Source organism: Bacteroides graminisolvens (genome assembly GCF_963666085.1).
Classification (GTDB): domain Bacteria; phylum Bacteroidota; class Bacteroidia; order Bacteroidales; family Bacteroidaceae; genus Bacteroides; species Bacteroides graminisolvens.
Genome location: NZ_OY762556.1, coordinates 3,225,438 through 3,686,810 on the forward strand (window position 1 = coordinate 3,225,438; position 461,373 = coordinate 3,686,810).

At 42.6% G+C, this 461,373-nt stretch carries 330 protein-coding genes, 6 tRNA genes, 3 rRNA genes and 6 pseudogenes (2 of these 345 running past the window's edge); 163 read left to right on the forward strand and 182 right to left on the reverse strand.

What is annotated here, in order from left to right; all coding sequences use genetic code 11:
* The 3 genes in view from ACKPCE_RS13605 to ACKPCE_RS13615 are tightly spaced (at most 54 nt apart) and all read left to right on the forward strand, a layout consistent with a single transcriptional unit that may run on beyond the window.
* Positions 1-754, forward strand: partial view of an SPFH domain-containing protein gene (locus ACKPCE_RS13605; protein ID WP_319505586.1) — the 3' portion only. 200 nt of this gene lie to the left of the window's left edge; the window shows 754 of its 954 coding nt (coding positions 201-954); its start codon lies off the left edge, out of view; it ends in the stop codon at positions 752-754.
* 16 nt (positions 755-770) lie between these two features.
* The gene (locus tag ACKPCE_RS13610) at positions 771-974 is read left to right on the forward strand and encodes a type II toxin-antitoxin system antitoxin (protein WP_024995752.1); all 204 of its coding nucleotides are present in this window, start codon (positions 771-773) and stop codon (positions 972-974) included.
* Positions 975-1,028: 54 nt separating this feature from the next.
* Positions 1,029-2,660: a calcineurin-like phosphoesterase C-terminal domain-containing protein gene (locus ACKPCE_RS13615; RefSeq protein ID WP_319505587.1), complete on the forward strand. Its 1,632-nt coding sequence runs from the start codon at positions 1,029-1,031 to the stop codon at positions 2,658-2,660.
* Positions 2,661-2,740: 80 nt separating this feature from the next.
* On the opposite strand, the gene ACKPCE_RS13620 is transcribed toward ACKPCE_RS13615, so the two are convergent.
* From ACKPCE_RS13620 to ACKPCE_RS13700, 17 genes are all read right to left on the reverse strand, one after another.
* Positions 2,741-4,927: an alpha-L-rhamnosidase-related protein gene (locus ACKPCE_RS13620; protein ID WP_319505588.1), complete on the reverse strand. Its 2,187-nt coding sequence runs from the start codon at positions 4,925-4,927 to the stop codon at positions 2,741-2,743.
* A gap of 22 nt (positions 4,928-4,949) precedes the next feature.
* Positions 4,950-6,788, reverse strand: coding sequence for a right-handed parallel beta-helix repeat-containing protein (locus ACKPCE_RS13625; RefSeq protein WP_407655037.1), 1,839 nt, complete (start codon positions 6,786-6,788; stop codon positions 4,950-4,952).
* A 64-nt stretch (positions 6,789-6,852) separates the two neighbouring features.
* Complete coding sequence (locus tag ACKPCE_RS13630; protein WP_319505590.1) at positions 6,853-8,937, reverse strand: aceric acid hydrolase; 2,085 nt, start codon at positions 8,935-8,937, stop codon at positions 6,853-6,855.
* A 23-nt stretch (positions 8,938-8,960) separates the two neighbouring features.
* Entirely contained in the window at positions 8,961-12,743 is a 3,783-nt protein-coding gene (locus ACKPCE_RS13635) for a family 78 glycoside hydrolase catalytic domain (RefSeq protein ID WP_319505591.1), read from the reverse strand.
* Between the two features lie 12 nt (positions 12,744-12,755).
* A complete protein-coding gene (locus tag ACKPCE_RS13640) occupies positions 12,756-14,222 on the reverse strand; it encodes a glycoside hydrolase family 140 protein (RefSeq protein ID WP_407655038.1) in 1,467 nt (488 codons plus the stop codon).
* Positions 14,223-14,252: 30 nt separating this feature from the next.
* Positions 14,253-16,643: a glycoside hydrolase family 95 protein gene (locus ACKPCE_RS13645; protein WP_319505980.1), complete on the reverse strand. Its 2,391-nt coding sequence runs from the start codon at positions 16,641-16,643 to the stop codon at positions 14,253-14,255.
* 206 nt (positions 16,644-16,849) lie between these two features.
* A complete protein-coding gene (locus ACKPCE_RS13650) occupies positions 16,850-18,817 on the reverse strand; it encodes a 6-O-methylesterase (protein WP_319505592.1) in 1,968 nt (655 codons plus the stop codon).
* A gap of 5 nt (positions 18,818-18,822) precedes the next feature.
* Positions 18,823-20,154 (reverse strand): glycoside hydrolase family 28 protein, encoded by a 1,332-nt coding sequence (locus tag ACKPCE_RS13655; RefSeq protein ID WP_319505593.1) that lies wholly within the window; start codon positions 20,152-20,154, stop codon positions 18,823-18,825.
* The gene (locus ACKPCE_RS13660; protein ID WP_407655039.1) at positions 20,151-22,865 is read right to left on the reverse strand and encodes a glycoside hydrolase family 78 protein; all 2,715 of its coding nucleotides are present in this window, start codon (positions 22,863-22,865) and stop codon (positions 20,151-20,153) included. The genes ACKPCE_RS13655 and ACKPCE_RS13660 overlap by 4 nt, the downstream gene beginning before the upstream one ends.
* Before the next feature lie 81 nt (positions 22,866-22,946).
* Entirely contained in the window at positions 22,947-26,264 is a 3,318-nt protein-coding gene (locus ACKPCE_RS13665) for an MGH1-like glycoside hydrolase domain-containing protein (RefSeq protein WP_407654996.1), read from the reverse strand.
* Between the two features lie 21 nt (positions 26,265-26,285).
* A complete protein-coding gene (locus tag ACKPCE_RS13670; RefSeq protein WP_407654998.1) occupies positions 26,286-27,209 on the reverse strand; it encodes a glycoside hydrolase family 43 protein in 924 nt (307 codons plus the stop codon).
* 190 nt (positions 27,210-27,399) lie between these two features.
* Complete coding sequence (locus ACKPCE_RS13675; protein WP_276992826.1) at positions 27,400-28,071, reverse strand: DUF3826 domain-containing protein; 672 nt, start codon at positions 28,069-28,071, stop codon at positions 27,400-27,402.
* A 17-nt stretch (positions 28,072-28,088) separates the two neighbouring features.
* Positions 28,089-29,777 carry a polysaccharide lyase gene (locus ACKPCE_RS13680; protein ID WP_319505594.1) on the reverse strand — a complete coding sequence of 563 codons (1,689 nt, stop codon included), beginning with the start codon at positions 29,775-29,777 and terminating at the stop codon, positions 28,089-28,091.
* 200 nt (positions 29,778-29,977) lie between these two features.
* Positions 29,978-32,161 carry a RagB/SusD family nutrient uptake outer membrane protein gene (locus tag ACKPCE_RS13685; protein WP_319505595.1) on the reverse strand — a complete coding sequence of 728 codons (2,184 nt, stop codon included), beginning with the start codon at positions 32,159-32,161 and terminating at the stop codon, positions 29,978-29,980.
* Between the two features lie 12 nt (positions 32,162-32,173).
* Positions 32,174-35,506, reverse strand: a complete 3,333-nt coding sequence (locus ACKPCE_RS13690) for a SusC/RagA family TonB-linked outer membrane protein (RefSeq protein WP_319505596.1) — start codon at positions 35,504-35,506, stop codon at positions 32,174-32,176.
* A 32-nt stretch (positions 35,507-35,538) separates the two neighbouring features.
* Positions 35,539-37,029 carry a DUF4992 family lipoprotein gene (locus tag ACKPCE_RS13695; protein ID WP_319505597.1) on the reverse strand — a complete coding sequence of 497 codons (1,491 nt, stop codon included), beginning with the start codon at positions 37,027-37,029 and terminating at the stop codon, positions 35,539-35,541.
* Positions 37,030-37,087: 58 nt separating this feature from the next.
* Complete coding sequence (locus ACKPCE_RS13700; RefSeq protein WP_319505598.1) at positions 37,088-37,975, reverse strand: sugar phosphate isomerase/epimerase family protein; 888 nt, start codon at positions 37,973-37,975, stop codon at positions 37,088-37,090.
* 193 nt (positions 37,976-38,168) lie between these two features.
* On the opposite strand from ACKPCE_RS13700, the gene ACKPCE_RS13705 reads away from it, so the two are divergent.
* The 3 genes from ACKPCE_RS13705 to mtgA all read left to right on the forward strand — a co-directional run bounded on the left by ACKPCE_RS13705 (position 38,169) and on the right by mtgA (position 41,120).
* On the forward strand, positions 38,169-39,521 hold the full coding sequence (locus ACKPCE_RS13705) for an MATE family efflux transporter (protein ID WP_319505599.1): 1,353 nt from the start codon (positions 38,169-38,171) through the stop codon (positions 39,519-39,521).
* A gap of 123 nt (positions 39,522-39,644) precedes the next feature.
* Entirely contained in the window at positions 39,645-40,316 is a 672-nt protein-coding gene (locus ACKPCE_RS13710; RefSeq protein ID WP_319505600.1) for an OmpA family protein, read from the forward strand.
* Positions 40,317-40,433: 117 nt separating this feature from the next.
* Positions 40,434-41,120: a monofunctional biosynthetic peptidoglycan transglycosylase gene (mtgA, locus tag ACKPCE_RS13715; RefSeq protein WP_319505601.1), complete on the forward strand. Its 687-nt coding sequence runs from the start codon at positions 40,434-40,436 to the stop codon at positions 41,118-41,120.
* Between the two features lie 87 nt (positions 41,121-41,207).
* Here mtgA and ACKPCE_RS13720 read toward each other — a convergent pair whose 3' ends face one another.
* From ACKPCE_RS13720 to ACKPCE_RS13730, 3 genes are all read right to left on the reverse strand, one after another.
* On the reverse strand, positions 41,208-42,983 hold the full coding sequence (locus ACKPCE_RS13720) for a hydroxymethylglutaryl-CoA lyase-like TIM-barrel protein (RefSeq protein ID WP_319505602.1): 1,776 nt from the start codon (positions 42,981-42,983) through the stop codon (positions 41,208-41,210).
* A gap of 286 nt (positions 42,984-43,269) precedes the next feature.
* Positions 43,270-43,773, reverse strand: a complete 504-nt coding sequence (locus tag ACKPCE_RS13725; protein ID WP_024995771.1) for an RNA polymerase sigma factor — start codon at positions 43,771-43,773, stop codon at positions 43,270-43,272.
* A 195-nt stretch (positions 43,774-43,968) separates the two neighbouring features.
* On the reverse strand, positions 43,969-44,586 hold the full coding sequence (locus ACKPCE_RS13730) for a trimeric intracellular cation channel family protein (RefSeq protein ID WP_319505603.1): 618 nt from the start codon (positions 44,584-44,586) through the stop codon (positions 43,969-43,971).
* 85 nt (positions 44,587-44,671) lie between these two features.
* Here ACKPCE_RS13730 and wecB point away from each other — a divergent pair, with 85 nt between their 5' ends.
* The 4 genes from wecB to ACKPCE_RS13750 all read left to right on the forward strand — a co-directional run bounded on the left by wecB (position 44,672) and on the right by ACKPCE_RS13750 (position 50,799).
* Positions 44,672-45,757 (forward strand): non-hydrolyzing UDP-N-acetylglucosamine 2-epimerase, encoded by a 1,086-nt coding sequence (gene wecB, locus ACKPCE_RS13735; RefSeq protein ID WP_319505604.1) that lies wholly within the window; start codon positions 44,672-44,674, stop codon positions 45,755-45,757.
* A 185-nt stretch (positions 45,758-45,942) separates the two neighbouring features.
* Positions 45,943-48,519, forward strand: a complete 2,577-nt coding sequence (locus ACKPCE_RS13740; RefSeq protein ID WP_319505605.1) for a DUF5686 and carboxypeptidase-like regulatory domain-containing protein — start codon at positions 45,943-45,945, stop codon at positions 48,517-48,519.
* A 9-nt stretch (positions 48,520-48,528) separates the two neighbouring features.
* On the forward strand, positions 48,529-49,800 hold the full coding sequence (locus ACKPCE_RS13745) for a replication-associated recombination protein A (protein WP_319505606.1): 1,272 nt from the start codon (positions 48,529-48,531) through the stop codon (positions 49,798-49,800).
* Positions 49,801-49,842: 42 nt separating this feature from the next.
* A complete protein-coding gene (locus ACKPCE_RS13750; protein WP_319505607.1) occupies positions 49,843-50,799 on the forward strand; it encodes a D-2-hydroxyacid dehydrogenase in 957 nt (318 codons plus the stop codon).
* Positions 50,800-51,035: 236 nt separating this feature from the next.
* Here the strand turns inward: ACKPCE_RS13750 and ACKPCE_RS13755 are convergent, their stop codons facing one another.
* The 3 genes from ACKPCE_RS13755 to ACKPCE_RS13765 are packed head-to-tail and all read right to left on the reverse strand — an operon-like array spanning position 51,036 to position 53,973.
* On the reverse strand, positions 51,036-52,184 hold the full coding sequence (locus tag ACKPCE_RS13755) for a cytochrome d ubiquinol oxidase subunit II (protein WP_319505608.1): 1,149 nt from the start codon (positions 52,182-52,184) through the stop codon (positions 51,036-51,038).
* A 6-nt stretch (positions 52,185-52,190) separates the two neighbouring features.
* Complete coding sequence (locus tag ACKPCE_RS13760) at positions 52,191-53,744, reverse strand: cytochrome ubiquinol oxidase subunit I (protein ID WP_308764289.1); 1,554 nt, start codon at positions 53,742-53,744, stop codon at positions 52,191-52,193.
* Positions 53,745-53,757: 13 nt separating this feature from the next.
* Entirely contained in the window at positions 53,758-53,973 is a 216-nt protein-coding gene (locus tag ACKPCE_RS13765) for a DUF4492 domain-containing protein (RefSeq protein WP_024995777.1), read from the reverse strand.
* Positions 53,974-54,162: 189 nt separating this feature from the next.
* Here ACKPCE_RS13765 and ACKPCE_RS13770 point away from each other — a divergent pair, with 189 nt between their 5' ends.
* From ACKPCE_RS13770 to ACKPCE_RS13795, 6 genes are read left to right on the forward strand one after another with little or no spacing between them, the layout of a single operon-like run.
* Entirely contained in the window at positions 54,163-55,494 is a 1,332-nt protein-coding gene (locus tag ACKPCE_RS13770) for a TolC family protein (RefSeq protein WP_319505609.1), read from the forward strand.
* Positions 55,495-55,504: 10 nt separating this feature from the next.
* On the forward strand, positions 55,505-56,704 hold the full coding sequence (locus tag ACKPCE_RS13775) for an efflux RND transporter periplasmic adaptor subunit (RefSeq protein WP_319505610.1): 1,200 nt from the start codon (positions 55,505-55,507) through the stop codon (positions 56,702-56,704).
* Between the two features lie 53 nt (positions 56,705-56,757).
* Positions 56,758-57,501, forward strand: a complete 744-nt coding sequence (locus ACKPCE_RS13780) for an ABC transporter ATP-binding protein (RefSeq protein ID WP_319505611.1) — start codon at positions 56,758-56,760, stop codon at positions 57,499-57,501.
* Between the two features lie 11 nt (positions 57,502-57,512).
* On the forward strand, positions 57,513-58,733 hold the full coding sequence (locus tag ACKPCE_RS13785) for an ABC transporter permease (protein WP_319505612.1): 1,221 nt from the start codon (positions 57,513-57,515) through the stop codon (positions 58,731-58,733).
* A 25-nt stretch (positions 58,734-58,758) separates the two neighbouring features.
* A complete protein-coding gene (locus ACKPCE_RS13790; RefSeq protein WP_319505613.1) occupies positions 58,759-59,826 on the forward strand; it encodes a sensor histidine kinase in 1,068 nt (355 codons plus the stop codon).
* Positions 59,823-60,521 (forward strand): LytR/AlgR family response regulator transcription factor, encoded by a 699-nt coding sequence (locus tag ACKPCE_RS13795; RefSeq protein ID WP_276962254.1) that lies wholly within the window; start codon positions 59,823-59,825, stop codon positions 60,519-60,521. Before ACKPCE_RS13790 ends, ACKPCE_RS13795 begins: the two co-directional genes overlap by 4 nt.
* 295 nt (positions 60,522-60,816) lie before the next feature.
* Here ACKPCE_RS13795 and pgl read toward each other — a convergent pair whose 3' ends face one another.
* Genes pgl through gnd form a run of 3 tightly spaced genes read right to left on the reverse strand, consistent with a single transcriptional unit; the run spans position 60,817 to position 64,544 of the window.
* Complete coding sequence (pgl, locus tag ACKPCE_RS13800) at positions 60,817-61,527, reverse strand: 6-phosphogluconolactonase (RefSeq protein ID WP_024995784.1); 711 nt, start codon at positions 61,525-61,527, stop codon at positions 60,817-60,819.
* A complete protein-coding gene (zwf, locus tag ACKPCE_RS13805; protein WP_319505984.1) occupies positions 61,524-63,047 on the reverse strand; it encodes a glucose-6-phosphate dehydrogenase in 1,524 nt (507 codons plus the stop codon). Before zwf ends, pgl begins: the two co-directional genes overlap by 4 nt.
* Before the next feature lie 24 nt (positions 63,048-63,071).
* Positions 63,072-64,544: a decarboxylating NADP(+)-dependent phosphogluconate dehydrogenase gene (gene gnd, locus ACKPCE_RS13810; RefSeq protein WP_276962250.1), complete on the reverse strand. Its 1,473-nt coding sequence runs from the start codon at positions 64,542-64,544 to the stop codon at positions 63,072-63,074.
* Positions 64,545-64,652: 108 nt separating this feature from the next.
* Between gnd and ACKPCE_RS13815 the strand changes: the two genes are divergently transcribed.
* The 4 genes from ACKPCE_RS13815 (at position 64,653) to ACKPCE_RS13830 (ending at position 69,698) form a co-directional block, all read left to right on the forward strand.
* Positions 64,653-65,825, forward strand: coding sequence for a dicarboxylate/amino acid:cation symporter (locus ACKPCE_RS13815; protein ID WP_319505614.1), 1,173 nt, complete (start codon positions 64,653-64,655; stop codon positions 65,823-65,825).
* A 6-nt stretch (positions 65,826-65,831) separates the two neighbouring features.
* Positions 65,832-66,914, forward strand: coding sequence for a GDP-mannose 4,6-dehydratase (gmd, locus tag ACKPCE_RS13820; protein WP_276962247.1), 1,083 nt, complete (start codon positions 65,832-65,834; stop codon positions 66,912-66,914).
* Between the two features lie 7 nt (positions 66,915-66,921).
* Positions 66,922-67,965 carry a GDP-L-fucose synthase family protein gene (locus ACKPCE_RS13825; protein ID WP_319505615.1) on the forward strand — a complete coding sequence of 348 codons (1,044 nt, stop codon included), beginning with the start codon at positions 66,922-66,924 and terminating at the stop codon, positions 67,963-67,965.
* Positions 67,966-68,039: 74 nt separating this feature from the next.
* A complete protein-coding gene (locus ACKPCE_RS13830; protein ID WP_319505616.1) occupies positions 68,040-69,698 on the forward strand; it encodes a long-chain fatty acid--CoA ligase in 1,659 nt (552 codons plus the stop codon).
* A gap of 66 nt (positions 69,699-69,764) precedes the next feature.
* Here the strand turns inward: ACKPCE_RS13830 and ACKPCE_RS13835 are convergent, their stop codons facing one another.
* Both ACKPCE_RS13835 and ACKPCE_RS13840 read right to left on the reverse strand, forming a co-directional pair.
* Entirely contained in the window at positions 69,765-71,426 is a 1,662-nt protein-coding gene (locus ACKPCE_RS13835; RefSeq protein ID WP_319505617.1) for a putative transporter, read from the reverse strand.
* A 59-nt stretch (positions 71,427-71,485) separates the two neighbouring features.
* Positions 71,486-72,835: an MATE family efflux transporter gene (locus ACKPCE_RS13840; RefSeq protein ID WP_319505618.1), complete on the reverse strand. Its 1,350-nt coding sequence runs from the start codon at positions 72,833-72,835 to the stop codon at positions 71,486-71,488.
* 243 nt (positions 72,836-73,078) lie between these two features.
* Between ACKPCE_RS13840 and ACKPCE_RS13845 the strand changes: the two genes are divergently transcribed.
* Together ACKPCE_RS13845 and ACKPCE_RS13850 are read left to right on the forward strand one after the other, a co-directional pair.
* A tRNA-Ser gene (locus tag ACKPCE_RS13845) sits at positions 73,079-73,168 on the forward strand.
* Positions 73,169-73,214: 46 nt separating this feature from the next.
* A tRNA-Glu gene (locus ACKPCE_RS13850) sits at positions 73,215-73,287 on the forward strand.
* Positions 73,288-73,359: 72 nt separating this feature from the next.
* Here the strand turns inward: ACKPCE_RS13850 and ACKPCE_RS13855 are convergent.
* From ACKPCE_RS13855 to ACKPCE_RS13890, 8 genes are all read right to left on the reverse strand, one after another.
* Complete coding sequence (locus ACKPCE_RS13855) at positions 73,360-73,869, reverse strand: flavodoxin (RefSeq protein WP_319505619.1); 510 nt, start codon at positions 73,867-73,869, stop codon at positions 73,360-73,362.
* A 107-nt stretch (positions 73,870-73,976) separates the two neighbouring features.
* Positions 73,977-74,945 carry a permease gene (locus ACKPCE_RS13860; protein WP_319505620.1) on the reverse strand — a complete coding sequence of 323 codons (969 nt, stop codon included), beginning with the start codon at positions 74,943-74,945 and terminating at the stop codon, positions 73,977-73,979.
* 6 nt (positions 74,946-74,951) lie between these two features.
* The gene (locus tag ACKPCE_RS13865; protein WP_319505621.1) at positions 74,952-75,659 is read right to left on the reverse strand and encodes an aromatic aminobenezylarsenical efflux permease ArsG family transporter; all 708 of its coding nucleotides are present in this window, start codon (positions 75,657-75,659) and stop codon (positions 74,952-74,954) included.
* A gap of 3 nt (positions 75,660-75,662) precedes the next feature.
* Positions 75,663-76,100 carry a nitrophenyl compound nitroreductase subunit ArsF family protein gene (locus tag ACKPCE_RS13870; protein WP_319505622.1) on the reverse strand — a complete coding sequence of 146 codons (438 nt, stop codon included), beginning with the start codon at positions 76,098-76,100 and terminating at the stop codon, positions 75,663-75,665.
* A 4-nt stretch (positions 76,101-76,104) separates the two neighbouring features.
* Complete coding sequence (locus ACKPCE_RS13875) at positions 76,105-76,338, reverse strand: thioredoxin family protein (protein WP_024995794.1); 234 nt, start codon at positions 76,336-76,338, stop codon at positions 76,105-76,107.
* A gap of 17 nt (positions 76,339-76,355) precedes the next feature.
* A complete protein-coding gene (arsB, locus tag ACKPCE_RS13880; protein WP_276962231.1) occupies positions 76,356-77,396 on the reverse strand; it encodes an ACR3 family arsenite efflux transporter in 1,041 nt (346 codons plus the stop codon).
* 12 nt (positions 77,397-77,408) lie between these two features.
* Positions 77,409-77,864, reverse strand: coding sequence for an arsenate reductase ArsC (locus ACKPCE_RS13885; RefSeq protein WP_319505623.1), 456 nt, complete (start codon positions 77,862-77,864; stop codon positions 77,409-77,411).
* 95 nt (positions 77,865-77,959) lie between these two features.
* Entirely contained in the window at positions 77,960-78,283 is a 324-nt protein-coding gene (locus ACKPCE_RS13890; RefSeq protein ID WP_024995796.1) for an ArsR/SmtB family transcription factor, read from the reverse strand.
* A gap of 157 nt (positions 78,284-78,440) precedes the next feature.
* Here ACKPCE_RS13890 and ACKPCE_RS13895 point away from each other — a divergent pair, with 157 nt between their 5' ends.
* Positions 78,441-79,529: an AAA family ATPase gene (locus ACKPCE_RS13895; RefSeq protein WP_319505624.1), complete on the forward strand. Its 1,089-nt coding sequence runs from the start codon at positions 78,441-78,443 to the stop codon at positions 79,527-79,529.
* Between the two features lie 6 nt (positions 79,530-79,535).
* Entirely contained in the window at positions 79,536-80,198 is a 663-nt protein-coding gene (locus tag ACKPCE_RS13900) for a DUF4276 family protein (RefSeq protein ID WP_319505625.1), read from the forward strand.
* A gap of 38 nt (positions 80,199-80,236) precedes the next feature.
* On the opposite strand, the gene ACKPCE_RS13905 is transcribed toward ACKPCE_RS13900, so the two are convergent.
* Positions 80,237-80,887, reverse strand: a complete 651-nt coding sequence (locus ACKPCE_RS13905; RefSeq protein WP_319505626.1) for an NAD(P)-dependent oxidoreductase — start codon at positions 80,885-80,887, stop codon at positions 80,237-80,239.
* A gap of 299 nt (positions 80,888-81,186) precedes the next feature.
* Between ACKPCE_RS13905 and ACKPCE_RS13910 the strand changes: the two genes are divergently transcribed.
* Positions 81,187-82,098: a phospholipase A gene (locus ACKPCE_RS13910; RefSeq protein ID WP_319505627.1), complete on the forward strand. Its 912-nt coding sequence runs from the start codon at positions 81,187-81,189 to the stop codon at positions 82,096-82,098.
* Here the strand turns inward: ACKPCE_RS13910 and ACKPCE_RS13915 are convergent.
* The 3 genes from ACKPCE_RS13915 to ACKPCE_RS13925 form a co-directional block, all read right to left on the reverse strand.
* Entirely contained in the window at positions 82,070-82,588 is a 519-nt protein-coding gene (locus ACKPCE_RS13915; protein WP_319505628.1) for a hypothetical protein, read from the reverse strand. The two genes, ACKPCE_RS13910 and ACKPCE_RS13915, sit on opposite strands and share 29 nt — an antisense overlap.
* A gap of 17 nt (positions 82,589-82,605) precedes the next feature.
* A complete protein-coding gene (locus tag ACKPCE_RS13920) occupies positions 82,606-83,139 on the reverse strand; it encodes a hypothetical protein (protein WP_319505629.1) in 534 nt (177 codons plus the stop codon).
* A 337-nt stretch (positions 83,140-83,476) separates the two neighbouring features.
* Complete coding sequence (locus ACKPCE_RS13925) at positions 83,477-84,457, reverse strand: DUF7833 domain-containing protein (protein ID WP_319505630.1); 981 nt, start codon at positions 84,455-84,457, stop codon at positions 83,477-83,479.
* A gap of 196 nt (positions 84,458-84,653) precedes the next feature.
* Here ACKPCE_RS13925 and ACKPCE_RS13930 point away from each other — a divergent pair, with 196 nt between their 5' ends.
* Positions 84,654-85,235 carry a Crp/Fnr family transcriptional regulator gene (locus ACKPCE_RS13930; RefSeq protein ID WP_319505631.1) on the forward strand — a complete coding sequence of 194 codons (582 nt, stop codon included), beginning with the start codon at positions 84,654-84,656 and terminating at the stop codon, positions 85,233-85,235.
* Here ACKPCE_RS13930 and ACKPCE_RS13935 read toward each other — a convergent pair.
* A complete protein-coding gene (locus tag ACKPCE_RS13935) occupies positions 85,230-88,202 on the reverse strand; it encodes a two-component regulator propeller domain-containing protein (protein WP_319505632.1) in 2,973 nt (990 codons plus the stop codon). The two genes, ACKPCE_RS13930 and ACKPCE_RS13935, sit on opposite strands and share 6 nt — an antisense overlap.
* Before the next feature lie 312 nt (positions 88,203-88,514).
* Between ACKPCE_RS13935 and ACKPCE_RS13940 the strand changes: the two genes are divergently transcribed.
* The 4 genes from ACKPCE_RS13940 (at position 88,515) to ACKPCE_RS13955 (ending at position 95,180) form a co-directional block, all read left to right on the forward strand.
* On the forward strand, positions 88,515-91,796 hold the full coding sequence (locus tag ACKPCE_RS13940; protein ID WP_319505633.1) for a SusC/RagA family TonB-linked outer membrane protein: 3,282 nt from the start codon (positions 88,515-88,517) through the stop codon (positions 91,794-91,796).
* A gap of 21 nt (positions 91,797-91,817) precedes the next feature.
* A complete protein-coding gene (locus ACKPCE_RS13945) occupies positions 91,818-93,875 on the forward strand; it encodes a RagB/SusD family nutrient uptake outer membrane protein (protein WP_319505634.1) in 2,058 nt (685 codons plus the stop codon).
* 321 nt (positions 93,876-94,196) lie between these two features.
* Complete coding sequence (locus ACKPCE_RS13950) at positions 94,197-94,739, forward strand: YiiX/YebB-like N1pC/P60 family cysteine hydrolase (RefSeq protein ID WP_319505635.1); 543 nt, start codon at positions 94,197-94,199, stop codon at positions 94,737-94,739.
* A gap of 33 nt (positions 94,740-94,772) precedes the next feature.
* The gene (locus tag ACKPCE_RS13955; RefSeq protein WP_024997213.1) at positions 94,773-95,180 is read left to right on the forward strand and encodes a DUF4878 domain-containing protein; all 408 of its coding nucleotides are present in this window, start codon (positions 94,773-94,775) and stop codon (positions 95,178-95,180) included.
* 56 nt (positions 95,181-95,236) lie between these two features.
* Here the strand turns inward: ACKPCE_RS13955 and ACKPCE_RS13960 are convergent, their stop codons facing one another.
* On the reverse strand, positions 95,237-96,130 hold the full coding sequence (locus tag ACKPCE_RS13960; protein WP_319505636.1) for a helix-turn-helix domain-containing protein: 894 nt from the start codon (positions 96,128-96,130) through the stop codon (positions 95,237-95,239).
* Positions 96,131-96,300: 170 nt separating this feature from the next.
* On the opposite strand from ACKPCE_RS13960, the gene ACKPCE_RS13965 reads away from it, so the two are divergent.
* The 3 genes from ACKPCE_RS13965 to ACKPCE_RS13975 are packed head-to-tail and all read left to right on the forward strand — an operon-like array spanning position 96,301 to position 101,730.
* Positions 96,301-97,326: an efflux RND transporter periplasmic adaptor subunit gene (locus ACKPCE_RS13965; RefSeq protein WP_319505637.1), complete on the forward strand. Its 1,026-nt coding sequence runs from the start codon at positions 96,301-96,303 to the stop codon at positions 97,324-97,326.
* Positions 97,323-100,421 carry an efflux RND transporter permease subunit gene (locus tag ACKPCE_RS13970; protein WP_319505638.1) on the forward strand — a complete coding sequence of 1,033 codons (3,099 nt, stop codon included), beginning with the start codon at positions 97,323-97,325 and terminating at the stop codon, positions 100,419-100,421. Before ACKPCE_RS13965 ends, ACKPCE_RS13970 begins: the two co-directional genes overlap by 4 nt.
* A gap of 40 nt (positions 100,422-100,461) precedes the next feature.
* Entirely contained in the window at positions 100,462-101,730 is a 1,269-nt protein-coding gene (locus tag ACKPCE_RS13975) for a TolC family protein (protein ID WP_319505639.1), read from the forward strand.
* 3 nt (positions 101,731-101,733) lie between these two features.
* Here the strand turns inward: ACKPCE_RS13975 and ACKPCE_RS13980 are convergent, their stop codons facing one another.
* From ACKPCE_RS13980 to ACKPCE_RS14005, 6 genes are all read right to left on the reverse strand, one after another.
* On the reverse strand, positions 101,734-102,606 hold the full coding sequence (locus ACKPCE_RS13980; RefSeq protein ID WP_319505640.1) for a helix-turn-helix domain-containing protein: 873 nt from the start codon (positions 102,604-102,606) through the stop codon (positions 101,734-101,736).
* Positions 102,607-102,769: 163 nt separating this feature from the next.
* A complete protein-coding gene (locus ACKPCE_RS13985; protein WP_319505641.1) occupies positions 102,770-105,094 on the reverse strand; it encodes a TonB-dependent receptor in 2,325 nt (774 codons plus the stop codon).
* A 52-nt stretch (positions 105,095-105,146) separates the two neighbouring features.
* Positions 105,147-105,491: a DUF8478 family putative metalloprotein gene (locus ACKPCE_RS13990; RefSeq protein WP_027318366.1), complete on the reverse strand. Its 345-nt coding sequence runs from the start codon at positions 105,489-105,491 to the stop codon at positions 105,147-105,149.
* Between the two features lie 44 nt (positions 105,492-105,535).
* Positions 105,536-106,021, reverse strand: a complete 486-nt coding sequence (locus tag ACKPCE_RS13995; protein WP_276994398.1) for a free L-methionine (R)-S-oxide reductase MsrC — start codon at positions 106,019-106,021, stop codon at positions 105,536-105,538.
* A 12-nt stretch (positions 106,022-106,033) separates the two neighbouring features.
* Entirely contained in the window at positions 106,034-107,773 is a 1,740-nt protein-coding gene (locus ACKPCE_RS14000) for a bifunctional metallophosphatase/5'-nucleotidase (protein ID WP_319505642.1), read from the reverse strand.
* A gap of 19 nt (positions 107,774-107,792) precedes the next feature.
* Positions 107,793-109,712 carry a sensor histidine kinase gene (locus tag ACKPCE_RS14005; RefSeq protein WP_319505643.1) on the reverse strand — a complete coding sequence of 640 codons (1,920 nt, stop codon included), beginning with the start codon at positions 109,710-109,712 and terminating at the stop codon, positions 107,793-107,795.
* A 110-nt stretch (positions 109,713-109,822) separates the two neighbouring features.
* Here ACKPCE_RS14005 and ACKPCE_RS14010 point away from each other — a divergent pair, with 110 nt between their 5' ends.
* Positions 109,823-111,949, forward strand: a complete 2,127-nt coding sequence (locus tag ACKPCE_RS14010) for a Tex family protein (RefSeq protein ID WP_319505644.1) — start codon at positions 109,823-109,825, stop codon at positions 111,947-111,949.
* 124 nt (positions 111,950-112,073) lie between these two features.
* On the forward strand, positions 112,074-113,117 hold the full coding sequence (locus tag ACKPCE_RS14015) for a leucine-rich repeat domain-containing protein (protein WP_319505645.1): 1,044 nt from the start codon (positions 112,074-112,076) through the stop codon (positions 113,115-113,117).
* A 200-nt stretch (positions 113,118-113,317) separates the two neighbouring features.
* On the opposite strand, the gene ACKPCE_RS14020 is transcribed toward ACKPCE_RS14015, so the two are convergent.
* The gene (locus tag ACKPCE_RS14020; protein WP_319505646.1) at positions 113,318-114,937 is read right to left on the reverse strand and encodes an ABC-F family ATP-binding cassette domain-containing protein; all 1,620 of its coding nucleotides are present in this window, start codon (positions 114,935-114,937) and stop codon (positions 113,318-113,320) included.
* 233 nt (positions 114,938-115,170) lie between these two features.
* Here ACKPCE_RS14020 and ACKPCE_RS14025 point away from each other — a divergent pair, with 233 nt between their 5' ends.
* The 3 genes from ACKPCE_RS14025 (at position 115,171) to ACKPCE_RS14035 (ending at position 117,247) form a co-directional block, all read left to right on the forward strand.
* Entirely contained in the window at positions 115,171-115,779 is a 609-nt protein-coding gene (locus tag ACKPCE_RS14025; RefSeq protein ID WP_308764255.1) for a nucleotide exchange factor GrpE, read from the forward strand.
* 3 nt (positions 115,780-115,782) lie between these two features.
* Complete coding sequence (gene dnaJ, locus ACKPCE_RS14030) at positions 115,783-116,958, forward strand: molecular chaperone DnaJ (RefSeq protein ID WP_319505647.1); 1,176 nt, start codon at positions 115,783-115,785, stop codon at positions 116,956-116,958.
* A gap of 216 nt (positions 116,959-117,174) precedes the next feature.
* Positions 117,175-117,247 (forward strand) — tRNA-Thr (locus tag ACKPCE_RS14035).
* A 137-nt stretch (positions 117,248-117,384) separates the two neighbouring features.
* Here ACKPCE_RS14035 and ACKPCE_RS14040 read toward each other — a convergent pair.
* Positions 117,385-118,281, reverse strand: coding sequence for a toll/interleukin-1 receptor domain-containing protein (locus ACKPCE_RS14040; protein WP_319505648.1), 897 nt, complete (start codon positions 118,279-118,281; stop codon positions 117,385-117,387).
* Between the two features lie 662 nt (positions 118,282-118,943).
* Here ACKPCE_RS14040 and ACKPCE_RS14045 point away from each other — a divergent pair.
* The 7 genes from ACKPCE_RS14045 to xpt all read left to right on the forward strand — a co-directional run bounded on the left by ACKPCE_RS14045 (position 118,944) and on the right by xpt (position 125,541).
* Positions 118,944-119,687, forward strand: a complete 744-nt coding sequence (locus tag ACKPCE_RS14045) for a hypothetical protein (protein ID WP_319505649.1) — start codon at positions 118,944-118,946, stop codon at positions 119,685-119,687.
* Between the two features lie 295 nt (positions 119,688-119,982).
* Positions 119,983-120,228: a GlsB/YeaQ/YmgE family stress response membrane protein gene (locus ACKPCE_RS14050; protein ID WP_319505650.1), complete on the forward strand. Its 246-nt coding sequence runs from the start codon at positions 119,983-119,985 to the stop codon at positions 120,226-120,228.
* A 157-nt stretch (positions 120,229-120,385) separates the two neighbouring features.
* Positions 120,386-121,423, forward strand: a complete 1,038-nt coding sequence (mltG, locus tag ACKPCE_RS14055) for an endolytic transglycosylase MltG (protein ID WP_407655008.1) — start codon at positions 120,386-120,388, stop codon at positions 121,421-121,423.
* Between the two features lie 37 nt (positions 121,424-121,460).
* The gene (locus tag ACKPCE_RS14060; RefSeq protein WP_319505651.1) at positions 121,461-123,056 is read left to right on the forward strand and encodes a thiamine pyrophosphate-dependent enzyme; all 1,596 of its coding nucleotides are present in this window, start codon (positions 121,461-121,463) and stop codon (positions 123,054-123,056) included.
* Between the two features lie 2 nt (positions 123,057-123,058).
* Positions 123,059-123,640, forward strand: a complete 582-nt coding sequence (locus tag ACKPCE_RS14065; protein ID WP_319505652.1) for an indolepyruvate oxidoreductase subunit beta — start codon at positions 123,059-123,061, stop codon at positions 123,638-123,640.
* A 19-nt stretch (positions 123,641-123,659) separates the two neighbouring features.
* Positions 123,660-124,964, forward strand: coding sequence for a phenylacetate--CoA ligase family protein (locus ACKPCE_RS14070; protein ID WP_319505653.1), 1,305 nt, complete (start codon positions 123,660-123,662; stop codon positions 124,962-124,964).
* Positions 124,965-124,971: 7 nt separating this feature from the next.
* On the forward strand, positions 124,972-125,541 hold the full coding sequence (gene xpt, locus ACKPCE_RS14075; protein WP_024996685.1) for a xanthine phosphoribosyltransferase: 570 nt from the start codon (positions 124,972-124,974) through the stop codon (positions 125,539-125,541).
* A gap of 396 nt (positions 125,542-125,937) precedes the next feature.
* Here xpt and rplT read toward each other — a convergent pair whose 3' ends face one another.
* From rplT to ruvX, 7 genes are all read right to left on the reverse strand, one after another.
* Positions 125,938-126,288, reverse strand: a complete 351-nt coding sequence (rplT, locus tag ACKPCE_RS14080) for a 50S ribosomal protein L20 (RefSeq protein ID WP_024996686.1) — start codon at positions 126,286-126,288, stop codon at positions 125,938-125,940.
* A 103-nt stretch (positions 126,289-126,391) separates the two neighbouring features.
* Complete coding sequence (rpmI, locus tag ACKPCE_RS14085; protein ID WP_024996687.1) at positions 126,392-126,589, reverse strand: 50S ribosomal protein L35; 198 nt, start codon at positions 126,587-126,589, stop codon at positions 126,392-126,394.
* Between the two features lie 39 nt (positions 126,590-126,628).
* Positions 126,629-127,258 carry a translation initiation factor IF-3 gene (gene infC, locus ACKPCE_RS14090; RefSeq protein ID WP_034781966.1) on the reverse strand — a complete coding sequence of 210 codons (630 nt, stop codon included), beginning with the start codon at positions 127,256-127,258 and terminating at the stop codon, positions 126,629-126,631.
* A gap of 117 nt (positions 127,259-127,375) precedes the next feature.
* On the reverse strand, positions 127,376-129,316 hold the full coding sequence (gene thrS / locus ACKPCE_RS14095; RefSeq protein ID WP_319505654.1) for a threonine--tRNA ligase: 1,941 nt from the start codon (positions 129,314-129,316) through the stop codon (positions 127,376-127,378).
* A 75-nt stretch (positions 129,317-129,391) separates the two neighbouring features.
* A complete protein-coding gene (locus ACKPCE_RS14100; RefSeq protein WP_277639249.1) occupies positions 129,392-131,425 on the reverse strand; it encodes a tetratricopeptide repeat protein in 2,034 nt (677 codons plus the stop codon).
* A gap of 132 nt (positions 131,426-131,557) precedes the next feature.
* Entirely contained in the window at positions 131,558-132,112 is a 555-nt protein-coding gene (def, locus tag ACKPCE_RS14105) for a peptide deformylase (protein ID WP_319505655.1), read from the reverse strand.
* A gap of 8 nt (positions 132,113-132,120) precedes the next feature.
* Complete coding sequence (gene ruvX / locus ACKPCE_RS14110; RefSeq protein ID WP_024996691.1) at positions 132,121-132,549, reverse strand: Holliday junction resolvase RuvX; 429 nt, start codon at positions 132,547-132,549, stop codon at positions 132,121-132,123.
* A gap of 135 nt (positions 132,550-132,684) precedes the next feature.
* On the opposite strand from ruvX, the gene ACKPCE_RS14115 reads away from it, so the two are divergent.
* Entirely contained in the window at positions 132,685-133,947 is a 1,263-nt protein-coding gene (locus ACKPCE_RS14115; protein WP_319505656.1) for a YjbH domain-containing protein, read from the forward strand.
* Positions 133,948-134,020: 73 nt separating this feature from the next.
* Here ACKPCE_RS14115 and ACKPCE_RS14120 read toward each other — a convergent pair whose 3' ends face one another.
* Together ACKPCE_RS14120 and ACKPCE_RS14125 are read right to left on the reverse strand one after the other, a co-directional pair.
* On the reverse strand, positions 134,021-134,512 hold the full coding sequence (locus ACKPCE_RS14120; protein ID WP_276992469.1) for an SPOR domain-containing protein: 492 nt from the start codon (positions 134,510-134,512) through the stop codon (positions 134,021-134,023).
* Between the two features lie 44 nt (positions 134,513-134,556).
* Positions 134,557-135,324, reverse strand: coding sequence for an SDR family oxidoreductase (locus ACKPCE_RS14125; RefSeq protein ID WP_319505986.1), 768 nt, complete (start codon positions 135,322-135,324; stop codon positions 134,557-134,559).
* A 178-nt stretch (positions 135,325-135,502) separates the two neighbouring features.
* Here ACKPCE_RS14125 and ACKPCE_RS14130 point away from each other — a divergent pair, with 178 nt between their 5' ends.
* The 4 genes from ACKPCE_RS14130 (at position 135,503) to ACKPCE_RS14145 (ending at position 137,704) form a co-directional block, all read left to right on the forward strand.
* Positions 135,503-136,750 (forward strand): DEAD/DEAH box helicase, encoded by a 1,248-nt coding sequence (locus ACKPCE_RS14130; protein WP_308764240.1) that lies wholly within the window; start codon positions 135,503-135,505, stop codon positions 136,748-136,750.
* A 116-nt stretch (positions 136,751-136,866) separates the two neighbouring features.
* Entirely contained in the window at positions 136,867-137,076 is a 210-nt protein-coding gene (locus ACKPCE_RS14135) for a YtxH domain-containing protein (RefSeq protein ID WP_024996695.1), read from the forward strand.
* Positions 137,077-137,090: 14 nt separating this feature from the next.
* The gene (locus ACKPCE_RS14140) at positions 137,091-137,450 is read left to right on the forward strand and encodes a phage holin family protein (protein WP_319505657.1); all 360 of its coding nucleotides are present in this window, start codon (positions 137,091-137,093) and stop codon (positions 137,448-137,450) included.
* A gap of 2 nt (positions 137,451-137,452) precedes the next feature.
* Positions 137,453-137,704, forward strand: coding sequence for a hypothetical protein (locus ACKPCE_RS14145; protein ID WP_319505658.1), 252 nt, complete (start codon positions 137,453-137,455; stop codon positions 137,702-137,704).
* A gap of 59 nt (positions 137,705-137,763) precedes the next feature.
* Here ACKPCE_RS14145 and ACKPCE_RS14150 read toward each other — a convergent pair whose 3' ends face one another.
* A complete protein-coding gene (locus ACKPCE_RS14150) occupies positions 137,764-138,732 on the reverse strand; it encodes a type I phosphomannose isomerase catalytic subunit (protein ID WP_024996698.1) in 969 nt (322 codons plus the stop codon).
* A gap of 254 nt (positions 138,733-138,986) precedes the next feature.
* Between ACKPCE_RS14150 and ACKPCE_RS14155 the strand changes: the two genes are divergently transcribed.
* Genes ACKPCE_RS14155 through galK form a run of 3 tightly spaced genes read left to right on the forward strand, consistent with a single transcriptional unit; the run spans position 138,987 to position 142,663 of the window.
* Positions 138,987-140,084, forward strand: coding sequence for an aldose epimerase family protein (locus ACKPCE_RS14155; protein WP_319505659.1), 1,098 nt, complete (start codon positions 138,987-138,989; stop codon positions 140,082-140,084).
* A 41-nt stretch (positions 140,085-140,125) separates the two neighbouring features.
* A complete protein-coding gene (locus tag ACKPCE_RS14160) occupies positions 140,126-141,466 on the forward strand; it encodes an MFS transporter (RefSeq protein ID WP_319505660.1) in 1,341 nt (446 codons plus the stop codon).
* A 45-nt stretch (positions 141,467-141,511) separates the two neighbouring features.
* Entirely contained in the window at positions 141,512-142,663 is a 1,152-nt protein-coding gene (gene galK / locus ACKPCE_RS14165) for a galactokinase (protein ID WP_319505661.1), read from the forward strand.
* A gap of 119 nt (positions 142,664-142,782) precedes the next feature.
* On the opposite strand, the pseudogene ACKPCE_RS14170 reads toward galK, so the two are convergent.
* The 5 genes and pseudogenes from ACKPCE_RS14170 to ACKPCE_RS14190 form a co-directional block, all read right to left on the reverse strand.
* Positions 142,783-143,739: pseudogene (locus ACKPCE_RS14170) on the reverse strand (glycoside hydrolase family 43 protein); the annotation flags it as partial.
* Between the two features lie 321 nt (positions 143,740-144,060).
* Complete coding sequence (locus tag ACKPCE_RS14175) at positions 144,061-145,044, reverse strand: IS30 family transposase (RefSeq protein ID WP_319505662.1); 984 nt, start codon at positions 145,042-145,044, stop codon at positions 144,061-144,063.
* An 826-nt stretch (positions 145,045-145,870) separates the two neighbouring features.
* Positions 145,871-146,170: a hypothetical protein gene (locus tag ACKPCE_RS14180; protein WP_407655009.1), complete on the reverse strand. Its 300-nt coding sequence runs from the start codon at positions 146,168-146,170 to the stop codon at positions 145,871-145,873.
* Positions 146,170-148,158 carry an alpha-L-arabinofuranosidase family protein gene (locus ACKPCE_RS14185; RefSeq protein WP_319505663.1) on the reverse strand — a complete coding sequence of 663 codons (1,989 nt, stop codon included), beginning with the start codon at positions 148,156-148,158 and terminating at the stop codon, positions 146,170-146,172. The genes ACKPCE_RS14180 and ACKPCE_RS14185 overlap by 1 nt, the downstream gene beginning before the upstream one ends.
* Before the next feature lie 35 nt (positions 148,159-148,193).
* A complete protein-coding gene (locus ACKPCE_RS14190; RefSeq protein WP_319505664.1) occupies positions 148,194-149,681 on the reverse strand; it encodes an arabinan endo-1,5-alpha-L-arabinosidase in 1,488 nt (495 codons plus the stop codon).
* Positions 149,682-149,858: 177 nt separating this feature from the next.
* Here ACKPCE_RS14190 and ACKPCE_RS14195 point away from each other — a divergent pair, with 177 nt between their 5' ends.
* The 11 genes from ACKPCE_RS14195 to rpiB all read left to right on the forward strand — a co-directional run bounded on the left by ACKPCE_RS14195 (position 149,859) and on the right by rpiB (position 168,121).
* Positions 149,859-154,106, forward strand: a complete 4,248-nt coding sequence (locus ACKPCE_RS14195) for a two-component regulator propeller domain-containing protein (RefSeq protein ID WP_319505665.1) — start codon at positions 149,859-149,861, stop codon at positions 154,104-154,106.
* A 128-nt stretch (positions 154,107-154,234) separates the two neighbouring features.
* The gene (locus ACKPCE_RS14200; RefSeq protein WP_319505666.1) at positions 154,235-155,374 is read left to right on the forward strand and encodes an aldose epimerase family protein; all 1,140 of its coding nucleotides are present in this window, start codon (positions 154,235-154,237) and stop codon (positions 155,372-155,374) included.
* Between the two features lie 33 nt (positions 155,375-155,407).
* Entirely contained in the window at positions 155,408-157,312 is a 1,905-nt protein-coding gene (locus ACKPCE_RS14205) for a sodium:solute symporter family transporter (protein ID WP_319505667.1), read from the forward strand.
* A 5-nt stretch (positions 157,313-157,317) separates the two neighbouring features.
* The gene (locus ACKPCE_RS14210; protein ID WP_276964479.1) at positions 157,318-157,995 is read left to right on the forward strand and encodes an NUDIX hydrolase; all 678 of its coding nucleotides are present in this window, start codon (positions 157,318-157,320) and stop codon (positions 157,993-157,995) included.
* A 7-nt stretch (positions 157,996-158,002) separates the two neighbouring features.
* On the forward strand, positions 158,003-158,689 hold the full coding sequence (locus tag ACKPCE_RS14215) for an L-ribulose-5-phosphate 4-epimerase (protein ID WP_319505668.1): 687 nt from the start codon (positions 158,003-158,005) through the stop codon (positions 158,687-158,689).
* A gap of 30 nt (positions 158,690-158,719) precedes the next feature.
* Complete coding sequence (gene araA, locus ACKPCE_RS14220) at positions 158,720-160,225, forward strand: L-arabinose isomerase (protein ID WP_276992494.1); 1,506 nt, start codon at positions 158,720-158,722, stop codon at positions 160,223-160,225.
* A gap of 1 nt (position 160,226) precedes the next feature.
* Positions 160,227-161,903, forward strand: a complete 1,677-nt coding sequence (locus tag ACKPCE_RS14225; RefSeq protein ID WP_319505669.1) for a ribulokinase — start codon at positions 160,227-160,229, stop codon at positions 161,901-161,903.
* A 90-nt stretch (positions 161,904-161,993) separates the two neighbouring features.
* Positions 161,994-163,931, forward strand: a complete 1,938-nt coding sequence (locus ACKPCE_RS14230; protein ID WP_319505670.1) for a glycoside hydrolase family 97 protein — start codon at positions 161,994-161,996, stop codon at positions 163,929-163,931.
* Positions 163,932-163,964: 33 nt separating this feature from the next.
* Complete coding sequence (locus ACKPCE_RS14235; RefSeq protein ID WP_027318022.1) at positions 163,965-165,506, forward strand: alpha-N-arabinofuranosidase; 1,542 nt, start codon at positions 163,965-163,967, stop codon at positions 165,504-165,506.
* A gap of 69 nt (positions 165,507-165,575) precedes the next feature.
* Positions 165,576-167,588, forward strand: a complete 2,013-nt coding sequence (locus ACKPCE_RS14240; RefSeq protein ID WP_319505671.1) for a transketolase family protein — start codon at positions 165,576-165,578, stop codon at positions 167,586-167,588.
* 101 nt (positions 167,589-167,689) lie between these two features.
* Positions 167,690-168,121 (forward strand): ribose 5-phosphate isomerase B, encoded by a 432-nt coding sequence (rpiB, locus tag ACKPCE_RS14245; protein WP_024996712.1) that lies wholly within the window; start codon positions 167,690-167,692, stop codon positions 168,119-168,121.
* 88 nt (positions 168,122-168,209) lie between these two features.
* Here rpiB and ACKPCE_RS14250 read toward each other — a convergent pair whose 3' ends face one another.
* From ACKPCE_RS14250 to ACKPCE_RS14285, 8 genes are all read right to left on the reverse strand, one after another.
* On the reverse strand, positions 168,210-169,517 hold the full coding sequence (locus ACKPCE_RS14250; RefSeq protein ID WP_319505672.1) for an IS5 family transposase: 1,308 nt from the start codon (positions 169,515-169,517) through the stop codon (positions 168,210-168,212).
* Positions 169,518-169,670: 153 nt separating this feature from the next.
* Positions 169,671-171,590 (reverse strand): arabinan endo-1,5-alpha-L-arabinosidase, encoded by a 1,920-nt coding sequence (locus tag ACKPCE_RS14255; RefSeq protein ID WP_319505673.1) that lies wholly within the window; start codon positions 171,588-171,590, stop codon positions 169,671-169,673.
* Between the two features lie 39 nt (positions 171,591-171,629).
* On the reverse strand, positions 171,630-173,429 hold the full coding sequence (locus ACKPCE_RS14260) for a RagB/SusD family nutrient uptake outer membrane protein (protein WP_319505987.1): 1,800 nt from the start codon (positions 173,427-173,429) through the stop codon (positions 171,630-171,632).
* Positions 173,430-173,453: 24 nt separating this feature from the next.
* A complete protein-coding gene (locus tag ACKPCE_RS14265) occupies positions 173,454-176,663 on the reverse strand; it encodes a SusC/RagA family TonB-linked outer membrane protein (protein ID WP_319505674.1) in 3,210 nt (1,069 codons plus the stop codon).
* 18 nt (positions 176,664-176,681) lie between these two features.
* Positions 176,682-177,077 (reverse strand): RagB/SusD family nutrient uptake outer membrane protein, encoded by a 396-nt coding sequence (locus ACKPCE_RS14270; RefSeq protein WP_319505675.1) that lies wholly within the window; start codon positions 177,075-177,077, stop codon positions 176,682-176,684.
* Positions 177,071-178,447: a RagB/SusD family nutrient uptake outer membrane protein gene (locus tag ACKPCE_RS14275; RefSeq protein WP_319505676.1), complete on the reverse strand. Its 1,377-nt coding sequence runs from the start codon at positions 178,445-178,447 to the stop codon at positions 177,071-177,073. The genes ACKPCE_RS14270 and ACKPCE_RS14275 overlap by 7 nt, the downstream gene beginning before the upstream one ends.
* 5 nt (positions 178,448-178,452) lie before the next feature.
* Positions 178,453-181,536 carry a SusC/RagA family TonB-linked outer membrane protein gene (locus ACKPCE_RS14280; RefSeq protein WP_319505988.1) on the reverse strand — a complete coding sequence of 1,028 codons (3,084 nt, stop codon included), beginning with the start codon at positions 181,534-181,536 and terminating at the stop codon, positions 178,453-178,455.
* Positions 181,537-181,610: 74 nt separating this feature from the next.
* A complete protein-coding gene (locus tag ACKPCE_RS14285; protein WP_319505677.1) occupies positions 181,611-183,794 on the reverse strand; it encodes a LamG-like jellyroll fold domain-containing protein in 2,184 nt (727 codons plus the stop codon).
* 775 nt (positions 183,795-184,569) lie between these two features.
* Here ACKPCE_RS14285 and ACKPCE_RS14290 point away from each other — a divergent pair.
* The 20 genes and pseudogenes from ACKPCE_RS14290 to ACKPCE_RS14385 all read left to right on the forward strand — a co-directional run bounded on the left by ACKPCE_RS14290 (position 184,570) and on the right by ACKPCE_RS14385 (position 206,499).
* Complete coding sequence (locus tag ACKPCE_RS14290) at positions 184,570-185,979, forward strand: glycoside hydrolase family 28 protein (RefSeq protein ID WP_407655010.1); 1,410 nt, start codon at positions 184,570-184,572, stop codon at positions 185,977-185,979.
* A 166-nt stretch (positions 185,980-186,145) separates the two neighbouring features.
* Positions 186,146-186,434: pseudogene (locus ACKPCE_RS14295) on the forward strand (tetratricopeptide repeat protein).
* Between the two features lie 5 nt (positions 186,435-186,439).
* Complete coding sequence (locus ACKPCE_RS14300; RefSeq protein WP_081698286.1) at positions 186,440-186,667, forward strand: 4Fe-4S dicluster domain-containing protein; 228 nt, start codon at positions 186,440-186,442, stop codon at positions 186,665-186,667.
* Positions 186,668-186,677: 10 nt separating this feature from the next.
* Positions 186,678-187,757 carry a 3-methyl-2-oxobutanoate dehydrogenase subunit VorB gene (locus ACKPCE_RS14305; RefSeq protein WP_024996721.1) on the forward strand — a complete coding sequence of 360 codons (1,080 nt, stop codon included), beginning with the start codon at positions 186,678-186,680 and terminating at the stop codon, positions 187,755-187,757.
* Between the two features lie 8 nt (positions 187,758-187,765).
* The gene (locus ACKPCE_RS14310; RefSeq protein ID WP_148297729.1) at positions 187,766-187,936 is read left to right on the forward strand and encodes a hypothetical protein; all 171 of its coding nucleotides are present in this window, start codon (positions 187,766-187,768) and stop codon (positions 187,934-187,936) included.
* 83 nt (positions 187,937-188,019) lie between these two features.
* The gene (locus ACKPCE_RS14315) at positions 188,020-188,784 is read left to right on the forward strand and encodes a thiamine pyrophosphate-dependent enzyme (RefSeq protein WP_319505678.1); all 765 of its coding nucleotides are present in this window, start codon (positions 188,020-188,022) and stop codon (positions 188,782-188,784) included.
* Between the two features lie 26 nt (positions 188,785-188,810).
* Complete coding sequence (locus tag ACKPCE_RS14320) at positions 188,811-189,353, forward strand: 2-oxoacid:ferredoxin oxidoreductase subunit gamma family protein (RefSeq protein ID WP_024996723.1); 543 nt, start codon at positions 188,811-188,813, stop codon at positions 189,351-189,353.
* Positions 189,354-189,501: 148 nt separating this feature from the next.
* Positions 189,502-191,517, forward strand: coding sequence for a putative porin (locus ACKPCE_RS14325; RefSeq protein WP_319505679.1), 2,016 nt, complete (start codon positions 189,502-189,504; stop codon positions 191,515-191,517).
* Entirely contained in the window at positions 191,510-192,340 is an 831-nt protein-coding gene (locus ACKPCE_RS14330) for a transporter substrate-binding domain-containing protein (RefSeq protein WP_319505680.1), read from the forward strand. Before ACKPCE_RS14325 ends, ACKPCE_RS14330 begins: the two co-directional genes overlap by 8 nt.
* Positions 192,341-192,411: 71 nt before the next feature.
* Positions 192,412-193,398, forward strand: a complete 987-nt coding sequence (locus ACKPCE_RS14335) for a Gfo/Idh/MocA family protein (RefSeq protein WP_319505681.1) — start codon at positions 192,412-192,414, stop codon at positions 193,396-193,398.
* A gap of 168 nt (positions 193,399-193,566) precedes the next feature.
* Positions 193,567-194,073, forward strand: coding sequence for a GFO_1088 family ECF-type sigma factor (locus ACKPCE_RS14340; RefSeq protein ID WP_319505682.1), 507 nt, complete (start codon positions 193,567-193,569; stop codon positions 194,071-194,073).
* On the forward strand, positions 194,070-194,492 hold the full coding sequence (locus ACKPCE_RS14345; protein ID WP_319505683.1) for a PG0215 family putative anti-sigma factor: 423 nt from the start codon (positions 194,070-194,072) through the stop codon (positions 194,490-194,492). The genes ACKPCE_RS14340 and ACKPCE_RS14345 overlap by 4 nt, the downstream gene beginning before the upstream one ends.
* A gap of 29 nt (positions 194,493-194,521) precedes the next feature.
* A complete protein-coding gene (locus ACKPCE_RS14350; protein WP_024996727.1) occupies positions 194,522-194,968 on the forward strand; it encodes a DUF6108 family protein in 447 nt (148 codons plus the stop codon).
* A gap of 21 nt (positions 194,969-194,989) precedes the next feature.
* Positions 194,990-195,874 carry an outer membrane beta-barrel protein gene (locus ACKPCE_RS14355; RefSeq protein WP_319505684.1) on the forward strand — a complete coding sequence of 295 codons (885 nt, stop codon included), beginning with the start codon at positions 194,990-194,992 and terminating at the stop codon, positions 195,872-195,874.
* Between the two features lie 54 nt (positions 195,875-195,928).
* Positions 195,929-196,396, forward strand: a complete 468-nt coding sequence (locus ACKPCE_RS14360) for a nucleoside deaminase (RefSeq protein WP_024996729.1) — start codon at positions 195,929-195,931, stop codon at positions 196,394-196,396.
* Between the two features lie 156 nt (positions 196,397-196,552).
* Positions 196,553-197,632: a FecR family protein gene (locus ACKPCE_RS14365; RefSeq protein ID WP_319505685.1), complete on the forward strand. Its 1,080-nt coding sequence runs from the start codon at positions 196,553-196,555 to the stop codon at positions 197,630-197,632.
* 117 nt (positions 197,633-197,749) lie between these two features.
* Positions 197,750-201,052, forward strand: a complete 3,303-nt coding sequence (locus ACKPCE_RS14370; RefSeq protein WP_319505686.1) for a TonB-dependent receptor — start codon at positions 197,750-197,752, stop codon at positions 201,050-201,052.
* A 16-nt stretch (positions 201,053-201,068) separates the two neighbouring features.
* Positions 201,069-202,631, forward strand: a complete 1,563-nt coding sequence (locus ACKPCE_RS14375; RefSeq protein ID WP_319505687.1) for a RagB/SusD family nutrient uptake outer membrane protein — start codon at positions 201,069-201,071, stop codon at positions 202,629-202,631.
* A 133-nt stretch (positions 202,632-202,764) separates the two neighbouring features.
* Complete coding sequence (locus ACKPCE_RS14380; RefSeq protein ID WP_319505688.1) at positions 202,765-204,465, forward strand: alpha-amylase family glycosyl hydrolase; 1,701 nt, start codon at positions 202,765-202,767, stop codon at positions 204,463-204,465.
* A gap of 3 nt (positions 204,466-204,468) precedes the next feature.
* Positions 204,469-206,499 (forward strand): kojibiose hydrolase, encoded by a 2,031-nt coding sequence (locus ACKPCE_RS14385; protein WP_319505689.1) that lies wholly within the window; start codon positions 204,469-204,471, stop codon positions 206,497-206,499.
* Here the strand turns inward: ACKPCE_RS14385 and ACKPCE_RS14390 are convergent.
* The 3 genes from ACKPCE_RS14390 to ACKPCE_RS14400 form a co-directional block, all read right to left on the reverse strand.
* Positions 206,447-207,058 carry an RNA polymerase sigma factor gene (locus tag ACKPCE_RS14390; protein ID WP_027318012.1) on the reverse strand — a complete coding sequence of 204 codons (612 nt, stop codon included), beginning with the start codon at positions 207,056-207,058 and terminating at the stop codon, positions 206,447-206,449. The genes ACKPCE_RS14385 and ACKPCE_RS14390 overlap by 53 nt on opposite strands.
* A gap of 182 nt (positions 207,059-207,240) precedes the next feature.
* Positions 207,241-208,860, reverse strand: coding sequence for a hypothetical protein (locus ACKPCE_RS14395; RefSeq protein WP_319505690.1), 1,620 nt, complete (start codon positions 208,858-208,860; stop codon positions 207,241-207,243).
* 60 nt (positions 208,861-208,920) lie between these two features.
* Positions 208,921-210,267, reverse strand: a complete 1,347-nt coding sequence (locus tag ACKPCE_RS14400; RefSeq protein ID WP_319505691.1) for a hypothetical protein — start codon at positions 210,265-210,267, stop codon at positions 208,921-208,923.
* 141 nt (positions 210,268-210,408) lie between these two features.
* Here ACKPCE_RS14400 and prmA point away from each other — a divergent pair, with 141 nt between their 5' ends.
* The 3 genes from prmA (at position 210,409) to ACKPCE_RS14415 (ending at position 214,107) form a co-directional block, all read left to right on the forward strand.
* Positions 210,409-211,254 carry a 50S ribosomal protein L11 methyltransferase gene (prmA, locus tag ACKPCE_RS14405; protein WP_319505692.1) on the forward strand — a complete coding sequence of 282 codons (846 nt, stop codon included), beginning with the start codon at positions 210,409-210,411 and terminating at the stop codon, positions 211,252-211,254.
* A 370-nt stretch (positions 211,255-211,624) separates the two neighbouring features.
* Positions 211,625-212,020 (forward strand): HU family DNA-binding protein, encoded by a 396-nt coding sequence (locus ACKPCE_RS14410; protein ID WP_024996737.1) that lies wholly within the window; start codon positions 211,625-211,627, stop codon positions 212,018-212,020.
* Positions 212,017-214,107, forward strand: a complete 2,091-nt coding sequence (locus tag ACKPCE_RS14415; protein WP_319505693.1) for a BT4734/BF3469 family protein — start codon at positions 212,017-212,019, stop codon at positions 214,105-214,107. The genes ACKPCE_RS14410 and ACKPCE_RS14415 overlap by 4 nt, the downstream gene beginning before the upstream one ends.
* Before the next feature lie 146 nt (positions 214,108-214,253).
* Here the strand turns inward: ACKPCE_RS14415 and ACKPCE_RS14420 are convergent, their stop codons facing one another.
* The 4 genes from ACKPCE_RS14420 to ACKPCE_RS14435 form a co-directional block, all read right to left on the reverse strand.
* The gene (locus tag ACKPCE_RS14420; RefSeq protein WP_319505694.1) at positions 214,254-214,733 is read right to left on the reverse strand and encodes an RDD family protein; all 480 of its coding nucleotides are present in this window, start codon (positions 214,731-214,733) and stop codon (positions 214,254-214,256) included.
* A 147-nt stretch (positions 214,734-214,880) separates the two neighbouring features.
* Entirely contained in the window at positions 214,881-215,375 is a 495-nt protein-coding gene (locus ACKPCE_RS14425; protein ID WP_319505695.1) for an RDD family protein, read from the reverse strand.
* 7 nt (positions 215,376-215,382) lie between these two features.
* Complete coding sequence (locus ACKPCE_RS14430) at positions 215,383-216,624, reverse strand: RHS repeat domain-containing protein (protein WP_319505696.1); 1,242 nt, start codon at positions 216,622-216,624, stop codon at positions 215,383-215,385.
* Positions 216,625-216,821: 197 nt separating this feature from the next.
* Complete coding sequence (locus ACKPCE_RS14435; protein WP_319505697.1) at positions 216,822-217,439, reverse strand: hypothetical protein; 618 nt, start codon at positions 217,437-217,439, stop codon at positions 216,822-216,824.
* 272 nt (positions 217,440-217,711) lie between these two features.
* On the opposite strand from ACKPCE_RS14435, the gene ACKPCE_RS14440 reads away from it, so the two are divergent.
* Positions 217,712-219,040, forward strand: coding sequence for a C39 family peptidase (locus tag ACKPCE_RS14440; protein WP_319505698.1), 1,329 nt, complete (start codon positions 217,712-217,714; stop codon positions 219,038-219,040).
* A gap of 63 nt (positions 219,041-219,103) precedes the next feature.
* Here ACKPCE_RS14440 and ACKPCE_RS14445 read toward each other — a convergent pair whose 3' ends face one another.
* Both ACKPCE_RS14445 and ACKPCE_RS14450 read right to left on the reverse strand, forming a co-directional pair.
* Positions 219,104-219,967, reverse strand: coding sequence for a glycoside hydrolase family 25 protein (locus ACKPCE_RS14445; RefSeq protein ID WP_319505699.1), 864 nt, complete (start codon positions 219,965-219,967; stop codon positions 219,104-219,106).
* Between the two features lie 81 nt (positions 219,968-220,048).
* Positions 220,049-221,695: a diphosphate--fructose-6-phosphate 1-phosphotransferase gene (locus tag ACKPCE_RS14450; RefSeq protein WP_024996790.1), complete on the reverse strand. Its 1,647-nt coding sequence runs from the start codon at positions 221,693-221,695 to the stop codon at positions 220,049-220,051.
* A 212-nt stretch (positions 221,696-221,907) separates the two neighbouring features.
* On the opposite strand from ACKPCE_RS14450, the gene ACKPCE_RS14455 reads away from it, so the two are divergent.
* The 8 genes from ACKPCE_RS14455 to ACKPCE_RS14490 all read left to right on the forward strand — a co-directional run bounded on the left by ACKPCE_RS14455 (position 221,908) and on the right by ACKPCE_RS14490 (position 231,350).
* Positions 221,908-222,177, forward strand: a complete 270-nt coding sequence (locus ACKPCE_RS14455) for a hypothetical protein (RefSeq protein WP_319505700.1) — start codon at positions 221,908-221,910, stop codon at positions 222,175-222,177.
* A gap of 20 nt (positions 222,178-222,197) precedes the next feature.
* Positions 222,198-222,749, forward strand: a complete 552-nt coding sequence (locus ACKPCE_RS14460) for a lysophospholipid acyltransferase family protein (RefSeq protein WP_276993803.1) — start codon at positions 222,198-222,200, stop codon at positions 222,747-222,749.
* Between the two features lie 9 nt (positions 222,750-222,758).
* Entirely contained in the window at positions 222,759-223,544 is a 786-nt protein-coding gene (locus ACKPCE_RS14465) for an amidohydrolase (protein WP_308765484.1), read from the forward strand.
* 173 nt (positions 223,545-223,717) lie between these two features.
* A complete protein-coding gene (locus tag ACKPCE_RS14470; protein ID WP_319505701.1) occupies positions 223,718-225,709 on the forward strand; it encodes a glucosamine-6-phosphate deaminase in 1,992 nt (663 codons plus the stop codon).
* Between the two features lie 176 nt (positions 225,710-225,885).
* Positions 225,886-228,807, forward strand: a complete 2,922-nt coding sequence (locus tag ACKPCE_RS14475) for a golvesin C-terminal-like domain-containing protein (RefSeq protein ID WP_319505702.1) — start codon at positions 225,886-225,888, stop codon at positions 228,805-228,807.
* Between the two features lie 108 nt (positions 228,808-228,915).
* A complete protein-coding gene (locus tag ACKPCE_RS14480) occupies positions 228,916-229,233 on the forward strand; it encodes a DUF8442 family protein (protein ID WP_276964261.1) in 318 nt (105 codons plus the stop codon).
* The gene (locus tag ACKPCE_RS14485; protein ID WP_276993811.1) at positions 229,230-229,454 is read left to right on the forward strand and encodes a sulfurtransferase TusA family protein; all 225 of its coding nucleotides are present in this window, start codon (positions 229,230-229,232) and stop codon (positions 229,452-229,454) included. Before ACKPCE_RS14480 ends, ACKPCE_RS14485 begins: the two co-directional genes overlap by 4 nt.
* A gap of 45 nt (positions 229,455-229,499) precedes the next feature.
* Positions 229,500-231,350, forward strand: a complete 1,851-nt coding sequence (locus ACKPCE_RS14490) for a YgiQ family radical SAM protein (protein WP_319505703.1) — start codon at positions 229,500-229,502, stop codon at positions 231,348-231,350.
* Positions 231,351-231,356: 6 nt separating this feature from the next.
* Here the strand turns inward: ACKPCE_RS14490 and mfd are convergent, their stop codons facing one another.
* Positions 231,357-234,722, reverse strand: coding sequence for a transcription-repair coupling factor (mfd, locus tag ACKPCE_RS14495; RefSeq protein ID WP_319505704.1), 3,366 nt, complete (start codon positions 234,720-234,722; stop codon positions 231,357-231,359).
* Positions 234,723-234,849: 127 nt separating this feature from the next.
* Between mfd and ACKPCE_RS14500 the strand changes: the two genes are divergently transcribed.
* The 6 genes from ACKPCE_RS14500 to ACKPCE_RS14525 all read left to right on the forward strand — a co-directional run bounded on the left by ACKPCE_RS14500 (position 234,850) and on the right by ACKPCE_RS14525 (position 240,406).
* The gene (locus ACKPCE_RS14500; RefSeq protein WP_319505705.1) at positions 234,850-235,593 is read left to right on the forward strand and encodes a polyprenol monophosphomannose synthase; all 744 of its coding nucleotides are present in this window, start codon (positions 234,850-234,852) and stop codon (positions 235,591-235,593) included.
* Entirely contained in the window at positions 235,590-236,936 is a 1,347-nt protein-coding gene (locus tag ACKPCE_RS14505; RefSeq protein WP_319505706.1) for a dihydroorotase, read from the forward strand. Before ACKPCE_RS14500 ends, ACKPCE_RS14505 begins: the two co-directional genes overlap by 4 nt.
* Positions 236,933-237,820, forward strand: coding sequence for a vitamin B12 dependent-methionine synthase activation domain-containing protein (locus ACKPCE_RS14510; RefSeq protein WP_024996779.1), 888 nt, complete (start codon positions 236,933-236,935; stop codon positions 237,818-237,820). Before ACKPCE_RS14505 ends, ACKPCE_RS14510 begins: the two co-directional genes overlap by 4 nt.
* A 98-nt stretch (positions 237,821-237,918) precedes the next feature.
* A complete protein-coding gene (locus ACKPCE_RS14515) occupies positions 237,919-238,416 on the forward strand; it encodes an RNA polymerase sigma factor (protein WP_024996778.1) in 498 nt (165 codons plus the stop codon).
* Between the two features lie 14 nt (positions 238,417-238,430).
* On the forward strand, positions 238,431-239,081 hold the full coding sequence (locus ACKPCE_RS14520; protein ID WP_024996777.1) for a hypothetical protein: 651 nt from the start codon (positions 238,431-238,433) through the stop codon (positions 239,079-239,081).
* 146 nt (positions 239,082-239,227) lie between these two features.
* The gene (locus ACKPCE_RS14525) at positions 239,228-240,406 is read left to right on the forward strand and encodes a metallophosphoesterase (protein ID WP_319505707.1); all 1,179 of its coding nucleotides are present in this window, start codon (positions 239,228-239,230) and stop codon (positions 240,404-240,406) included.
* 22 nt (positions 240,407-240,428) lie between these two features.
* On the opposite strand, the gene ACKPCE_RS14530 is transcribed toward ACKPCE_RS14525, so the two are convergent.
* The 4 genes from ACKPCE_RS14530 to ACKPCE_RS14545 all read right to left on the reverse strand — a co-directional run bounded on the left by ACKPCE_RS14530 (position 240,429) and on the right by ACKPCE_RS14545 (position 245,846).
* Positions 240,429-243,488: an AAA family ATPase gene (locus tag ACKPCE_RS14530; protein WP_319505708.1), complete on the reverse strand. Its 3,060-nt coding sequence runs from the start codon at positions 243,486-243,488 to the stop codon at positions 240,429-240,431.
* Positions 243,489-243,505: 17 nt separating this feature from the next.
* Entirely contained in the window at positions 243,506-244,750 is a 1,245-nt protein-coding gene (locus ACKPCE_RS14535) for an exonuclease SbcCD subunit D (RefSeq protein WP_319505709.1), read from the reverse strand.
* 102 nt (positions 244,751-244,852) lie between these two features.
* Entirely contained in the window at positions 244,853-245,410 is a 558-nt protein-coding gene (locus ACKPCE_RS14540) for an NADH peroxidase (protein WP_319505710.1), read from the reverse strand.
* Positions 245,411-245,429: 19 nt separating this feature from the next.
* On the reverse strand, positions 245,430-245,846 hold the full coding sequence (locus ACKPCE_RS14545; RefSeq protein ID WP_319505711.1) for a Fur family transcriptional regulator: 417 nt from the start codon (positions 245,844-245,846) through the stop codon (positions 245,430-245,432).
* A gap of 186 nt (positions 245,847-246,032) precedes the next feature.
* Between ACKPCE_RS14545 and ACKPCE_RS14550 the strand changes: the two genes are divergently transcribed.
* On the forward strand, positions 246,033-247,985 hold the full coding sequence (locus ACKPCE_RS14550; RefSeq protein WP_319505712.1) for an NAD(+) synthase: 1,953 nt from the start codon (positions 246,033-246,035) through the stop codon (positions 247,983-247,985).
* A 134-nt stretch (positions 247,986-248,119) separates the two neighbouring features.
* On the opposite strand, the gene ACKPCE_RS14555 is transcribed toward ACKPCE_RS14550, so the two are convergent.
* A complete protein-coding gene (locus tag ACKPCE_RS14555) occupies positions 248,120-249,817 on the reverse strand; it encodes a glycoside hydrolase family 43 protein (RefSeq protein ID WP_407655040.1) in 1,698 nt (565 codons plus the stop codon).
* 278 nt (positions 249,818-250,095) lie between these two features.
* Here ACKPCE_RS14555 and ACKPCE_RS14560 point away from each other — a divergent pair, with 278 nt between their 5' ends.
* Complete coding sequence (locus tag ACKPCE_RS14560) at positions 250,096-250,239, forward strand: hypothetical protein (protein ID WP_319505713.1); 144 nt, start codon at positions 250,096-250,098, stop codon at positions 250,237-250,239.
* Between the two features lie 318 nt (positions 250,240-250,557).
* On the opposite strand, the gene hisB is transcribed toward ACKPCE_RS14560, so the two are convergent.
* From hisB to ACKPCE_RS14600, 8 genes and pseudogenes are all read right to left on the reverse strand, one after another.
* Positions 250,558-251,682 carry a bifunctional histidinol-phosphatase/imidazoleglycerol-phosphate dehydratase HisB gene (gene hisB / locus ACKPCE_RS14565; RefSeq protein WP_319505714.1) on the reverse strand — a complete coding sequence of 375 codons (1,125 nt, stop codon included), beginning with the start codon at positions 251,680-251,682 and terminating at the stop codon, positions 250,558-250,560.
* 12 nt (positions 251,683-251,694) lie between these two features.
* A complete protein-coding gene (hisC, locus tag ACKPCE_RS14570) occupies positions 251,695-252,735 on the reverse strand; it encodes a histidinol-phosphate transaminase (RefSeq protein WP_319505715.1) in 1,041 nt (346 codons plus the stop codon).
* Between the two features lie 12 nt (positions 252,736-252,747).
* On the reverse strand, positions 252,748-254,037 hold the full coding sequence (gene hisD, locus ACKPCE_RS14575) for a histidinol dehydrogenase (RefSeq protein WP_319505716.1): 1,290 nt from the start codon (positions 254,035-254,037) through the stop codon (positions 252,748-252,750).
* 21 nt (positions 254,038-254,058) lie between these two features.
* Positions 254,059-254,910: an ATP phosphoribosyltransferase gene (gene hisG / locus ACKPCE_RS14580; protein WP_024996760.1), complete on the reverse strand. Its 852-nt coding sequence runs from the start codon at positions 254,908-254,910 to the stop codon at positions 254,059-254,061.
* 298 nt (positions 254,911-255,208) lie between these two features.
* The gene (locus tag ACKPCE_RS14585) at positions 255,209-256,753 is read right to left on the reverse strand and encodes a hypothetical protein (protein WP_319505717.1); all 1,545 of its coding nucleotides are present in this window, start codon (positions 256,751-256,753) and stop codon (positions 255,209-255,211) included.
* A 119-nt stretch (positions 256,754-256,872) separates the two neighbouring features.
* A pseudogene (locus tag ACKPCE_RS14590) lies at positions 256,873-258,312 on the reverse strand (protein-disulfide reductase DsbD family protein); the annotation flags it as partial.
* Between the two features lie 147 nt (positions 258,313-258,459).
* A pseudogene (locus ACKPCE_RS14595) lies at positions 258,460-258,912 on the reverse strand (protein-disulfide reductase DsbD domain-containing protein); the annotation flags it as partial.
* 31 nt (positions 258,913-258,943) lie between these two features.
* On the reverse strand, positions 258,944-259,243 hold the full coding sequence (locus tag ACKPCE_RS14600) for a Dabb family protein (protein WP_024996758.1): 300 nt from the start codon (positions 259,241-259,243) through the stop codon (positions 258,944-258,946).
* An 88-nt stretch (positions 259,244-259,331) separates the two neighbouring features.
* Here ACKPCE_RS14600 and udk point away from each other — a divergent pair, with 88 nt between their 5' ends.
* A complete protein-coding gene (udk, locus tag ACKPCE_RS14605; RefSeq protein ID WP_276964224.1) occupies positions 259,332-259,937 on the forward strand; it encodes a uridine kinase in 606 nt (201 codons plus the stop codon).
* Between the two features lie 3 nt (positions 259,938-259,940).
* On the forward strand, positions 259,941-261,332 hold the full coding sequence (locus tag ACKPCE_RS14610) for an MltF family protein (RefSeq protein WP_319505719.1): 1,392 nt from the start codon (positions 259,941-259,943) through the stop codon (positions 261,330-261,332).
* Positions 261,333-261,356: 24 nt separating this feature from the next.
* Here the strand turns inward: ACKPCE_RS14610 and ACKPCE_RS14615 are convergent, their stop codons facing one another.
* From ACKPCE_RS14615 to ACKPCE_RS14645, 7 genes are all read right to left on the reverse strand, one after another.
* Complete coding sequence (locus ACKPCE_RS14615) at positions 261,357-262,904, reverse strand: sodium:solute symporter family protein (protein ID WP_319505720.1); 1,548 nt, start codon at positions 262,902-262,904, stop codon at positions 261,357-261,359.
* Complete coding sequence (locus ACKPCE_RS14620) at positions 262,901-263,026, reverse strand: symporter small accessory protein (protein WP_262482345.1); 126 nt, start codon at positions 263,024-263,026, stop codon at positions 262,901-262,903. The genes ACKPCE_RS14615 and ACKPCE_RS14620 overlap by 4 nt, the downstream gene beginning before the upstream one ends.
* Positions 263,027-263,094: 68 nt before the next feature.
* Complete coding sequence (gene metH / locus ACKPCE_RS14625; RefSeq protein ID WP_276964215.1) at positions 263,095-265,836, reverse strand: methionine synthase; 2,742 nt, start codon at positions 265,834-265,836, stop codon at positions 263,095-263,097.
* Positions 265,837-265,933: 97 nt separating this feature from the next.
* A complete protein-coding gene (smpB, locus tag ACKPCE_RS14630) occupies positions 265,934-266,386 on the reverse strand; it encodes an SsrA-binding protein (RefSeq protein ID WP_024996755.1) in 453 nt (150 codons plus the stop codon).
* A gap of 9 nt (positions 266,387-266,395) precedes the next feature.
* The gene (locus tag ACKPCE_RS14635) at positions 266,396-266,941 is read right to left on the reverse strand and encodes a Yip1 family protein (RefSeq protein ID WP_276964292.1); all 546 of its coding nucleotides are present in this window, start codon (positions 266,939-266,941) and stop codon (positions 266,396-266,398) included.
* Between the two features lie 116 nt (positions 266,942-267,057).
* Complete coding sequence (locus ACKPCE_RS14640; RefSeq protein ID WP_319505721.1) at positions 267,058-267,762, reverse strand: hypothetical protein; 705 nt, start codon at positions 267,760-267,762, stop codon at positions 267,058-267,060.
* A gap of 129 nt (positions 267,763-267,891) precedes the next feature.
* Positions 267,892-268,395: a DMP19 family protein gene (locus tag ACKPCE_RS14645; RefSeq protein ID WP_024996751.1), complete on the reverse strand. Its 504-nt coding sequence runs from the start codon at positions 268,393-268,395 to the stop codon at positions 267,892-267,894.
* A gap of 135 nt (positions 268,396-268,530) precedes the next feature.
* Between ACKPCE_RS14645 and ACKPCE_RS14650 the strand changes: the two genes are divergently transcribed.
* The 7 genes from ACKPCE_RS14650 to ACKPCE_RS14680 all read left to right on the forward strand — a co-directional run bounded on the left by ACKPCE_RS14650 (position 268,531) and on the right by ACKPCE_RS14680 (position 274,531).
* Positions 268,531-270,063, forward strand: coding sequence for a pectate lyase family protein (locus ACKPCE_RS14650; protein ID WP_319505722.1), 1,533 nt, complete (start codon positions 268,531-268,533; stop codon positions 270,061-270,063).
* Positions 270,064-270,237: 174 nt separating this feature from the next.
* Positions 270,238-270,939, forward strand: coding sequence for an iron-sulfur cluster assembly scaffold protein (locus ACKPCE_RS14655; protein ID WP_276964204.1), 702 nt, complete (start codon positions 270,238-270,240; stop codon positions 270,937-270,939).
* A 19-nt stretch (positions 270,940-270,958) separates the two neighbouring features.
* Positions 270,959-271,969 carry a GGGtGRT protein gene (locus ACKPCE_RS14660; RefSeq protein WP_276964202.1) on the forward strand — a complete coding sequence of 337 codons (1,011 nt, stop codon included), beginning with the start codon at positions 270,959-270,961 and terminating at the stop codon, positions 271,967-271,969.
* Positions 271,970-272,087: 118 nt separating this feature from the next.
* Positions 272,088-272,387: a nucleotidyltransferase family protein gene (locus ACKPCE_RS14665; protein WP_276964199.1), complete on the forward strand. Its 300-nt coding sequence runs from the start codon at positions 272,088-272,090 to the stop codon at positions 272,385-272,387.
* Complete coding sequence (locus tag ACKPCE_RS14670; RefSeq protein WP_276964196.1) at positions 272,380-272,718, forward strand: HepT-like ribonuclease domain-containing protein; 339 nt, start codon at positions 272,380-272,382, stop codon at positions 272,716-272,718. The genes ACKPCE_RS14665 and ACKPCE_RS14670 overlap by 8 nt, the downstream gene beginning before the upstream one ends.
* Before the next feature lie 24 nt (positions 272,719-272,742).
* The gene (gene ygiD, locus ACKPCE_RS14675) at positions 272,743-273,576 is read left to right on the forward strand and encodes a 4,5-DOPA-extradiol-dioxygenase (RefSeq protein ID WP_319505723.1); all 834 of its coding nucleotides are present in this window, start codon (positions 272,743-272,745) and stop codon (positions 273,574-273,576) included.
* A gap of 25 nt (positions 273,577-273,601) precedes the next feature.
* Positions 273,602-274,531 carry an ADP-ribosylglycohydrolase family protein gene (locus tag ACKPCE_RS14680; protein WP_319505724.1) on the forward strand — a complete coding sequence of 310 codons (930 nt, stop codon included), beginning with the start codon at positions 273,602-273,604 and terminating at the stop codon, positions 274,529-274,531.
* Positions 274,532-274,568: 37 nt separating this feature from the next.
* Here ACKPCE_RS14680 and ACKPCE_RS14685 read toward each other — a convergent pair whose 3' ends face one another.
* The 3 genes from ACKPCE_RS14685 to ACKPCE_RS14695 form a co-directional block, all read right to left on the reverse strand.
* Positions 274,569-275,288: a DUF362 domain-containing protein gene (locus tag ACKPCE_RS14685; RefSeq protein WP_319505725.1), complete on the reverse strand. Its 720-nt coding sequence runs from the start codon at positions 275,286-275,288 to the stop codon at positions 274,569-274,571.
* A gap of 348 nt (positions 275,289-275,636) precedes the next feature.
* Positions 275,637-275,918, reverse strand: coding sequence for a cyclic nucleotide-binding domain-containing protein (locus ACKPCE_RS14690; RefSeq protein WP_319505726.1), 282 nt, complete (start codon positions 275,916-275,918; stop codon positions 275,637-275,639).
* A gap of 216 nt (positions 275,919-276,134) precedes the next feature.
* Positions 276,135-276,320 carry a hypothetical protein gene (locus ACKPCE_RS14695; protein WP_276964188.1) on the reverse strand — a complete coding sequence of 62 codons (186 nt, stop codon included), beginning with the start codon at positions 276,318-276,320 and terminating at the stop codon, positions 276,135-276,137.
* Positions 276,321-276,426: 106 nt separating this feature from the next.
* On the opposite strand from ACKPCE_RS14695, the gene ACKPCE_RS14700 reads away from it, so the two are divergent.
* Positions 276,427-277,077 (forward strand): HAD family hydrolase, encoded by a 651-nt coding sequence (locus ACKPCE_RS14700; protein WP_319505727.1) that lies wholly within the window; start codon positions 276,427-276,429, stop codon positions 277,075-277,077.
* A 24-nt stretch (positions 277,078-277,101) separates the two neighbouring features.
* Here the strand turns inward: ACKPCE_RS14700 and ACKPCE_RS14705 are convergent, their stop codons facing one another.
* Positions 277,102-279,213, reverse strand: coding sequence for a TonB-dependent receptor domain-containing protein (locus tag ACKPCE_RS14705; RefSeq protein WP_319505728.1), 2,112 nt, complete (start codon positions 279,211-279,213; stop codon positions 277,102-277,104).
* A gap of 162 nt (positions 279,214-279,375) precedes the next feature.
* Between ACKPCE_RS14705 and ACKPCE_RS14710 the strand changes: the two genes are divergently transcribed.
* Positions 279,376-280,344 carry a helix-turn-helix transcriptional regulator gene (locus ACKPCE_RS14710; RefSeq protein ID WP_319505729.1) on the forward strand — a complete coding sequence of 323 codons (969 nt, stop codon included), beginning with the start codon at positions 279,376-279,378 and terminating at the stop codon, positions 280,342-280,344.
* A gap of 184 nt (positions 280,345-280,528) precedes the next feature.
* On the opposite strand, the gene ACKPCE_RS14715 is transcribed toward ACKPCE_RS14710, so the two are convergent.
* Positions 280,529-285,136, reverse strand: coding sequence for an NACHT domain-containing protein (locus tag ACKPCE_RS14715; RefSeq protein WP_319505730.1), 4,608 nt, complete (start codon positions 285,134-285,136; stop codon positions 280,529-280,531).
* Between the two features lie 1,090 nt (positions 285,137-286,226).
* Here ACKPCE_RS14715 and ACKPCE_RS14720 point away from each other — a divergent pair.
* The 4 genes from ACKPCE_RS14720 to ACKPCE_RS14735 all read left to right on the forward strand — a co-directional run bounded on the left by ACKPCE_RS14720 (position 286,227) and on the right by ACKPCE_RS14735 (position 289,742).
* A complete protein-coding gene (locus ACKPCE_RS14720) occupies positions 286,227-286,646 on the forward strand; it encodes a hypothetical protein (protein WP_319505731.1) in 420 nt (139 codons plus the stop codon).
* A 76-nt stretch (positions 286,647-286,722) separates the two neighbouring features.
* Complete coding sequence (locus ACKPCE_RS14725) at positions 286,723-287,061, forward strand: hypothetical protein (protein ID WP_319505732.1); 339 nt, start codon at positions 286,723-286,725, stop codon at positions 287,059-287,061.
* A gap of 57 nt (positions 287,062-287,118) precedes the next feature.
* Positions 287,119-289,281 (forward strand): TonB-dependent receptor, encoded by a 2,163-nt coding sequence (locus ACKPCE_RS14730; RefSeq protein WP_319505733.1) that lies wholly within the window; start codon positions 287,119-287,121, stop codon positions 289,279-289,281.
* Positions 289,278-289,742 carry a DUF4625 domain-containing protein gene (locus tag ACKPCE_RS14735; protein WP_319505734.1) on the forward strand — a complete coding sequence of 155 codons (465 nt, stop codon included), beginning with the start codon at positions 289,278-289,280 and terminating at the stop codon, positions 289,740-289,742. The genes ACKPCE_RS14730 and ACKPCE_RS14735 overlap by 4 nt, the downstream gene beginning before the upstream one ends.
* Here the strand turns inward: ACKPCE_RS14735 and ACKPCE_RS14740 are convergent.
* A complete protein-coding gene (locus ACKPCE_RS14740) occupies positions 289,739-289,894 on the reverse strand; it encodes a hypothetical protein (RefSeq protein WP_319505735.1) in 156 nt (51 codons plus the stop codon). The two genes, ACKPCE_RS14735 and ACKPCE_RS14740, sit on opposite strands and share 4 nt — an antisense overlap.
* A gap of 20 nt (positions 289,895-289,914) precedes the next feature.
* Here ACKPCE_RS14740 and ACKPCE_RS14745 point away from each other — a divergent pair, with 20 nt between their 5' ends.
* From ACKPCE_RS14745 to ACKPCE_RS14755, 3 genes are read left to right on the forward strand one after another with little or no spacing between them, the layout of a single operon-like run.
* Positions 289,915-290,790: a VIT1/CCC1 transporter family protein gene (locus ACKPCE_RS14745; RefSeq protein WP_319505736.1), complete on the forward strand. Its 876-nt coding sequence runs from the start codon at positions 289,915-289,917 to the stop codon at positions 290,788-290,790.
* An 18-nt stretch (positions 290,791-290,808) separates the two neighbouring features.
* Positions 290,809-292,239, forward strand: coding sequence for a Na+/H+ antiporter NhaC family protein (locus ACKPCE_RS14750; RefSeq protein WP_319505737.1), 1,431 nt, complete (start codon positions 290,809-290,811; stop codon positions 292,237-292,239).
* Positions 292,240-292,284: 45 nt separating this feature from the next.
* Positions 292,285-292,941: a response regulator transcription factor gene (locus ACKPCE_RS14755; protein ID WP_319505738.1), complete on the forward strand. Its 657-nt coding sequence runs from the start codon at positions 292,285-292,287 to the stop codon at positions 292,939-292,941.
* A 42-nt stretch (positions 292,942-292,983) separates the two neighbouring features.
* Here the strand turns inward: ACKPCE_RS14755 and mnmA are convergent, their stop codons facing one another.
* Together mnmA and ACKPCE_RS14765 are read right to left on the reverse strand one after the other, a co-directional pair.
* Entirely contained in the window at positions 292,984-294,048 is a 1,065-nt protein-coding gene (mnmA, locus tag ACKPCE_RS14760; protein ID WP_319505739.1) for a tRNA 2-thiouridine(34) synthase MnmA, read from the reverse strand.
* Between the two features lie 6 nt (positions 294,049-294,054).
* Entirely contained in the window at positions 294,055-295,338 is a 1,284-nt protein-coding gene (locus ACKPCE_RS14765) for an O-acetylhomoserine aminocarboxypropyltransferase/cysteine synthase family protein (RefSeq protein ID WP_276965557.1), read from the reverse strand.
* Between the two features lie 218 nt (positions 295,339-295,556).
* Here ACKPCE_RS14765 and ACKPCE_RS14770 point away from each other — a divergent pair, with 218 nt between their 5' ends.
* Both ACKPCE_RS14770 and ACKPCE_RS14775 read left to right on the forward strand, forming a co-directional pair.
* Positions 295,557-296,768: a S41 family peptidase gene (locus ACKPCE_RS14770; protein ID WP_319505740.1), complete on the forward strand. Its 1,212-nt coding sequence runs from the start codon at positions 295,557-295,559 to the stop codon at positions 296,766-296,768.
* A gap of 23 nt (positions 296,769-296,791) precedes the next feature.
* On the forward strand, positions 296,792-298,276 hold the full coding sequence (locus ACKPCE_RS14775; protein ID WP_319505741.1) for a S41 family peptidase: 1,485 nt from the start codon (positions 296,792-296,794) through the stop codon (positions 298,274-298,276).
* Between the two features lie 89 nt (positions 298,277-298,365).
* On the opposite strand, the gene ACKPCE_RS14780 is transcribed toward ACKPCE_RS14775, so the two are convergent.
* Positions 298,366-299,187 (reverse strand): alpha/beta hydrolase, encoded by an 822-nt coding sequence (locus tag ACKPCE_RS14780; RefSeq protein WP_319505742.1) that lies wholly within the window; start codon positions 299,185-299,187, stop codon positions 298,366-298,368.
* A gap of 141 nt (positions 299,188-299,328) precedes the next feature.
* Between ACKPCE_RS14780 and ACKPCE_RS14785 the strand changes: the two genes are divergently transcribed.
* The 5 genes from ACKPCE_RS14785 to ACKPCE_RS14805 all read left to right on the forward strand — a co-directional run bounded on the left by ACKPCE_RS14785 (position 299,329) and on the right by ACKPCE_RS14805 (position 305,875).
* A complete protein-coding gene (locus ACKPCE_RS14785) occupies positions 299,329-301,707 on the forward strand; it encodes a TonB-dependent receptor (protein ID WP_319505743.1) in 2,379 nt (792 codons plus the stop codon).
* A gap of 76 nt (positions 301,708-301,783) precedes the next feature.
* Entirely contained in the window at positions 301,784-303,067 is a 1,284-nt protein-coding gene (locus ACKPCE_RS14790; RefSeq protein ID WP_319505744.1) for a hemolysin family protein, read from the forward strand.
* An 18-nt stretch (positions 303,068-303,085) separates the two neighbouring features.
* A complete protein-coding gene (locus ACKPCE_RS14795; protein WP_319505745.1) occupies positions 303,086-303,901 on the forward strand; it encodes an inositol monophosphatase family protein in 816 nt (271 codons plus the stop codon).
* Positions 303,902-303,913: 12 nt separating this feature from the next.
* Positions 303,914-304,369, forward strand: a complete 456-nt coding sequence (locus ACKPCE_RS14800; RefSeq protein ID WP_319505746.1) for a methylated-DNA--[protein]-cysteine S-methyltransferase — start codon at positions 303,914-303,916, stop codon at positions 304,367-304,369.
* A 474-nt stretch (positions 304,370-304,843) separates the two neighbouring features.
* Positions 304,844-305,875 carry a TQO small subunit DoxD gene (locus ACKPCE_RS14805; RefSeq protein WP_319505747.1) on the forward strand — a complete coding sequence of 344 codons (1,032 nt, stop codon included), beginning with the start codon at positions 304,844-304,846 and terminating at the stop codon, positions 305,873-305,875.
* A gap of 107 nt (positions 305,876-305,982) precedes the next feature.
* Here the strand turns inward: ACKPCE_RS14805 and ACKPCE_RS14810 are convergent, their stop codons facing one another.
* Complete coding sequence (locus ACKPCE_RS14810; RefSeq protein ID WP_319505748.1) at positions 305,983-308,463, reverse strand: TonB-dependent receptor; 2,481 nt, start codon at positions 308,461-308,463, stop codon at positions 305,983-305,985.
* Between the two features lie 284 nt (positions 308,464-308,747).
* On the opposite strand from ACKPCE_RS14810, the gene ACKPCE_RS14815 reads away from it, so the two are divergent.
* Positions 308,748-309,755: an Acg family FMN-binding oxidoreductase gene (locus tag ACKPCE_RS14815; RefSeq protein ID WP_319505749.1), complete on the forward strand. Its 1,008-nt coding sequence runs from the start codon at positions 308,748-308,750 to the stop codon at positions 309,753-309,755.
* On the opposite strand, the gene ACKPCE_RS14820 is transcribed toward ACKPCE_RS14815, so the two are convergent.
* Entirely contained in the window at positions 309,745-310,872 is a 1,128-nt protein-coding gene (locus ACKPCE_RS14820; protein ID WP_319505750.1) for an NADH-dependent flavin oxidoreductase, read from the reverse strand. The two genes, ACKPCE_RS14815 and ACKPCE_RS14820, sit on opposite strands and share 11 nt — an antisense overlap.
* Positions 310,873-311,040: 168 nt before the next feature.
* On the opposite strand from ACKPCE_RS14820, the gene ACKPCE_RS14825 reads away from it, so the two are divergent.
* The 3 genes from ACKPCE_RS14825 to ACKPCE_RS14835 are packed head-to-tail and all read left to right on the forward strand — an operon-like array spanning position 311,041 to position 313,016.
* Positions 311,041-311,688, forward strand: coding sequence for a nitroreductase family protein (locus ACKPCE_RS14825; RefSeq protein ID WP_051260513.1), 648 nt, complete (start codon positions 311,041-311,043; stop codon positions 311,686-311,688).
* A gap of 51 nt (positions 311,689-311,739) precedes the next feature.
* Positions 311,740-312,105 carry a transposase gene (locus ACKPCE_RS14830; protein ID WP_319503938.1) on the forward strand — a complete coding sequence of 122 codons (366 nt, stop codon included), beginning with the start codon at positions 311,740-311,742 and terminating at the stop codon, positions 312,103-312,105.
* Between the two features lie 32 nt (positions 312,106-312,137).
* Positions 312,138-313,016: an IS3 family transposase gene (locus ACKPCE_RS14835; RefSeq protein WP_319503937.1), complete on the forward strand. Its 879-nt coding sequence runs from the start codon at positions 312,138-312,140 to the stop codon at positions 313,014-313,016.
* A gap of 409 nt (positions 313,017-313,425) precedes the next feature.
* On the opposite strand, the gene ACKPCE_RS14840 is transcribed toward ACKPCE_RS14835, so the two are convergent.
* The 3 genes from ACKPCE_RS14840 to xyl3A (ACKPCE_RS14850) all read right to left on the reverse strand — a co-directional run bounded on the left by ACKPCE_RS14840 (position 313,426) and on the right by xyl3A (ACKPCE_RS14850) (position 318,530).
* Positions 313,426-314,481, reverse strand: a complete 1,056-nt coding sequence (locus ACKPCE_RS14840; protein WP_319505751.1) for a glycosyltransferase family 9 protein — start codon at positions 314,479-314,481, stop codon at positions 313,426-313,428.
* A gap of 267 nt (positions 314,482-314,748) precedes the next feature.
* The gene (locus ACKPCE_RS14845; protein WP_319505752.1) at positions 314,749-315,678 is read right to left on the reverse strand and encodes a DMT family transporter; all 930 of its coding nucleotides are present in this window, start codon (positions 315,676-315,678) and stop codon (positions 314,749-314,751) included.
* A gap of 248 nt (positions 315,679-315,926) precedes the next feature.
* Positions 315,927-318,530, reverse strand: coding sequence for a xylan 1,4-beta-xylosidase (gene xyl3A, locus ACKPCE_RS14850; RefSeq protein ID WP_319505753.1), 2,604 nt, complete (start codon positions 318,528-318,530; stop codon positions 315,927-315,929).
* A 232-nt stretch (positions 318,531-318,762) separates the two neighbouring features.
* Here xyl3A (ACKPCE_RS14850) and ACKPCE_RS14855 point away from each other — a divergent pair, with 232 nt between their 5' ends.
* A complete protein-coding gene (locus ACKPCE_RS14855) occupies positions 318,763-320,691 on the forward strand; it encodes a sialate O-acetylesterase (protein ID WP_319505754.1) in 1,929 nt (642 codons plus the stop codon).
* A 108-nt stretch (positions 320,692-320,799) separates the two neighbouring features.
* The gene (locus tag ACKPCE_RS14860; RefSeq protein ID WP_319505755.1) at positions 320,800-321,714 is read left to right on the forward strand and encodes an NAD(P)-dependent oxidoreductase; all 915 of its coding nucleotides are present in this window, start codon (positions 320,800-320,802) and stop codon (positions 321,712-321,714) included.
* Here the strand turns inward: ACKPCE_RS14860 and ACKPCE_RS14865 are convergent.
* The 6 genes from ACKPCE_RS14865 to ACKPCE_RS14890 all read right to left on the reverse strand — a co-directional run bounded on the left by ACKPCE_RS14865 (position 321,667) and on the right by ACKPCE_RS14890 (position 327,581).
* Positions 321,667-322,455, reverse strand: a complete 789-nt coding sequence (locus tag ACKPCE_RS14865) for an aspartate dehydrogenase domain-containing protein (RefSeq protein WP_276993962.1) — start codon at positions 322,453-322,455, stop codon at positions 321,667-321,669. The two genes, ACKPCE_RS14860 and ACKPCE_RS14865, sit on opposite strands and share 48 nt — an antisense overlap.
* A gap of 71 nt (positions 322,456-322,526) precedes the next feature.
* Positions 322,527-322,637 (reverse strand): 5S ribosomal RNA (rrf, locus tag ACKPCE_RS14870).
* Positions 322,638-322,709: 72 nt separating this feature from the next.
* A 23S ribosomal RNA gene (locus ACKPCE_RS14875) occupies positions 322,710-325,593 on the reverse strand.
* 141 nt (positions 325,594-325,734) lie between these two features.
* Positions 325,735-325,808: transfer RNA gene (locus tag ACKPCE_RS14880), tRNA-Ala, on the reverse strand.
* Between the two features lie 15 nt (positions 325,809-325,823).
* Positions 325,824-325,897, reverse strand: a tRNA-Ile gene (locus tag ACKPCE_RS14885).
* Between the two features lie 159 nt (positions 325,898-326,056).
* Positions 326,057-327,581, reverse strand: a 16S ribosomal RNA gene (locus tag ACKPCE_RS14890).
* The 16S, 23S and 5S rRNA genes sit together here with 2 tRNA genes alongside, the layout of an rRNA operon.
* Before the next feature lie 858 nt (positions 327,582-328,439).
* Here ACKPCE_RS14890 and ACKPCE_RS14895 point away from each other — a divergent pair.
* From ACKPCE_RS14895 to ACKPCE_RS14915, 5 genes are all read left to right on the forward strand, one after another.
* Positions 328,440-329,384 (forward strand): AraC family transcriptional regulator, encoded by a 945-nt coding sequence (locus ACKPCE_RS14895; RefSeq protein ID WP_319505756.1) that lies wholly within the window; start codon positions 328,440-328,442, stop codon positions 329,382-329,384.
* 595 nt (positions 329,385-329,979) lie between these two features.
* Complete coding sequence (locus ACKPCE_RS14900; RefSeq protein ID WP_319505757.1) at positions 329,980-331,122, forward strand: putative porin; 1,143 nt, start codon at positions 329,980-329,982, stop codon at positions 331,120-331,122.
* A 26-nt stretch (positions 331,123-331,148) separates the two neighbouring features.
* The gene (locus tag ACKPCE_RS14905; protein ID WP_024996345.1) at positions 331,149-332,375 is read left to right on the forward strand and encodes a quaternary amine ABC transporter ATP-binding protein; all 1,227 of its coding nucleotides are present in this window, start codon (positions 331,149-331,151) and stop codon (positions 332,373-332,375) included.
* Positions 332,372-333,190: an ABC transporter permease gene (locus ACKPCE_RS14910; protein WP_319505758.1), complete on the forward strand. Its 819-nt coding sequence runs from the start codon at positions 332,372-332,374 to the stop codon at positions 333,188-333,190. Before ACKPCE_RS14905 ends, ACKPCE_RS14910 begins: the two co-directional genes overlap by 4 nt.
* 22 nt (positions 333,191-333,212) lie before the next feature.
* Complete coding sequence (locus tag ACKPCE_RS14915) at positions 333,213-334,076, forward strand: glycine betaine ABC transporter substrate-binding protein (RefSeq protein WP_319505759.1); 864 nt, start codon at positions 333,213-333,215, stop codon at positions 334,074-334,076.
* An 88-nt stretch (positions 334,077-334,164) separates the two neighbouring features.
* Here ACKPCE_RS14915 and rsgA read toward each other — a convergent pair whose 3' ends face one another.
* The 4 genes from rsgA to ACKPCE_RS14935 form a co-directional block, all read right to left on the reverse strand.
* On the reverse strand, positions 334,165-335,226 hold the full coding sequence (rsgA, locus tag ACKPCE_RS14920; RefSeq protein ID WP_319505760.1) for a ribosome small subunit-dependent GTPase A: 1,062 nt from the start codon (positions 335,224-335,226) through the stop codon (positions 334,165-334,167).
* Between the two features lie 14 nt (positions 335,227-335,240).
* Positions 335,241-336,014 carry a class I SAM-dependent methyltransferase gene (locus ACKPCE_RS14925; protein WP_319505761.1) on the reverse strand — a complete coding sequence of 258 codons (774 nt, stop codon included), beginning with the start codon at positions 336,012-336,014 and terminating at the stop codon, positions 335,241-335,243.
* A gap of 216 nt (positions 336,015-336,230) precedes the next feature.
* The gene (locus ACKPCE_RS14930; RefSeq protein WP_319505762.1) at positions 336,231-338,675 is read right to left on the reverse strand and encodes a glycoside hydrolase family 95 protein; all 2,445 of its coding nucleotides are present in this window, start codon (positions 338,673-338,675) and stop codon (positions 336,231-336,233) included.
* Between the two features lie 94 nt (positions 338,676-338,769).
* Positions 338,770-340,836 (reverse strand): HelD family protein, encoded by a 2,067-nt coding sequence (locus ACKPCE_RS14935; protein ID WP_319505763.1) that lies wholly within the window; start codon positions 340,834-340,836, stop codon positions 338,770-338,772.
* Between the two features lie 138 nt (positions 340,837-340,974).
* On the opposite strand from ACKPCE_RS14935, the gene ACKPCE_RS14940 reads away from it, so the two are divergent.
* Complete coding sequence (locus tag ACKPCE_RS14940) at positions 340,975-341,559, forward strand: nucleotidyltransferase domain-containing protein (protein WP_319505764.1); 585 nt, start codon at positions 340,975-340,977, stop codon at positions 341,557-341,559.
* Between the two features lie 6 nt (positions 341,560-341,565).
* Here the strand turns inward: ACKPCE_RS14940 and ACKPCE_RS14945 are convergent, their stop codons facing one another.
* Entirely contained in the window at positions 341,566-342,327 is a 762-nt protein-coding gene (locus tag ACKPCE_RS14945; protein ID WP_319505765.1) for a helix-turn-helix transcriptional regulator, read from the reverse strand.
* A 141-nt stretch (positions 342,328-342,468) separates the two neighbouring features.
* Between ACKPCE_RS14945 and ACKPCE_RS14950 the strand changes: the two genes are divergently transcribed.
* The gene (locus ACKPCE_RS14950) at positions 342,469-342,897 is read left to right on the forward strand and encodes a DUF3788 family protein (RefSeq protein ID WP_319505766.1); all 429 of its coding nucleotides are present in this window, start codon (positions 342,469-342,471) and stop codon (positions 342,895-342,897) included.
* Positions 342,898-342,912: 15 nt separating this feature from the next.
* On the opposite strand, the gene ACKPCE_RS14955 is transcribed toward ACKPCE_RS14950, so the two are convergent.
* Entirely contained in the window at positions 342,913-343,407 is a 495-nt protein-coding gene (locus ACKPCE_RS14955; protein ID WP_319505767.1) for a pyridoxamine 5'-phosphate oxidase family protein, read from the reverse strand.
* A 493-nt stretch (positions 343,408-343,900) separates the two neighbouring features.
* Here ACKPCE_RS14955 and ACKPCE_RS14960 point away from each other — a divergent pair, with 493 nt between their 5' ends.
* Positions 343,901-344,863 carry a glycoside hydrolase family 43 protein gene (locus ACKPCE_RS14960; RefSeq protein WP_229097888.1) on the forward strand — a complete coding sequence of 321 codons (963 nt, stop codon included), beginning with the start codon at positions 343,901-343,903 and terminating at the stop codon, positions 344,861-344,863.
* A 63-nt stretch (positions 344,864-344,926) separates the two neighbouring features.
* Here the strand turns inward: ACKPCE_RS14960 and ACKPCE_RS15730 are convergent, their stop codons facing one another.
* From ACKPCE_RS15730 to ACKPCE_RS14975, 4 genes and pseudogenes are all read right to left on the reverse strand, one after another.
* A complete protein-coding gene (locus ACKPCE_RS15730) occupies positions 344,927-346,171 on the reverse strand; it encodes a family 8 glycosyl hydrolase (protein WP_462676497.1) in 1,245 nt (414 codons plus the stop codon).
* Positions 346,172-347,488, reverse strand: a pseudogene (locus ACKPCE_RS15735) (family 43 glycosylhydrolase); the annotation flags it as partial.
* 12 nt (positions 347,489-347,500) lie between these two features.
* The gene (locus ACKPCE_RS14970) at positions 347,501-348,625 is read right to left on the reverse strand and encodes an alpha/beta hydrolase-fold protein (protein ID WP_319505769.1); all 1,125 of its coding nucleotides are present in this window, start codon (positions 348,623-348,625) and stop codon (positions 347,501-347,503) included.
* 44 nt (positions 348,626-348,669) lie between these two features.
* Positions 348,670-351,195, reverse strand: coding sequence for a glycoside hydrolase family 9 protein (locus tag ACKPCE_RS14975; protein ID WP_319505770.1), 2,526 nt, complete (start codon positions 351,193-351,195; stop codon positions 348,670-348,672).
* Positions 351,196-351,462: 267 nt separating this feature from the next.
* Between ACKPCE_RS14975 and ACKPCE_RS14980 the strand changes: the two genes are divergently transcribed.
* Positions 351,463-355,488: a hybrid sensor histidine kinase/response regulator transcription factor gene (locus ACKPCE_RS14980; RefSeq protein ID WP_319505771.1), complete on the forward strand. Its 4,026-nt coding sequence runs from the start codon at positions 351,463-351,465 to the stop codon at positions 355,486-355,488.
* Between the two features lie 144 nt (positions 355,489-355,632).
* Here the strand turns inward: ACKPCE_RS14980 and xyn10D/fae1 are convergent, their stop codons facing one another.
* The 10 genes from xyn10D/fae1 to ACKPCE_RS15030 form a co-directional block, all read right to left on the reverse strand.
* Positions 355,633-357,783: a bifunctional endo-1,4-beta-xylanase/feruloyl esterase gene (gene xyn10D/fae1 / locus ACKPCE_RS14985; RefSeq protein WP_319505772.1), complete on the reverse strand. Its 2,151-nt coding sequence runs from the start codon at positions 357,781-357,783 to the stop codon at positions 355,633-355,635.
* Positions 357,784-358,308: 525 nt separating this feature from the next.
* On the reverse strand, positions 358,309-359,043 hold the full coding sequence (locus tag ACKPCE_RS14990) for a hypothetical protein (RefSeq protein ID WP_319505773.1): 735 nt from the start codon (positions 359,041-359,043) through the stop codon (positions 358,309-358,311).
* Positions 359,044-359,122: 79 nt separating this feature from the next.
* Positions 359,123-361,300: an endo-1,4-beta-xylanase gene (locus ACKPCE_RS14995; RefSeq protein WP_319505774.1), complete on the reverse strand. Its 2,178-nt coding sequence runs from the start codon at positions 361,298-361,300 to the stop codon at positions 359,123-359,125.
* Between the two features lie 32 nt (positions 361,301-361,332).
* Entirely contained in the window at positions 361,333-362,355 is a 1,023-nt protein-coding gene (locus tag ACKPCE_RS15000; protein ID WP_319505775.1) for a DUF5627 domain-containing protein, read from the reverse strand.
* Positions 362,356-362,397: 42 nt separating this feature from the next.
* Positions 362,398-364,194 (reverse strand): RagB/SusD family nutrient uptake outer membrane protein, encoded by a 1,797-nt coding sequence (locus tag ACKPCE_RS15005; protein WP_319505776.1) that lies wholly within the window; start codon positions 364,192-364,194, stop codon positions 362,398-362,400.
* Between the two features lie 42 nt (positions 364,195-364,236).
* Positions 364,237-367,065, reverse strand: a complete 2,829-nt coding sequence (locus ACKPCE_RS15010) for a SusC/RagA family TonB-linked outer membrane protein (RefSeq protein WP_319505777.1) — start codon at positions 367,063-367,065, stop codon at positions 364,237-364,239.
* Positions 367,066-367,094: 29 nt separating this feature from the next.
* On the reverse strand, positions 367,095-369,017 hold the full coding sequence (locus tag ACKPCE_RS15015) for a RagB/SusD family nutrient uptake outer membrane protein (protein ID WP_319505778.1): 1,923 nt from the start codon (positions 369,015-369,017) through the stop codon (positions 367,095-367,097).
* 12 nt (positions 369,018-369,029) lie between these two features.
* The gene (locus ACKPCE_RS15020; RefSeq protein ID WP_319505779.1) at positions 369,030-372,158 is read right to left on the reverse strand and encodes a SusC/RagA family TonB-linked outer membrane protein; all 3,129 of its coding nucleotides are present in this window, start codon (positions 372,156-372,158) and stop codon (positions 369,030-369,032) included.
* A 138-nt stretch (positions 372,159-372,296) separates the two neighbouring features.
* Positions 372,297-374,033: a glycoside hydrolase family 43 protein gene (locus ACKPCE_RS15025; protein WP_319505780.1), complete on the reverse strand. Its 1,737-nt coding sequence runs from the start codon at positions 374,031-374,033 to the stop codon at positions 372,297-372,299.
* Between the two features lie 225 nt (positions 374,034-374,258).
* Entirely contained in the window at positions 374,259-375,293 is a 1,035-nt protein-coding gene (locus tag ACKPCE_RS15030) for a LacI family DNA-binding transcriptional regulator (RefSeq protein WP_319505781.1), read from the reverse strand.
* A 177-nt stretch (positions 375,294-375,470) separates the two neighbouring features.
* On the opposite strand from ACKPCE_RS15030, the gene ACKPCE_RS15035 reads away from it, so the two are divergent.
* The 4 genes from ACKPCE_RS15035 to ACKPCE_RS15050 are packed head-to-tail and all read left to right on the forward strand — an operon-like array spanning position 375,471 to position 379,648.
* On the forward strand, positions 375,471-376,403 hold the full coding sequence (locus ACKPCE_RS15035) for an aldo/keto reductase (RefSeq protein WP_319505782.1): 933 nt from the start codon (positions 375,471-375,473) through the stop codon (positions 376,401-376,403).
* Positions 376,404-376,414: 11 nt separating this feature from the next.
* A complete protein-coding gene (locus tag ACKPCE_RS15040) occupies positions 376,415-377,338 on the forward strand; it encodes an amidohydrolase family protein (RefSeq protein ID WP_319505783.1) in 924 nt (307 codons plus the stop codon).
* A gap of 14 nt (positions 377,339-377,352) precedes the next feature.
* The gene (fucP, locus tag ACKPCE_RS15045; RefSeq protein WP_319505784.1) at positions 377,353-378,609 is read left to right on the forward strand and encodes an L-fucose:H+ symporter permease; all 1,257 of its coding nucleotides are present in this window, start codon (positions 377,353-377,355) and stop codon (positions 378,607-378,609) included.
* A 22-nt stretch (positions 378,610-378,631) separates the two neighbouring features.
* The gene (locus ACKPCE_RS15050; RefSeq protein WP_319505785.1) at positions 378,632-379,648 is read left to right on the forward strand and encodes a zinc-binding alcohol dehydrogenase family protein; all 1,017 of its coding nucleotides are present in this window, start codon (positions 378,632-378,634) and stop codon (positions 379,646-379,648) included.
* Positions 379,649-379,715: 67 nt separating this feature from the next.
* Here ACKPCE_RS15050 and ACKPCE_RS15055 read toward each other — a convergent pair whose 3' ends face one another.
* The 7 genes from ACKPCE_RS15055 to ACKPCE_RS15085 form a co-directional block, all read right to left on the reverse strand.
* Complete coding sequence (locus ACKPCE_RS15055; protein WP_319505786.1) at positions 379,716-380,456, reverse strand: SGNH/GDSL hydrolase family protein; 741 nt, start codon at positions 380,454-380,456, stop codon at positions 379,716-379,718.
* Positions 380,457-380,468: 12 nt separating this feature from the next.
* A complete protein-coding gene (locus tag ACKPCE_RS15060; protein ID WP_319505787.1) occupies positions 380,469-381,803 on the reverse strand; it encodes a glucoamylase family protein in 1,335 nt (444 codons plus the stop codon).
* Positions 381,803-382,663 carry an endonuclease/exonuclease/phosphatase family protein gene (locus ACKPCE_RS15065; protein WP_319505788.1) on the reverse strand — a complete coding sequence of 287 codons (861 nt, stop codon included), beginning with the start codon at positions 382,661-382,663 and terminating at the stop codon, positions 381,803-381,805. Before ACKPCE_RS15065 ends, ACKPCE_RS15060 begins: the two co-directional genes overlap by 1 nt.
* Positions 382,664-382,668: 5 nt before the next feature.
* A complete protein-coding gene (gene bglX / locus ACKPCE_RS15070; protein WP_319505789.1) occupies positions 382,669-384,960 on the reverse strand; it encodes a beta-glucosidase BglX in 2,292 nt (763 codons plus the stop codon).
* Positions 384,961-385,052: 92 nt separating this feature from the next.
* The gene (locus tag ACKPCE_RS15075; RefSeq protein ID WP_319505790.1) at positions 385,053-386,582 is read right to left on the reverse strand and encodes a RagB/SusD family nutrient uptake outer membrane protein; all 1,530 of its coding nucleotides are present in this window, start codon (positions 386,580-386,582) and stop codon (positions 385,053-385,055) included.
* Positions 386,583-386,603: 21 nt separating this feature from the next.
* Entirely contained in the window at positions 386,604-389,645 is a 3,042-nt protein-coding gene (locus ACKPCE_RS15080) for a SusC/RagA family TonB-linked outer membrane protein (protein WP_407655011.1), read from the reverse strand.
* A 295-nt stretch (positions 389,646-389,940) separates the two neighbouring features.
* Complete coding sequence (locus ACKPCE_RS15085) at positions 389,941-392,766, reverse strand: helix-turn-helix and ligand-binding sensor domain-containing protein (protein WP_319505792.1); 2,826 nt, start codon at positions 392,764-392,766, stop codon at positions 389,941-389,943.
* Positions 392,767-392,884: 118 nt separating this feature from the next.
* Here ACKPCE_RS15085 and ACKPCE_RS15090 point away from each other — a divergent pair, with 118 nt between their 5' ends.
* The 3 genes from ACKPCE_RS15090 (at position 392,885) to ACKPCE_RS15100 (ending at position 394,778) form a co-directional block, all read left to right on the forward strand.
* Positions 392,885-393,490, forward strand: coding sequence for a class I SAM-dependent methyltransferase (locus tag ACKPCE_RS15090; RefSeq protein ID WP_319505793.1), 606 nt, complete (start codon positions 392,885-392,887; stop codon positions 393,488-393,490).
* Between the two features lie 34 nt (positions 393,491-393,524).
* A complete protein-coding gene (locus ACKPCE_RS15095) occupies positions 393,525-394,388 on the forward strand; it encodes a helix-turn-helix transcriptional regulator (protein ID WP_319505794.1) in 864 nt (287 codons plus the stop codon).
* A gap of 114 nt (positions 394,389-394,502) precedes the next feature.
* Positions 394,503-394,778, forward strand: coding sequence for a 4Fe-4S dicluster domain-containing protein (locus tag ACKPCE_RS15100; protein WP_319505795.1), 276 nt, complete (start codon positions 394,503-394,505; stop codon positions 394,776-394,778).
* A gap of 807 nt (positions 394,779-395,585) precedes the next feature.
* Here the strand turns inward: ACKPCE_RS15100 and istB are convergent.
* On the reverse strand, positions 395,586-396,302 hold the full coding sequence (istB, locus tag ACKPCE_RS15105; protein WP_319503749.1) for an IS21-like element helper ATPase IstB: 717 nt from the start codon (positions 396,300-396,302) through the stop codon (positions 395,586-395,588).
* Between the two features lie 18 nt (positions 396,303-396,320).
* Positions 396,321-397,880 (reverse strand): IS21 family transposase, encoded by a 1,560-nt coding sequence (gene istA / locus ACKPCE_RS15110; protein WP_319503750.1) that lies wholly within the window; start codon positions 397,878-397,880, stop codon positions 396,321-396,323.
* A 347-nt stretch (positions 397,881-398,227) separates the two neighbouring features.
* Here istA and ACKPCE_RS15115 point away from each other — a divergent pair, with 347 nt between their 5' ends.
* Entirely contained in the window at positions 398,228-398,488 is a 261-nt protein-coding gene (locus ACKPCE_RS15115; protein WP_319505796.1) for a hypothetical protein, read from the forward strand.
* Positions 398,489-398,611: 123 nt separating this feature from the next.
* Here the strand turns inward: ACKPCE_RS15115 and ACKPCE_RS15120 are convergent, their stop codons facing one another.
* Entirely contained in the window at positions 398,612-399,151 is a 540-nt protein-coding gene (locus ACKPCE_RS15120) for a GNAT family N-acetyltransferase (RefSeq protein WP_319505797.1), read from the reverse strand.
* A 1-nt stretch (position 399,152) separates the two neighbouring features.
* Positions 399,153-399,506 carry a DHCW motif cupin fold protein gene (locus ACKPCE_RS15125; protein ID WP_319505798.1) on the reverse strand — a complete coding sequence of 118 codons (354 nt, stop codon included), beginning with the start codon at positions 399,504-399,506 and terminating at the stop codon, positions 399,153-399,155.
* A 153-nt stretch (positions 399,507-399,659) separates the two neighbouring features.
* Here ACKPCE_RS15125 and ACKPCE_RS15130 point away from each other — a divergent pair, with 153 nt between their 5' ends.
* Complete coding sequence (locus ACKPCE_RS15130; protein ID WP_407655012.1) at positions 399,660-399,953, forward strand: LUD domain-containing protein; 294 nt, start codon at positions 399,660-399,662, stop codon at positions 399,951-399,953.
* Between the two features lie 111 nt (positions 399,954-400,064).
* Here ACKPCE_RS15130 and ACKPCE_RS15135 read toward each other — a convergent pair whose 3' ends face one another.
* Both ACKPCE_RS15135 and ACKPCE_RS15140 read right to left on the reverse strand, forming a co-directional pair.
* Positions 400,065-400,220: a hypothetical protein gene (locus ACKPCE_RS15135; protein ID WP_319505799.1), complete on the reverse strand. Its 156-nt coding sequence runs from the start codon at positions 400,218-400,220 to the stop codon at positions 400,065-400,067.
* A 197-nt stretch (positions 400,221-400,417) separates the two neighbouring features.
* On the reverse strand, positions 400,418-401,386 hold the full coding sequence (locus ACKPCE_RS15140) for a DUF2971 domain-containing protein (protein ID WP_319505800.1): 969 nt from the start codon (positions 401,384-401,386) through the stop codon (positions 400,418-400,420).
* A 95-nt stretch (positions 401,387-401,481) separates the two neighbouring features.
* Here ACKPCE_RS15140 and ACKPCE_RS15145 point away from each other — a divergent pair, with 95 nt between their 5' ends.
* Together ACKPCE_RS15145 and ACKPCE_RS15150 are read left to right on the forward strand one after the other, a co-directional pair.
* Positions 401,482-401,769 carry a hypothetical protein gene (locus ACKPCE_RS15145; RefSeq protein ID WP_319505801.1) on the forward strand — a complete coding sequence of 96 codons (288 nt, stop codon included), beginning with the start codon at positions 401,482-401,484 and terminating at the stop codon, positions 401,767-401,769.
* A 437-nt stretch (positions 401,770-402,206) separates the two neighbouring features.
* Positions 402,207-402,707, forward strand: coding sequence for a hypothetical protein (locus ACKPCE_RS15150; RefSeq protein WP_319505802.1), 501 nt, complete (start codon positions 402,207-402,209; stop codon positions 402,705-402,707).
* A 647-nt stretch (positions 402,708-403,354) separates the two neighbouring features.
* Here ACKPCE_RS15150 and ACKPCE_RS15155 read toward each other — a convergent pair.
* The gene (locus ACKPCE_RS15155; protein WP_319505803.1) at positions 403,355-403,543 is read right to left on the reverse strand and encodes a hypothetical protein; all 189 of its coding nucleotides are present in this window, start codon (positions 403,541-403,543) and stop codon (positions 403,355-403,357) included.
* Between the two features lie 243 nt (positions 403,544-403,786).
* Here ACKPCE_RS15155 and ACKPCE_RS15160 point away from each other — a divergent pair, with 243 nt between their 5' ends.
* Positions 403,787-404,254, forward strand: coding sequence for a lactate utilization protein (locus ACKPCE_RS15160; RefSeq protein ID WP_319505990.1), 468 nt, complete (start codon positions 403,787-403,789; stop codon positions 404,252-404,254).
* A 1-nt stretch (position 404,255) separates the two neighbouring features.
* Here ACKPCE_RS15160 and ACKPCE_RS15165 read toward each other — a convergent pair whose 3' ends face one another.
* On the reverse strand, positions 404,256-407,729 hold the full coding sequence (locus ACKPCE_RS15165; protein WP_319505804.1) for a bifunctional proline dehydrogenase/L-glutamate gamma-semialdehyde dehydrogenase: 3,474 nt from the start codon (positions 407,727-407,729) through the stop codon (positions 404,256-404,258).
* 161 nt (positions 407,730-407,890) lie between these two features.
* Between ACKPCE_RS15165 and ACKPCE_RS15170 the strand changes: the two genes are divergently transcribed.
* Both ACKPCE_RS15170 and xyl3A (ACKPCE_RS15175) read left to right on the forward strand, forming a co-directional pair.
* Entirely contained in the window at positions 407,891-409,819 is a 1,929-nt protein-coding gene (locus tag ACKPCE_RS15170) for a glycoside hydrolase family 97 protein (protein WP_319505805.1), read from the forward strand.
* Between the two features lie 23 nt (positions 409,820-409,842).
* Positions 409,843-412,461, forward strand: coding sequence for a xylan 1,4-beta-xylosidase (xyl3A, locus tag ACKPCE_RS15175; RefSeq protein ID WP_407655013.1), 2,619 nt, complete (start codon positions 409,843-409,845; stop codon positions 412,459-412,461).
* Here the strand turns inward: xyl3A (ACKPCE_RS15175) and ACKPCE_RS15180 are convergent.
* Genes ACKPCE_RS15180 through ACKPCE_RS15190 form a run of 3 tightly spaced genes read right to left on the reverse strand, consistent with a single transcriptional unit; the run spans position 412,458 to position 417,417 of the window.
* Complete coding sequence (locus tag ACKPCE_RS15180) at positions 412,458-413,222, reverse strand: GNAT family N-acetyltransferase (protein WP_319505806.1); 765 nt, start codon at positions 413,220-413,222, stop codon at positions 412,458-412,460. The two genes, xyl3A (ACKPCE_RS15175) and ACKPCE_RS15180, sit on opposite strands and share 4 nt — an antisense overlap.
* 22 nt (positions 413,223-413,244) lie before the next feature.
* Positions 413,245-415,323: a discoidin domain-containing protein gene (locus ACKPCE_RS15185; protein WP_319505807.1), complete on the reverse strand. Its 2,079-nt coding sequence runs from the start codon at positions 415,321-415,323 to the stop codon at positions 413,245-413,247.
* A gap of 48 nt (positions 415,324-415,371) precedes the next feature.
* A complete protein-coding gene (locus ACKPCE_RS15190; protein WP_319505808.1) occupies positions 415,372-417,417 on the reverse strand; it encodes a beta-galactosidase in 2,046 nt (681 codons plus the stop codon).
* A 226-nt stretch (positions 417,418-417,643) separates the two neighbouring features.
* On the opposite strand from ACKPCE_RS15190, the gene ACKPCE_RS15195 reads away from it, so the two are divergent.
* Together ACKPCE_RS15195 and ACKPCE_RS15200 are read left to right on the forward strand one after the other, a co-directional pair.
* Positions 417,644-418,369: a DNA alkylation repair protein gene (locus tag ACKPCE_RS15195; protein ID WP_319505809.1), complete on the forward strand. Its 726-nt coding sequence runs from the start codon at positions 417,644-417,646 to the stop codon at positions 418,367-418,369.
* 64 nt (positions 418,370-418,433) lie between these two features.
* Positions 418,434-419,351, forward strand: coding sequence for an alpha/beta hydrolase (locus ACKPCE_RS15200; protein ID WP_319505810.1), 918 nt, complete (start codon positions 418,434-418,436; stop codon positions 419,349-419,351).
* Positions 419,352-419,604: 253 nt separating this feature from the next.
* On the opposite strand, the gene ACKPCE_RS15205 is transcribed toward ACKPCE_RS15200, so the two are convergent.
* Positions 419,605-419,689, reverse strand: a tRNA-Ser gene (locus ACKPCE_RS15205).
* Between the two features lie 200 nt (positions 419,690-419,889).
* Between ACKPCE_RS15205 and ACKPCE_RS15210 the strand changes: the two genes are divergently transcribed.
* The 3 genes from ACKPCE_RS15210 to ACKPCE_RS15220 are packed head-to-tail and all read left to right on the forward strand — an operon-like array spanning position 419,890 to position 424,662.
* Entirely contained in the window at positions 419,890-422,391 is a 2,502-nt protein-coding gene (locus tag ACKPCE_RS15210) for an endonuclease MutS2 (protein ID WP_319505811.1), read from the forward strand.
* Between the two features lie 11 nt (positions 422,392-422,402).
* Positions 422,403-423,440, forward strand: coding sequence for a magnesium/cobalt transporter CorA (gene corA / locus ACKPCE_RS15215; protein WP_276993864.1), 1,038 nt, complete (start codon positions 422,403-422,405; stop codon positions 423,438-423,440).
* A 13-nt stretch (positions 423,441-423,453) separates the two neighbouring features.
* Positions 423,454-424,662 carry an L-serine ammonia-lyase gene (locus ACKPCE_RS15220; RefSeq protein ID WP_276993862.1) on the forward strand — a complete coding sequence of 403 codons (1,209 nt, stop codon included), beginning with the start codon at positions 423,454-423,456 and terminating at the stop codon, positions 424,660-424,662.
* Between the two features lie 30 nt (positions 424,663-424,692).
* Here ACKPCE_RS15220 and ACKPCE_RS15225 read toward each other — a convergent pair whose 3' ends face one another.
* The 20 genes and pseudogenes from ACKPCE_RS15225 to ACKPCE_RS15320 form a co-directional block, all read right to left on the reverse strand.
* Positions 424,693-425,244, reverse strand: coding sequence for a DUF4738 domain-containing protein (locus ACKPCE_RS15225; RefSeq protein ID WP_308763995.1), 552 nt, complete (start codon positions 425,242-425,244; stop codon positions 424,693-424,695).
* A 183-nt stretch (positions 425,245-425,427) separates the two neighbouring features.
* Positions 425,428-425,826 (reverse strand): DUF4890 domain-containing protein, encoded by a 399-nt coding sequence (locus ACKPCE_RS15230; protein WP_319505812.1) that lies wholly within the window; start codon positions 425,824-425,826, stop codon positions 425,428-425,430.
* Positions 425,827-425,936: 110 nt separating this feature from the next.
* Positions 425,937-427,712 carry a glycoside hydrolase family 2 protein gene (locus ACKPCE_RS15235; protein WP_319505992.1) on the reverse strand — a complete coding sequence of 592 codons (1,776 nt, stop codon included), beginning with the start codon at positions 427,710-427,712 and terminating at the stop codon, positions 425,937-425,939.
* Positions 427,701-428,810 (reverse strand): annotated as a pseudogene (locus tag ACKPCE_RS15240) (glycoside hydrolase family 88/105 protein); the annotation flags it as partial. The pseudogene ACKPCE_RS15240 and the gene ACKPCE_RS15235, both read right to left, overlap by 12 nt.
* 22 nt (positions 428,811-428,832) lie before the next feature.
* Positions 428,833-430,146, reverse strand: a complete 1,314-nt coding sequence (locus tag ACKPCE_RS15245; RefSeq protein WP_319505813.1) for an alpha-l-rhamnosidase — start codon at positions 430,144-430,146, stop codon at positions 428,833-428,835.
* A gap of 13 nt (positions 430,147-430,159) precedes the next feature.
* A complete protein-coding gene (gene lacZ / locus ACKPCE_RS15250; protein ID WP_319505814.1) occupies positions 430,160-433,288 on the reverse strand; it encodes a beta-galactosidase, LacZ type in 3,129 nt (1,042 codons plus the stop codon).
* A 15-nt stretch (positions 433,289-433,303) separates the two neighbouring features.
* Positions 433,304-434,545 carry a DUF2264 domain-containing protein gene (locus tag ACKPCE_RS15255; RefSeq protein WP_319505815.1) on the reverse strand — a complete coding sequence of 414 codons (1,242 nt, stop codon included), beginning with the start codon at positions 434,543-434,545 and terminating at the stop codon, positions 433,304-433,306.
* Positions 434,546-434,575: 30 nt separating this feature from the next.
* Entirely contained in the window at positions 434,576-436,489 is a 1,914-nt protein-coding gene (locus ACKPCE_RS15260; RefSeq protein ID WP_319505816.1) for a family 43 glycosylhydrolase, read from the reverse strand.
* A 164-nt stretch (positions 436,490-436,653) separates the two neighbouring features.
* A complete protein-coding gene (locus ACKPCE_RS15265) occupies positions 436,654-438,684 on the reverse strand; it encodes a RagB/SusD family nutrient uptake outer membrane protein (protein WP_319505817.1) in 2,031 nt (676 codons plus the stop codon).
* Between the two features lie 14 nt (positions 438,685-438,698).
* Positions 438,699-441,947, reverse strand: coding sequence for a SusC/RagA family TonB-linked outer membrane protein (locus ACKPCE_RS15270; protein ID WP_319505818.1), 3,249 nt, complete (start codon positions 441,945-441,947; stop codon positions 438,699-438,701).
* A gap of 439 nt (positions 441,948-442,386) precedes the next feature.
* Positions 442,387-444,801: an alpha-L-arabinofuranosidase family protein gene (locus ACKPCE_RS15275; RefSeq protein ID WP_319505819.1), complete on the reverse strand. Its 2,415-nt coding sequence runs from the start codon at positions 444,799-444,801 to the stop codon at positions 442,387-442,389.
* Positions 444,802-444,809: 8 nt separating this feature from the next.
* Positions 444,810-448,928, reverse strand: a complete 4,119-nt coding sequence (locus ACKPCE_RS15280) for a hybrid sensor histidine kinase/response regulator transcription factor (protein WP_319505820.1) — start codon at positions 448,926-448,928, stop codon at positions 444,810-444,812.
* 71 nt (positions 448,929-448,999) lie between these two features.
* Complete coding sequence (locus ACKPCE_RS15285; RefSeq protein WP_407655014.1) at positions 449,000-451,372, reverse strand: beta-L-arabinofuranosidase domain-containing protein; 2,373 nt, start codon at positions 451,370-451,372, stop codon at positions 449,000-449,002.
* 11 nt (positions 451,373-451,383) lie between these two features.
* Positions 451,384-453,687 carry a glycoside hydrolase family 31 protein gene (locus tag ACKPCE_RS15290; protein ID WP_319505821.1) on the reverse strand — a complete coding sequence of 768 codons (2,304 nt, stop codon included), beginning with the start codon at positions 453,685-453,687 and terminating at the stop codon, positions 451,384-451,386.
* Between the two features lie 10 nt (positions 453,688-453,697).
* On the reverse strand, positions 453,698-454,279 hold the full coding sequence (locus tag ACKPCE_RS15295; RefSeq protein ID WP_319505822.1) for a DUF6144 family protein: 582 nt from the start codon (positions 454,277-454,279) through the stop codon (positions 453,698-453,700).
* Positions 454,280-454,362: 83 nt separating this feature from the next.
* Complete coding sequence (locus tag ACKPCE_RS15300) at positions 454,363-455,982, reverse strand: RagB/SusD family nutrient uptake outer membrane protein (protein WP_319505823.1); 1,620 nt, start codon at positions 455,980-455,982, stop codon at positions 454,363-454,365.
* A 17-nt stretch (positions 455,983-455,999) separates the two neighbouring features.
* The gene (locus tag ACKPCE_RS15305) at positions 456,000-459,212 is read right to left on the reverse strand and encodes a TonB-dependent receptor (RefSeq protein WP_319505824.1); all 3,213 of its coding nucleotides are present in this window, start codon (positions 459,210-459,212) and stop codon (positions 456,000-456,002) included.
* Positions 459,213-459,428: 216 nt separating this feature from the next.
* Positions 459,429-460,376, reverse strand: a complete 948-nt coding sequence (locus tag ACKPCE_RS15310) for a FecR family protein (protein ID WP_319505825.1) — start codon at positions 460,374-460,376, stop codon at positions 459,429-459,431.
* Between the two features lie 63 nt (positions 460,377-460,439).
* Positions 460,440-461,009, reverse strand: a complete 570-nt coding sequence (locus tag ACKPCE_RS15315; protein ID WP_319505826.1) for an RNA polymerase sigma-70 factor — start codon at positions 461,007-461,009, stop codon at positions 460,440-460,442.
* Between the two features lie 49 nt (positions 461,010-461,058).
* On the reverse strand, positions 461,059-461,373 hold the final stretch of the coding sequence (locus ACKPCE_RS15320) for a potassium channel family protein (RefSeq protein WP_277639349.1). Its footprint extends 372 nt past the window's final position; the window shows 315 of its 687 coding nt (coding positions 373-687); the start codon falls outside the window, past its right edge; the stop codon is at positions 461,059-461,061.

Consider the following 461,373-nt stretch of genomic DNA (forward strand, 5'->3'; position numbering starts at 1 on the left):
TAATGAGGCGCGCGTGATGGTTTTCTTCGGTAAGTACGAAGGTACGTTTACTTCTACCGGGTTCTTCTGGGTGAATCCGTTTATGAACAAGAAGAAGCTGTCGTTCCGCGCACGCAACCTCGACGTGGCGCCCATCAAGGTGAATGACAAGATTGGCAACCCCATCTTGATTGGTTTGGTGCTGGTGTGGAAGTTGAGGGATTCTTACAAGGCGATGTTTGAGATTGATTCGCAAACGATGGCCGACAATTCTGCCAAACCCAATCAGGTAAGTGCTACCGTAGCCGGACGAATGAATGCGTTCGAGGAGTTTGTAAGAATACAGAGTGATGCGGCACTGCGTCAGGTAGCGGGACTGTATGCATACGACGACAGTGAAACGGATGCGGCCGAGCTGACGCTTCGCGGCGGTGGCGATGAGATCAATGAGGAGCTGGTGTTGAAGCTCAACGAGCGTTTGTCAATGGCGGGCATCGAGGTACTCGAAGCGCGTATCAATTACCTGGCTTATGCGCCCGAAATTGCTGCTGTGATGTTGCGTCGCCAACAGGCCTCGGCTATTATATCGGCTCGCGAAAAAATTGTGGAAGGGGCTGTATCCATGGTCAAAATGGCACTCGATAAGTTATCTGCCGATCAGGTTGTGGAGCTCGACGAAGAGAAGAAGGCGGCCATGGTAAGCAATCTGCTTGTGGTGCTTTGTGCCGATGAAGCGGCTCAGCCTGTTGTGAATACCGGTACGCTGAATCATTAAAAGATAAGGAGGGAAAGTGGCAAAGAAGGAGTCTTCAATCAAAAGTTTTGTGCTGAGGGTGGATACGGAAACCATGAATGCGCTCGAAAAATGGGCTGCCGATGAGTTCAGAAGCACAAACGGGCAACTGCAATGGATCATTGCGGAGGCACTGAAGAAAAGCGGCCGCTTGAAATCGGAGAGAAAGAAGAGTTGTAACCCCAAAGAAAACACTTTGTAACATGGCTTGTCTACTTTTGCGGAACCTATTGGTAAAGTAACTAACAAGCATAATATGAAAGTAATTAAAACTCTTTTGATTGGCGCGTGGTTGATGGGCTCTTTGGCTCTGCATGCGCAAAAAGCAAACATTTTCGGAACGGTTACCGCAGACGGTAAGCCGCTGGCAGGTGTGCCTGTTTCCGATGGATATGAGGTAACAACAACCGGTGTCGACGGGCGTTATGAACTAAGCTCGCACAAGCGTCACGGGTATGTGTTTATAAGTATTCCGGGTGGTTACGAGGTTCCTGTTGAGGGTGTAGTGCCTAAATTTTGGACGAGCCTCAACAAGCCTGTAACGCAGGCGGAGCAGCATGATTTCATGTTGAGCCGGGCAGACAATGTTAATCATGTGGTGCTGGCCATCACGGATTTGCATCTGGCAGGAGTATATAACGATAAGGAGCAGCTGTGCATGAGTTTCATGCCGAGCATCAACAACACGGTGAAGCAGTTGGCCGGACAGAAGGTGTACACGCTCAGTCTGGGTGATTTGAGCTTTGAGCGTTACTGGTATCTCAAGGGGTATGACATTGCCGATTACCGCAAAACAATGGAGGTGGTAAGGTATCCTACTCCGATGTTTAGTGTGATAGGTAATCACGATCACGACGGGGGAACGGCTTTTTCGGACTCAACGGATTTTATGTCGGCTGCGAAGTACAAAAAGGCGCTGGGACCTACGTATTATTCGTTTAATCTGGGTAAGGTGCACTATGTGGTGCTCGATAACATCATCTATCTCAATGAGCCCAACGGGAAGGTGGTCGACGGATTGGTAGGAAAGCGCAATTACATCACCCGGGTGTCTGAGGAGCAGCGCGACTGGCTGAAGAAGGATCTGGCTTTGGTGAAGGATAAGAATACGCCTGTTGTTGTGGCTATGCATGCGGCGACGTATCGATACGAGGGTATATCTCCCGAAGTGATGAGCTGGCTGAGCAAACCGGAGTACAGTGAGGAGATTACAGATTGTTTCCGTGATTTCAAAGAGGTGCATTATTTAAGTGGGCACACGCACAGAAACAATACGGTGAGGTATAAGAATGTGGTGGAACATAACATTGGTGCTGTGTGCGGCTCTTGGTGGCGTACCGGTAGCAATTTATTGCAGGCATTGGGTCCCGATGGCGGACCGGCAGGTTATGCGGTGTTCAACGTACAAGGCAGCAACCTTAGTTGGTATTACAACAGCATTGAAGATGGTGCGCAGAAGCAGTTCCGGGTGTTCGACATGAACGAGGTGCGTCGTTATTACAGGGATTCCAAGGAGGTGGCAACGTTTTTAAGTCATTACCCGCAACGGGTTGATTTTCGCCAACTGCCGGATAATTTGGTGTACATTCATGTTTGGGGATGGGAACCGAAATGGAAGGTGGAGGTGACTGAAAACGGACAACCGCTTACTGTTACCCGTGAGCTGACTGAGGATCCGCTTTACACCATCACGAACGATATTCCGGCTACGGTGTGGATCAACAAATTCCCCGCCAGCATGATGGAGGAGTATCTCAAGAATCATATTTTTGTGGTGAAGGCTTCTAAGCCCGATTCTAAGATTTCTGTCACCGTTACAGATGCTTTCGGTAAGGTGTATACGGAAACCGTAGCTCGTCCTAAAGCATTTAGTACGGCTATGAAATAGATATTATAAAAGAATCCGGCCCCGCTCAGTGAACGCTTGGTTCACCGGGTGAGGCCAGATTTTTCTATGTAGATTCGTGATTAATACTTCACCACAATTTCTTTACCTGCCTGAACGAGCAGGCGGTAGTTGCCTTTCGAAACTTGTTCTACCTTGCCCAAAGTAGCTTTTGGTTTGCGCTTACTTTTGAAGTATAGATAACCGCTACCTTGGGGTGCTGACACTTTAATGGTGCGGGCATCCATGTATACGTGAATGTTACCACCGGGTGTAGGAACATCGCCTTCCATCCACTTCAATCCGCCCAGCACAGGGGTAATGGAAAATTCTTTGTAGCCTTCACGAACGGGACGAACACCCAGGTAGTATTTACCCAGCAGGTAAATGGGACTGGCTCCCCACGCGTGGCAAAGGCTTTTGCCATAGGGACGTCCGTACATAGCCAGGTGTTGAGCACCTTTGTCATCGGGATTGTATTTCTCCCAGAAAGAGGTCGCTCCTTCGCGCAGCATACCGCCCCAATAGGCTTTCATCTCCTTCATCACGGCATCTTGTTCACCCAGAGCACAAAGGGCTTCCAGTTCATAAAAACGCATGTAGGGAGTGGTAATCTTCATCACACTGTCATTCAACAGCACGGAGTGCTTAATGGCTTGCTGCTTATCGGCACTGAGGTAGTTGAAGAACACAGCAAACATGTTGGCGTAACGGGTAACGGCTTCGCTCTGTGCTCCGTTCACACGGTTGTGCACCAGCGCTTTCTTGGCTTCATTCCAGAAAGCGGGTTCCAACTTGGCACGCAAGGCGGTTGCCAGTCCGTTGTATTTATGTTCTCCTTCGCCATCGTTCACCAAACGGGCACAAAGCGACATGGTTTCGAGACTTTTGCAGAACAATACCTGTTCAAAAGAAAGCTCGCCTTTCTTATCCATGTAACCGTCTGCCCAGTCAACAAACACCCAATCGCCTGTCATGCCTTCAACCATGCCTGAGGCATTGGTGCGGCCTAACACGTAATCCATCAGGGTTTGCATGCGGGGGTACACTTGGGTCAGGAAGTGCTTGTCGCCCGTGTACATGTAGTAGTCGTAAATACTCAGGAACCAGAAGAACGTGTAGTCCATGATGGTATTGGTGTGACTGGTCACGGGGTCTTTGCCGCGCAACAGCCAAATGGTACGTTTCACCGCCTCATTGTCAAAGAAGAGGTAGTAATTCATCAGGTAGCTTTGTATGGCATCGCCACTCCAAACCCATCTGTCGCGTTTGATGCCGTCAATGAAGAACTCGCGGGTGGTGAGGTGCATGGTGTACGCGCCTACATCCCAGATGCGGTTTATTTCTTCGTCGTTGCAACGGAAGCTGCCCCGGTATTCTTCGGGCATGTACTCATATTGCATGTCTACCGTACGGTAGTTAGCACCTTCGCTACGGGTGATGTACACGTAACGGAAGGCTTTGCTGCCCTCTACGGTATAGCTGCTTTGTGCTGCACGACTGTGCGACGTGGCAAGGTCGGTCACCATGCCGTTGTGCACCTGCAGGCGATCGAGTGTTTCGCAATAGGCGGTATCTTGTGCTTCTTCCGGACTTTCTCCGTAGTAGATGTTCACTGTGCCGCTTCCCTGAAGGGCATGCAACGTGATGTAGCCGAAGGTTTCTTTACCGAAATCGATCAGCTCACCTCCCTGAATGTGTTTGCGTGTGGCGGCTGGTTTTGTTTCAACGGGAAGGCGGTAGGCGGATGGCAGTTGCGTGGGGTCATTGAAGTTCCAGCAGCCTGCATCGAGGTAAACGGTAGCCGATGTATCGCTGGCTTTTCCACTCTCGTCAATCCATTCTTTGTCTTCGAAGGTTACTTTCCATGTAGCGTCACTGTTCACCGTAGTACCTTTTACAAACAGGGCCGGTGGTGTGCTTTGGTTGTGCACTTTGATGTTCAGACTGTGCTTTCCGGCAGGGAGCAATAGTTTAGCGGGTGAGCCAAACTGTAACTTTCCGTCGAGCTTCACGTTATAGCGTCCTTCGGCAGCAATTTCGATCTCTTCGGGTTGAGCCAGGTCGAGCTTCTTACTGAACTCAACCAGCACATAATGGCTATCCATCTTCCAGAACGGCGGGAAGAAAGCTCCTCGTTCTGTGCGACGGTTGTTCATGTTGTTGCCGAGCCACAACTCGTAATCACCGGGATACCAGATCCATGTTTGTGCCAGCAGCGGAGTGGAGCAAACCAGTAGAAGCAACAAGCTTATCAGATGTCTTTTCATTCTATTATCGGGGTTTAAAAGTTTATTTCTTTAAGTATTGGTAAGCGGGCAACAAACCGGCACGACTCTTAATGCTGTCGTTTACCTGCGGACCGTTATTGATCCATTCGTTACCCGGACCATTAGCGTTTTTGAGGTACTTATCACCTTCCGTCCAGTTGTCCTTCACGGTGATGAAAGAGGAACCTTCATCGGTGTAGAGGTAAAACCAGTGGTTAGGATCGTGCACATAACCGGGTTTGTAGATGCTGTGCACGCAGTTTTCCGTTACGTATGATTTGGGTTGCGAACCTAGCGTATAGATGCCTGCCACATCATACATGTGTTTGGCGTAATGGTGAATGAGGTTGGCATGCACGCGATTATTGCGCATGCAGTTCACGGTTTGGGTCCATCCCCACCCCAGACTGATGCCGCTATAGGGAACTTCGCTTATTTCGTTGTGCTCTATGTTGATGTCGCGCACGTAACCGGCACAGATAGCCAGACAGCCCCAGTCTTCATTGGCTACTTCAGTGAAATAGTTGTTGCTGATGGTTTGGTAGCTGCACAGCTCGCGTGCATCGGCAGGGTCGTAAGGCAAGTGGGTTTCGTGCGATGTCGGTGAGAAACTGCCTGCCAACAGGCCATTGCCTGCAATGTCACGAAACAGGCATCCTTCTACTTTGCCACCTTTCACACCGTACACATAGTCTACTCCCGTGGAACCAAGGTGTTCGAAGCTACAGTTCAGAAAGCTGATTTCTTGTGCTCCACTCACTTGCACGGCAGCAGCTGGGCGACCCAGCCACCCTTGGTTATCGAGCAGGTGGTTCTGGTAATTGCGAACCATTTTGGGAGTTATCTGATAGCCGTCGGTGAGGTACATACCTGCTTGCAAGGGTACGTGTCCCTTTTCTGACGGACGCGTCCACGTGGTGTACTGAAACGATACGTTTCTGAACGTAACGTGCTGCACGGGTCTGTCGAGCGTACCTTCTACCTGCACCAGCGTTTCTACTGCGGGTACCACGGCTGTTGCCTTCGCTATGTCTTCTCCCTGACGGGGATAGTAATAGAGTTTGTGCGAACGGATGTCGTGATACCACTCTCCGGGAATGTCGAGCAGTTCGATAGCATTGGTTAGGTAGAAAGCCGAATTATGACCGTCTGTTGTCACCATGGGACGTGGCCACGGGTGTTCAAACTGTATGCGACTTTCGGGGTTGTGAAAGCGCACAGCGGCAGAATCACCATGAATTTCAATCGATTTGATGCGCAGGTTGGCCACACACCACATCTGGTGCAGTACCATCTCGGCAAAAGGGGCTTTGCGAATGCGTGCCACTGCCTGGGAGGATACCCAGAGTATTTCGTTGACGGGGTCGTTGTTGATGATGCGGTGCATCTTCTCAAAATTGGCTACATCACGGGCGCGAACAGCCTTTTGTCCGTTTACCCATAATTGGCGAAACGTAAGAGGTGTTCCGTTAAACATGGGGACATCGGCTACCCAAAGCTTGCCTTTGCTCTTTTTCCAACCGCTCACCGATACGCCTCCGCTCAATATGGCCTGAGGGGTTTGCACGGCAGCATTCGTTGCTGCAACGGAAGTATCTGTCGTAGTAATGACGGTGGGTGAATCGGGTGTGCCGCTGTCTTCGGGACGGATAAATACCGGTTCGTAAAGGGCATGTTCACCCGGTGCAAGGTAGATGGTGATGCCACCTTTCACGGCATCGGGTTGTGTACGTCTCAACTCACGTGCCTGACGAAGGGCTGCCGTAAGCGTTTTCTTAGGGGCTGTCTGCGTACCTGCTGCACGGTCACTGCCCGCAGGAGACACCCAGATATCAAAAGCGCATACTCTTGCTGAGATCATCAGCAAGAGTATGACACAAAGAGATGGTATGTTTCGGTTCATATTGTATGGTTACATTGACAAGTTATTTGCGTACCAAAGGCATCCAGACGGTCATTTCGGCCTTGTCTCTGTTTCCCCATGCGTAGTAAGGAATCAGGCGGATGTTTACCGGTTTGCTGGTTTGCGACACTTCACGGTAAAGGGTATCTTTCCACGAATTGCGGGGCAGCAAACGAGCTGTTCCCTCCAAGACTACTATCGGACTGCCGTCGATGGTGATCTTCTTCGGGGTAAGCTGTATATCGGTAGGAATAAGCACATCGTCGATGGGCTGACCGCCTTCTATATCGATGCTTTCGAGGCAGTAAACCAGCGGTCCGCGTTTCACTACGGTTTGGTTGCGGGTTTCTTCCACCAAGGGGTTCGACTCAAGCAACTTCACGGTCATGTCCATCACAAACTCTACTTTATCGCCTTTCTTCCAAATACGGTTTACCTCGGCAAAGCTATCGGCTGCGAGATTGGTTTTCACGACCTCACCATTCACCTTGAGTGTAGCATAGTCGCACCATTCAGGCACGCGCAGGTACAGTGAGAAGGCTTTCTTCTTTGGAGCTTGTTCGATGGTGAGCAACACGGCACCATCCCACGGATAGTCTGTTACTTGTGTGAGTTTTACCTTACTGCCGTCGGCCAGAGCTGTTTCCAGCTCACTGCCTCCGTAAAGGTTACACCAGATGCCTTCTTTGCTCACCGTGTAAGCGTAGTTTTGTGCCTGACAAACGGTGCGCAACGTGTTGGGAGGGCAACAGAAACAGCTAATGTACTCCGTACGTTCCTTCGGCCAGCGAAGGGTATAAGGAAGATCGTTGCTGATGCGCAACGGGTTGGTATAGAAGTAGCGCTTGCCGTCCAAGCTAACTCCGCTAAGCACGCTGTTATACAAACAGGTCTCTACTATTTCGGCATACTTGGCTTCACCGGTGGTTTGCAGCATGCGCCAGTTGAAGAGCATGTTACCAATGTTGGCACAGGTTTCGTTGTGAGCGGTACTGTTGGGCAATTGGAACGGACGACCGTAACTTTGGTGTACCTTCTGTATGCTGTCGGGCTCGTAGCAGGTTCCATCGGGTGAAGTGCCGTCATAAAGGGCTCCACAAGCTCCGGTAACGTACATTTTGCGAGTCACAATGTCTTTCCAGATGCTTTGCAGGTTTTCCATCAGCAGTTTATCACCTGTTTCAGCATATACGTCGGCAACTCCTGCGTAGAGGTAGTTGGCACGAACAGCATGTCCCATGGCTTGTTTCTGCTGACTGAAGGGCACACGGTCTTGGTTGTCATCAGTTCCGTGCTCCACCATTCCACGAATCTCAATGAGGTTCTGCGAGAGTTCGAGGTAACGAGGATTGCCGGTGGCACGATACATCTCAACGACTCCCATGTAGTGCGACGGACAGATGGCGTTGCGCGCCAGTTCTGCCGATGCTGTTTCATAAAAATGGCAAAGGAAATCGGTAGCCTTCACCGCTACATCAAACAGGGTTTTCTTGCCGGTAGCACGGTAATGAGTAATACCTGCCATCATCAGATGCCCCAGGTTATAGGTTTCAAAGTTCAAGCGGTTAGCAAACGCACCTTTCTCATCCTCGGCTCCTACCTTGGTACCAATCACGGTATGATCGTGTTTCTTATGTGAATCGATGCCTTTGTTGCGTTCCTCAATGATAACGGGTGTATGAATGTAACCGTCTTCACGTTGTGCCAGAGTTATTTGTACAATGGCTTTATCCATCAAGGCATTGAGCTTGGGGTCTTTGGTGACTGCATAAACAGATGCCACACCCTCCAGCCATTTATAGAAATCGCCATCGTGAAAGGGAGGTCCCCAATGTTCGCCGGGACAAGTGCCTGCTGCTATTTCAAAGTTACGGAAACCATGTGACACATCGGGGTTGTTCCAAGTGTTCCACATACTGAGCAACATAGTATCTTTGCACACCGCAAAGCGGTCGCCCCAGAAACCATTTGTCCACCGTACAGCACCCAGTTCGGTGTTGTGCATTTTGGCAAAGCGACTGTTGCTCATATCCGTCAGCCCCTTATTTTGTGCAGTAGTTATTGCTGCAAAAGCCGACAGTAAAAAAAGGAGTTGTATCTTCTTCATTATTCTGTTATCCGAATGTTATCTTAAAACTTTTTAGGGTCAATCAATTGATATTTTATGCGCTGCCTGCGCCACGTATAAATGGCATGTACCTTGCCGTCACTACCTTGTATGATAGACGGGTACGAGTACTGGCTAATGGGACTGTCTTCCAGCACCAACACTTCTTTCCAGTTCTTACCATCTTTAGATACGGCCACGCTAAGCGGTGTGCGCACGCCTTTCGGTGTGCCGGGCAACGTACCGAAGTTGTTATATATAAGTAGATGACGACCGTCTTTCAATGTTACGGCATCTGTACCGGAATTATTATTAGGTACCGAAGTCAGCTCCAGTGGTGACCATGTGTCACCGTTATCACTGCTCCAGGCCGTAGCTACTTTCCCGTTACGTGTACGGCAAAGTACTTGCAGCTTGCCGTTTTTGTGCTTCAGTATGCTGGGCTGAATGGCTTGCACCACATGCTTTTTCTGTTCGAAGTTCTCACCCGCTTCCATGTCTTCGGGACCATTAGCTTTGCCTTGCAGCAAAGTGGGTAGTGCTTCAGTCGCTCCGATGGGGCCAACCATTTTCCATGTCTTGCCCATGTCGTCGGATATTTCAAAGTGAACCTGCCAACCGCCACTGCCTTCCGTGCTCGACGGACAGATGATGCGCCCATTCACAAATTCGGGCTTATTTTTTACCGGACCCAGGAAACCTTCGGGAAGCGGTTCACGCTTACTCCATGTTTTACCACCGTCTTTGGAACGAACCAACCAGCCGCTCCAATCGGATACTTTGAGACCAATTTTAAAGAACAGCAATAAGTCTCCTCCAGGTATCTGAAACAGCACCGGATTCCAACATGCTTTGCGGAAAGTGGGACTGAACACACCATCGGCAGCCATTTGAGGGGCTGTCCACTTGTCACTTCCCTTCTCCTTGCGGCATACCCAGATGCAGCAATCGGGATTACGTTCTTTGGTTCCGCCAAAGAAAGAAGCGACTAAATCTCCTTGAGGAGTCTCCACGATGGTTGCTCCGTGACATTCGGGGAATGATGCTTGCTCGTACAAAAACTCATCCGACAAGATAGCCTTGCTTCGTGTGGGAATTTGCACACTATAATGGTAAGTACCCGAACCAATTTGTTCCACCTTACCATTGGGTAAGTGCACTTCTGCTGTGGTATTAGCCGGAATCTCCACATCCCATTCCAGGTGAGTGGGCGTTTTGCTCCATTTGCTTACTACTTTTCCGTAGGGTGTGATGTAGGATGCATCGACCTTGCTAAGCTCCTGAATCTCAAAATCCGGACGAAGCACAATGTGTTTGAATGCTACCTGTTGCTTGTCGGAACGGATGCCCGCCAGGTTTTCGTAGCACCATACCATCAGGTCACCCAACAACATGACGTGGTTGCCGCTGTTCATCTGCGGATTGGCTGTGTTGCCATTCCACAATTCCCAAATGGTAGTAGCACCGTTCTCAACCATGTAACCCCAACTAGGATATTTCTTGTTGGTAGCCAACAGATAAGCAATATCGGCACGTCCCATTTTGCTGAGCTCGCGCATGAGCCATTGCACACCAATTACGCCGGTGCTGATTTGCCCGTTGTTAGTGGTAATAATGGTCGTCACTACATTCTTTGCCACTTCTTCTACATACTCATGCGGAACCAGCTCGAATGCCAGAGGCAAAAGATTGGCCGTTACCGTATTGTTTCCGTAGTAAATGCTGTCCGGATACAGCGTATGTCCCGGTACTTTAGAAGTTCCCTTCTTTACCGTAAGGAAATGCTTGTTGAATGCAGTCTTTATGTTAGTTGCCAGTGCATCAAACTCAGCTACATCTTTGGTGAAACCTTGCAACGTGGCAAAGCGTTTCATTAGTTGCAGCATCTTATAATAGTAAGCGGTAGAGATGAGCTTACCATCGGTTTGACGTTTCGGATCGCGACTGTGAATCATGTCCAGTCCTTCGGGTGGCACGCACCAGTCGCCATAAGTATCTTTGGTAACAATATACTCTTCCGTCATGTACTCCTTACGCATGTGCTCCAACCACAACTTCATGGCTGCGTAGTTCTTCACAATGGGTTTGAGGTTGCCAAACTGAGTGTAAAGCATATCCGACGACAATAGCAGGGCTGCCGGCCAAGTCATGTTATCCGAATAATAGTTCCAGAAAGCCGGAGCCACATCGGGTATGCAACCGTCTTCACGCTGTGCTTCGCGGATGTCGTCCATCCATTTGGCATAAAGCGGACCGTTTTCCATCAGGAAGCTCTCACCCAATGAACCAGTGGTTCTGTCGCCTAACCAAGGTTGGCGCTCGTTGCGTTGCGGACAGTCAACCGGCATTCCTTTGTAGTTACCGCGTATGCCCCAAAAAGCGTTGCGATATATCTGGTTCAGTGTGCTATTCGATGTAGTGAAAGAGCCGATGGTTTCCATCTCGTCGTTCACCACCTCGCCCACAAAATCATTCACGGTAGCATGGGGGTAACCCGTCACCTCCACGTAGCGGAATCCGTGGTACACAAAGCGAGGAGCCCATGTACAACCTGCTTCATCGCCGCGCACAATGTAGGTATCGGTAACGCGCGCATCACGAAGGTTGGCTACATACAGTTCGCCGTCTTTCTGTAACAATTCGGCAAAGCGCAAACGAATAGAATCGCCTGCATTACCTTTCACTTTGAAGCGGATCCATCCTACCATGTTCTGCCCCATATCAAGAATATACTTCTTGCCCACTTGGGTGATAGATACAGGTTTCAGTGTGTCAACCACTTTCATGTTGGGCGACATGGCAGCACGAAGTGTTCCCATAGGCAAGCCCACACGTTGCGCAGGTACCCAGGCAGCATCGTTGTATCCATAAGTAGCCCAGCCCTTTAGTTCCTTACGGGCATCATACTCTTCACCGTCGTATTCGTTGTTACTGCGTATGGGACCCTCGGCAGTGAGCTTCCACGAAGGATCGCTCGCAATGGTTTCCGAGGTTCCGTCTGTGTATTCCACAATGAGGTTCAACCTCATCTTGGGATAACCGAAGTTAGGAATCTTATAAGGTTTGTAGTTTTGACGCATGGTGTAGAAGCGTCCGTTACCCAAGGTAACTCCCACCGCATTTTCAGACTTAAGCAAAGATGTTACATCAAAGCTGTTATACAAAACCGTTTTGCGGTAGTCGGTAGGTGCAGGAGCCAACACCTGATCGCCCACCTTGTGCCCGTTGATGTACAGCTCGTACAACCCCAAACCGGAGATGTGAACGGTAGCTTGCTTCACCGTTTTACCCAGCTTGAACTCCTTGCGGAGGTAACGAGCACTGAGACGACTCCATTGCGTGTCGCTATCCCAGGGGAACGTACCGTCATAACCAATCCAGCGACCTTTCCAGTTGTTCTCGGAAAGCAGTCCCATGCTCCAATGAGCCGGTTCGCTCCAACCCGTTTCGCCGCGAGTAGTGTAGCTTTTTACCTTCCAATAGCATCTGACGTTGCTTTTCAACGCCTTGCCCGCATAAGAGACCCAAATGGATGCATCGGAGTTTACCTTACCCGAATCCCATAAATCGCCCTCGTTCTTGTTGAGCTTCTCTAACGAAGAAGCTACCAGAACGTGGTAAGCAGTTTGCATCACATTGCGTTCGGCCGACACCAGTCGCCAGCTAAGGCGAGGCGTTTCTGCATCTATTCCCATGGGATTCACCATCTGCTCAGTGCGCAGGTAAGTGACATCCACCTTTGCCCAGGCTGCCAAAGGCAGCAACAAAGCAAACAGGAATGCGTATATCAATTTGTTGTTATGCATGATAGCAAGAATTTATTTATTCCATTTTTGCTGTGCATCCGGCAACTCAGTCCACCCCTTCTGCACATAATCTTTTGAAGCATCTACAGCAATGAGCACCTGATCGTTGCCACTGATGTATCCGCTGTCGTGTTGGAAGTTAACCATCTTGCTGTCGAACTCGCCTACATACTCCAACTTACCTGTTTTGGCTGCGTACCACCACACATTTTTGCGGGCACCACTGATTTTGCTCAGGTCAATCTGCATGGGGCGACCGGTGTAGTTGTACACCATCAGGTAGTCGTTGCCACGTGTAGCAATGGCACGGTCGTAACGCTCTCCATTGGTTCCGGCAATGATGCTCTGATCGGGTACACGATCGAAGAACGGGAAGCTAAGCATCAGGTTCTTGATGTATTGCATCTGGTTAAAGCCGGGATCGTTTAACGCTTCGTACCAAGGTTTCTTGGCTCCGTAAGCACCACCCACACCCGGACGGATAAACTGCATAATGGAATTGTGACCGTATGTGTGTCCGAATGAACCGGCAAAAACCGACCAGTAAGCATAACGACGTACATCGTTGTCATTCCAGTGAGTTTCGTTGGGGTCATGCAAGCCTTGAGGAATTTCCTCGTAGATCGGTTCACCGTCGATAACCGGTTTCAGTGGTTTCTCAGCAAAGCTTCTATCCACAAAACGCCAGTTATCTTCCTCGGTATTCTCTTCAATGGGGTAATCACCGTCGCCATTGCGTTGACCGTAACGACGGTGTCCGCTCTGGAACATGTTGAAGTCCAACCACTCAGCTTTGTTAAACCACATAGCCGATGTAGTACGACCCCGCGGATGGAAAGTCATCAGGTGGTTTTTATCAACCGCACGGATGCTTTTGGCTAATGCTTCCCACTCGGCAGTCTTCACATCGCCACGAATGTCGCCACCAATGAACCAAATAACATTGGGTTCGTTCTTGTATCTCTCTGCCAGGAATTTACCGTAAGCCTGAGCCTCTTTGACGCTCATCTGACCTTTGCTGACAGGAGTTCCCCAGATGCACACCATACCGATGTAGATACCTTTGTTAGCCGCTGTTTTAATGATATAATCCATGTGATCCCAGTAACCGTACACCCCTTTCTTGTTGATGTCTTTGAAGTTGAAACCATCAACCAACGAGTATTGTCCGTAGGCATTCATGGAGGGAACATTGTTCATGGTTTGTACCTGAACCACATTGTAACCTCTTTGTTTGCATTGTTCCAGATAATATTCCGCTTCATCGCGGTTCAGGCGTTCGGGCAAAAGCCATCCGGTTTCACCCAACCAAAAGAAAGGTGCTCCGTTTTCGTGTTTCAGGTAACGACCTTCTTCAGAAACAACCAATTTACCGTTACTCCAGGGGATGTACGTTTTCGCTGTTTTCTTCTGAGCCGACGCGTTACCGGCTGTTAACATCAACAGAAACAAGAAATACCAAAAAACATTTGTCTTCATCATATCATTCGCGTTTATTATTTATTCTTTTTATTTTCCAATAACTACATATTCCTTTCCTGCACGAGTAGGAAGGTCATATAAATAAGTAGGTTTCAATTCCACTTTATTCAACTTGGCCGATTCATTGACCAAAGGTTGTGCTATGACGGGCACTTCATAGAGTGCGTTGGGATTCTTTCCTTTGGCTTTCTTCAGGCCTTTGGCACTAAGCGGATGGAGCGAACGCAGACGGCAGTTGCCACCGGCGTGCGACTTAATGGTCAGCCGTTCTACTTTTCCGTTTTTCCACTTCAGGTTGAGCTCAAAACCTCCTCTGGCCATCAGTCCTTTCACCTCTCCCTCTTTCCACAGCGAAGGCAGTGCGGGGAGCAAGTAGATGAATCCGTCGTAACTCTGCATCAACATTTCGGCAATGCCGGCCGTACAGCCAAAGTTACCGTCAATCTGGAAAGGCGGATGTGCATCAAACAGGTTAGGGTATGTACCTCCTTTTTTCTTCTCGTTGCGCACCAGTGTGAGCTGATCGGTTATGAGTTTATACGCATGGTCACCATCGAGCAAACGGGCCCAGAGGCACACCTTCCAGCCCATGCTCCATCCGGTTGAGGGATCGCCACGGTGGATGAGCGAGGTACGGGCTGCGTCAAACAAAGCCGGTGTACGGTAAGGAGAAATCTGGTTGCTGGGAAACAAACCGTAGAGGTGTGAAATGTGACGATGCACATCGTTGGGGTCATCCCAATCGAACATCCACTCCTGCAATTGTCCCCATCGTCCCACCTGCATAGGAGGCAGCTGGGCTATGCGTTGCTCCAGGTGTGCAGCAAAGGCAGCATCTACACCCAACACACGTGCCGAGGTGATGATAGCCGACCAGAGATCGAACACCAGTTGGTTGTCCATGGTGCAACCTGCTGCCGTGGTAGCCTTGCCTTCACTGCCGGCATGTACATTCTCGGGCGAGTTACTGGGGCAAACCACCAGCCAACCGTGCACGGGCTCTTTCACCATCGTTTGATCAAAGAACACGCCTGCCTCTTTCATAATGGGGTAAGCCGAGCGCAGAAACGCCACATCGCCTGTGTAAAGGTATCTTTCCCACAGGTGACGGCACAGCCATGCCCCACCCGATGGCCACATGCCCGACGGTGCTTTGTCGAGTGCACCCGTTATGCGCCATATATCTGTATTGTGATGCAACACCCAGCCATCGGCACCATACATGGTTTTAGCCGTTTCGCGTCCGGTTTCACTCACTTCCTTAATCAACTTAAAGAGCGGTTCGTTCAGTTCGCTGAGGTTGGTCACCTCAGAAGGCCAATAGTTCATTTCGAGGTTAATGTTGCACGTATATTTACTGTCCCACGACGGGAAGAGTTTATCGTTCCAGATGCCCTGAAGATTAGCCGGTTGTCCACCCGGTTGCGAAGAACAGATCAGCAAGTATCTGCCAAATTTGAAGTAGGTAGCTACCAAGAACGCATCATTCGTATCCTTGAAACGCTCCACACGCATGTCTGTTGTTACATGGGCAAATTGATCGTCGCCCAAGTCCAGAGACGACCGATCCATGAACTGACGGAAGTAAGCCACGTGAGCTTTCACATCGTCGGCATAGGAACGCTTTAAAGCCTTGTCCAGAAAGTCTTTTGAACGCTCCACTTCATTGCCGTCGATGTTTTTATAGTTATTGAAATTGGTAGCAATGGATACATACAATACCGCTTCATCGGCTCCCTCTACAGAGAGTGTACCGTCCTGACAACTTACTTTTCCTCCTTGCGTAGTAGCTGTGAGGCGACCTTGAAACAAGACCTTACCTTTGAGTCCTTCGTGCCACGAAGATACCCCCGATAGCGTTACACAATTGCCATCCGAAGCAATGACCGGATCCTGATGCGGTGTGGTAAGCAACGCATTGCAGGTAATCATTCCCGGTTTATCGGCGGTGAGACGAACCATCACCACCTGCGAGGTGAACGACGTGATGGTTTCACGACGGTACGTAACGCCATCGACCTTGTAACGCACCACCGTGCGGGCCGAGTCCAGACTTAATTCTCTGTAATAATCCGTGTAACGGGTATGTCCGGGAAAGGAGATGCGCAAATCGCCAAACGTTTGGTAAGGCATGCCCGAGTTGGTTTTGGCCATCACCTTCTCCGTAGCCAAGGTTTGTGCTTCGAGGTACTTACCTGCAAAGACCAGTTCGCGCACCTTGGGGATGTACTCCAAAGCATTGGGATTGGCGTTGTTATTGGGCCTGCCTGCCCAGATAGTCTCCTCGTTCAGCTGAATTTGCTCCACACCGGGAGTGCCAAATACCATGGCTCCCAGCCGTCCGTTGCCCAGCGGTAGCGCTTCTGTCCACACCGCCGCCGGTTTGTCATACCACAGTTTGTATTCGCGAGCCTGCATCGACAGCGACACCAGTCCCACAGCCCATACAGCTGCTGTTCGTAACAAAGATTTATTTTTCATCATTATTTATTTCGTTTTTCAACGTTTAAACACTTTCTTATCCAAGAGCCACGAGCAGTTTGAAATCTGCCACGACCAGTTGCACCAATTGCAACGAGCAATCCCTTCAACTGCCCCGAGCAATTGGGAGCATTACCGCCAGCTTATTGCTTCTGCTCCGCTGCTTTTTTAGCAGCCTTTTCGGCCTTCACCTTGTCAACGTAAGCCTTGAAAAGCTGACGCCAGCTGCGACCGTTGTTGTTCAGGTATGCCTCACACTTATTCTTGTACATCTCAAACACAGCCGAAATCTGCTTCATGCTTTTGTAGTCGATAGCCTGTTCGCGAGCCTGCTTGAGATGAGCCAAAATGGTAGCTTCCTCCTTCTCTGTGAGGTCGGGCACAATGGACTTGTAACCGTTCATGGTGAAAGCCACTTTACCCACCGTATATTTATCAAGAATAGCCTCTACCTGCTCCTCGGTAAGCGATTTACGCAAGCCGTTCATCAGCTTGGCGTGCACCTCTTTCGGCATGGCCGAATCGGCTATCAGGGAGCGTTCCAGCTCGCTAAGCGGACTGCCTGTGAGCGGATTAATGCCTTCGGGAATAGTGGTAAAAGGATGATCGTTGTGCCAATCGCGCACGGCACGCAGGTGATTATAAATCAGCGTGGTAACGTATCCGGCTGTTTTCTGGTCTTTCAGTTGCAAAGAAGCCACCCATTCGGTTGCCTTTTTTTCCAAACTCAAATCAGATTGTAGTTGGGCAAACCTGCCTTTATCAAAATACACCGCCAAGGCATCGAACGAGCGGATGGCCATTGCAGGCATTAACTCACCCTTATTGCCAAAGCTAAACATAGCCTCCTGAGGTTCGATGGTTACTTTCTTCTCATAGAGTTTGCTCTTATCAAGATTAAACACCGAAGCAAAGAAGTCATAGACAGCCATGCGCTTATTAATACCAAAATCATGCCCTTCCTGAGGAAGATGTACATTGGTCACCTTATCTGCCGCTCCGTAAAATCCGTACACTTTTTGCAGGTAAGGGAATTCCAATGCAGGCACACTCGCTGTCCAGTCCTTGCCATCGGAAACCACCAGCAGGGGACGTGGAGCAAACATGGCAGCCAATTCGGCATTATTGGTTCCTCCACAAGCTAGTAAAACAGGCACGCCGCTTTCGCAGGGGCAGCCACCATCGAAGTGTGAAGCCAGACTAACGACCGGTGCCGCAGCCGTAAAACGTTCGTCGAGTGCAGTGAGTAAAACAGTCTGCGTTCCACCACCGGAACCGCCGTTTACCCCTACTCGGGTTTTATCAATATCTTTGCGGGTAAGCATGTAATCGAGAATGGAAAGTCCGTTCATGGCCTGAATGATGTGCGCCGCACTGGAACGGTGAGCCGCTCCGCCTACCTGCAAAGCCGATTCGCCCCAACCAAAGAGATCATAATCCACACAAACGGCTCCCATACGTGACAATGTACCCATGCGTTGCTGTTGGTCTTCGCGGTAGCGCCCGCCACCGAAATGTCCGTTGGGACAAACTATCAACGCATGTTTCCCCGATGTACGAGGGGTGTATATGGAACCGCAAACGTATAGTCCTGGCAAGGTTTCTAACGCAAAGTTCTGAACGGTGTAGCCATCGAACTTGCGTATTTTGGAAAGGATGGGTTTACTTGTCACCCGTTTGGCCATCAAAGAATCGAGACCTAACTTGCTACGTACCTCAGCACGCAAACAAGTCTTCCGTTGCTCCCACGATGCTTTGTCGGCATACAGTGCTTGCAGGTGAGCCAGCATTTTTTCTCCGTCGGCATCTGTGCGACGTGCATACTCATATACTTTAAGTTTGTACGTTTGCGCATCTTGCTTCACAAACTTATAGTCGAACGGTGCCAATACGTTGGTGAGCGACTCTTCAACAGAGTACGGGCGAATGCGGAAATCGGCATAAGGAAGTACCTTGCCTACCGTATCGATATCATATTTCAGGCGCACGTTGAAACGTGTTTGTATGTCGGCCAGCACGTCGTGCAGCGGACGAGCAAACTGGTTTTCGTATGTCTGTGCATTTGCTCCTGCAAAGCTTAGCAGCATGGCTGCCATGACTAATTTCTTCATCGGTATCATTCCAGTGTTATTGTTTTACCGTTGATCGTTACATCGGTCAATGATAGGTTCTTGTAATTCAGAAACTGAGGTTTCTCACGACTCTGTATGTTAATGTCGCGCAAGGAAACATCCGAGATGGGTGCCTCGTCGAGACCTCTGATAAAAATCGGTGTTTTCACGTCACGGGCAGTCAGTCCGGAAACATGAATATCTCTAAAGATCGGCGTACGCTCGCTCAGTGGTTCGGCAGGCATGTTGCTGTACATCAGGTCCATTACAATGGCCTCGTTCTTGATGTTGCGCATCACAACATTACTGATACGAATGTCTTCCACTACCCCTCCGCGACCGCGGGTTGATTTCAAGCGAATACCTCTGTCAGTACCATCAAACACACAATTGCTGATAACCACCTTACATACTCCCCCACTCATTTCACTGCCAATGACTACACCGCCGTGACCTGCCAGCATGGTGCAATTGGTGATGGTAATATTCTGGCACGGAGCAGCGGCTTTGCGGCCCTGCAAGTCGCGTCCTGATTTGATGGTGATGCAGTCGTCACCTACCGAAATGTGGCAGTCACTGATGTGCACGTTGCTGCACGATTCAGGGTTGATGCCATCCGTATTGGGCGAAGGCACGTTGTGAATGGTTACACCCTTCACCGTAACGTTATCGCAAAACTGCGGATTGACAGTCCAGAAGGGAGAGTTAACGATTTTCACTCCCTCAATCTTCACATTCTTGCAGCGCAAAGGCTGAATGAATGGCGGACGGAAAAAGCGTCTCTGCAACGTGTTTACATAATCTTCATTCGTTTCGGCGTACAATGTTTTCGTATCATTGGCCTTGTCCCACATGGGCTGGTATTTATTGATGTCTCTCACACCGTTGTCCTTCAAGTCAATCATGACACGGAAAAACTCCATCCACCATTTTTTGCCCTGACCATCGAGAGTACCTTCTCCTTTTATGGTAATATTCTCGGCATCTACCGCATAAATAAGCGGCGAAAAACTCTTCATCATCACCCCTTCGTAACGCATTTCCACAAACGGAAGGTATTGGTCGAAATCATCGGAAAAGAGCAGTGTGGCACCGGCTTCCAGCTCCAGCGTGATGTTACTTTTCATCACGATAGAACCTGTGAGGTAGCGACCCGCAGGGAAAAACAGCGTACCACCGCCACCCTTGCTAAGCCTATCGATGGTTTGGTTAATCAACCGGGTATTGAGCGTAGTACCATTTGCTTTGGCACCTGCCGCACGCATGTCAACACGTTCTGCACGCATGGCAAAAGGCAAGCCGATCAATAGGGACAATAATAGAATACGTATGTTCATCGTTCTAAGTTTTTAGTAAATGAATAACTGCCACTCTTTAACAAGCGGGGCGTTTCTTCGCCGGGCATAAACAATTTGGCCGAACAGTTGACCGGCACATTTGTCCGGAGGGTAAAGATACCATTTTCTTTGGTCCAATTCACTGAAATGGTTCCGTAAAGCGTTTGGAAGGTAGCTTCCACTTGTTTCAAATCGCCCACGGGTTGGGGAGCAATCACAAAGTCCTTATACCCCGGAGCCGACGGATCGGCCTTAATACCTGCCAATGAAGCAAAAAACCATTCGTCAATCTGTCCCATCATGAAGTGATTCCACGACGAACCCTGACGCGGATCCCACTGCTCGGTAAGCGTAGTAGCGCCAAATTTCAGCTGAAAGCCATAGCCGGGTGCTTCTTCGTGATTATGCATGGTGTACATCAGCTCATTGAGTCCGTTGCGTGCCAATGTCTGGAACAGGTAACGGTTGCCCACATCGCCCGTTGTGAGGCGATTGCCGTGAGCTTTGATGTCCTTCACCAAATTTTGGAGCACTAGTGGGCGTACTCCATCTTCCACCAAACCGAGGAAGAGCGGCAATGCATTGCTGCACTGACTGCCTGTGCCATATTGAGCTGTTTCGGAGTGAAAGAATGTATCGTTGAATGCAGCTTTCACCTCTGCTTTGAGGGCAGCATAATAATTTTCGTCGTGCTTGTTGCCCACCATACGTGCTCCCTGTTCCAGGTAGCAAATATCGAGGTAATAGTGTGCCGTGGCAACCAGCGGAACGGGTGTGTTACGCGAGAAACCTGCACGGAAATCGCCGTAGTCATACCAATCACCCAAACCAAACGAAACAATGTGGTTCTGTGCACGCGAAGTGAGATAGTCCACATAAGCGCGCATATTACGGTAGTAACGCTCTATAAGCGAAGCATCACCGTAAGTTTCGTAATACATAAACGGCAAAATAACCATGGATGAGCCCCACTCGGGAGAGTCGGCAAACACATCCATGCCCGGGCCTTCAAACACTACATACTGAGGTGCCGTAGTGGGAACCATGCCGTTGTTGTGTTGTGCATCGGCCATGTCTTGCATCACCTTGGGAAAGAGGGTGGTCAGGTCATAGTTGTACAACAAACCGGGACCATTGAGGTGCAGTTGTTCCAGCCAGCCCAGCTTTTCACGGTGCGGACAGTCGGTAAACACCGATTGCATGTTGCTGCGCACAGCCTTGCCTATAATGCGGTGTGCACTGTTGAACACGTCATTAGAGCAACGGAAAGTGGCTACATCACGAGCCGAGTTATATACAAAGCATGACTGTATGTTTTTGATAACAGGAAGTTTCTGCGGGTTCTTCTGCCCTTTCAATACGGCTCCTTCAACCTGAATGTAGCGGAAACCATAGTATGAGAAACGCGGATGCCACGTTTCGTCTCCTTCACCTTTGAGGGTGTATTCGTAATAGTGCTGACGCCCTGTTTGTCTTTGGTTAACAGCCCCCTCATCGGTAAGTGCTTCGGCCACAAGCAAGGTTACTTTTTGTCCTTTCTTGCCACGCACGGTAATCTCCGGAAAGCCGGCCAGGTTCTGCCCCATGTCGAGCACCATAGCCGAAGGATCCACCGTTCTTTTGGTCGACTTCGATGCCGCCTCTACCTGTTGAGCCGTCAGCTTGGTTACCTTCTGAATGCCATAACGCTCCATGATTTTCACCGGTGAAGCCTCTTGCGGACGAAGGGTTCCTTTGGGTGCTTCCTGAATCACCACCGGTTTCCAGGCAGCATCATGGAAAGCAGCAGTGTTCCATCCCTTTTGTTCCAAGCGAGCATCGTAGCTTTCACCACCGTATATGCTATTGAAAGTAACCGGGTTCAAAGCGTACTTCCAGTGGGCATCCGAACAAATTTCTTCCTGTGTGCCGTCTGCATGTGTAATCACCATCTTGAGCAACAAAGTAGGTGGCCCGAAACCGATTTGCAGTTTGCGGTATCGTCCGCCACCCTGCACATTGTAAAATCCGTTGCCTAGTAAAGCACCTATAGCGTTGACTCCTTCTTTCAGCAAAGAAGTCACATCGTAGGCGTTGTAATACACCGTTTTGTCGTAGTCGCTCCACAGAGGGGCAAACTCGCTGTTGCCCACCTTCTGACCATTCAGGCTGAGTTCATAATGTCCCAGACCGCAAATGTAAACCATTGCCCCGACTATTTTTTTATTCACGGTGAAGCTGCGGCGTAGACTGATGCTCTTGGACGATAAACTGTCTACAGCATCCCACAACGCCTTTACTTCGGGCTTCTTCATGTCGGTACCGTGGAATTTTCGACCAGCAGGTAGTTTAGCCTGCTGTTGCGTAATGGCTCCTACCCAATGCGCATTTTGAAAGAAAGAATTTGAAGGTGCTATGCCGAAAACAGCCTCTGCACTCCAGGCAGAAAGCTTCCCCGCAGAATCCCAAACCTGCACTTTCCAACTATATTTTTGTGCCGGTTTAAGCGGTGCACCTCCATAAGGCACGTGTTGACTTTGAGAAGACACTTTTTTGCCCGATTGCCATACCAGCGTGCGCTTTGCACCGTGTAGGGCGTAGACTTCAATGGCATAAGCTGTTTGTGCATCGGCCTGTACGGACGAAGTCAGTTGCCACCCAAAGTGAGGTGTCAACGTACTTATGCATAGCGGGTCGACCGTCATTTCACAGGTGGGCTTTACCACTTCCATGGCCCAGAGGCTACGGAAAGAGTAAAGCAACCCGATAAAAAAACATACTATTATTTTATTGCTATAGCCCATAAATGCTGATTAGTTCAAAACATCCTTGCATACCAGTCGCTGCAAACGGTCGGATTGTCCCACCAGTTTGCCATTCACATATACACGAAGACCCTTGCCTGCATGATAACGAGATCCGTCCTTGTCCCAAACAATAGAAATGTTGTGGCCGTGATACAATACATTGTCCAGGCAGAACCAGTTCCACTTGCCCTCCGGTATCAACGGATTCACTTCAATTGTGTTGTCTGTACGCGGACGTAAACCTACTAAACCGGTAATCACCAAATCGTTGAAGGTAGAGTGATTGTAATAACGTGAACGCTCCTGATCACCTTTCAACCAATAGCCGGTAACTTCATCGAGGTACTCACCAATATACGGACGACCACGGTGGTATTGAGATTCCACATACAATTCCATCTGACGGAAGTACACACTGTCAGTGAGCACCGTTTGCGGATAGTTATTCATAAAGTTGGCCATAGCCGTAAGCGTTTGAGCCGAAGCGAAAGGCCAGATAGCTCCATCCCACTCGCACTTGCCCACACCACGGGTACGAAACTCGGGGTGACGACGTTCGGCAGTAGTCATACCGTAAGGAGCCAAGAAACCTTTTTCGTCCATGACTTCCTTCCAAGCCACATCATGCTTGCGTGCATCGGGCAAATTGAAATACCAAGGAATGTAACCGATAGCTTCGCGCACATTGGCAGAAGAATCTGTGCGCATGGTTTCAAAGAACTGATGACGCTCGTTCCACAATTTGCCTTCAACCAACTGCTTCAAGGTATCAGCCTTCAAGTCATACTTCATGGCAATACCTTCATTGCCAGCCAGCAACCCCATGTTTGAAAGCGCTTTGGCATTACCGTACATATAGCTATTGATGGTAGGACGAGCATATTGCTTGCGGCGACCGCCACTGATCGATTCTTCCATGCCGTCTTGCACATCACCCTGCCAGTACAAACCATTTTTCAGGCGGTTGGTGCTTTCCCAACGTTTGTATTCGGTATCCAAATCGGTCATCATATCGAGCAGAAAGTCTTTATCGCCATCAACCAAGAAACGGTTGTAAATGGCATCTGCATTCCATGAACTGAATTTATTCATCTTCTTCATCGGTCCGCCTTCGTTACCGCGGTACCAGGTATGTATAATCTGATCCAGATACTTCGGATCTCTCAACCAGCGACTCTCATAAATGTGGTGACCTATGGCGCAGGCAATGAGGTTATACTTATCGGCATAGGTACGATTGACCAAGAACTCGGTCATTCCATAACCTGCCGGAGTGTTTTTGATGTGCTTACGCAGGCTCCACCAACGGTAGTAATACATCTCTTCGAAATTCTTCTGAGGACATTCAAACAACGGAATATTCTGTTCCATCCAGGCCGATGCTTCCGAGTTAGGAATAGCCTGAGCGATGTTTTCATCTTCCATGTTGTTGAAGTAATCAGCATAATGGCTGAAAGTAGCGTACTTCAGGAAAGCAGCGGTTGCATCCACATCGGTCGAAGAGGTTTTGAAGTTGGCTACACGGAAAGTGCTCAAAGCATCTTGCGCGCCGGCATTGGGCAGGTCGTAAGTCTGATCGGCCGGTGTTTCCGGTGTAGGGAATTGTCTCAGCTCACCCGTACGGAAAGCTATTCGCTCAATAGCAGCAACGGGAGCATAGAACATACGTGTACCCACCTTCTTTCCGTCAACAAATACCTGAATGCTTCTGTTAGCCACAGACAATAAGGCTTCAACATGGTATGTTTTGCCCGCTTCATATTTCATGATGTTACCGAAACGTGAGCCACCCTTAGCACGACAAACGCCATCGGCCGTCAGTTCCAAACGTGAACAGGCAATGCCGTTCTCATCAAGAAATTCAATTTGAAGTGTGCCTTTATCGTTTTGACCGGCCTGCAAATCAAAGGCTACTTTCAGTTCCTTCGTTGCAGGAATCTTGCGTTCTATCTTGGCATAGTCAAACGGATCTTTGTCTTGCAACAGCAACCAGTTTTTATCGAGCGACACAGGTGCCCATACGGGAGAATAGATATTCCAATCGGTTAGCTGTGCTAGTTCGGTAAATTGTGAGAAATCATCATCGGCATGTGCAGCGGCCTTTAGCTTGACCGGAACCGGAATGCGTGAAACCCACATATCTTCCTTATTCACACTGTAAGCAACCCACAGATTACCGTCTTTCGGTGTGCCGTTGCCTTCCTGAATGCCGCGAACGTATTGCGGACCGTATGATTTATAGTTACCACCGTAACGCATGGGGGTAATTTCACCGTGAACCAAGTTGAGCGTGGTGTACTCCAAACCGTCTTTACTCAATGATATAGCGAGCGGCCAACGGAATTCCGACGGGTTGTATACGGTTGCATACGTACCGTCGCTTAAACGTTGTCCCCATATTTTAGCATTGCTATTCACAAAACCTTTGGCACGCAATACCGGCTCAGCCCAGTTATTGCCTCCGTCTTCGCTGATGGAAGTCAGTGCATGCTTCCACAAACAGGCAATTTTCCCATCGGGAAGAGTATAGTAGTTAAACGCTTTGTATTCTTTGTTCAGAGGAATGATAGGATCATTGCGATCGGCCTCTTCCACCCATTGCATACGATAAAGCGGATTATCGAGTATCTCTTGGCAAGCTTTCACAAATGCCTTATCCTTGCTTCGTTTGAAATAGGGAAAAGCGGTGTTCTTTTCATTAAAACCGTGATTGTAGTAGATGAAGTAAATGGGTCCGTAAGTACCGTCTTTCTTTATTTCGCGTACCACACGACCAATGCCGTTACCATCATTGGGATCGTCTTTTTTATCCATCGCTACGCCGTAGTTACCCATGGTGATGAGCTTACCCAATTTGGAAACATAAAACCCTACACGTTGATGCATAATAGCAATCAGGTTCTTTGCCACGTCTTGACGACCGGCTTTGGTGTATCCGTCGGGCACCTTGTACTCGGGAAATACGATTTGCGGATTGGTCCAATGATAGCCGTCCTTTGAAGTCATCAGCACCGTGTGCGAAGGTGGCACGTGCTCATCAACCGGATCACACAAGTATTGATAATAAAACTGTCCGTTCCAATAAGCCAGCATCGGCTGGTGATTGTAAGTCCACCCGTTACCATTCGATGAATCGGGAAATTCACGGTTGGCACGCATAATCTGAATGTTATGCACCCCCACCACCGGACTAAGTTGTCCGTCGTGATAAGCCGGGTTAGCCAGTTCGGTTCCCGTATAATGAATTTTATTCTGAGCAGAAGCAGGTAAGGCTGCCAAACAGCCCATTGCCAGAGCAAGTAAAGATTGACTGATATATTTCATGGTTTATACGTTAGGTGTTTATTACTTCTGATTCTTAATTAACCCGTCGACAATAGCTTTGGGAACCTTGCAAATGGTTCCATGCTTATGCCCCTGAGGAACACTGATGTGGGCCGTTTCGTTAGTGAAATTAATAAAATCACGTGTTTTCACGGCACCATATATCTTCTTTTTATAAACATCAAAATAAATCATATAATCATCGCCTACCTTTTCAACCGTAGGACCCTCAACAAAAGGTTCGGTGAACGCTGCCGATGCCTCGGAATAAGGTCCGTAAGGAGATGAAGCAAAGGCTATCTTCAAGTTACGGTTTGCGCGGGTATTGTCTTTCAGAACCATGACGTAATCTTTGGCGGCTCTTTTTACTATAACGGCATCAATGCTGCTGAAACCGGGATCATAAAGCAACTTAGTTTCGGACACCGTATTGAAATCTTTAGTGGTAATGTAATACAGGCGATGATTGTTCTTCACCTCCTCTACTCCACGAGGAAAACGATTGGGTACGCACGATGCCCAAACAACCATGAATTGTTGCTGTTCATCATCATAAAAAATCTCGGGAGCCCATACATTAACCGTAGTCGTGTCATGAGCCATAACCGGAATCATTTTCTGCTCTGACCAGTGAATAAGGTCTTTTGAAGATGCATAACCAAAACCTAAATCGCCCTTCCAACTTGTAGTCCACACCAAATGAAATGTTCCGTCGGGCGTTTGTACCATCGACGGATCTCTCATAATCTGCTGCTTGCCAATTTCCGGTTTCAGCCACGTGCCTGCAATGCTATCCCAATGAACGCCATCAGCGCTATAGAGAAAACGCAGACCATCGGTAGCAGGTTCATGAAAAGAAGTGAAAACGTAATAGTCTTTTTCCTGTTTACAAGAAACGAACATAAACAAGAAAAATGTAATCCACAAAATGAAGGGCTTATTCATACTTGTATTTTTATCTGATTCGAATTTATTCTATTTAGTAAAAAAGACGTAGAAGTAGCCATTGTGTACTCAATTGACAAGCACGAAAGGAGATAAAAAAACAGGTAAATTGATTAACGTATAAAAGAAGAAGGAGCCTCTGCATACACAGAACGCTCCTTCTTCACATAAAAAACAGAATTAAACTAAGTTATTTTTTCTGTGCCTCTTTTTCCTTGATACGTTTATACCAAGCTTCTCTCTCTTTTACGAGGTCATATCCTCTTTTTGAAAGATAGTTGTTGATACGTCCTTTGTACTTGCCAAATGCTTCGTGCTTTTTGTTTGAGCTCTCGGCATCGAGTGCAAACTCGCGTGCTTCAACTAACCAGGCATATATTTGTTCCTTTTCTTCCTGTTTCAAAGATGGAATCATATCCAAAGTTGCTGTGTAAGTCACCTTAACAACCCCGAAAGTAATACCGTCTTTCACCTGCTCAATTTGTTTTTCATTGAGGAACAATGAAAGGTTAGCAGGGAAAGCAAAATGCGAGCGATACAAAGCTGCGTCTTTCTCAAATTCAGCAGCGCTCAGCGCTTCCTGCTTAGCCGTACCGGTAATTCCCGATTCTTTGATCTGCTTTACTTTAGCATCACGTTTTTCGTAAATGTCATTAAGCTCAAAGTAACGGTTAGCAATGATGTTGCAAACCTCTTGCTGAACTGTTTTATCAGCGATACCAAGCTTGTCGACAATCTTCTGCGATCTGCCAACGATAGATTCCACATATTTAGGATCACGGTTTTGCTTATCCAGATCAATAGCCTGAGCCGAAGCCACAGCTACGAAAAGGAAGCAAAAGAAAAGGTGAATCACTTTCATTTTCATCGGGTTTATCATTACATTAATTTACCTTTCTTAGCCAACGTATCGTGGTTGTTCTTCAGGTTTGTCCAGTCAACTTTCTTCTTTGTGCTGATACCATTGATATATTTTTCAATGTTCGTGTATCCGTCGCCGGTGCAGTCTTTAACTGCATCTGAAGAATCGTTCGGGTTCAGCCCATTGGCTTTTTCCCATGCATCGGGCATTCCGTCACCATCAGTATCCACATAAGGAGTACCTTTGTATTCAGGATAACCACCTACCTGACTGATGTCAGTAATGATACCTTTTTTATAAGAATCATTGGGTAAACGACGATGTTGAAATTGGTAGAATGAATTAGGATCCAAACCTTCTACGTAATAAGGTTTTCCGGTTTCAACTTCTTCAACTATTCTTTCATCGACGATGTCACGGCTTGGTATGGTTGCTCCTGCGTTCTTCAACACATACTTATAAGCATCTTTGGCAGGCATAATAGTTAAGTGAGGCATTGGGAAAGGCTCATCCCACTTCATATTTTCAGTATAACCATCTGTATTTGCTTGCTCCTGAACCTGAATACCACCTGCCCAGTTGTCTTTGGTAATGGCATCATAACCTTCCATGATATTACCGCTGGCATGAACACGACCAAATACATAATATCCCAATTTGCTACGACCCGATTCCGGTTTCAAAATACGGTGTCCCACAGGCGTGTTTTTCGGAGTCAACGGACCTGGTTTGAAGTAGTTATTAATCATGTTGTAAAGTGCGGTATAGTCACCACCATCAACCGAACGGTGCACCCAGTTATAGGTTACATTGTTCACGAAGTTAAAGATACCATTCCAACCAATTGACGGGTTACGTCCGGCATTGCTTGCCCAAAGGTTACGCATGAAAGAACAATTCTCTCCTCCCAACGTACTACCAAATGCATGGTTATATGTATCGAGTGCTTTTGCAGAGATTGTATTCTGTATAGTTACGTTTACTGTAGGCAACTTCAGGTCTTTGTAATCGGCACCCGGACTGAACATGTGACGATAGAATGAGATGTTTTCATCCAACCCCCAAGTACATGAGCAGTGGTCAATCATGATGTTACCCACCGGGTTACCGCCAAATGCATCGTCACGACGACCTACATTGGTTTCTCCTCTACGGAAACGCATGTGACGTACCACAACATCGTGTGTGTTTACCCAGAATGACTCACCTGCAATACAAACACCATCACCCGGAGCTGTTTGTCCGGCAATTGTAACGTAAGGTGCGCGTACAATGATAGGGGTTTTAATACGGATAACACCTGAAACATTAAAAACAATGATACGTGCTCCACCTGTTTCGCAAGCCTCACGGAAAGATCCGGGTCCACGGTCATTCAAATTGGTAACCGTAATCACTTTACCTCCACGGCCTCCGAAACTGAACATACCACCACCTTCGGCACCCGGGAAAGAAGGTATTTTAGCCTGAGGAAGATCAGTTGGTCTTGCTGCCCAAGGAATATAAGGTTTTCCTTCTTTTGCTTCTTTTTCGATAGTAGGAAGAGCCTTTTCCCAAGCTTCGTCTGAAAGTTTGTACTCTTCATCCATCCTTTTCTTCACAGCCTCTTTCACCTCTTTCGGTTCCTGAGGATACTGTGCCTTAACTACGCTGACCGGCGCCATCAAAGCAATGGCACAAATCACAAAAATCCATCTTTTTCTCATATTTTCAGTATTGAGTTTTTAGTTCACTTATTTATTAGACTATTTTCAGGGAGATTTGTAATCGGTGACGAGGAGTTTTTTTATTATTTAATGAATCAGAAGGTAGTATTAATCGGCAAACATATAATAAAAAAAGGACTGGGTACTTCTTACAAAGTATCCCAATCCTTTTCTATTCACTTAATGATTCTAATCTAAAATTATTCTGCCAGCGGATCGAATGTTCCGTTTGCTCCGGCATTGTTATAATCTTCCCAACCAATAGTTTGCAACAGATCTTTATTGCTGTTCTGCGCTCCTTGTGCAAAACCTAAGAAGTAATACTTCGGATAGAATTGCATAGTCAAATCAACATGATTTTGATCACGAGCGTCACCCTTCTTTAACTTACGAACCAACTTTCCTGCATAAAACTCTTTCAATTGTTCAAGCTGAGTAGTCAGTTCTTTGCGGTAATCAACAGCAGCAGGACGAGTTACACCGGCTTTAACCAATGGATCTGAATCTTTTGTAGTACCACCTACTCCATAAGAATCCTGTACACGGAATTCCATATTTTCACGACGTTGGCCATTCAATGGTTTGAATCCTAGGTAAGTACATGTATTACCACCCCATCCAGTCAAGGTCCATGTGCTAGGAGCTCCGTCGGCTTGGCTTGTACCACCATCAAATAACATCCAGCGACGAAGATCATCAAAACGTTTTCCTTCGTAAGCCAACTCTATTTGACGTTCATAAAGAACTGCCGACATACAAGCTGCCTGATCTGCAGCCAAATCAGTTTGCAATCCATAATTGTTAGCAGCAGTATAACCTGCACGAGTACGAATTTTCTGCAACTGCTCAACAGCTTCACTCATGTGACCGGCACCGCAAGCAGCTTCTGCATAATTAAGCAATACTTCCGCATAGCGAATTTCAAGGTAAGGAGATGCAGAATAAGCAAAACCTCCGTTATTATCAGTTGCCGCCCAAGTATATAAAGGGCTAGTATTTACATCCAAATCATCGGAACGTTTACGTACGTATAAACCCTTTTTGCTTGTCAATAAGTTATCAGCACCATAAGAATTGCCACTTTCAGCATTTCCCTGATCATCAAGGCTGGTATACCATACATAGTTCCACAACTCATAATTTTTACCGCTACCGTATGAAGGATTATCGGGATCGGCAGCAGTCGGATCACCTGAATAAGCCCAACGTACACCCGGGAATGCAAACGTACGGTAGAAACGTGGATCACGGTTCATAAACGGATAATTTTCATCATAAGTATACTCTGAACCTTCTAACTTATTATACGTATTAGTAAGCGCAGGTTTCTTTCCATCAGCCATCGGGAACATATCTACCATCATGGCAGAAGCTTCTTTGCCACTACCTGTTGAGTTTTTAGGACGTATGCCACGCTCCCAGCTATTATTCTTCATGCCATCTCCTGTTTGCACTGTATTAAAAAGAGTTACAAATACAGCTTCAGAGCTTTTTACGGTTGAGAATAAAGCAGCGAAATCAGATCCATTCACATTATTGCTAGTTTGGAACAAATCGTAACCACACGCATTAAGAACCGGTATTGATTTCTTTATTTCTTCATAAGCGGTATTCCAACGAGTAACGTCATTGGCTCTGTTGAACATAGGGCTCGCCCATAGCAACAAAACACGTCCTTTTAGCGCCAAAGCAGTACCGGAAGTAACACGCCCCCAATCTTCACTTGATGACCAACCACCACTTGTAGTTGCTGCTGACAACATCTCTGCAGATTTATCTAAGTCTTCACAAATGAACTCAATACATGCTTTTGCTGAAGAACGAGGAACAATTGAAGATTCTATTGGCTCCAGCACATCTTTCACAATGGGTACACCACCATACCATTTTACCAAGTTGTAGTAACACCATGCACGGAAAAAGTAAACTTGACCTAACAACTTATCTTTTTCTTCTTGTGATAATGCACCCTCAGTAATACCCCTGATTACATCATTGATGTTACGAATGCGTCCCCATACAGAAGCCTGAATGTTGTTTGCCTGATTATGGAAGAAATCTTGTACTTTAGTTCCACCCATAACCGTCATTTCAGCCTGTGGATTTACAAATGCTCCAAAACCACTATACTCTTCTGTTGATTTTGATTGATCATCCGCATTTCCGGTACAGTTAGATTTCCAGTTTGCGTCAGAATTAGGATCGGGTAATGACCATGAATAGACATCACTCACACGAGCATTAGCTCCGCTATAATAATCATAGATCCCAGCATTCACATTGTCATAGTTCTTTTTATCTTCCAAGAAGCTGTCGCTACAGGAAGATAGAACAAAAGCTGAAATCAGAACCTGACTAAGTAATTTTATATTATTTCTTTTCATTATCAACTTCGTTTAAAATGTAAGATTAACACCTATAGTAATTTTTCTTAGTGTAGGATAGCTTCCATAACTATACATCGGATCGATAAAATTATCTGGATATGGGTTGTACAAACTTAATAAATTCTGTCCTGTTACATTAAGTCGACAGCTCTGAATTCCTGCCATCTTAGTATACTTTGAAGGAATAGCATAAGCCAATGTGAGACGATTCAACTGCACACGAGTACCACTTACTCTCCAAAACGTAGAAGCTACACTATTTACACTTGAATAATTCAAGTTTGGCAATTCAGCATCACGATTAGCAGCCATTACCAAGTTTCCTGAACCATCGTAAATATCATTGTAAACAAACATGTTATCAGGGTTCCAGAAAGAAGGCATATTAGTATATTCAATACCAGTACCAGGTTTCAAGGCAGCCGAAGGAATCATACTATATCCACCCCAGCTTGCATTGATTTGGGCTGTTATTGAAAGTCCTTTCCACTCAGCACTTAAATTAGTAGTGAAGCCGTAAGGATTAGAACGATTGGATAAACGAACCTGATCATTATCTTTATCAACAATACCGTCCGGAGCCGCGTACGATCCATCAGACTGCTGAGCACCACGAACATCTTTGTACATCAACATTCCGGGACGAACTTTATCTTTTGTCATACCCATGTAAGAGGTGATATTGTATTTTGCGAAATATTCTTCAATATCTTGAAAACTACGGAACATACCAATACATTGCATGCCCCAAGTACCTATATCAGAGCGATGATTCTTAGTAATTTGACGGTAAAGATATTCTGTTTCCCAGTCCATTACAAGTACCTTATTATCCGTATAACCGGTATTGATACCAATCTTATATTTGAAGTCTTTCCCTATCTTATCTCTCCATGTAGCAGATAATTCCACACCGTAATTATCCATTTCACCCAAATTAGTTGCAGCTGACTGAGTACCTACAATACCGGGAACAGATTGAGAAATATTCATCAACATTTCACGGTTCTGAACATAATAAGCATCTAAATTCAATGCTAAACGATTATTCAAAGTCGTTAAATCAACACCAAAGTTAGCTTTATATGATTTATCCCAATGAACATCACGGTTTACAGCCGAATTATTCTTATTAATAGTTATACGATTGTCTGTACTATTACTAATGCTAGTACCAAACATAGGTCCTTTATTGGCATCCTGAGCGTATACCTGCATCCATTGCCAGGGTGCAGTATTGTCACGACCGGTTAAACCAAATGAAGCGCGTACTTTTAAATAATCCACCCATTTAAATTTTTCCATCCAACTTTCTTGTGAAATAATCCAACCCAAAGAAGCAGAAGGGAACAATCCCCAATAGTTTTCAGGCGCAAACTTAGTTGACGAATCTGAACGTAACAATACTTCAAACAAATACCTGTCTGCATAAGCATAATTCAAACGTCCGATGTATGACATAGTACCAGACTCCGAACGAGTAAACGTAGTAGTCATTGTATTCGCCTCGGCAGAATTAGACTGACCGGTTGTAAATTCATAAGGATCAGATACGTATCCGTACAAGTATTCACTTTCTGCTTCTGACTTTTCGATAGAAAATAATCCACCTAAATGATGTGCACCAAAATTACGTGCGTATGATGCAGTAAAGTTTACCTGATAGTTATCAGTGCGGTTCATGTTACGAGACAAATAAGAAGGTGACCCGTTAGAGATTGTCATGCTACGGAAATTATCTTCAGAAATGATGCCATCATAATCTTGACCCGAAACTGGAGTATACAGGTGAGAACCACTGCCCGAACGGTTAATCAAACGATAGAGAGTGTATTCTGAACCATATTGGTTATTCTTATCCGAATTTATACTCTTAGAATAAGAAAATTTAAACTTCAGCCCTTTTAATATTTCATTCCAACCAAAATCATATTCTACACTACCATTAACACTCAGGTTTGAAGTCATATTACGACTGTAGTCACCTGAATTTTGTAGTACTGAATATGAATAGTTTTGATTACCATTGGCTTCTGTATTACTAATACCATAAGCAGCAATTGGATTACCATTTACCTCTTCCGGTATGTAATAAGGACGGGTAAGCAACAAATTATAATCTTTTTCATCACTAGTACCACCTACTTTTACATTCGGTGTATTTTTCTTTCCATAATCACCAGAAACTGTGAGGTTTGCTTTTAACCATTTGCTAACCTTAACATCAACACCGGCACGGTAGTTCCAACGATTGTAATCAAGTTTTCCTAAGTTGCCATCTTGAGTGAAATATGAAATATCAGCAAAATAGTTTGCTTTTTCTGTTGCTCCACTAATGTTCACACCATGCTTCATAGTGAAAGCAGTCTTCCAGTATTTATCAAGCAAGTCATAGTTTAGACCTTTCATTGCTTCCAATTCATCGGCCTGATACAAACCAGTAGTACGATTCAAAGAAGTAACTGTAGGATCAGCATCAGCCATGGCATTATATAGTCTACCATAATTATATGCACTTAACATCTTAGGACGAGATACTTCGTCAGCAAGACCAAAGGTACCACTATATGAAATTTGAGGCGCACCCAATTGTCCTTTTTTAGTGGTTACTAAAATTACACCATTCGCTGCGCGAGCTCCATACACAGCTGCCGCAGCATCCTTCAACACGGAAATGCTTTCAATCACTGAAGGATCCAAATTATTAAAAGCAGTAGCACCCAGGTTCTCAGTCGAATTACCGATTTTCACATCATTAGGATAAATGTAACCGTCAATTACATACAAAGGTTCCTGAGCTGTACTACCTACCTCACCGAGAGAATTTGTATCACGAATATAGATACGGGCATTCTCACCCGGACGAGATTGTCCACCGCTAACACTTAAACCATTCACCATACCGCTCAATGAAGAAGCTAAACCACCACCTGACAAGTCTTGAATATCGTCCATTGGAACGGTTGCAATAGCTCCCGTTAAATGTGCTTTCTTTTGGGTTCCATAACCAACCACTACAACTTCATCCAGTAATTGTGCATCTTCTTTTAAGATAATAGTTGTCTTTTTCAAATCAGAAATCTTTTGTGGAGCGTACCCAACAAAAGTTACTTCTACAACTTTACCCTCAGGAACTTGCAAAGAGAACTTACCATCAAAATCAGTAATCACACCGATGGTTGTACCTACGACTTTTACAGCCGCTCCAATAACAGGTTGTTCCGTTTCATCAAGAACAACTCCTTTATACGTTTGGGTTTTCTGTGCGTAAGCAGATAAAGTCATGACAAACATCAGCAAAACACCCAACCACATTTTGTTTATACTATTATTATATTTCATTATTATAGCATTAATATTTGTAGTTCATATAATTATTCTCCATACCAACGAGGGTCACCACTCTTGTATTGAAGAGCGACAAGACCTGCCGGTGTGAAATTAACGCCACCATTGTCTTGTGACAAATCAAATGCAGTGTTTATTGGTCCGGCAAACTGCGGATCTTCTAGAATAGCATAATAATTACCACTTGCATCTTTTTTTGTTGTATCACTTGAGTCTACAGTCTTTAAAACGCCAAATATCGTATTACCTTCTGTGTATATTTTACCCTGAGAAGACAATAATTTATTTAATCGGTATGTGTCGTAGAATATATTATGATGAACGTTAAATACCAATGTATTAGTATTTGCCAAATTGTTAGCAAAATCTTTACCATTCATCGTCTTACTAAATGTATTATAGGAAATTTCAAAAGTAGAAGAATTGCCCGAGTTACCAAAAATTTTCTTAGGCTGGGCGTTACTTGAATTACTATAACGAATAAAGTAAGCAGAACTATTATCACTTAAATTATAGAAAGTATTATTTTTAATTGTCAGGTTTTTAATAAGACCGTTGCTTGCTCCTTGTAAGTTAATAACAGGATTAGAACTTGAGTTATCAAGTTGTACAATACAATCAGTAATTCTAAAATCGCGCAAACTCCAATTTTTAGCATTACCGTAGAGGAAGCTGTTCTTTATATTTTTGAAATTACATTCTTGAAAAATAACAGGATTCTCAATAACATAACCGCTTTGATTAGCACCATCGGCAATGTAGCCTAACGTGGTAGTTGAAATCGTTTCAGAAGGAGTGCCACTTAATGTAAGGATTCCGATCTGAGTCATTTCCGTACAATCGAAATTAATAAATTTCACTTTCAAACCACCTTGAGTCATCAAACCACCTGAAGGGCCAACAATAACAGTCGGTCTGTTTGTTTTATCGCCGCGGAAAGTAACTGTATTCAAATCAAAATCAACAAGACCATTCAATGTATAAGTTTTACCAGCTAAAAGCTCAAATCCCTGTTCTTGCGTACTTGATTGCAAGTTAGCCATAATATACTCGGCTATGTCTGTTCCCTCCGGGATAGTAACCGCAGGAACCAAAGTAGAATAAGCATATACAGTAGCAGATGCTGCTTCCTTATTATTCAAGTTATCATTACCTAATGTTTTTACGCTAACTTGATACTTGGTATCTTCCAGTTTGTCAAAGATAACAGAACAGCCATCAACTATACTGTCTTTAACAACTACTATAGGATTAGAAGGATCATCCACTATACTTAGACTAAACAAATAACCTCCGGCACCATAAACAAGAGGCCATGTAACCTTAACACTCTCTGATCCATCAGAATTAGCCAGTGTTGAAAAACAATTCTCATTGATTTCGGGTGATTCCAATTGAGCATTTGTCACACCTCCCGAAAATCGTTCGTTATCATCAATGCCATTAGCACAAGAAACAACAAAGAGAAACATCAACAGGCAACAGAGATTACCTAGATTTTTAAATTTACTCTTCATAATTCATAGATTAAATTTTAAATTAAACAAATTATTAACAACTTTACTTTTCATATTATTATTTAAAAATACGTTTCAAGTATTCAACGTTCATTCCGTAATTCCTCTTTACGTTATGCACATCTTTATTATCACGTGATCTTTCAACCACCAACCAACCTCTCCACTTCATTCGGTCGAGCGTTCGTTTTACTTTAGCCATATCCAAACGAGTATTGTTTTTCAGTAACACACCATCGGTATCGGTACAATGAATCTGGCAGATATTATCTTTGCCTAACAATTGAAGTTCATTATATAAATTCCGACCATTCACAAGAGCATTTTGAAAATTATAGTATATCTTAATTCCCTTGGAATTGATTTCACGCAGCAAAGCTAATTCATTTTTAGCATCAAGCGAAGTCTCTATACCTATTACGAGTCCTTCTTTCCATGCCATATCACCCACACGCTTAAGTCTTTTTACGAGTTCGGGACGTATTTCCGGGCGTTTATTCAAATCGCACTGAACTCCCAAAGGTAAGAAAGCCACTTTAGCACCCATCACTTTCATCGTATTAAGGCAATCGGCTACCAAATCAACATAGTTGGTCCTGTCAACGAATGATTGAGCGTAAAAACCCGACATAGCGATTGAAGGCACTTCTAATTTATATTCTTTTGCCTTATCATTAAAAAGTACCTGAAAATGAGATTGCCTCAATTTATTATCGAATGAATCTCGCTTTCCGAGTCCTCCCATATCAAGTTCAACGCCGTCTGCTCCCAAGACCTTTACCAATTCAAAGACACCTATTTTCTGACGCTTCAGAACCATCCAATCACATACAGCAATTTTATACGGGCGTACACTTCTCTTTTTTGAGTTAGAGAGTGTACCCGCTTCCACAGCTAAACCGAAAAAGAGATAAAGCACTAGTAATAAGGCAAATCGGGCTTTCATCTTCTTAAATTTATATTAGTTGTTTTTAGAGTTTCATTAGTTATGACGAATACCTTTTTATTATGTAATCACTTAAGGTGAAAAACTTATAAAAAAAAATAGATTGGTATAAAACATTAATTTAACTACCTTTGCAGGCATTTCAAAAACACTCTCATAAAGCAATACTCGAGAGTGTAGTACAAGCACTTATATGAATACAGGAATAAAGAATCTAACTCAGGGCCCCATACGAAGCCAATTGTTCAATTTGGCAATGCCTATTATGGCTACTTCATTCATTCAAATGGCATATAGCCTGACTGACATGGCATGGGTAGGCCGAATTGGTAGTGAAGCAGCAGCAGCTGTTGGAGCTGTGGGAATCCTTATTTGGATGTCGAGTTCCATCGCCTTATTAAATAAGGTAGGATCTGAAGTAAGTGTTGGGCAGTCAATTGGTGCCCAAAACTTTGATGACGCCAGAAAGTTTGCCAGTCATAATATCTCCATAGCATTAATTATATCAGTCATTTGGGGAACTATACTTTTTGGAGGGGCACATTTCATTATTCAAATTTATGAGTTGGAAGCAAGCATTTCAGAAAATGCCGTCTCGTACCTGCGGATTGTGTCCACTGCATTACCATTCACTTTTCTCTCTGCCGCATTTACGGGAATTTATAATGCTGCCGGAAGAAGTAAAATACCTTTTTATATAAGCGGAACTGGGTTAATTCTTAATATCGCGCTCGATCCCTTATTTATTTTCGGGTTACGGTTAGGGACTGACGGAGCGGCTTATGCCACTTGGATTGCTCAAGGATTTGTTTTCCTACTTTTCGTATATCAATTAAGGTATAAGAACAGACTATTTGGTTACTTTCCCTTTATATGTAAACTCCAGAAGAAGTATACCCAACGAATCTTAAAATTAGGTGTACCCGTAGCAGGCTTTAATACATTATTTGCTTTTGTAAATATGTTCTTGGGCCGTACCGCATCTGCGGTGGGTGGCCATATCGGATTAATGTCGTTGACTACAGGCGGACAGATTGAGGCAATCACCTGGAATACTTCACAAGGATTTTCGACAGGATTAGGTGCATTTATTGCTCAGAATTATGCAGCCGGACAAACTCACCGCGTAGTTAAAGCTTGGCATACAACTCTTTGGATGACATTTATATTCGGAACATTCTGCACCTTGCTTTTTATCTGTTTCGGTAAAGAGGTATTCTCAGTCTTCGTTCCGGAACCCAAAGCATACCTAGCCGGAGGAGAATATCTTCTCATCATGGGATATTCACAGTTATTTATGATGCTTGAGATTACCATGCAAGGCGTTTTTTACGGAATAGGAAAAACGATACCTCCCGCAATAATCAGCATTGCACTCAATTATTTGCGAATTCCACTCGCAATCTTTTTAGTTAAGCAAGGGATGGGAGTCAATGGTATATGGTGGGCCATCAGCATTACAAGTATTTTAAAAGGGTTAATATTAACGGTTTGGTTTGTTCTTATAAAGCACAAAGTAATACACAATGTATCTACCTGCAAATGAACACATTACACAAACCAGCCTTATAAAGACAAATTTGTTTTGTTCATAATTGTCCCGGAATTAAAAACTATTTATATCTTTGTATTGTTTTAGACCTAAACAAAACATGTAAAATCAACAAGTATGAAAAAGATTAAATTTTTAGCATTATTCTTAAGTGCAGCTTTAGTATTTGGTAGCTGCGGTACAAGTAACACAGTTAAAGGCGGAGCAATTGGTGCCGGTTCGGGTGCTGCATTAGGTGCTATCATCGGTGGTATTGCCGGTAAAGGTAAAGGTGCACTCATTGGAGCAGCAATTGGTACGGCAGTAGGTGGCACAGCCGGAGCTCTTATTGGTCGCAAGATGGATAAGAATGCCGCAGAAGCTGCTAAAATTGAAGGAGCAAATGTTGAGAAGATCACTGATGCTAACGGTTTAAGTGCAGTTAAAGTAACCTTTGAATCAGGTATACTTTTCGGATTCAACTCATCAACTTTAAGTGCTTCATCTAAAAGTTCATTGAGTGAATTTGCCGGTATATTGAAAGCTGATCCGACTTTGGATATTGCCATTATCGGTCACACTGATAAAGTTGGTACCTACGAAGCTAATCAAACTGTTTCAACCAAACGTGCACAAGCAGTGAAAAACTACCTGCAATCTTCGGGAGTTTCCTACTCACAATTTAAAAGTGTTGAAGGCGTTGGTTATTCACAATACAACGAAGCTCAAAGTGCAGAACAAAATCGTCGTGTAGAAATCTACATGTATGCTAGTGAACAGATGATTAAGAACGCAGAGGCTGGTAGATAATCTACCACGCGGTATCGTGCAAAAATTAAGATTTCACAAACTATTCAATTGAAAAATCAGTTGGCATGGTTTGTGAAATCTCTTTTTAAATACAGTTAATCTCAAAGCAAAACAAGTATGACTTTCAAAAAGGTTATCCGCGTACTGCGCAACATGTTGATTTTCTTCTTCTTGTCTACCATTTTTGCAGTGGTAGCTTACAAATACATTCCCGTATACGTAACTCCACTAATGATAATAAGGTGTGGAGAACAAATAATTGACGGAGAGAAGCCAATACTCAGACACAAATGGGTGCCAATAGAAAAAATATCCAAGCATCTGCCAATGGCCGTCATAGCATCGGAAGACAACCGGTTTCCTACACACAACGGCTTCGATATGGTTGAAATAAAAAAGGCCATGAAAGAAAACGAAACCCGCAGAAAGAAAAGGGGAGCCAGCACCATTAGCCAGCAAACAGCCAAGAATGTTTTTTTATGGCCACGTTCCTCATGGATTAGAAAAGGATTTGAAGTCTACTTTACAGCGCTCATAGAACTAGCATGGTCCAAAGAGCGAATCATGGAAGTTTATCTCAATTCCATTGAAATGGGCAAAGGTATTTATGGTGCAGAAGCTGCCGCCCAATATAAATTCAACACGAAGGCAGCTAGGCTGAGCAAAGGCCAATGTGCTTTGATAGCCGCAACCCTCCCCAACCCTATCCGTTTTAATTCGGCCAATCCGTCTTCCTATATTCTCAGAAGGCAACAGCAGATATTACGTCTCATGCGTTTGCTGCCTCCTTTTCCTGAGAAGTGAAAAGTACATGCTTGCAAACCCCAAATAAAAAAAGGCAATGATTTTGATTCACTGCCTTTTTTTATTTTATCAAATGATACTCTCTTCTTATGAAGCAAGATCTGTTCTTTCAATGTAAGCAAGCACATCACCCTTATTCACCATACTGCCTTGCTTAGCACAAACCTCAATAATACGTCCTTTGAAGTTAGCCAGCATTTTATCATGCGTACCCCATGGGGTAGAGATATAACAGAATGTTTCTTCCGGGTTGTATACCTTTCCTACAGATGGAGCTAAAGAAGCTGATTCAACATCAATCTCCCAAATTACGCGCCCTTTTTCGAGAGCAGTAATAGGTTCAGCTTTAGAACGTTTAAACTTACGAACCTCTTCTTCCGAGAACCCTTTGGAAGCCAACGCAGCATCTTTGGCACGTTGCAACTCTTCTTCGAAGCGTTTCTTTGCAACACCAGATTTGTAGTCGCGGTATTGACGATCATGCATTGCCAATTCAAACAATTCCTCATCGTCTTCTCCTGATTCCCAACCATTCTCCTTCATTTCAGCTCTATAAGCATCCAGCTGATCGGGGAAGTTAGTTTGCGGATCTTCGTCAGTAAACTGCAATCCCTTCTCTTTGGCCAGCTCAATGATTTCAGGGGCTAACGCTCCTGGAAGTTTTCCACTCTTACCCAAAATCATGTCCCACGTATTATTATCAATCATACTCCAGCGCGGTTCCTCTTTGACTTGCGACATAATGTTCATCAGCGCTACGTTCTTCACGTATTGACTGAAAGGAGTTACCAAAGGAGGATAACCAAGCTTAGGCCATACGTATTCAACTTCTTCGAAAAGCATAACCAGCAAGTCGTCGAGTGTTAACTCCGGTTTGTTCTTACTTCTCAAAATCATGTTGATCCCTGCATGAACACCTTTAAGGTCGGCCATCATAGATCCCATCATACCACCGGGCAAACCACACGTCAAAAGTAAAGAAGACATGTGTTTGTTGGTTGCATCCATGAAATAACCCAAGAAATCATCAATGAACTCTTGCGTCATTGAACGAGCTTTCATGTAAGCCTTCATGTTGATTTCAGGAACCTGGAACCCTTTGTCCTTTAGCATAGCCTGAACAGAGATCACATCCGAGTGCACTTTACCCCATGATAAAGGTTCCATAGCCACGTCGATAATGTCGGCACCATTTTCGCAAACTTCCAGAATAGACGCCATAGAGAGTCCGGGACCCGAATGACCGTGATACTGAATAATCACTTCCGGATGTTTTTCCTTAATGGTTCGAGTCAGCTGTCCCAGCATGCCCGGGCGACCGATTCCTGCCATGTCTTTCAAACAGATTTCGGGAGCACCGGCTTCGATAAGCTGGTCGGCAATGGCTGCATAATACTCCACTGTGTGAACGGGCGAGAAAGTGATGCAAAGAGTTGCCTGAGGAATCATGCCTGCTTCAAGTGCATACTTAATAGAAGGAATGATGTTTCTGACTTCATTCAGCCCACAGAAGATACGGGTGATATCTACTCCCTGAGCTTTTTTAACCTTATACATCAGTTTACGTACGTCGGCCGGAACCGGGTACATGCGCAAGCCGTTAAGACCACGATCAAGCATGTGAGTCTGAATGCCTGCTTCATTAAAAAATTTAGTAAACTGACGAACTGCTTTATTAGGATTTTCTCCGTAAAGCAGGTTCACCTGTTCAAAAGCTCCTCCATTCGTCTCTACGCGGGCAAAACAACCCATCTCGACGATCAATGGAGCAATACGTACCAACTGATCTACACGCGGTTGATACTTTCCTGAAGACTGCCACATGTCGCGGTAGACCAGGCTGAATTTAATCTCCTTTTTCATTTGCTTTAGGTTAAAGGGTGTACTCTATAAATTGGTTAGTTTTCTGGTACAAAGTTACGAAAAGAAGATAACATATTGACAACTAAAAAAGGTATATTTTGTATATTATACGAATATTTTATCAGATTGACAAGTCGACTAAGCAATTAGGGCATTTATTGAGGAAAAAGCCATTTAAACGGCCTTATTATTGCATGGATTAAAAAAAGCAGCCGACAAATTTGCCGGCTGCTTCAACTATAAAAACTATTTATTTACTTAAAACCTATGAGAGATGTCGTTGGTGTTACACAAAGTCTTTAAGCTCTTGCTGCAATCTCTGACGGGTAAAGAATATGCGACTCTTCACCGTACCCAAAGGCAGATCGAGTTTTTCGGCAATTTCCCTGTACTTAAATCCGGCCACGTGCATAGAAAAAGGTACTTTATATTCTTTAGGCAATGCATTAACTATGCGATGCATTTCTTTTAGATCGTAAGCTCCTTCAGTGCTTTCGAATCCGGAATCTTGTGGTAAATTCAGGTGATACAAGTTATCGGTCTGGTCAACGTACGTTTGATCGCGTACAATCTTACGATAGTTATTAATAAAGATGTTACGCATGATGGTGTACATCCAACCTTTAAAGTTTGTATCCGGTATATACTTATCTTCATTATCTAATGCCTTTAATGAAGTCTCTTGCAACAAATCATTTGCTTCTTCGCGATTGGCAGTTAATTTATATGCAAAGCGAAGCAATTCTTCCTGAATTCCTATTAAATCTTTTTTGAAGCTTAAACTTTTCATACTTTGCTGTTTTTATAAGTGAATATTATGTTGTTGATTCTCTGAATGCAAGTATAAAACTTTTTGCTAAGAAAAGCAAGGGAAAATCCATCTTTATTTGGGGTGAAAACTAACAAAAAACAGTTTTCAGGTGCTATTTGTCAGCCCTCGGGTGTAGAAATATCAAAATGGAGCTTCATTTACGTGAACATTTGTTTAGTCAACATCAGTTCCTTTTAAAATCGGGAGACAAATTTTGTATTTAACGGCCAGTATGCGAACCACAAAAACACTTAATCCGCTCAATATTTGTGTTAAAATGAGGTCTAAACCGGCATAATCACAAGCCGAATAAGTCAGTCCGCCAATCACACATGCAATGGCGTAAATCTCCTTTCGGAAAATCAAAGGAATCTCATTAATAAAGACATCACGAATCACACCGCCGGCCGCACCCGTAATGCTACCCATAATAATGGCCACCCAGAAAGGATAGCCCAACGCAAGAGTCTTGCCTACTCCTACTACAGTAAAAAGAGCCAGGCCGATGCTATCGAACAAAAAGAAAGTATTGTGAAGATGAATCAGCAGTTTTCCAAAGAAAATAACCCAAAGCAAAGCCAGAGCCGAACAAATAAGATAAATCGGGTCTGTCATCCAGAAAGGAGTTACATCTAGCAACACATCACGAATAGTACCGCCGCCAATGGCAGTGGCCAATCCTACTACATAAGCCCCAAACCAGTCAAACTGTTTGGCGGAAGCCAGGCGAATGCCGCTTATAGCAAAGGCAAACGTCCCTATAAATTCTATTACTTGAACAAATGTTGGCATATCTAAGCATTTTATATGCAAAGAAACAAATAAATTCCAAAAGAAACCGTACTTTTGTTCATCGAAAAAGTATCATAAAAAAGAAATGAAGATAACAATAGTTGCAGGGGCACGCCCCAATTTCATGAAGATTGCGCCTATCATCAGAGCCATAGGGGCTGCGCAAGCTCAGGGTAAACGAATCTTTTACAGGCTTGTTTATACAGGTTCCAAAAACGATGCCAGCTTAGATGCATCCTTATTTGCCGACCTTAACATGAAAGCTCCTGATGTATATCTGGGCGTAACGGGAAATAACCCCACAGAACTAACCGCAGGCATCATGATTGCGTTTGAACGAGAGCTGGCTCAAAACCCGGCACACGTTGTATTGGTGGTTGACGATTTGACTTCTACCATGAGCTGTGCCATCGTTGCCAAGAAACAAAACATAAAAGTAGCGCACCTGGTGGCAGGAACACGTTCGTTTGACATGAGCATGCCCAAAGAAGTAAACCGGATGATTACGGACGGACTGTCTGATTACCTCTTTACCGCCGGCATGGTAGCTAACCGCAACCTTAACCAGTCGGGCCTGGAAAACGAACACGTATACTATGTAGGAAATATATTGGTAGACAACATCCGTTACAATCGTCACCGGTTATTGCGCCCCATTTGGTTTGACGTGCTAAACCTGAAAGAACAAAACTATTTGTTATTCACGATGAACCGTCACGCCATCCTTACTAATAAGGAGAACCTGAAGCAACTGATGCAAACCCTCGTCAAGGAATCAAACGGCATGCCCATTGTGGCTCCGCTACACACCTATGTAGCCGATGCGATCAAGGAATTGAATATTCAGGCCGACAACCTTCACATACTTCCTCCGCAAAGTTATTTGTTCTTCGGATACCTGATGCACAAAGCCAAAGGCATTATAACCGACTCGGGTAACGTGGCCGAAGAAGCCACTTTCCTTGGCATTCCGTGCATAACGCTTAACACTTACGCCGAACACCCGGAGACTTACAGCATAGGCACCAATGAACTGGTGGGCGAAGATGCCGCACAATTGGCTACCGCCTTGGGCAAGTTAATGAAAGATGAATGGAAAGAAGGCACCCTGCCCGAACGATGGGACGGAAGAACGGCCGAAAGAATCATACAAATATTATCAGAGGCATAAAAGAATATAGACATAAAAATGCATAGTTACCCTGTTCAAAAAGAAATTGAGCAGGGTATTTTCATTTAAGAATGGTCATGTTCCCCCATCTGCCTGTTTAGAATTCACAAAAGTTGCATAAAAACTGTTACAACATGAGGTTTATATCAACAATTTGCTAACTTTGTAACCTTATTATATTAGGTATGAAGAATATATCTCGCAAACTAATAATACTATTCTTACTGACAATAATTGTCCCGAAAGCCTTTGGACAGCTTACAGGCGTAGTTACCGACTCCATTACCAATGAGCCGTTAATGTACATATCTGTTTTTTACGAAGGAAAAGGCGTGGGCGGTATCACAGATGTTAACGGCGTGTATAAAATTGAAACACGCAGAGGTTGGAACAAAGTGACCTTCTCGGCCATCGGATATGTAACCAAAGTAGTAACCATCCCCTCAGGAGCAAAAGAGTTGAACGTCAAGCTGTCTGCGGCCGACATTCAATTGAAAGAAGTGGTGATCAAGCCTCAAAAAGAAAAGTATTCCAGAAAAAACAATCCGGCGGTGGACTTCATGCGCAAGGTGATTGCTAACAAATCTGCTTTACGAATAGAAGAAAATGACTACTTCAAGGTAGACAAATACCAAAAGATGAAGACGTCTTTGAATGACATCACCCCGGAAAAGCTAGAGAAGGGCGTCTACAAGAAGTTTTCGTTCCTAGCCAAACAGGTAGAAGTATCGCCTCGAACCAATAAGATGATTTTGCCTATCTCCATTCAAGAGACCGCTTCGCAAATACTGTATCGCAAAGATCCCAAGACAGAAAAAACAATCATAAAAGGGGTGAATACCAGCGGAATAGATGAACTCTTTTCAACAGGTGATATGTTGTCAACGGTATTGAAAGATGTCTTTTCGGACGTGAACATATACGACAACAACATCCGATTGCTGCAAACACCTTTTGTGAGTCCCATTTCGGAATCGGCCATTTCGTTCTATAAGTTTTACCTGATGGACACGGTTATGGTTGACAAGCACGAGTGTGTGCACTTGACTTTCGTGCCGCAAAACTCACAAGACTTTGGCTTCACAGGGCATTTGTACGTATTGAAAGATTCCACTTACGCCGTGAAACGCTGCCTGATGAACCTACCAAAAAAATCGGGAGTCAACTTTGTGGAGAATCTCGACATTATTCAGAACTACGAACAACTGTCGAACGGACAATGGGTGCTAACCGATGATGACATGATTGTGGACTTGGCCTTATTCAAATCCATGCAAGGCATACAAGTGGAGCGCACAACGAAATATACCAACCATTCGTTTGATCCGATTGAAGCACGTTTATTCAAGTTGAAGGGCAACGTGATTAAGGAGACTGACATGCTAACCAAAACCGATGAGTTCTGGTCGACCTACCGACAAGTGCCGCTCACGAAAACAGAGAGCAGCATGGACTTGTTTGTCAATCAGCTACAACAAATTCCGGGCTTCAAATTCATTATTTTCGGTGCCAAGGCATTGATTGAAAATTATGTGGAGACAGGAACAAAAGACAATCCCAGCAAGTTCGACTTCGGACCTATTAACACCATGGTGTCAAGCAATTACATTGACGGAACACGTTTGCGTCTGAGCGGGCAAACAACCGGGAACTTTGACCCGCATTGGTTTTTAAGCGGCTATGCAGCCTATGGTTTCAAGGATCAGAAATGGAAATACAAAGGCGAATTGCTTTATGCGTTCAACAAACGTAAATACCTTCCGTGGGAATATCCTAAAAACAACCTGAGCTTTTCATATAGTTACGATGTGATGTCACCCATGGATAAGTTCCTGGCAACAGATAAAGATAACGTTTTCGTAGCCTGGAAAACAACAACAGTTGACCAGATGTCGTACGTGCGCGATGCCACGCTGACTTACGATTTGGAGACTGCCGGAGGCTTCTCTATCAAACTGATGGGAAGAAACCGTAACGATGAACCTACAGGTAAACTGGAATATCTTCGTAACGATGCCGCGCTGACCGATGATCAAGCCAGAATTCATGATATTACAACAACGGAACTGAACGCAACGCTGCGTTATGCACCGGGCGAAACTTTTGTGAACACCAAACAACGTCGTTTCCCCGTGTCGCTGGATGCACCAGTATTTACCCTTTCGCACACCATGGGTGTAAAAGGAATTATGGGCGGCGACTATAACTTCCACCTCACCGAAGCCAGTGCATGGAAACGTTTCTGGCTGTCTTCTTGGGGAAAAATCGATATTACTTTCAAAGGAGGTATTCAATGGAGCAAGGTTCCGTTCCCATTGCTTATATTGCCGGAGGCCAACCTCTCGTACATTACGCAGCGCGAAACCTTCAACCTGGTTAACAACATGGAGTTTCTGAACGACCGATATGCATCGGCCTCGTTTACGTATGATATGAACGGAAAGCTTTTCAACCGCATTCCGCTCATCAAAAAATTAAAATGGAGGGAAGTATTCCGCTTCCGCGCGCTCTACGGATCGCTGACCGACAAAAACAATCCGTACGAGAATCCCAATGATAAGGATCTTTTCCGCTTCCCCACACGAGACGGTATGCCTACCAGTTTTGTGATGGATCCTAAAGTTCCTTACCTGGAAGCAAGTATCGGTATTCATAACATCTTCAAGATATTGCACATTGAATATGTACGCCGGTTAACCTATCTGGACAACCCCAACATCAACAAAGAGGGAATCCGGTTCATGATGATGATGACTTTTTAAAATGTACGTATGCAACCACTGGCGGAAAGACTAAGACCTAAAACATTAGATGACTACATAGGACAGAAACACTTGGTAGGACCGGGTGCCATTCTGCGCAAAATGATTGATGCGGGGCGCATCTCTTCGTTCATCTTGTGGGGACCTCCGGGCGTTGGTAAAACAACTCTTGCGCAGATCATAGCCAACAAGCTTGAAACTCCTTTTTACACCTTGAGTGCTGTTACTTCGGGGGTGAAAGATGTGCGCGAAGTAATTGAAAGAGCTAAGAGTAACCGCTTCTTCTCTCAATCCAGTCCCATTCTGTTTATTGACGAAATTCACCGCTTCAGCAAGTCGCAACAAGACTCTTTGCTCGGAGCCGTTGAACACGGCACGGTAACACTCATTGGCGCAACGACCGAGAATCCGTCTTTTGAAGTGATCAGACCACTCCTCTCCCGCTGTCAGCTCTACGTACTAAAGTCGCTCGAAAAGGAAGATTTACTGGAATTGCTCGAAAGAGCCATTCAAACAGATGAAATACTGAAGCAACGCGAAATTATAGTGCAAGAAACCTCCGCTATGTTGCGCTTCTCGGGTGGTGATGCCCGCAAACTGCTCAACATATTGGAACTGGTGGTGGAGTCGGAAACTGAGAACAAAGTGGTGATAACCGATGAAATTGTAACCGAACGCTTGCAACAAAATCCGCTGGCGTACGACAAAGACGGCGAAATGCATTACGACATCATCTCGGCTTTCATCAAATCGATTCGCGGAAGTGACCCCGACGGTGCCATTTATTGGTTGGCGCGTATGGTGGAAGGCGGTGAAGATCCTGCTTTTATTGCCCGCCGACTGGTTATTTCGGCCGCCGAAGACATCGGGTTAGCTAACCCCAATGCTTTACTACTGGCCAATGCCTGCTTCGATACGCTGATGAAAATAGGCTGGCCCGAAGGACGTATTCCGCTGGCGGAAACGACTATTTACCTAGCCACCAGTCCGAAAAGTAATTCGGCCTACATGGCTATTAACAGTGCTATGGAACTGGTACGCGAAACAGGCAATCTGCCCGTGCCTTTGCACTTGCGAAATGCACCCACCAAGCTGATGAAACAGTTGGGTTACGGGCAGGAATACAAATATGCCCACAGTTACGAAGGCAATTTTGTGAACCAGCAGTATCTGCCCGACGAGGTGAAGGAGCGTCGTATCTGGCAACCGCAAAACAATGCGGCCGAGAACAAACACCTGGAGCAGATGAAGCAACTGTGGGGTGAGAAGTACAACAAGTAAACCTGCCCGGCTCTTTGCAACCGGAGCATAAAATAAAATCGTATGAAAATAGTAGTTTTAGATGGTTACGGGCTAAACCCCGGCGATTTGTCGTGGGATGCAGTGAGCCAACTGGGCGAACTGACCGTTTACGACCGCACTTCCTCCGAAGAGGTCATAGAGCGCTCGGCAGGTGCCGAGGCAATTCTGACAAACAAAACCGTCATTACCGCCGAAATCATGGAGGCATTGCCCGATCTTAAATACATCGGTGTGCTGGCCACGGGCTACAATGTGGTCAACGTTGGTGCCGCCCGCGAAAAAGGTATCGTAGTTACCAACATCCCGGCATACAGCACGCCGTCTGTGGCCCAGATGGTTTTTGCGCACATCTTGAACATTGCTCAGCAAGTGCAGCATCATTCCGAAGAAGTACGCAAAGGAGGGTGGACTAACAATGCCGACTTTTGTTTCTGGGACACGCCGCTTATTGAACTTCGCGAGAAGAAAATAGGATTGGTGGGACTGGGTCATACGGGTTATAACACCGCCCGCATCGCCATTGGTTTTGGCATGCAGGTTACGGCTTATACTTCCAAATCATCTTTGCAATTGCCGCCTGAAATCAAGAAGCGCACGCTGGATGAGCTCTTCAGCGAATGCGACATCGTTAGTTTACATTGCCCGCTTACCGACGAGACCAAAGAATTGGTCAACGCTGAGCGTCTTCGTTTGATGAAGCCTACGGCCATACTCATCAACACCGGTCGCGGACCGCTGGTGAACGAGCAGGATTTGGCCGATGCGCTAAATGCCGGTAAGCTCTATGCCGCCGGACTCGATGTGTTATCGAGCGAACCGCCCAAGGCCGATAATCCGTTATTCACAGCACGGAACTGTTACATCACTCCGCACATTGCCTGGGCTAGCCTGGAAGCTCGTACTCGTTTGATGGACATTCTGGTAGAAAACATCAAAGCCTTTCAGGCAGGTAAACCAGTTAACAATGTAGCCCGATAAGCGTCCGGTTACGAAGTTTTCAATGCCTCGCGGACTTTTTCTAAAACCTCTTTATGTTTTTCAAAAAGACCATTATGTTTTTCAAAAACATAAAGAGGTTTTTTCTAGGCCTACGATTTAAAATTGTTGGCCTGCAAATAAAAAAAGTTGGCCTACGATTTTAAATCCTAGGCCAACTTTTTATGGTCTTGTCACGACCGGATGAAAAACCATCTCAATCGTTACGGGAAGTTGCATTAATAAGCATGACCGCTCCCGTTAATCTCTTCCGTATCAATCTTACGGTTATCGATGCTTCGCCACGCATAAAAGATATAAGCCAGCACAAACGGCACCAAAATGGAAACGTAAGCCATGGTTTTCAACGTGAACAAACTGGAACTGCTGTTGGCCAGCGTCAGCGAACTTTGCAAATCAACAGCCGACGGATAGTAAGCCGTGTCATTGTATCCGGCCACGAGCAATAAAGTCAACACCGTAAATACGGTTCCTATTCCTGAAAACCAAATACCTTTGTCGAACTTCTTACTAAAAATGCTTCGTCCGATTCCAAAGAGAACCAGCACCACTCCCACCAGGAAAGTGACCAATATAGTAGGCATCTCCATGAAATTGATAGCGTATTTATAAGGTTGCATAAAAATCTCCTGTGTATCTGGATTTACTGCGTAGCCTTCGGCCAACAAGGTCCTGATGACAAACGACAGGAAAAATACTAAGAACAACAGTGCATTGGGAATTAAAGCCTTGCGGGTACGCAAATTCAACTCTTCATCGTTGATGTTATTCAAAAAGTAAAGCAACCCCTGCACCCGTGCCAGGAAGAACACAGCCAAACCAAGCGCCACATTCCACGGATTAAGAAGCGCATCGAGTCCGTGCCAGCCGTTGGCCCAGCTACTTATAACGGGCATCACGCTGTCGGTTATGTTTTCTTTATTCACTAAGAAGTTGGAACCGGTAAAGAAAGTAGCCACTGCCCCGCCCAATAGAAGCGGACCCAGCACACCATTGATAAGCAGAAACATCCGATAAGTTTTCTGTCCCAACAAATTGCCTGCCTTACTTTGAAACTCATAGCTCACTGCCTGAAGCACAAAGCTAAAGAGAATAATCATCCACAGCCAATAAGCCCCACCGAAACTTGTGCTGTAAAACAACGGGAAGGAGGCGAAGAAACCACCACCAAATGTGACCAGCGTGGTAAAGGTAAACTCCCATTTTCGTCCGGTTGAGTTCACCATCATTTTACGCTGAGCTTCTGTTTTGGGTAAGGAGAGCAACAATGAATTGCCTCCCTGGACAAACAGAAGGAATACCAGTATGGCAGCCAGCAACGATACCACAAACCACCAATAATGCTGAAGTAAAACGTATGTATCCATAGTATGTTATTTATTTAGTTCGGGTCCTTTTTTGATTTCGCGCAGCATAATACCCACTTCGGCAATCAGCATCACGGTAAACAATACAAGGAAAATATAGAATGTTAACTGAACGGAGCCTACGCTAACGCGTGACACGGAAGCCGCTGTAGGCAGCAAATCTTGAATAGCCCACGGTTGTCGACCGCATTCGGCAACTACCCAGCCTGCTTCGGCGGCTATGTAACCCAGCGGAATAGTCAGCAAAGCAATCCAATGCATCCATTTCATTTCGGCAAGCTTGTCTTTGTAAACCAGGAACAACACCACGGCAAAGAACAGAATAAAGTAGAAACCTAGCATAACCATAATGCGAAATGCATAGAAAGTAATCGGAACATTGGGCACCAGGTGGTGCACATCTTTAATGTATCCGTATCCAAAGTAAGCCATGTTCTCTTGCAACGTAACATAAGCTGAGTCGGCCGTTGCAGTGTTTCCTTCTTTCTTTGCCGAACGGTAGGAAGCCAATGCCGCAATGGCCTTCTTCCCCCGCTCTATTTTCTCTGCTGCCGAGAGCGCCACCGTGCCGTCTTTTTGCACGTATCCCCCTTCAATAATGTCTTTCACACCCGGCACAAATGCATTCAACTCGCGCTTTGCAAGCAAAGAAAGCATCTGTGGTATTTCTACACGGAAGATAAAAGGATCTTTCCCGTCGTTATATTTCTCTTTGTCGGGGTTGAGTAAACCCACAGCCACCAGTCCGGCACCTTCTCTTCCTTCGTAATATCCTTCCATAGCGGCCAGTTTCATGGGTTGTGTTTTAGCAACCTGATAACCGGAACCGTCGCCCGTCCAAGCCGAGAGCAAGGTGGATACCAATCCAAACATGGCTCCTATTTTAATGCTTTGCAAAGCAAACTCTTTGTGGCGTTTCTTGAGTAAGAACCAGGCGCTCACGCCCACAACGAAGATGGCTCCCAACACCCATCCTGAAAGAACGGTGTGGAAGAACTTGTTAACGGCTACGGGAGAGGTAGCCACCGCCCAGAAATCGACCATTTCATTGCGCACGGTGTCGGGGTTGAATTCCATCCCTACCGGGTATTGCATCCAGGCATTGGCAACAAGAATCCACCAGGCCGACAAAGTTGCTCCCAGTCCGGTGAGCCACGTTGAAGCCAAGTGAAAGCCTTTGCTTACTTTGTTCCACCCGAAGAACATCACAGCTATAAAGGTGGCTTCCATAAAGAATGCCAGCATGCCTTCAATAGCCAAAGGAGCTCCAAATATATCGCCCACAAACCAAGAGTAATTACTCCAGTTCGTTCCAAACTCAAACTCCAGAATAATTCCAGTGGCAACACCAACGGCAAAGTTAATACCAAACAACTTCATCCAGAACTTGGCCGTGTGTTTCCAGAACTCATTGCCTGTTTTGTAATAAAGAGTTTCCATAATGCCCATAACCACAGCCAGTCCCAACGTTAGCGGAACGAAAATCCAGTGATACATGGCGGTCAAAGCAAATTGAGCTCTCGACCAGTCGACCAGTGAAGTATCAATACTTTCTATCATAATGTACTAAAAATTAAGGATTTGCACGATTAATTAATTCTTTGCCCACAAACTCTTCCTTGCTTTCGCCCTCGGGGCGGCTATTCAGAAAGTTTGGGAAAAAGAAAAGTTTTAAAATAAAGAACATGATAAACAGTTTTATCAGAATGATGAGCCACAGAGTTTTACCCAGTGTCATACTCCGAAAGCCCTCATAGTAGAAGTTCCAAATGCGTTTTATAATATTCATATCCGTATCATTCTATAATTATTGAGCTTTACAAAGCTAACAATAATCTAATTACAAACAAATAAACGAAAAACAATTATCGATGAATAAAACACTTTGGACGATACATTTTGTTCAACGGTCTATCTATTTTGTTACTAAAAAAGTATCAAAGTAACTTTGTTGCCAGTAATATCAATAATAAGAATTATGATAAACGTCAAAAAGATCACAGTATTCATGGTAGGACTTGCCACTGTTTGCAGCGGCTTGTCGGCTCAAACGGTTGAGCGCCCTGCCGAGTGGACACTGAGCAATTGCATTGAATATGCATTGCAGCAAAACATAAGTGTACGGAAGAACAGAATCTCTGCGGAAAGCAGCAGCATTGATGTCAAGACAGCCAAGGCAGCTCTCTTCCCGAGCCTCTCGTTTAGCACCAGTCAGAACTACGTAAACCGTCCGCTCGCCGAAGACAATAGTCAGAAAGAAAACAGCTACAACGGCAATTACGGACTAAATGCGTCGTGGACAGTTTACAACGGCGGTAGGAATCTCAAGACGATTGAGCAGCAGAAGCTGAACAGCCGTATAGCGGAACTTACGGTTTCTGAAAGTGAAAACGACATTCAAACCTCTATCACTCAAATTTATGTGCAGGTTCTCTATGCAGCCGAATCGGTGAAAATCAACGAAAGTACGTTGAAGGTGTCCGAAGCACAAAGAGATCGTGCCAAAGAGTTGCTTGCAGCCGGTTCCATTGCGCAAAGTGATTATGCTCAGCTGGAATCGCAGTGCAGTACAGACAAATACCAACTGGTTACGGCACAAGCTGCTTTGCAGAACTATAAATTACAATTAAAACAATTGCTGGAATTGGATGGCGAAGAAGAGATGCAGATAGCTATGCCGGCTTTGGCCGACGCCGATGTGTTGAATCCGCTGCCCACTAAAATGGATGTTTACAGAACGGCATTGGCTTTACGCCCGGAGATCGAGGCAAGTAAGTTGAGCGCTGATGCTTCAAAACTTAGCATTGCTATTGCTAAATCAGGCTACATGCCGACTCTTAGTCTGAGTGCAGGTATCGGAACAAGTCACACCAGCGGAAGCGACTTTACCTTCAGTCAACAGGTAAAGAACGGTTGGAATAACTCCCTGGGGCTAACTATTTCGGTTCCTATCTTTAATAACCGTGAAACCAAGAGCGCCGTTCAGAAAGCCAAGCTGCAATACCAGAGCAGTCAGCTTGATCAGCTCGATCAGGAAAAGACGCTTTTCAAAACAATAGAGAGTCTTTGGCTGGATGCCAACAGTGCGCAGCAAAGTTTCGCTGCTGCCAGTGAAAAACTCCGCAGCACGGAGGTCAGCTACAACCTGATCAGTGAACAATTTAACTTGGGAATGAAGAATACCGTTGAGCTGCTCAGTGAGAAAAGTAATCTTTTGTCGGCCAAACAAGAGGTGTTACAAGCCAAATACATGGCGATACTCAACAGTCAGCTCCTGCGTTTCTATCAGGGAGAAAATATAAAATTATAAATAAAGAACGATGATGAATAAAAAGAAAATCACCCTTGCCGTTGCTGCCATACTTGTTGTCGGTGCAGCTGTGTGGATGTTCTGGGGCCCGGCGCCCAAAAACAAGGTTACTTATGAAACAGCTAAGGTAACCAAAGGCAACATCAGTAATTCGGTAACAGCTACCGGTACCATCGAACCTGTTACTGAAGTGGAAGTAGGTACTCAGGTTTCGGGTATCATCAATAAGATTTATGTTGATTATAACAGTGTGGTCAAAAAAGGACAGGTTCTTGCCGAACTGGATAAGATAAACCTGCAAAATACATTGGCCACGGCTAAAAGTAATTTGCAGAACGCTAAGACGGAGTATGATTATCAACTGAAGAACTATACTCGTATAAAGACATTGCACGAAAAGAAGCTTGTTTCCGATACGGATTATGAAACGGCTTGGTATAGCTACGAGAAGGCGCGGAACTCTTATAACATTAGTCGCAACGATTTGGCAAAGGCTGAAACGAATCTGGGTTACGCCACCATTTATTCTCCTATCGATGGCGTGGTGCTGAGCCGGGCTGTGGAGGAAGGACAAACAGTAGCTGCTTCTTTTAGCACGCCTACTCTGTTTACCATCGCCAACGACCTCACAGACATGCGGGTAATTGCCGATGTGGATGAGGCCGATATAGGTGATGTGCAGGAAGGTCAGCGTGTAACCTTTACGGTAGATGCATTTCCTAATGATACTTTTGAGGGTAAGGTCACTCAGGTACGTCAAGAGGCCACCACCACCAGCAACGTGGTTACATACGAAGTGGTTGTTTCTGCTCCCAATCCTGATTTGAAGTTGAAACCGGGACTGACTGCCAACATCACCATTTATACGCTCGAAAAGAATAATGTGCTAAGTGTTCCTGCCAAGGCTTTACGCTTTACGCCTGAAAAGGGAATTATCGGTGCGGAGGACAAAGTGGTTGATGCTCAGGGTGAAAATAAGTTATGGACACGCCAAGGCAATACGTTCAAGGCACATGCGGTTACAGTGGGCATCAGCAATGGTGTGATGACTGAAATTACCGGCGGAATCAGCGAAGGTGATGTGATTATAACAGGTGCAACCAGCGGAAAGATGCCGGGTGATGGTGCATCGGCATCTCAGGGCGACAGTGGTGCGCAGAAGGAATCGTCTCCTTTCATGCCCAGCCGACCGGGAAGTAAGAAGAAGTAAGGTCACGGGGTTCTTCCTGAACTCTGACGACTACAAACAAAAGCGTTTATGTGATGAAGAAAATTATAGAATTAACGGATATCAAGCGTAACTTTCAGGTAGGTGAAGAAACGGTGCATGCACTAAGAGGCATCTCGTTTACCATCAACGAAGGGGAGTTTGTTACAATCATGGGAAGCTCAGGATCGGGCAAGTCGACCTTGCTCAACACATTGGGTTGCCTGGATACGCCCAGTAGCGGCGAGTATTTGCTCGATGGAATTCCGGTACGTACCATGAGCAAAAATGAAAGGGCCATACTGCGAAACCGAAAGATCGGGTTTGTTTTTCAAAGCTACAACCTGCTGGCTAAAACTACTGCGATTGAAAACGTGGAGCTGCCGCTTATGTACAACGCAGCCGTCAACGCCACCGAGCGAAAGAACCGGGCCGTTGAAGCATTGAAGGCGGTGGGTTTGGGTGATCGTTTGATGCACAAAAGCAATCAGATGAGTGGCGGACAAATGCAGCGTGTGGCCATTGCCCGGGCATTGGTTAACAATCCGGCTGTGATCTTGGCCGATGAGGCAACGGGTAACCTCGACAGTCGCACTTCTTTTGAGATTTTGGTTCTTTTTCAACAGCTTCACAAGGAAGGGAGAACCATCATTTTTGTAACGCATAACCCGGAAATTGCTCAATACAGCAGTCGCAACATTGTGTTGCGCGACGGGCAAGTGAAGGAAGATAAAGTGAACCCTTCCATCCAGTCGGCTGCATCGGTGCTGGCATCGTTGCCGCTTCCGGAAGAATTATAACTGACCAAATTATGAATGGAACTAATTTATTTAAAATAGCATTACGGGCTTTGGCCAACAACAAGCTCCGGGCTTTTCTTACCATGTTGGGTATCATCATCGGAGTTGCTTCGGTGATTACCATGCTCGCTATCGGACAAGGTTCGAAGAGGAGTATTCAAAGTCAGATAGCCGAGATGGGATCAAACATGATTATGATTAATCCCGGTGCCGATATGCGTGGCGGGGTTCGTCAGGATCCGAGCGCCATGCAGACGCTGAAGTTGGCCGACTTCCATGCCTTGCAGGACAAGACCAAATACTTGTCGGCCGTGAGTCCCAACGTGAGCAGTTCGGGGCAGTTTATTTATGGAGCCAACAACTATCCGGGTAGTGTAAGTGGGGTTAACACCGACTATCTCAGCATCCGTCAGTTGAGCGTGGAAAACGGTGACATGTTTACGGATGCCGATATACAAAGCAGTTCAAAAGTTTGTGTTATCGGTAAAACCATTGCCGATAATCTTTTCCCCGATGGAGGTGATCCGGTGGGACGTATCATTCGTTTCAACAAAATTCCTTTTCGCATTGTGGGGGTGCTCAAAGCCAAAGGTTACAACTCCATGGGACAAGATCAGGATGCCGTTGTATTGGCTCCGTACACAACCGTAATGAAACGTTTGTTGGCGGTTACTTATCTGCAAGGTATCTTTACCTCAGCTCTTTCGGAAGATATGACCGATCAGGCTACAGAAGAAATTACCGCACTTTTACGCAGTAACCACAAACTGAAAGATGGTGATGATGATGACTTCAACATTCGTTCGCAACAAGAGTTAAGCACCATGCTCAATTCTACAACCGACTTGATGACAACGTTGCTCGCCTGTATTGCCGGAATCAGTTTAATTGTAGGTGGTATCGGAATCATGAACATCATGTATGTAAGTGTAACTGAGCGAACCCGTGAAATTGGTTTGCGTATGTCGGTAGGTGCTCGCGGCATTGATATATTGAGCCAATTTCTCATTGAAGCGATTTTAATCAGTATTACCGGAGGTATTATTGGAGTTATAATAGGTGTAGGTGCTTCCTTGGGAGTAAAGGTGTTGGCTCATTGGCCCATTTACATTCAACCGTGGAGTGTCATGCTTAGCTTTGCAGTTTGTACCGTAACGGGGGTATTCTTTGGTTGGTATCCTGCCAAGAAAGCAGCCGATTTGGATCCGATTGAGGCTATCAGATACGAATAACAAAAATAATTGTATATTTGTAAATATGAAACAACCTGTTAACACCAAGCCGTTTGGCGTAATCATACATATCATCAGCTGGGGTATTGTATTTGGCTTCCCGTTCTTCTTCTTAGAGCGGGGAACCAATGTGTTCAATTGGAGCATCTACCTGCGGCACATGACAGTTCCTCTGGCTTTTCTTATTGTGTTCTATATCAACTATCTTGTTTTAATTCCACGTTATTTATTCACTAATCAGAACCGGAAGTATATCATTTATAATGTCTTTTTAGTGATAATAATGGGAATTGCACTTCAAGTGTGGCAAGAATTGAGTTTCACTTTAATGGAACCTAATATTCCCAAACGAAAACCGAATGCACCGCCCAAGTGGATATTCACACTCAGAGACACGGTCAGTCTTATCTTTACCATCGGATTAAGTGCTGCCATACGCATGAGCGGCAGGTGGCGTGAGTCGGAACTGGCTCTTCGTGAAGCTGAAAAGAGCAGAACGGAAGCTGAGTTAAGGAATTTGCGTAACCAGTTAAATCCGCACTTCTTACTCAACACGCTGAATAATATATATGCATTGATCGCATTCAACAGTGATAAAGCACAGCAAGCTGTGCAAGACTTGAGCAAACTGTTAAGGCATGTACTTTACGAGAACCAACACACGTATGTGCCACTGGGACAGGAAGCCGATTTTATTCAGAATTACATTGAACTGATGCGCATACGCCTTACCGATAATGTTAAGGTGGAAACTGTCATTGACATCCAACCGGAAAGCAAGACATTCATTGCACCACTTATTTTTATCTCGCTCATTGAAAATGCGTTCAAGCACGGCATCTCTCCTACCGAGCCTAGTTTTATTCGCATTGTACTCAACGAAAAGCCCAACCTCATTTACTGTGAGATAACCAACAGTAATTTCCCAAAGAATAAAATGGATAAGAGTGGTTCGGGCATCGGACTAGAGCAGGTAAGCAAACGCCTTGAATTACTTTATCCCAACCATTACAAATGGGAAAAGTATCTGTCGGCCGACGGAAAGGAATATATTTCTAAATTATATCTCACCCCAACAAACAACAGATTATGATATTGAATTGCGCAATAGTAGACGATGAACCTCTTGCACTAAGCTTGCTGGAGAGTTACGTTAACAAAACTCCTTTCCTCAACCTAACAGGAAAATATTCAAGCGCCATGCAGGCCATGAAAGAATTGCCCGACATGAAGGTAAATCTTTTGTTCCTCGACATACAAATGCCGGAACTTAACGGATTAGAGTTTTCGAGAATGGTTGACCCTCAAACACGTATTGTATTTACTACGGCTTTCGGTCAGTATGCTATTGACGGATACAGAGTCAATGCGCTCGACTATTTATTGAAACCGATCTCTTACCCTGATTTTCTGCAGGCAGCCAATAAAGCACTTCAATGGTTCGACCTGGTTCAAAAGCCCGAAGAAAAGGAAAGTATTTACGTAAAAAGTGACTACAAGCTGGTACAAATTGAATTGAAAAAGATACTCTACATAGAAGGGCTAAAAGATTACATCAAAATTTATCTGGAAGATTCTCCTAAACCCATACTCTCTCTGATGAGTATGAAATCAATGGAGGAACTCTTACCTGCCAATCGTTTTATGCGAGTGCACAGATCATATATCGTTCAAAAAGAGAAAATACGTATCATTGATCGCGGAAGAATTGTTTTTGATAAAACTTATATTCCTATAAGCGACAGTTACAAACAAGCCTTTCAAAGTTTTCTTGATGAAAGAAGCTGATCTTTCAGCCGTTTCGTCGATAAAAACCTAAATTTTATTGATTATTGTTTGCGTATTAAAATATTCTCTTTATCTTTGCACCGAACAGATAGGAGTTGTGAAACTCCGCAATAGAATAGTTTAGTTAAGTCTAGTTTAGTTTTTGTGTTAGTATCCTCCTTCCGGTAGCGTCCGGGTAAGGAGGATATTTTTTTTATATATCCCATATTTCCTGCTCAAAATAAAAAAGCCTGCCCCCTTTCGGAAGACAGACTTCATTACACATATTACAATCAAATAATCAAAAAAATATTCTTTATTTAAGCTTAGCAGCTGCACTCTGATCAAGGAATAATTCAACTTCACGTGCGTGATGCGCCACATAAGCAGCCGGACCCGTATCGCCCGACATACAAATCTCAGACACTACATCAGCCTTTTCTTTTCCCATAATCAGGAAGATAACCTTTTCGGCATTGATAATGGGTTGTCCAGTCAACGCAATCCGACTCTGACCACTGTTGGGATTATAAGTAGCCTCGTAAACTTCTGATGAAGTAAGCAAGTGTTCTTGTCCCGGAAAAATAGAAGAAGTATGTCCGTCATTACCCGCTCCTAACAACACAATGTCGAATACAGGCATATCGTTTTCCACGGGTAAGTTTTTCCTTACCAGATGTGAGTAACGAACAGCTTCATCAGCAGGCTTATTCTCACCCATTATCCTGAATATGTTTGAATGCGGAATGGGGACTACGTCGAGCAATAACATACGCATCATGCCGTAATTGCTCTCAGAGTTTTCCGGGCGAACACAACGTTCATCAACCCACCAAACTTTAATACGTTCCCAAGGAGTTATATTACTATATTCATTTGCCCACACATCAAACATCAATGCGGGAGTTGAGCCACCACTGAATGCAATATGAAAGACCTTTTCGGGTTCATCATTCAAAAGTTTAATGAGATGCAAAGTTAATGCACGCGCCGTTTCTATGGAAGATGGATAAATGAACCTTTTCATAACTCGCAATATTGATCAGTATTCGTTAAATTCTTACAGGGGTTGGTCCACTCTGCTCCGTGTTCATGCATCATTGCTTCACTTTCAAGGGGGCCCCAGGTGCCGGCCGGATAGCCATACAAAGGAGCATCTGCATTGCTATTCCAATAGTTCAGCACCGGATCAAAGAATTTCCAGGAAGCCTCAACAGCATCACTGCGAGTAAAGAGCGTTGCGTCACCTAAAATACAGTCTTCTATTAGTCGCGCATAAGCATCGCCCGAAGGTACACCTCCCAGTTTATCATAACTAAAGTCCATGGTCACTTGTTTGATTTCAAAGCCTGGTCCAGGCATTTTCATTCCAAACTTAAGAACAATCCCTTCGTTAGGCTGCAAACGCAAGATAAGTTTATTCGCCATTGGATGCTCATTTCCATCTGCAGAGCGAAACACCTGGTGAGGAGTTTCTTTGAAGTGCACAACAATCTCCGTTACCTTGGTCGGCATTTGCTTACCTGTGCGAATATAAAAAGGCACTCCGCTCCATCTCCAATTACTGATACCCAGCTTCATAGCGATGTATGTTTCTGTACGTGATTCGGGATTTACTCCTTTTTCCTCACGATATCCTTTCTTTGAATTGGAAGCCGTATATTGACCTCTTACAATGTGTTCGTTCAAATCAACTTCATTTAAAGGAGTCAGCGACTCATATACCTTCACAACTTCATTTCGGAAGTTATCGGCATTGAACACGGCAGGTGGTTCCATCGCTGTAAGTGCCACCAATTGAATAAGGTGGTTTTGTACCATGTCTCTCAAAGCTCCTGCTGTTTCATAGAAACCTCCACGCGACTCAATACCTAGGTTTTCAACGGCCGTCACCTCCACATAATCAATGTATTTTCTGTTCCACAGAGGTTCAAATATACCATTAGCAAAACGAAATGCCAACAAGTTTTGCGCTGTTTCCTTACCAAGGAAATGATCAATACGATAAATCTGCCTTTCTTCAAAAACAGAAGAATATATCTTATTAAGCTTTTGTGCCGACTCCAGATCATAGCCAAAAGGCTTCTCAACAATGATGCGTGAATTTTTGGTATTCAGCTTCCACTTTTTCAAATGCAGAGGTATCACACCATATAAAGAAGGAGGAGTAGCCAAGTAAAACAAAACATTATCCGGACGCTCTTCACCTCCCAGTTCTTCCAGTCTACAGCTTAACAATCCGTATTCTGATTCAATGGCAGGATCAATAGATAAATAGTATAAATGAGAAATAAACGCATCTATCCATGTTTCATTCTGATCTTCTTCCTTAATAAATTTCTTAATCTCATCCAGTATATACGAACGATATTGGCTATCTGAATAAACCGTTCGTCCCACACCCAGTATGGAAAATTCCTTTGGCAAACGATTATCTTTAAACAAAGAGTAAAGTGCAGGCATCAACTTACGCTTGGTCAAATCGCCCGAAGCGCCGAAGATTACCATTACAAAAGGTTTGTCTGCCGTGTATATGCGATTATTCATCATAACTCATTCAAATTACAAAGATTATACATTATAAGTACCCGACTTGGTATCACCACCATGTCCGGTCCAGTTTTCATGGAAGAAAACTCCCCTAAGATTATCAACACGTTCAAAAGTATGCGCTCCGAAATAATCGCGTTGAGCTTGCACCAGATTAGCGGGCAACTTATCTGAAACCATTGAGAAGAAATAATTCAATGCTGAAGAGAAAGCCGGTACGGGAAGTTCCTCACGCATAGATTGTGCAACCAGGTTTTTCCATCCCGGTAGTAACTTCTTCATTTCTTCTTTAAAATAAGGAGCCAACAACAAATGTTCAGGTTTGTCGGCCGCTTCGAATGCAGCCGCAATATCATTCAAAAACGCACTTCGAATAATACATCCTCCACGCCACATGCGGGCTATTGAAGGCAGATTTAAATTCCAACCAAAAGTATCCGATGCCTTTTTCAAAACAGCAAATCCTTGTGCGTACGATACTAGTTTAGAAGCATAAAGTGCAGAATAGATATCCTTCACTAATTCAGGTTTATTGTATACAGCCTGCAGATGTCCATGCTGATAAGCCTTAGCAGCCGTTTCACGCAATCCTTTCTGCGCAGACAAGCTACGTTCAAATACTGCGGTAGCAATAAGTCCCAGTGGCATACCCAACTCCATCGCATTGATAACCGACCATTTGCCCGTTCCTTTTTGTCCGGCTGCATCCAGAATCTTATCAACCAAATAGCCGCCTGCCTTATCTTTATGTTTCAATATATTAGCCGTAATTTCAATCAGGTAACTGCGAAGTTTCCCTTCATTCCAATTTGCAAAGATGGAAGACATCTCCTCATTGTTGAGGCTCAACAACTTCTTCATGACCCAATAAGCCTCACCTATCAACTGCATGTCACCATACTCAATACCGTTGTGAATCATCTTCACAAAATGTCCCGAGCCAGCCGGTCCAACCCATTCACAACAGGGTGTACCGTCGGAAGCCTTTGCAGCAATGCTTTGCAAGATAGGTTTTACGTGAGGCCATGCAGCTGCAGAACCTCCCGGCATGATAGAAGCTCCATTTAATGCTCCTTCTTCACCGCCTGATACGCCGGAACCCACAAAGAAAAATCCTTTTGACTCAGTCAGCTCCACCCTGCGATTCGTATCTTCATAATTAGAGTTTCCACCATCAATCAAAATATCACCGGGCGACAGCAGAGGAAACAACTGCTCCATCAATTCGTCGACTGCACTTCCCGCACGAACCATCATCATGATTTTACGAGGAGCCTCGATTGAAGCTACAAAATCCTTTATATCAGTGAATCCTTGTATATTTTTACCCTTAGCTCTGCCGTTTACAAAACGATCAACCACACCTTCTTCCACACCCGGAACAGTACGGTTATAAACTGAAACCTGCCAATTTTTACTTTCCATGTTAAGGGCCAGATTTTCGCCCATAACAGCCAGACCAATCAGTCCGATATCTGTTTTTTTGTTGCTCATAATTGTTTGCTGTATTTTTTTAGTTTGTTATTTTTGAGTATAACGATAAGTCAAAGGTATTTGTTCGTGAGAAATTACTACTTTTGCCGATAACAAGAAATACAAGGTATGAGAAAAATACAATTCGGACTACTGTCGCGTATCATTATTGCAATTCTTATAGGGGTTGTTTGCGGTAATTTCTTACCACTACCCCTGATACGTATATTTGCTACGTTTAATGTTCTTTTCAGCGAGTTTTTAAGTTTTTCCATTCCTCTTATTATTCTCGGATTGGTTACCGTGGCAATCTCCGATATTGGTAACAAAGCCGGAAAACTATTGCTCATTACCGTTCTTATCGCATACGGGGCCACATTATTCTCAGGTTTTCTTTCGTATGCAGTAGGAAGTGCTTTCTTCCCTGGCATCATTACACCGGGAAGTTCGCTGGCCGAAGTCGACAAGATTCCCAATGCAATGCCTTATTTTAGCATCTCTATTCCTCCTGTAATTAGCGTAATGACTGCACTTGTGCTTTCATTTACACTCGGATTGGGGCTGGCAAGCATGCGTGGCGGAGCGTTGAAAGAAGTAGTCAATGACTTCCAGGTTATCATTGTGCAACTCATTAATCGGGTCATTTTGCCTTTTCTGCCTATTTATATATTCGGCATATTTCTTAATATGGCACATACAGGTGAAGTATATTCCATACTAATTGTATTTATTAAAATCATCGGAATCATTTTCGCACTGCATATTTTCCTGCTGATCTTTCAATATTCGGTAGCTGCTTTATTTGTCAAACGAAACCCATTGAAATTATTGGCACGCATGATGCCTGCCTATTTCACAGCACTGGGCACCCAATCATCAGCAGCAACCATTCCCGTTACCTTGGAACAAACCAAGAAGAACGGCGTATCGCCAGATATTGCAGGATTTGTAATTCCCTTGTGTGCAACCATTCATCTGTCGGGCAGCACCCTGAAGATTGTAGCTTGTGCACTGGCCTTAATGATTATGCAGGGCATGCCATACGATTTCTATTTATTCGCCGGATTCATACTGATGCTAGGCATCACCATGGTAGCTGCACCAGGCGTTCCGGGAGGTGCTATCATGGCTGCACTGGGTATTTTACAATCCATGCTTGGTTTCGGAGAGGCTGAACAGGCATTAATGATTGCTCTCTACATTGCGATGGATAGTTTCGGGACAGCCTGCAATGTAACAGGCGATGGTGCCATTGCACTTGTCATCGATAAAATAACCCACAAAGAAAACTACATGAAGTAACAAGATATGAAAAAAGTAGCATTAATCACCGGTATCACCGGACAAGACGGCTCGTTTCTGGCCGAGTTCCTTTTGCAGAAAGATTATGAGGTACATGGCATTTTACGCCGTTCATCTTCATTCAATACAGGACGCATTGAACACTTGTATTTTGACGAGTGGGTGCGCGATATGAGACAAAAGCGATTAATAAACCTGCACTACGGTGACATGACCGACAGCAGTTCGCTTATCCGCATCATCCAGATGGTACAACCCGATGAAATCTACAACCTGGCTGCACAGAGCCATGTCAAAGTATCCTTCGATGTACCCGAATACACCGCCGAAGCCGATGCCATCGGCACCTTGCGTATGCTCGAAGCCGTGCGTATCCTGGGACTGGAAAAGAAAACCAAGATCTATCAGGCCTCTACATCCGAGCTTTACGGACTCGTTCAGGAAGTTCCCCAAAAGGAAACTACCCCGTTCTACCCCCGTTCACCCTACGGTGTGGCCAAACAATACGGCTTCTGGATTACCAAGAACTACCGCGAAAGCTACGGCATGTTTGCCGTTAACGGCATCCTGTTTAACCACGAAAGCGAACGCCGCGGCGAAACTTTCGTTACCCGCAAAATAACACTGGCAGCCGCCCGCATAGCGCAAGGTTTCCAGGACAAACTCTACCTGGGTAACCTCGACGCCCTGCGCGACTGGGGCTACGCCAAAGATTACGTGGAGTGCATGTGGCTCATCCTGCAACACGATGTGCCCGAAGACTTCGTGATTGCCACGGGCGAATACCACACCGTTCGCGAATTTGCCACCTTGGCCTTCGAAGAAGTAGGCATCACCTTGCGCTGGGAAGGTAATGGAGTCGATGAAAAAGGTATCGATACCGCCACCGGCAGAGTACTGGTAGAGGTAGATGCCAGATACTTCCGGCCGGCCGAAGTGGAACAACTATTGGGCGACCCTACCAAGGCACGTACCCTGCTGGGCTGGAACCCCACCCAAACCTCATTCCCCGAACTGGTGCGCATCATGGCAGCACACGACATGAAGTTTGTTCGCAAGCTGCACCTGCGTCAGGAACTGGACAAGTAAGAACAAGATGGAAAAAGATGCAAAGATATATGTGGCAGGACACCGCGGACTAGTGGGTTCTGCCATCTGGAACAACCTTCTTCAGAAAGGATATACCAACCTGATCGGTAAGAGCCACCACGAACTCGATTTGATGGACGGTGTGGCCGTTCGTGCCTTCTTCGATGCCGAACAACCCGAGTATGTGATTCTGGCTGCCGCTCACGTGGGAGGCATCATGGCCAACAACACCTACCGGGCGGATTTCATCTATAAGAACCTGCAAATTCAGCAGAACGTGATTGGCGAAAGCTTTCGTCACAACGTAAAGAAGCTGCTCTTTCTGGGCAGCACCTGCATCTATCCGCGTGATGCCCACCAACCCATTAAAGAAACGGAACTGCTTACCGCACCGTTGGAACAGACCAACGAGCCGTACGCCATAGCCAAGATAGCCGGACTGAAAATGTGTGAGAGCTTCAATCTGCAATACGGCACCAATTACATTGCCGTGATGCCCACTAACCTGTACGGTCCTCATGATAACTTCGACCTGGAACGCAGCCACGTGTTGCCTGCCATGATACGAAAGATTCACCTGGCTCATTGCCTGAAAGAGGGTAATTGGGAGGCGGTGCTCAAGGACCTGAACCTCCGTCCCGTGGAAGGTGTAAACGGACAGTACAGCCAGGAAGAGATTCTCCACATCCTAAAGAAATACGGCATCAGCGAGAGCGGCGTGGAACTTTGGGGAACGGGTACTCCGTTGCGTGAGTTCCTCTGGAGTGAAGAGATGGCCGATGCCTCGGTATTCATTATGGAACAGGTGGATTTCAAAGATGCCCGTTCACACATCAACATCGGTACGGGAAAAGAGATTACCATCAAGGCACTGGCTGAATTGATCATGAAAACGGTTGGTTACACGGGAAAGCTGACGTTCGACAGCAGCAAACCCGACGGTACCATGCGCAAGCTTACCGACCCTTCCAAACTGCATGCGCTGGGCTGGCACCATCGCATTGAGATTGAAGAAGGAGTGCAACGGATGTATGAATGGTATTTGAAATAAAGCCTCTTTTTTATTTGCTATACCCAGATAAAACCATATATTTGCACAGATTTAATTTAAATGTGCAAAAAACAATGGAACAAAGTTTTATCGCTTACATCGAAAACAGTATTAAAAACCATTGGGATCTTAACGCCTTAACAGATTACAAAGGCGCCACCCTGCAGTATAAAGACGTTGCCCGCAAGATAGAAAAGGTACACATCCTTTTTGAAGAAAGCGGTATTAAGAAGGGAGATAAAATAGCCATCTGCGGTCGTAACAGTTCCCACTGGGGAGTCAGTTTTTTGGCTACGCTGACATACGGAGCAATTGCAGTTCCTATTTTGCATGAGTTCAAGGCCGATAATGTACATAATATAGTGAATCATTCCGAAGCCAAACTTCTGTTTGTGGGCGATATGGTGTGGGAGAATCTCAACGAAGCTGCCATGCCCCTCATTGAAGGAGTCGTGCTGATGAATGATTTTTCATTGCTGGTATCGCGAAGCGAACAACTCACAGCCGCTCGCGAACACCTCAACGAACTTTTTGGAAAGAAATACCCCAAGAACTTCCGCCAGGAACATATTAACTATCACAAAGATCAGCCTGAGGAACTGGCTGTAATCAATTACACATCGGGTACCACCAGTTATTCCAAAGGGGTCATGTTACCTTATCGCAGCTTGTGGTCGAACACCAAATTTGCTTTCGAGGTTTTAACACTGAAACCGGAAGACAAGATTGTGTCCATGCTTCCCATGGCGCACATGTACGGACTGGCTTTTGAGTTCTTATATGAATTCTCGGCCGGTTGCCAGATATTCTTCCTCACCCGCATGCCCAGTCCCAAAATTATCTTCCAGGCATTTGCAGAAGTTAAGCCCAATTTGGTGATAGCCGTACCACTTATTATTGAAAAGATTATCAAGAAGAACGTACTGCCCAAACTAGAAACTCCAACCATGAAGATTCTGTTGAAGGTACCTATTATAAATGATAAGATAAAAGCCGCTGTTCGCGAGCAGGTAATCAATGCTTTCGGAGGTAACTTTGCCGAAGTTGTTATTGGCGGAGCTGCTTTCAACCAGGAAATAGAACAATTCCTGCAAATGATAGAGTTCCCTTATACAGTGGGCTATGGCATGACGGAGTGCGGTCCCATTATCTGTTACGAAGACTGGAAATCATTTAAGCCTGCATCTTGCGGCAAGCAAGTACCTCGCATGGAAGTGAAAGTATTATCACCCGATCCTGAAAATATTCCCGGAGAAATTGTGTGCCGTGGGGCTAATGTCATGTTGGGCTATTACAAAAATGAAGAAGCAACAGCTCAGGTTCTCGATGCCGATGGTTGGCTTCATACCGGTGACCTTGCGTTGATGGATGCCGAAGGCAATGTAACCATCAAAGGACGTAGCAAAAATATGCTGCTTGGGCCTAGCGGACAAAACATTTATCCGGAAGAAATAGAAGATAGATTGAACAACCTGCCATACGTTGCCGAAAGTATCATTGTGCAGCAAAATGAAAAGCTTGTGGCACTTGTATATCCCGACTTTGACGACGCCTTTGCACATGGTTTGAAGAATGAAGATATGGAAGGACTCATGGAAGAAAATCGTGTGGCACTGAATGCTACGCTTCCCAGCTACAGTCAGATTACCAAGGTGAAAATTTATCCGGAAGAGTTTGAAAAGACACCGAAGAAAAGTATCAAACGCTTTTTGTACCAAGAAGCAAAAGGATAAAACAGAAAACATGATAAAACAAGAACGGCCGAAAGTAAATACTTTCGGCCGTTCTTGTTTTATCTTTTACAGAAAAAACAGAAGGATAATCTGCGCTATAATCACCCGAAGAAACATCGACAACGGATAAACAGTAGCATAAGAAACAGAAGGATTATCACCGGGAATGGTATCATTGGCGTAGTTCAGCGCCATAGGGTTGGCCATGCTTCCACAAAGCATACCCGATACAGAACCAAAATCAATCTTCATAAACTTAAATGCTATAATACCCACCAATAAAACCGGAATGATCGTCATACCAAATCCCACGCCAATCCACAACAAGCCCTCCGGACGGAAAATCGTATCAAAGAAATGTGCTCCTGCATCAAGTCCCAGACAAGCCAGATACATAGACAATCCTAATGCCCGGAGCATAAGATTGGCACTACGGGTAGTATAAGTAACCATGTGTAAACGCGGTCCGAAGGTACCAATCAGAATACCCACAATAATCGGTCCGCCAGCCAGTCCCAGCTTCACAGGCACACTTACTCCGGGCACAGCAAAAGGAATAGCCCCTAGTGCCAATCCCAAAACAATACCCACAAATACAGCCACTAAGTTAGGCTCATTTAAGCTTTTAACCGCATTGCCAAGAACCTTCTCCACATTTTGAATAGCAGCAGCCTCTCCTACTACCGTAAGCCTGTCGCCCAGCTGCAAAGTCAGTTCAGGAGTAGCCAGCAGCTGCACTCCCGCACGATACACGCGACTTATATTTATACCATACGTATTTCTAAGCCTCAACGAACCCAACTTCTTTCCATTCAATTCGGGACGAGTTACAACGATTCGTTGCGATACCAACTGCCTATCGATGGCATTCCAGTCAATATCCTCCTTGTTCCAATCCGTATTTTCTTGTTGTCCAAACAACACGGTAAGCGCTAGCACATCTTTTTCAGCAGTAACCACCAGTAAGCGGTCTCCCTCCTTAATAATCTTCTCGGAAGTAGGAATGCTAACATTACCATCTCTCCACAACCGTGATATCACAAATTTTGGATAACTCAGCTGTGCAATATCTTTAATGCTTTTATTGAAAATAGCCGGATTGTGTACTTGAAAAGCTGCTATATATGTTTTGTTGGTTTCGTCTTTTTGGTTTAGCACCAAATCTTCCTTCCTAACCAATAATTTTCTGATCAGCAATACAGCCAAAATAACTCCGATAACACCTAGCGGGTAAGCCACTGCACAACCCAGCGCAGGCGTATTACTCTCCATGCCCAGCTGTTTTAGTGTTTGTTGGGCAGCACCCAGTGCAGGCGTATTTGTTGTTGCGCCACAAAGAATACCCACCGCATCGGGCAAAGAAATACCCGTAAAAACAGTTGCCGTTATGCAAAGAGCCGTACCGAGAAGTACCACTGCAACCGCCAGCATATTCAGTGTCACTCCTTCCTTTCTGAACGAAGCAAAGAAACCCGGCCCCACTTGCAGACCGAGGGCATAAACAAAAATAACCAACCCGAAACTTTCCGCATAATTAAGCATTTGCGAATCGACCGAAAGTCCCAGATGTCCGGCCAGAATACCGGCAAAGAAAACAAAAGTTACTCCGAGTGTGATGCCGAATATCTTGACCTTACCCAGTCCAAGACCTATGGCAGAAATGAGAGATATAATAACTACAGCTTGCAGAGCCGAGTGTTCTAAAAATAAACTAGAAAGCCATTCCATCAGAAAAACCGTTAGTTGGTTACGGGCTGCAAAGATACTATTAATTCATTATCAAAAAGTCACTTTACAAAGCTTTTTTTCACCCATTTCATTCCATACCAACGGCGAACAAAGACTATCCCTCTTATATTTTCGTCAAGAAGAAAGGCTACCCACATACCGGCAAGTCCCCAACCCCAATGAACTCCAAAGAGATAACCACAACCAACGGCCACACTCCACATCACCACCAAACCCAGATAAAAAGGATAATTCACATCGCCGGCTGCTCTCAACGCATTGGTTGCAAAGATATTAATAGGTCTGCCTATTTCCAGAATCACATCAATGGCCAGTATCGTAACACCCATTCGGATAATCTGCTCGTTGGTGGTAAGCCAGCCGAATATAAAAGGTCCCATCAGCGCGGTAATTAATGAAAGACACACCGTGATCAACACCGATTTCTTCATCACGTATTTACCCAACAGAAAGGCTGCGTGCGGACGTTTCTCACCTATAAGATGCCCTATGCAGATAGCACCCCCTTGCGCAATGGCAATGCAAAACAAGAAAGAAAACATGATGATATTCACCGAGTATGTTCGGGCCGCCAATGCTTCCATTCCCAGCGCATTAATAAAATAAGTAATGACCACCTGCGAGGAACTGTACGACAACTGCTCTCCGGCCGACGGTAATCCTACCTTCAACAAATTCTTCAACTCTTTGAAAGGGAAAGGTCTGAAATAAGCAAGCGGGAACTTACGAATGTGTTTCCTGAACAAGATGATAAAGAGGATTACCATAGATACTCCCCGGCTGAAAGCAGTAGAGATAGCCGCCCCTTCGACACCCATCTCCGGAAAGCCAAACTCACCAAAAATCAATGTGTAATTACCGATAATATTCAGTACATTCACCACCACTGTAACCATCATAGGGTAAATGGCCTTATTGGCACTTCTAAGCGAAGCCGATAGAGTCAGTGAAATTGCCTGAAAGAAAGCAAATGCCCCCACGATACGCATGTAATCGGTTCCATCCTTCATTAATTCGGGAGTCAGTCCCATCCATTGCAAAATGGTTTCGTTCATGCCAAAGAGGAATAGACTGACTGACACTCCCACTACCAAATTCATAAGCAATGACACGCCTACCACCTGCACCACATTCTTGTGCATCTTTGCACCTAAGTACTGCGAACAAAGCACCGAAGTTCCCAGGTTGATCACTTCAAAAATAAGGAAAGTCAGCACAATAATCTGATTGACCACCCCCACGGCCGCCACACTGTTATCAGAATGTCTGCTCAGCATAATCACATCTACTGCTCCCAGCATCATAATTAGCAAAGTCTCAATAAAGATAGGAGCCGCCAGTTTAAATAACCGCCTCCTTATATTTTCCTGTTGAATTACCTCAGCCACTACTTTCCTCCTTTTCTTTCGGGGCGCAAAATTACTCAAAAGTAAGACAAGTTGTATTGATACACATCAAAATACATATTGCAATGAACTGATATTAAAAAAAAACAATGTATTATTCCTCTGAAAGCTAGGCGATTAGTAAATAAAGGGCTAAAAGTGCTAAAAAAATATCGCAGAAAGATTTGTGTAGTCCAAAAGTTCATCCTATATTTGCACCGCGTTTGAGAGAAAACGCGGGTTTAAGGAAGTTTGGGTGAGTGGCTGAAACCAGCAGTTTGCTAAACTGCCGTACGGGTAACCGTACCGGGGGTTCGAATCCCCCAGCTTCCGCCACGAGTCTAATTAATTGGCAACAATTAATTAGACTCTTTTCAAATCCGGTGCATTCGTCTAGTGGCCTAGGACGCCGCCCTCTCACGGCGGAAACTCGGGTTCGATCCCCGGACGCACTACAGGCTATAATAATTTAAAAGGGCTTTCATTCAATGCGAATGAAAGCCCTTTTGCTTGGCAAACTATTGAAACTAACCAATTTCTCTTTTCAACTCATTCACCCAATCTTCAATGCGAGCATCTGTCAGGTCATTTTGATTTAAGTCATCAATGGCCAACCCCACAAAAGCGCCGTTATCTACAGCTAGCGAAGTTGCAAATTCATAACTATCTGTAGGTACCTTGTTACCTATAAATGTGCAGCCTGACGCCTTCAGATCCTTATAAAGTAACCCTATACCGTCACAAAACGTATCACTGTATGACTCCGAATCGCCACAACCGAATAGAGCAACCATTTTATCGGCTAAATCTACTCCTTTAAGCACTTCAATCCCGTCATACCAATCGTCTTGCAGCTCGCCGTCGCCCCAGGTTGAAGTACCCAGAAGCAGCACCTCATACTCAGCAACTTTATCGGCCGACAAATCGGTTACGTTGTACACATCAGATTTCGACAGGTTTAACTGTTTAGCAATCTTGTAAGCAATTTCCTCGCAGGTTCCGGTAGTAGAACCAAAAAACAAAGCAACTTTCTTCATGTTCATTTAATGTTTAATATGATTCTACAAAGAAACAACAAGAGTAGCTGATAGCAAATACCCACAAATGGTGATTTTTTATTGTCACATGCAGGCATCCATTCTGTTTATAGAATCGCGTTAAACAGATAACCGGAAATAATGATGAACAACGTAATAACGCCAAAGAAAATGCCTATCAATCGCCAGGTCATCACCTTTTTGAGTAACGTAGCTTCCGGAAGAGATAACCCCACTACCGCCATCATAAACGCCAGAGCCGTACCAATAGGGATTCCTTTACTTACAAACACATCAATAATGGGCACAATACCGGCAGCGTTTGCATACATCGGCACAGCCAGTATCACCGATAAAGGAACCGCATACCAATTGTCTTTCGACATATACTGTTCAAAGAACCCTTCGGGTACAAATCCGTGCATAAAAGCACCGATAGCAATACCTATGAGTATGTACAGCAACACTCCTCTCACAATGCCCCACGCATCCTTCATGATAACAGGCAAGCGTTTCATAAACGGTGTACGCTCAGATTCCCATTCGCCTGCTTCCATATTGGCATTTTGCTGAATCTGCTTCACCCAATCGCTTAGGTATGCTTCCAGTTTAAACCTGCCTAATACAAAACCTCCTATCACACCCAACAAGATGCCGCTAATAACGTAAACAAGTGTTATGCGTAATCCGAAGGTACCCATAAACATAGCTACCGCCACCTCATTCACCAAAGGAGAAGTAATAAGGAAGGCAAACGTTACACCTAAGGGAATACCACCTTTCACAAACCCTATAAACAAGGGGATGGAGGAGCATGAACAAAAAGGAGTAATGGCACCAAACAACGCCGCAAAGAAATATTGCAATCCAAACAGCTTGTGCGTAGTGAGGTAATTACGTAATCGGTCTATCGGAAAATAGGCATTGATAATACCCATCAGCACACTGATAGCAAACAACAGAATCAAAATCTTTATCGTGTCGTAAAAGAAAAAATTCACAGCAGCACCCAAATGCGACTGCGCATCAAGTCCCATGATTGAATATACCAACCAATCAGCAAAATCTTGTATCATACTGTTTTATAAATAATTGATAATGGCGTAATAGATACCTACCACAATAAAAAGCACCGCCACCACCCGGTTAAACCACTTCTGAAAAACCTGTATCCGGTTGTAAAACTTGCCTAGTCCGGCAATGCTGTAAGCCAGTATCCACGCTACAACAATGACCGGCAAGCCGGTTGCCAACGCAAACACTACCGGCAGCAGATAACCACCAGTTTCGGCAGCCGCCATGGGCATGAGCATGCCAAAGTAAAACACGCCGCTTGTGGGACAAAAAGCCAAGGCAAACAATATCCCGAGCAGCAAACTGCCCCAGCTGCCTTTCAAAGCCTGAGTCTTGTCACCAGCCGAAAAGCCAAACTTCGGTAAATTTAGTCGGTTACCAAAAAGCATAAACAACCCGATCAGAATCAGAGCAGGTGCAATAAACACATCGCCATACTTACTTATTGCTTTCTGAATGGCAAACATGCTGGCTCCTTCGCGCAGAATGGGAATAAGGATAAAACCAAGTATTGTGTATGAAATCACCCTTCCCAGCGTATAAAGAATACCACTCCAGAAGATGCGGTTCCGACTCTGAATGTCCTTACTGATAAAACCGATTGCTGTAATGTTGGTCGCCAGCGGACAAGGGCTCACGGCCGTGAGTAACCCCAAGATAAAGGCCGTGAGTACAGGGAGATTGCTGTTTTCCAATAATGATTGCAAAAACTCCATCACCTATTTCTGTTTAAGTAACTCGTCAATCTTCTTTTTCAATCCTGCTTTAAACTGAGCCGGCGAATTTTTGGCATACGAGAAGGCAAACTCAGTAAGGTTATTCTTCGTTTCCTTACCCTTCTTCCATCCGTTTACAAACAAAGAAGACCAACTTACTTCGTACTTATCGGCTACCTTTTCATTGACCGGCTGCGAAATATCAATAATGCGGTATTGAATTTTACCACTTTTTACCTCATTGACAAAATACGTGTCGAGCACCTCTTTGGTTGCTTTTTCAATGGCACGACAGGTTACACAACGCTGCTTCCCATGAAAGTACATCACCTCCACCCTATCTTTGGCAACCGTGTTTTTTTGCGGACCGGCTGCCTGTGTCTTTCCACTATAGGCAATCATCATGACGCTCAAGAGCGCAAATACAACTAGCTTTTTCATCGTCTTATTTGGTTAACAGGTTCTTCACCTCATCTACAGATAACTTTTTGCCTTTGGCAACCACTTTACCATCTACCACCAAAGCCGGAAGCGACAATACATTATACTCCATGATTTTGAGCATATCTTCCTCTTTTACTACCTGTGCATCGAGGTTTAACTCCTTCACAGCTTGTTCTGTTGCGCTAAACAAAGCTTTGCAACTGGCACAACCCGTACCTAAAACTTTAATTTCCATAGTCTGAATCAATTTATTTATTCTTTAAAATATTTCCTTGTATTATTGGCTATCTTCACCAATGCCAGCATCACCGGCACCTCAACCAGTACACCCACTACCGTGGCCAACGCAGCGCCCGACTGTAAGCCAAACAGTGAAATGGCCACTGCCACAGCAAGTTCAAAGAAGTTGCTTGCCCCAATCATACCTGCCGGAGCAGCTACATCATGCGGCAGATGCCATGCCTTTGACCATCCGTAGGCAATAAAGAAGATGAGGAACGTTTGCAGCACCAACGGAACGGCTATCAGCAATATGTGCAGTGGATTGGCCAAAATCGTTTCACCCTGAAAAGAGAAGAGAATGATCAGTGTTAGCAACAACCCTCCGATGGTGAAGTTATCGAACTTCTTCACAAATACATTATTGAAGTAATCGGCTCCCTTATGCTTCACTACCGAAATGCGAGTGAGTACGCCCGCTCCCAAAGGAATCACCACAAAGAGCAGTACGGAAAGTAACAGCGTGTCCCAGGGAATTTCAATTCCACCCACACCCAGCAGAAAAGCTACGATGGGGGCAAACGCAACTAAAATAATCAGGTCGTTCACCGCTACCTGCACCAAGGTGTAAGCTGCGTTTCCTTTTGTAAGATAACTCCACACAAACACCATGGCCGTGCACGGAGCAGCTCCCAGCAGCACAGCTCCGGCCAAGTATTCATCGGCTAAAGCATCGGGAATCCACGTCTTAAAAATCACATAAAAGAACAACCATGCAATGCCGAACATGGTAAAAGGTTTGATGAGCCAATTGGTAATGCACGTCACCAGAATGCCTCGAGGACGCTTACCTACCCCCTTCACACTCTGAAAGTCGACTTTCAGCATCATGGGGTAAATCATCAACCAAATAAGTAATGCCACAGGAATGGACACGTTGGCATACTCAAACAAGCTCAGCGTTTGAGGAACCACCGGAAACCACTGTCCGATGGCTATACCCGCCACAATACACAACGCCACCCACAACGTGAGGTAACGTTCAAAAAAGCCAATGCCTTGTTTCTTTTCCATCACCCAAAGCTGTTAACAAGTTCCCCCGCAAGAGCAAGAAGGCAATTCCTGTTTCCTGATCTGGGTGATGTAGAACTCCTGAAAACCTTTTTTGATTTCATCACGCACCCTGCGAAATTCGCTCTCAATAAATTCGGGTGTGCCGGTAGCATGTGAAGGGTCATCGAATCCGATGTGCAAACGGTGGTTCACCTTACCTACGAACATCGGACAATTTTCATTAGCCCCACCGCATACGGTAATTACATAATCCCACTCTTCACCCAAATACTTTTCTACCGGGTCCGATGTATGATGCGAAATATCAATGCCAACCTCCGCCATGGCTTTTACCGCACCGGCATTGAGTTTTCCGCTCGCCTGAGTACCGGCAGAACATACTGTGATATTTTTATCGAATGATTGCAAGAAGCCGTGCGCCATTTGGCTGCGACAGCTGTTTCCTGTACAAAGAATCAAAACTTTCATGTTATAATCTTCTTATTGGTTTATAAAAAAATACATCATTATAATTCTCACATTTCAGTTCGTAATATTACGAACATACTACACAAAAAAAGGACTTAGTCACACCGGCACTTCTCACCGTTATAAATACGGAAGAACTCACCGAATATGCTTTTTGCCAGATTCCAGTTATCTCGTTGAATGCAGTACTTCACCTTAGGCGCTTCAATTTCGCCCTGAATGAGTCCCGCCTCTTTCAATTCTTTCAAATGCTGTGACACCGTAGCTTTGGCAATGGGCAACACTTCGTGAATATCGCCAAAGAAGCACGTGTCTTGCGAAGCCAAGAACTCCAGTATGGCAATTCTTGCCGGGTTTGACAATGCTTTTGCAAACCGTGCAATTTCAATTTGTTTATCGGTATATTTCTGACCTGCCATTTTTATAGTCCCCATTTGTTGTTCGCAAATATACGAACTGATTTTTAAAATGCAAGAAATGAGAGATTATTTATTTCAATATTAAACCATAAGATTGTGATAATCGAACAATTATCTTACTTTTGTAAACTGTACAAAACTAATAATCTATCATTAAATGATAAAGACAATTGTCATCAAAGGCTATAAATCAATTAAGGAACAAACTGTTGATTTACTACCCATAAACATTTTAATAGGCGGAAACGGAATTGGTAAAAGCAATTTTATTTCAATCTTTACGCTTATACGCAATCTGTATGAACAAAACCTACAACACTATATTCTAACCAAAGGTGGTGCAGACAGTTTGCTGTACATGGGTAAAAAAGTAACTGATCATCTATCATTTGATTTATACTTCTCAAACCCTGAATGTGAAGCACACAATCGCTTCATCGTTGAATTAAAAGAAGCGCAAGATTCATTATTTATACAGCAAGTTGAAACAGCATTCAAGAGCGGAACTACATGGCATAAGCAAGTGCACGAAACTGATACCAAAGAATCATCTTTTAAAGATGATCATCGAGGACAGGCCTTTTATGTTAATAACCTTTTGCACGAATTTGAAGTTTATCATTTTCACGATACCGGTGATCGTTCCCCTATGAAAGGGCTATGTAGGGTTGATGACAATGTAGCCTTGAAAAACAACGGCTCAAATATTGCAGCCTTCCTGTATTTTCTTCAGGAAAAACATCCCAAGCATTTTGTTCGTATTGTAAAAACCATCGCTTCCGTTTCTCCTTTTTTTGAAGGCTTCAATTTAAAGCCCAATCGTCTGAACGAACAACTCATTCAATTGGAATGGAAACAAAAAGAAGCAATAGGAAGTTACTTCAATGCCTATCAATTGTCAGATGGCACCCTTCGGTTTATCTGTCTTGCAACCTTATTGCTGCAACCTAAATTACCAAAAACAATTATTATTGATGAGCCTGAACTGGGGCTGCATCCGGTAGCCATCAATAAACTTTCTGCATTAATAAAAAAAGCATCTTTAGAGTCTCAAATTATCATCTCAACGCAATCAATGAATTTGGTAGATAATTTTAATCCGCAAGACATTCTTGTTGTCGACCGAAAAGAAAATGCAACTGTATTTAATCGATTGAATCCCGAAGAACTCAGCAGTTGGTTGGAAGATTACAGTTTGGGTGAAATTTGGGAGAAAAACATTATCGGCGGACAACCATTAGATTAAAGAAGCATGAAAAGAGTCATATTTATAGTTGAAGGCGATACTGAAATTAGTTTTATTCAGAAATGCATCATGCCGTATTTATATCAAAAAGGATTCACCAATCCGATGAATGCACAAAAGATTATCACAAACAGAAAAAAGAATAAAAAAGGAGGTAATGTTGCTTTTGAATATTTAAAGAATGATATTGAACGAGTAGCAGCCACTAGGAATGTATTGATTACTACTTTTCTTGACTTCTTCAGACTTCCAACAGATTTTCCAGGATATACCACTGATAGTTTAAAAATAGAGCAAATAGAAGAAGCTGTACGAGAGAATATATCATCCATTATTGATAGAGCTAAATTTCTACCCTACATTCAGCGACACGAAATAGAAGCTTTAATGTATACCAACATGGATGGTTTCAATTACGTGGTTGACAAGGAAGAATCTCTGAATAAATTAAAGGAAATCATTAACCAATATGCCAATCCCGAGGATATTAATAGTGGTTCAGAAACTGCTCCATCAAAACGTCTGATGAAAATATTTCCCTACCAGAAAACTACTGATGGAGAAATAATTCTTGAAGCATTACCCATAGATGATATACGATCCAAGTGTCCTCGTTTCAATGAGTGGCTGGAGAATTTAGAAAATGGAATAAGAGAAGATCATTTCTGATTTCTTTATTCCACTTTCTGCAATAAAATGCTAACTCATCAATATCCAATAGTAAATCGTTCCCGGTGATGATTCTCCTCGTCCAACTCATTAACCATAGCCAGTGCATAGTCACCTACGGTGATGCGGCTTTGTCCGTCGGCATCCACAATCAAATCATCTTTCCCTAAACGATAGACGCCGGTTGCATCACCCGGTTCTAAATTGCCTGCAGGTGAAAAGAACACCCAATCGACCTCCTTCTCATTCATCAGCGTACCAAGATAAAATTCACCCAATGACTTTACGCCGGGCATAATTTCTTGGGGTAGCACACCGGCATCAACCAGTCGCACACCCGGAGCACAGAACAAGGTACCGGCACCCCCTACGCACAAAAGGCGCTTTACCCCCGATTGCCTTACCGCCTCTAGTATAGACGTATTATTACGCAACGTATCTTCGTATATATTTGGGTTCGTCCACCCGGGGTTGTAAGCGCTCACCACCGCATCTTTCCCTTTGCAAAGGTTTGCTACCTGCTCCACATCAGCTACATCGGCCATTACAACCTCCAGTTGATCACTTTGAGCACTTATTTTATCGGGATTGCGTACCAAAGCCGTAACCCGATGGCCTCTTTTGAGCAATTCATTCAATAACGCAGTTCCCACAAAACCACTCGCTCCAATCAATACAACATTTTTCATACTCTATGTTTTTAAATTAATACTTTCTATTTTTAATAAAACAACTACGTTCATACTTTGGATCAAAAGTATAGAGTTTCTTTGGTACACACAAGAAGTTTCCTTACACTCACGTACTAACTTCCATGATACCTTTGCCTGTTTAAAAGCTATCACGCACAAAAGATTAATAATAATTAACCCAAACGGTAGCGCACGAAAACAAGGCATAAACATCTCCTGACTTTTGGAGCATTATTCAGGAATAAACGAGCTTTTAACATCGGGTTAAAAGAATGATCTTTGCCGAAAAATAAAAGATGAAAAGAGAGCTATTATTCGTTATCCCTTTGCTATTTGCAGCCATTACCTCACAAGCACAAAGTTACAATAACCTCAACAACCTTATCAACCGCGACAGTTTGGAAAAGAATTTAGATAACGCCATCGGCAGTACCATTCTTTCCGAGAAAAAACAGATAGAGACCAGCAGCAAAGACGTGCAAATGATGCTCGATGCACAAGCTCCATTCGGCATCTTCAAAGACTGCTATTTTGCCACAGGAGTTCCTCTCAACAAACAAATAAATAAGGAATCGGCAGATGCTATCTTTCAGCTCAGCATACGTCATCGCATCACGAAAAGCCACCTCCCGTTCAACTCATTTGCCTATATCACCTTCACACAGAAAGCTTTTTGGGATATATACAAAAAATCGAGCCCTTTCAGAGACCTCAACTACAATCCGGGCATCGGATTCGGTAAATATATTATCCGAAACAACAAACTGGTTGGTGCTGTTTTTGCACAGATAGAACATGAGTCGAACGGCAAGGATGAAGAAGATTCGCGTAGCTGGAATTTTATGAGCATCGCCTACAAATACTTTTTCAACCCGCGTTTATCCACCCATACCAAGGTGTGGATTCCTCTTGAAATCAGCAGTGACAATAGTCATCTTCTTCGATACAGAGGGTTCGGCACATTTTCTATCAACTACCTGAGCCGCAATAACAGGTGGTGGAGCACTGCTGAAATAAACCCCAGAAGAGGATGGGGCAATGTGAACACCACCCTGAGTGTAGCGTATAAAATCCATAAATCAGACAATCAATACCTGTATGCACGGTTCTTTAACGGTAAAGGCGACAGCTTACTCAACTACGAAGATTATTCCATTAACTTCCGCGTAGGTATTTGCATTAAAGGCGATTTCTACAGCGTGTATTGAAATTCACAGGTAACTTTCTCAAAGCACCTTTGCATTCAGCATATTCAAGCCGTTTGTCGATATACCACAGTAAATCGATGTTGTGTTTTTCAGCAAGAAGAAACAAGCAGATCAACGAACTTTCAACCTTTTCTTGCAACGAAGATACCTTGCGGTTAAAGAATACGCTGAATGCAAAATTAATGTCTTCATTGAAAGATAACTTTCCAATAAAATCTTTTGCCAGAAAATAATCTTTGCGAAAAGATTTATTAATTCCACTCAAATCAAGTTGTTTACGACCTGCCCAATGAAAGAAACAAATAGCCGTGCAAGCCAGCATGTCTTCTCTTGTGTCTTTTACGTAATTTGAAACTAGTTGCCGAGCAATATAGAGATTATATCCGATGCTGCCAAAAAGCAGTTTCCAATTACCCGCAAAGCGAATGTTGTATATCCTGTCACGCAACGCATTCAAATGGCCTGTATCAATCATTTGCATCCGATTCATGTTTATCTGATTTTATATTAATTTATACTTATATATTTCAAGAATTGCGCCGCAATCTCGCCGTGATAATGGTAAATGGGTGTAACCGCCTTGTACCGATAAGGAATGAACTGAAACAATTGAGCGGCAACAAAACGTTTATCAATTGACACAAAGACATCTAACCGGATGTTGCCGCTCGGCTCTACTTTAACATCTTGCAAAGTAGAAAAATCCATTGTTTTGAGGTGTTCATGAAGCCTTTCAAAATCTCTTAAATCAAAGTAGGCAACTGCTTCGTTAACCACTCTATCTGCCGGAGCGTATATCATTTGCTTGCTTTTTACATACAGACGGTACATAACCAAAGCAAACGCTGTTGAAACACACAAAACAAACAACAAAATTAAAAATTCAAACAACGATTTCTCGTTTAACAACAGGTAAAGCAATAGCAAAAGGCTAAACAAGCCATAAGCCCATGAAAAAACCAACTTGTGGTTAGCCTGCTTTATCACTATATTTCTATACAAGGGTAAATACATTACCGCATCCGGAGTCTGATTTTCCATAACTCATTATTGCAAAAATCGTAAAACATTCAAGAAAAAAGAAGGTAACCGACCAATAGTTACCTTCTAAAACAAACTACTCAAGTGCCTATTGGTTGGCAATAATCCTCACGGACATTTTTTCATTGGCACATTACTATGCTTAACTTTGCAAAGGTATTTTATCTACACCTTCAACACAAGCTCTATTTTCCCTGAATAGTAGTTTAAAATTCTGTTTCTGAATATAATTCTCCCAATTGCTCCGAGCACTTTGAAATGTGCCACGAGCAGTTGAGCCAATTGCACCGAGCAGTTGGGTGGATTGCCCCGAGCAATTTGTTGCCGTGCAGGCAAGCTAATATTCCCAGCAGAGCTTCCTTTCATCCCACACCGAAGTCACGGCCGGACGAGGCGGCGCTCCCTCCGGAATGGGCAATCCGCAGTACGTTCGCTGTCCGTCGACCAGCTGTTCAAAGCGGTACACATCCGTGGTAGCGGCCTTTTCAATCACCTCTCGCAAGCGTTTGTTCGTAACAGTGCCCTGACGAATGAAGTTGCTGAAGTACGACTTCACATCGCGCAGCGAACAGATCGTAACCTCCGTTCCCTGCCTCAATACGTGCTCCCTGAAAGTCTTGGAAATAAGCTCCAGGTGTGGCAGGAAAGCACCTCCTAACCCCGAATGCATCGCCTGAAGCTCCAACCACGAACGCTCCCCCAATGCTTCGTTCAACCAACTCTCCCAAAAAGAAGATTTGCTGCCGCTGCTGCTGCTTTCTTTTTCAGAAGCGGTAGCTTCTTTTTCTTTTCTCTTAATTTCTTCTATCCTTTTCTCTTCTATTCTCTTCTCTTCTAGAGATGCCTTTGCAACACGCTCATTATCAACTAGTTGCAAAGTCGTATTTTCGACCTTTTTTGCACTGTTTTTTTCGTTTGTTTCTGTTTTTTGTGCAGCAGAAAATGACGAATTTGTGTTGCTGTTAACTGCTTTTTTGCGGGCAGCTTTTTCCGCTTTGGCATCGCGCGCCTTTCTCTTATTTTCCAACGGTTTCATTCGTTGCTGCAAACCCTTGGAAGTGAAACGTCCGTCATCAGTCAGCACAAATAAGCCGTAATTACAAACCAGTTCTTCCACCCATTGGGTGAACTTGCCCAATTGTTTGGCTAAAGATGGTAACAAAGACAGGGGCATGCAGTAATCGCTCTGCTCGCGAAGATATTCTAACAGCATCCAGTAGGCTCCGTAACCTTCCAAACCTTTGTCGGCAGTAAGAGAAAGCATCTTTGCATTGTTGCGCGCACAGCAATCGTGAAGGAAATATTGACTATTTTTCATGTTTAAAGGATTTAATTATTTTCATTGGCGCAAAGAAAAGAAGTTATTTTCATATAGGTGTAGGACAGGTGTCCTACACCCCCACTTTTTTCTAAATTATTTTGGCCCGCAAGATTGTTTAAGGTTCATTAATTGATCTATATCATTTTTTTTCCTATTTTTGTGCCATAACCTACTATTCAAATCATCTTAAAAAATGGAATTACTCAAAGAAACCGTAGCTGCCGTTGTGAACTCCAGGTTCCCTGAAATGACTCCCGAAGGAAGAAAAATTCTTGAAAATCTGGCAGAACGCCGTGATTTGAATAAGGGTGAAATGCTTATTCATCAGGGACAGGTAAGCAGGCACATCGTTTTTGTGGCGAAAGGCATGTTGCGGCAATATTATTTTAAAAACGGGAAAGAGGTGACCGAACATTTCTCATACGAGGGTTGTATTTTGATGTGCATTGAGAGCTTGCTTAAACAGGAACCTACCCGTTTGGTTGCCGAGGCATTGGAGCCGGCTACGGTGTATTTGTTGCCCTACGACCGACTACTCAAGCTAAGCGAGGACATCAGAGAAATCAATATTTTCTACCGCAAGATTCTGGAATTCTCACTCATCACATCACAAATCAAGGCCGACTCGTGGAGGTTTGAAACGGCTCGCGAACGCTACAACCTGCTGATGAAAACCTATCCGGAGGTTATTAAACGGGCACCGCTATCACACATTGCTTCGTATCTGCTCATGACTCCCGAAACATTAAGCCGCGTAAGAGCAGGCAGTTTATAATACCTCCCGATCCGTTTTAGGCTGGTATCTTTTAAGATATTCTTTGGGTTGCATTCCGTAATTGTTTTTAAAGCAACGACTAAAGTATTTAGGGTCATTGAATCCTACGGCATAAGCCAAGTCAGAAATACGTATGCCGGGTTGTTCCTGCATAATTTGGCAGGCAGCCTTCAGTCGTATGCTCTGAATAAACCCGGAGAGATTCATTCCGGTAAGTTCTTTAAGCCGGGTATAGAGGGTGGTTTTGCTGGTCGACATAGCCTCAACAAATTCAGACACTCCAAACGCAGAATCCGTCATGTGTTTCTTCACACAGTCAATGGCCTGTTCAAGGAAAAGTTCATCCGACCCGGGCACACGAATGTTATCAACCTCAACAACCATCTTCCTCTCCTTCTCGTTTTTATTATAGGCTTCCATTACATGTATGCGAAGCGAATTTTTAAGCGTTATGCGACGTTTTACATCTTGCCACACATAATAGGCGAAAAGCGTTAATAAGAACGTGTAAAGGGTGTAAGCCCACCACGTAGCCCACCAGGGCGACAATACTTTGATGTTAAGCTGCCTCACATCGCTCCAATCACCATTTTCATTGGTTGCCTTAATCAGGAACCGATAGTTGCCCGAAGGCAGGTTGTTATACTCTGCCAATCGATGGGTTCCGTCGGTGTACTTCCAATCGTCATCCCTGCTCTCAAGCTTATAGGCGTATTTGTTAAGCAGCGGATTGTTGTAGGTTAGCGAAGCAAACTCAATTCTTACATCGTTATATTCAAACGGAACGGTAATGCTTTCTGCAAATTCCGAACTATATGCTGATATTTTTCTCCTCTTATCAGCAGGCAGCTGACTCAATTTTCGCCCGCGTATGTAAATTTCAGTCAACTGAAGGTTCACATTCTGCGACACATTCTTTAGTTCTTCGGGCACAAAACTGATGAAGCCTTTGGTGGAACCAAAATACAATTTGTGCTGAAAATGACAGGAACTATTGGGAATAAAATAATTATCTTGCAGTCCGTCACCCGTGGTAAAAATACGTATTCGGGTTGCAGCATCGTCTCCGGGCGAGCTGACGCGCACCAATCCGCTATTCGTACCCAGCCAAAGATTACCGCTTTCATCTTCCTCGATGCTGCTGACCATATCTCCGGGAAGATTATAGGCCAGATGCTTATCAACAAAGGTATCCGACGAAGGGTCGTACAGACACAGTCCGGAGCCTTCCGTACCCGCCCATAATTGATTCTTTGAATCGATAAAAAGGCACAAAACATGTTTAGCCGAAAGCGTGCCACGAGCCGGATTATAGACGTGTGTCTTAGCCTGTTGCAGCGCACGAGGGTTTGCTTCCACCCGTATAATTCCCTGGGTAGAGGTAGCCATCCACAAATGGTTCTGATGGTCTGTAATAACATCACGGATATCGGGATCTGCCACTTTATTTGTACCTATAGCAAATAAAGCAACTGACGTTCTGTATCCGTCGGGTGCCATAACCCCCAACCCTCCTTTTGTGGCAATCCAAATATTGCCCTTGTTGTCTTGATGCAAAGCCGTAAGGTGATTTACCGGCAGGAAATGGCAGTTGGTGTATCTGTAATTCTTCACATTCTTTCCTTTTTGGTACACATACAACCCGTCACTGTAACTGGCAAAATAAATGGTGTGGCTACGCCGATCTTTCAATATATCAAAAACGGTCGACATGGACTTTATCTGACCGAATTCTTTGATCTGATTGTACTCCTCGTACTGGTCGGTATCATGAGAATATCGCATTACACCATGATTCTCCACCCCTATCCAACAGTCATCTTGATCTACATAAAGAGAATAGATAGACGTGGCAAACACGCGCCTGGAAGAGCTGATGGTCATATTGTTCTGGAAAAAAGGCTTGCTGGTATTGGTATGAATCACCCCTCCCCCGAGTGATCCTAGCCACATTTTGTTGTTGTTAGCGTCATACAAAACAGCATCAATCTCGGCAGCCGGTAGTTCGTGCGGACTGGCATGTACCTGATAGTTTATGAATTGACCCGGATTTGCGGCATCAGTAATGCTTAACCCTACACTGCTGCCCACCCATAAGGTTTTCGTAAGGGGGTCTTCTGAAATGGCATATACCAAGTTATCTGCCAAACTATTGGGGTTGTGCGCATCATGGGTAAAGGTATCAAAACCGGTGAGCGAACGATTGGCCGCTAAGTGCAACCGATGAAGTCCGTTGGACCATCCCGCAACCCAGATAGTTCCCCGTGAATCTTCAAAAATATAATGTGCCGAGTTTTGCTGGTTGAGCGGAGGATAATGATACATTTTTTGAGTGGTGGGGTTCAAACGATACAACCCACTAGCCCACGTACCAATCCAAACGTCACCGCGAGAGTCTTTCAGCAAGGATTTAACGGTAGTGGGGTTAAAAACTCCTGCTGTATTCTTGGCTGTCAGTTCAATGAAGGTCTGCCTGCTGTATTGATAGCGGTACAAACCGTTTTCGGTGCCTATCAGGGCGTTATCATTATCTAAGATCAGGATGCAGGCTATGTTGTTGCTTTTGGCCTTGGGAATGATGATCTTTTCTATTGCACGCGTTTTCTTATTAAATACATTAAAGCCATTATCCGTACCAATCCACAGTCGGTTGAGTTTATCTTCGGTAATACACTGTATGTTATTTGAGGTCAGTAAACTGGGGTTGTGCAGGTTGGATTTTATTTCCTGTATGCCGTAGCCGTCATACCTGAACAGGCCGTATTTGGTACCAACCCACACAAATCCGTTTGAGTCTTGAAACAGAGTCTGCACATCATTATTGGGAAGTCCGTTGAGAGTGGAGTACTCTTTAAATTGCAAATGTGAAACAATACCTTTGCTTGCAAATAAAGGAGATATTATTAACAGGCAGAGAATATGAACAGATATGCACACGCGGACCGGAAATACAAAAAGTGCTTTCATTGTATACGTTACGTTATTAAAACGTGGCGAAGATACAAAAAACACTTATTACGTGCCAACAATACCGCGTACTTAAAATGAAATAAGCTCTTTGAGCCAAGAAACAATACAGGTATTTCAGCCGTTTTATGGCATATAATGAGGTGGATTTATAATCCGAATAAGGGGAAAAACCATAATTCTACTTTATAGGATTATTTTCAGATATATTATATAATACAATAAGCCTACCTTTACTTAAAATTCAATCGGGGCAGTTACCCCATGGGTTGAAACAAGGTTATATTTTAGTTTAATCTTAAAGTTTATACAATGAAAAAGCAAAGATTCTTTGAAAGACTCGAACTACGTAAAAGAGTGCCTCTCTTTTTACTGGTTTGCATGACTCTTCTTTTGAACATTCAGTTGCTGAATGCTCAAAGTTCCACAATTCAGGTGAAAGGTACCGTAAACGATGGCAGCGACCCTGTTATTGGCGCCAGTGTATTGGTCAAAGGCAGCACGACCAACGGAACCATTACCGACATAAATGGAAACTTCACATTGCAGGTACCTGCCAATGCCACTTTAGTAATCAGCTTTGTTGGTTACAAAACACAAGAAGTTGCGGTTGCCGGAAAAAGCACGCTGGCAATTACTATTAAAGAGGATACCGAAACACTCGACGAAGTAGTCATTGTGGGTTTTGGTACGCAAAAGAAAGTAAACCTTACCGGATCAGTGGGATTGGCTACTGCCAAAGAAATTGAGGCACGTCCCGTAGCCAATGCTACACAGGCGTTGCAAGGTTTGGTTCCGGGTTTACAAATTACCACCAACACCGGCGAATTAGGCAAAAGCATGTCTATCAACATTCGTGGTAATGGTACCATTGGCGACGGATCAAGCGGCAGTCCGCTGATTTTAATTGATGGCATGGAAGGCGATATCAATATGGTTAACCCGCAGGATATTGAGAACATCTCTGTATTGAAAGATGCAGCAGCTTCTTCTATTTACGGTTCACGTGCGCCTTTCGGCGTTATTTTAGTTACTACTAAAAAAGGCCGTACAGATAAGACAACCATCAATTACAACAACAGTTTCCGCATTAACAGTGCAGTGAACCTGCCTGAAATGATGGATTCGTACACGTTTGCCAACTATTTCAATGCGGCAGCACGCAACTCACATTGGGGAGATCAGTTCAGCCAAAGCGTGATGCAACAGATGCTGGACTTTCAAGCTGCCGGAGGAACCAACAAAGGCGGTTTGCAAACAGACGGCAAGGTATGGGGAAAACCAGCTGGTGACCCGTTTACCACTGCTTATGCAAACACTGACTGGTATTCTGAAATATACAAGGATAACAATTTCTCGCAAGAGCATAACCTGAGCGTTAGCGGAGGAAGCAGCAAATTTAATTATTATGCTTCTTTAGGGTACTTGGATCAAAACGGATTGCTTCGTCACGGCTCCGATGAGTTGAAACGCTACAATGCTACAGCCAAGTTCAATGCTGAGTTAAACAAATGGGTTAAGTTCAATTATAGCTTGCGCTTTGTACGTCAGGATTTGGATCGCCCCACTACCTTCGGCGATGGTTTGTACGAAAGAATTGGCCGTCAAACATGGCCTAACCTTCCGGTGTACGACGAAAACGGCTATTACTTCAATAGCAATGCCGACACCCCGGCTATGTCTCTGGCAATGGGTGGTAATTACAACACACAGACCGACAAAACCTACCATCAGGCAGGTTTAGTGTTTGAACCTATTAAGAACTGGGTAACCAATGTAGAGTTCAACTACAGCACCAATTCCGCAGATACACGTGAGGTGACTTTGCCTTATTACAATCACGATGTAGCCGGTAACATTATAGACACCAAAGGTACTTCTAGTTTGTACCAGGATTATAAGAAAGAGAATTATACGAACTGGAATATTTATTCTACTTATTCATTCTCTCTGCAAGATGTTCACAACTTCAAAGTATTGGGTGGTTTCCAATCGGAAGAAATGCGCCAAAAGTTTTTCAAGGTAAAAGGTTACGGTTTGCAGGTGGAAGATCTGCCCGAGCTGGACTTGATATCGAACATCAACGGTGCCGGAGAAGATAAGGTTCCCGAAGTAGGTGGTTACCGTAACGAATGGGCTACTGCCGGTTTCTTCGGCAGGGTAAACTACGACTATCAGGGTCGTTACCTGGCTGAGGTAAACTTGCGTTATGACGGTGCGTCTCGTTTCCGTAGAGGAAATCGCTGGCAAACATCTCCCTCATTCTCTTTGGGATACAACATTGCACAAGAAAGCTTCTGGGAAGATTTTGCCAAGACATGCAACCAATTGAAACTTCGTTTTTCGTATGGTGAGCTGGGTAATATGAACACAACAGGCTGGTATCCTACGTATCGTACCATGACTCTGGGACAAGCTAACGGAAACTGGCTACAAAACGGCGTGAAACCCAATACGGCTTATGTGGGTAGCCTCATCAGTACTGCCCTGTCTTGGGAGAAGGTACGTACTTATAATGTGGGACTTGATTTCGGTCTCTTTGACAACCGCCTAACCGGTTCGCTCGATGCGTATGTGCGTTACACTGACAACATGGTAGGCCCTTCTGTAGAACTTCCTGCCACATTGGGTATTGCTGCTCCTAAAACAAATAACTGCGATTTAAAAACCAAAGGATGGGAATTAACCATCGGGTGGCAAGATCGTACCAAGTTTGGCTTGGGTTATGGTGTTAAGTTCAACGTGTCCGATGCACGTACTTACATTGAAAGCTATCCGGGTAACCCCACCAACTCTATCTCTTCTTACGTAGCCGGTCGTGAAATTGGCGAAATCTGGGGTTTTGAAACCGTAGGCATTGCCAAAACAGACGCTGAAATGCAAGCGCATTTGGAGAAGGTAGGCGGACAACCGCTTGGCAGTGAGTGGACTGCCGGAGATATTATGTATGCTGATTTAGATGGAAAACCGGGTATTACCAAAGGCTCACAAACAGTGAATGACCATGGCGACCTGAAGGTGATTGGTAACAATACACCGCGTTATCACTTCGGACTCGACCTGAATGCAAATTTCAAAGGTTTCGATGTCCGTGCTTTATTCCAAGGCGTAATGAAACGTGATTACTGGCAGGGTTCAAACATGTTCTGGGGTGCCGATGCAACCTGGGGTATGTGGTGGTCAACCGGTTTAAAGGAACATCAAGACTATTTCCGCTCGGAAGCAATCGGTTTAGCCGGACATGAAATTGCTCCCAACACTGACTCATACTACCCGCGTCCTATATTCAACACCACTAAAAACCAAGAGGTGCAAACTCGTTACATGCAGAATGCAGCTTACATCCGTTTGAAGAACTTACAGATTGGTTATACCATTCCGGCTTCTTTGGTTCGTAAAGCAGGCATTACCAATTGCCGTGTCTTTGTATCGGGCGAAAACTTGTGGACAGGTACCAACTTAACCAAACTGTTCGACCCCGAAACCCTGAACGGTGGAAATACCAGCAGCAATGCAGCTGCACCAATCAAGAGCGGTGGTAATGCTTATCCGCTTCTTAAAACTTGGTCGGTAGGACTTAGCGTTTCACTTTAAACCACTAAAATAAGGAATATCATGAAATCGAATTATAAATATATATTCAAGACTTTGATGGCAATGAGCATTGCCGTTGCAACTACGTCATGCGAGGATTTCCTTGACAGAGAGCCCATGTCAACCATTTCTCCCGAGACCTATTTCTCCACAGCGGCACAGCTGGAAGCTAACCTGAATGATGAATATCCCAACATTCTGCCTTCATTCGGTCAGTGGGGTTACGGCGTCTTTGGCGAGGATAAAGGAACCGACAACCAGATAGAAGTAACTGCCAACGATCGCTATACCGCAGATCGCTGGAAGGTACCTCATAGTGAAAGTGACAACTGGAAGTTTGAGCGTATCTACCGCGTGAACTTCTTTTTATCCGAAACACTTCCCAAATTTGGTGACGACCTAAGCGGTGCAAAGAATACTATTTCAGGTAGTATACCTACTATTAAGCACTACATTGGTGAAATGTATTTTTTACGTGCCTATGAATACTTCAAGAAGCTTCAGCTTTTTGGTGACTTCCCTATCATAGAAACACCACTTACCGATGATGCCACAGCACTTCGTGAAGCAAGCAAACGTGCTCCGCGCAATGAAGTAGCTCGTTTCATTCTTGCAGATCTCGACAGGGCTTACAGTTACATGAGTGATGTTGATTTGGCTACTACTCGCATAAATAAAGATTTGGCCATGTTGGTAAAATCTCGTGTGGCATTGTTTGAAGGTAGCTGGTTGAAGAACTTCAAAGGTACGGCATTTGTGCCCGGCGGCGAAGGATGGCCGGGAGCCGAGATGTACAGCAACTATCAGTACCCAAGCGGAAGCATTGACAACGAAGTGAAATATTTCTTGGAACAAGCTGTGGCTGCTGCTAAAATTGTAGGCGATAAGTACAAAGGTAGTCTCACTCAAAACACCGGTGTGCTACAGCAATCGGCAACAGATCCGGCCAATCCTTATTTTGATATGTTTGCGCAAGAAGACCTTTCAAAGGTTTCCGAAGTACTTCTTTGGCGTCAATATGCACGCGGACTGGCTACTCATAACATTAACTCGGCAGCCGGACGCGGTAATTACCGTATCGGTTTAACACGCGGATTGGTACAAAACTTCCTGATGAAAGACGGTACACCTGTTTATACTCACGGAACATACGCCAACGGTGACGGTTACTACATGGGTGATAAAACCATTGCAGATGTGAAAGCAAACCGTGACTCTCGATTAAGCATATTCTTGAAGGAGCCGGGACAGAAAAACATTCTTTTTGAAACCGATAACAACGAAGGTACGGAAGCTGTTATGGTTGAGCCCTATCCTAGCATTACAAACGGTGATGGTGAGCGCGGTTATGCTACCGGCTATGCACTTCGCAAAGGCGGTTCATTCAATCGCAAACATTATGCAAACGGTGGTGGTTATACGGCTGCCGTATGTTTCAGAGCTGTGGAAGCGTTACTCAACTATATGGAGGCAAGTTACATGCTAACCGGAACACTCGATGCTACTGCCCGTGAGTACTGGACTGCCATTCGCCAACGTGCCAACATCAGTACCGACATTGACAAAACCATTGCCGCTACTAACATGAGCATGGAAGCTGAAAACGACTGGGGAGCTTATACAGCCGGAGCAATCCTGACAGATAAAACCCTTTATAACATACGTCGCGAACGTCGTTGTGAGTTCATGGCCGAAGGTATTCGCTACATGGATCTTCGACGCTGGCGCTCTATGGATCAGTTAGTAAGCACTCCCAGCCACCTGGAAGGCATGCACCTATGGAACACCCCGATGGAAAGCTGGTACCTAAACAGCCAAGGTCAAACAATTCTGGTAGCCGATGGTTCCAACCAAGCCAATGTTTCCTCCAAAGATAAGAGCGAATATTTGCGTCCGTTCGAAAGAACTTCCAGTCAGGCAGCCTACAACGGTTGTACCTGGAAGATGGCGCATTACCTGAATCCTATCATGGTTAAACAATTTCAGCTGACAGCTACTTCAGGTTCAGACGTGTCAACGTCTATACTTTACCAGAATCCGTTCTGGCCTGTTGTAGCAGATCAGACTGCAGAAAAATAGCAAGAAAATACATTTCTTGATTTACATCAAATGTTATCCCGAACAAACTTTTTATCTTTGTATCAGCAATAAGGTATTAAGATTACAAGGAAAAAAAGATTCGTTTTTAGGTAACATTAAATTAAAAGGGCAATGCTGTTGTTGAAACATCATTGCCTTTTTTTGTTTTAAAAAGTTGCATTTAAATATTTTTCCCTATATTTGTTCCCATAGCAACTATGAAAAGGACATGTACCTCTGAAAACAAAAGGATTTCCACATATCATTTTATTGTGTGCTTTGATTACGGCCACGACCGCCTGCCACAAAGGCGACACAACTGTGAAAGCGGTTTTGCCGGCCGATAGCTTGTTGCGTGAAGGCGACCTGGTATTCAGGCGGGGCTCAGGATTGATTAGCCGGGCCGTATTGGCTGCCGATGAAAACGGACAGTTTTCCCACATCGGCATCGTAGTGCGCAACGGCAATCACTGGATGGTGGTGCATGCCGTACCTGGAGAACCAGAATTTAAAGGAGATTCTGACCGGGTAAAAATGGAACCGATAGCCTCCTTCTTCTGTTCGGAAAAGGCTAAAAGCGGAGCAGTAATGCGGGTGAAAGCCGACAGTACCGTGTGCTGCTCAGCTGCCCGAAGAGCGAAGGCGTTGTACCACAAGCGGGTGTTGTTTGACCATGCTTATGATTTACAAGACTCTACGCGCATGTATTGCACGGAACTCATTGAGTATGTGTATCGTTTGGAAAAAGTCGACATATCGGGCGGAAAGCTCACTGCTATACACATTCCGGGATTCAACGGCAATTTCCTGCTGCCGGGAGATGTGCTTCAAAGTAAAAAGCTGACAATGATATATCAGTATTAACTATTTAGTATTAACCTCTAAAAACGAATGCTTATGAAAAAGGGACTCATCTATTTGGGACTGCTGTTTGTTACTACATTGCTTCTGGCTGCCTGCACGGCCAGCTCTCCGGGTGAAGCGGCCAAGAAATATGCCGGTTATATTCAGAAAGGTGAATATGAAAAATTTGCCGATGCCATAGCTCTTGACGAAAAAGCTACTCCCGAAGACAATAAGAAAAACAAAGAAATGGTTGTGGCTCTGCTTAAAGAAAAAGGAGCCAAATCTATTGAAGAGAAAGGTGGCATCAAAACCATTGAGATTCTGTCGGAAACAGTTTCAGAAGACGGCAATACAGCCAAGGTGGTACTAAAACAAACCTACGGCAACGGTGATGCTGAAGATTCTAATTTCGACCTCGTGAAGCAAGACGGAACGTGGAAGATCGTAATGGATAAATAAAATCTCATTCAACCCCAAACCTTGCTGCAAGGGCATGCGTTTGGGGTTGATTGTTTTTATTTCTTTTTGTATTCCTTGGGTGACATGCCGGTGTAATGCTTGAAATACTTGCCAAAGAATGACTGATTGGCAAAGTTTAGTTCTTCTGAAATCTGCTGTATATTCATATCCGATGACTTGAGCAGCGTTTTGGCTTCGAGTATCACAGCCTCATCAATCCAGGTACCTGCCGTTTTACCACTCACCTCTTTCACCGCCCACGACAAATGTTTGGGGGTGATGCAAAGCTTGCGGGCGTAGAAGTTGACACCGCGCTCCTTTTTATACGACAAAGACACTTCTTTCAAAAAGTCCTCAAATATTTCTTGTTGACGAGGTTTATTACGTCCCTCTTCCGCTGCAAAATAAGGCGAACAGAAATTGTACATTTCATATATCATGGCGAGAAAAAGTCCGCGCACTACTTCCCTACGATAGAGGTTGTGACTAATCTTTACCTTTTTCCAAAGAAAGGAGTGGTATTCCAACAAACTATCCAGCTGCTCAGGAGTCAGTGTAATACAAGGATGGCTGCTTATATAAAAGAAGAAGGGCAGTATTTCGTGCAAACGAGGAACTACCCCATCAATGAAGTTTTTAGAGAACACAATGTAAGCTCCCGAAAAATCATCCGACATCTTGAAACACTGTATAATCTGATCGGGCATGGCAATGAACAGCTGTCCTTGTTCAAGCGTGTATTCCTCCAGGTTAATACCCAACCGGCAATTGCCTTTGAGGCAGAGCGCAAAGATAGCCACATCCAGTCTGCTGGGGTAGTCCATCAGCAATACATCATCCAACTTATCGAAGATGGCAAAATCATCATCGATTGTGTTTATTTCAGAAATAATATCCGGCAAACTCTTTAATGTAGGTATGTTCGGATCGAGCAGCTTTGACAAGTCCATGATCTTACTTTTTGCGCAAACATAGGAAAACTTTCTTAATCTACAATAGTTTTATGATCAAATTCCGAAAAATAGAACAATTTATATAAAAATAAGGGCTTTTTTAGGATGTTAAATGGCACCATCTTTGCAGCAAACAAATTGCATAAAACTAAAGAATACAAATTATTATGAAATTAGCTGCGTATACAGGCATTTTCTTAAGTGCTCTGATCTGGATAAGTTGTTCAGGAAAAAAAGACGAAAATCAAGCAATACGGGCTGTACCCGTGAAAGTGGTCAAGGTGTCGGAATTATCCTACATTAACAGCCGAAACTATGTGGGAACGGTGGAAGCTGTTTCCTCCTCTTCACTCAGCTTTGAGGTGATGGGGAATGTAAGCAAAGTTTTCGTTACCGAAGGAGAAAATGTACAGAAAGGTAAACTGTTGGCAACGCTCGATAAGGCCACGTTGCAAAACTCATATAACGCATCTCTGGCCAGCTTGAAAGAGGCACAAGATGCATACAACCGTATGAAATCGCTCTACGACAACGGGAGTCTACCCGAAATGAAATGGGTAGAGGTACAAAGCAAGTTGCAACAGGCTGTAAGCATGGAACAAATTTCACGCAAGAGTTTGAAGGATGCCGGTTTGTATGCTCCTTTTAGTGGGGTTATTTCAAGCAAAAGCATTGAAGCGGGTATGAATGTCATGCCGGGTATTGAGGTAATGCAACTGGCAGACATCAGTACGGTAAACATTAAAATCGCAGTTCCCGAAAAGGAAATTTCCCGGGTAAACAAAGGGCAACAGGCTGAAGTGATGGTCGGTGCACTGGGCGATAAGTTGTTTACAGGTGTAGTGTCCGAGAAAGGTATTGCCGCCAATCCGCTGGCACATACTTATGAAGTCAAAATCAAATTGAACAATACCTCGCACGAGCTGATGCCGGGCATGGTGTGCAAAGTGGGTGTACACAGTCACGAAGCAGAGGCAGGCATTGTGTTGCCCAACCATACCGTACAGCTGCAACCCGATGGCAAGAAGTTTGTGTGGGTGGTTAAAGGGAATGCCGCTTCGCAACGCATGGTAAGCACCGGGGAACTGACAACCCAAGGGGTGGTAATCACTGCCGGACTACAACCGGGCGATGAAGTGATTGTTTCGGGAAATCAAAAGGTAAGTGAAGGAACTAAGATTGCAATCAAATGAAAAAGAAACCGGGTTTTATAGAATGGGCCATGAGGCACAGGCAGATTGTGATTCTAATCACTACGCTGATGGTGGGGTTCGGGGTGTACGGACTTTACATGATGCCCAAACAGGAATTCCCTTCGTTCACAGTAAGGCAGGGATTGGTAGTGGCGGTTTACCCGGGTGCTACATCGGACGAGATAGAGGAACAGGTTGCCAAACCGTTGGAAAACTTCATCTTCAGTTACAAAGAGGTGAAAAAACGGAAAACATACTCGCGTAGCCGAGACGGAATAGTCTTTATCAACGTAGAGCTAAACGACAATGTAAAGAACAAAGATGAGTTTTGGTCGAAGTTTAAACATGGAGTGGAACAGTTTAAAAGCAGTCTGCCAGCTGGAGTATTAGCCTTGCAGGTAAACGACGACTTCGGTGAAACAGCAGCCATCCTGATTACGCTGGAATCTGACCAAAAAACCTATCGGGAACTGGAACGTTACCTGGAAGGATTGGAAGATAAGCTGCGCACAGTAGATGCTGTAGCCAACCTGCGCCGTTACGGATTGCAGAAGGAACAAATCAGTGTGTATCTGGATCAAAAGAAGCTGAGCATGTATGGCATTGACAGTAATACCATGGGGCTGAACTTACTCACGCAGGGCTTCACCACCATGAGTGGTGAGGTGGATAATAAAGCGTATGTAGCACCCATTCACATTGCCAGATCATACAACCGTGACCGTGACATTGCTGAGCAAATTGTCTATTCTGATCCGTCGGGACATGTCATCCGATTGAAAGATGTAGCACGTATCACCAGAGAATATCCGGATCCAGACTCATACATCCGCAACAACGGTAAGAAGTGTATTTTACTGTCGATGGAGATGAGACAGGGCAACAACATTGTGCAAATGGGCAAGGAAGTGGATCAAATACTGGAGGCTTACAAACAATCACTGCCGCAAGAAGTAAAAATGTATAAGATTACAGATCAGGCACAGGTGGTGGGCGATTCGGTAAGTACATTCCTCAAGGAGTTGCTCATTGCCATTGTAGCCGTAATCTTGGTTGTCATGGCACTAATGCCTCTAAAGGTAGCCTCGGTAGCAGCATCTACCATTCCTATCTCCATATTTATCTCTCTGGGACTTTTTTATGCGTTTGGCATCGAGCTCAACACGGTAACACTGGCAGCGCTCATTGTAACGCTGGGTATGATTGTCGACAACTCCATTGTGATCATTGATGCATATCTGGAGAAAATTGGCGAAGGAGTATCTCGTTGGCATGCAGCCATAGCCAGTGCACGAGAGTTCCTGAAGTCTATCTTCTCAGCTACGCTGGCCATCAGTATTACGTTTGTACCTTTCTTACTCACTACCAAAGGCATGACAAATGACTTTCTACAGTCGTTTCCCTGGGCCATCAGCCTCATCTTGGGCATTTCGCTGCTGGTAGCCGTTCTGCTGGTACCGTTTATGCAGTATTATTTTATACGAAAGGGCCTGAAAACGGATGCTAAAAAGAACAAGAAAAGTTTTCTGGATATCATTCAAGCCAAATATGATCAGCTGCTGGATCTTTGTTTCCGCTGGCCCAAAACAACATTGGGGTTAGGAATGATTAGTGTAGTGTTGGGTGTGTTACTGTTCGGACAGCTACCCCAAAGACTGATGCCTATTGCAGAACGTAACCAATTTGCTATTGAGTTCTACTTGCCCGCCGGTACCGCCATAGAGCAAACAGCTGCTGTGGCCGACAGCATGGAAAGCATTCTCAGAAAGGATAAACGGGTGGTTTCGGTAACCTCCTTCATCGGTGAAGGTTCTCCCCGCTTCCACACCTCATACGCACCGCAACTACCTGGAAGTAACTTTGCACAGTTTATTGTGAATACGCAGGGCAACGAAGCCACAGTGGAACTACTCGATGAGTATGCCGATAAGTATACCGATTATTTCCCCAATGCCAGGTTGCGGTTTAAGCAACTCGACTATTCGGAAGCGACCAACCCGGTTGAGGTACGGATTAGCGGTGACAGCATTACCGATCTGAAAGCGGCTGCACAAGTCATCATGAAGCGTTTGAAGACTATGCCCGATTTGCGTATGGTACGAACTAACTTCGAAGATCCTCTGCCGGGGGTACGCATCCGGCTGGATGAAGACGAGGCAACCCGACTGGGTGTAAACCGTACCTTCTTGGCCATGAACATGGCAACCAACTTTGGCGACGGCATGGCACTCACTACGGTATGGGAAAAGGATTACCCGGTTAAAGTGGTACTCAAAACCGACAAGAACGGTAAGGAGGCCGACTACAGTGATGTGCCCGATGTGTACGTACCTGTTTGGGGAGGGGCATCATACGTGCCGCTCCGACAAGTAGCCAAGGTGGAGAGCGACTGGACCGAGGGGCAGATTGTAAGGCGAAACGGGGTGAGAACCATCTCGATAACAGCCGAAGTTGCCCGGAATGTAAACATAACAAGTGCCACGCAAGTGGTACAGAAAGCCATGAAAGAACTTTCGTTACCCGAAGGAACCACTCTTTCGTACGGCGGTGATCTGGAGTCGGATGCGGAAACATTACCTCAAATTCTTGGTGCTTTGGTTATTGCCATCGTGATCATCTTCTTTATTTTGTTGTTCCACTTCAGGCGCATCAACATGGCATTACTTATCATGGCAGCCATCACACTCACGCTACTCGGAGCAGCGCTCGGCATCTGGCTGGTTGGTGTGGATGTGAGTATAACTGCTGTGCTGGGTATCATCAGTTTGATGGGTATCTTGGTACGTAACGGCATCATCATGCTCGACTATGCCGAGGAGCTTCGACAAGTACATAAAATGAGTGTCTTCGATGCTGCTCTACAAGCAGGAAAACGACGCATGCGTCCCATTTTCCTCACATCGGCAGCTGCTTCTATGGGGGTAGTTCCCATGATCTTGGGAAAAAGCTCCATGTGGATGCCTATGGGTACGGTCATTTTCTTTGGAACACTGATTTCCATGGTATTAGTGGTAACGGTATTACCGGTAGCTTACTGGATGTTGTTCCGCAAAGCAGACCGCAAAGGAGTGCAACGTATGGCCGCTAACAGTTAATGACGTATATCGGCTTGGTTTAAAAATAAAATGAAATAAGATGAAACATCAAATCATAGGATTCTGTCTTTTCCTGATGGTATCCGTATCGGGAAGTGCACAGCAACCATATTCGCTGGCACAATGCAAGAAACTAGCGTTGGAGAACAACGCACGAATGAAGAATGCACGTTTGGAAGTAAGCAGCGCCCGACAAACAAAGGAAGAAGCGTTTACCAATTTCTTTCCTTCTTTGAGTGCCAGTGCACTGGGCTACAACGCTAACCAACCGCTTGTAGAAGCTAATTTAGGTGGTATGCCGCTAGCGCTACTAAAGAATGGCATTGTGGGCGACATTACCGTTACGCAGCCTTTGTTTGCCGGCGGACAAATTGTAAATGGTAACAAATTGGCTCAATTGGGTGTGGAAGTCAGTAGGTTCAAACAAGAACAGTCTGCAAAGGAAGTGCTGCTTACCACTGAGGTTTATTATTGGCAAATTATATCTTTAAACGAGAAGTTAAAGACACTTGCCATAGTAGAGCAATTAGTGAATAGCCTATACAAAGATGTAGATGCTGCTGTAAAGGCGGGAGTAAAGAACCGGAACGATTTGTTGCAAGTGCAGCTTCGTAAGAATAGTGTGGCTAGTGACCGCCTGCAACTGGAAAACGGATTGAAGCTAAGCCGGATGTTGCTGGGACAGTATGTGGGACTCAAAGCCGACAGTCTTAGTATTGAATCGGTCTCTTTCGATGAACCGGCCAGTCCGGAAAAGCTTCGCACAGATCACGGTGCAGCCTTGCTCACCACACCCGAGTATCAACTGCTGGCAAAGAATGTGGAGGCCAACCGCCTGCAACAAAAGATAACGGTAGGCAAGTACTTACCCACCGTGGGTATTGGCGCTAGTTATATGTACGATGATCTGATGGATAAGGACAACACCACTGCGATGGTGTTTGCCAAAGTGTCAGTACCCATATCCGACTGGTGGGGTGGTTCGCACGCCATCAAGAAACAGAAAATCCAAACCATGATGGCGCAAAACGAGCAGCGTAATAACTCCGACTTACTGCTCATTCAGATGCAAAAGCTGTGGAACGATGTGGAAGAGTCATACAAACAGGTAAAGCTGGCAGAAGAGTCGGTCGTTACGGCTACGGAAAATGTACGGTTGAACACCAATTACTATCAGGCAGGAACTACCACGCTGAGTGATTTGCTTGACTCGCAACTATTGTTGCAACAAAGCCGCAACCAGCACACCGATGCCTACACGCAATACCTGATCAAACAAACACAATACCTGCAAGCAACAGGCAGGTGATAGTTATTGCCTGCGGTATTCTTTAGGTGACATACCCGTGTGGTGTTTGAAATATTTGCCGAAAAACGACTGATTGGCGAAGTGCAAAGCTTCGGAGATTTCCTGAATACTTTTCTCCGACGAGCGCAACAGTGCTTTGGCTTCTAAGATAACGAAATCGTCGATCCATTCGCCGGCCGTTTTTCCGCTTATTTCCTTCACCACACGTGACAGGTGTTTGGAAGTCAGAAAAAGTTTATTGGCATAGTAATTCACGCTGCGCTCCTTGCGAAAGGTTTCTGAAAGCACGCGTAAGAACTGCTCAAAAACCTCTTCTTTGCGATTCTCCGTCACATCGATATGAGGTGTTTTATGACGATACAGGTTATAGAATTCATAAAACAGCGAGAGAATGATACCCTGACAAATCTCTTTCTTATAAAAATTATCGGCGTGTGCAGCTTTGCGGAAAAGCATGCTGTAATACTCCACCAGTACATGCATCTCTTCATCGGTAACGGTTATGTTGGGTTGATCTTTAAGGAAGAAGAAGAAAGAAAGCATGTCTTTCATCTGTGGGAAGATAGTATCCATGATAGGACGAGACACCACAATGAAGAGAGCGGAAAAGTCTTCACTAACCTCCAGACTCTGCAAAATCTGTTCGGGAAGAGTTACCAATACGCTCCCACCTTCCAGTAGATATTCTTTAAGATTGATACCCAACTTCCAGCTTCCATCCACACATACAATAAGGATGGCTGAATCCATACGCTCGGGTTTATCGCCCAGCTGTAGGGAGTTCAGATCATTAAACAGTGCAAAATCGTTATCTTTAACTTGTTCTTCCAGTGAATTACGTAACGTAGAAAAATCGATATGCGGTATTTTTGGCATAGAGTCATGTTATTTTTGCAAACATACACATTATTCGGGAAATAACAAGAAACTGCCCTCTCAAAGAATGTAAAATAAGAAAGCCACCGCAAACAGCCCGTCAGGAAACGGAACAGTAAGCGGTAGCTTTTATACGTGATCACACCCTTCAAAGGGGTACTTTTTAATTAAAAATTTTCACTCCAAAGAAGTAAGTGCGAGGTTGTGTAGGGCCATAGAAATAGCCTGCATCACGCAACACCCCCTTATCAAGGTCCTTCTGGAAACTATTGAATGCATTCTGTATGCCGGTATTGAACTGCATCTTCACCTTATCTTTCAACGTAACGGTGTAGTTCAGTTTGAGGTTCACAGTTATGAAGTCAGGACTTGTTTCCATGCGTGATTTCTCAATGTATCCTGCCATGTGGGGCACCTGCATTTCACCGGTGTACACGCCTGATAAAGAAAAATCAAAGTTCTTCAACGGCGCAGAGGTAAATGTGAAATAACCGTAGTAGTCAGGAGTACGGGTCATCTTCTTGGTGAACAGTGCTTCCTCGTCATCACCGGTCCATTGTTCCGCTGTTTTGTAACGGCTACGTTGTGCAGTAAAGCCCAACTGGAACTGTGCTTCCTTGCCGTGTGCCAACTTAGCATCCATATTAACCCCGTACACACGAGCACCTTTACCGTTACGACGTTCTTTGATTTTATCGCCGTTGGCATCCTTACCTATCTCTTCGAGTACAAATACGTGGTTAAGATCTGTATAAAAACCTTCGAGCAATAGATTAGCCTGCCAATGTCCCAAGTGAGCAGTCCAGTCGACCGACCCGCTGTAACTGTTAGAGCGCTCTTCGCGCAAGCCATCGGCCAATACAATCTTCACCCCTTCTCCACCTACGGCGGTAACGTGTAAATCTTCGTCATAAGCCTGCGGTGCACGGAATCCGGTAGAATAAGTCAAACGCGCCTGAAAATCTTCAACCGGCTTGTAAAGCAAGTTAACGCGCGGGCTAAAGATCACCTTATCAATCAGGTTATGCTTGTCTACACGAGCACCAGCCAGCAAAGTAAGAAGATTCATCTTCCACTCACTTTGAAGGAACCCACCTGCTATGCGCACCTTTTGTTTCATGTCGCGATGGTAACCGGTCATCACATCATGTAAGGCATTGTTTTGGTACTCAGCTCCGGCAGTCAGCGTAGCCGGTGAAAACAACAAACGATCCATGTTACTTACAAACATAGCACCTGCCACCCAGGTAAGATCATCTGTTTTACCGTAAGCATTGAGATCCTGCTGCGCACCGTAATAACTGTTGCGGTCAACATGCTGCACAGAACCGTAAACAGAAAGCTTCTGTTTGTACTCGTTAAAGAACTGGTCGTAACTCAGTCCGCCGCTATTAATAATATGCTTAGTTTGCTCGGTAATATCTGCTTCGTGCGGTTGATAGTCGAACTTATTACCTCCGCGACGAAACTCGTTGGTTGTGTGATATTCTAAGTTGATGCGGCTGTATTGCGACGGACGGTAATAGGTACGCAGTCCGAACGTATTCATGTTAAGCTTACCCAGTTCCGAAAATCCGTCACCGTCAGCATCATAAGGATTACGGTTGCGGTAAGCCTGATACAATGCAATGCCGTACGTGTTATCACTCGACACCAGTGATGCATTGGCACCCATGTACTGCTCCCACGACTTACCGTTCATGTTCGACATGGTGCTGGACACCTGGAACGAGTTACTAATAGGATCTTTCGTGATGATATTGACCGTTCCGCCCACAGCGTTAGCGCCAAACAAAGCCGAACCTCCACCGCGTACTACTTCCACACGTTCAATCATGTTCACCGGGATCTGTTCCAGTCCGTACACCCCTGAAAGCGCACTGACTACCGGACGGCTGTTTATCAATATCTGCGAGTAAGGACCTTCCAGACCGTTGATGCGCACTTGCGGGAAACCACAGTTCTGGCAGTTGTTCTCCACACGCAAACCCGACTGGTAATCGAGGCTCTTGGCTAAGTCGGTAGAGTTTACCATCTCAAACAACTTGGTACTCATCACGTTAACCACCACAGGAGCTTCCTTGCGGCTTACTTCGTTGCGATTGGCCGAAACCACCACTTCATCAGTTACAAAAGCCTCTTCACCCAAAGCAAAGTTAGTCTCCACAGGTTTCTCACTGTCGAGCACCACTTCTCTCTCTTCAGTGCGATACCCCATGGCCCGAACACGCAGCCGGTGACGACCCTTACCCACGTGGTTTATTTCAAACTCACCGTGTTCATTGGTTACCACTCCGCCATCCTGACCCACTATTTGTACGGTGGCATAGGGCAACTCTTCTTTGCTTCCTTTGACAATCACTTTGCCTTTAACAAGGCATTTACCTCTTCCGCGACCACGATCTTCCTTTACCGGATTATCGGGCGTAACGGCTAAAGCACTCATACCTGCACACAGCAGCATGAGCACAACAATAAATTGTTTCATTTATATTTTATTTCTTGTATACTAAACTAAATTTGACTAAAATACAACGGGATTATAGTACACAAAAAGGAGGAGCCCGGAAAGAGGGTATTTGAAAGAATGATTGTGAAACATGAGCTAATAACCTTTCCTGTTCCAAGGAAAATAATACCCGGAAGAAAGGTTTAAAGTCGTACGTAATATGATTTTCGAGGGTAACGGCATGAGACAAGCGGTCGATAACCACCAGTTCACTTTTGGTGTGCTTATGCTTGCCGTCGAAAGGGTGAGAGTGCGTTATCATCACCCCATTTACGTAGTGCACGTGGGTAAACATCGAAATGCTTGCCTGGTACACTGTAAACAGCGTAAGGAGGAAGAAGGGCAGTAATACCTTTTTAAACAACGTTGCTCTCATGTCCTTATTGTTTGAGAGCGCAAAGATATAACTTTTAAACCGAATTACTTTGTAACCTTTGCAACAATTTCATCGCAAAGATATTCCAGATACTTTTTGTCGGTTTCATCAAAGAATGCCAATGCCTCACTATCCACATCGAGCACACCCCACACCTTATCGTCAACCATAACGGGAACAACAATCTCCGATCGCGAAAGCGAGCTGCAAGCTATGTGACCGGGAAAAGCATCCACATCGGGAACCAGCTGCGTAACAGCCTCTTTCCAGGCAGTGCCGCACACCCCTTTTCCGTATCGGATACGGGTACAAGCCACCGGACCCTGAAACGGTCCCAGCACCAGCTGATCTTCTTTCACCTGATAAAAGCCCACCCAGAAAAAGTGGAACGTGCTTTTCAGCGCAGCACAAATATTGGCTAAATTAGCCGTCAGATCCGTTTCGCCATCAACCAATCCTTTTATCTGAGGAATGAGCGACTGATATTTCTCTTCTTTGCTGCCTTCTGTTATCTGTAAATCTTCTGCCATATCCGTACTTAATTATTCGCGGTTAAACAACAAACGTCCGTCTCTCTTGGCTGCCGGAACAGTCCACTCCTCGGGAATAAACTTCCATTGGTGCAAAGCTTTGGGTACAATCGTATCTTTTTCATCAATATACTGCATGAGGTAATACCGCAAATCTTTGTCTGTTGAACAGACCAGGCGCTTGGTTAAATCCTCCGCGGTGAGTCCGGCACCTTTGGTAAGCAATTCTCCTCCCCCGTTTCCACGGTACGAATTGAGTGCAACCTTATACATCTTATCCATGCTGAAAGGTTTACCGTTGGCCATGCTCACAATGGAAATCTTACTTCCTCTGGGCTTGGTAACATCTACCGTATAAATAATGCCGGCTGCCGAATCGAAGTTGAAACTGTAATTCTTAAAAGTACTCCGGTCATCGTGTCCGCTGAAATTGTCGTTCAGCCACAGTAAGTGATCCCAGGGAGACTTCATCTGATTCGTCCACCAGTAATAAGATTCTTCGAGGTAATTCTTAATCTCTTTACCCGAAAGCATCATGGTATAGAGCATGTTTTCATACTTGTACAAGTTAAACATATCACTGACACGAACATCCCCTTTATTAATCTTCGCATCGAAAGAGAGCGGTGCGGTAAAAGAGATTTCCGCTCCGGATATTTCAAGTTGCAGTTCATGTATGAGGTCAACGAAGGCCGAAGGACCCAAGTACGCCTCCCACGAACTAATGGTTTTCGTAAAGTAACCGATGCGTTTAGACACAAACTCATTCAAAGCAGTAAACTGCGGGTTGAACTTAGTCATAAAATCGGGGCAGGGAGTAAAAGCATTCATATCGGTAAGTTCCCCTTTCACCTCCATATCCCTGACACGACCATGTTTCACTTTCACCTTTACCGTAACATTGCTCACCAACTCAGCATTATTGGCCGGATCAATAATCAATACTGAATCACCTTTTACGTTAGCTATCTTTTTGCAATCGGCTATGTGATCGTGCCCAATCATCACGATATCAAAACCCGGCACGTTGCGTGCCACGTCAAGCGAAGCATTTTCCTTGTATTTGCCGCCAATCATCATCGACTCCTGTCCGGCGTGAAACAGACCGATCACAATGTCCGGACGCTCTTTATCGCGAATCACCTTCATCCATTTGCGGGCCGACTCCTCCATGTCGTCAAACCGCAATCCGTGCCAAAGGTTTTCGGAAAGCCAGGCAGGAATAGCCGGAGTGATAAGTCCCAATATCGCTATCTTAATCCCCGAACGTTTCATAATGGTATAAGGAGGAAGATAAGGTTCGCCGTCGGAAGTACGAATAATGTTGGCCCCCAACACAGGGAAATTGCACTCGTTAATCCAGCGGTCATATACATTATGTCCCGTTTCCACATCGTGATTTCCCATATTGCCTACATTATAACCCATGTAGTTCATCATGTCTGCACAAACATGAGTCGATACGGTGTCAATGTAGTTATAATAATACGAAGACGGCTGTCCCTGAAGAATGTCTCCGTTATCCATAAGAACCAGATTCTCACCGTAGTGCTGGCGTTCCTTCTTCACAAAAGCCGCCACACGTGCCATACTACCAATCCAGTCTTTCTGTAACGTAAAACTATATGGGAAGTAGTTTCCATGCACATCACTCGTTTGCACAAATTTCAGATCAATGACCTTTTCCTGCGCCTCCATAGTAGAGGCCGACAATAAGAAAGCCAATGAACCGACAATAACCTTTAACTTCATATTATTTTTGATTACTTATTTATTTAACGATAGGGTGAGTAAACACAAAACGTGCCCCTTTACTATAGGCAGGATCCACCCAAATTTCCCCTCCCCATTTTTGTATTATCAATTTGCAGATAGACAGACCCAGTCCGGTACCCTGAGCAAAGTCATTGAGTTTTATAAAACGTTCAAAGACAACCTGTTGTTTCTCCTGTGGAATGCCACAGCCGGTATCGGCTACGGCAAACTCAATGAACGACTCATTCACGCTGACCTCAAGCGTAATAGTTCCCTGCTTGGTAAACTTATCGGCATTAGAAAGCAGATTGAGGATAACCTGTTGCAAGTACTGTACTTCCACCTTAGCCACGTAACTCTCCAGAGAGGAAGCGAAACGGAAATGGTTTTCCGAGCTATCGGCAAAGTTCAGCGAAAGCAATAACTGCTTGCAAAATTCAACGACATCACACTCCTGATATTTAAACTCAACGTTCTCACTTTCCAAAGTAGACACCTCAATGATGTCATTAATCAGTTTAAGTAATAAGTCCGAATTGCGTTGAATGATACTCATGTATTGCTTTTGCTCCTCGGGTGTATACCCTCCGCCAAGCAATACTTCGGAGAAGCCGACTATAGCATTAAGTGGAGTACGTATTTCATGGCTGATGTTCGCCAGGAAAGATGATTTTAAGCGACTGACCTCTTCCGCAGCCTCTTTGGCAACACGCAACTCCTGTTCGGAAACCTCCAGAGAGTCTTTTAGTTTTTTGGTGCGCAGGAAGAACCAAAGCGAAACGATAAACCCGATAACTAAAAAAAGCAGGAATGCAACAAACGCCCAAAGATGGTATTTATATTGTTCGTACAACGTAAGCGGCTTATTGATATAACTATAATCGCTACCTTTCAACACATCAAGTGAAAGTTTCCTGTCATTGATACGAATGTAATCAAACATCGTCTTATTCTCAACAAAAGCTACTTCCAAATCGCATTTTTTGAACCTTTGCAAAACCTCAACTGCTTCGAGAGCAAGTGAACGGCCAAACGTAAAATACGCAGGCATGACCCCTCCCAACGCCCAACTGCCAAAACCGGCATTTGAGAGAGTAAACGCCGGAAGTTCAGGATTGGCATCCATCATCACATAAGAAGCATTGCGCATAAAAAACTCACCATGCTCATCAATTTTCCACGCTCCAATCAATAATACAGTATGGGGCGGAAGGCTGCGTAACTGGTCAACAATGGTATATAGCGTGTGATGACGACCATCGAGCTGAATCAACCGGAGATCTTCGTATTTGGTCATTTCCTGGCGAACGTATGCCTGAAGCGCCACCCCTCCGCAACTGTTATCTGATAGGAATGCTATGTTTTTCGTTTGAGGATATAATTTTTTGATTAGCGTGATATTCGCATCTACATCATAATTATACAGATACCCGCCACAGATAGGATAACGCACCTTACCATCGGACACATCAATGGAACGAGGTTCCCAGTTTGCCGCTTGGGTACTGTCAGTCGGCAGATCAACGATGCGACGACTCACCATGCCACATATCACCGGGATGTCTTTCAATAATGGATTTTCCTGAGATTGATAGGAGATAAAAGCCTCCTGCCCTACCAGAACTATGAGACGAGGACATAATGAATGAATATACTTATCGAGAATAGCCTGCATGCGTCCTTTCCACTTAGCCGATTCCTGAAAACTTTCACAGTTCATGTTTTCTATCACCACATTCTCAGTTCCTCCCAACCTCCTATATTCATCCATAAAATCTGATATGTTATTGGCAGTTTTTTGCGCATCGGCATTATAGGAATTGATGATCAGAATATCGGGACGAGCAACCGCCAAAACTGCACTCGCCGGAAAAACGAGTAAGAATACCAGAGCAAGCGATAGCAAATATTGCTTATTAATACTAAACTTTGCCATTAAAGAGGGGGTATATCTTTATTATTTCATGTGCAAATATAGCATATTTTTGCATTTTCAAAAAGATTAAATGAATATATTTGCAAACAAATCCCATAAAACATAAAAAAATGAAAAATTACCAGTTACTAATTTCCACAGCACTCAACATAGCCGAAAGACAAGTGGAAAGTACACTTAATCTGCTCAACGAAGGGGCTACAATACCCTTTATAAGTCGTTACCGTAAGGAAATGACCGGCGGATTGGATGAAGTACAGATTGGAAATATCAAAGAACGATACGACAAACTATGTGAAATCACCAAAAGAAAAGAAACAATCATTAACACAATAGAAGAGCAGAATAAACTAACTCCCGAGCTTAAAAAGAGAATAGAAGAAACGTGGGAAAGCAGTACGCTGGAAGACATATACCTTCCGTATAAGCCCAAAAGAAAGACAAAAGCCGAGATAGCCAGACAGAAAGGACTGGAGCCTTTGGCCATTACGCTTATGATGCAAAGGGAAAATAACCCGGAAGAAAAGGCTGCTCAATTTCTAAAAAATGGTTTAAAAGATATAAACGAAGCCATCAAAAGCGCACAAGATATTGTAGCTGAGATGGTTAACGAAGACGAGCAGGCTCGTAACACGGTAAGAAACCTTTTCGGGCGACAGGCTGTGATCTCTTCCAAAGTGATCAAGGGTAAGGAGGAAGAAGCTATTAAATACCGCGATTACTTCGACTTCTCGGAACCGTTGAGGCGTTGCAGTTCGCATCGACTGCTTGCCATCCGCAGAGGAGAATCGGAAGGCTTGCTCAAGGTAAGCATCAGTCCGGACGATGAAGAGTGCGTTGGCCGACTGGAACGTATGTTTATACGTAATAACAATGCATGTGCACGTTACGTTGCCGAGGCATTGCAAGATGCATACAAACGCTTGCTGAAACCTTCCATAGAAACCGAGACGGGAAATCTCAGCAAAGAAAAGGCTGACGACGAAGCCATACGCGTGTTCACAGAAAACCTGAAGCAATTGTTGCTGGCTGCTCCCCTGGGACAGAAAAGAGTGTTGGGCATCGATCCGGGATTCCGAACGGGCTGTAAGGTGGTATGCCTGGATGCACAAGGTAACTTGTTGCACAACGAAAACATATACCCTCATCCGCCGGTGAACAAAACAGGAGAAGCTGCTTCCAAAATCAGGAAGATGGTGGAGGCTTATAACATAGAAGCCATAGCCATCGGCAACGGAACGGCAAGCCGCGAAACGGAAGAGTTTATCACCAACCAGCAATTCGACCGCAAGTTACAGGTTTTCGTGGTGAGTGAACAGGGTGCGTCTATCTATTCGGCCTCGAAAGTGGCGCGCGACGAATTTCCCGATTACGACGTAACGGTAAGAGGGGCCGTGTCTATAGGCAGAAGACTAATGGATCCGCTGGCCGAACTGGTTAAGATTGATGCCAAATCAATCGGTGTGGGACAATATCAACACGATGTAGACCAAACCAAACTGAAGAAAGCACTCGATCAAACGGTGGAGAATTGTGTGAACCTGGTCGGCGTAAACTTGAACACGGCAAGCAGTCACCTGCTTACTTATATTTCGGGTTTGGGACCTCAGCTGGCGTTGAACATCACCAACTACCGGGCAGAGAACGGTGCGTTTGCATCACGCAAAGAGCTGATGAAAGTTCCCCGCATGGGTGCCAAGGCGTTTGAACAATGTGCCGGTTTCCTGCGTATACCCAACGCCAAGAACCCGCTCGACAATACCGCCGTGCACCCTGAAAGTTATCACATCGTAGAGAAAATGGCCAAAGACCTGGGGTGTACCGTTGCCGAGCTGATAGCCAACAAAGAGTTAAGAGGGCGCATCGACTTGAAACAGTACATCACTTCAACGGTGGGACTGCCAACACTGAACGATATCATGCAGGAGCTCGACAAGCCGGGAAGAGACCCGCGAGAAACGGCCAAAGTGTTTGAATTCGACAGAAGCATACGCACACTCGACGATTTACGCGAAGGAATGATACTGCCCGGCATCGTGGGCAACATCACCAACTTCGGCGCTTTTGTTGATCTGGGCATCAAGGAAAACGGATTGATACACCTCTCGCAAATGGCCGACAGGTACATATCCGATCCTTCCGAAGTAGTATCCATTCATCAGCACATCACGGTGAAAATACTCAGCATAGACAAGGAACGCAAACGCATACAACTCACTTTAAAAGGAATAGAGTAAGTAACAAATCCTTTTGAAATACAATAGTTTGTTAACACGGTAAGCAAATTAGCTATAAAATATAAAAAGGTAATTTGCTTACTGAACTATATTGCTATATTTGTCTAAACATTTATTTTGTACCATGAAAAGAAGACATCTATTAGTCGTTTTAATGATTGTGACGGGTGCTGTTAACTCAGTAGCCCAAGTGAGTAAAACCTTCTTCGTGAGCAAAGCCGGACAGATGATTTCCGCACTGACCGAAGAAGAAGCTCGCAGCGTAACACACCTCACGCTTACCGGCAAAATCAATGCAATCGACTTCAGGCATCTTCGTGATGAATTTAGCAGCCTGGAAGTTTTAGACATATCGAATGCAGAGATAAAGATGTATATGGGTAAAGACGGCACGTACCCCGATAAGTTCTACGTATACCCTCCCAATTGCGTTCCGGCTTATGCCTTCTGCAAACAAGAAAACGGAGTATACAAAGGCAAAACCACGCTGCGCAAAGTGGTGCTTTCCGAAAAGACACGTAACATTGAAGATGCGGCATTCAAAGGATGTGAGCAACTCAGCATCTGCCAGATAAAGAAGAAAACCCCTCCCAACCTGCTGCCCGAAGCATTGGCCGACAGTGTAACCGCTATCTTCGTACCGTTGGGTTCTAGTGACGGCTATCGCCTAAAGAAGAGATGGGAAAACTTTGCCTTTATTGAAGGTGAACCGGTGGAAGCCACCATTCAGGTAGGACTGATGAGCAGTCTAGAAAACGAAATAATGAAAGCAGGCTTTCAGCCAAAGAACATTAACTTCCTCACGGTTGAAGGCAAGCTGGACAATGCAGACTTTAAACTGATACGCGATTACATGCCCAACCTGGTTTCCATTAACATGGAGAAAACCAATGCCACCGTTATTCCCGAATTTACGTTTGCACAGAAGAAATATTTGCTGCGCATGCAACTGCCTGCACACCTGAAATCCATTGGTCAAAGAGCTTTCAGCAATTGCAGCCGCCTGAGCGGAACGCTCGAGTTGCCCGAAACGGTAACCGCCATTGAGTATGGTGCCTTTATGGGATGCAGCAACCTGCATTACGTAGTAGCAAAGGGAAATCGCATCACTACATTGGGCGATAACCTGTTTGGCGAAGAGAATAGCAAGCTCGTTTATAAGAGATAAACCGCTCATTCCCTCATAAAATGAATGAAAAAAAGTATCACCAAGTATCACCAAGTATCACCAACTTTTTTGCAGGTGAACAATGCTTGTCTCCACCCGGATCTACACATTTCGTACACCCCGGTGTACGATAGCAATACACCCGGATGTACAGCATGTGTACACCCGGGTGTATAAAAGATTTTGTAACGAGCAAATCGTTATCCCTCACCGTACATTCTGGTACGAATCTCCTTGATGTGGTCCGATGTAATATAATCATCATACTCCATCATCTTATCAATCACACCATTCGGTGTAAGTTCAATCACACGGTTGGCCACTGTCTGAATAAACTCGTGGTCATGTGAGGAGAAAAGTATATTACCCTTGTAAGCCTTCAGGTTATTGTTGAAAGCCTGAATAGATTCCAGGTCAAGGTGGTTGGTCGGCGTGTCAAGGATAAGACAGTTGGCACTTTTCAGCTGCATGCGCGCAATCATACAACGCATCTTCTCACCTCCCGAAAGCACGTTCACCTTCTTCAGAACCTCTTCGCCCGAGAAGAGCATACGCCCCAGGAACCCTTTCATGTACACCTCGTTGCCCTCACCAAACTGGCCCAACCAGTCCACCAGGTTCAAATCGGTATTAAAATATTCCGTATTATCAACCGGCAAATAAGCCGTAGTAATGGTTACCCCCCAGCTGAAATGACCACTATCGGGCTTCATCTTATCGTTAATGATTTGAAAGAAAGCAGTCATGGCACGCGGGTCTTTCGACAAGAACACAATCTTGTCACCTTTCTCCACGTTGAAGTTCACATCACTGAACAGCACCACACCGTCTTCCGTCTTCTTGCTCAAGCCCGAAACCTCCAGAATCTGGTTACCCGGTTCACGTTCGGGAGTAAAGATAATACCCGGATACTTGCGTGAAGAAGGTTTGATTTCCTCCACATTAAGCTTTTCGAGCATCTTTTTGCGGCTGGTAGTTTGCTTACTTTTTGAAACATTGGCACTGAAACGACGAATAAACTCTTCCAGTTCCTTCTTTTTCTCTTCAGCCTTAGCCTTTTGGTTTTGCTGCTGACGCAGTGCCAGCTGACTGGATTCGTACCAGAAACTATAGTTACCGGCAAACATATTAATTTTACCGTAATCAATGTCCACCGTATGCGTACAAACCGAGTCGAGGAAGTGACGGTCGTGACTTACCACCAACACCGTATGTTCAAAATTAGCCAGATACTCTTCCAGCCACATAACCGTTTCCATGTCGAGGTCATTGGTAGGCTCATCGAGCAACAGATTGTCGGGATTACCATAAAGAGCCTGTGCCAGCATGACACGCACCTTTTCCTTACCACTCAAATCGCCCACTAAAACGTAGTGCTTATCCTCCTTCACACCCAGTCCGCTAAGCAACATGGCAGCATCACTCTCGGCATTCCATCCGTCGAGTTCAGCAAATTTCTCTTCAAGCTCAGACACCTTGAGCCCGTCTTCGTCTGTAAAATCTTCTTTGGCATAAAGCACTTCACGTTGCTTCATGATATCCCAAAGCACACTGTGCCCCATCATCACGGTATCCATTACCGTAAAGGCATCCCACTTAAAGTGGTCCTGGCTTAAAACGGACAAACGTTCGCCCGGACCTTGCGTGATTGTTCCCGTTGTTGGGTCCAGATCACCGTAAATAGTACGTAAAAAAGTTGATTTTCCGGCACCGTTGGCACCGATAATGCCGTAGCAGTTACCACTGGTAAATTTAAGGTTTACATCATTAAACAATACCCTTTTACCAAACTGTACCGATACATTTGAAACTGTAATCATTCTATGTTTTTTGTTATTTAATTCCTATCTCAATATGATTCGGCGGCAAAGGTAGTCATTTTTAATGAATTATAGCGCATGCCGGGGGTGTCAATCTGACATAAAAGCATTACCTTTGCCGGCCGTAATGGCAACTTATGTTAATTGGCAAAGTTTTTGTTGGCTAAAAAGCAGACATTCTGTCCTGCATAGGGCAACATTCATGAATTACAATGAAAAATAATACAATAAATATGGATCCAAAAGAAAAAGAAACCCTTAACGAAGAGCAGTTAAATACAGAAGAAACAACGGATTGTACAGACGCGCCGCAAGAAGAAGCGGCTGCCACCGATACAAACCAAAACCAAGGTGAAGAAACTCCCGTTCTGTCGGTAGAAGAAGAATTGGCGCGCCAGCTGGAAGAAGCCAATGCAACCATCGAAGAGCAAAAAGACAAATACCTTCGCCTGTCTGCCGAGTTCGACAACTACCGCAAAAGAACACTCAAAGAGAAAGCCGAGTTGATTTTAAACGGTGGCGAGAAAAGCATCAGCAGCATCCTGCCCGTTATCGACGATTTGGAGCGTGCCATTAAAACAATGGAATCGGCAACCGATGTGCAAGCCGTAAAAGAAGGAATTGAACTTATCTACGGTAAGTTCATGGGCATTCTCGGGCAGAATGGAGTGAAAGTTATTGAAACAAATAACCAGATTCTCGATACTGATTACCATGAGGCTATCGCTGTAATCCCCGCACCGTCTGAAGAACTGAAAGGCAAGATTCTGGATTGCGTGCAGACGGGATATGTACTGAACGAAAAAGTAATCCGTCACGCTAAAGTGGTTGTAGGAGAATAAGTTATGGAGAAAAGAGATTATTATGAAGTGCTTGGCGTCAGCAAGGACGCTACGGCCGACCAGATAAAAAAGGCATACCGCAAAAAGGCCATTGAGTTTCATCCCGACAAAAACCCGGGAGACAAAACGGCAGAAGAGAATTTTAAAGAAGCTGCCGAGGCATACGATGTTTTGAGCAACCCCGATAAGAAAGCCCGTTACGATCAATTCGGACACGCGGGCATGGGCGGTGCAGCCGGCAACGGCGGACCGTTTGGCGGTGGCTTTGGTCAGAACATGTCTATGGACGACATTTTCTCTATGTTTGGCGATATATTTGGTGGACATTCAGGCTTCGGAGGCGGCTTCGGCGGCTTTGGCGGTGGCGGTGGTGGCCAGCAGCAGCGTCGTTTTCGCGGTTCCGACTTACGTGTGAAGGTGAGACTCAACCTGAAAGAGATTGCCAATGGCGTTGAAAAGAAGTTCAAACTGAAGAAATACGTGCCTTGTTCGCACTGTCACGGCAGCGGCGCAGAAGACAACAGCGGTTCGGAAACCTGTCCAACCTGTAAGGGAAGCGGAACGGTGATACGCAACCAGCAAACCATTCTGGGCACGATGCAAACCCGCACCACCTGTCCTACTTGCGGTGGCGAGGGCAAGATTGTGAAAAACAAATGCAAGCATTGCAACGGAGACGGCATCGAGTATGGCGAAGAAGTGGTATCTGTAAACATCCCCGCAGGAGTAATGGAAGGCATGCAGCTGTCTATGCAAGGAAAAGGTAACGCCGGAAAACGAAACGGCATACCGGGCGACTTGCTTATTCAGGTAGAAGAAGAAGCGCATCCCGAACTGATTCGTGACGAGAACGACTTAATTTATAATTTGCTGCTGAGCGTACCTACAGCGGCTTTGGGTGGTGCGGTTGAAATTCCTACCATCGACAGCAAAGTAAAGGTAAAAATTGATCCGGGCACACAGCCGGGTAAGGTTCTGCGCCTTCGTGGCAAAGGATTGCCTTCGGTTAACGGTTACGGCACTGGCGACCTGTTGGTCAATGTAAGCGTATACATTCCCGAAGCGCTCAGCAAGGATGAGAAAGCCGCATTGGAGAAACTGGAAGGTTCAGACAACTTCAAGCCCAGCAGCGGTGTGAAGGAAAAAATATTCAAGAAGTTCCGGAACTTCTTCGATTAACGGATAGACAAAAGTTGGGCAACTTTTTTAAATTGTTGGCCAACTTTTCAAAATTGCAGGCCTGAGATTTTTATTTCTAGGCCTGCATTTTTTTATCCCTGCATCAACTTGTTTATCAACGCTTTACGAGTCTTTTCTAAAAAAAGCAGAAACTTTTTTCTAAATTAAGGCACGCTATTTAATATAATATTATAAATTTGCAACCGTAAAATTCAAGCCGATATAGCTCAGTTGGTAGAGCAACGCATTCGTAACGCGTAGGTCGCCGGTTCAAGTCCGGCTACCGGCTCAACTCTAAAAGCCCTATAAGTAATAATTAAGACTTATAGGGCTTTTATAATTTTGATAGAATGAAGTCTGAATGTGAATTATAATTTAGAAACAGTTGTATATTATAAATTATAAAATAATAGGAAGATTCATTGTTCACTCTTTTATTTCTGCATGTAGCTTGCTTATTAAAAGTTCTATTTCTTTATTATAATTATTTTCATTTCCTAAGTCATCAAATTTGGGCCATCTTAAAGCAAATGTATCAGCTAAAACTGGAGAATAATCATATATCTCTTTAATAGTTATATCATACCAAATAGGTAAAATAATTCTCTCATCAAAGATTAATGATCTTGTGAAAATGGAATTAAATTCAGTCTTTGTCCATCCGGTATTCGATATAAAATTTGGCGACAAAATTATCACACACTTTCTAGCACTCTTAATACCATTTTCAATGGACTCTCTTAGGCTTTGCCCAACCTTGAGAGAATACTCATCATACCAAACCGTACACAGTCTTGAACTTAGCCCATTAGCCAACGGGCGAGCTATTAATTCTTTATCTCTAGAATCATGCGAAATAAAGGCTAGTGGTTTATCGTTACTCATCTTTTCATTTAAATATTTTAAATCTCGGATTATTATAGAGAAATCTTTTTTATCAGCTAAAAAATTACAATAAGAGACCTCATCTTCAGTAAGGTTATTATTACAATAAATATAAACCCTCTTACTTGAAACTTCTTCAAATAAGCCAGATGTTATATCACTTCGAAACCCTGATTGAATACTAGTACAACCAAAATTAGCAACATCTAACTCGTAATTACCCACAACGTATTCAATAATAAATTTACAATTTACAGTTGTATCAATATAATAAGTTAGTTGCCTTACGCCAGTACTTATATCACACCAACAATTTTTAAGCAAAGGTTCCTCCCATAAAGTTTGTCCTGTAGAGTTATCTAAGCACCTCAATGTTTCTTTAGACTCAATCTTCAAGCCTTTAAAATCATTGTTAAAATATTCAACAAGTTTCGACATACATTTTTATCATTTAAACATTTGGCATATATAACCAAAGAATATTGAAATATTATTTTATGTACTTAATATTATATAAACCATATTTATTAACAATATAATCGACTTAGACGACTCATTTTTATATACAGAGACAAGTTTTTACCATCATATTCTGCTGCATTCATTTCAGTGTCCAATCAATTGACGTTGTACTTATAAATCATCTGCGAATTACAAAGATAGTTTTTAAGCACTTAATAGCAACTTCAAAACTAGACATCAAACCACTTTTAGTATTCTCTTATTCATAAAATAGAACTTCATAATAGCACCCTTCTTACCATATCCTAATAGTTATTACAAAGATATATGTTTTTTTGCATAATCTCCCTTTGTTTTACACAATTTCCATTAATAACTTTTATTAAAAAAAACATCACGAAAACTTTAACTCAACAAAGTTATCTAGATAAATTAGTTCAAAATACATCAATATTAGTACAGTATACTCTTATAAAGAAAGCACACCTACGCTAATCTAGTTACTATTAAAATACAATTATTCAATCATTAATTAAAAACCATATCCAATTTTATTCTTAATAAATAAAATTATCATTAATAATATCTGACTTTATAATATATTGCATACATTTACAAAATAAATTCCTTATATTAATATGAAATACAATGACTTTTTATATCGCTGGGATTGGAAAATACGTAGTTCTAATATTGTGCTTCGTGATAAATTGCATTGTTTAAATTGCGGGCAAAGAGGAATACACTTTGTCTATTTTAAGTACAATACAATAAACGATATCAATAACATTTTAACCACGCCACTTCTACTAAATAAAATGGATATTGACTTTTTTAGCAAAATCGCATTCAATAATATAAGCAAAGATATCAATATTTTTCACACAGAATTCAATCACGAGATACAGGCAGAGTGTCCTTTAATAAAAATTTATTCAAGTATTATAGAGGTTTTCTATAATACTCCATTTCATTTTATATCGGAAAAAGAAATCGAACCATTAAATTTAAAAATGACAGGTAAAGCACATCAACATGTGGTATTTGAATTAAGCCCGATTAAAAGCAATATAGTATTATACACGTTAATTACAAACAAAGAAATATCAGACAACAATTATATACTGATAAGTCCCATAAGTATAAACGGGATAATATGTTCATTAGCTATTACAATAACAATTAAGCCTAATAAGATACTTTATTTTTATGGACCTATCACTCCTTCTAACAATCCACTTCTTTCCTTAGAAGTCCACCATTTATCATACCCTAATCCCAACAATCCATTAGATTGTGATGATTCTAACCTTATTACACTATGCCATGAGTGTCACAAAAAAACACACAATATAAATTCAAATCAATTTAACAAGAAGTGAAAATATGAATTATAATTATTTATATATGTAAACTTACTTTTTTAATATCACACGTATAGAAAAATAAAACATTCTCTTTCCTAGTACTCATTCAAAAAAACATCTTCCATTAATAAAAATGAAGGCAATGAGTTCAAGCAATACTTAATTAAATGAGCTACTTAAATTACGGAAAAAGTACGGGATGTAAGCAATATATTGGCATCAGTGATCCCCGACTCTTCTTTATAAAAACTTTTTTACTTCTACCGTGTTATTACTTAATACAATTGTTTAATCATTAATAAAGAAAACTATGAATTTGATTTGGTACATTCTAATTGGTATGCTTGCCGGTTATTTAGCAGGGAAAATTATGCGCAGAGGGGGCTTCGGCCTATTAACAAACTTGTTATTAGGAATTGTGGGTGGTGTGCTGGGTGGCTGGGTATTCAGTCTGCTAGGATTCCAAACAACAAGTATTATAGGTAATTTAGCAACTTCAACAGTTGGAGCTATTCTTCTTTTGTGGATAGCGTCTTTCTTCAGAAGAGACTATTGAGACTTTTCAATTACAATAATTAAATAATGCGTGAGAGCTTCTTAATTAGAGATGTTCTCACTCTTTTTTGTCCTGATTTCCAATATTTTCACGCTACACTAAAGCCAATTACTACAAATCTTTATATCTTTGCGTGCAAATTCAATTTACTCGCCAAATGACTTCAATAAAGAACAAAAAGCTACTAATTGGTATATCTTTAGGTGTATTGTGTAGTCTTTGTGCCTTGGGCACTATCTATTATTATCTGCTTTATCCGCAGTTCAAACCGTCTGACAAAGTATATGTGTACATTGACAAGGATGACAATACCGATTCTGTGTTTAACAAGGTTATTGCTGCCGGAAATCCGGGTAACTTTCAGGGGTTTCGGTTGTTGGCCAAATACCAAAACTTCAGTGAGCACATACATACCGGGCGGTACTTAATCAATCCGGGCGATAATATCTACCGTGTTTATAAGCGTTTGGCACGCGGGCACCAGGAGCCTATGAATCTGACTATCGGCAACCAACGAACCAAAGAGAAGCTGGCCGGTTATTTGGGAAAACAATTGATGATTGACTCGGCCGAAATTGCCAATCAGCTACTGGATTCTGCTTTCTGCGCGCAGTTGGGCTACAAAGAGGAAACGGTTATCTGTCTTTTTATTCCGGATACGTACCAAATTTATTGGGACATCAGTCTGGATAAGTTCTTCAAGCGGATGCAGAAGGAGCACAGCCGTTTCTGGAACAGTGAACGTCTGGCCAAAGCAAAATCCATCGGTTTTACTCCGGAAGAGGTGGTTACCATTGCTTCTATCGTTGAGGAGGAAACAAACAATAACGCCGAGAAGCCTATGGTAGCGGGGTTATACATCAATCGTTTGCATGCTTCCATGCCGCTGCAAGCCGATCCGACCATTAAATTTGCCTTGCAGGATTTTGGACTGAGGCGTATCATGAACAATCATCTGAACATCAATTCACCTTATAATACGTACCGAAACATCGGTTTGCCTCCGGGCCCCATCCGCATACCTTCTGTCAAAGGCATTGATAGTGTGTTGAATTACACACGTCACGATTACATTTATATGTGTGCCAAAGAGGATTTCTCGGGGACTCATAATTTTGCGGCAAACTATGCCGAACACATGGCCAACGCACGCAAGTATTGGCAGGCACTCAACCAACGTAACATTTATAAATAAAGTATATAATACCAGATTAACACCAAAAGAAAGAAATATGGATAAACAGCTTTTACTAGGAGACGAAGCCATTGCGCAAGCGGCATTAGATGCTGGCTTATCGGGCGTATATGCATACCCCGGAACACCTTCCACTGAAATTACTGAATACATTCAGGCTGTGCTTAAAAACACTGACTCAAACATTCACCGTAATTGGTGCGCCAACGAAAAAACAGCAATGGAAGCAGCTCTTGGCATGTCGTTTGTCGGCAAAAGAGCATTGGTTTGCATGAAGCATGTAGGGATGAATGTAGCGGCCGATTGTTTTATCAACGCTGGTGTAACGGGGGTAAACGGTGGAGTAATAGTTGTTGCTGCCGATGATCCCAGCATGCACTCTTCACAAAACGAACAAGATAGCCGGTTTTATGGCGACTTTTCTCTGGTTCCGATGCTGGAACCAAGCAACCAGCAGGAGGCGTATGACATGGTGTACAGCGGGTTCGAATTGTCTGAAAAGACCGGCGAACCGATTTTGCTTCGCATCGTTACTCGTCTGGCTCACTCGCGCGCAGGGGTTGAACGGAAAGCTGTAAGGGCACAAAACGAAATTTCTTTCAGCAAAGATCCCCGACAGTTTATTTTGCTTCCGGGCAATGCTAGAAAGAGGTATAAGGCTTTACTTGCTCTTCAAAGTGAATTGATTGCTGCGTCTGAGAATTCAATCTACAACACGTTAACCGAAGGACCAAATAAGAAATTGGGTATCGTTGCCTGTGGCATAGCTTACAATTATTTAATGGAGAATTATCCTGATGGTTGTGAGCATCCGGTTTTGAAGATCGGACAGTATCCTCTTCCCAAAAAGCAATTGGCTCAATTGGCTGAGTCTTGTGATGAGATATTGGTACTGGAAGACGGACAGCCTTTTGTTGAAAGGCAACTCAAAGGGTATCTGGGAATTGGTGTTAAGGTTAAAGGTCGCTTGGATGGCACGCTCTCAACCGATGGCGAATTAACACCCGATTCTGTTGCCAGGGCATTGGGTAAAAGTTCTTCGGTGTTCTTCACCACGCCTGCCGTTGTGGAAATGAGACCTCCGGCTTTGTGTGATGGTTGCAGCCACCGCGACATGTACAATGCACTGAACGAGGTATTGAATCAGGAGTATCCGCAACACAAAGTATTCAGTGACATAGGTTGTTACACATTAGGAGCCAACGCTCCGTTCAACGCAATCAACTCATGCGTGGACATGGGGGCTTCTATTACTATGGCCAAAGGGGCAGCCGATGGTGGTTTGTATCCTTCGGTAGCCGTGATTGGTGACTCTACGTTTACACACTCCGGAATGACGGGCTTGCTCGATTGTGTGAATGAGAAGAGCAATGTAACTGTTGTGATTTCCGACAATGAAACAACCGCGATGACGGGTGGTCAGGATTCTGCGGGAACAGGACGCATTGAGGCTATCTGCATGGGACTTGGTGTGGAACCTGAGCATATTCGTGTAGTGGTTCCTCTGAAGAAGAACTACGAAGAGATGAAACAAATCATCCGTGACGAGATTAATTACAAGGGTGTATCTGTTATTATCCCCAGAAGAGAGTGTGTACAAACCTTATCGCGTAAAAAGAAAAACAGCAAGTAACCATGAAAAAAGACATTATATTATCGGGAGTTGGTGGCCAAGGTATTTTATCCATAGCAACGGTTATCGGTAAAGCGGCTCTGAAAGAAGGCCTTTACATGAAGCAATCTGAAGTGCATGGCATGAGCCAGCGTGGTGGCGATGTGCAATCAAATTTACGCATCAGCGACCTGCCCATTGCCTCTGATCTTATTCCACTGGGCAAATGTGACTTGATTATTTCATTGGAACCCATGGAGAGTTTGCGCTATCTCCCTTACCTCAATCAGGAGGGATGGCTGGTAACCAACGAGACTACGTTTGAAAACATACCCAATTACCCCGATAAGCAGCTTATTATTGATGAAATAAACAAGCTTCCGCACAAGGTAATATTGGATGTTGATAAAGTAGCCAGGGAAGTTGGTTCTGCGCGTGTTTCTAATATGGTATTGCTAGGAGCAACTACTCCGTTTCTGGGTATTGATTATGCAAAAATAGAAAACAGCATACGCGAGATCTTTGAAAAGAAGGGAAATGAGATTGTTGAACTGAATCTGAAAGCACTTGCTGCGGGCAAGAAGATTGCAGAAAACATGATGTGACAAACTTAAATCTAGTACTATGAACACAGAATATTGGGAAAAGTCCATCGAGACTCTGCCACGGCAGGAGTTGGAGAAGCTGCAACTGGAACGTATCAAAAGCACGTTGACAGTAGCTTCCAACGCTCCCTACTACAAGGATCAATTTCAAAAGCACAACATAAGTCCGGACGCCATCAGGTGTCTGGACGATTTCCGCAAGCTGCCTTTTACCACCAAAGCTGACATGAGAGCGAATTATCCTTTCGGTTTGCTGGCGGGTAATCTGGATGATGCGGTCAGAATTCATTCGTCGAGCGGTACTACGGGGAATCCGACTGTGATTATACACTCACAACACGATTTGGATTCTTGGGCCAATTTGGTTGCCCGCTGTTTATACATGGTGGGGTTGCGTAAGAAGGATGTGTTTCAAAACAGTTCAGGCTATGGTATGTTTACCGGCGGACTGGGTTTTCAGTATGGTGCCGAACGTTTGGGGGCATTGACGGTTCCTGCTGCGGCTGGTAACAGCAAAAGGCAGATTAAATTCATAACTGACTTTAAAACAACGGCTTTGCATGCCATTCCCAGCTACGCCATTCGTTTGGCCGAGGTCTTTCAGGAAGAAGGGATCAATCCGACAGAGAGTAGTCTGAAGACGCTTATTATAGGGGCGGAACCGCACACCGATGAGCAGAGAAGAAAGATTGAGCGTATGCTTGGTGTAAAGGCTTACAACTGTTTCGGGATGACTGAAATGAACGGTCCCGGTGTAGCATTTGAATGCCTGGAGCAAAACGGAATGCATATCTGGGAGGATTGTTATCTGGTAGAAATTATCGATCCGGAAACGTTGCAACCTCTCCCCGACGGTGAAATTGGCGAATTGGTTCTTACGACACTTGATCGCAATATGATGCCGCTCATTCGCTACAGAACACGTGACCTTACGCGCATTATTCCCGGTGAATGCCCCTGCGGACGTACGCACCGACGCATTGATCGCATCAAAGGAAGAAGCGATGATATGTTTATTATCAAAGGGGTGAATATATTCCCCATGCAAATAGAGAAGATATTGGTACAGTTTCCTGAATTGGGAAGCAACTACCTCATTACACTTGAAACGTTGCACAATCAAGACGAGATGATTGTAGAGGTGGAACTGAATGAATTATCAACAGATAACTACATTGAGCTTGAAAATACACGAAAAGAAATTGTGCGCCGCCTAAAGGATGAAATTCTAGTCACTCCGAAGGTCAAGCTGGTTAAGAAGGGGTCTTTGCCTCAAAGCGAAGGAAAAGCTGTACGTGTGAAAGATTTGAGAGATAACAAATAGATACATTATGCAATTATTAAAGAAAAGAATTCTTCAGGACGGGAAATGTTTTGAAGGGGGAATTTTAAAAGTAGACAGTTTTATTAATCACCAGATGGATCCGCAATTAATGAAGGCCATCGGGGTGGAATTTGTAAGACGCTTTGCTGGTACAAAAGTAAATAAGATCATGACCATAGAAGCAAGTGGCATTGCTCCTGCTATCATGACGGGATACCTACTGAATCTTCCGGTAGTCTTTGCTAAAAAGAAATCACCTAAGACAATAGAAAATGCGTTGAGCACCACCGTTCACTCTTTTACCAAAGACAGAGATTATGAAGTGGTTATCAGCTCGGACTTTCTGACTCCCGACGATAAGATTCTGTTCGTTGATGATTTTCTGGCGTACGGTAATGCTGCATTGGGCATAATTGACTTGGTTAAGCAAGCCGGTGCCGAACTTGTAGGAATGGGATTTATTATTGAAAAGGAGTTCCAAAATGGCCGTAAACGAATTGAAGAACAAGGAATCAGGGTGGAATCTTTAGCAATCATTGAGGATCTTTCGCATTGCCAGATACGTATTAAAGAATAAGTATCCTAGGGCTATAGATACAAAAAAGGGCAGACTTTTAACAAGTTTGCCCTTTTTAATAAAGCCGCATCGATGATGTGATGAAACTCCGAATGACATGATTTGAGTGCTCACCCTCTTTGTAATCCACTGACTAAAAAGTATCCCGAAGGATTGTGGCCCGCCATTGAAAAGCAAAGCTTGTCTCGGTATTTCAGTTTACTTGATGAGTTTCCCAATCCAACCAATGCGGCTAATTCTTTTATGCAACAAAGATAACCTTTATCTATAATAAAAACAAGCACAAAGCGTGATTTGTTCACTAACTTTTTAAAACGAACTTGCCCAAGTTCACATGATTGCAAACTTGGGCAAGAATTATCATTTCAGAGGTTGCCCCTCTTTCAATTCAGAAAATTAAGCAGCTTTTGCTTTAGTTACGATTGCTTTGAAAGCTTCCGGATGGTTCATAGCTAAATCAGCTAAAACCTTACGGTTAATTTCAATGCCGGCTTTGTGCAAAGCGCCCATCAACTTAGAATAAGACATACCTTCCAAACGTGCAGCAGCATTGATACGCTGAATCCAAAGCGCACGGAAGTTTCTTTTCTTATTTTTACGGTCACGGTAAGCGTAAGTTAAACCCTTTTCCCATGTGTTTTTAGCAACGGTCCAAACGTTTTTTCTTGCACCAAAGTAACCTCTGGTTAATTTCAAAATTTTCTTTCTTCTTGCTCTTGAAGCAACATGATTTACTGATCTTGGCATAGTTTTACTCTTTTTTGAATGTTAGCGCCATTGATTAACAATGATCTTAAAGGCTAATGCATTCGGTTAATACTTTTAATAATACTTTTGTACGCTCTCGAGGTTACTTCATTGCTAAGAGTTCCTTAACCTGGCTTACGTTAGTAACGTCAACTGTTGTTGTGCTGCACAAGTTTCTTTTTCTCTTTTTAGACTTCTTAGTCAAAATGTGACTGTGGAAAGCGTGCTTTCTTTTGATTTTACCTGTTCCGGTAAGAGCGAATCTTTTTTTAGAACCGGAGTTAGTCTTCATCTTTGGCATCTTAATTGATATTTAATTATTAAAATTGATGGTGACGCACTATACCTGCGCGTCATCCATTGGTTTTGATTCTTCTGAATCGTCCTTCACCTGAGGCTTTGCCGGAGCAACAGCCGGTTTAGTGACAACTTTCTTGGGCATTTCTTTTCTCTTGGGAGATAAAAAGATTGTCATCCTTTTACCTTCAAGAACCGGCATTTGGTCAACCTTTGCATAATCTTCAAGATCATTGGCAAAACGTAACAATAATACCTCACCCTGCTCTTTAAACAAAATGGAGCGACCTTTGAAGAACACATAAGCCTTCACTTTATCTCCATCTTCCAAAAAACCTTTTGCATGTTTCAATTTGAAATCATAGTCATGGTCATCTGTTTGAGGACCAAAACGTATTTCTTTCACATTGACCTTAACCTGCTTAGCTTTTTGTTCTTTCTGACGCTTCTTTAACTGATAAAGAAATTTAGAATAATCAATAATACGACAAACAGGTGGCTCTGCATTTGGAGAGATCTCCACTAAATCCATTTCACGCTCCTCGGCCATTTTTAAGGCCTGAAAGATTGGATAAACTTTTGCTTCAATCTCTTCGTCGCCCACAATGCGGACTTCTTTGGCACGGATCTGCTCGTTGATCCGATGTTGCCCTTTTAAGCTGTCATTCTTCATTAAAAAACGATTACTTCCGGTTTGTTTCTTCTTTATTACCAATTATTATTATCATTAAAGTAAAAGCGAACTTTAGAACATTAAAAAAATGCTATGCTTCTACATTTCGCGGCAAAGTTACCACATATTTATCATATTTTGTACTTCTTCATTAAGAATTTTACCAAAATCCTCAAATTTCATACTTCCTTTGTCACCTTCACCTTGTTTTCTGACAGCAACCTGTCCTTCGGCTGCTTCTTTCTCACCTACAATCAACATGTAAGGGATACGTTTCATTTCATTATCACGTATCTTACGGCCTATTTTTTCATTACGTTCGTCAACAATAGCACGAATGTCAATGTTCTCAAAATATTTTTTCAGCTCTTGTGCATAGCCGTTGAACTTCTCACTAATTGGCAGAATAGCAACTTGGTCAGGTGTGAGCCACAACGGAAATTTACCACCTGTGTGTTCAATCAACACGGCCACGAAACGTTCCATAGAACCAAAAGGTGCACGGTGAATCATAACAGGACGATGTTTTTGGTTGTCGGCACCGGTATATTCTAACTGGAATCTTTCGGGCAAACTGTAGTCAACCTGAATGGTTCCCAACTGCCATTTACGACCAATTGCATCACGAACCATAAAGTCAAGCTTAGGACCGTAGAATGCAGCTTCTCCAAGTTCCACACGGGCTTTGAGACCTTTTTCTTCACAAGCTTCAACAATAGCTCGTTCAGCCTTTTCCCAGTTCTCATCAGAACCGATATATTTTTCACGGTTATTAGGGTCTCTGAGTGATATCTGTGCTTCAAAATTTTCAAAGTTAAGTGCTTTGAAAATAATAAAGATAATATCCATTACACTCAAGAACTCTTCTTTCACCTGATCCGGACGGCAGAAAATATGCGCATCATCTTGCGTAAAGCTGCGAACACGAGTCAAACCATGAAGCTCACCGCTTTGTTCGTATCTATAAACGGTACCAAATTCGGCCAAACGCAAAGGAAGATCTTTATATGAATGAGGCTGCCATTTGTATATTTCACAATGATGCGGACAGTTCATCGGCTTCAATAAGTACTCCTCTCCTTCTTCCGGTGTGTTAATAGGTTGAAAAGAGTCTTTTCCGTATTTGGCATAATGACCTGAAGTTACATAAAGCATTTTATTGCCGATATGAGGGGTCATTACCTGTTGGTAGCCAAAACGTTTCTGTATTTTTTTCAGAAAATCTTCCAATCGTAAACGAAGAGCCGTTCCTTTAGGTAACCACATAGGAAGACCTTTTCCTACTGTTTCCGAGAACATGAAAAGTTCCATTTCTCTACCAATTTTACGGTGATCGCGCTTTTTAGCTTCCTCCATCATAGCCAGATGCTCATCGAGCATCTTCTTCTTAGGGAATGTGATACCATAAATACGAGTCAGCATTTTGCGATTTTCTTGTCCGCGCCAATAAGCACCGGCAACAGAAGTAAGCTTGATAGCCTTAATAGCTCCTGTGTTTATAAGGTGCGGTCCACGACACAAATCAGTAAATTCCCCTTGAGTATAAGTGGTGATCTTACCGTCTTCTAACTCCGAAATGAGTTCACATTTGTATGTTTCGTGACGATCTCCAAACATCTTCAAAGCATCACTCTTACTGATCTCTTTTCTAACCACTGCTTCTTTCTTTGCAGAAAGTTCAGCCATTTTGGCTTCGATAACAGCAAGGTCAGCTTCTTTTATGACTGCCTCACCCGGATCTACATCATAATAAAATCCGTTTTCAATAGCCGGACCTATACCAAATTGGATTCCGGGGTAAAGTTCCTGTAGAGCTTCCGCCAACAAGTGTGCACTAGTATGCCAGAAAGCATGCTTACCTTGTTCATCCTCCCATTTGTACAACACCACAGAAGCGTCTTCCATAATAGGACGTCCCAAATCATAAATATCTCCATTAACGCCACACGCTAACACATCTTGCGCAAGACGAGAACTAATGCTCTCTGCTATTTGCAGACCAGTAACTCCTTCGTTGTATTCACGAACTGAGCCATCAGGGAATGTTATTTTTGTCATATTTTAATGTTATTGTCTATTGAAACGCAAAATTAATTAATTCTTTTAAGATACATCCGAAATAAATCAAAAATATTATTCGGGGACTTCTGTAAAACGTTTTATGATATTATATGCAGAAACGATTCCCAGCTCTCCTGCTTTACTCAAATCAGCAATACCTTTCTTGTTATTTCCCAGGAATATGTAGGTTAGCCCTCGATTAAAATAGGCTTCTGCAAAATCTTTATTTAAATCAATAGCTTTTGAATAATCTATAATTGCAGAACGGTAATCTTTGAGTACAGAAAGTAGATTACCTCTGTTATAATACGCATAAACAAAATCGGGCGCCAAGGCTATGACATTATCTAAATCATTCTTCACCACGTCATAGTCAATAGCTGCAACCATTGCAGCTTTTCCTTGTGATACATTTGCCGTATTTTGTCCTTCAGCCTTAAGGTATTCTAGTTGTTTGTAACGCACCAAAGCTCTCATAAAATAAGCAGGGAAGAATGTTTTATCATTCAAAATAGCCTGAGTAAGATCTTCAATTGAGTTCTCAAAATCTTGCACAAGATAAAAATCGACTGCACGAGAGAATCTTTTTCTTGAGTCCTGAGGGTTTTCCACGATCTCAGTGGTATGTGTATCAATCATCGCGAAATGTTCCTTGACCTGTGCTTCCGACAAGGGAGCTTCGTCATTCGTTATATACAGACGCTTAGGCAACGCACCCGAGCGGTTGAGGTTGTCAATGAATTTATGATAATTTATATTGCGCTTTACTTCGCTCATTTTCTCATAATACGTTAACACATACATCGGTTCCATTCTCACTTCAACATTCCGGTCTTGCACTTTACCTCTGTAATAGCTATTGTATTTCTGATCGCTTTCTGAATCATCAGCTATAACTATTTTGCCATAATTACTAACGTTCTTATCTGATTTCTTACGTGTTTTCGATTTATCATCTGTGTTTTCGTCTTTATTTCCGGCCGACTTGTCATTATTTGTATTTGAAGAAAGCAATCCGTTCTTTCTATCAAGCTGCATCTTTAGTATTTTAAATTCATCGCGTTCGGCGCCATTTTTATCGCCTATTTTTCTACGAGCCTCCGCTCTATTATAATAACCAGCCATAAAATTAGGGTGTTCATTGATTACCGTACTGTAATCTTTGATAGCTCCCTTGTAGTCTCCTGTTTGATATTTTAGCAATCCGCGATTAAAAATGGCCATCATATTATCGGGTTCCATTTTAATAACAAAGTCAAAGTCTTCCAAAGCCCGGTTATCGTCACCCACCTGAGCACGCAACAAACCGCGGTTGTAGTGACCGATAAAATTGTTCGGGTCAACATCTAAAGCGAGATCGTAATCGCTCATAGCACCTCTCAGGTTGTTTTGGTGAAAACGGGCTAATGCTCTATTTACGTAGTTAGCTGCATTTTTTACATTCAAATGAATAGCCTGATTCAAGTCAGATTCAGCCTCTGTATATTTCGCCTGTTGTAGTTTTAGAATAGCTCTGGAAGTCCAGGCGTCCGGATCATATTTATCCATTTCAATCGCAAGATCAAAATCGCGATAAGCCTGAATGGTATCTTTCTGTTTTAGCAAAACCTCTCCTCTCATCAAGTAGGCTTTAGTATATTTTGGTGATAAAGCCAACAAATTTCCGAGGTCTTTTTTGGCAGCATCGTAATCACCCTTTTGAATGTGGCACAAAGAAAGGTTATGCCACAGGGTTATATTTTCGGGTTCGTACTGAAGTGCTGTTTTATAATCGCTAATAGCTCCTTCAAACTTACTTTGCTTGATACGGGCCAGTCCGCGTATCTGATAAGCGCCCACAACAAAAGGATTACGCTCTATTGCAGCACTACAATCAGTTTCGGCACCTTGATAGTCTTCCAGATTTATTTTGGCCAGTCCTCTAAAAAAATAAGGCTCGTACAAATAAGGTTTCGCATTGATTACTTGGTTAAAGTACTGGATAGAAAGAACGTAGTCTTCAAAATACAATGCATTCCGAGCAATAGTCATTACTCGTTCTGTATTGATTTGGGCACAAAGATAAGCAGGAAAAAACAGCAAAAGCAGTATTATATTCTTGACCATCAGCTTTCAATTATTAATAAGCAAAACAAAAATATAGCTTTTAACTGACAAACAAAGAACATAGTACTGCTTTTTGTATTTTTTGACCAAATTAAGCCTCATTAAACACAAGCTCAATATAATCTGCGGATTTTATTTAACTGTTTTTACCTTATAAGAACAGCGTGCCTTCCCTTTTAGCATTGCATTTAATTTTCCTTTAATCATCTGTTTGCGTAACGGTGAAATATGATCAATAAACATGATGCCATTAAGATGATCAAATTCATGCTGCATCACTCTTGCCAAATAACCCTCAACCCATTCGTCATGCTCCACGAAATTCTCATCCATATATTTCACATGGATCCGGTTCATTCTTTTTACGCTCTCATGAATACCAGGTAAACTCAAGCAGCCTTCTTCCATAGAAACCTCTTCTCCTTCAGTTTCGAGGATATGAGCATTAATGTATGCTTTTTTAAAGTCGGCAAACTCAGGATGTTCATCGGCCAGTGGGGTAAGATCAATAACAACTACGCGAATAGGTAAACCGATTTGTGGAGCAGCAAGACCTACGCCATCTGCGCGATCCATCGTTTCAAACATATTCTTAATAAGTTCCGATAATTCCGGATAATCACGTGTAATATCTTCGGCTAAAACCCTCAACACAGGTTGGCCGTATACATAAATAGGTAATATCATATTAAAATTTATTTTTTTATACTATAACGTTTTGCCTCAAGATATGTTTGCAATATAATGGTAGCACTTATTTCATCAACCAATGCCTTATTCTGCCTATCCTTCTTTTTTAAGCCGGCTTCCATCATCGTGCGATGTGCCAAAACCGATGTAAAACGTTCATCGACATATTCCACATTCATATCCGGTAACGTTTTCTTTAAAGAAGCAACAAAAGGTTTGATATATTTCATGCTTTCCGAGGCTTCATTGTTCATCTGCTTGGGAAGTCCGATAATAATTTGATCAACATCTTCCTTATTTGAGTAGTCAGTTATGAATTTCAAAAGTTCGTGAGTAGCGACTGTAGCCAACCCGCCGGCTATTATCTGTAACGTATCGGTTACAGCAACTCCGCAGCGCTTTCTACCATAATCTATTGCCAATATTCGTCCCATAAGTGGTGCAAAATTACAATTTATTTTCATTAATGTATTTCATTCGAAAAGAAAAAGACAGATAAATCTTCTTTTTTCACATAAATAATTGGGGCATAAGAAAACTATCTCTATTTTTGCATAGTATAAAAAATAATGAACTACAGTTTAAACATTTATAAATTAGAGAATATGATCATTCTTCAGAAATCAAAGCATGTTATAAGTCTATCCTTTTTTATAATAGGGCTTTTATCAAGTTCTTTATCACAGGCTCAAGATGCGAACAAAACAGTCAGGGAGTTGAGCGACCTGGGGTTTGAAAACATATCATTCACAGAAAATAATCAAGAATTAACTTATACGTTGGAAAGTGTATCTTACCGCCTTACAGGTGTAGGCGTCAATAAGGCTATAAGTATTATTCAAAAAGAAGGTTTACCTCAAAATAAATCATGCAGGGTAATCATCTTAGATAACAACGTTCCCCAAATTTCACTACTTTACTCAAAAGAGTCAAAAGACAGCCTAAATGTTCCTCAAAAAAGCAATTGGGTTGTTAGCTACGAGTTGGGTGAAAACTGGAAAGAAATTAAAAAGGAAAAAAAGACAAACAGTTCATTATATAAGGTCGATTTATTGGTATATCCGGAGTTTAGTTTTCAAAATTATAAATTATCACGGGTATACGACATACTTTTGAACTTCTCTCCCGCAATAGAAGTCTCTTTTTGGAAAGGCATGAAATTCACCGGACAGATCATCTTCCCCATTGTGAACGACTACGGAACTAAGTACGAACAAATAAGACCCGGATTCATTACGTTATCGCAATCATTCCGACTTCCACAACGCACATTCCTTACTACATCTGCCGGTTTCTTCAATAATTTCCGTTGGGGTATGGATGCAAGGGCGAAGCATTTTTTACGAGATGAGCGTTTCTCTCTGGAAGCACGATTGGCCTATACTGGAAAAGGGGAATTTGATAATTGGGCTTTTTACCACGGTAAAGAGTGGAAATTTACCGGTAATATAGGCGCCAACTTTTATTGGCCACTTTACAATACACAGTTCAGCTTGAAAGCAGAACGTTATTTGGAAGAAGAGCTAGGTGTCCGATTTGATATGATACGGCATTTTCGTCATGCCTCTGTTGGGTTTTACGCCATGAAGGTAGAACATGCCGGCAATAATGGATTTAACGGTGGTTTCCGCTTTCAGATAGCATTGCCTCCTTACAAATATAAAAGAAACAAATATGTTCCTCGTGTAATGCCTTCAAGTAACTTCGGTATAGGCTACAATGCCGGTAATGAAAGGGTTTATGGCAAAACATTTAAATCACAAGCAAGTGACAACATTATGCAAGACAACGGTTATAATCCTTACTTCATAAAATCAGAACTTAACGATTAAATAAGACCAAATAAAAAAAGCTCCGGGAGAATATTCTCCCGGAGCTTTTTTTATTTGATAAGTAAGGTTTTTATTAGAAGACACGGTACAATAACCATGCGCCTTGGAAGTCTTTTCTATTAGGATATTTAGCTTTGAAAGCATCACGAGCATCAGCAGCAGCGCCTCTATCAGAGAAAGTACTAACAATAACTCTGTACATCGCAGCTTCAGCGTTAAATGCAATGGTTGCATTGTAACCTTCGGCATCTAAAAAGTCTTTCAAACCTTCAGCGTTAGCTTTCAAACCAAAGCTACCACAAACTACACTATATTCTTTTAAACCATCAACACCTGAAACCACAGTTACTTTTTCCTGACGTACAGGAGCTGTGCTATTTGACTTAACAACTGTTGAAGTTGTAGTAACCGGAGTTACATCAACCGGTGCATTCACTTGAGGTTCGGCAAGTTCTTGTTGTTTGGCTTTCTCGTATGCTTTTTTATAAGCACTTTCACTTGATTTACAAGAACTAAGTGCAAAGACTACACATACACCCGTAGCTAACATTACTAATTTTTTCATAATCGTCATATTTTAGTTAATAATTTGTTTTACAAAACAATATTCTATACATTTTTTCTATACGAAAGAGTTGAGGTAGCCTGATTGGTAGGCATTAGCAAGACTTCTGCTATTTGCACATGCTCGGGAGCAGAAGCTGCATAATAAACCGTTTCGGCCACATCATCACCCGACAAAGCATGAATACCCTGGTAAAAACGATCCGCAACTCCTTTATCACCTCGGAATCGTACTACAGAAAAGTTTGTTTCAACCATACCGGGCTTGATATTGGTTACACGCAACGGCGTATCAACCAAATCTATTCTTAAACCGTCAGATAGAGCCTTTACGGCAGCTTTAGTTGCACAATACACACTTCCTCCGGGATAGGCACCGTCGCCTGCAATAGAACCGATGTTGATGATATGTCCCCTACCTCGTTCAACCATACCGGGCACTAAAAGACGCGTTACAGTTAGTAATCCTTTAATGTTAGTATCAATAACCACATCCCACTCATCAAGATTACCTTGATGTTCTTTATCAAGTCCAATAACCAATCCGGCATTATTAATCAACACATCTACCGCCTGCCACTCTTGCGGCAATGATGTTAATGCCTTAGCAACTTCATCTCGGTTACGAACATCAAAAGGTAATAGCAAAACACGAGTTGCATATTTTGTTTCCAGCTCTTTTTTTATATCCTCCAGAACAGTTACATTTCTTGCATTGAGTATCAAGCTTGCTCCCTGAGAAGCAAATTTTCGGGCGCACCCCAATCCAATGCCACTACTGGCTCCGGTTATAAAAACAATTCTGTCTTTCATCATTTTATTTAATCATTAATCTTAAAGCCTAGACAAAAGTACCGTTTCCTGCTTGTCAATAGTCAATCTGTTTAGTTAAATATAATTAAACTCAACAGAAGAACCCTCCATTCAGCAAAAGGTTAGCGTATCTTTGTGCCTATTATAACGGAGCCGAGAGGCTCATTAACTCGAATCAATGACATTTGAAAATTTAAAATTAATTGACCCTATACTTAGGGCGCTTAAAGAAGAGGGATATGCCTCACCTACTCCCATACAAGAACAATCCATACCGGTTTTACTTCAAGGAAAAGATCTGATAGGTTGTGCACAAACAGGAACAGGAAAAACTGCTGCATTCACCATACCCATTTTACAAACATTGTATAACAGTAATCACAAGAAAGAGATCAAAGCATTGGTACTAACTCCAACCAGAGAATTGGCCATACAAATTGGTGAAAGTTTTGAAGCTTACGGCAAATACACAGGTTTACGTCACACGGTAATATTTGGCGGCGTAAAACAAAAGCAACAGACCGATGAACTCAGAAGAGGCAGTTCTATTCTTATTGCAACTCCTGGGCGATTGCTTGATTTAATAGAACAAGGATTTGTATCTTTGAAAGCACTAGATTTCTTCGTTTTAGACGAAGCCGATCGTATGCTCGATATGGGTTTTATTCATGACATTAAGCGTATACTCAAACTGTTGCCATCTAAACGCCAAACTCTTCTATTTTCAGCAACCATGCCCCCGGAAATAGAGAAATTAGCTAACAGCATGCTGAACAAACCGTCTAAAGTAGAAGTTACTCCGATCTCTTCTACGGTAGATATCATATCTCAGTATATTTATCATGTTGAGAAAAAAGAGAAAACGAATTTACTGATTCATTTACTTGAAAATACAAACATTGAATCGGCATTAGTATTCACGCGTACCAAATACGGAGCCGACAAGCTATCTCGCGCTTTGCGCAAACAAGGTATTACAGCCGACGCTATTCACGGAAATAAGAGCCAAAATGCCAGACAAAGATCGTTAAGCGAATTCAAAGAACATACATTGCGTGTACTGATAGCAACTGATATTGCAGCTAGAGGCATTGATGTTGACCAACTATCACACGTATTCAATTACGAATTGCCTAATGTTCCGGAAACATACGTTCACAGAATAGGAAGAACTGGTCGTGCAGGGCACGAAGGTGTTGCCATATCTTTATGTGATTCGGAAGAAATTCCTTACCTGAAAACCATACAAAAGCTGATCAACAAAAACATTGAAGTAGTAAAAGACCACCCTTTTGTAACCAAAGACAATATTATAGCCCAAGAAAAAGTAACCGAAGAGCTTAAAGTAAAGGCGAAAGAAAACAAAAAGTATCGGGGAAATAAATCGAACGGTGATTTTTGGAGAAGAAAGAAAAGGGAAAAATAAGAAAAAGTGGAAAAAAGAAAAGAAAGCAAGAACAATCATACTCAAAAAAAGAATGAACAATATTTGCTTTCTCAGCGTTTATCAATCGTAATAACATTTAAAAGAAAGGATTGATTATGAAAGGTTTAAATGTTCTGGCCGCATTTTTAGGAGGAGCAGCTGTGGGAGCTGCACTCGGGATATTATTTGCACCCGAAAAAGGGGAAGATACCCGTAAAAAAATTGCAGAAGCACTTCGCAAAAAAGGTATTAAACTAAATCGAACCGACATGGAAGATCTAGTAGATGAGATTGCTGCTGAAATTAAAAATGAAGTCAAAGGTTAAAATTCAAAGCCACTATGTTTATTAACGACGAAAGTATAGACAATTTGCAACAATTGTTTGTTGAATTCAAGAAGTATCTGGAGTTACAAAGGGAATATACCCAATTGGAAATTACCGAGAAACTAACCATTTTATTTTCAACATTCATAACTGTAATCATACTTATCATATTAGGCATGGTGGCTTTGTTCTATGCATTATTTGCACTAGCCTACATACTTGAGCCTCTAATTGGTAGTTTAATGGGCAGCTTCGCTGTTATTGCAGGAATCAACGTATTACTGATTCTGTTAGTTATCTATTTTAAAAAGCAGCTTATTATTCAACCAACAGTGAATTTTGTAGCCCGATTATTTTTAAATAAATCAAAGTAGTCATGAATAAGCAAGATACTACCGCAAAAATAACTCTGGAAGAAATAGCCAGACAAAAGGAAGAGGTATTACTAGCCATTCGTGAGCAAAAGAGCCTCATCGTGAAAACGGCCAGGAAAAGCTTTGCACCCTATTCTGAAGCAGCATCGACAGGAAGTTCACTGCTAAAATCGTTCAATACCGGAATGGCAATTATCGAAGGAGCTATGCTAGGCATCAAAATAATGAAGAGAATCAGACGATTCTTCAGATAAAAAAATCCACATCTCAGTTTAAGACGTGGATTTTTCATATCAAACAATAAGTATTTCATCTAAACGTATGTTTCCAACAATTTCACTTTACCGTTTGGCACAATAGTTACTTCTTGTATAGATGCGGGCATTAAAACCGTCTCTCCGGCTTTAAATGACACCTCATTTTTTTCATTATCATAAAGTGTACAACTTCCTTCTACACAAACAAAAATCACAAAAGAATCTAACTCCGAATAATCACACGTGATTTCTTCAGTCATATCGTATAACGAAGTAGTAAAGTAAGGACAGGCAACCAGTTCTATGGGTTCGTTCTCAACCACATCATATTGAGTCCTGTAATCGTCGAGTACCTCGAAATTGATAGCTTCCCGTGCTAAATCGGTATGTAACTCACGTGCATTTCCCTTCGCGTCTTTGCGATCAAAGTCATAAATACGATAAGTTACATCGGATGTTTGTTGAATTTCAGCTATAAAAGCCCCCGCACCAATACTGTGAACCCTACCTGCCGGTAAGAAGAACACATCACCCGGTTGTATGTCATATTCTTGTAATACCTCCGTAATGGTGTTATTGTAAACTCTATCCTTATATTCCTTGGGAGTAATCTGTTCAGAAAATCCAGAGCGAAGTTTGGCTCCTTTATCTGCACCGATAACGTACCACATTTCAGTTTTACCCATTGAGTTATGACGTTTCTTGGCTAATTCATCTGAAGGATGAACCTGAATGGAAAGATCTTGGCGCGCATCAATAAACTTGACTAACAAGGGAAATTTGACACCAAATCGAGCATAGTTTGCTTCTCCTAAAAGTTCTTCACGGTATTTGCTTAGTACTTCTGTTAAAGTCATTCCTTTGTCGGGTCCTTCTGCTACGATAGACTCACTACCTTCTACGGCAGATATTTCCCAACTTTCTCCTACTTCAGTTCGTGTGTCATTCAGCTGCTTGAATGAAATAATTTTATCGCCCCCCCAAAGCGTTTGCTTTAATATGGGTTCAAATTTTAATGGATACATTTTTTTGTTATAAACTTAGATTATAAATTGGATATTAACAATTCAAGGCAAACATACAAAAAATATCAAAATATTCATTCTTAAAATGTTTTTTTCCTCAAAAAAGAACTGCAATTAAGCATTCAAAATACAATTTGAAGATACCGTTCAGGCAAACGCTAAACTTTCCTAATAATACAATAACATTTGCCACTAATAATTTGGGAGAACCGAAGAATTTGTCTTTATTTGCAGAAATTTAAATAATACCGAACATGATAAACACGTTTTCAACAGACGGAAATTTATCGAAACTTGATCGAAAGAATTTCCAAAAGCAGGTAGAAGGAAAGAACACGGATTTATATATCCTGAGAAACAAAAAAGGCATGGAAGTAGCTGTAACAAACTTTGGCTGTGCTCTGCTTTCAATCATGGTACCCGATAAAGATGGAAAATATGCGAATGTACTTTTAGGACACGATAGCATTGACCATGTAATCAATAGTCCGGAACCTTTTTTAAGTACCGTAATTGGTCGGTATGGAAACCGTATTGCCAAGGGGAGATTTACTTTGGATGAGGAGATATATTCACTAGCCATTAATAACGGTCCGAATGCGTTGCACGGCGGCCCCACAGGATTCCACAGAAGAGTATGGGATGCTAACCAATTAAATGAAAGCACTATCGAGTTTAAATACCTTTCAGTAGACGGTGAAGAAGGCTTCCCCGGTAATTTGGAAGTTACAATGACTTACGAGATTGATGAAGAAAGCAATGCTCTGGTTATAGAATACAGTGCCACAACAGACAAGACTACGCTTGTAAACCTCACCAATCATGGTTTTTTCAACTTGGCAGGAATAGCTAACCCCACCCCATCTATCAACAATCACCTAGTTACAATTAATGCGGATCACTTTTTACCTATTGATGAAGTGTCTATCCCTACGGGAGAGATACTGAAGGTAGAAGGAACTCCTATGGATTTTCGCACTCCTCACACAGTGGGTGAACGCATAAAAGAAAAACACCAACAATTGATAAACGGTGCCGGTTATGACCATTGCTATGTGCTGAACAAAGAAGAGGGTTACGACTTGAGTTTGGCAGCAATTTATACCGACCCCGAAAGCAAACGTTCAATGCAAGTGTATACCACAGAACCTGGTGTTCAGCTATACACCGGCAATTGGCTGAATGGCTTCGAAGGAGCACACGGCGCAACCTTCCCTGCAAGAAGTGGAATCTGCTTTGAAGCACAATGTTTCCCTGATACTCCAAACAGGCCCTATTTTCCTTCGGCAACCTTGTTACCGGGTGAAGAGTATTATCAAATGACTATTTACAAATTTACAATAGAGAAATAATTAACTAACTCATTTATAAACCCTACTTTAAAAACTTACCAATGATACAAGAAAAAAAGAACGGAAACATCGTTGCCATAATCACGATGTTCTTCATTTTTGCCATGATTTCATTCGTGACAAATTTGGCAGCGCCTTTCGGTACAATTTGGAAAAACCAATACGAAGGAGCCAACACCTTAGGTATGATGGGAAACATGATGAACTTCCTTGCATATCTATTTATGGGAATTCCAGCAGGAAATATGCTCGTTAAAATTGGGTATAAGAAAACAGCCCTCATTGCTATGGCAGTGGGTGTATTAGGCTTATTTACTCAATATCTATCAAGCTTATTTGGAGCCAATGTGGATGTATTCATGTTGGGCGGATTCGCAATAAAATTGAACTTCATCATTTATTTATTGGGTGCATTTATCTGTGGTTTCTGCGTATGTATGCTTAACACCGTAGTAAACCCCATGTTAAACCTCTTAGGAGGCGGTGGCAACAAAGGTAATCAGCTCATACAAACCGGCGGTGCGCTAAACTCGCTTTCGGGTACATTGACTCCACTCTTTGTAGGTGCATTGATTGGCACAGTTACGGCTCAGACTGCTATGACTGATGTGGCACCGTTGCTATTTATTGCCATGGGAGTATTTGCTTCTGCATTTATCATCATCTCATTCATTGCTATCCCCGAACCACATCTTCGCAAAGGCAATGTTGAAAAGGAAAAATTTGCTCACAGCCCTTGGCATTTCCGCCATACATTATTAGGTGTTGTTGGTATCTTTATCTATGTTGGTATCGAAATCGGTATACCGGGTACATTAAACTTTTACTTGGCTGACTCTAGCGAAAAAGGTGCCGGCTTATTAGTAGACGGTGCAGCTATCGGTGGTGCTATTTCAGCTATTTATTGGTTACTGATGTTGGTAGGTCGCTCGGCAAGTAGCGCTATCAGTGGTAAAATATCAAGTAGAACTCAACTTATTGTTGTATCTGCTACAGCCATCTGCTTTGTATTGATCGCTATCATTACCCCCAAAGAAGTGACTCTTTCTATGCCAGGTTACAGCGTAGACAAAGGATTCCAAATGGCGCAAGTTCCTGTAAGTGCCTTGTTCCTTGTACTTTGCGGTTTATGTACATCGGTCATGTGGGGTGGAATTTTCAACTTAGCTGTTGAAGGTTTAGGTAAATACACCGCACAAGCTTCGGGTATTTTCATGATGATGGTTGTTGGTGGTGGTGTGCTGCCACTTGTTCAACAATTCATTTCAGATGCTGTTGGCTACATGGCAAGTTACTGGCTGATTATCGTTTTACTGGCTTACTTACTATTCTATGGTTTGGTTGGCTGTAAAAACGTTAACAAAGATATTCCGGTAGAATAACCGAACATTCATTTAATTTATTCACACTATAACATTTAAAACACCATGGATATAGAATTCGTAAGAAGCCGTTTTATCAAACACTTTGAAGGCGAAACCGGAAATGTATATGCATCACCCGGACGCATCAACCTCATCGGAGAACACACTGACTATAACGGAGGATTTGTTTTTCCGGGAGCTATTGACAAAGGAATGATTGCAGAGATAAAGCCAAACGGCACCGATAAGGTACGCGCTTACTCTATTGACCTGAAAGACTATGTAGAATTTGGGTTGAATGAAGAAGATGCACCTAAAGCTAGTTGGGCAAGATATATTTTCGGAGTATGCCGTGAAATGATTAAACGTGGAGTAGCAGTAAAAGGATTCAATACCGCATTTGCAGGTGATGTTCCTTTGGGTGCAGGTATGTCTTCTTCTGCCGCTTTGGAAAGTACATACGCATTTGCATTGAACGAACTCTTCAACGGTAACATCGACAAATTTGAGCTGGCTAAAGTAGGACAAGCTACAGAGCACAATTATTGCGGTGTAAAATGTGGTATTATGGACCAATTTGCTTCGGTATTCGGAAAAGCGGGAAGCCTTATCCGTTTGGACTGCCGTTCTTTGGAATACGAATACTTCCCTTTCAAACCGGAAGGTTACCGCTTGGTATTGGTTGACTCAGTTGTTAAACATGAGTTAGCTTCATCGGCTTACAACAAACGTCGCCAGTCGTGTGAAACAGCAGTTGCTGCCATCAAAAAGAATCACCCGAATGTAGAATTCTTGAGAGATGCCACTATGGACATGCTCAAGGAAGTGAAGAGCGAAATCACTGCGGAAGATTTTATGCGTGCTGAATACGTGATTGAAGAAATTCAACGTGTGCTTGATGTTTGTGATGCTCTGCAGGTAGGCGATTACGAAACTGTGGGACAAAAAATGTATGAGACTCACCACGGTATGAGCAAATTGTATGAAGTTAGCTGTGAAGAGCTTGATTTCCTTAACGATTGTGCAAAAGAATGCGGCGTAACCGGATCGCGCGTGATGGGTGGTGGCTTTGGTGGTTGTACCATCAACTTGGTGAAAGATGAACTTTATGATAGCTTCATTGCCAAAGCAGAAGAAACTTTCAAGGCTAAATTTGGAAGAAGTCCTAAAGTATACGATGTAGTAATTAGCGATGGTTCAAGAAAATTAGCTTAATCATCAAATAAAAGCATAATAGAAAAGCGGTAAAACGTAGTGTAATAACTCGTTTTACCGCTTTCTTTTATGTATGAAAAATGAGCGAATAAGCTTGTAACCTAGAACACTTACTTAGTCCATTTTGAAGTTATTCTTTTTAATTCTTTTGCCGTAATGGGAATAATTGTTCCATGACGAGGATGAAAATCCATTGTCACATCTTGATCAATTACCCGGAAATTCGTCAGATCAGTAGTTTCAGTAAACTGGTATTTTCCTTTCATGTACACATCATACATCAGGATGTATTTATCTTGGTTGATTAATTTAAAAGTGCCGGCGCCTTCTACAGCCTCAGTCGTTTGTTGTTTATAACCATCTTCTTCCTCCCATTGGCCGGATGTCAACGAACGTGTTTTTGCTTTCTTTATTCCGTTTCCGTGCCCTTCAGTTTTATAAAACAAGTGATATACTCCCTCTTTGAACACAATATCACCATCTATGCAAGATTTTCCGTTCTTCGGTAAAAACAATGGTTTAGGCTCACCCTCCAGATCGGTAAAATCTTTATTAGCATACGCATAATAAATAACATCCGGACCATCACCATACTTCATTGACCAATAAACCATATATTTTCCGGTCTCTGCATCAAATACCGTTTGAGGTGCCCATACCCTCTTCAGCTTTTCTTGTCCCTTATATCGTTTCTGCATATTAATGACCGAATGACTCCAATGCACCAAATCATTTGATTTCAGCAACACCATTGCCCTATTAGAATCCCATCCATTGTCGGAAACCATATCGGTAACTACCATATAAAATGTTTTACCGTCCTGACAACGTAAGATATGCGGATCGCGTACGCCACCGGTAGAGCTGATGACTTTGGAATCGATAACTGGTTTGTTGTTATTCAGTGCCTTGTATCTATAACCGTCTTCACTAACGGCATAACACACAGCTTCTTCATCAATGTGATTACCAGTGAAGTAAACAAATAAATAAGCCTTGAAATTCTTCTCAGACACCACTTGTGCCCAAACGGTAGACACCGACGAACATAAAACGAATAAAAAAACAAGAAACATTCTCATGATAATAAACTATATTACTAAATTATTTAAAATGGATTCGGCCAATATGTAGGGTTACATTCAAACTAGGATCTCACTGTAAAGAATTCTTTTTAGCATCCAGCATAACACTGTCAAACAGTAAATCAACCATACGTTCCTCATCGTACCCTTCAAATAATGACAAATTTACATATTTAGCAGCAGAAATAATGTTTCTAAGAACTATATTTTGGATTTCTTTGCAGGTTCGGTATTATATTTATTGTTATACATCACACATCAATGAAAGAGATATTCTTCCCTGAATTCAAGTTGTAAATGCGACAGTGATTATTATCTTATGTTAAATGCCTTTTTCATGTGTTCTAGATCTTTGAATTTCATGGCCTGTTCTGGGGTCATGTATCCGAGTCTTTTCCTGGGTCTTTGGTTCAATTTTCTAGCAATACCTTCCAAGTAACTTTGTGTAACATGTTCCATCGTTTCCCATTTGGGAAGATATTGTCTTATTAGTCCATTTAGATTCTCATTTGCTCCTCTCTCCCAAGAGTGATAAGGTGTTGCAAAGTAAAAATCTATTCCCAATGCCTGAGCAATATACTGATGGTCGGCAAATTCCGTTCCATTGTCAGATGTTATGGTATGTATTTTCCCTTTAAATGGCATCAGTAGCTTTTCAGTAGCGGCCGCTACATATTTAGCTTCTTTGGTGGGCAATTTATGTATCCACACGAATCCAGTCTTCCTCTCGTTGATGGTTAGAATGAGCCCCTTTCTGTTTTTGCCTATCACTGTATCTATCTCCAAATCTCCCCATCGCTTCTTCCCGACAATGGCTGGGCGTTCAGAGATGTCTTTTCTGTTAGCTATGGGAACTCTTGTTTTATTTTTGTTTCCCCGTTTTCTGTTTTTACGACCTCGTCTGCGTAAGTACAAATATAGATCGCCGCCTTTTCGTTTGTCTTCCCATATCCATTGATACAGACGTTCGTGGGAAACCATAGGCTGACCGAAAAGTTTGGACCAGCCGCTGATTTGCTCAGGGCTCCAATGGTCATTAACCAACCGCTCCCGAGCACGATCCTGGATGAAAACTGTAAAACGTCTTTTAACCGGACGTTGCTCTTTGCGGAGCTCATAACGATACTGGGCGTACTCAGCATCGTAACCATCTGAAGGTTTGAATTTATTACGACGAAGCTCGCGATAAATAGTACTACGATGAACACCAACCAAAGAGGCGATCTCATCTTTGCTTTTTCCTTTTTGGAGATATGAACTAATTTCATATCTTTGACTCTCGGTAAGTTGTGACATATCTGCAACTGATTTTGGGAGACTGAGGAAGCAAGATAAGAACTTCTTTCCAGGAGAGAGGAAGAGTAAAACAGGTTTTTACCTTCTTCTCTCTAAAATTATAGCTTTATAACTAAATCCTCAGCCAGGTGTCGCATTTACAACTTGAACTTAGGTTCTGGCAATACCTCATAAAATGTATAAAAAGAAGTATCACCAAGCTTGTAGTAACTTGATAATCAGAATATTATGTGTGACACTTGGCTAAAAAAAAGCCTCACCAAGTATCACCAAGTATCACCAACTTTTTTGGCGATGATTCCTTATAAGCATCTATCTGTTTATTGTTTGTATATAGGAATTTTCGTTGGTTCCTTTATGTATTTATTTTGCGGATTGGCTGTTTTCGTTACATTCGAAACACCGCGGTTTGTACCCTAATAATAACCTGATAAAAGAACCACAATGATTTGGAATTGACAGTATAATGTATTATCTTTGTACTTATAAGCTTATAGTATATTCAAATTATTATAGGCGCAAAGGCAGGAGTTCATACTCTTGCCTTTTTTTATGCCTTAACGGTTTATGATTGCATTCACACGGTGCCTCGCGCCGGTTTGCACGGTAGCAAAAGGTTCCTGAGAAACCGTGTTACGGCGAAGAGACGGTTTCTCAGGACTCAAAAGACGGTTTATGATTTAAAATTGCTCGTTATCTTTTTGAAAAAGTCGGTTATGTTTTTCAAAAAGTTGGTTATGTTTTACCAAAGTCTTGCCGCTCCTTGTTGCTTCCCGGTTTACCCGTTAATAATATATAAAACTGCTCTTGACAAGATTTGTATGATTCATGATGTAAAGGGGTGAATTTGTAAAATATGAATCGGGATAAAACTGCACCTAAAGTGACGAAGAACCATTTTATATGCGAAAAGTATAATAGCGGAAGGTTTACTCCTTCCGTGGTCATTTGAAATGTAAACCTTATCACCGTGTACTAACGCACCCGGATCGGCTGTATATTTGTATTTGAACAGTGGGTTTCCTTGGGCTACAAATGTAGTATCACCTTGTGCTGACAGCCCCAAAGGAGCTGCCAGTGCAAGGATTAACAAACCCAATTTACCCATGAATCTCAATCTATTCATTACTTCGTGGTTTTCACAAATTTGTAGACAGCAAATGTTTTGGGCTCAATTTGCGTATCAAAAGCATTACCCATTGCCGACACCTCAGTTTGCACGGGCACAATAGCTTGAGGATTATCTAATGTATTGTCTTTGTCGGGATCTGTAGATTGCAACTTGATGCATACTCCTTTTGAAAGTACTTCTTTCTTTTTCATTCCGGCAAAAGTCAGCGAAAGCGGCTGTGCCTCATCCGACGTATTTACAACCTTTACAATGTACGACTGACTGTCTTTGTCCCACACGGCACTGGCAAACAATCCTTTTTGTCCTTCGGCACCAGTCACCGGTTTATTGTTCATTGTTAGCGGCACTACATTGGTTCCTTTGTTGTGCGCATAAAGCTGCTGTACGTAATAGCTAACGCTGCGAACTGATTTGAGGTTATCAAACCAAATCATGTCGGGACGCCATTGCCATCCTTCTACATGCGCAAACAAAGGCGCATAGGTCGCCATGTGAACGATGTCGGCATTGCGTTCCAAACCTGTCATGAAGGCAGCTTCGAGCAAGGATGCATTGAAATGATTCCATTTCTTTCCTTTACCGTGACAAGCATATTCTCCGGCAAAAACTTTCGGACCTTTACGGTCGTAGTTATCGTAACGGGCTCCCTGACTCAAGAACCAACTTTCCGGACGATAGAAATGCTCATCCACCAGGTCGGCTTTCAGGCGTTTCATTTCCGGCCATAAATATTCAAACTGTTTTCCTTCGGAATCGGGGCCCGAGCTTCCAATAATCTTAATTTCAGGATGGGCCTTTCTGATTGCTTTCATAAATGGTTCCAAACGTTCGGGATATTCAGATCCCCACTGTTCGTTACCAATACCGATAAATTTGAGGTTAAACGGTGCCGGATGTCCCATATCTGCACGAACTTTACCCCATTTAGTGGTAACTGCTCCGTTGGCAAATTCAATAAGGTCGAGTGCGTCCTGAATGTAACTATCTAAATCGCACACAGCTACATGAGCATGCGGATCACTATTCTGGAACTGACACGCTAATCCGCAACTCAATACGGGTAATGGTTCCGAACCAATTTCTTCAGATAGCAGGAAGAATTCGTAAAAGCCCATTCCGTAGCTCTGGTAATAATCAGGGAAGAAGCGATTTTGGAATGTGTAATGCCAACGATTCTCGTTTAACGGACGGTTTTCAACCGGACCAACAGTTTTCTTCCAATCGTAACGCGTGTTCAAATCGGTACCTTCAACAATACATCCGCCGGGGAAACGAAATACACCGGGCTTGATGTCATACAAGGCTTGGGCCAAGTCTTTTCTCAAACCATTTTCATGTCCTTTCCACGTATCAACCGGAAAAAGAGACACATGTTCCAAGTCAATCGTTCCTTTGGATGCTAAGAATATACGCAAAATAGATTTATCTTCTGTTAACTTAGGTTTTAAAATGACCTGGTATTTCTTCCATTCTTTTGAATCAATGGTTAGCTCCTGAGAAGCAAACGCATGGTTTTCGGCACTTGTACTCGGTTTCACAATCTCTACTCTGATTTTTTCGGAAGAAGAGCCTTCGGGCAAACGGGCCCACACGCTGAAACGATATTCTTCACCAGCCTTCACGCCGATTCCAAAGAAACCTTCGTTTTCCAATCCGGTACGTTTATGGTCGTGCCCCGGATAAGCCAAACGCACATAGTGGGGATTACGTTCAAACGGTCCGTCGTCTTTTAATGTTACATGACCAAAGGTCTTCCAACCCATCAGATTTTGAGGAAATTCAAAAGAGCGGTTTTTAACAAGCTCTGCATAAAGACCTCCATCGGCTCCGTAATTAATATCTTCAAAGAAGAGTCCGTACATGGTTGGCTGAATCTCAGCGCCCAACTTCTTAGTCTGAATGACTAGTTCATTGGTTTGAGCATTCATACCCAAACCAGCCGATAATGCCAAAGCGGCTAAAAAAGTCCTGTGTTTACTCATGGTTTATAATTTATGTATATATTAAATAAATGCAATTATCTTATTCGTTTTCCCCATACCGAACGGCCGCGTTGATCCAATCCGGTAAAAAGAATTGTTTCCGTTTGTCTTTCCCAGTCGTGTCCGGCAAAGATAATGAGATTTCTGATACTTTCTCCTTTTATAGTCAAGTCCAACAGCTGTTTATCAGCATAAAACGACCAACGACCTCCTTCTCTCAGCGTTTTGTCTTTTTCAAAATGATAAACGGAAGATCTGTTTATTTCATCAGCAACCAACTGTCCTTCACCCCACAAAACTTGTCCGGCTTCCAGTTGACGTTCGTGCAACGGTTCAATCACACGCATAATTTCCCACTCTCCCAACATATCTTTTACAGTAAAACGCCGAGACTTTGTTCCTGCGTAACGCTCGGGCGACACCACCGGCCAGCCTTCGTCATTGAAAAAGATTTCCCGTGTATGTAACACCATTAACTGGTTTTCGGGCGATAACCGACCTTGGTGGAACATATAATAGCGACCGTTTTCCTCGCGCCACACACCACAGTGTGCCGTACCTGCCCAACCGAGATGACCTTCAAAAGCATAAGGTGCCGTCAGGATGGGAAAGTTATTGGTGGTATCCTTTAGGTCGTGTCCAGCATAGTCCAGAAACGGACCTTCGGGCTTGTCGGCACGCCCCACGCGAACATTATAGGTTGTCATCAGCGGATCATAAGAAACGAAAAGAAAGTATTTCTTCAATTCCGGATTATAAATAATCTCGGGTGCTTCCAGGTTGTCTTTTTTGTAGTTGGCTCTTCGAGCAATGAGATGACCGTAGTCATTTTTTTGCCGGGTAAGTCCTGTAGCGGGATTCAACTCAACACAAAACAAACCACCAAAATAGGAGCCGTAATGCATCCACCACCTACCCGTTTGAGGATCTTCAATCACGCTGGGATCAATGGCGTTCATCGGTGTCTGCTCATCGGTTTTCACGACACATCCTTTTTGTATCCAAGGGCCTTCGGGTGAAGCAGACTCTGCCAAACCTATATATGATGTCTTTTTACCAAAAGCCGATACACAATAATATAGCCTGTACACATCATTATGTTTTATGATATAAGGCGCCCAGATATTAGTGGCTCCCTGACCTTCTGCATGGGTGCGTACCCAGTTAACAGCTTCAGCAGGTATTTTAGGGAAGGCCCAACCTACCAAATCCCAGTTTACCAAGTCTTTAGATTTACGGACTTGGATATATCCCAAAGGAACATTTTTCTGTTTAGCTACTTCCTTGTTCTCAGCAAAAATAGCATCGGTAGAATACATGTAGTAAGTATCGCCAAACTTTTTGCAGGCAGGATCGTGTACATTGTACGTTCCCCATGAACGATAATTTTCCATACCCGACACTGATAAGTAATTGTCTTGCCACGGATTAGGGAGCGACACCGGTGCGTATATCCCAGGTTTTGTGCAGGAACAAACCCAAACAAGCAGAAGAATAACGCCAAACGAATTACGTGTTTGCATAATATCTTTTTATTTGATCACTAAAGTTTTATGCAAAAATAGGCTTACTGAGGTGGGGTAAGGTGGACTAAAGAATATTAATGGTGGACAATATTCCATTGTGAAGCAAAAAGACACTTGCTCTTTTGATAATGAAAGAGTTTCTAATAACTTTGCTCTGTAATATATAAGGAAACTATGAAGAAGCACTACATTCTTTGGGGTATGTTTTTGTTTGCTTGCGTCTGCCATGTAACGGCGCAGAGCAACTCTTTGTTGCGATATAACATCAGCTACCTCACCATGCAAAACGGATTACCGCACAACTTTGTAGACGATATATATAAGGATAGTCAGGGATTCCTATGGATATCTACTGCAGGAGGCGGACTGGCCCGGTACGATGGATACGAGTTTGTCAATTTCAACACATCAAACACCAAGGGGAAATTAAGGAGTAACTTCATTCAAAATGTATGTGAAGATGCTCACAAACGTTTGTGGATTGTATCTGAAGGGGGAACAAGTGTTCTTGACTTGGCTTCACGCAACCTGATTATTCCTACTGATGAAAAAGGGTTGATAAGCGAGATACTTAAAAAGCCCAGCATAAAGGTTTATAAAGACAGTCAAAACGCTATTTGGCTGTGTTGCACCGATTATATTTATAAAATATCTTTCCAGACAGACAGCTCTGTAAAAGAGATTGCAAAGCTCAAACTAAATGTTCAACCCATTCCTTCAATAGCTCTTTGTGACGTTGACGAAGACGGCAGTATCTGGGTAGGACTAGAGAATAAAGTTTGTAAACTCACTGCACATAACAGCGTAATTGTTCCGCAACTGGTTTCGCCTAAACTGATCTTCGACAAAGGTACATTTATATCTGTCTTCAAGTTAAAGGAAAATGAGGTGTGGATAGGAAGTGATAAGGGGCTGTACAGATATAACAAAACGGGCAACATGGTGAAGCATTATACTTATAGTAGCACAAACACCTACTCTATTTCTCAGAATTATATTTCGGACATGGCTGTAACAACCGACAAACAACTCATTGTAACCACTCTAAGAGGGGCCAATATATACAATCCGATCACTGATACGTTCGAGCATCTCAATCAGGAAAACAATGATAACACAACTCGGATGAACAGTAATTTTGTAAACTGTGTGTTTGTTGACAAAAACATTGTATGGTTTGGCACGGAAACAGGTGGATTGAATAAGTTAACACCCAGAAGACTTAGTCTTCGCAATTATGTGTACGATAAAGATGACCTGAACAGTATATCAAGAAACCCGGTCAATGCCATTTACGAGGACAAGAAGGGTACTCTTTGGGTTGGAACGGTTGAAGGAGGACTCAATAGAAAAAGTAAAGGGGAGAATCGTTTTCATCATTATACAGCCGAATCTTCCTACCGGTTAAGTCATAATTCTGTAAGTGCTATTGCTGCTGATAATCAAAATAGATTGTGGGTAGGTACCTGGGGATTGGGCATCAATTTATTGGATATCAACAATACCAACAGACCCGTTATTCAATACCTAAACAGTGATACACATCCTAATTTCCCTATCAATTTTATAGGCTCACTTTGTTATGATACTCGTAATAACTTAATGTGGATAGGCTCCAATTACGGACTGTATTACTATGATTTAAAGTCAGAAACCTTCAAATCCCCTTTCAAAGACCAGGCCGGAGAAAAAATTCACGGATGCATCGGGGCTATTATCGATAAAGAAAATCAATTATGGATTGGTTGTTTGGAAGGGCTGTATATTGTTGACCTCAACAAACGCGAAAATGGTTTCTTTAAGTACAAACATATCACTTATAAGTTAGACGATCCGGCATCAGGTTTAAACGAAAAGATTACCTGTTTCTATCTGGCCAAAGATGGTACAATGTGGATAGGAAGCAATGGATATGGCTTTTATAAAGCACAAAAAACAAGTATCAGAGGGCAGTATAAGTTTAAAGCATTCACCACTTCTGAGGGATTGGTCAACAACAGCATCAGAGGGATTCTGGAAGATAATTACGGATGGCTCTGGATAAGCAGTAACAACGGTTTATCTTGTTTCAATCCGGCTAACGAACATTTCATAAACTACAATTCGCAAGATGGACTGATATGTGATCAGTTTTATTGGAATGCATACTGTAAATCAAAAACAGGAGATCTGTACTTTGGTAGTCTCAACGGACTAAGTGTAATCAGTCCGAATCATTCCGAAAGTAAATCATCACTTGCAAATGTTATTTTTACCAAGCTGAAAGTAGGAAACGAAGAGGTTATACCCGGCAGTGATTATCTCGATCAGGACATCTCACTCTGCAAAGAAATACGCATTCATGAAAAAGAAAAATCGTTTTCCATCGAATTTTCGTCGCTTAACTTTGACCAGCAAGCTACGGCCGTATACAGTTATCGTTTGCTGGGTTTTGATGAAGACTGGGTGGAAGTATCGGCCGACAGACGATTTGCCAGTTATACAAACCTGCAACCTGGAACCTATACGTTACAGGTCATGTATTCGTCTGACAAAAGCATGACGAATGCTCCCGTAAGCGAACTCACAATAATTATTAAACCTTATTTTTACAAAACAACTTGGTTTATATTTTTGGTCGTACTCTTCATTGGTACAGCTGTCTATCAATTTTATTTGTGGAGAATCAGAACATTGAAACGTCAAAAAGAGATTCTGCATAGAAAAGTAGAACAACGCACCCGGGAACTTGAGAGTCAAAAAGAAGTTCTGGAAATACAGACGGCCGAGTTATCTCGACAAAACAATTTGCTGATACAGCAAAATGAAAAAATCACCAAGCAAAAAACACAATTGCTCCGGATGTCTAAGAAGGTTCAGGAGCTTACACTCGACAAATTATCGTTTTTCACCAACATCACTCATGAATTCCGAACTCCCATCACATTGATTATTGGCCCTATTGAACGCGCATTAAAATTAAGTTCCAATCCTCAAGTGATTGAGCAGCTTAATTTTGTAGAACGCAATTCAAAATACCTGCTTTCGCTTGTTAATCAGCTAATGGATTTCCGAAAAGTAGAATCAGGTAAATTGGAAATCGTTCGAAGCAAAGGTAATTTTCTTGAGTTTATTCATTCAATCATTGCTCCTTTTGAAATTTTTGCAAAAGAAAGAAACATCACAATCAGCCGGCTGTGTCACTTAAATAATCCTCTTTTTCTTTTTGATGAGGACGCTATGCATAAAGTAATTGCCAATTTACTATCCAATGCTATTAAATTTACTCCTAATAACGGAAACATCATAATATATGTAGCTTCTATACAAAAGAGCGGAGAGGAAGTTTTATATATTGCCATAAAAGATAACGGAACAGGAATTGCTAATGAAGACGTTGATAAGATATTCAACCGGTTCTATCAGTCAAGGTCGCACGTTAAATACCCTGTATATGGACAAAGTGGAACTGGCATTGGCTTGTATCTATGTAAACGCATTATTCAACTCAACAATGGTTCTATATCTGCGAAAAACAACCGCGCAGGTGGAAGTACTTTCAGAATGACCATTCCGTTAATTAGAGAAAACCAACAGGAAAACGCCGTATCAACTCTCAATAACCAACTACAGCTTGTCACTGAAAGTTCCGAAAGTTTAAGGGATAAACGTAAAACGCTTAAATCGACCATTTTAGTTGTTGAAGATAACAATGATATGAGGGCATATATACGTTCTATCCTTGAAGAAACCTATCATGTTATAGAAGCTGAAAATGGAGCGGATGCATTAACTAAATTAAGCGAATATAACGTTGATTTTATTATCAGTGATTTAATGATGCCGGTCATGGACGGCCTTGAGTTCTCAAAAAAGGTAAAAGAAAACTTCAATATTTCGCATATACCATTCTTAATGCTGACTGCAAAAACATCTAGTGAAGCTAAACTTCAAAGTTACAAAATTGGAGTCGACGAATATCTACTTAAGCCCTTTGACGAAGAAATGCTTTTGACCCGTATTCAAAATATATTGGAAAACAGGAAAAGATACCAGCAACAGTTCTCTGCAAAAATGGAGATAGAAGAACTTCAGATTGAAGAAGAATCAAGCGATAAGAAGTTTATCGACAAAGTGATGGAGATTGTCAAAGCCAATTACAAGAATTCGTATTATGAGATAAGCGACTTAGTTGAAGCTATGGGAATAAGTAAAAGTCTTTTCAACAAAAAAATGCAAAGTCTAGTTGGACAACCAGCGGGACAATTTCTCAGGAATTATCGATTAAATATTGCTTATGAACTTATTCTTAAAAACAAGAAAACCAAAAATATGAATATCTCCGAAATAGCGTATGAAGTAGGATTCAATGACCCTAAATATTTTACCCGTTGCTTTACTAAGCATTTCAACGTCCTGCCAAGTAGTTTAATGGATGAATAATAATAACTTTTGAGACTTTCATGTTGCATAACATATAAACGGAACGTTCTATCTTAACAATAAGTGTTACTTTTACACCCAAATAAAATCATTAACTTATTTACGAACTAAGTACCAATACGAAAAACATGAAAAAGAATTTAATTTTAATGGGAATTGCCGCATTGATGATTTCATCTTGCAGTAATCAGCCGAAGAGTGAAACGACTCTTTCAGGACTTGACCCCAAAGCTTTTGAAACAAAAGTGAATGATCATTCCGTTAACCTTTACACGCTAAAGAATAAAAACGGCATGGAAGTTTGCATCACTAACTTCGGCGGACGTATCGTATCTGTTATGGCACCTGATAAAAATGGTAATATGAAGGATGTAGTACTCGGATTTGACAGCATTGCCGATTACGTAAATATACCCAGTGATTTTGGTGCATCCATCGGTCGATATGCAAATCGCATAAAAGATGGTAAAATTGTTATTGACGGAGATACCATTCAATTGCCTCAAAACAACTTCGGACATTGTTTGCACGGCGGTCCCAAAGGATGGCAATATCAAGTATACGAGGCTAAACAGATTGACGACACAAAATTAGAATTGGTTCGCCAATCACCAGATGGCGACGAAAATTTCCCCGGAAATGTAACTGCCAAAGTTACTTATACATTAACAGATGACAATTCTATAGATATCAGCTACGAAGCTACTACCGATAAGAAAACGGTTATTAACATGACAAACCACTCTTATTTCAACCTATCGGGTGATGCTCAGAAACCAATTACCGATCATTTATTGTATGTCAACGCCGACAAATTCACTCCTGTTGACAGCACATTCATGACAACAGGTGAAATTCTGGATGTAAAAGGAACTCCAATGGATTTTACTGTAGCTAAAACTGTTGGACAAGATATCGACAAATACGAGTACGACCAGCTTAAAAACGGAAATGGATATGATCATAACTGGGTGTTAAACACAAACGGTGATATCAAACAAGTGGCAGCACGATTAACATCTCCTGTTTCAGGAATAACACTTGAGGTGTATACAGATGAACCGGGAATTCAAGTTTATTCAGGAAACTTTTTAGATGGAACAGTGAAAGGCAAAAAAAGTATTGTATACAATCAGCGAGCAGCTATCTGCTTGGAGACTCAGCACTACCCCGACAGTCCCAATAAACCAGAATGGCCCTCCGTTCTTTTAGAGCCAGGCAAAACTTATCGCAGTCACTGTATTTTCAAATTTACAGTAAACAAATAATTTTTAATACCAACATAATCACATCATTAGCTAATGAATAGTTCAGGTTTTCAAACAATTGACTTTGTTATATTTGGGGCGTATATTGTACTCCTCGTTTGTTTAGGGCTTTTCCTTTCCCGCAACAAAAAAGGTCAGGAAAAAAATGCAAATGATTACTTCTTGGCAGGTAATACCCTTACTTGGTGGGCTGTAGGAGCTTCGCTTATTGCAGCCAATATCTCTGCCGAACAATTTATCGGCATGTCAGGTTCCGGTTATAAAATTGGATTGTGCGTAGCAGCATATGAGCTTATGGCAGCGCTTGCGTTAATCGTGGTGGGCAAATTCTTATTACCTATTATGATTACCCAGAAAATATACACTATTCCCCAGTTCCTCAGAGAACGATATAACGGTGGTGTAGGATTGGCATTCTCTATTTTTTGGTTACTACTTTATGTTTTTGTGAACCTCACTTCAGTAGCTTGGTTAGGAACAATTGCCATTGAACAGATATTGGGTATTGACCCAATGTACCGTATGTACATCATCATATTCCTTTTTGTAATAGCCGGTGTATATTCAATTTATGGTGGTTTGGCTGCAGTAGCTTGGACCGATGTGCTTCAGGTAGTTTTCCTTGTTGGTGGTGGATTAATTACAGCATACTTTGCACTTGAAGCTGTATCTGGAGCTAATGGTGGCGCATGGGATGGATTTGTGATTATCTTCGATAAATTGAAATCGCTTCCGGAAGATACTCACTTTAATTTAGTAGTAGACAGAGCACTTTCTCCCGATGCCTTTAAAGATCTACCAGGAATAGCAGCAGTAGTAGGTGGTGTATGGTTAACTAACTTAGGTTATTGGGGATTCAACCAATATATCATTCAAAAAGGTTTAGCAGCAAAGAGTCTTGATGAGGCTAAAAAAGGACTTATTTTTGCAGGTTTCCTGAAAATACTTATTCCTTTTATCGTTGTAATTCCAGGTATCACAGCATACGTAATGTATACCTATCCTCAGGACATCCCAGGTATTCAGGAAGGTTATTTCAATGTTCACGGTAACATCAATGTATCAGATGATGCATATCCTTGGTTAATTAGAAACTTTGCTCCTGTTGGAATTAAAGGGTTATCATTTGCAGCATTGGCAGCAGCAATTATTTCATCGCTTGCTTCCATGTTCAACTCAACCTCTACCATTTTTACAATGGACATCTACAAGCAACACATCAATAAAAAAGCTTCTGAACACCAATTAGTAAAAATCGGACGTATAACAGCGTTAGCTTCTTTAGTAATTGCTGCTGTTGCCGTACAGCCATTACTAGGTGGTTTGGATCAAGCATTTCAGTATATACAGGAGTATTCAGGATTTATCTATCCGGGTATAATTGTAGTATTCGGTCTTGGATTACTTTGGAAAAGAGCTTCCTCAAATGCTGCGGTTTGGACTTCAATCCTTACCATCCCAATGGGGATTCTCTTCAAGGTAGCATTTCCAGATATGCCATTTCAATTCCGTATGGGATACATATTTATCGTACTATTCTTGATTTTCGTTGCTTTGACGTACATGGACAACAAGAAGGTGAATGTCGAATTACCCGTTGAAGAAGACAGAAAGAAAATGTTGAAATGGGCTAGATTTACGTTTGTCATTGCATTGACTTGCCTTGTTTCAGCAGCGATACAAAAAATCATGTATGTAAGCGGAAGTAGCAATGCAACAGTTCTCTATCTGGAGAATATTGGTTTTGAAGCATTATTCTTCTTCGGAGCATTAATATCATCTATCTCATTGTTCTTATACTCGAATTCTAAAGACGTAGTTAAGGATCCGAAATCATTAGTTATAAACTTAGAATTATTCAAAACCAACAAAGGGTTTGCAATTGGCGCAATCGGAATTTGTGCAATTTACACAATCTTGTATGTGATGTTCTGGTAATTAAGATGAGTTCATTTTATTCTAGTAAAGATAAGTTTTACGTAGCAGTAGACTGCATCATTTTCGGTTTCTACCAAAGTGAACTGCATCTGCTGCTGCTAAAAAGAAATTTCGAGCCGGCAAAAGGAGAATGGTCACTAATGGGGGGCTTTTTACAAAAAGATGAAAGTTTGGACCAAGCGGCTAAACGTGTTCTTTATGAGTTAACCGGCCTCGAAAAAGTATATATGGATCAAGTAGGTTTCTTCGGTGAAATTGAGCGCGATCCTGGTGAACGGGTTCTATCAGCTGCTTATTATGCACTAATGAACATTGATCATTACGATCCGGAGCTAGCCAAAAAGCACAATGCTCATTGGATAAAATTTAAAGATCTGCCACCATTGGTTTTCGATCACACTAAGATGGTAGAAATTGCTTTGGATATTTTGCAACGTAAAGCTTCAACTGAACCTATTGGATTTAATTTATTATCCAAACTATTCACTTTAAGTCAACTACAGTCTCTTTACGAAGCAATATATGGAGAATCACTTGATAAACGAAATTTCAGAAAACGTATTGCTGAAATGGACTTTATAGAGAAAACAGACGAAATAGATAAATCAGGATCCAGACGAGGAGCGTACTTATATAAATTTAATAGCAAAGCTTATCGAAAAGATCCTAAATTTAAAATATAAAAAGGTTATGTTAGAAACTCTGAAAGAAAAAGTGTTCCGTGCCAATCTCGATTTAGTTAAGCACGGTTTGGTTATATTCACGTGGGGAAATGTGTCAGCTATAGACCGAGAAACCAATCTGGTGGTTATTAAACCAAGTGGCGTTTCTTATGAAGAGATGAAGGCAGAAGATATGGTCGTTGTAGATTTGGAAGGAAATATTGTTGAAGGTAAATTGAAACCTTCTTCAGATACTGCTACACACTTAGTATTATACAAAGCTTTTCCTGAAATAGGAGGTGTGGTTCACACTCACTCAACATACGCAACGGCATGGGCGCAGGCAGGAATTGACTTACTTAATATAGGTACTACTCATGCAGATTATTTTCATGACGCAATACCATGTACGGCTGATATGACTGAAGCAGAAGTTAAAGGTGCCTATGAATTGGAAACAGGTAATGTAATCGTTAAACGATTTGAAGGTATAAATCCGGTACATACTCCGGGAGTACTGGTCAAAAATCATGGTCCTTTCTCTTGGGGAAAGAATGCAGATGACGCTGTTCACAACGCAGTGGTTATGGAACAGGTAGCCAAGATGGCAAGTATATCATTTGCAGTTAATCCCCAGTTGACGATGAATCCATTACTTATTGAGAAACATTTCAATAGGAAACATGGTCCTAATGCTTATTATGGACAGAAATAATTAAATAAATAATCACTTAATAACAATACAATTATGGCATTCGAAAATTATGAAGTATGGTTCGTAACAGGAGCACAGCTTTTGTACGGAGGTGACGCAGTTATCGCAGTTGATGCACATTCAAATGAAATAGTAAAAGGGCTCAATGAATCGGGCAATCTTCCTGTTAAAATCGTATATAAAGGAACTGTAAACTCTGCTAAAGAGGTTACTGCCGCGTTCAAGGCTGCAAATAATGATGAAAAATGTATCGGTGTAATGACTTGGATGCATACTTTCTCACCTGCAAAGATGTGGATACACGGTTTACAAGAGCTTAAAAAACCTTTGCTACACTTCCACACTCAATTCAACAAGGAAATTCCATGGGAAACAATGGATATGGACTTTATGAACTTAAACCAGTCAGCGCATGGTGACCGCGAATTCGGACACATTGTTACTCGTATGCGTAAAAATCGCAAAGTAGTTGTTGGACATTGGCAAGATGAAAAAGCACAAGCAAAAATTGCAGTATGGATGCGTGTTTCTGCCGGATGGGCTGATGCACAAGACATGCGTATTATACGCTTTGGAGACCAAATGAATAATGTAGCTGTAACTGATGGAGACAAAGTTGAAGCTGAAATGCGTTTAGGCTACCACGTTGACTACTATCCTATTGCCAACTTGGTTGCTCTATTAAATGAAGTAACTGATGCAGAGGTTGCAGAACTCGTTGCAACTTACGAAAAAGAATACGTGATAGCTGATGAACAAAAGAAAAATGAACACTTTAATCACCAAGTAAAGGAAGCAGCTAAAGCAGAAATAGCCCTTCGTCGTTTTCTTGCGGCAAAGGGTGCTAAAGCGTTCACTACTAACTTTGACGACTTAGCAGGAATTGACCAGCTTCCAGGATTGGCATGTCAACGTCTGATGGCCGAAGGTTATGGCTTTGGTGCAGAAGGAGACTGGAAAACAGCTGCTTTATACCGCACCATGTGGTTCATGGGACAAGGATTGCCTAAAGGATGTTCTTTCCTAGAAGATTACACTTTAAATTTCGATGGCGAAAACAGTACTATTCTTCAAGCACACATGCTTGAGGTTTGTCCACTTATCGCAGAACATAAGCCCAAACTCGAGGTTCACCCTCTTGGAATCGGTGGTAAAAACGATCCGGCTCGTTTAGTATTTACATCAAAAGAAGGAGCAGGTGTTGCTGCAACAATTATTGATATGGGTAATCGTTTCCGTCTTATAGTAAATAAGGTTAATTGCATCAAGAGCAAAGAATTACCTAAACTTCCGGTAGCCTCTTCATTATGGATTCCGGAGCCTAACTTAGAAGTAGGTGCTGCTGCTTGGATTTTAGCAGGTGGTACTCACCATACAAGTTTTTCATACGATTTAACGGTTGAATACTTAGAAGATTATGCAGAAATTGCAGGAATCGAAATGGTAGTAATCGATAATGCCACTACACTGAGTGAATTCAAGAAAGAACTCAGAATGAATGAAGTGTATTATATGTTAAACAAAGCACTTTGTTAATATGAGCACGGATAAATTTGTTATCGGACTTGATTATGGAAGTGATTCGGCCAGAGCAATTGTAGTTAATGCAATGACTGGCGAAACGCTTGCAACATCGGTGAAATATTATCCTAGGTGGCAAAAAGGGTTGTACTGCAACCCTGCCATCAACCAATATCGTCAACATCCACAAGATTACATTGATGTATTGGAAGGAACTGTGAAAGAAGCTCTTGCAGCTTGTCCTACCGGTACTGCTGAAAAGGTAGTCGGTATCGCTTTTGATACAACAGGAAGCACACCTGCTTTCACGGACGCAACGGGTACGCCATTGGCTCTTCTTCCTGAATTTGCAGAAAACCCTAACGCCATGTTTGTTTTGTGGAAAGATCACACGGCTATTAAAGAGGCTGCCGAAATCAATGAACTTTCTAAAAAATGGGACATTGACTATACTGCATACGAAGGAGGAATTTATTCCTCTGAATGGTTTTGGGCAAAAGCTCTTCATGTATTGCGTCAAGACGAACAGGTTCGTGCCAAAGCATATTCTATTGTAGAATATTGCGAATGGTTACCAGCCTTAATTACTGGTGTTAACAAAAGCAGCGATATTGTTCGTAGCCGTTGTGCTTGTGGACATAAGGCGATGTGGCACGAAAAATGGGGAGGCTTACCTGCCGAAGATTTCTTGACCACACTAGATCCACTCTTAGGAGGATTCAGAGAACGCTTGTTTGACAAAACAGAAACAGCCGATAAACCAGTAGGTAACTTAAGCCAGGAATGGGCTGAACGTTTGGGCTTAACAACCCAAGTTGTAGTTGCCGGTGGAGCCTTCGACTGCCACATGGGCGCTGTAGGCGCAGGTATCACTCCACACACATTTGTGCGTGTAATTGGAACATCAACTTGTGACATCATGGTAGCTTCTTACGAAGAAATGGGTGATAAGCTGATCAAAGGTATTTGTGGACAGGTTGACGGCTCAGTTATTCCGGGTATGGTTGGTCTGGAAGCTGGTCAGTCGGGCTTCGGAGATATCTACGCTTGGTTTAAAAAAGTATTGGAATTCCCTCTTAAAAATATTTTAGTTGAAAGCTCGCTGATCGATGAAACAACAAAGGCTAAGTTGATCGACGAAATTTCATCTCAAATAATACCTGCTCTCACGAAAGAGGCAGAAAAAGTACCAGTAAGTGAAAGTACAATCATTGCTACTGATTGGATGAATGGACGACGTACTCCAGATGCTAACCAAATGCTCAAAGGAACTATCACAGGACTCACTTTAGGAAGTTCTGCACCTCGTATTTTCCGTGCCTTGGTTGAAGCAACAGCTTTTGGTTCTAAAGCAATTGTTGATCGTTTTAGGAATGAGGGCGTACAAATAGACAATGTAATTGGTATTGGAGGAATTGCATTAAAATCATCTTTTGTGATGCAAACATTAAGTGATGTGCTTAACATGCCAATCAAAGTCTGCAAAACAGATCAGGCTTGTGCATTGGGAGCTGCCATGTTTGCCGCCACCGCAGCCGGTCTTTATACCCAAATTGAAGAGGCACAACATGCTATGTCATCTGGGTTTGCATTTGAATACAAACCCAACGAAGCTAATGCTGCTGCGTATCAAGATGTTTATGACAAATACATTAAACTTGGCTCATTCACTGAAAAAGAGCTGTTTTCATAAATAATAATTATAGGTAAACAAGGATGGAGTATGGCATATCATCTTTGTTTACCTAATTATTAGATTGCGTTAACCGTTACACACATATCCATGAAAATCAAAAGAGTATTACTATCACTTAGCCTCTCCCCTATCTTTCTTTACGGACAGGACATCCAGAGTCCCGATGGTCTTCTGAAAGTTATTTTAAAATCTGAGAGCGAAAAAACAACTTACGTTGTAACATACAAGAACAAAACGATGCTTGAAGAGTCTCCATTAGGTCTGGAAAGTACTATTGGTGATTTCTCAACTGGATTAACATTTCTATCAGAGAGTAAAAAGCAAATAGAAGAAAATTATTATTTACCTAATGGGAAAACTAGTCGTATACATTATTTAGCGAATGAATTGACTGTTTCATATCTAAACAAAAACAAAGACACACTGCAAGTTTTATTTAGGGTAAGTAATAATGATATAGCATTGGCATATCGTCTTGCATCTCCTAAACAGACACATTGCACCATAAAAAGAGAATTGACCGGATTCAACTTCCCGGCACACACTACCACTTTCATCACTCCGCAAGCTCCTTCCGGAGAAGGCTGGATGAAAACAAAGCCTAGTTATGAAGAAGAGTACACTAATGAAGAGCCCATTGGTACTCCATCAAAATATAGATTAGGATACACATTTCCTACTTTATTCCATTTAGGTAATGATGGCTGGGTGTTACTTTCTGAAACAGGAGTAACTAGCAGATATGCCGGTACCCGCCTTAGTGAAGGCAATCAAGAAGGTTTATACACTATTGCTTTCCCTGAAAAAGAAGAAAATGGAGGCATGGGTGATAATACCGTGACATCAAACTTACCACTAATCACCTCATGGAAAACAATTACTGTTGGTGAGACTTTGAAACCAATTGTTGAAACGACATCTGCATATAACGGGATGAAACCTGTATATACTGCTTCTCAACCCTACAAACCAGGACGCAGCACATGGAGCTGGATCTTATGGCAAGATGAGAGTTGCAATTACAAAGATCAGCAGATTTTTATTGATTTGGCTGCTGAGATGGGATATGAATATATATTAATTGATGCGCTGTGGGATAAACAAATTGGATATGAAAATATGCCTTCATTAATTGCCTATGCACAATCAAAAGGGGTAGATGTAATACTATGGTATAATTCAAATGGCGCATGGAACGATGCTCCTCAAGGTCCCAAGCAAAGAATGGATACGGCTCCAGCCCGACAGAAAGAAATGGCATGGATGAAATCATTGGGGGTTAAGGGCATCAAAGTTGACTTCTTTGGTGGTGACAAACAAACCACAATGAAGTTGTACGAAGATATACTGACTGATGCCAATCAATATGGAATATTTGTTGTGTTCCATGGAACCACACTTCCTCGCGGGTGGGAACGCATGTACCCTAATCACATGGGAAGTGAAGCTGCTTTGGTTTCGGAAAATTTAGTATTTAGCCAAGATTTTGCCAACAAAGAAGCCTATACAAGCACTATGTTACCTTTTACACGGAATGCAGTTTCAGCAATGGACTTCGGACCCGTATTCTTTAATAAGCGTTTCTCAAAACAAGCAGATAAAGGTACTATAAGAAAAACAACCGATGCTTTTCAGTTAGCAACATCCATTCTATATCAATCTCCTGTACAACATTTCGGCATTACACCTAACAATATACAAGAACAGCCTGAATACGTGATTAACTTCATGAAAAAGATACCTACCACTTGGGATGAAACCAGGTTCATTGATGGCTATCCTGGGAAATATTGCGTTATGGCCCGCCGATTTGGAAGTAAATGGTATATAGGAGCAACTAATGCAAGCAACAGTTTACAGAGCTACACACTTTCTTTACCTTGGCTTACAGGAAAAGAAGTCACGGTTCTGTTTGACCATAAAGATAGAAGTGTTGGATTCAAAACTGCCAAAATAGACAAAAAAGGTTTATTGAAAATAGAACTAGAGAATCTGGGTGGTTGCGTAATCTATAGCAATGAATAAACAATATTACTTAACTTTATAATAAAAGAAACCATGAAGAAACAAATCCTAACAAGTGCTTTACTTGTGGCTTCTATGTCACTCTCTGCACAAAAAAGTGCTAGTATTAAGATTTATGCAGATCAAGGAAAAGAAATTATTCCAAAAGAAATCTATGGGCAATTTGCAGAACATCTGGGATCATGCATCTATGGAGGACTATGGGTCGGTGAAAACTCTGATATTCCTAACACGAAAGGTTATCGCACTGATGTGTTGAATGCCTTAAAAGATCTTCAAGTTCCGGTTTTAAGATGGCCGGGTGGGTGTTTTGCCGATGAATATCACTGGATGGACGGCATTGGCCCCAAAGAAAATCGTCCTAAAATGGTCAACAATAATTGGGGAGGCACTATTGAAGATAATAGTTTTGGCACGCATGAATTCCTGAACCTATGTGAAATGCTAAATTGTGAACCATACATAAGTGGAAATGTAGGTAGTGGTAGCGTTGAGGAATTAGCGAAATGGGTTGAATACATGACTTCAGATGGCGACTCTCCCATGGCTAATTTAAGAAGAAAGAACGGTCGTGACAAAGCATGGAAAGTGAAATTCCTTGGTGTAGGTAATGAAAGTTGGGGATGCGGAGGAAGCATGCGTCCTGAATACTATGCTGATTTGTACCGTCGTTATTCTACCTACTGTCGCAATTATGATGGCAATAGCCTCTATAAAATAGCTAGTGGGGCCAGCGATTACGATTACAACTGGACAGAAGTGTTAATGAAAAACGTAGGTCACCGCATGAACGGTCTCTCTTTACACTATTACACTGTTACCGGATGGAGCGGAAGCAAAGGAGCAGCAACCAAGTTTAACAAGGATGATTACTATTGGACAATGGGTAAGTGCTTGGAAATTGAGGATGTAGTAAAGAAGCACATTGCTATCATGGATCAATATGACCCTAAAAAACATATCGGCTTACTAGTTGATGAATGGGGAACTTGGTGGGATGAAGAACCTGGAACAACGCGTGGGCATTTATATCAGCAAAACACATTGCGAGATGCATTTGTCGCTTCGTTAACCCTTGATATTTTTCATAAATATACGGATCGTATAAAAATGGCTAATATAGCGCAAATAGTAAACGTCCTACAATCTATGATTTTGACCAAAGGCAAAGAAATGATACTCACTCCGACTTACCATGTTTTCAACATGTATAAAGTACATCAAGGTGCAACTTATCTTCCGCTGAATCTCATTTCCGACAAAATCAATGTTCGAGACAACAGAACCGTTCCTTTTATCAGCGCTACTGCCTCAAAAGACAAAAACGGTATCATACACATCTCACTATCTAATGTTGATGCAGATGAATATCAAGAGGTAAGCATTGAATTACCAGGGGTTAAGGTAAACAATATCTCAGGGCAGATACTCACATCAAATAATCTTACAGACTATAACTCATTTGAAAATCCAAATGTTATAAAACCGCAAGATTTTAAAGATGCAAAAATGACAAAAAGCCTATTAAAGGTTAAGTTGCCTGCCAAATCAATTGTTACACTGACACTAAAATAAATAGTTTTTTCAGAAAGATAACTTACAATAAATTAGTATCTTTGCAGACAAACTTAATGATTATATATTATGAATGATAATAAGCTAATGAATCGCGCGGCTGATAATATTCGTATCTTGGCTGCATCAATGGTTGAGAAAGCAAACTCAGGTCACCCGGGTGGTGCTATGGGAGGAGCTGATTTTGTAAACGTACTCTTCTCAGAGTTTCTTGTATTCGATCCCAAAAACCCTAAATGGGAAGGTCGTGACCGCTTCTTTCTTGACCCAGGTCACATGTCTCCAATGTTATATTCTGTGTTAGCATTGACCGGTAAATACAACATGAATGAACTTTCTCAATTTCGTCAATGGGGAAGTCCTACTCCCGGCCATCCGGAAGTAGATGTAATGCGTGGTGTTGAGAACACATCAGGACCATTAGGTCAAGGACATACTTTTGCAGTAGGAGCTGCCATTGCTGCTAAATTCTTAAAAGCTCGTTTTGGTGAAGTTATGAACCAAACCATTTACGCTTATATATCAGACGGTGGTGTTCAAGAAGAAATATCGCAAGGTTCAGGACGTATTGCAGGACACTTAGGACTCGACAATTTAGTTATGTTCTACGATTCAAACGATATTCAGCTGTCTACCGAAACGGATGCTGTTACCAGCGAGGATGTTGCCAAGAAGTATGAAGCGTGGAATTGGAAAGTTATCACAATCAACGGTAATGATCCCGATGCAATACGCGCTGCTTTGAAAGAGGCCAAAGCAACTGAAAAACAACCTACACTTATCATCGGTAAAACCATCATGGGTAAGGGTGCTCGCAAGGCAGACAATTCAAGCTTTGAAAGTAACTGTGCCACTCATGGAGCTCCTCTGGGCGGTGACGCATATAAAAATACAATTATCAACTTGGGCGGAAATCCTGAGAACCCATTTGTGATATTCCCTGAAGTTGCCGAGTTATATGCAAAACGCGCAAAAGAATTAGAATCTATTGTAGCTGAAAAATACACAGCAAAAGCTAATTGGGCAAAAGTCAATCCGGAACTGGCATTGAAAATGGAAACATTCTTCCAAGGCAATACTCCTAGTGTAGATTGGAATGGTATTACACAGAAAGCTGGTTCGGCAACTCGTGCTGCTTCTGCAACTGTTTTAGCAGCTCTTGCTACACAAGTTGAGAACATGATTGTTGCCTCTGCTGACCTTTCTAATTCAGACAAAACTGATGGCTTCCTCAAAAAAACTCATGCATTTACTAAGGATGATTTCAGTGGTGCGTTTTTACAAGCGGGTGTATCTGAATTAACCATGGCATGTATTTCAATCGGTATGTCGCTTCATGGCGGTGTGATTCCTGCATGTGCCACTTTCTTTGTATTCTCAGACTACATGAAACCGGCAGTACGTATGGCCGCACTAATGGAGCAACCGGTTAAATTCATTTGGACACATGATGCGTTCCGTGTAGGTGAAGATGGTCCTACTCACGAACCTGTTGAACAAGAGGCACAAATCCGTTTAATGGAGAAACTTAAGAATCACAAAGGACACAACTCCATGTTAGTTTTACGTCCGGCTGATGCAGAAGAAACCACTCAGGCATGGAAATTAGCAATGGAAAATACGAGCACTCCAACAGCTCTTATTCTTTCAAGACAAAACATTGCCAATCTTCCGGCTGGAACAGATTATGCACAAACTGCAAAAGGCGCATATGTAATTGCCGGTTCTGATTCTAACCCCGATGTTATATTAGTAGCTTCCGGTTCAGAGGTTTCAACTTTAGTTGCAGGTGCTGAATTACTTCGTAAAGACGGAATCAAATTAAGCATTGTATCGGCTCCTTCAGAAGGTTTATTCCGTGCTCAGGATAAAGAGTACCAGGAGTCTGTTATACCAGCCAATGCAAAGGTCTTCGGATTAACCGCAGGTTTGCCTGTTAATCTGCAAGGATTAGTAGGAGCAAATGGGAAAGTTTTTGGTCTGGAATCATTTGGTTTCTCAGCTCCTTACGAAGTGTTGGATGAGAAACTTGGCTTCACTGCTGAAAACGTTTACAACCAAGTAAAAGCATTATTAGCTTAAAAGTATGATTCATGCTTTAGGTGATTTGCCATCAGTAAAATCACCTAAAGTTATGAGTCAGCAAAACATAAATAGTACAAACCGCTTCTTTATATTTTAGAATGAAAACAATAGGAATCTGTTCCGATCACGCAGGCTACGAACTGAAACAATTCGTAAAGAAATGGCTGGAAGAACAAGGATGGCCATACAAAGACTTTGGCACATACACTGCAGAGAGTTGTGATTATCCTGATTACGCACATGCTCTTGCTTCATCTGTAGAGGCAGGAGAATGTTATCCGGGTATTGCTATTTGCGGAAGTGGCAACGGCATCAACATGACTTTAAACAAGCATCAGGGAATTCGGGCAGCACTTTGCTGGATTCCTGAGATTTCGTCTCTCGCCCGCAAACACAACAACGCAAATGTATTGGTTATGCCCGGACGATTTGTATCTGAAGAAGAGGCTGCTAAAATAATGACTGAGTTCTTTCACACCGAATTTGAAGGAGGACGTCATCAAAAGCGAATAGATAAAATTCCTTTGTAGAAAGCGATTGGACAAAATTGAGTATATAAAAAGGGCTGTAACTTCAGGTTGCAGCCCTTTTTATATACTCTCACTAAATAGTCGTCCCTTAAAAAGTATATTTCAGCGAAACATTTCTTATGGGCAGTGTTTCGCTGATCTTTTTTAGGAGTAGCCAAAGAACCTTCATGGCTCTTTTGAAGTTATATGCTGCTGCGGCTAACATGAGGTTGATAGCATCCCCTAATACTCCTTTATAAAAGTTTCGCCCTAAGCGATAATCACTCTTGAGATGTCCTATGGTTGGTTCTATTCCTGCTCGTTTGCAAAATAGCTTGTGCTTCTTCTTGCGTTGATAGTAGGTGTCTTTGGCTTTTGGTGCATCAGGAATGAGTATTTGTGTCCCGTTTATCTCTTTCCTGCCACGATATCCTCTATCTCCTGCTAATCGCCTGATACTTTTTCCACTCAGCCGATGCACCTGTTCCAAGCTCTTCTCAATGGTATGCCCATCGTATTCATTTCGGAAAGAGCCGGCGCCAAGAATGACACCTGTGGCAGAGCGTATAATAGAGACTTTGTTACCAAATTCGTACTTTTTGTGTTCTTTACCTTTACTGATACATTGAACATCAGGTTCATGGATGGAATAAATCTTATGGGAAGAATTACGATGTTGTAAAAGTATCTTTTCAAAGATGGATAGCAATTCATCATATCGGTTATTATCCCCTAAATTACGTTTGAGTTCTCTGACCAAACGCCCGGCAATTGTGCGTAAACGCTTATCGGCTTTTAGGGCTTTCGTCCGATTCTTGGGATGATTACGAAAACGTTGATCCCGATAAATCCTTTTCAAAACAAACGTGTATGACTGACGTGTGGGTAGATTCAACTCTTTTACAATTTTAAGCACCTTGCCAACTATCTTTTTGTGCAGTTTTGCATCTGTGGGATAAGTTATATTCTTTTCTTGTACCGTAGAGTCGATAAAGGCAGTATCATGATGCTCATCATCGCTCTTATCATCATTCACCCGGATGCTTTCAGAGAGAATAAGCTCTATCCCTTTTTCACCTATCCGTTTGCGAAAATGGACTAGTTCGGATGAATTACAGGGAAAAGAAGGCACAAATTCATGCATACCACAGAAATATTGAAAGTAAGCATTCTCACTCCATTGTTCGACCACAGACTCATCAGAGAGATTGCGCAGATGTTTGAGAATCAGTAACCCGCACATCAGACGGATTGGTTTAGCCGGACGACCATTATCCGGGCAGTAAAGAGAAATGAATGTTTCTTCAAACAATGACCAGTTAATCTTGTGCGAAAGTTTATGCAAAGGGTGCTGACAGTTCAGTAAATCATCCAAAGATGAGAACAGAGATGGGGAGGATGGAGTTGTATTTATCATATAAATCTGCAAGTTTATCTCTCTAAAGATACAAAAACTTGCAGATTTATAAAAGGAATTATGATATTATATTACTGATAATCAGCATATAAATGACTTTTTAAGGGACGACTAAATAAAATTGTTCCTTTATCTAGCAATAACTTGATTCCTTTAATTCACAATCTTCTTTCCCCAATAAGTAGTTTTCCCATCGGAACTATATGCAGCATAAACGATGGTCAACTTACGTGGGGAAATTTCCCAGTCAACCTCTCGTTGTAAATACAATTTCACACCCCCAACCGTCACAGTTTGCTTGGTAGCATCAAAGTTCCAGGAACCAGTTAAGGCACCTTCGGAAATATGACTGGAATTAAGTTTCAATGAAACAGACGTAAATTGCTTCTGATAATTATATCCCATATTTATATGTTCCCACTCACCGACTAATTCTTCCTCCTTAATAGCAACAGATGGAACCGCTCCATAGCGTTCAGGCATCACCAAAGGCCAACCTTCATCCGTCCATCTGATACTACGTACATTACCCATCATAACAGCATTACTAGCATTAATTCCGGTAATGTTAGCAGGCAAGCGCCCTTGTGAAGCATAAAACCAATTATCTTGTCCGTCATTAAAAATAGCACAATGAGAAATTCCCACCCAACCATAACTATTATTAAATTTATACGGATGCGTCACAACAGGATAAGCATCTCCTCCCCCATTTTCTGTTATATTCTTGCCAACCATATCAACATAAGGACCTTTTATATTCTTTGAGCGAGCCACACGCGTATTATATGCTACGGACAATTCATCATATGCCATAAACAAATAATAGTAACCTGTTTTAGAATTATAAATAATTTCGGGAGCTTCAGAAGCCTGCCACCTTCCATATCCCCTACGAGCTATCAAGTCGCCGTAAGAACTATGATCTCCATTAATACTCCAAGGTTTACCCAATTCATTCAATGGTTTACCAGTTTCCGCATTAAGCTGAACAGCAGTAAACCCACTGTGCCAGGAACCATAAACAAGCCAATGCTCTCCTTCCGGAGTAATGACATACGAAGGATCTATCGCATTCCACATAAAATAGGCTTCCCAATCATTTGTACTCGAGCGCGTCCATTCATTTATACCTTTATTGGAAGCAGAACAAATTACATAGCCTTTATCAACCCATTGGTTACTAGCCGGATCCGAACACTCCATCACACCGATGAGTGCACGTTCGGTCCATGAATTATCAAAGTTAGTTGCATCGTCATACTTACCCGTTTTTATATAATGTCCCGGCACTAAACAATAATACATTCTATACAATCCGGTTCTTACCTTTCTGGCCACGGGAGCCCAATATCCATAACGCGGATTATCAATAAGAGGTAACCCCATCTCCGAACGATATTCATTTAATTTATCCTTGGCCCAACTAGGAGGATTCTCTGGCATTGTTGCTCCCAAATATTCCCAATTAACCAAATCTTTAGATCTACGTCCATGAAAATGGCCATAGCCGGAATGCGCATTACCATATGAAGCATCAGTTTGATACATGTAATAATATCCGTCATCAGCTTTAAAAACAGTTGGATCATGTACATTAGCCAAGTTCCACTGATCCCGCTGACTCCAGGCAGCTATCGAGGTATAATTATCTGAATAAACAGGTGGTTGATACTGAGCCAGTAAAGGATCTTCATATTCTGCTAATGTTTTAAAACTAGTTACAGCAGAGTAAATAGTTCCTTCAGAAGTCAGAAGATAAGCACGTACATAATAGGTTGTAGCAGATTGCAAGGCCGATAAGGTCAGCTCAAGTTTATCACCCACAGCTTCCTTTACATTATCAGCAGTTGTAGGTGTTAATTTGGTTATGCTATAACAAAAACCACGTTTAATGACATCTGTTTGTGAGCCAGAAACGACTGCGCTTAAATAGGCAGAAGAAACAGTTAAGTTCGTAACTACAGGATTCTCCAAGGATGGTTTTTCTGATAAAGGAGGGTCATCATTGTTACTGCACGCTAAAATTAGCGTGCAGAACATGGAGAAGAAATATAGGTTAAAATACCTCATATCTATTTATTCAGTTAATAATATATTAGATTTAAATTATCATTCAGCTGCAGAAGTAGTTAACTCCCACCCTGGATTTTGCTTCAACAAAGGTGCTTTCTTAACTTCTGAATCCGGTATAGGAAAACGATAATTCTTCGGACTATTAAACGCTCTGGAAGGATGTGTTCCGTCCGCTTCATAAGAATAGACAGAAGATGCCCCGGGAGTAACGGCTACACTATAAATGTTGTAGACCTGCTGATAACGAGGTAGAGATTTCTCACTGGCAGCAGTTTTCCCTTCAAACAATTTCCAGCGACGTTCATCAAAGAAGCGATGATCTTCGAAACAAAGTTCAATGCGACGTTCGTTACGAATGCGTTCGCGAAGCTGTTCTTTCGTCATCCCACTATAAGCAGGCATTCCCACGCGTCCACGAACCTGATTGACATATTGATATGCATTAGTCGGCCCCTCAGATTCATTGATGGCTTCAGCTGCGTTCAACAATATCTCGGCATAACGGAAAATGGGACAAGCATGAACATACGTGGTAGGATTCTTGAAAGACATGTTATTCAAGAATTTTTTGGTATAATAACCTGTTGTTGTTCCACCATGCAAGTCTTGATAATCCTTTCCATCAGGATATGATACATCAACAGCTCGTTCCTCCTCTTGTACTTTATCACCCCAAATAGAGCCATGATGCAGAATTGTTTGCTCCAAACGCGGATCACGATTTGCATAAGGATTTTGCTCATCGTAACCGGAAGCTGCATCATCAATAGGCTTACCATTCTTCATCTCATACGCATCAACCAGGTTTTGTGTTGGATTGGTACGTCCTGTAGAATTCACATTTCCGGAGAAGCCACAAGGTGCTAAGAAAAGCTCAATTTCGCGAGTATTCCACTCGGAACGGCTCAGAATGTATTCATTGTTTAAGTGAGGCGTAGACACAAAGCACTGATAATAGTTTTTATTAGGATCGTTATCCTCAGTAGTAAACAGTTTATAAGGATGCGCCTGTTGATTATTCTTCGCAATAAAATCTTTGGCAGCTTGTGCGGCCTCCTGCCACCAGTCAGTCTTACCCTCCGGATTGTTCAATGCAGAAGCTCTGTAAAGAAGAGCTCTTGATTTCAGAGCATAAGCAGCAGCGCCATTTACACGTCCCCAGTTCTCATTCTCATTACTATAACGAAAAGGAAGTATATCTTTAACAGCATCACATTCATCAGCAATCCATTTCAGAGCTTCACTACAAGCAGTGCGCGACATATTCATGGCAGAAGCATTCCCTGCTTCAAAAACGATAGGAACACCGTTTTCATCATTACCAATAACCGGTATATCGCCAAACCAGCCGGCAAGATCGAAGTGAAAGATAGCCCTGAGTAATCTGGCTTCAGCCAGATTACGGTCATACAAATGATTATCATCACCTGTTTTTTCAGCATTACCAATAACACTTTCTCTGGCGTTTTTCATAAATTGGTTGGCGGCTCTAATCCCCTTCAAATCGTTGGGCCAAAATCGTTCCGCAAAGGGATGGTTCGTAGCTGAATAAGCATCTGTCAGCACACTGTGATAATAATGTACGTTCCAGAATGAGAGTGAATTATCAGTCATACAGTCACGTGAAGCAGCAAGAAACTGTCCATCGCTATATCCGGCAAAAGCATCAGGAAGGTATGTATAGACATTCGCTAAAAAGCCACGTGTATTTTCGTACTTGCTAAATATCTGCTCCTCAGACAAGGTCAAATCTACTTCTTTATCCAAATAATCGCTACAAGAACTGGAAACAGTTGCCAGTAATCCTACAGTGATATATATCAATATCTTTTTCATCATTTCATAATTTAAAGTACAACATTAAAATCCGATGTTTACACCAAATGTAAACGAACGGGTCTTGGGATACCACCAACAATAACTCATCGGTTTTTCAGGATCTACGTCATCCGGAAGATCACTCCAGTTATATAAATTATATCCGCTAAAGTAAAATCGGCACTTCGTCATGCTAATTTTGGCAATAAGTTCTTTGGGCAACGAATAACCAATCTCCACATTACGTAAAGACAGATAATTGCCATTTCTAACCCAAATATCATTCTTGTATGTACCTGTAGCACGATCTGAGTCTATGGCATTAAAGCCACCGTAAAGCGGACGTGGATAAGTTGCGTTTATGTTACGCGGATCAGCGGGATTATCAGTATAATATCCCCATGCCTTCGTTACTTCGTGTGTTCCCATGTTACTCCAGCCACTAAAGCTGATAGCAGGTGAAAGAAAAACACTACGATTCAGATAAGCATTAAATACAGCACGTACATCAAAACCATTCCATTCCAAACCGATATTCAATGCCGGTATAATTTCGGGAATAATGGTATAGCTATCAGGTAACATGTCGTTAGAATCAATTTGTCGGTCACCGTTCAAATCCTTGAAAACAGCCGTACCTAATGTCTGCTTACCGTTAGATGCTGAATGATACGGATATTTCTCGGGATGATCAATTGCATCTTGCTGACTGGTAGCTACTTTATCTGGATCGTTCGCCCATTGCACGAACTTATAAATATTCCATCCGCCCACTGTGTTATTAAACGAACTCTCGTATAAGGCAGCTACTTCCGTACCATCATAAATTCGACGGCCCGTTTTACGTTGCCATTCCACATTGGGCTCCGTTTCATCCATTTCAGTTATCTTATTCGTATTGTAAGTTAGTAAACCTTCTAAGTAATAGTTTACCTTACCTATCTTACCACGATGGCCTAAAGTCACTTCAAGTCCCTTACTCTCTGCTTTTCCGTAAGAATCAGAACTTACTGAAACTCCAATAATCGAAGGAATAGTGGAGCGTGTTACTAAGATGCCCGAACGCCACTCTTTAAACACATCTACCGCACCGTAAAGTTTCTTACCCCAGAAATCAAAGTCCACCCCAATATTCAACATATCGGATATTTCCCATTTATTGTTACTATTGCCTGCTTTGCTCTCGTAGTAACCTCCGATATTGCTTTGCGAATAACCAAAGCTATAACCAGTTCCACTAGAGTAAGTACCCTGATAAGGATACCTTCCGGCACCTGTGCTCGACTGTCCGGCACGGCCATAAGAAGCACGTAGCTTCAACAAATCTATATTTTTGTTTTTCAACCATGACTCCTCAGAAGCAACCCAACCGAGTGATGTACCGTAAAAAGTGCCCCAACGTTCTTCCGGAGCAAAGTTATCACTAGCCATTCTACTTATGTTCCCGGAGAAGATATACTTATTATCGTAAGCATACATTGCTTGTCCGTTCCATGAAAGCGTACGTTCCGACGATGTACTTCCGCTTACCACATTCTGGTAAGTGCGAATAAAAGCACGTGCATCGACCGCATGTTTACCAAATTTATTGCTATAATTCAATCCTCCATTAAAGTTCAAATGATAGTAATACTCACGCTGATTGGCCGATGGATTAGTCAATGCCGAATATGAAGTATACTTCGTATACGTAAATTCGGACGGATCAGTAACATTCGCATTGGTATAGTCGTAATTATACGTATTGATAGCATTGCGCTGAGTAGATTCAAATGTTTCGTAAGAGTCGAAACTTACGGTAGCATTCACCTTCAATCCTTTCAATAAACTACTGAGGTCTCCGTTCACACTCAATGTACTATACAAATTACGTCGACGGTTTTTCTCTTGTCCACTAGCCGCCAAATAGCGTAAGGGGTTGTTGGCTGTACTACTAGCATACAGTTCACCGTTGGGACAATAAACCGGTTCCATCGGGTTAGCCTCCACTGCTCCGAACGTTGTTAAATCGAACACACTCTGTGTAGGCTGATTGATGTTATCAATACGTCCACCTAAATCTAATGATACATTTAAAAACTTCGTCACATCAATATCAATGTTAGAACGCAAATTCCATCGATTCAGCATGTGCTGCGTATCAAAGTTCTTGTTCCAACCGGTTCCTTTCTCGTTCCACATACCTTCTTGTCGCAGATAAGAGAAAGACACGTAATAACGAGCCCGGTTATTACCACCGCTTATCTGCATATTCGTTTTGTACATGGGAGCTGCATCCCTATACAACTGTTCAAACCAATTCGTATCGAAGTATCTATAGCGATCAACGCCCTCTAATGTTTCACCATTACTTACCCGACGATACTTTTCAATCTGTTCATCCGTATACATCGGATCACTTCCACTCAGGTAACGCACTTGGTTACGAGTCAATGCCATATTATAGGAATTCTGCAATTCCATTTTGTTGCTCAGCATTTGATAACCAATTTCCTGAGTAAAGTCAATATTGGTTTTACCAGCCTGCCCACGCTTAGTCGTTACAAGTATAGCACCATTGGCCCCTCTCATTCCGTAAATAGCGGTAGACGCAGCATCTTTCAATACAGTAATGTTCTCAATCGGAAAAGCATCGAGAAAAGAGAGATCTCGCTCTACATTATCCACAATGATAAGCGGAGCACGCGCATTCTGATTCATGGTACGTATACCACGAATGTACATGGCAGTTTCACTCCAACCCGGCTCACTACTCCATTCGTAAGTTTCCATACCGTTAACGGTAGCTGTAAATGCATTTTGTAAAATGGTAACAGGATGTTTTTGTAATTCTTGCCCAGTCACTACAGACGTAGCTTCAGTCATTAGCTTTTTCGCCTTGCGTCCAAAAGGAACCGGCATGGTATGCAGGTATTCATCCAAGTCTTCCGCCAATACAATCTGAAAGCCTTCATTGAAATCGGCATTTGCCGTAGCATTTAAATAGCCTACACTACTCACGCATATCTCATCCTGAGACTTCACATTCTTGAGAATAAAATAACCATCTTTGTCTGACAGGGCAATACGACTTTGTTCGGCTACATTGACTACAGCACCGGCAATAGGAGCTCCTTTGCTGTCTACAATCCGCCCTTTCAATACTTGCTCGTTCTGTGCAAGGGCAATTGTTTGCAACCAGAGAAAGCCTAGAAGCAACAGAAACCTGCCTGATGCTGTGCATTTTCTTATACTATATTTTATGTTACTCATAATTATTCAATTTAAGAATTATTTCCAATCCGGGTTATTCTCAATGTTAGTCTTCCATACCTCACCTTCGGGTATTGGATAGAGGTACATCTTATTTTCAAAGACACGTCCTTGTGCCGTTTTACGGCTAATAGCCCCATTGGTCGCTACATCAATACCGTAAATGGGACGAGAAAGAGCCTCAACAGCTACGCTCCAGCGACGCACATCCCAAGCACGATGTTCCTCGAAAGCAAGCTCAACCGTACGTTCTTTGTGAATGAAGTTTCGCATGGCTTCTTTTGAACTGGTCAAGTCGCTACGATTGGCCACCGAACCGGTAATTCCCGAACGCCGACGAATCTGGTCGAGCATATTATAAACCTCTGTAGAGGGTCCTTGCACTTCATTCAGCGCCTCTGCATAGTTCAGCATAATTTCAGCGTAACGAATGAAGTCCACAAACGACGTGAAGTACCGGTATGTACCGAACCTAAAATAGCTTCCGGAATGTATTTGCGAACATAATAACCCGTAGGCGTAGCATTTGCATTACCCACCGGATTGTCGCGTTGTCCTTTGATCACATTGATTGTTCCGTTGCCCCATTCCGTACCGTGATAAAGAACAGTAGCCTCCAATCGCTTATCGCGACCTGTCCACATAGTAGCATCACTATATCCACTGCCTATGTTAATGGTAGGTTGACCGTTGTTGTAAACCGGTGCACCCGTGGCGTCATAAGTAGTGAAGGGCGAAGAACCGTCAATCATGTCGTACATGTCGACTAAGTTCTGCGAGGGACAAAGACCTCCTTTACCACCTTCGCCCACCGGCGTGTCATTTTGTATGGCACTCCATCCTACTGCTACATCATTTCTGAAGAATATAATTTCTTTGTTGCTGTCCAAATAGGTTGTACGAAGCAACGCATTATTATATGGCAAAATGCCATCTGTTGTTTCCTCTGTAAAAAGAGCAAACTTAGAACCATAAGTATCCATAAAACTCTTCGCAGCATCTGCCGCTTCCTGCCAGGTTATTCCACTCTCAGCACTATACCAGGGACTGGCCATGTACAACTTAATGCGTGAAGCAAGTGCCCGTGCCATTGGCTGACCAATGCGACCTGCATAAGTTGCATTCCACGCATCTTGATAAGTAAGCAAGCCACTTTCACATTCACTCAGTTCCTTCAATAAGAAATCGACTACATATTCCTTCACCGTTGGCCGGTCGGTATATCCGCTCAGCAAATCACCATCCGGATCAAGTACTTCGGTAACAATGGGTACCGGACCGTAACGCAAAAACAACTCCCAGTAAAACCATGCGCGCAAGAAGCGAGCTTCAGAAGTATAGTTTGTTTTGTCCTGCAAGTACTTATCATTACTTAAGTCGGCACTTTTGGGCACACTTTCTATGCGATTAATGATCATGTTGCATTTGCGGATGCCGCGATAGTAATGTTCCCAAGTATCAGTCAGTTCGGCAGCACCGGCCGATCCGTAATAATTACCGATATTAAAAGTACTACGCACACCACCAGTTGCATAACTGGTTTCGGCTAAATCAGTAGCCGCATCCAGCCAAGAATTGTTAATGCGACATGCTCCGTGACGCAGGAAGTTATACGTGTCAAAGTGGAATTGTTCCATCAAGCTCCAATCACCGAAGACCTGTTCCTCGGTTAATTCGTTACTGGGCTGCTTGTCCAAGAAACTACCAAATGCATCTTCGCATGAAGTAAGAACACTTGTAGAAATGGTTAGTGCAAGCAAGCTGTATAATATTGTTTTCTTCATGTGTGTCAGAATTTAATGTTTACACCAAAGTTCACTGTTTTCATAATAGGGTAACGATTTGAACCATTACTTTCAGGATCGGTTAAGTTGTTTAAATGATCCCAAGTAATTAAGTTGTTCGCATTCACGTAAAGACGACAATTGCTCATGCCGGCCACCTTAGACCAATTCTCGGGCAGAGTATAGCTTAACTCTATGTTTTTCAGACGAATAAATGATCCGTTCTTCAAGAAGAAAGAGTTTGTACGCTGATTGTGATCACCGTAATTGTCGTAGTGCAACAACGGATAGTTGGCATGTTGCAGATTGTAAGCTTCGCTCTGCGCAGGATTCCAGCGTTCCAAATGATGTTCTTTCACCTTACCGCCACTAACGAAAGCATACATCGCTTCGGCATCGTAGTAACGACTTACGTGATCCACACCTTGGAACATCACGCTGAATCCCCATCCTTTATAGTTAACACCCAAAGACAATGCGTACGTATTTTCGGGAATATCACTATATCCTATACGACTTTCATCGCGATCGTCAATGAAACCATCACCGTTTGCATCCTTATATTTAAGGTCGCCCACCTTTACGGTACCAAACGTAGATACAGGGAAATCAGGATTATCTAAATCAGCCTGCGTAACAAAGCCCTCGGCAATCAGTCCGAAATACTGACTGATAGGATTACCCTCGCGCTTGCGATAAGCAGTCTTCAGTTCGGGTTCATCCATGCTGATAATTTCATTGCGTGCGTGCGAATACGTTAATCCAACGTTGTAGCTCAGATCTTCATTGATGCGATTATTATGCTTCAATTCTATTTCGTAACCACTGTTTTTTGTCTCGCCTAAGTTGCCGGCCGCCAATGCCACACCAACCCATTGCGGGCGGGTAAGATAGGAAGTCAGGATGTCATTACGCTTTTCATAAAACACATCAATGTTACCATTCAGCAACCCATTCCATAAGCCAAACTCAAGTCCGACGTTATACTTGTGAGCCCGTTCCCAAGTTACCCCGAGGTTGGGATACTGAGATTCGTAGATTCCGGTTTTACCTGAACTGCCAAAATAATAAGCATTACTAACCTGAGACCATTTTTCTTCATACAAAAATCGTTGAGCCGTACCGTTCACCGTGTAGATGTCATTACCTACCTCACCGTAGCTGGCGCGTATCTTCAGGTTATTGAGCCATTGAGCCGTACCGGCCATAAATTCTTCATTGCTTATGCGCCATCCTACAGATACAGCGGGGAAAAAGCCAAAGCGTTTGCCTTGAAGGAAGTTTTCAGAACCGTTGTAACCGGCATTAAACTCGGCCAAATATCTGTCATCGTAGCCGTAAGTAACACGTCCTACCAATCCTTGGTAACGCTTGGCTAACTCTGAATTGTAACGGTAATCATTCTGATTATACAATACCATAGCCGTTACATCATGTTTTCCAAACTGGCGTGCGTAGTTAACCTGCGCTTCCATATAAAGTTTGTAAGTAGTACTGTTTTCCTTACTATACGCCAGTTCGCCATCTGAATTAAACTGATTATAAGCATCCATTGACTCGTAGTTATCACGATCATTTAATTCATACGTAGCAAAGTCGGCTTTGAACATCTTCTTATAATAAGAGTCATAGTCGAACGAAACCATACCTTTCGCACTCAATCCCTTGGTCAACCAGTCCATTTTATAATCCAAAACAAAGTTGGTTTCGTTGATGGTATTGGTAGCACGATAATATCCTCCTTTGGCTAACGCTGCAACGATATTGCTTTGATATTGTGAACTACCTCCGTATAAAGTCTTGGTGCTTTCTCCATTCTGTACCTCGTAAGATACGGGGAAAAGCCAGCCGGGAGTGTGATTCAGCTCATAGAAAGTCTGACTGTACGTACTGCTTTCACTTGTATTAGACCCGCGACGCTCTTCAAAGCGAGTTCCAAAATTGACAGAGAACGTGAGATCCTTTGTCAGAAACAAGTCCATGTTAGCGCGGAAAGCGTATCTCCGATAACTGGGACTAGAGGAGTTTCCATACATATCCTGGCTCAGTTCTTTGATCAAACCTTTCTGATCATAAAGTTCGGCAGAAGCATAGTACCGCATGCGCTTAGTTCCTCCGCGAACACTAACGTTGTAACGTTGCGCAGGGGCCGATTTTTTCAAAACTTCGTCGTACCAATCCACGTTCGGATAAAGCATGGCGTCCAAACCACTTAACTCTCCGGCAGCCGATTTACGATACATTTCAATGTCGTTAGCCGAGAATTGAGAAGGTAATCCATCGTTCTTCAAAGCCTCTTCCAGCAATACGACAGATTGATAAGAGTCAAGGTACGTGTCGCTGCGTGTGGGACTTTGAATTTGCCAGTTGGCCGTGAGGTTTACTTCGGGTTTCTGATCACGACCACGTTTGGTGGTAATAAGCATAACGCCATTGGCACCGCGCACACCGTAAACGGCTGTTGCCGAAGCATCTTTCAAGACTGAAATAGTTTCAATGTCATCGGGAGCAATCTGCGAAAAGGTACGCTCCACACCGTCCACCAAAATAAGTGGAGAACCGTCGCCGGCAAAGGTAGCCCTTCCGCGAATATTAATCTTCGTATCATCTTGTCCCGGTGCACCCGATGTCTGTGTTGTAATAACACCCGGAATCTTTCCGGCAATCGCTTGAGAGACATTGGCTGCGGGAGAAGCCAGAAGTTCCTTACTCGAAACCTGCGAGATAGCTCCTACCACACTTTCTTTCTTTTGGGCACCGTAACCCACAACAACTACTTCATCCAGCAACTCCGTATCTTCTTTCAAGACGACCTCCAGTAAAGTCTTCCCGTTCACTGATATTTCTTGTGTTTTATAGCCAACATAAGAGATTTGCAGAACAGCCTTCACGGCATTGCTTACTGTGAGCTTGAAGTTACCGTCCAAGTCGGTAATCACACCATTGGTACTACCTTTCTCTAATACACTGGCACCTATTATGGGTTCACCTGTCTGATCTTTCACGATACCCGTCACTTGCCGCTGTTGTGCCCACAGAGTTTGTCCGGCCAGCAACATCAGGAACACCGACAGCCATCTCAGGAGCATTAATACGCTCCCGGATGATTTGGAATTCATTTGTCTATCTTTCATATTATCTTTATTTTATGGAAATAACAAGGTTATTTTTTTGTCGCATTATAGAGGGCTGCTGCTTGTGAGGCCGTCAGCGGACTGGCGCATAGATATACATCGTCAATCAATGCCGGTGCGGCTTTCCACCAAGTTTCGTAACCGAAATAAAAATTGCTGGCCGTATTAAACAGGTTCAATATGTTGTTGTATCCTGTAAAGTCGCCCGAAGCAAACGCTGCATTGTTTTCATTGTCAAACTTCAGCACACCATTATAATACACTTCAAACTTGTCGGGCATAAAGTTTAGGGTCACCAATGTCCAGACGCCTGCTGTCAGCGCATTATCGGCATTATTATTCTGACAATCAAACCATCCGCCGGCTCCATTATAGCCCAGGTAACCGATGGCGTTAAACCAAAGTTTGGTTGTTCCGTCGTTCACAACAAATATCTGATCCCACCAATTCAAGGTAGGCGGGTTTAGCCACATGCTGACACTGAGACCTTCGGTCATATTCTTCCCTTTGAGCGGATTGTCGAAACGGGTGTATGCCCATCCGTTTGCATTGCCGGTCCATCCTTCTTGCTGATGCCAAACGGTACCCCTGACTGCGTCTTGCTCAAAAGCCGACGGAGTAGCCTGTGCCTCTACGGTAATAAGTTCACCTCCCTGCGCTGCATTCACCGCATTTGCATAAGAGTTGTTCAACGGATAGTAGCCGGCCAAAGACGGTGCATAGGCAGGACTAACGGGGATTCCGCCCGATGCTTTTTTAGTATCGGCATACAGATTCAGGATTTCTTTCTCTGTCAAAGGTCTTGTTACAAAGAACATATCGTCAACCAATGCAGGGGCTGCTTTCCACCATGTTTCGTATCCCAGGTAGAAGTTGCTGGCAGAAGTGAAAAAGTTCAAAACATTATTGTAACCTGTAAAGTCGCCCGAGGCAAACGCTCCGTTGTTGTCTTTATCAAACTTCAGTTTTCCGTCGTAGTAAACTTCAAACCCGTCGGTCGAAATATTGATGGTTACAAAAGTCCATTTGCCTGCCGTCAGTGCATTATCGGCATTGTTATTCTGACAGTCAAACCAGCCGCCGGCTCCGTTGTAACCAAGGTAACCGATGGCATTGAACCAGAATTTAGTGGTTCCGTCGTTCAGTACAAAGATCTGATCCCACCAATTCAACGTGGGCGGGTTAATCCACAAAGAAACACTTAGTCCGTCTTCTAAGGTCTTCCCTTTGAGCGGATTGTCGAAACGGGTGTATGCCCAACCGTTTGCATTGCCGGTCCATCCTTCTTGCTGATGCCAAACGGTTCCTCTGTCAGCGTCTTGTTCAAATGCCGATGGGGTAGCTTGCGTTTCAACGGTTATTAATTCGCCACTTTGTGCCGCATTGAGATTGTTGGCAAATGTATTGTCGAGTGTGTAATAGCCAACAGTTCCTCTTGGCGGGAAGCGATATTCTTCTCCTCCGCTTACGGCAGGCACGGCAATTTCTTTATCAGTGATGACGTTTCGGTACACTCTCACATCGTCAACACGCATGGCTTTGGGTTGCACAGGCGATCCGTAACCCAAATACAGGTATGGCAAGCGTGGAAATGCTTGCACCAGACTCGGATAGTTAAAGGAAGCAGCTTCGGTTGAAGCAACTTCCTCACTGCTTTTTTCGCCATCAATATATAAGGTATAACCTTGGTTGGTGATAATGAGTGCCATGTAGTGCCATTCATCGGCAGTGAAGGGTGGCGTTGAGGCTTGGGTGGGTTTATTCACTTCACCGGAAACGTTCAGACTGTCGCGGTGTAACCAAGCGTTCGGAGTGAAAAAGATGCGCTCCGAATTATCTTCATTGGCAAATGAAAAGATGGCGCCTTCCAGATTGTCGGCTGCTGTTTTCACCCACATGGTAACAGATACTCCCGTTTGCACCTTTACATTGTACAAAGGATTATGGAAACGAGCATAACCTCCATTGAGATTAAGCACTTTTCCTTTGAACTCGTCGGTCACAATTCGGGGAACTTCTCCTCCATCGTAGGCCGACAAAGTTACTTCTTCAGGAGAAAGTTCTTCTTCAAACTTGTATTCTCCTTTTAACTCAAGTTTCGGATAAATTTGATTTCCTGCCGCAGGATCCATTTGTCCCCAGTCGTCACAGGCACCGAATGAAAGAACTGTAAATACCGCCAATAGAAGTGACGGCCATTTTCTTGTCTTCATAATACTAATTTTAAAGGTTAATTAGATTTTTCTTTTGTATGGCAAAGATAGATGACGGCTCAGAGTAGCAGGTGGACAAAAGTCTTTTCTTAGTGGATAAAAGTGTATATAATACAATTAATAAGGGAATAATGCCCAAAACATAAGCTTCACGGGGCAGAACACCCGTCGGGCTGTTTTGACGAAATAGCTTTACTACGCCACACTTTTCAGTGGATTCTTGTCAAGAGCAAGTTTATGTATTATTAACTAATTGAGGAACTTCGAACAGGCATCGGGAGGAGTTGGGCAAAACATAACCAACTTTTTGAAAAACATAACGGCCAATTTGAAAAAGATAACGAGCAATTTGAAAAGAGAAACCGTCTCTTGGGTCATGAGAAACCGTCTCTTGGCTGTGAGACGGTTTCTCGCGGACCTTTTGCTACCGTGCAAATGGCAATAAGCAACCGTCCGAATGAAAAAAGGAACCGTACAAAACGAAAAAAGGCAGGAGTTTAAGCTCCTGCCTTTGCGCCTATAATAAATTGAATGTACTATAGGATTATGCTGACAAAGATAATACATTATATAACCAAAGTCAAGCATTTGATTCATTATTTTGCTTGCCTCGTCTACTTTATTAATAGCTTCTAAAACTTGAAATAGAGTACCGGGAAAGAGAATAACGTCAATAATTGCACCTTTTCCACCAAAAACTAAACTTTGTGCTCCTTTTTAAGTCTTATTTTTGTAGCATGAAAAACTAGTAACCATCTTTTAAAAAACAAGAACCATGATGAAACAAGCCATTGGAGTCTTTACCTTACTTTTGGTCGCTTTGTGCGCCCGGGCAAGTAATATCGATTTCGATAAAGCCTTTAAAGAGAGTGCCAAGATTGAAAAACAAATTAAGCGCACGTCATTCGCTAAGCGTACTTTTTACATTACCGATTTCGGAGCAAAGCCCCACAATGAAGCCGAACCTTGCCACGAAGCCATCAATCAAGCCATTACTGCTTGCAGCTTGGCGGGTGGCGGTACCGTAGTGGTGCCCAAAGGGACTTTTTTCACAGGCCCCATCACATTAAAGAGTAACGTGAATCTTCACGTGTCCGAAGGTGCAACGCTTAAGTTTTCGACCGATCAGAGTTTATATTTCCCCGGAGTTATCACCCGTTGGGAAGGAATAGATTGTTATAATGCACGTCCTCTTATCTATGCTTATGGCGAAACCAATATTGCCATCACCGGAAAAGGTACCATCGACGGGCAAGGCTCTAAGGAGGCTTGGTGGCCCATGTGCGGTGCTCCCCGATACGGCTGGAAAGAAGGCATGGTGGCTCAGCGCAACGGTGGTCGCGAGCGTTTGCTGATGTACGGCGAAACCAACACACCAATCTACAAACGAATCATGACTCCCGAAGACGGGATGCGTCCGCAGCTGATCAATTTATATTCGTGCAACACGGTTCTCATTGAAGATGTAACCTTGTTGAACTCTCCTTTCTGGGTAATCCACCCTCTGTTCTGCGAAAGTTTAATTGTACGGGGTGTGAATATCTTCAACCGCGGCCCCAATGGCGATGGTTGCGACCCCGAGTCATGCAAAAATGTACTGATTGAAAACTGTGTTTTCGATACGGGCGACGACTGCATTGCCATCAAGTCGGGAAGAAACAACGACGGCCGCAAATGGAACATTCCCAGTGAAAATATCATCGTAAGGGGCTGCAAAATGAAAAACGGTCACGGCGGTGTGGTCATAGGAAGCGAAATATCAGGCGGTTACCGCAACCTGTTCGTTGAGAACTGCGAGATGGACAGTCCGGAACTTGATCGTGTAATTCGTATCAAAACAAGTACTTGCCGCGGAGGTGTTATTGAGAATGTATTTGTGCGCAATGTTACCGTTGGGCAGTGCCGCGAAGCTGTGTTGCGCATTAATCTGCAATACGAAAACCGTGAGAACTGTCAGCGCGGATTTACTCCAACTGTGCGCAACGTGCACCTCAAAAACGTGACTTGTCAGAAGAGTCAGCTGGGCGTTCTGATCATCGGATTGGAAGATCCGTCGCTTGTAAACAACATAAGTGTAGAGGACTCTCACTTTAATAATGTTGCAAAAGATGGAAATGATATAAAAAGTGCTAAAGACGTTACCTTTAAAAACTTATACATTAATGGCAGACTTGTAAGCGAATAGGTCTGCATACAGTCATAGCAAGGTCGAATTGATGACAGATAGACAAAATATCTGTCATTAATTCGATTTTTATTTTTCCTATTTTCCGATTTTTCACAGTAAACATAACCGTCATGTCTAAATAAAAACTATCTTTGCCTCTCGTTAATCCGTATATTTTTGAAATATGGACCCAATAAATAGCATAAAAGAGCTTATCAATCAAGGCAATATAGATAGTGCAATTCTACAACTCGAGAGTTATATTCAAACTGACTCTGAACGAAAAGATGAAGCCTATTATCTACTGGGCAATGCTTACCGCAAACGCGGTGACTGGGCAACTGCCCTCAATCATTATCAGTCCGCCATCGACCTCAATCCCCAAAGTCCGGCCACAGAGGCCCGTAAAATGGCAATGGACATAATGAACTTCTTCAATCAAGACTATATATAATCAAATAAACGTAATATAGAGATTATGGCAAAATTTAGAGGAGCAATAGTTGTCGACAACGAACGCTGTAAAGGCTGTAGTTTGTGTGTGGTGGCTTGCCCGGTAAAAGTAATATCACTCGCCAAAGAGGTGAATGCAAAAGGGTATAATTATGCCCGCGAATACGTAGAAGATACTTGCATCGGATGTAGCGCATGTGCTACCGTTTGTCCGGATGGTTGTATCACGGTTTATAAAGTTAAATGCGATTAATAAGAAGAATATGGAAGAAGAAGTTGTATTAATGAAGGGAAACGAAGCCATTTCTCATGCGGCAGTTCGCTGCGGATGCGATGGTTATTTCGGTTACCCCATAACACCACAGTCGGAAGTATTGGAAACGCTGGCCGAGTTGCGTCCTTGGGAAACAACCGGCATGGTAGTGTTACAAGCCGAAAGTGAAATTGCAGCTATTAATATGGTTTACGGCGGTGCAGGAAGCGGTAAAATGGTGATGACTTCATCATCAAGCCCGGGCATCAGTCTTAAACAAGAAGGTATATCATACATTGCGGGAGCAGAGCTTCCGTGTCTTATTGTAAATGTAATGCGCGGTGGTCCCGGACTGGGAACCATTCAGCCTAGCCAGGCCGATTACTTTCAAACAGTGAAGGGTGGCGGACATGGCGACTATCGTCTCATTGCGCTGGCTCCTGCATCTGTGCAGGAAATGGCCGACTTTGTAGCACTATCTTTTGATCTGGCCTTTAAATACCGCAACCCGGTGATGATGCTAGCCGACGGAGTGATAGGGCAAATGATGGAGAAAGTGGTGTTGCCACCACAAAAGAAACGCCTCACAGACGAAGAGGTTATTGCTCGTTGCCCATGGGCTACTACCGGTAAATCGGGACGTAAACCCAACATCATTACCTCACTGGAACTTCAACCCGATGCCATGGAACAGAACAACCTTCGTTTCCAGGCTAAATACAAACAGATTGAAGAAAATGAGGTACGCTACGAAGAAATTCATTGCGAAGATGCCGAATATCTCATCATCGCTTTCGGATCAATGGCTCGTATCGGACAAAAAGCAATGGAAATTGCACGCGAAGAAGGTATCAAAGTGGGTATCCTTCGCCCCATTACTTTGTGGCCGTTCCCAACAAAGGCTATCGCAGCCTATGCTGATAAGGTGAAAGGTATGCTTTCGCTGGAATTGAATGCCGGACAAATGGTTGAGGACATTCGTTTGGCCGTTAACGGTAGGGTAAAAGTTGAACACTTCGGCCGTTTAGGTGGTATTGTTCCCGATCCCGACGAAATAGTTGCAGCATTAAAAGAACAACTCATTAAATAACAAATAAGATGGATCCGCAGAAAATAAGAAACATCCTGAACATTCTTTTCATGATAGGTACACTGATTGCTATCATTGTGTACTTCGCCGTTGACGATAAGAAAACGTTTATTTATGTTTGTGCTGCAGCAATCTTCGTTAAGATCATGGAGTTTTTCATACGATTCACTAACAGGTAAAGCGCTGAAGGGCAACTGTTTCTTGCCGTGTATACGGAAAAACGGTTGCTCATAAGAGAAACGCTTTCATAAATCGAAGCATTATGTTAACAAGAGAACAAATAATTAATCCCCAAAATCTGGTTTACAAGAAACCGGAACTGATGAATGACAATGCCATGCACTACTGCCCGGGCTGTAGCCACGGTGTGGTTCACAAGCTGATTGCTGAAGTCATTCAGGAAATGGGTATGGAAGACAAAGCCATTGGTATTTCACCGGTAGGTTGCGCCGTCTTCATCTATAACTATCTGGACATAGACTGGCAAGAAGCTGCTCACGGACGTGCGCCTGCATTAGCAACTGCCATCAAACGTTTATGGCCGGCCCGATTGGTTTTCACTTATCAGGGCGACGGTGACTTGGCTTGTATCGGTACAGCCGAAACCATCCACGCGCTGAACAGAGGTGACAATATTACCATTATCTTTATCAATAACGGTATTTACGGTATGACCGGCGGACAAATGGCTCCCACAACTTTGTTGGGAATGAAAACGGCTACTTGCCCCGAAGGACGTAATCCCGAGATTCACGGTTATCCTATTAAAATAACCGAAGTAGCTGCTCAATTGGAAGGCACAGCCTACGTAACCCGTCAGGCCGTTCACACAGTTGCCGCTATACGCAAAGCCAAAAAGGCTATCCGCAAAGCGTTCGAGAACTCCATGGAAGGAAAAGGATCTAATCTGGTAGAGATTGTATCAACCTGTAACGCCGGTTGGAAGATGACTCCTGCCGATGCCAACACTTGGATGGAAGAGAACATGTTCCCCTTCTACCCATTGGGAGATATTAAAGACAAATAACCAATTTCAGCTAAAAGAATATCCAAATGAAAGAAGAAATAATTATAGCAGGTTTTGGCGGTCAGGGAGTATTGTCGATGGGTAAAATTCTGGCCTATTCTGGTTTAATGGAAGACAAAGAAGTTACCTGGATGCCGGCTTACGGACCCGAGCAACGTGGCGGAACAGCCAATGTTACCGTCATTGTAAGCGATGAGAAAATATCTTCGCCCATTTTAAGTAAATACGATACGGCTATTATATTGAACCAACCTTCACTCGAGAAGTTTGAGAGTCGCGTGAAACCCGGAGGAATCATTATCTATGACGGATACGGAATTATCCACCCTCCCACTCGCAAAGACATCAAGGTTTACCGTATTGATGCAATGGATGCTGCCAATGAAATGAACAACGCCAAAGCATTTAATATGATCGTATTGGGAGGCTTATTGAAAATTCGTCCGGTTGTGACCATAGCCAATGTGCTAAAGGGACTAAAGAAAACATTACCCGAACGTCATCATCACCTGATACCAATGAATGAAGCAGCTATTCTAAAAGGAATGGAGCTCATTCGTGAACAATAAAAGGCAGGTATCTGCTGTTCTCATTGCGCCCGGCTTTTAAAAGTCCGGGCGCTATTGTTTGCAGCCCTGCATCAAAGCGATAATTGAAGTTAATACGCTTCGCTTTTCTGCTGACAAATTATTTTTTATTGTATATTTGCCGCTAATTATGAAAAGATTCCTGTTTACATACATATTAATCGGTATACTAGCGCATACCCATTTGCAAGCTCAAACCGACCAGAACTCTCAGTTTGACCAATACGGCAATCAGATTGATCCGGCCATGCGCACGCAAAAAGACAGTTCGAATGTGGAAATACAAAGTGTTCCGCCCAAGCTGTACATGTGGAATGTGAGTGAAGAACTGGGTACTGTATTGCCCGTTCAGGTAGACACACTGTTTCATCACTTTCAAAACACCAATCTGGTTGAGGGAGTGAAAGGCCATTATAACTATTTAGGAAACTTAGGTGCCCCCCGTTTATCACGTCTTTTCTTTGAGCGGCCGCAAGCGTCAGAGTCTATGTTCATAGATCCTTTCTCTAGTTTCTACCAGAACCCGTGGGATTTTAAGTTCACAAACAGCAACGTTCCCTACACCAATCTGACCTATTACAAGGCAGGTAGTAAAATTGACGGTGAAGAACGCTTCAAATCATATTTCTCAGTCAATGTCAATAAACGGTTGGCTTTCGGATTCAACATTGACTACCTTTACGGACGAGGATTATATAATAGTCAATCGACTTCGCTCTTCAACGGCGGCCTCTTCGGCAGTTACATTGGTGACAGGTATCAGGCACACTTGGTATACAATAACTATTACATGAAAATGGCCGAGAACGGAGGTATAACAGACGACAGGTACATTACCGCCCCCGAAGAAATGGCTGAAGGTAAAAAGGAGTACGAAGCAAGCAGCATTCCTACCAATCTGGAGGAAACGTGGAATCGCAATAAGAAATTCTATGTTTTCCTTACACACCGATACAACCTGGGATTTACGAAAAAGGCCAGCGGAGTGGAGAACGATACGGTAGATCGTTATGTTCCCGTTACCAGTTTCATACATACCATGAAGGTTGAAAGAGCGTCTCATCGATTCAGAGCAAACTCCGAGCCCGAAGATTATTACTCCAATACTTATATTAATACGGGAAGTTTGGTAAGCAACGACTCAACCACTTACTTCGGCATCAAAAACACCTTTGGCATCGAGCTGATGGAAGGCTTCAACAAATATGCGAAAGCCGGACTCACCGCTTACATTTCGCATAAATACAACCGGTACAATTTAATGAACTCCGATTCGGCAACAGTTGATAAGTACAACGAACAGGAAGTCTTCATCGGTGGACAGCTTTCAAAAAGACAGGGCAACGTGCTGCACTATACCATCAACGGCGAAGCAGGTATGCTTGAAAAGGCCATTGGGCAGTTTAAACTAAAGGGAGATTTAGATTTGAACTTCCGCTTATGGAAGGATACGGTAAGTTTCATCGCTCGGGCAGCTATCAGTAACACACTGCCTGCGTTCTATCTGCGCCACTATCACTCCAACCATTTCTATTGGGACAATGAGTTCGATAAAGAATTCCGTTCCAGGGTGGAAGGAGAGTTAAACATTCAAAGATGGAAGACCAATCTGAAAGCGGGTGTTGAAAACATTAAAAACTATACTTACCTCAATCAAAACGCATTGCCGACACAAGCAGGCGAAAACATTCAGGTAATTTCGGCTACATTAAACCAAGATTTCAAATTGGGTATTTTACATCTTGACAACGAAGTAACATGGCAGAAAACTAGCAACGAAAAGATTCTGCCTCTGCCGCAATTGTCATTGTACCACAACTTGTACATCGAAACAAAGTTAGCCAAAAAAGTATTAAGCGTACAATTGGGAGCAGACGTAAGGTACTTCAGCAAGTATAAAGCACCGGCTTACACGCCTGCCATTCAGCAATATCATTTGCAAGCCGATGATGATCAGGTGGACATAGGCGGTTATCCCATTGTGAATGTATATGCCAATCTACAGTTAAAGCGCACGCGCTTTTTCGTGATGATGTATCATGTTAATCAGGGTATGATGAGTAATGCCAATTCATTCCTGTCTCCGCACTACCCCATTAACCCGCGTATGTTGAAACTGGGATTATCATGGAACTTCTATGATTAAATTAAGCTTAACCCAAACAAAATGGATAAAATACCTCCTGCTAGGTTTGGTATGCAGTCTCATCTCCTTTTTCTGGTTTAGGGATAAGTCGCCTCATCCACAACCGCGTGACTATGCTGCCATCAGTGCCGAAGGAGTTATCCGTGTTGCAACGGAATATAATTCTGTGAGCTACTTTGCAACAGGTGATAGCATGGCCGGTTTTAACTACGAGTTAATTCAGGCTTTTGCGCGTAGTAAGGGGTTGAAAGCTGAAATTATTCCCGAAATGAGTTTCGAAAAGCGTTTGCAAGGCCTGGCCAATGGAACCTTTGATGTAATAGCCTACGGCATACAAACAACCAGTGAGTTTAAAGATTCGCTCTTATTCACTGCTCCCATCAGCCTCAGCAAACAAGTCTTGGTGCAACGCAAACTGGCCGATGGCAAAGTGGCAATAACCAGTCAGCTGGGTCTTGCCGGCAAAACCCTGCACCTCATTAAAGGCTCGCCGGCAGTGATGCGCATCAAAAACTTGGGCAACGAAATTGGAGATACTATTTACATCAAAGAGGTTGATAAATACGGAACGGAACAACTTCTGGCGATGGTTGAACACGGTGACATTGATTATGCCGTATGCGATGAAGATATAGCACGCGCCTCCGTCGACTCGTTTCCCCAAATAGACATTAGTACGGGCATCAGTTTCAATCAATTCAATTCCTGGGCGGTAAGCAAACAATCACCTGCCTTGCGCGATAGCCTGAATAACTGGATAAAGAGTTTCATGAAAACCAAAGATTTCAAACGAATCTATCGCAGTTACTACAAAAAGGACTAGCTTCGCCTGTCACTATGCCCCGAATTGGATATTTTTGTATATATTTGCAAAGAGGTAATAAAGACATGAATATGAGCAATAAAGTAATAAAATGGGGCTTTATAGGTTGCGGTAACGTAACCGAACAAAAAAGCGGCCCGGCTTTTAAGAAGATTGAAGGTTCTGAAGTTGTTGCCGTCATGAGTCGTGATGGTGCCAAAGCGCAAGCTTATGCCGAGAAAAGAAACATTCCCAAATGGTATGATGATGCCTTGTCGCTGATAGAAGATCCGGATGTAAATGCCGTTTACATAGCCACCCCTCCTTCTTCACATGCTACCTATGCCATCATGGCTATGAAAGCCGGCAAACCGGTGTATGTTGAAAAGCCTATGGCAGTTACATACGAGGAGTGCACACGCATAAACCGCATCTCGCAAGAAACGGGCGTTCCTTGTTTTGTGGCCTACTACAGGCGCTACATGCCGTACTTCATGAAGGTTAAGGAGTTGGTGCAAAATCAGGTAATCGGTAATGTGATTAACATACAAATTCGTTTTGCCCAGCCTCCGTATGATTTAGATTATAACAAGAACAATTTACCTTGGCGCGTACAACCCGATATTTCGGGTGGCGGATATTTCTACGACTTAGCTCCTCACCAGCTCGATTTGCTTCAGGATATTTTTGGCTGTATACTCGAAGCCAACGGTTACAAAAGCAACCGTGGAGGGTTATACCCGGCAGAAGATACGCTGAGTGCCTGCTTCCAGTTTGATTCCGGTCTCGTAGGTTCCGGTTCGTGGTGTTTTGTGGCTCATGAGTCGGCCAAAGAAGACCGTATTGAGATCATAGGCGATAAAGGAATGATTTGTTTTTCTACTTTTACGTATGACCCCATTGCACTGCACACGGTTAACGGACGCGAAGAAATTGTGGTTCCCAACCCCGAGCATGTTCAGCAACCGCTTATTCAGGCAGTAGTCGACCATCTTTTAGGGAAATCAATCTGCACTTGCGATGGCGAAAGCGCCACCACAACAAACTGGGTGATGGATAAAATCCTCGGAAAATTATAAAAAGACAATAGCACAGCTACATTTCTTTTGATAGAAAGCACCTAATACAACGCTGCAATCTGCCTGTTAGCCTCCTTTTATTGGCTACACGCACATTGCAGCGTTTCTTTTTAAAAAAAGTAGTTTCCCATGTCACGTTTCGCCAACTCGTGCGTCTTATCTATATAAATGGAACTCAATCAGTTTAAAATAACCGTAGTACCGCTCAGGGGCAAGTTACTGAACTATGCACGCAAGCTGACCGACGACTCCTCAGACGCTGAGGATGTTGTGCAGGAGGTGATGTTGAAACTGTGGAACATACGGCAAAAACTGGAAGAGTACAATAGCATTGAAGCATTGGCTGTTCGCATTACCCACAACTTATGCATGGACATGTGGAGAAGCAAGAGAACAGATCAAATTTCACTGGATCAGGTGCCGGTAGTCAGTCAAACCGTGAATCCGGAACGAGTCTTAGAAGGCAATGATGAGATACGCCTGATGCGCGAAATCATAAGTTCATTACCCACTTTGCAGCAAACGATTATCCGGATGAAAGATATTGAAGAGTATGAGACAGAAGAAATTGCGCAAATTACCGGATGCAGTTCGGAATCTATTCGCAGCAATCTTTCCAGAGCCAGAAAAAAAGTGAGGGATATTTATCTGAAAATTAAAATGAGTGAAACATGAATATAGATAGTCTTATAAACAAGTATTTTGAAGGAGCGACAACCTCTGAAGAGGAACGTTACCTGAGACGTTTCTTCGCTGAAGAGCCGATTCCTGATCACTTGAAAGTTTATCGTCCCTTGTTTGCCTATTTTGAGCAGGAAATTGAGCAAAATAAGAACAATAAACCAACCACCCTTTCTGTTCGCAAAACCAAAAAGCATGGTTGGTATGTGGCAAGTGGCATAGCAGCAGGTCTGCTGCTGGCAATAACCATGGCAGGAATGTATAAGTATTACAGCAATAACACAGATTGCTATGTTATTATTGACGGGAAGAGATATACCGATGCTCAATTGGCAAAAGAAGAGGCACAAGCTGCTTTTCAGGATGTAGCAATTAGTGAGGACGAAGTTTTTGCCAGCTTATTTAATGAATAATGAAAATCTGATTATAAAGAAGTAGAATTATGAGTAAAGTCATTCGGTTACTATGTATAATAGCCTTACTGAGCTGCACATCGAGCATCTATGCCCAGCAAGGATTGCAGATTGCCTCTGTTTTCCAAAAATACGGAAAACAAAAAGGGGTAACAATGGTAGAGCTGTCTAACGAGATAGTTGAGTCTTATGAAATGACACTCTATAAAAGTATCACGTTCAAGAATGCAAGTGACGAACTGCCTTTCATTCTGCGTTGCCTCGAAGCCGATAAGAAAAAGGCTAAGAAAGTAAAAGAAGTTATTTCGGGAGGTGAAATTCAATCCGGATATTATCAACTGCCTCAACTAAAAGACGAGATCAACCGCTTCATCTTGTTTAAAACAAATGCCAAACAATCGGCAACGTTGATTTACATTGAAGGAGAGTTGGAAGCCGACGATCTGGTAACGATGTTGTTTATGAAGAAAAACTAATAATGATATAAAAAAACTATTATGAAGAAGCTCCTATTATTGTGCCTGTTATTGATACCGGTAGCAGGCATCGCACAAGAGAACACTGCCAAAGATACAACCCTTTATGTAAACGGCAGAAAGATTAGTATCAAAGAAGGGAATGGTAAGATTAAAGTAAAACTCTACGAACAATCAAGCCACGGTGACACCATTGAAAACGACCAAATATTCGAAGGGGTATACATGGATGGCCAGAGTACGGAAAGAAGATTTGAGTTGGCGGTGCCTTTTAGTAAATCAAAGAAATCGTACGGCCATTTTGATCCTCATTATGCCGGTTTATATATGGGTTATACCAATTTAGCCGACAACCTGAGTTTCAACAATGCCAACGGCATTGATTTGGTAAGTTCTAAATCATGGGAAATCGGATTAAACCTGTTTCAAGGCTCTTTCGTGTTAAGTGCCGACCGCCATTGGGGATTAACCACCGGGTTAGGATTTGGTTACACCTCTTTTCGAGTTGACGGAAACAAAGGATTCGAAAAAATAGGAAGTGCAACCGTGCTTGTTGCTCCTTCTCAAGGAATAGAATACAGTCAGAGCCGCTTGCGCTACAACCATTTCCGCATTCCGTTATTGCTTGAGTGGCAAAGCAAGTGTGGCAACAAAGGTCCGATATTTGCTTCACTCGGAGCTGAAGCCGAAATTCGTTGCTGGGTAAAATCAAAAGCTGAATATGACGGTCACGGACACACATTAGGCAAAGATCTGAATGTAAGACCCGTCGGACTTAATCTTTTAGCCCAGGTTGGTTTCGATGACATAGGCGCTTACCTTCGGTATTCTCCAATCAGTTTATTCGAAAAAGATAAAGGTCCCGATTGGAATCCGGTAAGTTTCGGACTGGTGTGGTATTGGTAACTACAGTTTTTTTTCGTACGTTTGCCGGTGAACAATAAAATGATGAATTAGCAAATGACGAAAGAAGAACTTATGAGGAAAGCCATTGAGCTTTCCAAAGAAAATATTGAAAATGGAGGCGGTCCTTTTGGTGCTGTGATAGCAAAAGACGGAGAGATTGTAGCAACGGGAGTTAACAGAGTAACCGCATCATGTGACCCCACCGCTCACGCTGAAGTAAGCGCCATACGCGCAGCCACCTCTCAATTAAACACATTTAATTTAAGCGGCTATGAAATATATACTTCCTGCGAACCTTGTCCCATGTGTTTGGGAGCTATATACTGGGCCCGTTTAGATAAAATGTATTACGCCAATAATAAAACAGATGCCAAAAACATAGGCTTTGATGATTCGTTCATTTATGACGAACTCGATTTAAAGCCATCCGAAAGGAAGCTCCCTTCTGAAGTTTTACTCAGAGATGAAGCAATCAAGGCATTCGAACGTTGGACTGATAAGGACGATAAAGTAGAATATTAACCGAACTGTTCATTCCGAAAAAGCACTGTTACCAAACTGAAATGAGTAAGTTGGTAACAGTGCTTTTTTATTTTCCCCAAAAAAACAGTTACTATTGAGTACAAAAGCAACCGATGACCTGTATGGGTTATAGAGACAATTAATACGCACCGGAATATGGAAAACAAATCCAAAGACAATCCCCTTTTTTCAGAAACGTCCTATCGCATACTGAAAAAGGCAGAACCCAGACTCAGTGCTGAAGAAAAGCGTGTGATGTGGGCAGACATCGAACGCAGAACTACAGGAAAGAAGCGATCTGTTGCTCACCTCAGGAATTGGTATGTAGCAGCATCTATTGCTCTTGTTTTGATAACAGTCTCCATTGTGGTATACCAGACTTCTTTCACAAACATCCCATACAACCGCCTGTCGGCTTTGGTTGACATTGACACCTTGAGAAATACCCGATTGTATTTCGGCGATCAGCAAATTGAATTGGGAGAACAAGTGGAAATTTACTGCCTCCCCTCAAGCAATCAGCTTGAAATAAAAACAGCCGGTAATTCTTCGTTTAAACTATCCGTTCCGCAGGATGAAGAAATGTACATGCAACTTGCTGTGCCCAAGAACAAACGTGCACAAATCGTATTGGCGGATAACTCGAAGATTATACTCAGAGAGCAATCCAAATTTATTTTTCCGTTCCATTTCAAGAAAGACAAACGAGAGGTAAAACTGGAAGGAGAAGCCTACATGCAAATTGCGCCAAATAAGCACAAACGCTTTATCACCCAAACAAACTATATGGATATTAGTGTATTGGGAACAGAGTTTCTGGTAGTTGCCTACCCCCACTCCGGCGAACAATCAGTCTTGCTGGTTAAGGGTTCCGTACAAGTAACTCCGGAACAAGGAGAATCGGTTATCATGGTACCCAATCAAAAATTTATATATAATAAAACAACCGCCTCTGCACATGTAGCCGAGAACGTAAATGTATTACCCGCCATTGCCTGGAAAGAAAACCTGCTGATAATGGATAGCCAGTCGCTTGCCGAAGTGCTGAAAACCATAGAATCACACTACGGCATAGTTTTTAGCTATAATTGGAAAGAAATGGAGAGTATACACATCAGCGGAAAATTAGATATCAGCGTATCGTTGAACGAAGTATTGGAAAATATCAGTCGCATTGCGCAGGTTACTATCACGAAAGAACAGAGAACAATTAAAATAACGAAAGAGAAACCTTAAAAAGATATGCCTATGACGTGAGCACACCAAAAACCAGAAGGGCCAAGAAATAGTGCGAATATTTCTCAGCCCCCGACTTTGATTCTAAATGTTTTTAATAACCAAAATCTATCAATAATGAACAAAAAACATTATTTCTGCAAGTATACAAAATTTATTTGTAACAGACTGATGATTGCAAGTTATATTTTGTTTTTCCTAAGTGCAAATGTGACCAATGCATATGCAACTTCCAATCCCGCCGAAGTAACAAAATCGGGTGATATAATTATCAAAGTGGCCAACAAGCCCATCAAAGAAGTGCTGACTTTAATAGAGCAGCAAAGCAAGTTCGTGTTTGTATACAATACGGAGAGTGTAAACCTCGATAAACCCGTTACGCTTAACATCACTTCGGGTTCCATCAACGAAATAATGACTCAATTGCTGAAAGGAAGTTCGTTGAGTTATGAAATTTCCGACAGACAGATTCTCATATTTCGGTCCAATCAGAAGGACAGCAAAACTTCCGCAAAGATGCTGTCGTCGGGAACGGTTCTCGACGAAAATGGTGAAGCCCTGATTGGTGTGAATGTGCAAATAAAAGGTGAAACTTCCGGAACAATAACCGATATTGACGGAAAATATTCGTTGAACGTACCGGCAGGCAAGAGCCTTGTATTCTCGTATGTAGGATACAAGAGACTTGAAATGAAAGCCCAATCACAAATGAAGGTCGAGATGCAAAGTGATGCCGAGTTGCTGAACGAAGTGGTGGTGGTAGGTTATGGTACCATGAAGAAAAGCGACCTGACCGGTTCTGTTTCGGGCGTAAAAGCTAAAGATTTTAATACCGGACTGGTCAGCTCACCCTCTCAACTTATTCAGGGACGTGTGGCTGGTGTTAACATCACAAACAACGGAGGTGAACCCGGTGGAGGCGTAACCATCCGCGTACGCGGTTCTAACTCAATCCGTTCCGGGCAGGACCCGCTGTATGTTGTTGACGGAGTGCCATTGGATGCATCAGACGATTTGCAACCATCGGGTGCAAGTACCACAGGTATCGGAAGTACTGGAAGCAAAAACCCGTTGAACTTTCTAAATCCGGACGATATTGAATCCATCGACATCCTGAAAGACGCATCTGCCACAGCTATTTACGGAGCCAGAGGTGCCAATGGAGTGATCATGATTACTACGAAGAAAGGTTCCGAAGGACAAGCAAAGGTATCCTATTCAGCCTATGCCAGTGTTTCTGAACTGCCCAATGAATACGAAGTTCTCTCGGCTGATCAGTATCGGGCATTTGCCAGTGAAAAAGGAATTACCATTGATGATGGTGGAGCAAACACCAACTGGCAGGATGAGATATTCCGCACAGCCTTATCGCACAATCATAACCTGGCAGTAAGCGGTGGAGGCAAGAAAGGAAACTATCGCGCTTCATTAAGCTTCCAGGATCAGGAAGGTATCATCAAGAAAAGCGGGATGAAGAAATACACCGGACGCTTTTATTTAAGTCAGAAAACATTCAACGACAAGTTGTTGTTTGAAGCCAGTCTGATGGCCACACGTACAAAAGATAAACGGGCTCCGCTCGGACAATCGGGTGGTTACGAAGGCGACTTGTTGCTCACCGCGCTGAAAGTTAATCCCACCTACCCAGTCTTCAACGAAGACGGAACTTACTATCAGAAGAGTCAGGATGTGCGAAACCCGGTTGCCATGATTGATCTGACCAATGATAATACGGAAACCGACCGAATCTTGGCCAATGTTACCGGTACGCTTGATATCTGGAAAGGGCTGAAGTATAAAATGAACGTGGCTTTTGACGAAACCAAAGCCAGCAGAAAAGTAACCCAGGATAAGCAGCTTATCTATATGAGCGACAAGGGTACGGCCAACATCAACAACGTTGAAGCAAGCAATTTCTTGATTGAGAATTATCTTACTTATGATTTCAAGGTAAAAGACATACATAAATTCAATTTATTGGCGGGTCACTCTTACCAGAAGTTCCGCAACTATTGGTACGGCTTCTCGGAAACAGGTTTTGACATCGATAACATTGACTACCTGTATGATTTATCTTTCGGAAAAAACACCGATATTACCGGAACCTCAAACATAACAGTCAACGAATTGCAATCTTTCTTCGGTCGTGTGAACTACAACCTGCTGGACAAATACCTGCTTACTGCAAATTTCCGTGTCGACGGTTCAACTAAGTTCGGAGAAAACAATAAATACGGTTTCTTCCCGTCGGCTGCCTTTGCATGGCGCATGAGTGAGGAACAATTTATCAAGAGCCTCAACGTATTTGATAACTTAAAGCTTCGTCTGAGCTGGGGTATAACCGGTAATCAGGAAATTCCCAATAAGATATCTCAAATCAAACTAGGTAGTACCGATGGTGCCGTGCTCGACGGAGGAACAACCGTTACTCAGGGAGTTACCCTAACCCGTACTCCAAACCCCGATTTGAAATGGGAACGTACCGAACAAATAAACATCGGTTTCGATTTCGCTATTTTGAAAAATCGTTTGAGTGGAACGTTCGACTTCTTCTCGAAAACAACCAAGGATGTGCTTTTACAAGTATATTCTATTTCTCCGGCACCCACCACACAAGTGTGGAGCAACGTGCCCGATATGAAAATTGTCAATAAAGGTTTTGAAGTTGGATTGAATGGAGTAATCATTGATACAAAAGACTGGCGTTGGAATGCAGGAGTCAATTTCTCAAGCATCACGAACAAAGTGAAAAACCTGCCCATGTCGTCCATCACCACAGGTAACCCCAGCGGTCCGGGCATTACCGGATTCTCTTCACAAATCATCAAGAGCGGATACCCTATTGGAACCTTCTGGGGATATAACTTCCTCGGATTCGACGAAAACGGCAAAAGCATCTATGAAAAAGATGCCGACGGCAAAGTGGTTGAGAAGTGTATAGGCAATGCGCAACCCGACTTCTCTCTGAACTTCAACACCTCCGTTGCCTGGAAGAATTTCGATGTCAGTCTCTACTTCAACAGTGTGGTAGGCAATGACATTTACAACAACCTGGCCAATGTGATTGACAACCTGAGTATGTTTTCCAAAGGAAGCAACACCACGGTGCACGCCACCCAAACCAATGAAGCGTTTAACAATGTGCTCGATTATTCAAGTCGTTACATTGAAGACGGTTCGTACCTGCGGTTAAGCAGCGCCACATTAGGATATACCGTTCCATTGAAAAACAAAAGATACATCAGCAACCTGCGTTTCACCCTTACCGGAAACAATTTGTTTGTCATCACCGGATATTCGGGTTATGACCCCGAAGTGAACTCCAACAGAACCAGCAACGGCGTTCCCGCGCTGGGCATCGGGTGGACCAACTATCCCATGGCGCGTAGCTATAGCTTAGGTGTATCAATTGACTTCTAACAAAAATATTACTGACATGAAAAAAATAGCAATTATACTATACACAGCCCTTACTCTTCTTAGCATTGCATCGTGTACCGATTTGAAAGAAGAAGTTTTAAATGAGCAAGACGAGTCAGAGACTATATCCGATACCAGTAATGCCGGCAGCATTGTTGCTCCTGCTTACGCTTACCTGCGTGATTTACAAAGCAGAAGCGGCGTTTGGCTCGTGCTGGAAAGTCTGACGGACGAAATGGTCTTTCCTACCCGCGGAACCGATTGGAACAATTCCAACTACCGTACGCTGTTCACGCATGAATACGACAGCAAAAATACGTATATCAAAAACACCTGGAACAGCTTTATGCTGGGAATCACCAAGTGCAACGTGGCTTTGCAGTATCTCACCAAACTGGAACAAACCGAAGAGGTAAAGAACTATGTGAATGAAACTCTTTTCATCAGAGCATTGTGCATGTACCACCTGATGGATTGTTTCGGCCATTTCCCCATGCGTGAATATACGGAGACCGACTATTCCAAACTACCTGTTATCTTGGAACGGGAACAAGCCTTGAGCCGCATCATCACGGAACTAGAAACCATCATTCCTCAGTTGAAAGAAAAGGGTGAGGTACCTTATGGCAGAATAACCAAAGCTGCGGCCCAATTGTTACTGGCTAAAGTGTATCTCAACTATCAGGTGTATACCGGCACAGCTCCTACTTTTGCCGACGGACAATCAAAGTGGACAGAAACTATTGATCTTTGTGATGACATCATCGGTTCGGGAAAGTATACCCTGTCTACCGATTTCTGGAAACTCTATCTGGCCGACAATCAGAAAGAATCTGATGCCACAGAAACCATTCTGCCTATTATCTTTAACAATGCCATCGGATTGAAAGGTATTCCCTGGTTGAATATCACCCTGCACTATAACCAAAAGTTTGGTAGCTTTACCAGCATGTGGAACGGTTGCTGTACCACTCCCACCTTCCTGGCTACATGGGACACCACCGACCCTCGTTATCAAGATAACCGGTTAAAAAGTCAAATTGGGTTTAACCTGGGCATACTCGTTGGTCAGCAATACTCCGCAAACGGCAGCGAACTGCTTACGCGCAGCGGAAGCAAACTCATCTTCACGCCCGAATTCAGTGTACAGAATTCAACCGAAGCCCAAGGCGCACGTGTAGTAAAATACGCGCCCGACCCCACTTCAACCTATGGCAGCAACAGTGAAAATGATTTTCAGTACTACCGCTTGGCAGATGTATATCTGATGAGAGCAGAAGCGAAGTTCCGTTCGGGAGATGTGGATGGTGCATTGACTGACATCAATGAACTGAGAAACAAACGCCACGTGAGCACCTACAAAAAAGAAGAGCTTACACTCGAGAAGATATACAATGAACGCGGATATGAGTTCTATTGGGACGGTCCGTCACGCCGCAACGACATGGTTCGTTTCAACCGTTACTGCGAAGCCCGTTATGAAAAGCCGGCGTCGGAACCATACAAAATTTTATTGCCCATACCTCTGAGCGCTCTCGAAGCCAATGAGCAGTTGAAACAAAACGACCAATATCAATAAGCTTATTTTTATAAGCTACCCTTATTAAGTAAAAAATCTCCGGCTACAAGAAGCTGCATCATGTGCCTGTCAATAGCTGACTGTGATGCAGCGGCTTGTAGCTTTTATCTTTCACTCACCAAACCCTAAAACAATGAAGAAGAGACTTTCTCCAACCATTCTTAGCATCTTGTTGTGTCTGTTCTCCGTACATAGAACCAATGCCCAAGACACACATTTTGTTTTGCCCGCATGGATAGAGCATGCCTCCTTTTACCAGATATATCCGCAAAGTTTTCAAGATAGTAACGGAGACGGTATAGGAGATATCCAAGGTATCATCAACCGTTTGGATTACATCCGGTCGATAGGCTGCAATACGGTATGGCTAAACCCCTGTTTTCATTCAGCTTTCATGGACGCAGGTTATGACGTTATTGATTTCTACAGAGTAGCTCCTCGTTACGGTACGAACGATGATTTGAGGACGCTTTTCAAAGAAGCTCACGAACGAGGAATGAAAGTTGTACTCGATTTGGTGGCAGGGCACAGTTCCGATCAATCGCCCTGGTTTACATATTCCCAACAAAAAGAAACGAATCCCTATTCCGACCGTTATATATGGACTAATGATTCCACCGTACGGCCCGACCGATTTGTTTCGGGTAAGTTTGAGCGCAACGGCACATACCGTAAAAACTATTTTGATTGCCAGCCGGCATTCAATTACGGATACGGAGAACCCAACCCCTCCCATCCGTGGGAAGAACCCGTTACCGCCCCCGGACCTACTGCCACCCGACAAGAACTGATACACATCATGGATTACTGGATGCAGATGGGTTGTGACGGTTTTCGGGTTGATTTGGCAGGATCGTTGGTCAAGAATGATCCTCATTTAGTAGGCACCACCTATTTGTGGCATGAAATACGCACCCATTTTCAAAGTCTGTACCCCGAAGGAATATTACTTGCCGAATGGAGCAACCCCCAAAAAGCTATTCAGGTAGGTTTTATGATGGATTTTATTATCTGCTTCGGTAACACCGGATACAGCCAGATGATGTTTAACGAAGTAGGTACCTACCGCAGAGATACGTGTTATTTCGATTTGAAAGGCGTTGGTAACCCCGATCCGTTTATCAGCTACCTCAACGATTGCATTCGGGTAATCGGTGACAAAGGACACATCTGCATCCCTACATCCAATCATGATTTTCAGCGTCCCAACAGCGGTAGACGAAACAGCATGGAACAGTTAAAAACAACTATGACCTTCTTCCTCACGTTGCCCGGCGTACCTCTTATCTATTATGGAGATGAAATCGGAATGAAGTACATAGACGGGTTGCCCAACAAAGAAGGAAGCCTCTTGTCAAAAGGAAACAGAGCCGGTTCACGCACCCCGATGCAATGGGATGCCAATGCCGGAGCCGGTTTCTCGACTGCATCGATCGAACATTTCTACCTGCCGGTTGACTCGTCAGCCAACCGTCCCAACGTAGCAAAACAAGAGAACGATCCACATTCACTTCTCAACTACACCCGCCGGCTATTAAAACTTCGCAAAGAATACCCCGCTTTGGCCTGTCGCAGCGAAATTAAGTTTTGGCAAGAAGGGAAGAACAACTACCCGTTGGTTTACGAAAGAAGAAAAGGAAACCAGCGCATATTGATCTGCATAAACCCATCGGGCAAAGAAATTAAAACCGTGAGAAGATACAATCGGTCGTTCAGCAAACTCACTCCAATTATCAATGAAAACAGCCACCAGGGGCAGATCGTAAAGTTGCGGGGCAAGAACCTTCACCTTCACGTTCAACCCCTATCAATCGGTATATATAAAATAGACTAAGCCATGAAAAGATACATCATTTATTTATTCGTCTTTCTTGCTGCGCACACCTCTGCACAAGATCCGTGGAGCATCAAAGTTAACCACATCGACCCACAAAACTATTACGGAGTTACCGTGGCCAACGGTATGCTGGGCATTGTGTCGTCACCCGAACCTTTACGCACCAGTCAGGTAGTATTGGCAGGCAGTTATGACAAATACGGCCGGGGAAGAGTTAGTAACTTCCTCAACGGCTACAACATGCTCAACGCAACCCTCAGCATAGACGGACAAACACTCCGGATGGAAAACATCAGTTCCTACACACAAGAGTTAGACATGAAAGAAGCCATTCACCGCTCCTCCTTTCGTTTCGGCAACAAGGCAGAAGTGACTTACTCCTTTCTGGCGCTGCGTCAACTCCCCTATTCAGCTTTGCTGGTAATAGAAATAACCCCACATGCCGATATTACCATCAGCGCAACCAACATACACGAAACCCCGGACGCATTTCGTGACGGACAAATGTATTACAACGAAATAAATCGCAAGCATGCTTCCGTTAAACTGATGTCGACCCAAGCCATGAGTCCCACAGGCAAACTGAAAATCTGTGCATCCTCATCGTTTCTGTTTCCCGAAAAGGCCGGCGAAGAACCCCGTGTTATTCACAGCACCCCCAACAACAACAGTCACTACATGAGATTTAGCAAAACGTTGAAGAACGGAGAGAAATATCGTTTTTGCGTGGTAGGGTCAACACTCACCAGCGCCCATCACCCCGATCCGATCAACGAAGCCGATCGACTCACCGTCTTCGCCAGTTTAGAAGGATGCGACCGTCTGCTTCAGATGCACAAACAACAATGGAGTGAATTGTGGAAGAGCGACATTGAAATAGAAGGCGATGCCCAATCACAACAAGACATCCGCAGCATGATTTATCACCTCTATTCCTTTGTACGCCAAGGCTCCGCCCTCTCCATCTCCCCCATGGGATTATCCGGTTTAGGATACAACGGACACATTTTTTGGGATGCAGACACCTGGATGCTCCCGGCTCTGTTGATGTTACAACCCAAACTGGCCGAATCGTTGATTGATTACCGTTACAACCGGTTGGAGACAGCCAAAAAGAACGCTTTTGAACACGGATACCAAGGCGCCATGTATCCATGGGAAAGCAGTGACAGCGGATTTGAAGAGACTCCCGTCTGGGCCCTGGCCGGCACCTTTGAGCATCACATTTCAGGCTGTGTGGCACTGGCAGCATGGAATTATTACCGTGTTACGCAAGACCCAAAGTGGTTGGCCGAAAAAGGATTCCCCATATTGGAGGCAACAGCCAACTTCTGGTTAAGTCGCGCTGAATACGAGGCCGACGGAAAAGCTCACATAAAGAATGTAGTAGCAGCCGATGAGTGGGCAGAGAATGTTGACGATGACGCCTTTACCAACGGCGTGGCTAAGGTTAACTTACAAGCCGCGGCACAAGCAGCGCGCATACTCAAACAAGCTGGAAATCCCGATTGGGAAACATTAGCATCCCGGCTCAGTTTCTATCAGTTCGCCGATGGAGTAACCAAAGAACATCGCACGTATAACGGAGAAAACATCAAGCAAGCAGATGTTAACCTGCTGCCCTATCCGTTAAACCTGATACGTGACCCGCAGCAGATCAAGAAAGATTTGGAATTCTATTCCGTGAGAGTGCCTGAGAAAAACACCCCTGCCATGACCCAAGCCATTTTTTCATTGCTCTATGCCCGTTTGGGCGAGGCCGATAAAGCCTGGCATTTCTTTCAAGATGCCTACTTACCTAATCTAAATCCTCCTTTCAGGGTGATTGCCGAGACAAAAGGAGGTGATAATCCCTATTTTGCAACAGGAGCAGGTGGCGTATTACAAAGTGTACTGATGGGGTTTGGCGGTCTGGAAATCACCGACAGCGGCGTAAAACAAATAAAACGCGGTACCCTCCCGTCTCATTGGAAGAAACTCACTCTGAAAGGTATCGGAGCAAAACGAGAGAAATTCCTAATTCAGAAGTAGAGACAGACTGTCGTAACTTAAGCATTGCCCGGTGCAGCAGGTTGCGTACCGACTGATAGTTCATGCCCAATAAATCAGGAATTTCACTGAGCGGCACTTCCTGAATGTAATACAGATAGACAGCCTCGCGTTGCCGGGGAGTAAGCTCCTTTAGTGCACGCGCCAGGCGTTGTCTGTCTTCCTCACTATATTCCTCCTCATCCGCTGTAGATTGCTGTGTGATGAGATCAATTTCAAAGCGCACATCCTCTTCATTGTCAATAGACAACATAATCCGGTTTGACATTTTATTCAGCAGTGTTCTTTTCATCGCCATAAACAGATACCCTTTCACGTAATCGGTTTCACTCAGGTTCGCTCTGTTTTGATACAACTTCACAAAAACATCCTGAATGGTGTCTTTTACCAGTTCGGCATCGGGAGTAATCTTTTTGCCGTAGGCATACATGGCATCGGAATACAGGTGAAACAAACGGGCAAAAGCCTCTCTGTCTCCGGCTAAAAAAGCTTGCCAAAGATCTCTATCAGAAGCGGATGATTCACGATTCAGGTTATTCATGCTTTTTTCTTAATGCAAACTGTTGCAACAATGCCCTTTGCAATTACAAAAATGGTTATTATTTTAATAACATCCAACTGCTGGTTTATATTCATGCAAAAAAACTCCGAAGGTTGTTACGCCTCCGGAGTTTAGACACTAAAAAAAATTATATTGCTATGAAAACTGTGACATTAAATAGATTAGAACCGCACACCCAGTGTCATCAACACCTGACTGTTTGAGTTCGTGATTTTAGTAGCCGGTAAATCAACGTTGTCAAACGCATAGAAATCTTCTTTGTACGTATTGTATTGATAAGCCAAGTCTGCATAAAACATCTCACCTCTGTATCCAAAACCAATGGTATAGTTATTAATTGCTTTACGATTAGCATATTCGGTATCGGTACGAATCGTGTTAATAGGTAAGTTCTTAAATGTATCGCTAAATGTTGAAGCTGAAGTGTTATTGTAGCCCAAACGGAAAGCAAACTCAGGTACCACCTTAAATTCTGCTCCGAAACGCCAGGTGCTGACACCTTTCAAACCATCTTTAATACCGTTATTTTCAAAAACCATATCACTACCGTTGTCGTACTTCAGTTTCGCTGTTGAATAATCAGAGTACTCGTATTCGGCCCCCAATGCAACAGACTGACCAATGGTATATCCTAAACTAAGGTTGTACTTCCAAGGAGTAATTAACTCATATTTATTAACCGATTCTCCAGGGAAGTCCATCGTGTCATATTGATACAATTCGTCATAATCTATTGTTCCATTGCTATTCATATCTACATCGGAAGTTATAATGGCCGACGCACGATCTTCCAGTTTAAACCAAGTAGGTGTGTGCACAGCAGCTCCAATTCGAAGAGGAAGCGTTTCAAAAGGGCGAACAATCAAGCCCAGTTTAAAATCAACACCCGATCCGTCTGTGTCAAACCAATTTTCTAATGAATAATTGGAAGCATCTCCATTGTACGATTCACTATACATTGAGTAGCGTGAATAATCAACACTATAAGCACCCAAAGTTGCACCTAAATAAATACGGTCATAGAAATTAAATGAAACGTTGAAATCATAAGAATGCACACCTCCTCTTTCACGAGAACGATAAGCACCATTAACGGGTGCGTAAACGAGATTGCCCTGACCATCATCGGTAAACCCTACATTAGTCTGATATTGGTCATTAGTACCTTCCTTCGTACCAATCAATCTTGTTCTCAATGCCATGGCTCCAAGCCAGGGAGCAGCATCGCTACCACCGTCAGTAAACGCAGCATCAGATTTTAAGTAATCGAATTTCAGTCCCTGAGACATTGCTGCAAAGACATCAACTTGCGACATAGTAATCATTTCACCATTTTTAAGCGTTGAAAAAGCCCCTCCCATCGCCATATCCTTATCAAAAGATTTGGCTTTGTGGTAATTGAAGCCGAAGTTTACGTATTTCAAGGCCGTGCGATTACCTATTTTATTAGAGAATACAAATCCCAGATTATCAAATGAACCACGGAATTTATCCGTTTCGTTCGTGCTACTGCCCAGCTTCGATTCCGTATTGAGGCTTTTAAAGCCAAACGAAATCATGGCATCGTTACTTCTGTAAATACCTATACCTGCGGGGTTAGTACCCATGGTAGAAATGTCGCCTCCAAGGGCTCCCATCGCTCCACCCATACCCACAAAACGGGCAGTTCCGTTCAGGTCGTTATCCAAAAGCCTGCTTGCATCATATAAGGTTTGAGCCTGTATGCCCGTCAGAGCCGACACAGACAGAGCTGCTAATATTATCATTTTTACCTTTTTCATAATCGTAGTATTTAACTATTAAGTTATATGCATGAATTAGGAAGTTTCATTCTTGCCGGATTACCGTCTGCTACTTCCACTGCTACGGCTGGAAGAAGAAGAACTGCTTCCGCCGCTGGAACGTGAAGAGCTGCCTCCCGAATAACTTCCACCGCTTGAGCGAGATGAACTGCTGCTTCCCGAATTATAACTTCTGGAAGAAGAAGAGGAAGAGCTACCCGGATTATAACTTCTTCTGCTTTCGCCCGAAGAATATGAACGTGGTTCTGATGAACTACCCCGGCTGTAAGTTGAGTTACTTCTGCTATACGTAGAATTACTTCTCTCAGAACTTCCTGTGCTTACCGAAGAACGACGTGAGCCGGTGGTGCTTCTGTTGTCTGAGCCCACACTCTCGTAAGAGATACTGCTTCGGGTGCTGCTGGGACGCGTATAGGTTGTGCGGCGTGATGAAGAAGCATCCGTGCGGCTGCTTACGTTCGGTCTTTCGCCAACCACTCTGGAACCAACTACTCTGGTACCCACTACCCTTCTCGATGAGTTGCCCGACTGATAGGTACTGGTCCTGCTACTCGTTGATTGTCTGTCGGATACATAAGAAGACCTTCTGGATAATCCGGAATTACGTCCGTCATTGGAATAAGCTGATCTTCTGTTATTGTAATATACGTTTCTGTTGTTATCGACCCAGTGACCGCCGCCATAATGCGGGTGCCCCCAATAGCCTCCACCGTAGTAGCCGCCTCCCCAAGAACCTCCAAAGGAGAAACCAAACCAGCTATTCCAACCGGGATACCAGCTTGAATAATAATAAGGATAATTCCAGCTACCCCATCCGTAGCCGAAGGAGTTAAAGCGCCAGTCCCACCATAAACGGTTTGTATAGGTTGGGAATGCGTATGCGTAGAAACCATCGGTGTACACGTTCCAATCCCACGAATTAACTCCGTATACAATGTCCCAATACAGCGGACTACTTATGTGTATGGCGAAACGCGGATTGCGGAAACGGATAATTCTCTCTGCATATTCGTAATCATCTTCTGATCCGGTAAAGCCGTTGACCCATTCACCATCCAGTTCGGGTTCTTCTTTTTCCTTCACGTACAATGTATCATTCTGCAGAACGAAATCATTCTCCTTCGAACTATATCGACGATTGTATTCATCAACATCGCGGGTATTTCCCTTGCGATCCTGTATTACTACTTTTGAACCGGGTGCAACATATACGTTGGTGTTGACTTCTTTCTTCACCTCTTTCTTTGCCTCCGGAGCTTTTTCCCTGACAGTCGTTTTTTCACTGTCTTTAGAAGGAACGTAGTAAAGATCATCATTAGAGCTTTGTGCCATCATAGCCAATGGAAGGCACAAGGCAAACAGCATACTTAAAACAATCTTTTTCATAATCTCGGGTTTTATAGTTATTAATTCTACTATCACGTTACAAAGATACGCGCGTGTTATTACTTAAAAGGAAGATTTTCCCCAATTCATCATAGGGATTTCCCTAAATGAATTTATCTTTGCGTAAATAATAACATGAATATGAAGTATCTGGAATTTATTTTTAAAACAGAGCCATGCTCAGAAGCGGTAAACGATGTATTGGTTGCCACGCTGGGCGAAGTAGGATTTGAAAGTTTTGTTGACTCCGAAAGTGGAATCACGGCATATATTCAACAAGAGCTGTACCGGGAAGAGTTACTGAAAGCCTCCCTCGAAGATTTTCCCATCGAAAACGTGTCCATCGGTTATACGTGGAGCGAAGCCGAAGACAAAGACTGGAACGAGGAGTGGGAAAAGAATTTCTTTCAACCCATTGTTATCGGTAACCGCTGCGTGATTCACAGCACATTTCACCAAGATGTTCCACAGGCAGAATATGACATTGTGATTAACCCGCAAATGGCTTTCGGAACGGGACATCACGAAACTACCAGTTTGATAATCAGTGAGTTGCTCGATGCCGATTTAAAAGGCAAAACAGTTCTCGACATGGGCTGCGGAACATCCATTCTGGCCATACTTGCTTCTATGCGGGGAGCCGATGCGCTGCTGGCTGTTGACATTGATTCATGGTGTGTGAATAACTCCATTGAAAACATAGCGCTGAACCACATCAACAACATTGAGGTGGAACTGGGCGATGCGGCAACGCTGAACGGAAAAGGTCCCTTTGATGTAGTGATAGCCAACATCAACCGAAACATTCTGTTGCATGATATGGCTGCCTACGTAGCCTGCATGAAACCACAGGCAGAGCTTTACATGAGCGGCTTTTATGCAGAAGATGTTCCCTTGATCAGAGAGAAAGCAGAAAGCCTGGGATTGCATTTTACGCACAGTAAATCGCAAAACAACTGGACGGCGGTGAAGTTTGTCCGCCCCTGATTGAGTCGTTTTGCCTCATAAAAAGTATGAAATAAAGTATCACCAAGTATCACCAACCTTGTAACAAATTGATTATCAGATAATTGCGTGTGACACTTCGCTAAAAAAAAGCCTCACCAAGTATCACCAAGTATCACCAACTTTTTTTAATAAAATAAATGACAGGTAAACGGTAAAATAAAGCCGTAAACACTTGACTTTCCTCGTTATATTTCGTATATTTGAAGAAGGAAAAACAGTGTGTACATCCGGGTGTACAACACACATACACCCCCATGTACAAGGGCTATAGACCCGGGTGTATAAGGTATGTACACCCGGGTCTATATGCTTTTTATTAACCAGTAATTAATCTTAAAGTAAAAAGCTTATGTATTCATACGTAGTTAGAAAGAAAGTGAACAAAAGTGGTTCTGAGGAAGAAATTCGTTACCACGGAATTCCCGTAACTTCGGGGCAAATTGGTGTGTCACAAATGGCCGAAGTAATTAGCGAAAGGTGTAGTCTTACGCATGCCGATGTAGAGGCTTCCGTTATTGCATTGGGCGAAGTCATGCAAGAGTTCTTATCCAAAGGTCACACCGTGTATCTCAAAGGCATTGGCTTATTCTCGGTTTCGGCCAGCAGTGAAGGGTTCAGCACCGCGAAAGAATGCACTCCATCAAAAGTAAAGGCGAAGCGTATTTGTTTCAAAGCCGATAAATACATGAAAGTGTTTATGGGCAAAATCAAATTCATACGAACCAAAAGAGCGCCTCAAAAATGAAAATAACCTTATACAGAAAAGACGGCAAAACCCAGACTCAACGCACATTAGAGCTGATTGCTGCCCTCGAAGCCATGAAAACGGAAATCAAAGCACGCCCCGTATCTACTTTGCGAGAGATGCTGGCCTACGCTTCACCGAACGCAAAAACCGTGTATGCACAGAAAATTCCGTTGTATGCCTTCGGAGGTGTATTCCATCAGCGCGACGGACAGCAGAAAATGGTGCAGTACAACGGCTGTGTGCTGCTGGAAGTTAACAACCTGGCCAACCACAAGGAAGCCACACAGGTAAGAAACGATGTCGCAAGATTGCCGCAAACATTGGTTGCCTTCATTGGTTCGAGTAACAAAACAGTGAAAATAGTAGTACCCTTTACCCTACCCGAAGGGGGACTGCCGCAAGAACACCGTTTGGCCGAGTTTTTTCACGCCAAGGCGTATAGGGATGCCGTGCAATGGTATCAGCCTCAACTTCGGCGTGAAATCATGCTGAAGAAACCCACGTTGGATCATTGCTGCCGCATGAGCTATGACCCCAACCTGTATTACAACCCCGAAGCCGTGCCCATTCGCATCAGTCAGCCCATGAACATGCCGGTAGAGACAACCTATCAGGAAAAAAGAGACATGCAGTCCAACCCGTTGCAACGATTGTTGCCCGGGCTGGAACGCAGCAACGCCATTGCGTTACTTTACAGCACGTCAATGGAGAATGCATTGCGGGAGATTAACCACATTGACTGGGAGGGCGACATGGTTCCGTTTTGCATCAAACTGGCCGAAAACTGTTTCCGGTCGGGCATTCCGGAAGAAGACGCCATTCGCTGGTCCATTTTATACAGTCGCATCAGACCACATTTAAACGTGCTTCGTACCAGTTTCCGCAACGTCTATTCCATGGAGAACAGAGCAAACCTGTTCGGCAACAATCCCTGCATTCCTTCGGGAACTGCACTGATTATACAAATGGAAGAGTTTATGCAACGACGGTATCAGTTACGACGCAACGTACTGAAAAATCAGGTAGAATACAGGGAAGTCATGTCGTTTTACTTCGACTTTCGCAGCGTAAACAAGCAGGCAATGAACTCCATTTGCATGAATGCCATCAGCGAAGGCCTGCCCTCGTGGGATGTGGATATTAAACGTTATCTGGAATCCGACCGTGTGCCGGCTTATAATCCCATAGAAGATTTTCTGTACTCCACCGGCACGTGGGACGGTAAAGATCGTATCGGGGAACTGGCTCGGCGCATAAAATGTGATAACCCCAAGTGGCCGGCACTGTTTCACACCTGGTTTCTGGGGATGGTTGCCGGGTGGCAACAGCTCAATAAGCAGCATGCAAACAGCGTGCTTCCTTTGCTGGTGGGTGATCAGGGGTGTGGCAAGTCAACTTTCTGTCTCAACCTGCTACCTCCCGAGCTTCGCGAATACTACACGGACAGCATTGATTTCAGCAAACGCAGTCAGGCAGAACAGGCTTTGAGTCGCTTTGCCCTGATCAACATGGATGAATTCGACTCCATCAGCGCTTCGTATCAAGGTTTCCTGAAGCATGTATTGCAAAAAACAGTCATACAAACACGCTTACCATACGCCGGAAGCACGGAGCGTATGCCGCGTTATGCCACATTCATTGCCACGAGCAACAATTTCGACCTGCTGACTGACCCTACAGGAAGTCGCCGTTTTATCTGCATTGAAGTAGAAGGACGAATTGATTACAGCAGCGCCATCGACTACAAACAGGTATATGCCCAAGCCATTGAGGAGTTGCGCTGCAAGAAGCCTTGCTGGTTTACACCGAAAGAAGAAGCATACATCACCCGTTGCAATCAAAAATTTCAGCGGATGTTGCCCGAAGAAGAAACCATTTACAGCTACTTTCGTGTACCTGTCAATACGGAGTTGTTTGAGGAACTCACCTGCAGTGAAATGCTGGAACGCATTCAGCGCAAGCATTCAGGCTTCAGGTGTAGCACCACAACAGCCATGAAACTGGGGCGATCGTTGAAAAACCATTTCAGTAACCGCAGGTTACGTCAGGGAACAGTTTATAAGGTGGTGGAAATTAAGAAGTAAATATCTTTGTCTCTGCATGGGAAACCACAGAATAAACACTGCACGATGTGCATAGGACATTAACGCCCAGCGATTTGCCGGGCGTTAATGCTTATTGATTTATAAAAATTATTTACTTTAATAATAATATACCAACATCTCATTTATTATAATAAGCCGAAGGAAGATGCACGAAAATACAAGATAATTTCCACAATTATCAGTCCTACTAAAACATATCCTATAGCAACTACTATTTTAGAGAATTCCACTTTTTGCAATGTTTTATCACGTAAAGTCACTTCTGTGTGAGCGACACGATCTCCAAGTCGCATATTTTTTGAATTAAAAAACATAACAAGTATATCGATATAAGTTAGGAAATAAAATAAATTTCTAATTACGCATTTTACAGGAGATGCTATTTGCATATTATTACTATCTACAACTTGAATACCGACCAAACGCTTTCCTACACTCACGCCACCGAAGCAATCTTTACAAATCAATACTGCCCACACAATAAAGCCAATCATGGGAGAAATGACTTTTACATTCAGACAATTTAATATCATATAAACTAGAAGAGCTAATATAACAGCAATTGCCAGATCAATAACGAACGACACAAATCTTTTATTTTTCATTTCCTTTATTTAATTAGTTCAACTATAAAATTCCAATAATACTTCTCTGCCAACTAGTTTACTATATTAAACCATCCAAATGCAGGTGCATGTAACGAACAGAGTAATCACAGCATACACTATACCAAAATAAATCAGCATCAATCTTTATCGATATAAAAGTCCAAATAGTCCTAAAGAAGAGGCATAAACATGCAAAAGTGTTTCTACAATAGTGAATACTATTAAAACATATCCTATAGCAAGTATTATTTTGTATAATTTCACTTTTTGCAATGTATCATCACGTAAATGCACCTCTGTACGAGCAATACAATCACCCAGTCGCATAGTTTTTGAATGAAAGAACATAACAAGTACATCAATAACGCCTAAGAAATAAAATAAATTTCTTATTACACATTTCGCAGGAGATGCTATTTCCCTATTAGTACTATCTATAATTTGAATGCCAACAAAACGTTTTCCCACACTCATACCGTTAAAGCAATCCTTACAAATCAACAGAACCCATGCAAAAGGGGCCCCAATGAAAGAAAAGCTATTTATATTGAAACAACGTAATGTCACATAAACAAAAATAGCTAATATAACTGCAATTGCCATATCAATAATGAACGCCACAAATCTTTTACTTTTCATGTTTTTTTTATCTTAATATATCTTTCGACAATTCAATGAGAAAATCCCAAACTTCAGTCAGATCAACTTCTATTTCAACTCCAATTATTAAAGCAGCAGAGACATTTATATTTCCTACTTTTTTTTCTGTAGTCTCTTCTTTTTTGACTTCTTTATAATTTTGTTTAGTAGAATCAAAAGTAGTGGTCGTTTTATAATCTTCCGACCATATAGGAACTTTCACTTGAAATCCTTCTTCTTTTACATCATGTGAAGCGTCTAATTGATAGGCATTGTCATATACTTCAACTCCTATAATTCCCACATTAGCTGCAACTCCACTTGTAACCTTAAGACCACCACTTCCCAATTGAACACTTCCCGCATTAACCTGAGCGCCTACATTTACTCCCGAAACCTCAATAGAAGCACCAGCTTTTAATCCAACAGAAATATTTCCTGAGACACTTTTCTGAAGATGCAGCAATGCATCTTTCCAATCTTTTCCATCTGGATCAATTAATTTCAGTGGATTATCTCCTACATACACATACGGACTTATCGAGTAATACTTTTCAGCCAATGAATCCACTGTATTAAATCTCCCCAATGCAGGATCCATATACCGGGCAGAATAATCATAAAGATTAAGTCCTCTCTCCGTATCCAGTTCCTTACCGTTGTACTTGTAAGGTTGCTGGCTGGTTGCGGAACCCTCAGCAAAAGACATCCCGAACGGATAATAATGATTACTCTGAACAATACTGCCACTAGAGCTGGCAATCACACGATTATTACCCAAATGATCCGTCAGGTAAAAATAGTATGTGCCGTTTTCTATATAGCCACCATCAACCAAAATGCGTTTCAATAAGCCGTTTTCATAGATCACATTGCCGCAGTAATCAGTTGTTTTACTACCACCGAGCACCGTTTTCAATTTCCGTCCGTCGGCCGCATACGTGTATGTATTCGTGGCAGAATAAATCTTAAGCGTCTGCGGCAAATTTAATACATTATATGAGATTTCTGTTATACTTTTATTATAATCTTTTATCAGGTTGTCGATCAGGCCGTAAGTAGTGGTACCCGTATTACCTCTGCGACTGAGCAGGGTCATGTTACCGTGCTTGTCATAAGCGTAAGAGGTATTGAAACGATCATTGGCATTGCCGTTTTCCAGACACCCCGCTCCGGTAAGACGAGAAAGGTTGTCATACGTAAAGTTGTAACCTCTTGTTTTGTTCTCTCCCGAAACGCTCCAGCTCATGGCAGAGATGTTACCGTTATAACGAGGGGTATTGCCCGCATAAGTATCATTATAGTAAAGAGTCTGACTAAAAAGAGGAGAAGCAACGGACTTAATCCAAGAACGGATGTTATAGGCATACGAGCTGGTCAGAGCGGATTGCTTATTCTTTTTGTTCGTTTAGTGCCACTCAATAAATCATCAGGCTAAAATTACAACTAATTATCAAACTTGACTTCACTCATATCTGAAAGTTCTTCGCTTAGTATAATCATTGAAATATGATCTATCTCAATGGAATTAAAGTAAATATTATGTTTAGACAAAAGATAGATCAGGTAATCTCTATTGGTGTTTTGTCCAAATGCAGGGTATGGTTTTTTCCCGACCAAAGGAAACCGCTCTTCTTCATTCCATAATATAAACGTTTTATCTGTATCAGACTCAGTTAGTCCTATTTTAAAGTATTTTTTTATCAGGCCTGAAACACCGTTTTTTTTATAAATTGAATCTATTACGGAATCAGCACATATACGGTAATTATGCTTTAAGGCTTCATCATAATACTTTTTAGCAACATTTATAGGAGAGCCGTTTTTCATTTGCATATAAAGATATTCTTCAAGGTTATTGAGTTTAAAATCTTCACTGAGCTTGTCGATCAAACCTTGAGCTGATACACAAACTAGAATTATTTCGGAGTTTCCCGAATAAATAAGTGGACATATTTCTGCATCCCATTTAATAGCATTTTTCAAATAGCGTTTCCTCTTATTGATACAAGAGAAACAAGATAAGACAGACAACATTATTAAAAATAATTTTAATATTTTCATAGACAATTAATATTTTGATAAATACTCTTTACGATACTTTTTTTTATAAATCCATAAATCAACGATTACTCTTGAAAATAGGAACTGCCCTATAACAAAGACAATCTACCATCACTGAAATAACTAATCAAAGCCAAAACATTAATAGCTTACAACAAATGTAACACATTATGTGAGATTCCTATTATAATTTAATCAATTATCAGCGGATATAACTTGAAGAAAAAATAATTTATAGCTACTTTCGTGTATCAGTCAATAAAGAGGTGAACATGAAAAAAATCGCAGTTTTAAGGCGTTATAAGGATTTAAGGATATGGTGTACGATAACAGTCGGAGTTATCGTACTCTTATCTTGCTCTACTGAAAAAGAAAAAGCAGTAATTACCATAACAAATAAAGATATCTATCTTGATGCCGAAGGTGCACAAAGTCAAAAGATACAAATCATATCAAATACAGAATGGGAAATAAAAAGTAATGAAGACAACTGGCTTTACATTAATAGAGAAACTAACAAAGGCGACACCGCAACCGTTTTTATAACAGCAAGTCCTAACACCGGGCTGCAACGAAGTACACTCATCAGTATAATTAATGAAGAGTTACCTGAACAAGTCATTACTATTACACAAGACGGGATTCGTATTGTGCCCGATTTTGAATATGTAGACGAGATAGACCGGTATCGGCTGATAAACAAATCATATAGTATTCCCTCATCCAAAGAACTAGTTGAAAATTGGGAAATAGTTGACCGTAAAAGCATGATACAAAACGATTTATATACTTATTTCATGCTTCCCGCCACTGATTCTCGACCGGATTCTATCGAGGTGAAACTAACCATGAGCAGCCCGGACTGTGAGGCAAGCACTGTGAAACACCTGCCATTGCCTCCCCTCACCTGGTATCGGGTATACAAAATCGGCAAACAGGTAGACACAAACCAATCAAACAACAAGAATTACAATTGGTATATTGATCAGACTAACACAGGCACTTACAGCAATATGAATTGTGGACCGACCTGCGCAACGATGGCATTGATGTGGGTCAATAAGGACTTTAATCATTCGGCTGAAGAAGCCAGAAATACGTACTTGTTAGATGGAGGTGCCTGGAGTACCCGAACTATTATGGATTATCTAAACAAATATGGTGCCAACCATCACGTAATGAGCTTCAACGAGTGGAAAGTCAACGATTTGATTGCCGAAATAAATGCCGGGAACATTGCTATTTTATGTCTGGATATTTATTATGTGCGAACTCAAACGAAAGGTGAGCAATGGGAATTAGATAAATTCTACACTACAACCAACAAATCATCAGGGCATTTTATTCTAGTAAAGGGGTATTATGTGATTAACAATACTGTTTTCTTTGAAATATATGACCCCTGGTCCAAAGGGAAAACCTATGCCAATGGTCTCTACATGGGATGTGACAGAGTATATCGACGGGAAGATATTGTCAACGCTACAAATGTATGGTGGAAATATGCCATCATAGTGCATCCACAATCACAAAATACACGATCATTGTATAATAATAACATACCAGAGTTACAGAATGTACCGGTACAGTTTGGGTGGTAACGGGACTTGTATTATGAGCAAAATGTCATGAAAAAACAGTCTGACAAAATAAAAAAGGCTCAATCATTTAATAGTAAGTGCCTCTAAATCTTCAAGAGTACCATTAAATACATTCAAATCAACCTCTTCTTTGATTCCTTTCACCGAGCCAACATCCGTATGCTGCCAAAAATACCATTTACCTGCGTATTTAACTGAATCAACATAATAATGTGCTATCCAATACGGATAAACATCGAAAGAGGGATCATTGAGGTATTTGGTTTTGAATTTGTGGGAAGTGTATAAAATGGGCTTTACTTTGTAATGCGCCTCCACGCGGTCAAGCCATATCTTGAGACTCTTTTGAAGCTCACTTTTACTTTTCCTGCCGGTTAGTTCCACATCAAGCACAGGTGGAAGGTCTCCTTTTCGTAAAGTTACGGTTTTAATGAAAAAATCAGCCTGTTTCAGTGCATCGGTCTTCGGCGAAAAGAAGTGATAGGCACCTCGAATAAATCCGTATTTATGGGCTAAAGCGAAGTTTTTTTGAAAAGTGTCATCACCCAGGGTTGCGCCCTCTGTTGCTTTCATAAATATAAACTCGATAGGGAAATCAGTTTCTTGGTTCTGAGCAAAAAGTTCTTCCCAATCAATTCTTCCTTGGTAATGTGACACGTCTATGCCGTGAACATCATAGCAGCAAGGCATGCAAACGCCGTATTCTTTTTGTCCGCCACACGGTTTCCAGCGGTAAGCATACGGACGAATAAAGAAATAATAAAAACTGGCAGAAAAAGCCAGGATGAGAAACAAAGCCAGCACATTGCGTAACCACACAGGCATGGAGCGGGAAGTTTTTTTCCGCTTACGTTTCGTTGATTTACTTCGGGAAGTTGTTGATTTTTTAGAGGTTCGTCTTCCCCGCACAGTGCTAATTCCGGTCATGTTTCAGGCTGAAAAGAAATAAAAAGCCGGTAACAGTCATGAAGAAATACATGCTTATTACCGGCCGGTATTCAAAAATTATTATTTAGCTTGTTCAAGCTGCAATGTTTTAGTTGGCTGATCACAAACTTCTGTAGGACCAAAGTACTGAATAGGACCCGGATATACATAAGCTGTTTCTATAGCCCACTTGTCACGTTGTGCAACAAATGCTTTGAATGGTGCACCATCAAGTTTAACCAAAGCTTTCTGGATAACCGGTTTCATTTCGCCGTGACGACGTTCCATGTTCATCATCATCGTAATGGGCACACCACCTGCAATCCATTGATCGGCTGGAGCTGTTGTGTTACGAACCGATGACATATAACCGGTTTTACCGTCTGCTATAAGCATAGAAGCCGTGTAACCCAATGAGTAACAGTAGTCTGCATCATAATTTGAAGGCGCTGCGCAACGTCCTTCATAACCAAAGAAGTGATGTTGAGAAGCGAACTTTCCAACAAACTTACCTTCTGCTTTCCATTGAGCCAATTTTGTAGCCACCATTTCAGAAAGAAGCTTTTCGGTCTCAATCAATGATACCTGTACATTTCCATGAGGATCTCTGTCAAGAGTTAATTGACGAGCGACTCCTTCAGGCAAGCTAGCATAGATATCTGCATTTGCTTTTGAAAGTTTTGAAATGATATAGTCTCTCTGATGAGATTTCTTGATGTGCGAAAATTCCTCTGCATTGGCAGCCAAGAAGTCGTTCAATTCAGAGATCAGTCTCTTCATTGCCGGAATAAACTCAATCAGACCTTCGGGAATCAGTACGGTACCGAAGTTATTGCCCTGAGCAGCTCTGTTGGCTACAATCTGGGCGATGTAAGTTACCACGTCGTCCAAAGACATGTCATTAGCCTCAACTTCTTCAGAAACAATGCATACATTCGGTTGAACCTGAAGTGCGCATTCCAAAGCGATGTGAGAAGCCGAACGACCCATCAGCTTAATGAAGTGCCAGTATTTACGGGCCGAGTTACAGTCGCGCTGGATATTTCCAATCACCTCGGAGTATACTTTACAAGCTGTATCAAAACCGAAAGAAGTTTCAATCATCTCATTTTTCAAGTCACCGTCAATTGTTTTAGGACAACCGATCACTTGAACACCGTATTTTTTAGCAGCATAATATTCTGCTAAAACACAAGCGTTCGTATTAGAATCATCACCACCGATAATCACCAAAGCTTTGATTCCTAATTGCTTCAGAATTTCATAACCTTTGTCAAACTGTTCTTCCTTTTCAAGTTTGGTACGGCCTGAACCGATTATATCGAAACCACCTGTGTTGCGATATTCATCAATGATATCTGCAGTTAGTTCCATGTAGTTGTGATCAACCAATCCACCGGGACCCAATATAAATCCGTAAAGTTTGCTATCGGCATTCAATTTCTTAATACCGTCAAACAATCCGGAAATAACATTGTGCCCGCCGGGAGCTTGTCCGCCCGAAAGAATAACACCTACATTGACCGGAGAAAAAGATGTTTCTGATGCTGATTCAACAAATTGTATCAATGGCATTCCGTAGGTATTGGGGAAAAGCTCTTTAATAGCTTCCTGATCTGCAACCGATTGTGTAGCAGCTCCCTCTTTCACCTGAACAAATCCTTTCAACGCTTTTGGCAGCTTGGGTTGATAAGCTGCTCTTGCAATTTGCAATGCACTTTTAGTCATTTTTCTATTTTTATTTAAAGGGGTTAGTAAGTTCTGTTTTTAAACGCGAGCAAATTTCGCTTTTTTTTCTGAATTATGAAAATACAAGAGGAGTAAATACCTGCTAAGTACCTCAAAATACGAAAAAACGTACATTTAATAGCATAAATCCAAAGATTCTCCTTATCTTTACCCCATATATTTTAATTTAAACCACATAAATTGTAAACATTATGGCAAGTAGAAGAGAACTAAAAAAGAATGTAAATTATATCTTGGGAGAATTATTCACCGAGTGCCTCATACAAACAAACTATGTACCCGGAACTAATAAGGATAAAGCTGAAGAAATTATGCTTAACATTCTTAAAGTACAAGATGACATAGTATGCCGCATAAGCCACACGGAACCCGGTAATGTAAAAGCATTCTACAAAAAATTGCGTGCTGATTTCGATACCAAAGTAAACGAAATCATTGATTCAATCGGTAAGCTAAATTAATAGTCAGAGTATTTGTTAGAATGAAAAAAGCAATTTACAGCTTTATTTACTTTCGTATCTTGGGATGGAAAGTAGTTCTTGATGTACCTAACTACGACAAGTGCATAGTATGCGCAGCTCCTCATACAACCAACTGGGATTTATTTATCGGAAAATTATATTACGGTGCCATTGGCAGAAAGACTAGTTTCATGATGAAAAAAGAATGGTTTTTCTTTCCTCTGGGACTTTTATTTAAAGCCGTTGGTGGAATTCCCGTTGATCGCGGTCGTAAAACGTCATTAGTAGACCAAATGGTTAATCATTTTCGCACAAGTAAAAGATTTCATTTGGCAATAACCCCTGAGGGCACACGTACAGCAAATCCTAACTGGAAGAAAGGCTTCTATTATATTGCAATGAAAGCAGAGGTGCCCATCATATTAGTTGCCATTGATTATCCAAGCAAGACAATCACTTCAAACAAGGTAATTATTCCTTCTGGTGATATGGATAAAGATATGCGTGAAATCAAATTGTATTATCAACAGTTTAGAGGGAAACATCCTGAAAACTTTGCTACAGGTTTGTAAGTTGATTCCATGTTGTTAAACGACTTAAGAATAACCATCATTCAAACAGAGATTATCTGGGAGAATAAGCAGGAAAATCTCCGTTCACTCCGCAGCAAGCTCGAAAAGCTCTGCGGAGAAACGGATCTTGTTGTTTTGCCTGAAATGTTTTCAACAGGTTTCAGTATGCGCAGTGATGTATTAAGTGAAAGCATCACGGGAATGACCATTACAACACTTCAACAATGGGCTTCCGAGTTCAATCTGGCCATTGCAGGTAGTTATATAGCCTGCGAAAATACCTCTTATTTTAACCGCGCCTTTTTCATTACTCCTGAAGGCGACTCCGTATTTTACGACAAACGACATCTTTTCCGTATGGGAGGTGAAACTGAAGCTTTTGCCGCCGGAGATAAAAAAAGTATTATTCATTATCGGGGCTGGAATATTTGTCTGTTGGTTTGTTACGACATACGTTTTCCGGTATGGAGCCGAAACGTAAACAATGAATATGACCTTCTTATTTATGTGGCAAACTGGCCTGCAGGAAGAAGATCCGTGTGGGATATACTACTCAAAGCCCGTGCTATTGAGAATGCATGCTATGTGTGTGGGGTTAATCGCATTGGGAAAGACGCATTCAACATTGATTACAACGGAGGAAGTGTGGTTGTTTCTGCCCGGGGAGATGTCATAGCGCAAGTCCCTGATAATGAGGATCACTTTGCTACCGCCAAGCTAAATTTAAAAAACCTGCATCTATTCCGCGAAAAGTTTCCCACCTGGAAAGATGCCGACTCGTTTCACATCGATTAAAACGTTTTTCTTTCAACTGTTTTGAGCTCTTTCCGAAGAGAAACAAATGTTAAAAACCTGCTGATTGCACAACAATATGATACTAAAAAGAGTTTCATAACAAACTGATTTAGTATATTTGTCGTGAATAACAGTCACACGACTTTAATTTAACATAACTCAAAAAAGAACTTATGAAAACAAATCTTAGTTCTCAAATCACTCTCAACAGGGTTTCCCCCAGATACTACAAACCCGAGAATGCATTTGAGAAATCGGTGTTAACCCGATTTGAAAAAATTCCTACAGACATATTTGAATCTGCTGAGGAAGGTGCCAACCAAATAGCTTACGAAATTGCTCAAACCATTAAGGAAAAGCAAAAAGTGGGCAAATTTTGTGTTTTGGCTCTAACAGGAGGCAACTCTCCCCGAAATGTTTATTCGGAATTGATACGGATGCATCAACAAGAAAAGCTGAGCTTCCGAAATGTTATTGTATTCAATTTATACGAATACTATCCGCTGGCCCTTGATGCAGTTAATAGCAATTTCAATGCATTGAAAGAGATGTTTCTCGATCACGTTGACATTGATAAACAAAACCTCTTTACTCCGGATGGAACCATTGCCAAAGATACCATATTTGAATATTGCAAGTTGTATGAGCAAAGAATTGCCAGTTTTGGTGGTATTGACATCGCTTTATTAGGAATAGGAAGGGTTGGAAATATTGCTTTTAATGAACCAGGATCCCGATTAAATTCTGCAACGCGACTTATTCTCCTTGATAACGCATCCAGAAACGAAGCAGCCAAATCATTTGGTAGCATAGAAAGCACACCGGTTAGTTCTATCACGATGGGAGTTTCTACCATCCTCGCCGCTAAAAAGATATTTCTTATGGCTTGGGGAGAAGACAAAGCTCACATGATAAACAATTGTGTAGAAGGTGCTGTAACAGATAATATTCCTGCATCATACATACAGACACACAACGATGCGCATGTAGTGATTGACCTTTCGGCTGCGGCAAATCTTACCCGCATACAGCGGCCATGGCTGGTTACTTCCTGCGAATGGAATGATAAACTCATTAGAAGTGCTATTGTATGGCTTTGCGCCATCACCAAAAAGCCTATTCTTAAATTAACAAATAAGGATTACAACGAAAACGGACTAAGTGAATTGTTGGCTTTGTATGGCTCTGCCTACAACGTTAACATCAAAATATTCAATGATTTTCAACACACCATTACCGGGTGGCCCGGTGGTAAGCCCAATGCTGATGACACTTACCGCCCTGAACGCGCCAAGCCTTTCCCGAAAAGGGTTGTTGTTTTTTCTCCGCATCCTGATGATGATGTGATTTCCATGGGTGGCACTATTCGCCGACTGGTTGAACAGAAGCACGAAGTGCACGTTGCATACCAAACTTCGGGAAATATAGCAGTAGGCGATGAAGAAGTTATTCGTTTCCTCCATTTTATCAACGGATTTAACCAATTATTCATTGAGAGTGCCGATAAGGTTATCAATGATAAATATGCGGAGATCCGTGAATTTCTGAAAGACAAAAAAGATGGTGACATGGACACTCGCGACATTCTGACGATCAAAGGTCTGATTCGTCGCGGCGAGGCACGCATTGCTTGTATGTATAATAATATTCCATTAAACAGATGCCATTTTCTGGATCTTCCTTTCTACGAAACGGGTAAAATTCAAAAAAATCCTATCAGTGAAGCGGATGTGGAAATCGTAAGGGCTTTGCTTCGCGAAGTAAAACCACATCAGATATTTGTAGCAGGAGACTTAGCCGATCCGCACGGAACACATCGTGTATGTACAGATGCTGTATTTGCTGCAATTGACTTAGAGAAAGAAGAGGGAGCCAAATGGTTGAAAGACTGCCGCATATGGATGTACCGAGGTGCATGGGCAGAGTGGGAAATTGAACACATTGAAATGGCTGTACCTATCAGTCCGGAAGAATTAAGAGCCAAACGTAATTCAATCCTCAAACATCAGTCGCAAATGGAAAGTGCACCGTTTATGGGTAACGACGAACGTCTGTTTTGGCAGCGTAGTGAGGAGCGTAATCGTGGCACTGCTGCACTTTACGATAGTTTAGGACTAGCTTCTTATGAAGCAATGGAAGCTTTTGTTGAGTATATACCTTTATAATAAGGACATACCGTAACAATTAATTAAACAAGCTATTGGTTGTCCGGCTTTCTCTTTGAAGTGAAATACCGGTAACCAATGGCTTGTTTTTCTTTGGGATGTTAATCATCCTTAACCTATCATTTTTTCTTTTTTTCCTTATTACTAATACTTTTGTGTTTCAAATAAAAGAAAAAATGAAAAAGCTGACTGTTTTACTGACCCTGCTATATCTATCTTTATTCAATAATACCATTCTCGCTCAGGATTTGGAGCGTAATGTGGAAGACCGTTTAAAAAGTTATTTCAGACAATACAAACCGTTAAGAGCCAACATCGGGACTTGTAAACTAGACAGTTTCAGGATTGATTACAACCGAAAGAAGTTGTTTGTATATGCAGGTGATAACTTTGCCAGCCAGCCTTTTTTGCCAGAAATCACTGAAACAATTTATCAGGAGCTAAAGCAATTGTTGCCGGGGCCTGTTTGTTTCTATGACATTCAGGTTATTACCAACCGGAAAGAAATCAGTGAACTTATTCCCAATATTTACAGGAAATCTAAGAAAGACAAATCTCGCCTTTTTGCAAACATTGAATACAAAGGGGCACCCTGGGTGATCAATAACTCACGTCCTTACAACATCAGTAAAGGTCTTAATGGTCAACACGTGGCACTTTGGCAAAGCCACGGCAAATATTTCATTAATGACAAAAAAGAATGGGGATGGCAACGGCCCAGATTGTTTTCTACAACTGAAGATCAATTTACTCAATCTTTTATTCTGCCCTACGTCATTCCGATGCTTCAAAATGCAGGTGCGGTTGTTTACACTCCGCGTGAAAGAGATACGCAGAAGCAGGAAGTGATAGTTGATAATGATACTCACAAAGGTAGTTCTTTTTATCTGGAAGTTAAAAGCAGAAAAGCACGATGGGAAAAAGCAGAATCTAATGGTTTTGCCCAGCTTAAGCCAACTTATCAAGATGGTGAAAATCCTTTTTTGCATGGCACAGCCCGCTATGCAGCTACGGAACGGAAAAAGGATAAAGCATTTGCCGAATGGGTGCCCGAAATTCCGGAAACAGGCAAATATGCTGTATATGTTACTTATCAAACAATGAAAAACAGTGTGAGTGATGCCAAATATCTGGTATTCCACAAGGGAGGTGTTACTGAATTCAAGGTGAACCAACAAATAGGTGGAGGCACATGGGTTTATTTGGGAACATTTGAATTTGACAAGGGAACCAATGACTACGGCATGGTGGTACTTAGCAACGAAAGTAAAGAGAAAGGAATCGTTTGCGCTGATGCAGTACGCTTCGGAGGAGGAATGGGTAACATTGTCAGAGGAGGAAGTACCAGCGAATTACCCCGATATCTGGAAGGAGCTCGATATAGCGCACAGTGGTACGGCATGCCATACGAGGTTTACGGAGGGCGTAAGGGTAGCAATGATTATATTGACGATATCAATACGCGGGCCAATGCCGTGAACTACTTATCGGGTGGTTCTGTTTACAACCCCACAGAAAAAGGATTAGGGGTTCCTCTGGAGATGACGCTTGCTTTACACAGCGATGCAGGATTTGATAAAGAAGATGATATAATAGGATCTCTAGCTATTTGCACAACAAACTTTAATGATGGAAAATTAAATGCAGGAATCAATCGTTTGGCTTCGCGTGATTTGGCTGACATTATGCTGTCTCAACTTCAAAACGATATATCATCAACCTTCAATTTACCATGGAGCCGCAGGCAGTTATGGGATAGGAATTATAGTGAGACTCGCTTGCCTGCTGTCCCTTCAACCATTGTGGAACTGTTGTCGCATCAAAATTTTGCAGATATGCGTTTGGGGCACGATCCAAACTTTAAATTTACCGTAGGGCGTGCATTGTACAAATCCGTACTTCGCTTTCTATCAACGCAGCACAACAAAGATTATATTGTTCAGCCCTTGCCGGTAGATCATTTTTCTATCCGTTTCGGGAAAAAGAAAAATACGGTGGAATTAAACTGGAATGCTGTGAACGATCCACTCGAACCGACTGCTAAGCCTAGAGAATATATAGTGTACACGCGCGTGGGCCGTGGAGGTTTTGACAATGGGGTTACGGTAAACGCTACAACTTATACAGCCAAAATAGAACCTGGATTGGTTTATTCTTTTAAAGTTGCTGCTGTTAATCACGGTGGAGAAAGTTTTCCATCGGAGATTCTGTCTGCCTATAAAGCCCGCAAAGAGCGTGGACGGGTTCTTATTATCAACGGATTTGACCGTCTAAGTGCTCCGGCAATAGTCAATAATGAGCAGCAAGCCGGATTTGATATGGAAGAGGATCCGGGTGTGGCTTATCTGTCGGATATATCTATTTGCGGAGTGCAAACAGGATTCGACAGGAGTAAAGGTGGCAAAGAAGGAAAAGGGTGTCTGGGTTATAGCACCGGCGAACTGGAAGGTATGCAAATAGCCGGCAATACGTTTGATTATCCTTTCATTCACGGAAAAGCCATACAGGCAGCCGGTTCATTCAGTTTCGTATCGTGTAGCGATGAATCGGTTGAAAGTGGTGAGGTGCCATTGGACGCATACAATGTAGTCGACCTGATATTAGGTTTGGAAAAAGAGAATACAAGTGGCATTCAGGCCGGACAGACCTATTACAAAACGTTCTCTTCTGCCATGCAAAGAGCATTAACGTCGTATAGTTTGTATGGAGGTAACATTTTCGTGAGTGGCGCTTACATTGGCAGTGACATGAGTTCATCACAAGGTAACCGCGAGTTCACGGAGAAAATTCTGAAATATGGCTACCAAGAATCGTTGCAGGAAAACCGATCGGGAGGTATCAGCGGGTTAGGAAAAACGATTTCAATACCTCGTTTGCCTAACGAAAGATCGTATGCTGTTACAAAGCCCGACTGCCTGGTTCCTTTGGCTCCGGCCTTTTCAGTATTCAGCTATCTGCCTGGCAATCAGAGTGCAGGGGTGGCTTTCAAAGGAGATTACCGTACATTTGTAATGGGCTTTCCTTTCGAAAGCATTGAATCCGAATACGACCGAGCCTCTATTATGGCCTCCATACTAAAGTTTTTCTCCGATAAATAGCCTTGCATGTAAATAGGTACAAATTAAGTTAAGAATGTAAAGTGGTAGTTGTTTTTTCAATTTAAAGTTTATCTTTGCCCTATAGTAATAACCTAAAAAAACAACACTATGTACACTATACAAGCAAATCCATCGGGCACACGCAGCATGGAAATATCTAAAAAGAACCTACAAACCATTGAGAAATATGGTCTGTTCCGCCACCTGATTGACAGTACCGGAATTGTAGATGAGGAAGTTCTTGAAAAATTAAAATTGAATGTACGTTCTCTGATTGCATCGGAAACTGAAAATAGCAAAGACCTGCTTGACCTCTGTATTGATGTTATTTATCACAATAACATGAAAGCTTTTGGACTGCAACAGCTTATAAAACTTTATATAAGTTGGTTTAAAAAAGAAGAAGAGGAGGACGACGAACCATGAAAACGATAAATACTTGCGAAGAAGTCAGATACAACCCGCTGGTTCCGGCTGTTGCTGCCATAGCAACAGCCAAACCCGGAGAAAGCATCAAAATAATCATGAATGACAGTAGTGCATTTAGTGATATTAAGGCTTACTTGTCGGAACAGAAAATTGGTTTCAGAGAAATATACGACGGCGAGAAAATGAGTCTGGAGTTCACTAAACATGAAGCCATCTGAAGCCTGATTGCGTAAATAATCAGAATTATCCGTATCTTTGCATCCATGAAAGAATACAAACTGACAGACTGGTTGCCTACAACCAAGAAAGAAGTGGAGCTTCGTGGATGGGAAGAACTGGATGTAATCCTCTTTAGCGGTGATGCATACGTAGATCACCCTTCATTTGGTGCGGCTGTAATTGGTCGCATACTTGAAGCTGAAGGCTTGCGCATTGCAATTGTTCCTCAACCTAACTGGCGAGATGATTTAAGAGACTTCAAGAAATTGGGTCGTCCACGTCTTTTCTTTGGGGTAAGTGCCGGTTGTATGGATTCCATGGTCAACAAATATACGGCCAACAAACGACTTCGCAGCGATGATGCATACACTCCCGACGCACGTCCTGACATGCGTCCGGAATACCCTAGTATTGTATATACACGTATTCTGAAAGAATTATGGCCGGACACTCCGGTTGTTTTAGGAGGGATTGAAGCATCCATGCGCCGGCTTACGCATTATGACTATTGGCAAGATACTGTTCGAAAAAGTATTTTATGTGATAGTGGAGCCGACTTACTAATATACGGAATGGGCGAAAAACCAATCGTGGATTTGGCACATCATTTACAAAAAGAAATAGAGACAGCCAGCATTGAGCAGATAACTGTAGCCCACCTGAAAGCATTAGACTTCATTCCTCAAACCGCTTACATATCATCATCCATTCAACCGAATGCCGACGATATTTTGTTGGCCAGCCACGAAGAATGTTTGAGTGACAAGAAGAAACAGGCTGCCAATTTCCGTTTTATTGAGGAAGAAAGTAATAAATATGCTGCATCCAGAATGATTCAGTACGTAGGGAAAGAAGCGATAGTGGTAAACCCACCTTATCCGCCCATGAATCAGCAAGAGCTCGACCATTCTTTTGATTTACCCTATACTCGTTTACCGCACCCAAAATACAAGAACAAGCGGATTCCCGCCTACGACATGATCAAGTTCTCGGTCAATATTCATCGAGGTTGTTTTGGTGGTTGTGCCTTTTGCACCATCTCGGCGCATCAGGGTAAATTCATTGTCAGCAGAAGCAAAGAAAGCATTCTCAAAGAGGTTAGTGACGTGACTCAATTACCTGACTTCAAAGGCTATTTAAGTGATTTGGGCGGGCCTTCGGCAAATATGTATATGATGAAAGGCATTGATGAAGATATTTGCAGAAAGTGCAAACGTCCTTCGTGCATTCACCCTAAAGTTTGTCCTAATCTTAATACGGACCATAAGCCATTGTTGGATATTTACCGGAGCGTAGATGCACTTCCGGGTATTAAGAAAAGTTTCATTGGCAGTGGGATCAGATATGATTTATTACTACATAGAAGCAAAAAAGAAGAGATAAACCGCCATGCAGATGAGTATACTCGCGAACTGATCAGCCGTCATGTAAGCGGCCGTCTCAAAGTGGCACCCGAGCACACCAGCGACGAAGTTCTTTACATCATGCGAAAGCCTTCTTTCAAACAGTTTGAAGAGTTCAAAAAGATATTCGACCGCATCAACCGGGAAGAGAATATGCGTCAACAGCTTATTCCTTATTTCATAAGTAGTCACCCCGGCTGCAAAGAAGAAGATATGGCTGAACTGGCCGTGCAAACCAAACGCTTGGATTTTCATTTGGAACAGGTTCAGGACTTCACCCCTACTCCTATGACAGTAGCAACAGAAGCCTGGTATACCGGTTATCACCCATATACTTTAGAACCTGTTTTCAGTGCAAAAACGCCTCGTGAAAAGCTGGCACAACGGCAATTCTTTTTCTGGTATAAACCCGATGAACGCCGTGATATTATCAGTGAACTAAAAAGACTCGGCAGAAAAGATTTGATAGACCAACTGTACGGAAAGCCATAGAAGAAATTATTTTTCTTCCATGGCTATCATTTCTTGTAGCACACTAACAGCTGTTTCAACATTCTCAACTGATTTTATAACCATAGACCGTTTGCCATTAGGTTCGCGCAGCTCACAACGACGGGTATAGGCCATCATATAAGCAATCACTTTACCAAAAGCAGTGCTTTGAAAGAATGGACTATCGGGGTTGGAGACAAAAAACAGAGTCATTCTTCCGGCTTTCAGGAAAACCTTCTCTGCTCCCAGTCGGGCTGCCAAGCGTTTCAGAGGAACAATACGCAGCAATTCTTCCGTTTCGGGAGGTATAGGTCCGAAGCGATCCTCCAATCGGCCACGAAATGCCACCACTTCCTTATCCAGATTCAAACTGTCGAGTTCACGGTAAAGCAACATTCGTTCACTGCTTCCCGTCACATAATTGGCAGGCAAAAGAAGTTCCAAATCACTCTCAACCATACATTCGTCCACAAATTGCTCGCCACTGATCTTACCGTCGCTCATCACTTCATCGGCATACAACTCAGCAAACTCATCCGTTTTCAATTCGCGTACAGCCTCTGTTAATATCTTCTGATATGTTTCGTACCCCAGGTCAGCAATAAAACCACTTTGCTCTGCACCAAGCATATTACCCGCTCCGCGTATATCCAAATCTTGCATAGCAATGTGAATACCACTTCCCAGATCACTAAAATTCTCAATGGCCTGTAACCGTCGACGCGCTTCCGGAGTCAAGCTGGGCAAGGGAGGTGCCAATAAATAGCAGAATGCTTTTTTATTGCTACGTCCTACTCTGCCTCGCATCTGATGCAAATCACTCAGACCAAAATTATGAGCTTGATTAATTATAATAGTATTCGCATTCGGTATATCTATTCCACTCTCAATAATGGTTGTGGCAATCAGCACATCGTAGTCATAATTCACAAAATCTAAAATGACTTGTTCCAACTGCGCAGGCTCCATCTGTCCATGTCCTATCACAATGCGACAGTCAGGTATGCGACGCTGAATCATTGCCTTAAGCTCCGGCAAGTTCGAGATTCGATTATTAACCAGAAACACCTGACCGTTGCGACTCATCTCAAAGTTAATGGCATCTGTTATGACTTCCTCGTTGAACGTATGCAACTCTGTTTGTATGGGATAACGGTTAGGCGGAGGAGTAGAAATCACACTCAAATCACGCGCACCCAGCAATGAGAACTGTAATGTACGCGGAATAGGCGTTGCCGTCATGGTCAACGTGTCAACATTGACTTTTAACTGGCGGAGTTTCTCTTTCACACTAACTCCAAACTTCTGCTCTTCGTCAATAACTAACAGTCCAAGATCCTTAAACACGACGTCTTTGCCAAGAATACGGTGCGTTCCGATCAAGATATTCACCGTACCCTCTTTTAATCCTTTGATAACACTTCGCGTCTGTGTGGCAGTACGTGCCCTACTCAGGTAATCAACTTTACAGGGAAGATCCTTCAAGCGTTCTTTAAATGTTTGATAATGTTGATAAGCCAATACGGTTGTGGGAACTAAAACAGCGACTTGTTTATTATCTGTCACCGCTTTAAAAGCAGCACGAATAGCAACCTCGGTTTTACCAAAACCTACGTCACCGCACACCAAACGGTCCATCGGCACATCCCGTTCCATATCTTGCTTGACATCAGCAGTAGACTTACTTTGATCGGGAGTATCCTCGTAAATAAAACTTGCCTCCAGTTCCCTTTGTAGAAAACTATCGGGACTAAACGCAAAGCCTTTTTCTTCCCTGCGTTGTGAATAAAGTTTAATCAGATCACGTGCAATATCTTTAATCTTTGATTTGGTTCGCTCTTTCAACTTCTCCCAAGCACCTGTTCCCAATTTATTCAGGCGTGGAGGTTCTCCTTCCTTTCCTTTGTATTTGGAAACCTTGTGTAGGGAATGAATAGATACGAACACCACATCTTCATTCTGATATACTATTTTGATAACCTCCTGTGTCGTGTCTCCGTTGGGTATACGCACCAATCCGGCAAAACGTCCAACGCCATGATCAGTATGTACAACATAATCTCCGGGAGTAAACTGATTCAGTTCCTTCAACGAAAGAGCCACTTTACCCGAGCGCGCCTTGTCACTCTTTAAATTGTATTTGTGGTAACGGTCAAAAAGTTGATGATCGGTAAACACACAAATACGCAGTTGATTATCGGCAAAACCTTCATGCAACGTTCGTTCCACGGGAACAAAGCTGATGTGATCGCCACGATCCTCAAAGATGGAACGGATTCGCTCAGTCTGCTTATTACTGTCACTACATATATAAAGAGTATAACCTTTCTCCTGATACTCCTTGAAGGAAGCGGCAACTAAATCGAAATTCTTATGAAAGACAGGTTGAGGCATTACGGCAAATTGCAAACTGGCATCCGGTGTACCGGTGGGTTTTGATCCGAACTCAAGCCGACGAAAATCAAGTGCTCTGGTCACAAACTCACTTCCGTCAATGAGTTTATTCTCCAGCCTTATCGGAGCCGACCCTTCCTCTTGTGCTATGAGGGCCTGAGGAGCAACCGCCTCTTCATAAATAACCTGCATGCGTTCGCGAAGCCATAGAAAGTCCTTCACCGCCAATACGGTATTCTGAGGAATAAAATCAAGAAAAGAAGTATCACTCCCATCGCCAAGTCCCAAATCGGGAACAATCACAATGTCCTTCTTCTTTTCTATTGAAAGCTGAGACTCAACTTCAAAAGTACGGATACTCTCTACTTCATCGCCAAAAAAGTCGATACGATAAGGAAACTCGGAAGAGAAAGAAAACACGTCAATGATACTTCCTCGCACGGCATACTGTCCGGGTTCATAAACATAGTCAACGTACTCAAATCCGTAACTATGAAGTACATCTGTAATAAAAGATGTGTCGACCCGCTCGCCCGTATGTAGTTTCAGCGATTTTTCCTTTAAATTATTACGGGAAACCACCTTTTCCGAAAGCGCATCGGGGTAAGTAACGATACAGACAGATGTATCTCCTTTTTCCAAACGACTAAGTGCTTCGGTGCGTAAAATTTCGTTTGCAGCATCTTTTTGGCCATACTTTATCGCCCTGCGGAAAGAAGAAGGAAAGAACAAAACCCGCTCAGTTCCCAATATCTGCGTAAGATCGTGATAAAAGTAGCCTGCTTCTTCCAGATCACCCAATATGAAAACGAACGGAACATCGTATTTCCGGATCAATGAGGATGAAAAAAAAGAAGCAGCGGAAGCGCATAATCCTCCGCAAAAAAGATGTTTAACTGAAGTATCGTTAAGTAATTTATTGACCGCATCGGTATGAGGATGTGCGGCATATTGTTGTTGCAGTTCGGTAATGGTCATCTTTTGCTATTATCAAAAAAGCTAATTAGGGCACAAAAGTACTAAATTATACTTAGTTTTCATGCATTCTTTTTTATAACTACAAGAAAAAGAGTACATTTGTTTCTCAATTTAACAAAACTCCTATATGCAGACATCGGACAGCATTGTAATTATTCCCACATATAATGAAAGGGAAAACATAGAAAACATAATTCGTGCAATCTTTGGACTTGAAAAGGTATTTCACATTCTTATCATCGATGACGGATCACCCGACGGAACTGCTGCCATTGTAAAATCCTTGCAAACCGAATTCACTGATCAGCTTTTTATATTGGAAAGAAAAGGCAAATTAGGATTGGGCACCGCTTATATTGCAGGGTTCAACTGGGCATTGCAACATCAATACGACTTCATTTTTGAAATGGATGCCGACTTTTCTCACAATCCGAATGATTTACCCCGTTTATACAAAGCTTGTCACGAAGAAGGTGCCGATGTAGCCATCGGTTCCAGATACGTCAGTGGAGTCAATGTGGTAAACTGGCCGATGGGAAGAGTCTTAATGTCCTATTTTGCTTCCAAATACGTACGCATCATTACCGGAATGCCTGTGCACGACACAACAGCCGGTTTCAAATGCTATAGCAAAGAAGTGCTCGAAACCATACGATTAGACAAAATCCGCTTCAAAGGATATGCTTTTCAAATAGAGATGAAATTCACGGCATACAAATGCGGGTTCAAAATAACCGAAGTACCGGTTATTTTTATCAACCGCGAATTGGGAAGTTCTAAAATGAATAGCAGTATATTCGGCGAAGCCGTTTTCGGAGTTATTAAATTAAAGATAAACAGTTGGTTTTATAAATATCCTCAGAAAAAATGAAACGTATTCTCATCAAAAACGCTACGATAGTGAACGAAGGGAAACTATTTACGGGGTCCGTCGTTATTGAAGGTGAACAAATAGCCGAAATACTGGCTGCGGGCGTAACGCCTCAAAATCCTTGCGGGGAAGTTATTGACGCAACAGGATGCTACCTCCTACCCGGTATTATTGATGTGCACGTGCATTTTCGAGATCCGGGACTGACACACAAGGCAGACATTACCACCGAAAGCAAAGCAGCCGCAGCCGGTGGAGTCACATCAATAATGGATATGCCCAATACCACACCGCTCACTGTAACCTTGAGTGCGCTGCATGAGAAGCTCGACATCATGGCTCAAAAATCTTCGGTGAATTACTCTTGTTATTTCGGTGCAACCAATAACAATTACAAAGAGTTTTCGCAGTTGGATGAGCATAGTGTGTGCGGCATAAAACTTTTCATGGGCTCCAGTACCGGTAACATGCTGGTTGACCGTGCAAAAAGCCTGTCAAACATCTTCAGCTCTACCAACTTACTGATAGCCACGCATTGTGAAAGCCCCGATATCATCAAAAAGAATCAGAACCATTACAAAGAAAAATTCAATGGCGCCGATGATCTCCCGATTGGCTATCATCCGCTGATACGCTCTACGCAAGCTTGTTATGCCTCTTCAAAAATGGCTGTAAAACTAGCACAAAAAGAAAAGGCGCGCTTGCACATATTACACATTTCTACAGCAAAGGAACTAGGTTTGTTTACCAACGAAATTCCGGTTAAAGAAAAGAAAATCACAGCAGAAGTTTGTGTACCTCACCTTGTTTTCGCAGCAAGAGATTATAAAAGACTGGGAACCCGCATCAAATGCAATCCGGCTATAAAAAAAGCCAATAACAGGGAAGCACTCCGTGCAGCTGTGAACAGTAATTTGATTGACACCATTGCAACCGATCATGCACCTCACTTGCCGGCCGATAAAGAAGGAGGAGCTTTGAAAGCTGCTTCGGGAATGCCTATGATTCAATTTTCTTTGGTCAGTATGTTGAACCTTGTTGACGAAGGAGTGTTTACTATTGAAAAGGTGGTGGAAAAGATGTGCCACGCACCTGCTACAATTTATAGTATTAATAACCGCGGATATATTCGTCAAGGCTATCAGGCCGACTTGGTTTTGGTACGTCCTAAAAGCGACTGGGAGTTAACCCGGGAACAGATTCTGAGCAAGTGTCAGTGGAGTCCTCTGGAAGGTACCACTTTTCATTGGGCGGTACAGAACACATTCGTTAACGGACATCCGGTTTACTCACAAGGGCAAATTGATGAAACGTATCGCGGACAAAGATTAAGTTTTAGATGATTATAAAGTATAAGATTCATGAGGTATCCGAGTACATCAACTGGATTTACTTTTTCCATGCTTGGGGATTTCAACCTCGCTTTGCCGCAATTGCAGATATTCACGGATGCGACTCCTGCCGCGCGTCTTGGTTAGCCGGGTTCCCGGAAGAAGACAGAGCTAAGGCAGCCGAGGCCATGCAGTTGTATAAAGATGCCAACCGCATGCTCAACCAACTCGATGAAGATTTTGAAATTAAGTCGGTCGTTAAGTTGTGCGAAGCAAACTCCGATGGCGACAATCTCATCATCGACGGTGTTACGTTTCCGCTACTCCGGCAGCAAGCCAAGAAAAGAGAAGGAGGCCCTTTCCTTTGTCTGAGTGATTTTGTACGCCCCCTCTCATCGGGAATCAAAGACACGGTAGGCGCTTTTGCAACCAGCATTGATGCCGACATGGAAGGTTTATTTGAGAAAGATCCCTATAAGCATATTATTGTTCAGGCATTGTCGGACCGGCTGGCTGAAGCTGCCACCGAAAAGATGCACGAATACGTACGCAAGGAAGTCTGGGGTTACGCCAAAGATGAAAACCTCAGCATGAAAGACCTCATGGTTGAGAAGTATCAGGGAATAAGACCGGCGGTTGGTTATCCTTCGTTACCCGACCAATCGGTAAACTTCCTGCTCGATGAAGTGCTTGACATGAAACAAATTGGTATCAAGCTCACCGAGAACGGTGCCATGTATCCCCATGCATCTGTTTGCGGACTTATGTTTTCGCATCCGGCGTCACAATACTTTGCCGTAGGAAAGATAGGCGAAGATCAGTTGGCCGACTATGCGCAAAGACGTGGTAAGACAGTAGAGGAAATGAAGAAGTTTCTGGCTGCCAACTTACAATAAGACACAATCCAATGACTCCATAAACAAAAAAATCACTTCGTTGTGTGATTTTTAAGCGGTACTAAACGACTAACCTTTTAAAAAGCAATCTCCGGAAAATGAATGTGAACACAGAACAGGAATTCCTGTCCGTTATCAAAGAGTATGAGCGGGTAATCTATAAAGTTTGTTACCTCTATACTTCCAGGAATGCCACACTCAACGATTTGTATCAAGATGTGGTATTGAACCTATGGAGGGCGTATCCTAAGTTCAGGGGTGAATGTAAAATCTCCACATGGATTTACAGAATTGCTTTGAACACATGCATCAGTTTTATCCGTAAAGAAAAAAATGTGCCCGAGATCGTGACTCTCACTCCCTATGAAAGCGAATGGATGACTGAAGAGCAAGACAGTTTTCAGCTGATGCTGAAGGAACTGTATTACCTCATCGGTCAGTTAGGACAACTTGACAAATCCATTATTCTGCTTTATCTGGAAGAAAAAAGTTACGAAGAGATCAGTGAAATAACAGGTCTTACGGTTACCAATGTGGCAACAAAGCTGAATCGCATCAAAGAGAAGTTAAGAAAGATGAAGAAGAGCAACGAATAAAAAGAATTAGCTATATGGAATTGGATGAGTTAAAAAAATCGTGGAATGCACTTGACCAGCATTTGCAAAAAGACAGATTGGTTGACGAAGACAAGCTCAGTGAGCTAATCTCAACATACAAAAGCAATGCCGGCAAGAGTATCAGAAGACTGGCCGGTTGGCAACGCTTATCAGTTAGTATCGGCATCGCAGCCATTCTGATTGTGGTAGCATTGTGGTGCATACTTCCCCGTTTTATTTCCGGAAACCTGAAAGATGAATCGTGCATACTGTGTCTTTTCTTTGCAGTCACCATCATTCTGGGAATTTTCTGGGATCTGAAAACATACCAGTGGGTCAGAGACACGAAAGTTGACGAAATGCCCATTGTACAAGTAGCCCTTCGGATGAATAAATTCCGTTCCTGGATGAAGTATGAAGTAATAGCCATCTCCGTATGGGCCGTACTCTTTACCAGTTTATATTACTATTTAGTAGGTTTGTATCATAAACCCTTGCTATTTCAGGTAATTATTATATCTTTGCTGCTATTGGTAGATGTCTGCATCATCTACCTGGTTTATAAAAAGCTTATTTATAGTCATTTAGATACTATTAAAAAGAATATAGAAGAACTTGAAGGACTTCATATCGCAGAGGCGCCTGACGATAACTTCAGAGCATAATCACTTCATTGAAAAGCGTATTCTTTACTCCTATTGGTTATAAGAAGGGGTTCCTCTGCGTTATTATATTTCCGGTTATTCACCTTTGTTGTGAACAACCGGAAATATTTTTATGTTATCACTAATTAAAAAACAAAACCAAACGTATGATTCAACGAATAATGGCCATTCTGGCCGTAGCACTGATAGTGCCCGACATTTATATTTATAAGATGTTCATTGTGCGACTCACCGACAGCTTGTTATGGCGGTGTTTGTATTTCGTTCCTTCCATTCTGTTACTAACCGGACTGGCTCTGTTGTTTTTCTTCGGAAGCAGTAGTTTCCTGGAAGACCGCGGACACTGGATGGGCTGGTTTGCAGTGGTGTTTTTCCTGTTTGTACTGCCTAAGCTCCTTTTCATGATCATCTCACTGTTAGGATTGCCCTTCCATGTACTGCTACATTGGCCCAAAACTCCGTTTACCCTTTTAGGCATAGCAGTTGCCACCCTGTTGGCAGGTATTATTGTGTACGGATCGGCCATCGGCAAAACACGCTTTGAAGTTAAGGAAGTCGACTTCCACGCAGGCAACTTACCCGCTGCATTCAACGGCTATCGCATCGTTCAGTTATCTGACATACATATCGGAAGCTGGAGGGGCAATGAAGAAGCCATGCAGGAAGCAGTAAACCGGGTGAATGCGCTGGAACCGGATCTCATCGTGTTCACGGGCGATTTGGTTAACCACAAAGCCTCCGAATTAGATGGCTTTCAGGATATACTCTCACAGTTGAAAGCCAAAGACGGAGTCTATTCTATCTTGGGCAACCACGACTACGGTCCGTACTTCCGCTGGAAAAGTAAGGCCGATCAGGCCAAGAACCTCCGTCAATTACATGAAAGGCAAACGGAAATGGGCTGGAAAATGCTCAATAATTCGCATGTTATTCTACACAAAGGGAACGACAGCATAGCCCTGATAGGTGTGGAAAACGAAGGTGAACCTCCCTTTTCTCAGCACGGTGACCTGGTGAAAGCCATGCAGGGCACCGAAGGAATGTTTCAATTGCTACTTAGCCACAACCCCACTCATTGGCGAAGAGAAGTGCTATCTAGATCGGACATTGAGCTGATGCTGGCCGGACATACGCACGGCATGCAAATGGCCTGGGGAAACCATTCGCCTTCTTCCTTCATTTATCCCGAATGGAAAGGGATGTATAAAGAAGGAGAACGCGGACTCTATGTAAACCTCGGACTGGGTTTCGTTGGATTGCCATTCCGTTTTGGCGCCTGGCCTGAAATTACCCTCCTTACCTTGCAACAAGGAAGTGCTGAATAAATAACAAGAAGCCGGATCCGGGTTAACCAACAACCCGAATCTGGCTTCTTCCGTTAACCGACTTATGCACCTGTATCTGCACAGAAATTCGTTCACTCATTTCCTGCACGTGTGAAATCACACCGATTTTGCGTCCCTGCATCTGCAACATTTCCAAAGCCTCCATGGCCATACGCAAACTTTCTGCGTCCAGCGAACCAAATCCTTCGTCAATAAACAAAGACTCAACCTGCAAATTATTGCTTGATAACGAAGAAAGTCCCAACGCCAACGCCAGCGAAATAAGGAAAGACTCCCCGCCCGAAAGCGAATAAACTGTACGCACTTCATCGCACATATCGCCATCAATAACTTGCAGGGCAAGCGAATCGGGTACCTGTTGCAAACGATAGCGGCGCGACAAGTACGACAAATGTTTGTTGGCATGCAACAAAAGCAAATTCAACGTATACCCCTGGGCAATTACCTTAAACTTATTACCATCCGCACTACCAATCAACTTATTCAGTTTTTCCCACTTCAAGAATGAATTTTGCTTTTCAATCAATTCCTTTTCCAGCTCCTGCAAACGCTTTTGGTTTTGCTCGTGCTGCAACAGTCTCAGTTCAACTGCGGAATGGGCACGATCATTTTCCAGATTAACCTCTTTCTGCCGTTCCAGTATTCCGGGCAATTGCTCCGGCTCTTCAATCAGACTTTTTTTCTCATTCAGCTCCTTCAACGTATCCGACAAGCGGCGAATTTCCCCCTGAATGCCAGACAAGACGAGCTTGCCGTTCTCCAATTCCCCCCGGCACTTCTCCAATGCATCGACCAACTTTGCCTCGTGACTCTTTACCGCTGCCACCGCATCCTCAATCGGTTTGCCTTTGAGCAAAGATGCACGTTGCTGCTGAAAGTCCTTCAAATTCTTATCAGCCTGGCTAAAACGTTCCTTCTCCCTTTCTTCCGTTTGCTTGAGCAGGGCAAGACGTTCACTCACTGCCTGCAACTCCTGCATTTTCAACTTACCATCGCCAATAGCTTCCACAAGCACCTCGCACTCTTTGTGCAAAGAAGCCGTAGCCTCCTCTTGTTGCCGCAACTCCTTATTAATCGTTTCGTATTCCTGCACCTTACGAGTTATCTCCTCCCCGCGCTTGCGACATTTTTCCAAAGCCACTTCCAGCCATTGCAACAAGTCGGCTTCGTCACCGGCCTTTTCCTTCCATGCACTCAATTTCAGGGAACACTGTTTTTCCTGCTCCTGCAAACGAGCCGTTTGTGCAGCAACCGTTATCTCTTGTTCGGTAATTTGCTTCAGTTCACCCAAAAGAGCCGATTTCTTATTGCCAATTTCCTGTACCTTCTTTTCTTCCTGTTGGTACTTTTCCTGAATACTCTGAAACAGCTCATCCAAAGCCTCCGAAGGTTGCTCATAAGGATGTTCGCGACTGCCGCACACCGGACAAGGCTCTCCTTCAAGCAAATTCGCACGCAAGGCTTCCACATTTTGCGTCATGGCATTGCGGGCGTTTTCATACACCTTTTGTAAACCGGAAAAAGACTCCTGCCATACACGATGCTGTGTTTCGAGTTCGGCCACATCCTCACCTGCCTTTTGTTTGCGAGCCTTTAGTTGATTCTGTTGAAGCATTAACTCCCGCAACTCCTTGCTCACCCTTTCCCAATCGGTAAAGGTATGGCGGGCCGACTGCAATTGCTCTTGCTCTTTCAGCAACACCGCTTGCTCACTACCAAGCGCTTTTATATCGAAAACAGCCAGCTGATTCTTTATCTTTTCGGCAGACTCCCGCTGCTTCAGTAACACCTGTCGCCCAGTTTGCAACAGAGTTTCCGCCCGATTCAATGCTTCCTGCATTCGGTTACCGGTGGAGACCGACGATAATTCAGAAAAAGAAATTTGTTCGGCTACTACCCCATCGGTAACACCTGCGGACATCTTTGCCAAACGTTGACGCAAGCCCTGCGCCTGCAACTGACCTTCCAAACCGGCAACCAACTGCTGCTTTCCGACCACCTGCCTTTCCGCTTCCTCCCTTTCCCTGCAAGCCTTCTGCAAAGAAGCCTGCGCTTCGGTGAAAGTCAGGTTTGCCGACTGAATCTTCACGTCGAGCTCCCTCGCCGCATTCAGTTCCGGTTGCAACTCCTCCACCTTTTGACGGAACACCTCCAGCTCCGTCCGCTGCTTGTCGAACCCTTCCTGCAAAGCAACCAACTTCCGTCCCTGTTCACTCTCTTCCTTTTGTTTCTGAGCCAACAAAGTCTGCTGGCCAACAAACGCCTGCAACGTTTGCAACTGTTCCGTAAGCAAAGCCAACTGTCGCACCCCCTGCTCCCTGACAACGGTGAGTTCCTGCTTTTGTTTCACACAAGCCTCCCATTCTTCGGGCTTCATCAGTTCAACCAATCCCAGCGTTTCCTTCACCCGTTTGTAAGCCTCTTCCTCCAGCTTGCTACGCTGGTAAATCTCTCTGGAAATGCGCGAATAAATATCCGTTCCAGTCAACTTCTCGAGCAGTTCCGCCTTGGCCGATTCCTTAGACTTGAGAAACGTGGCAAAGTCGTTTTGCGCCAATAACACCGTGCGGGTAAACTGCTCGTACGTCAGTCCCACTAATCCGGCCAGCTGTCCCAACACCTCCGTTTTGGTACCCTGCAACTCCGCATCCGTATCCAGATCACACGCCTGAATGGTTTGCGCCTGCAACGAACCCGTAGCCTTCCCCCGCGCCCGACGAACCGACCAGCGCGAGCGATAACGACGACCCGTGGCACCCAGAAAGTCGACCTCCGCATACCCTTCACCCGTTCCCCGGCGAAGAATGTTGCGCACATCCGACTGGTTGATCATCGCCTCCCCCACATCACGGAGGAACTGATTTTCACCCGTGGCAGCAAAGCGCGGCGTTTTGTCGTACAGCGCCAGACAAAGCGCATCGAGCACAGTCGACTTCCCCGCACCTGTAGGTCCCGATATGGCAAAGATTCCGGCCGAAGCCAAAGGTTCCGCAGTAAAATCCACCTCAAAACTTCCCTCTATGGAAGCCAAATTCTTCAAACGTATGGCTAATATCTTCATGTCAATTCCCTCAATCCTTACTCATTATCATTCAAAGCCGTCAGCCGGCACGCCTCCTGAAACAATTCAACCATCTCGTTGGGCATATCCGTTTGATACGTCTTTTCGAAAGTCGCCTTCAATATCTGCAACGGATCCATCGCCTCCAGTCCTTCTTCCACCACCTTCTCTTCGGAAGCCGAAACGGACTCTTTCCGGTAAGAAGAAACAATCCGCGCCAATCGCACCTGCTTGTCTTTCACCAACTCCTCCACCTCATTCCGAAACATCGGCTCAGGCTCAGCCAGTAACACCTTTATTTCCAGATACGGAGCCGACAACTCCTCTTCACGCGGAGGCAGAGAACTCAATAACTCCAGCACCTCCCCGGGAGAAACAGCCTCACCGGACGGCACGCTCAACAAAGACACCAACGGATGGTAAGGCAACTTCTCGATAGATTGCAGCTTGCCATTGGCCAATGTGACCAGCACCGCCCCGTGGTGGTAGTTGCGTTCGGCAAACGACATGGGGAGTGGACTCCCGGCATAGCGCACATGCTCCTTGCCCGACACCCGTTGCGCCTTGTGAATATGCCCCAATGCCGTGTAAGCAATCCGCTCATCGAACACATCGGGCGACACACACTCCAATCCGCCTATAATCGTTCGCTCGCTATAATCCTTCTCTGCAATCTCAGAGCCAACCGCCTGCAAATGCCCCACTGCCACCAATGCCTGATTCTCCGTTTGACGAAGAGCAGCACATTGCACCAGTTCCTGATAGAACATCCGCACCCCGGCGGCATACGTATTCTCAGCACCTTCGGGCACAACATAGTCGCCCTGCCTCAAAAACGGCACCGCCAAACACAAAGCTTCCACCTCACCGCGGGCATTTTTCAGTTCCACAATCAAGTCATCGTACAAAGGTTTACCTTCGCTTTTGGGCACTACGCCCTTAATTTCCGTCCGCATTTCCTGCAACAAAGGCAGCGGAGCCTCCAGTCGCGCTGCCGAATCGTGATTTCCCGCCACAACAACCAGTTGCAAAGCAGGGTTCTCCGTTGTAACCCTGCTCACAAACCGGTAAAACATGCGTTGCGAAGCCGCCGAAGGATTCGACACATCGAATACATCACCCGCAATGATCAACACATCCACGTCGTGTTGGCGGATCGTGTCACACAACCAGTCGAGAAAATGCAGGTGCTCATCCGTGCGGTCATAACCAAAGAAACTTTGTCCCAAATGCCAATCGGCCGTATGCAGTATGCGTATCATAATGATTTATGTGTTTTCAAACTAAACATCACTTGCAAAAATAAGGAATAAAAAGAAAGGGCTGCAAATTGCAGCCCTTTAAAATCAAGAGATAAGTGAAACTTATTCTCCGAAATAACGGTTGTAAAGACCTTCGAAGCCCTTTCCGTGACGAGCCTCATCCTTACACATTTCGTGTACGGTATCGTGAATAGCATCGAGGTTCAACGCCTTTGCACGAGTAGCGATACGTTTTTTGTCTTCGCAAGCACCTTGTTCGGCATCTTTGCGTTTCTGAAGATTTGTTTTGGTGTCCCACACACAGTCACCCAATAACTCAGCAAACTTAGAAGCATGCTCAGCTTCTTCCCACGCATAACGTTTGAATGCTTCAGCAATTTCGGGATAACCTTCACGGTCGGCCTGACGGCTCATAGCCAAATACATACCCACTTCGGTACATTCGCCCATGAAATGATTGTTGAGGTCCTTAATCATTTCTTCGTCGCAACCTTTAGCCACGCCAATTACGTGCTCGTCGGCAAAAGTCATAGGACCGCCTACAGATTCAATCACCTCAACGAATTTGCTTGCAGGCGCTTTACAAAGCGGACATTTCTCAGGAGCCTCATCACCTTCGTGTACGTAACCACATACGGTACATCTAAATTTCTTTTTCATTTCTCAGAATTTTAATTAATTAGTCATTATTATTTAAGCAGTTCTTACAGAACCCTTTATAGTAGTAGTGCATTTCATTTATCTCATGCCCGTCAATCACATTGGGCATCACTTCTTTGACAGGTGCCGGCATGGGCAAGTCGTATATCTTCCCGCAACATTTACACAAGAAATGTGCATGCGGAGTCGTATCACCGTCAAAACAAACATTTCGCTCATCAATGGTTAACATCTGTGCTGCTCCGTGCTCTACAAACAACTTCAAGGTATTGTACACCGTTGTTTTTGATAAAGTAGGAATTGACGGCGCCAGTGCATTGTACACCTCGTCGACCGACGGATGGCTCTTGTACTCCAGCAAATATTGCATGATGGCCATACGCTGAACGGACGGTTTTATATTGTATTGTAGCAAATGAGCGGTTATGTTTATCATGTCACGCAATTGTAATCATTACAAATTTGAATCTTATGCAAAGGTAACAAAGAGATTGAATAAACCAAAGAGTAAACAACTCTTTTTGGTGTGTTACGTAACATGAAAGACGATGTATTTCTGCTTTGAAGAACAAGTATGAATTATATTTTTTATTTTTGCAGTACGGAAACGATACGGGCAGCAATGTCTTATAATAAAGAGAATATGGTAAACTACGGATTTGTGAAGGTAGCGGCTGCAATACCTCAGGTGAAGGTGGCCGACTGTAAATGGAATGTTTCGCGCATGGAGCTTCTCATCAAGGAGGCTGAACAGCAAGGGGTACAGATGATTGTATTTCCCGAACTCAGCATTAGCGGATACACTTGCGGTGATTTGTTTGCCCAGCGACTGATAACGGAAGAGTCGGAAATGGCGCTGATGATGCTCCTGAACAACACCCGTCAGCTCGACATAGTATCTATTGTAGGTATGCCTTTGGGCGTTAACGCCACCCTGATCAATGCGGCCGTAGTGATACAGAAAGGTAAAATACTGGGCGTTGTGCCCAAGACCTACCTGCCCAATTACAAAGAATATTACGAGCAGCGTTGGTTCACCTCGGCGGCCCAACTGGTTGAAACGTCCGTACGCCTTTGCGGAGAGATGGTTCCCCTGGGTACTCACCTGCTTTTCGAAGCCTGCAACACCACCTTTGGCATTGAAATTTGCGAGGACATGTGGGCTACCGTTCCGCCTAGTTCTCATTTGGCTTTGCAGGGTGCGGAGATTATCTTCAACCCGTCGGCCAGTAACGAATGCATCGGCAAACATGCATACCGCTGTTCACTCATCAGCCAGCAGTCGGCCCGCTGCCTGGCAGGCTACGTATACGCTGCCTGCGGATTCGGCGAGTCGAGCACCGATGTTGTCTTTGGCGGCAACGGACTGATTTATGAAAACGGCAGTTTGCTGGCAGCAAGCGAACGCTTTGCGCTGGGCGAACAGCTTACCGTCAGCGAAATTGATGTGCAACGACTGCGCACAGAACGCCGCATGAACACCACTTTTGCCGCCAACCGTGCCAATCTGGGCATCGGAGCGGCTACGCGCATTCAAGCCGGACTGATGAACAGCAAGGAACTACACCTCACCCGTCGCTTTGCACCTCATCCTTTTGTACCGCAGGGCACAGCGCTCAACGAACGGTGCGAAGAGATTTTTGCCATTCAAGTAGGCGGACTGGCTCAACGTTTGCACCATACTTCGATGACTAAAGTAGTGGTGGGCATATCGGGCGGACTGGATTCCACGCTGGCTCTGCTGGTTTGTGTCAAGACATTCGACAAGCTGGGGCTTTCTCGCGAAGGAATCGTAGGGGTTACCATGCCTGGATTCGGCACTACAGACCGTACTTACAACAATGCGCTGGCACTAATGAAGTCACTCGGTGTGAGCATTCGGGAGATAGATATTAAAGCGGCCTGCATACAACACTTTGAAGATATCGGGCACGACATCGAGGTGCACGACGTTACCTACGAGAATTCGCAGGCCAGAGAACGCACACAGATATTGATGGACGTAGCCAATCAGGTAAACGGACTGGTCATCGGCACGGGCGACCTTTCGGAACTGGCTTTGGGATGGGCTACTTACAACGGCGACCACATGTCAATGTATGCCGTGAACACCAGCATTCCCAAAACACTGGTGCGATACCTGGTGCAATGGGTGGCAACTCATGGTGTTGACAATGACTCGCGCAACACACTTCTCGATATTATCGACACGCCTATCAGCCCGGAACTGATTCCGGCCGACGAGAACGGTAACATCAAACAGATAACGGAAGACTTGGTAGGACCTTACGAACTACACGACTTCTTCCTCTACTATTTTATGCGATTCGGCTTCCGCCCCTCGAAAATATTCTATCTGGCCATAGCTGCTTTTGAAGGAATGTATGACCGTGACACCATCAAGAAATGGCTGCACACGTTCTTCCGCCGTTTCTTCTCCCAACAGTTCAAACGTTCGTGCCTGCCCGACGGGCCGAAAGTGGGAAGCATTTCCATCAGTCCCCGAGGCGACTGGCGCATGCCGAGTGATGCCTCATCCGCCGGCTGGCTGGAAGAGATCGAAGCGTTGAAGTAAAACAACTCTTTGTTTGAAGGCAGAGATAAACAAAAAACAAGGTAATGCAATGTTGTAAGCCGAGACTTACAACAAGCATTACCTTGCCAGTGATTGTTTTGAAAACGACTATTTAATAAACCCAATTAAAAAGCTCAAGGTTGTGGAACAACATCATTGGTTGTTGTGGCATATAAGCCCACTAAGCTGCCGGTAAATCCTCCTGCCACATCGGTAGAAAGAATATCGCCCGACACGGTGCCGCCAAGATTTACAAAATCGCCCTGATTCAAAGCGTAAGCAAACTGATACTTATCGCCCACGGCTTTTACTTGCAACTGAACCGGTCCGTCGAGACTGATCTTCTGACTTGCAATGACAGCCGACTTTCCTCTGGCCGTGCGCTCCAGCACCACATAGAAATCTTTGTCCATCTTGGTTATTCCGAATACATAATTAAATGATTCTTTCTGATAACAAACCAATCCGGCCAGTTCCTGATTTGATTGCGGTTTGTAGCTGAGCGTGGTGGTAGCCGAGAAATGTCTGTGTTGTTGGCGGTAAAAAAGAGTAGACGTAGGTTTCAGCTCTTTGATGTTAGCTGCAAACGGTTTGATTTCCATTCCTTTATTGCTGATGCTCACGAACTCTTCGCGCGGGCCTCTCACACCAATCCAGCGATAATCAAGAGCCGGGTTGGTAAAGTTATCGGTAAAAGTAAAGTTACCGTTAGGCAGAAATCCGTCTTTTCCGGTCTTGTTCTCAACTCCCTGAGGCATTTTAAGCTTCGGTTCCATCGGGATCAATCCGTTTTCAAAAACAGGAAACTCACCGCTCCAGTCAACCGGCAATATAAATGTTTCGCGGCCCGTATTCACTCTTTTCTCTTCGTTGGGACGAACAGCGAGGAATACACCGTAATATTTGCCTTCGGGAGTCTGCACCAAATCGGCATGACCCGCCCAGTCGACCATATTCTTCCTATCTTTCGCCAAGTATCTTTGCGAAAGAATGGGGTTATTGGCTGCCGGCACATAAGGACCTTTGGGTGAATCGCTCACGAAAATCACCTCACTGTGCCAACCGCCTGTACCGCCCTCGGCACACATGAGGTAGTACTTTCCGTCCTTTTTATAAATATGCGGTGCTTCAATCCAGATAGGCTTCTTTGAAAGATCCACCCCACCGTTTACAATTACCTTATCGGTTCCCGGAATAATAGCATCTTTCTCTACATCATACTCCCATATTTTGATGACACGGTGACCTTGGTATAAGTCCTTTTCGGGTGCATCATTGTGTACCACGTACGCTTTGCCGTTATCGTCAAAGAAAAGAGACGGGTCAATTCCGTTGAAAGCCAGTTTCACCGGATCGCTCCAACCTTTCATCGGATCTTTTGTCTTCACCACAATGTTACCGAATCCGCCGGCAAACTGTGTGGTAATCATATAAAACGTATCATTGTTCGCGTTGTACTTAATATCGGGCGCATACACACCGGCACTCATGGGCGTGTCGTGCACCTTGAGTTGTGAAGTACGATCGAGCACATGCCCAATTTGTTTCCAGTTCACCAAATCTTTGGAGTGAAAAATGGGCACTCCGGGGAAGAAAGCAAAAGAAGAGCAGACCAGGTAGTAGTCGTCACCTTTGCGGGTGATGCTGGGGTCTGGATAACATCCTTGCAGAATGGGGTTGTAAAACTCACCGGTAGCTAACGGATGGTTCTTGTAAACGTCATCGTCGCCTTGGTATACAAATTGAGAGAAAAGAGGGCCTTTGGCGCTCTTGCCCGACTTCGGCTTGCTTTTACCATACACAGATGGAACGGAACTAAAAGCCGTTAACATAGCCAATGCCAACAATAGTAATTGTCGCGTTAAACCAAAAGGATAAGTACATTTCATATTCATCATAAAACAATGATAAGATTTAAAAATTGATTTAATTATCTAGGAAACAAAATTAGAAGATTCTAACCTACCCTTATTGTTATTTTGTTTCAGATACCTTTTTGTACGTAACAAACACGCTGATTTATGTTACATATTCTTGTGTACAGAAAACATAAGGCCTTTGGAGGGGGACTTATGATCTATTAAGGTGTATCAAATGATAAGTTGGCAGTATGGAAAGTGTAAATGAGCGTATCTTCCACAAAGAGTTTCCGAATGCTTACAAACAGGGTAAAACTTGTCAAGAGCAACTTTATATATTATTAACTAACCAGAAGTCGTGCGCAAGTGATCAGGAAGAATTGGGCAAAACATAACCAACTTTTTGAAAAACATAACGGCCGATTTGAAAAAGATAACGAGCAATTTGAAAAGAGAAACCGTCTTTTGGGTCATGAGAAACCGTCTCACGGCCAAGAGACGGTTTGTCGCGGACCATTTGCTACCGTGCAAATGGGAATAAGCAACCGTCCGGGAGAAAAAATGAACCGTGCAAAACGAAAAAAGGCAGGAGTTGGAGCTCCTGCCTTTACGCCTATAATAAATTGAATGTACTATAGGATTATGTTGACAAAGATAATACATTATATAACCAAAGTCAAGTGTTTGGCCTTTTATTTTATCTTTTAATTCGCCTAAAGCACGCCTTTGGAACTGGGTAGTTCAAAGTTATAAATATCTCGCCTGATGGCCATCTTCAAAGCACGCGCCAGCGCCTTGAAGATTCCCTCAATCTTGTGATGTTCATTCTGTCCCTCGGCTTTGATGTTCAGGTTCATGCGGGCGGCATCGCTCAGCGACTTAAAGAAATGCAGGAACATTTCCGTAGGCATCTCACCAATCTTTTCGCGATGGAACTCGGCATCCCATACCAACCACGGACGACCGCCAAAGTCCAGACATACCTGGCACAAGCAATCATCCATAGGCAAAGCATAGCCGTAACGCTCAATGCCACGCTTGCTGCCCAGCGCCTGATACAAACAATCGCCCAATGCAATGGCCGTATCCTCAATGGTGTGGTGCTCGTCCACCTCCAAATCACCTTTCACATTGATGGTTAGATCCATGCCCGAGTGCTTACCAATCTGTTCCAACATGTGGTCAAAGAAACCCAGTCCGGTAGTGATGTTGCAATTCCCGTGCCCGTCGAGATTCAAGGAGACCGCTATATCCGTTTCCTTGGTTGTGCGGCGCACTTCCGCCTTGCGCTCACCGGCAAAGAGGAACTCCGCCACCCGATCCCAGTTGGTTGTTGCCAAAGCGCAGACCTCCTCAAGTCCTTTTTCCCGAAGAGATTCCGTAGAATCTTGCAGGAAGATGGCCCGACAGCCGAGGTTGCGAGCCAGCTCCACATCCGTAGCCCGGTCGCCAATCACGAAACTTCCGGCCAAATCATAATCGTCATTGTTGAGGTAGGCAGTCAGCATGCCCGTGCGGGGCTTGCGGGTAGGCGCATTGTCGGCCGGCATACTGCGATCAATCAATATATCATCAAACATAATGCCCTCGCCTTCCAACGTTTTGAGCATCAGGTTGTGCGCCGGCCAAAACGTCTCCTCGGGAAAAGAAGCCGTGCCCAGTCCGTCTTGGTTCGTTACCATCACAAATTCAAAGTCGAGCTTGCTGCGAATGAAGCTCAGGTTTCGAAACACCTTGGGGTAAAACTCCAGTTTCTCCAGCGAATCCAGCTGATAATCAACAGGCGGCTCCACTACGAGCGTGCCGTCTCTATCTATAAACAGTACTTTTTTCTTCATATCATGAAACGATTAGTTGCCGTAAGCCTGCAAAGCCTCCAGCAAAGTTTTGTTTTCGGCCGGCGTGCCCACCGTAACACGCAGGCAGTTGCCGCAAAGAGAAATGGAACTGCGGTTGCGCACAATAATGCCCTTTGCCACCAGGTAATTGTAAATGGCACCGGCATCGGTTACGCGTGCCAGGAAGAAGTTGGCATCCGACGGGAAAATCTCCTTCACACAAGTCAGTGTAGAGAAAGCATCCACCAGTCGGCCCCGCTCCGCTATCAGTTCCTTTACCCATCCCTCTATCTCATCGTATCGTTGTAACATGCTCAGCGCCTGCTGTTGTGTTAGCTGATTGACGTTATAGGGATACTTTATTTTATTGAAGATGCTGATAATCTCTGCCGAAGCAAACGCCATGCCCAAACGGATGGCTGCGCAACCCCATGCCTTCGAGAAGGTTTGAAACACCACCAGATTGGGGTATTTATCGAGCTGCTGCAAGAAAGAAGGGGCCGACGAGAAGTCGTTGTACGCCTCATCGATAATAACTAGTCCGCTGAAAACTGCCAATGTCTTCTCTATCTCCGTGCGAAGCAAATCATTCCCCGTAGGGTTGTTGGGCGAGCAGAGGAAGATGAGTTTGGTGTGTTCGTCGGTCGCTGCCAGCAGTGCGTCGGCCGTAAACTGAAACGCATCATCGAGCAACACCTTGCGGTACTCCACGTTATTCACATCCGCACACACTTTATACATGCCGTAAGTAGGATCAATGGCCACTACGTTGTCCACTCCCGGCTCACAAAAAGCGCGAAAGACCAAGTCGATTGCTTCGTCGCTTCCGTTTCCCAGGAAGATGTTCTCGATCTTCACCTGCTTGATTCGGGTCAGTTCTGCCTTCAAATCACGTTGCAGCGGGTCGGGATAGCGGTTGTGCGGCAGGTTGTACGGGTTTTCGTTGGCATCGAGAAAGACCGATGCTGCGGCTCCGTTGTACTCGTCGCGCGCCGAAGAATAGGGCTTTAATGCCCATATATTGGGACGTGTCAGTTCTTTTAATGTCTTCATCGTTTGGCTGATTTATTGTTTCCTTATACTGTTTAATCGCACGGTAACGGCATTTTTGTGTGCATCGAGCTGTTCGTTGGCCGCCATGACTTCGATGGCTGGTCCGATGGCGCACATGCCTTGCGGCAATATCTCCTGAAAAGTAATCTTGCGGATGAAGCTGTCGAGGCTCACTCCGCTATATGCCTTGGCGTATCCGTTGGTAGGCAGGGTGTGATTGGTGCCCGACGCATAGTCGCCTGCGCTTTCGGGCGAGAGCGGACCGAGGAACACAGAACCGGCATTGGTCACTCGTTCTGCCAATTGGTGGTAATCGGTTGTTTGGATGATGAGGTGCTCGGGGGCGTATTCGTTGGTCATCTGCAAGGCTTCTTCCGTATCCTTCACCACAATCAGCTTGCTGTTTTCGAGGGCTTTGGCGGCTATGTCACGACGGGGAAGGGCACTTAACTGGCGTTCCACCTCATACATCACTTCTTTTTGCAGCTTCTCCGAAGTGGTGATGAGCAGGGCCTGACTGTCTGCTCCGTGTTCTGCCTGCGACAGCAAGTCGGCCGCTACAAAGACGGGGTTGGCGGTTTCATCGGCCAGCACTTCTACTTCCGAAGGGCCTGCGGGCATGTCAATGGCTACGTCGCGCAAGCTCACCAATTGCTTGGCAGCGGTAACGTATTGGTTACCGGGGCCGAATATCTTGTACACTTTCGGTATGCTTTCTGTTCCGTATGCCATGGCGGCAATGGCTTGTACTCCTCCGGCTTTGTAGATTTTGCTCACTCCTGCCACGCGTGCGGCAAAGAGAACGGCGGGGTGTATTTTCCCGTCTTTTCCCGGGGGACTGCACAGAACGATTTCTTTGCATCCGGCCAGTTTAGCGGGAACGGCGAGCATGAGTACGGTAGAGAATAGCGGTGCGGTGCCGCCGGGTATGTATAAGCCTACTTTCTCAATGCCCACTGCCTTTTGCCAGCAAGTAACGCCTTCCATGGTTTCCACCTTTTTGCCGGTGAAGCGTTGGGCGGCGTGAAACGTCTCTATATTCTTTTGTGCAAGGTAGATGGCTGCTTTCAGCTCCACTCCCACGGCCTCAACGGCTTCTTGCATCTCTTCTTCGGTTACGGTCAGCGAAGCAAGCTCCACTTTGTCGAACCGGGCTTCGTAGTCGAGCACCGCCTTGTCGCCTTCGGCTCTCACCCTATCGATGATGCTCCGAACGGTATCGAAGAGGTTTTCCGTGTCGAGCGCCGGGCGACGGAGTATCTCGGCCCATTGTTCCCTCGGGGGATAGTTAATCAGTATCATAACAGTTGGTTTGACGGGGGTTTACAAAATCATCTTTTCAATGGGTAATACCAGAATGCCTTCGGCACCAAGGGCTTTGAGCTTGCCAATGATTTCCCAGAAACGTTTCTCATCGAGCACAGTGTGCACCGAACACCAGCCTTCTTGTGCCAGAGGCATCACCGTGGGACTCTTCATTCCCGGCAGTACGTCAATAATTTCATTGAGTTTTTCTTTGGGGGCGTTCATCAGCACGTATTTCTTATCTTCTGCTGTTTTCACTGCATCCATACGGAAAAGCAGTTCGTTGAGCACTTCTTTCTTCTCTTCGCTCAGCTCTTTATTGGCAATAAGCAGTGCTTCCGACTTCATAATAACTTCCACTTCCTTCAACCGGTTGCTCACCAACGTAGAACCCGAGCTTACGATATCGAAAATGGCGTCCGCTAGTCCGATGCCGGGTGCCACTTCAACCGATCCGGTAATAACGTGCACTTCGGCTTTGATGCCGTTGGCCTGCATGTGTTTCTTGAGGATAACGGGATAAGAAGTCGCTATTTTCTTGTTGTCAAACCATTGCAAACCGGGGTAATCAATGTCTTTGGGAATAGCTAGCGAGAGGCGGCACTTGCTGAATCCCAGACGTTTAATGATCACAGCGTCTTCTTCCTTCTCTACGTACTCGTTTTCTCCCACAATGCCGATGTCGGCCACACCGGTTGCCACCGATTGGGGAATATCATCGTCACGAAGGAATAAAACTTCTACGGGGAAGTTGGTCGACTGCACCAGCAGGGTGCGTTTGGAAGAGCTTAACTTGATGTCCGACTCTTCGAGAAGAGCCATTGTTTCTTCGAAAAGACGGCCTTTGGCCTGTACTGCAATTCTTAACATAATTCTATCTTTTTCTAATTTATATTACCTATGGGAATAAAAAAAGGCTCACCTTACCGGCAAGCCTCACTATATCATTTCTAGACAAAATCATACACGCCCACCGAGTTATTCGCCAGGAGAATGATGATGATGTGTAGTTGTATATCTCATATTTCTATTGTTTACAGCGACAAAATTAAAGCATTTCTTTTAAACCACCAAAGATTTATCACAAAAATCATTTATTTAATGAGGAATCGTTAGCAAATAGGGGTAATTCAAGCTCTTTGTCTTCTACATCGCAGCCGTGGAAGTGCTAATAATAGGTATATTCACGTTCTTCATACAACACCGGCACATCATCTACGTACTTAATACGAATTTTCCAATTACCGGCATCGTCTTTGTGAAACTTATAAGTGTAACTCACAACCGGCTGCCCATCGGGCTGTTCGGTACCTCCTATAATTTGTCCTTTGCTGTTGTAACGGTACGTGTAGAGATGCCTTCCTACGCCGGGGAACAAAAAAATGGCCTCGGCCAGAAGCCGGCCTTCAAAGTCCCACTCACGCTTAAAGGGATAAATAGTTGCTTCTTTGTCCGACTGTTGCACCACTTCACTTTCAACGGGCAATCCGTACGAATTATATTTGTATCGAAGTTCCTTGCATTTGGTTCCGTCGTTAAGAAAGGCAGCTTCCACAACACGGTTCCCTTCGAGATCATAGCGATAGACTTCTGTTTTATAGTTCTTACCTTGCTTATCATACACGGAGGCTGCTCTCAGGCGACCACCACTTCCGTAATTGTATTCCTTCCTCTCTAGCAAAGTGCCGGTGGGCGACTTACACATTTGGCTTTTCAGCTTTCCAGCTGCATCATATTCATAAAGTTTCTTTGCCGTGAGCACTCCTTGGTCAGTAAATGTATGTTCTTGTGTTTTATGCCCTTTCTGATCGAATGAATAGAAAAAGAAGAGACCTTTCTTCTGCCCTTTGTCAAGTGCATTGGGACCTTTGGGAATGGCTACGTATGATGATTGACGAACGCTTTTGACCTTTCCCTGCAACAGCATGTCCTTCCAGTCATTTTGCACACCTGCGTACTCAATCGTCCGGCAAAGAATGAAATCAGGTTGTGTGCTATCTTTTTCAAATTCATATTTCACCGTCCAGTTTCCATAGTCATCTGTTTCCACTATGCGTTCATCTTCTTTGCGTTCTTCAAAAAGGGGACGGTGTGAGAAGGCATAGTTATTGTTCACAAGCAAAGTATCACCTTGCCAAAAGCTCTTATCTTGTATCTTGAACTTACCGTTCGGCAAAGAAATTACTTTTTTAATGAGTTTCCCCAGATCATCGTAAACCAATTGTTCGCCTTGAGTAGTTCCTTTTTGATAATCTTTAAGCATTTTCTTCACCACCCGGCCTTTTGCATCTCGCAAAGCGGTTTGAACCGACAGAGTATCTCCTTTGTCATTTAAGACGGCGACAAAGTTCAACAAGCCTTGTTGGTTATATTGATATTTCCAGTATTTCACTATCCCATCGGCAGCTGTGGCATATATTTCATCGGATACGCGTCCTTCTTTGTTATAGCGAAAAAGTATTTTCTTGTGAGCCGAACCATTAGGAGTCAAGGCATTATACACAGAAACACGTCCCAAGCTATCATACTTCGCAAAATAGATAAAGTCTACCACCTTGCCGGTAGTCCATGTGCTGTCTTTATAAACGGGTTCGTAAACTAACGTTCGTGTGGTTTTAAAAGCGGGAAGTACTTGTGCCGAAACAGGCGTAATAAACAGTAACGTAAAGAAGAGTGAGAGACTTAGTGTTAAAAGGCATTTGCGTGTTATCATTGTTATATAGTTTAGAATGAATGCCACAAATATAAACATATTTATTTAACAAAAGCAGAAATGCCCGACCAAAGTTTATCTGGCCGGGCATTTCTCTTTTCTAATCGGTAACCGAATATTTATTTCTTACGGTAGTTATCTAGTCCTGTTCGGAGGAAGTCTACATATTTGCTAATGTCTTCATCGTATGCATACGATTTGTTCAACGGCTTTCCTTCGTTATCAATCAACACATAGAACGGTTGGGCATTGGCACCAAACTTCACGCGTTGCAGGTAACTCCACCGATCACCCAATGTGCGCAGCGTACGTTCGGTTCCGTTTTCCGTCACCTTAATCGGCTCGGGAAGTTTGGTTTTGTTATCCACGTACAACGTAATCAGCACGTAATCGTTCTGAATCAAGTTACTTACCGTTGGGTCTGTCCAAACAGCCAACTCCATTTTACGACAGTTCACGCATCCGTATCCGGTAAAGTCGAGCATCACGGGCTTGCCGTTTCGGTGGGCATACTCCATGCCTGCGTCATAATCGTCGAACTTAGCATGTACTTCGTTTGTGTATAGGTTAAAGTCCTGTGTTTTCAAGGGGGGCGAGAAGGCGCTGACTGCTTTAAGCGGTGCGCCCCACAAACCGGGAACCATATACATGGCAAAGGCAAGCGAAGCCAGAGCCATAAAGAAACGAGGCACGCTTACGCGGGTGTCGTCATCATCGTGCGGGAACTTGATTTTGCCCAGCAAGTAGAATCCCAACAGGGCAAAGAGCACAATCCACAACGCCAGGAAGGTTTCACGATCCAAGATTCCCCAACCGTAGGCCAAGTCGGCAACGGAAAGGAACTTGAGTGCAAAGGCCAGTTCCAGAAATCCCAAAGTAACTTTGATGACATTCATCCATCCGCCCGATTTAGGCATGGACTTCAACCACGAAGGGAAGAGGGCGAAGAGCGTAAACGGCAAAGCCAATGCAATGGCAAAGCCCAACATTCCGATGGCGGGTGCTACAATGCTGCCGGTTGTTGATACCTGCACCAATAGAAAACCAATGATGGGACCGGTGCAAGAAAACGAAACCAGCGACAAGGTAAAGGCCATCAGGAAAATACTCAGCAAACCACTGGTAGCCTCAGCCTTACTGTCAACCGCGCTGCTCCAACGAGAAGGCAAAGTTATTTCGAAGGCTCCGAAGAAAGAGGCGGCAAAGACCACCAACATCAAGCAGAAAAGGATGTTGAACACGGCATTGGTCGACAACGCATTCAAGGCACTGGCACCGAAGATCAGCGTAATAGCTAATCCCAGCGTTACGTAGATAACCACAATAGAAGCACCGTACGTCCACGCATCGCGAATTCCTTTTTTCTTGTCCTTGCTACGTTTGAGGAAAAAACTTACCGTCATAGGAATGATGGGCCACACGCAGGGAGTAAACAGTGCGAGTAGTCCGCCCAGAAAGCCGGTAATGAAAATGTAAATCCACGACATATCTTGTTGCGATGTTGTTTCGCCAAAAGCATGCAATTCATTGATAACAGGCGCCCAGAGGTCGGTTGCCCCTACTGCAACGGCAGCAACGGAGCTGCTGTCATTTACATTCTTTAGGGAGTCAACGTTCAGCGCAGCAGTAGCAGCAGCTGCTTCATCGGCGGCTTGCGTGGTTTTATCGGCCGTTGTAGCCGATGAGGCTTGCGCACCACCTTCTACGCCCTTACCCGAAAACTTGAAAGGAACTTGTGTGGGGGGCAGACAACTTTCGTCGTCGCATGCGCCGTACTCCAGGTATCCTTCTATGTGGTAAGTAGCACCGGTAATCTTTACTTTCTGCACAAACTGAACGGCGTGCGAAAAGTAACGCACTTGCATTTCAAAGAGTTTATCAAAGGTACTTATTTCTTTTCCCTTTGCCTGAAACTTACCCACAGGCTGAACACCTTGTTGCTTATCTACATTAAACGTAGCCGATATGGGACCGCCATCGGGCAGATTGGTTGAATACACATGCCAGCCGTTGTCAATGGTACCCGAAAATATGATTTCGGCTTCGGTTGGCGATATACTTTTAAAGGAGGTTTTGAACTTCACCGGTTCTTTGATCTGCGCTTGCAGGTTCAAAGCGGCCAGGGTGAAGACAAACAACCACAAACAGATTTTCTTCATACTTTTATTCGTCTAATGATATATTGAGAATCTAGAACTCATAATCTACACAAGCGCGGTTCAACTTCACATCGGCCAATAGTTTACCTGCGGCCACATGATCAGGATGAACAGCGTATGTTTTCACGTCTTCCAGCGAATCGAACTCACTGTACAAGGCAATGTCCCATGCTTCGGCCGGATTCACATTGAGCCCCACCTCTATCTTTCGTATCACAGATATCTTAGCAGGAAGGGCTTCAATTGCTTCTTTGAATTGATTCATCACTGCTTGTTTCTCAGTAGCCGGAAGTTCTTCTTTCAGCTTAAATAATACAATGTGTTTAACCATACGTTGTTATTTTATGAATTGTTTTTATCTTTGCATGATTTGATTACACAAAAGTAATCCATATTGTTCATATACACACCATCAACGAATGTTAATAATAGGAATAGCGGGCGGAACCGGTTCGGGAAAAACCACTGTAGTACGCAAAATAATAGATAGTTTGCCCAAAAATGAAGTAGTGCTTTTGCCACAAGATTCATACTACAAAGACAGTAGTCATGTGCCGGTGGAGGAGCGCCAAAACATTAACTTCGACCACCCCGACGCTTTCGAATGGAGCCTGCTCTCCAAACACGTGTCTCTGTTGCGCGAAGGAAAAAGCATTGAACAGCCTACTTATTCGTATCTTACTTGTACGCGCCAACCCGAAACCATACACGTTGAACCGCGCGAAGTAATCATCATAGAGGGAATTCTCGCTTTGTGCGACAAGAAGTTGCGCAGCATGATGGACCTGAAAGTATTTGTTGATGCCGATCCCGACGAACGCCTGATTCGTGTGATTCAACGGGATGTCATTGAGCGCGGGCGAACGGCCGAAGCTGTGATGGAAAGATATACACGGGTGTTGAAGCCCATGCACATGCAATTCATTGAGCCTTGCAAAAGGTATGCTGACCTGATCGTTCCCGAAGGAGGTAACAACAAAGTTGCCATTGACATTTTAACCATGTACATCAAAAAACATTTGTAGCGCATGCGTATAAAAGTAGTTCGTTTTACCTTTCTCTTTTGCCTGGTGCTCCTTGTGCTGGCTTCTTGCCGCAAGGGGAACCGGGGTACGGATGAAGTAACGTACGACCTGCCTCAAATGAAAGATAGCGGTGAACTGGTGGTGCTTACCTTATACAGTTCTACTTCTTATTTTATTTATCGCGGTCAGGAGATGGGGTTTCAGTACGAACTCAGTGAGCAGTTTGCCAAGAGCTTGGGACTGAAGTTACGCATTGAAGTGGCTCGTAATGTTCCCGATCTGGTACGAAAGCTACGCAACGGTGAGGGCGACATGATTGCTTACAACTTGCCCATCACCAAAGAGCTGAAAGATAGTGTAACTTATTGCGGTGAGGAGGTAGTTACTCATCAGGTTATTGTGCAGCGGGCAGGTGGAAAGGGCAAAGTTCTCACTGATGTGACTCAGTTGGTAGGAAAAGAGGTGTACGTGAAACCGGGCAAGTATTTCGACCGGCTGACGAACTTAAACAAAGAATTGGGTGGCGGCATCAAGATCAGAAAGGTGGAGGCCGACAGTATTACTGTGGAGGATCTTATCACGCAGGTTTATCAGGGGAAGATCGATTACACGGTTTGCGACAATGATCTGGCCCGACTAAACACAACGTATTATCCCAATCTGGACATCCGCTTGCCTATAAGCTTTGACCAGCGCGCATCATGGGCAGTTCGAAAAGAATGTCCGTTACTAGCCGAAGCAGCCAACAAATGGCACAAAGAGAATTTGACCTCACCGGCTTACAATGCCAGTATGAAGCGCTACTTTGAAATCAGTAAAAGCATTATTCACTCTCCTATTCTATCGCTTCGGGAAGGGAAAATCTCTCATTTCGATAAGTTATTTAAGAAGTATGCAAAGGAGATTGACTGGGATTGGCGTTTGCTGGCTTCTTTGGCGTATACGGAGTCAAACTTCGACACAACGGCTGTGTCATGGGCGGGTGCTCGGGGATTAATGCAGCTGATGCCCGTCACCGCGCGAGCCATGGGACTTCCTCCGGGGAAAGAATCTAATCCCGAAGAGAGTATCAAAGCGGCGGTGAAGTATATTGATGCAACCAATCGCAACCTGAAAGTTATACCCGACAAAAAAGAACGTATTAAGTTTATTCTGGCTTCCTACAATGCCGGACTCGGACATATTTCGGATGCCATGGCGTTGGCACGCAAATACGGAAAGAAGGAACTGGTGTGGGAACATAACGTTGAAAAGTTTATTTTGCTGAAAAGCAATGAAGAATACTTCACCGATCCTGTTTGCAAAAACGGATACTTCCGTGGCATTGAAACGTACAACTTCGTACGCGACATTCTGAGCCGGTACGAAGTGTACAAACAAAAAATCAAAAAATAAATCTTCTCCCTCAACCGCCCGATGTTACTTGCGGCCGGTTACCCAACTGACTACAACAATTGTAATAATGGATAACGGAAGTGCAAACAAAATGGGGTCAACCATCGGAAAAGGATATGCCTCAATCAAAACATCTCTTCCGAACAAAGTCTTGCAAATGCCCATAGCCGCAGACTCTTTTTGATGTAAAAAGACCAGTGCGAACAAACTGGCCAGCGTACCAACCCAAAGACTGGCAACAACTCCTTTACGTGTAGCATTCTGCCAATAAAGAGCACAAAAATAAGCAGGAAGAAAAGCTGCCGCACATATACCCATAAAGATGGAAGTGCCGCGTGCAATGATATCATTGGGTAACATGTAACAGATAACATAGCTCACCAAGATAGAAACTAACACACCCAGACGAATGACACTAGTCAGGCGTCCGCGCGAACGAGGTTTATACGTTCCGTAAATATCCGACCCGGCAGCAGCACCCATCGTGTGAAACTGTGAACTAAGCGTAGACATACTGGCCGAAAGGATACAAAGCATAAAGAGTGCCGAAAACCAGTCGGGCATCGCTTTGTTTATGAAATAGGGAATAATCTTATCGATGTCTTTTACTACTTCAGTAGCCACAGCGCCTTCTGTTTTAAGGAAGAACAAATTACTCAAGGCCCCTGCATGATAAATGGCGCCTACGGTTATAATTAAAAACAAACAGCCGATAAACACCCCTCTATTAAGCTGTTTACTGCTTTTCACCGTCATGAAACGTACCACTAGCTGCGGTTGCGCCAAACAACCAATTCCTACGCCCAAAATCAAGGAGGTAACCAGCGTATACCATTGAGGAGAACCGAATACAGGCATGGCCGTCCAACCCTGATGTCCCAGCGACTTGTACTTCTCGGGCACCAGAGGAGCCATATCGCTCAGCGCATTGTTCGCTTCGGTAAAGCCCATTCCCAATATTTTATAGAGATAAAAAATAAGAAACAACATGCAAGCAAACATGATGACCGCCTGCAAAGCGTCTGTATACATCACCCCTTTCATTCCACCGGCAATCACATACGCTGCAATTATCAATGTAAAGATAAGAAGCGACACATTAAAATCAATCTGAAATATCTGTTCGATGAAAACGGCACCACCTTTCATGACTACTGCGGCATAGAGTGGCATGCCCAAAAAGATGACGGCAGCTACAAAAACCTGTATGCCGCGCGAATGGTAATGACGACCTAATAACTGAGGAAACGTACTGACATTTAACTTGGCACCCATGCGACGCGTTCGCAAACCAAAGAAAAGAAAGGCGATGATTACCCCTACAAACATATTGAGGAAGCATAACCATTGAATGCCCATACCAAAAGCAGCGGCCACACCGCCAAAACCAACAATAGCAGAAGCTGAGATAAAAGTTGCTCCGTAAGAAAGAGCCATTACAATGGGGTTCATCTGTCGTCCGCCAACGAGATAATCACTTGCCGTGGTCGTTTTCTTATACCCCAAAAAACCTAAATAAGCCAATGACAGCAAATACGCTATCACAATCAGTCCAAGCGTAAATGTGTTCATCGGCTTTCATCTTTTTCGTCGTCCTTATTCCAGTATTTCACTCCAAACCAAGCTGAGAACAGCACGCACACTACCGATAACAGGTAGGGCAAAATGATAAGCGGGTCGTTGATTCCAAACATTTGTGTATCAGATTTTACGTTAATTCTGGCACAAATGTAAGGAATATCCTTGAAATACAAAACGAAAGTCAGAACAGATTCAATTTATTGTTTCGTGCATCATCCAATGAAACAATTTCACGTTGTACCGGTCTGCCCTTTTCTCGCAGAGACTGATACTCCGAACGAATCTCTTCCGCAAACGAATCCTTCAATTCCGGGTTCAATAACTTAGAGGCTACGCCGGCATTTTGCGATGCATCTTTCAGATAAACCACCGGGGAACTGTAAACAGGATCTATCTTCAGGGCCGTGTGCAGCTTAGAAGTGGTTGCCCCACCAATCAGCAGCGGTATATTAAATCCGGCTTTCTCCAGTTCGGACGCCACATGCACCATCTCTTCAAGCGAAGGAGTAATCAGGCCACTCAGTCCAATCATATCCACCTTTTCTTCAATAGCCCGTTGAATAATCTTTTCGGCAGGTACCATCACACCCAAGTCGATAATTTCATAACCGTTACAAGCCATGACAACTCCCACAATATTCTTACCAATATCGTGCACATCGCCTTTCACCGTGGCCAGTAACACTTTCCCGGCCGACTTCACATCAGCCGTTTTTTCCGACTCAATGACCGGTTGCAAAATGGCAACAGCTTTCTTCATGGTACGTGCTGTTTTCACGACTTGTGGCAAAAACATTTTGCCTGCACCGAACAGCTCACCAACATAGTTCATTCCCTCCATCAGCGGACCTTCAATGACATCTACCGCTTTTTCGTATTGCGGTAAAGCCTCTGCCAAATCCTCTTCCAGAAAATCGCCTATCCCTTTGACCAACGCGTGCTTCAATCGTTCTTGCACCGTACCGTCACGCCAAGCATCATGCCTGATAGGCTGACTGTCGCCTGACGCTACATCTTTAAGTTTCTCGGCCAATACAATTAAATCTTCAGCTGCATCCTTTCTTCGGTTCAGCACCACGTCTTCAATAATTTGAAGTACGTCGGCCGGAACGTCGGTATATAATACAGAAGTAGTAGGATTTACAATACCCATATCCATGCCCTTCTGAATGGCATGATACAAGAACACCGCATGCATTGCCTCGCGAATGTAATTATTGCCACGCAATGAGAACGATAAATTACTTACTCCGCCACTCACATGAGCCCCCGGAAGATTCTTTCGTATCCATTCGGTAGCCTGAAGAAAATCGACAGCATAATTATTATGTTCCTCAATGCCCGTTGCCACAGTCAGAATGTTCGGGTCAAATATAATATCATGCGGATTGAAGTCTACTTTATCGACCAGCAAACGATAGGCACGCTCGCATACTTCTATTTTACGTTGGAACGTATCTGCCTGTCCGGTTTCGTCGAACGCCATCACCACCACCGCAGCCCCATAGCGTTTCACGGCAGAAGCATGTTCAATAAAAGCCTCTTCACCCTCTTTCAGTGAAATTGAATTAACCACGCATTTACCTTGCAGGCACTTTAAGCCTGCTTCAATAACCTCCCATTTAGAAGAGTCAATCATGATGGGCACACGAGATATCTCAGGTTCCGAAGCAATCAGGTTCAGGAAAGTAGTCATTTCCTCTGCTCCATCGAGCAAACCATCATCCATATTCACATCCAGAATCAATGCCCCATCTTCTACCTGAGCACGAGCAATGGATAGTGCCTCATCGTATTTCTTTTCCTGCACCAAACGCAAGAACTTGCGAGAACCAGCCACGTTACACCGCTCGCCTATATTTACGAAGTTAATCTCCGGCTTCACTTCCAACAATTCCAGTCCAGAGAGCCACATGCAATCAGGCTTACCTACCGGTTTGCGGGGCTCTGCGTTCTTTATCAGTTCCGCATATTTGGCTATATAAGCATCCGTCGTACCACAACATCCGCCAATGATGTTCACCAACTTTTCGTCAATATACTCCTTCACCTGTACAGCCATCTCCTCGGGCGACTGATCGTATGCCCCCAAACTGTTGGGCAGTCCGGCATTCGGATACGCACTGATATAATAAGGAGCCTTGTTTGCCAATTGCAACAAGAAAGGTTTGAGCTGACTGGCACCGAAGGAGCAGTTGAGTCCCACCGACAAAATATTAGCATGTTGCACAGAAGCCAGAAACGCCTCCAATGTTTGTCCCGATAAAGTTCTACCGCCAATATCAGAAACCGTAACCGATAGCATCACAGGAACCTCAACCCCTACGACCTTCATAGCCTTTTCAGCAGCAAAAATAGCAGCCTTAGCATTCAGCGTATCGAAAATAGTTTCTATAAGAATCGCATCAACGCCCCCTTCGAGCAACGCTTCAATCTGTTGCTGATAAGCCAGCACCAGTCCGTCGAAAGACAAAGCTCTGAATGCCGGATTGTTTACATCCGGGCTCATTGAACATGTTTTATTGGTAGGCCCTACCGAGCCGGCAACGAAACGAGGTTTATGGGGAGTCTTAGCCGAATACTCATCGGCTACCTCGCGTGCTATTTTTACAGCAGCCAGGTTTATTTCGCGAACATAATCTTCTACATGATAATCGGCCATGGAAACCGTTGTAGAACTGAATGTATTTGTTTCTATGATGTCGGCACCTGCTTCCAGATACTTGCGATGAATTTCCTGAATTACATCCGGTCGGGTCAGACACAACAAATCGTTGTTTCCTTTCAGTTGTCCGGGGATATTGGCGAAACTTTCGTTCCGGAAATCCTCTTCGCGAAGATTATACTGCTGAATCATAGTTCCCATAGCGCCATCCAATATCAGGATGCGCTCAGATACCAGTTGCTGGATAGTCTTTTTCATTATAACTGTTTGAATTAGTGACCGAACCGTTCGCAAACGGTTCACCTATTGAATACCTTGAAAACAGAATCGTTGCCACTGCCATGGCGGAGAAAAGTTAACGTTTAAACATGCGATCCATGTCTCTTTTATCATCCTTTTCCTTCAGCGATTCGCGCTTATCATACTGTTTCTTACCTCTTGCCAAAGCAACGACAACCTTTGCCAGTCCCTTCTCATTGATAAACATTCGTACAGGAACAATGGTGTAACCGGTTTCTTTCGTGCCTTTTTCGAGCTTTTTCAATTCCTTTTTATTCAGCAATAGTTTTCGGTCTCTACGTGCACTGTGGTTGTTGTAAGAGCCATAAAAATATTCTGCAATATGCATATTCTTCACCCACAGTTCACCGTTTGAGAAGAAACAAAAAGTATCTACCAAGCTAGCTTTACCCAGACGGATTGATTTTATTTCGGTACCGGTAAGCACAATGCCAGCCGTATATGTATCCGTCAGTTCGTAATCAAACGTAGCACGTTTATTTTTTATATTAACGGGAGCCAGTTTCATTTTCTATAATTAATTGAGTATTACTGTTAGTTTGTTGAACACCACCTGTATAATAGCCGGACAAAAAATAAGTAACGCAGATGCAAGTATGGTGAAGCCCACCTTTTTATTCTCTTTCATTTCATAAAGAGCCGATACGCCTTCCCATGCCACATAGACTAAATAAAAACGAAGCAGCCAGCCAATAACGGTAAAGTCGGGCAACATACCCGTAACAATACTAATTAAAAAGGTGACTACAAGCGTATATCCGGCCAATTGTTGTGCCAACAATATATCATTCTTTAAACCAAACAATCTAACTCCCAAATGGTTTATGGCAAACGCTGCTAAAAAGTATCCGCCAAAAAGAGCCACAGCCACTGCGCAACATTGCGTCATGGCTAGTTGGAAACTTTGAGGGCCACTCCATCCGTACTCCAGCATGGAGCCAATGAATTCAGAGAGACCACATAAACCAATCATAGGATAAACGAATTCGGTAAATACCGCTCGCCTATCCGTATTGAAACGAATTTCCTCCCAGGCCTTGGCCGGAGAGGAAATCAATAACATCGCTATTTTAAAAATTCCTTTGTAATTCAATTATTCTTCCTTGTAGGTTAAAGTATATTTCTTTGTTGTTGCATCATCTAATATAATGCCCATACTGCTTTCTTGTGTCTCTACATTTATGGTAAAAGTTGTTTACCTGTATTCATCTGAAAGTCATAAATAATTTGTGAAAGATCAAATGCTTTATAATATAAAGGCATGAAAGCCAAATTAGACATTACATAGTCATATGAAGTAGCATCCTTGCTCGTATCACCTTTTGAATTGTGACGCAAATAAAGATTCAGTTCACTAGAAGTTGCAGTTGTTTCTTCCGGATAATACACCAATGTAAAATAGTGCAATTTAGATGTATAATACGTTGCTCCTAGCACCAACTGCTTATCCATCATGAAAACATTATTGCTTCCACTAACAGTTAAAGATATTATAGGAGCTGTTGATACTGAATCATTGCTGGCACCTCTGGCTGAAGGCATTTCAGTTTTCGAATCTAATGAAACCGCATAAGTCAACTCAACTGTATAGCTATCTGTAGTCTGACCAGTACTAGAGGTATTTGCCACAGCAGAAGAAAAATAGATATAAGCCACTTTAGATGATGTTGAAAACTTATATGTACTTTCAACCGTAGCCAAAGAAGCAGTAGTTGGATAATATTTTATTCCATTTGCACCTTCAAAATGTACAGTTCCCATGTAATTAACAACTTTAACGATACTTCCAGCTGCTGTAGATGACTCACCTTCATCAATACAAGAAGTTAAAGAAACTCCCATTAAGAAAGTCAAAACCAATGCGAAAAACTTCATCTGTTTCATAATATTATATCAATGTGTGTTTTATATAGGTGTGCAAATATACAAAACAAAGAGAGATGCACACCGTTTACCCCTCTTTTTTTACTCTATTTAATAAATAAACGCACCCAACACACATATACTGCATGGCTAATCCTTTTTTATTTCAGCAAATAAATCCAAGTGCTCGTCTACATAAGAAGCGATAAGCGTGGTAAGCTCTTCTTCCATCTCGAAGAATTCCTCTTCCAAGTCATCGAAAACCTCATAGTTTTCGTACATAGCCATGAATTCCTCTTCCGTGCGTTCTTTTTCAAGATCCTCACGGCTGGCATCATATATTTTTTTTGCTTTATAAATCAGCTTAGAAAAATCATGTGCCCCCCACAATCTCATTGCTTTGGCAAAAGGATTATCAAAGATATAGCTACCATAACCGTTTTGAATTAACTGGCAAAAACCTCCCACCATAATTTCATCCCGAAACAATTGATAAGCTAATAGCGAATGCTGTTCTCCCGTTAGCAACGGCATGGTCTCGGCAGTCAGATTACCGCCCGTTGCTTCCAGGTATTTATCAGTAAACACCTTAATAAACTCATCCATTCCTTCACCGGCTGCATTGCGCAATGCCTCATCAGATACTTCTATCATACTATATGTATTAATCGTTGCCACAAAAGTAATCTTTTTGATTGAAAGCCCAATACTTCCACATAGAATAATAATTCATACACATCATAACAGACACTGATTTCTAGTTTTGCAGCCTATATAAACATTGATATCATGAAACAAATTTTCTTACTTGCCTGCGCATTCCTGTTATCGAGCGCTTGTGCAAAGAACGACAACAACAAAACAGAGAGTGTCACACCCCCTGACGAAGACAACACCGAAACAGCCGTAGCTCCTGCCTTTCCGGGAGCCGAAGGTTTTGCCCGAATGACAACCGTCGGCGGACGTGGCGGTGAGGTGTATCATGTAACCAACCTTAACGACAGCGGCAGTGGCTCGCTGCGCTACGGATTGAGTATGAGCGGTGCGCGCACCATCGTTTTCGACGTATCGGGCATTATCGAACTGCAATCGACCCTGGAAGTTAAAAACGGAGACGTAACTATTGCCGGGCAGACGGCTCCCGGCGACGGAATCTGCCTCAAAAATTACTCATTGGTAGTTAAAGCCGATAACGTAATCATCCGGTTCATCCGTTGCCGCATGGGCGATGAAAAGAAAAGCGAAGACGATGCCATGTGGGGACGTGAGCATAGCAACATCATTATAGACCATTGCACCATGAGCTGGAGTACCGACGAATGTTCCTCTTTTTACGGAAATAAAAACTTCACCATGCAGTGGTGCATCTTGAGTGAAAGCCTCACCAATTCCGTTCACGGCAAAGGCAAACACGGCTACGGAGGTATTTGGGGAGGCGAAGGTGCCAGCTTTCATCACAATTTACTGGCACACCACAGCAGTCGCACTCCCCGTCTATGCGGCAGTCGTTTTTCGGGTCGCCCTGCCGACGAGTTAGTCGACCTGCGCAACAACGTGTTTTACAACTGGGGACCAACCAACGGAGGTTACGCCGGTGAAGGAGGCAGCTACAACTTCGTGGGCAACTACTACAAACCCGGCCCGTCGACAGCAACCAAAGAATCACTCACCTACCGCATCTTTTCGCCCAATGCCGATGACGGAACTCAAAAAAATGCAGCCGGAATATGGGGTAGCTTTTACGTTCAAGCAAATTATATAGACAATACATGCAACGCTCTCACCGATAAAATAAGACAATACATTGCCCAAACCAATGAAGACAATTGGGTAGGTATACACCCAAACACCAACAACGGCGCACTTCCAGGCGGAAGCAAAGACGGCATCAAGGCCAATCAGGAATACAAAGTTGCCGCCGTAGGAACACATACCGCTGCTACAGCCTACGAGCGTGTATTGAACTACGCTGGAGCCAGTATGCAACGCGATGCCGTTGATACCCGCATTATCAACGAAGTAAAACAAGGCACTTACACATACACCGGCTCAAATGGAGGAACCAATGGTTTAATTGATTCGCAAGCAGACTGCGGGGGCTATCCTGAATACCAACAAGGCAGCAAACCTGCTGACACCAACAAAGATGGCATTGCCGACAGCTGGGCAGCTCAAAACATGCCCTCCGGAAAAACACACAAAGACATTGACAAAAAAAGCGGATACAGCTACCTGGAACTTTACATCAACAGCTTGGTTGCCCACATTATGAAACAAGGTTGCGAAGGAAGCTCCGCTTCACCTTGCGCCGATGACTTTTAACGGAATGTAATCTCCACTTTGCAATAAGCAGATTTACAGTCTTTTATTTGCTCTATTTCTTAAAAAAGTAATAAAAGTCAGATTGTATAAACCAAATAAAAGGACTAACTTTGCGGTCAATTGAAAAATTGTGGTTACAAAACTATATTATTTTACTTAAAAAAAGAGCTAATTATGACTTATTCACACGAAGTGGAACACATGTGTGTTGTGAAGAAAGGTCCTAACCATGGACCGGCTCCCATACCCGAAGAAGGCAGATGGGTAAAATCGAAAGAGATTGTAGACATTTCCGGTTTAACACACGGTGTAGGTTGGTGTGCCCCTCAACAAGGAGCGTGCAAACTAACTCTGAATGTTAAGGAAGGTATTATTCAGGAAGCATTGGTTGAAACCATTGGTTGTTCAGGAATGACTCACTCAGCTGCTATGGCTGCAGAAATCCTTCCCGGAAAAACCATTTTGGAAGCGTTGAATACCGACTTGGTATGTGATGCAATCAACACAGCTATGCGTGAACTTTTCCTTCAAATTGTTTACGGACGTACTCAATCGGCTTTCTCTGAAGGCGGTTTGATTATCGGTGCAGGTCTTGAAGACTTGGGTAAAGGTCTTCGTAGCCAGGTTGGTACCTTGTACGGAACATTGGCAAAAGGTCCTCGTTACCTTGAAATGGCCGAAGGTTATATCAAAACTATCTTCCTTGATAAGAATGATGAAATCTGCGGATACGAATTCGTTCACATGGGTAAATTCATGGACGAAATCAAGAAAGGTACTGATGCCAACGAAGCTTTGAAGAAAGTAACCGGCACTTACGGACGCGTAACAGCGGAACAGGGAGCAGTTAAACACATTGATCCACGTCACGAATAATATAAGGAGGAAAGAAACTATGATTAGAGAAGTAAAATTTGAAAGTCAGGACCGTCGTATCAAAGGCATCATTGCTGCTTTGAACGCAAACGGCATCAAAGACATCGAAGAAGCTAACGCTATTTGCGAAGCTCACGGACTTGATCCTTATAAAACGTGTGAAGAAACTCAGCCTATCTGCTTCGAGAATGCAAAATGGGCTTATGTTGTAGGTGCTGCCATCGCTATTAAAAAAGGCTGCAAAGTAGCTGCTGACGCTGCCGAAGCAATCGGTATCGGTCTTCAGGCATTTTGTATTCCCGGTTCAGTAGCTGATGATCGTAACGTAGGTATCGGCCATGGAAACCTGGCTGCCCGTCTGCTTCGCGAAGAAACAAAATGTTTCGCTTTCCTTGCAGGACACGAGTCATTTGCAGCTGCCGAAGGTGCAATCAAAATTGCAGCTAAGGCCGACAAAGTTCGTAAAGAACCTCTTCGTTGCATCCTGAACGGTCTTGGAAAAGACGCCGCACAAATCATTTCACGTATCAATGGCTTTACTTACGTACAAACAGAATTTGACTATTACACATCAGAACTGAAAGTAGTTCGTGAAATCGCTTATTCTGACGGAGACCGTGCCAAAGTAAAATGCTATGGTGCCGATGATGTTCGCGAAGGTGTTGCTATTATGCACAAAGAAGGTGTTGACGTATCTATCACAGGTAACTCAACCAACCCAACTCGTTTCCAGCACCCAGTAGCCGGAACATACAAAAAAGAATGTAACGAAATGGGTAAGAAATACTTCTCTGTAGCATCTGGTGGTGGTACAGGTCGTACCTTGCACCCTGATAACATGGCTGCCGGTCCTGCTTCTTATGGTATGACAGACACCATGGGCCGTATGCACTCAGACGCTCAGTTCGCTGGTTCTTCATCAGTTCCTGCTCACGTAGAAATGATGGGATTCCTAGGTATCGGTAACAACCCAATGGTAGGTTGTACTGTAGCTGTAGCTGTTGACATAGCTCAGGCATTAGGTAAGTAAATAATTACTCAACTATAATAAGTCCCTGTAACTGATAAGGTTATGGGGATTTTTTTATCAATCAAAAGTATTCAATATAAATTAATTGGTTATATTTGCATAGAAAGGAGATAGTAACATGAAGCTAATTGAGAATAATATCCAGAAGATTATAGACCTATGCAAGAGGCATAAGGTTCATAAGCTATTTGTCTTTGGTTCTGTCCTAACCGATCGTTTCAACGATGATAGTGATGTCGACTTGGTTGTAGATTTCAATAAGACAGAAGTTGAAGATTATTTCGATAACTATTTTGATTTCAAATATTCGTTGCAAGACTTACTAGGTAGAGAAATAGACTTGCTGGAGGAACAAACTATCAAAAACCCATATCTCAAGAAAAATGTAGATTCAACTAAAATGCTTATCTATGGATGATTTAACAAAGAAACACTTACAAGATATACTGACTGCCATTGAGGAAGTAGAAAGTTTCTTTGGCGATGCACCCAAAGTTTACGACGACTTCTACAGCAACCTTTGCCTTAGACGTGCAATAGAAAGAAATATTGAAATCATAGGCGAAGCAATGAACAGGATACTAAAGGTTGATAAAGATATAGCCATTACCAATTCACGTAAAATAGTAGATGCCAGAAATTACATTATACATGGCTACGACAGCCTATCTGTAGATGTACTTTGGAGTATGGTTATAAATCATCTACCCAAACTTAAGAAAGAAGTAATATCACTATTAAATTCATAAAATGCCATAGATAAGGAGTAAACTATGACATTAAAAGATTTACATAAAAGCATATCAGAACTGGAAAGTACCCCTCTGATGCCAATGTTGTTTGTTGGACACGGATCGCCGATGAATGCAGTTGAAGACAATGAATTTTCACGCATGTGGACCAGTTTGGGCGCTCAATTACCTACGCCACATGCCATTGTGTGTATCTCGGCTCATTGGGAAACAAAAGGTACGCACGTAACAATAGGCAATCCGCTAGAAACCATTCACGACTTCTATGGATTCCCCAATGAACTTTATCGCCAGAAATATCCGTCGCCGGGATCACCCTCGTTAGCTCAGGAAGTCATAGTTAATATCCAAAGCACACACGTAAAGGGCGACGATCAATGGGGGTTGGATCACGGCACGTGGACAATCCTTAAATACACCTATCCTTTGGCAAATATACCTGTTATTCAGATAAGTATAGATCACGACAAAGATGCGCAATGGCATTACAACCTGGGCAAAGAGCTTGCTTTCCTTCGCAGCAAAGGCGTTCTGGTAATAGGTAGTGGAAATATGATACACAACCTGCGCATCATGCGCATAACGGGCAACGACTTTAATGCCGAGTATGGTTATGATTGGGCATTCGAACTGAACGATATTCTCAAAAACAAGCTAATAGATGGAGATGACCTGGCACTGATAAACTACCGCTCATTGCATAAAGATGCTGAGTTAGCAATTCCCACACCCGAACATTACATTCCGATGCTCTATGTATTGGGACTGAGAAACAAAGATGAAAAAGTCAGATTCTTTAACGATAAAGTAATTGCAGCATCGTTAAACATGACTTCTTTTATAGTAGGAGAATAGAGACAAAGGAACAAAACAGATTGCCATGAGCCAAGCCGATAAGATAAAAGGAGCCCTATTCGGACAAGCCATTGGTGATGCATTAGGAGCAGGCACCGAGTTCATGACTCGTGCTGAAGTACAACAACACTACCCTACTGGCCTGCGCAATTATTCACAGATACGCGAGGACGCCTACCGTTCATTCAGACCAAAAGGTTACTGGACAGACGATACGGAAATGATGCTTTGCATTGCTCGTTCTCTTATTAAAGAGAAAGAAATAAATTACACATCCATCGCAAGTAAATTCAAAGCATGGTATAATACCAATCCGCCCGACATCGGTAATCAAACGCGTTGCGTGCTCGGCCATCCTCAATACGAACAAGAACCCTTTCGCGTGTCTCGTGCTGTTTGGCAACTCACAGGTGAAAAAAGTGCAGGTAACGGAGGCATAATGCGTACCTCTATAGTAGGCTTACTGCCATGTAACGTTATCAAAGAAGCTGAATCAATATGCAAACTCACCCATTTTGATCCCCGCTGCGTGGGCTCCTGCGTTATATACTCCATCCTTATTCATTCGTTGGTATACCACAATACCGTTCCACCAATGAGCGAACTCAAAGAAATAAGTATCCAATACGACGAACGAATAGAAAAATTCCTGAACTTAGCAGAATCCGAGACCTTGACCGCTCTCACCCTTGACGATAAAGCGATGGGCTACACCCTTAAAACACTGGCAGCAGCCCTTTGGTGTTTGCATCACTGCAACAGTTTTGAAGAAGGATTATTTGCCATGATTGATGCCGGAGGAGATGCCGACACCAATGCAGCCGTAGCTTGTAGTCTGCTGGGCGCCAAGTATGGGTATCATTCTATCCCCCGTACATACATTGATGGATTGATAAAAAAAGAAGAATTAAATAAAGTTGCTGAGTATTTTGAAACAATTCATCTTCATTTATAGTATGGAGTTACTTTAAGGTAAAACCAGCATCAATAAGCTATTTAAATTTCTTATACACATGCCAAAGCAGCATACCGAAAAACAAGATAGCCACTTTATCGTGGATTTCAATAAAAGCTTTCCTTAAGTGCATATCTCCACCAGCCAAATCTATAAGCCAGGAACAATATCCCGTCAGAAATGTAATAAAAAACATTATAGTTAGCCAAACCAATCCTCTTGTCTTTGTTTTTGTTCTTTTCAACAACATATTTACAAACCACTTTCTATGTTTATAGATATGGGTTCCCATATAAAAAGACAACAGCAAAACAGCTAACTTATGAACCAAAGTCCATCCCGCATAAGTAAGACCCAAAACAAGATTTAATTTGTTGATTTCCCCACCATGTCCCACATGATAGCAAAACTGAATAAGAAATCCCGAAAACACAACTACCAACGCAGCTAATAGCAATCCTAAATTAGCTCGTAATCTTATCCAAAAGCCTCTTCTCTGAATTTTCTTGCCGCCATTATTTGCTAAATCCACTTTAAATATGGCATGGCTATCACAAACATTCATGCATTTTAAGCAGCCGATGCAACTACTTTCACTTACAATTACCGCATGTTTATGCCAAGGCAAATTTATTTTCCCAAGCGTTCCCATCGCACATGATTCTACACACTTCCAACAAGCAATGCACTTGCTCGTATCAAGACCAATGATTCTTACTTCAGTTCGTTTCCGGCTATTTAAATCTTCAATCATCATACTTTTTTATGCAAAAGTACTCTGAGGTAAATCGCTAAACGATAACAAATGATAATAAATCAGTTCACTTTCTATTTCTTATTCTGCTAAGAGAAACCGGGGTTATGCCCAAATAAGAAGCAATATAATGCTGAGGAATCCGTTTAATTATATCAGGTTGCTTCTGTAGTAACTCCTGATATCGCTCTTGAGGTGTATCTTTTATTCGGGATAGAAACAAACGCGCATAATTACTGAATCTTTGAAAAACAAAGTTCCTAAATTCATGATCAAAGTGCGAATCATCATTTATAAGTTGTTCAAAATCAGCCTTATCCACCACCCACACTGTACACGGTTCAATACTTTCTATGGAAAACAGACTCGGATTACCACTAACAAAGCTCTCCAAGAAGCAACAGGTTGCCCTTCAAAAAAGAACTGGAAAGTTATATCTTTACCATCCTTGTTTACCCACTGTCTTAAGCAACCTTGTTTCACGAAATATACAAATCTGGCTACTTCACCTTCATATAAAAGTATGGTACGCGAGGGTATACTCTTTTCTACGGCAATAGATTTCAACTTTGCCCAAAGCTTGCTTTCAGAATCACTATGCATAGGATGAGTAATAAGACCTATTGTATCCATAAACTAAAATCAGTTACTTGTGGAATTATTCTTTTTTCTCTTTTTAAACATTAAAAATAACAACATCAAATAGTAGCCAGAAAGAAGAATATAAAAAGGAAGAAGGAACCAAGAAAAGCCTTGCATATAAGTATACCCTATCACCAATAGTGTAGTAAGTATCGTTCCTACATCCGGTAATATTTGTTTTGGCAAAAATCTTTTTATTTTCATAGACTAAAACTTTTTATTTAATACAACTTCCAAATGATCGTGCTCGTGCGTATGTAATTGAACAGGTCCTCCCCCATTGGGTTCTAAATAAGCAATAGAACCGTTAATAATCTCACCGCAATTACCAAAAAGGTTCTTGGCAAGAAAATTTATATGTTCCGGAGGAGTAACAAAATTAGTTATCTTCATAGATTTATATTATTTAATAACAAAAGTAAAAAATTAGTTTCAAACAAAAAAGCATAAGTCATTCATTATTAAACACATAATATTATTTACCTTTGCAAAAAAGGACATGAATAAAATAGAAACAGTAATCTTAGACTTTGACGGGACAATAGCTGATACAAAAAACAGTATTATACAAACCATACAAGCTACATTAAAAATATTGAGGCTCCCCAAGGCCAATGACAATGAAATAGAAAACCTTATCGGGCTACCGCTAGAAGAAACATTTATCAAGGCAGCCCAAATAAAGGAAAGAGCCATATTAGAAGAAGCCATCCGAATATATCGCGAGAACTATAATATCATAAGCTTAGATACCATTCAATTATTCCCGCAGGTTGCATCTACATTGCAAAACATTTTTCAAAGAGGAATAACCATTACTGTTGCGTCCAGCAAAGGAAGAGATGCATTGCTATTACTATTGAATAAGTTAAATATAAGCCAATACATCTCTTACACTTTGGGAGAACAAGATGTGGTGAACAAGAAACCTGCACCCGACATGGTTCTTATGATACTGGAGCAAACTCAGTCTAGCCCTCAAAAAACGTTAGTCATAGGAGATACCGTTTATGATATAGCGATGGGGCAAGGCGCCAATTGCCTAACATGTGGAGTTACCTACGGTTATAACACAAAGGAACAGTTAATGAAGCAAGGCGCCAATCATATTGTTGATTGTTTTGGTGATGTGCTAGATATCTGTTTTTAAGATACGAGCTACAGAACAGAACACTTACAATCTCATTCTCTCCTCATTTCCTGCACCCACTCCTTGATAAGAACGGTTCTTGCCATTCAACTTATAGCGGATAGTGAGGCTGACGCCACGGCTATTGGCTTGGGTCTCACGATACTGCTGGGTTTTGTTGAAATAGAAAGTTGAAGCCTCGCGTTGTGTACGGAACAGATCAGTACCTTCTAGCAAAACACTCCATGCGCCATCGTGCCACTCCTTGTTTAAACTCATATTCAGGCAAGCGGAACTATGTACATACTGATTCTGCATGTAGCCGTTGGTACTCCACTGACCATCCACGCGCAGTAGCCATCCATGGTTGAGACGGAATGAATTGCTCAACTGAAGCATAGCAAATGCACCATTCATATTCTTCTTTTCGTTAAAGCAAACAGTAGAATACCACTGATAGGTACCAGCCACACCCAATTCAGGCTGCCAAATACCGATCACCGGGGCATAAGAGCCTGTATATGTCAACGCATTCCTGCTACGGATATTGTTGAATTTATTGATGCTGATTTTCTCATTACCCTCCAATTGCTCCACGTCAAAGGCTGTATCATCCTTATAATGGTTGTAACCAACCTGCACGTTGAGGTCGCGATAAGATGCTCCCAGCTCTACAGCATGGATATAGGTAGGCTGTAAACTAGGATTACCACTCAAATAGGTGAGACGGTTGCCATAGTTCACGGCACTCTTTAACATCTCATACATCGGACGAACCGTCTGAATACGATAGTTAAAGGCATAGCGCAACCCGTGCGACAGCGTGCTGAATGACAGCGAGGGGAAGAGATGGTTGTAAACACGACTCTCCTCTTGGTTCTTCACACCCTGATTCAGAAAGTCGTAAGCAACATTTTCATAGCGTAGCCCCAGAGAAAGTTGTGTATTCTCGCTGAATGAAATATCATAGCTGCTGAAGAATGCTCGATTTTGGTCCTGTATATCATCATCAGTAGACCCCAGTACCCCAGCATATCCAGTGAAATCGGTGTGGCGATTGGTGAGTGTCCACTCACTACCCATAGAGAATGTGCCTCTCCACAATGGATACGCGGCGGTGAATTTGGCTGCATACAAATGGTTGGTGGTATGTTCCTCGGTGATGGCTGCATAATCAGCGAAATTCCGACTTTTTTCCATCAGTTCATCATGTTGATGACTGCCACTGAGCATCATATCGGCATCGAAGTCAAGTTTCCATTCGCGAATCTTTCCTTTGTAATAAATATTAGCATGATGAGTAGGCTTCACGCGAGGCAAAAGCATTTCCGTTGTGTTCCAGAAATCATAGCTATTTCCGTCAGCCATCACATCAGTGAGATTGTGATTAATCTGCCTGCCCTGCAACATCCCCGTTACCTCATACATCACTCCTAGAGTATGCGCTTTACTCGCCTGATAGTTCATTCCTATCTGTCCATACAGCGATTGGCCATTGGTATGATCAACAGAGGTGGAACGTTGCTGCCAAAGACTGTCAACATGGGTATCAATATTCGTAGTTGCAGTCTCACGCTGCTGCTTCATATCATAACGAACAGTGCCAAGCAGTTCCAGTTTTCCTTGTTTATAGCTACCACTAATCTGCTCTCCCAAATCCGTACGATAGGAAAATGCAGTTTGCGAAGTGAGATCCACTGCCCACCCATCTTCTCTGTTCTTGGTTTTAATGTTGATGACTGCATGGTCATTGGCATTGTAGGCTGAACCTGGTGATGTCAACACATCCACCTTTACCAATTCATCTGCTTTGACACGGTCCAATTCCGATAAATCACGCACCTGGCGACCATTGATGTAGATGACAGGAACACCTTTGCCTATCACTTCCAAAGTGCCATTCATCTTCTTCTTGATTCCAGAAAGATGTTCCACCACCTGGCGGGCACTGCCCAGTTTCTCTAAAACACTGCCAACCACACGAGTGGACGTACCACCGATTATCACCTTGCCCTTCGGAATATGAGCATTTATCACTATCTCGTCCATATTCACAGAATAGTTGATGCTGTCCTCTGACAAATACGTTGTCTCAGTCTGCGCCTTTGCGAACAGACTCACGGCTACCAAAGCCGCTAAAATAATTGACTTCTTCATATCTTTGCTATTATTATATTTGATGTTCTTATTTTTCTTTTGCAAAGATGGTGGACATTTATAAATAAAAATAGCTATATTTGCCAACAGAATAGTCATATCAGGCCAAATTTCATAAGCATACACAACAGACTACCCATACACATTATTAACATTAGCCACATGGATAGAAAAAGAAGAGAACATGACCCTCTGAGTTTTTTTGCCGAGATGCTCGGTACGAACGTTGAAAATGGTGAGATTCGCATCCCCATTGAGAAAGGTGAGGGATACATAAGAGGCGCCAAACCGAACCGCCATATGGGACTGTTGTTCTTCAACTTCCGCCTCAAAGAAAAGATCGAATACCAACACTTGCTACAAGAAGAGGCCAACGACGAGAAATTCGACCAATTCCGCTACTTGCTGTTCCAGTTCAGAGAGTGTATGGCCGACGATACCGTACCACTCAGTCAGCGCTTTGTGCAAATATCTACGATGTGTGTCAATATGGAGGAAAAAGTACTGGAAAGCAATGGCTGTGCCGACCTATATATAACCATAGACTCAGACTATCTCCTCAAAAAGATTCCATGTTATGACGACTCGCCCATCCTGAAGAGCATACTGTTCAACGATCGTCCCTTATTCTTTGAACACAGCATCAGTAAGGCAATGCAGGATATTATCAACGAGATAGTAGACTGCAAAATGCCTGAGGCTCTAAAAAATTATTTCCTCACAACAGAAGTGGATGAGCTCATCTGTCGCCTTCTAGCTTTCCTTTCGCAACGCCCGAAGCAGACGGTATATCCCATCAGCGCTCAGGATCTGAAGGCTGTCTATGGCGTGAGAGACACAATGATTGAGAAACTCAACACGCCACCCGTCATAGCCCAGCTTGCAAAGGAGGCATGCATGAGTGAGTCGAAACTGAAGCGACTATTCAGACAGGTGTTTGGGGACAGCATCTTCAACTATTATCAGATGCGTCGCATTCAACGCGCTGCACAAATGCTGAAAGAAGGTTACGGTTCAATCTCTGACGTGGGTTATGCTTTGGGGTTCACCAATCTCAGCCACTTCACCCGCATCTTTGAACGAACTATAGGAATGAAGCCAAAAGCATTCAGTAAACAACAGGAGTGCTAAGTGACAACAGCAACGCTTCCCTGATTGTGTCCTTACACTTACTTCACTCTATTATCGATCAACGTCATACCGTTATTTATTTCAGTTGTACCAACTCCATCAATTTATCATAGCTCTTAACCACATCATATTTTACATCCATTCCGGCTATTTCTTTAAAAAAGATAGATGCTGAATCAGAGTTTTATTTCGAAATTAGATATAAAGCTTTATCAATATGGTCTTTATAACCAATGTCTTCAAACAAAACATCGAATATTTTATTTATATATGCCAATTTGCTCCTATAACGTTTTTTATCTTGCTTGAAAATATTATAGAATCCCATTAATAATCTCATTTGACGTTCCCTAACTATAAATGAATATTCGGTTTCTTTTTCTTTCCTAATTTGATAAAAGTTTATCTTCTTGAATACTTCAAAGCATTTATCAGAGTACTCATTACTATATTTTAAAAGGTAATCAAAAATGTAATATCTTTTTAAATCGAAAGATTTTGAAGTAATATATTTTATTACAAAAGGGTATAGATCAATAAATTTTATATTGGATTTTTCATAGTGTATAAAACAACAATCATATTGATGTGAAATACTTTCATTCTTATAATTTACATATTTATTCAAAATAAATATAGCTTTTTCTCCTTTAGGGTCTTTACTACAATAAAAGTTATTTATGGAGTAGCTTATTACTTCGGCAATACATATTGGGTCATTATCAATATAATCGAATAGAATGAATTCTGCATTTGAATAATCATTAATCCATGCGAAGTATAGTATTGCCGAAATATTTTGTCTAAATTGTTCATCTTTAATACATTTTGCTCGAAGGAAATAGTATCTTAATCGAGAAAAATCATAATGGGTATAATATTGGGCAGCGTTAATTGAATGAACGAACACTTGGTCAGACGCATTTGCAGTAATTGATATAAAAAGTGAAAACGCATCCTTAATATTCTGTTTATTCAAATATGCTATTCCATAAAGAACAGATATTAGAATACTGTCATTTGCATCCTGAGCAACTTTCTCCATCGTCCTTAAAACCACATCTCCATATTTTTCCATATTCAAACAATACAATGCATCAATTGTAGAGCCTCGTACCGAAGTCATAGCTGAACTATATAAATCACTGTCATTAAGTCTTTCAGGACTGGGATATGATAGTGCCAAATTAATAGCAAAGTCAATTATAGTTTGATCCTCTATCCCTTTTACAAATAATTTCTGCAAACTTTGTGTAATATAAAAAAGTTTATCATTTGAATAGCGTTTATTATTTATTGCCGCCACAAAAATATCTCTCAATGTTTGATTTGGCAAGTCTGATTCTCCAAAAGCGTATAAGGCTTGAGCAATATAAGAATGATGAATTTCTTCATCAATAATCATTTGATGTACCAACTTTACAAAACGATCAGGTTGCTTTTTTACTTCTTCTTGAAACTTCCGAGCATGTTCTTCTCTTCCACCTTTAAAGTCATATGAAAATTCATCCTTTGTATATTTGAGGAATGATTTCAGCCATTGTGCATCTGTCATTTTCGTGTATGCATCGTGTTTGATTGGCGAAGCAATACCGCCCGCTAGAAAACGTATACCATGCAGATAATCAGAGGATTTTTCCTTATGGAATTTCCTATTAAGTTCCTGATATATCTTTCTAGCTTCTGGTATTGAATTTATATAATCAATGGGGAATGCTTGCATAAATAAATAAGTAGTACGTCCATACGTAGATTTAAAATAAACTCTTCCTTCACTATGACAAGAAGTTAATTTTCCTTGATTTTTAAGAGATAAAATTATATCCAAGACAGCCTTCTTGTTTTTGTGACAGAATGTTGGAACCCAAAGCTGAATAAGTCGAAATAAATCTCCTTGTAATTCTCCATGATCCGTAATTTGATTTATTTGATGCATTCGTTTAATGATAGATATCACCAAATCCTCTTTATTTGAATCGGGGCTATCTAACACACACAAGACAATCTTTAGGATAGAATGGTATTTGGATGTATAATGAGTTCTCACAAAGTTATCATAAAAAGCGGGGTTTTTAATCCTAATTTCTTTTACCCAGTAAATAAGCCTTGCATAAATTCGCTCTTTGTTTGTATGGTAATCACTTTTTTTATTTACTATACTGAATGAGGTAAATAAGCCATCAGGAACTAATAATCGATCATCTTCGCTACGCCATAAGTGTTCATGGCTTTTTATGGCTGAAAAAACAGTGTTAAATAAGAATGTTATTGCTTTTTCAGATGAAACATTACTTATTAAATCCAATAACTTCTTCTTTTGATGCCAATCATCTCTTTGCTTTCCTTTTTCTATCGCGAAAATTTCATCATATATATTTTTCTCAATTTCTTTTATTACAAAATCTACATTTACAGGAACTATATTTTCAAGTATGTGATAATATGAAAATAAATCCAAGGAATCCTTACAATAAAAGAATAGCTCGTATGCCAATGGATTTGTCCAATCTTGATTGGAATACAAAATTCTACCCACAACTTGTTTTTTTTCTTCAAACTTAAGGGATAACAACAAGGCCAAAATATCATCAACATTTGATTGCAAATTTCTTCGTAAAAGGAATGTAGCCATACTGAGTGACTGATTCTTCCTCGTATCAAATGGCAAGTAATCATTGTAAAATGGCCAGCGTAAAACCCACTTAGTAAATCTTATTTTCGCGTTAAATAATTCATCCATTTTTGTAAGTTTTAATTCATATAAATCATTCAATAAGCCTTCTTGAATTAGCCAATTAGTCCAACCTTTAGAAATCAAACTATCAATAAAAACATCATAATATTTTTTCTTTTTAGAAATTAATTTTAATACAAGTTGCTTTTCATCATCTAAAGGATCTTCCACATTAGACAGTAGCGAAATTATCAACGATTTTACATGAAACCTAATCTTACCTGATTGTATTATATATTTCGTTATGCGTATATATTCATTTCTATCTGATCTTGAAAGATAAGAAATAATCATTTTTAGCCCAGACCGGCTTTCCAACGACTGGTTATTTGATTTTATAAATTCAACAACATCTCTCTTTTCTTCAATAAATCTTTTGGCAAAAAGATAGTCATAAAATGACTGATGGAAAAAGCGTATTAAATTATCTTTTTCTTCTATAATGATTCCTTTACTTCTAAGAGAATTAAATTCATTTAGATAATCTTCAACAAGATTAGCTGATGAAACTGTAATCGTTTGTTGCTCATATTGCTTCTTTACTATTTCGTAAATAAGTTTTTTTTGATTATTTTTATCAACATTAGGATGCCGCATAAGCTGCTTCCATAATTCAGTGTATAAGTCCTGAAGAGATTTAATCTCATGGAATTTTGTTTCATTATTGTAAATCCGACAAAACACATCCAGGTTATTAGGATTTCTTAACAAGGAAAATAAAGTATCCGTCAACTGTCTTTTTTCCAATTTTAGCTTAAAAAGAACGTGCTCCACATCTTCGTCACGAAGCTCACTTACTTGAATTTTATTACTTTTTTTGTAAGCATGAAATGAGAAATCATAATTTAAGTCATACTCCCGAATTGAAACAATCACTCTTATATTATGAAAATTTTTAAACGATTCAATAAGTCGAATATAGGTATTTACATAATCTCGGCTGGATGATAAATATTGAGAAAGAGCATCTAATTGATCTATCAACACAACTGCTTTTCCTACATTTTTAGAAACTTCAATGATTGATTTCTCAATTGGGTAAGTTAAGTTAATTTTCAATCTAAGATCGTCTAAATTATTGGCCACTAAGGCATCCGATTTGAGGCCCAAAACAGGAATCTTTTCTTTATCCAGTAACTCATATAAGTCCCTAAGTATCGTAGTTTTTCCACATCCTGCACTACCGGAAAGGAATATAATATTTTCACTTTTCTCCTCAGAGTTAGCCGGTAATGATGATTTTATCCAATTGAATAACTCTGTGGTTTCTTTGCGTTTAATGTTAGAATCAGCAAGATTGCCAAAATAGTTTTTGCATCCATAAAGCGTAAACGAAGCACATCCTAATTCATCCAACAATTCAGGATTATAAATAGAATATGATTTAGTCTGTTCCTCTAACTTTTCACTTATAGCGTCTAATTTAGGTACTACCTCAGAAGTATCAATTACTTTTCTTACATCAAAGTATTTACTATACAAGTTTGTATTGTGTTCGCAAGAAAGTTTTCTATCTAACTCTGTGCCATCAACTGGGATAATCTTAATATTAAAGAGTATATCGTATAGTTTTTGTTCGATTGTATAAGAGTCAATCTCATCAAGCGTTTTATATTCATGAATAACTTTATCTATCCAACTACTTAATTCTGTCTCTTGAGTAATTTTTTCAGGAAAGTTATTTAGCAATAGCATTGCTTGGTTATTAAATCCACTTGACGCCACAAAGTGGTATTCAAATGTATTGATGTCAAATATAAAATCAGTATCCATAACTGAGTATAAACAGAATTTTATAATTTCTTTTGCTGATTCAGGCTTAGTTAAGGGTCTAGCATATAGTTTACATTGTATCACCCCAGCACTATTATCATTTTTATATAGCACACAATCTCGCCCCTGTTCTTTATTCCCACTCAAAAGTTGAACATTATCAAACCGATCATCAAATACTTTTGCTTGAATATCTTGAAAATAGAGGTCTCTGACAAATTCCTCAAACCTCCTATCATCAAGCAGTGAATGATATACTATAGAATGATTCGACAAAATATACATACTTACATTCTGTTTAAAAATTAGATAAATCTATATAAATACCGACATTTATATACAATCCTAATAATGTAAATTTCAAGAAACATATTTAAATAATATTATATTAGTTAAATAAGACTACTAAAAGTACAAAATAAGTACATTATAGGATATCACACAAATATACAATCTATTTCAGAATTAATAAAGAAAAGAATGATACTTCTACTTTTTCTTCCCCAGTAATCTTCTCATTCTACACCAACTTTTCAAAATCCTACGCCAACTTTTTAAAATCGCAGGCCAACAATTATAAATTGTTGGTTTACAATTACATCAAAACAACCAACAGGAAAACCATACATAATAACTATTTTTCAAACACAAAAGAAGTACGCATAAAAAAGCAAGAATCAAACTCAAAAACAAAGAACCATTCCGAAATGCAGTAATATATTTAATCAATAGAACAAAAGAAAATCTCTATATAAACATACCAATACCACCCAAAAAAGTCCATCAAAGCATCGGAGAAAAAAGGATGCTGCATAAACAGTAGCCATTCTCCAAATCTAAATACAGTCAATACAAGTAAAATAAACGCACAAAAGCAAACTAAAAAGAGGCATTTCAATCTCAAATTGACTGAAAGGCATTGAAGCCGAAAAAGGGGTTTATCTATGCACAACAAGGTATTTTCGACGACTTATGAAGTCGTTTTTGGCCGTTTTTCATCAAAAAGCATTCAACATTGCTCAAACATCGTCGATTTTTTAGTTAAATTGGAGTTAATGAATCTATAGTCTTAGTTAAAAGTGATAGATAGTGAGGGTAAAATTGTCGTTTTAGTGGTAGATATTTTTTACTATCACTCTTCTGTATAGCCTATTAGAAAGGGGATTCAAGTCGGTTAGTGAGGGTAAGTGATGGTAAACCACACTTTTTTTCTCTGGGAGAAGAGTCGTATAAAGGAGTAAGGGCAACATGTATGGTTTTCAAAACATGTGAATATAACGTAATAACAGACAAGGAAGGCTGACTTATTTTTCTGCGTGAACATTACTCCCCTTCATGCTGTTTAAGTACCTGAATACAAAATCAGCAAGATAGAATGAGAGTGTACGTAAGCAGAAAAGTACTGGTGGCAATGGCCGGACTGGTTTGGATAGCCGCCGGAGCCAACATACTGAAAATAGGCATTTATACATGGATGAACGATGCGCTGCAATGGCAACTGAAGTTAGCCGGAGCGTTGGTTATTTTCTGCCTGTTTTTTTTCCTTATATTTAAAAGGCTGCACGGTAAGCACACCCGGCGAATTGCTGAGATGAGCGACAAAAATCATCCGCTGGCTTTTTTTGATGCCAAAGGGTGGCTCGTTATGTTGTTCATGATTGGTATGGGCATCAGCATACGCACTTTTCATTTATTGCCTACCTGGTTCATTGCTTTCTTCTACACGGGACTGTCTACCGCACTCGTGGCAACGGGGTTTCTGTTTCTGCTCCATTGGTGGAAATACTATAACTAATAAAGTATAAAAGAATTCAAATTTGTGCGGCAAGCTGTTTTTATTTAGAAAAGTTCTACATAACTTTGCGTTCACTATGCTTAACAGGGCAAAAAGGAAATACAGATTACGGATAGGAATTGCTTGGGTGTTACTACTAACGCTCATGCCTTTCCATGTGGTGAAGGCTTTTCACTTTCACGAGCCGTGTACATCTGCTGCCTGTCACCACGATTGTGAGTCCGACAGTAACAGCAGTCGGCCCGACTCCTGCCCTATCTGTCATTTCACACTGTCGCCTTTCGTTCAAGTATCTTCTCTCCAACTATGTTTCATAGCCGAACTTCTTCCTTATAAGGTTCCGGTTTTTGAGAACAAGGGAACATTCAGTTTCTCTTATTCTCGTGGCATGCGTGCACCTCCCGTCGTGAGCTGACATACTTTTATCTCACTCATCTTATTTTTTTCGTTTAACGAATAACTATTTGTTAGTATGCGTATCGGATATGTATCGGGTATGTGTGCATGGGGTATAGCTATATCCTTGTCGGCACACGCCCAGACAACCGATTCACTGAAGAGTGTCAACTTGTCGGAAGTGGTGGTATCTGAAACATATCACCACATACGAAACAAGAATGCTACGTTGCAGCTCGAGGTGGTCGGTGAAGATTTTCTTCGAAATAACTTTTCGGGAAATCTGGTGCAGACGTTGGGTAACATTCCCGGCGTACATTCCATGGATATTGGTTCGGGTTTTGCCAAACCGATGATTCGGGGATTGGGTTTTAACCGGATTACGGTGACCGAAAACGGGGTCAAACAGGAGGGGCAGCAATGGGGTGCGGATCACGGACTGGAGATTGATGCGTTCAATGCCGGCCAGGTAAGTGTGCGCAAAGGTCCTTCGTCTTTATTATATGGTAGTGATGCCATGGGCGGAGCGATTGAAATCAATGCTTTGCCTGCTCCTACTCAGAACATGTTTCTGGGTGAGGTGGCTCTCATCGGCAAATCGGTGAACGGCACGCTGGGCGGTTCGCTCATGCTGGGGCTGAAACACAATGCGTGGTTTACCAAACTAAGGTACACCGAAATGCATTTTGCCGATTACCGTATTCCCACGGATACGGTGGTGTATCTGACCCGTAAAATTCCGGTGTATAACCGAAGGATGAAGAACACAGCCGGTTTCGAAAGAGACGTAAGCTGGTTCACCACGTACCGCAAAAACGGGTACGATGCTTCCTTTTCAATGAGTAATGCTTACCAGAAAACGGGGTTCTTTCCGGGGGCGCATGGTATTCCTGATCTGTCGAAACTGACTGATGACGGCAACAGTCGCAACATTGAGTTGCCTTACAGTTTTGTGAATCACCTGAAGGTGGCGCTGCATCAAGGGTATGCGTGGGGACCGCTGGCTCTGTCGTGGGACTTGGGGTACCAGAACAATCACCGCGAAGAGTGGAGTTCGTTTCACACGCATTACTCCACGCAACAGATGCCTCTGAATGATCCCGACAAAGAGTTGGCGTTCAGATTGAACACGTATAGTTCAAACGCTAAGTTGCGTTTTCTGGGGAATGGAAAATGGGAGCATACGCTGGGCTGGGATGTGCAATATCAAGATAATAACATAGCCGGTTACTCTTTTTTATTGCCGGAGTACACGCGTGTCACCACTGGTGGGTTGTGGTTGAGTAACTACAAAGTCAACAGTCAGCTAACGCTGAGCGGGGGTGTACGGTATGATTATGGTAAGATAAAGGTGGCCGGGTATACCGATGCGTATCTGGAGGAGTATCTCGTTGATCAGGGATATGATGCAAGTGTGATAGAGGTATATAAGAACAGAAGCTATGCGGTGAACAGGGACTTTGGCGATTATTCGGCTTCGGTGGGTTTTGTATGGAATCCTTCGCGGGTGCACATGCTGAAAGCCAACGTGGGGCGGAGTTTCCGCTTGCCGGGTGCCAACGAACTGGCGTCGAACGGGGTACATCACGGCACCTTCAGGCACGAGCAGGGTGTGGCTACGCTGAAGTCTGAACAAGGATGGCAGGCGGATGCTGCTTATACGTATGAAAAGGGAAGGTTGTCATTCACGGCGTCTCCTTTCTTCAGCTGGTTTGACAATTACATTTTTCTGAGGCCTACGGGTGAATGGTCTGTACTGCCCGATGCCGGACAAATTTACCGGTACACGGGTGCGGAGGCTATTTTCACGGGTGCGGAACTGAGTATGTCTTACCGCGTGTTGCCCAAGCTGACTTATCAGTTTGCCGGCGATTATGTGTACACGTATAACTGCGACGAACATTTGCCGCTGAGTTTTTCACCGCCTGCTTCCATGCGTAACACGCTTACGTGGGAGGCTGCTTCGTGGAGTGTGTATGCGCAGATGGAGAGTATTGCTGCACAGAACAGGGTGGATCGCAACGAGGACAAGACTTCGGGCAGCAACTTGTTTCACCTGGGCGGGAAGTTCGACTTCAAATGGCACAACACGCCCATAGAGGTAACGCTTACTGCCAGAAATGTACTGGACAGGAAGTATTTCAATCACCTGAGTTTCTACCGCAAAGTGGAGATTCCCGAACCGGGCAGGAACTTACAGGTTTTAATCAAAATTCCATTTAAACAAGTATTCAAATGAAAACAAAATTAATTCTTTCAGCAATTTGTATTGTATCACTAAGTAGTTTGTTCGTGGCGTGCTCTGACGATGATAATGATACCACCAAACCGGTGATCGTTATCAACGAACCCGAAGATGGGGGCGCTATTAAAACAGGTAGTTTGTTGCATCTCGACATGGATTTGTCTGATGATGTAATGGTGGCTTCTTACAAGGTTGATATTCATAATAACTTCGACGGACACACGCATACTTCGGCTGCGACCAGGGCGGACGGCGATTCCATTACGTTCACTTACAATCAGTCGTTCGATGTGAATCAGAAGAATCACCACGTTCACGATCACATCGAGATACCTATCTTGGCTCGTCAGGGTAAGTATCATGTGGTGGTGTATTGCACGGATACATCCGGCAATGAGTCATACGTAGCCAAAAGCGTTGTATTCGATGCCAATGCGGAAGAGGATGTGGATTAATCGTTTCCTTGCTCACCGGCGTTAGGCAGGTAGCAATCAGCAAGCAGGCGGTGGAGGTGTATGTCTCTCACCGCCTGCTTTATTTTTATAGGTTGTTGCGTTAAAAAAGAAAGCAACGAATGTGTTCTATCATAAATAATGTAACTTTGCATAAACATTAAATTCAAATGAAATGAAAGCGGATAAAAATGCAATATCTGACTTCCTGTTCTTTCAGGAGGATGAAATAACCAGCAGCATTGTGTATGCTAAACTGGCCCATATCGTAAAAGATAGCGAGAATAAAAAGACGTTGTTACAGATTGCTGCCGAGGAAAAGGCGCACTACGAAATACTGAAAAGGCATACGGGCAAAGAGGTGGCTCCCAATCGTTGGCGTATATTCAAGTATTATTGGCTGGCACGTATCTTGGGACTGACTTTCGCCATCAAATTAATGGAGAAGGAAGAGAGGGATGCGCAAGAAGTTTATGCCCGTTACCCAGAATATCCTGAGTTAGAGAAGTTGGGACGCGACGAGGAGGTGCATGAACAAAAGCTGATTGGCCTTATCAATGAGGAGAAATTGGAGTACATGGGTTCCGTGGTATTGGGGTTGAATGATGCGCTGGTGGAGTTCACCGGGGCTTTGGCAGGTTTCACGCTGGCATTGAGTAACGCACCCCTCATAGCGCTGACCGGTAGCATTACGGGTATTGCAGCGGCCTTGTCAATGGCTTCGTCAGAGTATTTGTCGACCAAATCGGAGGAGGGTGACTCCAAACATCCGGTCAAGGCGGCTGTGTATACGGGCATTGCTTACATCATAACAGTGGTGGCGCTGGTAGCTCCGTTCATTTTCATCGAGAATGTACTGATAGCATTGGGGTTGATGCTTGTCATGGCGCTTACCATTATAGCTTTGTTTAATTATTATTACGCAGTGGCACGAGGCGAGAGTTTCAAAAAGCGTTTTCTGGAAATGGCTATACTCAGCTTCACGGTGGCGGGTATCAGTTTCCTCATTGGCTACGCTCTGAAAACGCTTACGGGTATAGATGCTGCATAAACCACTGATACGTAGGGTATGAAAAGAAAACCTTCTCCTCTCCTGTCGCTGGTTCCCATCGTGGTACTGGTTAGTTTATTGTTTGCCATTATCCGGGTATTTGGCAGTGATGCACTCAACGGCGGCAGTCAGGTGGCGCTGCTTACCACTACGGCGGTATGCGTACTGATCGGTATGGCTGTATGTAAAACTCGCTGGCATGACTTTGAACTGGCCATCACAAATAATATTTCGGGCGTTGCCACGGCTCTGATTGTGTTACTTATTATCGGGGCACTAAGCGGAGCGTGGATGGTGAGCGGAGTGGTTCCCACACTTATTTATTATGGGGTGCAGATTATTCATCCCAACTTCTTCCTGGCCTCAACGTGCATCATTTGTTCGCTGGTTTCGGTCATGACGGGTAGCTCGTGGACCACCATAGCTACCATCGGCATTGCGCTGATGGGCATTGGTAAGGCGCAGGGGTTCGACGAGGGATGGATTGCGGGTGCCATCATTTCGGGGGCGTACTTTGGTGATAAGATTTCTCCGCTTTCCGATACCACCATACTGGCTTCTTCGGTTACGGATACGCCTCTGTTTACACACATCCGCTACATGCTGATTACCACCATACCGTCTATGCTCATTACGCTGGTTATTTTTACGGTAGCCGGATTATCACACGAGGCTAGTCACACGGAACATATCGCTGCGTTCTCGGCTTCTATTCATGATAAGTTTTACATTACGCCGTGGTTGCTCTTGGTTCCGGTTATAACCGGAATATTGATTGCACGAAAGGTGCCTTCGCTGGTCACTCTTTTCTTGTCGACTGCACTGGCGGCGGTATTTGCCGTCATCTTTCAGCCTCATCTGTTGCAGGAGATTGCCGGTTCGGCAAGCAGCAACGTCGAAGCGCTGTTCAAAGGTGCACTGATGACGATTTACGGTGAAACGGGGTTGCACACGAATCACGAAGCGCTCACCGAACTGGTTGCCACAAGAGGTATGGCGGGCATGCTCAACACGGTGTGGCTCATTGTGTGTGCCATGTGTTTTGGTGGAGCGATGACGGCAAGCGGCATGCTGGGAAGTATCACATCGGTATTTGTACGTTTCATGAAGCGCCGCACAGGCATGGTGGCCTCGACTGTTTGCTCGGGTATTTTCCTCAATATAACCACGGCCGATCAGTATATCTCTATCATTCTGACCGGAAATATGTTTGGCAATATTTATAAGAAGAAGGGTTACGAAAGCAGGTTGCTGAGCCGCACCACCGAAGATGCCGTGACGGTTACCTCTGTACTTATTCCGTGGAACACGTGCGGCATGACGCAAGCTACGATTCTCAACGTAGCCACGCTGGCGTACCTGCCTTATTGTTTCTTTAATATCATCAGTCCGCTAATGAGTATCTTTATTGCGGCAACGGGATATAAAATAGTGAAAAAAGAAGCATAAATTCATCAAAAAGTGTATTTTTGCAAAGTAACCAACGTTTGAATAATGAGGAAATACATCATTGCAGATAATCAGGATATCACCCGGGCGGGAATTCTATTTTTATTAGGCCTGCAGAAGGAGATTCAGGTGATTGTGGAAGCCGACAGCAAGGCGGAACTGATCAGAGAGTTGCGTCTGCATCCCGATGCGGTGGTGGTGCTGGATTATACTTTGTTTGACTTTAACACGGCCGACGAGCTGGTGGTGCTGCACGAGCGGTTTAAGGATGCCGACTGGTTGTTGTTTTCCGACGAGCTGAGCTTGAATTTTATTCGTCAGATGGTATTGCCGGCTAAAGCGTTCAGCGTGGTGATGAAAGATAGCTCGAAGGAGGAAATTACTACTGCCATGCAGTTTGCTTCACGTAAAGAGCGTTTCATTTGTAACCACATAAGCAATATGCTGCTCACCGGAAATTCGGCTGCTGCCACGGCGATGCAAGATGATCATTTGCTCACTGCCAGTGAAAAGGTGATTCTGAAAGAGATTGCGTTGGGAAAGACAACCAAGGAGATTGCTGCGGAAAAAAACCTGAGTTTTCATACCATAAACAGTCACCGGAAGAATATTTTCAGGAAGCTGGGGGTTAACAATGCGCACGAGGCAACAAGGTATGCCATGCGTGCAGGTATTGTCGATGTAGCCGAATACTACATTTAAGCAGTACCCGGCTTTATCTCTTCATTATAATAGGGGGAATAATTAACCGATAATCTCTCCGCTCCCAAAACAAATGCGGGAGTCTTTATCGTAAATCACGCCAAATTGTCCCGGTGCAATGCCTTGCAACTTCTCTGACGAAACCAAATGGTAGGTATCGCCCGTACGGGTTAGCTTGCCGTGAAGGAATTCAGGAGTGTGACGTATCTTGAAGGTTACATCGTACTCGCCTGCTCCTTCCGTCCACGGGTTTTCAGTGATAAAACTAAAATCGTGCATGCCGAACTCATAACCGTATTGTGTATCCACATCGTATCCGTGTGACACGTAAATGATGTTTTCCTGAATATCTTTACGGATCACGAACCACGGACCGCCACTCAATCCCAATCCTTTACGCTGCCCGATGGTGTGGAACCAGTAGCCGCGGTGGGTACCGATCTTCTTTCCGGTTTCCAGTTCGATAATAGGTCCTTCTTTTTCGCCAAGGAAACGACGCACGAAGTCGTTGTAATTGATTTTGCCCAAGAAACAGATGCCCTGACTGTCTTTTCGCTTAGCACTGGGCAGACCGGCTTTAAGTGCCAGGTCGCGCACCTCATTCTTCATCAAGCCACCCAGCGGAAACATCAGTTTGGATACTTGCAGGTAGTTGATTTGTGCCAGGAAGTCGGTCTGATCTTTCACCGGATCTTTGGCAGTGCCCAGCCATATCTTTCCGTCCTGTTCCACAATGTTGGCGTAATGTCCCGTAGCGGTCTTATCAAAGTCCTTTCCCGCCCGTTCTTCAAAACAGCCAAACTTGATGAGTTTGTTGCACATCACATCCGGATTGGGAGTAAGCCCTTTCCGTATTTTGTCGATGGCGTAAGACGCCACTCCGTCCCAGTATTCTTTATGTAAATCTATGATCTCTAACGGCAGGCCGTATTTACGAGCTGTAGCAGTGGCCAGCTCAATATCTTCCTCGGCAGAGCAATCCATGTATTCTGCCCCGTCCATACCTATTTTTATATAAAACAAAGTGGGCTTGTAGCCCTGTTCGCACAAAAGGTGTACGACAACAGAGCTGTCGACACCTCCCGATAATAAAGTTGCTATATTCATATCCTATTAAAAGTTCAACGCCTGCTCTAGGTCATCGATAATGTCATCGATATGTTCCGTACCGATTGACAAGCGTACCGTTCCCGGTTTGATGCCCTGTTCAGCCAATTCTTTCTCGCTCAGCTGCGAATGGGTGGTGCTTGCCGGATGAATGACAAGTGATTTCACATCGGCCACATTGGCCAGCAGCGAGAATATTTGTAAACGATCAATGAACGCTTGTGCCTCAGCAGCACCACCTTTCACCTCGAAAGTAAAAATGGAGCCGGCTCCCTGCGGAAAGTATTGTTTGTACAACCCATGATCCGGATGATCGGGCAACGCAGGATGGTTCACTGCCGCCACTTTGGGATGTTTCTTTAAATACTCAACCACTTTGAGTGCGTTTGACACGTGTCGTTCAACGCGCAAAGATAGTGTTTCTACTCCTTGTAGCAAAATAAAAGCGTTAAACGGACTGATAGCTGCACCGGTATCGCGCAATAAAACGGCTCGTATTCTGATAATGTAGGCAGCCGGACCGGCAGCATCGACAAATCTTACGCCGTGGTAACTGGCTTCGGGTTCGGTGAATTGGGGAAACTTGCCGGAAGCTACCCAGTCGAACTTACCGGAGTCGACAATGATGCCTCCCAGAGATGTTCCGTGACCACCGATAAACTTAGTGGCAGAGTGCACTACTATGTCGGCACCGTATTCAATGGGACGGATCAGGTATGGGGTGCCGAATGTATTGTCAACAATCAACGGAATGCCATGTTTGTGAGCAATATCGGCCACAGCGGCAATGTCGATAATGTTTGAATTGGGGTTACCCAACGATTCAATGAACACAGCTTTGGTGTTGGGTTGAATGGCTTTTTCAAAATTCGACAGGTCCGACGGGTCGACAAATGTAGTGGTTACACCGTACTGAGGCAGCGTGTGAGCCAGCAGGTTATAGGTTCCACCGTAAATGGTATTGGCAGAAACGATGTGATCGCCGGCACGGGCTACGTTCTGCAAAGAATAGGTGATGGCAGCCGCTCCCGATGCCAATGCCAGTCCGGCAATACCGCCTTCGAGTGCAGCGATGCGGGCTTCAAACACTCCTTGTGTGGAGTTAGTTAAACGGCCGTAAATATTACCGGCATCCTGCAAACTGAAGCGTGCGGCAGCGTGCGCCGAATTGCGAAAAACGTACGACGTAGTTTGATAGATGGGTACCGCACGTGCATCAGTTGCCGGATCCGGATTTTCTTGTCCAACATGAAGTTGTAATGTCTCAAAATGTAATTTCTTTGTTCCCATAACCTAATCTGTATTATATTGTTTCTATAAATAAGAATTCAAATCTCATGTCACAAAGATAGGTCGCACGAACACACTACCCAATCACTCATTGAAGGCATTTTCATACCATAAATGTGGTAGTTCGTCTATAAATATTGTATTTATTCAAATTTTATCTTCGGAAAAAGAAAGAATAAAGTATATTTGCACCGTTCAAGAACTATAAAACACCTGTTATGAATTTCCGAAAATTACTATATACATCGGTCATGCTATTCTTATCTGTCGTTTGCCTTTCATCTTGCGGGGAAGACCGCAGCATTGCTTATCGGGAGCAAACAGGGCTAGACAGATGGATAGATAGTCTGATGCGTGTTAACTACTATTGGTACACCGAGATGCCTTCCACCAAAAAGCTCAACTACTTTACAGCACCGGCAGCTTTCCTCAAAACGTTGATATATAATAGTGAAACGGTTTCTTACGTCACGGATTTAACGGCAACCGATTATTCATACGGTTTTAAATACAAGCTATACAGCGTGAGTGACACCACTTATGCAGCTCAAGTACTATATGTTCTGCCTAATTCACCCGCCTCGGAAGCCGGACTGTCACGAGGAAAATGGATAACCACGGTAGAGGGTGACTCCATTACCAGCAAGAATAAAACAATCTTAGATGAAGATGATGCATTGGAAATAGGACTCGCCACATACAGTGACGGCAAACTGGTAGCTGCGGGAAAGTCGAGCTTGCCTGCAACCAGGGTAGTTGCCAACGAACCGGTCTTGTATCACACCACGCTAACGCAGGCGGGAAAGAAAGTGGGGTATCTGGTTTACAACAACTTTGCAAACGGAACCGATGACGCATACAACAAGGAATTGATTGCATTATCGAATGAGTTTTCGGGGGTCAGCGAGTTTATTTTGGATCTTCGCTATGCTCAGGGAGAAGGTGATTTGGAGAACGTGCAGCTATTGGGCAGCATACTGGCACCGTCCACAGTATTGGGTAAAACATGTTGCACGCTGAAATACAACAATAAACAAAATCCACAAACGGTAACGAAAACATTTTTGAGCAGCATATCGGGAGGAACAAACCTGAATCTGGAAAAGCTGTACGTATTGGTAAGCGGAGAGACTTCGGCGGCTGCCGAGTTGCTGATTAACTCACTTAAACCTTATATGACGGTAGTGCTTGTGGGTGCGAAGACTGCCGGAAAGCCTTACGGCACCACCCAATACGTGAACGAGGCATACCAATGGAGTGTTAATCCGGTTACGCACATGTACTACAACGCCAATGATAAGGCGGATTACACAAGTGGTTTCGCTGTTGATTACGCTGCTGCAGAAAGCCTATCGACACTGGCTACTTTTCAAGAATTCGGCAACACCGGCGAGTTACTTCTAAGTACCGCCCTGAAGCTGATTGAATAATAAATAACTCATACTGTAATTTTATGAATATCAAACAGACATTTGCCATCGTATTCTTTGCCGTGGCTTTACCTTTTTTCTTTTATTCGTGCAGCAAAGACGATGATGAGATAGTAACCACACCTACCGAAGAGGAAGAAGAAGAGGATCCTGTAGTTATTACGGAAAGTGTGTATACTTGGATTGAAAGCGAAATGCGGGAAAACTATTACTGGTATTCTGAAATACCCGCAGCTTCTTCGTTAAACTACAAACTGGGAGTATTGGATTTCTTTGATTCGTTGCTTTCCTCTAAAGACGGTAAACACAACGATAGTTCTGATTACTTCTATTCTTATATAGAAAGTACTTCTGACGTATCGGCTTCAACCAAAAGCATCAGTCAGACCGACTACAGTTACGGGTTTGAATTTCAGATCTACAACATGGTTGACCAAAATGATAACCCACTAGGTTATTCATACGCGCACATTTTGTACGTAGTTCCTAATTCACCGGCATCAGAAGCAGGAATTAAACGGGGTATGTGGATTACTAAAATAGACGGAAAGAATATCACAGAAAGTAATTACACGACCTTGCTTGGAAGCACGGCCACTAAATTTACCATGGCTACCTTTGAAACCGATAAACGTTTTGTTGCAGCCGGTGATATCAACATTAGTTCAGCTCGTGCCATTGAAGATGATCCCGTACATTATCATACAATTATAACGGACGAGAAGAGTGGAAAGAAAATAGGTTATCTAGTCTACAATCACTTCACCGATAGTCAAAATGATAAAGATAAGAAGTATAACAAGGAACTCTTGTCACTTTCCAAAGAGTTTGCTGGTGTAGATGAGTTTGTGCTCGACCTACGATACAACGGAGGCGGATTGATAACTTGCGCCCAACTGTTGTCTACCATTTTAGCTCCATCCAGCGCTTTGGGTAATACATTCTGTAATCTGACATTTAACGATAAACAAAGCCCACGTACATACAATTATAGTTATGATAGGAGTATCATTAGCACAGGAGCAAATCTAAATTTAAATAAACTATATGTTTTGGTGTCCAATCGTACAGCCTCAGCATCTGAGCTCGTAATCAATGCACTAAGACCTTATATGAATAAAGGCGCAAACATTATTCTGATTGGTGAACAGACCGAAGGTAAAAACGTTGGTTCGGAAACCTTTGAAAATACTACTTACAAATGGGAGATGCATCCTATTGTATGCCAGATATACAATGCCGAAGGAGAATCTGATTTCTACGTAAACGGATTTACTCCTAAATACCAAGTAGCGGAGATTGATCACTTGGATAAGATATTTGATTTCGGTAACACAGACGAGATTATGCTAAGCACGGCCATTAGCATTATTAATGGAACTTATAGTGCTACAAAAGCCTTAACACGTTCTGCTACAACGCAACTGCGGAAAGGGAAATCATCACTTGAGAGAAAAGCAACAAACGGTGTGGTGGTTGATGGCATTCGTCAAACAGCCAAGCAATAAACAAACGTCGTTCTGAAACGTACTTAGTAAACAAATAACGGGCGCACGGAGATCAAACTTTCCGTACGCCCATTATTTATTTGTTGTGCTTACTTCTTCAAAAAGAATTTCTGAAAGAAAAGAATCTGGTAATCAATAGAGTTATGCCAGTACTGTCCGTTATGAACTCCCGGACGAAGGATGAAATCATGATCAATGCGACGAGCCAACAAGTGTTCGTGCAGGTTTTGATTAACAGTGAGAAAGAAGTCACCTTCTCCGCAATCAATAATCAGCGACAAATCACCGGGTTGTATCTTATCAAGTTGGTTAATCACCGTATGCTGATCCCATAAACCTTTATTGGCAGCAAATTCGCCCAGTTGTTTGTTCATCTCCCAATTCATAGGGAACGGACGGATGTCTACACCCCCACTGGTGCTACCTGCCGCACCAAACACGTCTTTGTGACGAAAAGCAAGCCACAAGGCACCGTGACCGCCCATACTCAGTCCCGTAATGGCTCGTCCCGAACGATTGGCAATTGTTTTATAACTGGCATCGATGTAGCTAACCAGTTCCGTTGAAACAAACGTTTCATAACGATACTCCGGATTCTTGGGACTATCCCAATACCAACTATTCTTGCCATCGGGGCAAACAAAGATAACGCCTTTCTCATCGGCTATCTTAGGTAGTTCGGGCTTCAGATCAATCCACGAACGAGCGTTGCCACTATATCCGTGTAACAAATAAATAACCGGACAGTTTACTGCCTTCTTACCCGACGCGATGTCCGGGGTAACGACAACAGCTTCTACTTCTTTGTTCATCGACTGGCTCTTCACCAGAACTGTATCTACTTTGGCGGCTTGTACATATAGACCTACCAATAGAAGCAATACAGCTAAAAAATGTCTTTTTACAATCATGTTTTTCTTTTTAAATTCAATGAAAACGAATATTGCAATCTGTTAACTGCAATTGTGTGACAAAAATAACGGTTTCATCTGAAAACAAAAACTATTCCTTACATTTGTTTGTTGATTAGTGACATTAAACAAATATAAGAGATGAAACGACTGTTTTTATTAGGTATCCTTCTGATTATTGGCTTTCTGGGTGTAGCCGCTCAGCCCATACATTATATAAAAGGAGTGGTTATTGATAAAATGACACGCAAGCCGTTAGAGTTTATCAACATACTGGTACAAGGCACGGGTAGTGGCAGCGTGACAGATGAAACGGGTAGTTTCACTTCACCGCAGCTCAAACCGGGTATCTACCGTTTACAAGCATCGGCTATAGGTTACCGCACGGTCATTACTCCCGAATATATTCTTTCCACAAAAGACTTACACATCACCATTGAAATGGAGGAAAGCGCCACGGAACTAACCGGTGTTACTGTTACGGCTTCGCCATTCAGAAGGGTAACGGAAACTCCGGTAAGCCTGCGTATTATTGGCTTGCAGGAAATAGAAAAGAGTCCCGGAGCTAACCGTGACATTTCTCGCATCGTACAGTCGTATCCCGGTGTAGCCTTCTCGCCTGCCGGCTACCGAAACGACCTGATTGTACGTGGAGGTGCTCCGTCTGAAAACCGTTTCTACCTCGATGGAGTGGAGATTCCTAATATCAATCATTTCAGCACGCAAGGAGCGTCGGGCGGACCGGTTGGCATCATCAATGCTGACCTGATACGTGAGGTCAATTTCTATACAGGCGCCTTCCCTGCCGAAAGGGGTAATGCCATGAGTTCGGTGCTCGACTTCAAGCTGCGTGACGGTGATTTGGAGAAGAATTCGCTGAAAGCAACACTCGGTGCATCGGAAGCATCGCTCACGTCCAACGGACATTTAAGTGAGAAAACTACTTATCTCGTATCTTTGCGGCAGTCGTATTTGCAGTTTCTGTTCAAAGCGTTAGGATTACCATTTCTACCCACCTATACGGATGCGCAATTCAAGTTGAAAACCCGCTTTAATGAAGCAAACGAGTTAACCTTGTTAGGACTGGCGGGTATTGATAACATGCGACTCAACAAAGATGCTGAAGAGGAAGATGCCGAGTATATTCTGGGTTATCTGCCCAAGATTCAACAAGAAACCTTTACGGTAGGTGGTGTGTATAAACATTATGCCGGACACCATGTACAGAGTTTGGTGTTAAGCCACAGCTACCTCAACAACCGGAATGCCAAATACCTGAATAACGACGAAAGCAATGAAGAGATGCTCTCTCTCAAACTTCGGTCGAAAGAGCAGGAAACGAAATTGAGACTGGAAAACAGTTCGGTTTGGGGAAACACCAAGTTAAGTTACGGTGCGAATATGGAATATGCACAGTATGGTAACCGTACGTATCAAAAGCGTTTCACCGGAAGCGAGCAAGTGGTTAACTACCGCACTTGGATAGATATGATTAAATGGGGAGCTTTTGTAAAAGCTACTTACGAATCGGATGACGATCGATTCAGTGCATCTGTGGGATTAAGAACAGACGCTAACAATTACTCTTCGGAAATGCGTGATCTGAGCGAACAGCTATCACCTCGTCTGTCTGTTTCCTATCAACTCAGCAAAGGACTTTTCCTAAGCGGAAGCATTGGGTTATACTATCAGTTACCCGCCTACACCATGTTAGGATTCAAAGACAACAACGGAGAGTTAGTAAACAAAACCAACCTTCGCTTTATGTCGGTCAGCCAAAAGAACGTAGGTCTTTCCTGGCAAATCAATAACCAAGTAGAACTATCTGCCGAAGGTTTCTACAAAGACTATGATCGTATTCCTTACTCCATTGTTGACAGCATTCCCATGGCGTGCAAAGGCAATGATTACGGTGTAGTAGGTAATGAGGCGGTATCATCAACAGCTCAGGGGCGTTCGTATGGAGTAGAATTCATGTTGAAATGGATCGTTGCCCAAAAACTGAACCTTTCTTCTTCACTCACCCTGTTTAAAAGCGAATACAGAAACACCAAAAACGATCCGTACATCGCTTCGGCATGGGATAACCGATTTATATTGAATATGAGTGGTACTTACAATCTGCCTCGCAACTGGAGCATCGGGGCGAAGATCAGTGCCATAGGAGGTGCTCCTTACACTCCTTATGATGTGCAAAAGTCATCGCTCGTTACTGCTTGGGATGCACAGGCTAAACCGTATTATGATTATTCGAAGTTCAACACGGAACGAGCCGATCATTATGCTGCGCTCGACGTGCGCGTTGATAAAACGTATTACATAGGACGTTACATGCTTGGATTTTATCTGGATGTACAGAACATTACCGGAAGTAAATTTAAGGAACCGGACGCTATTGTGAGCACCGGAGTTGTAGAGAATCCATCGGCACCACGTGCGGAACAACGGTATATTATGAAATACATCAAACAAGAAAGCGGTACTGTTTTGCCAACTATTGGGGTTACATTTGAGTTTTAATAAAAAAAGAAGCCAACTGTTGCACGGCATTACTAAAAGAAGTAACTTTCGCTTCTGAAAATCTTCACAAACATTTATGGAAATTATTATTATCATTCTGTTGCTGGTTATGAACGGCATTTTCGCCATGTATGAAATAGCATTGGTTTCATCCGGCAAAGCTCGCCTCGAAACAATGGCAGGCAGAGGAAACAGAACGGCAAAAAAAGTACTGAAACAGTTGGAAGAACCTGAGAAGTTTCTTTCAGCCATACAAATCGGAATTACACTGATCGGTATCATATCGGGTGCTTTCGGTGGAGTGGCATTGGCCGATGATTTGACTCCTCTTTTTAAAGACATACCCGCTACGGCGCCTTATGCCGAAAATCTGGCTATGATTACCGTTGTAGCTATCATCACGTACCTTTCATTGGTCATTGGCGAACTGGTTCCTAAATCGATTGCACTGACAAACCCTGAAAAATATGCATGTGCCTTGTGCCCTGCCATGAGCTTACTATCGAAGTTAGCCTACCCGTTTGTATACCTGTTAAGTTTGTCAACCCGTGTGGTTAACAGAATGTTAGGCATTGAAGGAGGTCAGGAAAGGCCCATGACTCACGAAGAGCTACGCATGATTTTGCATCAGAGCTCGGAGCAAGGAATTATTGACAGGGAAGAAACTGAAATGTTACGGGATGTTTTCCGCTTCTCAAACAAACGCGCCAACGAATTAATGACGCACAGACGAGATTTAGTGATTCTGCAGCCGGACTATACCTTGGAACAAACATTAGCAGTAATTGATGAACGGCATTTCAGTAATTATCTATTAGTTGACCATGCCAAAGACGAGACCATCGGCGTTGTTTCGGTAAAGGACATTATTCTGAAAACGGGTTCCGATCAGCCTTTCAACCTAGCCGACATAGCCCGGGAACCTCTTTATATTCCCGAAAGTTTGTATGCAAAGAAAATATTGGAACTATTTAAAAAGAATAAAACCAAATTCGGGGTTGTGGTCAATGAATACGGAGGAACCGAAGGGGTGGTTACGTTGCATGACCTGACCGAAAGTATCTTTGGTGATATACTCGAAGAGGGTGAGACTGAAGAGCTCGAGATCATTGAACGGGCCGATGGTTCCTTACTCGTTGAGGGTTCCATGAATATCAGTGATTTTATGGACGAAATGAATATACTTGAATACGATGACCTTGAAGTAGAGGATTTCACAACGTTAGGCGGAATGACTATGTTCTTCATCGGACGCATTCCGAAAGAGGGTGATACATTTACCTATCGTCACTTACAATTCGAGGTGGTTGACATGGATAACGGGCGAGTTGATAAACTACTCGTTACCCCTAATAAATAATCTTTAAAAGAACAAATCATGAGATATAATCCCGCCGATAACAGAGAATTGGCTGAACTGACAAAAGCAGTACGAAGCATCGCCAAAGAAGGAGGTGATTTTTTAAGAACTGAGAGAAAGAACTTCAAAAGAGAAAAGGTAGAAGAAAAAAACAGCCACGACTACGTTTCGTATGTTGATAAGGAATCGGAACGCCGATTGGTTGAGCAATTGTCGGCACTGATTCCCGAAGCAGGCTTCATCGCCGAAGAAGGTTCGGGTGAACTGACTACGCAAGAGTATTGCTGGGTTATTGATCCGCTGGACGGCACCACTAATTTTATTCATGACAATGCTCCGTTTTGCATCAGCATTGCGTTGCGAAACAGGGAGGAAGTGTTACTCGGTGTAGTCTATGAAGTGTGTCGCAATGAATGCTTTTGGTCGCACAAAGGCATTCCCGCCTATCTTGACGAAGAGGAAATTCATGTATCCGCAATTAATAAACTGAATGATGCTTTCATCGAATTGGGGTTACCTTATAACTTCAATGCTTATAAAAAAATGGCAGACTACCTCATTCACACATTATACGGAAATGTGGGTGGACTACGTATTCAAGGATCAGCCGCTGCTGAGATTTGCTATGTTGCTGCCGGACGATTTGAAGCGCGACTTGAGGCTTTTTTAGGTCCGTGGGATGTAGCTGCCGGCTCTATCATTTTAAAAAATGCCGGGGGTATGATTACTGACTTCTCGGGTACAGACAGCTTTTATTCGGGACGTGAAGTGTTAGCCAGTAACGGTGCCTTGCACGAAGAATTATTGCACATTATCCATTCATTCAATCCTTAAAAGATAGTACGTATGATAAACTATTACTTTTATGAAACGATAATTGGTTACTTAACCATTTCGGCCGATGAACAAGGCATTACAGATGTATCATTTGGTAAAAGAAATCCTGTTCATGCTGTTTGCAAAGAGACACCTGTCATTAAACAGGCTGTAAGCGAATTACAAGAATATTTTGAAGGAAGAAGGCAAGAGTTTACCGTTCCGTTGCATCCTCAAGGAACTGATTTTCAATTAAGAGTTTGGCAAGTACTCCGTGCCATTCCTTATGGTAAAACATGGAGTTACAAACAAGTAGCAACGGCTGCCGGCAACCCCAAAGCATCTCGTGCCGTAGGCATGGCCAATAACCGTAATCCCATTGCCATTATCATTCCATGTCATCGCGTAATTGGTGCTAACGGACGTTTAGTAGGTTATGCAGGAGGACTAGACGTTAAGGAAAAATTGCTTGAGATAGAACAATAGATGATTCTATGCGTTAAGATAGAGTATACAGATATGATTATGACCATTACAAAAAAGAAATATATACTGTTTATTCTGTTGCCTTTGATAGTCACATTACTACTTGGTTGTAATGTGAAACAGGAGATAAGGAAGCATCTGGCACTACCTGTTAACAAGGAAATCAAAGTCAAAATTCAAAATCATTCGTGCACTCCTATTCTTAAAGTCGACAAGAAGAGTGAAAAGCAGACCAGAGTAGCCCAGCTACATGGAACGGCTATACACTCATTCTTGAGTTCAATAGCATACTTTAGCAAAAGTCAGCTTTCATTTAGATATGTTTCTAATTATTCAATACCCAGTCCTCCTCTATTCATTTTACTCAGAAAATTGATTATTTAGCATTTGTAGTATTTATGTGTACAGAATAGTAAATAGATTATTCTGCGAGATTTTATGACCGTAAATATCAAACTATAATACAATATAACAATGAACTATAAAAATGTAGAAAAGTCAAATAACATAGCGGGTATGCTAACTCTTTCCATCAGATTAGTTGTAGGTTGGACTTATTTTTCCGCTTTCTGGAGAAGACTTATTTTAGAAAACAAACTCGATCCGGATCAAGCCGGATACATCGGCGAGAAATTCAATCATTTCTTACCCAACGCATTAGGAATTAAGCCTATTATTGAATATCTGGTTTCAAATCCCGAAGCACTTTGGATTTCAATGGCAGTATTTACAGTTGTTGAAGCCATAGTAGGATTATTATTTATGTTAGGTTTCATGACTCGCCTGATGAGTTTAGGTGTTTTAGGACTGGCAACGGGTATCTTGCTCGGATCGGGATGGCTTGGTACAACCTGTTTGGATGAATGGCAAATAGGCGTATTGGGAATGGCAGCAGGATTTACTGTTTTCCTAGCTGGAAGTGACAAATATTCAATTGATAATTACCTGATAAAAAAGGAACTTCCTATCACTCAAAAGAGATGGTTTAACTGGGTTGCATCAGGAAAGTTATTCAATAAAAAATCAATGCTAGACAAAGTAATTCTAATAGGTTCGCTTAGCATATTCGCTATGACACTTTTCACCAATCAATATTTTCACAACGGAGTATGGGGCAAGTTACATAATAAATCAGTGACCCCGAAAATAGAAATCAGCAACGGCAACCTTCATAAAAAACAATTATCATTCACTGTGTTCCGTGTGGAGGGAGCCGATGTATATGGTTCTTTCCTAATTGGCATCACACTCAAAGATAAGAGTGGGAATATAGTATTCAACCTGAAAAACGACGATTTAGCAGAATTCCCTCCTTCTAAAATAGAGAATGAATATGTAGCCAAAGTAAAGCCGGGAAAACACAGCTTGATAATACCATTGGGTAGCAAAGCTAAATTAACGATTGAAAACGGCGCACTTGATTCAATACAATCGGGTGAATATCAGCTAATATTGACAGACATAAGTGGTATAGAATGGCAACAGAGACTTTATTATCCTGACTAATAAAAGTAGTAACCAAAAATCCCTGCAAGAGGTTAAACTTGCAGGGATACTCATAATCACAGTAAAAACATATCTATATATGAAAGACACATTAGTCTAGGTTGTTGCTATTGGAATCCTTCCTCCATCATACCACCATCACCGTTGTTCTGCTGTTCCTGTCGGTCGGGACGTTTGCTGCTACCTTTCATGTTACCGAAATTATAAGTCAGCGTAAATCCGACGGTACGACCGGAACGGGCAAATACAGATTCCTGACTGAATCCGGAACCCGAAGTAATTGTTTCTCTTTTGCGTGAATTCAGTAAATCACGGGTATTGATAGTCAGGCTCAGCTTCCGATCGAGGAATGATTTTCTAAGGCCTAAATCAATTGCATGGTTGGCTTTACGATATCCTTGTGCTACTAACTCACGCGAGTTATAATCGCCGGTAGCTTGCAAAGAGACGCCCCAAGGCAACATGACATTGGCTATAATCCTGGCACTCCACGAGAAATCTTCATCGGCCTCACCAACTACGGGAGTAGTTGCCCCTGCGGGTAAGTAACTAAAGCCATCGAGTTTGTTATAATAAAAGTTCAACGTGCTGGTCAAGTCAATCATACGAAACAAGTTATTCTTTAAAATAAGTTCCGTTCCGGCCGACTGAGTCTTGACTATATTCTCAAACGTACTCTTCATAATATCACCGTCGCGATAACTGATTCGTTGAATTACGTTGTCCGTGTTACGGTAATACAACGATGCCGAAAGCGTATGATTTTCCCAGTTCTTAATGTAATTCAATTCCAATGAATTGGAGTATTGCGGAAGCAACAAAGGATTACCGTAAGAAATGTTCGTTGAGTCAGTGAGGTTTACAAACGGGTTTAACTGTCCACCCCAAGGACGAGATACACGTCGGGTGTAATTCAGTTGCAGTTCGTTATTCGAAGGCAACTGATAAGACAGAAACGCACTTGGATAGAACGAGAAATAATCATCTTTATAAGCCGGATGATCTGTCTCGGACTGATTGTAACCTAATGAATTGGTATTGGTACGCGTGTGTTCTCCACGCAAACCTAACTGAATGCCGAATCGATTAATGCGTTTCGAGTAGGTTGCATACAAAGCATTCACATTCTGATCATAGGTAAAGTTATTATAAAGTCCCTCGTTGAAAGCGGCATTGCCCTCCGATATTCCCGAATAAGTTGACACCTTGCTTTTTGATGTGAGGAAGTCACCCTTATAACCGGCTTCAATCTTGTTCTGCTCACCAAATTCTGTCACATAGTCGGCCTGAAACTCCCATTTTCTGGGTTTCATTACATTCTCCTGAAATTGGTAAGAAGAAGTTGAAGTACCGCCCGCATAGTTTGATACTTGTAAGAACGAACTTTCAGGGGTTATGTTAACTAAGTTGTATGAAGCCGACAAGTCGAGATTACTCTTCTCGCTGAAATCTCTTTTGTACCCAATTTCAAAGTTACCGATATTCATCTTTCTCTTCTCGGCGGAAGTACGCAGACTACTGGTAAAAGAGCCCGGAATGTTGCTGGTGTAATTCAGCCAATCAGTTTCATCTCCCCTACCCAACAAGCCAAATCCACTGAAGCTAAAATGGTCTTTATCAGTGGCATGGTAAGTAGTTCCCATTCTGGCAATGACCGGTTTACGCGTATCCTCATCGTTACGCAACTGGTTCAGATAAGAAACCGGATTCCCATTATCATCCAGATTCTGACGATTGGTATAACCCTCTCCTTCCGACTTACGTACGCGCGTGCCCACGTTAACGAAAGACTCAAACTTTCCACTGCTGAAGTTTACGTTACCCGCAGCATTGTAGCCACCACGAGTATCAACACCCGCCTGCAAACTTCCGTAATAACCGGCTGTGCGGTTTTTCTTCAACACAATGTTAATGATACCGGCTGTGCCTTCGGGATTATATTTGGCCGACGGATTGGTAATTACTTCCACACGTTCAATTGATTCGGCCGGTAGCTGCTCCAATATTTGAGCACGGTTATCGGCAGATAGCCCCGACTCTTTACCGTTAATCCAAACGGTAACACTTGAGTTACCACGAAGAGACACCTCTCCCTCGGGATCAACCTGAACCGAAGGTATGTTACCAAGCACATCACTGGCCGAACCTCCGGCAGTGGCTAAACTTTGATCCACGTTAAACACTTTGCGGTCAATCTCAAATTTCATCTGAGACCGTTGTCCCACCACTTGCACTTCATTCAGAAGCTGCGTATCTTCTTTAAGTAAGATGCTACGCAGATTTATCGTTTTTTGTCCCGTACCAATTGTCAGTTCTTTCTCAAATGTAGCATATCCAACTACGGATACGGCAACCACATAATTGCCATTTGATACACCATCTAGTCTGAAAGTACCCAACTGATCGGATACGGTTCCTTTGATAAACTCTTTACTTCCCGTTTTACGCAAACTAATGTTTGCAAACTCCATTCCTTGTTTCGTGGAGGCGTCAATGACTTTTCCTGTAATTTGCGCCCCCTTTTCTGTCTCAGCATAAACGGTTAAAACTGATAATACCAACAAAAAAAGAACTGTTAATCGTCTCATATTTCACTTATTAGTCTAGGGTTTACGTAGCCTGCATCCACCTATTGAAAACTATACGGTTACATTTCGGCAACATAACCAGCAGGCCCCTTAATTAAATACTTTGAGTGTTTGACAAACAAACAACCCAATGAGTTTAATCACCCATTACTCTTTAACTAAAAGTTAAGATTTCAATAGATATTATAACAGACTAGCGCAGACAGATCATTTATTTATGTCTACCTTTGAATTACTAACTGATGAATTAAATGAATCTGAAAAACTTTCTAATAACAATGTGTATGGCAACAATAATTCCTGTTACGACCGACGCCCAGGCACAAAACACGGTCTTCAAAGAATTGATTTCTTATGCGATAAAAGCTCCCTCAGGCCATAATACGCAACCCTGGTTATTCAGAATACAACCCAACGAGATTGAGATATTGCCCGATTTCGGTCAGTCACTGCCGATTGTTGACCCGATGAACCGGGAATTGTACATCAGCTTGGGATGCGCGGCCGAAAACTTATGCATTGCTGCACAAGAGAAAGGATACCTTCCGCAACTATCTGTGGAAAAGAAAGACGAAAAGACGTATAGCATTCATATTGCCCTGCAAAGTGCATCGCCACAAAGCCACCCGCTGTTCGCATCGATCAGCAAGAGACAAACAAACCGAAGCGTTTACACTTGTCGGAAGATAAGTCGCGATACGGTTTCCATCATCAAAAACATGCCGGTAGAAAGTGGAGTTCGTTTTTACATGTATATAAAAGGAGAAGACGATTACAAGCGGCTAACCAATTACATCTGCTTGGGAAACGATGTTCAGATGAGCGACGGTGCTTTTAAAAAAGAATTATTGGATTGGATCCGGTTTAACAGCAAGCATGCCGAAAAGACAAATAACGGACTGACCAACGCTGCCATGGGTGTTCCCGGTGTTCCGTCGTTAATTGCACGCCCCATAGTAAACAGTTTCCTTAAGCCCAAGACCCAAAACAAATCGGACTTAAAGAAGATTGAGTCATCCTCTCACCTCGTACTTTTCACCGTTAAAGAGAATACGGTTGAAGAGTGGATATCGCTGGGACGGACATTGGAACGCTTTTTACTGGAAACTACCCGATTGGGAATATGCAATGCTTACATGAACCAGCCGTGCGAAGTGCCTGAACTAATGGAAACAATAAGGGAGAAGCTTCTCCAAACCAATGAACATCCTATGTTAATTGTTCGTTTGGGTTACGCCTCTCCCATGCCTTACTCCCCCAGAAAAGAGGTAGAAGATGTACTTATTCCTTAAGAGGAAGCCAACCCGTTCGTGTTAACAAGCTGTTCCACATGGGGGTAGGGATATGTAAACCCGATTGGTTGTGCACATCCAGTGCCGTTTCTATCGAATCAAGTTGACCATTTTTCAACTTCTCCAGCCAATGAGGTTCAATAAGTAATTCGCGACCCAACGCGACTAATTGTACACCGGTGCCGAGAACCGTATTGGCCTGCTGTGGCGTGCTCACTCCTCCAACACCAATCACAGGTAGTTTGTGTCCCACCTTATCATAAATAAGTTGTGCTCTGGGTGTGGCATCTGCGGCATCTCTCAACGAAGCACCAAAGAAGTTCATGGTTGAAACGTGCAGGTAATCCAGCTCTTTCTCAGAGAGAACTTCCGCCAAAGCCAACGTATCATTCATGGTAATTCCCGGGTTTTCAAGCTCTTCGGGAGAGATACGATAACCAATGATGAAGGGTCTGTCGGACGCCTTTTTCACGGCTGCCTTTACGGCATCGACCACTGCCAAGGGGAAAGTCATTCTCTTTTCAAGACTTCCTCCCCATTTGTCGGTCCGTCTGTTTGAATGTGGAGAGAAGAATTGTTGTATTAAATACGTATTGGCACCATGAATTTCAACACCATCGAAACCGGCTTCCACGGCTCTTCGGGCGGCTTCTCCATAAGCGGCTATGGTTTCTTCTATTTCCAATTCGGTCATTTCACGAGGTGTTACGGCTCCTTCACGCACAGGTGCAACAGCGCTGGCACTCAATGGCTCGCCACCGGGAACCAGTTCGGGAGGACACATTCTTCCGCCGTGGTGAATCTGCAACACGGCCTTTCCTCCGTTTTCTTTCAATGCAGCAGCCAATCGCTTCAAGCTAGGCAACATATCGTCTGAATAAGCACTGAATTGTCCGGGAAAAGCTTTTCCCTGCGGAGTTACGTAAGCGCATGCGGAGATAAGTAAACCGGCTCCCCGGTTACGCTCTTTGTAGTAAGACAGTTCATCATCGGATACGGTTCCGTCTTCGTTGCCCGAGAAAGTGGTCATCGGTGCCATCACTATTCTGTTATCGACCTGAATTCCTGATACAGGAAACTGAAAAGGAGATAACAACTTGCTAAAATCTTCATTCATAACTGTGATTCCTTTCTTATACTATACTATTTATAGAATGTGAGAACAGAACGATTGAAGGGTCTTGTTTGTTCGTTAAAAGCCAAACAGGAATACTAAAAGAAGTTATACCTAATTGCATCTTTCCAAATTAATTGTACTTTTGATAAATGACTAAATATACGTAATATGATGAAGAAAGTTTATTTTATTGTTTTAACGGCTTTATTAATGGTGTCTTGCCAAACACCTCCATCGGGAGAAACGAATATGGAAGCAACAAACCAAACGGTAGAAAGTATTATGAGTCGCCGGAGTATACGTTCATACAAAGCTGAACAGATTACGGCCGAACAACTTGACACGTTAACAGAATGTGCCATCAACGCACCAAGTGCTTTAAATAAGCAATCGTGGGAAGTGCGGGTAATACAAAAGCCCGATTTAATAAAAGCAATCAACGATGGTTTTATCAACTTCGCTAAAGGAAAAGAGATGAAGGGTAGTGCCTCGAAGGCTCAGCAAGAAGGATTTAGTGTGTTTCACGGAGCACCTACTATTATTGTAGTGGCCAATGATACAACCAACCATTATAGTGAGGTTGACTGCGGTTTATTGGGACAAAATATTCTGCTCGCTGCCGAATCAATGGGCATAGGCACTTGTGTGGTAGGAAGTGTTATTGCATACATGCGCACACCGGAAGCCAAAGAAGTGATTGCTCAGCTTAATCTGCCCGAGAATTTTGCTCCTCTTTATACTATATCCGTAGGTTATCCTAACGAATGGCCGGACGCCAAGCCACGTGACAAAGCTAAAGTGCAGGTTATTAAATAAAAAATTGCTTGTCTTACCCTAGAAAAAGTTGACTCTGAAATTCCTTAAAAGATGAGTGATATATCTAAGAGTCGTCGTGTTTTTGATACCGCATTTAAAATGTCGGTAGTTGCAGAGTTTCTTCAGGGTACACATAGCAAACGTTCTTTGTGTAATAAATATTCCATTCCCAGTACAAGTACATTACGGAGTTGGATTCGTATCTTTGCTCCGGATAATGAACTACATGATACGCCCATGCCAAAGAAACCTCAGAGTGAGAACGAAGAAATCTTAGCCTTGCGTCGTCTTCTTCAAGAAAAAGAATTGTGCTTGAAGCGTGAAAAGATGCGTGCTGATTTCTTAGATGAAATGATTAATGTAGCCGAAGAAAAGTTTCAGCTTCCTATTCGAAAAAAAGCTGGCACCAAACGGTAAAACAGCTTCACGCAAAGAATCCCTCTTATCATGTGGGAGCTCTTTGCGGACTGTTTGGTGCTTCTAAGCAAGCTTATTACCAACACGTAGATGATAACATCAAATCTCTTGCCCTCTGCCGTTTCATTATTGAGTTCGCTCAAGATATTCGGGGAAAAGCCGCTGCCATAGGTGGTGAGAAACTCTGGGTGATGTACAACCAATACTTCGGTAAAGATTACAGCATCGGCCGTGATGTTTTTTTGAAAGTACTCAAGCAACACAACCTGATGCTCAAAGCGCCCAAGAGAAGTTGCCGTACCACCGATTCGACTCACGGTTTACCGACTTACCCTAACCTAATCAAGGATCTGACTATCAACAGGTCCAATCAAGTCTGGGTGAGCGACATAACCTATATTCGTTTACGGGAAGATGAATTTTGTTTTCTCTCCCTTATAACAGATGCCTACGACCATGAGATTGTAGGTGCTTACGTAGGCCCTACGCTGGCTGCTATTCACACCATAGAGGCTCTTAAGCAATCTTATAAAAACAGAAGTATACAACAGGGAGATTCATTGATTCATCACTCAGATCGAGGGGTGCAGTACGCAAGCTTTGGGTATATAAATGAATTGAGGCAAAAAGGAATAAGGATTAGTATGACCCAGAATGGAGATCCTAAAGAGAATGCCATAGCAGAAAGGGTAAATGGCATTCTCAAAAAGGAATTCCTTAATCAATATTCCTTTCAAACGATAGAGCAAGTCAGGCAAGCGGTACAGGAAGCTGTCACATTCTACAATACTAAACGACCTCATAGAAGTTTGGATATGCTGACTCCTGAACAAGCTTATGGTAAGACGGGGCTCATCAAGAAGCGGTGGAGAAGTTATAAGGATAAATACAGAGATCCTTGCCCGCAATAAGAAGAAAAAACTATCTTTGCTTTCAAAAGAGTGAACCGGGTTCTGTTTAGCACTTGAATGAAACAAACCCGGATGGATGCAAACAGCTCCTCACGTTTAAATATTTTAAGCCTAGAAGAGAGCTGTCAATCCAAGTTAGGGACTAGAAAGAAGCTAGTCAACCTGAGTTAGAGATTTAAATTATAACCTGTCAACTTCAGATAGGGATAAGAGACGTTTAGTCAACCTATATTAGGTTATTACAGCTGGTGAACAAATCTTTTATACACCCGGGTGTACGAGTACTGTACACCCGGGTGTATAAGTGTTCTACATGGGGGTGTACAAGGCCTGTACATCCGGGTGTACAGAAGGTTTTGCAACCAGCAATTTCTTTATTAGAACGTATGGAATAAGGCAAAGTGCCGTATTAGTTTAACTGCGGTAGACTAGCATTTATTTCATCCATCAGTTGGTTCATCGTTACTCGTGTTGTATCAATGCCTTTATTAAGGTTGCCATACGGAGCATATACATCCATCTTCGTAATAGAAAACAAGCCGACAGTAGTTACACCTGCAGCAACTGCCAAATGCATCATGCCACTATCGGCACCAATAAACAGGCGGACGTTAGCAAGTACAGAGGCTATCTCCCGTAAGTCTTTACTATAATACGCAGGAATGGAAAATCCTATTTGTGAAACATTCTCGGCAGGAAGTATTTCGATGATATTATAGTTATCAAAACGTTGCTTTAATTCTTGAAGAAACTGTTGCCACCATTCTTGCTGATAACATTTGGCACCGGTGGCAAAGGTAAAGAGTGCAATGGTTTCTTTCTTATCATCAGCAATATACTTTCTTAAAACTTCTTTTCCGGCTAACAGTTCGGCATCACTTAGCCGTATTTTCAGCAAAGGCAACTCTTTGGTCATTTCATCATAGCCCAGAGCGGAAAAATAGGTGCGTAAATTATAGATGGGTTTAACTGCAATGTGTTTTTTATAAGGAAGGTTGATGAGTACATTAACATCAGCTTCGTCACCAAAGATTTTATAAGTTGAGCGTGCTACTTTAGTCGCTATTCTGCCCGATGAGGAAGTACTTACTACGTTTATGACCAAATCATATTTCTTCGAGCGAACTTTATACCATCCGGCAACATAACAGAAAAAATCATTGAAGTGCTTCCTTGGGAGAGTCATAATATCGTCTACCGCTTCGTCGTTATGAAACAACACCCGGCAAAGAGGCCCTTTTACAAAAAGATCAATTTTACTATCAGGAAACATGCGATGAACTTCTTGTATCAAAGGAGAAATCAGCAACTGATTCCCCAAACGGTGATTGGGCCTGACGATTAACACCTTTTTTATACATTTTCTGTCAACGCTATCCATACAAGAAATACCCGATTTTATACTACCGGTCAATAAACACAGCGTTTTTCTGCGAACACAGTTCACCAATTCAATAGGCCTCATTACTCTTTCATATTATTACAACTACTCTCTCTAATACACTCATTCAAACACTTTTGATCCCTCTAAAGTTTTTCTTAATAAGAAAATAAAAAGATCACGAAACTCCTTTCATAAAGGTCTTATCATACTTATTATACTTTCTGGAAATCGATGCAAAGTTAGTGAAGTTTTCAACCTCAGCTCTTATTTAAACCTGGAAATATATTACAAAGGGATTAATATCTACCAACGGGCGTATTTTATCTATTAGAAAAGAGTGCATATTGATCAGATAAAGAACAGAGACACTCCCAGCACACTGATAATGGCGCCTATTATCTCTCTAAGGGTTATTTGTTGCTTGAAGAAATAATGTGATGGCCAAAGTATGAAGATGGGGGTAAGCGCCATCAAGGTAGATGCTATACCAGCTTCAGTATATTGAACTGCCATCAATGAAAAAGAAACGCCTATGAAAGGGCCGAAAACGGTTGCGCCCAAAGCAGCGCCCATTCCTTTATAATCTCTGCGAGCAGTATTTAAGGTGTGAAATTGTTTTTTATAGCCCATGATCAAGATGAAACCAATTGCTCCTACGGCTGCACGAATAAAAGTAGAGGCAAAGGGAACTAAATCAGAAACAGATTCCATGTGTTCAGGAATAGACGCTTCATAATAATTCATTCCTATTTTGCTGAGTACTAAACCAACTCCTTGGCCTACTCCGGCTCCAATGCCAAAGAGCACGCCTTTCAATGGCAGTTTTAATCCTATTTTATGGGAGCTGCCCCGGCCTAAAACCGAAAGTCCAATTCCAAATAATGTGATCAGCATGCCTGCCAAGGTTTGGAGTGACAAATGTTCTCCCAATATAATCCATCCGAAAAAAGCTGCAGCTATGGGAGCAACAGTCATAAACAACTGTCCGAACCGTGAACCGATTAGCACATACGAGTTGAAGAGGCAATAGTCTCCCAACACATATCCTACAAAACCCGATAAGGCTAACCAGATTAATGTGGCAGAGTCTGTGTAGAGTGGCAAAAAGGAACCGGTAAACCACCACAAAGTTCCTCCAACCATGATGATGGAAAGTGTTAGTCGAATGACGTTAAGTTGTAAGGTGCCCAATCTTTTGCTGGCTGTTTCAGCAAATAAAGCCGTGATTGTCCACGACACAGCCACGCCCAAAGAAAGTATTTCGCCAAAGTATTGCATCTTTCTATCAATTTGGCTGCAAAGTTATAATAAAAAAGCAATAACAACTTCAGTAGTCACCACGCTTTCTAATGAAATTCTAATGTAATTATAAGAAGTTTCTAATTACAATGAAGAAACTATCAATTTATCTTTGTCATGTCCAAAAGACATAGAGTTTATCATTTATATAGTAAATCATTTAAAAGAAAAGAGAGGGGTCTTTCATTGAAGAAGACTCCTCTCTTTCTGTTTCAACTGCTTAACAGTTAATTCATCCGAAACGAAACGGTATGCAGTTTGGTGCTGTCAGAGGTTCCTCCGTACAACAACTTATACTCACCGGGAATGCATCTCATCGTATTTGAGTTGGTGTCAAACCAAACTAATTCATCGGGATTGAGCTGGATTTTGACATCTTGTTTCTGACCGGCTTTGAGGAATACTCGTTGGAAGGCACGAAGCGTTTTCGAAGGTCCTTCCACATCAGCTGGTCTGTTAAGATACACCTGAATGACTTCTTCGCCATCGTACTTACCAGTATTGGTCACCGGAATCGTTAATTCTACAGAATTTCCGGTCTTGACAACTGCCTTGGCTAATTTAGCCTGACCGTAAATAAAGGTCGTATAGCTCAAACCGTGACCGAAAGGAAATAAAGCTTCGCCTTTAAAATAACGATAGGTACGTCCTTTCATATTATAATCTTCAAAATCGGGTAACTGATCTATATTCTTATAGAAGGTAATGGGTAATCGTCCGGCCGGATTATAATCACCGAACAAGACGTCGGCCACGGCAACACCGGCTGCTTGTCCCGGATACCACGCCTGCAAAATAGCTCGACAACTTTCCGTCTCGGGCACAAGTCCCATAGCAGAGCCTGAGCAATTTACAAATACAACCTGTTTACCGGCGGCATGCAATTGCTTCAGCAATTCTCTTTGCACTGCAGGTAGTTCTATGTTGGTGCGGTCTCCTCCTTTAAATCCATCAGTATTTACAGCCATCTCTTCCCCTTCCAGTTTGGGAGAAATACCTCCGGCAAAAATAACCACATCAGCGTCTTTCACCCTTGCTATTTCTTTGCTAAAGTTAATCGTTTCTTCTTTTCCCAAATCAAAGTTCAACGAACCTTCATAACGCACGCTATAGTCTAAACGAATAGTATATGATTTTCCCGCTTCTGCATGAAGCATATAAACCTTAGTCGGTAATCCAATAGATCTTCCTTTGTTTTGTTCTTCTCCATCAATATATAAAGTATAGCCGCCGTTAAGATTCATGTAGAAAGCCACATCGCCAGATTCCTTAGGAGTAAAGACTGATTCATAGCGGGCCGAAAAGTTTGTCAATGATACGCCACGGGCAAAAACAGTTCCTCCGGCAGCTGAGAAATTGAACGGAGTGGTTAACCAGTCTGTAGTAGCAGGTTCGCCATTAAAGGTTGTATTATTCCAATACGTAGCCTGAAAACCTTGTTTGCCATTCAAGGCACATTGATCAAAGAAGCTATTCAAAACTACATTTTGCGTAAATGTGCAGCCTTGGGTATAGATCACATTTTCGGCTCCTATCTTATTCTTTATTCCTTCTAGTATGGTGGTTGTATGGTATGGAAAACCATTGTAATTAGCCCACATCGTTACAGAATCGGTAGCATTGGGTCCCATGACAGCTACTTTCATTGTTTTTTTCAGAGGGAGTATGTTGTCTTTGTTTTGCAACAAAGTCATGCTTTCACGCGCCATCTTGATAGCCAGCTGTTGGTGTTTCGGACTATTGATAACATCATCCTTCAATTGCATCCAGGGAACAAGTGAGGGGTCATCCATTTCTCCAAGTTCGAAACGGGCTTTCAGCAAACGAATAACAGATTCATCAATGCGTTTTTCATCAATCAAACCACGCTTTACTGCGTCTGTCAGATTGCTATAAACCGGACCGCACTCCACATCTGTTCCTGCTGATACGGCTTTTGATGCGGCATGAGCTTCATCGGGTTCCGTTCCATGTCCCTTGGGAACAGGTGTGAACATATCATTAATAGCCCAACAATCACTCACAACCAAATGTTTATATTGCCATTCATCACGCAAAATCTGCATTAGCAGTCTATTTGATCCGCAGCACGGGTCACCTTCAAAGCGATTATATGCACACATAACCTCCTTAACATTAGCCTTCTGAACCAAATCTTTAAAGGCGGGAAGGTATGTTTCCCACAAATCACGGGGGGAAATATTCTCTGCATTATAAGTATGTCTGTTCCACTCGGGACCGCTATGAACGGCAAAGTGTTTTGCACAAGCGTGCAGTTTATCATACCCGCCTTTGGCTTCACCCTGCAATCCACGTACAACGGCCTGTCCCATCATGCTGGTCAGATAGGGGTCTTCTCCATAAGTTTCCTGTCCCCTGCCCCAGCGCGGATCACGGAAAATATTTATGTTGGGAGTCCAAACAGTCAACCCTTGATACCTTCCGTGCTGGCCGGATGAACTAAACTGACGATATTTAACTCTGGCTTCATCACTAACTGCATCAAATACATTGAATAGTAAATCCTTATTAAAAGAAGCAGCCATACCGATTGTTTGCGGAAAAACCGTTGCGTTTCCTGCACGAGCAATTCCGTGAAGGGCTTCACTCCACCAATCGTAGGCTTTGATACCTAACCGTGGTATGGCTTTGGAAGAGTTTTGCATGAGAGAAACTTTTTCCTCCAAGGTTAATCGAGGCAATAAATCGTTAGCTCTTTCCGTTGGTGATAATTTAGGATTCTTGTATGCTTCTTGAGCAGAAATAGTAAAAGAGAAGCAAAAAAGACAAGCAACACCTAAATTTGATTTAATAAGATGTGTCAATTTCATCGTATTTACATTTAGTTATTAAAATCTCTGTCGATGCAAAAATACACTATTCAACTTATAAAACAACCCTCTTCATTAACTATAAGATAATATGTAACATAAACAATAATTTATGTTACACAAAGCAAATCAGCGTAACGGTATGTAACACAAATGAGCCCTAAAAGCAAACAATTAAGCCTTAGATTTAATACCTTTGTTCCGTATACCAATTCATTAAAAACATAATACCATGATAAACAATACAAAGAAGCGGATATTACTCATTACATTAGCATTAATAATGCTAATCTGTGCCAAAGCAGAAGTTAAACTTCCGGCCGTTCTGTCAAACGGTATGGTTCTGCAACGAGAACAACCCATTCAGATTTGGGGCACTGCCGATGCAAATGAGGCAGTTAACATAACATTCAATAAGCACAAAGTGGCCGTCAAAGCGGATCAAAATGGAAAGTGGACTGCTACTCTCCCAGCTTGTAAAGCGGGTGGCCCTTATGAATTAATCGTTAATCACCTGATAATAAAAGATGTTCTTGTTGGCGATGTGTGGCTCTTTTCCGGACAATCAAATATGGAATTACCCATAAATCGTGTTACTGATCTGTATCGTGAAGAAACAGAGATGTATGAGAACAGCAACATCAGATACGTCAAAACACCCTACGGAAACGATGTAAAAGGTCCGCAAGAAGATATTTCAAAAATGGAATGGAAAGCCTTAACCAAAGAAACTGCACCTGGCTTTTCTGCTTTAGCCTATTTTTTTGCTAAAGAAATGTATAACAAAACCAAAGTACCGGTTGGCATTATCAATTCAAGTTGGGGCGGTAGCACCATAGAAGCTTGGATGAGTGAAGAAGCTTTGAAAGACTTCCCTCGGAATCTGCTAGAAAGAGACATTTTCTCTTCGGATGAATATAGAAAGTTGATCAATCAAAGCAGTAATATGATGAATGCATTTTGGGATAGATCATTATATAAGGGAGACAAGGGATTACATGATTCATTTTGCTGGTATAAGACTGAATTTGATGATTCAAACTGGGCATCAGTAGATATGTTCAGTTCGGGATGGAGTATCAACAAAGGATATCCCATAAATGGTTCACACTGGTTTCGTCAAGCAGTTGAACTCTCGCCTACTCAGATAAAAGATGGGGTATTGCGCGTTGGATGTATCGTTGATGCTGATTCTGTTTTTGTAAATGGAACTTTTGTTGGGACTACAGCATATCAATATCCTCCTCGTATTTATAAAGTGCCTGCTTCCATCTTAAAATCAGGAAAAAATATAATTACCGTGCGCCTGATTAGTTATGGAGGACGCCCCAGTTTTGTTAAAGACAAACCTTATTGTTTTATTTTGGGAGAAGATAGTATTAAATTGTCCAGCCAATGGAAGTATAAGTTAGGTTGTGAAATGCCAGCCAGAGTAAATGGCGTTTCATTTCAAAATGTTCCAACCGGTATGTATAATTCAATGATTTCTCCCTTATCAAAACTTCAGTTTAAAGGGGTATTGTGGTATCAGGGTGAAAGTAATACAGGACGCTCTCACGAATATGAAGCCTTATTATCTTCCATGATCACTGATTGGAGAAGTAAGTTAAACAATTCTACGCTACCATTCTTCATTATGCAATTGCCAAACTTCATGCAAACACACACATATCCATCTGAAAGCGGTTGGGCTCAGTTGCGTGAAGCACAAAGGTTAGTAACAACTAAACTTCCCAACACAGCTCTTGTAGTAGGTTTAGGTTTGGGAGAATGGAATGACATTCATCCACTAAACAAAAAAGAACTGGCCAAAAGGGTTGCTTTACAAGCCAACAGACTTGCCTATAATCAGGAAAGAAACGTTAGTTCAGGTCCTGTCTGCATATCAGCCAAGCTCGAAGACGGAAGAATAGCACTTACTTTTCAAAAAGGTACCGACGACTTCCTTCCAGTTGATTCGTTAGAAGGTTTTGCTATTGCCGATAAAGAAGGGCGTTATCAATGGGCCAAAGCTCAAATCTCAGGTAATAAAATCCTAATATGGAATGAAAACATTGCCAACCCTACAATGATTCGTTATGCATGGGATGATAATCCAAAAGGAAATCTTAGAAACAAATCAGGTTTACCTGCCTCTCCTTTTCAAATAAAGGTAGAATAAATACAGAATCATGATTTATCCGAAAGAGTTGTAGACTGGTAATCGAGTCTCAACTCTTTTTGCATTATACCTATTTTATTTGTAACTTCGTTGAAAAATAGAATAAGTATGTTTCGTAAATTAGTTGCAATTGAGCCTATTAGCTTAATTCCTTCTGCTGAAAAAGCATTAAAGAACTTCGCCAAAGAGGTTATTCTTTTTGGAGATATTCCTCAAAACGATAATGAAATAGTAAGTCGTATTAGCGATGCCGATGCCGTATTATTGAGTTATACTTCTCAAATCAACAAATGGGTGCTAGACAGATGCGATCAAGTAAAATACATCGGAATGTGCTGTTCTCTATACTCACCAGAAAGTGCCAATGTTGACATTATCTATGCCAATAAAAAAGGTATTACAGTAACCGGAATTCGTGATTATGGCGACGAAGGAGTAGTAGAATACGTTATTAGTGAATTAGTTCGCTGCCTGCATGGTTTCGGACAAGAAGCATGGGACGAAATCCCCCGAGAAATTACCGGATTAAAGGCTGGAATCATTGGATTAGGAAAATCAGGTGGAATGATTGCTGATGCTATGAAGTTTTTTGGTGCAGACATTTCATATTTTGCAAGAAGTGAGAAAGTCAATGCACGTCAGAAAGGTTATCAATTCTTGCCATTAGATAGACTACTTCGTGAAAATGAAGTGATATTTTGTTGCTTGAATAAAAATACCATCTTACTCCACGAAGCCGAATTTCAATCTTTAGGTGAGAATAAAATATTATTCAATACGGGACTATCACCTGCATGGGATAAGGCACCCTTTCTCGACTGGTTAAATGGAAAAAACCTTTGTTATTGTGATACTATAGGAGCTTTGGGCGGAACACATTTACTTGATCATCCACACGTCCGATGTATGCAGGTTTCAACAGGTCGAACACAACAAGCCTTTGATCGTTTAAGTGAGAAAGTATTAGCTAATTTATCAGAATACAATAGGCGATGCAATATTCAGCAGGGTGTTAACGACTGACCACCCTGCTATTTCAGCCGTTGCGCTATACACATCAATAACAGCATGAACTTGATCATTCTTAATTTCCACTCTTTGAGTATCTCCGATAAACCCAGGAGTTGATACCATTGTCATTTCCATGTTCTCAGGTCCGACCGATGCCAATGATGCTGCAACAGAAACATTCACCTTCGTAGGAAACAATTCGATTGCCTCTTTGGCATTCCCACTGAAAACCGTTTTTTGTTCATTAAGTAAGCTATCATCATAAACAGTCGTACCCATCAATGCACGTGGATTTTTCTCATTAAAAAATTTCGCAGAGGCATTCCCCATTAAGAAGGCTGTACGCAACACATCAAAGCCTCCAGTTGCTCCCGATGCAATATAAACCTTGGTTCCATTAAGTTTAGCAGTATTCATAACTTCATTATAAAAAACCGAGTCCGCCAAAGCACCAATAGATAAGGTTATAATTGAAGTTCCATTTTGAAGAGTTGGCAATGCAAGTTCTCTCATGGCATTAGGAGAAGCTAATTCAACCAGAAAATCTGGTTTCAGAGAGAGTAATTCATTCAAGTCTCTACAAACTCGACAAGACTTGCCTTTCTCATTCATCCTACTTGACAGAGACTCTGCTTTAGCAAACGTACGAGAGTAAACACCAACCAAGTCATACTCATCTAATATTCCACTAACAATTGCATCTGCCACAATCGTTGATAAGCGTCCACAACCCACAATCACAATTTTCTTCATACTACTTTTATTAATAAAAAACCTAAACGCAAGAAGTCCCACAGCTTTTATAGCTGCAGGACTTCTCTAAAAAACGGCGACTACCTACTCTCCCACTGTTACGCAGTACCATCGGCGTGACAAGGCTTAACTTCTCTGTTCGGAATGGGAAGAGGTGGAACCCTTGTGCTATAGTCACCTTAATAAGGTAGACATAATGTACACAAAAAATAAATCAATCAATCAGCTAAACGTATATAAAAACCATACTGACAAGAAGAAAGTGAACGGGCAATTAGTATTGCTCGGCTGTGATATTTCTATCTATACACCTGCAACCTATCAACGTCATCGTCTTTGACGACCCTAAGAAATCTAATCTTGTGGCTGGCTTCGTACTTAGATGCTTTCAGCACTTATCCAATCCCGACTTAGATACCCGGCGATGCACCTGGCGGCACAACCGGTAAACCAGAGGTCAGTCCAACACGGTCCTCTCGTACTAGTGTCAGAGCCACGCAAATTTCATACGCCCACGATAGATAGAGACCGAACTGTCTCACGACGTTCTGAACCCAGCTCGCGTGCCACTTTAATGGGCGAACAGCCCAACCCTTGGGACCTTCTCCAGCCCCAGGATGTGACGAGCCGACATCGAGGTGCCAAACCCCTCCGTCGATATGAGCTCTTGGGAGGGATCAGCCTGTTATCCCCGGAGTACCTTTTATCCTTTGAGCGATGTCCTTTCCATACAGAAACACCGGATCACTATGCTCTAGTTTCCTACCTGATCGACTTGTCGGTCTCCCAGTCAAGCACCCTTATGCCATTACACTCTACGGACGGTTACCAATCGTCCTGAGGGTACCTTTAGAAGCCTCCGTTACACTTTTGGAGGCGACCACCCCAGTCAAACTACCCACCAAACAGTGTCCCCATTACAAACGGGTTAGAATTCAAACAATCAAAGGGTCGTATTTCAACAGCGACTCCACGAATACTAGCGTACCCGCTTCATAGTCTCCGACCTATCCTACACATCAATGGCCCAAATTCAATGTTAAGCTATAGTAAAGGTTCACGGGGTCTTTTCGTCCCATCGCGGGTAATCGGCATCTTCACCGATACTACAATTTCACTGAGCTCACGGTTGAGACAGTGTCCAGATCATTACACCATTCGTGCAGGTCGGAACTTACCCGACAAGGAATTTCGCTACCTTAGGACCGTTATAGTTACGGCCGCCGTTTACTGGGGCTTCAATTCAATGCGTCTCTTGCGATAACATCTCCTCTTAACCTTCCAGCACCGGGCAGGTGTCAGGCTGTATACGGAATCTTTCGATTTTGCACAGCCCTGTGTTTTTGTTAAACAGTTGCCTGGACCTATTCTCTGCGCCCTCTCTTGCGAGGAGGGACCCTTTATCCCGAAGTTACAGGGTCAATTTGCCTAGTTCCTTAACCGTGATTCACTCAAGCGCCTTAGTATATTCAACCCGACTACGTGTGTCCGTTTACGGTACGGGTACCTATAAGATTAAGTTTAGCGGATTTTCTTGGAAGTCTGCTTACATGCACTATTGGATTGTCCGAAGACGCTCCATACTATCAGGTTCGAATCGGAATGTGGATTTGCCTGCATTCCTCAACTTCTACACCCTTTAACGAACTATTCCGTCAGTTCGCGGCACTATCACTACTCCGTCCCCACATCACTCTTAAAGGTAGTAATGGAATATTAACCATTTCAGCCATCGGCATTGCCTTTCGGCGGAGCCTTAGGACCCGACTAACCCTGATCCGATTAGCGTTGATCAGGAAACCTTAGTCTTTCGGCGAGGGGGTTTCTCACCCCCTTTATCGTTACTTATACCTACATTTGCGTTTCCACACGCTCCAGAGAAGCTCACGCTTCGCCTTCAACGCAGAGTGGAATGCTCCCCTACCAACCATTATATGGTTCCATAGCTTCGGTAAACCGCTTATGCCCGATTATTATCCACGCCAAATTCCTCGACTAGTGAGCTGTTACGCACTCTTTAAATGAATGGCTGCTTCCAAGCCAACATCCTAGCTGTCTTAGCAATCTGACTTCGTTAGTTCAACTCAGCGGTTATTTGGGGACCTTAGCTGATGGTCTGGATTCTTCTCCTCTCGGACGCGGACCTTAGCACCCGCGCCCTCACTCCTGTTCTCAAACTAATGCGCATTCGGAGTTTATCAAGACTTGATAGGCGGTGAAGCCCTCGCATCTTATCAGTCGCTCTACCTCACATTAGTAATAAACAAGGCTGCACCTAAATGCATTTCGGGGAGTACGAGCTATCTCCAAGTTTGATTAGCCTTTCACCCCTACCCTCAACTCATCCGGAAGCTTTTCAACGCTTATCGGTTCGGTCCTCCAGTTAGTGTTACCTAACCTTCAACCTGGCCAAGGGTAGATCACTTGGTTTCGCGTCTACTCCTTCCGACTAAATCGCCCTGTTAAGACTCGCTTTCGCTTCGGCTGCAGGTCTCAAGACCCTTAACCTTGCCGGAAAAAGTAACTCGTAGGTTCATTATGCAAAAGGCACGCCGTCACAGCACAAGGCTGCTCCGACCGCTTGTAGGCACATGGTTTCAGGAACTATTTCACTCTTCTATTCGAAGTGCTTTTCACCTTTCCTTCACAGTACTGGTTCACTATCGGTCTCTCAGGAGTATTTAGCCTTACCGGATGGTCCCGGCAGATTCACACAGAATTTCACGTGTTCCGCGCTACTCAGGATACCACTAGGGTCAAACAGTATTCGAATAAGGGGCTATCACCCGCTATGGCATAACTTTCCAGTTACTTCTTCTCTACTGTTGAGATCCCACATCGTGGTCCTACAACCCCATATATGCCGTAACATATATGGTTTGGGCTATTCCGCGTTCGCTCGCCACTACTAGCGGAATCATTATTATTTTCTTTTCCTGCAGGTACTAAGATGTTTCAGTTCCCTGCGTTAGCCTACTGCATAGCAGTATAATATCTCTTCAAGATACTGGGTTGTCCCATTCGGAAATCTTCGGATCAAAGGTCATTTGCACCTACCCGAAGCTTATCGCAGCTTATCACGTCCTTCATCGCCTCTGAGAGCCAAGGCATCCACCATGTGCCCTTGCTTACTTTCTTCTTATCAAACACTTCTTAATCCAATATAAATATCGAATCAAAACGTATGGTTGATATATACTTTTAGCTCTTACTAAAAAATTTACTTTTTGCTTTTGTACATTATGTCAAAGATCGTTGTCGGTTCTAAAGAACCTGAAGTGGAGAATAACGGATTCGAACCGTTGACCCTCTGCGTGCAAGGCAGATGCTCTAGCCAGCTGAGCTAATCCCCCGAATCAAGAGATTCGTAGTCCCAGGCAGAGTTGAACTGCCGACCTCTACATTATCAGTGTAGCGCTCTAACCAACTGAGCTATAGGACTGTGTTCAAACCCTTGCCTTTCGGCTCGGCTTCTTTTTTTTCTCTTGTGTTATCTAACAACTATATATTAAATAAACAAGTACCAGTAGTACAACAGATAAATCTAACCTTAATCAGACTTAAAGTAATAATCATAAAACCTTTTACGAAATCACTCCAGAAAGGAGGTGTTCCAGCCGCACCTTCCGGTACGGCTACCTTGTTACGACTTAGCCCCAGTCACCAGTTTTACCCTAGGACGCTCCTTGCGGTTACGTACTTCAGGTACCCCCGGCTCCCATGGCTTGACGGGCGGTGTGTACAAGGCCCGGGAACGTATTCACCGCGCCGTGGCTGATGCGCGATTACTAGCGAATCCAGCTTCACGAAGTCGGGTTGCAGACTTCGATCCGAACTGAGAGAGGTTTTTGGGATTGGCATCCGGTCGCCCGGTAGCTGCCCTCTGTACCCCCCATTGTAACACGTGTGTAGCCCCGGACGTAAGGGCCGTGCTGATTTGACGTCATCCCCACCTTCCTCACATCTTACGACGGCAGTCTCACTAGAGTCCTCAGCATGACCTGTTAGTAACTAATGATAAGGGTTGCGCTCGTTATGGCACTTAAGCCGACACCTCACGGCACGAGCTGACGACAACCATGCAGCACCTTCACAGAGACCTTGCGGCGATAATCTTTCAACTATATTCCTCTGCAATTCAAGCCCGGGTAAGGTTCCTCGCGTATCATCGAATTAAACCACATGTTCCTCCGCTTGTGCGGGCCCCCGTCAATTCCTTTGAGTTTCACCGTTGCCGGCGTACTCCCCAGGTGGAATACTTAATGCTTTCGCTTGGCCGCTTACTGTATATCGCAAACAGCGAGTATTCATCGTTTACTGTGTGGACTACCAGGGTATCTAATCCTGTTTGATACCCACACTTTCGAGCCTCAGTGTCAGTTGTACCCCAGTGAGCTGCCTTCGCAATTGGAGTTCTTCGTGATATCTAAGCATTTCACCGCTACACCACGAATTCCGCCCACCTCTTGTACACTCAAGACATACAGTATCAACTGCAATTTCACGGTTGAGCCGTAAACTTTCACAGCTGACTTATATGTCAACCTACGCTCCCTTTAAACCCAATAAATCCGGATAACGCTTGGATCCTCCGTATTACCGCGGCTGCTGGCACGGAGTTAGCCGATCCTTATTCATAAGGTACATACAAAAAGGGACACGTCCCTCACTTTATTCCCTTATAAAAGAAGTTTACAACCCATAGGGCAGTCATCCTTCACGCTACTTGGCTGGTTCAGACTCTCGTCCATTGACCAATATTCCTCACTGCTGCCTCCCGTAGGAGTTTGGACCGTGTCTCAGTTCCAATGTGGGGGACCTTCCTCTCAGAACCCCTATCCATCGTAGACTTGGTGGGCCGTTACCCCGCCAACTATCTAATGGAACGCATCCCCATCGCTTACCGAAATTCTTTAATAAAGAGAACATGCGAACTCTTTATACCATCGGGTATTAATCTTTCTTTCGAAAGGCTATCCCCGAGTAAGCGGCAGGTTGGATACGTGTTACTCACCCGTGCGCCGGTCGCCATCTGAAGTATTGCTACTCCAATGCTGCCCCTCGACTTGCATGTGTTAAGCCTGTAGCTAGCGTTCATCCTGAGCCAGGATCAAACTCTTCATTGTAAAAGTATTGTGTACCTATGAAAAATACCCGAAAGTATCAATCATAAGCAGTTTTTAGCTCTGTTCAGGATTTCGTAAATTTATTTAAGTTCACACCCTGCTAAAAGCAGGATATTGACGGTTCTAAATTTTACCCAAAATTACTTCTCTTAAATGATCTGTTTCCGAAGAAACCAAACAAGAAGAAAAGCATTTTGCTATTGTACTACTTGTATTGTTTATGTAATTCTATCAAAGAACGCTTCTTTTATTTTTGCTTTGTTTTCTAAAGCGGGTGCAAAGGTAAGGAGTTTAAAAGTAACAACCAAATGTTTTCGGAAGTTTTTTTTAAAAGTTTTTTTTCGTTAAGCTACCTTCTAAAACTCTTTTAGCAAGAGCGAAGGCCTAAACAAAAAAAGATCCTTTTTTGCGAACCGGACTGCAAAGATAAAGACTTTTTAGCTTCACTTCCAAACTTTCAGAGAAGTTTTTTTTTAAAAGTAAAACCGCATGAGTCAAACCCTACAGGCGCTTTATCAACATTTCAAGAAAACACTTTGTCTCTCTTGCAAAGCGGGTGCAAAAGTAGAAGCTTTTGCCATACAAAACAAGAAGATCATACTCTTTTTTTAGAAAAGAAAGGAGCGAAAAGGCTTAAAGCGCTAGACATCAGGAGGTAACGCTATGAAAATAAATACAAAGAAAGGGGGAACCGGAGAAATACAAAGAAATGGTATACCTTATATTATATAGAGATAAATAAAGGCAAAAGGAAAAGAAAGGTAATACTACAAAAAGATGACGGAAATTACAAAGATGGCAAGATACGCAAAAAGACATCTAAAAATATTTTATAGCTTTGCAATCAATCACTACGCAATGGATTATAAAGAACTTAGCAAGCAAGAATACACAGCCCGAATCAACCGTGTTATGGACTATATCGGGCAAAACATCGACAAATCAATCGATTTATCGGTAATGGCCGACATCGCATCTTTTTCACCCTACCATTTCCATCGCATTTTCGCATGTATCGTAGGTGAAACCCCTAACAACTTTTTATCACGAATCAAACTCGAAAAAGCCGCTCAGCTATTACAAGACAATGAAAAGATGGTTATCACAGACATCGCATTTCAATGTGGATTCAATAATGTATCTTCTTTCAGCAGATCATTTAAAGCATATTTTGGTGTAAACGCCAAAGAGTTTCGCCTGCAAGGAAAAGCAATATTCATTAAGAACGGCATCAGATATAGCAAGAATTGCAAAGCGCTTAGCAAGATAGGTAAAAACAAACAGCAAGTAAATGAGCAATTTTGCAACGTCGAACTAAATGAATTAATTATGATGGACAAGAAAATTGAGATTAAACAAATGCCCGAACTTCAATTGATTTATTGCCGCCACATGGGAGCATTCAATCAAATCGGGCATGCCTATGAGAAGTTATTTAAATGGGCTATTCCACGGGGGCTTGTTACGCCTGAGACTAAAACAGTTACTGTTTATCGCGATGATCCGGCAATAACCAGTATTGAAAAGGTGCGTCAAGATGCTAGTCTTATTGTTACTACAGATGTAAAAGTAGAAGGAGAAATCGGGAAAGCAACTGTTAAGGCAGGAAAGTATGCAGTTGGACATTTCGAAATCAAAGAAACTGAATTCGAACAAGCATGGAATACCATGTGCTTATGGCTCACAGAAAGCGGTTATGAACCTGATGATGCTTGCACGTACGAGTTGTATCACAACGATTACAACAAGCACCCCGAACACAAGTTTATTGTAGATATCTGCATTCCAGTAAAACTCCTCTAAAGAAGGCCCCTTGGGAACAATCAACATTCTGCAGGGCATAGATGAAAAACCTCAAAAGTTAACATTTATGCCCTAAATGCAGAGTTACAAACTACTAATTGCAACGAGGTCCAACTCACCCTTAGGTTCCAAAAAATACAAAATAAACGTTAACAGACTTGCGTATTGTTTATAATTTTCGTAAACTTGCATTTGTAAAGAGTCATGGTTTTCATAATTACAATGTATTTAAAACAGATTCTTCATTCTATAAAAATCAGTATGCAAGCTGCTTAAGCTTGGATTTCTTTTACTGCACACTACTTCTTCTTAGTTTATTATTTTTAAGAAGTAATCTTATATTGTTGTTTGCTTAATGCATATAATTCCTTCATGAAAGGATCTTTCCAACAATAAAGCAATCGGTTAATTTATATTAGCCAAAGAATGTTATCGGCACTTGTAGCACATGTACCGAAACATCTCGGACCGAAAGAATATACTTTCAGGTTAAAGAAACCTGTCGTTCTTTCATCGCAAGTTTCTACATAAAAGAAACAATCAATCTATTTTATTAATAAACGAGTTGCCACGGCATCTCCGTAAAAAAAACCTCATGAAACAAAAAGGAAAATTGGTATGGTTATTATTTATTCACATCTCAATTACAAACATCACTCTACAAGTATTTGCACAAGAAAAGCCTACTGTAAAATTAGGTGGTGCGCTACGCTTTCAATATAATTATTCCAATTGGAAAGAAGACAATAAAAATAAAGGGGGCGATTTCGCTTACGACGTATTTCGCCTCAACGCTAATGTGGTGTACAAAAAACTACAGTTAAATGCAGAGTATCGTTTTTACCCGACTTCGTCTGGTGGCGGAATGCTTAAAAGCGGATGGGTCGGCTATCACTTTAACGAAAGCCATCAATTGCAGGTAGGACTAACGGAAGTACCGTTCGGCATATTACCTTACACTTCAAACAACTTCTTCTTTAATATTAACTATTATCTAGGATTAGAAGATGATTCCGATATGGGACTCAAATATGTTTACCAAAAAGGGAAATGGAACATCAGCTTGGCCTTTTTTAAGAACTCAGACCTACTTGATTATAGCGAAAACAAAGAAATATCGGATAGCAGATACGCTTATGATATTGCCGGAAGAAATAAAGAAGCAAATCAGTTCAATGCAAGAATAACATACAATTGGGGAACAATCTGGAAACAACAGTTGGGAGTTTCTGGTATGACGGGCGGGCTTTACAACCTCGACACCAAGAGAATGGGAGAACATAAGGCTTTCGCCTCTCATTACACCATTGACTACAAGCACTGGAATTTCAAGGCACAATACACATACTATAAAATAAGTCCCCAGAACAAAGATGGCGATAATAATACAATAGTAAGTGTAACAGCGTATGGTGCACCTTATAATATAGCATCTGAAGCCGACACATATTCAGCTTCACTATCATACACTCTACCCATACATAAAGGTATACTAGATGAGATACAGTTTTATAATGACTTTAGTATGATAGATAAACGAGAAGCCGATTTTAATGACAGTTTTCAAAATATAACTGGTTGTATGTTGTCTATGGGGCCTATTTACACCTATATTGACTACGCACTTGGGCGCAACCATGCTTGGCTGGGCAATGAATGGAGTGATGCTTTTGCCCAAGGAGTAACTTCAAAGAAATGGCACACTAGATTTAATGTCAACATCGGCTATTATTTTTAATGAAACCAATTATAAAAGAAAAAAATATGAGTAAAATAGAAATTAAAAGCCTTCATCTCATCTTCGGAAAAGATAAAAATAAAGCGCTAAAAAAGCTACAAGAGGGCAAGAATAAAGCTGAGATTTTAAAAGTAACGGGTTGTACTGTTGCCGTCAACAATGCGAATCTCTCCATACATGAAGGTGAAATATTTGTCATCATGGGTTTATCGGGCAGCGGCAAATCCACCTTACTTCGATGCCTAAATCGTTTAATACGGCCTACTTCAGGAGAAATTATCATCAATGGTACGGACATATCGAAAGTTAGTTCCAAAGAGCTATTGGAAATCAGACGTAAAGAACTCTCCATGGTGTTCCAGCATTTTGGATTGCTCCCACACCGTACAGTATTACAAAATATTGCATTTGGACTCGAATTGCAGGGCATTCAGAAAAACGAGCGTGAGAAAACTGCAATGGACTGTATGCAGCAAGTGGGACTAATAGGATATGAAAATCAACTAGTAAGTCAACTTTCAGGAGGTATGCAGCAACGTGTGGGACTAGCCCGTGCCTTAGCCAATAATCCGGAAGTATTGCTGATGGACGAAGCCTTCTCTGCTCTCGATCCATTGATACGAGTACAGATGCAAGATGAACTGCTTCAGTTGCAAACCAAAATGAAGAAAACCATTATATTCATCACTCACGACTTGAGTGAAGCGATCAAATTAGGTGATAGAATTGCTATCATGAAAGACGGAGAAATAGTTCAAGTAGGAACTTCAGAAGAAATATTAACCGAACCTGCCAATGAGTACGTAGAACGATTCGTAGAGAATGTAGATCGTTCCAAAATCATCACAGCTTCATCTATTATGATCGACAAACCCGTGGTAGCACGTTTTAAGAAAGAAGGTCCAGAAGTCTTAATTCGTAAAATGCGCCAAAGAAACCTCATTTCTTTGCCAGTGGTAGATGACAAAGAAGTATTGATAGGCGAAGTTCTGCTGAATGATCTGCTTGAATTAAGAAAAGAAGGAGTCCGTTCTATTGATACCGTTATACAAACTGAAGTTCATTCCGTATTAAGTGACACTGTAGTTGAAGACATCTTGCCGTTAATGACAAAAACCAATTCTCCCATCTGGGTAGTCAATGAACAACGAGAGTTTCAAGGTGTCATTCCCTTGTCATCGCTCATCATTGAAGTAACGGGTAAAGATAAAAAAGAAATAAACGAAATCATTCAAAATGCAATAGAATTATGATACATATAGGACAATACATAGAAGCAGCCATTGAATGGCTCACAGATCATTTTGCACCTTTCTTCGATGTACTGAATATTGGCATCGGAGGATTTATTAGCGGTTTTCAGGAGATACTGTTTGCCATACCTTTTTACATAACGATCTCTTTATTCGTTTTGCTAGCCTGGTTCAAGTCAGGCAAAGGAACTTCAATATTTACCCTATTAGGACTACTACTAATTTATGGAATGGGCTTCTGGAAGGAAACAATGGAAACATTAGCCTTAGTTCTCTCCTCTTCGTTCATAGCCTTATTATTGGGAATACCTTTGGGAATATGGACAGCTAACAATAACCGCTGCCACAAAATAATGCGTCCCATACTCGACTTCATGCAAACAATGCCAGCTTTCGTATATCTTATTCCAGCCGTACTCTTCTTTGGATTAGGTACAGTACCGGGAGCATTTGCCACAATAATATTCGCTATGCCGCCAGTGGTACGACTTACCGGGCTCGGAATTCTTCAAGTTCCCAAAAGCGTAACAGAAGCCGCCCGTTCATTTGGAGCCACACGAAGGCAACAACTATTTAAAGTTCAGCTTCCACTAGCTTTGCCTACCATCCTTACGGGAATAAATCAAACTATCATGATGTCTTTATCAATGGTCGTTATTGCAGCTATGATTTCGGCCGGTGGTTTGGGTGAAGTTGTATTAAAGGGAATTACCCAAATGAAAATAGGATTGGGATTTGAAGGTGGAATCGGGGTTGTTATATTAGCCATCATACTCGACCGAATAACACAAGGGATTGCACAAAAAAAGAAATAAGAACCACATAAAAAAAATAATTATGAAGAAATTTAAAAGTTTAGCATTAGTACTAGTCAGCCTTATAAGCTTGGCATCGTGTAGCAGTTCCAACAATGAAAAAAAAATTAGTCTTACCTATGTTAATTGGGCTGAAGGCATTGCCATGACTCATCTTGCAAAAGCCATTTTTGAAGAACAAGGTTATAAGGTAGAAATGCTTAATGCAGATGTTGCGCCTATTTTTGCATCACTTTCACGCAAGAAAGCGGATGTTTTCCTAGACACATGGCTACCAGTTACGCACAAAGATTACATGAATCAATACCAAGATAAGTTAGAAGTAATTGGTTCCACCTATGAGAATGCACGCATTGGACTAGTTGTGCCCGATTATGTATCAATAAGTTCTATAGAAGAACTGAATAAATACAAAAATAAATTTTCAGGAAAGATTGTAGGAATTGACGCTGGAGCGGGAATCATGAAAGCCACCGAAGAGGCTATTCAAAACTATAATTTAGCTTTTGAATTGATGACCTCAAGCGGTCCGGCTATGACTGCCTCACTAAACAAAGCTATACAGAAAAAGGAATGGATTGTTGTTACGGGATGGACGCCTCATTGGATGTTCAATCGTTTCAAACTCAAGTTTCTCGAAGATACTAAAAAAAACTATGGAGAAACTGAAACCCTACAAGTTATTGCCTGGAAAGGATTCAGCAAAAAAGATCCGTTTGCCAGTGAATTACTAAGTAACATGAAATTTACTGATGAACAAATCAGTTCATTAATGACGGCCATGAATGAAACTGAAACCAATGAAGATGATGCCGCTCTCAAATGGATGAATGAAAATCGGCAACTCATAAACAGCTGGATTCCTCAAACTGACGCTATCCGGTAAAGTTAACTGACTTTCATTAAAAAAATGCCCTTCGAGAAAATGCAAAACACGTATTTCTGAAGGGCATTTCTTTATAATATAACAACGATTAATCGTTGTTTGACTTCAGAAGTTTCATATCCTTCTTTAACTTCTTTGAAAACGATTTTTCAGATTTTCTTTTTTCATGTACAGAAGCATTATAATGCCAAGCCTCTTTACGCAACTTCAGATAGTTTTCATAAACTCCCCGGTCTATTTCGCCTTCTTCAACCGCTTTGATCACCGCACATCCCTTTTCATTAATGTGCTGGCAATCGGCATATTTACATTCTCGAGCAAAATCATTGAGACCCAACAAGCCCGAAAGAGAATCTGAATTATCATTCGTCACCCCGAACAGTTTTACGCCCGGAGTATCTATCAACACTCCGCCAGAATCCATCAGAACCATTTCACGGCGCGTGGAAGTATGTCTACCCTTCCCTGTTGCTTCGCTGATTTCTGCCGTTGCCAGAATAGATTGTTGGCACAACGCGTTAATCAAAGTGCTTTTTCCTACACCAGACATTCCGACAAAGACAACCGTTTCAGCCAGAGAGATGAACTCACGCAACCGAGCAATGGTTTCAGGCATTTCAATACTGGTGTAAAACACGGGAATCTTAGTTAAGACATGCCTTAGCCTACTTTCAAAATCATCAGCATTGTAACCTAAATCTGTTTTCGTTAAAATTAAAGCCGGCAAAATGCCTTCCTCTGAAAGTTGCAGCATAAAACGCTCTATTCTTCTTACGTTAAAGTGTTCATCCAGACTTTGTACAATAAACGCCTTATCTATATGAGAAGCGATAGCCTGTTTCTGAGAAGCCTGACCGCTTTTCAACCGACAAAGAGCTTTACATCGAGGAAGCATATCAAAGATAATCCCCTTCTGAGAATCGATGGATTGAAAAAGAACCCAATCACCCGTGCAAGGATAATCCACCGGATCGCGACTATAAAGCATGTTACCCGTGAGCTCACAAAGAAAATTTCCACTTTCAGAAACAACCTCGTAACATGTTTTATGAGTCACCGATACCCTTCCATGCATCAGATTACTAAAATCTGATATTTGTTTTTGCCGGAACAAAATTTCGTTCCAGCCATACAATGATAACTTATCCATGGTTTGAAAGCAGATTAAAGTTTCTTTCCGATGTAAAACACATAACCATAATAAGCCTTGTACTTATCAAAAAGTTGCACTTCGTGACGTTGAGAAGCTATAAGACTCTCAACTGTGCTATTGCCTTCGTATTTCTTCAGAAAATTCTCTTGAGCAATGGCCTGCGGTGCATAGAAATGCTCCGTCCAACAGTTTTCCGGAAGAACAAACGTTGCCACAGGCAAATAACCAGTCTGCTGCATTTGAGCCACTTTACGCGGAATAGTATCTATTTCCGGATAAGCATCTAACCAGAAGTCATTGATTTCAGACGGTCGTTCCTCAGTAAACCAAGAAACTTCAGTTACGGCAATAAAGCCCCCTGTCTTCAGGAAACGCTTCCATTCAGCCAATCCCCGTTGAAAGCCAATATGATAAATGGCACCCTCAGACCAGATTAAATCCAACTCTTCATCCTTGAAAGAGAGCTGATCCATCGATTCAACAACACCCTGAACCCGGTCCTGCAGAGCTAACAAGCATGCATTTTGATTAAATAATTCTATAAATAGAGGAAACAAATCGATACCCGTTAATCGGCCTACCGTATGTTGCGCCAAAACCATTGTTTGTCCTCCGGAACCACAACCGATATCGGCAATACAAGATTTATCGGAAAGATTATCTATGAAACTTAATGCCTTGACAGTTACCTCAGGACTACCAGGTCCTTGTCGTTCGAGGCTAGAAAAATATTCGCAGATTAGGTTGAAATCAAATTCGTGAATTGATTTACTATCATTATTCATGATGTTTAATTTTAAATTAATGTTATGATATAAGTACACAAAAATAACTCAGACAAAACATGCCGGAGTAACCTAAGGGATAACCTTGGCAAAAGCCAAGGCTATTTACTTCACCAAATCCATATTAAATTTAAACATCCACTTTTTTTTAGTTGCTGCAAATATAACTGATTAGTTTTGAAAAAGAATATTTAATTGTATTTTTTATTCACTAATTCATTGAGCTGCACACTTCAGTTCATAATCTTTGCCAGCTTCCGTCATCAGATCATATTCATACGTACGGTATAAAACCGGCTGTTGCGGCGTGATTTCTTTCGAAATCAAAGGTTTTGTAATATCGGCAGGTACCAAGAACGAGTTCGGACAACTGCCTGTTGCAACCTGCAACCCATTACCTTTTAAAGGAACATAAGACCGAATACGAAGCACACCACCCAATCGTGAATGCACCATCGCTTTCTGTAATTGAGCACCTTTCCAATCCATGTCGACCACAAAACCACCACGCGCCACAAGTCCTTTTACATTTCCCTCACTCCACTCTTCGGGCAAGGCAGGCAAAAGATGAACAGCTCCATCGTGACTTTGCAATAACATTTCGGCTACACCAGCCGTATAACCAAAGTTCCCGTCAATTTGAAAAGGTGGATGAGCATCAAATAAATTGGGATACGTACGACCGTTAGGATGTTGCCTTGCAACAGCATCACTCGGAAGCAATGTCAGCATATTCTTAATGATGCGATACGCATGATTGCCGTCGAGCATGCGAGCCCAGAAGTTAATTTTCCAGCCGATGCTCCATCCGGTAGCCATATCTCCCCTTTGCAATAGAGTATTTCTCGCCGCCTGAAATAATTCAGGACTTACGTTAGGAGTGATTTGGTTGCTAGGATACAAACCATACAGATGAGAAATGTGACGATGATCGTCTTTGGGATCATCTGCATCAACTAACCATTCCTGTAACTGATTGTATTGCCCAATCTGCATAGGAGGCAGTTTGGCAATCACCTTCAGCAGAGAATCTTCGTAAGCTTTGCTACCGCCAAGAATTCGCGATACCAATAGCGTTGTATTTAAAGCATCAAAAGCTATTTGATTATCCATTGTACAACCGGCAGTTATGGTTGTTCCGGCCCCACGATAGCCGTGCTCAGGCGACATAGAAGGCGCCATCACCAGCCAACCGTATGAAGGATGCTCCACTAAATGGCTCAAAAAGAAATCAGCGCTACCTTTAAATACCGGATAATATTGCTTCAAAAAACCTTTATCGCCTGTAAACAGATAATGCTGCCACAAATGTTGCGTAAGCCATGCACCACCGTTAGGCCACATGCCAAAGAAAGCCCCGTCGACCGGGCCGCAAGCCCGCCACAAGTCCGTATTATGATGTGTAACCCAACCTTTTGCACCATAAAGAACCTGGGCGGTTTCACTACCTGCGACGGCCAATTCGGCAATCATTTTAAAAAGAGGATCATGCGTTTCGCTTAGGTTTGTTACCTCCGCCGGCCAATAATTCATTTCCGCGTTGATGTTCACCGTATATTTACTATCCCACGGTGCATACGGACTATTGTTCCAAATTCCTTGTAAGTTAGCAGGCTGTCCACCCGGTTGAGAAGAAGAAATCAACAAATACCTTCCGTACTGAAACAGAAGAGCCGCCAGATTCAAATCATTCCCCTTGTGGAAATTCAACACACGCGTATCCGTTTCCGCCAGCGACTGTTCCGTTGCAGGCAAAGAAAAAGAAACCCTGTCAAATTGCTTTTTATAAAGCGAAACATGCGCAGCCAATGATGTTTCGTAAGGCTTACGAACAGCAGCTTTCAAATAATTCTCAGCTCGTTTGGAAGCATCGGCGCTCACATCACGGTAATTCACAAAATTAGTAGCGGCCGATATATATATCGTAGCAGTCGTAGCATCCGTAATGACCAACTGCTTATCGGCCGTGTTCTGCACACCGTCTGTTTTAACCTCAACCCGGCATTCGGCATGCATTGCGGCAGGAATCCCCTCATGTTCTGCTCCCTCACATCGAACCAACAGCTTGCGCCCCTTCACCGTTACGGCCGATTTCAAAGGAGAATCGTAAGAAAGAGAAAAACTCAACGCCTTTGATTTATCTGCTTCCAGACGAACCATGATCACATTATCCGAGAATGAAGAAAACACCGTACGAGTATAATTAACCCCATTCACTTCATAGCGAACAGTAGCTGTGGCATTCTCCAGATTTAAGTCCCGGTAATAGTTACGAGCCTGCTCATGTCCGGGTTGATGAATAAAGAGACTGCCCAAAGTCAGGTAGCGCATTCCGTGTTGTGGAGTGAAGAAATTCTCATCAATCACCTTTTGCGCCTCAACAAATTTATTTTGGAAAACGAGTTCGCGCACTTTAGGAAGCGCCTCACGTCCTTTCGGATTATTGTTATTGTAAGGTCCGCCCGACCAAAACGTCTCCTCGTTCAACTGAAGTTCCTCACGCGAGGTACCCCCGAAAGCCATCACCCCTAAACGAGAATTCCCTAAAGGAAGAGCTTCAGTCCAATGTTGTGCCGGTTTGCTGTACCATAATTTTAAATTCTGTGCCTGAGCGGCAAAAGCCAAAAACAACAAAAAGACGATTACATGTATTTTTCTCATGATTTTAATGATAACAAGATTATAAAGTGGTACAAATATAGGGATTTATCATCCACATCATAAAAGAGTTCTGTTACATATACCTTAGCCTGTGTTACACAGAACCAATAAATAAACTAGGAGAGCCGCAATAAGTCAGCACCAATTGATGCATAGCCCGCGTTACAGCCACATAAAGCATGCAACGATCCAGCTCCGAACAATAATTATCGCGATTCACCTGCGGTACTATTACCTCATCAAACTCCAACCCTTTTGACATGTGTGCCGAGGTAACCATTACTCCCCGCACAAAAGCCGAACTCTGACTGGAAATAAAATGCACCTCCAAACCGCAGTTCTTCAAGTGCTGTGACAGTTCGAAAGCCATTGCTTCCGTCTTACAAATAATTCCCAGCGATTGATATTCACTTTCCTGAAAAGAAGCAATTAAATCAATAAGGCCTGCCCTCTCACTTGCTGCACTTTTAAAGTCTGTAACCCGGGGAGGAGTTCCGTGACGTTCAACGGGAACCAAATCTTTATTGCTGCGTATCCGCTGAGAGAAGCTCATAATTTCATAAGTAGAGCGGTAACTCCTGCCAAGTTTCACCACATCGCCGGCAGCCAGAGTCCTTTGAATCATATCTGCCGTAGAAGAACCGTAGGGGTTAACTGACTGACCGGCATCGCCCAACACCGTCTTTCTGCACGGATAAAGTTTTTGAATGATTCGATACTGAACGGGAGAATAATCTTGCATCTCATCAATCAACAGATGCTTCACCACGGCTGATGGCCTGCACCCTTCCAATGCCAGATGAAGATACGCCAACGGGGCCAGATCAGCATATTCAAGTACTCGGTTTCTTCCCATTTTAAACATTTCGGGAGCACCCATCCAATCATAAAAAGCCTTGTAAACGTCCAGGTCATTATTTCCGGTAAACATTTTTTTCACCTTCTTCCTGAGTTCCGTTCGCTGAGAAGCCGTAACGGTAACACCGTATTGCAAGCGTGACATTTCCAGTATATAATCAGTCATCGCCTCAAACCGCAGCCTCATCGGATAGCGGTTAAAACGACGAAACTGTTCCGCAATAAATTCAGCCGGAACGGTTAAATGATTCGTCAGCCGCACATCTTCGGCTTGAAAGAAACTCTTTTCCATAAAAAGAATAAACCGATCGAGCTGATTCGTGAAATCGGCTGCTGCCTTATACCTGATACGCTCCGCGAATGCCGAATCTTTATGCACGAGCAACTCATCAACTTGTTGAAAGAAAGTCTGGTACTTATATTTATGATTTAAAACATCCAGCATGATTTGCTCCATTGTGGTTTGTGGCACTGTTTCCTCTCCCAATTCGGGAAGTACAGTTGAAATGTAATCGGCAAAAACTTTGTTGGGCGAAACAATCAGTATGTTAGCCGATGCCAGATTCTCTTTCATAGCATAGAGCAGGTAAGCCATGCGATGCAGAGCAATGGACGTTTTGCCCGAACCCGGCACACCCTGAATGATTAATGTGTGAGCCTCCTCGTTACGAATAATTCCATTTTGTTCGCGCTGAATGGTTGCAACGATGTTCTTCATTTTATCATCGGCGTTGCTGCTGAGCTCTTTTTGAAGCACCTCATCGCGAATGGTCAGCGAACTTTCAATCATAAACTCCATCTGTCCCCTGCGAATGCGATACTGTCTTTTCAAAGAAACACGCCCCCTCACCTCTCCTTGCGGAGAAACATAAGACGCACTGCCCAACTCATCATCATAAAACATGCCCGACACCGGTGCCCGCCAGTCGTAAATCAGATTCTTTTGGGTTCGCGAATCATAGAACGAATGTACACCTATATATATAGGTAGCTTTTGGGCCGAAAGATTTTCTTCGCAGAAATCAATGCGGCCAAAATAAGGCACATCCAGTATCTTGCTTAAACGCTTCCGTTTGTCGATAACACTTTCGCCCACTGCCAAATGATTCAGTATACTCTCGCGCATCGAACGAATTTCATGCGGATCAATGTCTTTGTTCGACCACAAATACTCTTTGTATTCCTGCAAGGTATCTACATGCTCCTTCACCGAAACATTCGTTTCGTTCATCAGGCTCTTCAATAAACCTGTAATCTGTTTCAGGTATTCTTTTTCTTGTTCTTCCGTTTTGTTGAATATCATCTTTGTTAGGACTAATTATGTGAAAATAAAACCAACGAAGTGGCAAAATTAAGTCATCTCATTGAGGTAAGAAATGGCTATTTATAGCTATATATTCAGATGATTTTGTAACTTTAGCCCATCAAAAAAATAGGAACAATGGATCTTCTTTCAATTGCCGACCAAAACCAACAGCTTGCATTTAATCTGCTACAGGAAGCTCAACTAATAGAAGCATGGCAGAAAATAGGTGCGACCATTCACATAGTAGGTTCTTTGAAATCGGGGTTAATGATGAAAAACCTGGATATTGATCTTCATATCTATACCGAAAAGCTTCAAGTAGCAGAGAGTTTCTCGGTGATGCAAGAGTTAGCGGAGCGGCTTTGCCTGACAGATATTCAGTACAAAAACCTCATTGATACGGAAGAGGAGTGCATAGAATGGCACGCTTCGTACAAAGACAAAGAGATGAATGTGTGGAAGTTCGACATGATTCACATTCGCAAAGGCTCTAAATACGACGGGGTGGTTGAAAGAGTGACGGATGCCGTTGCAAGCAAACTAACGCCAGAGCTTCGTCGCATCATTCTTCAAATTAAGTTTGATGTACCCCGGGGAACAATCATTCCGGGAATAGAAATCTATCAGGCCGTGTTCACCGGGAAAGTTAAAAGCTACGCCGAACTGGAGCAATGGCGAAACAACCATCCGTTAACCAACAGTCTGGACTGGATGCCCTGATAACTGCTAAATAATGCCCAGCCGACGGGCCGTGTTGACGGCCTCCATCACGTGATCTGCATTTAGTTTCTCCAAAATGTTTTTGCGGTGGTTATTTACCGTATGAATGCTAATGTTGAGTTTGCAAGCAATCTCTTTGCTCAGAAGACCTTCGCGAATGAACAGAAGCACTTCCCGTTCCCGGTTGGTTAACCGTTGGTAGACACCGGTCGAGTCAATAGCCAGCACCTCCCCCGTTCGTCGGTTTACCACCGTCCGTTTCACCCTATCGGTAAGCAACTGATCGGGCGCTATGTCCATTATGCCCATCACAATCCACGCCTTGCCGTTCTTGTCTTGCTCAAGAACTTGTTGCCGACTCACCACATTTACATACTGCCCTCTGGCATTGAGCATGCGCATCTGAAAAATCTGCCGGTAGTCATTTCGGTATTCCGGCGAAAGCGAATAAATAAATTGCCCGTGCTCCACCTGATAGTCAAGCAATTGCGCCCGGTCGTCAGGGTGAATTCTTTCCTCCAGCAAGTCACCTTCGTGCCGGATGTTGCTGATGCATTGCGGATCGTATCCAAAGAGCTGCGAAAAGTTATCGGACGCAAAGTCATATCTTCCTTTAAAAACATCAACCGTAAAAATGCAACTTTTACTCATTTGTGCAAATGATTGAATCACCTCTCTCCTGGCGTTCCAAAAGTCATAATCCACATCGAGACTGCTAATGCGCTGCCTCGACCATAATTCTTGGGGAGTTGGGTTCTTTACACTCATTGTCGGTACCATATTCTTTTTATATTTCTGACTTTTATTCTTGGCAACAGTGTCAAATCACTATTAAACATTTATTGCAAAACTACATCATTTGATTGAAAAAAAACTATCTTTGGACGTCAAAAACAAAGAATCATCTTTATGGAAACACAAATGTTATTAAGTGATCCCGATATATTTCCTTCCGAGGAAGTATTGCGAAACGCTTTAGGCGAAACAAATTACAATTTATTTCAGGGATTCGTTCAAAACATCACCTCTCCAACTGAGGGCTTAGCCATGGAATGGCGATACTATAACGACGGAAAAGCATGGCTTTGCAAGGTGGTTAACAAGAAGAAGACCGTTTTTTGGCTTTCCATTTGGGAACACTATTTCAAAACCAGCTTTTATTTCACCGAAAAACACTTGGAAAGTATCGATGCGCTAAGTATTGCCGACTCTCTCAAACAGCAACTGGCACAAGCCAAAAGCATAGGGAAATTAATTCCTCTGATTATTGATGTGCATAACGATGAAGCAATGACCAATTTACTGACCTTGGTTCATTTCAAGAAGAGCTTAAAATAAATCGATAATTCTTTCTTATTTTTGTCTACCGGCACGAACCAGTTCCACGGCTTCTTTACCCGTTAGGTGTTCTATGTCGAGTTTGATCACGCACATGTGATGAAATCCTTTTTCTATCTCCTTCAAACGCCCTTCTTCCTGCGCCGGAGAATATTTTTCGGCCAGTAGTTCAATGGCTGTTCGTTTTTCAACATCGTCATTCACCATGCTTATTTTTCCAAAGGCAATGGCGCTTCTGAAATAAGTAGTGTACTCTTCGGGCACAATCTGGTCTTGCTCAATGACACAAAAAGAGGCTTTGCTGTTTTGAGCAATGGCATCGACCTTGTGACCGGCCAACGCACTGTGAAAGTATAGGGTATTTTCGTGATACACATAGCTAATGGGCACTGCATACGGGTAATCGTTATCACCCAAGAGTGCCAGCACTCCGGATGTCATGCGGTTTAGTACGGCTATTGTGTCGGCAGTCGACAACAACTGTTTCTTACGGCGCATCTCTCTGAACATATATTCTATATTTTAAAATGAAACAATCTTTAGATTAACCATCTGATTTAAATTCCCGGCAAAGATACAATCTCTTCTTTTACCCTGCACTTCCTATTTAAAAATAAAGCATTCCCTACTCTCTCTTTTAGCACAAACTAAGTTGATTGCTCCTTATAATTAGTTCGTCACAGGTATGGAAACCATTCGTCACAGCATGCGGTGCCGTATGTCCCCGCTAGCGGTGCCATTCGTCACGGGTAGCGGGGACGAACTGTCAATAAAGGAGAAATCACTTAGTTTGCATGAGAAAATGAATAAGCACAGCGTCAACGAAGAGATAAAGTGTCTGATGGGATAAAAAAAAGGCAGGATGTTACATGTACAAACATATCCGTATCATTCAAAAGGGGTTTATGAATCACAAAGAACCTATATTTGTTCCAGTGAACCATAAACATAATATTTTATGAAACGAATCAACTTATTTCTAGTCAATGCCATACTCATATTGATGAGTTGCAGTGCACAAAACAGTCTTCCTGTATTTAAAAACACAGGCAATCCTTTAATTAAAAACAAATTTACGGCAGATCCTGCCCCGATGGTACACAACGGGCGACTCTATTTATACGTAGGGCACGATGAGTATAGGGATGGACAAGATACGGCCTCGGGCGGACAGGAGTTTAACATTACCGAATGGCTTTGTTATTCAACAGACGATATGCAAAACTGGACGGACCACGGATCGGTTTTGAAGCCGACAGATTTTAAGTGGGCAGTGGGCGAAGCTTGGGCGTCGCAGGTAGTGGAGAGAAACGGTAAGTTCTATTATTATACAACCGTTCAGGCAGGTGCTCCTTATAACAGTAAAACGGTTGGAGTTGCGGTGAGCGATAGCCCTACCGGTCCTTTTGTTGATGCCATTGGCAAGCCTTTGGTGACCGATGATATGACTTCAAACGGTGCACGCGGCTGGTGGAATGACATCGATCCTACCGTACTGATTGATGATGACGGGCAAGCGTGGTTATGCTGGGGCAACGGAACTTGTTTTCTTGCCAAATTAAAAAGCAACATGATTGAGCTGGATGGTGATATTGAGGTGATTAATGTGCCCAGATATGTTGAGGGACCGTGGTTGCACAAACGTGGCGACATGTATTACCTCACTTACGCTTCAATGGGAAAAGGCAAGGAAACCATTGCTTATGCTACGGCTTCTTCCATGAAAGGCCCGTGGACTCCACAAGGTGAGCTGACCGGAATGGCTGAAAACAGCTTTACAATTCACCCGGGAATCATTGAATTTAATAAGAAATGGTATTTGTTTTATCACAATGCTACGTTGACCATTAACGGACGTGCCGGAGCAATAGGAAGGCGCAGTGTGTGTGTGGATGAATTGCAGTATGCACCCGATGGTAAGATGATTTATGTAAATCAAACCAAAGAGGGTGTAGCCAAGAAGTAACGATCACTATTTGTTATATATAGATTAAGAGGTGGGCAAATGCTCACCTCTTAATGCATAAACTCATTGGGGGAAAATAATGCGGTAGTTTCCACTCAAATGCATGAAAGCAAACAAACGTAACAAACCATCGTAGTAGGCATCAAAATACCCGTCTTCGTAAGGTTCATGTTTAGCATTCCATAACTTATCAACAAACTCATAACTCTTTGTGTGCGTAGTAACCAGCGAAGCTGCTGCGGCAGTGGCAACCAGTCCCAGAGAATGTCTTAACTGTTTATACCCTCCTGCGTCTAGTATTTCTGCAACAGTTGTCCCATCTACATTGTATTGATCTACAAATGTATCAATACCTTGACTGTACAAGAAGTTTTGAATTTTATTGCCGTAACCCTGCTGCCATTCTTTATCTGCACAAGCCCACGAATAATCCAAGGCGATGTTCATCGGAACACGCCACGAGTCAAAGCGGAAAGCATCGCCTATAATTCCGCGTTTCATGTTAAGAAGGCTGCCATCGTAGTTATTGTAATCGGGATTGAGTCCCGTTACCGGATGAATACTTTTATGCAAATATTCTCGGCTACGCGCAGCACATTCTCTCCAGAAGTCGGCTCTTCCGTCGTTTGCCCAGCGGGCCCACACTTCATAAAAGGCAGGAACGTGATAAGAAGGGTCGGTAAATCGTCCTCCAAAGGTATCGGGAACAAAGGTTATTAACTTGTGCTCCATATTAATAAGAGGCATAACCCGATTGGTTCCGTCTTTCTTCATGGAACAGTTGAGGATGTGTTGTGCCTCTCCTAGGTAATTAATGTCCGAGTCATTGCCCCAACTGTTGGAAGCGAAAATCAACGAAGTGACGTAATATAACTCGCCATCGGAAGCCGGTCCCTGAGCATTACGCGTACCGTCGGTCTTGCAACTCCAGGCGAAATAGCCTTCGAGCGGACCTTCTTGGTGTTGCATATATTTTTTGCACCAACGCCACAAACGATCAAAAATATCTTTTCGGTTAAACTGTACGGCAATCATCAATCCGTAAGACATACCTTCGGTGCGCACATCGTGGTTTTTTATATCACTGACGTAGGCCATTGAATCATTTGTCTCAAAATAAACTTTATTGGGCCCGTAAAAGAGGTCATTGAATATCGACTTTAATTTGGCATCAATATCGGCTTGTGTGTATCCGGCCTCAGCAAATAAATTTCGGTATTTACGGGTTTCGAAGGCTCCCTGCTCCCAAGGTTTTATGGAAGCCCTGCTTTGTACGGCAAACTCACCGGCGTTTTGACCAAAGCGCATCCAGTCTATTTCAACTTGTCCTTCTCCTTTCAAACTGACTGATAAGTCGTGCACGTTTCGTAAAGCAAGTTTTAGATCATACTCCTTTTCAATCCATCCGTCGGACTTCGGAACAACCAGACTGGCAAGCAATTTGGCAGCTTTATCTGCCGTTCTTATTTCAACCATCCCCCCGGTAGAGGAGTTTACTCTCATTTGCATTTTTCGATAGCCACCGTCGCCAAAATCGACTCTGTTATATCGCAACCAAGCTCCGGACTTAGTAAAGACGGCTTTCCATCCTTCAAATTTATTGTTTTCATCAACGAAAGCAATCGCTGCACCCTGGTTGCTGATTTGACTATACCTGTCTAATTGAATTTTACTGCTTGCAGTCGTGAGTCCCACTCCGCGTAAAGTAGGCACTATCTTCTTGATCGTTCCGTCTGCGTTGAAAGAAAGAGAATCAACGCGTACGGATCTATTCTTATCAAAAGCAGGAGAATAATCGTTGTGATGGTAAAACAAATACCATTGTTTGTTGTATTCTACTAAAGAATGATGATTGGTCCAGCAGCCCGTGGCCGACTGATCCATGATCAGCCCTTTGAATTCAAACGGTCCCATCGGACTGTCGCCCATGGCATAGGCCAACGTCTCGGTTTTATCTTGCACCCACGGGAAAGTGAAATAATACTTTCCGTTTCTTTCAAAGGCAAAAGGGCCTTCCATAAAACCTTCGGGCAAATTTTTAATCTGTACAGGTTCCGAAGCCAGTTCTGTCATGTTGCTCTTCAAGCGCGCAACATACATTCCTCTTCCTGACCAATAAATATAAGCCTCACCATTTTTATCAATCAGCACGCATGGGTCTATGCCATTTATGCCTTTAATCGGTTCAGCCAATGGAGTAAAAGGACCGGTAGGTTTATCGGCAACGGCTACGCCAACTTTGAACCCTCGCTGATTTTCTCCTTTAGGAGACGCTGGAAAATAGAAATAATATTTACCGTTGGCAAAGACACAGTCAGGAGCCCACATGGAATATGACTCCGCATTCACCCAAGGAACATTTTCCTGACTAAGAATAACTCCGTGATCTTCCCAATCAACAAGATTGTTGGAAGAAAACACGTGATAATCTGCCATGCAAAACCATTCCTTTAACCGTTCAACGGGACTGGGAATGTCGTGCGACGGGTAAACATATACTTTTCCATCAAAAACTCTTGCCGTAGGGTCGGCCGAGAATTGATGCCGGATAATGGGATTCTGAGCTCCCGACAAATGAACCATCAGGCATAATAAAAAGGTTAACCAAATTTTTCTAGTATTCATATAGAAGGTTTTTTATTTAAATAAAAGCGGAGCAAACTGATAAAGGCTTTCACGCCACACAGGCCATGTATGTCCTCCATTGGTTTCATAATACGTATATTTGATGCCTATCTTGTCAAAACGTTCTCTCATGATCCGACAGTTTTCGTAAGCAATGTCTTCTTTCCCTCCCATGGATATCCAGAATTCTTTAAAACTAGCATTATACTCGTCCTTTTTTTCCTGAAGAAGTGAATAATATGTTTCCGTATCCATCTTCATTAAGCCGGGCATAGGAGCCTTCGCCCACCATCCGGAGCTAAAGACACCAACGTAAGCAAACAGTTCAGGATGAGGAATAGCGGTATTTAATGTGTGAATACCTCCCATTGAAAGTCCGGCTAAAGCACGATGAGAGCGATCTTTCTTCACGCGATAGTTTTCTTCTACAAAAGGAATACAATCATTTAAAAGTTCCGCCGTGAAGTCTTGAGAATTACCATCGCACATTACAATGACCATAGGAACTGCTTTCTGTTGAGCAATAAGGTTGTCGAGAATGATATCGGTACGGCCTTGCAACACCCATCCTCTTTCATCTTCACCGCCACCGTGTTGAAGATACAGCACCGGATATTCCTTTTCGCTCTTTTCGTAGCAGGGAGGAGTATAAACAAACATGCGTCTCCAGGCATTGGCCGTTTTAGAAAAATATCTCTTCATACGAACTTCGCCGTGAGGTACATCGGCCAGTTCATATTGAAGCACATCTTTGGCATAAGGTATTTCAATGCCACTGGTGTGCATACTGCAACCATAGAAAGACTCACTGGAAGGATCGGCCACACGTACGCCATCAACAATGAGAAAGTAATAATGAAAGCCCGGGCCTAACGGTTCAGTGGTACCCAACCACTCACCTTTTTCGTTACGAACCAAATCGTATTTTTTGCCCAAATCAATTTGCACCAATTTAGCGTCAGGGGCTACGACTTTAAACTGGGCACGATGATCCGGTGTAATCCGAGGGTATTGTGCACCTCTGACACAATACACTGAACGTACACTCCCTGAAGTATCACTGTCAGAAACAGGTTGAGCCATAGCAATCATGACCACCGAGAGAAACGTTACTAAAAGAATTAATCTTTTTTCCATACTTAATTTTGAGTTTGGTATAATTTATAAAATAGACTGCATAACTATTTGCCGCTATTGTTTAATAGATGATCTGCTGCATTCACCAAATAAATATAACTGGCCGCCAAATCGATAACGTATTCGTTTTCGCTCCATAAGAAAGGATAATCATCTCTGTTTTCAGGAAAGTCGGGCTTTACAATACGTATTCCGGGCACAACTCCACCGGGAATAAAGGAATAATCGGCCCGGTTATTGCCGTACGCCACTTTCTTGGGCTGCGCTCCAACACCCGACACAAACGAAAGATTATGAAAAGGATGACATCCGAAAAGATAATCAAGGCTTCGGTAAATCAAATCTGGTTTAACGATATCAGGATATAGCAGATGAAGTTGGTAAGTGATAATGGCTTCTTGAACAATTCCGTGATTTCCCGCCCAAGAGAAACGACTGATTTGAACTCCAAACGGGTTTTCTTTATTTTGTTCTGTCACTTGTTTGACATACGTTTGCACCATAGGTTCCACCTGTTTCTTTATCTGATTATCCAGAAAAGGTAATATTCTTGCAACAACAGAAACGTTTCTATCAAATTGCGTCAAAAGAATCGAGAACAGTTTTTGCATTCTGTTTTTATAGACAGTATCACCTACTGTACGCCAAAGCTCAAAAGCGGCTCTGCATTCCACGCTATTCATGAAATCAGCACTATTAAAACTCCGCCCACCAAATTCAATCTTTTCGGGAGTGGGACGTGAATGTTCGTCTTTCCAAATAAACTGAGCGACTCTGGAGGCTTCCATGCTTAATTGTGGATTATACTCTTTCAAACAACGGGCTGCAGCTGCCAAAGAAATAGCTGTACCGTAATTCAGATACGGATTTCTATTAGTAAATGCCCAACGATCATCAAAGGTACCGCTGGTTGATCCGTCGGTTTGCAAACTATCTAAATTAGCATTATATACCTTATTATCCGTTTTATTCACTGCATCACCCAAATGTCTGTACTGATACAAATGTGATTCGGTAATGCCGGGTATCGCATATCCTACAGCATTAACCTGTCCTATTAGTTGCAAGACTCCGTGTTCCAATTGCTGCAACAAATCAGGTTTACCATCGGGAACATGTATTTCTGTGTAACGGGTTTGTTGATTGATGCTTGTTTGATCACGAGAAACTCTAAAGTCTGAACAAAGATCTGCAAAAGTCTGAACAACAGATTGCTGAGAAGGTGTTTGGATGTCAAAGTCGCCCGCATCAAACCACCCTCCTACATTTAAACCTTCAATGTGTTCCAGCGGCTTATATTTATTGTCGGTAGTAGGTCCTTGGTGCCATCCATCCCAATGATTACGGTTAAGGGGTGCTTGCAAGGCATCGTCGAGATGTGGCGCTCCATGCCAGATTCGATAGGCTTCTCGAACACACATGTGATCCATTTGGACAGGAAAGAATACGTCTAACGTGGGGAACCATGCTTTTTGAAATACATTTTTTCCAATGGGAAAAGGAGCGGTACGCAGTTTATCATATTCCAAAACATAGATACCTGGTTCATTTATTGCAGTAAAATCAAATTGTTTATACTTATAACGGGTATAGATTCCCCAATCTGCAGGCATTGCTGATAATACCTTCGTCAGCCTTCCGTCGCTGCCTACTTTCAACAATGTTATTTCATGCAGTACTTCATCATTTTTATCCAGTTCAATTACAGCCATCTTCTTTTGAGCCGGATGATATCCCACCTGAGAATAAGCAACAAGGGGTTTGCGTATCCACTGGGTATCCGTTTCAGCCTGAATAAACCATTCGGCAATTTTTCCCGTCTTCTTTCCCGGAAGTAATGTTCGAACCACAAAATTTCCATTTTGTTGTTTGTTGCGTCCATCAAATAACATGAGGGTATTACCATCTGTTGTACGTATAGACACGTGTTTTTCAGGATCATCGGGCGCTATTTCTATTTTGCGACCGGTTGCTATCGGTTCCGGCTCCACAATTCCTTGAATAGTGGTCATGAAATCTGCCGGAGAAGTTGGAAACAAACCGTGTATGTCATCAAGTATGTATGAGTGTCCCCAAAACACTGGAGGCACAAATTCGAGATTAAGTCCGGCAATGCCACACAATTTATCAGGTAATGCTTTCTCCGTATATACGCTAAGATATAGGCCTCCATCCTTAGCTTCTGCAACCAATTTATAATCAAATGCATATTCCGGGTAGCTTAATGAAACCTCAATTCTCTTATTTTTTTGATCAACCTTACGATCAATGAATCGAGGCAGCTTATCCCATTGTCCGGGAGTGGGGTTCAATCGCACATCACCATTCGTTGCGGTACGAATTCCATGATGTATGATCTCAACAGCACTGATTTTCGAATCATCGAAAGTAGCATCATATATGTTACTGAAAACAAAATAGTTTAATCCACGCGTCTCAAAATAGTCAGAATCATTCACTATCAAGTGATTTTCCTTCATGTAGACTGTCTCTTTCTGAAATCCACTTAATACTATGTAACCAATAAATCCGATAGTAAAAAGACTTATTTGACATCTGTTGATCTTCATATTAGATTAAGTATTATATAACACAATTAGTTTACTGACCTATTGCTATGGCAATTTAAGTAAATGAATGGGCAGGAAATAAATGTGTTCTTCTTCCATTCTTTACAGCAACAATATTAGTGTACTGTTTCGACTTATCAGCCACATCATGTTACATAACCTTTTGAAGATGTTACAACATACGGTTTCTCTGTTACATTAGCGGAGACAATCCTTTTTTTATTTGAAAATATGCTTAATTTTGCAGTAACAAACAGTATTATCAATATGAGAAACACATTAAGTATCTTCTTTATTCTATTCTTTTCAATCACTACTTTTGGTCAGTCGTGCCAATTGTTCACCACGAATAGTAAATTGTCAAGCAGCTTGATCAACAAAATATATCAAGATAGAAATGGTATGATATGGATTGCCACCGAAGATGGACTGAATAAATACGATGGAGTCAAATTTACCGTTTACAAACACAAGAAGAATGACGAGCATTCACTCTGTCACAATTATGTTCGCACGCTGTTTGAAGACAGCAAAGGAAACCTGATTATCGGTACTTATACTGGTATTCAAATGTACGATCCGGCAACTGATCGTTTTACTCCGCAAGCCAGATGGGAAAACGGGGATCTGTTTGACAGCAACATTATTGCTATTTTAGAACGACAAAATGGAGAAATATGGGTATCAGGAAATATTTTATGTAAACTGATTATAAAGAAAGAAAAACTGGTTGTAAAAATGCTCAATTTGCCCATAGCCGCCACCTCAACTGATTATATGATTGAAGATAAAAAACGGAATATATGGATCACTAAAGGAGAAAATGGTATATACAAAATATCGGATAAGAAGAAAGTGACCCATTATTTAAAAAATGAGAAGGGAATAACTATCGTTGATTTCTGCGAAGATCTGAATGGCAATATATATGTAGGTACAATGGGTAAAGGGCTTTTTGTATATGATCAATCAAGTGATTCATTTAAACCCATTCCGTACAAAGGAAAACAGAACTTACCTATAAAATCATTATACCCGGACAACCAAAATGAGTTATACATAGGAACAGATGGGAAAGGAATGAAAGTGTATAACATTAAACAGCAGAAGATAACGGATGCACCATTTGACAATAGTTATTTTGATTCCAACAAATCAAAAGTACACTCTATTCTAAAAGACAATACCGGTAATTTCTGGCTCGCTATCTATCAAAAAGGGGTAATGATGATTCCCGCACAACCTAATAGTTTCAAGTACATTGGAAATAAGGCCATAGATAAAAATATCATCGGTTCAAATAGTGTCACGTCTCTTTGCCGTGACCATGAAGGTACCTTGTGGGTAGGGACAGACAATGATGGCATATATGGTATTACACAAGAACTAAAACAAAAAAAACATTTCTATCCGGCAGATACAGATAGTGAAGAGAATGTACCGTCTACTGTATTCGGACTCTATGAAGATTCCGAACGAAATATGTGGATAGGTTCTTTTACTAAAGGAATGTGCAGACTTGATCGTGAAACAGGCCGTTGCATTTATTTAAAAGAGCTACTGGATCAAGAAGGGAATAGAGTTCAACGTGTATATGATTTTGTTGAAGACAAAAATAAAAGGCTTTGGATAGCTACTATGGGAGCTGGTCTGTACTATTATGAGCTCAAAACGAATAAACTAAAGTATCCCGAAAAGGCCAACAAGAACAACAAATGGATTAATTGTTTGCTTTATTCTAAAGACAATAAACTCTACACAGGCACTTACGATGGTGTATATTGCATCAACTTAAACTCAGATGAGTTTATAACTAAAAAGGTGCTTACTCGTCGCATCGTATTTTCCATTTATGAAGATAAAAAAGGCATTATTTGGATAGGAACATCCGATGGATTATCTAGTTGGAATCCAAAGAATCAACAATTAGTAACATCTACCACAGAGAATGGGTTACCCAGCGATGCTGTTTATGCTATTGTTGGCGATGAACAAGATAATTTATGGATAAGTACAAATGCCGGCATTTCACAGTATAACCGAAGCAGCCATAAATTTATCAATTATTTTGTAGGTGATGGATTGCAGGGGAATGAATTTAGTAAGAACGCCTCATTCAAAGACGCTAATGGAATAATCTGGTTTGGAGGAACAGATGGCATTACCTATTTCAACCCTCAAGAGATTACTAACCCCGCCAAAAAGTGGAATATACGCATCACTGACTTCTATTTACATAATCAACCGGTAAGACAAGGTGTTTTATCCGGAGGAAGAGAAATTATTAATGAACCGGTATTTGAAGCCACAAGATTTGACCTTTCGCACAATGATAATTCATTCACTATAGAATTCTCTACACTAGAAATGAATAATCCCGAGCGTATAACTTATTTATATGCAATGAATGATAACAATTGGGTTAGTTTACCAATTGGTAATAATAGAGTCTCATTCAGTAATCTGTCGCCAGGAACCTATCACTTCAAGGTGAAAGTACAAGATTACATGGTCGATTCAGACGTAAAAGAAATCACAATATATATTCATCCGGCTTGGTGGGCTTCTTGGTGGGCCAAACTCATTTATGCATTGTTGACGGGCGGAACAATCTGGTTTATTATATTGCAAGCCAAACATCGATACCGAACCAAACAAGAAATGCTACAACACATCCATGCAGAGCAAATCAACGAAGCCAAATTGCAATTTTTCATGAATATTTCACATGAAATTCGCACGCCAATGTCCCTTATTATTAGTCCTCTTCAGAAACTAATCTCTACTGACGGCGATCCTTCAAGACAGAAAACATATCATACGATTTATAGAAATGCGGAACGCATTCTTCGACTCATCAATCAGTTAATGGATATCCGTAAAATTGATAAAGGACAAATGTCTCTTATGTTTCGAGAAATAGATATGGTGGCATTCATTCAGGAGCTATGCAATACTTTTGCTGGGCAAACAGTCAACAAACATATCTCATTGACCTTTCATCATGAAAATTTCAATACATTTGGTTTATGGATTGATCCTACAAACTTTGATAAAGTGATCTTAAACATTCTTTCAAATGCCTTTAAATTTACTCCGGAAGGTGGACGTGTTGATATATACCTCAAATCTGGCCATAGCGAAGATACAGAAACTACTTTAAGCAATTATGCCGAAATTATAATTGCCGACACAGGTATCGGAATTGCACCAGAAGAAATTGAGCACATATTTGAACGGTTCTATCAAATACGCAATCATTTAAATAACTCAAACATAGGCACAGGTATTGGCCTGCACCTTACTCGCTCATTAGTTGAATTACATCACGGACATATTCACGCCGAAAACAATCCGGAAGGTATTGGTAGCCGCTTTGTCATTCGCCTGCCTATGGGTTACAGTCATTTAAAACAGGAAGAGCTAGATAATTCTACTGATAATGAGCTCGCATATACACCTGCAGAAACAATACCAGCTATAGAAGAGAGTGGAGATGAAGAAGAACTCAAAGTTCGCAAAAAAACAAAATATCGCGTATTGATAGTAGAAGATGATGAAGAAATTCGCAGATACATTAAGCAAGAACTTTTTGCCGATTATCACATATTGGAAAGCTGTAATGGAAAAGAAGCTTTGGATACGCTTTTCAAACGCAAACCGGATGTAGTCATCAGTGATATAATGATGCCCGAAATGGACGGTTTGACACTATGCAAGAAAATAAAACAGAATGTAAATTTAAACCATATTCCCATTATCTTGCTGACTGCAAAAACAAGAGAAGAAGATAATATTGAAGGCTTGGAAGTTGGTGCAGATGCTTATCTGACTAAACCTTTCCATATTGAAATTCTCAGAAAAACAGTACAAAACCTGATCAATAGCCGAGAAAGATTGCGCAATACTTTCAGTGGTAATCAAGATCACGAAGATAAGATGGAGGAGATTAAGTTACAGTCTCCCGACGAAAAATTGATGGAGCGTGTTATGAATGCGATTAATAAGAACTTAAGTAATCCTAATCTAACAGTAGAATTAATTGCAAGTGAGATTGGCATAAGTAGAGTACATTTGCATCGTAAACTCAAAGAGCTTACCAATCAGACTACTAGAGATTTCATTCGCAATACCCGCTTAAAGCAAGCTGCCATTTTACTTACTCAAAAGCGTTATACAATGGCAGAAATATCTGACTTAACAGGTTTTGCGAATCCTACTATTTTCTCAACTGCTTTTAAAGAGCTTTACGGTGTTCCTCCAACAAAATATATGGAAGAACACCTGAAATAGAAAAACCTGCACGATCTTCACAGACAGTGCAGGCCAAGTATAAAAAGCACAAATAATATATTATGTTTTAACCTTTAAGTTAAAAACTTTCTTTATTGTGAGCCCAATGAAATTCAATAATCCAAATTTCATTGGGTTCATATCTTATTTGAAAAGCTCTTGTGCCATATGATATAGGCTTCTACGCCAAGTCAAGAATTCATGAGCTGTACCAGGAGACACATAAGATGTCGCCTTTAATCCTGTGGCTTTGAGATCGTTCACCGCCTTAGTCACACCATCCGGATTCTCTTTACTCCCACAACTGATAAAGATAGATTTCACCTGATTCTGGTCTTTGATGTCGCTTGGTGCATATGTACCTCCGCTCAACAGTCCGTAATAGTTAAATATCTCCGGTCGTCGCAAGGTTATCAATTTCGTTTCAAAGCCTCCCATAGAAAGCCCTGCCATGGCACGGTGTTTCTTGTCGGCCAGCGTACGGAAATTACTATCAATATAAGGAATCAGCTCGTCCACCAATACTGTTTCAAATTCTTTGGCTGTAAATTCATTTAGACGTCCAAATTTAATATCATTCGTCATGCCATACGTCATTACGATGATGAACGGAGTAATCTTGCCTTCGGCAATCAGATTATCCATTATTAAATTTGCGTTTCCCTGATTGGACCATGCCGTTTCATCTTCTCCCCATCCGTGCTGAAGGTAGAGAACAGGATATTTCTTCTTGTCTTTACCGTAAGTAGGCGGTGTATAGACAAACGCACGACGATGAGCGTTTGTACTCTTGGAATAGAAATAAACTTGCTGAACATTTCCATGAGGTACCTGCTTCATTGCATAGAAATCACTATCATGAGCCGGAATCTCGATACCGCTCTCCCAACGACAAGAGCCGTAATAATTCAGAGTACCCGGATCGTTAAATACGCCACCGTCAATAGTAAGGTGATAATAATGAAATCCTTCATCCATTGGACCATCTGTAGTTCCTACCCACACACCTTCCTTGTCTTTACGAAGCACTGTGCCGCCACGACCGCCTAATCCGAGACTGACGATAACTGATTTGGCATCAGGAGCAACTACACGGAAACGTGCATATCCTTGCGAATTAACCATCGGGTACTGTTGTCCGGGCTGGTTAAGCGTGGAAGGACGGAAATCCTCTTTTACTTCAGCAACGTCAAGTGCCGGATCAAAATCCTTGATTATATTATAAACGGGTTTTGGCTTGTAATTCTCGTCATAAGGGAGGGGATAGTTGCGTGCACCAAGCCATGAATCGCGATCTGAAAGATTCCAAAAAGTGACATTATCCACCACATCTTTATGCTTACGAAGAACACGGAACAGACGCGCATATTGATCTTCCTGAAGTGTTTTCACTACCGGACTGATATTACCAGCTTCCCGACTGAAGTTAAGTTGACCTCCCATCTCCTCGTTGGCACGAATATCCAACTCGGTAATATGGATATGCTTCACTATCGTGGAATATTTCGTCAATGCGGCATCCACATCTTCCATACTCGGACCATAGATATTATAATGTCCCTGCATACCAATACCATCGATAGGCACGCCCTCTTCTTTCATGGCTTTAACCATGTTGTAAATACGGTCCCGCTTACCTGGGTCGGCCGCATTATAATCGTTGTAAAAGAGTAACACATCAGGATCAACTTCACGAGCATAGATAAAGGCTTTCTTAATAAACTCGTCACCCGCTATCTGATAAAGAGGCGAATTGCGATATGGACCGGATTGCTGCCTCATACCAGGCCAGCCGCCTTGTCGATCACCGTCAGAAATAGCCTCGTTCACCACATCCCACGCATATACAACATCTTTGTAACGTTCCATGATAGCTGTAATATGATGCTTCATGTTGGCGAACAATTTTTCTTTCGACACAGGATTTCCTTTTTCGTCCTGATACATCCATTGACCTATTTGAGAATGCCATATCAGGCAGTGCCCACGGAGTTTTATTCCGTTACTGCGGCAGAAGTCTGCGATTTTATCAGCATTTTCCCAGTTAAACTGTCCATAAGCAGGTTCAGTTGGTTGGGGCTTCATATCGTTTTCCGCCGTAATACTGTTAAAGTCATTTTTAATGATCGCTATTTGTTCGGGTGTCGTAATGTTGCGCATATTAACAGCCACACCGATAGAGAAGTAATCTTTATAAGCATCCTTCAATCCCGTTCCGCTATTTTGTGCAGTTCCGGTAGCTGTGCTCATGGCAAATGTCAATGCACAAAGGGAAAACTTGAATAAATGTTTCATCTTGTAATTATTTTAAAGGTTATATTCTACACCTGCTTATATACGAAAAGAAGACTATTATTTTAGTAAATATGTCTTTACTAAACGTCACTAAATCGTTCTAACCGTCAGACTATGTTATCAATTAAAAAACGAACCAGACGATTCGCATTAGAACATTTACTTGAAGTAAAATGTATATTCCTCTAATGAATGCATCGACATTTCCTGAATTCAATACACTAAACTTTTATCTCAATGATGACTTCTGTGCTCCGATAGTGACACAACGGAAATGGCGTAATTACACGCTAGAAAGAATATATGCTTACTCTTACAAATTAAACTAAATAGTCTATTCGAACGAATTTATCTTCGTTGCGTATACAATAGTATTCTTGTTCACAGATCTCAAAAGCGTGTTAAAAAAAGCTGGTATTCATTTTTATTTGATTGTAGTAACTCAAAGACATGAAACACCTGCTCTTTCTTTTTATATACAATTACGCATTTGACAAATGAACAATATTATATCTGTCCAAAGTGCTACCAATAACGTGTAAAATGATAAACATAGGTACTATCTCCACTAATTTGCCCTTCATAAAGTTTATATCCTTTCAAATCGCCGTGATAATAAACTAAAGGAGAACCGTTATAATCCATCACATAAGAGCCTGTTTTTTGACCTTTAACAATAGAAATAATTGCATTTTGACTCATTTCACCATTATCATTATACACAATAAAAGGTACCTGAATTCTGATATTATCTTCAACGGGATAATTAGTAGTAGCAACGAATTTATACTGATTTTTACAAGGGCTATTTACTCCAATAGTAACATTATTATTAGTTCCACTCTGAGTGATACGGATAGATAATGTTTTATTGGATCCCGGTTGTACTAGTTGAACAAAGCCAGTTCTTTCATTAGACGTATTTACTTCCACTGTAATAAATATAACATATATCTTATAGTATACATGCCGGCATTCAATACTTATCCAAGATGGAGTACTTAGAATCTGAGGCTCAATGTCTGTAAAAGTAGCGCCAACTTGTTGATAAGACAATATTGTATAGTAGTCTTGATGCGATACACCTTTATTATTAACCACGATGTCAGCTAATGGCGTATTTGAAGACGTTCCAAAATAATAGCTATCCAAAGACGAAGTCCTTGTCACTATTTCTTTATCATTATCTATGTTTTCTAGTATGTCATTATTACAACTAGACCAAAGAATTATACTAAATATAAAAAAAACATATTTCATTCCTGTTCGTTTTTAATTAAGACTATAAAAGTAGCGGTTCCACTCAGTGAATCCCGCCACTTTATTCTATATAATAATATTACCTACCTGCTAATCCGTCTGCAAATCCAGCATAGGTATGTTTACGGTTGTAGTTTGCATCCCAGAGACCTACCGGTTCACCACCGCGCCAACCAGATCCAGTAGGACTATCGGTGATACACCACTGAGTAATACCATATTGCTGAGCAGCAGGAATAATCTCGAAGTACTTTTTCACAATGAACTTGTAGTATTCAGACATCGCCTTATGTTGTGCTTCGGTCATGTCCGCAGTCTTCACACTATTGCCTTCCTCATCAACATAACCCATATCAAGTTCGGTAATCTTCACGAGTTTTCCACTCTCTGCCAAGATTTCAAACATCTTCACCACATGATCCTCTTTGCCTTTCTGTGTCTCGGAATTGGCATGACAGCTCACGTGCATCTGCGTTCCGATACCATCAATTTTCGTCACACCGTCAGCTTCCCATTTCTCAATCCAGTGTACCAAACTCTTGACCTTTTTGTTGTCATCCCAATCTGATTCCAAATTGTAATCATTGACAAAGAGTCTCAAAGGATTAGTGCCACCATTCTCGGCATAATATTTGCGAGCAGCAGCCACAGCAATACGCACGTAGTCTTCGCTACCTAAATAGTCTTGCCAGTAGAAATTGTTCTTAGCATCATCTGCACTAACATTAGTCGCTGACTGCAAAGGATAAAAACCTTCGCCGTCATCACCTCCACCAGCAATCGCTTCATTCACGACATCCCATGCGGTGACATAACCACCAGTAGCTTTCATCATTCCGTTTATCCAGTTGTTCATTGCCCATGTAAGCGTATCTTTTTTCTCTGCAGGAGTAAGAGGAATGGAATTTAACTTCACGACCTTATATATCTTAACTGATTTAATATCAAGTATAGCATCAGTAGTCTGTGGTTTAAAGATAACATCATAATTACCACCCGCAACATTAGGGAGATTCAATTTAACTATATGATTACCCTCTTTGATGGGCACAGTGACTGTTATTTGCTGATCAGTTCCTCCCCATCCATTCTGCATAGTCAGTTGTACACCAGAAGCATCTTTAGAAGACTTAATGTCTAGATAAAGAACATAATTTCCTTCTTCAAGTGTATTTTCGCTACTAGGAAGAATAAAAAATTGAGACCAACTACCTGTAGGTACAAAGTGTATATAGCCATCTACAACAGGAGGTTCACACCCCATTGCGTAAAACGGGAACGGACCATCTTGATAGGTTCTGACCTTTTTTTCTTGTTCAACCTCTGCTGCAGCATCACCAGGCGACGGTTCAATCCCATAAGTATAACTATGCCAACCAGGTTTGCTCCAGTTTGATGGAAGATCACCCTCTTCGAAAGTTCCATTACTAAACATGTTATGACTATCACCTTTCTCAACAAGCACTATATCGTCAAAGTAAAGATCACCGCCAAATTTTCCAAAGCTAAACAACAAGCGTGAACAATCGCTACTAGATGTAAACTCAAAACTTATCACACTCCACGTAGTTCCTACAGAGATCTGAGGTAATCCGTAATTCGTATTACCGGCATTGGGAGTTTCTATCCACAGTGGAAATGTAGTGGCTGCTGAGGCTTTTGTACGCATAGAAAATGAATAAGTCTTCCCTGCTAGAAGAGGAGAAGCCAAATCGTATAAAATTTGCCAATCCCAAGGATTTGCCTTAGCCTCTGAGGTTTTAATATGTAAACAGTTTCCTACACCCTGAGATGGAGGCAACTCCTTATCTTTAATCAGCGAATTTAAATACTTATTATTCTGCTGCGCATGCCATGCTAAGGTGTGTCCATAAATGGTAAGTCCTCCTGCTTTAGCAGCAGCTACAAATTTCTCTACGGTTCCAAAATTCATCGTGCCGTCATCTGCCACGCACGAAGCATATTTCATAGCGTTTCCAGCTGTCATTTCCTGGAAGTTAGAATTAGCTAGACGTGTTACCAAACCACCTGCAATATAGTCATCAGCAGTCAGTGCAATTCCCAACTTAAAGTTGGGATTAGCACTGCTGTTTACATAAGTTTTCAATGCGTCATACTCGTTGAGATATTCCATACCTGCAATAGAGGCAGGCTTCTCAAAAGCAAACAGCAACTTGCTGTCGTCCACACAAGAAGTGACAGCAACAGCAGCAGCTGTTAAAAGCATTGTTCCTAATATTTTTTTTGTATGTTTCATATAAATACTTTTTTTAATAAGAAACCTGATCATTATTTCTTCAAAGGAGTGAACCATTCAGCTTTCACACCACGATAATGTACGACTAAGGTATCTTTAGTAGCACAATGAATACCGTCATAATCCATGGTGTAATCCAGATAAAGTGCATCACGGTCTTCGTTACCCCAGCTTTTTTTCTCACCTTTAACAACGAACTTACCACTACCGCTAGCTACTACACCTTGAGAATTGGAAGTAATGGTACAGTTACCACTCTCGTCAAAAGTCAGCAGTAACTTGCTGTCAATAATCTCTCCGGCTGTGTTACGCGTTGGACGAGCCCACTGTACTTTATTCAGCCCTACTGTACTGAACCCGGCAATAGTTTCGTCTTTCTCTACATAAGCAGCATGGCGAACCTCCGTACCGGTTTTATTACCACTATATGTATCAATACCCCGTCGCAGGTAGTGTGAATCATACTTGCTAATGTACTTCACAGCATAAAGAACGTAGTCTTTAGGTTTAACATCCCAATCGTCCTCGTTTATACGATTGGGGGCATGAACTAAAGGTTTCCCTACCAAAATAGAGTCTGCGTTCTTAACATTGGTCATTACTACAGGGATGACATAATTCAAACTCGTCGATTTGGGGTCATTAAAGAATGCATCGGTTAGGTTAACAGTAACACCACCTAGTACTTGACCCTTCTTGATGATAATTTTATCGGAACTCAATGTATAGTGAGAAGCCGGCAAAGGTTCTACGTCACCTTTTGTACTTTCAAAAGTGTAACCATCGCACAACGAATTATCTACGCGAATGCCAATTTCCACATCGCTCTTGTTCTCGTATACACCGCCTATTGTTGCCATAATCTGGCACTTGTGTTCGTTGTCCAATGAGTTGTCCACAGTCTTATCTTCGCCCAATGTGATCGTGCGTATAGGGCTTTGATAGGCAAAGTAAACCGCAGAATATTTATAATCAGGGAACTCCCAGTCGCCGTTTTCACACGCAGTGAATAGGGCTCCCATCATAGCGGCTATTATCAGGAATGATTTTTTCATTGCTATTTTCATTTATTCAGTTTATATAAATTCGTTAACACGTTACCATCCTTTATTCTGGATGAGAGCATCAAACTTCAACATTTCGCTATAAGGTACAGGACCGTAGTACATATAATCCTTGTAGTCGCGTTTTTCTACATCTACCACTTCATGGTTAGTTCCCGTAATCTTCATGCCCTTTACAGTTTCGTTCAACTTGCTGATATCCACCTTCCAGCGACGCAAATCCCAGAAACGGAAACCTTCGAAGCAAAGTTCCAAGCGACGTTCATTGCGAATAAGTTCACGCATCTTGTCTTTATCGCCTTTCACTAATTCCAGATAAGGATCACCACCATTTTCGCCGATACCGGCACGTTTGCGAATAGCTTTAATCACGTCGTAAGCCGAATAGCTATTACTTCCTTTGCCTTGTGGTCCCCAAGCCTCATTGGCTGCTTCAGCATAACCAAGAAAAATCTCGGTGTAACGAATCCAAGGTTTAATATGGTAACCATTGGTTGTGTTGCTAGGATTAGCATTCACGTTCATATCCAAGAACTTGCGCAAATAGTAACCTGTGCGTGTAGAAGCACCGTCAAACTTGTTCATTGCATCGTTATTGCTACCATCGAAAGCAGTCGTAATAACACTCTTATCCGTACCGGCCTTGCTACCATTATATATTATATATAGCGCTAAGCGAGGGTCACGATTAGCATACGGGGTTTGCGGATTGTATCCACTCTGCGGGTCGCTAATCGGGTAACCGGTCAGTGATGGAAATGCGTCAACCAAGTTCTGCGAAGGATTAACACGCCCCTTGCCAAAGAGTGAAGGAGGATATTGATCTTTTTCAAGGTCAGCACTTTCATTCTTGTTGCTGCGCCACAGGAATTCGGGACGATTGTAGCCTGCTACCAGATTCTTAATACCGTTAGCATCCTCGTACCATTTGTTACCTGTGGGATCAATATTCGCTATAGGGTCGCTACCAAGATTGGCCAGTACTTCAGCCATGCTATTAGCTGCCTGTTCCCAAGTAACTCCAGAGCCTTCGCTATAGGCAGGACTTGCTGCCAGCAGAGCTGCTTGGGCACGAATAGCACGAGCCACACGAGCACTCATTCGATTTTTAGCATGGTTACCAAACACACGATTGTACTGACTAGGGTCAGCTCCCATCTGAGTGTATTTTGCGGGCACATTGCTTGCACCATTTACATCACCATACTCTTCGGGAAGCATTTCAATGGCTTTTTCTACGTCCTGATTCAGTTGGTCAAGACATTCACGAAACGTATTACGAGGTTTATTAAAGTCCGAATCTATGTTTTCCGACTCTGTCAAGATGGGAATACCCAATAATTGTCCATCAGCACTCCATCCGGCACAACTCATTAACAGATGATACATATAGAGGGCACGCATACCATAAGCATCACCTTGGAAACGTTTTTTGAAAAGGTCGGAAGCAACCTGATCTCTAGCCCATTCTACATTTTCGGAGATTTCCAGAAACTGATTAAGATATTGCCATGATGCACGCAAGTATTGCCAATTGTCCATGGGATTATTATCAGCACGCCAAGAACCTGTTGCCATCTTCAGATAAGAATTTCCTATATCATTGGATACGGCATCATCGGTAGCTACATCAGTAAACTTCCAAGAGTTAGCATTTTCACCCAGCGGATTACTGATATAGGCATGACCCAGCAAACCAACAGCCCACGAAGGCATGTTTTCCAAATCTGCAGCATCTTTATGGTTCTCTATTGTCGGCTCAAACAAATCGTCGCAAGCAGAGAATGTCACCAATAAGGCTGCTGATAAGATGATATTTTTTAGTTTCATAACTTCTTATTTTTCAATCTTGATTATTAAATTTGTCATTTTTTAGAAAGTTCCCTTAAAACCAAGTTGGTAGAAGCGTGTTTGAGGTGCACTGCCCACATTCAGTTCCAAAGCTTTTCGTTCTTTCGCAATGGTAAGCAGATTGTTTGCATTGGCAAAAAAGCTCAAACCTTTGATGAAAGTTCCTTCCAACACTTTTTCAGGCATCTGGTACGTTAGTTGTACTTGAGTGAGGTTAAAGCGGTCATTCTTGTACATCCAGAAATCAGAAGTACGGAAATTATTGGCACCATCAGTCGTAGTCAACCGTGGATAGGTAGCAGTAGCTGCTGTCTCAGGTGTCCAACGATTGCGCACCACTTCAGAATATTTGCCATCTCCCTTGACCCAATAATATGAATTGTCTTTCATACCGTAGCCACCCATGTAGAGGTTACCCATCGCATAGAGAGTAAAATTACGCCACTTAGCGGTAAGGTTGACGCCACTCATAAAAGGAGAATCCCAACGACCTAAAAACACGCGGTCATTATCGTCAATCTTATTATCATTATTTTGATCCTTATAACGAATATCGCCTGGCTTCACATCTCCAAATGTCTGATCAGGAGCAGCGTCGATTTCAGATTGATTCTGGAAAAAACCTTCGCTCTGCAACCCCCAATGTCCATTCAAGGCACGACCTACAGCTGATAAGTAATCGAACTCAACATTCTCATCGCGTTTTTTAGCTGTACTCTTATAGTACATACCGCTTACTCCAAGAGTTAGTTCAACTTCACCCACCTTTTTATTAGCATACACACTGAAATCAAATCCCGTACGCTGATCTACATTAAAGTTTACGTAAGGAATTATAGATGATGACGGATAACCGGTCTGCGTAAAGTAATTAGGATACAACGAATTGGTACGAACCAATCCACCATCCATCTTGCTAGTGAAAAAGTTAACATCAAAACTTATCAACTTATCCAACATAGAACCACGCAAACCTGCAGTCAACTCTTTACGTTTCACATAGGTCATATCAGGATTGTTACCACGTTGAAACTCAGTGGCAGCCAAACCTCCGTTATCACCCCAACTATACCAACCACCCGATTGTATAACTGCCTTATAAAGATAATATCCATCTTCGTTATCGGAAGCAGTGATATCAAGATCCTGATTAATGATACCTGCCGAAGCAGTAAGCATCAAGTCGTCAAAGATGGAGTTCTCCATAAATGACTCTTTAGCTAAATTCCAACCCAAAGTAACAGTGGGAGAATAAGCGATGCGCTTGCCTTCTGGCAACTTGGTCGAATAAGGCATTGCAACACTAAAGTCCGCATAGTATCTATGTTGATAGTTATAGGATGCCTGAAAGCCTAAATTGGCATTGGTAGTACGGTGATAATGCTCACTTCGCTGTGTCTGCCATGCATTAGCTAAAATCATGGCAAAAACATTATGGTCGGCATTAATAGTACGCTGGTAATCAAACTGGCCGGATACGTTGTAAGTGTATCGATAGGCTGAATTTTCAATATTTTCATTACCACTCTTTTCATCCTTACCATACTGTGTAATACTTGCAATGATATCCTTCCCATTGTAGTTGGCCCACACAGGTGAAAAAGTAGCATATTTGCTGGTATACCCCTGATTGTAGGTAGAAGCATAGTCTATACCATATTTAGCACGAAAATAAAGCCCTTTAAGCAAAGGAGAAAGATTAATATCAAAACGTGTATTAAACTGAAACTGACGACTTACATACTTACTATCGCCAGCCGCATAAGCATCGGCTACCGGATTGGTAGGGTTCTGCTGCGTACCGCCAAAAAAGTATTTACCATCTTTGATATAACTACTATTAAGCACAGCATTCAATGAATTCTGATCAGTATCTTCAATGTAGCTCAAAGGGATAAACGGCGACACCAAATGCGGACGCAACGTAGCAGCTTGACCCCACCAGTCAACACTTGCCGCGTAAGAGTCATAGAAAGTTACATTAGCATCAGCCTGTGCGGTAATAAGTTTATGCAACTGCATATCTACATTTCCACGTACAAAAAAACGGCTGTTGTAATTATCCTCCGTATTGCCCACCTTAAGAAGTGATGACTCACGATAGTAACCTGTAGAAGTATAATACTTTACTTTTTCGTTACCGCCTGATATTTCGGCTACCGCTTCAGAACGGTTGTACGCTTTCTTCAGGTAATCAGAAGAATACATGTCAAAATCAGGATAGCGATAAGGATTCAAGCCGGATGCATGATTATAAATGGCTTCCTGCGAGTAATTAGCAGCCAAACCATCGTTTACACGAGCTTCGTTGTAGAGACTCATATACTCTGCTGAACCCAGATATTTGGGATAAGACTTGGGAGTATAAAAACCTGTATTAGCATTAACATTGATTCTGAGATCGCCTACTTTACCACGTTTGGTAGTTATACTGATAACCCCTTTAGCAGCACGCGGACCATAAAGCACTACGGCCGAGGCGCCTTTTAAGAGAGTTATCTGATCTATTTCATGGGGAAGTACATTGTTTGCATCACGCACCATACCGTCTACCATAACGAGGTATTCGCTATTTCCCCAAATATTGCCATTGAAACCACCCACCACATTGTCAACAAGGCTCAAACTATAGTTTGTATATGCTTTTTCTGATATGGACTTCATGTCAATGACTGATACGCCTCCCAGCAAATCGCTTCGGTCTAAGGAACGGAATGCCACTTGCACCTTTTGAAGCGAATCGGCTTTGGTAGCTTCAAGCAAGTCGACCAGCGTCTCTTGGGCGGCAATATGTGTGTTAGCGAAAGCAAACGCCGCACAAAATACAAGTCCTTTATATATATGTTTCATTTTTTATAGTTTTTACGTTAATAAAACCATTACCAACCAGGGTTTTGATTAAACTCCGGATACATCGTTACATCGTCTGTCTTGAATGGCAACCAATAGTGTTTGCTTGAAAGATTACGCTGAGTCACTATCTCTTCACGGAAGTTAACAACCTTGCGTTCTTTGGGATCAGCATCGGGATCAAAGTTGTTATCTTTTTGAGTCTTTTCATCCCAATCTGCTATAGGATCACGATCAAACTTCTGCATGGTCTTAATATTATAAGGATACACGGTCAATAATTTCCATCGACGCAAGTCGTTGAAACGATGTCCTTCGTAGGCCAGCTCAACAGCACGCTCACGACGAACCTCACCCATAAACTTTTCCAAATCACCAGTGTAACTGTCGGCCACACCACTTACACCTGCCCTTTCACGAATTACGTTGACTGCTTCTATGGCATTCTTTGTGAAAGTAGTAGATTTACCGGTAGGTGAACCATAACCTTGAGCAGCAGCTTCAGCATAAAGCAAATAAACTTCTGCCAAACGCAACCAAGATAAATGGAGGTGTGTAGCCTTACCATACCCATAATCCGAATCATCCTTATTAGCACCTAACGGGATGAACTTGTAATTGAAGTAACCGGTACGGCTTGTTTTATTAGGTTCCTTGGAAGCGTTTCCACCATCGTAAAGATTGGCATACTGGTATCTTTTACGTTCAGCCGATGGAGCCTTAATCATCTTCACACCATCGTAAATAAAGTTATTATAGAAACGTGGATCGCGATCTTTCCAAGGCTGCGTCTTACTAAATCCTGAATTGAAATCATTAAGTGGCAAACCGTTTGCCATACCGAAATAGTTTACATAGTTAGCAGCAGGACATAAGATAATACCATCGCCATCGCAAATGTATGAAAGTTGATAAGAGTTCATCTGACGCCAGTAAGAATCCGCACCGTAAGTAGGGCTACGCATGATGGCTTCCGTACCACCCGGCATCAGCCAGTTCTGCTCTTTGGTGTAGAACAAAGTGCTGTATTTATCAAAGCTAACCAAAGCGTATTGAGTTTGACCGCCCTCAACCATAGTAAGTACCTTACCCAAAGCATCGGCTGCACGTTTGCAATAATCAGCATTATATGAACGATTATCGTTTTCACCACCATTCTGCATTAAAGGGCTACCGGCATAGAGCAAGCACTTACCTAAATATGAGAGTGCCCAAATTTTGTTAGGACGAAGAGCATTGTTTCCTTTTGTACGATTACCCGCTGTAGTATTGTCCCAGTCAATGGGTAGTAATTCAGCAGCACGTTGGAAGTCGGCTGCCATTTTTTCAGCGTTCTCTTGATAGCTTTCACGCGGCAAGTTAAATTCTGCATCAGGTGCAAGAACACTTTCTATATAAGGTAAACCACCCCAATAGGTTGTAAGCTGGAAGTAGAACCAAGCACGGAAAAAGTAAAGCTGACCTTCTATAAAATTGCGTTCTTCCTGTGTAGCATCCTTCAATAAACCTTTCTGTAAAGCCTCAAGACCGATATTGGCCTGGCGGATAGCATACCAACCACCTCCCCATAGAGCCTTATCAAAACGCGCTCCCGATGACCCAGCAGGTTTTTGGTCTACATACCACTCGCGATCCAAGAAACAATCACCTTTTTTAATATAGCTACGATAGTTACCACCATCAATGGCGTAGCCCATCAAACCCTCACCATTACCAGTCGTTATGACCTCATCGTCTCCCCAGTTAAAAGAGCTTACCCAGTTGTGTTTGGCTATATCCGGAATAACGTTATACATTACTTCTACAAATCCTTGGAAGTTGTTGAAGTTCTTAAACGCATCTTCTTCGGAAAGTACAGAGTCCGAATCTCTTTCCAAGTAATCGGTACACGAAGTAAACGTGAAGCCCGAAAAGAAGAATACGGTAAGTATATAAATAATCTTATTTTTCATCTTGCTTTCAAATTAAAGAGTGATTTTAAAACCTAAATTGAAACGACGTTGAGTAGGATATGCACTCGCTCCACCAGTATTCGACTCACGGTCATCGGGCATGTCGGTCCATAAGAAGAGGTTATTTCCGTTAACGAACAATTTCAAACTACTCAACCCCGATGCCTTCAGCCACTTCTCCTCGGAGAAGGTGTATGAGAGCTCGGCATACTTCAAACGAGTGTAGGAGCCATCAAAGAGAAAACGGGTACCGTTAGTGTACTTACTTGTCTGATTCAGCCAACGAGGCAGAGGAACATCTGCATTTAAGTTGCTTGGCGACCAATAACTACCTTCATAGAAAGCGGTATTACGTGTACCTCCCAAACTGCTAAGTCCCACATAACGACTTACGTTACTCACACCATAGAATTGAACAAAGCAACTCCAACCTTTGTAGTCGAAACCAACCTGAAGATTCATGGTGTTTTGAGGAGTGCCAGTATAGCCATAAGGAATATTGTCATTCATAGAAATGATTCCATCGGCATCGTAGTCAAGAATGACGTAATTACCTGGTTTACGACCTGTATCATATTCATCATGAGCCGTACTACCATACAGTTCATCCCAGCTATTGTAGTAACCGTGATCCACATACGAGTAAGTCTGATCAATAGCTTTGTCAGCTTTCTTTTGATAATCGGGCTTCAATTTAGGATCGTCTGCTTCCTTGATTTTGCTGGTTGCATGAGTCAGAGAGGCATTACCCCAAAGACGCCAGTCTTTATTTAGTTGTTTGTTCCAGCGTATGTCAAACTCAAATCCTTGGCTATCAACCTTACCCATGTTCATCACTGGAGCAGAAGTACCAAAGTATGAAGGAACTGCACGTTTATCACCGGTGATTAAAATATCAGAACGTTTCTCCTTAAAGTAGTCGAACGAACCAGAAATCACCCCGCCAAAGAAGGCAAAATCAGCAGCTATATCAAGTTTGGTAGCGGCCTCCCATTGCAAATCGTTGTAGCCTAACTGGGTCTGCTGCCACCAACTGTAAGGACTCTTAGCAGGATCAGCTCCCGTTAGCGACTGACGATAGCTACCGCCATTACTCCAATTTTCCATATAAAGCCAACGTCCGTTTACATTATCATCTCCAATCTGTCCATACGAAGCACGCAACTTCAACATATCCAGCCACTTTAGATCAAGTTTTTTTACAAGAGGTTCTTCTGAAACCATCCATCCTATAGCACCCGAGCTAAAGAATGCAAAGCGATTTTCCTTGGAAAAAATATCCGAACCATTGTATGCACCATTGTATTCTACCATATAGCGGCTTGCATAGTCATAAGTTCCACGGAACACCCAGTTTTCACGATAATGAGGCTGTTCGCTACCCGTGGCATATTGTTCACGACTGAAGTTACCCATACCACCTATCGTATGATCACCAAATTTATTGGAGTAATTCAATTGTGCAGAGTAGTTCATACGACGGTAGGTAGCCCAGTTTTGAACACTACCTGCACCAGTTTTCCACGCATTATTATTCTTAAAATCGAACTTATACAATGCATCTGGTTTAATATCTGTATATTCCAGACCTGTCTCTGGGTCAATCCACTTATGAGCCTCGTCTTCCCAATCCGTCCTATCATCTACACCACGGTCTGTTTCACGAAAAGCGTTGTCAAATGCCAACTTAGCTTGTACATTCAAACCTTTTAATAAAAAGCCGAGATCTTGCTCTAAGGTGAAGTCGGTGTTTAAACGATCATCAGTTGTATAGCCAATACCGTTCACACTAAGGTCTTCATAACTATTTGTAGCAGCTTGCGTGGGGTTGGGATAGTAGTAGCCAAAGGTTCCATCACTATACACTGGCACAAAAGAGTCGGGCGAAATGCCATAAAAAGCACTCCAAACTAAATTTTCGTATTGGCCCTGTGTAGCCTTTTTCACAGCGTGGGACCCTGAAAGGTTGACATGCAGTTTAGTAGTCTTTGTCAAGTTGAAGTCAAGATTACTACGTACATTGATACGGTCGTAGCTGAATCCCGGATCATAACCTTTCGTATTAGTCACTTTCTTATATATATCACCCTCATGAGCAAAATCAGCAGAAGCAAAATATTTCACAAACTTCGTACCACCACTAATGTTTACGTTGGCATTGTACGATGTAGCCACATCTTTCAGCAGATAGTCCACCCAATCCATGTTTGGATAACGTTCTGCCTCAGCTTGATTAGCCGGATAACGATATTTATTTAATCTATCTTGTGATAAGTAGTAACTCCATGAAGTAGGATGATAAGCCAACTCACTCTCTATAGACTGATTACGAAGTGCAAGTGCATCATAAGAATCCATCATGTCAGGTAATTTAGAGTAGGTCTTCAATGTTGTACTAGCATTGATATTGATAACAGCCTTACCCTCTTCACCTCGCTTAGTGGTAATCAAGATTACACCATTAGCACCACGTACACCAAATACGGCTGTTGCAGAGGCATCCTTTAAGACGGATATAGAAGCCACCGAGTTAATATCAACATTACTCATAGGGCGTTCTACACCATCAACAAGAACTAACGGATCACTGCTATTCCAAGACGTGACGCCACGAATTGTGATTTTCGGATCTTCATCACCCGGTTTACCAGTGGTAGTCATAGTTACTACTCCCGGTAAATTACCGGTCAAGGCCTGACCTAAACTTGTTACACCACCTGTACGTTCCAATGCCTTCGCATTAGTCTGCGCAATGGCACCCACCACTGACGCCTTCTTCTGCTGGCCAAAACCTACTACTACTACTTCTTGCAACTGTACATTATCAGCTTGCAGAACAATTTTAATGGATTTAGCAGTCCCAACTTTAACTTCTTTAGTTGTCATACCAATGAATGAAACTACTAAAATTGAATTTGAGCTGGGCACTTTTAATTGGAAATTACCATCTAGATCCGCTATGGTACCTACTGATTTATTTCCTTTCACCGCAATATTTGCTCCAATAATTGGTTCGTTGTTTTCATCAACGACTACTCCTTTTGCTATGACTTCAGTTTGCGCTGTTATGGCCAAACTGTACAACAGCATGCACAAAACAAGTAAGGGAATTTTTCGAATTTGTTTTACTACATTTTTCATTTACTATTAGTTTAAGTTTACTATTAGTGAAGATTCAATAACTGTTTTAAAAGATTAACTAGAGATAATTTAACTACCATCATTCATTTCCTCCATAAGCGTACATTTTTTTTTAGATTAAAAAATACATGATTTTAATTATTTACAAGTAGCATATAAGCCAATAGTAGTGCCGGTAAATCCTCCTGCTGTGGCAGTTGACAGATACGTGGCATCAATATTCTTACATAATAATTTCCAATCGATTTGGTCCGATGAGTAATAAAAGTCAAAATGGGTACCTCTTGAAATCACTTTCAAGTCTATTGCAGTTATTTCATCATCTATTTTATGGCTATACAATGTTTTATTCTCGGATTCACCAATCCATTTGAGAGAGATATGCTTAGTACCGCCCACTTTCTCAATACAGAGAAAATATTGATGTGACTCATCTTTAAATAATAGTAGACCTGCTTTTTCTTTATCATCAAAAGGATTGAAGAGCATACGCGTATCACATTCAAATTTATGGTGTTGTATCCGTCGACACACATATGCAGGCACATCTTTTTCAGTAGTACTTATATTTGCACATTTCAAAGTTAAATAACCCGGCGTTTGAGCCAAATTATACAAATCAATTGCAGGAGCACGCAGCGTCATCCAATCCATACTTAGAGCAGTAGAATCAAATGTATCATTGCGTTCAAAATTACCGAAAGTAACTTCTTTCTCGCGCTTCACTCCTTTTCGGTTTACTATTAGAGGTACTAATTCGTCATCCTGAGTCATATAGGGGAAACCATCATCACTCCATTTCACAGGCATCAGAAAAGTTTCACGACCCAAATTTTCAAACTTATTATTAATGGGGCGACATGCCAAGAACACTGCCCACCAGTCACCTTCTTTCGTTTGAATTATATCTGCGTGACCGGCACATGTCACCGGATTAGGACGAGAAGGATCTAAATGTCGCTGTGTTAGTATCGGATTATTTTTCCACGGAGTAAATGTGCCCATCGGAGAATCGCCACTAAAAATGACTTCTGAATGCCAATTGCTCGTTCCTCCTTCGGCAGACATCAGAAAATATTTCCCGTTTATTTTATAAAGATGTGGTCCCTCAATCCAGATTGGTTTATCAGCTGGGCGAGCGCCTTTATTTATCAATACTTTACGAGGTCCAACTGTTTTATCAGTACGCACATCAAATTCTTGCACCCGTATGGTCCGATGCCCACTATATTCCGGTTTATTATCGGGTGCATCATCGTTATTAACAATATAAGCCTTTCCGTTATCATCAAAAAAGAAAGAAGGGTCAATACCAGTCACCTCAGGTAACATAATAGGATCTGACCAATCTCCAAAAGGATCTTGAGTTTTCACAAAAAAGTTTCCGGCACCCACATTCGTTGTTATCATGTAATAAGTCTTATTATGAGGATTATACTCTATTGCCGGAGCAAAAATGCCACCACTCACATGCTGACCTTTCATATTCATCAATTGTGATGGCCTGTTTAAGATGTTACTCACTTGTTTCCAGTTCACTAAATCTTTACTATGAAAAAGAGGAACTCCCGGAAAGTAGGAAAACGTAGAAGTTGCCAGAAAATAATCTCCTTCACCATTAGTACAAATACTGGGATCAGAATACCAACCCGGTAAAATTGGATTATAGAAAGAGTCTTCACTTGGCAAAGGATTAGAAACATAAAAATCATCTTCTCCTTTGTAATTGAAATGATCGAAGAGTGCTACCGACTTGCCTATTACCGGCAAACCTTTGTCCTTATGCAAAGAACTGCATGATACCGTGTAAAAACCAAATACACATGCTGACAACAGCACAGCCGACCTTAATTTCAGAGATTGTTTATTCTTCATAGTACTTCGAATATGGCTTATTAGTGACCTTAATTTTTGTGCAGTCCGCAAGGACCACACATTCGAAGCACAAAAGTATAATACCTTTTTTAAGAGATTCAAAAAGGATGATACACGAATTTAAAGAGGTGTTACAGAATGATTTTTTATGTTACATTATCATTAGTACATGTTACGTAACTATAGTTAAAACTCTGTTAATCAATTATTTAGTCCATTCCTGTTTTATTTATTGAAATCTAGCTTATTCTTTATGCTGCTTTCTCTTATCTGTAAATGCGTAGGAATCATAACTTGCCGAATGGCTTTATCGCCTTTTATCTGATCAATCAACAAAAGACAAGCAGTTTCACCCATTTCATAAGTCTGATGCGAAACGGCAGAAAGCTTGGGTTCGATGTAGTTGGCATGTTGCTCATCTGTATAGCCAATCAATGCTACATCATTGGGGATACGAAGACCGTGGCTTTTAATTACTTCAATTGCCGCAAAAGCCAATGTATCATTCATGGCCAGAATCGCATCGGGAGGATTTGGCAATGCTAAAAGAGTTTCAGCAGCAATCTTCCCTTCTTCATAATCGATCTTCCGACAAACGACCAGTTCTTTTTCAATCGGCATCTTGTTATTCCGCAATGCCTCCAAATAACCATGCTTTCTTCTTTTAACAATGTCGAGATGATTGGCTCCTCCTATAAACGCCACACGCTTGCAACCGTTATCAAGTAAATGCTGAGTTGCCATTTGTGCAGAATGTTCTCCATCGGCAACTACTGAAGAGAATTGATCCGTCAAACAAACACGATCGAACATAATAAGAGGCATATTAATATCTTTCAGCTCGGCAAAGTGGCTATAATCCGTTGTTTCCTGAGATAAACATGCAATAATACCCTCTACTCTCATATTCACCAAGTTCTCTACATTTCTTTTTTCATGTTCGTATGACTCATGCGACGTGGTGATAATTACAAAATAACCATTCTTAACTGCCATATTTTCGATCCCGTTCAATATAGAAGCAAAAAAATGCGTAACAATATCAGGAACCACAACCCCAATAATACGTGGTGCATTTTTCCGAAGACTTAGTGCAAAAGGATTTGGGCGATAATTCATCTCCCGTGCCATCCATTTAGCTTTTTCACAAAGGGCTCTACTGATATCAGGACTGTCCTTCAAAGCTCTCGACACAGTAGGAACAGATACACCCAATGCCTGAGCTATATCTTTGAGTGACGTATGTTTCTGACTTTTCATATTCGGCATCATTTCTATATTCTATGCAAAGAAAACATTTCCATTTATATTTCGGAAAGCATATTACGTTATTTTTTTTACGTAAACCATTACGTTACTTTTTAACCTGCTTACATGAGCCTCAAACGGTTTACTTCATACATTTGCCTTAATTAGAAACCCATAAATACTTTAAATATGCAATACCGTGAGATCGGCAAAACCGGGATGAAAGTTTCATCTCTTAGTTTCGGAGCTTCTTCACTAGGGGGAGTATTCCACGACATTAAAGAAAAAGAGGCAATACAAAGCGTATTTACCGCCATTGAAACGGGTATGAACTTCATTGATGTTTCTCCTTACTACGGACATTACAAGGCCGAAACAGTTTTAGGAAAAGCGCTGAAAGAAATACCTCGTAACAGTTATTACGTTTCTACTAAAGTAGGACGTTATGGTAAGGATGGTGTTAACACTTGGGATTACTCGGCAAAACGTGCTAAAGAAAGCGTGTATGAGAGCATGGATCGTTTGAATATTGACTACATTGATTTAATCAATGTGCACGATATTGAATTTGCTGATCTAAACCAAATAGTAAACGAAACATTACCGGCACTCGTTGAGCTACGCGAACAAGGCATTGTAAAACACGTGGGAATAACAGATCTACAGCTTGAAAACCTGAAATGGGTAATTGATCATGTTCCAAGTGGAACAGTGGAGTCTGTACTCAATTTCTGCCACTATTGCTTGTGCGATGATAAGCTAGCAGACTTTCTTGACTATTTTGAATCAAAGGAAATCGGGATAATCAATGCTTCTCCTCTCTCTATGGGTATGCTATCCGAACGAGGCGTGCCCACTTGGCATCCGGCTCCTGTATCCTTAATTGAAGCATGCAAAAGAGCCATGGAACATTGTAAGGCGAAAAACTACCCCATAGAAAAGCTTGCGATGCAGTTCTCTGTTAACAATCCGCGAGTTACCACCACACTGTTCAGTACAGCCAATCCGGAAAACGTAAAAAAGAATGTTGCCTGGATTGAGGAAGAGATGGACAATGAACTGGTAAATGAGGTACGCGAAATCATTGGTGATCAGCAACGAGTTAGCTGGGCTAATTCATAATAGACTGTTGTATGGAATACACAATCATTGATGCACATGCACACTTGTGGCTCCGGCAAGACACAGTAGTTGACGGACTATCGGTGCGTACTCTTGAAAACGGACGTTCCTTTTTCTTGAACGAAGTACGCCAAATGTTACCTCCGTTTATGATTGACGGAAAAAATACGGCCGAAGTATTCTTGTCGAATATGGATTACGCACAAGTTTCTGCGGCTGTTATCACGCAAGAATATATTGACGGAATACAGAACGACTACCTCAGCGAAGTAGCAAGCCGTTATCCGGACCGCTTTCTTGTATGCGGCATGTGCGAATTTCGTAAACCCGGTTTTTTAAACCAGGCTAAAGAACTTATATCCAAAGGTTTTAAAGCCATTAAAATCCCGGCTCAACGTCTTATTCTGAAAGATGGAAGAGTGATGCTAAACTGCGAAGAAATGATGCAACTTTTTCATTTGATGGAAGAGCACAACATTATACTCTCTATCGACTTAGCTGATGGTGCAGAGCAAGTGCCCGAGATGGAGGAGATAATTCAAGAGTGCCCTCATCTGAAGATTGCTATCGGCCATTTCGGTATGGTAACGCGTCCCGATTGGAAAGAGCAAATACTCTTGGCTCGCCATCCTAACGTTATGGTTGAATCAGGAGGTATTACCTGGTTGTTCAATGATGAATTCTATCCCTTTAAAGGAGCGGTGAAAGCCATTCGTGAAGCAGCCGACTTAGTAGGAATGGAAAAACTGATGTGGGGCTCTGATTATCCACGTACCATCACGGCTATAACCTATAAGATGTCTTATGACTTCCTTGTGAAATCATCAGAACTGACGGAGAACGAGAAACATCTCTTTTTAGGCGAAAATGCCAAAAAGTTCTATGGATTCGGCGTTCTGCCCACATTACCCTATATCAAAAATATGTCTGAATAAAACAAATCTGCACCATGAAAAAGAATACATACACTTTACCGTTATCACTTATTTTCTGCCTTTTCTTCCTGTGGGCCATCAGCAGCAACCTGCTCCCAACCATGATCAGGCAACTCATGAAAACGTGCGAACTAAATACCTTTGAAGCATCGTTTACAGAAACGGCTTACTGGTTAGCTTATTTTATTTTCCCCATCCCTATAGCTATGTTCATGAAACGCTATAGTTACAAAGCGGGAATTATCTTTGGCCTCATATTGGCTGCTGTTGGAGGATTACTTTTCTTCCCCGCAGCCATAGTAAAAGAATATTGGGCTTACCTCTGTATCTTTTTCGTCATAGCAACCGGGATGTGCTTCCTAGAAACAGCAGCCAATCCTTACGTTACGGTACTGGGATCAGCAGAAACCGCTCCCAGAAGACTAAACCTAGCACAGTCATTCAATGGACTTGGAGCCTTCATTTCGGCCATGTTCCTGAGCAAATTAGTTTTAAGCGGTAGCCACTACACCCGAGATTCCATTCCGGCGGATTATCCAGGCGGGTGGGAAGCATATCTGCAAGTTGAGACAGATGCCATGAAGATGCCTTATCTGCTTTTGGCTATTTTGCTCATCGTTATTGCAATCATATTCATCTTTTCAAAACTTCCCAAGATAGGCGACGAAGAGTCAAATAGTTCATCGGAAAAGAAAGAAAAACTCATTGATTTCGGAGTGTTGAAGCGTTCACACTTACGTTGGGGGGTCATCGCACAGTTTTTCTATAACGGCGGACAAACAGCCATTAACAGTTTATTTTTGGTGTATTGTTGCACCTATGCCGGATTGTCTGAAGATACTGCAACCACATTCTTCGGATTGTACATGCTGGCTTTCCTTTCCGGTCGTTGGATTGGTACCGGATTAATGGTGAAGTTCCGTCCGCAAGACATGTTGTTGATTTACTCCTTAATGAATATCATTTTATGTGGCGTTGTTATGTTTTGGGGTGGCATGGTAGGACTCTATGCCATGCTTGCTATCTCTTTTTTCATGTCCATCATGTACCCTACACAATTCTCTCTTGCACTGAAAGGATTAGGAGAACATACGAAAAGCGGCTCTGCTTTTTTGGTCATGGCAATTGTTGGTAACGCATGCCTTCCACAGCTCACAGCTTATTTCATGCACGCCTACGAAGATATCTATTACATGGCCTATTTTGTGCCAATGATTTGTTTCGCCTTCTGTGCTTTCTATGGTTGGAAAGGATACAAGGTTATTGATTAATAAATTTATTATAAACAATAAAATGAAAGCAGTTCAAATTGTTAACCCCTCAGAAATTAAGGTGGTTGAGTTGGAAAAGCCGACTGTTGGTGCCGGTGAGGTGTTGGTAAGAATTAAATATGTAGGTTTTTGTGGTTCTGACCTGAACACATTTTTAGGTCGAAATCCCATGGTAAAGCTACCGGTTATTCCCGGACACGAAGTTGGTGCTGTAATTGAAGAAATAGGTTCGGAAGTACCCAGCGGATTTGAGAAAGGAATGAATGTAACATTGAATCCTTACACCAACTGTGGTAAATGTGCTTCTTGCAGAAACGGACGTGTTAACGCCTGCGAGCATAACGAAACGTTGGGTGTTCAGCGCAACGGTGTGATGTGCGAATATGCCGTATTGCCATGGACAAAGATTATCCCGGCAGGAAACATCTCTTCACGTGATTGCGCATTAATTGAACCAATGAGCGTAGGCTTTCATGCAGTGGCCCGCGGTCAGGTAACCGACAATGAATATGTTATGGTAATAGGTTGTGGAATGATTGGTATCGGCGCCATTGTACGTGCTGCACTTAGAGGAGCCACAGTCATTGCAGTAGATCTAGATGATGAAAAGCTCGATTTGGCTAAACGCATGGGTGCATCCTATGCTGTTAATTCAAAAACAGAAAATGTACACCAACGTATGCAAGAAATTACTGAAGGCTTTGGGGCCGATGTAGTCATCGAAGCAGTGGGAAGTCCGGCAACATACGTAATGGCTGTTGACGAGGTAGGCTTTACCGGTAGAGTGGTATGCATTGGTTATGCCAAGAACGAAGTGGCTTTCCAAACCAAGTATTTCGTACAGAAAGAGCTAGATATTCGTGGATCAAGAAATGCTTTACCGGCAGACTTCAGAGCAGTTATCAATTACATGAACACCGGCAATTGCCCTGTAGATGAGCTAATTACAAAAATTGTAAAACCCGAAGACACGCTTCAGGCAATGGAAGAATGGGTCGCTAATCCGGGCAAAGTTTTCAGAATTCTTGTGGAATTATAAATAGAAAAAAAATGAAGCCATTCATCCTCGTATGTAAGGGATGAATGGCTTATATAACAACTTTAATTTAAGACTTCTTATGTTGTAACAGTAACGGTTTCAAACGTGCTGTCCAAAGATCATATCCGGTCTGGTTCATGTGCAGATTATCTTTTTTAAAGATATCTTTTCGAAGTACTCCCTTTTCATCATACATGCATGAAGCTACATCCACATAGAACACATTGTTTAGAGTACTGATATATTCTTCCAACAACGTATTGATCATTTTCTGTTTAGGACCTATTTTCTCGCGTGCATACGAAGGTTTTATAGAAAGTACATAAAGAGGTACCAACGGATAATCCCGTTTTATCTTACTTATAAAAACACGGAAGAAATCAAAAGTCTGACCTATTGTGATATCTTCGGGACTGTTACAAATATCATTCTCCACATACAAAACAATAGAGTGTGGATTATAGCCACGTGCAATCACACTATAATTGTAAAGCATATCTCGTAAAGCAGCGCCGCCGTAAGATCGCCGTATAATTTTCATGGGAGCCATATCTTGGTAAATATTATCCCATAAATTAATGGAAGAGCTTCCCAAAAATAAAACGTCACACGATTTGTCTTTTAAATTTTTGTTCTCATCCACGTATTTATCTATTTCTGTTTGATAGCGGGTAACCCAGCCAGCCGCATCGGCATGCTTCACCGCAATATATTCACAAAACCGAACCGAGTCTTGCTGTAACTGTGCTTGCGCAAACACGGGCAAAGACAGAATAGTAAGAAACAGAACTCCAAAATATTGTCTCATTTTCCTATTGACTTATTTAACTACATTAAAATCTAATTTATTTAGTCCGTTCTTCACATCGGGGTGACTCATAAAAAGATCCCAAAGAAATCCCGAACGGTAATTCTCAATCATAACAGCTATCGGACCCTGATCAATAGCCAAATAAGACTTGGGAAACCACCCAGCTGTTTCACTGAATGCATCATAAAATCCATATTTACCAAAAAGTTTGCTACGCATATCATACAAATGACGCATCACTTCCATCGATTCTTTAGGCGTGTATACTATGGATGAAAGAGCAGCCGTTGGTGCAATAACTCCTAAATCGCTATTCTCGTTAGGAGCATGACCGGAGTAACCATTCACGCTATAACTAGCAGTTAACCCCCAGCAATTAGCACCGTAACCTTTATACCCTTTCGGATTTCGAATACAATAAGCCCTATTTATCAGCGTATAGTTTTTCATTTCCTCGAAATAATCAGCATACCTATCTTTTAGTCCATTCGGATTAAGTCCCAAAAATGAATAATGCGCCCAAAATAATGGTCCGGCGGCTGTACCTTGATAGCGAAGATTCAACGACAATCCTTCGGTTTTGTGGGGAGAAACAATGGCACCATTCTCTGCCCATCCCTGATGATATACCTCTTCCGAAACGCCATGAGTAGGAGAAGCTGCTGCAAGTACGTACATGATAAGACATTCATTAAAACCTCGAACCGGGAAATTCATCTCCCATCCGCAGTTCGGACTCCAATGCCAAAACAATACAGGTTGGTTATTGCAATACCAATCCCACTCCACCTCTTTCCAAAGCTTATCAATACGGGCAGCTATTTCTCGTTCTTTAGCGGAACCATCCACATAGAATTGATGAACAGCCAGCAATCCTTGCATCAAGAAAGCTGTTTCCACCAAGTCGCCACCATCATCCTTGAGACTGAATGGCTTTACTTTACCTGTTTCTCCATTCAACCAATGCGGATAAACGCCATGAAAACGGTCGGCCTTTTCCAGAAAAGAAACAATCTTTTCAAAGCGAGCAAGACCCTGTTCATCCGTAATATATCCTCGTTTTATACCCGATAAAACAGCCATTAAGCCAAACCCCGTTCCTCCGGTAGTCACAATATGCTTATCATTCTCGGGGTAGATGCCATTCTCGTTGTAGCGTTCACGTGCCATGCCACTCATCTCTTCAGCTCCATCCCAAAAATAATTGAACGTATAATACTGAATCGTGTCCAACAAATCAGTATCACACAGTCTTTTTCCTGTTACTTCCGTTTTATTTGCACAATTTCCAAACAGAAAATAGCTACAAAATAAAAGCAAAAACATCCATCGTATCTGTTTCATTATTTCTTTATTGTTATATTCACAAGAACCGGATTGTGATCTGATAAGTACCCGTATTCAGGAGTATCATTCACTACACGGTATTTATTAACCTCAATCGGGGTACTCACGTAAATGTGGTCAATCAAAGGTCTTTCAGCCATATTCAAGCGGCCGAAATCATGAAAACTCCACGACGGACCATACACCACCGCAGCAGCTCCTCGGGTATTCTTCATTCCACTATGATCCATGATTCGTATGGACTCTGATTCAGCAGTATCATTGAAATCACCCATGACAATAACCGGCAATCCGTCACCCAGTTCTTTTGCTTTTACTAATACTAATTTCAATCCCTCTTTACGGGCCAATTTACCTTCGTTATCCAAATGTGTATTGACACAAATAAACTTCTGTCCGGTTGCTTTGTCTTTCAAAACCGCCCAAGTGGCCATACGTTCGTAAGCAGCATCCCATCCTTTCACCCCAAATTTCAACGGAGTTTCACTTAAACTAAAGTTACCTTCTTTTAGCAGCTCGAAATGATCCGTTTTAAAAAACAAAGAACAATACTCACCAGCCATCTTACCGTCTGCTCTTCCCACTCCAACAGCTGTATACCGGGACAATCGTTCTGTCAAATCAACCAGTTGGCTATGCAAAACTTCCTGCATACCTATAATATCCGGTTCATAATAACGAATCATTCCGGCCACATTATCTTTGCGATGTTGCCAACTGTTTAAGCTGTCTGAAAGAACATCCAGACGAATATTGAAAGTCATCACATCAGCAACCAGACTCTTTTTTTGCATACCACACGAAGTGGTAAGCAAAAAAAGAAGGATCCAAGTCAGACTAAATTTATATTTTCTCATCGTAATTACATTTTCAGCGTAAAACTGGTTCCTTTTACATCCCGACTATTCCCTCCTATCATCACGTTAAAGTCGCCCGATTCGCACACATAGTTAAGATCGTAATCATAAAACTTCAATAATTCAGGAGTAATGGTGAATGAAACCTTGGTTGACTCACCCGCTTTCAGGAAAATCTTCCGGAATCCTTTCAGCTCTTTAACCGGACGCGTAACACTGCCTACTAAATCACGAATATAGAGTTGTATAACTTCCGCTCCATCTCGCATACCGGTATTGGTAACGGTTACTGTTGCCGTAAGTTCCCCATTCATAGTAAGAATCTTACTGCTCAATTCTACATCACTGTATTTAAAATCAGTATAGCTCAGCCCGTAGCCGAAAGGATACAAAGGGTCATTACTTACATCCAGGTAATTGCTGCGGAATTTTTCAAACCAGCCACCTTCGGGTAATGGACGACCCGTATTCTTGTGATTGTAATACAACGGAATCTGACCCACGTTCTGCGGAAAAGTCATTGTCAACTTTCCGCTGGGATTCACATCACCAAACAAAACATCACCGATGGCATAAGCTGATTCGCTGCCGCCAAACCATACATTCAATATAGCAGGTACATTTTTCTGCTCCCAAGTTAGCACGAGTGGCCTACCGGTAAATAATACCACCACAACAGGCTTACCGGTTTTAAGCAGTTCCATTAACAACGTGCGTTGTACGTCGGGTAATTCCAAGTCGGTACGCGAACTACTTTCACCACTCATTTCAGAAGATTCACCCAAAGCAGCCACAATCACGTCGGCAGTAGCAGAGACCTTCAAAGCCTCGGCCAACAGTTCCTTCTCCGTACGTCCGTCACGGTGTAAACTCCGTCCAAACATGGTAGCACGAGTTTCATAATCAGCATCACTAACCAAGTTACTACCTTTGGCATATACAACATTCATCTTATTACCCACAACTTCACGAAGCCCCTTAACCAAAGAAGGAGTACGATCCAATACGGCTGCTACGCTCCATGTTCCCACCATATTTTCACCGGCCTCAGCTAGCGGTCCCACAACCGCCACAGTACCCTGTTTCTTCAAAGGCAGCAAATCATGATCATTCTTCAATAAAACGAAACTCTCCGAAGCAATTTTACGAGCATCAGACCGATGACTATCAGTATATATTTCTTTCTGCGGACGTTTCAAGTCACAATACTTATAAGGATTAGCAAACAGTCCCAATTTATACTTCGCCTCCAAAATGCGTCGACAAGCTTGGTTCAGCACATCCATGCTTACCACTCCCTCTTCAACCGACTTCTTCAGCGTGTCTTCAAAACCCGCACTTACCATATCCATATCCACACCGGCATTAACAGCTCTGGCAGATACCGTTTTCAGATCACCAATGCCATGATGCACCATTTCGGCTATTCCGGTAAAATCTGTTACCACAAAACCATTAAAGCCCCACTGATCACGAAGTAAATCAGTCAGTAGCCATTTATTGGCAGTGGCCGGTACACCATCTATTTCATTGAAAGAAGCCATAACACTACCCGCTCCCGCATCTATTGCCGCTTTATAAGGCGGCATATACTCATTCATCATACGAATGCGACTCATATCCACCGTGTTATAATCCCGTCCGGCTTCACTGGCACCATACAAAGCAAAATGCTTCACGCAAGCCATGATCTCATTGGCAGCTTTCAGATCCTTACCCTGATACCCCCGCACCATCGCTTTGGCAATTTCAGCCCCTAAGAACGGATCTTCTCCACAGCCCTCAGAAGCTCTTCCCCAACGAGGATCGCGGCAAATATCGAGCATCGGACCAAACGTCCAACAAATACCATCTGCACTAGCCTCAACAGCAGAGATGCGTGCCGACTTCTCAATAGCCTCCATATCCCATGTACACGACAAGCCCAATGGAATAGGAAAAACCGTTTCGTATCCGTGAATCACATCCATTCCAAAAATCAAAGGAATCTTCAGCCTACTCTCTTCCACTGCTAGTTTCTGAACCTCTTTAATTTTGGCAACTCCCTTCAGATTAAACAATCCTCCTACTTTTCCCTGACGAATCTTCTCGGCCACATTGCTGCTTTTAGCCTGTCCCGTAGTAATTTCTCCGCTTACAGGTAAATTAAGCTGCCCAATTTTCTCCTCAATAGTCATTTTCTTCATCAAAGCATCGATAAAACGATTCATCTCCGCAGAAGATTGCTGCGCAAAAGCAGAAACAGAAACCAGCAAAACAAGAGAAACTATATATTTTCTATAATACCAACTATTCATAAGTGACTAATTTTACCAATTGAAACAAAAGAGTCTAAGAAGGTTATGCCTAAACACCCCCTTCTTAGACATATATATTTATATAATACCTATTATTTATAATCCGAATTCTGAACCAATACCCCGTTCGACTTATCAATCTCATCTTGAGGTAGCGGTAAATAACGGTGCTTATCCTGATACTTAACCTTACCAGCCGCATGCAGAACATCTTTAGCTACACCCCAACGAACCAAATCGTAGAAACGGTCAAACTCCAATCCCAGTTCCACTCGGCGTTCGTGACGAATGGCATCTCTCAACAAAGCCTGATCCAATGTAGTAACCTTAGGCAAAATAGTATTATCATTGCCACGAGCACGGGCACGGACCATTTCCAAATCATCAGAAGCCTCCTTCGTGTTGCCTAATTCATTGGCAGCCTCAGCAGCCATCAATACCACATCCGCATACCTGATCAAACGAATATTCACCCAAAAACCACTGTTGGTAAACTCCTTACGCTTAGCAGGATCTGTATAAGCCTTTTTATTATAATAACCTCCCATTGCAGAAGAGACCGGAGACTCCCCATAAGGTTTGTTCGTATTAGCAGCTGTAACAGGTTCATCGGCACTTTTGCGGAAATAAAGCAAAGTAGCATCCTTACGCGGATCACCCGATTCGTAAGCCGTACCTAGTTCTTTGGTAGCCATGTGCCAGCCCCAGCCTAAGTTCCACTGACCCGAGCCACGCACACCTTGTACCTGGCAAAACTGACTTCCAATGGAAGTACTAGCCGGCAGAGCAGCTGTCGACGCACATTGCAATTCAAAGACAGACTCACTGCAATTCTCACCTGCATCCGTAAATATCTGATCGTAAGGAGTATCTAAGTTATACAATCCGGAACTCATTACCTCTTTGGCAGCAGCAGACATGTTACTCCAACTATTTCTCATCATGTATGTACGTGCATGTAGTGCACGGGCAGCTCCCCAAGTTAACCGACCGATATATTCGGAAGTCCATTGTCTGGGAAGCAGCTTTTCAGCTTCATCCAAATCCAGGTCAATTTGCTCATAAATCTTCTCCACAGTCGTTTTAGGGACATTAGCTTCGGCTGCATCGCGAATTTTGGCTGTCACCAAAGGAACCTCGCCAAACGCCCTGACCAGATTAAAGTAACAATAAGCACGGAAAAAGAGAGCCTCACCCTTATTCCTTTTAACACCTTCATCATCAGAGCTTAAATTATTGACCGCATCGATAACAGAGTTTGCCTGATAGATGATCGTATAGTTTTGAGACCAATAGGCTTTTACCGTTCCATTATTCGTGGTATACTCAAAATCATCCCAAAACGCAGCCTGGTCTGCCCCATCGCCAGCCGAACTTCCTTTTTCAGAATCTTCGGAACGAACGTTGTGTACCATGAAAGCAGGAATACCGGCGGTAATGTTATAGCTACGCATCATCGTGTACATACTGAAAACCTGTCCGTCTATTGACGAGCCACCTTCAGGCGTATCATCCTCAGTAAACTGTCCAAGAGGGCTACGATCCAGAAAATCACTACAACCTGTTAGGCCAAAGACGGAAGTAGCCAACATCAGTGATAATATATATTTATTCAGTTTCATAATATGCAATTTTAAGGGTAATTAGAAAGTTAAGTTAAGGCCAAACGTATACACAGCCGGCATAGGATACGAACCATCATCAACACCGAAAGCCGTAGCAGAGCCTCCCAGTTCAGGAGTATAGCCGGTATTATTCTTCCAAGTCTTGAGATTCTGAATATTGGTGTAAACCTTTAAGGCTTTTATGCGTAACTTATCCAAGAATCCTTTGTCAAAGTTATAAGCCAACTGAATGTTACGTATGCGGAAGAAACTACCGTCCTCAATGTAATAATCAGAGTTCTGGTTATTAATGGTGTGCTTAATATTCAGCAAGGGTTGTGTATTCGATGTTCCTTCACCGTGCCAGCGACCCACTCGTTGAGCCATGTAGTTGAACTGTGACCAATTATAATTATCCCAAGTACGGAATATTTCATTTCCCTGCTGTCCCATCATGTCGATGCTTAGTTCCAGATTCTTGTAAGACACACCTAAATTAATGCCGTAAGTAAAATCCGGTGTTGGATTACCAATAATAGTACGGTCGGCCGGAGTTATCATTTCATCTCCGTCTACATCTACAAATTTCAAGTCACCGGGAGTCACTGTTGCCAGCTTGTTGACGGGAGAATTAGCAATCTCAGCAGCCGATTGATACACACCTTCCACTTTGTATCCGTAGAAATATCCGATTGGATAGCCTGCCTGCGTGTAACTCATGCTCTTGGCACCGTCAATTATGGAATAACCATTCTGCACCAGACTTAATACCTTGTTTTTAATGGTAGTCAAGTTACCGCCAATGCTATATCCCCAGTCGCCTTTGCGGTCACTCCACGAAGCAGCCAGTTCTATACCCTTATTTTCAATCTCACCCAAATTGCCTACTCCCGGTACTGTGCCCGATAATCCCGGAACAGTAGCCAGCAAATCCTTCGTATTCTTGTGATAATAAACACCTTCCACATGCAAACGATTCTTCAACATATTAGCATCAAAACCGGCTTCCCACGCTTCCACCTTTTCCCAACGCAAGTTAGGATTGGGTAAATATTCCAATTGATAGCCCGGTATAATGTTGTCTCCAAATACGGCAGAGGATGAGTTGAGCAACAACGGTTGAGCCGGATAAGCAGACTTCATGGCCTGATTACCTAGTGTACCCCAAGAACCTTTCAGTTTCAACATATCGAAGAGATGTTGATCGGACATAAACTTCTCTTCCGACATTAACCAACCACCACCAATGGAGTAGAAGTTCTGCCACTGATTACCAGTGTAAGAGAAAGCAGAAGAACCATCGCGACGGAAAGAAGCATTCACCAAATACTTCCCTTTATAGTTATACAGCAAACGAGCCAGAGCAGATACGGTGGTACGTTCCCACTGTGAACTGCCATTGGTTGAAGCACCTGCGTCACCAATGCTTACATACCATTTATCAGGATCATCAGCAATCACCAATCCCACACCTTGATCACGGCCGGCAGTAAGTGAGCTGTACGAATTGTAATAGGTAGTAAAGCCGGCAGTTACGGTTATGCTATGATCATTAAACGAATCAACATACGTGAGCAAGTAATCGCTCTGCACCTTTGTCTCATCACTCTTGGTTTGTTCAACAGCCGTTTTCTTCGTTCCCAAAATATTGATGTTACCCGCTGCTTCAGGATCATACACCTTCACGATAGGCGTATATTTGCGAGAATTGTTTGAAGCATAATCCATTGAGAAAGTAGTGCGGAAAGTAAACTTCTTCAAGAAATTCCATTCCCCGTACACATTACCGGCAGCCCTGTAATTGGTAGCTCTGGTTGTGTTGGCACGTTCTTCAACATCCACCATCGGGTTGCTGATCTGTGCTTTCTGAAATTCAGGAAGAGCAGCAAACAGCTGATACTCATCATTAAAAATGGGAGCAACCGGAGTGGCACGAATAGCACTAAGCACCTCTTTAGCATCTGTAGGTAATATACGCGCTCCATTAAATTGGAAACCGAATCTCAAATCTTTGTTTACGCTATATTCATTGCTGGCATTCAGCGTAATCTTGCTATACTTTTCATGCTTAATGTTACCTTGTTCACTGGAATAACCCACTCCCAAATAAAATCTATTCTTATCAGAAGCACCGGTAATGCTGATGTTGTTATTGGTTACAAAGCCGGTTTGAAAGATCGCATCTTGCCAATCGGTATCCGCATTCCAGTCAGAGAAATCAAACGGAGCAGTTCCCTGGTTGGTAAGTTGTTCATTATATAACTCCTTGAACTCTGCCGCATTGGCCATGTCAATCTTGTCGACCACCCTTTTCCAGCCGAAAGAAGTATTGATATTAACCAGCGTTTGTCCGGCTTTGGCCTTCTTGGTAGTTACAATAATCACCCCATTGGCACCACGTACACCAAAGATAGCCAATGAAGAAGGGTCTTTCAGAATCTCCATTGATTCAATATCGGCCGGATTGAGGAAATTAATATTATCGTTAAACAGTCCGTCAACAATATACAGCGGAGCAAAACCGTTGATAGAGTTGGTACCACGAACACGAATTTCAGGATCGGCACCGGCACGTCCGGTATTCACCACTTGCACACCGGCCACCTTACCTTGTAAAGACGATAAAGGATTTGAAGCCGGTTTGTTAGCAATTTCCTCCCCTTTAATATTAGTGATTGATCCGGTCAGGTCGCGCTTCTTTGCCGAGCCATAACCAATAACAACCGTTTCGGTCAACATGGTAACATCTTCGGCCATCGACACGTTGATCACTTTACGGCCGTCGACCTTTACTACCAGCGTTTTCATTCCGATATAAGAGAATCGTAAAGTAGCATTTGGAGCAGCTAGAATGGAATAATTGCCATCGATATCTGTTATAGAACCGCCGGAAGAATTAACCACCTGAACTGCAACTCCAATCAGAGGCTCGTTCTGTTCGTTAGTTACCTTACCCGTGAGAGTCGTATTCTGAGCAAAAACAGAAGAGAAGCAGATGCCCATAACGCCTATCAGGAAAGATATAGCTCTTAATCGGCACAAACTCTTCGTAGATTTTTCTTTAAAAGATTGTTTTTTCATTGCATTAAATTTTAACAATAAACACTTTCGATTCTCCTTGCCGTTTCAGCACACTCCCTGTTCATTCAAAACCAATTTAAACGGGCCCTGTTATAATCAGGTATCAAGTTAACAAAGAGCAACCAGATATTGGCGGCAATTGAAATCGGAAGCAAACATATCAATGGAAAATCGGAGGAACAAAAAAAGTTCCTCATAATAGATACATGGAGGCGCTTTTTAACAAACAAAGCACCTCACATTTACCTCTCAAAATAAAATTATATTCTGATTTACAAGCACTTACAAGACTAAATCAGTCAATCTCCATAAAGCAGTCGTTGAGGTTTTGAGTAGGTTTCAAATCGAGTTTTTTTCTTAACCGATAGCGGTTATTCTCTACTGCCCGTACCGATATGTTCATTAAAGAAGCAATGTCTTTTGATTCCAAACCAAGTTTCAAGCAAGCGCATAACCTCAGGTCATTGTTGGTCAGTTGCGGATACAGCATTTTCAGCTTCTTGAAAAAATTCTTATGTTTCTCTTCAAAGCGGATAAGGAACATATTCCAGTCGTCTTCCGTATCCATGTTATTGGCTAAAAGTGCATTTATTTTCTGAATAAAAGGCAGCAATGATTTCTGAGCACTCTTTGCATAGAAATCGTCGGCAATATTCTTCAAACTCAGAATCAGTTCGTTCTTTTTGATGATAAAAGAAGTCTGTGTAAACAGCTCGGCATCTTTCTCCTCTATTTTATTGAGTAAGTTTTCGTTCATCCTCCTCAAGTAACGAGCCTCACGCGCACGAACTTTCTGCAAGTGCAGGTTGCGATACCGCCTTAAGATAAGCATCCACACCAAGTAAAGCACAGAACCGGTAATTAGTACATAAAGCAGATAAGCCCAATACGTTTGATACCAGGGAGACAAGATTTCAAACCGATACACAGTCTCTTCGGATTCATTGCCCAATCCGTCAATCGTTCTTAGTTTAAACGTGTAACTGCCTTTGGGCAAACGAGCGTAAAAAACACTCCCCGAAGTAGACGGTTCGCTCCATTCATTACCCATCCCCTCAAGAAGGTACTGCACAGAAAGGTTGGAAGTAAACGAATGACTTTCGGTGAAATTAAACGTCACGTTGTTATAATTATAAGGAATTTCAGCATCCTCACCGGGAGCCAGATAACGTTCCTTTCCGCCGGATATGCTGATCTTGACTGATTCGATAAGAGGAGCATTTAATTTCACTCCGGCACTTTTTTCATGCAAATTATGAAGAATAAATCCCGCATCAAGACACACCAGTGATACAGAATCGTTCAACACAGAAATGTTCTCATCCGCATTCACAAGCGACAAGTTATCGTTATCTACATTATACGCCTCCAAAATCCGGGCAATGTAACCATCGTACATCAATCGATAAATGGAAGAACTCGTGATAGCCCAGCTCTGATCGTCGTTGATGTGAACCAATCGCTTCAAGTCACTGACCTGTGCAAAGCATTTATTCAATTTATTCTCGGGTACAATCTGATCTCTGTTCTCATCATACACCCAGAAAGTATTATCACCCAGAAATACAATTCTGCCGCCGACCTTGAACAGTGATAATTTCTCAGGAAGAGACTTATCCTTCTCCGTTCCATAATAAAAAAGATAGTGATAAGATTTGTAGTCATCCGTTAGCCGACACTTATAGATACCCTGTCCCACTGTTTCCATCCAGATATTATTTAAGTGATCGACCTCCGCATTAATAACCGATTTAGAGATTCCACTTACCTCCCACACCTTGCGCGTGTCCATATCGACAATGGCCGGTTTGTTATACGTAACCACAAACAGCAAATTACGATCCTTCACCGGCAACTTTGTAATACGGAACACCCCCGTATGCAAGGGGTAAGGAGCCGATGCATTCATATCCTTCCCAATTTCGAGAATACTCATGTTGTGCCCGCAAAACAGTCGGCCATCAACCGCAGAGAAGCTCCACACCTGTCCTTGCGTGCCTTTCATAAATTTCAGCGAAGAAAAATAGTCGGAACTAAAAAGAGATTTTTGAGGAATGTAATACACCCCCTGATTGGTTCCTATCAGCAGATAGTTATTCCAATAAGTAGCACAATACACAGCCCCGATATCTTGCGAGAAAGAGTTATAATAACTAAGCCCTTTGGTGTAGCGAATGTACGCCAGTCCCCGGTCCATACCTACCCACACATTATCCAGATTGTCTTTGCACAAAGCCAGAATCGTATTGTTTTGCAACGAATTCTTTGACGAGTAGTGAGCTAAAACATTTCCGTTGGCATCAGTCTCATACACTCCGTCGAGCAAAGTTCCCCAGTAGTAAGTCCCCCGCTTAGGCACACCGACCGCACTATTGAGTTCCTTGTCACGAAGCACTTCACTGAACGCCTTGTTCCAAAGCGTAAAACGCCCTCCGGCATACCGATAAATCTCTCCGGAAGAAGTGCCAACCAAACACTGACCGTTACCGTGTGCTAAAATAACCCGGGCCAGCTTCCCTTTGAAAATGTCACTGCCTTCTATTCGTTGCAACTTATCGTTCGTGAGCCGGTACAGCGAACCGTAAATCTCCTGTACCCAATACTCATCACCCACCTGATGAAGAAACAGCAAACCGTTTTTCAATCCTAGTTGGCGAACAGACGTTCCGTTAAAGATATAGATGTGTCCGAACGATTGGTAATAAACCTTCTTGTTTTTGTTATCGACGCACACCCGCCAGATTGTTTCGTTATGCAACATCCCTTTGGGCAAGAGTTTTTTGAAGCTAATATATTTCAGATTGCCGGAAACATCACGATTCCAACGGCCAATGTCTTCAAAACCGCCGGTATAAATAACCTCGTGTGACTCAATACCGATTCCTTTAATATAAGAACCGTTTATACTCGGATGCAATTTCCAGACCATGCCGTCGAATTCAAGCAAGCCTTTATCGTTACCAAAATACATTATCCCCCTCTCATCCTGGCATGCACTCCAGTTCTTATTGGCGGCCTTGTATTTATCCCTATAGATATTAATAATAAACGGTTTTTCGGCAGCATGAATCTCTATAAAACAAAGTATAAAAAGAAAATAAAAGATTTTTTTCAAGTTCATAATATACAATATTAAGGTTCTGCAAAGATAGTTGAATAAACGAAGTCGAGACTTTGATCATTTAGTTTTTTAATACTAGATTTGTGGGAAAATAGTTTTTATAGTAACACCATTGTATATGAAAGAATTTTGGGAAGAAAGTTTCATTGACAAACAAGAGATGTGGGGTTTTGAACCAGCCCCGTCAGCTATCATTACAAAAGACTTCTTTATCGAAAAATCAATAAAGGAAGTTCTCATTCCGGGTATCGGTTATGGACGTAATGCACAAATATTCAAAGAAAATGGAATGAACATTACGGGAATAGAGATATCAAAAACGGCTATTGATTTAGCAAAAAAACATTATGGAGATGGAATGACAATCTATCATGGTTCTGTTACCAACATGCCTTTTGACCAGAAATTATACGATGGGATATTTTGTTATGCTTTGATTCACTTATTGAATGTCGACGAAAGAGCTAAGTTAATAAAAGATTGCTATAACCAGCTAAAAGAAAATGGTTATATGGTATTTATCGCTATAAGCAAAAGTGCACAAACATACGGAAAAGGCACGTATGTATGTAAAGATACATTTGAATTATTCGGTGGTGTGAAGATGTTCTTTTACGATGAAGAGTCCATACTTGCCGAATTTGGAAATGCCGGATTGATTAAAATGAGTCTCATCGACGAAAATTATCCCTTCTATTATATATTATGCAAGAAAGGTCAATGAAGCTATAAAGCAAACCCTCTTAAAAATAACTAAGATGAAAGATATTCCTGTTCATAAAATACAGAGTCAGTCTTCACTCGACCTTGAATTCAACTATGCTGAAATGAGAGGTGACTGTAGTGAGATCATAATGAAATCAAATAAAAATGTAATTCACCGTGATGAATATTTCATGTTTATGTTTTGTGAGACTGCATCGGCTGTGTTTACCATTGATTTTGAAACAATTCATTGGCAAGGAGAAACAGTCTTCTATGTTCGTCCCGGCCAGATACACTTTGCATCTTCTCTCCAAGAAATAAGAGGTTGGTCACTAGCTATTGATCCCGTGTTAGTGCAAAAAGAATACAAAGAAATATTCGAAGAACAACTTAACACACAAAAACCCATCACATTAAATCCACTTATTAGCAACAGAATGCGCGATACTGCCCGTTTATTATATAGCATCATTCAAAGTAAACCTACAACCTTTGGGAACAATATGGTTTTAAATTTAGCAAACCTATTCATCGGTATCATAGCAGAACAATATGCACAACATTCAAACGGCTCATCCCCCTCTCAAAACCGATCAATATTAATAGCTCATCAATTCAAAAAACAATTGATGGATAACTTTAAAACAACCAAGAAGCCATCAGAATATGCCAAACTGCTTAATTACTCTCTTTCACACCTAAATGAATCAGTAAAAAGTGCAACCGGATTTTCCGTTAGCCGTTGTATACAACAACAAGTAATTTTGGAAGCCAAACGTTTGTTGTATTACACAAACCTTGATATTAAGGAGATTGCATACAAACTAGGTTATGAAGACCATGCGTATTTTTCACGCCTCTTTTCAAAGAACGTAGGAATGTCTCCAAACACTTTCAGGCAAAAATTCCACGAATAGTCCAACTTCTTCATTCATCTATCTCTTTCATCCCAAGTTTAGCAGACGTAATTTTGCATCTGTAACAGCAAGACGTTATAAGAAAGTAATATACTAAAATAATAACTTGTAAAGATGACAACATTACTAATTACGGCAAGCTTGGTCTTGCTCATTCTTCTTCATTATTTAAGATTCAAACGTGCAAAAAAGAAAGTGATTCATGTTATTGATGAGAACTGTGCAGGATGCCAGCTTTGTGTAAAAAAATGCCGTCACAAAGCGTTAGAAATAGAGTTCTTTGAATCAAGACGGCGTGCAGTAATAAAATACCCTGAAAAATGCACTGCATGCAAAGACTGTATTTCAGTATGTAAATTCAATGCTTTGGAACTAGTATGCCGGAAATAAAAAATCAATTGCTTCACTGATCAAAATATAAAATACAGATCAAACAAAGCATACTAAAAAGAGTACGATTTACCTTGGCTCTATTTCACAACTCTTCTCCCGGAGAAAAAAAAGTGTGGTTTACCCTCACTTACCATCACTAACTTGACCAAAACGTCCTATTTATAGGCCTTAGAGAAGAGTGATAGTAAAATATGTCTACCACTAAATTGCCTATTTTACCCTCACTATCTATCACTTTTAACTAAGTATATAGATTCATTAACTCCAATTTAACTAAAAAAGCCACGATGTTTCGGCTATATGGAGTGCTTTTTGATGAAAAATGGCAAAAAGTCACTTCATAAGTCATCAAAAACAGGCTATTGTGCATTGATAAATCCCTTTTTCGGCTTTGCTCTTCGGTCAAATTCACACTGAATTGACTTCTTTCAACGCAGGTTGTATATTTGTTTTATTTGGAAACTTTGACTTATACTAAAAATGGTTGTTACTATTAGAAGCTTGTTACTAAAAGTAGAACTAATTTTACAAATTCACTCCTTGATGCCATGAATTAGACAAATCTTGTCAAGAGCAGATTTATATATTATTAACCAATAAACAGGGAAGCAACAAGGAACGGCAAGACTTTGGTAAAACATAACCAACTTTTTGAAAAACATAACCGACTTTTTCAAAAAGATAACGAGCAATTTTAAATCGTAAACCGTCTTTTGGGTGCATATTTCGGTGATACCCACCCAGCGATTTCGGTCATATCCACCCAGTGTTTTTACTGATACATGGCTTTCTTTTGCAAATTTATTATTTCTTTCTCAAACTCTCTCCTTTAATATCAAAACGATGTGACGAATGTACAATTCTATCCAGTATCGCATCAGCAATAACCTCATTGCCTATCACATCATACCATTTACTAACCGGCAGCTGACTTGCAATAATTGTAGCCTTTCTCCCATGTCTGTCCTCTATGATTTCCATAAAATCGTTTTGTTGTTGCCCCTCTAATGCTTTCATTCCAAAGTCATCGATAATGAGTAAATCCACTCTGGATATCTTGGCAACCAACTTGATGATTGTTCCATCTACCCTTGCCAACTTGAGTTTACCGAGCAATTTCTGCATATTGAAGTAACACACTTTATAACCTTGATGACAAGCTTTGTTTCCTAGTGCGGTAGCCAGATAACTCTTGCCTACTCCTGCAGCACCAGTTATCAGGATCGCCTCTCCTTTATCTATATAACTTCCGGTACCCAACACTGCCAACATGTTTGAATCTACCCCACGATGACTACCGGCTTGAAGTTGTTCCAAGGTTGCACTGTAACGGAAGTCTGCCTCTTTTACAAGGCGGTTATTCCGATTCGTTGTACGGGTATCTCTCTCTGCCTGCAAAAGTAGCATGATTCCGTCAACAAGAGTAAGCTTATCTAAACGTTTGGTTTCGCCAAGTGAAGCCCATAGGCGAGCCATGCCTGATAGCTTGAGCGAGTGAAGTTCTTTAATAATTTCTTCCATGATACATTATTTTATAAATTATTGATAATAAGCCGCTCCCCGGATATTCTCATGATTATCCGGTTCGGGATTCTTTTTAATTGCATTTTCCTCTTCGATAAAAGCCTGTATGTTGCGCAGTACACGTTCCACAAACTTGTAGGTGTATTGTTTATGTTCCATGGCTATCCGGCAGGCTTTTTCCATTTCCGCTGCGGGGGTTATTCTTTGAAGACGCAGTAAGCCGTCACAGCGATTGTAAAAGAACTCCGGTGGCACATTTTGGGAAGCGAACATTAAGGTGAAGAACTCTCTTAATACAGCAGACTTTTCTCCTGCTCTCTCTGTATAGTAGGCTACAGAGCGTTTGTTGTATGCATTAGAATGTGAAGCAGTATGTTCTTCCAACATGCTGTAACCAAAGCCTTCCACGCGTGGGTGAGTAGCAATACGCTTACCTTTGAGATACACCTTGACCAGCGTACGAGTATAGATTACTTTGACTTTCTGCCCGATGTATTGATAAGGAACCGAGTAATAATGCTTGTCTCGTCCTAGGTATATACAACAATTAGCGCTAACGGTCAGCTCAGTATCATATTGCACTTCAAAGCGGGATTCAGGCAGTGGCTTAAGAGTTCTCTTTTCATCACTGATAAAGTGCTCCTCACGACTATAGGGACGTTGTTGCATCCGTTTGCGGTTATGTAACCGTGTCTGCTCGAACACAGCTTTATTAAGGTCTTCCAAAGAGAAAAACATACGATTACGCAAAGGAGCGTACACCCGTTGATATAACAGTTTAACTTGATTCTCAACTAAGCATTTGTCTTTAGGCTTGCCTGGTCTTGCAGGCAAAACCACAAAACCATAATGGTTACCCAAATGCTCCATCAAACGATTTATCTCAGGCTCGTAGCGGTCACTTTTGGTAACAGCTGACTTTAGGTTGTCCGGAACGACAATCTTAGTTACTCCGCCAAAGAAGCAGAACATCTGGGTAATGGCATAAATAAAATCTTCACTCTTTTGTGAAGGCACGCAAAGGGCAAATGCATAATCCGTATAAGGCAAGCAGCCCACAAAGGTCTGCACTTTAATGATTTCCCCCGTATCCATATCTGTATATTGCATTGGATCACCGGCAAAATCAATGTAGCACTTCTCCCCAGCCATATAAGTATTCACTAAGACAGTGGAAGGTGTTTGGATAGCAGCGTGTTGGTTCAGGTGGAAACAGAATTGGGTGTACCCGTAACCGCAGGGATACTCAGTGATATACTCCTCCCAAAGCCGTAAACGGGTTACGTGTTTACGGGTAAGCTCTTTCTCCAAATAAGGTAATCGCTTAGAAAAATCTTCAAACCGCTTGTCCACATAAGCAGGAGAACCACCGTTAAATAGATGCTCCAACTCAGGATTATCTTTTTGCAATACCTCTTGAAGATCAATGGACAAGCCTTTAAACTGACGGATGTATTTATTTACCGTTTCTTTGTAGAGTCCAAGTTGTGAAGCGATAGATCGGTTGGAAACTCCACTATGGTGTAATTGAAGTACTTGTTTTAGTTTACTCATTTCTGTTATTTTACCCGCCATATAATTGTGCATTAATTTATTATCAATTAAAACTAGAGCACAAAAGTAAAACAGATGTGAATATGACTGGGTGGCAATGCTCCGAAATGCAAACGAAGGTGCATAGTGGGTGGTAATGCTCCGAAACATGAAGATAAACAGACTAATACATCGTAATTTTGGGTGGCAATGCTCCGAAAAAGAGGACATTTTTGAACAGAACCATCTAAGTGGGGGGTAATGCTCCGAAATGCCCTTGGAGCATACCCACAAATGGAAACATTTGCTCCAAAATAAAGGCGTATGATTACTGTTTTTTATCATTTTTATCCCAGTTTATTCATAAACAAGGTAAATATGACTCAAAAATGGCTTTCAAAAAACAACTAGTTACGAGTTGTAAGCAAGCTATTTGGGGAGAAATACTGGGTGGCAATGCTCCGAATTATGCACTTTTGGGTCCTGAGCAACCGTCTTACGGCCATAACACGGTTGCTCAGAAGCCTTTTGCTACCGTGCGGTTTGGCGCGAGACACCGTGTGAATGCAATCATAAACCGTCAAGACATAAAAAAAGGCAAGAGTATGAACTCTTGCCTTTGCGCCTATAATAATTTGAATATACTATAAGATTATAGGTACAAAGATAATACATTATACTGTCAATTCCAAATCATTATGGCTATTTTATTAGGTGTTATTACAAGGTGTTTTTGAAACCATTCTCGGTGAAAAATATAAGTTCCTAGCAAGTTAATGACCATTCGGCAGTTCTATTGTATAAAGAACATGCTCTTTTAAAGGATGGTTATCGGGTATGGCAGGATGCGGGAATTCCATGACCTTCGTCATTCCTATTTTCTGCATAACCCTTTCTGAACTTTTATTCGAAAGAGAAGTAAATGACCAAAGCTTTTTAACCGACAAATGCTCTGTTGCATATAACAAACAAGCTTTAGCAGCTTCCGTTGCATAACCCTTATTCCAATCTTCATGACGAATACGCCACCCAATCTCCACGCCCGGAGCAAAATCAAGGTCAAGGGGAACCTGATGAAACCCTGTATATCCTATAAATGAAGCACCCTCTTTCTTCTCAACAGCATACAAACCATATCCGTATTGAGTAAATTCATCTCGTATCCTATTATAGAAATGGAAAGACTCGCTTTTTGTCAACGGCTTGGGAAAGTACTTCATAACATGCGGATCACAGTTCATTTTTGCAAAAGGAACCAAATCTTCTTCTTTCCAATCACGTAGCAACAAACGTGGTGTTTCAATATATATCATTTTACTTCTTCTTTAAAAAATCACCGTCAACAATAAGCACTTTTACCCCATTTTGGGTATGCGAACGATGAGAACTTAAGTCATCGGAAACAACATAAGTCATGCCTTTCTTTAGCGTAAACTGCTCTCCCGTCTCTAGTTCACTGACTAGTTCTCCCTCTAAACAATGCAGAATATGCCCTTTTTGGCACCAATGATTAGCCAGGTATCCAGCCGAATACTCTACAATCCGAACTCTCAAACCCTGAAACTGAAGAGTTTGCCATGTTGCCACTCCGGTTTCTCCGGCATGCTCTACTTTAGGAATTAAATCCCAATCAATCGTCTGAAAAGGAATATTTTCAGTTTTCTCCATATCTGCACCATTTAAATCGTTACAAATTAGCTTGACAAAGGTAAAGTAAAAATATGAAGTAACCAACCAGATGAAACAATTCCATTTTATCTTTATTGCATCAACATGTATCTTTGTACTATGAAACCAGAACTAAAAACAAATCAGTAACGAATGAACATAGATTTAGTCATACGAAACTTCAAGAGAAACAACATTAAAGCAACCTTATTTGAGAATAAAGACCGGTTAATTGACTACTTAAAAGAACAGATTCCGCACAACAGCATAGTAGGAGTTGGAGATTCGGTCACATTAGAGACGCTTGGGATATATGATTCAGGTAACTATATACGACAAACCATAAGCTCCGTGGTAACAAAGTTCGCTTATTTTAGTAGTGCATTAATAATATTTATGAGCTTTATACGGCTTGCGAAGGTTTATACGAAGAACTATGAAAAATAATTTTTCATTAGTTCCGCAATTAGAGCATTGATAATCTTCAATTCTTACTTCCGCTTTGCAGTCTTAATAATTATTGGTATTGAATTACGCTGTTGCAGTATAGCAAAGTATTTATCCTAAGTTCTTGCTTCTTTGGCTAAAATGATCATAATGCTTTCCTTTGTCATTATCCTGAATAATACTCATATCAGGGTTTATCAAGATAGCAGTTATAATACTATTTAAAGAAGCAATATTACGCTGCTTTTGTAACTCGTCAGTTGTCATAAGTTTATTTCATTAAATGATTCAACATCTGATGTGATTTACAATTGCAAAATTGGTCGTTCTACGGTTGCAAATATATGGGAAATAGACGAGAAACGGAAGGGAATGTCTGAAAAGGTGTTCCTTTCTTTATTGATATAGAATTTCTTTTCTTACGCGGTTTTGCGGAGTTCTTATATTTATCATTCATATTACGTTTATTTTTCAGGATACACCCATACACATTCAGGAGCATCGAATAAAGAATGCGCAATCCAGTGTTTAGCTTGAATATTTATTTCTTCATTCGACATTAGGGGACGTGGTTTATAATTCATCAAGATTGATTTTGCTCTTATGTCGTCAATGACCGTGATATTAGTTGGACGATTTAATTTTCTTCTGAATATCTCAATAAATTCTTGCATCGTATTTTCATCTTTATTGGGAGACTTATACAAAATCATATAGTTATCAACAGTAGGACGATGTTCTACATTCACTATCTCGTATGAATAATCGAATAATAATTTTGTAACCTTTAGTTTATACGAGTTCTCTATGCGTTCAACTTGGTAAAAATCAATATTTCTTCCAGGCATTCCTGTTATTATAGCACGTCTATCCTCTAAACTTATATTTAAGCCAAAATAAATAGCAGATATAGCTTTTTCTGATACAGGTTTTAAACCGCCTTTTGAAAAGACTAACCGCACTTCATTTTCATATTTCCATGCTAAAGATTTTGTCCCAAATACTTTCTTCCGTACTTGCAAGAGACTATCTGTTTCTGAAACTTCTGGTCTTTCGTCTTCATAAGAAACATTAATCTTATCGCTAAGATCAAAATCACGAGACAAATTCTCTGTAAGTATATCTAAATCATATTCAATACAAAATCCCTTATGAGAGTTTGAATAATGCGCCCAAAGCAATTCATTGTTAGGAAATGTTTCATGTTCTTCAGGCTTCGACAAAGAATATATTCCAACATCATACACTGCTTGAATTAATGGAGTTACCCAGTGTTCATGTGCATTTGATGTTGGCAACTCAACTGAACCTTCAAATGGATCATTCAAAACACGTAAGTTAGCCGCATAAAAAACATCTCCTAACAATTGTTCCGTATCTCGTGTCTTTCCATCTACGATTAAATTTGCTCTATATTTATATGCTTTGGTCATTTATACTATCTTCCTAATTTATATGCAATAATAAGGTGCAAAGATATGTTTATCATTTATTATTCTACAAAGTTTATAGAATAAATTTACGTGATATGAAACGCATGACTTTCGGAGAAGCAGAATCAATCAAACCTAACAAGGCCGTTCAGGCGGTATTGTTCGATGGAGAATTAGTCGGTTCGCTTTATTCATCATACAAAAATTTCCTTTCTCCTATCGAAGAAACATTTTGGTCAATTAATTTAACTAAGGAACTAGCAGACAAAATACCACCCAAAAATGACGAATCAAAAGATGTTGGATTTTATCAAGGCAATCTTCGGTTATCCGATACTCAAAAAGATGCAGATTTATATGTAATAAGGTTTATATTGGAGTGAAAGACGTAGAAAACTCATATATCTCTAATCAGGAAAATGGAGACATCCTTATTTGTAAAATCAAGAATGGTTATCTGGTTAGCATATTCCTGTTGATATTAAGAATAAAGAAGGAGAAGCAAAAGAAGCCTCTGATTTATCATTAGCTATTGACGTTGCTTTGTTATTTAAAGGCGATTTAGATAATGAAGAAGAGCCTCAACAGATTATGTATAAACAAGAATAAAAAAAGAAAGTCATAAATAAACAAATTCTACTCTTTGCTATATATAAATCTAGTAAAATTTTAGTTATCAATAACAACTATCTCCACTATACTTCTATATACTGTAGCAGACATGGCGTGTCACTTAAATTCCTTTTATAAAACCTTGCTAATAAAAATGATAATTGCGATAAATATGTATCTTTGCATTCATAAAAAAAAAGAAAGTAATATGGAAATTATTTATCAGATTTTTACGGGATTATTTGTGACAGTTGCAGGCGGTATTATAGTGGGAATTGCTCTTGACAAAATCAGAATAAATAAAAGGACTATTACAATATCTATGACATCAAAGAATTATGTATCGCCATATAACTCCGGTAATTTCGTCTTTGATTATTCTAATAATAACGGGGCTTATGTCATTGGTCAGAAAGAAAGAGTTTTCACAACTAAATGGAGTAAAGCATCTAATACATTCATACATGCATATTCTGACAGTGTGGACATTGATAGTATAGCATTAATAAAAAATGTCACAGACTTGAACAGTATCAAATTAATTGATGCTGATTTTTCTTCCAGAAGTAGAACACCTCAAATAGGTGATGCCGTTGTTTGGAAAAACATCAATGGATATTATGCTGTAACTAAAATTATAAGCATTAAAGATGATAGCAGAGGTGATATAAAAGATGAATTAGAGTGTCAATATATAATATTAAAATAACAAAGGAAAAGATTGAAAAAAAGATTCGTACGGAATGCGGATTACGAGAAGCGGAAGTTGATAATAATGATAGAGTACTTTGTCCGAAATGCAATAAAGTCGTACAACTCGCTTCTTCAGACAAAGAGCGCATAAAAATTAGATAACTTCAAAAGAACCAATAACACATTCTTCAATATTGGGTAGTCTTAATTATTGTTCCTTAGGGAAGTGATTGTGTTAATTTCCCAATCATTCTCAATAATATCATTACTCAGTGCGGGAAAATATTTGCGACAAAATGCCCTATAATAATCAAAGGTAAATTGCGTATGTTCCTTTTCTCTAGAATCTGGATTGACATTGTCTCGCATTTCAGTTGAAATTATTGTTCTATTCATATTCAATAAATGTTTTTATTAGTAACTTTGTCCAAAATTAACCTTTATAAATCACACTATCTCTATTATAGCAATGATTATAATATCCAGTATTGCTAATATGGATATTATAATCAAAGAGCCAAATGCAGTGAATTATCCTGTATATTTCTTTGTGTGTTATCTATTAATATATTCCGTTTCAATACTAATAGGCATTGTTATTGATATTTTCAACAGCGGACAAATAATCTTATTAGAAGATAACGATGATGAGAGGAAATAATACTATTTAGGAATACCAAAGTATTTATCCCACTCTTCGGCTTCTTTGACTAAATGATTATAATCGTCTGCACATTCGTCTAATGAATGGATATTACCTGAAAGCTCTTCATTATAGAGTTTAGCAAGTATAGAGTTAATTGAATTTAGAGCATCGTAATCTAATAGTTCTTCAGGTTCATGAATTTTCATGACTTCTCTTTTTAAGTTGTTAATACAAACAATTGGATTTACGATTACATATTCTGGTGGGAACTGCATCGCAAAGACACAAAAGAATCATGAAAGACGAAAGGAGTTACTTGGGAAAGTGGTTCCTTTCTCTATCTTCCCAAAGTTCTTCGTATAAACCTTCGCAAGCCGTATAAAACTCATAAACATCATTAATACACTACTAAAACGAGCAAACTTTGTTACAACGGGATTCAGAATATTATCGCATATAGTTATCATTATTTATTAAGAGAAGAGACATACCTTTTCCTTGATAAATACAATAAAGAGCTTACCAAAGAAGAGAAAAGGAACATATATATCCGGAACTTTGATGCAGACTTCTTCATTTCTGGAGCCAATGCCATCAGCGCCGACGGATGCATCTTTAACCTCGACGGGAATGGCAGCAGAGTAGCGCCCATGCTTTACGGACCACGAAAAGTTTATATCATATCGGGTACCAATAAAATTGTAGCCGATGAAAAATCGGCCGTTGAACGCATAAAGACCATTGCAGCTCCGCTAGATAATGTACGTTGCAACAAAAGCAACCCCTGCGTAAAAATTGGTCATTGTGTAGATTGTAAATCCAAGCAAAAAATATGCAATTACTTTACTAAGATACAAGGACAATTTAATGATGAACGCATTGAGTTGCTTTTGATAGAAGGTGACTACGGGTATTGATTTACCCGCAACACTTATTCTCTTCAAATATACTGCCGTACCGATGATACTCAAACGAGATGCTTTGTTCTTTCAGGTAATGAAGCAACTCAATACGTCCTTCGGCAAGGGGAGTGCTGTCAATAATACAAAGTCCCAGTTCCGCAGCTTTTTGATAAACCGCATCCGATAAGCTTTCTGAGCATGCGCGGACGCGTTCGTATGTTGACATCGTATTGATAAAATCTTCTTCACTTTCCAGTCTCAAGCTCATTCCGTGGAACGATGCCACTTTCGCTTTGATGGCTTCCAGCTGACGGTGCTTGTCAGAGAGACTGACAGTCAGCTTCGTTTTTGTTTGATTGGCTGCCAGCATAACCAGTAATGCATCATTCAACTCATCACCATCGGCAATGCGTAAAGCCATTGAGTTTAAGGGTAAATAGCGGAAGGTATTTTCTTCTCCGTAAATGTGGCTCACATCTTCTTCTTTGGAGAAGACGTTGTTCCATGCCTGCCTGTAATTGGCCTCAACATCTTTTATGTCATAAGCAGTGACATTTTTAAAACGAAGGAAACTTGCTACATAATTGGGACCTCCCGCCTTGATGCCTCCACCAAAAGCCGAACGCTTCATTCCCCCAAACGGCTGGCGACGTACGATAGCTCCCGTTATTCCTCGATTGATGTAAAGGTTACCTGCCTCAATTTTGTTTTTCCAGAGTTCGCGCTCGGCTTTATTGAGGCTCTGCAAGCCGGCCGTCAAACCATACTCGGAAGAGTTGGCATACTCAATTCCCTGTTCAAGGCTGTCAATGCAAACCACGGAAAGTAACGGTGCAAACAGTTCGTTGCGGAAGGTATAACTGCCCGGCTTAACACCCCACTTCACGCAGGGTTTAAGTATATAGCCTTCTTTATCTATAAATTCAGGCGCCACAAGCCATGATTCACCGGGTTCAAGATGATCAATGGCGTATTGCAGCTTCTCATTTTTATGATCAATCATGGGCCCTACATAGTTCATCGGATCCCACACACCACCCGTGCGCAAACTCAAAACGGCATCACGCAATTTCGCTTGGAAGATTTCGTCTTCGTAGGTACTGCGTTCAACAAGTAAGAGCGAACAGGCAGAGCATTTTTGTCCGGCATTACTAAAAGCCGATGAAACAACATTCAGAATAGCACGATCCTGATCACCGTTAACCGTAAGTATCATCGCATTCTTTCCTCCTGTTTCGGCAGAAAGTGGTGTACGTGGCGCATTCTCGAGCAAACGGAAAGCGGTATCGGTACCTCCCGTCAAAATGATATGTTTGACAGATTGGTGAGCAGAAAGCCAGTTCAGCGACTGCCTCTCGGCGGGGCAAACCACTTGCAGCGCATCTTTAGGCACTCCGGCATCCCAGAAACATTGGGCAAATTCCCAAGCAACCGGTAGTGCAACAGTTGCAGGCTTTAACAGCACAGTATTTCCGCCTGCCAGTGCAGCAACCGTGCCACCAACGGGAATAGCCAGCGGAAAATTCCAGGGGGGAATGACCAGAACAATTCCCTTCGGCTGATAAGAAACGGTTTTAAGTTCATCAAAAGCGACCATAGAAGTAGGGTAAAACCTACAAAAGTCTATTGCTTCCGAGACTTCCACATCGCCTTCGGTAAAGGTTTTACTCGTTACAGCTGCCATGCAGCCTATCAAATCGCCACGCTTGGCAGCAATATTTTCGGCCACTTGAAACAATATTTTCTTGCGCTGGTCAAGCGACGTTTTCCGCCAACCGGATGCATCGCTTTCAGCTGTAGCAAGTATTTCCTCTATTTGTTCTTGCGTAGAAAGATTGGCTTCGCAAACAACAACTTGGTTCTCGCGGCTACGGTCCGTATACGTTCTTTTGTTCATCGTAAGCACTTCCTTGTCACCTATCTGAACGGGAACCACAAAATTAGTAGCGTTTACTTTCGTTTTCCATTTGTTGAGAACGGCCAATGCCCATTCGCGGTTCCACGGAAGATCAAGATCCGTATCGGGTTCATTAGCAAAAGGCCCTTTCAGCCGCTCCTCAAGAGGAATAACCGATTGTTGCGAGTTCATTCGGTTTTGCGTTCTATAAGGTTTTGTATTCACGGTGTCTTTTAGGAGATAAGCTTCCTCAAACTGTTCTTTGAGAAAAAGCCACTTGTCACTGTCCAGCTTGAGGTTAAAGGTATAGGTCAGAAAGTTTTCTTTACCTGTGTTTTCATCGAGACGACGCACCAAATAAGACACGGCATTTAAGAAATGCTCCGCTTTCACTACGGGAGTATAAAGAATAATGTTCTTTTGGAGTTGGCGCATCACCCGCGGCAGGTGGTTGGCCATTCCCTCGAGCATCTCGAAAGTGACTCCTTCGGTAACTGCATTCTGTTCACATAACAAGTGCGCATAAGCAATCGTGAAGAAATTATGAGACGCAACTCCTATATGCAACACCTTTGTGTTTTCCGGTTTTAAGGCTAAGTCAAGAATGTGCATATAGTTGGCATCTACCTCTATTTTAGTGTGCAAAATGGGATTTTCCCAGCCACGCATAGACGAAATAATAGATTCCATTTGCAGGTTACAGCCTTTTACCAAACGCATTTTAATGGGAGCACCTCCTTCGGCTGCACGCTTTTTCGAGAACGTTAGCAAACGATTGAAGTTACTCTCGGCATCCGGCAGATAGGCCTGCACAACAATGCCTGCCGAATAGTTTTTAAATTCCGGAAGCGAAAGAGTCTCAATAAACACATCATAGGTCAGTTCCATGTCTTTATACTCTTCCATATCCAGATTGACAAATTTATACGTCTGTTTGCCTTCGTGGTTCGTATAAGTCTGTTGCATCGCCTTTCTATAAATGGCAGAAACCATTTCGATCAGCTCGCGTTTATTTTGCTCATAAGACAGCGATTTGATTTGCGCATAAATGCCGCTCAATTTAATTGAAATGTAGTTAACATCGGGCATTTCCAACGCTTCAAGGTAGTGTTCGTAACGGTGACGGGCTTCTGCGTCGCCCAATACCACTTCACCGAGTAGGTTTACATTTTGTCCGATGTTGTTCTGCCATCGTCCGGCAAGATGCTGGGTCAGTCGGGGACGTTCTTCGGAAATGATTATTTTATCGGTTTCACTGCGTAGTTTCGATTTAAAAATAGGCATGGCAATAGACGGGAAAAGATAGCCTCCCGCCATATAAAGTCTGATTAGAAACTGGTCGCCGGGACTAAAGAAATCAGGAATACCGTATTCTTGAATGATTTGTCGCACGCGCTTGTTCAGCTTGGAATTATTTCGAATTTGCGACGATTCGTCGAGCATCTTCGACAGGAAGGTTTTATACTCGGGTGTTTGTACTAATGAAGCAAATTTCTTTTGCTCTTTTACTTCTTCGGGGGTAAGTTCGGACTTTGCTTTATTCAGAAAGTCCTTCGCCCACTCTACAACGGATGACGAGGTTACTTGTGACATAGTTAATGCAATTAGAAAAGTTTCGTAATTATAGTGCAAAATCTCGATTTAGTACACACAATCATCGTTTTTTTTCATCAACAAAAGTATTTTTAATCGTATATTTGCCCGTATAAACCCAACAGATACTATATAAACATACTTAAAAACGAAATCTAATCATGAGAACCTTTTGTATTGCAGGACTTCTTCTAGCTTTTTCCCTCGGTTTATTTGCTCAGAAAGCGACTGTCGTATCGCCCAACCGGAAAATTTCCATCGAACTCTTTAATGCACAGAATGCTGAAAATGGCGAATGGTATTTGAAGGTAAACTATTCCAATCAGGAACAAAAATGTGAAGTGATACCACAGATCAAGTTAGGGTTGGCCCGAGCCGACCAAGATTTCTCCAACGGATTGAAATTCTTAAAAGCATCCAAGCCATTGGTTATACATGAAAAGTACACTGCTATACACGGCAAGAAATCTGAATGTTCCAATCAGGCCAACGAAGTAGTTGTTTCTTTTGAGAATCAGAAAAAGTCCAAACTGAATATTATCATCAGGGCTTACAATGATGGTGTGGCCTTTCGCTATCAGTTTCCCGAAAAGGGCGGCTCATTCGTGGTGAATGATGAACTGACGGCTTATTGCATTACCGATAGCACCAAAAGATGGCTGGAAAAGTTTAACCCGGCCAACGAGGGGCTTTATAGCAGCACCAAAGACGGGAATGTTCAGCAAGACTGGGGCTATCCTGCCCTTTTCAATACACCGGATAAGGGTTGCTGGTACTTGATTCACGAGGCAGATCTCGATCGAAATTATTGCGGAACAAAATTATCAAATACAGCCGATAAGAGCAGTTATAAACTCACCTTCCCCGATCAATGGAACGGCAGGGGACTGGGAGAATCCAAACCCACCATCACCTTGCCTTGGAAATCGCCCTGGCGGGTGGTTATCATCGGAAGTCTGGCCGACATTGTTGAATCGACTTTGGTTGACGACGTTTCCACTCCTTCCGTTATCAGCAAAACCGACTGGATTAAACCGGGTGTTGCATCGTGGAATTATTGGTCGGACAATCACGGCACGCGAAGTTACCAAACCGTTTGTGCCTTTGCCGATTTGGCTGCCGAAATGGGATGGCCCTACACGTTGCTCGACTGGGAATGGGATAGCATGGGCGATGGCGGAAAACTGGAAGATGCACTTACTTACATTCGGAACAAAGGAATAAAGCCATTGATGTGGTACAACTCCGGTGGCGAACATACGTGGGTGGCATCCACACCTAAAGACAGAATGCTCACGCATGAAAACCGTGTGGAAGAGTTTACGAAACTGAAGAAGTTGGGTGTTGTCGGGGTTAAGATTGACTTCTTCGAAAGTGAGAAGCAGGACATGATTAGATATTATCTGGATATTCTGGATGACGCCGCCAAGTTTGAAATAATGGTTTACTTCCACGGCTGCCTGGTGCCGCGCGGCTGGGCACGCACCTACCCCAACCTGATGACGTACGAAGGTGTTCGGGGAGCGGAGTGGTACAACAACGGACCGGAATTTACCTACACCGCTACGGAGCATAACACCATATTGCCTTTTACCCGAAACGTGGTCGGAGCAATGGATTATACACCGGTCACTTTCACCAATTCTCAATTTCCGCACATTACTTCCTTTGGTCACGAACTGGCACTGAGCGTGCTGTTTGAATCGGGAATTCAGCATTTTGCCGACAGACCGGAAGGGTATTACGCTTTGCCCGATGCCGTAAAAGCATTCCTAAGAAACGTGCCCAATACATGGGACAACACTCGGTTACTTGACGGTTATCCCGGCAAAGATATTGTAATGGCCCGCCAGAAAGGTGATCAATGGTATATTGGCGGAATAAGTGCCGATAACATGCGCGAACAGAGAAAGAAGTTATCGTTCCATTTCCTGCCCGAAGGTGTAAAGTATCAACTTACATTAATAGCCGACGGTAAGCACGATAAAGAGTTCCACACTCAATACATGGTGGTCGATAAAGCCTCATCCGTAGACGTAAAAATGCTAAGAAGAGGTGGCTTTGCTGGTTATCTGAAACCGATCAAATGACATGAACTAATACGATTTATATTATGAAAAACGCATCATTCAAAAGACTTATGCAAGGGGTATGTATCGTATCCCTGTCGTTCTTTCCTGTTAACTCCATGAGTCAGCAGTTACCGTACAAGAATCCCAATTTGAGTTCGCAAGAGCGCGCAAAAGATCTCATCTCGAGATTGACACTGGCCGAAAAGGCGGCATTAATGTGTGACCAATCGGATGCCATTCCACGTTTGGGAATTAAAAAGTTTAACTGGTGGAGCGAGGCACTGCACGGATATGCCAACAACGACAGTGTTACCGTATTTCCTGAGCCCATAGGCATGGCTGCTTCTTTTAACGATGCGTTACTCTTCAAAATATACGATGCGGCATCCGACGAAGGGCGTGCCAAATACAACCAGTGGCTCAAACGCGGAAACGAGAATAAACGTTTCCTGAGTTTGTCGGTGTGGACGCCTAACGTCAACATTTTCCGCGATCCTCGTTGGGGGCGCGGTCAGGAAACATACGGCGAAGATCCTTACCTCACATCTCGTATGGGTGTGCAGGTTGTAAAAGGGTTGCAAGGACCCAGCGATGCCAAATACCGTAAGTTGCTGGCCTGTGCCAAACATTATGCCGTGCACTCCGGACCGGAATGGAGTCGCCACGAGTTGAACCTGAATAACGTTAGTCCCCGCGAATTAAACGAAACGTACCTGCCTGCTTTTAAAGCATTGGTTCAAGAGGCCGATGTGCGCCAGGTGATGTGCGCTTATCAGCGTTTAGACGATGAACCTTGTTGCGGCAATACCCGTCTTTTGCAACGGATTTTGCGCGATGAGTGGGGCTTTAAATACCTTGTGGTGTCTGATTGCGGGGCAGTAACCGACTTTTTCACCACTCACAAAGTGTCTTCGGATGCAGTTCATGCGGCTTCCAAAGCCGTTTTAGCCGGAACAGATGTGGAGTGCGTTTGGGAAAATTATCCGTTTAAAGATCTCCCCGCTGCCGTAGAAAAAGGATTACTTAAAGAAGAAGATATAAACAAAAGTTTGATGCGCGTTTTAATTGGACGCTTCGACTTGGGTGATTTTGATGATGATGCGATTGTTCCATGGGCACAAATACCGGCATCGGTACTGAATAACGAAAAGCATCGCCAATTGGCTTTGGAGATGGCACGTCAAACCATGACTCTGCTGCAAAATAAGAAGGATGTGTTGCCGCTGTCGAAATCAACCAAGCAGATAGCCGTGATTGGCCCCAATGCAAACGATAAACCCATGCTGTGGGGAAATTATAACGGAACGCCCATACACACTATTTCAATTCTTGATGGAATAAAAACAAAGATAACCGACAAGAAAATATACTATGACAAAGGATGCGATTTGGTTGAAGATAAGGTGACTCAAAGTTATTTCAACCAACTATCTTTTAATAATATGAACGGATTCAAGGCTACGTACTGGAATACACCCAACAGAAGCGGCAACGTTGTTACAACGGTACAGATAGCTAATCCGATAAAAATGACTACGGCCGGCCAGCACGAATTTGCGTCGGGTGTAAAGCTTCAGGGTTTCTCGGCCTTATTCGAAGCTGAGTTCACGCCTAAAGTATCAGAAGATTTGGTATTCAAGGGCGGAGCAACGGGGTATTTCGAGCTGACGGTCAATGGCAAAACGCTTCAAACTTACAGCAACTGGCGTACCCTGCCATCACGCATTCCGTTCAAGGTAGAAGCCGGACAGAAATACAAGATTGAAATTAAGTATGCTCAACAAAACGACTGGCAAGCCAACATCGAATTTGATTTCGGGAAAGAAGTAGATGTTGATTACACCAAGCTGATTGAGAAGCTGAAAGGTATTGAAACCGTTGTGTTTGTAGGAGGACTTTCGGGAAGCCTCGAAGGTGAAGAGATGCCTGTCAATTACCCCGGCTTTAAAGGTGGCGACCGCACCAACATTGACCTGCCGTCTGTGCAACGCAACTGTTTGAAAGCATTAAAAGAAGCAGGTAAAAAAGTTATTTTCGTCAACTGTTCCGGTTCCGCTATTGCGCTCACACCCGAAACGGAATCTTGTGATGCCATCCTTCAAGCTTGGTATCCGGGCGAATCGGGCGGTCAGGCGGTTGCCGATGTTCTTTTCGGTGATTACAATCCCGGAGGGAAACTTCCCATCACCTTCTATAGAAGTTCCGACCAATTGAAGGACTTCGAAGATTATTCCATGAAAGGACGCACGTACCGCTATATGACCGATGCCCTGTTTCCTTTCGGCTTCGGGTTGAGTTACACCCGTTTCCAGATTGGTAAAGCCACGATGGATAAGTCTCAAATCAAGCCCGACGAAAACATCAAACTAACCATTCCGGTAAGTAACGTAGGAAAAAGAGCGGGAACGGAAATACTGCAAGTGTATGTTCGCAAGGTGAATGATGTAGAAGGTCCTATTAAAACCCTGCGCGGATTTCAACGAGTGGAGTTGGTTGCCGGTCAATCAACCAACGCCACCATAAACCTCGCACCTTCAGCATTCGAGTTTTTCGACTGGGCTCAACGGAAAATGACTGTTACTCCGGGTGAATATGAACTGTTATATGGCAATAGTTCGGATGCGAAAGATTTGAAAAGCATGAAGATAAACATTCTTTAAGTAGTGGCATATCTATTGACTATTTTCTCTATATAACTGACATCTAAGAATAAATTGACTGTTACAAAATTACCGTTGTAAAATACAGCCCAATTATTGAATACACAAGGCAATTCTTTTGCCTTGTGTAACGTATCTACCTGAATAAGAGAAACAGGAACATGATTTGTTTCGCAATACTTCTTTGTGGCCTCTATATTTTGGCACACATAGGGACATTGCATATCATAGTAGACGGTCAACCCTTTGCCCTCAGTGCCCTGATTCTTCACACTAGGTGAGAATTGGGGCTTTGTTCCATCAAAAGAAAGTGCCAGCAATTCGTATCCGGTATCGGTGGTATCAACCACCTCGAAACCAAACTTCTTCGCAAATGACTGGTCGGAAAGCCAAGCTTTTTGCTTTTGCGCTCCCAACATGCAAACACCCGATTTACCTTTTGCTTTGGCATCAGCCAAACAGTACTCCATGAGCGATTTAGCATACCCCTTACCTTTGTAATCACCCAACACCCACAAGCAATACACATAATAATAATTGTCGCCGATGATAGGTACCCAAGCCGTTTCAAGCGGCGCATATTCTATAAAAACCGTAGCTTTGGCATTCAGCTTCCTAAACACATGGCCTTCAGTCAGCCGGTCGGCCAGCCATTGTCGCTTAGCTTCAATGCCCGGATGAATCTTTTTGCTACGAATAATGCAACACAAATGCTCACCAGAAAGATTTTCTGGTGTTAAGTTTATAAAATCAGTATCCATGTCTGCTATCACTTTGATAAATTTATCGTGTTATTACATCTATTTCTGCGTATCCGGCAACATTATCACTCGAGATATTTTTCAAAGCCTTAAATTTAATATATCTGGCTTCGATTGGTTGGAATTCTTTCACTTGCCATACCGGATTGTTTTTTATATTAGCAAATTCACCTTGCGACACCAACTTCCAATCCATATTATTATCCGACACATAAAATTCGTAATTCGAAATAATACCGGAGCTCCATCTGTTTTGGTCAGGAAGATACTTGAACCCGCAAAGATTATAGTTGCCACCTAAATCAATGATCAAATCTACAGGCATTTCACTATCGCGCTGATGCCACGCAGTAGCAATATTTCCATCAAACAAAAATTTGATATTTTCATCGTTCATACCAACAACATTCCAACCGGCCCGTGTCACATCAAATTTCTCTTGTGTTACCGGACTGCTTTTCCCTGAAGCAGGATCATAAGCAATTGCTTTTACTTCAATCTTACCGTCTGTTTTTAGAGGAACAGTATATTTCATTGATCTTGACGTTGGTTCGCTGCCATCTAGCGTAAAATAAAAACATGGACCTATATCATCAGATGAAATACTCACATCTCCGTTTTGATTTCTTGAGATAAGAGGCGCATCCAGAATTAAAGGTGCATTGTACACACCCATATTAGAAATAATCGGGCAGCTTTTCGAATCAGTAATATTTAAACGGATTTTAGACGCTTTGATACTTGAAAAACGCAGAATACGCTTGTAACCAATAGTGGTTGCCTTTGCTATTTCCTCCCAATTCCCATCAACAAAAGCTTCAAGTGTAAATGCCTTGACCCGTTGTCCCAAACGTATATATTCCTGTACCATCAAACGGTTGAAAGTAGTTGGTTTGCCAAAATCTACGATCAGTGAGGCTTTCTTGATACTATCGTCAGTTGCCCAGTAAGTATCTTTCTTCCCGTCAATGGTTTTGTATGCCGAAAACTCTTTGGCATTGCTGCGGACATTTGTTGCTTCCACTTTGGCTTTTTCAGCGAGGTTTACTGCAAAAGATTCTTTCACAGTTTTGGCAAAATCAAGTGCGGCCTTTTCATCTTTTTCATTGATTAAACCGTTGGGCATAATGGGAAAGTTTAGTAACAAGGTTGAATTACGCCCTATGGAGTTATAATAAATATTCATTAAATGCGGAAGCGTTTTGACTTTGGTATCTTCACTCGGATGATAGAACCATTCGGGCCTGATAGATGTGTTTACCTCCGCAGGCACCCACGCATCTCCGTTTTCTACTCCATAGTGTAGCATATTCCATGGCACATCGCCAGTAGCATTCAATAAGCTCCAGTTCGTTTCACCCACATATCCATCCTCAGTTCCTACCCAGCGCAAATCCGCACGATCACCACCGTCGTTCCATATAACAATATTTGGTTGCAATTTCCGGACAAGCGCATAGGTGTTTTTCCAGTCGTAATAAGTGGTACGGTCTATTTCCCTAATTTCATTTGCACCACCGTAATATCCATCGCCACCATTTGCACCATCAAACCATACTTCGAAGATATCGCCGTATTTGGTGAGAAGCTCTGTTAATTGATTGCGAAAATAGGTAATATATTCAGGTTTTCCGTAATCAGGATGGTTTCTGTCCCACGGTGATAAGTAAATACCAAGCTTTAACCCATATTCTTTACATGCATCTGCCATTTCGCGAACCATATCTCCTTTGCCGTTTTTCCACGGTGCATTTTTCACTGAATATTCAGTATATTCAGATGGCCAAAGGCAAAAGCCACAATGATGCTTAGCGGTAATGATAATTCCCTTCATACCCGCCTCTTTACAAATACGTGCCCACTGACGGCAATCAGCCTTTTCCGGATTAAATAGTTTGACATCTTCGTTCCCATAGCCCCATGATTGATCGGTGTAGGTGTTAAGTGAAAAGTGCACAAAAGCATAATATTCCATTTCCTGCCATCGCAACTGGTTTTCAGAAGGGACAGGATACAAAGCTGCGGGAGTTTTGGTTTGAGCAAAACAAAAACAAACAGAAAAAATGGAAAGAAGAATTCCATGCAAAAGATTTTTAGTCATAATATGTTAGCTATTTAATAGGTATGTATCTGAAATATTCTGATCTTCTTAGTGCGCTACTTCAATAAATTCGGGTTCATAAGGTGCAATAGTAAAATTGCCGGCATAATTCTTATCAAAGAGAATACTTTTTGATTTACCATTCATTTTAATTTCCTTAGACTCTCCGCTCACGTTTAAATACAGGTAGTGGTACGTATCAATCTGACGGGCCATAATACCCTCGGGTACTTCAGGTCCTTTTTTGATACCAAGTTCCTTAATTAAGTCATCGACTATGGGGCCAAGCACTTCACCTTTAGCTGGTAAACCTACATATATTGCCTTGCCTTTGCCGTATTTATTCATCGTCATGATTGGGTAATCTTTGTCAAGGCTGGTGATTGAGCCAATGATAGCGGCACCCTTGCCCTCAATCACGTCAAACCTAGCTGATTCGGTTTGTACAGTTTTCCCTCTATAAGTAAATTCCAGCTTTTTTCCTTGATATGCTTTACGCGATACCTCATTCATCGCTTCCGTTTCTTCATAACTGGCAACGCGAATGCCAAACACATCATGTAAACGTCCTGGTCGCGTTGAAGCAAAAACCTTTCCTGTTTCGTCGACTATCGCAGAGTTGGAAGTCATAATTACCGTACCGCCATTCGCAACATATTCTCGTATTTTGTTGGCAGTAATTTCATCCATTACAGCCACTCCAGGCACAAACAGAAGTTTGTAGTCTAAAGGACTTTTATTGATGGAAACAACTTTAGCATCCATATTGCGCCAATAAAAAAGATCCCAGCACGCCTGAAGTTGATTTTCGTGCTGTTCTGGGAAAGCAACACTCGCTATCTGGCTGGGGAATGAAAATGCCATGCCTACTTCAGCTTGCAATTTATAGGGGAAAAACTTTTCGATCTTTTTAAACTCTGTGGCTATTTTTTTATACTCATCGTATTTTCGGTTAGGCATACCATCCCAATCAAGCATACCCTCAAGATACTGTTCTTCACCGGCGTGCATGCTCTGCCATGTCCAGCCACAAACCATTTGATTGCCATAAAACAAAGTAGCGTAAGCCTGCTTGCGTATCGCATTGGGAACAGCCGTCATGGTTGTAAACTCACTGCACCAGAAAGGATTATTGCTTTCAAACTGAATACGTGCTATTCCAAACGCAGCATTCATTACGCCCCAATTGGTAATAAGCGAAGTGCCCGGATAAAAGCCTTCACCCTGGCGTGTCATTTTTCCGGAGTAAGCAATTTCAGAATAATCAAAATACTTCAATGGACTGAAGTACCAGGCATTCGTATTGGTTAAGGCATTTGGAGCATTCTCTTTTACTTTATCGAGGACTTTAAAGAGTATCTGATTAACTTCGTCGGATACAAAACGCCGGAAATCAAGTATCTTCTCAGGAGCACCATTCTTTGAACCTTCTGCAGGCAAACCAACTTCATCAAAACAGTTCAAGCGTCGTGACCAACGCTGGGTAGCCCAAGCTTGATTTAAATTATCGAGCGTTACATATTTATTTTTCAACCATACAATGAACCGCTGCCGAACCGTTTCCGAGTAAGAAATAGGGCCATCGCCCGACTCATTGTCAATGCCAAAAGCAAGCAAAGCCGGATGTTTGGCATAATGTTTCGAAATAGAATCGGCATACCGAACGGCATATTTCTGATAATTAGGATCGCCCACATCATCCATATACCTGTGGTTGGGATATTTAACATTGCCATTGGCATCGACCACATCGATGGATGGATATTTTTTGTGTAACCATATCGGAGCAGGATGAATGGCAATATCCATGATCACCTTAATGCCGGCTTGTCCCATTAGATCCATCACCTGATCAAACCAAGCAAAATCAAACTTACCATCCGAAGTTTCGTAGCTATCCCATGCCAAATGCCCCATGCGCACACATGTAAAGCCTGCGGACTTCATTAATTGAATATCTTGTTTGATTTTATCGATATTTTTATCATCGTGAGGATGATAATTAGCTCCCACATACAACATTTGCGCATAGCCAACTGATGGCAAAAGAATAGCAATTAAGATTAGTAGCCGCAAAAGATTGTTTTTTTTCATGTTATTTTCGTTTTATGGATACAATGTAAAATTACAAATAAAAGCCAATAAGCTCCAACCATTTAATTATATAATTTCGGAGACATCAATTCATTTTCAAATTAAGGAACTCTGTTTTGAATTAAAAATGATTCACTAAACAGAGAAGATTCGAAAATTCGTATATTTGCAAGAGCTAGAAATATGAACTTGCGTTGCAAGATAGACCTTATAAGAATTACTAAAAATGAAACAAATAACTAATCCGATCATTGCCGACATTCGTCAAACCTTGACAGATAGCACCGATTTAGCGGTACTCGCTTCATCTGCCCGTTATCACAAAGAGGGCGAAGCACCGAAAGTATACGGTGTACGCACAGGTGAAGTAAGCAAAATTGCCAAAGAAGGTTTGAAGCAGATAAAGCACCAACCTAAACAAGAAATACTTGAACTTTGCGAAGAACTTTGGCAAGCCGGATATTTGGAAGAATCTATCGTAGCCTGTATTTGGGCAGAATCCCTACACAAGCAATACGAACCTGCCGATTTTAAAGTTTTGGATCGTTGGGTACACAATTACCTGAATAACTGGGCCGATACAGACACTCTTTGTAATCATACGATCGGTAATTTCGTGATGATGTATCCCGAATATATCGCCGAACTGAAAAAGTGGGCCAAGTCTGATAAACGATTCGTTAGACGTGCTGCTGCTGTAACGCTTATTATACCTGCTCGCAAAGGTATGTTCCTAAAAGATATCTTCGAAATAGCAGATATTCTTTTGCTCGACACAGACGACCTTGTACAGAAAGGCTACGGATGGATGCTCAAAGCTGCCAGCGAAGCTCACCAACAAGCCGTATTCGACTACGTTATGTCGAAGCGAGAGGTAATGCCACGCACAGCGTTTCGTTATGCAATTGAAAAAATGCCTGCTGATCTAAGAGCGGAAGCGATGAAGAAATAAACAAGAGAACAACTGCTTGTCAGCAAAGCCAATGCGTATTAAGAACACATATTCTGTATATCTTATGAAACTAATATTATTATTGTTTCTCACATTACTAACTCAAAGCACTTTTGCGATTCTTCCGGACACTGTATATATACGTAAACCGGAAGAGCTAGGGTTGATGTACAAAGAACTAGATGTAAAAACGAATGATAATTATCACATTGCAACGTGGTTTTTCCCAGCCCAGAATAGTCTATCCGAATCAGAACTAGAAATGCTTAACGGAGCAAAAAGGAAGTATGAGACACCAGACAATATAGAACGAGCAACTATCATAATTTGTAATGGAGATGCAGGGAATATGTCCTATTTTCAGCTACATTTAGCAGAAGCATTCTGTAATATGGGATTCAATGTTGTAACATTTGACTGGAGAGGTTTTGGGACAAGTTCCTATTTCCCGATGGATAAAAATTACTTGTGTTATACTGAGATGCTCGAAGATTACAATGCTGTTATAAACACCGTAGCACAACAACCAGAAGTACGAAAAGATGCTATTGTTATTATGGGGTGGTCAACAGGAGCATACCTATCAATGATAACCGCGTATAACAACAATAATGTTAGTGCTTTTATAGGTCGGTCACTGCCCACTACTTTCGATGATTTTATTCCTTTAGTTATGAAGGTACGTAACAAAACTAAGAGCGAGCTAATTGTACCTACAAATTTCCCGACAGATAAAATGCCTATTTGTATAGCACCAAAGTTCAGAAAACCCATTTTCTTAATAAATGGAGAAAATGATATTCGTACACCTGTATGGATGAGCCGTAAAGTATTGGATTTACTGCCATCCGATATCCCCAGAGAATTAATGGTAGTCAAAAATGCAGCTCATGGAGGAAAAGAAGATCCGATTATGATTGACTTTGAGAATTTTATCGATAAAGTAAGTCTATTCTTGAAGAAAAACATAGTGAATAAATAAGCTGCTAAAGCCCTAGCCAACGACAAAAGGAATCAATACTTTATTCTGAAATAATTCAAAATAGCTTTATAGCGATCCTGAGCATAAAGATTTGCTAATATTTATGCTTAAATGGCAATCCCTCAGTATTTCAGTATGATCCGTATGATCCCTTAAGAGAGGCAGGGTTAATCAACAAATACCCCAGACACAAAAAAGCCTGCAAGTCATTGACCTACAGGCTTTTTGTGTCTGGTATTATCCAGATCATCAGCGGAGAGACAGGGATTCGAACCCCGGGAACCTCGCAGTTCAACGGTTTTCAAGACCGCCGCAATCGACCACTCTGCCACCTCTCCAATACTGTTTTATTAGTGCTTTCCGTTGAAAGCGTTGCAAAGGTACGAATCATTTTTAAATATGCAAACTTTCTGCTGCATTTTTCACTAATAAATCGTATTTTTGCCGTGCAGAAAGCAAACTAAAAAGGGCGGATTAGCGTTGATTACTCATGACAATCCGCTGAAAATGAGTTAAATAGTAAACAGATTGATTCAAAATGATATATCCCCAGAATTTTGAGCAAAAAATTGATTTTGACCACATCCGGCAGTTACTAAAGGATAAATGTCTGAGTCCGCTCGGTAAAGAACGAGTGGCAGAGATGGCTTTTTCCGATCAATACGAAGTGGTCACCGAAAAGCTAAATCAACTAACGGAATTTATCCGTATCATTCAGGAGGAAGACGATTTTCCCGATCAGTATTTCTTTGATGTGCGTCACTCATTGAAACGGGTGCGTGTGGAAGGGTTGTACCTCGACGAGCAGGAGCTGTTCGATCTAAGGCGTTCGCTGGAAACCATCCGGAACATCGTGCGCTTCCTTTGCGGAAAGGAGGAAGAGGAATCGGATTCACCCTACCCTACTCTGCGGAAGTTGGCCGGTGATATTGCCGTTTTCCCGCAATTAATTACCCGGATTGACGGAATTCTTGATAAATACGGTAAGGTTAAAGACAATGCGTCAACAGATCTGGCACGCATCAGGCGTGAACTGGCTTCAACCATGAGTGGCATCTCGCGCTCGCTCAACAGCATTCTTCGTAGTGCACAAACCGACGGTTATGTAGATAAGGATGTAATGCCTACCATGCGTGACGGACGATTGGTTATCCCTGTAGCTCCGGCACTGAAAAGAAAAATCAAAGGGATTGTACACGATGAGTCAGCCAGCGGTAAAACGGTATTTATAGAACCGGCAGAGGTGGTGGAAGCCAACAATCGGGTGCGCGAACTGGAATCGGAAGAGCGAAGGGAAATCATACGTATCTTAATGGAGTTCTCGGGTACGGTGCGACCTTTCATTGATGATATTTTGCAGTCGTACGAATTCCTGGCGGAAATTGATTTTATCCGTGCAAAGAGTTATTTCGCCATTCAGACGAAAGGCATCAAGCCGGCATTGGAGAATGAGCAGGTGATAGACTGGACCATGGCTGTGCACCCGCTGTTGCAGTTATCTCTGGCTAAACAGGGCAAAAAGGTGGTCCCGCTTGACATGGAACTGTCACAACAAAAAAGGATATTAATTATATCGGGACCCAATGCGGGCGGTAAATCAGTGTGCCTCAAAACTGTGGGATTGTTGCAATATATGCTTCAATGCGGCATGTTGGTGCCAATGCACGAACGCAGTCACGCTGGCATATTCGGAAGCATCTTTATTGACATAGGTGATGAGCAATCCATCGAGGATGATCTCAGTACGTATTCTTCTCACCTCACCAACATGAAAATGATGTTGAGGAACTGCAACGAACGCAGTCTGATCTTGATTGACGAATTCGGCGGGGGCACGGAGCCGCAAATTGGCGGTGCCATAGCCGAGGCAGTACTGAAACGATTTAACTTGAAGCTGACTTTCGGTGTCATCACCACGCACTATCAGAACTTGAAACATTTTGCCGAAGACCACGAGGGAGTGGTTAACGGGGCTATGTTATACGATCGCCACTTGATGCAGCCGCTCTTTCAGCTTCAAATGGGTAATCCGGGTAGTTCGTTTGCCGTTGAAATTGCCCGTAAAATTGGTCTGCCGGAAGAGGTTATTGCCGATGCTTCGGATATTGTAGGCAGCGAATACATCAATGCCGATAAGTATTTGCAGGACATAGTGCGCGACAAGCGCTATTGGGAGAGCAAGCGTCAGAACATTCGTCAGCGGGAAAAGCAGATGGAGGACACCATCGCTCTCTATCAAAAGGAAATGGAGGAGTTGCAGAAGTCGCGCAAGGAGATTATCAGAAAGGCGAAAGAAGATGCCGAACGCTTGTTGCAGGAGTCAAACGCAAAGATTGAAAACACCATACGTACCATCAAGGAGGCACAGGCCGAAAAGGAGAAAACCCGAATGGCAAGGCAGGAGTTGGCTGATTTTAAGGAGTCGGTCGACAAGCTTTCGGCACAGGATCAGGAGGATCGGATTGCCCGACAAATGGAGAAGTTACGTCGCAAACAAGATCGTAAAAGTGCTCCTAAACCTGAAAAACAAGGTGATAAGGGTGCAGCGACACCTGTTAAGCCCAAAGTAATTGTCATTGAAGCTGGCAGTTTTGTAAAGCTGAAAGGGCAAACTACCGTGGGCGAGGTACTTGAGGTAAACGGAAAGAATGCGGTAGTGGCTTTCGGTAGTTTGAAGACAACGGTGAAAACAGATCGTCTGGAACTATCCAACGCGCAACCTCAGAAGCAGGAAATTGCCAAAAGTACATTCGTCAGTACGCAAACGCACGACAGTATGTACGAAAAGAAGCTCAACTTCAAGCAGGACATTGATGTTCGCGGCATGAGGGGTGAGGAGGCTTTGCAGGCGGTGACGTATTTTGTTGACGATGCCATATTGGTTGGCATGGATCGTGTACGTATTTTACACGGAACGGGAACGGGCATCTTACGCTCGCTCATCAGACAGTATTTGCAAACAGTACCGGGAGTGAAACATTTTGCCGATGAGCACGTGCAGTTTGGCGGTGCGGGCATTACGGTGGTTGACCTGGTTTAATAGTAATAATCATGAAGAATAACCTGTTAAGTGAAAAGCTGATTTACACGGGGAAGAGTCTGACTCCTACCCACTTGCACCTATGCAGCTACAGTTCGACGGATAAAGTGGAGGTTACGGGCGACTCGTTTGCTGCCGTAGCGGGGAGTTTATCTGACAGTCGCACCAATTGGTTGCAGGTTCACGGACTGAAAGACACGGAAACCATCCGGGAAGTCTGTAATCATTTTGGCATCGGATTTCTGGTGCTTCAGGATATTCTGAACATTAAGCATCCTACTAAAATTGAAGAACATGATCATTATACGGTCATGATCATGAAAATATTCTCATCGGGCAAAACCGAAAATGAGTTCAGGCAGCAACAGGTTTGCCTCATTCACGGACAGGGTTTCGTGATTAGTTTCATGGAAGGAGAAAGCGGCTTTTTTGATGATGTGGTGGCTGCCATACAAAACAATGTATTGAAGATTCGTGAACGGGCCAGCGATTATCTGTTGAGTGTGTTGCTGAACAGTGTCATGGGCAATTACATTGCCATTGTTACCGGCATCGACGATGCATTGGAGGAATTGGAAGAAAAATTGCTGGTCATCAACAACGGACATGACATCGGCGCCCGTATTCAAACATTACGCAGACAGTACATGTTAATGAAAAAGGCTGTGTTACCGCTCAAAGAGCAATATATAAAATTACTTCGCTCGGAAAATGAGATGATGCACAAAGTGAACCGCCCGTTCTTCAATGACGTAAACGATCATTTGCAGTTTGTACTGCAAACCATTGATATTTGTCGGGAAACGCTCTCTTCTTTGGTTGATTTGTATATTTCAAACAATGATTTGCGCATGAACGACATCATGAAACGGCTGACGGTTGTTTCAACTATTTTTATCCCACTTACTTTTCTGGCAGGGGTATGGGGCATGAATTTCAAGTTTATGCCCGAGCTCGACTGGAGGTATGGATATGTTGCCGCATGGGCAATTATGCTCGTAACCGGCCTATTGGTTTACTGGTTCCTGAAAAGGAAAAAATGGCACTAATAATTATTACATCATGAAATCAATCAAAGAATTATATCGCATTGGCACAGGTCCTTCGAGTAGTCACACCATGGGGCCGCGCAAAGCAGCCGAGATTTTCCTAGCTAGGCACCGGAATGCGGCTTCGTTCAAAGTTACGCTTTACGGAAGTTTGGCTGCCACGGGAAAAGGGCACATGACAGATGTGGCGATTAACGACACATTAACGCCGGTAGCACCGGTAGAAATAGTGTGGCAACCCAAAGTTTTTCTGCCTTTTCACCCCAATGCCATGACCTTTGCTGCTTTTGATGCACGACAAAAGTTACTTGAAAACTGGACGGTGTACAGCATCGGCGGGGGCGCGCTGGCCGAAAATAACGAGGAACCCACCATTGAAAGCAAAGAGGTATACGACATGAGAAGCATGACCGAGATTCTCAACTGGTGCGAACGAACAGGAAAAAGTTACTGGGAGTATGTAAAGGAGTGCGAAGACGAGGATATTTGGGATTACCTGGATGTGGTTTGGAATACCATGAAAGAAGCGATCCGCCGGGGACTGGAGGAAGAAGGGGTGTTGCCCGGTCCTTTGAATTTGCGCAGAAAAGCTTCTACTTATTACATTAAAGCTACCGGATACAAAGATTCGTTGAAAACCAGGGGACTTGTTTTTGCTTATGCTTTGGCCGTAAGTGAGGAGAATGCTTCGGGTGGCAAGATTGTGACTGCCCCTACTTGTGGTTCGTGTGGTGTGGTACCTGCGGTACTTTATCACCTGCACAAAAGTCGCGACTTCAGTGACATTCGTATTATTCGTGCGCTGGCTACTGCGGGATTGTTTGGTAACATTGTGAAGCACAACGCTTCCATATCAGGTGCCGAAGTGGGTTGTCAGGGTGAAGTAGGCGTAGCTTGCGCCATGGCATCGGCCGCAGCCAACCAGCTCTTTGGCGGCAGTCCGGCACAAACGGAATATGCTGCTGAAATGGGACTGGAACATCATTTGGGAATGACGTGTGATCCTGTATGCGGGTTGGTACAGATTCCCTGCATCGAACGAAATGCCTATGCGGCTGCACGGGCACTCGACGCCAATATTTATTCGTCCTTTACCGACGGCATTCACCGGGTTTCGTTTGATAAAGTGGTACAGGTCATGAAACAAACCGGCCACGATTTACCTTCTTTGTATAAAGAGACCAGTGAGGGCGGACTAGCCAAAGATTACGAGCAAATGTAAATTCAAAAGCATGATAGTGAAGACAGTGTTTTATATACTGTCTTCACTGTAAACGTCTTCCATTAATTCTTCTTTTTTAAGAGACATCCCTCCATCTGCTGTTATGGTAATGGACACCGGCACATACAAATCCGTTTGAGGATAAGAAATGCTGGCCGCAAACACCATACCTTGGGGCGTGCTCTTATCAAACACCATGCCTTCCAGGATTGATTTAGACATAAATTCTTCATCGAGCAGGGAAGCAAAGCTTTTCTTGGTAAATGTTTTGCTGAACACCCTTTCGTTTCCGCGGGTAATTCTCAATACAATCTGGTTGTCGAGATATTCATCTCCCATCTCAGTATTCACATGAGGAAGTGAATCACTCGGTGTACGCGAAAGGAAAATGTGATAATCTTTACCTTTAAACTGAATATCAGTCTCCGACTTAGATACTTGCATTCTCTTGGTTCCGTGTGCATCTGCGCTATCTTGTTGCACCAGCAACGTGTCTTTGTTGTCCTTGCCACCCTTTCCAGAACAGGCCACAAAGGCTGAAACGGCCAACAATACAGACAAAAGATAAAAAAGTCTTTTCATTTTTATGTATGATGGTAAATAACTCAAGCAAAGGAACAAAAAGAGAAACAAATACACAAGAAAAACAGAATCAAAAAAAAGCAGCTAACACCATTACATCGCTGTAAGAGCATTAGCTGCAAAAAAATACAAGTTGTCAATAAAACACGTTGGTTAACCTTAAAACTAACCTAATGAAATTTCTTATTTATTTCCACGCTGTCCGCCACGGGGACCTCTGTCGCCCATTTTGTTCTGTCGTTCAGCTTGTTTTTTACTGTAAGCAGCATATTGCTCCTCGGTCAGGATTTTCTTTAACTTAGCATCGTAAGCATCGCGGTTGTTCTGCATTTCTTTGCGCAGTTCTTCCCTCTCTGCTTTTTTATCTTCCGCACGATTAGCCATTTTCTCAGTTAAGGCCATGTTGGCTTCCAATAAGTCTTTCTTCTGAGCTTCGTTTAAAGAATACTCTTTAGCCATGCGTTCGGTCATTTTCTCAGCACGTTCTTTCGGGTCCATCTTTTTCCCGTTACGCATGCCTTGAGCCATAGCCATGCCGCCTGTAAGCAGCAACGCAACAATTAGAAATCCTATCTTTTTCATCTCTTTTCGCTTTTTAATTTATAAAATTGGTTCTCTTTTATTTTGTTGCAACATCTATATGACTAACGAAAAGAGCAAGTGTTTAATTGAAATTTCTTTTTTAACAGTTTTTATTTTTTGCTTTTCTGTTCATACTCTGCTTTCTTGCTACGGTAGAAGTCCTGCAGCACATAAAATGCCTTTTTACGGACACCTCTTTCGGATATCACACCTTTTCGGTTAAAGAAGTCCTGAATGCCATTAAGCTGGCGACGGGTGGAACGGAAATCCATCAATATCCAGGGAGATGTACCGGCAAATCCGTCTACACGGTTATACATATCCAACGTGTTCTTGTATAACTCCTCTTGGTATTCTTCTGTCCACCGTTCCGTTTTATCACCGTGTAAACCTTGCAACGCACCTCCGCCAAACTCACTGATAAAGAAAGGTTTGTCGTAAGGTATATCCCACTGCCTGGTTTTGCAGTCTTCCGGTGTGCCTCCATACCAGCCCAGGTAATTATTAAAACTGATGATGTCAACGTATTCACTCATGTAGTCTTTCACCTGACTGATGTTGTTCTTGGTTCCGGTCACTTCCATTGCCATACTGAGCAAACGAGTATTGTCTTTGTTCCTAACTTGCTTAGCCAAACGAGCCAAAAAATTATCGCGCGCATCACTGTGAGGAGTTTCATTGGCAACCGACCATATAATAACGGAGCACCTGTTCTTATCGCGTTCCATCATATCATTCAATTGTGCCGATGCATTATGATACGTATCGGGATTGTCCCAGTGAATGGTCCAGTAAACAGGTATCTCCGACCACACCATCAACCCCATTTCTTCCGCTGCACGAACCATGTGCTCGTTGTGCGGATAGTGAGCCAAACGCACAAAGTTACAACCCAACTCTTTAGCCCAGTTCAATAAAAGAAGCGATTCTTCTTTGCTGTACACGCGCCCTTGTCTGTAAGGTGCCTCTTCGTGAATGGAAATACCCCGAAGGAAAGTTTGCTTTCCGTTCAGCAGAAGACTCTTTCCCTTCGTTTCAATCTGACGGAAACCAATTTTATCTTCCAACACTTCTGATCCGTTGCGCACTTCCACGGCATAAAGTTTAGGATTCTCAGGGCTCCATAATTGGGGTTTCGCCTTGCAGGCAAAAGCGGCTTTCCCCTGTTCATCGGTGGTCAGTGTCTGTGTTATTTTTAATTCAGGAATGCGTATTTGTATTTTAACACCGGGCACAGGTTTGCTTAGCTTAACATAACCCGTTATTTCGTTGTACTTTCCTTTGGGAAGTTGCACCAGATAATCGTCTACAGACACCTCGGGAGTTTCCACTAACAGCACATCACGGGTAATGCCACCGTAGTTCCACCAATCTGAATTGACAGTAGGTACGCCTTCGGGCTTGCGCTCATTGTTTACACGCAGCACAACAAAGTTATCTCCTTCACGAAGTTTATCAGTTACGTCAAAATAGAAAGGAGTGAATCCGCCTTCATGTACACCAACCTTCTCACCGTTTAAATAAACATTAGCTAAGTAATTAACCGCACCGAAATACAAATACACTCTAGTATCCGCTTTCTTATTGTACGTGAAGTCTTTTTTATACCACACACTGCCTTCATAAAAAAAAAGCTTATCGTTTTGTGTATTCCAGTCGCCCGGAACCATCAATTGTTGTGCCGTATCAAAGTTATACTCTACCAAGTCCGACTTATCACGCATCTTCTGATTCTTGAAAAAGCCATTGGGGTTTTCTTTCAACCGATAATCGTAAAAGCCATTATCAAAAGGATCTACAATGGCTCTCCATGAGCCATTCAAGGAAAAGGTATGACGGGCATATACGTTTTGCAGAACAGGAGATTCCGGTGCATACCGAACCATTTCGCAAGCTGCCAGTAAGAATGCGCCAACCCCAAAATTAGCTGTTGAGTTAGCATCAATCACCTGACCGGGTATCGCCCTGTCGCCGATAGGCTGAACATAGCCAATTCTTCCGTTTTCCTGCAAGGCTGTATTGACAAGGTATTCCCATCCTTTGAGCGCAACGGGACCATACGTCTCCATGTCGAGTAAACCGTTGTTGATTCCCCAGAGAAAGCCATAGGTAAAGAAAGCCGTACCACTCGTTTCCGGTCCGGGAGCAAAAGTAGGATCGAGCATGCTACGAGTCCAATAGCCACCGGGTTGTTGCGAAGCAGCAATAGCCTTGGCCATGTCCTGAAAGCGTTTCACATAAGCCGAGCGATGAACGGCCGATTGCGGCAAGTCTTTTAATACTTTAGCAAAGCCGGCAAAAACCCAACCTACACCACGTGCCCAAAAATCTTTCTTCCCATTCACCGTTTGATGTTTCGGATATACGTAACGAGCGTCACGGTAATACAGAGCAGCCTCCGAATCATACATTATACTGTCTGAATACGTAAGATATTCATGCAACTTTTTCAGATACAAATCATTGCCGGTTATCTTATAAAGTTTGGTCATTACCGGCATCACCATATACAAACCGTCCGACCACCACCAGTAGTCATTCCGGTCGGTACTCATCTGATACTCCATGACTTCGCGTGCACGTGCTATCTTCTTAGGATCAGGAGAAAGCATGTACAGATCGGCGTAGTTTTGAAAGCAAATCTGATAATCGCCGAAAAGAACGTACTCATCCGTTTCACCATAACTATATTTCCATTCGTTTTTATTATTTGATTTAGCTCCTTTCCATTCATTATATTTGGCCCATTCTTCCGTGTAGCGAAGATAATTTTCGTTGCCCGTTAAGAAATAAACCTCCATATTGCCGGTATGGTAAGCTGCATTATCCCAAAAAGACCTGCCGTGTTTGGGATTGTTTTGTTGCCAGTAAGCGTTCACTTTATCAATAACCCGAAGCGTTTCGGATTTCGTAAAGGAAGCCTGGGAATAAGCCACTGACAATATAGCCCATAGCAGAAGAGCTGTCAAATAAGACCTTTTCATGTTATTCAATTTTATAGTTCCATTACATTTTTATTTTCTCGAGTACGTAAACGGAAGTTGGTTCCTGTTCCACCGTTTTTTCTCCGTCTCCTTGTGCCGTTTTCTGAACAAACAGATGAAGCTGGCGACGGCTTTTCCACAATTCCGTATCGTGCGAAGGTTCCCAAGCCTCAACGGAGAAATCGGTCAGATCAGAAAACATCCATTTTCCGCTTTCCACATTATCCGTAACGGCCATTGAGACTTTACTGCCCCGTTCTTCATCTCTGTAAATATAAGCCACCTTGCACTTCCCTCCTTTTTCGTTGATAACCAGTCGGGGACGCGCAATGGGAATCATCTTGGTTCCCCCTCCGCTTAAACTAAAAGGAGTGACACGTTGTGATACCTGTTGTTGACGCCACTGCTTACCATCAAACCACACCAGGCGGTACTGAGGAACATTGCTGTTGGCACTGCGCCAATAAGTGGCAATGAAAGGGTGTCCTTCCTTATTGGCCGACATGCTGGTTTGGTTGATCAATTCACTGTTTTGAGGGATGCGACAAGCATATTCGGCATTGGTTGCGTTGATTGGCAAAGCATACGTTTCTCCGTTCGATTTTTCCCAAGTCTTTCCTCCGTCTCGTGAGCGTGCATAACACAAATCATGGTTTGTTTCCACCAACCAAGTTTCACGCCACACCCACGACAAATGGATGGTTCCCGCTTCGTCAACGTAGAGTTGCCAGTAAGCATTGCGCTGGTTTTCTCCGTCAATCAGTACATCCTGCACCCGCTCCCACTTTCGGGAGACTAGGTTATAACGATTCATCACCAGATTACCTCTTCCCGAAGAGCCCGAGCGATAAACAAAAATCAAATCACCGCCGGCCAACTTATAAAACTCCGGATAAGTAACATTTTGCTCGTCGACACCGGTCATCACTTCTTTATCACCTAACTGAAGAGAGCCCGGAGCTACGCTGCGGCAGTAATTCAACGGATGTCCGTGGTGGTCGAACGCCGCATGCAGATAGCCATCACCGTCAACCATCAAACTGATTACGTTGTGAGCATCGGCACAATTACCTTTGTATTGCGAGCGCCGGAGTTGCCATTTATCACTGTTTAATTTGCGTTTTCCAACCACCAGATACCCATCGCCATCGTAATAAGAAATGTATTGCGTATTGCGGTAGGTAACCAGCGAATTGTTGCGGAAAACAGTTGTGTTCACCGATGTACGGCTATATCCTTTGCCCGCGTCGACCAACCTCTGAGCAAACAAAGAGGAGGTCAACACGCACAACAGAAAAGTTCCTGATAGTATTCTTTTGCTTAAAAACGTACCCATTACCCTTACACTATTACTTTGCAACCGGACTAATTACATAACCGTACGTATATTCTTTTGCTTTCAACAAATACGGCTCGTGCGGATACATACCCCAGCTATTATCACCTCCCACACCACGCTGTGCCAAGTCAACGTGCAAAACAACAGCCTTGCGGGGATTTATATCATTGATGTGGCGCTGACTCTTAGTCAGTCCGGCATCAAAATCTTCCGGATAGTTGCGAAGTGCACTCACGCTGAGTGGTTGCAAACCGTCAATGCGTAAGCCAAAGCCTTCTTTGTTAGTTAGCGTAAGCCAGCGTACATCTGTTTTGTTTCCATTCTCTTGGGGACGGATGTAAGCCACGTATTGTTCGTCGACCGTACTGGTGTATTTACCTATAAAGCTAGCCGTATTTCTGTCCGAATAGTTTTCCCACGGACCTCTGCCATACCAGCTAAACTGATCAAACTCTTGCGCTAAAGTCATCTGCATACCAAAACGAGGTATCTCAGGTAAGGCAATATTCCCAGCTTTCCAGCTACCGTTAACCTCCACACGACCATCGGCATAAACCGTATATTTTACCGTATAATCCGAAGCCACATCACGCAAGTAATAAATAGAAGTCAGCGTTACAGCCCCATCCTTTCGCTCCACATTCATGCCTTTGAACTCCTTGTTTTGTCCGGCAGTACGCCAAACATTGCAAAGAATACCCATGCGGTTACCGAAATCATTATCGGTAGGCGCGCGCCAGAATTGTGGTTGCGGTGCATGTCCCAGCAACATTTTATCTTGGTAACGGTAACCGTTCAACTCACCGTTTCTCTTATTAAATGAAATGCGTACATCACCACAGGTAAAGAATAACACATTATTTTCTTCCTTCATATCAATTGCACCAGTCGTACTCTTTTGACCGGCAAAATAAGAGTTTCCGTTCAGAACAAACTGCTCGCGAGCGACCTCATGTCCTTCCGGAATCATTTCAGAAGGGTATTTGGCGTAAGCATACACGTTAAGCAAATATTCAGCTTCCGATTCTTGTTGAAGAGCAGGCAAAGGCAATTTCACCTCTTTGGATGAACCGGCAGGCAAGCTAACTTGTAAAGTACCGCTAGCTGCAACATCGCCATTTTTCAACAGCTCCCACTTAAAGTTATAATTCTTCAGGTCCGTGTATAAGAAGCGATTTTGAATAATCAAGCGTCCGTTTTCCACATCTTTAGCTTTAAACAGAATGTCTTGGTACACCTTTTTCACTTCAAATAAACTCGGATGCGGAGTGCGATCGGGGAACACCAATCCGTTCGTACAGAAGTTTTCTTCATTCGGGTAGTGAGCCGAACCGAAGTCACCACCATAAGCCCAATAGAATCTGCCGTTTTCATCTTTTGTTGCAAGGCCCTGGTCTACCCAGTCCCATATAAATCCTCCCTGCATGTGTTTGCTTGTGGCGATAACATCAAAATATTCCTGAAAGTTTCCGGTACTATTACCCATGGCATGTGCATATTCGCACATGATAAAAGGACGTTTTACATCCGTGCGCGCAGCATATTCCTTCATGTAACGCATGCTTGGATACATGGGGCACACAACATCTGTATTTTCTTGTTCGCCCGCTTGTTCAAATTGCACCGGACGAGAAGCATCGCGCTGTTTCACCCATTGATACATTTCATGGAACACGGGACCGTTTCCACATTCATTGCCTAAACTCCATAAAATAACACACGGATGGTTTTTATCTCTTTCAACCAATCGTTCCACACGATCCTTGTGAGCAGGTGCCCATTGGGGAAGATAAGCCGGATGCACGCTCTTGTCAAACCAACCCTGAAGTTCAGCTCCCATTCCGTGGGTTTCAATGTTGGCTTCATCACAAATCAACAAACCATACTGATCGCACAACTTGTACCACAGCGGACTTTGGGGATAATGGCTCATGCGCACGGCATTCACATTGAAACGTTTCATCATGCGTATGTCTTCCAGCATGGTTTCTTTATCCACATAATGGCCTGTATATTGATTATGTTCGTGCAAATTCACTCCACGAACCAACAGCGGCTTACCGTTGAGCATCAGTTGAGCATCTTTTATTTCTACTTTTCTGAAACCTGTTTTGCAGGAAGTTGTTTCAATAATCCGCCCGCTCTTATCTTTCAGCGTAAGCAGAACCGTATAAAGCACCGGAGTTTCATTACTCCATAGCGCAGGCGAAGAAACATTGCGTGAGAATGCAACCTTTGTTACCTCTCCAGCACCTACTTGTACGGGTTTGGAAAGCTGAACTACCGATTTTCCTTTTTGATCCAACAAAGAAAGATGCACCACACCACTCTCCATTTGTTGTTTGTAATTCTTCAGGTCAACCGTCACATTCAGCATACCGTTCTTGTAAGACCGATCCAAATCAGCCAGTGCAAAATAGTCTTTTATGCGCACTTGGTCGGTACTATATAAATAAACACTTCTGTCAATGCCCGATAAGCGCCAGAAATCCTGATCTTCCAGATAAGAACCGTCACTCCATCGATAAACTTCTACTGCAACCTGATTCTTTCCGGGCTTTACATAAGCAGTTATGTCAAACTCAGCCGGACTCTTTGTTACCTGACTGTAACCCACTTTCTGTCCGTTCACCCAAATATACATCGCCGATGTTCCTGCTTCAAAATGAAGATAAATCCTACGGCCATTCCAAGAAGCCGGCAAATCGAAAGAACGTTTATAACTTCCCACGGGGTTGTCGTTGTGGGGAATAAAAGGCGGATTCTTGGGATGCGGATACGTCACATTCGTATAAATAGGAATGCCATACCCCTGCAATTCCCAGTTACCGGGAACTTTAATATCATCCCAGTCGCTTGTATTATAGTTCTCCATGTAAAAATCGACAGGGCGTTCGGCAGGTATCTTTACCCAGCGAAACTTCCACGTACCGTTCAACGATAAATAATACGGAGATTGCTCATAAACATCATTCACAGCCAGCTGCTCGTTGTTGTATGGCAACGACGTAGCACGCGGAGCTTCTTTATTCACGGCAAATACCGATGGATTTTCCCAGTCGGGTGTCTGGGCGGAAAGATTTGTGCCAAGCATCAGAGCGGCCAATCCACCTACAAATTGTTTAGAAAGATAATTCATATTTCAGTGTTTTATTTATTCGTAATAAGCATGATCTTTAGGAAAATCGTCACCTTCCCAAGCTTTTTTTGAGGTCCACGGTTGCGGTGCATCCGTCCAGAAAGGATGATTGGCCGGTAAGCCCAACGGCAAGAAAGCCAAGGAAGCCAGATACATGCTTCCGTTATTGGAATACCAATCGGCTATGTTAGGCTGATATGAACTGAAGCCAATACGCAAAAATCCTTTCTCATTAAAATTAGCCGGCGAAGAGAACATTCGTTTGATGACAGCAGTCATGGCCGCACGCACCTGCCCGTTGGGCAGAGATTGGGGCAATTCTTCACGCAAAGCGAGCAAAGCCAGAGGCTGCAACACACCTGTGCGATAGGTAATGGAACGGCCAAAAACAGGGAAAGTTCCTTCGGGAGAGATGAAGCGTTCCAATATCATGCCAAAACGTTGCATGCGTTTCACTGCTGTTTCGTAGCGTTTGCGGGGAGCAATCCAGTTCTGCTTTTTATCGGTTACCACTTCCAGGCATTCCACATACATGGGATGGAGCACGTAACTGTTATAATAATCAAAGGCAAAGCTCGGACCGTCTGAATACCATCCGTCGCCTACATACCATTCTTCCACCTTGCGCAAAGCCGAATTGATGCGGTAATTATCAGAACCGGCACCGGCTTTCATCAAAAACGTTTCAATGGTAGCGGAGAATAGTAACCAGTTTGTATACGGAGGGTCCACACGACGTAACTGTTTAAACTCGGAGATATAGCGTTCTTTGGTCAGACTGTCTAAAGGCATCCACAAGCTATCATAAGCACGCAGAAAACTGTTGGCAATGTAAGCCGCATCCACCAAAGGCTGTCCCTCTTTTCTCCACAACAAGTAATCAGCACTGGCAGGGTCAACCGACTGAGCGTATGCCTTCAATGCCCATTGGCGAAGTTGCTTGCGTTGAAGCCCTTCGGGAGTATTGTCATCCGGTAAAGCCAACCAAGGAGCCAAGCCCGCCATTAGTCGGCCAAAACATTCCATATAAGTTACTGCCTTGTCTCTGCCATCCCACGTGGGACTTACTTCCACCTGCATATTTTGTTGCAGCTTACCTTCACTCATGTTACTTAACACAGGAGCAGCCATGCGATACATCAGGTTACACCAATAAGTGCGGTCGTCGGGTTCTTTTTCTACTTTTTTCTTTGCCTGTGCAAACTGAACAGGTAAGAAACAGGCCAATAGCAGCCATACAAAAATGTTCTGTCTCATTTTCATGGTATCTTAAACGTTGGTATTAATTCACTTTATCCATTCGGCCGGACTCCACTCATCTATCCATTTCAGGAACGGTACGCCTTTATCATCAAACTGAACAGGCAGCCAGATGTAACGTGCATCAATGGGATTCTTCGGCCTCCAGATATCAGCCATAAAGATATACTTATTTGGCTCACCCTGAAGGGTTAATATGTAAGTACTTTGTCCACCGTATGTTATTTTTGCATTTTCCCCCGTACACGGATTAGGATGTTTTGTCCACGGTCCCCAGATAGACGGAGCCGAGAACATACGCGCCTTATTGGGTGCCCAACCGGTACAACCCGAAGTAATCATCCAATACATTCCGTCTTTTTTAAAGATGGCAGGCGCCTCGTTGTGTCCGGCAGGAGCCACTCGCATATATTTTCCCGTATAACCCAGATAGTCATCATTCAGCTCGGCAATGTGTAACGTCAGATTCTCTTCCGAAGAATAAATATGATACGCCTTACCATCCTCATCAACGAACAAAGTCATGTCTCTCGACATCTGTCCGCCGGCCAAATCTCTTTGAATGAAAAGTCCGTTATTCACTGCTTCATACCACTTGGGAGTCCACCATTCCTTATAATCCTCCAATTTCAACTGCTTATTTTTCAGTTCCTGAGGCATATCAAACGGATAAACACCCGGATTGGCCCGAAAAGAACCGATAAACTGATAAGGCCCTGTTGCTTGATCACTAACCGCTACAGCGGCACAAGCAGCAGCATAGCCTTTGTCCTTTAGCTCCAAATGGAACCACATGACAAATTTCTTTGTTTTATTGTTATAAATAACTTTAGGACGTTCTATAATACATCCTTTTACGATGTCACTGGCAGGATCATCCGAAACCGGCAAGGCAACTCCTTCGTTGGTCCAGTTACACAAATCAGTTGACGAATAACAAGTCACTCCAACCAGCGCCGAACTGGTTGTGGCACTCTTATGTTCTCCAAACCAATAATATTTATTACCAAAATGAAGTACGCCACCACCGTGAGCATTAATGTGATTGCCTTCGTTATCGGGCCATAACTCACCCGAGCGAATCATCTTTTCTTTCTGATACACCCTGACATAATCTATTTCATATCTCATGGGGAAAGCTTTATCATCGGGTTCACCGCCGTTCACCCCGCCAAGGGCCAGATTCAATAAGATATAATGAGGTTGTTTAAACGGATTCTGATGATTGCCCAGCGAACCGTTTGTGGTTTGGCTCAACGGTATTTCGTTAAGCAATTCGTTATCTAAATAAAGTCTGATTGCTTCTTCGTCCCAATCCATACGCCAGATGTGAAATTTAGAAGCCCATTCCTTGTCCTTTTGCAAGAAGTAGTCAAAAGGAATCTTTTTACTGTTCCACATGGCATGATACCGGGCATCCGTGCCCCAGGCAGCATTAGCCAAGATGTGTGGTATTCCCTGAATACGGTAATATTCCATGATATCAATTTCACCACACGAAGGCCATTCCATGTTATTACCTAATGTCCATATAGCAGGCCACGCACCTCCCCCAACGGGTATCTTGGCACGAACCTCTATCCGTCCGTATAAAAACTCTTTTTTACCGGCCGTTTTTAGGGAAGACGATGTATAAAAAGCATACTTACGTGCCTGTTTCCAGCTCTTACCCTCTTTGTTGTATTCTGTGTTCCTTACTTTCTCTTTTCTACCTTCAATAATCAATAGGCCCTTTTCGCAAAAAGCATTGTCAGGCTGATACCATTGCAGTTCCTCGTTACGCACAAACCCATCTTCAAAACTCCATACGGTACTGTCGGGCTTACCGGGTTTGTTAAACTCGTCACTCCAGACAAGTTTGTATGTGCTTTGCCCAAGCATGTTTACCGGAGCAAGTAGAAACAGCAGAAATAACACTTTTACCATTATTTTCTTTCTCATCCTGTTATGTTGTTTGTTGATTTAGTAGAAACCTATATACAGCATAGAATTAACCTGTGCATCAAAGAAAAAAGGGTGGGGCAAGCTTTCACCCAGGAGAGACCTGCCCCACCCGTTAAACAAATTTATAGAAGACCTATTGAAAAGATCAAACTAATAGGTTATTAATTACTACCGCCTTCATCAGCCACAGCTTCTTCCCAGTTAGTCCACATTGGAATCTGGTCGCTGTAACCGTCATAACCGAAGTTTTGGCGGAGATCGGCCTTATTGTTAGCAGTAATGGCAGAGTTAGGCACGGGCCAGAAGATGTTATGTTTGTTCACCTTGTACTCAAAAGCCTGACTTCCCTGTTGTCCCTTACCATACGGGCGATTGAAGACGTTGTAAGTGGTGCAACGTTTATACCAATAGCTACCGCCAGTGAGATCAGTACCATCCTGCTTATCCCACGTGTTGATATCGTAAGTGTTACCCCATTCGTCGGGTTTACCACTCTTAGCAAGGCACCAGGAAACGCGGGCCATTTCAGCCTGACGGAATTCTTCCATATAAAGCTCACGGGCACGTTCGTCCATAATATCACCTATGGTGACAGTGGTGTACATCTTCTTGGCATTAGCACGCTGACGAACGGCATTCACGTCTTGAGCTGCCCCGCTGGCATTGCCTTGATAGAAACGAGCCTCAGCACGCAGCAGATAAGTGTCTGCCAAGCGGAACAAATACATGTCACCGTTACAACCTTTACCTTGAGCACCTTGGAACTGGTTGGCTCCCTGGTTAGCCTCGGCTACCGCATCGAGAATATAAAGTTGATAAAGAGGCGTAGGATACCAACTACGGATAGTATCTGAACAAAGAATATCACCTTTCCTAACAAGAGGACCTCCTAAACCGTTGTTACCATAGTCTTCAGTAGCGTAAAGTTGATAGTTCTTGCCATACCAACCGGATTTGGGGTTGTTGTATTTGAAATCTTCCATTTCCATCCAGTTACCCACCTCGCGGTTGTGGCGAAGATCCTGCCAGTCTGTTTCACCATCATAATTCCAGATGGTTTTGTTATAGTGATAGGAAGTACGGTTCAAAGCAATGCCTCGACCAGCCACACGAACCCAGTCGAGTTCAGCGTTGTAATTGCTATTATTACGAGCATAGTTGGAAGCCGGAGAAGCCAGACCATGAGGATCGCGAATCACACTGTTGCTCCAATGGGCGAAGTTTGCACGCATAATGTTATAGGTGGTAAAGTTCTGGTCGTTGGAGTTAATAATAGGCATAATAAGCTCTTTGTTTGCCGAGTGACAAATGTTAGGCGTACGGTGAAGGTCCCACACAACATTGCGGGTAACTTTCCATGTCTTCTCGTTGCCCGAAGGCTGCCACGTACCGAAAGATTCCAGCATCAGGTGCAAGCCGTGATTGGTGATAAGTTCGGTAGCAGTCTGCTCTGCCTTAGCGTACTCTCCCGTCACAAGATAGCATTTCACTAAAAGGTGCATACAAGCCTCTTGATTTACCATACCTATATACGACATGTTTTGTTGCGAAGGAACATGCTGAACGGCAAACTCAAGATCGTGCACCAACATCTTGAAGATGGCCTCTTTGCTGGTAGACTTGTAGTCTTGCTTGGGTGAAGTCATCAACTTAGTGATTAAAGGGATGTCACCGAACTGCAAAGTCAGGTTATAGTAAGCATAGGCTCTGTGGAAATAAGCGCGACCTTTATATGCGTCACGAATGTCATCAGCAAGGCCTTGTACTTTGTCAACGTACGAGAGTACAGAGTTAGCGTACTTTACAGCATTGAAACCTTGATCCCAGAAACGCTGCATGAAGTTACCGTCGCCACCGCCCGACATACCCGAAGTGGGAGTCAGCTTAGCATCGAAGTTATCTTGGAAACCACCACCCATATCGGTTTTGGCATACATGCCCACGTCTGTCAGGTAATAATTGGTGGCAAGTCCCACGTTGTTCCAGTTACCGTCGAGGATATAAGTTTTCAACTGCTTGTCACACATGGTGAGGGCCGACTGCAAACCTGATTCCGTAGAGTAAGTGGCAGTGGGCTCGTAAAAAGAAAGCGGGTCTTGCTCAAGGAACGAGTCGGTACAAGCAGTCATTGTAGCTGCTAGAGCTACAAGCTTGCTGCTTCTGTATAATAAAGTATTGATATACTGTTTCATATTGGTTTACGATTTTAGAGTGTAACATTGATACCAAACTGAAATTGGCGATTTGAGTAGCCACCTGTTTCAGGGTCACCATAATCCCAGCTATCGAACGTGCAAACGTTATTAATGCCAGCTGTAAGGCGTATTTTCTCTATCTGATACTTGCGGGTAAACTTCACGGGCAACGTGTAACCAAGGGTGATATTATCCAAGCGCACAAAGTTGCGGTTGTAAACTTTCTGAACACCAGTGGCGCCGCTGGGGCCTACTGCATTCAGGCGAGCATAATCGTTAGTAGGATTCTCGGGTGTCCAGTACTCTTTCTTGTAAGTGTTAGACGTTTGAGTGAACATAGAACCGGAATTGTCACCGTTCAAATAGTAACCGGCCTGACTCTTGTGACCCATATAAGAATACATGGAGAAAGAGAATGTAAAGTCCTTGAGGAACGTGAAATCATTGCGCAAGTTCCAATAGATAGGAGGAGCAGTGGTACCCTGATACACTTTATCTTTGTCGTTGTACACGGGAGTGCCGTCTTCCTTATCGTCGTCCGTATAGTGGTTCACCACTTTCGGGTCACCGGGCTTCTGGTTCACCTTAGCCGCTTCGGTTGCTTCGTTGAGCTGCCAAATGCCGTCTACTTCAAAATCCCAGATTTCACCAACAGGCTTGCCGATATACCATTTGTTGCTGGTATCATTGATTTCCTTTCCGTTTTCGTCATACTCATAATAAAGGTGATTGATGCGGTTTTTATTATAAGAGAATCCGAAAGAGGTATTCCAAGTAAAGTTCTTGATTTCCATGTTGCGGGAGTTGAGCGTCAGTTCAAAACCCGAGTTAGTTACCTCACCCAAGTTGGTGGTGATGCTGCTAAAACCGGTGAAGTTAGGCAAGCGTTGGTTCATAATCATGTCATGCGTCTTCTTGTAGTACCATTCCACGCTACCGGTGAAGCGGCTGTCCAATACGGAGAAGTCGATACCTACATTATAAGCCGTAGTTTTTTCCCACTCTAAGTTGGGGTTACCCAAGCGACTGATTTCCAATGCCTGAATAACAGCTGCACTACCGTCGCTGTTGTAATAGCCCATCACTCCACCATTGGAAAGATTAGACAGTGCCAGATAAGTGTCTTTCAGCGAGCGGTTACCGTTTGTACCGTAAGATACGCGCAACTTTCCATAATCCAGCCAAGGTTGTTTGATGAAACTTTCTTCTGAGAACACCCAGCTACCACCCAGAGACCAGAATGTAGCCCACGGATTATTAGAACCGAAAGCAGAATAACCATCACGGCGTACAGTACCGGTAAACATATAACGATCATTGTAGCCATAGAACAAACGACCCAGATAGGCGGCAGCCTGTGAATGGGTATCGTTGGTGTAGAAGGAACTTTGCTCCTTGTCGGCCCCAGAAACGTAGTGGAATCCAAGCGCGTCGGAAGGAGTAATGTTGCGGGCATGTATTTCGTCATACCAGTAGCGCTTCTCTTCAGCTTCCTGCACCAAGGTGACAGTAAAGTGGTGCTTGTCAAAAGTTTGATCCCAAGTCAGGGTGTTATTTAGGTTCCAATCAAAGTTCTTCGATGTGTTACGGTTTACGCCGCGTTCGGCAGGCGTGCTGTTGGGTAACTCGGAAGACATAAAATAGCGATCATAGAACCACTGGTAGCGTGGAGCGATGTTGAACTGATAGGTAATACCTAGCGGCAGTGTCAACTTCGCATTGAAGATGGTGTTAAGTACAGTGTAGCCCTTTTCCAATTCGTTATACTGATCTTCGAAATGATAGTTATAACCACCATTCGTAGGATTGCCACTGGTAGGATATTGCAGCTCGTTGCCCTCATCGTCCCAACGAAGTGAGTAAGGCGATTGACGAAGTTGGTTACTGTCCCAATAGTTGCTTCCCAGAGGCACAGCGCTTGATTCGTCGCTACGATCTTGGAAGTTTACGTTGGCACCTATCTCCAGCCAATTGGTAACTTTGGCATTAATCTTCATGTTGGAGCGGAAAGCTTGATAATCATCGCCCTGAATGGCTCCTTCATTATTCAGATAACCGAAACTCAGGTAGTAATTCACCTTATCGGTGGCTCCGGAAATGCTGGCGTTATAGTCCTGATTAAGACCCGTACGGAATACTGCTTTGTTCCAGTCATAAGTCTTGCCGGCCAGGTAATTCTGCATCACCAAAGCAGCATCGGCATCGAGACCCATACGACGAGCGTAGAGTGATTCGAGGCTCTCACCATTTTGCAAAGTCTTGGCTCCTGTAGTAGACCACTGATCAGAAGTTGTACCATACTTTGAGAGGTTGTTATAATGGTCATAGTAACCTGCAGGAACACCGCTGCTTTTTGAATAATAGCCCCAATTTCCGTCCTCATCATAGCCGTAAGTAGTGGCCTTGAACCAGTCTTCACGGTAAGTCATGTACTCCGAAGGACTGAACACGTCGCGATAAGCGGCCTTGGTGTTAGCACCTACATTCATACCAATATTAATAACAGGCTTGCCTTCCTTACCTTTCTTAGTGGTAATAATAAGCACACCACTTGCTGCTTTGGCTCCGTAAACGGCTGCCGAAGAAGCATCTTTCAATACGTCAATCTGCGCAATGTCATCGGGGTTAATTTCACTCAGTTCGCCACCGAAAGCCATGCCATCGAGTATAATAAGAGGCGCGTTGTGTGAACCTTCAGTATAAAGCGAGTTCTGTCCACGAAGCTGAATAGAGGGTTCACTCTTAGCTGAAGACGAGTAACCAATCTGCAAACCGGGTGTACCACGTAGCAAATCTTGCACAGTACCGGGGTTCTGATCAGCAATTTTAGTTGGGTTAATCTGCACGACCGACCCCGTAAGGTCTTTCTTACGCATGCTACCATAACCTACTACCACTACTTCTTCAAGTGTTTTAGTATCTTCCTCGAGCTTAACGCTCACCTGAGTTTTGCCACGCAAGGGCAACTCCACAGTTTTGTAACCTATGTAAGTGATTACGAGTGTACCGGTAGCAGGCACACCTTGAAGGGTAAAAGCACCATCGAGGTCGGTAATGGTACCGCGAGAGGTGTTACCCTTTTGCACCACACTAGCGCCTATAATGGGTTCACCCGATCCATCGGTCACTACACCTCTTACATTAATTGTTGAATTTTGTGCGTTCAGGAATTGAACATTCAACAGAAAGACCAGACAGATTGCTAAAGCGATACCCACTTTCTCAATCATAAGCCTTTCTGAAAGTCTCTGTTTTTTCATTGCACTCTAATTTAAAGATTAAACATTCGGATTCAAAAAAATCACTGAGACAAATTTACGTACGTTAACTTTAATAAAGGTTTATACAGAGTCTTAAAAGGTAGAATTATGGTTCATAACCCTTTTTAAACCATAATTCCACCTGTTTGAAAGGTGCTATGAGTGTTACGCTTGGCTTATAAAGATGAATTGCCGGTGAACAAACCTCGTGTACATGGGGGTGTAGAATACTTGTACACCCGGATCTACAGACAGTGTACATGGGGGTGTACAAAGTGTATACATCCGGGTGGAGATGAGGTTTGTTCACCAGCAAATGATTGGTGATACTTGGTGATACTTGGTGAGGCTTTATTTCAGGCAAGTATCACACATAGTAACCTGTAAGACAGTCTATTACGCGGTTGGTGATACTTGGTGATACTTTTTTTCACGCATTTTATGTAGCAAAAGGCGGAATGAGTTCAAGTACGACAAATGAATAAGCCGGAAGTATTATTTTATTTCCATCCGGTATCCATCGGTCGGAAACAGGAACAACTTTCTTATCGGATGGGTTTCCTCTTAAAACCGTCCGCTTTATGACGCTTCCCTGAATTTTCAGGTTTGACAGCTCAACGGTTGTTTCAACCGGAAGCAAATTCACCAACTTAACGATAAGATTGCCGTTTTCTTTGTTGCGTACAACAGATTGAACGATCCGTTTTTGTATCTCGGCACTCGGGTTATCAACCGTTAAATCACTGGCTATGTATTCCTCACCGGAATAATTTCCAAACAGTTTTTGTACTTCGTAATTAATCGTAGGATTTACGTCGGTGTTATTGAAGTAAATCAAATCCGGATTCCACTGCGTAAAACCTTCTTTTGCCAATAAAGGAGCATACGAGGTCATGGAAACAATGTCTGCATTTCGCTCTACGTTGCACAAATGAAGGGCTTCGGACAGTGCATTGTAAAGGGTATTGCCCCAAGTGGCATATTCGCCCAGGTAGACTTTAGGCTTGTTACGATCATACTTATCATAATAACGCTGGTTATTAATCATCCAGGTTGGGGCTACGTAATAGTGTTCATCAACCATAGGTACCTCAAGTTTGGAAGCGAAATCCCACCCAAACTCATAATCGGAACCTTCGTAGAAAGGTCCTACCGTACCAATGACCGTTATCTCGGGATACTGGGTTTTTACTGCTTTGTAAATCATGTCAAACCGTTCTTTGAAGGCTGTAGAGATTAAGTCTTCATTGCCTATTCCGAGGTATTTCAGGTGAAAAGGTTTGGGATGTCCCGCCTCAGCACGCTTACGTCCCCAAACGGTCGACTTGTCGCCAGTAGCCCATTCTATCAAATCCAGCACATCTTGAATATACTCATCCATGTGCTCCATCGGAATGCCTCCTTGTTGTCCCGCCAAACCGGTAGCATGATTGTGAGCGGAGTTCTGACAAGGTACGCCGGCAGCCAAAACAGGTAACGGTTCCGCCCCGATGTCTTCACAATATTGAAAATACTCAAAATATCCCAATCCTTTGGTTTGATGGTACCCCCAAAGGTTAAAATCGGGCTTGCGTTCTTCTAGTTTGCCGATGGTATGCTTCCAATTATAGATATTGTCCATACCGTTTCCGTGAGCTACACATCCTCCGGGAAAACGCACAAAACGCGGTTTAATATCGGCTATCATCTGTGCCAGATCTTTGCGCAGTCCGTTCTTGCGGTTCCTAAATGTTTTTTGTGGGAACAATGAAACCATATCTACTGCAAGCTGCTCACCGGAAGCAACCTTCACTGCTTTAATCTCCAATCGGGCATCGGGAGCGATAGCTGTTGCCGTAAGCACTTTCTCTATTTTCTTCCAGCCATTGGCAGCCGAACGGGAAGTCGCAGATAGCACCAACTCGTTCGACAAGGACTTACCCGCTGCATCAATTAGCCTAACAGAAAACAAGGATGCAGAAGAAGCCTTCACAAACACAGAGAAATCATATTTCTCGCCCGCTTGAATGGCAATGCCGTTAAAACCTTCATTAATCAGAGTTTGTCCGCTGCCCAGCAAGGCGTAATGTTTGTTGTTATCGTGCAGAGGGTTAACGGTTTCAATACGCACCGAGCCCTTGCTTGTCCATGCGGTGAGACTGTTCCATTCTTTCTTGTCTTTGCTCGTGTACTCAAAATCACGGTTTTGTATCAGTTCGGCGTACAACCCACCGTCGGCTGCATAATTAATATCTTCAAAGAATACACCTATGAGCTTGTCGCTAATAGGTTTTCTGTCTTCTTGGTTGATGTTAAGCGTAGCACCGACAGGTTTCAAATCAGCATAACGGGCAGCAAAGCTTTCTGCCGTTTCAGCATTTTTTTCATTCTTGTATGCGGTTACCATGCTGTGATCTACTAATCGCTGCACTACCTGATAAGGAACTTTACACACAGCATTTGATTTCTTATCAAGCCCTTGTGAGAGCAGGTATTTTTCTACCTCACCAGAGTTGCTTACATAATAATCTTGCGGCGTCCAAAGAATCAAATCCTCGGACGAAGCCACTCCTACTACTCCATCGCGTTCATTCACTTCGAAAAGACAATGCCATGTACCGTTCTGTGCACGCAGCAGTTGCGGGTTAATCATTCGTTTCTCTGCTCCCCATCGACCGTAATCGCTTTTCAGGAATGAAAACTCATCGGCTACAGGCTGCCAATGTTTCCCATCAATACTATAAGCAAGGTGCAACCCGTCTTTGTAGTTGTTTTTAGCCGTGGTATATCCTTTCACATAAACGGAGTCGGGCTGGTTTGCGCAAACCCAACCGGCAGATAATAAAAGCATGATGCTCAGCATGTGTTTTTTCATGGTAATTGTTATAAAGTGGTATTATCGGGTACGAAACGCTCAATATACTCTGAGGGGAGCATGCCGAACTCTTTTTTAAAGCAGGCACTAAAGTATTTAGGATCATTAAACCCTACCGCATAAGCCAATTCGGATATACGTATGGAATGTTTCTCCTCCATGATCTGACAAGCAGCTTTCAAACGAATGTTACGAATAAAGGCTGATGTATTAAGTCCGGTAAGCGATTTGAGTTTTTTATATAACGTTGATTTGCTTGTTCCCATCTCGTCTATAAACTGCGGCTGGTCAAAATCGGGATCGCTCAAATGTTTATTCACACATTCAATAGCACGCTGCATAAACTCTTCATCCAGACTGGTGTAATGCAAATCTTTCACTTCAAAAACAAGCTGATTCTTGAAATCACGTGCCATACGTTCTTTATACTTCAGCAAATTCTTAATACGTGCATGCAACACAGGCAGGTTAAAGGGCTTGCTGATGAAAGCGTCTGCACCCGATTCATAAGCTTCAGCTCTGTCTTCTTCAGTGTTCTTGGCTGTCAACAGTATAATGGGTATGTGGCTGTAGTCTAACCGTTCTTTTATATAACGGCACACTTCAATTCCATCCATCTCGGGCATCATAATATCAGAAACGACCAAATCAATGTCTTCGTTTTCCAGTATTTCTAATCCTTCTTTTCCATTAGCTCCGGTAAACACATTGTAATCGCGCCCCAGCAACCTAACCATTAGCTGAAGCAGTTCATTGTTATCTTCCAGCAATAAGATCGAATTAGGCTTGTTCCCACTTACCCGTACAACATGGCTCGTGTTATCATCCATACCCGAAATTGTTTTCTGTGCCGGAAGGGTCTCTTCGTCTACCTCTTCATCCTTGAAGTAAGACTTGTCGATAGGCAACCTGACAAAGAAAGTAGTTCCTTTATCAATTTCGCTCTCCACAGAAATGCTTCCGCCGTGCAGCTCAACCAAGTCTTTTGTCAACGCCAAACCAATGCCGGTTCCAATGGTATTAAATTTACGGTAATCTCCTTCATAAAATCGCTTGAAAAGATTCTTCTTCCCTTCCTCGGAAATACCCTTACCGTTGTCTCGTACTCGTAAAAGGATAAAGTCTTTATCACTGTCATACGACAGGTTGACTTGTACAAACCCACCTGCATTATTGTATTTAGCTGCATTCGATAACAAGTTATATAATATCTTATCGAGTTTATCCGGATCAAAATATCCCATGATGGACTCCGGATCACAAATAACAGAGAAATGCAGCTTACGCTTCTTAACTAAAGGCAAGAAACATTCAGCCTCATTCTTCACAAAGGCAGCTACGTCACCCGGCGATACTTTTAATTTCAGGTTGCCGGTCTCCGCTTTACGGAACTCCAATATTTGTTGCAGCAAACGAATCAATCGCCTGATGTTATTGTTCATTACCCCATACAAATCAGTATGTTGAGGTGCCTGCATCTTCAACTCGTCAACCGTAGCCGATATAATCGTAAGCGGAGTTAGTAACTCGTGGGTTATGTTCGTAAAGAATTGCAATTTGGCATGGTTTAATTCTTCAGACTTGGAACGTTCTATTTCTTTGAGATGAACCAAATTCTTAAGTGCTATACGGTTTTTGGCAACCTTATAGAAGTAATAGGCAATGCCCACCAGCAAAATAAAATAGATGGTATAAGCCCACCATGTTTTCCAGGGAGGAGGTAAAATGACCACCTTAATAGACAATGGTTTATCGGTCCAGATTCCTCCTTCATTCGAAGCTTTGAGCTCAAATTCATACGTTCCGGCATCCAGGTTATTGTAATAGGCAAAGCGTCGGGAGGCATCGGTGTATTGCCATTGTTTATCGAAACCCTTCAAGCGATAGGCATACATGCATTGCATAGGCGCCACATAATTCAACGCAGCAAACTCAATGCTGAAGTTATTTTGGTTATAATCAAGTACAATTTCTTGTGTATAACCGGGCGCATACTTAGATATTTCGCTTTTTGTTTCTTTATCTAGCGCCCCCCACGACTGGTTGTAGATCTTTATATCAGTAATAGCAATAGGCAGTTGAATGCCATTGTCTTTCACCGATTCGGGATAGAAATAGTTGTAACCATTGTGACCACCGAAGAATAGTTCACCCGATTTTGATTTAAAAGAAGCACCTCTCAAAAAGATGTTTCCCTGTAAGCCGAACTCACGGGTGTAAAGTCGATAAGTTCCCTTGTCCACACCGTTTTGAATGGAGAGTTTGATTAATCCGACATTGGTTCCCATCCACAAATTACCCAATTTATCTTCCTGAATAGAGAAAACTCCGTCACCGGGAATATTCAGCAACGAACTAACGGCTACAAACTTATCCTGAGCGGCATCATATAGGTTTAGTCCGCCTCCATCCGTTCCCAGCCAAAGCCTCTTTTTACTATCCTGATAAATACATTGTACATCAGAACAGTTCAGTTTACCATTGCGAGGTGAATATTCGGTAAAGCGCACATCTTCGGGAGCAGACCCCGAGGAAGTAATCCGCAAAACGCCATAACTTCCGCTGCCCGCCCAAATGTATCCTTTACTATCTTGCTCCACACAATAGAAAAAGCCGGGGTAAACATTCTGCGTGAGGTTGTACCCTTTACGGGCCGCCGTGTACAAGGCAAGTCCTGACCGGGTGGCAATCCAGTAATTGCGGTTTGAATCTTCTTTTATGCCGTATACACACGAACTGGGTAGCCAGCCATGAGTATACTGGGCAATGTGACTCACGCGGTGTCCCGGTCTTTGGTTTCCATCAAAAATATAAATCCCTGAATTAAAGGTGCCGAGCCATATTTTGTGATCGTAACGCGACTGCATAAATGTATTGATAGTTGGTAAATCGGGATAGTCAGCAAAATCGGGGTAGTCTCTATAGTGTTTCCACTCACCGGTCTTCGGATTCTTCACGATGAAACCATAGCTACCGATACCCATCCAGAGCATACCGGTATGATCAACTAAAATACTTCTTACCGCGTTTGACGTCAGTGTTTCTTTCACATCGGGCAAAGCATCCAGCTGAAACATTGATTTATTGGTTGAAACATACCCCACGCCTCCTCCAAGCATACCCAACCACATAATTCCCTGGTTGTCTCGGATAATGGCATTCACTTCATTAAAGGAAAATAAGGAAGAATTGCGCCCGGGCTGGTAATTGATAAACTGTGTACCGGATGGTTTGTAATCAAGGATTGAGAGACCACTGCGGGTACCTACCCAGAGTGTTTTCGTATTCAGATCTTCTTCCATGGCATACACCACATTATCTCCCAGACTATTAGCATCACCCGAACGGTGATTAAACGAATGCCACACAACCTCACTCGGTTGGTAAGGATTTTCCATCAGATATAATCCGGATCCATACGTTCCAACCCAGATGCGGTGTTTACTGTCTTCGAAAACGAAGTGTGCGGAAGGAAGCGAGTAAAGATGATATTTGTTGCGTGCTACATCATATCGAATCAGTCCGTAGCTAGTGGCTATCCATAACTGATCCTGTGAGTCTTCATATAAATGTTGCACATTGTACAAGCGTGAATTAAGATCTTTATCGGTTTCCGACACACATATAACACAAGAATCCAAATGGGCATCGTAGCGAAACAGCTCCCGGTCTGTCCCGATGAAAGTAACTCCCGAACGGGTGGTCTTGATGGTATTAACCACACTATTGTGAAAACGATTATCGAGTATCTGGCGAATAGCCCCTGTTCGCTTATTGAGTATATTCACCCCGTTATTGGTTCCTATCCACAGGTTATGATCATTATCTTCAGACACACAGCGAATGTTGTTGTTGCTAAACAAATTGGGAGAGTATAAATTCGATTTGTATATTTTTACCTGATACGCATCATACAAGCAGAGTCCGCTTGTTGTGGCAATCCAGATGTATCCGTCTTTATCTTGGTAGAGGCGTCGGACTTCATTGGTAGGCAAACCGTTAATGGTAGAGAGTTGTTTGAACTTCAAACGAGTGATCAAATCACGATTTTCGGCATGAACAGAAACGATGGCGGTGATCAAAAAGAACAACCAGGTAATATATTGGGCAAAACAGCGTTTTTGCATATCTCAGATTTTAGTAAACCAATGACGCAAATATACGTTATTTTGCCCAATAGCAAGGTAGAATTATAGTCCTATTTAGTAGGTTCAGCGTTCTTAACCAGCCTCACCTCATAAATACGCACCGTACCTTTTGAGGTTGCCGTACCAATCTTAACACGGAATTGTCTCTCTCCTTGCAATGCTTGCGGCAACGCAAACTCACTGATGGAGAGTTCATTGGAAACGACAGACGTCAAGGTACCCACTTTCACATCATTGACCCATACAGTTGCATCCCTGTTTGGAAGACCTTTATAGACAATACGTATTTGGGCAACAGTATCGGTCTGTGTTTTCATCAGATAACTAAACCAACCGTTATCTCTCGCTTCCCTCCAATGAATATCCTCATCGGAACCTGTGTTTGAGTTGAGCATCTCCATAAAATGATCAGACTCCGGTTGTTGCTCCCCACAAATAACTCTGTCGAGCGTAACGGCATCTAACTCCATTTGTTTTTGTTCTTGCTCGGCCAACTTCTTCTGTTGTTCTGCCAAATCCGATTGAGAAACCAAGTTCCAATAAACCATGTACCTGCATTCGTGCAACTGGTAAAACGGGACTAGCTCCATGGGACTTTCACTCTCGGGGTACACACCTTCCAGATAAAAAGTCAACGGCTTCACGGAATCTTTTCTAATCCGCCCGGTTATCTCATCAGGCGTGCCCACAATGACAGGTATCTTGGCCAAGGGTAACTGAGGACCGGAAGCAATGTGCCCGCCTCTGCTGTCATCTGCAAACATCCCGTTCATTTTGTCTTCTCCCATCTGGGCAGCCAGCACAACCGGACCGTATAAGATGGAATAATAAGACGATTTATCCGGTAATGCTTCTACGCGGACGGACATATCAAATTCAAATCGTACCACGTCGTTCTTTTTCCACATACGCTGAACTGCCAGATAACCGTGATCATTAGGTTGAGCAGTATAAACCTGATCGTTTACAAGCACGCGACAGTTACCTGCCCACTCTGGTTTTCGGATATAAAGAGTAAACTCACTCTTCCTACGGGGAATAACGGTTAGCTCCATGTAGCTCTGTTCCGGAATAGCCGAATGCTGTTCTATGACTAAGCCTTGCTCTTTCCAATCCAGCTTTGAAGGTATAAACAGATTTACGTATATATCCTTTTCATGATGTGCATAAATCATTTCTCCATAGCGAGCATGATTTTCAAGGCCCGACCCTACACAACACCAGAAACTGGTTTGTGGCTGAGAGTAAATGCGATAATGCCCGGAACGCATGGGAGTAAAATAAACAAAGCCACCAGTCTTGCTGTTTTGTGTGGACAAGATGTGATTATAAAGCGCTTTTTCGTAATAATCCATGTAATTACTGCCTCCATCAACCTGATACAACAACTTGGTCAGTCTCAACATGTTATATGTATTGCAGGTTTCGGGACCTTGCACGTCATGCATCATCGACGAAAAATCATTGGCCGGATGAAAGTGCTCACGCACGCTGTTACCACCTATGCTGACGGAACGGTTGGTGGTAACGGTTTGCCAGAAGAAACGGGCGGCACCATGCCAGGCATCATTACCCTCTACCTCGGCAATTCTTTCAAAACCAATCACCTTGGGAATCTGAGTATTCGCATGCATGCCAGTTAGCTTGTCTTCCTGCTGCAACAAGGGGGTTAACAAGGTTTGATGAGAAAACCGCCTGGCCAGCTTCACATATTTTTCTTTTCCGGTAAAGGCAGCCACATCCGCAAAAATCTCATTCAAACCACCGTGCTCACTTCGCAACATATCTTGCATTTGCTCATCGGTTAAAGGAGCCACCAACTGATCCATCCAATCCGTCAGCTTTATAAGCATAGTATAAGCCTCTTCACTACCTGCATACGTATAAGCATCACGCAGTCCGGCAAAAATCTTGTGAATATTATACAGCGGCACCCATTTGTCATTCAATCCAAAAGATGAAGCTCGAATGTTTCCCTTTGCTATTTCCTCCCACATGGCCTTACCGCCAGGTACGCCACATAAATATCCATTCCCTGCGGCATCTTGGCATGCTTTCAGCTCCGACAGCATATAATCAAGACGTTCTTTGATCTGCGCATTTCCTGTTGCTGCATACATTTGTGACAATGCTGCCAGATAATGACCACCAATGTGTCCGTCGAGTCCGGTGTTTTCCCAATTGGTGTAATTGGGTGCCTTGGGTGGTAAACCAGCCTCTTTCCTGTAAGGAGCGAGCAGCCTGTCGGCATTCAATTCCAATAGATATTGAATATCCAAATCTTCAGCATGCCTGAAAGGGCTATCGAGCAAGCGTACATCCGAAAGCGGGAATGGTTGTATTCGGTAGGTAGACTTCTGCATCTGGCTACTGGCCATGGCAGATGTTAATAGAGTAAAGAGAAACAAACAAACTTTTTTCATGCGTAATAAATTTATAATTTCACATTCAACTTATTGCCATTGTACGAAACAGTACGTTCCTTTACCTGGTGCGCATCAATAAGTACTATCTTAAATTTTCTTTTATTTATCATTCCTTTAAAAGCTCCCTTACGGCTTTCTATGCTGAAAATATTTTCCGCATCATTCCAGTTCATTGTTATTTCAGAATGATTGCCTTTCTCGTAATTATAATTATCATTCTCATCTTCGTATAAAGTAAAAGAACCGTTTTGGCCTTTATAGATACGGATTTCAAGAAAATCCCACTTCTTCTCGGTTGCATATTTTACTTGTGGTCCCCATGGTACAATTGAGCCGGCTTTGACATAAAGCGGCATAATCTCAATGGGGGTGTCACGGTTTATTTGAGAACCACCCTCGTAAGTTTGGTTTGTCCAAAAGTCAAACCATTTAGTTCCCTTTGGCAAATAAACGGTTCTACTTTTAGCGTTTTTTTCAACGACAGGCGCTACTAAAAAAGCCTGTCCAAACATGTATTCATCGGCTATATCGTAAACAGCTTTATCGTGCGTAAAATCTACTGCCAAAGCTTTCATAAACATGCCGCGACTATTTGTGACATTCCAAGCTGTACTGTAAATATACGGAAGTAAACGGTACCGCAAATTTATAAATTTCTCTTGTACATCAAACGCCCAATGTCCTCTTTCACCGAATTGGTAAATTTCCCTTGGGATATCCGTTCCATGAGAACGCATCATCGGCATGAACGTTCCAAATTGCAACCAGCGTACGTAAAGTTCCTGAAACTCGGGATTTTTTGAACCGCCTCCTTTATTCCATCTACCCGCAAAAAAGCCACCAATATCAGTATTCCAATAAGGTATACCGCAGAGAGAGAAATTTTGTCCGGCTGGTATCTGATTCTTAAAGGCTTCCCATGAAGACACAACATCACCACTCCACGTATTGGCAGCATATCTTTGTTGTCCGAAAAAAGCTGAGCGAGTAAGTATGCAGACTCTTTTATCGGCAGACGTCTGTCGCTGATTCGCATAAACACCTCCTACCGTCATTAAGGGAAATGCATTCCGTACACTGCGGAAACTTCCTAAATGAGTAGGTTGATCAAAATCCTGATCCTTCATGTTTATGTGGTCGGGTTCGGTAGAATCAAGCCACCAACCATCAATCCCTTTAGAGAAAACACCTTTACTCAAGTACTTCCAATAGATGCTTCTAGCTTCCGGATTATAGGGGTCATAAGGCTTGGTTCCTGAGTTGGGAGGCCAAGTATCAAAGTTAATTAACATGTTCTTTGATTTGAACTCAGCATATTGATCTGTTTGTGGGCCAAAACCAGGCCACGCTACAATCATTAATTTGGCATTCATCCGATGAATCTCATCAACCATTCTCTGGGGATCCGGATAGTTTACCGGCTCAAATTTCATGGCATTCCAACAGCTGTCTTTACCCCAATACTGCCAATCTTGAATAACACAATCAATGGGAATTCCTAATTCACGATACTTAGATATTACGTCTACCGGCTCCTGCTGATTTTTATAGCGTTCACGCGATTGGAAAAAACCGTATGCCCATAAAGGAAGCATGGGAGAGTCACCCGATAAATCGCGCATGTTAGCCACCACTCCTTCCATTGTTCCACCATACATAAAATAATAGTCAGAATTATCACCTATTTCGGAATCAAAAGACATTTCCTGAGGATTATCAGCATAAGTTGTAGGTGAATAATTGTCCCAAAAAACGCCATAACCTTTGGTCGAAACAATCAAAGGTATACATACGTTCATGTTAGACTGTCTAAGATAAATCTTTTGGTTACGTTGATTCATCTTACCTTCCTGGTGTTGTCCCAAACCATATATTGCCTCATCTTTATCCAACATATACGCCTGACGAACCGAAAAAGTCGCTTTCTTAACATCATAGACCGGAGTGAACTGAGCGCCAAAATCTTTCTCAGTAAACAAGGGTGTATTGGCTGAATCAAAGAATGAAACTTTCCCTGTTATAAGATGAACACAAACTTTTATTTTGTCAGAAGCCAATACAACCACGTTGTCATCTTGAGTGATATTAAGATTGACCGACTCTGGCTTTTTAGTAACTGACAGACTTTCTTTAAAGGGATTAGTATTGTCGGGCGTGCGATAAACCCGCACAATTTGAGGAGTGAAAAACTGGATTTCTAAATTCAAAGATTGCATAGATGTTTTGATTCCTGAATCGGTACGCACAAAACTTTGCGCACGAAGAGGAGTCAAGACACACAACAGCCATAATAACAGATATATTTTTCTCATGATTAACAATTTAAATAGATAATGAATTAAGTACTATTCTATATACGCATTTCTCGTTTCCCCTTTGGATAGAAGACACAACCGTTGCACTCACCGAATAGCCACACACTATTGAAAACATCCTTTCAGCAAATCCTTCAGAACAATAACACAAAACCGGAAGTTTCTTTTCTTTTTCATTCTGCAATAACGGACACACACAATAAGGCTTATCCTCGTCAACAATCAGCACTTTTTTATTCTCATCTTCATAAGATACTTTCCATCCCCATTTTTCTTCAATAAATTGAATAAAATGATCTAGCTTTCCTTCAAATGGAGCCAACATAGCATCCATTCCCAGATTTTCATGATGTGCTACCGATGCTGACTTAACTATTTGACGTAATTGTGCTTCTATTAAATGGCTTTGATCTAAATTTTCTAATAACTCAGTAATCCATTTTAGAAACAAAACTTCATTCTTGTTGGTAGTTGCACTCTGAGAGAAGTCTCCCGTATGAAAAAGTTCACTTCCCAACACAGAACCAAATCCACAAAGGCAGGCTCCACTTAAACATGCTTTTTTGAGAAAGTGTCTTCTTGTTGTCATAGCTATGATGTTTCTTATTTTAGTGCTCGATGGAACCAACCATCAGATATTAACTCTGACAGTTGGTTCTTTTTATATAGTAACTAATACCCTGTGTTTTGTTTCAGATTTGAATTTGTAAGTATCGCTGTATTCGGAATAGGATATAAATTTCGGGTTTCCACACTTACCTCATGAGAGAACCATGATTTCTTTGTAAATACGCCAAAACGAATCATATCCTGTCTGCGCCGACCTTCTTGCGTAAATTCCCATCCCAACTCATCCAGCATCCTTCCGTACACAATGTCAGAACCTCCTTCATGGGTTGTTTGGTAAGTGTCACGCCGTCCATAATCGTACACGCTACCCAGCTTTAATTCATCATCAGTTACTACAGCTTTATCCGGATTATTTTTAAAGGCTCTTTCACGTACTTTCGTCACTAACGCACCTGCGCCAGACTGATTGCTTCTTACTAAAGCTTCTGCTTTCATTAGCAACACATCAGCATATCTAAACAAAGGCCAGTCATTACTCAAGCGATTGGTGATGCCCAATGCATACTCAAATTTCCCCCATCTGTATCCATCTACAACATCCGATTGATCAATGCTAGGCACATCCTTCACATACCCAAAAGGTTTGCCGTTATCACTTCGGGTTAAAACCTCACCCGATGATTTATACTGCTGCCCATAGATGAAGTTTTCTTTTAAACGCGCATCATCAGGATCATAGCTCTCAATAAACTGAGGTATGGCACAAACACCTCCCCAAGGTGTATTTGTGAAATTATAGGTAGCCTGACTTTCCGATGCCAACGTATACAAGTGAAAATCAAAGGCATTCCAATCTTTTACATAAATTTCATCTATAGGAAGAGCAAATATTATTTCTTTAGAGTTTTCGTTCTTGGTAACAAAAACATCTTTTTGATTTGCTTCCAGTGCATATTCTCCTGTTCTTTCTGCAAATTCAATCACTTTATTACAAGCGTTTATACAGTTTTGCCACTGAGCTGAGCCCGACCACACAACAGCATTCAAATACATCTTGGCAAGTAATGTATAAGCGCCCCATTTAGTTAAGCGTCCATAATAATATCCTCTGGGCGTTTCTGACAAGAGTTCAATATTGTCAGAAATTTCTTTTACGATAAAGTCGAAAACCTCTTTTCTGGATGATTGCACAGGAAGAGATGTATCTTTAAAATCTGTTACCACAGGAACATTACCATAAAAGTCGACCAAAATATAGTAATACGAAGCTCTCAATACTTTTAATTCGGCAACAAGTTTATCTTTGGTTTCACCGGAAACATTAATGATTCCGTCTTCTATTTGAGAAAGCAACCTATTGCAAGTGTTTATACCGGTATAGGTTCTGGACCACGGTTGCAACACAGAATCATCATCTGTTGTCCATGCATGTTGATGCCATCTTTTATAAATACCACCATCTACCCAGCCATTACCACGAGCAGGAATAACATCCTGATCCGCACACAACTCTTGTCCCCTGACTACTCCGTTCCATAGCAACATTGTTTCCCGCCAGGGCACATAGGCAGCATTAACCAGATAACTTACATCAGCTTCTGTCTTAGGATTATATTGCGAAGAAACAACATTACCATAACTATCATCTTTCAATTCTGTACAAGCTTGTACCGTGCTAAACAAAATCAGCAGAATCAGCCCTCTATATATAATTGTTTTCATTGCTTTGATTTTTTAAATTAAAACTTAAATCCAACACCAAAGGTAAACGACCTGATACTAGGGTATTGATCTCGACTATCATATCCCGGATTCAGACCAGAAGCACTTACTTCCGGGTCAACACCGTCATATCCCGTTATAGTCAAAGCATTTAATATGGAGCCGTACAACCGTATGGATTTTATATATTTTCCTACATTTTTCAATGTATATCCAAGAGTTACGTTATCTATTTTCCAATAATCGCCCTTTTCTACGTAATAACTATTAAATTCGGGATCCACCTCTTTGCTAAGCATCGTTTTTCCAAATATCTTGTTATTTACTGATTTGAGACGATTCTCCAATCGGCTATTCTTTGAGTTTTCATAGTACATACGTGCTTCATTAATAATATCGAAATTGAATGCACCACGCATAGAAATACTTAAATCAAAGTTTTTATACTGTACATAGTTATTCCAACCGGCATACATCTGTGGCAAACCATTGCCTATGATTTTCTTTTCTTCCGGAGCACGGGAAAACTCATCATACGGAACCAATTTACCGTCTTTGTCTTCATAAATCCACTTGCCGTTATTATCCACATCGACAACCTTAAATCCCCAGAAGTTACCAATTTTTTCGCCTACCTGCACGCGGTGAGAGGAAGTCTTTACCGGTTCGGCCAACCATCCGGTATCAAAATAGTCGTAATCAGTTTTAAAGACACTACCGTCCAAACTCTTTAATTTATTAGAGTTTGTAGAAAAAGTGAAAGTAGTATTCCATTCAAAATCTTTAGCTATAACCGGAACAATATTTAAAAAGACTTCGATACCTCTATTCTGCATCTTACCTCCATTGGCAGTCGTAGTAGGATAAAAGTTAGGAGGAGTTGGAACCGTATAGTTGTAAATCAAACCTTCCACATCGCGGTTATACAAATCAATTGTACCAGAGAGTCGCCCTTTGAGCATGGTAAAATCAAGACCAATATTCGTTTCTCTTTTTTCTTCCCATTTCAAATCCGGATTGGCATTAGAAGCAGGAACAATAGTCTGCACCCACTTCCCATCTACGTAAGCATACTTATCATATTTCAACATGGCAATGCCGAGAAACGGATTGGCCGGTTGCGAACCGGTAACTCCATAACCTACGCGCAATTTCAAATCGTCAAACAAACGTTGTTCTTTCATAAAGGCCTCTTGCGTGATTCTCCATCCCAAAGATACCGATGGGAAAATTCCCCATTCATTATCAGTACCCCATAATTGGCTGGCTCCCTCATATCTCAAACTGGCCATTAATAAATATTTGTCTAAATAAGAATAAGTTGCACGGCCAAAGAAACCAACCAAATTAGTTGTTGATTTAGAAGAACTGGCATCGGCCTTTCCTAATTTCAGAGCAGAACCGATACCTATGTTATGCCAACCACCAAAGTAATCATCTTGGAAACCATAATTGGCGAAATACATATCTTCGTAATCTGTTTCATTGTAACTATATCCTCCAAGAACAGAAAACTTATGATCATTAATAGATTTACTATATAGTGCCGTTAATTCGAAAAGTTTCTCCATGCGTGTGTTGGCTCCAACAGATGACCATCCGAAATAACCATCTCTCAAAGCTGAGATGTGTTCCAAACTTTCAGAATATCCGTGGTTTCTATTCGAACGGACATAAGACATCATGGCAGTCAGTTTCAGATCTTTGAGCGGATTATATATTATATTGCCTAGATATCTCATCTCAGTATTCTTAACATTTCCTGTAGATTCTTCTAATCGGGCAACAGGATTCTCATATTCAAACTTATTCAGGTTTTCATACCATGTTCCATCTTCATTCTTCACAGGATCAGTTGGATTTCTCAAAATAGCTTGTCGATATGTATATCCATTAAAACTACCGGCACTGCTGGTTGATGAAAATTGGTTCTTTTTCCCTATCATTCCAAACTTCAGCTGTAGCTTACCATCAAACATCTTATGCAAAATTTCAATACGCCCCTGAAAGCTTTCAATGCCTGACTTCAGCATAATACCTTGACCGGATTTGTAATTCAAATTGGCAATGTAACTAGTAGATGAATTTCCGCCCTGCAGGGATAGATTGTGCACATGCGTAAGTGGTGTACGCGTTATCTCTTCCAGCCAATCTGTATTTGCACCATGATCTTCAGTAGGATACATAGCTCTAAACTCATCGGCAGTAAGCATATCTAGCTTCTTGACTATTTGCGAAGTACTGACGTAGGCGTTATATTCAACAGAATTGATCTGAGCACCTTTGGCCTGTTTAGTGGTAATCAGAATCACCCCATTAGTACCCCGGGTACCATAAATAGCTGCTGCCGAACCATCTTTCAACACATCAACACTTTCAACATCTTCGGGTGCAACGGTGCTTAGTGAACCAGGTACTCCGTCTATCAAAACAAGAGGATCGGTATTAGCACCTCCAATAGTATTTGTACCACGTAATTTTATCTGGGTACCCGAAGTCGGGTCACCACTTGGGTTTGTTATAGCCAAACCGGCTACCTTACCCTGAATTAGTTGTCCAACGTCTTTAACGGCTCCCTTACTAAAGTCCTCCGATTTAATACTGGCAACAGAACTTGTGATATCTCCTTTGCGTTGAATGCCATAACCAATAACAACCACCTCATCAAGCGTTTTAGTATCTTCACGCAGTACAATGTTTAAAGGTTTACCTTGCACCGATTTTACTTGCTGAGCTACATATCCAATATAAGATACTTTTACAACAGCGTTATCCGACACCGTTAATACGAAATTTCCTGAGATATCTGTTATGGTACCATTTGTCGTATTCTCTTCCACGACACTTGCGCCAATAATAACCTCGCCATTTGCATCTTTGACTGTTCCAGTTACTTTAATTTTATCGGGAAGAGCCTGGTGTTCTTCGACTTTCTTCTCGGAAAGTATGATGTGAGTGCCTTCCATTTGATAAGTTATACCCGATTTGGCAAGCAAACCGCTCAACAGTTGAGAAACAGGTTGACTCTTCACCTTTACGGTAGCTTTTTTATCCACATCAACTTCATTGGTGTAAAGAAAAAGATAGTCAGTTTGACTTTCAATCTCATTCAGGATGTCTTCGAGAGGAACCTGAACCTTATGAATTGTGACTCTTGCATTTTGAGAATGTGCATCTACTGCAAATGCAGAGAAAGTACAAAGAAAAAGCAAAAAAAGTGTAATTTTCATGACTTTAAATAAATGGATAAGAGATGGATTTTTTATGGTATAAAAATCCTTGAAATGAATGTTTTTCATATCTTTGCATTTAAGTGTGATTAATATTATCCCTTACGGGAATGATTTTAGTCTGGTGTCGGTGGTATTGCAGTACTGCCGACATTTTTTTTTACGATCTGTATTTTACATAGGCCAAAACATTAAAGGTTAACAAATAAATTAATTCTATTGAATATATATAATATTATTATCTACATCTCTTTTATATTTAAATTTGACATCCTTCTGCAATACCCGTAACGCATACTCAACCCCATCAGAAAGTCTAAACTTCCCTGTAATAACCGGATTAGAGAGTTTGCTGTTTTCAATAACAATTTTCAAGTCATAATATTTTTGAAAACTTTTGAGTATATTGATAAATGTTTCTTGCTTAAAGCAGATTAAACCCTCTTTCCACCGAAACACATCATAGTCTTCTATTTCTTTCACTATCAAATGGTTATTTTCCATCACAGCCTTGTAAGACGGATTTAAAATCAACGTTCTATTTTCTCCTTCACGCGTAATTTTTATTTTCCCCTCGAGCAAAGCACCTTCAAAGCTACCCTCTTTAGAATATGCATCTACATTGAATTTTGTACCAAGCACCTCAATGTCATATAAATGCGTCTTAACCACAAAAGGCTTTTCTTTGTTGTGTGCAACCTCAAAATAAGCCTCACCATCTAAGTTGAGTTCTCTTTTTCCTGTACTAAAAGACTCCGGATAGGTCATACGTGAACCGGAATTCAACCAAACTACTGTTCCATCCGATAAAATTAGGTTAACACGCTGACCGTATGGAACTTGCACCGTTTGCATCGCTACTTTTTCATTCGCAGTATGTGTTGATTTGAAATACAAAAATCCCAAAACAAAAGCGATTGTTATAACCGATGCCATTTTTAACGTTTCAATAAAAAATCGTTTTTTGAAGAAACTTATTTTTAGAGTCGGCCTGTCTGGTGTCTGCCCATTCAAAATCATCAGATCAAACAGCTTTCTTTCATGAAAGAATTCTCTTCGATTTTCATCAGACTCATCCATCCACTCCCTTATTTTAACCTCTTCTTCCGGCATCGTCTGCCCATTGAAGAAACGATATAATACTTCTTTATCTATACCTATCATACCCATATATCATAATAGCAATTCATTAATAAATATCCCTAGTAAGAAATGTGATTTTATTTTTCAGCCAAGAAAAAACCAATATAGAAAATAGAGCAGATAATCTTTCAATGCCTGTCTCAACAACCTATTAACTTTGGTAATATGAAATTCCACTCCTTTGGTAGAGATGTTAAGTTCAGCGGCAATTTCCTTGTGAGATTTATTTTCGTAACGACTCAGCGTAAAGACCTTACGTGTATTTTTGGGTAGTTTGGAGAGAACTGCACCCACAATGTTTTGTACCTCATGATTGAATAGCTCATCGGGTTCACATGCTTCTAACGTTGATATGCGTGAGTTTAATTCCCATTGAGCCTGTTCAGTCATCTCAGCAAAAGCATCTTGTTGTACTTGAACATGCTTTAAGTAATTGAGGCATTTGTTTTTCACAATAGTCAATACGTACGCAGGGATATTTGCATCAGGAGGCAGTTTCGCTCTGTTTTCCCAGTAATACATCATAGAGTCGATCACAATATCTTCCGCTATTGTGACTTCGCGAATGTAGCTTACCGCAAAACGAATGTACCTTTGCTGGTAATCAGCAAAAAACTGATTAAAAAGAGCTAAATCATCCTTTGTCACAGTCATTGAATTTCGTATTAGATTTGGTTAGAAACAATTCATTTCAGCTTAATAATCAGAGTGCTTTCCAAAAACTTCGAAAATCTCGATACTTTCCATAGCATACCAATTCGTCGTTTTCCTGAATACGGGTATCTTCCGCTAATTCATTCACCACATGGCATTCGGTTAATGAAATACCGAGGAAATTAGTCACCTTCCCTGCTCGCTTCAGGGAAATGGGTCTCAGACCGAATTCTTGAGTCAGGTTCAACTCGCTAACCAAGAAGCCAACCATTTTTGGTGGTACCCGAAACATCATTACACAATACTCACTATCAATCCTGAAAGTCTCCACATGCGTGCTGAAATCGAGCCTTTCCACTAAACT

What these genes read in the sequence shown, in the direction of transcription:
- ACKPCE_RS13615 (WP_319505587.1), top strand. Translation starts at nt 1,029, where the DNA reads ATGAAAGTAATTAAAACTCTTTTGATTGGCGCGTGGTTGATGGGCTCT.
- ACKPCE_RS13620 (WP_319505588.1), bottom strand. Translation starts at nt 4,927, where the DNA reads ATGAAAAGACATCTGATAAGCTTGTTGCTTCTACTGGTTTGCTCCACT.
- ACKPCE_RS13625 (WP_407655037.1), bottom strand. Translation starts at nt 6,788, where the DNA reads ATGATCTCAGCAAGAGTATGCGCTTTTGATATCTGGGTGTCTCCTGCG.
- ACKPCE_RS13630 (WP_319505590.1), bottom strand. Translation starts at nt 8,937, where the DNA reads ATGAAGAAGATACAACTCCTTTTTTTACTGTCGGCTTTTGCAGCAATA.
- ACKPCE_RS13635 (WP_319505591.1), bottom strand. Translation starts at nt 12,743, where the DNA reads ATGCATAACAACAAATTGATATACGCATTCCTGTTTGCTTTGTTGCTG.
- ACKPCE_RS13640 (WP_407655038.1), bottom strand. Translation starts at nt 14,222, where the DNA reads ATGAAGACAAATGTTTTTTGGTATTTCTTGTTTCTGTTGATGTTAACA.
- ACKPCE_RS13645 (WP_319505980.1), bottom strand. Translation starts at nt 16,643, where the DNA reads ATGCAGGCTCGCGAATACAAACTGTGGTATGACAAACCGGCGGCGGTG.
- ACKPCE_RS13650 (WP_319505592.1), bottom strand. Translation starts at nt 18,817, where the DNA reads ATGAAGAAATTAGTCATGGCAGCCATGCTGCTAAGCTTTGCAGGAGCA.
- ACKPCE_RS13655 (WP_319505593.1), bottom strand. Translation starts at nt 20,154, where the DNA reads ATGAACATACGTATTCTATTATTGTCCCTATTGATCGGCTTGCCTTTT.
- ACKPCE_RS13660 (WP_407655039.1), bottom strand. Translation starts at nt 22,865, where the DNA reads ATGGAAGTGGTAAAGCCCACCTGTGAAATGACGGTCGACCCGCTATGC.
- ACKPCE_RS13665 (WP_407654996.1), bottom strand. Translation starts at nt 26,264, where the DNA reads ATGAAATATATCAGTCAATCTTTACTTGCTCTGGCAATGGGCTGTTTG.
- ACKPCE_RS13670 (WP_407654998.1), bottom strand. Translation starts at nt 27,209, where the DNA reads ATGAATAAGCCCTTCATTTTGTGGATTACATTTTTCTTGTTTATGTTC.
- ACKPCE_RS13675 (WP_276992826.1), bottom strand. Translation starts at nt 28,071, where the DNA reads ATGAAAGTGATTCACCTTTTCTTTTGCTTCCTTTTCGTAGCTGTGGCT.
- ACKPCE_RS13680 (WP_319505594.1), bottom strand. Translation starts at nt 29,777, where the DNA reads ATGAGAAAAAGATGGATTTTTGTGATTTGTGCCATTGCTTTGATGGCG.
- ACKPCE_RS13685 (WP_319505595.1), bottom strand. Translation starts at nt 32,161, where the DNA reads ATGAAAAGAAATAATATAAAATTACTTAGTCAGGTTCTGATTTCAGCT.
- ACKPCE_RS13690 (WP_319505596.1), bottom strand. Translation starts at nt 35,506, where the DNA reads ATGAAATATAATAATAGTATAAACAAAATGTGGTTGGGTGTTTTGCTG.
- ACKPCE_RS13695 (WP_319505597.1), bottom strand. Translation starts at nt 37,029, where the DNA reads ATGAAGAGTAAATTTAAAAATCTAGGTAATCTCTGTTGCCTGTTGATG.
- ACKPCE_RS13700 (WP_319505598.1), bottom strand. Translation starts at nt 37,975, where the DNA reads ATGAAAGCCCGATTTGCCTTATTACTAGTGCTTTATCTCTTTTTCGGT.
- ACKPCE_RS13705 (WP_319505599.1), top strand. Translation starts at nt 38,169, where the DNA reads ATGAATACAGGAATAAAGAATCTAACTCAGGGCCCCATACGAAGCCAA.
- ACKPCE_RS13710 (WP_319505600.1), top strand. Translation starts at nt 39,645, where the DNA reads ATGAAAAAGATTAAATTTTTAGCATTATTCTTAAGTGCAGCTTTAGTA.
- mtgA (WP_319505601.1), top strand. Translation starts at nt 40,434, where the DNA reads ATGACTTTCAAAAAGGTTATCCGCGTACTGCGCAACATGTTGATTTTC.
- ACKPCE_RS13720 (WP_319505602.1), bottom strand. Translation starts at nt 42,983, where the DNA reads ATGAAAAAGGAGATTAAATTCAGCCTGGTCTACCGCGACATGTGGCAG.
- ACKPCE_RS13725 (WP_024995771.1), bottom strand. Translation starts at nt 43,773, where the DNA reads ATGAAAAGTTTAAGCTTCAAAAAAGATTTAATAGGAATTCAGGAAGAA.
- ACKPCE_RS13730 (WP_319505603.1), bottom strand. Translation starts at nt 44,586, where the DNA reads ATGCCAACATTTGTTCAAGTAATAGAATTTATAGGGACGTTTGCCTTT.
- wecB (WP_319505604.1), top strand. Translation starts at nt 44,672, where the DNA reads ATGAAGATAACAATAGTTGCAGGGGCACGCCCCAATTTCATGAAGATT.
- ACKPCE_RS13740 (WP_319505605.1), top strand. Translation starts at nt 45,943, where the DNA reads ATGAAGAATATATCTCGCAAACTAATAATACTATTCTTACTGACAATA.
- ACKPCE_RS13745 (WP_319505606.1), top strand. Translation starts at nt 48,529, where the DNA reads ATGCAACCACTGGCGGAAAGACTAAGACCTAAAACATTAGATGACTAC.
- ACKPCE_RS13750 (WP_319505607.1), top strand. Translation starts at nt 49,843, where the DNA reads ATGAAAATAGTAGTTTTAGATGGTTACGGGCTAAACCCCGGCGATTTG.
- ACKPCE_RS13755 (WP_319505608.1), bottom strand. Translation starts at nt 52,184, where the DNA reads ATGGATACATACGTTTTACTTCAGCATTATTGGTGGTTTGTGGTATCG.
- ACKPCE_RS13760 (WP_308764289.1), bottom strand. Translation starts at nt 53,744, where the DNA reads ATGATAGAAAGTATTGATACTTCACTGGTCGACTGGTCGAGAGCTCAA.
- ACKPCE_RS13765 (WP_024995777.1), bottom strand. Translation starts at nt 53,973, where the DNA reads ATGAATATTATAAAACGCATTTGGAACTTCTACTATGAGGGCTTTCGG.
- ACKPCE_RS13770 (WP_319505609.1), top strand. Translation starts at nt 54,163, where the DNA reads ATGATAAACGTCAAAAAGATCACAGTATTCATGGTAGGACTTGCCACT.
- ACKPCE_RS13775 (WP_319505610.1), top strand. Translation starts at nt 55,505, where the DNA reads ATGATGAATAAAAAGAAAATCACCCTTGCCGTTGCTGCCATACTTGTT.
- ACKPCE_RS13780 (WP_319505611.1), top strand. Translation starts at nt 56,758, where the DNA reads ATGAAGAAAATTATAGAATTAACGGATATCAAGCGTAACTTTCAGGTA.
- ACKPCE_RS13785 (WP_319505612.1), top strand. Translation starts at nt 57,513, where the DNA reads ATGAATGGAACTAATTTATTTAAAATAGCATTACGGGCTTTGGCCAAC.
- ACKPCE_RS13790 (WP_319505613.1), top strand. Translation starts at nt 58,759, where the DNA reads ATGAAACAACCTGTTAACACCAAGCCGTTTGGCGTAATCATACATATC.
- ACKPCE_RS13795 (WP_276962254.1), top strand. Translation starts at nt 59,823, where the DNA reads ATGATATTGAATTGCGCAATAGTAGACGATGAACCTCTTGCACTAAGC.
- pgl (WP_024995784.1), bottom strand. Translation starts at nt 61,527, where the DNA reads ATGAAAAGGTTCATTTATCCATCTTCCATAGAAACGGCGCGTGCATTA.
- zwf (WP_319505984.1), bottom strand. Translation starts at nt 63,047, where the DNA reads ATGAATAATCGCATATACACGGCAGACAAACCTTTTGTAATGGTAATC.
- gnd (WP_276962250.1), bottom strand. Translation starts at nt 64,544, where the DNA reads ATGAGCAACAAAAAAACAGATATCGGACTGATTGGTCTGGCTGTTATG.
- ACKPCE_RS13815 (WP_319505614.1), top strand. Translation starts at nt 64,653, where the DNA reads ATGAGAAAAATACAATTCGGACTACTGTCGCGTATCATTATTGCAATT.
- gmd (WP_276962247.1), top strand. Translation starts at nt 65,832, where the DNA reads ATGAAAAAAGTAGCATTAATCACCGGTATCACCGGACAAGACGGCTCG.
- ACKPCE_RS13825 (WP_319505615.1), top strand. Translation starts at nt 66,922, where the DNA reads ATGGAAAAAGATGCAAAGATATATGTGGCAGGACACCGCGGACTAGTG.
- ACKPCE_RS13830 (WP_319505616.1), top strand. Translation starts at nt 68,040, where the DNA reads ATGGAACAAAGTTTTATCGCTTACATCGAAAACAGTATTAAAAACCAT.
- ACKPCE_RS13835 (WP_319505617.1), bottom strand. Translation starts at nt 71,426, where the DNA reads ATGGAATGGCTTTCTAGTTTATTTTTAGAACACTCGGCTCTGCAAGCT.
- ACKPCE_RS13855 (WP_319505619.1), bottom strand. Translation starts at nt 73,869, where the DNA reads ATGAAGAAAGTTGCTTTGTTTTTTGGTTCTACTACCGGAACCTGCGAG.
- ACKPCE_RS13860 (WP_319505620.1), bottom strand. Translation starts at nt 74,945, where the DNA reads ATGATACAAGATTTTGCTGATTGGTTGGTATATTCAATCATGGGACTT.
- ACKPCE_RS13865 (WP_319505621.1), bottom strand. Translation starts at nt 75,659, where the DNA reads ATGGAGTTTTTGCAATCATTATTGGAAAACAGCAATCTCCCTGTACTC.
- ACKPCE_RS13870 (WP_319505622.1), bottom strand. Translation starts at nt 76,100, where the DNA reads ATGAAAAAGCTAGTTGTATTTGCGCTCTTGAGCGTCATGATGATTGCC.
- ACKPCE_RS13875 (WP_024995794.1), bottom strand. Translation starts at nt 76,338, where the DNA reads ATGGAAATTAAAGTTTTAGGTACGGGTTGTGCCAGTTGCAAAGCTTTG.
- arsB (WP_276962231.1), bottom strand. Translation starts at nt 77,396, where the DNA reads ATGGAAAAGAAACAAGGCATTGGCTTTTTTGAACGTTACCTCACGTTG.
- ACKPCE_RS13885 (WP_319505623.1), bottom strand. Translation starts at nt 77,864, where the DNA reads ATGAAAGTTTTGATTCTTTGTACAGGAAACAGCTGTCGCAGCCAAATG.
- ACKPCE_RS13890 (WP_024995796.1), bottom strand. Translation starts at nt 78,283, where the DNA reads ATGGCAGGTCAGAAATATACCGATAAACAAATTGAAATTGCACGGTTT.
- ACKPCE_RS13895 (WP_319505624.1), top strand. Translation starts at nt 78,441, where the DNA reads ATGATAAAGACAATTGTCATCAAAGGCTATAAATCAATTAAGGAACAA.
- ACKPCE_RS13900 (WP_319505625.1), top strand. Translation starts at nt 79,536, where the DNA reads ATGAAAAGAGTCATATTTATAGTTGAAGGCGATACTGAAATTAGTTTT.
- ACKPCE_RS13905 (WP_319505626.1), bottom strand. Translation starts at nt 80,887, where the DNA reads ATGAAAAATGTTGTATTGATTGGAGCGAGTGGTTTTGTGGGAACTGCG.
- ACKPCE_RS13910 (WP_319505627.1), top strand. Translation starts at nt 81,187, where the DNA reads ATGAAAAGAGAGCTATTATTCGTTATCCCTTTGCTATTTGCAGCCATT.
- ACKPCE_RS13915 (WP_319505628.1), bottom strand. Translation starts at nt 82,588, where the DNA reads ATGAATCGGATGCAAATGATTGATACAGGCCATTTGAATGCGTTGCGT.
- ACKPCE_RS13920 (WP_319505629.1), bottom strand. Translation starts at nt 83,139, where the DNA reads ATGGAAAATCAGACTCCGGATGCGGTAATGTATTTACCCTTGTATAGA.
- ACKPCE_RS13925 (WP_319505630.1), bottom strand. Translation starts at nt 84,457, where the DNA reads ATGAAAAATAGTCAATATTTCCTTCACGATTGCTGTGCGCGCAACAAT.
- ACKPCE_RS13930 (WP_319505631.1), top strand. Translation starts at nt 84,654, where the DNA reads ATGGAATTACTCAAAGAAACCGTAGCTGCCGTTGTGAACTCCAGGTTC.
- ACKPCE_RS13935 (WP_319505632.1), bottom strand. Translation starts at nt 88,202, where the DNA reads ATGAAAGCACTTTTTGTATTTCCGGTCCGCGTGTGCATATCTGTTCAT.
- ACKPCE_RS13940 (WP_319505633.1), top strand. Translation starts at nt 88,515, where the DNA reads ATGAAAAAGCAAAGATTCTTTGAAAGACTCGAACTACGTAAAAGAGTG.
- ACKPCE_RS13945 (WP_319505634.1), top strand. Translation starts at nt 91,818, where the DNA reads ATGAAATCGAATTATAAATATATATTCAAGACTTTGATGGCAATGAGC.
- ACKPCE_RS13955 (WP_024997213.1), top strand. Translation starts at nt 94,773, where the DNA reads ATGAAAAAGGGACTCATCTATTTGGGACTGCTGTTTGTTACTACATTG.
- ACKPCE_RS13960 (WP_319505636.1), bottom strand. Translation starts at nt 96,130, where the DNA reads ATGGACTTGTCAAAGCTGCTCGATCCGAACATACCTACATTAAAGAGT.
- ACKPCE_RS13965 (WP_319505637.1), top strand. Translation starts at nt 96,301, where the DNA reads ATGAAATTAGCTGCGTATACAGGCATTTTCTTAAGTGCTCTGATCTGG.
- ACKPCE_RS13970 (WP_319505638.1), top strand. Translation starts at nt 97,323, where the DNA reads ATGAAAAAGAAACCGGGTTTTATAGAATGGGCCATGAGGCACAGGCAG.
- ACKPCE_RS13975 (WP_319505639.1), top strand. Translation starts at nt 100,462, where the DNA reads ATGAAACATCAAATCATAGGATTCTGTCTTTTCCTGATGGTATCCGTA.
- ACKPCE_RS13980 (WP_319505640.1), bottom strand. Translation starts at nt 102,606, where the DNA reads ATGCCAAAAATACCGCATATCGATTTTTCTACGTTACGTAATTCACTG.
- ACKPCE_RS13985 (WP_319505641.1), bottom strand. Translation starts at nt 105,094, where the DNA reads ATGAAACAATTTATTGTTGTGCTCATGCTGCTGTGTGCAGGTATGAGT.
- ACKPCE_RS13990 (WP_027318366.1), bottom strand. Translation starts at nt 105,491, where the DNA reads ATGAGAGCAACGTTGTTTAAAAAGGTATTACTGCCCTTCTTCCTCCTT.
- ACKPCE_RS13995 (WP_276994398.1), bottom strand. Translation starts at nt 106,021, where the DNA reads ATGGCAGAAGATTTACAGATAACAGAAGGCAGCAAAGAAGAGAAATAT.
- ACKPCE_RS14000 (WP_319505642.1), bottom strand. Translation starts at nt 107,773, where the DNA reads ATGAAGTTAAAGGTTATTGTCGGTTCATTGGCTTTCTTATTGTCGGCC.
- ACKPCE_RS14005 (WP_319505643.1), bottom strand. Translation starts at nt 109,712, where the DNA reads ATGGCAAAGTTTAGTATTAATAAGCAATATTTGCTATCGCTTGCTCTG.
- ACKPCE_RS14010 (WP_319505644.1), top strand. Translation starts at nt 109,823, where the DNA reads ATGAAAAATTACCAGTTACTAATTTCCACAGCACTCAACATAGCCGAA.
- ACKPCE_RS14015 (WP_319505645.1), top strand. Translation starts at nt 112,074, where the DNA reads ATGAAAAGAAGACATCTATTAGTCGTTTTAATGATTGTGACGGGTGCT.
- ACKPCE_RS14020 (WP_319505646.1), bottom strand. Translation starts at nt 114,937, where the DNA reads ATGATTACAGTTTCAAATGTATCGGTACAGTTTGGTAAAAGGGTATTG.
- ACKPCE_RS14025 (WP_308764255.1), top strand. Translation starts at nt 115,171, where the DNA reads ATGGATCCAAAAGAAAAAGAAACCCTTAACGAAGAGCAGTTAAATACA.
- dnaJ (WP_319505647.1), top strand. Translation starts at nt 115,783, where the DNA reads ATGGAGAAAAGAGATTATTATGAAGTGCTTGGCGTCAGCAAGGACGCT.
- ACKPCE_RS14040 (WP_319505648.1), bottom strand. Translation starts at nt 118,281, where the DNA reads ATGTCGAAACTTGTTGAATATTTTAACAATGATTTTAAAGGCTTGAAG.
- ACKPCE_RS14045 (WP_319505649.1), top strand. Translation starts at nt 118,944, where the DNA reads ATGAAATACAATGACTTTTTATATCGCTGGGATTGGAAAATACGTAGT.
- ACKPCE_RS14050 (WP_319505650.1), top strand. Translation starts at nt 119,983, where the DNA reads ATGAATTTGATTTGGTACATTCTAATTGGTATGCTTGCCGGTTATTTA.
- mltG (WP_407655008.1), top strand. Translation starts at nt 120,386, where the DNA reads ATGACTTCAATAAAGAACAAAAAGCTACTAATTGGTATATCTTTAGGT.
- ACKPCE_RS14060 (WP_319505651.1), top strand. Translation starts at nt 121,461, where the DNA reads ATGGATAAACAGCTTTTACTAGGAGACGAAGCCATTGCGCAAGCGGCA.
- ACKPCE_RS14065 (WP_319505652.1), top strand. Translation starts at nt 123,059, where the DNA reads ATGAAAAAAGACATTATATTATCGGGAGTTGGTGGCCAAGGTATTTTA.
- ACKPCE_RS14070 (WP_319505653.1), top strand. Translation starts at nt 123,660, where the DNA reads ATGAACACAGAATATTGGGAAAAGTCCATCGAGACTCTGCCACGGCAG.
- xpt (WP_024996685.1), top strand. Translation starts at nt 124,972, where the DNA reads ATGCAATTATTAAAGAAAAGAATTCTTCAGGACGGGAAATGTTTTGAA.
- rplT (WP_024996686.1), bottom strand. Translation starts at nt 126,288, where the DNA reads ATGCCAAGATCAGTAAATCATGTTGCTTCAAGAGCAAGAAGAAAGAAA.
- rpmI (WP_024996687.1), bottom strand. Translation starts at nt 126,589, where the DNA reads ATGCCAAAGATGAAGACTAACTCCGGTTCTAAAAAAAGATTCGCTCTT.
- infC (WP_034781966.1), bottom strand. Translation starts at nt 127,258, where the DNA reads ATGAAGAATGACAGCTTAAAAGGGCAACATCGGATCAACGAGCAGATC.
- thrS (WP_319505654.1), bottom strand. Translation starts at nt 129,316, where the DNA reads ATGACAAAAATAACATTCCCTGATGGCTCAGTTCGTGAATACAACGAA.
- ACKPCE_RS14100 (WP_277639249.1), bottom strand. Translation starts at nt 131,425, where the DNA reads ATGGTCAAGAATATAATACTGCTTTTGCTGTTTTTTCCTGCTTATCTT.
- def (WP_319505655.1), bottom strand. Translation starts at nt 132,112, where the DNA reads ATGATATTACCTATTTATGTATACGGCCAACCTGTGTTGAGGGTTTTA.
- ruvX (WP_024996691.1), bottom strand. Translation starts at nt 132,549, where the DNA reads ATGGGACGAATATTGGCAATAGATTATGGTAGAAAGCGCTGCGGAGTT.
- ACKPCE_RS14115 (WP_319505656.1), top strand. Translation starts at nt 132,685, where the DNA reads ATGAACTACAGTTTAAACATTTATAAATTAGAGAATATGATCATTCTT.
- ACKPCE_RS14120 (WP_276992469.1), bottom strand. Translation starts at nt 134,512, where the DNA reads ATGAAAAAATTAGTAATGTTAGCTACGGGTGTATGTGTAGTCTTTGCA.
- ACKPCE_RS14125 (WP_319505986.1), bottom strand. Translation starts at nt 135,324, where the DNA reads ATGAAAGACAGAATTGTTTTTATAACCGGAGCCAGTAGTGGCATTGGA.
- ACKPCE_RS14130 (WP_308764240.1), top strand. Translation starts at nt 135,503, where the DNA reads ATGACATTTGAAAATTTAAAATTAATTGACCCTATACTTAGGGCGCTT.
- ACKPCE_RS14135 (WP_024996695.1), top strand. Translation starts at nt 136,867, where the DNA reads ATGAAAGGTTTAAATGTTCTGGCCGCATTTTTAGGAGGAGCAGCTGTG.
- ACKPCE_RS14140 (WP_319505657.1), top strand. Translation starts at nt 137,091, where the DNA reads ATGTTTATTAACGACGAAAGTATAGACAATTTGCAACAATTGTTTGTT.
- ACKPCE_RS14145 (WP_319505658.1), top strand. Translation starts at nt 137,453, where the DNA reads ATGAATAAGCAAGATACTACCGCAAAAATAACTCTGGAAGAAATAGCC.
- ACKPCE_RS14150 (WP_024996698.1), bottom strand. Translation starts at nt 138,732, where the DNA reads ATGTATCCATTAAAATTTGAACCCATATTAAAGCAAACGCTTTGGGGG.
- ACKPCE_RS14155 (WP_319505659.1), top strand. Translation starts at nt 138,987, where the DNA reads ATGATAAACACGTTTTCAACAGACGGAAATTTATCGAAACTTGATCGA.
- ACKPCE_RS14160 (WP_319505660.1), top strand. Translation starts at nt 140,126, where the DNA reads ATGATACAAGAAAAAAAGAACGGAAACATCGTTGCCATAATCACGATG.
- galK (WP_319505661.1), top strand. Translation starts at nt 141,512, where the DNA reads ATGGATATAGAATTCGTAAGAAGCCGTTTTATCAAACACTTTGAAGGC.
- ACKPCE_RS14175 (WP_319505662.1), bottom strand. Translation starts at nt 145,044, where the DNA reads ATGTCACAACTTACCGAGAGTCAAAGATATGAAATTAGTTCATATCTC.
- ACKPCE_RS14180 (WP_407655009.1), bottom strand. Translation starts at nt 146,170, where the DNA reads ATGAATAGATTGAGATTCATGGGTAAATTGGGTTTGTTAATCCTTGCA.
- ACKPCE_RS14185 (WP_319505663.1), bottom strand. Translation starts at nt 148,158, where the DNA reads ATGAGTAAACACAGGACTTTTTTAGCCGCTTTGGCATTATCGGCTGGT.
- ACKPCE_RS14190 (WP_319505664.1), bottom strand. Translation starts at nt 149,681, where the DNA reads ATGCAAACACGTAATTCGTTTGGCGTTATTCTTCTGCTTGTTTGGGTT.
- ACKPCE_RS14195 (WP_319505665.1), top strand. Translation starts at nt 149,859, where the DNA reads ATGAAGAAGCACTACATTCTTTGGGGTATGTTTTTGTTTGCTTGCGTC.
- ACKPCE_RS14200 (WP_319505666.1), top strand. Translation starts at nt 154,235, where the DNA reads ATGAAAAAGAATTTAATTTTAATGGGAATTGCCGCATTGATGATTTCA.
- ACKPCE_RS14205 (WP_319505667.1), top strand. Translation starts at nt 155,408, where the DNA reads ATGAATAGTTCAGGTTTTCAAACAATTGACTTTGTTATATTTGGGGCG.
- ACKPCE_RS14210 (WP_276964479.1), top strand. Translation starts at nt 157,318, where the DNA reads ATGAGTTCATTTTATTCTAGTAAAGATAAGTTTTACGTAGCAGTAGAC.
- ACKPCE_RS14215 (WP_319505668.1), top strand. Translation starts at nt 158,003, where the DNA reads ATGTTAGAAACTCTGAAAGAAAAAGTGTTCCGTGCCAATCTCGATTTA.
- ACKPCE_RS14225 (WP_319505669.1), top strand. Translation starts at nt 160,227, where the DNA reads ATGAGCACGGATAAATTTGTTATCGGACTTGATTATGGAAGTGATTCG.
- ACKPCE_RS14230 (WP_319505670.1), top strand. Translation starts at nt 161,994, where the DNA reads ATGAAAATCAAAAGAGTATTACTATCACTTAGCCTCTCCCCTATCTTT.
- ACKPCE_RS14235 (WP_027318022.1), top strand. Translation starts at nt 163,965, where the DNA reads ATGAAGAAACAAATCCTAACAAGTGCTTTACTTGTGGCTTCTATGTCA.
- ACKPCE_RS14240 (WP_319505671.1), top strand. Translation starts at nt 165,576, where the DNA reads ATGAATGATAATAAGCTAATGAATCGCGCGGCTGATAATATTCGTATC.
- rpiB (WP_024996712.1), top strand. Translation starts at nt 167,690, where the DNA reads ATGAAAACAATAGGAATCTGTTCCGATCACGCAGGCTACGAACTGAAA.
- ACKPCE_RS14250 (WP_319505672.1), bottom strand. Translation starts at nt 169,517, where the DNA reads ATGATAAATACAACTCCATCCTCCCCATCTCTGTTCTCATCTTTGGAT.
- ACKPCE_RS14255 (WP_319505673.1), bottom strand. Translation starts at nt 171,590, where the DNA reads ATGAGGTATTTTAACCTATATTTCTTCTCCATGTTCTGCACGCTAATT.
- ACKPCE_RS14260 (WP_319505987.1), bottom strand. Translation starts at nt 173,429, where the DNA reads ATGAAAAAGATATTGATATATATCACTGTAGGATTACTGGCAACTGTT.
- ACKPCE_RS14265 (WP_319505674.1), bottom strand. Translation starts at nt 176,663, where the DNA reads ATGAGTAACATAAAATATAGTATAAGAAAATGCACAGCATCAGGCAGG.
- ACKPCE_RS14270 (WP_319505675.1), bottom strand. Translation starts at nt 177,077, where the DNA reads ATGCTGAACTATGCAGAGGCGCTGAATGAAGTGCAAGGACCCTCTACA.
- ACKPCE_RS14275 (WP_319505676.1), bottom strand. Translation starts at nt 178,447, where the DNA reads ATGAAGAAAACAATATTATACAGCTTGCTTGCACTAACCATTTCTACA.
- ACKPCE_RS14280 (WP_319505988.1), bottom strand. Translation starts at nt 181,536, where the DNA reads ATGCTCCTGAGATGGCTGTCGGTGTTCCTGATGTTGCTGGCCGGACAA.
- ACKPCE_RS14285 (WP_319505677.1), bottom strand. Translation starts at nt 183,794, where the DNA reads ATGAAGACAAGAAAATGGCCGTCACTTCTATTGGCGGTATTTACAGTT.
- ACKPCE_RS14290 (WP_407655010.1), top strand. Translation starts at nt 184,570, where the DNA reads ATGATGAAACAAGCCATTGGAGTCTTTACCTTACTTTTGGTCGCTTTG.
- ACKPCE_RS14300 (WP_081698286.1), top strand. Translation starts at nt 186,440, where the DNA reads ATGGCAAAATTTAGAGGAGCAATAGTTGTCGACAACGAACGCTGTAAA.
- ACKPCE_RS14305 (WP_024996721.1), top strand. Translation starts at nt 186,678, where the DNA reads ATGGAAGAAGAAGTTGTATTAATGAAGGGAAACGAAGCCATTTCTCAT.
- ACKPCE_RS14310 (WP_148297729.1), top strand. Translation starts at nt 187,766, where the DNA reads ATGGATCCGCAGAAAATAAGAAACATCCTGAACATTCTTTTCATGATA.
- ACKPCE_RS14315 (WP_319505678.1), top strand. Translation starts at nt 188,020, where the DNA reads ATGTTAACAAGAGAACAAATAATTAATCCCCAAAATCTGGTTTACAAG.
- ACKPCE_RS14320 (WP_024996723.1), top strand. Translation starts at nt 188,811, where the DNA reads ATGAAAGAAGAAATAATTATAGCAGGTTTTGGCGGTCAGGGAGTATTG.
- ACKPCE_RS14325 (WP_319505679.1), top strand. Translation starts at nt 189,502, where the DNA reads ATGAAAAGATTCCTGTTTACATACATATTAATCGGTATACTAGCGCAT.
- ACKPCE_RS14330 (WP_319505680.1), top strand. Translation starts at nt 191,510, where the DNA reads ATGATTAAATTAAGCTTAACCCAAACAAAATGGATAAAATACCTCCTG.
- ACKPCE_RS14335 (WP_319505681.1), top strand. Translation starts at nt 192,412, where the DNA reads ATGAGCAATAAAGTAATAAAATGGGGCTTTATAGGTTGCGGTAACGTA.
- ACKPCE_RS14340 (WP_319505682.1), top strand. Translation starts at nt 193,567, where the DNA reads ATGGAACTCAATCAGTTTAAAATAACCGTAGTACCGCTCAGGGGCAAG.
- ACKPCE_RS14345 (WP_319505683.1), top strand. Translation starts at nt 194,070, where the DNA reads ATGAATATAGATAGTCTTATAAACAAGTATTTTGAAGGAGCGACAACC.
- ACKPCE_RS14350 (WP_024996727.1), top strand. Translation starts at nt 194,522, where the DNA reads ATGAGTAAAGTCATTCGGTTACTATGTATAATAGCCTTACTGAGCTGC.
- ACKPCE_RS14355 (WP_319505684.1), top strand. Translation starts at nt 194,990, where the DNA reads ATGAAGAAGCTCCTATTATTGTGCCTGTTATTGATACCGGTAGCAGGC.
- ACKPCE_RS14360 (WP_024996729.1), top strand. Translation starts at nt 195,929, where the DNA reads ATGACGAAAGAAGAACTTATGAGGAAAGCCATTGAGCTTTCCAAAGAA.
- ACKPCE_RS14365 (WP_319505685.1), top strand. Translation starts at nt 196,553, where the DNA reads ATGGAAAACAAATCCAAAGACAATCCCCTTTTTTCAGAAACGTCCTAT.
- ACKPCE_RS14370 (WP_319505686.1), top strand. Translation starts at nt 197,750, where the DNA reads ATGAACAAAAAACATTATTTCTGCAAGTATACAAAATTTATTTGTAAC.
- ACKPCE_RS14375 (WP_319505687.1), top strand. Translation starts at nt 201,069, where the DNA reads ATGAAAAAAATAGCAATTATACTATACACAGCCCTTACTCTTCTTAGC.
- ACKPCE_RS14380 (WP_319505688.1), top strand. Translation starts at nt 202,765, where the DNA reads ATGAAGAAGAGACTTTCTCCAACCATTCTTAGCATCTTGTTGTGTCTG.
- ACKPCE_RS14385 (WP_319505689.1), top strand. Translation starts at nt 204,469, where the DNA reads ATGAAAAGATACATCATTTATTTATTCGTCTTTCTTGCTGCGCACACC.
- ACKPCE_RS14390 (WP_027318012.1), bottom strand. Translation starts at nt 207,058, where the DNA reads ATGAATAACCTGAATCGTGAATCATCCGCTTCTGATAGAGATCTTTGG.
- ACKPCE_RS14395 (WP_319505690.1), bottom strand. Translation starts at nt 208,860, where the DNA reads ATGAAAAAGGTAAAAATGATAATATTAGCAGCTCTGTCTGTGTCGGCT.
- ACKPCE_RS14400 (WP_319505691.1), bottom strand. Translation starts at nt 210,267, where the DNA reads ATGAAAAAGATTGTTTTAAGTATGCTGTTTGCCTTGTGCCTTCCATTG.
- prmA (WP_319505692.1), top strand. Translation starts at nt 210,409, where the DNA reads ATGAAGTATCTGGAATTTATTTTTAAAACAGAGCCATGCTCAGAAGCG.
- ACKPCE_RS14410 (WP_024996737.1), top strand. Translation starts at nt 211,625, where the DNA reads ATGTATTCATACGTAGTTAGAAAGAAAGTGAACAAAAGTGGTTCTGAG.
- ACKPCE_RS14415 (WP_319505693.1), top strand. Translation starts at nt 212,017, where the DNA reads ATGAAAATAACCTTATACAGAAAAGACGGCAAAACCCAGACTCAACGC.
- ACKPCE_RS14420 (WP_319505694.1), bottom strand. Translation starts at nt 214,733, where the DNA reads ATGAAAAATAAAAGATTTGTGTCGTTCGTTATTGATCTGGCAATTGCT.
- ACKPCE_RS14425 (WP_319505695.1), bottom strand. Translation starts at nt 215,375, where the DNA reads ATGAAAAGTAAAAGATTTGTGGCGTTCATTATTGATATGGCAATTGCA.
- ACKPCE_RS14430 (WP_319505696.1), bottom strand. Translation starts at nt 216,624, where the DNA reads ATGAGCTGGAGCGTTTCGGGAGAGAACAAAACAAGAGGTTACAACTTT.
- ACKPCE_RS14435 (WP_319505697.1), bottom strand. Translation starts at nt 217,439, where the DNA reads ATGAAAATATTAAAATTATTTTTAATAATGTTGTCTGTCTTATCTTGT.
- ACKPCE_RS14440 (WP_319505698.1), top strand. Translation starts at nt 217,712, where the DNA reads ATGAAAAAAATCGCAGTTTTAAGGCGTTATAAGGATTTAAGGATATGG.
- ACKPCE_RS14445 (WP_319505699.1), bottom strand. Translation starts at nt 219,967, where the DNA reads ATGACCGGAATTAGCACTGTGCGGGGAAGACGAACCTCTAAAAAATCA.
- ACKPCE_RS14450 (WP_024996790.1), bottom strand. Translation starts at nt 221,695, where the DNA reads ATGACTAAAAGTGCATTGCAAATTGCAAGAGCAGCTTATCAACCCAAG.
- ACKPCE_RS14455 (WP_319505700.1), top strand. Translation starts at nt 221,908, where the DNA reads ATGGCAAGTAGAAGAGAACTAAAAAAGAATGTAAATTATATCTTGGGA.
- ACKPCE_RS14460 (WP_276993803.1), top strand. Translation starts at nt 222,198, where the DNA reads ATGAAAAAAGCAATTTACAGCTTTATTTACTTTCGTATCTTGGGATGG.
- ACKPCE_RS14465 (WP_308765484.1), top strand. Translation starts at nt 222,759, where the DNA reads ATGTTGTTAAACGACTTAAGAATAACCATCATTCAAACAGAGATTATC.
- ACKPCE_RS14470 (WP_319505701.1), top strand. Translation starts at nt 223,718, where the DNA reads ATGAAAACAAATCTTAGTTCTCAAATCACTCTCAACAGGGTTTCCCCC.
- ACKPCE_RS14475 (WP_319505702.1), top strand. Translation starts at nt 225,886, where the DNA reads ATGAAAAAGCTGACTGTTTTACTGACCCTGCTATATCTATCTTTATTC.
- ACKPCE_RS14480 (WP_276964261.1), top strand. Translation starts at nt 228,916, where the DNA reads ATGTACACTATACAAGCAAATCCATCGGGCACACGCAGCATGGAAATA.
- ACKPCE_RS14485 (WP_276993811.1), top strand. Translation starts at nt 229,230, where the DNA reads ATGAAAACGATAAATACTTGCGAAGAAGTCAGATACAACCCGCTGGTT.
- ACKPCE_RS14490 (WP_319505703.1), top strand. Translation starts at nt 229,500, where the DNA reads ATGAAAGAATACAAACTGACAGACTGGTTGCCTACAACCAAGAAAGAA.
- mfd (WP_319505704.1), bottom strand. Translation starts at nt 234,722, where the DNA reads ATGACCATTACCGAACTGCAACAACAATATGCCGCACATCCTCATACC.
- ACKPCE_RS14500 (WP_319505705.1), top strand. Translation starts at nt 234,850, where the DNA reads ATGCAGACATCGGACAGCATTGTAATTATTCCCACATATAATGAAAGG.
- ACKPCE_RS14505 (WP_319505706.1), top strand. Translation starts at nt 235,590, where the DNA reads ATGAAACGTATTCTCATCAAAAACGCTACGATAGTGAACGAAGGGAAA.
- ACKPCE_RS14510 (WP_024996779.1), top strand. Translation starts at nt 236,933, where the DNA reads ATGATTATAAAGTATAAGATTCATGAGGTATCCGAGTACATCAACTGG.
- ACKPCE_RS14515 (WP_024996778.1), top strand. Translation starts at nt 237,919, where the DNA reads ATGAATGTGAACACAGAACAGGAATTCCTGTCCGTTATCAAAGAGTAT.
- ACKPCE_RS14520 (WP_024996777.1), top strand. Translation starts at nt 238,431, where the DNA reads ATGGAATTGGATGAGTTAAAAAAATCGTGGAATGCACTTGACCAGCAT.
- ACKPCE_RS14525 (WP_319505707.1), top strand. Translation starts at nt 239,228, where the DNA reads ATGATTCAACGAATAATGGCCATTCTGGCCGTAGCACTGATAGTGCCC.
- ACKPCE_RS14530 (WP_319505708.1), bottom strand. Translation starts at nt 243,488, where the DNA reads ATGAAGATATTAGCCATACGTTTGAAGAATTTGGCTTCCATAGAGGGA.
- ACKPCE_RS14535 (WP_319505709.1), bottom strand. Translation starts at nt 244,750, where the DNA reads ATGATACGCATACTGCATACGGCCGATTGGCATTTGGGACAAAGTTTC.
- ACKPCE_RS14540 (WP_319505710.1), bottom strand. Translation starts at nt 245,410, where the DNA reads ATGAAAAAGAAATTTAGATGTACCGTATGTGGTTACGTACACGAAGGT.
- ACKPCE_RS14545 (WP_319505711.1), bottom strand. Translation starts at nt 245,846, where the DNA reads ATGATAAACATAACCGCTCATTTGCTACAATACAATATAAAACCGTCC.
- ACKPCE_RS14550 (WP_319505712.1), top strand. Translation starts at nt 246,033, where the DNA reads ATGTCTTATAATAAAGAGAATATGGTAAACTACGGATTTGTGAAGGTA.
- ACKPCE_RS14555 (WP_407655040.1), bottom strand. Translation starts at nt 249,817, where the DNA reads ATGTTAACGGCTTTTAGTTCCGTTCCATCTGTGTATGGTAAAAGCAAG.
- ACKPCE_RS14560 (WP_319505713.1), top strand. Translation starts at nt 250,096, where the DNA reads ATGGAAAGTGTAAATGAGCGTATCTTCCACAAAGAGTTTCCGAATGCT.
- hisB (WP_319505714.1), bottom strand. Translation starts at nt 251,682, where the DNA reads ATGAAGAAAAAAGTACTGTTTATAGATAGAGACGGCACGCTCGTAGTG.
- hisC (WP_319505715.1), bottom strand. Translation starts at nt 252,735, where the DNA reads ATGAAGACATTAAAAGAACTGACACGTCCCAATATATGGGCATTAAAG.
- hisD (WP_319505716.1), bottom strand. Translation starts at nt 254,037, where the DNA reads ATGATACTGATTAACTATCCCCCGAGGGAACAATGGGCCGAGATACTC.
- hisG (WP_024996760.1), bottom strand. Translation starts at nt 254,910, where the DNA reads ATGTTAAGAATTGCAGTACAGGCCAAAGGCCGTCTTTTCGAAGAAACA.
- ACKPCE_RS14585 (WP_319505717.1), bottom strand. Translation starts at nt 256,753, where the DNA reads ATGATAACACGCAAATGCCTTTTAACACTAAGTCTCTCACTCTTCTTT.
- ACKPCE_RS14600 (WP_024996758.1), bottom strand. Translation starts at nt 259,243, where the DNA reads ATGGTTAAACACATTGTATTATTTAAGCTGAAAGAAGAACTTCCGGCT.
- udk (WP_276964224.1), top strand. Translation starts at nt 259,332, where the DNA reads ATGTTAATAATAGGAATAGCGGGCGGAACCGGTTCGGGAAAAACCACT.
- ACKPCE_RS14610 (WP_319505719.1), top strand. Translation starts at nt 259,941, where the DNA reads ATGCGTATAAAAGTAGTTCGTTTTACCTTTCTCTTTTGCCTGGTGCTC.
- ACKPCE_RS14615 (WP_319505720.1), bottom strand. Translation starts at nt 262,904, where the DNA reads ATGAACACATTTACGCTTGGACTGATTGTGATAGCGTATTTGCTGTCA.
- ACKPCE_RS14620 (WP_262482345.1), bottom strand. Translation starts at nt 263,026, where the DNA reads ATGTTTGGAATCAACGACCCGCTTATCATTTTGCCCTACCTGTTATCG.
- metH (WP_276964215.1), bottom strand. Translation starts at nt 265,836, where the DNA reads ATGAAAAAGACTATCCAGCAACTGGTATCTGAGCGCATCCTGATATTG.
- smpB (WP_024996755.1), bottom strand. Translation starts at nt 266,386, where the DNA reads ATGAAACTGGCTCCCGTTAATATAAAAAATAAACGTGCTACGTTTGAT.
- ACKPCE_RS14635 (WP_276964292.1), bottom strand. Translation starts at nt 266,941, where the DNA reads ATGTTATTGATTTCCTCTCCGGCCAAGGCCTGGGAGGAAATTCGTTTC.
- ACKPCE_RS14640 (WP_319505721.1), bottom strand. Translation starts at nt 267,762, where the DNA reads ATGAAACAGATGAAGTTTTTCGCATTGGTTTTGACTTTCTTAATGGGA.
- ACKPCE_RS14645 (WP_024996751.1), bottom strand. Translation starts at nt 268,395, where the DNA reads ATGATAGAAGTATCTGATGAGGCATTGCGCAATGCAGCCGGTGAAGGA.
- ACKPCE_RS14650 (WP_319505722.1), top strand. Translation starts at nt 268,531, where the DNA reads ATGAAACAAATTTTCTTACTTGCCTGCGCATTCCTGTTATCGAGCGCT.
- ACKPCE_RS14655 (WP_276964204.1), top strand. Translation starts at nt 270,238, where the DNA reads ATGACTTATTCACACGAAGTGGAACACATGTGTGTTGTGAAGAAAGGT.
- ACKPCE_RS14660 (WP_276964202.1), top strand. Translation starts at nt 270,959, where the DNA reads ATGATTAGAGAAGTAAAATTTGAAAGTCAGGACCGTCGTATCAAAGGC.
- ACKPCE_RS14665 (WP_276964199.1), top strand. Translation starts at nt 272,088, where the DNA reads ATGAAGCTAATTGAGAATAATATCCAGAAGATTATAGACCTATGCAAG.
- ACKPCE_RS14670 (WP_276964196.1), top strand. Translation starts at nt 272,380, where the DNA reads ATGGATGATTTAACAAAGAAACACTTACAAGATATACTGACTGCCATT.
- ygiD (WP_319505723.1), top strand. Translation starts at nt 272,743, where the DNA reads ATGACATTAAAAGATTTACATAAAAGCATATCAGAACTGGAAAGTACC.
- ACKPCE_RS14680 (WP_319505724.1), top strand. Translation starts at nt 273,602, where the DNA reads ATGAGCCAAGCCGATAAGATAAAAGGAGCCCTATTCGGACAAGCCATT.
- ACKPCE_RS14685 (WP_319505725.1), bottom strand. Translation starts at nt 275,288, where the DNA reads ATGATGATTGAAGATTTAAATAGCCGGAAACGAACTGAAGTAAGAATC.
- ACKPCE_RS14690 (WP_319505726.1), bottom strand. Translation starts at nt 275,918, where the DNA reads ATGGATACAATAGGTCTTATTACTCATCCTATGCATAGTGATTCTGAA.
- ACKPCE_RS14695 (WP_276964188.1), bottom strand. Translation starts at nt 276,320, where the DNA reads ATGAAGATAACTAATTTTGTTACTCCTCCGGAACATATAAATTTTCTT.
- ACKPCE_RS14700 (WP_319505727.1), top strand. Translation starts at nt 276,427, where the DNA reads ATGAATAAAATAGAAACAGTAATCTTAGACTTTGACGGGACAATAGCT.
- ACKPCE_RS14705 (WP_319505728.1), bottom strand. Translation starts at nt 279,213, where the DNA reads ATGAAGAAGTCAATTATTTTAGCGGCTTTGGTAGCCGTGAGTCTGTTC.
- ACKPCE_RS14710 (WP_319505729.1), top strand. Translation starts at nt 279,376, where the DNA reads ATGGATAGAAAAAGAAGAGAACATGACCCTCTGAGTTTTTTTGCCGAG.
- ACKPCE_RS14715 (WP_319505730.1), bottom strand. Translation starts at nt 285,136, where the DNA reads ATGTATATTTTGTCGAATCATTCTATAGTATATCATTCACTGCTTGAT.
- ACKPCE_RS14720 (WP_319505731.1), top strand. Translation starts at nt 286,227, where the DNA reads ATGAGAGTGTACGTAAGCAGAAAAGTACTGGTGGCAATGGCCGGACTG.
- ACKPCE_RS14725 (WP_319505732.1), top strand. Translation starts at nt 286,723, where the DNA reads ATGCTTAACAGGGCAAAAAGGAAATACAGATTACGGATAGGAATTGCT.
- ACKPCE_RS14730 (WP_319505733.1), top strand. Translation starts at nt 287,119, where the DNA reads ATGCGTATCGGATATGTATCGGGTATGTGTGCATGGGGTATAGCTATA.
- ACKPCE_RS14735 (WP_319505734.1), top strand. Translation starts at nt 289,278, where the DNA reads ATGAAAACAAAATTAATTCTTTCAGCAATTTGTATTGTATCACTAAGT.
- ACKPCE_RS14740 (WP_319505735.1), bottom strand. Translation starts at nt 289,894, where the DNA reads ATGCAAAGTTACATTATTTATGATAGAACACATTCGTTGCTTTCTTTT.
- ACKPCE_RS14745 (WP_319505736.1), top strand. Translation starts at nt 289,915, where the DNA reads ATGAAAGCGGATAAAAATGCAATATCTGACTTCCTGTTCTTTCAGGAG.
- ACKPCE_RS14750 (WP_319505737.1), top strand. Translation starts at nt 290,809, where the DNA reads ATGAAAAGAAAACCTTCTCCTCTCCTGTCGCTGGTTCCCATCGTGGTA.
- ACKPCE_RS14755 (WP_319505738.1), top strand. Translation starts at nt 292,285, where the DNA reads ATGAGGAAATACATCATTGCAGATAATCAGGATATCACCCGGGCGGGA.
- mnmA (WP_319505739.1), bottom strand. Translation starts at nt 294,048, where the DNA reads ATGAATATAGCAACTTTATTATCGGGAGGTGTCGACAGCTCTGTTGTC.
- ACKPCE_RS14765 (WP_276965557.1), bottom strand. Translation starts at nt 295,338, where the DNA reads ATGGGAACAAAGAAATTACATTTTGAGACATTACAACTTCATGTTGGA.
- ACKPCE_RS14770 (WP_319505740.1), top strand. Translation starts at nt 295,557, where the DNA reads ATGAATTTCCGAAAATTACTATATACATCGGTCATGCTATTCTTATCT.
- ACKPCE_RS14775 (WP_319505741.1), top strand. Translation starts at nt 296,792, where the DNA reads ATGAATATCAAACAGACATTTGCCATCGTATTCTTTGCCGTGGCTTTA.
- ACKPCE_RS14780 (WP_319505742.1), bottom strand. Translation starts at nt 299,187, where the DNA reads ATGATTGTAAAAAGACATTTTTTAGCTGTATTGCTTCTATTGGTAGGT.
- ACKPCE_RS14785 (WP_319505743.1), top strand. Translation starts at nt 299,329, where the DNA reads ATGAAACGACTGTTTTTATTAGGTATCCTTCTGATTATTGGCTTTCTG.
- ACKPCE_RS14790 (WP_319505744.1), top strand. Translation starts at nt 301,784, where the DNA reads ATGGAAATTATTATTATCATTCTGTTGCTGGTTATGAACGGCATTTTC.
- ACKPCE_RS14795 (WP_319505745.1), top strand. Translation starts at nt 303,086, where the DNA reads ATGAGATATAATCCCGCCGATAACAGAGAATTGGCTGAACTGACAAAA.
- ACKPCE_RS14800 (WP_319505746.1), top strand. Translation starts at nt 303,914, where the DNA reads ATGATAAACTATTACTTTTATGAAACGATAATTGGTTACTTAACCATT.
- ACKPCE_RS14805 (WP_319505747.1), top strand. Translation starts at nt 304,844, where the DNA reads ATGAACTATAAAAATGTAGAAAAGTCAAATAACATAGCGGGTATGCTA.
- ACKPCE_RS14810 (WP_319505748.1), bottom strand. Translation starts at nt 308,463, where the DNA reads ATGAGACGATTAACAGTTCTTTTTTTGTTGGTATTATCAGTTTTAACC.
- ACKPCE_RS14815 (WP_319505749.1), top strand. Translation starts at nt 308,748, where the DNA reads ATGGCAACAATAATTCCTGTTACGACCGACGCCCAGGCACAAAACACG.
- ACKPCE_RS14820 (WP_319505750.1), bottom strand. Translation starts at nt 310,872, where the DNA reads ATGAATGAAGATTTTAGCAAGTTGTTATCTCCTTTTCAGTTTCCTGTA.
- ACKPCE_RS14825 (WP_051260513.1), top strand. Translation starts at nt 311,041, where the DNA reads ATGATGAAGAAAGTTTATTTTATTGTTTTAACGGCTTTATTAATGGTG.
- ACKPCE_RS14830 (WP_319503938.1), top strand. Translation starts at nt 311,740, where the DNA reads ATGAGTGATATATCTAAGAGTCGTCGTGTTTTTGATACCGCATTTAAA.
- ACKPCE_RS14840 (WP_319505751.1), bottom strand. Translation starts at nt 314,481, where the DNA reads ATGAGGCCTATTGAATTGGTGAACTGTGTTCGCAGAAAAACGCTGTGT.
- ACKPCE_RS14845 (WP_319505752.1), bottom strand. Translation starts at nt 315,678, where the DNA reads ATGCAATACTTTGGCGAAATACTTTCTTTGGGCGTGGCTGTGTCGTGG.
- xyl3A (WP_319505753.1), bottom strand. Translation starts at nt 318,530, where the DNA reads ATGAAATTGACACATCTTATTAAATCAAATTTAGGTGTTGCTTGTCTT.
- ACKPCE_RS14855 (WP_319505754.1), top strand. Translation starts at nt 318,763, where the DNA reads ATGATAAACAATACAAAGAAGCGGATATTACTCATTACATTAGCATTA.
- ACKPCE_RS14860 (WP_319505755.1), top strand. Translation starts at nt 320,800, where the DNA reads ATGTTTCGTAAATTAGTTGCAATTGAGCCTATTAGCTTAATTCCTTCT.
- ACKPCE_RS14865 (WP_276993962.1), bottom strand. Translation starts at nt 322,455, where the DNA reads ATGAAGAAAATTGTGATTGTGGGTTGTGGACGCTTATCAACGATTGTG.
- ACKPCE_RS14895 (WP_319505756.1), top strand. Translation starts at nt 328,440, where the DNA reads ATGGATTATAAAGAACTTAGCAAGCAAGAATACACAGCCCGAATCAAC.
- ACKPCE_RS14900 (WP_319505757.1), top strand. Translation starts at nt 329,980, where the DNA reads ATGAAACAAAAAGGAAAATTGGTATGGTTATTATTTATTCACATCTCA.
- ACKPCE_RS14905 (WP_024996345.1), top strand. Translation starts at nt 331,149, where the DNA reads ATGAGTAAAATAGAAATTAAAAGCCTTCATCTCATCTTCGGAAAAGAT.
- ACKPCE_RS14910 (WP_319505758.1), top strand. Translation starts at nt 332,372, where the DNA reads ATGATACATATAGGACAATACATAGAAGCAGCCATTGAATGGCTCACA.
- ACKPCE_RS14915 (WP_319505759.1), top strand. Translation starts at nt 333,213, where the DNA reads ATGAAGAAATTTAAAAGTTTAGCATTAGTACTAGTCAGCCTTATAAGC.
- rsgA (WP_319505760.1), bottom strand. Translation starts at nt 335,226, where the DNA reads ATGGATAAGTTATCATTGTATGGCTGGAACGAAATTTTGTTCCGGCAA.
- ACKPCE_RS14925 (WP_319505761.1), bottom strand. Translation starts at nt 336,014, where the DNA reads ATGAATAATGATAGTAAATCAATTCACGAATTTGATTTCAACCTAATC.
- ACKPCE_RS14930 (WP_319505762.1), bottom strand. Translation starts at nt 338,675, where the DNA reads ATGAGAAAAATACATGTAATCGTCTTTTTGTTGTTTTTGGCTTTTGCC.
- ACKPCE_RS14935 (WP_319505763.1), bottom strand. Translation starts at nt 340,836, where the DNA reads ATGATATTCAACAAAACGGAAGAACAAGAAAAAGAATACCTGAAACAG.
- ACKPCE_RS14940 (WP_319505764.1), top strand. Translation starts at nt 340,975, where the DNA reads ATGGATCTTCTTTCAATTGCCGACCAAAACCAACAGCTTGCATTTAAT.
- ACKPCE_RS14945 (WP_319505765.1), bottom strand. Translation starts at nt 342,327, where the DNA reads ATGAGTGTAAAGAACCCAACTCCCCAAGAATTATGGTCGAGGCAGCGC.
- ACKPCE_RS14950 (WP_319505766.1), top strand. Translation starts at nt 342,469, where the DNA reads ATGGAAACACAAATGTTATTAAGTGATCCCGATATATTTCCTTCCGAG.
- ACKPCE_RS14955 (WP_319505767.1), bottom strand. Translation starts at nt 343,407, where the DNA reads ATGTTCAGAGAGATGCGCCGTAAGAAACAGTTGTTGTCGACTGCCGAC.
- ACKPCE_RS14960 (WP_229097888.1), top strand. Translation starts at nt 343,901, where the DNA reads ATGAGTTGCAGTGCACAAAACAGTCTTCCTGTATTTAAAAACACAGGC.
- ACKPCE_RS15730 (WP_462676497.1), bottom strand. Translation starts at nt 346,171, where the DNA reads ATGCGCTTTGGTCAAAACGCCGGTGAGTTTGCCGTACAAAGCAGGGCT.
- ACKPCE_RS14970 (WP_319505769.1), bottom strand. Translation starts at nt 348,625, where the DNA reads ATGGAAAAAAGATTAATTCTTTTAGTAACGTTTCTCTCGGTGGTCATG.
- ACKPCE_RS14975 (WP_319505770.1), bottom strand. Translation starts at nt 351,195, where the DNA reads ATGAAGATCAACAGATGTCAAATAAGTCTTTTTACTATCGGATTTATT.
- ACKPCE_RS14980 (WP_319505771.1), top strand. Translation starts at nt 351,463, where the DNA reads ATGAGAAACACATTAAGTATCTTCTTTATTCTATTCTTTTCAATCACT.
- xyn10D/fae1 (WP_319505772.1), bottom strand. Translation starts at nt 357,783, where the DNA reads ATGAAACATTTATTCAAGTTTTCCCTTTGTGCATTGACATTTGCCATG.
- ACKPCE_RS14990 (WP_319505773.1), bottom strand. Translation starts at nt 359,043, where the DNA reads ATGAAATATGTTTTTTTTATATTTAGTATAATTCTTTGGTCTAGTTGT.
- ACKPCE_RS14995 (WP_319505774.1), bottom strand. Translation starts at nt 361,300, where the DNA reads ATGAAACATACAAAAAAAATATTAGGAACAATGCTTTTAACAGCTGCT.
- ACKPCE_RS15000 (WP_319505775.1), bottom strand. Translation starts at nt 362,355, where the DNA reads ATGAAAAAATCATTCCTGATAATAGCCGCTATGATGGGAGCCCTATTC.
- ACKPCE_RS15005 (WP_319505776.1), bottom strand. Translation starts at nt 364,194, where the DNA reads ATGAAACTAAAAAATATCATCTTATCAGCAGCCTTATTGGTGACATTC.
- ACKPCE_RS15010 (WP_319505777.1), bottom strand. Translation starts at nt 367,065, where the DNA reads ATGAAACATATATATAAAGGACTTGTATTTTGTGCGGCGTTTGCTTTC.
- ACKPCE_RS15015 (WP_319505778.1), bottom strand. Translation starts at nt 369,017, where the DNA reads ATGAAAAATAAGATTATTTATATACTTACCGTATTCTTCTTTTCGGGC.
- ACKPCE_RS15020 (WP_319505779.1), bottom strand. Translation starts at nt 372,158, where the DNA reads ATGAAAAATGTAGTAAAACAAATTCGAAAAATTCCCTTACTTGTTTTG.
- ACKPCE_RS15025 (WP_319505780.1), bottom strand. Translation starts at nt 374,033, where the DNA reads ATGAAGAATAAACAATCTCTGAAATTAAGGTCGGCTGTGCTGTTGTCA.
- ACKPCE_RS15030 (WP_319505781.1), bottom strand. Translation starts at nt 375,293, where the DNA reads ATGAAAAGTCAGAAACATACGTCACTCAAAGATATAGCTCAGGCATTG.
- ACKPCE_RS15035 (WP_319505782.1), top strand. Translation starts at nt 375,471, where the DNA reads ATGCAATACCGTGAGATCGGCAAAACCGGGATGAAAGTTTCATCTCTT.
- ACKPCE_RS15040 (WP_319505783.1), top strand. Translation starts at nt 376,415, where the DNA reads ATGGAATACACAATCATTGATGCACATGCACACTTGTGGCTCCGGCAA.
- fucP (WP_319505784.1), top strand. Translation starts at nt 377,353, where the DNA reads ATGAAAAAGAATACATACACTTTACCGTTATCACTTATTTTCTGCCTT.
- ACKPCE_RS15050 (WP_319505785.1), top strand. Translation starts at nt 378,632, where the DNA reads ATGAAAGCAGTTCAAATTGTTAACCCCTCAGAAATTAAGGTGGTTGAG.
- ACKPCE_RS15055 (WP_319505786.1), bottom strand. Translation starts at nt 380,456, where the DNA reads ATGAGACAATATTTTGGAGTTCTGTTTCTTACTATTCTGTCTTTGCCC.
- ACKPCE_RS15060 (WP_319505787.1), bottom strand. Translation starts at nt 381,803, where the DNA reads ATGAAACAGATACGATGGATGTTTTTGCTTTTATTTTGTAGCTATTTT.
- ACKPCE_RS15065 (WP_319505788.1), bottom strand. Translation starts at nt 382,663, where the DNA reads ATGAGAAAATATAAATTTAGTCTGACTTGGATCCTTCTTTTTTTGCTT.
- bglX (WP_319505789.1), bottom strand. Translation starts at nt 384,960, where the DNA reads ATGAATAGTTGGTATTATAGAAAATATATAGTTTCTCTTGTTTTGCTG.
- ACKPCE_RS15075 (WP_319505790.1), bottom strand. Translation starts at nt 386,582, where the DNA reads ATGAAACTGAATAAATATATATTATCACTGATGTTGGCTACTTCCGTC.
- ACKPCE_RS15080 (WP_407655011.1), bottom strand. Translation starts at nt 389,645, where the DNA reads ATGAAAAAACAATCTTTTAAAGAAAAATCTACGAAGAGTTTGTGCCGA.
- ACKPCE_RS15085 (WP_319505792.1), bottom strand. Translation starts at nt 392,766, where the DNA reads ATGAACTTGAAAAAAATCTTTTATTTTCTTTTTATACTTTGTTTTATA.
- ACKPCE_RS15090 (WP_319505793.1), top strand. Translation starts at nt 392,885, where the DNA reads ATGAAAGAATTTTGGGAAGAAAGTTTCATTGACAAACAAGAGATGTGG.
- ACKPCE_RS15095 (WP_319505794.1), top strand. Translation starts at nt 393,525, where the DNA reads ATGAAAGATATTCCTGTTCATAAAATACAGAGTCAGTCTTCACTCGAC.
- ACKPCE_RS15100 (WP_319505795.1), top strand. Translation starts at nt 394,503, where the DNA reads ATGACAACATTACTAATTACGGCAAGCTTGGTCTTGCTCATTCTTCTT.
- istB (WP_319503749.1), bottom strand. Translation starts at nt 396,302, where the DNA reads ATGGAAGAAATTATTAAAGAACTTCACTCGCTCAAGCTATCAGGCATG.
- istA (WP_319503750.1), bottom strand. Translation starts at nt 397,880, where the DNA reads ATGGCGGGTAAAATAACAGAAATGAGTAAACTAAAACAAGTACTTCAA.
- ACKPCE_RS15115 (WP_319505796.1), top strand. Translation starts at nt 398,228, where the DNA reads ATGGCTTTCAAAAAACAACTAGTTACGAGTTGTAAGCAAGCTATTTGG.
- ACKPCE_RS15120 (WP_319505797.1), bottom strand. Translation starts at nt 399,151, where the DNA reads ATGATATATATTGAAACACCACGTTTGTTGCTACGTGATTGGAAAGAA.
- ACKPCE_RS15125 (WP_319505798.1), bottom strand. Translation starts at nt 399,506, where the DNA reads ATGGAGAAAACTGAAAATATTCCTTTTCAGACGATTGATTGGGATTTA.
- ACKPCE_RS15130 (WP_407655012.1), top strand. Translation starts at nt 399,660, where the DNA reads ATGAACATAGATTTAGTCATACGAAACTTCAAGAGAAACAACATTAAA.
- ACKPCE_RS15135 (WP_319505799.1), bottom strand. Translation starts at nt 400,220, where the DNA reads ATGACAACTGACGAGTTACAAAAGCAGCGTAATATTGCTTCTTTAAAT.
- ACKPCE_RS15140 (WP_319505800.1), bottom strand. Translation starts at nt 401,386, where the DNA reads ATGACCAAAGCATATAAATATAGAGCAAATTTAATCGTAGATGGAAAG.
- ACKPCE_RS15145 (WP_319505801.1), top strand. Translation starts at nt 401,482, where the DNA reads ATGAAACGCATGACTTTCGGAGAAGCAGAATCAATCAAACCTAACAAG.
- ACKPCE_RS15150 (WP_319505802.1), top strand. Translation starts at nt 402,207, where the DNA reads ATGGAAATTATTTATCAGATTTTTACGGGATTATTTGTGACAGTTGCA.
- ACKPCE_RS15155 (WP_319505803.1), bottom strand. Translation starts at nt 403,543, where the DNA reads ATGAAAATTCATGAACCTGAAGAACTATTAGATTACGATGCTCTAAAT.
- ACKPCE_RS15165 (WP_319505804.1), bottom strand. Translation starts at nt 407,729, where the DNA reads ATGTCACAAGTAACCTCGTCATCCGTTGTAGAGTGGGCGAAGGACTTT.
- ACKPCE_RS15170 (WP_319505805.1), top strand. Translation starts at nt 407,891, where the DNA reads ATGAGAACCTTTTGTATTGCAGGACTTCTTCTAGCTTTTTCCCTCGGT.
- xyl3A (WP_407655013.1), top strand. Translation starts at nt 409,843, where the DNA reads ATGAAAAACGCATCATTCAAAAGACTTATGCAAGGGGTATGTATCGTA.
- ACKPCE_RS15180 (WP_319505806.1), bottom strand. Translation starts at nt 413,222, where the DNA reads ATGGATACTGATTTTATAAACTTAACACCAGAAAATCTTTCTGGTGAG.
- ACKPCE_RS15185 (WP_319505807.1), bottom strand. Translation starts at nt 415,323, where the DNA reads ATGACTAAAAATCTTTTGCATGGAATTCTTCTTTCCATTTTTTCTGTT.
- ACKPCE_RS15190 (WP_319505808.1), bottom strand. Translation starts at nt 417,417, where the DNA reads ATGAAAAAAAACAATCTTTTGCGGCTACTAATCTTAATTGCTATTCTT.
- ACKPCE_RS15195 (WP_319505809.1), top strand. Translation starts at nt 417,644, where the DNA reads ATGAAACAAATAACTAATCCGATCATTGCCGACATTCGTCAAACCTTG.
- ACKPCE_RS15200 (WP_319505810.1), top strand. Translation starts at nt 418,434, where the DNA reads ATGAAACTAATATTATTATTGTTTCTCACATTACTAACTCAAAGCACT.
- ACKPCE_RS15210 (WP_319505811.1), top strand. Translation starts at nt 419,890, where the DNA reads ATGATATATCCCCAGAATTTTGAGCAAAAAATTGATTTTGACCACATC.
- corA (WP_276993864.1), top strand. Translation starts at nt 422,403, where the DNA reads ATGAAGAATAACCTGTTAAGTGAAAAGCTGATTTACACGGGGAAGAGT.
- ACKPCE_RS15220 (WP_276993862.1), top strand. Translation starts at nt 423,454, where the DNA reads ATGAAATCAATCAAAGAATTATATCGCATTGGCACAGGTCCTTCGAGT.
- ACKPCE_RS15225 (WP_308763995.1), bottom strand. Translation starts at nt 425,244, where the DNA reads ATGAAAAGACTTTTTTATCTTTTGTCTGTATTGTTGGCCGTTTCAGCC.
- ACKPCE_RS15230 (WP_319505812.1), bottom strand. Translation starts at nt 425,826, where the DNA reads ATGAAAAAGATAGGATTTCTAATTGTTGCGTTGCTGCTTACAGGCGGC.
- ACKPCE_RS15235 (WP_319505992.1), bottom strand. Translation starts at nt 427,712, where the DNA reads ATGGTTCGGTATGCACCGGAATCTCCTGTTCTGCAAAACGTATATGCC.
- ACKPCE_RS15245 (WP_319505813.1), bottom strand. Translation starts at nt 430,146, where the DNA reads ATGGGTACGTTTTTAAGCAAAAGAATACTATCAGGAACTTTTCTGTTG.
- lacZ (WP_319505814.1), bottom strand. Translation starts at nt 433,288, where the DNA reads ATGAATTATCTTTCTAAACAATTTGTAGGTGGATTGGCCGCTCTGATG.
- ACKPCE_RS15255 (WP_319505815.1), bottom strand. Translation starts at nt 434,545, where the DNA reads ATGAGACAGAACATTTTTGTATGGCTGCTATTGGCCTGTTTCTTACCT.
- ACKPCE_RS15260 (WP_319505816.1), bottom strand. Translation starts at nt 436,489, where the DNA reads ATGAGAAAGAAAATAATGGTAAAAGTGTTATTTCTGCTGTTTCTACTT.
- ACKPCE_RS15265 (WP_319505817.1), bottom strand. Translation starts at nt 438,684, where the DNA reads ATGAAACAGTATATCAATACTTTATTATACAGAAGCAGCAAGCTTGTA.
- ACKPCE_RS15270 (WP_319505818.1), bottom strand. Translation starts at nt 441,947, where the DNA reads ATGAAAAAACAGAGACTTTCAGAAAGGCTTATGATTGAGAAAGTGGGT.
- ACKPCE_RS15275 (WP_319505819.1), bottom strand. Translation starts at nt 444,801, where the DNA reads ATGAAAAAACACATGCTGAGCATCATGCTTTTATTATCTGCCGGTTGG.
- ACKPCE_RS15280 (WP_319505820.1), bottom strand. Translation starts at nt 448,928, where the DNA reads ATGCAAAAACGCTGTTTTGCCCAATATATTACCTGGTTGTTCTTTTTG.
- ACKPCE_RS15285 (WP_407655014.1), bottom strand. Translation starts at nt 451,372, where the DNA reads ATGAAAAAAGTTTGTTTGTTTCTCTTTACTCTATTAACATCTGCCATG.
- ACKPCE_RS15290 (WP_319505821.1), bottom strand. Translation starts at nt 453,687, where the DNA reads ATGAGAAAAATATATCTGTTATTATGGCTGTTGTGTGTCTTGACTCCT.
- ACKPCE_RS15295 (WP_319505822.1), bottom strand. Translation starts at nt 454,279, where the DNA reads ATGACAACAAGAAGACACTTTCTCAAAAAAGCATGTTTAAGTGGAGCC.
- ACKPCE_RS15300 (WP_319505823.1), bottom strand. Translation starts at nt 455,982, where the DNA reads ATGAAAACAATTATATATAGAGGGCTGATTCTGCTGATTTTGTTTAGC.
- ACKPCE_RS15305 (WP_319505824.1), bottom strand. Translation starts at nt 459,212, where the DNA reads ATGAAAATTACACTTTTTTTGCTTTTTCTTTGTACTTTCTCTGCATTT.
- ACKPCE_RS15310 (WP_319505825.1), bottom strand. Translation starts at nt 460,376, where the DNA reads ATGATAGGTATAGATAAAGAAGTATTATATCGTTTCTTCAATGGGCAG.
- ACKPCE_RS15315 (WP_319505826.1), bottom strand. Translation starts at nt 461,009, where the DNA reads ATGACTGTGACAAAGGATGATTTAGCTCTTTTTAATCAGTTTTTTGCT.